Genomic DNA, 406,455 nt, shown 5'->3' with positions numbered 1-406,455 from the left:
TGCGGTGTGCGAGGTCTTGGGCTGCGCGCCATCGTGCGCGTGCTTCGCCGGGGCTGATGTGTAGCGCTTCGGCGATAGTGTCGGTGACGTTCGGGGTGGCGAATTCGTTGTTGTTCCATTGCCGTTCGATTTGCGCGACCAATTCGAGCCCGTGCCCGGGTAATGCTCGCACGACTGTCTCGATGCGTTGTAGTACGCGTAGCCGGTCGGGGTTGTTGAGGGTGTCGGTGCGGACTTTCATGACTTGGGTGAGTCCGGCTTCGAGGGTGGATAACGCCGCCTCTACCGACGGGTCGGTGATCGAGGCGGGGTTCGAATCCATGTTCGAATTATATCTCGAAATTCTTTGTTGGACACCCCTTTTCACATTCCATCGTCACATTCCGCTACCCTGCTGGCGGGCGAATTCTTGCTATTCGCCGCTGTGTAATAGTGCATCGTTCCCCGACGCGACATCGTGCGCGGTTCTGCGATATGGCATCGTTTCGCGAAACAGCGTCGTGCACCGTTCCGCGATGCGACATCGTTTCGCGATACGACATCATGCGCCGCACCCCGATACGACATCCTTTCGCGATGCGCCTCGTGCGTCGTCTCGCGTGCGTCGTCCCGCGTGTGCCGTGACTCGTGACTCGTGCGTCGTGCGTCGTGCGTCGCGACTCGTGCGTCGTGCGTCGTGCGTCGTGCGTCGTGCGTCGTGCGTCGTGCGTCGTGCGTCGTGCGTCGTGCGTCGTGCGTCGTGACGCTATGCCACATCGCGCACCGTTCCGTGATGCGACATCGCGCATCGTTTCGCGATACAGCATCGTTCGCCATTCCATATATGGAGTCATCGTCCATTCCGTATCAGGCTGATCGGCCTTGGTGAAATGGCTATCGACGGTAGTGGAATGGTGGCCGTGAATGCCTGCCCACGAAGCCACCATTTGACTACCGTCGATACTCAAATTGCTTGTCACGCAACCACCGCCAGTCCTCACGCCGGAAGCCGTGTGCCTGCCTTGCCCGGGTTGCGGTAGAGAAAGCCGGGTACCCCACCTGACGCGCCCAGCAGTACCCCCGGTAAACCATTGACCGCCAACCCATCCTGGGATGGTGATCCCGAAGAGTTCCTGCATGACCATTACCCCAAACCGCAGCCCGACCAACCCAACGCCAGCCAACTCACTCAGCGCACCCCAACCCACCCGACGTCACCCAACCCACTCGACGTACCCAACTCGCTCAGCGACGCCCAACTCACCCAACGTCACCCAACCCATTCAGCGCACCCCACCCATTCAGCGCACCCCACCCATTCAGCGCACCCCACCCACCCGACATCACTCAACCCACTCAGCGCACCCAACCCACTCAGCGGCACCCAACCCACTCAGCGCACCGAACTCGTACAGCGTCACCCAACCCACCCAGCCCCAAGCGTCACTCATCCCAACACCTCCGTAGCGTTCCCCGCCCAAGAGCCGATCTCACCTTCCAGCGGATAGCCGAGCAGTGCTGGGCACGTCGGGAAAAGTCCCGGCTTTCCCTTCCGCAGCCCGAGCAGGCAGGCACACGGCTTCCAGCGTGAGGACTGGCGGTGGTTGCGTGACAAGCGTTTACTGCCGAAGAGCAGGGAATTCCGGGTACGGACACGACACGAGTACTTGCACTGGCGAGGAGTTCGACGAGAATCGCGGCTTCGAGGCCCGCCCACCACCCAGTCTCCATGCCGGAAGCCACAATTCAGTCCGGCTCATCAGAAACAGGTAGCGGGTCGGCAACCAGCGCAACCATGCGACGCAACATTTCCGGGGCCAGTGCGAATTCGAATTCGCTTCCGCCGCTTTCGAAGACGAAGGTGAAGTAGTCGTCTCGACGCAAAGGTGCGCGGCGGACGGAGCAGTGCTCCCCCACGACCACCCAGCTACCGATGGTCAGTTGATCGAACATCGCACCCTCCCACCCCATTGGCCTATGCCACACTCGCCAAGTGGACTATGCCAGTTACGCAATGCCGCTGTCAATGCCGAAAACAGCCTACGAGCTGGCGGAATACTCCTGCTGGAACTCCCAGCGATCCGGCGGGTAGACCACCTCGTCGAACTGTAGGACCGCGTCGTCGGCCTCATGCAGTGTCAACTGATAGACAAGCACCGCCGCCGGACGGGCGAGGTCGAAGTGACGGCGTTCGTCGGTTGTGGCGAGGCGGGCACTCATTCGGTCGCGGGCATACGAAACACGCCGATCGGTCACGGACTCGAGGTATCCGACGGTCCCGCCCGCCAGTCGCTCGGCGTCGAGCAGCCGAGGCGCGATCTCGGCGAGTGCGGCGTCAAACCATGATGTCGCGAGCTCGCTGACACCGGAATCGTTGGACACCAACCGCTTCCGTACCAGCACCGAGCCACCCACCGACACCGCGAGCTCCTTTCGAACCCACACGGGCCCGTCCACCACCCCAGCCTCCAACACGGTCACCGATTCGTTCTCGGAGTGCGCCGAGCCATACTGCCGCCCCCGGTCACCCCGCTCCCGCGCCGCGGGCAGCGCACTGCGATCGACGACATACGTACCGGATCCACGCCGCGACTCCACAATCCCCTGCTGCCGCAACTCATTCAGCGCCCGTGCCGCCGTCGGCCGCGCGACCCGCCAGCTCGCGGCCAGCTCCCGCTCGGAGGGCACCTCGGCACCGGGACCTAGCTCCCCGCGCTCGATCCGACTGCGGATATCCCGCGAGATTTGCAGGTATTTCGGGAGTACTTCTTCGATTTCGGGCACCGGACGCCTTCCCCTTCGAAAACCTCCCCAGACCAGTGGCAGTGTAACCGGCTGGCGTGCCCCACATCACACAGCGCCGCAGTGCAGCCGCGAGCAAGGGTCTCCACTCACGCGTTACCGACCGGTAGAGTCGCAACCAGTACGTGCGGTGGGTGTGGACAGACGCGTGCGGTGGGTGTGGACCGAACAGAAGGGGGCGACCCAGATGGCGGTACCTGATATCGGGCAGCGGATGGCCAGACAGCTGTATGCGGCGGCCACCGGTGGCGGCGGCGAGCCGTTCGTGCTTGCCGAAGACGTCGCCGATAATCTTGCCGCGGCCTGCGACAGACTCATCGATGACCTGCAAAAGGCCACGGTCACAGGACATCTCGTCACCGAAGTTGCCGGTTTTCCGAATCTGCCTACGGGACAGGGCCTTACGCAGGGATTCGGCAACAAGGGCACGCAGTACCTGGATACCGTGACAGCCCTCCAGGAAACGGCGCTGTTGTTCAAGGCCGCATATCTCGCGGCGGGCAAAAGGTTCGAGGACGCCGACGCCGCGAACAAGGCCGCCCTCGCGCTGATCACCGACTACCTGGATCCCCGGTGAACGCGCCCAGCGATGCGGCTGCCAGGGCAACCGCCGACGACATCCGCGTCCGACAGCAACGGCTGACCAGCAACGCCGCAACAACAAGCGGTGGAACCGATCCCGCGTTCGCCCCCGAACGAGAGCGGTTCGGCGCCTACACCCATCGGGAGATCTGGGACCTCGTGCACGAGGCCCTGGATCCGGCCGCGCTCGGCGCGGTAGCGACCGGATGGGAATCGAACGCCGTCGCGCTCGCCGAGGCGTTCCAGACCTTCTCCGACGCCGCCAACCGCGAATTCGCGCGCTGGTCGGGCCGATCCGCCGACGCCGCGCACGAGGCCACCAGGGCATTCGTCCGCGCAGGCACCGAAGCACACGAGGTCTGCCGTACCGTGCAGCGCCTGATGGAGCTGAATTGCGAAGCTGCGCAAACCATTCGAGCTGCCATCCCGGCGCCGAAGGAGTACCGTCCGCTGGACGACCCTGCCGCAGAGGCCGTGCACGGGGGTCAGCGCAGAATGGAACACGACATCGCGGCCGCCGCGAGCCAGGCCGATGTCCAGGACACGATGACCTACGTCTACACCCCGACCATGCCGGCCTCCGGCGACCGCGTCCCCCGCTTCACGCCGCCACCTGATGGACCAAGCGCGACATCAGCCGATGGCACCCCCGGCCGGCCGACATCAGTCGGCGGGGGCGGAGCGCGGTGAAATGGATTCTTACTCCAGACGAATTTTCGCATGTCTGGGAAAATGAAACGAGCCTGGACCGACGGCCCTACCCGGTCAACATGATGCCCTCGGCCACCACCCGCACCGAAACCGAGTACGCCGCACTGCGATTACCGCAGCGCTTCGCGCGCCAGGCCGACCCGGATCTTGCCGCAGCGCTCATGATGTGCGCGCGCTCCGACGCAACCACCATCACGGTCTCCGGAGAACGCAGGGTCCCCTCGCGCAACGGCGCTTCGAGCGACACCGATCCGATTCTCGCCTTCGCCGCGGTTGTGCACAATCACGCGGGCATCCTGGTCGCCACCACCGACAAAGTGATCGTGCAGATGTGCCACGCTCGTACCCTCGGCCAGCGCCTTGTCCAGATTATCGGCTCGGCATCGGCGGGCAGGCTCGGTCCGATGCGGGAGCCGCAGGACGCGGTGCTGAATCCCGATCGCACCGAACCCTTCGTCACCAACGGCCACCGCGGCGCCGCACGCTTGCGCCAGACGCTGCGAAAACCGGTCGATGGCCGCGGCTTCATAACCGTGACCGTGGATCCCGATCATCCGATGTCCCCGCCGACCCGACACCGCAGTTGGCTCGACTTCACCGGCGACGGCCGGTACTTGCTCGCCTCCTCGAACGACCTGGTGCTCACCCCCGTATCCGACGAGGATTTCGCCGAACAGATCCTGCGTCTGGCACAGATCCGATGAGTACCGATTGGTCGGACACGGGTTAGTCAACGCCCCTTCTCCCGTTGCTCACCGTGGTTAGCTGGAGCGATGGCGACGCACTGGTCTCTACCGCCCACCGACGCACTGCGGGCCGATGGCTTGCGGATCGCCGACCTGGACACCTCCGGCACACCCGGATTCAAAGGCGGCAAAAAACAGGCCAGCGGATATCAGGCCGAACGCGCCCAGGTCCTGTCGGGTCTACAGGAAAAGTTGTACGCCAACGGCCGGTCCGGCGATTACCGCAATATCCTGCTCGTGCTTCAGGGTATGGACACCGCGGGCAAGGGCGGCATCGTCCGGCACGTCATCGGCTCGGTAGACCCGCAGGGCGTCGATCACGCCTCGTTCGGGGTGCCGACCGAGGAAGAGAAGCAGCATCACTTCCTGTGGCGCATCCGCAAGGCACTGCCGCGCGGCGGCCAGATCGGGGTGTTCGACCGTTCGCACTACGAGGACGTGCTCGTCGTGCGGGTGCACAACCTGGTGCCTGCGAAGGTCTGGGAGCCGCGCTACGACGAGATCAACGCATTCGAGCAGGAGCTCGTCGGTCAGGGCACCACCCTGGTGAAGGTAGCGATGTTCATATCCCTCGACGAACAGAAGCGGCGGCTCATGGAACGCCTCGAACGACCGGACAAGTACTGGAAATTCAACCCCGCCGACATCGACGAGCGCGGCTACTGGCCCGCCTACCAAGAGGCCTACCAGGTGATGCTGGATCGGACCTCCACCGAAAAGGCGCCGTGGCACGTGATCCCCGCCGACCGCAAATGGTTTGCCCGGCTCTCGGTCACCGAGCTGCTCATCGACGCCCTCGAAAAGCTGAATCTGGACTGGCCACCCCCCGATTTCGATATCGAGGAGCAGAAGCGGCGCTTGGAACAGGCCTGACCATTTCGGAATTTCTCAGGTTGACCCACGATGATGTTGGCCGTGCCAGACCACGCCGGGGCGAGCCCCGGAACTACCATCGTGGCGGCAGGAAACCCGGCAGGCTAGCGAAAGGCGTGGTGAACGCACGGTGAGCAACAACCCTGGTGGCAAGAAGAATCCGCTGGCGGCGGCGGAACGGTCCGACCGCAACCGAAAGATCTTCATTCAGGTCGGCGTTGCTGTCGTGCTGATCGGGCTGGTCGCGGCCATCGGCATCGGCCTCGCGGTGAAGAACAATCGCAAGAACGGCCCCGGCGCCACACCTACCATCGCGGCCTCCAGCCAGAGCGGCACGGTGCAGGGCTCCATCACCGACAACGGCGCGATCCGCATCGGCAAACCGGACGCGAAGGTCACCGTCCGGGTGGTCGCCGACCTCCAGTGCCCCGCCTGCAAAGGCTTCGAGGCCGCCAACTCCCAGGTGCTCGAAGAAGCCGTCAACAACGGCACGGCCGCTGTCGAATACAACGTGATCGCCTTCTTGGACAAGGCCTCGACCACCCAATACTCCTCGCGGGCCGCGAACGCGTCCTACTGCGTCGCCCAGTCCGATCCGACGAAGTACCTGCCGTGGCTGTCCACCATGTTCGCCCAGCAGCCCGCCGAGGGCGGCGCCGGCCTGCCCGACGACAAGCTGATCCAGATCGCCGAGGACGCCGGTTTCACCGATTCCGCTGTGGCCGAGTGCATTACCGAGCGCAGGTACGACAAGTACATCCAGGACAAGACCAAGGACGTACTCAACAGCGGAATCAAGTCCACCCCGTCGGTATTCGTCAACGGTAAGCAGATCGACTCCCAGCAGGAGATCTTCGGACCGGGCGGTCTCGCACCCGCGATCGCCGCCGCCGCGAGTCAGTGACCGACACAGCAACGGCGCGGTCGGCGTGGGTGCTGCTGATCGGCGGCCTCGCCGGTTGGATCGCCGCGGTCACACTGACCATCGAGCGCTTCAAGCTCTTCACCGATCCCGGGTACGTGCCCTCGTGCAGCATCAACCCGATCCTGTCCTGTGGGTCGGTAATGGCGACCGACCAGGCCGCCTTGTTCGGATTCCCGAATCCGATCATCGGCATCGTCGGCTTCTCGGTGGTCGTGACCCTCGGCGTCCTCACGGTCGCCGGGGTGCGGTTTCCGCGCTGGATCTGGGGCGGGCTGTGGCTCGGCACCGCACTCGGCGTCGTCTTCATCGGCTGGTTGATCTTCCAGAGCCTGTACCGGATCAATGCACTGTGTCCGTACTGCATCGTGGTGTGGGCGATCATCACACCGCTGCTCGCGGTCGTCACCGACCAACTGTGGGGACGTTCACGCGGACCGCTCGGCGTCATCGCCGAGTGGCGGTGGACATTCGTCGCGGTGTTCTACGCGGTGGTGCTGCTGCTCGTATTCCTGCGTTTCCAGGATTACTGGCTGTCGCTGGTCTGAATTCGATAGTCCGGCAAGGCAATCAGTTGGGCGGCCCGACCGTCAGCACCACGGGCACCGTGCGCTGAACACGGTCCGCTCCCGTGACCGCGAGACCAACTGGGTCGTTCGGTCGGCGGGTGTTCAGTGCCGCGCGCAACGATTGAGCGGTGGTGATCGCGCGCCCGTCGATCGCTGTGATCACATCGCCGGCGACGATGCCCGCGGTGTAGGCGGGCATCCCATAGGTCGCGACGTCCACCCGTGCCCCCGTGCCGGCGGGCTCCGCATTCGAGATGATGATGCCGAGGGTCGCGGTCGGCCCGATGTGCACGGTATCGGTGGGCGTACCGGATCGAATCTGCCGCACCACCCGCATCGCGGTATCGATCGGCACCGCATAGCCGTTCGCTTGGCTGTCGACCTCGCGCGCCGGCTCCCCCGACGCCGCGGTGATCACACCGACCACCGCGCCATTCCGGTCGGCGAGCGCGCCGCCGGACTGCCCCGAACTGACCGGCGCGGCGACCTCGAGCATGTTCGAGAGTGCCTTGCGCGACAGATCGGCGGAATTGAGCGCGACGATAGTGCTGTCCAGATTGGTGATGCTGCCCGTGATCGCGGTCGGGGTGCCGCCGTTGCCGCCCGCATTGCCGATGGCAAGGACCTGATCCCGCATCCGCAGCTCCGATGAGCTGCCGACATTCGCGATCACCAGGTCGACGGCATTACCGAGTTCCAGCAGCGCGATATCGGCGCCCGAGTCGTAACCGAGCACCGTCGCGTCGTATTCGAGGCCGTTGCCGACATCGGTGACGGTGACCGCTTCCGCGCCTTTCACCACGTGATGGCTGGTCAGCACCTGTCCGTCGGCGGTGAGCACGATCCCCGAGCCCGAGGCCCCGAGCCCGAAGGGAGGGCTCGAGGTGCTGATATTCACCAATGCCGGTTCGACGAAATGCGCGACCGCCACCGGATCCAGCGGCGCAACCGGCTCCGATATCGCCGACCCGGCCGTATCGGGCCCGTTGGCAGGCCATCCTGGGAGTTCACCACGGAAACCCAGGAAAGCGGCTACCGCGAGCAGCGCGGCAACGAGCAGGGCGAGCGCCCGCCCGCCACCTCTCACACGGTCCCGTTCGGGCACGCGATGCCATTCGTCGTCCATCGGCTCCCGCCTCGACTACACCTGATGAATTCCATTGTGGCCGGAGATCATCATCTCGCCGGGTAGATTCCGCCAACATCCCCGACGACTGCTCGCAGGTCGCTCGAAGAGGTCCCGCGAGGCGGTTGGCAAACATGCTCATGCGGCGGTAGGCATATACGCATGAGGACCGCTGCCGCTTACGCCATGCCTTCGCCTAATGGCGCCTTCGAGAAGGTCACCATCGAGCGCCGTGAACTAGGGCCGCGCGATGTGCTGATCGACGTCAAATACGCGGGCATATGTCACTCCGACATCCACACCGCTCGCGACGAATGGGGCGGCGCCGCATATCCCTGTGTTCCGGGGCGCGAGATCGCGGGCATCGTCGCGGCGGTCGGCTCCGCGGTGAACAAGCATCAGGTCGGTGACCGGGTCGGTGTCGGCTGCATGGTCGACTCGTGCGGCGTCTGTGCCCCCTGCCTCGCCGATGAGGAGCAGTACTGCGAGTCCGGCGCCACCATGACCTACAACACCCCGGTCGACCCTGCGGTCCAGCCGGGCGGCCATACGATGGGCGGCTACTCGACGCAGGTCGTGGTGACAGAGCATTTCGTGCTCGCGATCCCGGAGGGCATCGGACTCGACGTGGCCGCACCACTGCTGTGCGCGGGCATCACCCTGTTCTCCCCGCTGCGGCACTGGCACGCGGGACCGGGCAAGCAGGTCGCGATCGTCGGCATGGGCGGCCTCGGGCACGTCGGGGTGAAGATCGCCGCGGCCCTCGGCGCGGAGGTCACCGTGCTCAGCCACTCGCTGAGCAAGCAGGACGACGGCAAACTCTTCGGCGCCAACCACTACTACGCGACAAGCGACAAGCAGACCTTCCGCGAACTGCGCAACCGCTTCGACATCATCATCAACACCGTCTCGGCCGACCTGCCGATCGATAGCTACCTACGCCTGCTCGCGGTGAACGGGACCCTGGTGCAGCTCGGTCTGCCCGAGAACCCCATGAGCGTCAAGACTTTCAACCTCGCCGCCTACCGGCGCTCGCTGTCGGGCTCGATGATCGGCGGCATCGCGCAGACCCAGGAGATGCTGAACTTCTGCGCGGAGCACGGGATCGGAGCCGAGATCGAGCTGATCTCCGCCGACGAGATCGACGGCGCCTTCGACCGTGTCGTCGCAAGCGACGTCCGCTACCGGTTCGTCATCGATGCCGCGACGATCTAGCTGACCATTTCGAGCGACCTGCAAGCAATCGCTAGCGGACCCTTTCGAACGACCTGCAAGCAATCGCTAGCGCACCATTTCGACCGACCTGCAAGCAATCGCTAGCGCACCATTTCGACCGACCTGCAAGCAATCGCTAGCGGTCCGATTGTCGGATGAAGAGGCGGAGGAACATTGTGCCCGCGGATGAAGACAGTTCGCCCACCGAGAAGGCTTCGGCCCCCAGCGACGAAAGTATCGGCAACGCGGTGGTCACCGCCGATGTGACGGCCGAGCCACCGCCCTGGTTGCTGCGCGCGTTTCTGCTGGCCGCGGCGACGGTGGCCGGTCTCGTCGGCGGCTTCTGGCTGCTGACTCGGCTGCAAGGGCTGCTGACTGTGCTGCTGATTTCGCTGTTCCTCGCCTTCGCCATCGAACCCGCGGTGAACTGGCTCGCGGCCCGCGGCATGCGGCGCGGGCCCGCGACCGGGCTGGTGTTCCTGATACTGACCGTGCTGACGGTCGCGTTCGTATGGACGCTCGGTGCGCTGCTCGTCGAGCAGGTGACCACACTGGTCAAGAACGCGCCGCAGTACGCCGATCAGGCCGTCGACTGGATCAACCACACCTTCAAGACCGATCTGTCCGGCACGGACATCGGGAAGATCGCCAAGGACCGCAGCGCCACCATCGAGGGCTACCTGGACGGATTGGCAGGCAACGTCTGGGGCATCGGCACCACCGCGGTCGGTGTGCTCTTCCAGGCTCTCGGCGTGCTGCTGTTCACCTACTACCTCGCCGCGGACGGACCGCGCTTCCGCAACGCGGTCTGCTCGCTGCTGCCACCGCACCGTCAGCGACATGTGTTGCGCGCCTGGGATATCGCCGTCGAGAAGACGGGCGGCTACATCTATTCGCGCGGTCTGCTCGCGCTCTGCTCGACCATCGCGCACTACGTGGCGTTACGCGTGCTCGACGTGCCGTCGGCCTTCGCACTCGCGCTCTGGGTAGGCATTGTCTCGCAGTTCATTCCGACCGTCGGCACCTATCTCGCCGGCGCGCTGCCGGTGGTCGTCGCGCTGGTGCACAGCCCGAGCACGGCGCTGTGGATTCTGGGCTTCATCATCGTGTACCAACAGTTCGAAAACTATGTGCTGCAACCGAGAATTACCGCGACCACCCTGGATATGCATCCCGCCGTCGCCTTCGGCGCGGTACTGGCCGGTGCGGCGATACTCGGCGCAACCGGTGCGCTGCTTGCCATTCCGGTGACCGCTACCGCCCAAGCCTTCGCGGGCGCGTACGTTCGCCGCTACGAGGTCGAGAGCGACGTCGGTACCGACCTGCCGGATCCACCGAAGAAGGATCGCCCGAAATGGACCCGGCAGTTGACCATTCGGCTGACCGGGTCCGGTCGATCACCAACCGAATAGCTACTCGTCGGCAACGGCCGCGCAGCGTTGGATCTGCTCGATCAAAGCCAGCGTGATCTTGCCCATCTGCGTCCGGCTGTAGAGCGCCGTGTCGTATTCCACCTGGATTGTCAGCCGACCGCCGACGGTGAAGGCGGTGAGTTTCGGCGGCATGCCGGGACTCATCGCGTAGACGTCGACGCGAATGTTCCGAATGTCGTCGGGCATCGAATGTGCGGGCAGCCGACCGATATTGGAGATGGCGAGGGTGGGCGCGGCCGCCAGGATCGCCGCGGTCATCTCGTCGAGGTCACGTCGTCCGGCAAGCAGGAAACACGCGGCTTCGAGGCGATCGGTCGCCGCTTGCATAGCGGCTGCCACCGCGCTGCCCACGTCTATCGGATTCGAGTCCTCGGCAACGAGCGCATAGGTGCCCGCACCGGAGGAACAGTTGAGGATCGTGCCGACAGGCAGGTTCGCCTCGGAGCGCAGATCGACCGCGTGCCCGCAGAACAACGGCAACGGCCCCGCGTCACCCTCCAGCCGCGAGCGGAACGCGATCATTGCGGCGGCAGTGAGCAAGCTGTTCACCGAAATCCCTTGCGCACGAGCCGCTCCGACAAAGGAAGCTGTTTCCTCGGCGTCCAACTCGATTCGCTGTAGCGCGAGTCGACCGAGCGGATCGTCGCCGAGGCCGTCGCCGTCCTTGGGCAATGCACGTGGCGCCGATTCCGGACTCATCGTCGCGGTGGCGGAGCGGACCTCATCGAGCAATGCGTCGATCTCGATGTCGGAGACGACAGTCGCCAGTTGATTGTCGATGGCCTCCGGAAGACCTTGATCGGAATCCGGCTGCGGCAGCGGGGTTCCCGCCGCGTGTGCGGTGTACTGCCGCCACAGCTGCGCCAGCAACGCGAAGGCGGACCGGCCATCGGCGATCCCGTGATGGATGACCAACACGAGCTGATCACGGTCGTCACCACGCAGTAGGTGGGCACGGAACAATCCGTCGCGCCAATCCTGTTGCGTATTCACCAGATTCACATACTCGACCTCATCGCCTTCGGTGATGTCGAAGCGCGGACGGTATCGGTCGTCGCGATGGAAGCTCATCGTGCCATCGGCGTCGGTCACCACCCGGCTACGCAACAGCGGATGCGCCGCCGCCAATTCGTCGAGTACGCGTCGCAGGATTTCGATATCGAGTCGCCCGTGCACAGTCGAGCCGATGAACAGCGGCATCCCACTGGTCGGCACACTGCCGAACTTGGCACTCGGACTGAAGTAGTTGGTTTCGAAGGGAGAGAGGCGGCGCTGTGCGGTCATGACCTCAACATACACACGTTTCAAACTCTTGTCACAGACGTTTGTTTTAAACGGTTGTCACAAACGCATGTATGTCCGACTGCTATCGTGCGCTGGTGGGAACCCGAGAAGATCTCCTGACCGCGGCCAAGCAGTGCCTGGCCGAACGCGGCTACGCGCGCACCACCGTGCGCGACATTGTGGCCGCCTCCGGCACCAACCTGGCCGCGATCAACTACCACTTCGGCACGCGCGACAAGCTGCTGTTCCAGGCGATGATGGAATCGAGCGCCACCGCGGTGCAGCAGATCCTCGAGTCATTGCCCGACGGTGGCGCCGACGACCCAGCCGTGCGCCTGCAAGACTTCCTCCAGAAGCTGATTACCTCGTTCACCGAGGACCACGCCCTCTGGTCGGCGAACATCGAAAGCCTGGCCCAGGCTCTGCACTCCCCCGAGATTCGGACCGAACTCGGCAACGCTCAAGCCACGGCCCGCACCGAACTGGCCCATCTGTTTCCCCCGGCCGACAAGAACTCCCAGATAGGCGCCGTCCTGCAAACACTGATCGGCGGTCTGCTCCTGCAATGGCTGGTAGACCCCGACCACGCCCCCACCGCCGCCGACATCACCGCTGGCCTCCACAACCTGGCCGCCCGCACCTGACCGACGGGGCCAACACCCGAAGAACAGGCATAGCCGCGCTTACGTCCGAGTAGCGCCACCGTGCCAGTCCGCGTGAGTGCCCGGCGAACTCGCCGAGGCGAGGTCGCGATGGCACGGAGGGTGGTGGCACATGCTGGAGTGATGGCGATCTTGTTGGCGCTTGCGTCCATGTGCTCGACGCTGATCGGCGGGCTGGTGGCGGTGCGCATCGGGGACCGCAAGCACCTGGTGCTCGGGTTGGCGGCGGGTGTGCTTCTCGGCGTGGTTTTCTTCGATCTGCTGCCCGAGGCGCTGGAGCAGTCGGCGCACGTCGTACTCGGGGTGCCCGACACGCTGCTCGCGACGGTGTTCGGGTTTCTCACCATCCACGTCATCGAGCGCGCGGTAGCCATTCACACCGGCCACGAGGCCGAATTCGGTACGCACAAACACGGTTTCGCATCGGTCGGCATCCTTGCCGCCGCGGGGCTGATCTTCCACAGCCTGCTCGACGGCCTCGGGATCGGCCTCGGCTTCCAGGCGGGGGCCACCGTCGGCGTCGCGGTAGCCATCGCGGTCATCAGCCACGACTTCGCCGACGGCTTCAACACTTTCACCATCACCACCCTCTACGGCAACGCCCGCAAACGAGCCCTCACCCTGCTCGCCCTCGACGCCATCGCCCCGGTGATCGGCGCGATCATCGGCACCTTGATCCGAGTCCCTGCCGAAACAGTCGGCCTCTACCTCGGCTATTTCGCGGGCTTCCTGCTCTACCTCGCCACCGCCGACATCCTCCCCGAGGCGCACGCCGAACACCCCTCCCGCATGACCCTCGCCTGCACGGTCACGGGCGCCGCCTTCATGCTGGCCGTCTCCGCCCTGAGCCGATGAAGCTTCTCGCGGACAGCCGAACGGCCCCTGCGAGCAAAGGCTCGAGGGGCCGTTCGGTTGTGCCGGAGGGCAATTCGTTCAGTTGGTCGGCCCAGGTCGGCCGATTATGCCTATCGGGTGATCAGCGCCGACCGGTGCGGGGTGCGGCGGCCTGATCGCGGGAGGCGGTGCGAGCGTGCGATGCGCCGGTGCGGGCGGGGCGGGCCTGGGCCCGGCCACCAGCGGAATCGGTGCGTGCGACGGCGACACCCGCGCCACGGCCGTTGCGGCTGTGCCCACCGGCCGCGGCACCGTGGTCGGTGCGCCCACGCGACTGACCGTCGAATCCGGCCGCCCGGCCCTCGCTGTTGCGCGCCGGTCCGGCAGCGCGCTCGGAGCGGCCGCTGGAACGGCCATCGAACCCGGTGCCACGGTCGGCCGAGTCGCTCGGGCCACGCCCGTTCCTATTGCGCGAGGGGCCACCGGCCACCGCGTCGTTGTCGCGGCGACGCGACTGTCCCGCGCCAGCGCCTTGCCCGGCCCGGGTACGCGACCCACCGGCCGAGGCGCCGCGGCCGCGGCCCGCGTCACCGCTCGGGCGACTGTTCCTGTTGCGTGCCTGTCCGCCGGTGTGCGTCGAGGCGTTCGGGTTGTATGTCGGCGCGACGAACGGCGCGATCTCGCCGACCAAAGCGGTCACTGGCTCGGAATCCGCGGTCACACGCTGCGGGCTCACCTGGATGCCCGCCTTGCGCAGCAGCCCTGCCACGTCCCTGCGCTGCTCAGGAAGTACGACGGTGACCACGTCACCGGCGCTGCCCGCGCGAGCGGTCCGACCGGAGCGGTGCAGGTAGGCCTTGTGCTCGGCGGGCGGGTCGACGTGCACAACCAGCTCGACATCGTCGACGTGCACGCCACGCGCGGCGATATCGGTGGCGACCAGGACACGCGCCGTGCCTTCGGTGAACGCGGCAAGGTTGCGGTCGCGAGCGACCTGCGAGAGGTTGCCGTGCAGATCGGTCGCCGGAATGCCCGCGATAGTCAGCTGCTTGGCGAGCTTGCGCGCCTGATGCTTGGTGCGCATGAACAGGATCCGGCGGCCGCCGCCGGAGGCGAGGGTGCGAACGAGCGCGTTCTTGGCGTCGACGCCACCGACCTCGAAGACATGGTGGGTCATCGCGGCCACCGGCGAGTTGGCCTCGTCGACGGAGTGCGTCGCGGCATCGCGCATGAATCGTTTGACCAGCTTGTCGACGCCGTTGTCGAGGGTGGCGGAGAACAGCAGCCGCTGACCGGTCGACTGGGTGGCCGCGAGGATGCGCGTCACCGCGGGGAGGAAGCCGAGGTCGGCCATGTGATCGGCCTCGTCGAGCACGGTGACCTGCACTTCGTTCAGGTGCACGACGCGCTGACGCATCAGGTCTTCCAACCGGCCGGGGCAGGCGACGACGATATCGACGCCCGCGCTGAGCGCCCTGGCCTGACGGACCTGGGAAATGCCGCCGATGATCGTGGTCACCGTCAAGCCGCAGGCCACGGCCAATGGCTCCAGTGCCGCAGTGATCTGGGTCGCCAGCTCACGCGTCGGGGCGAGGATCAGGCCGGAGGGTCGACCCGGCTTGCGCACACCACCTGCGAGCCGATCGACCATGGGGATGGAGAAGGCCAGCGTCTTACCGCTGCCGGTCTTACCGCGACCGAGGACATCACGCCCCGAGAGCGAATCGGGCAGGGTGGCGGCCTGGATCGGGAACGGTGCGGTGATGCCGCCCGCCACGAGGGCGTCGACAAGCTTCTTGCGCACACCGAGTGCGGCGAAAGAAGTAACAGGTGCAGGGCTCGAGGAACGAGTCGTCATAAAAGTACGGGTGCCTTTCCGGCATCGGGTGTTGTACCGCAGCGGCACGCAAGAATGGGTGTCCATACCTGCGTTCGGTGTTATGACACCCAGCTGCGGGGCCGACGCGAAAGAAAGACATCCACGACGGACATAGGGCGACTGTGCAAGATCAACAATCGCCGACTAGCAACCATAGCGCAGTTCCCCGACTTCCGCGTCAGAGGCGTGGTACGTCACATCGCCAGGCCCCTCGATCGGTACCGATCACCCGCGCCGAGAAGCCGCAGCGAGCCCGACTCCCCCAGTGCCACCAGCGATTTCGTCACTGGCAGGAGATGCGCCCGCCCTCGAACGTGACTTTCGTCATCCGCTCGCGGGCAGTTCGCCACTTACTACGCGTCCCCGGGCGCGATCGCCCGCAGGACGGCGGTGACGGATTGGTCGGCGAGCGCGTCGGTCAAGGGAAGGTGGGCGAAGAGGGCACGGTAGTAGATCGGGGCCGCGATGGCGTCGAGGACGAAGTCCATGTCCAGATCCGGATCGATTTCGCCGCGGCGGATCGCCGATCGCAGTGCGGCCGCCGTGGTTTGTCGGCGTGGTTCGAAGACGGTGGCCAGGAAGTGATCTCGTAGGGCCGGGTCGTTGGCGAGGTCGGCGACCAGGGCGGGCAGGACTTGGTGTAGCGAGGTATCTCGCAGGGCGGCAATAAGATTGCGCATGGCGATCGTCAGATCGGCGCGGAGATCGCCGGTGTCGGGGGTCGGGTGCAAACCGAGCAGGTCGGCGACCACGTCGACGACAAGGTGCCGTTTCGACGGCCAGCGGCGGTAGATCGCGGGTCGATGGATACCGGCCCTGGCCGCGACCTGACCGATGGACAGGTCGGCATATCCGGTGTCGTCGAGCAGTTCCCTTGCCGCGGCCAACACTGCCGCATCGATTCGGTCCTCCCGAGCCCTGCCCGCCATCAGAAGACCGGTCGCGGCATCAGTACCACTCGCCAGCCATCCGGATCCGGGAACGTCAGCCCACCGTTCTCGTTCCAGTACGGATTCTCCGCCGCCACCGGCTCCACTCCGAACTCACCGAGTCGCCGCGCCGCGCCGTGCATCTGCGCGTCCCCCGAGAAGTACAGCACCAGAAGGTTTTCCGCACTCGGCGCGGCACCGGGACTGCCGTCCACATGGGTGGTGAACTCCAAGTGGTACGCGGCGCCTGGCAATCCGAGCATCACTCCGTCATACCCGGCGTGGTTCTCGAACCGGTACAGCTCACGCAGCCCCAATCCTTCGACATAGAACCGCACCACCTCCGCCAACCGATCGGTAGGGCGGGCAATCCGAACTTGCGCCACTCCCAACGACTCGGGCCAGGTCTCGATCGTTCCGGTCATAATTCGACGGTACGGTACGTACCGTACCGATTGCAAGCAAAGACAAAAAGGCCGCCTTCACGTCACTCGGACATGAAGGCGACCTCCGTCTGTGCCTATTCGGCCGTGCTCGCCCGCCGGCGAACTCGGCGCGCTGCCGCGACCATATTGCGCAGCGACGGCTCCAGTTGCCAGTAGTGGCGCGTCTTCAATCCGCCGTCCGGATTCGCCCATAGTCGTTCCGGAGTAATGGCTTCGGACGCGGCCGTGAGCAATTCGTCCAGCTCGTCGATATCCGGGATACGCGCCGAACGGCTTTCGTAGACACCGGGTCCCACGCCGTGGCTGAGGCCGTGGCCCGAGGCGCAGTCGTGCTCGAGTGCATCGAGCACCCATTCGATGGAGCGGGTGGCGACGAGGGCGGTGACATCGGCGTCCAACTGCTCGATCGCCTCGACCACCTCGGCGCGTCCGGAATAGTTGAGGTGCGTGTGGATTTGGGTTTCCGGCCGCACGCCGGAGGTGGCAAGACGGAATGCGCCGACGGCCCAGCGCAGATACTCGGCGCGACCGGCGGGACGCGACGGCAACATTTCGCGGACGGCGGGCTCGTCGACCTGAATGATCGAGATGCCCGCACGCTCGAGATCGACGACCTCGTCGCGGATCGCCAGCGCCACCTGGTCGGCGGTTTCGTACAGCGGCAGGTCCTGACGGACGAACGAACGCGCGATCATGGTGACCGGACCGGTGACCATGCCCTTGACCGGCTTGTCGGTCAGCGACTGCGCATAGGTGATCCACTCGACCGACATCGCGGCAGGGCGCGAAACATCGCCGTAGATGATCGGCGGTCGGACACAACGGGATCCGTACACCTGAACCCAGCCGAAGCGGGTGGTCGCGAAGCCGTCGAGCAACTCGGCGAAGTACTGGATCATGTCGTTTCGCTCGTGCTCGCCGTGCACGAGCACGTCCAGCCCGATGTCCTCCTGCAAACGGATCGTCGCCTCGATCTCGGCCTCGATCTTCTTGCGATACTCCTGGTAGGAGAGCCTGCCTTCGCCGAGGTCGTGGCGGGCCTGCCGGATTCGGGTGGACTGTGGGAAGGAACCAAGCGTGGTCGCGGGCACCAGCGGCAGATTCAGCTTGCGCTGCTGGGCTTCTCGGCGCACCTCGTAGGGCTCACGCTGACGCATGTCCGGTGTCACCGAGTAAACCCGTTGCCGTACAGCGTGCTTCTGCTTGAAGTGCACTTCGGTCGGCCGCTTGCGCCACTTCTCCGACGGGCCCTCGGTGAGCGCCTTCGCGAGCGAAACCACTTCGCCCACCTTCTGTTTCGCGAAGGCGAGGCGATCGGCGACATTGCCCTCGATGTCGTACTCGGCGAGCACGTCGTATGGCACGTGCAGCAGCGTGGTGCCGGTGGAGACGACCAGGTCGGGGCACACCTCGGCCAGCTCGTTGAGGTAGGACAGCGTGACGACCCGATCGGCTCGCCACACATTGAGCCCACTGATCACCCCCGCATACAAGCGCTTACGACGAATACCGGGAACCTTCGCGAGCTCCTCCGGGTCCATCCGGAAGCTGGCGAGGTCGAGACCGATGGCCTCGACACCGGTGCCGGCCAGAATGGTCAGCGCCGCACCGAAGTCACCGTACTGACCGGTGACCAGGATGCGCGGGCGCAGCGGCGCCTTCGAAAGTCGTTGGTAGGCCTTCTCGAACGCGGCAAGCTCGGTCGGGCCGCGCTCACCGGTGAAGCAGGGCTCGTCCAACTGCACACAGGTGGCGCCGCGCTTGGCGAGGATCTCGAACAGCTGCTCGTAGACCGGAAGCAGCTTGTCGAGCAGGGCGAGGGTATCGAATTCCGCCGCACCTGGGACATGCCCCGCTTTGGAAAGCAGCAGCAGCGACAGCGGCCCGAGTACCACGGGGCGCAGCTCGATACCGCGCTTCTCGGCCCTGTCGAACTCGTCGAGCAGTGCCTCGGGGTGCAGCGAGAACTCGGTGGATTGGTCGAGCTCGGGCTGGCGGTAGTGGTAAGCGGTGCCGAACAGGCGCACCAGCTCGAGTGGCGGCAGGTCGGGCCGGCCGCGGGCCATCAGGAAGTAGAAGTCCAGCGGGTCCAGCTCGTCCTGCAGCGGCTTGAACCTGGTCGGCACCGCGCCGAAGAGCAGCGCGTTGTCGAGCACATGGTCGTAGAAGGAGAAGGTGTTGCCGGGCACCTGGGTCAGTCCGGTGGCGGCGAGCTCGTTGAACTGCCGCTCCTGAATATCGCGCCCGACCGCGAGCAGCTCGTCGCGAGATATCCCGCCGCGCCAATAGGCCTCGAGGGCCCGCTTGAGTTCCCGGTGCGGCCCGATTCTCGGGTAGCCGAGGATGCTCGACCCGTAACCATCGGTGACGTTGACCATGCGCGGGATGCTCCCTTTCGATCACCTGCGCGCGCCCACCGCCGAACGGTGGAACACCGCACAGCGCTGCGCTCTCGGTGTTCGTGCGAGCCGCGACTACGACTCGCTTTCTTGCAGCTTATGCCGGTAACTCCAGCTATCCGGCCATACCCGAAGCCAGATGATGTTCAGCCAACCCACTCACCACGGAGCGAGTCTTACGAGCGACGTTCGCGGCCGGTTCGCTTCCGAGTGGCCGAAGCGCATGCGACGAAGTCGCGAGTCTCGGCCGCTCGGAAGCGAACCTTCGGGGCCGCGAACACGCAGCGCCGCAGGCGCTGCAAATTAAACCTTGTATTGGTAGAAACCGGCGCCGGTCTTCTTGCCCAACAGGCCCGCTTCGACCATGCGCATGAGCAGTGGCGGCGCCGAGTACAGCGGCTCCTTGAACTCGTCGTACATGGAGTCGGCGATCGACTTGACGGTGTCGAGGCCGACGAGGTCGGTCAGCGCGAGCGGGCCCATCGGGTGGGCGCAGCCGAGCACCATCGCCTTGTCGACGTCTTCCTTGGTGGCGAAGCCGGACTCCACCATGCGGATCGAGGAGAGCAGGTACGGCACCAGCAGCGCGTTGACCACGAAGCCGGAGCGGTCGGCCGAGCGGACGACCTGCTTGCCGAGCACGTCACCCGCGAAGGCCTCGGCGCGCTTGGACACGGCCTCGGTTGTCTTGAGCGTGGTGACCAGCTCGACGAGCGGCAGCACCGGAACCGGGTTGAAGAAGTGCATGCCGACCACGCGCTCGGGGTTCGCCGTCGCGACCGCGATTTTCATGATCGGGATGGAGGAGGTGTTGGAGGCCAGCACGGCATCGGGGTCGGTGACGACCTTGTCGAGCTCGCTGAAGATCGCGGTCTTGACCTTCTCGTCCTCGAGCACCGCCTCGACCACCAGCTGGCGGTCGGCGAAGTCGCCGAGGTCGGAGGTGAACCGCAGCCGCCAAGCGGCCTGCTCGCGCTCACGCTCGGTGATCTTGCCGCTGCTGACGCCACGGTCGAGCGACCGCAGGATGCGAGAGCGGCCGGCGGCGGCCAGTTCCCGAGTCTGTTCGAAGACGAGCACGTCGATATGCGCGCGAGCGCACACCTCCGCGATTCCGGCACCCATCTGTCCGGCGCCGATAATGCCGACGCGTTGAATCTTCTCGCTGCTCACGTCCCGCTCCTGCTGTGTTGTCTGGCAATCGGGTGGCTGATGCGAAGGTGTGCTCTGGTGTGAGCGTGCCTTCGATGGACCAAGGTATAGGGATGCCCTCCCCGCTGGGGCTGTTCAGCCGGGAGGGCGGTACACCCCTACTGAAGTAGAGGGCTATCGGTATTCACCTCGGGAACCTCATTCCCTGCGAATCACGAGCTGTTGGCGTCGGGTACTACATACCCAACCCCGCACGGGGCGAGTCTTACGAGCCCCGTTCGCGGCCGGCTCGCTTCCGAGCACTCGAAGCGCATGCGCCGCAGGCGCGAGTCTCGAGTGCTCGGAAGCGAGCCCTCGGGGCCGCGAACACGCGGCGCGGAGGCGCCGCCATGTCTCAGCCGCCATGTCTCAGTGGAACTGGCCCTCTTCGGTGGAGCCCTTCAGGGCGGCCGTCGAGGTGTTCGGGTCGACGGTGGTGGCGATCAGGTCGAAGTAGCCTGCGCCGACCTCACGCTGGTGCTTGGTGGCGGTGTAGCCACGCGCCTCGGCGGCGAACTCGCGCTCCTGCAGGTCGACGTAGGCGGTCATGCCCTCGCGGGCGTAGCCGTAGGCCAGGTCGAACATGCCGTAGTTGAGCGAGTGGAAGCCGGCAAGGGTGATGAACTGGAACTTGAAGCCCATCGCGCCGAGCTCCTTCTGGAACTTCGCGATGGTCGCGTCGTCCAGGTGCGCCTTCCAGTTGAAGGAAGGGGAGCAGTTGTAGGCGAGCAGCTGGTCGGGGAACTCGCTGCGGACGGCCTCGGAGAACTTCTTGGCCAGCTCGAGATCGGGCTTGCCGGTCTCCATCCAGATCAGGTCCGCGTACGGCGCGTAGGCCTTGGCACGGGCGATGCATGGCTCGATGCCGTTCTTGACGCCGAAGAAGCCCTCGGCGGTACGGGTGCCATCGAGGAACGGCTTGTCGCGCTCGTCCACATCGGTGGTGATCAGCGTGGCGGCCTCGGCATCGGTGCGGGCGATGATGACCGAAGGGACGTCGGCGACATCGGAGGCGAGACGCGCGGAGGTCAGGGTGCGGATGTGCTGCTGGGTCGGGATCAGCACCTTGCCACCGAGGTGGCCACACTTCTTCTCCGAGGCGAGCTGGTCTTCCCAGTGCACGCCTGCCGCGCCGGCCTGGATCATGGCCTTCTGCAGCTCGTAGGCGTTCAGCGCGCCACCGAAGCCGGCCTCGGCGTCGGCGACGATCGGGGCGAGCCAGTTCTTGACCGAGTCGTCACCCTCGACCCTGGCGATCTCGTCGGCGCGCAGCAGCGCGTTGTTGATGCGACGCACGACGGCGGGGACCGAGTTGGCCGGGTAGAGGCTCTGGTCCGGGTAGGTGTGGCCGGAGAGGTTCGCATCACCGGCGACCTGCCAACCGGACAGGTAAATGGCCTGGAGGCCGGCGCGCACCTGCTGCACGGCCATGTTGCCGGTCAGGGCGCCGAGGGAGTTGATGTAGTCCTCGTTGTTCACGAGGTCCCACAGGATCTCCGAACCGCGGCGGGCCAGCGTGGCCTCTTCGACGACGGTGCCCTGGAGCTTCGACACCTGCTCCGCGGTGAAGTTACGGGTGACGCCCTTCCAGCGAGGGTTGGTGTCCCAATCCTGCTGGATTTCCGCGGCGGTCTTCGGGGTGCCGGTGGTCATCTCTGACTCCACTTCCTCGTTGATGGGTTCGCCCCACGGTCGAGCAATGCTCGAACTGCTGGAGCGGTTATTCGCAGGCTTGCTAGGCCCATGGGGTGTACTTCCACACGATGACACACCAGGAAATAGCCGTCTACCTGTTGCTAGTGTGAATCTCAGCTAGGTTTCCGCAGGCCTTTGCTAACTTTGCGAAATTTGCTGGTTAATTGCAAGCATAAAACCTACCGACGAGTAGCGCTGACATGCGGTTTTAGCGTAACGATCGTACTGTTAGAGATCGCCGAGTTCGCTACCATCGACCCCCACCGGCATTCCATGCTGTGAGGACCTTCACAGCTTCGGGCGGGTGCCCTCGGTGTGGGCTCCGCCACCTTCGAGTGGGGCCGCGCGCGTCCAGTCGGGCAGACTGTGTCGGCGAGCCGCGGCGGACACCGGACGCCGATCAACCCGACAGGAGCACCATGCGGAAACTGTGGTTCACCACGGCAGTCGCCTGCGTTTGTGCCGCAAGCCTGCTGGCCATCCCCGCGGCCACCGCCGAACCGGCGGGCGGACAGGGCACCGTCACGTCCACTGCTCCGCTCGCCGCGGTCGCGACGCCGCCCGCTGCGGTGAACTCCACCCGCATCCTCTATCGCACCAGCACCGCGAACGACGTACCGACCGAGGCGAGCGCCGCCGTCTACTTCCCGCAAGGCGAGCCACCCGCGGGTGGCTGGCCGGTGATCGCCTGGGCGCACGGCACCGTCGGACTCGGCGACGACTGCGCCTACAGCACCGCGGGACCGAGCGCCGTGGATCGCGACTGGGCTTACCTGGACACCTGGCTGAAGCAGGGCTACGCCATCGTGGCCGCCGATTACGCAGGACTCGGCACACCCGGCGAGCATCCCTACCTCAACGGGATGGTCATGGCACACAACGTCGTCGATGCCGTACAGGCCGCGACCAGGCAGTACTCGTCGCTCGCGAAGAAGTGGGCGGTCGTCGGACAGTCCCAAGGCGCGGGTGCGGCCGCCTATACCGCGCGCTACGCCACCGAACTAGGCGGTCCCGAACTGGACTATCGCGGCGCGGTCACCACCGGTGTGCCCGCCTACATCGAGGACATACTGCTGCCGCTCGCTCCGCATATCCCGCCCATCGAACTGAGCCCGCACAGCACCGCCTACGTGCTGTACATCCTCAACGGCCTGCGCACTACCTTCTCGGAAGCAGCCGGACGCGGTCCGTCCGAAAACCGCGCCGGGCCGAGCGAAGGCGAGGCAGCCGCCTTCCCGACGCTGAACGTCGAGTCCTTCCTCACCGACTCCGGCCGCGAGTGGCTGACTCGGGCCCGGGATGCGTGCATCGTGCCCTTCGGCGACGAACTGGCAGCGCGCGGCGTCGTGCTCGGCGACCTGTTCTCCCGGCCGCTGCTGGAGATCCCCGACTTGCACGGTTTCCTCGCTCGGTACATGGCGCTGCCCGAATCCGGCTACAACAAGCCGATTTTCATCGGACAGGGTCTGCGCGACACCGACGTCATCACGCCGGAATCCCTGCGCTGGGCAGCCGTACTGGAAGCGAACGGCCAACCGGTCACCCTGCACACCTATCCCACCGACCACAGTGGAACCGTCAACGCTTCGCTGCCGGATTCCGTGCCGTTCGTACAGCGCCTGTTCGCCTGACACACACCTTGTGCTGAATGGTCAGTGCCGCGGTGCGTGGGTTCGGTGCCAGTGTTCGGCGATGTCGATACGGCGAGTGATCCAGACGTCGTTGTGGGACTGAATGTGATCGAGGAAGCGTTCCAGGGCGGCGGTGCGAGCCGGGCGGCCGACGATGCGGCAGTGCAGGCCGACGGAGAGCATTTTCGGGCTGCCTTCGATGCCTTCGCGGTAGAGCACGTCGAAGGCGTCGCGCAGATGAGTGAAGAACTGCTCGCCGCTCGGGAAACCCGCGGGCGACGCGAAACGCATGTCGTTGGTGTCCAAGGTGTACGGGACGACCAGGTGGTTGCGGTTGTGGACGACGACCCAATAAGGCAGGTCGTCGGCGTAGGAGTCGGAGTCGTAGACGAATCCACCGTGCTCGACCACCAGTTGCCTGGTGTTCGGGGAGTCGCGCCCGGTATACCAGCCGAGCGGTGCGGTACCGGTCAACTCGGTGTGCACACGGACCGCCTCCGCCATATGCGCACGCTCGGTCTCCCTGTCGGCGAGTTGGTAGGACTTCCAGCGCAGGCCGTGACTGGCGATCTCATGGCCCAACTCACGAAAGGCCGCTACCGCCTCCGGATTTCGCTGCATGGCCCGAGCAACCGCGAAAATCGTGAGCGGAAGGCCGCGGCGCTCGAATACCCGAAGCACCCGCCACAGACCGGCGCGGGAGCCGTACTCGTAGATCGACTCCATGCTCATGTGCCGGTTCGGAAATGCTTCCGCCGGAGTCATTTCCGAGAGGAAGGTCTCCGAATGCGAGTCGCCGTCGAGGACACTGTTCTCGGCGCCCTCTTCGTAGTTGAGCACGAACTGGACCGCGATCTTCGCGCCGCCCGGCCACTTCGGATCCGGCGGCGTCGCACCGTAACCGCGGAAATCCCGCGTGCTCATTCGCCGAACTCACCGTAGAGCCGCAGCCTCGCGAGCCCGCCGTCCGGGTAGACATCCAGGCGAACCTCCTCGACCGACGCCGCCATCGGCGCGATCGCGAATCGGTGCCTGGTATCGGGCAACAACGCGGTGCGCGGCAGCAACTCCAGCTCGGTGCCATCGGTGGTGCGGCCGGTGAGCCGCGCGGCACCGGGGCTGTTGCCGAGGAAGTAAGACGTATCGATCTCGGCGAGCCGGATAAGTCCTGCTCCGGCGAGCCGGATGTGTACCCAGTCATTGCCGTCGTCGCGGCGGCGTGCGGTCTCCCAGCCGTCGCCCATCTTCCCGGCCAGACCGGGATAGAGCAGCTGGTTGGGCGAGCTGTAGAAGCGGTTGGAGCAGTCGATCACCAGCGCGCCGTTCTCCAGCGCGGCCAGATCCAGCGGGCCGAGACCCAGCAGCCCCGGATCGGGGCGACCCTCCCCGTACACCCGGAGACGAGCGACGCCGCCATCCGGGTGCATGGTGAGTTTCACATGGGTCCAACGCTTTTCGTTCTCGACGGCGAACGGATTGCGGCTGTCGCCCGTTACCGGAGCGCGGTCGACAAGGGTGAACCAGTCGTCACGTTCGGCGATCGTCTCGGCATCCGGATAACCCTCGACCTCCAGGGCCGACACCGATACCGCGGGCGGATAGTTGCCTTTGAACCAGGCGGTGTCCACCACGATGCCGCGTATGACGCCGGGCACGCCGAGTCGAACGATGGCCGAATCGTCACCGGGCATGCCCCGATGCCTGCGGGTCTCCCAGCCGTCGTAGAGCTGGCCCTTGTGACCGAAGGTCGACGGCCGGTATTGGGAGGGTCCCGGATTGATCAAATTCTCCTTCTCCGCGAAGAATTCGTCATCGGCCCAGATCACCGCCCCACCGAGCGGCCGGACCGCCAGGTCCGGAAGCAGTGTGAAGTCGATCGGAGTGACGCCGTCGCTGTCCATCTACGCCTCCTGAGATATCGGTGCACGCGAGACCAGCGCCTGCAAGACCCCAATGGTCAGTGCGGGAGTCAGGTCGCTCAACTCGGAAGCGGTGCGAGCGCCGCACTGCACACCACGTAAAACGGTGGCCGCCAATGCTTCCGCGGTGGCCGGCTCGTCCATGACACCGCCGGATCGCCGTTCGAGATAGGCCTGCAAGCGCGGAACCGCGATGGCGGTGGCCTGCCGGAAGAACTCGTAGGTCGCCAGCCAGCGAGTGACCAGATGTCCGGGGTGCATGTCCCAGCCCTGGTAGTAACCGCGGCGCAGCGAGCGAGTGACCAGCCGATGATGGTTGCGCAGTGCGGCTTCCGGCTCGGTGTCCGGCACGATCTGGGTAGAGCCGTCGCAGACCCAGACTCCGGTCTGCGCCGCGGCCGCCTGCATGACCGCCTTGGCGTAGTCCGCGGCGGGATGATCGAGTGCCTGGTCGGGTGCGGAAATGCCACACGCTGCCGTGTAATCGTAAGTGCCGAAATGCAATCCGCTACAGCGGCCGTCGGCGAGCCCGATCATCTCGGCTATCGGAGCGGTGCCGTCAGCGGCGATGATGGCCTGCGGGCTTTCGATCTGCAGCTCGAAACGCAGTGTGCCTTCGGCGAGGCCGTAGCCGCGTTCGAAGCCTTCGGCCAGCGCGACGAGCGCCGATACCTGTGCGGCCGCCCGAATCTTGGGCACGGTGAAAACGAATCCCGCCGGGACGCCTCCCGCGGCATCGAGCACCAGTTCCAGAGTGCGCAGGGCCCTTCGGCGTTCGGTGCCCGCGAGGCCCTTCGTCCGGATACCGAAGCTCACCGGGCCGCTCGATTGTTCCGCGAGGGCGGCGAGGACCGTGCCCGCCGTGTCGGCCGCCTTGTCCTCCTCGTCGTCCGAGCGGAATCCGTAGCCGTCCTCGAAGTCGATGCGCAGATCCTGGATCGGGTTGCGCTGGAGGCGTTCACGCACCGCGGGCAGCGACTGCGTGCTGTCGAGCTCGGCGAGCATGTCGTGGTGTCGGTCGAGCAGTTCCGTTGCCGCGTTACCCCATTCGACCGGCGTATCGGCACTGATGCGATCGGCGGGCACGTAGGCCGTGTGGATCGGCTGCGACCGGCCGTCGGGGCCTGGATAACGCATGCGCAGTTCGCTATCAACCGTATCGAGCATCGCGTCGACGCGGGCGCGGACGTTCGCGGGTAGCCGGGTCACCCCTGCTCTCCTTTCTGAATGACATGCCAGATCCGGTCGGCCGTCATCGGCAACCGGTCCAGTCGTACCCCGACAGCATCGCGGATGGCATTTGCCAGGGCCGGGGCGACCGGGTTGTAGGGCGATTCGCTCATCGACTTGGCACCGAGCGGGCCGAGGTCATCGGCCGTTTCGGCGAAGTACACCTCGGTGCGCGGCACGTCGGCGAACTGCGGAACGTGGTAGTGCCGCACTTCCCGCGTGGTCACCACACCGTTGTCGCTGCGCATGTCCTCATAGAGCGCGGTACCGATGGCCTGCGCCACGCCGCCCTCCACCTGTCCTCGGCACTGCACCGGATTGAGCACCGTGCCCGCGTCGGCGGCCTGGATGGACTGGAGGATGCGCACGGATCCGGTGTCCTGCTGGACCGCGACCCGGAACGCGTGCACATTGAAACTGACCGAGCGGGGACTTCCGTCGTGGTCGCCGCGCGCGGACAGCTCGCCGTCGGCCAGCAGTTCCGCCGCGACGAGCAACCGGTCGCCGCAGCGGACACCATCGGGCCGCAGTTCGCAGTCCGACTCGGCCAGCCCGCTCAGTTCAGATGCCCTGGCCAGGATTCGGCCACGTAAAGACAGGGCTGCCGCGTAGGAAGCCTTACCTGCCACCGTGATTCCGGTCGACCCGAACGCGCCGGTATCGTGCCCGACCAGGTCGGTGTCGGACTGCCTGACCAGCACCTGGCGGACATCGGCGTTCAGCGCGGTTGCGGCGATCTGGGCGTGCACCGTTGTAGTGCCGTTGCCGAATTCCGCGGTGCCGACCCGTATTTCGTAGCGACCATCGGCGCGTAGCAGGGCGATCGCTTCGGAGCGGTGTCCGCGCGGCGGGATGGTGGCGATCATGGACAGCGCCATGCCCTCGCCCACCCGCCATTCCGGGCCTGGGGCCGCGATACCGTTGCCGCGCGACAATGCTCGCTCGGCGATATCGATACACTGGTCGAGGCCATAACTTCCGAACGTCAGGTCGCTGTCGTCGACTTCCGCGCCGACGAACCGATCCCCCGGCACCACCACATTGCGGCGCCGGAACTCGAACGGGTCGACGCCGACGGCACGCGCCAGCTCGTCGAGGGCCGACTCGACACCGAAGATGATCTGCCCGAGGCCATATCCGCGGAACGCGCCGGAGGGAATGTTGTTGGTGTACACCGACTGTGCGTCGACCCGCTTGTTGGCACAGCGGTAGACCTCCACCGATTCGCCGACACCGTGGAACATCACCCCCACACTGTGATTGCCGTACGCGCCCGCATCGGCGAGCACGTCGACCGCGAGCGCGGTCAGTACGCCGTCGGCATCCGCGCCCGCCGTCACCTCGACTCGCATCGGATGCCTGCATGTCGCGGAGGTGAACTCATCGGACCTGGTGAACTCATACTGCACCGGTCGCCCGGTCCGCAGCACCGCCAACGCGATGAGGTCCTCGGCCAGCATCTCCTGCTTGGCGCCGAAACCGCCGCCGACGCGGGTCGCGAAGACCCGCACCCGTTCCCGGGGTAGTCCGAACACCTCGCACAATTCGTCACGTACAAGGAACGGCACCTGCGTACTGCATCGGATCACGAGCCTGCTGTGCTCGTCCAGCCAGCCGATGCCACCGTGCGTCTCCAGATGCACGTGCTGTGCACGCGGAGAATGCCAAACCCCATGCACCACATGAGCGGCCGCCACCAACCCCCCGGCCACATCGCCGACCTCGCCGTGCACCTCGGCAACCAGATTCCGCTCCGCATCGGCGATCCGAGCCGACTTCGGTTTACCACCATGTAGTTTCGGCGCCCACGCACTCAACGCCTGCGCCGGATCGAACACGGCGGGAAGCACCTCGTACTCCACCCGCAACGCCCGGCACCCGGCCCTGGCAATATCGAGGCTCTCGGCAACGACGGCGGCTACCCGCTGCCCGACGAATCGCACCGTCCGATCCAACACATAGGTGTCATCGGGATCGTCCATCCGAAACTCGTGGCGCGCCGTCGAAAACGCGACATCCGGTGCATCCGCCCAGGTGAACACCGCATGCACGCCGGGAAGCGCCTCGGCGGACGAGGCATCGATCGAAATGATCCGCGCATGTGGATGAGGGCTCGGCAGCACCGCGATATGCAGAGGGGCGGTCGGAGGGGCCATTGCGGGGTCGGCGGTGGGGTCGACATCGCGGGCACGGACATCGAAAGTGAACGGCTCTGTCCCGGTCACGATACGAGCCGCTGCCGGCGCGGCAGTTCCGCTACCGATGTGGCCCGAACCGGGGCTGGAGGCTCTGGATCCCGATGAATCGGAGACCTTGCCGGAGTCGACAGCGCACCGGGGCAGATCATCGGCTCCACGTTCCGCCGGTGCGGTTTCCCAGGCATCCGGCTCGGGGCAGGCGGATGCGGCGGTGAGCGCGTCGACGATGGCTCGATATCCCGTGCAACGGCACAGGTTTCCCTTCATCAGCTCGGGAAGTTCGGCCGTGTCGGGGGCGGTCGATCGGCTGCCACAGCCGAGGCCCGCGGCGGTGACCACCATGCCTGCCGTACAGAAGCCGCATTGGAAGGCGGCCGCGTCGATGAATCGCTGCTGCACCGGGTGTAGATCGTCGATGGTGCCGAGACCGGACGCTGTGGTGATGATGCGATCGGCGGCACGGTAGGCCGGAATGATGCAGGAGTGCACGGTCATTCCGTCGAGTTGGACCGAGCAGGCGCCGCAGTCGCCCGCGTCGCAGGCTTTCTTCACGGCCAGGTGGCCGGTTTCGCGGAGCAGAGTGCGTAGGCATTGACCCGGGCGGGGGTCGGCCTGCACCGAATGGCCGTCGACCTCGAATTTCATTGCGGCACGCCCGGTTCAGTTCCTAGCTCATCGGCGACTTGCTCGGCGAGTAACACGGTGACGTGACAGCGCCAGTCCGGTGCGCCGTGCGGATCGTCGAACCAGAGCAGCGGATCGATCGATGAGATGGCGGTCTGTATCCGGTCGGCGCTGGGCGGTTCGGCGAAATCCAGCACGATCGGCCTGCTGGTCGCGGCGGTGATGGTGAGCGCACACCGATCGTCGCGCTCGCGGCGTCCCATCACCACTGCTCCGGAGCGGCCGAGCGGCGACAACGCGATCTTCCGGAAAGCTGTGCGCGCGAGCAGGCTTCGCGTCGGAATGATGATCGACCGCAGTACCTCGCCGGGCAGCAGCGCATTGATTCGAGGACCGATAACGAACTCCCGCAGCGGAATACGCCGATCGGTGCCGTCCGGCGACCACACGAGCGCGACCCCGTCGAGCGCGGTCACCGCGGCAAGCACACCACCCGCGGGCAACGCCGAGCACACGTTGCCGCCGACAGTCGCGGTCCGCCAGATCTTGTGCGAGGCGAGCAGGGCCCGGCAGCCCTGCGCGAACAGTGCGGTCCCCGGCCACTCCGGCCGCAGCACCGCCGTACCGAGCTCACGGCCGGGCGACGCACCGGCGAACTCGGTCAATGTGCAGGTAGCCGCGATCTCCAGCCCCTCAGGGGTCTCCGACAATGCGGTCCAGCCCAGTGCGGTGATGTCGACCAACCGCTCCAACCCCTCCTGCGGCTCGGAGAACAAGTAGGTACCCCCGGCGAGAATCCCACACGAGCCACCCAAAACCACCAGGTCAGCCCGCTCCCGAGCTACCGTCACCTCCCGGATCGTGTCCAGGTCCACGTCGCACCTCACCTCCACTACCTCTGTCGCCAGAGTAGAAGCCGAGAGTTGCCGCAATGTTGCGCAACACCCACCCACATTGCGCCACCGTTACCGCGACACCTCCGGCACCCCTCCCGAACAGCACTGTCCCGGCCGCCGCGATGCCCGCGATAGCCCTTTCGGCGGTCCGCTGTGAACGCGGTCAGATCCGACGCGATGGTTACGGCCCTCCCTGCGCGGTACGCGCCGGCCTCAGCCCGCCTTCGCGACCAGCGCCGCCTGCGCTCGAGCCACCCGCACTCCGACGCTCTGCTCGTCGACGGTCCGAACCTCGCCGTCGCGAACGACCTCGCGCCCATTCACGATCAACGCGGCAAGCGGTGGCGCCGAGCCGAGGATCAGTGCGGTCACCGGGTCGTCGATGCCGGCGTGTGCCGGGGTGTCGAGACGCCACAGCGCGAGGTCAGCGAGCTTGCCTGGTTCGATCGAGCCGATCTCGGCGGCGCGGCCGAGTACTCGCGCGCCGCCGATCGTGGCCAGCGACAAGGCTGTTCGCACGCTCAGTGCGCGCGGGCCGCCCTTGGCGCGGGCGTAGAGCAGCGCATTGCGTGGCTCCTCGATCATCGAGCTCGACTCGTTGCTCGCCGCGCCGTCCACGCCGAGTCCGACTGCCGCGCCCGCGGCGAGCAGGTCGGCGGTGCGGGCGATGCCTGCGCCCAGGCGGCCGTTGGAGGTGGGACAGTGCGCGATTGCGGTGCCGGACTCCGCGAGCGCGGTGATGGCCGCGTCGTCGAGGTGCACGGCGTGCGCGAACCACACATCGGGGCCGATCCAGCCGAGCTGCCCCATGTATTCCGCTGGCGTGCAACCGAACTGCGTCATGCAGAAATTTTGCTCGTCGAGGGTCTCGGCGAGATGGGTGTGCAGTCGCACCCCGGCATCGCGGGCAAGCGTGGCGGTTTCACGCATCAGGTCCGCGGTGACCGAGAACGGTGAGCACGGCGCGAGGGCAATGCGCAGCATCGAGTCGAACGACCGATCGTGCCAGCGCGAGATCGCGTCCGCGCTCGCCGTCAGCACGGCGTCCAGCGATTCCACCACGTGATCGGGCGGCAGCCCACCGGAACTCGCACCGAGGTCCATCGAGCCTCGACACGGGTGGAAGCGCAATCCCACCTCCGCCGCGGCCGCGATCTCGGCACCGAGCAGGTCGCCGCCCGCGTGTGGAAAGACGTAGTGATGGTCGGTCGTGGTGGTGCAACCGGTGCGCGCCAGCGCGCACAGTGCTCCGGTCGCCGCGACCCGTACCGCCTGCTCATCGATGCCAGCCCAGATCGGGTAGAGCGTGGTGAGCCACTCGAACAGGGTGTTATCCGCCGCGAGACCCCGCGTAATCCATTGATAGAGATGGTGATGAGTGTTCACCAGGCCGGGAGTCAGCAAGCAGCCACGGCCGTCGATGCGCGGCACCCCATCGAAATCGGGCGCGGCGCCCGCAGCGACGATGCCGATCCTGTTGCCGTGCACCGTCACATAGCCGCGACGGAACTCCGTGCCGGCCGCGTCGACGGTCGCGACCGCGCAGCCGTCGATGACCAGCGTCGGCTCGGCTACGCCCGCCATGCCGGCCCCGCATCGGGCGCGTCTTCCCGGGACACTGTGGCGTGGATCAGCCCGTAGGGCCGATCGGCGGCGTGGAACACCTCGCCATGATTATCGATACCGAACCTGCCTAGGTCGTAGTCGAAGTGGTGCTTGTTCGGCGCGGCGAGCCGGACCTCGGCGAGCACCGGGTACGCCTCGAGCGCGGCCGCACCCATGGCGAACAGCGTCTGCTGCAATGCCTTCGAATGCAGTGTCGCGAAACTCTCGACCAACCGGGCCCGAATACCCGTGTACACCTCGTCCCAATCGACGCCCATGGTGGTCGTGAAGCGCCACTGCGCGACGAGCGCGGTCGCCAGCATGCGGTCGTGTGTCGGTGCGAGAGTGGTGAATTCGTCGGTGCGGAAGTCCGCGAACTCGGATCCGGTCGACTTCAGAATCACCAGATCCCGCACGCCGCCGATGACCCAGGCCCGCTGATCGCTGCCCTTGCCGCGCACCGTCACCGTGGCCGTGCGCACCTCGGGACCGGTCCTGGTCCAGGTGTGGTCGTGCTCGCTGCCGCCGACCGAAACCCGTTGCCAGGCATACTCTTCGACCTCGATGCGCGCGCTGTCGACCGGCTCGACGTCGGAGACGAAGTGCCCGGCCAGCGCGAGCGCGTATTCCTCGATGGTCTGCACCCCCGGCTCTTTCGCATAGGCGTACGCGGTGTTCTTCTGGGTGTCGGTGGGCAGCACTTTCGACTGGTCGCCGCTGATGTAGGCGTCGGCGAAATCACCGCGTAGCACCGTGGATACGTTCAGGTCGCGGATCTCGTGGCGCGCTTCGTCCCGGTAGATGCGGACGACCCGGTTCTCGGCCTTGCCGTATCGGTTGTCCGACAGCACGATCGGCCCGGTCAGTTCCATGAATGGATCAGCTCCCTCGATAGGTGGAAAAGGCAAAGGGCGACAGCAACAACGGGACGTGATAGTGCCGCTTTTCGGCGACGACGAACGTCACCGAAACCTCGGGGAAGAACGAGTCGACCCGCAGCTCGGCGAAATAGGATCCGGTGTCGAACACCAGCCGATAGGTACCCGCGGCGAGCGCGGCGCCGAGCGCGCCGATCCGGCCGTCGGCATCGGTCACGCCCGCATCGAGCCGCTGCGTGCCGTCGTACAGCGTTACCGCGATACCCGCCGCGGGCGCACCTCGGACCGTGTCGAGCACGTGCGTGCTCAGCGTGCTCATTCGGTGAATCCGAGCATGCGGTTCAACCGGATTCGATTGATCTTCGCCAATTCTGTTCGCATCACTCGCCTTTCGGTCTGCGGATCGTTGCCGAGCCTGGTGTAGAGCAGTTCGAGCAGCTCGGCCCCGGATTTTCCGGTCGCGCACACCAGGTAGATATGACCGAACCGCGCCTCGTAGGCGCGGTTGCCCTCGGCGAGCGCGGCCCGTATCGAGTCGGCTGTGGTAGCGACGGCCGCCTGCTCGCGCGCGGATACCGCGGTGTCCGGCAGATCCCCGATGCGCGGGTGCCCCTCCAGTGCGCGATCGAGCTCGGATGCGGGCAGTTCGGCCACCACCGCGTCGGCCGTCGCCAGCAAGACTTCGATGTCGGCGTACGGCCGCCCCGAGGCCACCGCGGCCGCCCATTCCGGTGCCGAGCAACAGGCGAGCAATACCGCGACGGCTTCCAACTCGGGCAGCGCGTTGAACCCCGCCAGGCCCACACCGTGGTGTGTCATCGGTCCAGCATCGAATACCGGCAGCCGGGTTGCCACCCGAACGGGATAGATCACTTCCGGCGTGTCGCGTAGACCCGCCGCGAGCGTTCGTCGACTGCATACCATCTGTGGGAAACCTGCTGGCAACGGTATCGGGCTACCGTTCTACACATGGGTGTTCCCAACCTTGGCGCCGGTACCGAACACGGCGGCGATCCACTACGTGGTGCGGACCGAACAGGCGGCACCGGTGCCCCCGAGTGCGTAGGCATCGTGCTCGCCGCGGGTGCGGGAACGCGTTATGGAAAGCCGAAAGTGCTCGCCGAAGGCGGCGCCTGGTTGCACTCGGCAGTAGCGGCATTGCGCGGCGGCGGCTGCGATCCGATCATCGTGGTGCTCGGCGCAACGGGTCCGTCGCCGGAGATCGTCGACCTACCCGCCGGCGTGCGCCATGTGTGGGCGGCGGACTGGGCGACGGGCATGAGCGCTTCCTTCCGCGCCGGGCTCATCGCCGCATCGCGAACTTCCGCCGCTTACGCCGCGATAATGCCGGTGGATACCCCCGATGTCGGAGCCGATGTCGTCGCCAGGGTCACCGGCGCCGCCTTCGCGGCACCGAGCGGCCTTGCTCGAGCTGTATTCCACAACACACCGGGGCATCCCGTTGTGCTCGCGCACAAGCACTGGACCTCGGCATGTAGGGAAGCCGTAGGAGATTCCGGCGGCCGCACCTATTTGTCCGGTAACAACGATATGGTGTGCGTCACGTGCGACGATTTGGCAACGGGCAACGATCGTGATTACCCGGCTTCGGCCGCACGGTGATCGGAGTTAACTGATGCGCGACATCGTCGAGGATCTACTGCGACTATGGCATTCCGGGCGTACCGGAGGGCTGGCAACCATAGTGCGCACCATCGGTTCCGGTTCACTTCCGGTGGGCGCGGCGATCCTGGTCGACGCGAACGGCTCCATCTACGGCTCGATGCTCGGCGGGTCCGTCGAGTCGACCATCTACGATGCCGCCGTCGAAGCCGCCAGCACCGGCAGGCGCGGGCTGCACCGTTTCGGGGTCCCGATCGGCGAGGCGGGCCTGGACTCCGGCGGCATGATCGACGTCTTCATCGAACCGTTCTCCCGCCGTGATTTTCCCGAATTCCCCACTGTCGCAGCGGAAATCGCCGCAAACCGGCGGGTCACCGTGTTCACCGTCGTGTGGAATCCGGACGCCGACCTCATCGGCCAGCACCTGGTCACCGATAAGCGGCACGCCACGGAATTGGTCGCGCTACCCGAATCGGATCTGTTCGTCGCGTCGTTCCCGCCGCCGCCGCGGCTGCTCATCTTCGGCGCCAACGCCTTCGCGGCGGCACTCACCGTGCAGGCGAAGCTGCTGGGCTATCGCGTCACCATCTGCGACTCGCGTGACACCGTCGCCACTCCCGACGCCTTCCCCGGCGCGGAAGTCGTCGTGGACTGGCCGCATCGCTACTTGAATACCCTGTCCGCGGCGGGTGAGATCGACAGCAACACCGGGATTGTCGTGCTCTCCTACGATCCGAAGTTCGAGATCCCGCTGCTGACGGTGGCATTGCGACTACCTGAGCTCGGCTATCTCGGTGCGGTCGGCTCCAGAGCCGCGCACCTCAGGCGCATCGAGGACCTCCAGGCGGGCGGCTTCGACGACGCGATGCTCGCGCGTCTGCACTCACCCGCCGGGCTCGATGTCGGCGCGCGGACCGCGGCCGAGGTCGCGATCTCGATCGCCGCGCAACTGCTTGCCGCCCGATCCGGTCGGACCGGGCGGCACCTATCCGAAAGTGTCGACACCGCGCAATCCGCGCAAGCATTCGCTTGATCGGCGAAGGGGGAGAATTTTATTTCAGGGCGGGGTTCTCGGCGTACACCTCACGCAGCACCGACAGATCGAACAGCTGATCGGCCTTGATGTCGATCTTGGCGGTGCGCAGCGCGGCGATGTTCTGTTCGATCAGCGAATCGGTCATGCTCAGCAGGCCGTTGGCCGTGGTGTCCTGCGAAACGACAAGGCCGTTCTGCGCGATCGCCTCCTTGGTCTGCTCGGCCAGGTCGAGCTTCTGATCCTTGCCGTACACCTCGACGGCCAGCCTCGCTGATTCCGCAGGGTCCCCGATGGCGTCCTTCCAGCCCTTGATCTCGGCGATGAGGAAGGCCTTGAGCTTGTCGCGCTCCTTGTCGATGGTGGATTGCTTGACGGTCAGCGTCTCGGCGACCAGCGGCAGGTTGTAGTCAGCGAACAAGAAGTGATTGTTCTCGAATCCCTTCGCTGCCAAGGTAATCGGTTCATTGGTGACATAGCTGACCCAGCCGTCGACCTCGCCGTTGGCCAGCGGAGTCGGATCGAACTGGGCGGGCACGATGGTGACATCGCTCGGCTTCATGCCGTTGGCGGCCAACAGCGCGCCGAAGATCAACTGGTTGGTGTCCTGCACACCGATCTTGCGGCCCTTCATGTCCGCGGGGGTCTTGATCGGCTTCGCGGCGGAACTGACGATCGCGAAGGGGTTCTTCTGATAGGTGGTGCCCACGATCTTCGCGGGCAGGCCCTCGAGAATGGCGGGCGCGGTGGTCTGCGGCGCCGAGGTACCGAGCCACACTTTGCCGGTGTCGAGCCCGGCCTCGACGGATGTGCTCGCCGCACCGCCCGCGATCAAGTTGACGGAGCCGAAACCCGCCTCCTTGTAATAGCCCTTCGAATCGGCGAAGTATTCGCCCGCGAATTCGATGTTTTTCAACCAGGAGAGCTGGATCGCGACGGTGCCGTATTTCGAACCGTCGTCGCTCGAGCCGCCCGATGAGCTGCTGGAATCGGACCCGCATGCGGCGAGCAGTCCGGTGCCGCCGAGCACAGCGCCTGCGAGCGCGGAGTAGCGGAGGAATGAACGGCGGTCCAGAAACTCTGTTGTCATGCGCCGAATCTAGGTCGATTCCGTTTCGATTTCTTTACTTTCAGGTTCCGAGCATTAATTCGCGCGAATCTCGGCATCAACGGCGACCGGCTTCGGGGCCGAAGCGAGCGAGCACGAGGTTTTCGATCACACCGACGACCGCGTACAGGATCACCGACACGATGGTGACGATGACGATCGACGCCCACAGCTTGTTGTACTGGAACGTCGGAATGGCACGGATCAAGCTCGCGCCCAGGCCGGTGCCACTGCCGAGCCATTCCCCGAGCAGCGCGCCGATCAGCGCGCCGGGCACCGAGATTCGGGCCGCGGCGAACACCGAGGGCAGCGCGGCAGGGACCGCGACCATCCGCAGGCCGGTCCAGCGCGAGCCACCGTAGGCGGTCACCAGGTCGAGCGCCTGCCGTGGTGCGTTGCGCAATCCCGCCATGATCATCACAAGCGCCGGGAAGAACACCACGATCGCGGCCATCACCGTGACACCGGCGACCCCACGCCCGAACACCAGCACGATGATCGGCGTCAGCGCTACCAGCGGCACCGAGCGAAGCAGCATGGCGACCGGAAGGAAGGTCTGTTCGACCGCAGCGAACGATACGAACAGCGCGGCAACCACCAACGCGGCCCCCATCCCCAACCCGAACCCGATCGCCGCGTCCCGCAACGTGATCTGTAGATCGTCGAAAATCGCCTGTCGCGCTGTCCCCGCATTCTCGGCGGTGACGAGGTACTTCCAGATATCGCTCGGCGTCTTACCCACCCGCGGCCCGACCTGCGGGAACGCCTTCAAGAAGACGTACCAGATGGCGAGCATCAGCAATAGCGATGTGAACAGCGGGAACAGGAACCGCCCTATCCGCCGCAGTACATCCACGGTGCCCGCGGCGGCACTCGGCCGAGACGCCTGGATGTCGACCGCCGTGGCGTCGCGCACCTTGGCCGGGTCCGTGCCGTCGACTCCGTCGCTCACGACTGCTCCTCGCTGACGCTCGGCTCCGTCGTGCGCAACGCGCACAGTGACATGGCTCGCTCGCTGCGCTCGCTCATCGGACCTCCTGTGTCGTCCACGGCGCGACCAACCGGGCGGCCAGCGCGACGACCGCGTAGCCGAGCCCCGCCAGCACCGCGGCGGCCAGTGCCATACCCCAGGTGCGTGGCACGTTGTAGGCGGTTTGAGCGGCGGTCAGCGCGACGCCGATCCCGCTGTCCACGCCACCGAGATATTCACCGATGATCGCGCCGAGCACCGCGGAGGGTGCGGCGATCTTCAACGCCGCGAACGTATTCGGCAGTGCGGAGATCACCTGCACCCGGTACAGCTGCTGCCAGCGGCCGCCGCCGTAGGCACGCACCAGGTCGAGGCTGGTCTGGTCGGCCGAGCGCAAGCCGGTCACCGTTCCGACCATGGTGGTGAAGAAGCAGTACATCGCGGCGAGGAACACCGTCGGGGTGCGGCCGCCGAAAACCACCAGAATGATCGGGCCGAGCGCGAGCAGCGGTGTGCAGTAGCTGAGGATGGCCAGCTGGGTGGCCAGCGGTTCGATCGGCGGAATCAGCATGATCAGGATCGCGAGCCCGATGGCGAGCGCATTGCCCCACACGAAGCCCTTCAGCGCGCCCAACGCGGTGACACGGAAGTTGGGGCCGTAGAGCGCCCAGCCGTCGTGGTACATGGTGTCGAGCACGCGCCATGGGCTCGGAATCGTGCCGCCCGCGACACCCGTCGCCGCGAGCAGCCACCAGATCGCGATCAGTCCGACAATGCCGAGCAGCCCGCCTATTCGTTTCACGCGACGCCTCGTTTCATGCGACGCCGCCCTTGCCCGACTTCCCGAACAGCAGCTCCGAGAGGTAATCGTGCAACTTGTGGAACTCCGGCGTCCGCATCATCTCGGGGGTCCGCGGACGCGGCAGATCGATCTCGACCAGCTCGAGCACCCGACCGGGCCGCGGGCTCATCACCGCGACCACATCGGAGAGGAACACCGCCTCCGCGATGCCATGGGTGACCATCAGCGTGGTCGCCGGCTTCTCGGTCCAGATCCGCAGCAGTTCCAGATTGAGCCGCTGCCTGGTCATATCATCGAGCGCGCCGAACGGTTCGTCGAGCAGCAGCACCGTCGGCTTCACCACCAGCGCCCGCGCGATCGAGACCCGCTGCCGCATACCGCCGGACAACTGTGCGGGCTTGGCCTTCTCGAAGCCGTCGAGCCCGACCAGCTCGATAAGATCGGCGATCTGCGACGGGTCCGGCTTCAGGCCCGCAACCTGTAGCGGCAGCTTGATATTGGATTCCACCGAACGCCACGGCAGCAGCGCCGAATCTTGGAAGGCGATGCCGAGCTCATGGTGACCGCGCAGCTCGGCGGGCGTCTCACCATTGATGAGGGCCTTGCCCGCGGTCGGCGTCTCCAGTCCGGCCAATATGCGCAACACCGTCGATTTCCCGCAGCCCGACGGCCCGAGCAGCGAAAGAAACGCACCCTGCTCCGTGTGTAGATCCACCGAATCCAACGCCTGCACCGTGCGCCTGCCGACGCGGAAGGTCTTCGTCAACCCGCTGATATGGATGCCCGTCCCCCCGATGGACTCCTGATCGCCGGTATCGCTCGCCGTGCTCATAGGGCAAACACTAGGAGCAGGTCATTGCGCGGATATTGCGAATCGCCACCCCAGATTGCGCAATCGTTACGCGGCGCACCCACGGACCGCTTTCCGTTCGAATCCCGTGCCGTTTCGAGCGACCTGCAAGCAGTCACTAGCGGCGCCGTTTCGAGCGACCTGCAAGCAGTCGCCAGCGGCCTGACCCGAATCCGGCCGTGCGGATGAGAAACCGCCCGCTGACGGTTACATCGGTCGTGAACCCGATTTACGCGCTGCTCGACGCCAAGCTGCATATCGCAGGCTCGGAGATCCTGTGGCGCGAGGTGATCGGCAACGGCTTCGGGTTGGGGTCGGCGATCGGCGGCATGCGACGGCGGGTCTGGGCGTGGCCGGTCGGGATCGCGGGCAATGCCTTGTTGTTCACGGTTTTCGTCGGCGGCGTTTTCAACACACCCCAGCATCTGAACATGGCCGGCCAGGCGGGCCGCCAGCTGATGTTCGTCGCGGTCAGCGTTTACGGCTGGTGGAGCTGGTACCGCCATGCCCGCATCGAAACCGGTTTAGAGCATCGCGGCGTCGAGCCACGGTGGGCAAGCCGGAAGGAACGGTGGGGGCTGGTCGCCGCGATGCTGATCGGCACCGCCGCCTTCGCCCAGCTCTTCGCTGCGATCGGCTCCTACGGACCGTGGGCCGAAGCGTGGATCTTCACCGGCTCGGTCCTCGCGACCTACGGCATGGCCCGTGGCCTCGCCGAATTCTGGCTCATCTGGATCGCGGTCGACCTGGTCGGCGTGCCACTGTTGCTAAAAGCCGGCTACTACCCTTCGGCAACTCTCTACATCGTCTACGCGGGCTTCGTCGCCTGGGGATTCGTCGTCTGGGCACGAAACCTTCGTTCGCAACAGAGCTCGGCTGCCACCGACCGCGAGGTCGTGGCGATCGATAAGTAGCCTCCGGCGCGGATTTCAGTGGTCGGTGTGGTCGGCCGCGGCGTCGGCGAAGAGTTCGCCGAGGACGGCGGCGACGTTGGCCGAGCGGTCGAAGTGATAGCCGAGGTCGTCCGCGTGGCCTGCGAACATGTACCAGGTCGATGCGGTGAGCAGGGTGGCGATTGCTTCCCGGTCCGGCCGTTCAGTATCGGTCGGTGTGCAAATGTATTGCGTGACAACGCCCTCCACCATGCCGATCAGCCCGACCGACAGTGGACGAAAGCCCGTCACGTCGATGCCGAGCACCGCCGTCCACGACGAAAACCGTTGCCACAGCGCGTCGGCGATCCGATGCCGTGCGGTCGCGAGGCCGCTCTCCCCCGCTTTGCTGCCGTGCACGTCGCCGGACCAGCCGAATCGATACAGATTCGGATGTTCGGCCGCCCATGAGACGACCGCGCGCATGATCTCGAGAATGATCGCCTCGGCACTCTTGCCTGGATCGAGCACGAGCATCGACTCGAACTCCGCCAGATAGCGCCCGAGAATGAACTCGCGGACGTGGGCGTCGAGGTCTTCCCGATTCTCGAACTGCCGATAGATCACCGAGCGCGCCAGACCGGCCCGCTCGGCGATCTGCTGGATGGAAACCTCCGCACCTGGCGCGTTGTCCTCGATCAGCGCGACGGCTGTTTCCAGGATCAAGGTCTGCCGCGCGGAGTTGTGTTCCTTCCAGCGCTGCCCACTCGAGCGCCTGCGATGGTGTCGCATGTCGGCGGGCGGCTTCACGGTGCCGACTATACGGCGGCGTCGGCCGACTCCGACTCCGGCAGGAATCGAGGCCGCATCGGCAGCGGGCCGTCCGGACCGCCGGTGAAGGAGATCTGTCTTCGTACCCGCTGCGGCGAGACCGCGTCCAACTGCAACTGCTGCGCGAAGGTGGCCACCACCAGCGCCGCCTCCATACTCGCGAATCCCGATGCGACGCACATCCTTTTGCCCGCGCCGAAGGGTAGCGAGGCCCGCTTCTGTTCGCGCTCCAGGTTTTCGGACAGGTACCTGCTCGGGTCGAATTCCTCGGGCCGATCCCAGACCCGCTGGTGGTGGTGGACACCGTGCACGACGATCGCCACCGTGGTCCCCGGCTTTATCGGGTATCCGGCGAGAGCGTCGTGGTCCTTCGCGGTCCTCGCCAGGCCGATCACCGGTGGCAGCAGCCGCATGGTCTCGGCGACGATGGCCTGCGTCCACGGCAGGTTGTCCAGGTCGGCGGCGGTCGCGGGGCGCGAGCCGAGTACCGAGCGCACCTCCTCGTGCAGACGCTGCCGCGCGATGGGATGCTCCGACAGCAGCTGCCACACCCAGCTCAGCGCGGTCGCGGTGGTCTCCATACCAGCGCCGATGAAGGTCATCAGCTCGTCGTGGATCTCCTGATCGGTGTACCGGTAACCGGTTTCGGGGTCCGACGCGTCCATCAGCAGCGCGAGCAGATTGTCCTTGCGATCGATACGTCCGCTGCGATGGTCGGCGATCAATCCGTCCACCACATTCTCGGCGTGCTTCAGGTCGCGCATAGCCTTCGGCTCGACCAGCCAACCGGAGGCCCGCATGATGCGCATCGGCAGCCGGGAGTTCGCGGCATCTCCGTCGCGACGGCCGCGCTTGTGCAGCCAGATCCCGAATCTGTGCATCGGGCGACTGAGGTTGGTCATGAAACCGCGCCCGAAGAATCGCAACAGCCTGGCGAGTACCACCTCGGACATCGGCCCCGTGATATCGGTGCCGAACATGGTGCGCGAGGTGATATCCAATGTGAGCCGGTTCATTTCGGCGCCGATATCGACCGGGTCGCCGGTGGCCGAGAGTTCGCGAATGCGCTCCACCGCGGCACGGGCGGCCTCGACCATGACCGGCGCGAACCCGTCCACATTGCGCTTGGCGAAGATCGGCTGCACCAGCCGCCGATTGCGTTGCCAGTTCGCATCATTCAGATCGGTGACCAGTCCACGGCCGAATGCGACTGCGAGCATGTCGTATTCGGGACTCTTCGTGTAGTTGTTCTGGTTGGTGACCAGCACGTGCCGAGCCAGTTCCGGACTGCGCACGATGACGAACTTCGCGAATGGCACGCGAGCGACCAGGATGTCGTCCTGCCCGGGCAGACCGGTCACATAGTCGAGCACGGTGTGGTCGCGGACGCGCGGCAGGATGCGCAGTGACAGTCGGACCGACTCCCGCCAGCTGACAGGTGTGTTGTGCCAGCGGATAAAGGTCGGCGCCCACCTGGGCGGATGCATTGTGGAATCGACACCGTCGGCCATAGCCCGGCTCCCTTTGACGTTATCAATGAGACGTAATGTCCCACTAACGGTAGTGAGACATGGTGACTCGGTCAATGGGCTCGCGGCTTCGGATCGGCGAACAGTCGCCATCGACAAAACAGCCCGGCGAGCCGAATGGCCGCCGGGCTGTGCCGCACGAAATCTCGCTACACGATGTCGACCCGGACGCCCGCGGCACGAATCGTCGCGACGGCCGCGGGCTCCGCGTCGGTATCGGTGACGAGCACATCGACCTGCTCGATGCCGCAGATCCTGGCCAGCGCCGACCGTTCCAGCTTGTCGGCGGTGGCGACCACCATGACGTAGCCGGAACGGCGCACCATCTCGGTGGTCACCCCCGCCTCGTCGATATGCCTGCACTGGGCGCCACCCTCGGCGGAGATCGCGTTCACCCCGAGGATCAGCGAATCCAAGCGCAGTTCGGCAAGCGCGCGTTCGGCAAGCGGCCCGTGCAGCTCATAGGATTCCCTGCGGGCAACACCGCCGAGACAGATGGTGCGCAGGTGCGGGCGCAGCACCATCTCACCGGCGATATTCAACGCATTGGTGACGATCGTGAGCTGGTCACCGCCCGCGGTCGTCAGATCGGCGCGCCCGGCAAGCGCCCGCGCGACCGCCGTAGTCGTTGTGCCACCGTTCATTCCGATCACCGCACTCGGATTGACAAGTGTCGCAGCGTGTTCGGCGATCCGTTGCTTGGCCTCGCCGCTGGTCTGCCGGTAGCGGGCAGGCAGCTCATATGCCACGGTGGTGGCGACAACCCCGCCGTGCGTCCTGGTCGCCAACTGCTGTTCGGCGAGCGCGGTGAAGTCACGGCGCACCGTCGCCGGTGAGACACCGAGCCGATCGGCGGCATCCTCCACCGAAAGCCGCCCCGAGTCGGCGAGCAGCTCGAGCAGCCGGTTCCACCGCTGCGGCCGATCCGTCGGTCCGGTCATCTCAGCCCACCCCGTTCGATCCGGCGACCTGCCGTTTTTCGATGCACGCGAATAATCTGACCACAGGCACGCTGCCGACCGTAGAGATTCCGGGCGGGTATTGCCAAGCTCGGCGACAACCACACGAAACCCTCACCGCCTTTGCGGGGCTGCCCGCAGCCCGTCCAGCACGATCTCGACGACCCGATGGACGGCCTCGGTATACGACTCATTCGATCGGGTGTAGATCTGCAAGGTCATCAGGGCGGCCACCTCCTCCACCTCGACATCATCGCGCATGGCGCCGGATGCCTTGGCCTGCTCGGTCATTCGATCGACAAGGTCGACCACCTTGCCGCGCACCTCGCGCAACCGAGGATCGGCCTGGATCTCCGCGTGCAGATTGGGCTCGATGGCCGCGGCAAGCCCGCCCACCCGCCGCTCGGCGCATTCGTGCAGGAATCGACACAGCGCGGCCCACGCGTCCTCCTCCTCCTGCCAGGCGGTCGCGGCCGTCTGCGCCAGGTCGGCGAGATAGGAGTGGGCGACCGCGGAGATCAGCGCGTCGCGGTCGGGGAAGTGCCGATACAGGGTGCCGACGCCGACGCCGGCCCGGTCGGCGACCGCCTTCATCGGCACGTCGACGCCCTGTTCGCGAAATGCCACCAGGGTCGCCGCGATGATCTGGTCCCGATTATTTCTGGCATCCGCCCTCTTCCCCGGGGTCGTCACCATCACCTCCAACATTAAGTGGACGAAATCCTTCCGCTTACAGTACGCTTCCAGTTAAACGGACGAATTTCGTCCGCTTATCGGAAGGTGTAGCCATGAACAAGACGGTTCTGATCTCGGGTGCGGGCATCGGCGGATCGACGCTGGCGTTCTGGCTGGCCCACCGTGGGTTCCAGGTCACGGTGGTCGAGCGAGCCGCAGGGCAGCGCTCGAGCGGGAATCCGGTCGACGTCAAAGGACCCGCCGTCGACGTGGTCGAGAAGATGGGCATCATGCCGCAACTGCGCGCGGCCGGGTCCGACGTCTCGAGAATGAGCTTTGTCGACGGACGCGGCCGCCGGGTCGCGCACGTCGACCTGAAGGCATTCCAGGGATCGGCGGGCGATCGCGAAGTCGAGGTGCCCCGAGCCGATCTCGCGAGCATCCTGCTGGACGCGGGTCGCGAGAAGGCCGAATTCCTTTGGGACGACACCATTACCAGCCTCGCCCAAGACTCCGACGGCGTGGAGGTCACCTTCGCCGTCGCGCGTCCGCGCCGATTCGACCTCGTCATCGGCGCGGACGGACTGCATTCCACGGTCCGCCGCTTGGCTTTCGGGGACGAGACCGAGTTCCTCGTGCACCAGGGGATCTACGTCGCGACGCTGCGGATCGACCGCCCCTTCGGCAACGACAGGGAGGTCCTCATCTACAACACACCGGGGCGGGCGCTCGCGGTGCATCCGACGCGCGGTAACGCCGTCGCGGCATTCATGTTCCGCCACAGCGGAGTACCGGGTTACGACCACCGTGATACCGAGCTGCACAAGCGGATGGTCATCGATGCCTTTACCGATCAGGGTTGGCGGCTGCCCGAACTGCTGGACCAGGTGCGTGGCACCGACGACCTGTTCTTCGACTCCGTCAGCAAGGGCGAGCTGCCGCGATGGTCGAACGGTCGCATCGCCTTGCTCGGGGACGCCGCCTCGTGCGTCTCGCTGTTCGGCGACGGTTCCACGCTGGCTATAGCCGGTGCGTACACGTTGGCCGAAAAGCTCGCGGCCGACACCACAGATCATGACGCGGCGTTCCAGCGCTACGAGCAGCGGCACCGCGTGCTGGTGGAACCCAAGCTCGAGGGTGTTACCGCCGCGGCGGCCATGCTGATCCCCGCGACCAGGGCCGGGATCGCGGTGCGCAATGCGGCCACTCGAGTAGTGCCCGCGGTTCTCGCCATCCGTAGTCGGCTACGGCCTGCGGCGTGATGAAGCTGTACCGGGCCTTACATCGGAATCCGAAATCAGTTCAGCGCGAGCCCGGAATTCACGAAATATGCTATCTCCTCGCATATTTCATCGAGCGAGATCACCGAATCGGGCAGCGTCTTCTGAACCAGCTCCTGCGCAAGCGAATTCACCGCGCCGATCACCGAGAGCGCGAAAAGTTCGAACCGCCGCGACTTGGTTTCACCGCGTTCGACAGCGCGTTCCGCCTCACTGATCAACAGCTCCGAAAGGAGGCGGCGCTGCCGCCTGCGCCAATCCTCCACCGCCGGGCTGACACCGACCACCTCGACGTAGCAGACCCGGGCGGAGCGCTGATCGTGACAAGTCACATCCAGGTAGGCGCGAAAACCGTCGACGACCCTTTTCGACAGCGGCTCGCCTTGGTTCCTTTCCAATGCCTCCAACGCCCGCTCGACCGCGCGCAAGGTAATGCGATTGGCCAGCGCGATCAACAAAGCCTCGCGACTTCCCATATCTTCGTAGAAGCTGCGGGTGGAAACATTGGCGGTGGTACAGAGACGTTCGATCGAGGTCGCTGCATAACCATGCGTGCCGAACAACTCGAGCGCGGCATCGACAAGCCGCGTCTGCCGCTGCGCTACCCGCTGTTCCTTGGACAGGCCGCCGTAACTGCGACCGTCTCTCGCTTCATATTCCCGCAGTGCCACCCTTCGATGCTACCGCCGCGTTCCGATGGCCGGCCCGACGAGAGCTCGGGCCTTGGGCCGCAACAGATCTGAGAGTCCCTGAGCGAACTGCGGCTCGGTCGACGTGCTGACCGGGCAGATATTCACCATGGCCCGACCCGGACAGCTACTTGACGCTGCCCGCGGTCAGGCCAGCCACCAGTCGCTTTTCGATGAACGCGAACAGGATGACCACCGGAATAATGCCGACCGTGGAGATGGAGAAGACGTACTGCCACGCGGTGTCGTACTGTCCGACGAACTTGGTCAGCGCCACCGACAGCGGCTGATTCTCCGGGGTGGTGAGCACGACCAGGCTGGCCGCGAACTCGTTCCAGCAGGCGACGACGGTGAAGATCGTCGCGGTAACGATGCCGGGCCACACCAGCGGCAGACTCACCTTGGTCAGGATCTGCCAGCGGTTCAGACCATCGAGCTGTGCGGCCTCCTCGATCTCCACCGGAATCGCGGCGAAGAAGCTGTGCAGAATCCATACCGCGAACGACAGGTTGAACGCGGCGTTCACCAGGATCATCGCCAGCCAGGTGTCGTTGATACCGAGGGTGAAGAACTGCCGGATCAGGCCGGTAACCAGCACCGTCGGCTGCATCATCTGAGTGACGAGCACCAGCCCGAGGAACGCCGCCCTGCCCGGAAAACGGTGGCGCGCGGTGTAATACGCGGCCGGAATGGCGACGACGAGCACAAGCGCGGTGGCGAACACCGAGATGACGATCGTGCTGACCATATTGAACGGCAGCGGCGTCTCCGGCGTGTCCCACATGGTTCTGTAGTTGTCCAGGTGCCAGGACTCCGGCAGGTATGTCGGTGGGATGCGCAGGATTTCGGCTCTGCTCTTCAATGACCCGAGCACCATGACGATGAACGGGATCAAGAAGATCGCGGCAACCAGTACGCCGACCGCGGTGAGCTCCCAGCGTCGCCGTCTGCCGCGTCCGCCCTCGACTTCCGGAGTCGCAGCGGCAGGCGCGCTCATCCGTCGACCTGCCGCGTCGGCTTGATGACCTTCACGTAGATCGCGATGATCACCACGATCAGGCCGAAGTTGAGCACGCTCATCGCAGCGGCGGTATCGATCTGCTGGTTCTGTCGAATCAGCTTGAACGTCAACGTGGTTGTCGTATCGGCCGAGAATCCCGCGATGCTGCCGGTGATCACCTGCAAGATCGGTAGCGAGTTGAACACATTGATGATGTTGATGATGGTGGCCACCGCGATCGCTGGACGTAGTTGTGGCAGTGTGAGATACCGGTAGCGCTGCCACGGACTCGCACCGTCGACCCGTCCGGCCTCCCCGATTTCCGCCGGAATCCCTTGCAGTCCGGCCAGAATCGTGTAGGTGGTGAACGGAATCGAGACGAACACCGCGACCCCCATCGCCACCAGGAACGCCGGGACCGGCTGCTTGGTGAAGCCGTAGCCACGGTCGAGCAGCCCGATGTCGACGAGGAATCGGTTGGCGATACCGACGTCGGGATCGAGCATGTAGTAGAAGATCGTCGTCGTCATCACCACCGAGGCCGCCCACGGCACCAGGATCGCCATCCGCACGGCGGTGCGTCCTGGAAAGTCCTTGTTCAGGAACTGGGCCAGCGCCGCCGAGAGCAGCAGGGTGACAACCACGACGCAGAACACCCAGATCACGGTGTGCAGCAACACCGATCCCAGTTCAGCGATGTCGAACAGGTTGCGGTAGTTGGCCAAACCGGCGGAGCCGCGATCCTGACCGTAGGCGCTCAGGTCCCGGGTGCTCGTCCAGACCATGTAGCCGACAGGGAAGGCGACGATGGCCGCGATGAGCACCAGGGAGGGCCCGAGCCACGGTAATGCCCGCAGCGCGCCGGCCCGCCCCGATGGCACCCGGGTTCCTGTGCGCCCCACGTTATTTCGCGGCTTCTTGGATGCGCTGCAACACCTGCGCCGGGTCGGCGCCCTGCGCGATGGTGCCCATCTGCTGACGAATAGCCCCCTGTGCCGCAGCCCATTTCGGGTTGTTGCTCGGGTAGAACTTGGCCACCGGCAGCGTCGCGCCGAATGCCTTCGTCACCGGATCACCAGCGAGCTTGGCGGCCGCGCTATTGGTGATCGGGATGAAGCCCTCGTGCTGTACGAAATTCGCGTAGGTGTCCGCGCCGTAGAAGAAGTCGAGGAACTTCTTGATCGACTCCGTCTTCTTGCCGGCCTTCTTGAACGCCATCAGATGGTCGGCCACGCCGAGGGTGACCGGAGCGCCGGTCTTGGTCGGAGAGGGCGCGGTCGCGTACGGCAAACCCGCGTTCTTCGACGCGATCTGGCCGATGGTGGGCGGCAGGCCCTCGATCATGCCGATCTTGCCCTGAATGAAGGCGTTGATGACGTCCTTGCGATCGGTGGCACCGGGATTGGGCTGGGTCGCACCGGCATCGATGAGTTCGCGCATCGCCTTGACACCCTCGAGGTTCTGCGGGGTATCCACGGTGATCTTGTCGCCGTCGGCCCAGTCGCCGCCGGCGCCGAAGGTCCAGATGGAGGTCTCGCCCTGGGCCTCCTCACTGCCGAGGGGAAGACCGTAGCCGGACACGCCACCGCCGAGCGCCTGGACCTTCTTGGCCGCCTCGGTGAGCTCGGCCCACGTCTTCGGCGGCGCCGCGACGCCCGCCTTGGTGAACAGGTCGGTGTTGTAGAAGAGGGTGCGCGTGGATGCGAACAGCGGCAGCGCGAACTGCTGACCGTTGAGCGAGGCGTTCTTGGCGAAGCCGGGCTGGATGTCCGAAAGCACGTTCGGGGACACCACCTCGGAGGCCCCGTAGAGCATGCCGTCACCGGCGAAGCTCGCGTAGGCGTCGATATTCAGGATGTCCGGCGTGGTCGATTGGGACTGCAGCTTGGTCCGCACCACGTCGTTGATCGAGTTCCACGACTCCAACTGGAGATTGACCTCGACCCCGGGATTTGCCTTCTCGAAGTCGGCGATAATGCCGTCCCACAGGGCCTTCGTACCGGTGGCGCCGTCGCTGTAGACGGGGGCCAGGAAGTTGATGGTGGAGTCGGAGTCGGCCGAGTTATTCGAGCCGAACCCACAGGACGAAACTGCGAGGGCGAGGCCGGTGGCCATCGCGATCCCCGCGAGCACGCCGTGGAGTGGTCTTTTCACGAGCAGAACCTTTCAATTTCACACCAGGCGCCAACGGACCGCCGATGATGGAACGAACATCGCTGGTGATGAATCTAGACCCAATAGTGATCATATGTGACTGTTTTGCGTGTAAATTTGACATGAACGATCATCAGGGTCGATTCTATTGTGGTGTCGATCTCCGCTCACCCCACCCCCGTGCCCCATCTGGCCACCGAGGTCGCCACCCAGCCGGACGACTGGGCGCGCGCCGAAACCACCGCTGCCGAACATCGCGCCGTACTGCCCCAACCGGGCGAACGCGTCGCGATCATCGGCTGCGGCACTTCACTGTTTATGTCCCGAGCCATCGCAGCGCTGCGTGAGGGATCCGGTCATGGCAACACCGACGCCTGGCCTGCCAGTGAAGTCCGCAGCGGTCGCGAATACGACCGCTACCTCGTTATCTGCCGCTCGGGCACCACCACCGAGGTGGTCAACGCCATGCGGGAGATCCCCACCCACATTCCGCGAACCGTCATTTGCAGCAGCCCGGGCACCCCTGTGCTCGAGCTGGGCGACCCGATCCTGATCGACGAGGTCGACGAGCAGTCCGTGGTGCAGACCCGTTTCGCGACCACCACGCTCGCCATCCTGCGCTGGCACCTCGGTGCGGACCTGAACCCCGCGATCGCCCAGGCCCGCGCCGTGCTCGCCGAAGATCCCGCAGTGTCGCTGGCCGCTGTCCGCCACGCCGAACAGATCAGCTTCGTCGGGATGGGCTTCGCCGCCGCCATCGCCGAGGAAGCCGGACTCAAGCTCCGCGAGTCCTGCCAGTCCTGGACGGAGGCCTACCTACAGACCGAATATCGCCACGGCCCCATCAGCATCTCCACGCCAGGCCGCGCCGTCTGGGCCTTCGGCCCGCTGGTCCCCAATTTCGAAGCCGACGTCGCGGTCACCGGCGCCCACTTCGAACACCGCGATATCGACCCGATGGCCGACCTCGTCCGTGTCCACCAACTTTGCGTACTACGCTCCGCCGACCAGGGCCTCGACCCCGACCACCCCCGCAATCTCAACCGCTCGGTTGTGCTCGAGCAGTGACCCTGGCGCCACCATGACCGACTCACCGGCGACCACAAACGGATCCGCGCTGCTCACGCCGCCAAAAATGGCTAGCATCACCGAGATGGGAACGGCGCAGTCCGCGGGAACAACGCGACAGGACGCCGGGTCACACCGGCCCGGTCCGCAGGCGGTCGCGCCCGGCGCCGGCGTCGACCCGGTGGGTGCTCCTGTTCGACTCAGCCCCGAAGCTCTCGATCACACTGCGGGTGCGGGTGCGGCTCAGGCCGGAACGCCTCCGGGTACCGCGCGCCCCGACGATGTGACAGCGGCGGGTGCCGCACTTCCCGACGATGCTCTGGTGTTGGGGTTGGACGTCGGCGGCACCACCATGAAGGGCGAGATCACCGACGCGGCTGGTGTAGTGCTGGCCTCGGGCGTGACGGCGACCCCACCGGGTGAGGCGGCGTTCGAAGCCATGGGCGCGTTGGGGGATCAGCTGCTGGCCGAGCTCACCGAGGAACAGCGCGGCAGGGTGGCGCGGGCCGCGGTGCTGCTGCCGGGGATCGTCGACCATATCCGTTCGATCGCCGTGTTCAGCAGCAATGTCGGCTGGCGGGATGTACACATCGGCGACCGGTTCATCGAGCGCTGGAACATGCCGGTGCTGATCGAACATGATGTCGCCGTGGCCGGTTGGGCCGAATGGCGGTACGGGGCCGGGCGCGATTACGACAGCGTGTGCGTGGTCATTCTCGGCACCGGCATCAGCGGAACCCTCTCCGTCGGCGGACGACTCGTCCGCAGCGAATACGGCCAGACCGGCGAATACGGCCATATCCCGGTTCGCCACGCGGACGGCCTGCGCTGTCCGTGCGGCAACATCGGCTGCGTCGAGACGGTAGCTTCCGGCGCCGCTATCGCACGTGCGTACTCCCGTCGCACCGGAACCGAAACCGACAGCGCGGCGGATGTTTTCGCGCTGTTGGATACTGATCCCGACGCCAAGGCCGTAGTCGACGACGCCATCAGCGCCCTGGCCGACGGCCTATCAGGCATCATCCACGCCGCCTGCCCCCAACTCATCGTCCTCGGCGGCGGGCTGGCCGGCGCGGGGGCCGCCCTCACCGAACCCCTGCACCGCACCATCGCCGAACGCCTACGGTTGGTCCCCGCTCCCCGGGTGGTCCTCGGCGAATTCGGGGCGAGAGCGGGGCTGGCAGGCGCGGCCCTGTTCGCCCGTCACGGAGCGTTGGCATGAAGCCCGCACCGATGACGCGAGAGGACTCCGGGTTGACCGTCTCGGTGACAAGGGCGCGCAGCGACCGGGCCGGGCTCCGGAACGGGTGCGCATGACCCGGCAAGAGGGGGCAGTCGGCCTCGACATTCGCGGGCGGATTGTTTCGGCGGCGCAGGTGCTCGACGACGGCGTGGTGACGGTTAGCGGCGAGCGGATCAATGCCGTGCGGTCTGTGGCCGAATGGTCTGCCGCGCATCCTGATTCAGCGGTTCCGGCATTCAGCGGGACGGTGTTGCCGGGGCTCGTCGATATCCATAATCACGGCGGATTCGGACATCGGTTCGATACTGTCGACGCCGCGCAGGCGCGTGCGGCGGCGGAGTTTCATCATTCGCGCGGGTCGACCACGGTGCTGGCGAGTGTTGTCACCGGGTCCGCGGCGGACATGATCGCGCAGACGACGATGCTGCGCGGACTGGCCGAGGCCGGGGTGATCGGCGGAATACATGCCGAGGGGCCATTTTTGGCGTCGGCGCGATGCGGGGCCCAGGATCCGCGCTACCTGCGTGATCCCGACTCGGCGCTGACCGATCAACTGCTGGCCGCCGGGGGCGGACATCTGCGCGTCATGACGATCGCGCCGGAACTTCCCGGATACGAGGCGGTCGCCGAACGGCTTTCCGACAGCGATGTGGTTGTGGCTCTCGGGCACAGCGACGCCGACTTCACAACGTTCCGGCAAGCACTGCGCCCCAATGGTTTCGGGAGCCTTGTCACGCACCTGGCGAATGGCATGCCGCCCCTGCATCATCGCGCCCCGGGGCCGGTTGCCGCAGCATTGGTCGCAGCGGCGGAAGGGAACGTGGTCGTCGAGCTGATCGGCGACGGGGTACATGTCGACTCGGGTTTCGCCGCGCTGGCCTTCGCGACCGCGCCGGGACGAGTCGCGCTGATCACCGATGCCATGCAAGCGGCGGGCATGCCGGACGGCGACTACCAGCTCGGTCCACAATCGGTCCGGGTGAGCGGTGGCGTAGCCAGAGTGGCCAGTGGTTCCATCGCCGGCAGTACCGCTCACCTGCTGCGCTGTCTGGCCTGGGCCGTGCAGGATTGCGGCGTCCCGCTGCGCGAGGCTGTGATGGCGGCCACTTCCATTCCGGCGCTTTCGGCCGGATTGGCCGATGTGGGCGACATATCGATCGACCATTTCGCCGACCTGCTGATAGTCGATGACAACCTACAGGTGCACCAGGTGCTCAGACATGGACAGTGGTTGACGTGATCCTCACCGTGACAATGAATCCCGCCTACGATATGACCTATCGCGTCGAACGTTTCGAGCGCGGGCAGGCGCATCGGGTGCGGTCGGTCGAGCAACGCATCGGCGGCAAAGGCATCAACGTGACCCGAGTGCTCAACCAACTCGGGAAATACGCCAGGGCAACAGGTTTCTCCGACCATGCGTTCGCGGCCGCCGCCGAACTCGAGATGCCGGTCGATTTCGTGCACGCGTTGCCATGGGTCCGGCGCACGGTGGTGATCAGCGAATCCGAAGACGGCACTGCCACCGCATTATGGGAACCCGGTGCGCGCGTGTCGAATCCGCATGCCGTCGAACAGCTCGCCGTTCGAGTGTCGGGCCTGCTGCCCGACATCAACGGCCTGGTGATCTCCGGATCCCTACCCGGCGGCGTCTCACCCGGTCTCCCTGCCGAACTCGCCCGCGCCGCGATCGCCGCCAACGTCCCGACCATCTGCGATGTCGACGGCGAGTCCCTACGACTGGCCGCCCAGGTGCCCGGCGTCATTTTGATGCCGAACACCGAAGAACTCGAACGGCTCACCGGTCGAGTCCCACTCACCCCCGACGAAGTCGCGACCGCAGCACGCCCCCTCATCGATCGAGGAGTGCGCGCGATCATCGCCACCCGCGGCGCCGATGGCATGGTCGCGGTCACCTCGACAGGAGCCTGGTCCGCGACCCTCCCGGAACCCATGTCCGGAAATCCGACCGGGGCAGGCGATTCCGCTGCCGCCGCCGTAATCTCCGCTCTCTCCGAACGCACCGAGCCGGATTGGCCCGCCATCCTCATCGACGCGGTTGCTACCTCGGCCGCCGCCGTTCTGATACCGGTAGCAGGCGAAATCGACCGCTGCGCACGCACCCGAATCGCCCCGACCGTCGTCATCGAAAAATTGGCGGAACCAAGCACCCAGGACTCCGCAAAATGAGTCAGCGCCTCGAGTTCCAGGAGACCCGACCATGACCATGACGCCGGTCTCCGAACTGATCGCCACCGCACGCCCGGGCGGTCTCGGCGCGTTCAACGTGATCACCTTGGAGCATGCCGAGGCGATAGCGGCAGCGGCCGAAGCTGCTGAACGTCCTGTGGTACTGCAACTTTCGGAGAACACCGCTGCCTACCACGGCAACCTGGCCCCGGTCGCGCTCGCGTGTCTGCGGATGGCGGCGGACAGCACCGCCGACATCGCCGTCCACCTCGACCACGCCACCTCCTTCGACCTCATCCGAGCCGCTGTCGATCTCGGCATCCGCTCGGTCATGTACGACGGCTCCACCCTCGACTACACCGCCAACGTCGCCGCCACCGCCGAGATCGCCCGCTGGTGCCACGATCGGGACGTCTTCGTCGAGGCGGAACTCGGCGAAGTAGGCGGCAAGGACGGCGCACACGCACCCGGCGCACGCACCGACCCCGACGAAGCGGTCGAGTTCGTCGCGACAACGGGCATAGACGCGTTGGCCGTAGCAGTCGGCTCCTCCCACGCCATGCACTCGCGCACCGCCGAGCTCGACAACGACCTCATTTCCCGCCTCGCCGCGAAAGTGCCGGTCCCCCTTGTTCTGCACGGCTCCTCAGGCGTCCCCGACGAGGGCCTGCGCGCCGCCGTCGAACACGGCATGACCAAGATCAACATCGCCACTCGTCTGAATGTCCTTGCCACTGACGCAATCCGGGCCACCCTCACCGCCACTCCCGGTCTTTCCGATCCCCGGAAGTACCTGACACCCGCGCGGGCGGCCATCCAATCAGAAGTCGAATACCTGCTGCGGCTACTCGCTGTGTAGTCGACATCGTCCATAACCGATCCGCGGACCCAGCCCGGGCCGGGAACATAGCGGTCGGTTCACCAGCGCGCAGTACGCCACTCCGCGTTCCGCTCGACCACAACTTGCCATGCAGGCGCAGACTCCTGGTAGCAAGCGCCGCGCAACCGGAAGCAACCCACATTCGGCTGCCGATGCAGGGCCGCGGCGGGACTACTTCGTTGCGTCGAGGAATACACGGTGGGTGTGTTTTCGCAGTTCAGCTGCCGCATTCAGCGGAATTCACGGGCATAACAGCGTCCCCATGCCCGGGAAAGTACGGGCATAGCATCCACACAGGTGAATGATAGGATGAATAGCCCTTAGTTTAGCTAACTATTTGCTCGTTTGCCTGTGCCGCATCACCTGATGAAGGAAAAAACAACTACATGGCTGCCATCCTGCAAATGGGAGAACAGCGCGCTGCCGAGACTACCGAGACTGTCGAGCAGTCCCGAGCCCCGCAGAAGTGGACGGCACTCGTTGCCGCCCTCGCGTTCGCTGCTCTCTCCATAGGTACCTGGCTGGAATTCCTGCGGCCGAATTGGCCGATGTACTGGCATCAAGTCGACCTACAGGTCTACATGTGGGGCGGTTCGACAGCGGCGTTGCATCCGGAGCTGCTCTACGACGGCCGCGGACCGATGAATCTCCCCTTTCTCTATCCGGTTTTCGCCGCGTGGATCTGCGCCCAACTAGCCCGATTCCCCATCAATTACATCGGCACCGGCATCGTGATCCTCACCGTGGCGTCATTGTTCGCGAGCGTGTGGAGCGCCGCCGCGCTGCAGCGTTACCGGCGCGGGATCGGCATGATCGCGATGACGATCACCGTCGGCGCCGCGGCGATCTGGATCGAGCCCGTGCAGCAGACTTTTCAGTTCGGGCAGCTCAGCGTGATCCTCATGGCATTGGTGCTCGCCGACCTCGCCATCCCCAAGGACCGCCGATACCGTGGCATCCTCATCGGCATCGCGACCAGCCTCAAACTGACTCCCGCGGTATTCATCGTCTACCTGTTGATCACCCGGCAGTTCAGGGCCGCGGGCGTAGCGACAGCGACGTTCGCGACCACAGTCGCGATCGGCTTCTGGTATCTCCCCACCCAAGCGCTCGAATTCTGGTCCACCACCACGTCATCACAGAACCGGATCGGCTTCGGCTACGTCCAGAACCAGTCCATCAACGGCCTTTTCGGTCGGCTGCAATGGACAACGTGGGAGCACAACGAGGCCTGGCTGGTCGGCGCGGGCCTGCTCGCGATCGCGGGCATCGCCGCCGCCCGCGTCGCCTACCTACGCGGCGACGAGCTATTGGGCGCACTGCTCGCGGCCACCGTCATGCTTCTCGCCTCACCGATCTCCTGGACCCACTACTGGGTCTGGATCGCCCCCGCCATGATCTGGCTGTTCCAGGCTCTGCGCAGCCGCCCCCTCGGCGTCCGAATAGCCGTCCCCGCAGTCATCTATCTCTTCATCTTCGCCTGGCCCATGCAGGTCGATCGCATCGGCACCTGGGACACGACCCTTCCCGTCCTCCCCCAGGGCTTGATCTGGTTCGTGCCGCAAACCATGGGCCGCGAATTCCATTGGACACTGGCCCAATTCTTCCTCGGCAACTCATACACCCTTTTGGCCACCGCGGCCCTGGTGGCAGCGATCGTCTATCTACTCCCCCGAAACCCCCGAACCCCTCATAGTGCGCTCCCCGAGAGCACCCTCGCCGCAACAGATCTGCCAGCGGGGGTGGGGGCGCGGTCTTCGGCGGAATGAGCTCCATCGATGTCGACCGGCGACGCGGGCGAGGGACCTGCGCCGCCGGTCGACGGGCGGTGGGCCGGGGCAGCGCACCCACCTGGTCGGGCGGAAGTGTGGGTTGGCCCGATGGGTGGAACGGGCCGCTTCCGTTGCCGACGAGGTAATCCTGAATGTGGGACCTCGAGCGTTACCGCGACGGGGCTGTGAGTCGGCTGGGAACTATTCGGCGTCGGGTAACGAGTAATCAGCGCCTGTCAGGCAGGCGGGAATGATGCCGCTCGAATGGTTGCCGTGAATGCAGTCCATTCCGCGCCCTCGAACTCGAGGGTTGGCCGGGCGTCGGGCAGGCCCTGATACTTACTGTCGCGGACGAGAATTCGGTCGCCTTCGAATCGGACTTCGACACAGGTCTGACTGTCGTTCGAATAGGAAGACTTGAACCAACGGGTACCGCTCACTTATCGGAGTGTAATCGCCTGGCGCAGGCCCTGATCAGGGCCAACGAGTCGGCGCGGTTCAGCGCGAGCGACTGCGCGCGGTCGTGCACGAAGCCGAGGTCACGGACCTTGGTCTCTTTCCTGCTCACATCGTCGACGATGATCTGGCCGAACACCGCCGACTCGTGCCATGCCAGCGTCGGCAGGTGCGGGCTCTCGAAATCGAGCAGATGGTACGTGGATCCGGTCGGCAGGCTGTGTGACGCAGTGAACGGGATGACGCGTAGGTCGATCCGATCCGCCCGAGATTCGACCACGTCCGCCATGTGAATCAGTTGTCGCTGCAACACTTCTGGGCCGCCGGCCTGCTGCACCAGCGCAGCCTCACCGATAACCGCGATCAGCCGGACCGGACTATCGTCGTCCAGTCGCCGCTGGCGCTGCAACCTCGCTTCAACACGCTGATCGACCTCGATCGCGGGAACCGTCGCACTGGCGGACACCATCACCGCTCGGATGAACTCCTCGGACTGGAGTAGCCCTGGCATAAGGACACTTTCGTATGTCCGGATACATTCGGCACCCCACTCCAGACCGTAATAGCGCATGACGTCGTCACCGAACATCGTCGAGTACCGCGTCCACCACCCGCGCCCTTTGGCACTGTCCCTCAGGAACAGCAGCTCGCCCCGCTCCTTGTCGTCGATCTCCAGGATGTCGAGCAACTGTTCGAGTTTGTCCTTGGGCAACAGGTTTCGTTCGTTTTCGATGTGCGACCAGTAGGCGGGCGACACATCGAGCGCCTTGGTGATCACCGATGCGCCGATGCCGAGCTCCAGGCGACGCCGGCGCAGCCGAAGCGCCAACTCCCAGCGCGCAACCGCAGGTGACAGGGCCATGTCGCGCATCGTACAGCCACCGCTCTCGCGCAATTCATCTCATAATTTGACTCGTATACTTTACGAATCTACAGTACTCTGTGTTACAGATCACAGGCGGGAGCGTTCCCGGGCCCGCACGGCGCGGGACGAGGGGGGCGCATGGCTGTGCATGTTGTCGATCGGGTGTGGATGGTCGGGGATCGGACTGCGCATCAGGCGCGGCGGGTCAGTGATGACGCGTGGGTGGTTTCGTATTTGCGGGGACGGATGCTTTCTACCGAGCAGGCGGCTGCTGCCATTCAGGCAGCGGAGTTCGTTGCGGTGATGGACGAGCTTGCCGCTCGGTTGGGGCTCACCGCGTTGGAGGCATTGGGGCTTGCCGTCAACGAAAGCCCTTGGGATACACCGCCGCCGCGGCATCGGCACCGATTCTCCAGGATCACGGGGCGACATCGGCGTTGATCGATTCGATCGGCTGTGCGGGTAGATCGTTGTCCAGCAACATCATTCGAATGAGGGGAACCGAGATGGAACCACTGCCGCCGAAGGAGAGGGTTTTGGAAGCCTGTCGGATGCTGCTGAGCGGCGACCATCCGCTCTTGGAATCCGCGCACCAGCTGGCGGGGTTGCATGAGCGGCGCATGCAGTGCGCGTTGGGTTCGACAGCTGAAATCGATCAGCGGCGTGCGCATCTGGTACTCATCATCGATCGCTGGATCGCCACCGAAGTTCCGCTCCCACACGGCGGCGCCCACATGCACACCGAAACCGTCGGCACCGTGGTCGACAGGATGGCCCAATTCTCCACCTGCGCCTACGCGGCCCTGCGCACCGCACCCGACTGGATCGTCCACGACGCCTGGCAGCGATTGGCCGAACTGGCCCTGGGCTACCAAGACCTCGCCTTCGAAGTCCGCGCGGGCATTCGCCGCCTGCCCGATCTCGGCGGCCACCGCCCCTACGACTTCGATCAGGGCTGGTTCTGAACTTCCACCCGGGACCACGGCAGCGATTCACGCCAGCCCGGCGCCCCGAAAGCCCAGCCCTGCAACACCTTTGCCACGATCTCGTGACCCGACATATCGAACGGCCCTGCCACCCGCGCCGCGAAGTGCCGGTCGGAGCCGCCCTCACGGAACTCCACCTGACAACTCATATTGTCATTGAGATAGACCTGCATGTAGTGCTGCCCGGCCGGCTCGGCATCCATCCGATCCACGATCACGAACCGATGCCGCAGATTCATCTCGCTCAATAGGTCGAATAGCAAGTCCGCAGAAGGATTCTCCCGAGCCTCCCCGCTCGCCGTTTCCACCCGCAAAGCCGCATCCATCACCCGCCGACCCTAACCAGTTCCCCATCCTGGCAATACTCAAACCCACTATCGCATATGAAATGCGCGGCCTGTCCCATCATTATCGAAGTTGTTGCGCCTAACCGTGATTCGCCTGACCGCGAACCACATCGGCCCGCCCATCAGATCGCCGTTCGAGAGCGCGCTAATCGGCGGGTGTCGGCGGATCGGGCCAGGCATGGGCTTCCAGGCGGGAGCGGACGCGGGCTACGTCTGTCTCCGATGGCATTCCGTTGGTGATCTTGGTGATCATGACCTGGATATCGGTCTTGTCGGCCGGTAGATCGCCGGTCATTGCCAGCTCCGCGGCTATCTGGCGGACCTCGTCGGCGGAAAGGCGGCGGCGCAGCAGGGCGAGCAGCGGGATGTAGTCGGATTCCGGCACACCGTCCGGATATCCGGCCCGCAGCCAGTCGATGATCGCGTTGAGGAACGGTGGCATCGGAGGATCAATCGATGTCGGAGAGGGGGGTGGCCAGTGGCCAGCCGCCTGCCGCGAGGTGCGAGGCGACTCTGGCGATATCGTGCGCGTCGGGCTGCTCCATCGCGACCCGACCGATCGCCATCTCGATATCGGCGTGCGTGATTTCGCTGTCGGGGTTGGAGCTCGCCAGTTCCTCGGCGACCGCGACGACCTCGAAATCCGTCAGATGCCGGTGCAGCACCGCGAACAAGGCGACGTAGTCGGAACTGGGGATCCCTTGCGGGTATCCGGCACGCAGCCAGCCGATGACCCGGCTGAGCCCGTTCGGTCGCCCCTGCGTGGATTTCTGTTGATCGGTCACGGTGAGCCCTTCAGGCCTGTCCGAACAGGTGGATGCCGAGTTTGGCGGCGAGGAATGCCTTTGCGGTGTATAGAATCCCGGTGATAATCGCGACGATGATCAGCCCGAAGCATGCGACGGCTCCGGCAAGCGCCGGGTAGTTGCGTTGCGCGGCACGGCCATCGGCGGTGACCGGATCGGCCGCCGACCAGAACCGCACCCCGACCGCGAAGATGATCGGCAGCCCGGCACCGAGCACAAGGCCCGCCACGGTCACCTTCCACAGCGAGTTCAGATTCGTGATGAGCGTGTGCACGGTGCTCCTCCTGATGCCGAATGTGGTCCACGCGTCGGGTACTGCCAACGGGCTCCCGGGGAGCGCCCGAGGCGGGTGGGATCGACCGCGTTGTAGGACACGCTTCAAACCTGGGCGGGACGGGTGGATTTGGCGCCGGGCCCCTCCGACGAAGACGGACCCGAAGGTGGCGACAACCCGTCAGCGGTCACGCCCTCTGACACCTCACGCACCTTCGTCGTCGTCCCCTTCGCACCATCGGAAATTCCTTCAGGCGTATCGGCGGCATCCGATGCCCCGCCACCCGATCCGTTGGCAGCCCCACCCGGCACATCGGCCGCGTTCGATGTCTGGTCGGGTAATCCGTGGCCGGCGTTGTCCGACACGTCGGTGGCGGCCGACGTCCCGCCTGGCCATTCGTTGACATTGCTGGTGTCGACCGGGTCGCGCCGAGACCGCAGGTACATGACCGCCGACAGAGCGATCAGGACCGTGAACACCACGAGCACGCCGGCGAGGCCGCCGATGACGTGCGCGATGGCCCAGCAGATGGCACCGGCGATGCCCGCGAGCGGCAACGTCAACAGCCACGCGACCGTCATCCTGCCCATCACGCTCCAGCGCACCTCCGCGCCCTTGCCGAGCCCGGTGCCCAGGATCGAGCCGGTCGCGGTCTGCGTGGTCGAGAGCGGAAGGCCGAAATGGGCCGAGGTGAGAATGATCGCCGCCGAGGAGGATTCGGCCGCGAGGCCCTGCGGAGAGTCGATCTCCACAAGGCCCTTACCGAGGGTGCGGATGATGCGCCACCCACCGAGGTAGGTGCCCGCCGCGATGGCGACGGCACAGGCGGCCATCACCCACAGCGGCATCTCGTCGTTCTTGGTGAGGGTGCCGTGCGCGACGAGCGCGAGGAAGATGACGCCCATCGTCTTCTGCGCGTCGTTGGTGCCGTGCGCCAGCGAAACCAGCGAGGCCGACCCGATCTGGCCCCAGCGAAAACCCTCGTCGACCTTGTTCGGATCCGATGTCCTGGTGAGCCGATAAATGCCCCAGGTACCGATGGCGGAAACCAGCGCCGCCACGATCGGGGCGAGCACGGCGGGCAGCACGATCTTGGTGAGCACACCGTCCGAACCCGACGCCCAGATCACTCCGCTCCAGCCGAGCGCGGCGATGGTCGCGCCGATCAGACCGCCGAACAATGCGTGCGATGAACTCGACGGCAGGCCGAAAAGCCAGGTCAGCAGATTCCACAGAATGCCGCCGACTAAACCGGCGAACACGATGATCAACAGATCCTGGCCGTCGACGCCGTCGAGCCGGACGATCCCCTTGGCCACTGTCGCGGCAACAGCCACCGACAGGAAGGCGCCGATGAGGTTGAGCACCGCCGACAATGCGACTGCGACGCGCGGTCGAAGTGCGCCAGTGGCGATCGAGGTCGCCATCGCGTTCGCGGTGTCGTGGAAGCCATTGGTGAAATCGAACGCGAGTGCCGTGACGATGACGATTAGCAGAACCAATAATTCGACGGTCACCCCTCCAGTGTGAAGTACCGACCGTCTGGATTGCCATGCGGTTGCCATCTGTCGGCACTCGAAATGGATCGGTTACCGTGGACCTGGCCTCTACCTGCCGAAGCTCGAGCGGCCCTCATCGACGGGTCGGCCCGCGAAGCGATCACCGATCCACGCGTTGGCTCCCGGAATGCCCGTCGTCCCGACGATCACATGCTCACCCGGATAGCGCGGCGAGCCAACCGCAGCGCTCAGGGCAGCAGGGCGCGCACGGTTTCGATGGTGTCGGCGTCCGCCGGTTCCTTGTCCGGGCGATAGCGAACGACGCGGGCGAAGCGCAGTGCGACGCCGCCGGGATAGCGAGGGCTCACCTGGACGCCGTCGAGCGCGATCTCGACGACGAGTGCGGGCCGGAGGTAGACGGTTTGATCGTCGCGGGCGCGCTGGTGACGCGGGAATTCGGCGGTCTGCCATTGCAGCAGCGCGTCGGTGAGGCCCTTGAAGGTCTTGCCGACCATCACCGGGTCGCCGGTTTCCGGATCGCGTGCACCGAGGTGCAGGTTCGACAGGTAGCCGGTGCGGCGGCCGTATCCCCACTCGGCGCCGAGCACGATCAGGTCGAGGGTATGCGTCGGCTTGATCTTCTGCCAGGCGCGACCGCGTCGGCCCGCCGCGTAGGGCGCGCTCAGCGATTTGATCATCACGCCCTCGTGGCCGGAGGCGAGCGCGCCGTCGAAGTACTCGGCGGCCGCCTCGGGATCGGGCTGTAGCAACGCCGGAATGCTGTGTTCGACAGCGACTTTCATCAGCGCCGTACGGCGCTCGCGCAGCGGGGAGTCCAGCAGGTCCTGGCCGTCGAGGTGCAGGCAGTCGAAGAAATAGGGGTGCAGCAGCAGTTCCCTTGTCGAGGTCACCTCGGCGAAGCGGCTCATCGTCTCCTGAAACGGACGCGGCCGCCCCGAATCGGTCAGCGCGAGAGTTTCTCCGTCGAGCACCACGCTCGTGCAATGCAGCCGGGACACCAGATCGACCAGTTCCGGAACACTCGCGGTGATATCGCGCAGCGTCCTGGTGAACACCCACACCCGCGAACCGTCCCGATGCACTTGAATCCGGGCGCCGTCCATCTTGTGCTCCACGGTCACCTCGCCGTCGAACTCGGCCATCGCCTCCTCCAGCGAGGCACCGGGCGAGGCGAGCATCGGCTGGATGGGTCGACCGAGCTCCAGCCGGAACTCGCTCAACGCGTCCGCCCCACCGGTCAGCGCGGCGACGGCGGTGACAGGCAGTTGCCCGGACAGCATGTAGGCCCGGCGAACCAGATCCACCGGCACCCGCGCCGCCATGGCGACCGCCTCGCTGACGATCGCGGTCAGCGCGCCCTGGCGCAGTTCACCGGCCAGCAGGCGAAGCAGGAAGGTTTGTTCGTCCGAGGTCGCCGCGGTCCACAGCGCCGTGAGCAGCTCCTTGCGGCGGTTCGCCGAACCGGTCCCCGATACCGTCGCCAACTCGCTCAACGCACCATCGACACCCGAAACAGTCAGTGTGGCAACATCACTCGGCGCACCGTCCATCGCGGTGAGAGTGCGCCAGCCGGTGCCGATGCGTCCCTGCCGTAGCTCCCCGGAAACCCAGGCGACCACCGGGACCAGCTCGTCCGGCGCGGCATCGAACAGCAGCCCGGCCAACGCGGCGATCTTCGTCTTCCGGGACCGCGTCGCGCGGACGGTCTCCGAGGCCTGCACGACATCCGAGAACAGCACCACCTGACGGTAGCCCGGGGGTGTGACATATCGCTCAGGACTGCTGCTAATTCGCCATTGGCAGAGTTGTGAAGACGCCAATAAACTGGACACATGGCCAAGACTTATGTCGGGGCGCGGCTTCGCCAGCTGCGGACCGAACGAGGGCTGAGCCAGGTCTCACTCGCCCAGAAGCTGGAGATCTCGGCGAGTTACCTCAATCAGATAGAACACGATGTGCGCCCGCTCACCGTGCCGGTGCTGCTGCGGATCAGCGAAGTATTCGGCGTCGACGCCACCTTCTTCTCCTCGCAGGACGACACCAGGCTCATCGCCGAGCTCCAAGAAGTCGTGATGGACCAGGAGCTCGGCATCGAGGCCGACACCCAGGAAATCGCCGACATGGTCTCCGCGCACCCGAGCATGGCGCGCGCGCTGGTGAATATGCACAACCGCTACCGCAATACCTCCGCGCAGCTGGCCGCCGCCACCGAGGACCGCTTCGCCGACGGTTCGGGCAGCGCGACGATCAGCAAGCCGCACGAGGAAGTGCGTGACTTCTTCTATCAGCGGCAGAACTACATCCACGAATTGGATACCGCCGCAGAAGAACTCACCGCACGTATTCGCTTCCACGGTGGCGACATCAATAGTGAGATCGCGCACCGGCTCCGGGCGCACGACGTACGGATCGTCGAACGCATCGACCTCGGCGAAGGTGTGCTGCACCGGTACGACCCGGACACCCAGCGACTCGAGATCGCGCCTCACCTGTCCGGTGGGCAGCGCACCTTCAAACTCGCGGCCGAATTGGCCTATTTCGAATGCGGCGATCTGCTCGAAAAGCTGGTCGAGGAGGGTAATTTCGCCTCCGAGGACACCCGCAAGCTGGCCATGCTCGGCCTCGCGAACTATTTCGCCGCCGCGACCGTGCTGCCCTACACCCATTTCCTCGAGGTCGCCGAGGACTTCCGCTACGACATCGAGCGGCTCTCGGCCTTCTTCACCCAGAGTTACGAAACCGTCTGCCACCGGCTTTCGACGCTGCAACGCCCGAAACTGCGCGGCGTGCCGTTCTCGTTCGTCCGCGTAGACCGGGCGGGCAATATGTCGAAACGCCAGTCCGCCACCGGTTTCCACTTCTCCGCGAGCGGCGGCACCTGCCCGCTCTGGAACGTCTACGAGACCTTCGCCTACCCCGGCAAGATCATGACCCAGATCGCCCAGATGCCCGACGGCCGCAAATACCTGTGGGTCGCCCGAACCGTCGAGCGCCGCGCCACCCGATACGGCCAGGCCAGCAAGACCTTCGCCATCGGCCTCGGTTGCGAATTACGGCACGCGGGCCGCGTCGTCTACGCCGACGGCATCGATCTCGACGAGGCGAAGGCGACCCCGATCGGCGCCGGCTGCCGCGTGTGCGAACGGACCAACTGCCCGCAGCGCGCCTTCCCGCCGCTGGGCAAGGTGCTGGATATCAGCGAACATCGCAGCTCCGTATCGCCGTACGTCCTCAAGTAGCCCAATCCCCTTTCATGCGCCCGACATGACCAGGCGGGCGTGGATGAGGCGGATATTCCTGGCCGGGATGACGGATGTTCCCGCTGAACGCTTGCCTTAGGGTCCGGAATACGGCAGCCCGATACTCGGAAATACCCCGGGCACAACACATTCGAATGCTGCCGACCAGAGGAGGCCCCGGTGGAGTCCGAGACAGCGACCCGGCACCCCGCAGGGGAGGTAGCGCGTGGAATAACGCGCATCGGTGGTCATATCGCCAGGGAAGCATTCGTCCGCAAGCGGGCAACCAGCGCGGCCGACGTACCGGTCACCGGACGGGAAGTGACCGTCGATTGGCTCACCGCCGTGCTGTGTGACGGCTACCCCGGTGCAGCGGTCGAGACGTTCGACACCGAGACCGTGAGCGCAGGCACCTCGACCCGCTGGAAACTGGGCGTCACCTACAACGAATCCGGTCAGGTCGCAGGCCTGCCGGAAAACCTGTTCGCGAAGACGACCGCGGACTTCAAACAACGGCTCACCCTGGACTTGGCCGGAATACTCGGCGGTGAGCCGGGATTCGTCAAATATCTGCGACCCGAACTCGAAATCGAGGCGCCGCGCGGTTACCACAGTGCGGTCGACTACCGGTCGGGGCGATCGATTTCGTTGCTCGAGGACATCGTCAGTACCAAGGGCGCCAGCTTCTGCACGCCGCAGTCACCGATCGGGCGAGCGCAGATCGAGGATCTTCTTCGGACCATGGCGACGTGGCACGCCCGCTACTGGGACGACAAGGAACTCGGGCAGCATCGGTGGCTGAAGGCCCCAAAGGCGCACTTCGCCAATCTCGACCGGTTGATCGGCATGTCGAAACGAGCCAAGGTCGGGGCCCGGCGAGCGGCCACCGTACTACCCGAAGGGCTTCCAGCCCAACATGACCGGCTCTACCGGGCGCTGGAACAATCGCTGGCGATCGCCAGCACCGGCCCGCAGACCTTCCTGCACGGTGACAGCCATATCGGCAACACATATGTCACCGCCACCGGTCGCATGGGGTTCACCGACTGGCAGGTCGTGCTGCGCGGAAGCTGGGCCTACGACTTCGCCTACGTGGTCACCTCCGGCCTCGCCGTCGCCGACCGACGGGCATGGGAATACGAGCTGTTGACCGTCTATCTCGAACAACTGGTGGCCTGCGGCGCCCCGGCACCGGATTTCGACACGGCGTGGCTTGCGTATCGCCAGCAAGCGTTGTATCCGTACTTCATCTGGCTGGCGACCATGGGCCACAGCATCATCCAGCCGAAGTTCCAGCCCGACGAGATCTGTCTCGGCATCATCGAACGCACCGCCGCTGCCGTACTCGACCTCGACGCCGCGAAAGCCGTCGAGGAGGCCCGCTGAGTCGTGTTCGCGAAGAGCCCTAGACAACTGGTCTTCCGGTACAGCACTCGTGGACCGAACCCGGCAATCGGCTCGCGCTGGTGGTTGCTTGCCGGCGATGAGCTGGCGTTCTCCTGCAAGCCGCGTGTCGGCGCAGCGATCGCACTAGGCACGATCGACCATCGTATGTAGAACGGACCAGGCGGACATCCGGCCGATACCGGTGTCCGCCTGGCTCATTGGCGCCTATCGACTCAGGCAGGTTGTGCGACCTGCGCAATGTCGTGGGCTGTCGTTGCGGCTGATGCCTTGCGCTGCAGACGCATACCGAGTGTGGTCAGGCCGAGGGCGACGACCAGCAGGATGGCCAGCGTCCATGCCAGCATCGAAAAGCCGTGTGGCGCAGCGGCTGCCGCGACGATCGGTCCGACAGTCGCGCCGACGTAGAAGCTGAACATGGCGACCGAAGATGCCGCGGCGCGGGCTTCGCCGCCCAATTCGCCCGCGGTCTGTAGGACGGCGGGGGCGATGATGCCGAGACCTCCGACCAGGACGGCGAGCAGGACCGTCAGCACTCCGAGGTGTCCGCCTTCGAAGGTGGCGAGCACCATCGCGACGGCCGCGACAAGCACGCCGAGCACCATCTGCCCCGGCTTCGAGAGCCGCGCCAACGGCATCGCGAGCAGCGGAAGGGCCATCATCACCGGAAGCGCACCGGCACGCAGGGCGAGCAGTTCACCGGATCCCTTGACTACGCCGGTGATTTCGATGCCGGTGTAGACCCCGACCATCACCGCCATGCTCAGCGCACCTGCGATCAGCATCGGCAGCAGCGGCTTGATTCGCAGCACCGCGGGGATGGCCGCATAGCTGTGCAGCAGCGGCTTGTCCCGGCCGGTCGGCGCGTCTTCGAGCATGACCGCGCGCAGCGCGAACGCGAGTGCGGTGAAGCCGACGGCCGAGCCGAGGAACATGGTGCGCCACGGGAACGCGTCGACCACCGCCTGCGAGACGATCTGTGCGAGCACCGTCGCGGCAAGGAACGACGTGGCCACCGACATGGTGACGACGGCGCGATGTGCGGGCGTGATGCGGGTAGCGACGTAGGCCATGATCGCCGGTGGAATCGAGCCGACGACGAGACCCTGCACGATCCGCAGACCGACGGCGATCGGGGCACTGAATGCGAGGCCGGTCAATAGAGTGACCACCGCGGCGGCGATCATACCGGTGACCAGTACACGACGGTGGCCGAAGCGATCGGAGAGCGGGCCGAAAAGCACGAAGCCACCCGCATAGCCGAAGGCGAAGGCGCTGATGATCCAGGTCATCACACCCGCGCCGACATTCCAATCGGCTTTCATGGCGGTGAACAAGGGTATCGGGATGTACATCTGGCCGGTGGCCAGTAGGGCGGATAGGACGAAGACCGGCAGTGTGCGCCCGGTGTGCGCGCGTGCGGACACGTTCCGGGTGCGTGCCTCGGCGGGGTTACCGGCCGGAAGCTGAAGTATCGGCGTTGCCATAGCGATGACAGTACGATGGCCATCAAACTCTGTCAACCAAATAGTTGGTTTAATGAAATGGTAAAGTCGGGGCCATGACCGTCACGATCAAACGCAGCGACGCGACCAAGCAGGCGCTGCTGCGTGCCGCAAGGGACGAGTTCGCCGAATACGGCCTCGCGGGCGGCAGAGTCGACCGCATCGCCGAGGCGGCGGGTGTCAACAAGGAGCGCATCTACGGCCTGTTCGGCAGCAAGGACAAGCTGTTCGACGTCATTCTCATCGACACGATGCGCGAGTTCATCGACGTCGTGCAGCCGCTGGCCGACACCGAACCCGGCGAGTACGTCGGCAAGCTCTTCGACTACCACCGCGCCAACCCGCAACTGTTGCGACTGTTGCTGTGGGAGTCACTGCACCGCGGCGCCGACGCGCACGACATCGACGGCTGGCGTGCTGAGCACTACGTGCAGAAATTCGACAGGGCCCGTGAGCAATTCGACGTAGAGGAACAGCAGGCCGGGCTGGTTCTGCTCGCCATGTGCGGCGTCGCCAATTGGACCTACGCGGTTCCGCAGACCACCAGGCTGCTGCTGGGCGCCGCTGCCGAAGACCACGAAACGACCAAGCGGTTCATACAGGAGTTCGTCAGAGCGGCGATGCGACGCGACCCGAAATCCGGCGACCCGGTCAATGAGTTGACCACCCAGGTGGATCGAGCCGCGACACCTGAGACGCACGAAACCGAAGGAACCTCGACGAACGCGATCGCCACAGCCAACCCCATCGACGGGCCTGTTCCCGCCGACACAGGAATCCCGGCGGGCTCAACCGCCGCGGCCCACAACGAGCTGACCGACCTGGACGGCCCCGGCTCCGCAGTGGACCGGGCTGCCGAGCGACTGCGTGCCGCACAGGCCGCCGCTGACACGGCCCGCGACGAGCTGGCCGACGCGCTACGCACCGCCAACGCGGAAGGCGCGAGCGCCAACCAACTGGCCCGCCGAGTCGCAGGCACGCTCTCCCGCCCGGTAGTGCTCAAACTCTTGGCCGATTGACTGTGTCGGCACCGCCCACGTAGCCCCGAACACGACAGAACCGCCGATAGCCATAGCTGCCGGCGGGCCGTCGAACTGCTCGATTACCCCTTTAGAACGCGGCCTCGTCCAACACCATGATGTCGTTGTCGATCGCGGCGATAATGTTCCTGACCGCAGTCAGCTCCGGTAGCGCGTTCTTCGCGAAAAAGCTTGCGACAGCGACCTTTCCCTCATAGAACGGCCGATCTTTCTCCGTGGTCCCGGAAACCAGTGCGATGGCGGCGATCTCGGCCTGCACCAGTAGCCGCCAGGCGATCAGCAGATCACCGACGGCGAACAGGAAACGGACCGAACCGAGGCCCACCTTGTACAACTCGGCCGGATCCTGCTGCGCCGCCATCAGGAATCCGGTCAGCGTGGCCGTCATCGCCTGTACGTCGGCCTGCGCCCCGGCGAGCAGCGCCCGCTCGGTCTCGAAGCGACCGGTCTTCGCGTCGAGGAACGCGGAGATCTGCCCGGTCACATGCCCGATGGCAACGCCCTTGTCGCGAATGATCTTGCGGAAGAAGAAGTCCTGCGCCTGGATGGCGGTGGTGCCCTCGTAGAGCGAGTCGATCTTCGCGTCGCGGATGTACTGCTCGATCGGGTAATCCTGTAGGTAGCCCGAGCCACCCAATGTCTGAAGCGATTCGGTCAGGTACTGGTAAGCCCGCTCGGAACCGACACCCTTGACGATCGGCAGCAGCAAATCGTCCACCCGGTGCGCCAATTCGGCATCGGCGCCCGAAACAAGCTGCGCCACATCAGGATTCTGATGCGCGGCGGTGTACAGATACACCGCACGCAGCCCCTCGGCGTATGCCTTCTGCATGGCCAGACTGCGCCGCACGTCCGGGTGGTGGGTGATGGTGACGCGCGGCGCCGCCTTGTCGGTCATCTTGGTCAGGTCCGAGCCCTGGACGCGCTGCTTGGCGTAGTCCAGCGCGTTGAGGTACCCGGTGGACAGCGTTCCGGTGGACTTGATCCCGACAACCATGCGCGCGTTCTCGATCACCTGGAACATCTGCGCGATGCCGTTGTGCACCGCACCGACCAGCCAACCCTTGGCGGGTACGTCGGTGCCGCCGAAGGTCACCTCACAGGTCGGCGAGGACTTCAGGCCCATCTTGTGCTCGACACCGGTGACATACGCACCGTTGCGATCGCCGAGCTCGAGGGTCTCGTGATCGAAAAGGAACTTGGGCACATAGAACAGCGAAAGGCCCTTGGTGCCCGGGCCCGCGCCCTCGGGGCGAGCAAGCACCAGGTGGAAGAGGTTCTCTGCTGTCTCGCCGACGTCACCGCCGGAGATGAAGCGCTTGACACCCTCGATGTGCCAGGAGCCGTCCTCCTGCTCGATGGCCTTGGTGCGACCCGCGCCGACATCCGAACCGGCATCCGGCTCGGTCAGCACCATGGTGCCGTGCCAGCCACGATCGTAACCCTTTGTGGCCCATGCCTTCTGCTCATCGGTGCCGACATTGTAGAGCACCGAGGCCATCACCGGACCCATACCGAAGAAGCTGGCCGACGGGTTGGCGCAGGTGATCATCTCGTTGACCGCCCAGACCACCGCAGCGGGCGCGGGCGTGCCGCCCATACCCTCCGGCATGCCGAGCCTGCTCCAGTCCGCGTCTTGCACAGCCTTGATCGTCTTGCTCAGCGGCTCCGGCACCGAGATGGCGAAGGTGGCGGGGTCGTAGGCCACGGGATCGCGATCGGCCGCGGCGAAGGATTCCGCCACCGGCCCCTCGGCGAGACGCTTCACCTCGATCAGGATCTCGCGCACGGTATCGGAGTCGAGATCGCCGTAGGCACCGGTATCCAGCAGCTTGTCCAGCTGCAACACCTCGAACAGATTGAACTCGATGTCGCGCACGTTCGCCTTGTAGTGACCCACCGTGATCCTCCTCGACTGACAGCTCGGCAGCCGATCCGCGACCGGGCACGCCGCGGGATCGGGCTTTCTGACTGTGTACAAATGAAGCGTGCCGTACCGCGATGACACTACGCAACCGTAGCCACGGGGAAGCCTCACAGTCGTTCGCCGAGCGATTATCGCAAACGTTCACACGGCGGAAACACCGGCAACGGACTCGTCACCGGGAGTCATTCCGGCGCAACAACTTCTGTCTAGTGTTCCCAGCACGAATACAGCCGCTGTACACATCCCGGTCGACAGCACTCGCTCGGCACCCTGACCGGTGCAAAGGCGGGCGTATTCGCCCGCGGCGCACGTAGCGCCGCCGAACAACCTGATGAAGTGAGAAGGGTCCCGCCCCATGCAAGATTCCCGTGCCATCCACCGGCCGCGCTCGCGTCGCGCGGCAAAAGCGCTGCTCGCTCCGACGGCCGTCGTGCTCGCCGGTCTGTTGCTGACCGCCTGTGGCGCCAAGGACGACGACTCGACCACCGGCTCCAACGCCGCGTCCTGCCTCGACACGTCGAAGGATTCGATCAAGGTCGGTTCCCTGCACTCGTTATCGGGCACGATGGCCATTTCCGAGGTCACCGTCGCCAACTCCACCAAGCTCGCGATCGACCAGATCAACGCCGCGGGCGGCGTCATGGGCAAGAAGATCGACCTGGTTCTGGAGGACGGGGCCTCTGACCCGAAGACCTTCGCCGAGAAGGCCGAGAAGCTGATCAGCTCCGACTGTGTCGCCGCGGTGTTCGGCGGCTGGACCTCGTCGAGCCGCAAGGCCATGAAACCGAAGTTCGAGAGCCTGAACTCGCTGCTCTATTACCCCGTCCAGTACGAGGGTCTGGAGGACAGCAAGAACATCTTCTACACCGGAGCGACCACCAATCAGCAGATCATCCCCGCGCTGGACTACCTGAAGCAGAAGGGCATCACCTCCCTGTACCTGGTCGGCAGCGACTACGTCTTTCCGCAGACCGCCAACCGCGAGATCAAGGAATACGCGAAGGCCAACGGCATCGAGATCAAGGGCGAGGACTACACCCCGCTCGGCTCGACCGACTTCTCCACCATCGTCAACAAGGTGCGTTCGGCCAAGGCGGGCGCGGTGTTCAACACCCTCAACGGCGATTCCAACGTCGCGTTCTTCCGCGAGTACACCAATGCGGGCCTGAAAGCCACTGAGATGCCGGTCGTTTCGGTGTCCATCGCCGAAGAAGAGGTCGCGGGCATCGGTGCGCAGAACATCGCGGGCCAGCTGACGGCGTGGAACTACTACCAGACCGTCGACACCCCGGTGAACAAGAAGTTCGTCGCGGACTACAAGGCCGCGTTCGGCGCGGACAAGCCGACCTCGGACCCGATGGAGGCCGCCTACGCCTCGGTCTACCTCTGGAAGAACACCGTCGAGAAGGCGAAGTCTTTCGGAGTGACCGACATTCAGGCCGCGGCCGACGGGGTGAGCTTCGAGGCGCCCGAGGGTCTTGTCACCCTCGACGGCTCCAACCACCACATCACCAAGACCGCCCGCATCGGTGAAATCCGTCCGGATGGACTCATTTACACGGTGTGGGATTCGGGCAAGGCCATCAACCCGGATCCATACCTGAAGTCCTACGACTGGGCCAAGGGTCTGAAGTAGTAGATGGTCCGTAGCGATCGCTTGCGGGTCGCTCGAAATGGTCAGCGCCGGTGTGGGTCTCGTCGCGTAGATGGTCCCGCACCGGCAGTCACCGTTAGGAATCTTTATGGACGTGCTGATCGGCCAGCTCTTCACCGGGCTGAGTCTGGGATCAATTCTGTTGCTCGCCGCGCTGGGCCTTTCCCTGACCTTCGGTCAGATGGGCGTGATCAACATGGCGCACGGCGAGTTCATCATGGCGGGCTGCTACACGACTTACGTTGTGCAGAAGGTGTTCTCGTCGGCGGGTGTATCGCTGATCGTTTCGCTGCTCATCGGCTTCTTCGTCGGCGGCTTGCTCGGCGCGACGCTCGAAATGGGCCTGATCCGCTGGATGTACGACCGGCCACTGGACACCCTGCTCGTCACCTTCGGTGTCGGACTCGTGCTGCAACAGCTGGCCCGCGATATCTTCGGCGCACCCGCCAAGAACGTGCTCGTCCCCGAATGGCTCGGCGGCGGCATCACCATCATGGGCGCGGTGGTGCCCAAGACCCGCATCTTCATTCTCGTACTCGCGATAGTCGCGGTGATCACGCTGGCCACGGTCCTGAAGACGACGCCGCTCGGGCGCCGCATCCGCGCGGTCGTACAGAACCGCGGATTGGCCGAGACCAGCGGTGTTTCCAGCCGCATCACCGACATCAGCACATTCTTCATCGGCTCCGGCCTCGCCGGTGTCGCCGGTGTCGCGCTCACCCTGATCGGCTCGACGAGCCCAACCATCGGCCAGAGCTATCTGATCGACGCCTTCCTCGTGGTAGTGATCGGCGGGCTCGGTCAGATCAAGGGCACCGTCATCGCGGCGTTCGCACTGGGCCTGCTCAATTCCTACATCGAATACTCGACCACCGCGTCCATCGCCAAGGTGATCGTCTTTGTCATCATCGTGATCTTCCTTCAGGTCCGGCCGCAGGGCCTGTTCACCGTCCGCACAAGGAGTTTGGCATGACCACACTCATACAACGGTGGCGCGCACACTCCTCGCTGACCACGCTCGGCGGCTTCGCCGTCGCCGCGATCGGGTTGTTCGCGGTCGCGCCTGCCATGCTCAGCGACTTCCGGCTGAACCTGCTCGCCAAGTTCCTGTGCTTCGCCATCGTGGCGGCGGGGATCGGATTGGCTTGGGGCCGTGGCGGAATGCTCACTCTCGGTCAAGGGGTGTTCTTCGGCATCGGCGCCTACATCATGGCGATGCATTTGCAGATGGCGGACGCGGCCAGGTTGCACAATGACGTTCCGGAGTTCATGGAGATCGCGGGGATTCGCGAATTGCCGTCGTTCTGGCAGCCTTTCGCGTCGGGTCCGGTCGCGCTGATCGGTATTCTCGTGCTGCCTGCGCTTGTCGCGGCCGCGCTCGGGTACGGCGTTTTCAAACGCCGGGTCAAAGGCACCTATTTCGCCATTCTGAGTCAGGCACTTGCCGCCGCGCTCGCGATTCTGCTCACCGGCCAGCAGAAGATCGGCGGCTTCACCGGCCTATCGGATTTCCGTGCCTTCTTCGGATTCAAGCTCTCCGATCCGGCCAACCGGCAGATGCTGTTCTTCATCGCGGCGGGCACGCTGCTCGTGGTTGTCGCGCTGGTCCGCCAGCTGATGCGCAGCCGCTACGGCGAACTGCTTGTGGCAGTGCGTGATCAGGAGGAACGTGTGCGCTTCCTCGGATACGACCCGGCCAACGTCAAGATTGTCGCCTATGTCGTCGCGGCCTTCTTCGCGGGCATAGCGGGCGCGCTGTTCACCCCCATCGTCGGCATCATCTCTCCCGCCGATATCGGTGTCGTGCCCTCCATCGCGTTCATCATCGGCGTCGCGATCGGCGGCCGCACCACCCTGCTCGGGCCGGTGCTCGGCGCGATCGGCGTCGCGTGGGCGCAGACCGCGCTTTCCGAGGAGTTCCCGTCCAGCTGGACCTATCTACAGGGTGTGTTGTTCATCGTGGTGGTCGGGTTCATCCCGGCCGGTCTCGCCGGTGTGTGGCCGATGGTGAGGGGCTCGTTGGCCGGCCGTTTCCGCCGCACCTCGCCGCCGCCCGCCTCATCGGCCATGGTCGCGGCGCTGCCCGATGTAGAGGACGCACCGGTCGAGGAGAAGGTGAAGTCATGACCGAGACAACACACGGACCGAAGCTCGGCGGCAATGCCGGGATGTCGAGCGAGTACCTCGAAATCCGGGGTCTATCGGTGAGTTTCGACGGGTTCAAGGCTGTCACCGATGTCGATCTCACTGTGCTGCAAGGTGATCTGCGTTTTCTGATCGGTCCGAACGGCGCGGGCAAAACCACGCTCATCGATGCGATCACCGGACTTGTGCCCGCAAGCGGATCGGCGCAGAAGTCCGGCGTCGAACTGCTCGGCAAGAAGGTGCACCAGATCGCGCGCCTCGGTATCGGCCGAACATTCCAGACGGCAAGCGTTTTCGAGCAGCTCAGCGTGTTACAGAATCTCGACATCGCCGCGGGTGCCGGGCGCTCGGCGCTGACCATGCTGCGGCGGCGCAAGTCTGTGCTGCCGAGTATCGAAGAGGCACTGGAGATCACCGGGCTCGGCGATCTGCGTGACAAGCAGGCGGGCGTGCTCGCGCACGGGCAGAAGCAGTGGCTGGAAATCGGCATGCTGCTTGTGCAGAATGCCTCGGTGCTGCTGCTCGACGAGCCGGTCGCGGGTATGAGCGCCGAGGAACGTGAGGAGACGGGGAACCTGTTGCGCCGCATCGGCGGTGAACGGATCGTCATCGTCGTCGAGCACGATATGGATTTCATGCGCGCCTTCGCCACCTCGGTGACGGTGCTCGCCGCGGGCAAGGTGCTCAGCGAAGGCACGGTCGAGCAGGTGCAGGCCGATCCGAAGGTGCAGGAGGTCTACCTCGGCACGGCGGCGGCGATCGGACTGGACGAGGCCATCGAAGAGAGCTCCACCACCGACGACAAGGAGTCCGCCGATGCTTGAACTGGTCGATATCCATTCCGGTTACGGCAGGACCGAGGTGATCCACGGCGTCTCGGTGACTGTTCCCGACGACAGCGTCGTGGCGATCATGGGGCACAACGGTGCGGGCAAGACCACCCTGCTGCGCACCGCCGTCGGTCTGATCGGGACCAAGTCGGGTCAGATCAAGTTCGACGGCGAGACGATCACCAAGATGTCGCCGTCGCGGCGGGTGAAGCGCGGCATCGCGTACGTGCCTCAGGGACAACAGAGCTTTCCGCAGCTGAGCACCGCGGAGAACCTCCAGGTCGTCGCGGACGGCCGCAAGCGCGGCAAGGCGTTGATCGAGGAGTCGCTAGATCTTTTCCCCGCGCTGCGCGAGTTGCTGACTCGCAAGGCGGGCCTGCTCTCCGGCGGTCAGCGCCAGCAACTGGCGATCGCGAGGGCACTGATCACCGAGCCGAAACTGCTCATCCTCGATGAGCCCACCGAGGGCATCCAGCCGTCGGTGGTCGCCGAAATCGAACGCACCATCATCGATTTGACCCAGCGTGGCGGATTGAGTGTGCTGCTCGTCGAACAGCATATCGGCTTCGCACTGCAAGCGGCGCAACACTATTACGTCCTGCAATCCGGGCGCGTCGGCTCCGATGGCGCGGGCGGTGCGAGTGCGGAGACCGCGGTCCGCTCGGCGATGGCGATCTGAGCGGGCAGCTGTGTCGCGCAGGGCCCGAGTCCCGCTGAGCGAAAGCGTGTATCACTCGTTGCGGCGAGATCTGGCCACCGGTGCGGTGGTGCCGACCGAACGGCTCGGCGAGGAGCGCCTCGCCGAAATCTACGGTGTGTCACGGACCCCGGTGCGGGAGGCACTCGCCAGGCTGCAAGCCGACGGCCTTGTCGAGCGACATGCCGACGGTCTGTATCCGTACCGGCCGCGGATCGAGGAGCTGGACAACCTCTATGAGCTGCGGATCATATTGGAGACCAGAGGAATTCAGCGCATCTTGGATATGGTGCGCACAGAACGAGTGGAGCGCACCTTCGTTTCCGCGCCGACACCCGACCTGTCGCTGGTGCGCGAAGAACTCGACAAGTGGCGACAGATACTCGAAGATCCGCCCGAGCCCGACGCGGCACTGGTTGCCGCGGACGAGCAGTTCCACATGACTCTGCTTGCCGCAGCGGGTAATACAGCGCTCGCCGACGCACTCGCCGGCGTCTATGTCCGAGTGCGCCCGGTGCGCACCTTGGACCTGCCAACTCCCGACCGCATTGCCACCATGACCGCCGAGCACATCACTATCGCCGAACAGCTCCTGTCCGGCAACCCCGCCACCGCACTCGGCACACTCACCACCCACATCGCCAGCGCACGCGCCCATGTCCTCGCACGTGCTCAACACGCGCTAGATCTGACGAAACTCGCCCGCGCCGTGCGTGATTAACGTGCAGACGCAGCGATTTCCGCTCGAGCCCGGCGGGAGACTTCGAACAAAGGCTATCGATGCCGTCTCGTGAGGCCGAGCGCGTTCAGTCGGTTCCACACGATGCGCGAACCGTTGATCACGGGCAATCCGGCTGTAAGGGCCAGCATTCGACGGGACTGTATGGCGGCGGTGACGGCTCCGTGCTCGACGTCGCACCACCGGGCTCGGGGTGGGCGCGGCCGGAGTCGTGCGCGATACCGCTGATGATCCCTCCGAGTACGACGAGTATCCCGATGACCGCGAGGACGACGGCGACCAAGGAGGCGACACTCTGGCGGCGCGTCGGCTGGTCGGGGACCGGCGCGGCCCGCGGCAGTCCGGCCCCGGCGAGCCCGAATTGGTTCGGGTCGGGCGCCACCGCGGCGAAGCCGTCGGCGATGAGTTCGGCCCGCGAGGGGCCGTTGTCGACACCGAGCGCTCGGCATGCGGCGAAGACGCGGTCGGCGGTCCAGTCGCGTGGCCCTGCCGAGAAGCTTTCCAGGTAGATGCGCAGCTCGGTCGCATCGCGGGCGTTGGCGGTGAGGACATCGATACCCGGGCGCAGATTGGTGCGCGCCGGACGCACCACGACGCCACGAAAAGGCACGAGCACCACCGCACCACACACATGACCGGGGTCGAGCAGCGCACGCTCCAGCCTGCTCTTCACCGCGTGCACCGCGTGTTCCAGCTGGTCCAATGGGCTGACCGCGCCGTCACCGTCCAGCTCCACCCGCGCCTCGCTGATCGTCCACGGCCCGTCGCCAGGAATATCGAGAATTCCGCTCTGGCGCCGCAGGAAGCCTCTGACCTCGATCACCGTGATGCCACGTGCGGTCAGGAGCACCACGTCGACCTGCCGGGTTCCATTGGCGCCCACGTCCAGATCCACCACCGCGAGGCAGGTTGTCGGAAACAATCGCAGACTCTCGACGAACTCCTGTTCGGCTCCGGAAAGAGTCGCTCCGGTCTTCATCTTCACCAGCATCGCGTTTTCCTGCCCGCCTCATCGGATCGACGCGGACCTCCCACCGCATGACCGCGCCGGTACTGATGATGACGCGCTATCACCCGAAAGGCCACCGAATCCGAAGACTGAACTGCGGCCACCGGGACCAGTAGGCTCGCACTCTGCCCGCCTCGCACCCGCGGGCACCGCAACCAGGATCTCCGGCAGCGCCGACGCGCTGTCCATATCGAGATCACGGAGGAGGCGTAAGCATGGTTTCGGCAACGCGACCACGGATATTACCGGGTCGGCTCCGCGAGCTCGGTCCCGTCAATTGGGTTGTCTGGCAGGTGCTCTCCCGCGCCGCGGGAACCGACGATGCACACCTGTTCAGCACCCTCGGGCGCACCAAAGGCCTGTTCCGCGGCTGGCTGCACTATTCGGGCAAACTCATGCCCGGCGGCCGGCTTTCGAGGCACGAAACGGAACTGGCAATTCTGCGCGTCGCACACCTGCGCGACTGCGAATACGAGATGGACCACCACATTCGCCTCGGCAAGCGCGCTGGTGTCACTTCCGAGATCCTGGACCGCCTCCGCACCGGACCGTCCGCGGCCGAGTGGACGGACAAGCATCGCGCTCTGCTCGCCGCCGTCGACCAATTGGTGGGGTCACGCGATATCGACGATGCCGTCTGGTCGACGCTCGCCGGGCATTACGACGAGCGCCGGCTCATCGAAATCGTCCTGCTGGTCAACCAATACGAGGGGCTTGCCTCCACGATCACCGCTCTGCGCATCCAGCGCGACGGGGTATAGCGCGTCACGCTTCGTTGCCGCCGACCGACTACGACGCTGCCGCTCAATTGTTTTCGATCAACCTCGCCAGGCCGTCCAAAACCCTGGCCAACCCGAATTCGTAGGCGTGGTCGGCACTGTACGCGGCGTCGTGTGTCTGACCCGCTACCGCGCCGACGCGCGCGGCCAGTGGGTAGCGGTCGGCGTCGAAGACCTGTTCCAGCATCGGCGCGACCCGTTCCCACCATTGCTGGTCGGTCATGGCGCTTTCGGAGGCCGCGCGGTCGGTGTCGATGGCGATGCGGGCGACCGAGGTGACGAAGCCGAGCACGAAGGTGAGCGCGGCATCCATCTCGACATCGCCGAGGCCGAGGCCGTCGAAGGCCCGCAGTTCGTGGTCGTATTTGGCGGCGAGACCGGGGCCGAGCGGCGGGCGGGTGGTCGACAGGTAGGCCACCCATGGATGCATGGCCAGCAGCGCACGGTTCTCCGCGGCGATCATGGCTACCCGGTCGCGCCAGGGGCGGTCGGTCGAGTCCGTCCGGGACATCTCGCGATAGACCGTGTCCAGCATCAGATCGATCAGCTCCGCTTTGCCCGGCACATAGGTGTAGGTGGCCATCGGCGTGAGGCCGAGCCGATTGGCGACGGCGCGCATGGTGAGTGCGCCGATCCCGTCCGCGTCTGCGATCGCGATGGCCGCCGCGACCACGGCGTCCACGCTGCTGCGCTGCTTCGGGCCGCGCACCGCCTGGTTTCCGGGAACGCGCCAGAGTAATTCCAGCGTCCGCGCGGGATCGCCGGCGCTGCTGCGCGCCTTCGGCTGCTTACCTTCGTCGGCCACACCATCTCCTCGGTCCCCGGGCACACCACTCGAGACTCCGACAGTCTCGATGTGACATAGGTCATAGTGCAACTCTTCGGGAATTTCTCTACAAAGTATAGCGTACTAAGTAGAGAAATAATCCAGAGGAGTCACTATGAAAGTCACCGCTTCCGCGATCTCGCTCAATGTCGCCGACCCGCAAGCCTCGGCGAAGTTCGTCATCGACCACCTCGGGTTCACCGAGACGATGTCGGCGGACGGGTTCGTCTCGCTGGATCGGCCGGACGCCGGGCTGAGCCTGATCTTTCTGCGGATCGGCCTGAAAACCTTCAAGCCGGAGAGCGCGGCGGGCAGTGCCGGTGACGGCCTGCTCGTAGTGTTCGTCGTGGACGACATCGATGCCGAGTACGCGCGGCTACAGGCCGAGGGCGTACCGATCGTGACGCCCATCGAGACCGAGGAGTGGGGCGAGCGCTACTTCCAGATGAGCGATCCGAACGGGATCATCCTGCAACTCGTGCAGTGGGTGTGAGTCTCACAAGACTCGAACCGGACAGGCGCTTTCGCGAGCAATGCCACGAAAGCGCCCGTCCGCACGAGCGATAACGACTTCCGTCAGGCGAGGGCCGCGCGGAACACATCCACCACGGGGGTCGAGGCGCGCCCGATCAGCTTTTGCAGGTCGCCGCTGTCCACATCGAGAATTCCCGAGGCGATGCCCGCGTCCGCGTCGGCGAGCACCGCGGCGTAGCCCGCGTCGAGACCGGCCTGCACCAACGCGGCGTTGTAGTCGGCCTGGGGCAGGTTCTCGTAGCGCACCGGCTTACCCGACGCCTCCGAGATAACCTGCGCCAGTTCGGCATAGGTGAGACGCTCGTCGCCGCCGAGTTCGTAGACCTTGCCCTCGTGCCCGTCGGAGGTGAGCACGCGCGCGGCCGCCTCCGCATAGTCGGCCCGCGCGGCCGCCGCCACTCGGCCTTCGCCGGCGGCACCGTGCAGCACGCCGGTTTCGATCGCGTGCCCGACGCCGCCGAAGTAGTTCTCCCAATACCAGCTGTTGCGCAGGATAGTGTGCGGGACGGTCGATTCCGCGAGCACGGCCTCGGTGCCCTTATGCTCCTGCGCCAGGATCAGCGAGTTCTCGGTGGCGCGCGGAATGCTGGTGTAGGCAAGGAGTTTCACGCCCGCTCGCTCCGCTGCCCGAATGACGTTGGTGTGCTGAGCCACTCGTTCGCCGAACTGGGTGCCGGAGACGAGCAGCACCCGGTCGACGCCGTCGAGCGCGCGGTCGAGCGCGGCCGGATCGTCGTAACCGGCCTGCCGGACATCGACGCCCCGCTCCGCCAGATCGGCGATCTTCTGCGGATCGCGCACGATCGCGACGACCGGCGTAGAGCCCTCGCGCAACAGCGCCTCCACCACGAGACGACCCAGGTTCCCGCTTGCCCCGGTGACTGCGACGGTCATGATTACCTCCAAGAATGGGTTTACTGATCTGCTAGCACTAACTATTAGTAAGTACTATGCATTCCTACACTACTTTGGTCAAGTTGGGTACTATCGGATTCATGAGTACGCAGCGCATCCAGTCGGTTGACACCGATGACCCCGCGCTGGAGGCCGATGTTTTTGCTAAAAACTGCACGTCACGCCCAGTTTTGCAGAATGTTGCCAGCCGCTGGGGGATCCTGGCCCTCGTTGCCTTGCGCGCGGGTCCGTACCGATTCAGCGCGCTACGCAGGCGCGTCGACGGTGTGAGCGAGCGCATGCTTTCGCAGACCCTGCAGACGCTCGAGCGCGACGGCATGGTGCACCGCCGGGTCCACGAGACCATTCCGCCCCGCGTCGAATACACCCTCACCGACCTCGGCGCCGATGTCGCCGAGCACCTGGAATCGTTGATCCACGTGCTCGAAACGAACATGCCGCGAGTCCGCGACGCCCAGGCCGCCTACCACCGGGAATGAGGACGGCACCGAGCCGTTCGCATCGACCGGCGGCGTGTCCGACGACTACGCGGGAACGACCGTGCCCGATCGTCGGTTGAATACGGTCATGGAACTCACCACAGCAATCGATTTCGCGCGCAGCACCAAGCGATCGGTGCTCACCACGATCCGCCGCAACGGCCGCCCACAGCTGTCCAACGTGCTGCACGTCATCGGCGACGACGGCATCATCCGCATCTCCATCACCGCCGACCGCGCGAAGTATCACAACCTCGTGCGCGATCCGTGGGCCGCGATCCACGTGACCCGCGCCGACTTCTTCGCCTACGCCGTTCTCGAAGGCACCGTAGAACTCACTCCCGTTGCCGCCGCCCCCGATGACCCCACCGTCGACGAACTCGTCGCCTACTACCGCGCGGGCTCCGGCGAACATCCCGACTGGGACGACTACCGCAAAGCCATGGTCACCGACCGCCGCGCCCTCGTCCGCCTGACCCCCACCCACGCCTACGGCATGCTCTGAGCACTGGTCGGACAAGCGACGCAGCTGACCGGCTCAGCTGGTCAGCAGGTCCGACACGGTGACGAAACGGTATCCGGCAGAACGGAGTTCGGACACGATGCGCGGGATGGCCGCGAGAGCTGTTGCGCCGTATTCGTGCATGACGTGCAGCAGGACGATGGATCCGGGGCGAACCTCACGGATGGTTTCGGCGACGATGTCGTCGGTGCTCGCGGCTTTGCCGGAATCGGGTTCCACGTCCCAGGTGACCGTGGTGCGATCATGGTCGGACAGGTACTCGGGTAGCGACCAGAGCTTCTTGCCGTAGGGCGGGCGGAAGGTAATCGGGCCCTGGTAGCCGGTTTTCGCGATTTCGGCGTCGGTGCGTTCCAGTTCGTCGCGGACGGTGCCGGAGGAGACGAGAACCATGCGGCGGTGAGTGTAGGTGTGGTTGCCGATTTCGTGACCGGCCTCGGCAATTGCCTTGCCCTGCTCCGGGTTTGCGGCCAAGTCGCTGCCGACGAGATAAAAAGTGGCCGGAACTGCCGCTTCCGCAAGGACTTTCAATACATCGGGCGTCCTGGCGGTCGGGCCGTCGTCCAGGGTCAGCGCGACTACCTTCTCGGTGGTGTCGACGCGATCCACCAATCGGCCCGCGAGTTGATATGTCCGCGAATTCATCAGGAAGTACCCGCCTATCGCGAGGACTACGACCACAACGAGCGTCAGCGCACCACCGACCAACCACCTACGCATCCGACCTGTATAGCAGGCCCTGAAAAGGCAGGTGGCCGGTCCGCCGAAGCGAACCGGCCACCTGCGACAAGTGCGCGGGGCGAACCGATCAGAAGTTGATCATGTGTCCCGCGAGGCCGTGGAAGGCTTCCTGCAGGGCTTCGCTCAGCGTCGGGTGCGTGTGCACGTTGCGGGTCAGCTCGTTGACCGTGAGGTCCCACTTCTGGGCGAGGGTGAGCTCCGGAAGCAATTCGGAGACGTCGGGGCCGATGAGGTGGCCGCCGAGGAGTTCGCCGTACTTGGCGTCGGCGACCAGCTTGACGAAGCCGGTCGGGTCGCCGAGGCCGTGCGCCTTGCCGTTGGCGGTGAACGGGAAGGTCGCGACCTTCACGTCGTAGCCTTCGTCGCGGGCCTGCTGCTCGGTGAGGCCGAAGCTGGCGACCTGCGGCTGGCAGAAGGTGGCGCGCGGCATCATCCGGTAGTCACCGAGGGTGACGGTCGGCGCGCCCGCGATGGTCTCCGCGGCGACGACGCCCTGGGCCTCCGCGACGTGGGCGAGCTGAAGCTTCGCGGTCACGTCACCGATGGCGTAGATGTTCGCCACGTTGGTGCGCATGTTGTCGTCGATGGCGATGGCGCCACGGTCGGTGAGCGCGACGCCCGTGTTCTCCAGGCCGTAGCCCTCGACCCGTGGCGCGAAACCGACGGCCTGCAACACCTTGTCGACGGTGACGGTCTCGACCGAGCCGCTCTTGTTGTCCTTGATGCTGACGGTCACCTTGGAGCCGTCGTCATCGATGGACTGCACGGCCGCACCGGTGGAGATGGTGACGCCGAGCTTCTTGTACTGCTTGGTGATCTCCTTGGAGACGTCCGCGTCCTCGTTCGGCAGGGCGCGGTCGAGGAACTCCACGATGCGCACATCTACGCCGTAGTTCTTCAGGACGTAGCCGAACTCCATGCCGATCGCGCCCGCGCCGACGATCAGGATCGAACCGGGCAGGTCCTTGGTGAGGATCTGCTCCTCGTAGGTGACGACGTTCGCGCTCAGCGACGTGCCTGGCAGCAGCTTGGTGACGGTGCCGGTGGCGATGATCGCGTTGCCGAAGGTGATCGTCTCGGTGCCGCCGTCGGACAGCGCGACCGAGAGCGTGTTCGCGTCGGTGAAGGTGCCCTTACCGTCGAACTCGTCGATCTTGTTCTTCTTCATCAGGAAGTGGACGCCCTTGACGCGGCCGTCGGCGACCTTGCGGCTGCGGTCGAACGCCACACCGAAGTCGAAGCTCACCTCACCGGAGATGCCGAAGGTCTTGGCTTCTTTGGTGAAGATGTGCGCCAGTTCGGCGTTACGCAACAATGCCTTGGAGGGGATACAGCCGACGTTGAGGCAGACGCCGCCCCAATACTTCTGCTCGACGATCGCGGTACGGAGGCCAAGTTGTGCCGCACGGATGGCGGCGACATAACCGCCAGGACCGGCACCGAGAACGACAACGTCGTAATGGGAAGTCACGCCACCGAGCCTAACTCCGTCGCCGGGGCCGCACCCACCGGTCCCCCGCAACAGTGAGAAGCGCGACTCACCGACCTGGCAGATCCTCGACGTGAACAAAATGAACGGATACCTGCGCTGCACTTTTGCCTTGTCCAGCCATCGGCGGCCCGCACCCGCCACTCACTAATGTGGACGACGTGGCAGATCGCGGAACGAGTCTCGACGATCCGCGCAGCGCACAGCGATCGGTGCCACTGGCGCTCGACCCGCTGGACGAGACCGCGTCTACGCATTTGATCCGATTGGTCCTTGGGCAGGCACGGCGCGCGGGTGTCGGCGCCGAACAACTGGCGACCGTGCACGGCATCGAGGACGCGGCCCTGGCCGGGGAGCTCAACAGGATTGCGCTGAGCTCGCTGGTTCGGCTGTGGGGATTGCTCGCCCAGGCGCGGCCGGGCCCCGGCGCGGGGGTCGCGGTGGCCGATGCCGCACCGCTCGGCACTCTCACCACCTGGGATTACCTCGTTACCACCGGGCCGACACTCGCCGATACGTTGCGCGCGGCCCAGCCGTACCACCGCCTGGTGACCGCGGCGGCCGAGGGCTTCGACCTCCATCACGACGGCGATCTCACCGTCGGCTTCCGGACCACCGCCGGTGATCCCGCCGTCGCGGCGGTTGTCAACGAGTACGTGCTCGCCTACTACCTGCGCCGGGCCCGCGAGGCCACCGGCCGCGCCGTCGTCCCGACCATGGTCACCTTCGGCCATGCCGCGCCGCGCGAGCACACAGCGCTCACCGACGCCTTCGGCACCGATCGCATCGAATTCGACGCGCCCGCCGACACCATCACCTTCACCGCCGCCGACGCCACCGCCCCGCTGCCGCGCGCCGACCCCATGCTCGCGGACCTGCTGCGCAGCCACGCCGACCTGGTGCTCGCGACGGCTCGCCCGATCTCCGGTCCGCTGGAGGCGTTCCGCATCGCGGTGGCGGCCACGCTTGCCGACGGCGACCCGTCCCTCGCCGCGGTCGCGCGCAGGCTCGCGCTCAGCCCGCGCACGCTGCAACGCCAGCTGTCCGAGCACGGAACCACCTGGCGGCACGAGTTCGATCTGGTCCGCTACGAACAGGCGAAAACCCTACTGGGAGAAGGCCGTTTGACCACCGCGGCCATCGCGGGGCGGCTCGGGTTCACCGATGATCGTGCCCTGCGCAAGGCTTTCCAGCGCTGGAACGGTTCATCGCCGTCCCAGCTGCGGGCCCGCATCCGATAGCCACCGGATCGGCCATTTTTCTCAGGTCACAAAGGTGGCGCGTTCGGACCGGTCGGTGGCATCGCGGGACCTGGGAACCGGGTCGTGGGGTCCATAACGTCTTCGGTACCGGATCGACACGGTTCGGATCGACCGAAGAAGAGGCAGTGACATGCAAACCACGACCCACAACGACGTCCAGCCCCTCCCCCACACTTCTCGGGAAATCCAGTTGGCCGCGCGGCCGACGGGCGCTCCGACAGCGGAGCACTTCGCCCTGGTCGAGCGGCCGATTCCGGACCTGGCCGATGGACAGATCCTGGTTCGCAACACCTGGATGTCGGTAGACCCGTACATGCGTGGCCGGATGGACGACAGCCCGTCCTACATTCCGCCATTCCAGCTCGACAACGCGCTGGAGGGCTCGGCGCTCGGCGAGGTTGTCGCCGCACGCAGCACCGATATCCCGGTCGGCGCGACGGTCTCGCACTTCGCGGGCTGGCGCGAGTACGCGGTTGTCGATGCCGCGACCGCGACTCCGATCGCACCGGAATTGGCTGCACCGCACCACTTCTTGGGTGCACTCGGAACCACCGGCCTCACCGCGTACGCCGCGCTGACCGAGGTGGCGCGGGTCGAGCCCGGCGACACCGTATTCATTTCCGCCGCGGCGGGCGCGGTGGGCAGCGTCGCGGGACAGATCGCCAAGGCCCTCGGTGCTGCGCGCGTGATCGGCTCGGCGGGCGGACCGGTCAAGTCCGAGCTGCTGCTCGATGAATTCGGCTTCGACGCTGCCATCGATTACCGAGCGGGCGACCTGGCCGGGCAGCTCGCGGCGGCCGCGCCCGAGGGCATCGACGTGTACCTCGACAGCGTTGGCGGCGAGCATCTGCGGGTCGCGGTGCAGGCCATGCGCCCCAAGGGCCGGATCGCGCTCGTCGGCGCCATCAGCGGCTACAACGGTGCGGCCGCCGAGGCGGGACCCGACCTGTACAAGGCGGCAACCAAGGAGATCTCGCTGCGCGGCATGCTGGTGACCAGCTACTTTCCGATCTTCGGCGAGTACATCGGTAAGGCCGCGGGCTGGCTGGCCGATGGCACCATTCGGACAAGGGAAACCGTCTACGAAGGACTCGAACAGGCACCGGCCGCCTTCCTCGGCGTGCTGTCCGGCGCCAATACCGGCAAGATGCTCGTCCGCCTCGGCTGAGCTGGATAGGTACCAGGGACGGGTGGCGCGACCGCTCGACGGTCGCGCGACACCCGTCCGGTGGATCAGTCCCGCCAGACTTGTTGTGCGATTCGAGCGAAGTTGCCGCCGAATACGGCGGCTCGGTCGGTGGCGCTGAAACCTCGGCGCGCCAAGACCTCGTCGAGTCCGGGTAGTTCGCTCAGCCCGAGTAGATCCTCCGGCGGAACCCATTGCAGTGGGCCCCATTTGGTGTAGGCATCGGAGAAGGTCTCCGGGTTGTTCAACACTTCTTCGTTGAAGTCCGCGCCGTCGAACGAATAGTCCGAGCCGATGCCGATATGGTCGATGCCGACCAACTCGACGCCGTATTCGATATGCGTCGCCATCGCTTCCACGCGTTCGACACGTTCAGCGGGATCGTTGTGCCCCAGGAAGATTCCCACGCCGTTGACGCCGATCACGCCGCCGGTGCCCGCACAGGCCACGGCCTGCTCGTCGGTGATATTGCGCGGGTGCTCCCACAGCTGGTCGAAGTTGGCGTGGCTGTAGATCATCGGGACCTCGGTACACGCGGCGAGATCCAGGCCGGTGCGCCGTGAGCAGTGCGCGCCGTCGACGAACATGCCGACCTCGTTGAGCGTGCGCACCAGATCGCGGCCGTAGGCGGTGAGTCCGGTGTCCTCGGCGTCCAGGCAGCCGCCGGCCGCCGCATTGGCGTGGTTGTAGGCGGGCAGCAGCGAGCGGACGCCGAGGTCGTAGAACACTTCGACATTGTCGAGCTTGCCGCCGAGGGGGCCCGAGTCCTCGAGGTCGAAGGCGAGCGCGATGGTCTCGGCGTCGGCGGTGACATCGTCGTAGCTCTGTACCAAACGAAAACGGCCATCCGCCGAGGCATCCCGGCGGAACTGCCGTGCCAGTGCCAGGGCATCCGCGCTCGACTGCCTGGAGTATCCGATATTCACCGACAGGTAGGACCCGAGCGGATATCGCGCCAACTCCTCGATTTGCGCCGAGGGCAGCAGCGGCAGACAGCAATGCTGTTCCCACAGAAATGGCGGCATGCCGGGCTCCTGTTCGCTCGGGGCGGAAATCCCGATCCTACGGAGCCCGATCGCGTCATTGCCCCAGGTAGCCAGGCGCGCGTCGTCCCGGGCATCGAGCACTTCCGGTAACCGGCCCACCTACCCTGGCCGCCGCTCGGCAACAATGTGGTCATGGCCGGTGTTGAGCAGAGTGTGAACGATCCGTATCTGTGGCTCGAAGAAGTGACCGATGAGCGGGCCCTGGATTGGGCCCGCGCGCACAACGATGTGGTCGTGGCGCGCTTTGCCGCGTCCGAGCGGTTCACCGACCTGGAGGGCCGCATCCTCGACATGCTCGACACCGACGCCAAGATCGCCTACCCGAGTCGGCGTGGCCGCTGGCTCTACAACTATTGGCGTGACGCCGCACACCCGCGCGGACTATGGCGGCGCACCACTTTCGCCGAGTACGCCAAGGACGCACCCGACTGGGATGTCTTGATCGACCTGGACGCACTGGCCACCGCCGAGGACGAGAACTGGGTGTGGGGCGGCGCGGGAGTACTTCGGCCGGAACAGTCACGCGCACTCATCAGCATGTCGCGTGGCGGGGCCGACGCGAAGGTCGTGCGTGAATTCGATATCGAGACACGCGAATTCATCGATCCCGCCGACGGCGGTTTCCACCTTCCCGAGGCGAAATCGGACCTGCGCTGGATCGATATCGACACGGTGTACGTCGGCACCGATTTCGGGCCGGACTCGCTGACCGACTCCGGCTACCCACGCATCGCCAAGCGCTGGCGGCGCGGCACCCCGCTCACCGAGGCGGAAACGGTGTTCGAGGGTACGGCGGACGATGTCGCGGTCTCGGCGGGTTACGACCGCACGCCCGGCTACGAACGGCATTTCGTCGGGCGGTCCACCGACTTCTTCAACGAAGAGGTCTACCTGCTCGAGGACGACGGCAGCCTGCGATATCTCGACGTGCCCACCGACGCCAGCGAATCCTGGTACAAGGATTGGCTGCTCATCCTACTGAAGTCGGCGTGGGAGGTGGGCGGAACAAACTATCCCGCGGGTGCGCTGCTTGCCATCGACTTCGAGAAGTTCCTTTCCGGCGCAAGGGAATTCGAGGCGGTATTCACACCGGACGCGCGCACTTCGCTGCACGGGTACGGCTGGACCGAAAACCACCTGCTGCTGATCACCCTCGAGGACGTGCAGACCAAGCTGTACGTCCTCACCCCCGGACCCGACGGTTGGACAGGTCAACCGCTTGCCGACGCACCGCCCATGGCGACCACCAGCGTGATGAATCTGGACCCGCTCGAGGGTGGCGACGAATTCATGCTGACCACAAGCGGATTCACCAATCCCGCGACGCTGCTCGCCAGCGCCGTCGGTGGGCAGGCCGAAAAGCTCAAGCAGGAGCCGGGCTTCTTCGATGCCTCCGGCATCGAGACCGAGCAGTTCTTCGCGAAGTCCGACGACGGAACCATGGTGCCGTACTTCGTGATCCGCCATCGTGATCGCAAGGGCACCCCCGGCCCCACCGTGATGTCCGGCTACGGCGGCTTCGAGGTATCGCGCACTCCCGCCTACAGCGGCGCGTCCGGCATGGGCTGGTTGGAGCGCGGCGGCACCTGGGTGATGACCAATATCCGAGGCGGCGGCGAATACGGCCCCGAGTGGCACACCTCCGTGCAGAAGGCCAACCGGCACAAGGTGTACGAGGACTTCGCCGCCATCGCCAAGGACCTGGTCGCTCGTGGCATCACCACCGCCGAACAGCTCGGCGCGGTGGGCGGCAGCAATGGCGGTCTGCTCATGGGTGTGATGCTGACCCGCTACCCGGAACTGTTCGGCGCGATCGTCTGCCAGGTGCCGCTGCTGGATATGAAGCGCTATCACCTGTTGCTGGCAGGAGCCTCGTGGGTGGCCGAGTACGGCGACCCCGACAAGCCGGAGGAGTGGGAGTACATCAGCAAGTACTCGCCGTACCAGAACACCGACGCCGATGCCGTCTACCCGCCGATCCTGCTGACCACCTCCACCCGCGACGACCGCGTGCACCCCGGCCATGCCCGCAAGATGGCCGCGCTACTCGAGGAGCAGGGCCACACGTTCTGGTACCACGAGAACATCGAGGGCGGCCACGGCGGCGCGGCCGATAACAAACAGTCGGCATTCCAGGCCGGACTCATCTACGAGTTCTTCACCCAGATGCTGATGGAGCGGGGCGAGTAAGACAGCTAGGACCAATGAGCGACAAGAAGCGGCCCGCGCCGACCGTCCGAACCACGTTGAACCGTGACTTCATCGCGGCGGTCGCGCTGACCGTCATCGACGACGCGGGCCTGGACGGCTTCACCATGCGAAAGCTCGGGGCGGCGCTGCGGGCGGATCCGATGGCGGCCTACCGCCACTTCACCGATCAGCAGGACCTGTTCGACGCCATCGCCGCCGCGATGTTCGCCGAACTCGAGATGGAAACGCTGCCCTGGCAAGAGGATTGGCCCGAGCTGATGCGCGTCTACGCGCATCGGCTGCGCTCGACGCTGCGACGACACCCGAATGCGGTGCCCATCTTCGCAACTCGACCCGTCCGCAGCGCCACGTCCATCGAGACAGGCAACTGGATGCTGGAACGCCTACAGGGCGTCGGGTTCCCCGCGGCGATCGCCCTCCAGCTGGTCCGATGCCTACGCGAGTACGTGATCGGCCACATCCTCAGCCGCACCGTGGCCACCGTCGCGGCGCGACGCAAACCCACCACAGCTGACCTGACCCAAAACGCCCCGCCCGATGTACCCGCCGACCCCGATCATTTCGAGATCGGCCTGACAGCCATGCTCGACGGGTTCGGCAAGCACCTCGACTGAACAAGCTAACGGTCGCGCAGCCACTTCTCGATCTGATCGACGGTGCTGCCGCATTGGCGAATCCAGCCGTTGTGGCCCAACGGTTCCGGCTGATGCCAGCTCGTCACGTCGGACTTGGGCATCTTCGCCAGTAGGTGCTCCGCCGAGCTCGGCGGGGCGAGGTCGTCGCCGGTCATCGTGATGGACAGGATCGGCAGCTTCAGTCTGCCGATCCGCTCCTCGTAGTCGATGTCCGCGCCGACCGGTACGAATCGGCCGGTGCGCGACAGGCGCGCCCAGTCGGAGATCAGCACCCTCGACTGCCTGCCGAAGCCGCCCACCGCGATACGGTCACCCGGCCAGAAGCCCGCGAGGTTGGCGGTCATCGAGATCGCTGTGGTGCCCATCAGCATGCCCGGCCCCGAAAGCCCGCGGAAGCCACGATGATACGGAGTTCCCGAGGCGATCAGGATCAGCCCGCCGAGCCTGCCTCGGATCCGCGAGGCGTACATGACGGCGAGCTGGCCGCCCATGCTGTGGCCGAGCAGGTACGGCGTACTTGCCGGGAAGCGGTTGCGGACGACCTCGAAGATCGCGGGGAAGTCGACCGAGACCAGCTCGTGATAGCCGTAGGCACTCGAGGAGCTCGGCCGCGGCCTGCTGTCGCCCTGGCCGCGCATCTCCCCGATCGCCACATCGAATCCGCGCGCGGACAACCCGCCTGCGAACAGTTCGTAGTATCCAGCAGGGACACCGAGCCCAGGAACCATCACCACGACAGGGCGCGGCGCGTCCGGGGTCACCGGATGAGTGTGCGTACCGCTGGCTGGAATCAGCCGCACCGGAACGACACTGCCGTCCGGCATCTGGATCGGAACCGTCTCCATGCCGCGACGCTACCGCGCCGCAGGTCGCGTCGCCTACTCCGACCTGCGCTTACGCGCCGACCGCGCCCATGATCACCCGGCTGAGCACCCTGATCACATCATCGAGCGGCGGCCGCGGATCCGCACCGCTCCAAGAGTCGACGACGTAGTTGACCGCGCCGATAATCGCCAGCACGCGCATTTCGTAGTCGCCCGTGGGGATTTCGCCGTGCATGGCCGCGTCCTCCGCGGCGCTTGCCAGCAGTGACCCCCAGACCCTGCGCAGCTCGAGCCGGAACTTTTCCACCTTCGGTCCCGCGCCGACCACCTCGACGAGCGCTACCCGCGCCTTGCGCGGGTCGGATCCGATGGACTCGACATACGCGCGCACGGACGCGTCGATGATCTCGAGTGCGGTCGCGTCGGACTTCTTGTCCAGCGCCGCGCTGACCGCGTCGCGCGACTCCTTATCGATCTGCTCGTAGAGCTCGAGTAGGAGGGACTCACGGCCGGTGAACTCCTCGTAGAACTGCCGCGACGAGAGCCCGGCGTCCTTACAGATAGCGCCGACCGAACTATTGGCGTAGCCGTCGCGCGCGAAGACCGTGAGGCCCGATTCCAGAAAACGCGCACGCCGCTGACGTTGCCGGTCCTCTACGGGTTGCCCGGCATACATTCGTCCCGTATTCGCATCCTGTGACATTGGGGCAGACAATACCCAAGGGGCCGATGCCCTCGTCATGGATCGGGCCCTTCTGGAAAACCTACTGCCGACCGCATGTTAGCCGAAAGTTGGCGGCCTGGTTACCAATGCACTGACAGGCTGGCAGAGCCCTTCTCTGACTGTTTGCCGAAACGGGCGATACCGATCACGTCGAGCCGCGAGGAGTTTTTTGAAGGGATTTTCTAGAATATTTTCCGCCAATTCGCGGGTGGGACACCGAATATAAGATCTCTCCCCATCCGACGAGTGAACCCGATCGGGGAGCGTCCGTAAAGCCCCATTTCGGCGGATCGATCCGGGTGCGGGAGAGCCTCAGCGCGCCGAGTCGGCGACCACCGCGTCCAGTAGGCCGGGGAACCGCTCCGCGAGATCGTCGCGACGCAGCTCGACAAGTCGATTGCGCCCGCTCGCGAAGGTTGTCGTAACACCCGAGTCCCGCAGCACCTTCCAGTGGTGCGACAGCGTCGCGGCGCTGATCTCGACGTCGAATCCCTCGACGCCACAGCCGAGCGGTTCGCGCACCCCCGCGAGCGCCCGGACCAGCTCGAGCCGGACCGGGTCGGCGAACGCGCTCAGCACCCGGACCAGGTCCAGATCAGCGGTGCTCGGCTGCGGTAGCTGGCGCAAAATCCATTCTCCGATCGTTTGACAACAATCGAATCATATCTCAACATACTAAGATGCTTCGACGATCATCGAATAATCTCTATCGCGCTCTCATTCCCCTCGCCGTCGGCACCTTCGTGCTGGGTACCGACCTATTCGTGCTCAACGGCATGCTGCCGCTCATCGCCGACGACCTGAACGTCTCGATATCCACCGCGGGCCAGCTGACGACGATGTTCTCCTGGACCTACGCCATTGCCTCGCCACTCATCGCGGCCGCCACCGGATCTTGGGATCGTCGCTGGCTATTGGGCAGCGGCGCACTGCTTTTCGTGCTCGGCATGATCGGCCAGGCCGCCGGGGAGTCGTTCGCGGTGATGGCCGCGGCGCGCATCGTCGCCGCGCTGGGCGCAGCGGCGTTCCAGGCCAATGCCTTTGCCGTCGCCGGAGTGGTTGCCGACGACGCCAATCGAGGTAAAGCGCTCGCGTTGGTCGCGACCGGACTGACGCTGTCCAGCGTCGCGGGCGTGCCGATCGGCATCTTCGTAGAACGCTGGATCGGCTGGCGTGGTGTCCTCTGGGCCATCGCCGCCGCCGGTGCTGTCGCGGCGGTGCTCGTGCTGTTGCTGCCACGCGTCACGCTGCCCGAAACCGGGCTGCGAGAACGCGTCAGCGTGCTGATACGCCGACCGGTGCTGCGAGTACTGCTGGTGACCACGGCCGCGATGACGGCAACCTTCACCACGTTCGTCTATCTGCCCGTTGTCGTCGCGCCGTCGGTATCGCAGAACCTGCTCGCCTGGCTGATGCTCACCATGGGCGTCGGCCAGGTCCTCGGCAACGCGCTGGCAGGGCGCGCCGTCGACCGCTATGGTCCGCAGCGCACACTGACCTTCGGCATCGTCGGCACCGCGGCCGGCCTGATCCTGTTCGGCCCCGCCATTCACACCGCATGGACCGTTTTCGCGGTGCTTGCCGTCACCGGTCTGTTCGGTGCGACAGTCATGGTTCCCCAGCAAACCCGCCTGTTCGGCATCGCCGCCGACGCGCCCACCGTCGCCCTCGGGCTCAACGGTTCCGCCATCTATCTCGGCGGCGGCATCGGCTCGATAGTCGGTGGTGCGGTACTGGATTCGTTCGGGGCGTCGTGGCTGCCGGTCGTCTCCGCGCTCATCGCCTGCGCCGCCTTGGCCATCACCGTCTCCGCCCGCCGCGCGCCCGACCGGGCTCGAGCCACGGCACCCGTTACCGTCTGACCCGCCCGGCCGATCCAGCACCGTCGCTGGATCGGCCATTGGCAGGGCGCGCTATTCGAAACTGCGGACTGCAGTCGCGGGAGGCCGATTCGTACGGGATGAGCACCGCACTGTGTTCGGCGGCCGATCAGGAGGTGGTCGGCACTGTCGTTTCCGCGGGTGCGCCGAACCAATAGGTGAGGGCTTCCCGCAGCCCTTGTGCGGCGGTGTCGGCGGATTCGTCGACAGTTGCCGCCCAAGCGATGTGGGCGTCCGGGCGGATCAGCAGGGCATCGGCGGGCCGATCATCGGTTTCGGCCGTCTGAATGTCGATGCGATGCTGCCAATCTCGGGCGATCTCACGCAGTTCCTTGCGGTCATCGAGGTCGAGCAGGATGGGCCGTGCGGCGTGCGCGAGTTCCGCGACACTGGTGGCGCCCTGGTCGGTGCGCAAGGCGAGGTCGGGTGCGAAGGTGCCGGTCAAGGCGTGTTGGTTGGGGTTGGGTATCGAGTAGCGGGTGTCGTTGCCTGCGATGAGATTTCCGAGGCGGCGCAATGACTGTTCGTCGACGAGCAGTTCCTGCAGGACTGCCCGGAGCGCGTCGGCGGCCGCGTCGTGTCCGCGCCGCAACGCCACCTGAGCTCGGGTCTGTAGCAGCGCACGTGCGCCGGTGGCGTGACGTTCATCGTGATAGGTGTCCAGCAGACCGGCCGGCGCCCAGCCCTGGATATCGGCAGCCAGCTTCCACGCGAGGTTGACCGAGTCGAGCATGCCGAGATTGAGCGCTACGCCCGTGGCGGGCAACAGGTGGGCCGCGTCGCCCGCGAGCAAGATTCGCCCATCGCGGTAACGTTCGGCCTGGCGATCCTTGAAGGTGAAGCGTGACAACCGAATCGGTTCTCCCCAGGGGAGATCCCCGCCGAGCACATGGCGAACGCTCTCGCCGAGCTCGGTCAAGGTCATCGGCTCATCGTCGTCGTATTCGGTGGGCTCGTTTTCGATGGTCGAGAGGAACAGGCCGTCGGCGCCGGCCGCGAACGCGAACACACCGCGGTCTGTTCGGTTGAAACCCGCAGGGATCCGGCCCAGTTCGGGGACCTCGATGTCACCGTTGTCGTGCACGGTCATGGAATCGGGGACGGTGACGTGGCCGACCCTGTTGACCTCCGGATATGTGGTGCCGGGGAACGCGATACCGGCCATCTCGCGGATCCGGCTGCGACCACCGTCGCAGCCGACCAGGTAGCGGGCGGTCATCTGGTAGGGCCCGTCCGGCCCACGGACGTCCACGGTCACCGCGGCATCGTCCTGGCTCACCCCGACCACCTCGTGCCCGCGACGGATGTCGGCCCCGAGTTCGAGCGCATGTTCGGCCAGCAGTCGCTCGGTATCGATTTGGGGGATCGCCACCGCCCGCATCGGGGGATCCATCATTTGGGTGAAGTCCACATGCATTCCGCCGAACGGGAATCGGGGCGCGGGGTTGGGGTCACCGCTGGCGATCTCGAATCGTTCCAGCAAACCTCGGTAGCGCAGCAGGTCCAGGATCCGACCGCCGATACCGCTGGCCTTCGGGGTGTCCCGAGGCTGTGGCTGCCGCTCCAGTACCAGCGGTCGCACCCCAGCCGAGCACAGCTCACTCGCCAGCATCATGCCGCTCGGGCCAGCGCCCACGATGATTACGTCGATGTCCGTCACTCGTCACTCCATTTACGCAGATTCTGGCTTAGGTCGACGATTCTGCGGCATCAACCGGGTCTTGCCGCAAGCCCCCCGGTGCGCTATATGTTGAGAGCGGAAAGAGTTCGGCGTCAGTCCTTGGGGGCGGATTCGGCGCGGATGGCGTCGAGCAGGTCCGCACAGCGGTCGAGCAATGTCATCAGGGTCGTTCGCTCCTGATCGGTGAAACCCTCGGCCAGCGCGCGCTCGACCCGGATCGCGCGGGCATCCGCGTCTCGCATGACCGCCGCGCCCTTCTCGGTGAGACGAGTCTCCAGCACGTTCTTGTGCCATTCATGCTGCGTCCGCTCGACGAGGCCGCGGTCTTGCAGGTTGGTCAGCACCGTATTCATCGTCGGTGGGGTGACGCCGCACAAACGGGCTAGCGCGGCGGCCGAGATACCGGGGTTTTCCGTGAGGAACAACAAGGCCGCGTACTGCGAGACAGTTACGCCCGCGGGCTTCAGCGCGGCGTTTTTGGCTGCGTTGAGTGCCTGCTCAGCCCGTTTGACCGGGGATCCAATGCGCTCGGATGCGGGCATCGACGTCATGGGTGCATCGTATCCGCCCATTCTCTCATTAGTGTCTTGACGACCATTAGAGTTCTAATATACATTCGTGCCCATTCTCAGATGTGACTACATCTGACTGATAGACCCGATGAGAGGCACGACCATGTTCTCCACCATCCGCCGCCGCCACTTTTCGACGATCACCGCCGCGGTCGCCCTTACCGCCGTCGCCGCCTGCGCGACCACGACGGATGCCGCGAAATCCACCGACCAACCCACACCCACCCGCATCAGCACCGCCTACGAACTGCCAGGCGACCGCGTCTATCCCGAGGGCATCGCGGTCGACGTCCGCAGCGGCGACACCTACGTCGGCTCATACGCCAACGGTGCGATCTATCACGCGACCCCGGGCGCGCGCCGAGCCGAGATCTTCCTGACCGAGGGCACCGACGGCCGCAAGACCACGAATGGACTGAAGGTCGACAAGGCCGGGCGACTGTGGGTCATCGACTCGACCGCGGGAGTCGCGGTCTACGACACCGCAACTCGCGCCATGATCGCCCGCTTCGACGTCCCCGCGAGCACGCCGCACATGGTCAACGACTTGGCGATCACACCGGACGGCACCGCCTACCTGACCGACAGCACGGCCGCCGTCGTCTACCGCGTCACCCCGGCCCAATTGGCCGACACCGCCGCTCACGGCGGAAAGGCGGTTCTGACAGCACAATTCGACCTGAATGCCGAACTCGCGGCGCACGAGACCGGCACGTTCACCCTGAACGGCATCGTCACCGACGATTCCGGCCGCTACCTGCTGGCCGTCGACATGACCGCGGGCGAGCTGTACCGCATTGCGACAGAGCCGAATTCACCCGACCCGATCCGCAAGGTCGCCATGCACGGCGGCGACCTGAAGCACGGCGACGGCCTGGAACTGCACGGTGACACCCTGTGGGCCGCCCACAACACCACCAACACCATCAGCCGCTGGAAGATCACCGACGACGGCGCGACCGCCACCTTGGAGCGCTCGATCACCGACGCCTCCCTGAGCATCCCGACCACACTGGTTCGCACCGGCGACCAGACCCTGGTGGTCTCCTCGCAATTCGACAAGGGCGGGCCGATGGGCCCCGGAACCCCGACGAACCCGTTCACCGTCCTGACTGTCGATGGAATCTGATCACCACAGACCGATGGCCGGACCGCCACCACGCGGTCCGGCCATCGCGGCAGAAATCACCCGGACACAACAAAAGCGTTGATTTTAGGTTAGCCTGCCCTGCATGACTGGTGTGGATTCGGCGACCGAGAGTGCCCTCGAGGCACCTCGTGATTGTTCGACGCCGCCCGCATCGGCTCGCGCGACATCCACTCAACGCCTACGACGCCGCAAGCGGAAACCGATCCGCCGTGCGCTGATCGTCACCCACCGCTGGTCCGCGCTGACCCTCGGCCTGCTGCTTGTCATCCAATGCACCACCGGTGCGATCCTGCTCTATCACGGCGAACTCTTCCGAACCTCGCACCCAGGCTTCTACCAACAGTCCGATGCCGCACCGGCGGTCAGCACCGAGCAAGCCGTCGGCATCGTGCGCACCGCCGATCCCGACTTCGACATCGGCTGGGTCGGCTCCGACGGTGGCGTCATCGCCGTCGGCGACAGCGGCTTCACCACCGCTTACGCGATCGACCCAGGCACCGGCCGGATCAATGCGCACGCCGCGCTCACCGACGGGATACTGGGCTGGCTGGTCAACCTGCACGACTGCGCATTCGGCTGTCCGAGGTTCGCGGGCTCGATCGCCGCGGTGAACGGCAAAGCCCCGGTCCTCGACGTCACATGGGCCTACCTGATTCTCGGCATGCTCGGACTGCTGCTCGTCGCGCTCGCGGTGTCCGGCGCCCTCGTGTGGTGGCCCACGCTGAAGCGCTGGCGACACGGCTTTCGGGTCAGGACGAACAAGGGCCGTTTCGCCAGGGACCGCGACCTGCACAACGTCATCGGCATCATCAGCGTCCCGTTCCTGCTGATGTGGGGAATCACCGGCGTCGCCTTCGAATTCCCCTCGGTGGAGCGGGCCTGGCTCGCCGTCACCGGCGGCGACGCCGTCACCGAGATGCCCGAGGACACCTTCACCCCTCGGCCCGCGCCGTCACAGGGCCGACGAGTATCTATCGACGAGGCGAGCACTATCGCGCTACAGCGGGTCCCGGGACGACTCGCCTATCTGATGTTGCCGAGCGAAAACGCCGACTACTACCGGGCCGCGATAGCGGGCGCCTATTCACCGTACGAGAACCGCGCGTTCTACAGCGGCGACGTCCTGGTCTACATCAACGCCGCAGACAGCGCCGATATCGTCGTGGTGGACTCCAGCCAGGACCGTCCGGTGGCAAACACCTTCTACGACAAAATTTTCCGCCCCGCGCACTTCGGTTGGCTCGTCAACGGCTGGTGGCGAATTATCTGGCTCCTACTCGGCCTGACACCCGCGGCCCTTGCTGCCACCGGCGTATCGACCTGGCTGGTAAAACGCCGAAACACGCGAAACGCCCGTGCCTTGCGTGCTCCGCCTACCTCGGCGGCGTAAACTCGGCCGACTGTTGGCAAGCTGGCTCGAGGTGGCGACCTTCGGCCGAGTGACATACGCTTCGCCGCGGAGGAAACCGCCTCATGGAGGGACAATTGACCACTCCTAGCACGGTGAAGCAAGGCGAACCCGGAACCAGCGTGCCGCAAACGGTTCCACTGACGCAGCTGATCCACTTGATGGCCGAATACCAAAAGCTCGGCACGCACCGTCAGACATTTCGAGCGGCGGCGCCCACAAGCGATACTTTCGTGCGCGGCTGCGGGATCGTCGCGGGCGGATTTGTCGCGGTCGGCGCCATCTGCGCGGTTGTCGGCGCGTACCCGGGCAGCATTGCGGTCGGGCTGCTCGCCCTGGTCCCCGCGTCGATGGGGTTCTTCTGGAGCAGACGCAACCGACGTAACCGCGCGGCCCGCCTCGACCTGTTCGAATCCGGCATGACCGTGTATCGCAAGGGCGAAAAGGTCGCCGGATTCCGCTGGGATACCGCCGAAGTACACCAGCGGGTAATTCCGTTCCAGAACTCCGCACCCTCCGACTACTCATTCGAGATGAGTGGTCCCGGCGGCGCCGAGGCCACATTCGACGACACCCTGTTCGGGGACGCGCGCGACTGGGGCAAGGCGATCCAATCGGCGATCACCGCGACGCAGCTGCCGCGCGCGGTCACCGCCATCGACGACGGCGCCACGGTGGATTTCGGTGAGATCGGGCTGAGCCTGGAGGCACTCACCTTCCGCGGCAACACTTTCGCGTGGGAACAGATCCAATTGATCGACGCCCGTAGCGGATTGGTCCGCATGAAGGTCGACGGCAACTGGGTATCGCTCACTCCGGTCGGCAAGATCCCGAACTTCTACATCTTCAACGAACTCGCCGAACGCCTACGCCAAGCCGCCGCCGAGGAAATGTCGGCAGCCGAGACCGACGATGTGCAACCGCCGATCGAGGTATCCGACGCGAAGGCCCCCGGCACGGACGCCGAGGCCCCCGGCACGGCCGAGGCTTCCGAAGCCGCGCAGATCGAGCAGGCCCCCGCCGAACCGCTCCGTACCCCGGAAGTCACCGACGACGCAGTAACCGAACCGACAGGTCCCGCCGACACCCCGTGGCGTAAACGCAAGGCGGGCGTGAGCATTTCGAGCGACTGATCCTGCGTGCGAAAGACCGAGGGCCGGTCCACCTGATGGTGGACCGGCCCTCGGTTTCTAAAAGTGTTGCAGAGCAGCTGGACTCAGAAGTCCATGCCACCCATGCCACCGGTCGGGTCGCCCGCGGGAGCGGACGCCTTCTCCGGCTTGTCGGCGACGACGGCCTCGGTGGTGAGGAACAGAGCCGCAATCGACGCCGCGTTCTGCAGCGCGGAGCGGGTGACCTTCACCGGGTCGGCGACACCGGCCGCGAGCAGGTCCTCGTACACGCCGGTATCGGCGTTGAGGCCGTGGCCTGCGGGCAGGTTGGAAACCTTCTCGGCGACAACGCCGGGCTCGAGGCCCGCGTTGAAGGCGATCTGCTTCAGCGGAGCCGACAGCGCGACACGCACGATGTTCGCACCGGTCGCCTCGTCGCCCTCGAGCTTCAGGTCGTCGAGCGCGGGAGCCGACTGCAGCAGCGCAACGCCACCACCGGCGACGATGCCCTCTTCGACGGCAGCCTTCGCGTTGCGCACGGCATCTTCGATGCGGTGCTTGCGCTCCTTGAGCTCGACCTCGGTCGCGGCACCGGCCTTGATGACCGCAACACCGCCGGCCAGCTTGGCCAGACGCTCCTGCAGCTTCTCACGGTCGTAATCCGAATCCGAGTTCTCGATCTCGGCACGGATCTGCGCAACGCGGCCCTTGATGGCCTCCGCGTCGCCCGCACCCTCGACGATCGTGGTCTCGTCCTTGGTGATGACGACCTTGCGCGCCTGGCCGAGCAGCTCGACGCCAGCGGTCTCCAGGGAGAGGCCGACCTCTTCGCTGACAACCTCGCCACCGGTCAGGATGGCGATATCGGCGAGCTGCGCCTTGCGGCGGTCACCGAAGCCCGGCGCCTTGACGGCAACGGACTTGAAGGTGCCACGGATCTTGTTGACCACCAGGGTCGACAGGGCTTCGCCCTCGACATCCTCGGCGATGATCAGCAGCGGCTTGCCGGCCTGGATAACCTTCTCCAGCAGCGGAAGCAGGTCCTTGACGGTCGAGATCTTCGAGCCGACGAGCAGGATGTACGGATCCTCGAGGACCGCTTCCTGACGCTCGGGGTCGGTCACGAAGTAACCCGAGATGTAGCCCTTGTCGAAGCGCATGCCCTCGGTGAGCTCCAGCTGGAGCCCGAAGGTGTTGCTCTCCTCGACGGTGATGACACCTTCCTTGCCGACCTTGTCCATGGCCTCGGCGATGAGCTCACCGATGGACGAGTCGCCTGCGGAGATACCAGCGGTAGCAGCGATCTGCTCCTTGGTGTCGATCTCCTTGGCGGTGTCGAGCAGGCGCACGGTGACGGCCTCGACGGCCTTCTCGATGCCACGCTTCAGGCCGAGGGGGTTGGCACCGGCCGCGACGTTGCGCAGGCCCTCGCGCACCAACGCCTGGGCGAGCACGGTTGCGGTGGTGGTGCCGTCGCCAGCGACGTCGTCCGTCTTCTTGGCAACTTCCTTGACCAGCTCGGCGCCGATCTTCTCGTACGGGTCCTCCAGCTCGATCTCCTTGGCGATGGAAACACCATCGTTGGTGATCGTGGGAGCGCCCCACTTCTTCTCCAGAACGACGTTGCGACCCTTGGGGCCCAGCGTCACCTTTACCGCGTCGGCGAGGGCGTTGAGACCCCGCTCGAGACCGCGGCGGGCCTCTTCGTCGAACGCAATCATCTTGGCCATTGCGAAGTGATCCTCCAAGTAATGAGGCTGACACGCAGGACGACCGCTTGTCGGATCGCCCCATTTACGCTGGCCAGGTGCGGTGCCCGCGACGGACGACCAGGGGTGTCGATGGAACCCGGCCTCACCGTCCCGACCTGGCACTCACAGGTAGAGAGTGCCAAGCCCTTTTTAGCACTCAAGGGTGTCGAGTGCAAGGTAGGCCGAAACGCGTCGGCTCAGATCCTGTCGTCGACACGCAGCACCAATGCCACGAAGGCGTCGGTACGACGCTCTTCGGGCGTGCGCGGCTCCCCACCCTCGACCGTGACGAGCTCGGCATCGTGCAACAGCAACTCTGCCTCGACCCGCATAACAGCTCGGATGAATGGCGGTGCCACATCCGGGGGAAGGTCGCCGTTGACGATGTACTCGCCGTCCGGCCCCGACTCAGTGGACACAAATGACAGCGCATGAATCAGGTCAGCGCGCCGCTCCCCTGCCACTAGGTCGGAATCCGTGTCATCCGCCATTGCTATAGCCTACCGGTCGGCGATCTTGACCGCTGTCCAGATCGTGCCTCGACGCGCCGACCCGATACCCGGAGGCATCGACACAAAAGCCGAGGTCGCCGCGCCCTGCGGGCATGGCGCGGCCGGGGCCGAGCCGCAAACCGGTGCCCGCCAACGTCTTCCGATTTCTATGTGACGCGCCGGGCCGACGACACGGAACTAGAGTGGCGACGTGAGTGAAGCACCGGGCTGGGACGCCATCGACGGCGCCCTCGCACAGTTGTACGAGAGTGTCGAACCCGCCCACTGGGCGCCGGAGCTGCACTGGTCGCTCGGCGGCCCCGATCCACTCGACGGAATCAGCGTGTACCCGCGCACCGATCCGGTACCGCACTGGCATTACCTCAGCTACGGGATGAGCGAGCTGTACGAGAAGGAGTGGGACAACCCCGCGGAATCCGGCTGGGGATTCGAGTTCACCTTCCGGCTGGTCCGCCTGCCCACCGACACCGAGCCGCCGGTGTGGCCCGCCAACTTCATGCAGAACCTCGCCCGCTACGTATTCCAGTCCGGCAAATGGTTCGAGCCGGGCCACACCATCAAGGCGAACGGGCCGATCGCCGCCGACCACGCGGACTCGACCGTGCATGCCGTCGGATTCGCCGTCGATCCCGAACTCGGCGCCATCGACACCCCGAACGGCCGCCTCCAGTTCCTCCAGATCGTCGGCCTGACGATGCCCGAGTACCGGGCCGCCCAAGGCGGCAACCTGCTCACCCTGCTCGCCGAGCTCGCGCAACGGCTGCCGCTGCTGGTGACCGATATCGAGCGCGAACCGCTGGTCACCGAACCGCCGCCCAAGGTCGACTGGCCGCGCTGGGGCGGCGGCCTTCGCGGCAGGGAGTAGCAACGTGCCCGACCTCTGACACCGCAGCTGACTCACAGACGCGTGCCGACGATCGTCGCATGACCCGCGCCTGCCTGACGCGGGCAGCGCCGGCGGCTCGAAAGCCGGCCAGCGCCTGCCTGATTCGGCTGCGACCCCTGATGTGCACAATCGGACGAAGTCCGTCTTCAGACCGCGCACAGCCGAAGCGAAGGCGGAGGTACGCGTGCGCCGGGTGGACCGTCATCCGGGAACCTCGGATGTCGGCGCCCATCCCCCGGTCATGACTGTTCGGCGGCGATCACCGAGAGCACTTCGCCGAGATGAGCCTCCACCTGCGGCTTGTAGATGCCGACACCGGCGAAGAGACCGAGGCCGTTTTCCTGTTCCAGCAGCGCGAGCAGGATGTGCTCGGTGCCGATGTAGTTGTGGCCGAGCCGAAGTGCTTCACGGAAGGTCAGTTCGAGCACCTTCTTCGCCTCGGGGCCGAACGGGATCAGCGCGGGCACCTCGTCCACCCTGGGCGGGATCGCCGCCGTCGCGATGTCGCGGATGGTCTGGAGCGAGCCCCCGTGGACGAGGATCTCCTTCGCGGCGAGCCCCTCCGGTTGGGACAGCAGCCCGAGCACCAGGTGTTCGATGTCGATCTGCGCGTTGCCCGCCGAGCGTGCGACTTCCTGCGAAACGACCACGACCGAGCGCGCCCGGTCGGTGAATTTCGCGAAGCCCGCGCTGGGGTCCATGGCCGCGGCATCACCCGGTTCGCCGGGCCCCTTGGCCACGAACCGCTTCTGGGCGGCCTGCTTGCTCACGCCCATGCTCGCGCCGATATCGGTCCATGATGCGCCGGAGCGGCGGGCCTGGTCGACGAAGTGGCCGATCAGGTGGTCGGCCACTTCGCCGAGATGCCCCGCGGTGACTACCGCGTCGGAGAGTTGATCCAGCACGTTGTCGGGGCGCGCTTTCTTTATGCCGTCGATCAGATCGTCGAGCCGTGCGTAATTTGCCATGCGTCAACCATAGGTTGACGATCAAGCATCGTCAACCCTTCGTTGACGCTCTCTTCGGACGCCGCCGGGTCCGCTCGAAACATCCCCACCGGTCCGGAACATGGACAGCGCCAACGACCTTCATGGCCTGGCGGCCCGACCAGCACCTCGCACGATCCGCTCCTTGAACCACGCAGCCGTTCGACCGGTCAGCACGGTACGTCCCGGGGCATCGTCGGCGTGCACGAACTGGATGACGCCGTCGCCACGGCCGAGGCTGATGCACTGGAACACGTACCGGAACCGCAGCTTTCGCGGCTCACGACCCCGCATCCTCGCGACGACGGCGTCCGCCGCGTACTTGCCGGTCGGCAACGCGGTCGCGCATGCCATCCGCAGCTCTCGATCGCCTGGACCGCCGATCACCGCACTGTCGCCCGCGGCATAGACATTCGGATGCGATACCGAACGCAGCGTCGCATCGGTCAGCATCCTGCCGTTGCTCTCGACCGCGATACCGGACCTGCGCGCCAGATCCGGCACCCCGAACCCGGTGGTCCACACCGTCACGGCGGACTCGATCAACTCGCCATCGGCCAATAGGACACCGGCGGCCGATACCTCGATCACCTTCGAATTCGACCGGATTTCGACCCCGAACCGCTCCAGCGCCCGCCGCACATGTGCCCGCGCGCGCGGCGACATCCAGGCGCCCGGCTCTCGCGAATCCAGCAGCAACACTCGCGAATCCGGTCGCGCCTGCGCCACTTCGGCGGCCAACTCGATGCCGGTTGCGCCGCCGCCGACCACCACCATTCGACCGGTGCCCGCCTGCTCGAGCAGCTGAACGGCATCCTCGGGAGTAGCTACCGAGAAGGCGTGCTCGGCCGCGCCGGGCATACCGGCCTGGTCGGCCTTGCTACCGAGCGCATAGACGAGCGCGTCATATTCGAGAGCCGGTGCGCCATCAAGGATTACCCGCTCGGTGACAGTATCGATCTCGGTCGCCCACGCCTGGACGAATCGGATCCCCTTACCTTCCAACAGCTCTCGTAGATCCCATTCCGGAATCCGCTGCCCGGCGGCTAACTGGTGCAGCCGCACTCGCTCGACATACCGTGCCCGGCGGTCGACAACGGTGATCTGTGCGTCGGGCGCCTTGCTCGCGAATCGGCGAGCAGCGGCCAGCCCCGCGTATCCGGCGCCCAGTACGACAATTCGATGCTTTCCGGTCACGATGTGGCTCCTTTTCGATAAGCAGACACCCTTAAGACCAGACAGGCTCCCGATCCCTGACAGTTGCCGGGTATGAGCGGGGTCACATGCCGCTTGCGACTGCTTGCAGGTCGCTCGAAACAACACCGCTTGCGACTGCTTGCAGGTCCACCTTTCCAGGTCCGCGGGCTTCAGGCGGGTGGCGCGGTGGCCCGGCCGAGATAGGCGAGCTTGTCCGGGTTCACGACCAGCCGCAGCGCGCTCACGGTGCCGCCGGTCGTCTCCACATCGACAACGAGCAACGGGCTTCCCCCCGCCCAGGCGACGACAGCGAGCGAACCGTTGAGCTCCTGCAGGGCGATCTCCAGGCCGGGCACCTCCCAGCGGAACAGACCGGCAAGGTAGCGCGCGACCTTGCCTGCGCCGACGATCGGACGCCGCGCCGCGGTGACAACTCCGCCGCCGTCGGCCGTCGAAGTGACGTCCGCGGCGAGCGTCCTTTCCAACGCTTCGACATCGCCGTTGCCCGCCGCCTTCAGGAATCGTTCGATCAGCTCGCGGGCATGGTCGGAGGGAACATCGAAGCGCGCCCGCCCTTCTCGTACCCGCAGGCCTGCCCGGCGGAAGATCTGCTGCGAATTGGCCTCGGTCAGCGTGAGCATGTCGGCGATCTCTCGATGGGCGTATCCGAACGCCTCGCGCAGGACGAACACGGCACGCTCGACCGGGCTCAGCCGCTCCATCGCGGTGAGCAGCGCCAGCGAAACCAGCTCGCGCTCCTCCGCCGATTCCAACGGCCCGAGCTGACCGGCGGCCGTCGGCACCGGCTCGGGCAGCCACGGCCCGACATAGCTCTCGCGCCGAGCACGCGCGCTGAGCAACCAGCTGCGGCACAGATTCACCACGGCGGTGCTCAGCCATGCCTCGGCGGACCGAATCGCGGTGCGGTCGGTGCCATCCCAGCGCAGGTAGATCTCCTGCACCGCGTCCTCGGCCTCGCTCGCGGATCCGAGCATTCGATAGGCGAGCGCGAACAACCGAGGTCGATGCGCCTGGAAACGGCGTAACCCATCCGGTTCCACGCACACCTTCTTCCGCGCTATGCCGCCCGAGAAGACGCTACCCCCGAGCGCTGAGGGAGTGCCCATACCTCAGCAGCCTGCTCGCCGAGGCTTGGCGAATCCTTAAGGGAAACCAGGAGCGTGGCCGGCGAAAACGATCAGAGCGGCAGATCGTTTTCGCCGCGCTGCTTACCGCCGGGGCGGCGCAGGCGTAGGCGGGCGCTGGAGGCACGGATGGCCGGACGACGGATGACGGGCATGCGCCGGGCGGCGCGGCGCTGCGCTCGGCGTTCGGCGGGTTTGTGCTGCCAGGTTTCCGGGCGCGCGGCGACCCAGCGTTGCGAGTGCCAGGCGAACGGGATGTGACCGAGGTAGAGCGCGACCAGCACAAGAAGCAGCACCCTCGGGTAGGTGACCAGCGCCGCCGCGGCGACCGCGACGAGCACGAGCAGGCCCGCCGCGGCTTGTGGCGCCACCGACACCGACTTCATCGCCAATGTCGGGATGGTGCTCACCGCCAGTGCGGCCGACAACAGGGTCCACAGCGCGACCTCGTAGAAGCCGACCCACCAGCCGTCGCCGAACTGCTCGAACAGCGCGATCGGCACCAGCGCGATGAGCGCGGCCGCCGGAGCGGGCACGCCGACGAAGTACTCGCGAGACCATTCCGGGCGGTTGTCGTCGTCGAGCAGGGTGTTGAACCTGGCCAGCCGCAGCACGATGCTCACCCCGTAGATCAGGGCGACGATCCAGCCCGCGCTGTCGCTGTCCAACAGTGCGATGTAGAGCACCAGCGCGGGCGCGACACCGAAGGAGATGGCGTCGGAGAGCGAATCGAGCTCCGCACCCATCTTGCTTGTCGCGTCGAGCATGCGGGCCAGTCGCCCGTCGAGGGTGTCGAGCACCGCCGCGGCGCCGACCATCGCGAGCGAGATGGAGAGCTTGCCATCCAGGGCGAACTTCACCGCGGATAGTCCGGAGCACAGCGCAAGGATCGTCACAATGCTCGGCAGCAGCCGGATCGGCCGACTACGCCGCGGCTTGGTGACGGCGGCGTGTTCCATCATGAGTCGGCGGGTGATGAGCCCAACACCGCCAGGACGGTTTCGGCCCCGATGGTGCGCTGTCCTGGTTCGACAAGCAGCTCGGTGCCCAGCGGAAAGTAGGTGTCGACGCGGGAGCCGAAGCGGATCAGGCCATAGGTGTCGCCGATGGTCAGCACGTCACCGACCTTCGCGTCGCAGACGATGCGGCGCGCGAGCAGCCCGGCGATCTGGACGACGACCAGCTGCTGCCCGTTCGGGGTGTCCAGGACCATGCTGTTGCGTTCGTTCACGGAGCTGGCCGCTGGCAGATCCGCCGAGCGGAACTGGCCGGGCTGATGCGAGACGGCGCGCACGACGCCGGAGACCGGAGTGCGCTGCACGTGCACGTCCAGTACCGAGAGGAAGATGCTCACCCGTGGCAGCGGCTGGTCGCCGAGGCCCAATTCCGGTGGCGGAGAAGCGGTGTCGACGAGGGCGACCTCACCGTCCGCGGGCGCGACAACGACGCCTTCCCGATTCGGCGGTACCCGGTTCGGGTGCCGGAAGAAGGTCGCGCATGCCGCCGCGGCAAACAGTCCGGTCCTGCGCACCCATTTGCGACGCCCACCGAGAACCGCGACCGCGAGCGGTGCCGCGACAAACGGCAGACCCGCGGGATGTAGCGGTGGAATCGCGGCCCGAACCAGATCGACGACATGGCCGACTCCGGTGGTTTCGGGCGTGCCGGACGGGGTGGGGCGGCGTGCCACAGGCTCCTCTTTCGTGCTCGGTGCAAAACGGATTGCGCCCCTCAACGATAGGTCGAGGCGCAAGCGATCACACCCTAATCGAAAGCAGCCGGGCCTGCCCGTCCGCAGCCGCGCCGGGCCGTGCGTAGGCGACGCAGCCGCTCAGGGAAGGGAGCCTGTGGCACTGGCGTCGGTTCAGGCTCGACGGCCGGTGAACAGCTTCACCAAGAACAACAGAATCGCCGCACCGCCGAGGCAGGTGAAGAAGCTGAACCAGAGTCCGCCGCCCTCGACATCGACACCGAGCAGCTTCAATAGGAATCCACCGAGCAGGCCACCGACGACGCCGACCACGATATTGAGGATGATGCCCTGCTGAGCATCCGTCTTCATGAACTTGCTGGCAATCCAGCCGGCGAGTCCGCCGATGATGATCCAGCCGATAATCCCGAGTCCCAGCATGTTGTCCTCGAATCACTAGTCGGGGCGTGCCTCCAACAGCAAAAGGCGTGCTCCGGAGGTATACCCGGCGAATGTGAGATTACGCACTCCCGTGCGGCGATCTTGGGGCTAATATGAGGGGGCCTCATGTCTACGAGTAACGTAGGTATATGGGCCGATGAGGGAACTCATTTACATGCTTCGGGGTACAACCCGGCGGCGGCGCCGCAGGTACATAGGAGACGTATGATGGCTGCTCGAATCGCCCAATACAGCGGGGCAGAGCACACGGCGATCCTCGGGCTCGGCGTATACCGCCCGGCTCGGATCGTAACGAATGACGAGGTAGCGGGGCCGATCAACTCGAGTGACGAGTGGATCAGGACCAGGTCGGGCATCAAGACCCGGCGCTTCGCTTCGAAGACGGAGACGATCCAGAGCATGAGCGTCGCGGCCGCCCGCGGTGCGCTCGAATCCGCGGGGGTCGCGGTCGACGAGGTCGATTGCGTGATCGTTGCTACCTCCACCCATCTGTTGCTCACCCCGGCGGCCGCGCCGCGCATCGCCACCGAGCTCGGCATGAACGGCTCGGCGGCCTTCGACGTCGCCGCGGGTTGCGCGGGCTTCTGTCACTCGCTGGCGCTCGCCTCGGATCTGGTTCGCTGTGGAACGGCGAAAAAAGTGCTGGTGATCGGCGTCGAGAAGCTGACCGACACGGTCAATCCGACCGACCGCTCCACCGCATTCCTGTTCGCCGATGGCGCGGGCGCCGTGGTGGTCGGACCGTCGGACGCCGTCGGTATCGGCCCGACGGTGTGGGGTTCGGACGGCACCCAGCATCACGCGATCCGGCAGGACAAGGATTGGGTCGAGTACTTCGCCGAGATCGAGGAAAAAGGGCTCGACGCGGTCCGCCCCTACCTCGCGATGGAGGGCACCGCGGTGTTCCGCTGGGCGGCACATTCTTTGGAGAAGGTCTGCCGCGACGCCATCGACCGGGCCGGGCTTTCCACCGAGGATCTGGACGCGATGATCCCGCACCAGGCCAACGGCCGGATCATCGAGATCATGGCCCGCGTACTGAAGCTGCCGGAGAACTGCGCGCTCGCCAACGACATCGAGGAGACCGGCAATACGTCGGCCGCCTCGATCCCGCTTGCCATGGAGGCGCTGCTGCGCAAGGGCGAGTCGAAGCCCGGCGATACCGCGCTGCTCATCGCCTTCGGCGCTGGGCTTTCCTACGCGGCACAGGTGGTGACGCTGCCGAAGTGGCAGTAGTCGAGGGAACCTACACCTGTGCTTCGACCGCGGCCTTGATCTTGCCGAGCGTCTCGTTCATGCCGCGCACGAGTTCCTCCTCGAACGGCTGCTCGCCGCCGAGCGCGGCGTTGATGGCCTTGCGGGAAAACCAGGTGGTGCCGTTGGGGACGTCGCGGCGTTCGATCAGCCGAGTGCCTGTCGCGGTCGGCTCCAGCGTGTAGCTCCAGACGCTGCGGTTCTCGTTGATGCGGAACGCGAAGGCCTGATTGGGCTCATAGCGGACGATCCGCGCGGTGGTCGGCCAGTGCTTCTTGCCGTCGCGGTTGAGGTTGAGCGTCCAGGTACCCGCCTTCGGCGTGCCGAGCGCGACCATCCGTATGCACTGCGGGCTGAACTCCGGCATCCGTTTCAGGTCGCCGATAGCGGCCCACACCTGTTCCGGGGGTGCGGCGATGTCGATCGTGGCTTCGAGGTTTTTCGGCAACACTGCCTCCGGTAGAACTGCGGCGACCGGGCATATTTCGGTCCGGCTAGCACGATTTGACGATTGCTTCGCATCCTAGTGGGCGGCAGTTGGAAGACAAACATGTCACATTTTCGAGTTTTGTTGACTCGCCTATGTAATGGCCGGCGCACAATGTCTGATAGATGAAGCATCAGCCACTGCCACCTGATTTCCCGTCCAGCGTGAGGTGATCGGCCGTGAAACTGCGCTCCCTATTGCAACATCTACACGCGGAACAGGTTCCGCTGCTTCCCACTATCGAACCCACCGACGCACCCGTTGCCCGTGACCCGGCCGCGTCGCACACAGCTCAAAAGATCGCTCAGGAGGAAATGCTCGAGCGCCTGCTCACGCCGCTCGAGCTCGACCAGGTACGGCATCACCGAGTGTGACCGCGAATAAAGGCGTACCTCCGCCTCCGCTCCGACGACAAGGGCCTGCCCAAGGCTTCATAATCGTCAAGTGACTTCACCCGCTGCTACGAAGCCGGCCATCCTCAGCGTCGACGACGATCCAGGGGTCTCCCGTGCGGTCGTGCGTGACCTTCGTCGTCGCTACGGCGCCGACTACCGGATTCTGCGCGCGGAATCGGGCGCCACCGCACTCGACGCGCTTCGTGAGATGAAACTGCGCGGCCAGCCGGTCGCGGTACTGATCGCCGACTACCGGATGCCTGGCATGGACGGCATCGAATTCCTCGAGCAGGCGATGGATCTGCACCCCTTTGCGCGCCGCGTGTTGCTGACCGCCTACGCCGACACCAGCGCCGCGATCGACGCGATCAATGTCGTCGATCTCGACCACTATCTGCTCAAGCCGTGGGATCCGCCCGAGGAGAAGCTGTATCCGGTACTCGACGGACTGCTCGAGGCCTGGCGCAGCAGCGAGCAGCGGCCGGTGACCGAGACCAAGGTGGTCGGCAACCGCTGGTCGCCGCGCTCGTCGGAGGTACGCGAGTTCCTCGCCCGCAATCAACTGCCCTACCGCTGGTACCTCGCCGAGGAACCCGAGGGCGCGCGGCTGCTGGAGGCGGCCGGCGCCGATCCGGAACGATGTCCCGTTGTCATCACCGAAGCAGGACAGACACTCGTGCAGCCGACGGACGGTGAGCTGGCCGAGAGCGTCGGTCTCAGCACGAGTCCGACCGGCGACTTCTACGACCTCATCGTGGTCGGTGGCGGCCCCGCCGGTCTCGGCGCCGCGGTCTACGGCGCCTCCGAGGGCCTGCGCACGGTCCTCGTCGAGCGCACCGCGACCGGTGGTCAGGCCGGGCAGAGCTCACGCATCGAGAACTACCTCGGCTTCCCGGACGGCGTGTCCGGGTCGCAACTGGCCGACAGGGCGCGGCGGCAGGCGGCCAAGTTCGGCGCGGAGGTGATCACGACGCGCGAGGTGGTCGGCCTCGAGGTGAACGGGTCCGCGCGCACCGTGCGGTTCTCCGACGGTGGGCGCCTCTGCGCGCACACCGTGATCATCGCGACCGGCGTCGACTATCGCCGCCACTCCGCGCCGGGAGTCGACGATTTCACCGGGCGCGGTGTCTATTACGGCTCAGCCATGACCGAGGCATCCGAATGCTCCGACCACGACGTCTACATCGTCGGCGGCGCGAATTCGGCGGGCCAGGCCGCGGTATTCCTGTCCCGCCATGCCCGCACCGTGAATCTGGTGATCCGCGCGGACTCGCTGGACAAGTCCATGTCGCATTACCTGGTCCAGCAGATCGAGCAGATTCCGAACATTCGGGTGCATCACCGCACCGAGGTGATCTCCGCCGACGGTGTCGACCATCTGCAACGGATCGTGCTGCGCAATAACGAGACAGGCGTCGAGGAGAAGGCCGAGGCAGAGCGACTGTTCCTGTTCATCGGCGCCGCACCGCAGACCGACTGGCTCGGCGGGACGATCAAGCGGGACGAGGCCGGATATGTCCTCGCCGGGCCCGATCTGCTCGTCGACGGCGCTAGACCGGCCGGGTGGGAATTACCACGGCCGCCACACCACTTGGAAACAAGTATTCCCGGTGTCTTCGTGGCGGGGGATGTGCACGCCGACTCGGCCAAACGCGTGGCCTCGGCAGTCGGCGAGGGCGCTATGGCCGTCATGCTCGTGCACCGGTATCTCGCGTAATCAGGAGGCTGGAATGAATTCGAAAGATACCGCCGCGCGCAGCAGCCGCCTGGTCTGCAATCCTGCGGAATTGCGCACTCTTTTCCTGTTCGAGAAGCTCGACGACGAACAGCTCGAATGGCTGTGCGCGGACGGGCGGGTGGAAAACATCGAGCCGGGTGTTGTCTTCCGTGAGGGCGATCCGGCGACCTGCTTCTACGTGCTGATGGACGGCGAGGTGGTGCTCACCAAACTCTCCGGCGGCACCGAGATCGAGATGGTGCGCACCGACCACAAGGGCGCCTATGCGGGCGCCTGGATGGCCTATATGGGCGACAAGGTCGACCAGACCTACAACGGGTCGATGACCGTACCCCGGCCGTCACGGTTCTTCGTGCTCGACGCGGGCACCTTCGCCAGGATGATGCACGAGTGGTTCCCGATGGCGGTGCACATGCTGGAGGGCGCGTTCTTCGGCAACCGCAACTCCAACGAGCGCATCGCACAGCGCGAGCGGCTGCTCGCGCTCGGGTCGCTCTCGGCGGGCTTGACCCATGAACTGAACAACCCCGCGGCCGCCGCGGTGCGCGCCACCTCCGGTTTGCGTGAGCGGGTCGCGGGGATGCGGCACAAGCTGGCGATGATGGCCGAGGGCAAGTTCGACGCGGAATCGCTTGTCTCGCTGGTGCGCTTGCAGGAGGAGGCGGCCGCGCAGGTCGCCAAGGCACCGGAGCTGACGCCGATGGAAGCGTCCGACCGCGAGGACCTGCTCGGCGAATGGCTCGAGGAGCACAATATCGGCGACGCATGGAACCTGGCGCCGAATTTCGTGCAGGCAGGCTTCGACGTCGACTGGCTGGAGCGCGTGGCCGGCACCCTCGACGGGGCCACCGAACAGGTCTTCCAGGGCGCGATCCGCTGGCTGAACTACACCATCGAGACCGAGCTGCTGATGAACGAGATCGCGGACTCGACCACCCGCATCTCCTCGCTTGTCGGTGCGGCCAAACAGTATTCGCAGATGGACAGGGCACCGTTCCAGGTGATCGACATCCACGAACTGCTCGACAGCACCCTGGTGATGCTCAACCGCAAGATCGGCGACGGTGTGCGTGTGGTCAAGGAGTACGACCGCACGCTGCCGCAGGTGCCTTGCTTCGCGGCGGAATTGAACCAGGTGTGGACCAACCTGATCGACAACGCGGTGTATGCGATGCATGGTCAGGGCACTCTCACCATCCGCACGAGGCACGAAAACGACTGTGCCGTCGTCGAAATCGGTGATACCGGGCCCGGCGTTCCCATCGAGGTGCGCAGCCGCATCTTCGAACCGTTCTTCACCACCAAACCGGTCGGCGACGGCACCGGTCTCGGCTTGGATATTTCCTTCCGGATCGTGGTGAACAAGCACAACGGCGATATCCAGCTCGATTCGGAGCCGGGCAACACGCGATTCACCGTCTGGCTGCCGCTGCACCGCCCGGCGGACAACGAGGTAGCGGCCGACCCAACCAACGCAGGAGGTCACCGATGACGCAACAAGAGCCCGACGGGATCGACCCCACCGTCGCACCGAGCGGTACGGGCTGCGCCGAATGTGAAACAGCACGGGGTTGGTGGGTGCATCTGCGCCGCTGCGCCCAATGCGGGCACGTCGGCTGTTGCGACAGCTCGCCCGCGCAGCACGCCTCCGCGCACGCCAAGGAGACCGGCCACCCGTTCATACAGAGCTTCGAACCGGGCGAGGATTGGTTCTGGGACTTCCGCTCCGAGGAGATGTACGGTGGCGGACCGGAATTGGCCGCACCGACCAGCCATCCGGCCGACCAGCCGGTACCGGGCCCGCGCGGGCGGGTACCGGCCGACTGGCAGGACCACATTCACTGACCCGATCGCACCCGGTACGCTGCACCGAACGCGCCGGAGGCTCCGGCGCCTCTAGTCACCGGGAAAAGCACGTGATGAAGCGAACTTCCGTCATCGCCCTGGCCGTCGGGGCGGTGGCTCTGCTGATGGCAGGCTGCGGCGGGTCGGATGAATCCACCGAGTCGAACGGTCTACGCAAGGGCTCGACAGGCACCAGCGCATCGGCATCGGCATCGGCGCCGGCCCCAACCGGCGCTGGCACCGCGGGCGCGCCGACCACCGATAGCAGCGCACCGACAACGCCTGCCAAGACGGTCGATCCCTCGCTCGGCCCGGCCTCGCAGACCACCTGTGCCGACTTCAAGACCCTCGACAGCACGGCGGAGAAAGCGGTGATCGCGCAGATTCTCGCGGAAAATCCGGACAGCTCCTTCGCGGGCAGCCCGAATGTCGCGCTCGGTACCGCGAAGCTGGTCTGTCTGGCACCGAGCGATGCCGATACTCCGGTCGCGGTTGCCGCGGGAATTGTTCAAAAGGCCAAGTAGGTAAGCGGTCGCTCGTGCTCGGTTCGGGCTCGACTGCGCGGCTGCCGGACGCACCGATCGTTGTCGCATCGGCACCGGAATCTGTTGTTACAGAATGCTTGCTACCAAGATAGTGATGCTCGCCACACCAATTGCTTCGTCCGACGTGGTCCGATATGAATAAACGCGTTCGTTCGATTCGTTTTGCAGACATTCGATTCACTGGGGAGATGAATCACCTTGTGGGGTATCACTTGGGGGCGGATTTCACCATGTGTGTCGGGGGTCGGGAGGGAAGTAAATATCATGATGCGTCGTACTTTCAAGAATGCAGGTCGCAAGGTCGTTGTGGCCGCGATGCCGCTGGCCGTCGCAGCGATGTTCGCCGGGGCGGGAGCAGCGTCCGCTGACGTGCAGGTAGCACCGCAGCAGGCTGCCGTCGTGCAGGCCGCAGTCGCCCCCGCACCGATCGCGCCCGCGGCGCCCATCGAGGCGAAGGACATCGCGACCAACCCCAACGCCCAGTACCCGGATCCGATCTTGAACGGCGCCGCCGTCGGCGCGGGCGCTGGCGCGATCGTGGGTGCCGTCAGCGGCCTGATCGGCCTGATCGCGATTCCGATCACGGTTCCGCTCGGTGCGCTCAGCGGCGCCATTTCGGGCGGCCTCATCGGCGCTCTCGTCGGCGCGATCGCGCCCGATGTGATTCCGCAGGTTCTGCCCTGACGTTTCAGGGATAAGCGTTGCCGGATTCTCGGGTAATCGGGGATTACCCGAGACCATCCGGCGCAATGTTGCCGCACATCGATCCGAAAGCGCACCGCCTGGTGCACTACGCGGATCGCTGTGCGGCTTCGCTGTCTGTGGCGTCGGCAAGGTTGGCATGACTCGCGGGCCTGCGCGGATCCGGCGGCGGTCTTCGTCCTATTCGACGGTGTACCGGCCAACCGCGCCGCGTCCGGGCAGAATGGCACAGTGGCAGAACTGGCTCTCACCGCTCGCTTGAATCCATCCGCCGCCGATGCGCGCCGCGGCGTGGTACGGCTGCACCCCGAGGCACTGACCGCGCTCGGGCTGCGTGAGTGGGACGGCATCGCGCTGGTCGGGTCGCGGCGGACCGCGGCTGTTGTCGGGGTGGCGCCCGCGGATACCCCGGCGGGGGTGGCGCTGCTAGATGACGTCACCCTGTCCAATGCGGGGCTGCGCGAGGACGCCACCGTCGCGATTTCACCCGCGACCGTGTACGGCGCCAAGCAGATCTCGTTGAGCGGTTCGGTGCACGCCACCAGGACCATACCGGCGGCGACACTGCGCCAGGCACTGCTCGGCAAGGTCGTGACGGTCGGCGACGCAGTTTCGCTGCTGCCACGCGACCTGGGCCCCGATATCAGCTCTTCGGCTGCTACCCAGGCACTTTCACGCACCTTCGGCATCGCGTGGACCACCGAGCTGCTCACGGTGACGGCCACCGATCCTGGCCGAGCCCCGGTGAGCGTGCAGCCCAATACCGCCGTCGTCTGGGGCGCCGGCGTGGTCGCCGCACGCGACGCCGCCGACCGCGCGGCGGCCGGTATGCCGATCCCGGTGGGCGAGGCCGCGGTTGCGGCGGCCGCGGCAGGCGAACTGGAAATCATGGCGGCGACGAACGGGGCGCGCGCTGGTTGGGGCGCGGGCAGCGGGCAAACCGTCCCGGTCGAAGAACTCGTCGGCGCGCACGGACAGGCCGCAAAGCTCGACGAGTGGCTCAGTCTCGCTCTCGACGAACCGGAGTTGCTCAAAACCCTCGGCGCGCGACCGCATCTCGGTGTGCTGATCACCGGCCCCGCCGGTGTCGGCAAGTCCACCCTCGCCCGCTCGGTGACCGCACCGCGCCGCATCATCGAATTGGACGGCCCGACGATCGGAGCGGCCGAGAGCGGAACCCGGTTACGCGAGGTCGCCGCCGCGGTCGCCGAGGCCGGTTCCGGGCGGGGTGGGATCCTGCTCATCACCGACATCGACGCGCTGCTGCCCGCGCAGGCCGAGCCGGTCGCGACCCTCATCCTCGACCAGCTTCGCGCGGCGGTCGCCGAGCCGTGCGTCGCCTTCCTCGCCACCACCGCGCATCCCGCCGATATCGATGCGCGGCTACGCGCTCCCGATCTGTGCGATCGCGACCTTGCCCTCGCGCTGCCGACGGCCGTGGTGCGCAGGGCACTACTGGAGCAGCTGCTGCGCAAAGTTCCGACGGCGGATCTGAAGCTGGACGAAATTGCCGCTAGGACACCGGGTTTCGTGGTGTCCGATCTGGCGGCACTGTGCCGGGAGGCGGCGCTGCGCGCCGCATCGCGTTCGAGCAAACAGCATTCGGAACCGATGTTGACCCAGGCCGATCTACTCGGTGCGCTCGAGGTGATCCGGCCGCTATCGCGTTCCGGTGTGGACGAACTCGCGATCGGCAGCCTCGGTTTGGACGATGTCGGCGATATGGTGGAGACCAAACAGGCACTGACCGAGACCGTGCTCTGGCCGCTTCGCCATCCGGATTCGTTCGCCCGCTTGGGTATTGATCCGCCACGCGGCTTACTGCTCTACGGCCCGCCCGGCTGCGGCAAGACCTTCCTGGTTCGCGCGCTTGCGGGCACCGGTCAGCTCAGCGTGCATACGGTGAAAGGTGCCGAGCTGATGGACAAGTGGGTCGGCTCCTCCGAGCGTGCGGTGCGCGAATTATTCCAGCGCGCACGCGATTCCGCGCCCTCGCTGATCTTCCTCGACGAGGTCGACGCGCTGGCGCCACGGCGCGGCCAGAGCGGCGATTCCGGCGTCGGCGACCGCGTCGTCGCGGCGTTGCTCACCGAACTCGACGGGGTGGAACCGCTGCGCGATGTGGTGGTACTCGGCGCGACGAACCGGCCGGAGCTGATCGATCCCGCACTGCTGCGCCCCGGCAGGCTGGAGCGGCTGGTGTTCGTGCCGCCGCCCGACAGCGACGCTCGGCTGGAGATCCTGCGAACGGCAGGCCGAGCGGTGCCACTCGCCGACGACGTCGACCTCGCCACGCTCGCCGCCGACCTGGACGGATACTCCGCCGCGGATTGCGCTGCCCTGCTGCGCGAGGCCGCGCTGACCGCGATGCGACGGGATATGGACGCCGCCGATGTCTCCGCTGCCGATGTCGCGGCCGCGCGCGCCACGGTGCGGCCCTCGCTCGATGCGGACCAGGTCGAGTCGCTACGCCGCTACGCCGACACCCGCGGCTGACCCGGCTCATCACCGTCGCCGATACCCGGGCTAACTCGCCGTAGTCCGGGCCTTCCTGGACTTTCCTCCAGTTCGACATGGCCGGGCTATGTGCCGGTAATCACAAACACAGCGGCCGCGCGCAGGTATGTTCGCAGCGTGCGAAGGATCGGCGAGGCACTCGACTCGATCACGGCCTTTCTGGGGGCCGCGGTCGCCGGCGTCGCGCTGTTACTACCGATCACCTTCACGTGGACCGGCGAGAGCACGCCGTATCGGATGACCAGTCTCGTCAACAGCGTGCCGCGCGGTGCCGCGTTCGGTCTAATCGTCGCGGTCACCGTCGCCGTGCTGGTGACCACCTTCACCAGCCCGGTGACGGCATGGGCGACGGCGCTCGGCGGCGCGCTCGGCATGTTCGTCAATCACCTTGTCGGAGACCATGTTTCCTCACCCGACATGCTGACGACACAGAACTATCTGGACGCGGTGTGCTCGGGTGTCCTACTCGGTGCGCTCGGCGCGGCGGTGCTGCGCAGGCCGGGACCCGCGACCGGATTCGCACTGGGTGGCGCGAGCTCCTTCGTGTTCGGCGACCTCGCCGAATGGCTGAACATCACCGATCAGGACCCGTTCACGGTTCTGGAGACACCGCCGCGGTCGCTGATCGCGGTGGTGGTGTTGTTCCTGGTGGTCAGCACCTTCCGGAACCGGTATCGGCCAAGGGACGCGCGGTCGCCACGAATGACGATCGAGCTGCCGGTGACGCCGATCCTCGCGGCCATGGTGCTCGCCCTTGTCATTCTCGCCGTCACCGAATGGCTGGCCCGCCAGTACCAGGACGCACCCACTCTCGGCCACGGGATCGATATAGGACTCGCGGTCACCGCGACGGTGATCGCCAGCACGGCCGCCGCCATGCTGCTGCCCGGGCGCGACGGCGCGGGCGTCTACCTCGCGGCAAGCCTGGTTCCCGTCGCGGATGCCATGGGCTACGCCCCCCGGCCGGGCTGGAGTCTGCTCGCGGTGGTCGCGGTGACCGCCTTCGGACTATTCATCGGGATGCGCCTGCCCTCGATGTCGCTGGCGATCATGCTGATCATCGGACTCGCGGCATTCGCCCTTGCCACCACTAGCGTCGACGGCGACCTCATACTCGGAGTAGGCAGCGCCGCGCTCGCGCTGACGACGGGCTACTGCTGCGGCGCCGCACGACCTCGCTATGCCCCGAGCGGCGTGCTCGCGATCGGGGCGCTGTTCCTTCCTTCGATCATCACAGCGATACCGGTCCAATTCGACGGTGAGCCGATGCGCGAGAATGCCGTCAGCCCGTCGATAGCTGCCCGTACCGCACTCGCGCTCGCGATTTGTTCAGCCGTCGGGTTGGCGTTGCTGCACCTATTCCGCCCGCACACCCGGCCGCAACCGGACAATTCCACCGAAGACGAAAAGTTTGCGGATATATAGCCGATCCGCGGGGACATGGCCTACGCCATACTCACCGACGCCACTGCAAACACGCACTCCGCGTAGGATTCACCCACATCACACCGCCGCACCGACCCGACGGAGTGCAGTTTGCTCGCAATCCTGCTCGCACATGTCATAGCCGCGCTCGCAGCGCCGTTATGCGTGCGGGTATCGGGTCGCAACGCGTTCTATGTGCTCGCCCTCGTCCCGCTCGGCGGCCTTGGCTGGGTGATCGCGAATTGGGGTAGCACAGAGCAGGTTCGGGTCGCGTGGGCACCGAGTATCGAGATGAATATCGACCTGCGCTTCGATTCACTCGCCGCGGTCATGTCGGCGCTTGTGCTCGGCATCGGCACGCTGGTCCTGTTCTACTGCGCCAGATATTTCCAGGACGACGAGCCGAGGCTCGGGGTCTTCGCGGCCGAGATGGTCGCCTTCGCCGGTGCCATGTTCGGCCTGATCACCAGCGACAACATGCTGCTGTTGTTCGTCTTCTGGGAGGCGACGACGGTTCTGTCGTTCCTGCTGGTCGGCCACAACGCCGAGCAAGCGGTCAGCCGACGGGCGGCGATCCAGGCGCTGCTGGTGACCGGCGCCGGCGGGCTCACGATGCTCGTCGGCATCATCATCCTCGGCCGGGCCGGCGGCAGCTATCTGCTCTCGGACCTGCTCGCACGACCACAACCGCCCGATGGCATCGCGGTGAATGTCGCTGTGGTGCTGCTGCTCATCGGGGCGTTGAGCAAGTCTGCGATCGTGCCGCTGCATTTCTGGCTGCCCGGCGCGATGGCGGCGCCGACACCTGTCAGCGCGTACCTGCATGCCGCCGCCATGGTGAAGGCGGGCGTGTATCTGGTGGCCAGGCTCGCACCGGTATTCGCGAGCAGCCCACCGTGGCATCCACTGATCCTGACCCTCGGTGTGGCATCCATGGTGCTGGCCGGATTGCGTTCGCTACAGGTCTACGACCTCAAACTGGTGCTGGCATTCGGCACTGTCAGCCAGCTCGGCTTCCTGATCCTGATGGTCGGCCTCGGCACGCCGGACGCGGCGCTCGCCGGAGTAACGCTGATCGTCGCGCACGCGTTCTTCAAGGGCTGCCTGTTCATGGTGGTCGGCATCATCGACCACGGTGCCGGTACGCGAGATCTACGGCAGCTGTCGGGCATCGGCCGCCGCGCACCTGCGCTGTGCGGGGTAGCGGTTCTCGCGGCGCTCAGCATGGCCGGTATACCGCCGATGCTCGGCTTTCTCGGCAAGGAAAGCGCGCTGGCCGCGATCCTGGACACCGACACCCTCGCCGGGCCAGGAAGGATCGCTCTTGCCACCGGCGTTGTGCTCGGATCCATGCTGACGGTCGGCTACAGCATCCGGTTCGTCTGGGGCGCGTTCGCGGACAAGTCGGGACGTTTCAGCACGGCCGGTGCGGACGATCACGATCGGCACCACGTGCAGGATCGAGGTCTGCGCGACAAAAGCAACCGGCAGTGGCATGCCCCCGGCGCGCTCCTGCTCGCCGCGCCCGCGGTACTCGCGGTGGCGAGCCTGGCCGCGGGCTTTGCCGCGCCGTGGCTCGACGAGCTGCTGGACCCGTATGCGAAATCCCTTCCGGGGGTGCTGGATTCGCATCTGGCGCTGTGGCACGGATTCAATGTCCCACTCGCGCTGACGATCCTGATCATCGCCGCCGGCTTCGTGCTGTTCGGAGTGCGCGCCCGCATCGGTGAACCCGCGCGGCCCAGGCTCGGCAACGCCGACCGCGCTTACGACGCGACCCTTGCGGCCATGGATCGGCTGTCGATGCGGATGACCGGCGCCGTGCAGCGGGGTTCGCTGCCGCTGAGCCAAGCGACCATCCTCGGCACGCTGATCATCCTGCCGGTGGCGTTGCTCGCGATGGGCACCCGCACGGGAGTCGAACTGCGCCTGTGGGATTCGCCGCTACAACTGGCCATCGGCGCGATCATGGCCGCGATGGCGTTCAGCGCGACGCTGCTGCGTAATCGGTTGGCCAGCGTGCTCGTCGTCGGCGTCACCGGTTACGGATGCGGTGTGATCTTCGCGCTGCACGGCGCCCCGGATCTCGCACTCACCCAATTCCTGGTCGAGACACTGACATTGGTGTTCTTCGTGCTGGTATTGCGCGCCTTCCCTTCGGAGATCGAGGACAGCCGTACGGCCGCCTTCAAGATGCGGAGGGCGGTGCTCGCCGCCGGGGTCGGCGCGACAGTGGCGGTGCTCGCCGCGTTCGCCACCGCCGCGCGCAGCACCGAACCCATCTGGCATCTGATCCCCGACGCCGCATACATCTTCGGCGGCGGCAAGAACGCGGTCAATGTACTGCTGGTGGATATCCGCGCGTGGGACACCCTCGGTGAGATCTCGGTACTCGTGGTCGCCGCGACCGGTGTCGCTTCACTGGTGTTCCGCAGCCGCCGTTTCGGCAGTGCGCCGCGCGCCGTCGACGCGCCCGACTACGATCCGGACCTGGTGAGCTGGCTGCCCGCCGGTCGGCTCGTCGATCGGCGGGAGCGGTCGATGGTTTTGCAGATCACCACAAGACTGGTCTTCCCGACCATCATGGTGCTGTCGGTGTACTTCTTCTTCTCCGGCCACAACGCCCCAGGCGGCGGTTTCGCGGGCGGGCTGACCGCAGGACTGGCACTGACCCTTCGCTATCTCGCGGGCGGGCCGTACGAACTCGGCGAGGCGCTACCCGTCGACGCGGGCCATCTGCTCGGTGCCGGGCTGGCGCTGGCCGCCGGAACCGCCTCGGGCTCACTGCTGTTCGGTGCGCCGCCGCTGACCTCGGCGATTTGGGAGGCGACACTGCCGGTGATCGGGCACATCAAGCTGGTCACCGCACTGTTCTTCGATCTCGGCGTCTATCTGATCGTGGTCGGCCTTGTGCTCGATGTACTGCGCAGCCTCGGCGCGCGGCTGGACAAGGAACTCGGCACCGACGAAACCGCCAGTGCGAATGGCGGTTTCCGGTCGTGACGGCGAACCTGACCCTGCTGATCCTCATCGGTGTACTCGTCGCCTGCGGGGTCTACCTGATCCTCGAACGGGCGGTGTCGAAAATGCTGCTCGGCATGATCCTGTTCGGCAACGCGGTGAATCTGCTGATCCTCACCGTCGGCGGATCGAGCGGAAGACCACCTATTCGCGATGCCGGCAACCCCCGGGAGCAGATGGCCGACCCGCTGTCCCAGGCCATGGTGCTCACCGCGATCGTGATCACCATGGGCCTGGCCGCCTTCGTCCTCGCGCTCGCCTACCGGTCCTACAGCCTCACCACCATGGAGGACGTCCAGAACGACCAGGAAGACGTCGATATCGCCGCGCGGCGCGAGCGAGAGGACCCAGAGGATTGAGCCCGTCGCCGGATCTGCTGCCCGTGCTCGCACCGCTGCCTGTGCTCGTCCCGATGCTCGGGGCCGCGACCACCCTGGTGTTCGGGCGCAAGCCACGCGTCCAGCGCGCGATCATGCTGCTCGCGCTCGCCTCCGTCGTCGCGATCTGCGGGCTGCTGCTATTCCTCGCCGACCGGGACGGGACCACCGCGGTGCAGGTCGGCGGCTGGGACACGCCGATCGGCATCACGTTGGTCGTGGACCGGCTCTCCGCGGCGATGCTGCTCGTCTCGTCCGTCGTGCTGCTTTTCGTATCCGCCTACGGCTCGGGCCAGAACATCCGTGACGGCGACGACCGACAGCCGACCTCGATCTACCGACCGACATATCTGGTGCTGACAGCGGGTGTTTCGGCGGCATTCCTCGCCGGTGACCTGTTCAACCTGTTCGTCGGCTTCGAGATCCTGCTTACCGCGTCGTTCGTGCTGTTGACCGTCGGCGCCGCCGCGGACCGGATCCGCGCGGGTGTCGCGTATGTAATGGTGTCGATGCTGTCGTCGCTGATCTTCCTGACCGGCATCGGACTTGCCTACGCGGCCACCGGAACACTCAACTTGGCGCAGCTGGCCGTGCGGATGGGTGAGGTGCCCAATGGCACCCGCACCGCCATCTACGCGGTGCTGCTTGTGGCGTTCGGCATAAAAGCCGCGGTCTTCCCACTGTCGAACTGGCTGCCCGACTCCTACCCGACCGCACCGGCACCGGTGACCGCCGTTTTCGCCGGGCTGCTCACGAAAGTCGGTGTGTACGCGATCATTCGGACGCACACGCTGCTCTTTCCCGACGGCGGCTTCGATACTGTGCTGCTGGTCTGTGGACTGCTCACCATGCTGATCGGCATTTTCGGCGCGATCGCGCAGAACGATATCCGTCGTCTGTTGTCGTTCACACTGGTCAGCCATATCGGCTACATGGTGTTCGGTGTCGGGCTCGCCACAACGGCCGGGCTTGCCGGCGCGGTCTTCTATGTGGTGCACCACATTCTGGTGCAGACCGCGCTGTTCCTCGTGGTCGGCCTTATCGAACGGCAGGCCGGATCGGTGACGCTGCGCAGGCTCGGCGGACTGGCAACAGCGAGCCCGCTACTTGCCGTGCTCTTCTTGATTCCCGCGCTCAATCTCGCTGGGATACCGCCGTTCTCGGGGTTCATCGGCAAGGTGACGCTGTTGCAGGCCGGCGCCGCGGACGGCAGCGTGCTCGCCTGGGTGCTGGTGACCGGCTCGGTGGTCACCAGCCTGCTGACGCTGTATGCCGTCGCACGGGTGTGGAGCAAGGCCTTCTGGCGACCGAGGTCGGAGGCGCCGGAGGGCCATCTCGCCGCCGCGAAGCCGCCGACGCTGATCGAGGATACGACCGACGTGCTCTACGACGAACGCACCGACCCCGGCCGGATGCCGGTGCTGATGGCACTGTCGACGACGGCTCTCGTCGCGGCCGGACTCAGCCTCACGGTGCTTGCCGGGCCTATCCTCGGCATCGCCGACCGCGCCGCGACGGATCTGCGCGACCCCACGGTGTATATCCGTGCTGTACTCGGTAATTCGGAGACAGCCACGCATGGAGCGGTCCGATGAGCATCGCGCGCGCGGCGATCAACAGGGAGCGCGCGGTCCGAGTCGGCATTCTGCTCTGGCTGACCGCTGTCTATATGGCCCTGTGGGGAGACCTCAGTGTCGCCAATCTGCTGGCCGGGCTCGCCGTCGCCGCGCTGATCATGATCACACTGCCATTGCCACGGGTGCCGGTCGCCGGACGACTACATCCGCTCTCACTCGCCGAACTCATCGTGGTGAGCGTGTATTACGCCCTCGAATCCAGTCTCCAGGTCGCCTGGTTCGCGATCCGGCCCGCGCGGCCGCCGATATCCGGTGTGCTGCGGCTGCGCATGGAGATCAAATCCGATCTGGTGCTCGCGTTGTGCACGGACCTGCTGAATCTGATCCCGGGCACGATGGTGCTGGAGATCGAGAAACAACGCCGAGTCGTATTCGTACACGTGTTGGACGTGAGCAGCGATGCGGCCGTCGACAAGTTCTATCGGACCACCCGGCGACTCGAGCGACTGCTGATCGATTCGTTCGAGCGCCCTGCCGAATGGCATCTCACCAAGCCACCGGAGGTGAACAGGTGACCGTCGTCGCCATTATCGCAGCGGCGCTGCTGACGGCCGCGGCCGTGATCACCAGCTACCGCGTCCTCGCAGGACCGAGCACCCTCGACCGGGTCGTCGGCATCGACTCCCTGATGGCGATCGCCGCCTCCGGTCTCGCGGTCTGGGCGGCCCACAGCGACGACACCACGGTGCTTCCGGCGATCGTCGCGCTGGCTCTTGTCGGGTTCCTCGGCTCGGCCGCGGTCTCCCGATTCCGGGTAAGGGACGACCAAATGACGCGCGCCCGGGGCGACCGATGACACTGTGGGACTGGGTTTCCGCCGTACTGATCCTGTCCGGCGCCATGCTGGCGCTGACCGCGGCGATCGCGATCGTGCGCTTCCCCGACACCCTCGCGCGCATGCACGCCGCGACCAAACCGCAGGTGGTCGGGCTGATCCTGGTGCTGGAAGGCGCGGCGATCCAACTGCGCGGCCACGGCAACGTCTGGTTGTTGGTCCTGGTCGGCCTTTTCACCCTGCTCACCGCCCCGGTCATCGCACACCTGATCGGCCGCACCGCCTACCGCGAGCAGCGCCACCGCGACGGATTGTTCCGCGTCAACGAACTCGGCGACGAGATCGACCGAATCGACGAGCCATGATCACTCGGTCGCAGGATCAGCCCTGAGCAGACCGGACCAAGCCTCGTCCGGCGATTCCACTCCGGGACGCCTGGCGAACCAGGTGGCATGGAACGCGGCGGCCATGGCCGCGAGCAGCGCGAGCACTACAGTGCCCGCGAGCACCGGGTATTCGGCCATCGGGACGGCAAGGTAGCGGTAAGCCAGCAGCAGCGTGGTCAGGATCGCGGCGCCGAAACCGACCAGCCGGATACGGAAGGGCCCCCAGCCACGTTCGGGTTCGCGCAGCACCGACTCGACGGTCAAGCAGAGCACCGCGCCCGCGACCAGGTCTACGCCGTAGTGATAGCCGAAGCCGAGCGTCGCGGTCAGTGTGGCGAGCAGCCAGAAAGCGCCGCCCAAGCGCAGCCAGAGCGGCGCACGCTCGCCGTTGGTGTCGCGGCGGGTGTGCACGAACACCGACAGCGCCCAGGCCGTGTGCATGGACGGCATACAGTTGCGCGGCGTCGCGGCGTCGAACGGCAGTGCCGCGGGGCTGCGATCGATCGGCGGCAGCACTCCAGGCCAGAAATTGCCTGCCTGTAACCCATGTCCGTCGGATCCGAAAGCGAACATCGGACCGACCACGGGGAAGATCACATAGATGACCGGACCGAGCAGCCCGAGTACCAGAAACGTCCGCACCAGATAGTGGCTCGGCCACTGCCCCGTCGGGACCACCCTGCGCAGCTGCCACACCGCGACGACGATCGCCGCGACCGGCAATTCGATGTACACCCAATGCAGTACCCCGTAGACCGCAGGGCCGAGCGAGTCGACTACTCGGCCCATCACCCACGACGGGTCGCCGAGGGCGTGGTCGGCCAGCATGACGTACTCGTCGAGCACCGTCGGCCTGGTGATCACCGTGACGTGCAGCCAGACATCGCCGACCTTGGTCGCGAGCATGAGCAATGCGCCGAGGGCGGCGGCATGCAGCGCATTGCGCCGCTCGACACCGCTCCAGCGCAGCACGGCGATCACGGCGATCGCGGTGAGCACGATCACCGGACCGTTGCCGACGGTCACCGGATCACCGGCGAGCAGACGCCCCACCGCACACGCCAGGTCGATGGCAACGGCCGCGCCGAGCGCGATGACTCGACGCCGCGTCGAAAGACCGACGAGCGCGAGCACAAGACCCGCCCACGGCACCGACATGGACTTGGGCGTACCGACATAGTCGTGTAGGAGGCTCTCGAGCGGCCCCTCGAATCCCTGCCCTACGGCCACAATCTGCAAGGCGATCAGCAGGATCGGGACAGCGGCGACACCGGCCGCCATCCACACCAGGGTATGCGGCGCGCGCATACGCGCGGGCGCACTTCCAACACTGGAACCCGGATCTTCGACAAGCACGTCGACCATAGTAAACGGGCGGTGAACGCCACCCCACTTGCCGACTGAACGTCAGTCGACCGAAACGGTGCGGAACTTACTGGTTCAGCTCGTTGACCAGCGAGTCGACCACCGCGATCAGATCGCCCTGTGCGGCAGCGGCGACTTTGCGCTGGCGCTGATACGACGCCCCGCGCTCGGGAATCTCGGCGACCAGCCGCAACTCGTCCGCGCAACCGAGCCGCTTGGCCGTCGGCTCCAGCCGGTTCAGCAGATCCGTCAGATCATCGGTGACCAACCGCTCGTTGCTGTCGGCATCGACGATGACGATCGCGTCGAGGCCGTAGCGGGCCGCGCGCCACTTGTTCTCCTGCGCATGCCACGGCGGCAGCGTCGGCAGCTGTTCGCCGTTCTCCACCCGCTGATCGAGATCCACGATCAGGCAGTGGATGAACGACGCGAGCGCCGCCAACTCCGCGCGGGTCGAAATGCCGTCACAGATGCGCACCTCGATGGTGCCCCACTTGGGTGCCGGCCTGATGTCCCAGTGCATGCCACCGAGCTGATCGAACACCCCGGTCTTGAGCTGGTCGTACACGAAATGCTCGAACTGCCTCCAGTTTTCGAACTGGAACGGCAAACCCGCTGTGGGCAACTGCTGGAACATCAGCGTCCGATTGCTCGCGTAGCCGGTGTCCGACCCCGCCCACATCGGCGAGGACGCCGACAGCGCGAGCAGATGCGGATACGCGAGCAGCATCGAGTTGAGAATCGGAAAAACCTTGTCCCGGTGCGAAACTCCGACGTGTACGTGCACGCCCCAGATCATCATCTGACGACCCCACCACTGGGTTCGCTCGATCAGCTCGTCGTAGTGTGGCGAGCGGGTGAGCTGTTGGGCGGACCACTGCGCGAACGGGTGGGTGCCCGCACAGAACAGATCCACACCGAGTAGGTCGGCGGCACGACGCACGCTGTCCATGGTGCCGCTCAGATCGTCGATCGCCTCGCCGACCGTGTTGTGCACCCCGGTGACCAGCTCGACGGTATTGCGCAGCAACTCCTTGGTGATCTGTGGTGTGCCGTCGTGCGCACGGAGATCACCCACCGAATCGAACACTGCCGCAGCTGTATTCGACAGGTCACGGGTGACCTTGTCGACCAGCGCGATCTCCCATTCGACACCGATGGTCGGCCGGGGCGAACCTTGGAAGGGAACTTGCTCGATTCCTGGCCCGGCCATATCGAACCTTGCTACTGGATCACGCCACAGGCGATGCGGCCACCCGCGTCACCGGTTGCCAGTGTGGAGTCGTCGGGGCCGGCAACGCCGTCGGCACGGAGATAGCGATTGGGGATATTGCCGAAGTTGTCGGCATCGGCGTGAATCATCAGGGCCTTGCCCTTGATGTCGTCGAGGGTCACCGCATCGGTGGTGGTGACAAGCTTCGCCACGCCGTCGTTGCGGACCTCCAGCGAGGTCAGATCGCCGCTGGCCGGGTGCGAGTTGGCGCTACCCACTTGCAGGTGGCCGCCCGCGGAGAGGAAGTCACCGGCAGGGCCGCCGGTCGGCGCGACCGAGTTGGCCTCGCACTTGCCGACCTGGTGGATGTGCAGCCCGTGGAATCCCGGCTTCAGGCCGTGCGCCTCGACCGTGAACTGCAGGTGGCCGCCATCCTTTGCGATATTCGCGGTGCCGACGGAGGCGCCTGCGGCGTCCTTCAACTCGACCTTCATGCCGCCGTTGGCGTCGGCACTGCCGTGACTACCGTGCTCGGTATCGGTGCCGGTGCCGCCTGCCGGAGCGGACGCGCCGGTCCACACCGGAGGCGTGGTTCCCGTGACGTCGCTCGACTCCTGACTGTTGGAACAGGCAGCGAGGCCGAAGACCGCGACCGCAAGCACCGGGGTCACAGTCCGCCAGGACGGGCGACGAGATGTGGACGGGGCCATTGGGGGAACTCCTTTACGAGTACCGAGTTTACGAACAAATCCGAGTGGAAAGGTTCGTTCCGCTCAAGATGATGCCACGCCCGTCGTGTCGCGCGCGTGACCGGGCCGTGTCGCGGCGAGGCCCGAACTTCAGTTACCCGTCACAACGACGGTCACGCCCGAACCCGAGTCGCCGCTACCGGTAGTGCGCGGCACAGCGCTTACGCCGAGTTCTTGGGCGATGGCCATGGCCGCCTCCCGCTCGCCTGGCGTATTTCCATAGAACACAGTCGTTTTCGCGATGGTCTCGCCGGGATAGTTCCCGACTTCCGCGACGTTCCAGCCGCTCTCGCTGAGCTCACTCGCGGTGCGCGCCGCCAATCCGACGACGAGGCTGTTGTTCAGAACCCGCACCGGAACGGCGCGACCGGCGGCCGGTGTCGTCGACGGCGGCGTTGTGGAAGGCGTTGTAGATGCCCCGGTGGTGGTTGTCGCCGACGTCGACGGTGACGCGGTCGTCGTCCGAACGACGGCGGAGGTCGCGGGAACCTGTGGCGCGGCCGTCGCGGTCTCCGACTCGCCCGTACCAGAGGCGTCGGCGTCGGAATTCGACAGCGACATCGCACCGAGGCCCGCGAAAACGATGGCCAGCGCGATCAACACCATCGCCAGCGCACGCAGCGGCGGTCCCCCGGAGGTGGGATTCGGGTAGCTCACCTACTCGACCCTAGTCTGAATTCACAGCAGTGGGTCATACCTGGAAGCCGAGCCGCCGTGCGGCCCTGGCCTTCTGCCTGCTCGCACGCAGCCTGCGCAGCCGCTTCACCAGCATCGGGTCGGCGGCGAGCGCCTCCTGACGATCCACGACCGCATTGAGGACCTGGTAATACCTGGTCGGTGACATGCTGAACAGTTCGCGGATGGCTTCTTCCTTGGCACCCGCGTACTTCCACCACTTACGTTCGAAATCCAAAATATCGCGCTCGCGACGGCTCAAACCGCCATCGTCACCGTCGTCAGCCTGCGTCGAGACCTCTACCGTGACATCTTCGCTCGCGGAAGGGCTGTCCTGGATCGCGGAAATATTCCGCGCCGCTGCGCCGTCCATCTTGCTCCCTCGCCGAGTAACCACCAGACGAAAAATGATGATGCTTGTACGTCGCGGATCATTCAACCACGGGCCGCTGGGAATGCCGCAACTACATATCGGCGTGTTCCTTACCGCTCGGTAACGCGTGTCAGCAGGGTGTTCGCACCCTGGCGCCGGACGACACGGATCGCCCGCAATAATTACCCCATGGCAATCCTCCCCATCGTGATCGTCGGCGACCCCGTTCTGCACCACCCGACCGAACGGGTCAGCCAGACGCCGGAGGAGCTCGCGGAGCTGATCGCGGACATGTACGAGACCTTGGACGCCGCCAACGGCGTCGGCCTCGCCGCCAACCAGGTCGGCATACCGCTGCGGCTGTTCATCTACGACTGCCCCGACGTCGGCGCGGACGGGAAGCCGACCCGGCGCACAGGTGCGGTGATCAACCCGGTGCTCGAGACCTCGGAAATCCCCGAGACCATGCCCGATCCCGACGACGACGAAGAGGGCTGTCTGTCGGTCCCCGGCGAGCAGTTTCCCACCGGCCGGGCCGAGTGGGCTCGGGTCACCGGCACCGATGAGCACGGTGAACCGGTCGATATCGAGGGCAAGGGCTTCTTCGCGCGCATGCTCCAGCACGAGGTCGGTCACCTCGACGGTTTCCTCTACGTCGATGTGCTCGTCGGGCGCAACGCTCGCGCGGCGAAGAAGGCGATCAAGCGAAATGGCTGGGGTGAACCCGGGCTGAGCTGGATTCCCGGCACTGTCGCCGATCCGTTCGGACATGATGAGTGACGCCGCGCTTCCCGATATTCCGCTCGGCCGTCGGGTGGTGCTGCGCTATCGGCTGCCCGCCGGTTATCCACAACCGCTCACAGATGTGATCGGCGAGCTGGTCTCGATGGATCCGCCTACGGTGCGGTCCGCGAACGGGCAGGTCGTTTCCGTGGCCGCGGACCGGATCGTCGCATTGAAAGCATTGGGGCCGAGACCGATTCGCACCAAGGAGATCCGGGCGCTGGAGGCCGCCGCGGCCAACGGCTGGCCGGGCATCGAGCACGCCTGGATCGACGGCTGGCTGGTGCGCGCCGGGCGCGGCTACACCGGCCGCGCGAATTCGGCGGTGCCGCTCGGCAATTCGGAGGGACCCGCGGAGCTTGGTGCGCAAACCCTGCATCGCATCGGCGAGTGGTTCACCGCGCATGGACTGCCGTTGTTGCTACAGCTGCCCGATCGCCTCGCGCCGGTGTCGCCGGGCTGGAACAGCTGGAGCGAGACCTCGGTGCTCGGTGTCGACATCGAGACAATCGTTCTCCCGCAGGGTCCGTCGATGGTGCGGATCGCGCCCACACCCGACCCCGCCTGGCTGGAGATGCACCGGTTCAAGGGTGAAGCGCCTGCGGCGCAGCGTGTTTCGAGGCCCGTTCCGGTACTGGAAGTACTGACCGCGGTACAGGACGGCGAGGTGGGATTCGCCTCGCTCGGCCTTCCACAACCGATCGCGATCGGACGCTGCGCGCTCACCACCGCGCCGGACGGCCGACGCTGGGTCGGGCTCACCTGTGTCGCGGTCGCCGCGGAGCATCGCAGGCACGGGCTCGGTTCGCTGGTGTGCGCCGAGCTGATTCGCTGGGGCCACGCTCGGGGCGCGACCCATGCCTACATCCAGGTCGAGGTAGACAATGCCGCGGCCATGGCGATGTATCACGATATGGGCTTCGTCGAGCACCACGCGTACCGGTACGCCGCGCCGGAGGGCACTCGCTGATCCGACCGAGCTCGGGTAGAACGGTTTTGATAACCCACTGTGAAGGAAGGCCTCCGTGCGTCTCGCGACCTGGAACGTCAATTCGATCCGCTCCCGCCTCGATCGGGTCGCGGACTTCCTCGACCGCCAGGACATCGACGTGCTCGCGATGCAGGAGACCAAGTGTCGTGATGACCAGTTTCCGTTCGAGCGCTTCGACGAGCTCGGCTATGAGGTTGCCCACGTCGGCTTCAACCAGTGGAACGGCGTCGCGATCGCCTCCCGTGTCGGCCTCGAGAACGTGGAACTCGCCTTCCCCGAGCAACCCGGCTTCGACAAGAACGCGGGCGAATCGCTGATCAGCACCCCGATCGTCGAATCACGCGCGCTCGGCGCCACCTGCGGCGGCGTGCGGGTCTGGAGCCTGTATGTCCCGAACGGCCGCACACTGACCGACCCGCACTACACCTACAAGCTGGAATGGCTTGCCGCCCTGCGTGACAACGGCGCGAAATGGCTCGCCGACGACCCAAAGGCCGAGATCGCACTTGTCGGCGACTGGAACATCGCGCCGACCGACGACGACGTCTGGTCGGTCGAATACTTCGCCGACAAGACCCACATCTCCCAACCCGAACGCGACGCCTTCGAAGCCATCGTCGACACCGGCTACGCCGACATCATGCGCCCCTTCGCCCCCGGCCCCGGCGTCTACACCTACTGGGACTACACCCAGCTGCGCTTCCCCCGAAAAGAAGGCATGCGCATAGATTTCATCCTCTCCTCCCCCGCCCTCGCCGCCCGCGCGAAAGACGCCATCGTCGACCGTGAGGAACGAAAAGGCAAAGGCGCCAGCGACCACGCCCCGGTGATCGCCGAGTTCACCGACTGAATCGGCTCGACGCCGGGTAGCTTTGCTCACTCGTAATGGTTGCGGACCGCGGTGCGGACGCTGCTCACCGGCGAGGGCGACTGGGAGCCGCACGCCTCGGCGCATCGTCGGCCGCGGTGTACCGCGCGCTGCGCCGGGCCTGAAGCCCCCATTACCCGACCAGCGGCTCAACAATTGTCCAGCAGTATGCCTCATCGCTAGGCGAAATGCCGGGCAACCCGACAATGTCCCGTCAGAATGTCCACCGATCCGGCCGCTTTTGCCACCGCTCGGCAACACCGCTCACTACGATGGAAAGCAAATATCCGACCAGGGGCCGGAGGTGCGGTCATGGCGTTCTATCGGCAGGTGGGTTCGGTGCCACCGAAGCGGCACACGCAGCACCGAGACGAGAGCGGGCGACTCTATTACGAGGAGCTGATGGGCGAGGAGGGCTTCTCCGGCGACTCGTCGCTGCTCTATCACCGTGGCCTGCCGCCCGCGATCGTCGACTCGACCGTGTGGGAGCTGCCCAACCAGTCCACTACACCGAATCATCCACTGCGCCATCGACATCTGCGACTGCACGAGCTGTTCCCAGGCGATACCCCCGCGGAGACCGATCCCGTCACCGGCCGGCGGCTGCTGCTCGGCAATGCCGATGTCCGGATCTCCTACGTGGTGGCCAAGGGCGGCTCGCCGCTCTATCGCAATGCCATCGGCGACGAGCTGGTGTACGTGGAATCCGGTGCGGCAGTGCTGGAGACGGTCTTCGGCGCGATCACCGCGCGCCAGGGCGATCAAGTACTCATTCCGAGGGCGACAACCCACCGTTGGCTGCCGAGCGGTCCCGAACCGCTGCGTGCCTACGTGATCGAGGCGTCGAGCCACATCACGCCGCCGAAGCGGTACTTATCGAAATTTGGTCAGCTGCTGGAACATTCACCATACTGCGAGCGAGATCTACACGGACCCGATGAGCCGTTCACGGCGACCGGAACGGATGTCGAAGTGCTGGTGAAACACCGGCCGGGCGGCAGTGTGGTCGGCACCAGGCTGCTGTATGCGACGCACCCGTTCGATGTGATCGGCTGGGACGGCTGCCTGTACCCGCTGACCTTCAATATCGCCGATTTCGAGCCGATCACCGGGCGGGTGCATCAACCGCCGCCCGCCCATCAGGCTTTCGAGGGCACCAACTTCGTGATCTGCAATTTCGTACCGCGCAAGGTCGACTATCACCCGCTGTCGATCCCGGTGCCGTACTACCATTCCAATGTCGACTCCGACGAGATCATGTTCTATTGCGGCGGAAACTACGAGGCGCGCAAGGGTTCCGGGATCGGCCAGGGATCGGTGTCGGTGCACCCGGGCGGCTACGCGCACGGCCCGCAGCCCGGTGCCTACGAGCGCAGCATCGGCATCGAATTCTTCGACGAACTGGCCGTCATGGTAGACACCTTCCGCCCGCTCGAGCTCGGCGAGGGCGCGCTGGCCTGCGAGGATCCCGGCTACGCCTGGACATGGTCGAACCGGGGCCCGCGGTGAGGAAACTCATCGAGGTCCCTGTCGATTCGCTCTACGGACCGGATAACCTGCCCTACTGCGTATTCGCACCCGCCGAGTCCGGCTATCGGGTCGGTGCGCGCCTGGCCGATTCGGTTATCGATCTCGCTGTGGCTCTCGATGATCCGGTGTTCGCGCAACCCAGTCTCAATGCCTTCATGGCGCAGGGCCCGCGCCGCTGGCACGAGGTGCGCGACCGTATCCAAGGGTTGATCGACGGCGAAATCGCGGTCGAGGCAGTGCATTTGCTGTCCGATGTGACGTTGGCGCTACCCGTCCGGATCGGCGACTACGTCGATTTCTATGCCAGCATCGATCACGCGACGAACCTCGGCCGCCTGCTTCGCCCGGATTCCGAACCGCTGCTACCCAATTGGCGGCACCTGCCGGTCGGTTACCACGGCAGGTCCGCAACGGTGGTGGTGTCGGGCACCGAGATCACTCGACCCCACGGACAGCGCCGAACCGATTCGGGCATACCCGATTTCGGCCCTACCCGCCGACTGGATATCGAGGCCGAGCTCGGCTTCATTGTCGGCGTCGGCTCGAATCTCGGCACCCGGATCGGTCCTGACGAGGTCGCCGAGCACGTCTTCGGTGTCGCACTGGTCAACGACTGGTCCGCGCGCGATATCCAAGCCTGGGAGTACCAGCCGCTCGGGCCGTTCCTCGGCAAATCGTTCGCCACCTCACTCTCCGCGTGGGTCACGCCGCTGGCGGCGCTGGAAACCGCGCGCATGCCGATACCGGAGCAGACGCCGCGGCCGCTGCCCTATCTGCACGGCGAACAACCGTGGGGACTCGACATCGACCTCGCGGTGAGCTGGAACGGCGAGGTTGTCACACACCCGCCGTATTCGCGCATGTATTGGTCACCCGCACAGATGCTCGCCCACCTCACGGCGAACGGCGCGAGCACTCGTACCGGCGATCTCTACGCCTCCGGCACCATCTCCGGACCGGAGCCCGACCAGCGCGGCTCTTTCATCGAACTATCTTGGGGCGGAACCGAACCCGTCATCGTGAACGGTCAAAAGCACATGTTCTTGGAGGACGGCGACGAGGTGGTGATCACCGCGTCGGCACCAGGCCCTGATGTGCGGCGCATCGGCCTCGGTGAGGTCAAGGGCCGTATCCGGCCCGCGCGTAGCGGCTGATCCGCTATCCGGCCGGCGCGCGGCGGCCCGCGTCGACGGCGTTGAGGAAACCGACGAGGTCGGCGATCAGGGTCTCGACCACATCGGATGCCCCACCGTCGTCATCGTGGTGCAGCCAGTCGGTGACAAGCTCGAACATGCCACCGATGGTGGCGAGCGCGAGCGCGAGCCGCCGATGCTCATCGTCGGTATCGGTCGCGGGCCGCGTGGACCACTGAGCCTCCAGGAAGGCCGCCGCCCAGCGCCGGTTGATCCGCCGTTGCTTTTCCACCGACGTCGAAATGCCGCCCGATTCGCCGAAGGTCACCCGCGCCAGTCGCGGATCATCGGCTATCGCATGCACGAACGCGGCGACTATGGGGGTCGCGCGCTGCGGCCAGCCCAGCCCGGCGGCCTCAGCGGCGCCCTGGGTGAGCCGTTGCTTGATCTGCTCGGTGAGCTTGACGAGCAGCGCGACGTAGCACGCCTCCTTGCTGTCGAAATGGTCGTAGAAACCCTTGGTTCCGACAAAGGCGTGCTGGCAGATCTGCTCGATCGACGTCCCCGAAAAGCTCTTTTCGGCAAACAGTTCGGTCGCCGCGTCCAGCAACTGATCGCGTCGCTGCGCGCTGCGCTGTTCGGCGTCGAGGCCGCGGATCCGGCGCCGCACCGATTCCGGTTCGGGCCGCGCGGCGGATTTGCTGCGGGTCATCTCTCGACCATAGCCGGAGCCCGCGATGAATTCCGGTCCCCCGTAGCGTCTGTACTACTGCACGCAACTTCACCCAGGAGGATCGCCATGCAGAAAATCGTGACCAATCTCTGGTACGACACGCAGGCCGAGCAAGCGGCCGAGTTCTACTGTTCACTGTTCGAGGATTCGAAGATCACCAACGTGGTGCCCTACGGCGAGGCAGGCCCACGCGAGACCGGCACGACCATGCTCGTCGACTTCGAACTCAACGGTCAGAAGTTCACCGCCATCAACGGCGGCGGCGAATACCACTACACCCACGCCATGTCCCTGCTGGTCAACTGCGATAGCCAGGAGGAAGTCGACCGCCTCTGGATCGCTCTGCTCGCCGACGGCGGCCAGGAAATCGAATGCGGTTGGCTCAACGACAAATACGGCGTCCCCTGGCAGATCTGGCCCTCCGAGGCCGACCAGCTACTGACCGGCCCCGACCGCGCCGCCGTGGACCGAGCGATGACCGCGATGCTCGGGATGAAGAAAATCGACGTGCAAGCGATGCGCGACGCCTACAACGGTTAGTCGATGCGCCAGGCACCGACCTGGCGGTAGGCGGAGTTGTAGATGTCGGAGGCGTCGCCTTCGACCAGTTGGTAGTGCTTCATGTTGCCGCCCCAGTAGCGCAGGATTCGGCCTAGTTCGTCAGCGAGATCGGCGGGGGCCTGCACGCCGTCGGGCAGGACGTCCAGGTCCACTTCCAGGGTGAATTTCACGTTGTCGAATCTACCGGGACCGGCGCGGTCGGTTGTCACGGTGGCTGGCTGTTCGTCCGATCATCGGGCGGAGCATCGGGGTGTGCGGGTATGGTCGGCCGGGAAAATTTCACATCGCCAACGGGGGCTCGCACCAGCGGGCTGAGAGGACAGCTAGCCCATTCGGGCGTCAGGGCTGTCGACCGTATGAACCTGACCGGGTAATGCCGGCGTAGGGAGGATTTCCATGACGACTACACCTGTCGAAACCGTGACAACGGGTCCCATCGAAGGCAGCGTCAAGCACTATCAAGAGGTCGACGGTCTGCGCATTCCGGTGCGTCGGATCAATATGACCAACGGCGAACATTTCGACGTCTACGACACCTCGGGTCCTTACACCGACGACACGGCCACCATCGACGTCGAGACGGGTCTACCGAAACTACGTGCGGACTGGGGCAGGCCCGAGGTCGCCGGTCCGCCCACCCAGCTCGCCTGGGCGCGGCAAGGAATCATCACCCCGGAGATGCGTTTCATCGCGGCTCGCGAGGGCGTCGCGCCGGAACTGGTGCGCGACGAGGTGGCCATCGGCCGCGCGGTGATCCCCGCCAATCACAACCACCCGGAGCTGGAGCCGACGATCATCGGCAAGAAGTTCCTTGTGAAGATCAACGCGAATATCGGCAACTCGGCCGTATCCTCCTCCATCGCAGAGGAAGTCGAGAAAATGGTGTGGGCGACCCGCTGGGGTGCCGACACCATCATGGACCTGTCCACCGGCAAGAACATCCATGAAACCCGCGAGTGGATCATGCGCAACTCCCCCGTTCCGGTCGGCACCGTGCCGATCTACCAGGCGCTGGAAAAGGTGAACGGCGATCCGACCGCACTCACCTGGGAGATCTACCGCGACACCGTGATCGAGCAATGCGAGCAGGGTGTCGACTACATGACCGTGCACGCCGGTGTGCTGCTGCGCTATGTGCCGCTGACCGCCAAGCGGGTCACCGGCATCGTCTCGCGCGGCGGCTCCATCATGGCCGCCTGGTGCCTGGCCCATCACCAGGAATCATTCCTGTACACCAACTTTGCCGAGCTTTGCGAGATATTGGCGAAGTACGACGTGACCTTCTCCCTCGGCGACGGCCTGCGTCCCGGCTCCATCGCCGACGCCAACGACGAGGCCCAGTTCGCCGAGCTGCGCACCCTCGGCGAGTTGACGAAGATCGCGAAATCCCATGGCGTGCAGGTGATGATCGAGGGTCCCGGCCACGTGCCGATGCACAAGATCGTGGAGAACGTGCGCCTGGAAGAGGAACTGTGCGAGGAGGCTCCGTTCTACACTCTCGGCCCGCTCGCCACCGATATCGCACCCGCCTACGACCACATCACCTCGGCCATCGGCGCGGCGATCATCGCACAGGCGGGCACCGCGATGCTCTGCTATGTCACCCCCAAGGAGCACCTCGGCCTGCCCAACCGCGATGACGTCAAGGTCGGCGTGATCACCTACAAGATCGCCGCCCACGCCGCCGACCTCGCCAAGGCGCACCCGCACGCCCAGGACCGGGACAACGAATTGTCCAAGGCCCGTTTCGAATTCCGCTGGCACGACCAGTTCGCCCTCGCGCTCGATCCCGATACGGCCCGCGAGTACCACGACGAAACCCTGCCCGCCGAGCCCGCCAAGTCCGCCCACTTCTGCTCCATGTGCGGACCGAAGTTCTGCTCGATGCGCATCTCGGCCGATGTCCGCGACTTCGCCCAGCAAAACGGGCTGGAAACGCAGGAGGACATCGATCGGATGATCGCGGCGGGCATGGCGGAGAAATCCGCCGAGTTCGCCGACGCGGGCAACAAGGTCTACTTGCCGATCGTGTCCTAGCAAGGGAACGGCCGGGGTGGGGTTCCCACTCCGGCCGTATCGGATCGGGGTCAGGGTGGCGCTCCGAATTTCGGCTTGCTTTAAAATCTAGCTGTGCTAGATTCTCTATCGAAGCTAGAACAGAGAAGGGAAGCCGCCATGCTCACCACGATCATCCAACTCCTCGCCATCGCCGCGGTCCTCACGAATGCGATCGTCTACGGCACCGACACCCTCGCCGCAATGGTCATGCGATCGGTCCACGCGAAACTGGACGACCGCGCCATGACGATCAACGCAGGCTGGGGCCACTTCTTCGCGGACAAGCGGATGCCGATCGTCGGCATCAGCGGAGTGGTAACCGCGGTAGCGACCACGATCATCGCGGCCATCGGCGGGCACTTCGCCGCGGCGATCGCGGCCGGTATCGCCGTGGCGGCGCTGCTCACCTGGCTCGCGATCTATGTGCGGGTCGCCAAGCCGATCAACGCGATACAGACCGCCGCCGCCACGTCCGGCATCATTCCGCCGAATGCCCGTGCCCTACAGGACAAGTGGGACAGCGTCGTCAACGGCCGAGTGGCCCTTCAGTTCACGGCCATCGCAGCCTTGTGCGCCGCCATCGCCCTTGCGTGACACCACGGCCACGCCCGCTATGAGCCGCGCACTCCGACCTCGGATGCGCGGCTCACGCGCGTTCGACGCAATGCGGGTGCCGTCACGGCAGATTCTGTGCGATCAGGCGGTGGGCGGCGCGGTCGGCGCGGTCGATGTCGCCGGTGATGAGGCGGTCTTGGATGACGCCACGTAGCCCGGAAATCAATAGCGTGGCAACGGCTTCGGGATCTTCGACCGACGCGATTCGACGTATCGCGTCGGCGAGGGCGGCGACGAAGGTGGCGATCGCGGCGTTGGCGTAGGCGGCGTAGGGGCTGCGTGGCGCGCAGGCCGTTCCGAGCACCTGCAGTAGGACTCGCACACTGGTGGCGCCCGCGCCGGACAGGCTCGCGGTATAGAAGTCGCTCAGTCGCAGCCGGAGCTGCGCGGCGTCGGAGACCTCCGCGAACAGTGCCGCGATGTCGGGGCGCTGGGTAGTGAGCGCTTGGACGAGCATCTCCTCTTTGGTGTCGAAGTAATAGATCAGCATCCGAGAGCTGGTGCCGAGTTCGGCGGCGAGTGGGCGTAGCGATAGGTCCGCGAGGCCGTGATCGGCGATGTATTGCACGACGTCGGCGAGGAGTTCGGCGCGTTTCGCTTGGTCGAGTGGGCGGGCCATGAGTTGACTGTAGCGAGTGCTACAGGTATCCATGACTCCGTGACTGTAACAATCGCTTCAGAAACTGCTTCAGAGAACGCTTCGGAGACCCGGGGCGCTGCGCGCGACGTCGTGGTCACCGCCTACGCCGCGACCACATCGCTCGCCGACGACGCGGATGCCACCTGGTCCGCGCTGCTTGCCGGACACAGCGGCATCCGGATGCTCGAGGACGATTTCGTCGCCGAGTACGAACTGCCGGTGCGGATCGGCGGCAAGCTGAGGTCACAACCCGGCGAGCAGTTGACGCGGATCGAGCAGCGGCGACTGTCGTATGTCGAGCAGATGGCGCTGGTGCTCGGACGTCGCGTCTGGAGCAATGCGGGTGCGCCGGCGGTGGACAGTGAGCGGCTCGCCGTCGCGATCGGCACCGGCCTCGGCGGCGGCGACGCACTGATCAACGCGGTCGACGCGCTGCGCGACGGCGGCTACCGGAAGGTCTCACCGCTGTCGGTGCCGATGGTGATGCCCAATGGCCCAGCCGCGACCGTCGGGCTCGAAATCGGCGCGCAGGCAGGTGTTTTCGCGCCGGTGTCGGCATGCTCGTCCGGATCGGAGGCGATCGCGCACGCCTGGCGGCTGATCCGCACCGGCGAGGCCGACATCGTGGTCGCGGGCGGCGTCGAAGGCCACATCCACGCGGTGCCGATCGCGAGCTTCGCCATGATGCGCGCGATGAGCACCCGCAACGACGAACCGCAGCGGGCCTCGCGCCCCTTCGACCGCGACCGCGACGGCTTCGTCTTCGGCGAGGCCGGTGCACTCATCGTCCTCGAATCCGAGCGCCACGCACTGGCGCGCGGCGCACGGATCCACGGCCGGGTACTCGGTGCGGGAATCACCTCGGACGCCTACCACATCGTCGCATCGGATCCGGAAGGAATCGGCGCGGCACGGGCTATGCGCAAGGCGATAAGCACTGCGGGCCTGAGGGTTTCGGATATCGAGCATGTCAACGCGCACGCCACCTCGACATCGGTCGGCGACGCATCGGAAGCCAACGCGATCGCGGCCGTCGTCCCCGACGCCTCTGTCTACGCACCGAAATCCGCTCTCGGACATTCGATCGGCGCGGTCGGCGCGCTCGAATCAATCCTGACCATCCTGACCCTGCGCGACCAAATCGTCCCACCCACCCTCAATCTCGACAATCGCGGTTCCGACATCGACCTCGATATCGTCGCGGGCGCCCCGCGCAGCCAACGGATCGACTACGCGCTCAACAACTCCTTCGGTTTCGGCGGCCACAACGTCGCCCTCGCCTTCGGCCGGGCCTGACCAGGACCGGCCGACGCACCGGAGTACCGTCCCGAGAGGAATCGTTAACGGAACAAAGCAACTCGCCGACCGGCAACGATGCCGGTCCTATGGACGGATAACGACGTGGCCGACGCCTTCTACCTGCCGGATCCGACGGACCCGAATCGGTTCACCTCGACCGAGCTCACCCGAGGCCCGTGGTCGCCGGACGCCCAACATGCCGGTCCACCATCCGCACTGCTCGGTCACGCGATCGAACGCTGCGCACCGCGGGAGCATTTCCAGGTCGGCCGGGTCTCGGTGGAAATCCTCGGCCCGGTCCCATTGGCGCCGTTGACCGTCGATGCGCGTGTGACACGCCCCGGGCGCAGCGTCGAACTCATCGAGGCGACGCTGTCCACCGAGCGAGGCCCGGTGATGAAAGCCAATGCCTGGCGCTTCAAACTGGCGGAGCCCGAACTGGATCTGCCCGAGCGAATCCTGCCCGCCGGCATCCAACCGGGACCCGAGCAGGCCGTGCCGTCGATGTTTCCCTCCGGCCAGCCGGTCGGCTTCCATACCGGTATCGAATACCGGTTCATCACAGGGTCATTCGCCGAGCCCGGCCCGGCGGTCTGCTGGATTCGGCTCAAATACCCGATCGTCGCGGGTACCACCCCGAGCCCGCTGGAGCGCACCCTCGCCGCCGCGGACTCCGGCAACGGCGTCAGCTCGGTGCTCGACTGGTCGCGCTACCTGTTCATCAACACCGACCTCACCGTCACCCTGCACCGCGGGCCCGCAGGCGAATGGGTCTGCCTCGACGCCGTCACCTATCCCCAACCGCACGGCATCGGCCTGGCCGAATCGGCCCTCTTCGACGAAAAAGGGCCCCTCGGCCGCAGCACCCAAACCCTGCTGCTCGCCGATCGCGGATAGTTCACTGCGGTCGCTGCCAGCGCCAGGCGAATTCGCCTGCTTCGGGAGGCGGGCCCGGTAGTTCGCCTTCGACCGTCAGCCCCGCAATGAGCAAGGCGAGGACGCGGCGGCGCAGCTGGGCGGTGCGTTGTGGGTCCGGCATCGAGATGGCGGTACCGGCTTCCAGGATGAGGCCGACGTCCAAGGTATTCACGTCGGGGCGCAGGCGCCCGGAGGCGTGCGCGCGGCGGACCAACTCCTCGGCCAGCTGCCCAGAACGCATGACGTCGGGCAGCATCGACTCGTCGGGGGTGAAGGTGCCCGCCAGATGCACCGTCAGCGAGTGCACGTCGGCGTCGACCACCCGCTCCAGGAATCCGACCAACCCGTGCCAGCCGTCCGAATCCTCCAGTGCGGCCTCGGCTTCCGCGTTATAGCGGCGCAGGCCCTGGTGACAGAGCGTGCGAAGTAGGTCCTCTTTGCTCGGATAGCGGCGATACAGCGCGCTGATCCCGACGCCCGCGCGTTCGGCGACGGCGGCGATCGGCGCGTTGGGGTCGGCCAGAAACACCGCCCTTGCGGCGTCCAGGATCAGTCCGTCATTGCGGGCGGCCTGCGCCTTGCGGCCGGGCAGGGCCTTCTGAGCTGGGATCTTGGATGTTTTCGGCATGATTTCAGCGTAGCACTTGAAACGGAATGATCCGTTCTGCTACTCTTCAAACAGAACGAAGCATTCCGTTTCACAAGGAGAAGCACATGAGCACCTTCCGCCCCTTCACCATCAACGTTCCGCAGACCCAGCTCGACGACCTGGCCGACCGGCTGCGGCGGGCGATCTGGCCGAACGAGCTCGGCGGCGTCGGCGACTCCTACGGCGTCCCGAACGAGCGGGTGCGCGCTCTGGCCGAGTACTGGCTGGATAGTTTCGACTGGCGGGCGCTGGAGGCGAAGCTGAACTCCTACCCGCAGTTCATCACCGAGATCGACGGCGAGGACATCCACTTCCTGCACATCAAGTCCTCGCGGGCCGACGCGCTCCCGGTGGTCCTCACCCACGGCTGGCCGGGTTCGATCCTGGAATACCTCGACGTCATCGCGCCGCTCACCGAGCCGGAGTCGGCCGAGGACCCCGCCTTCCACCTGGTCATTCCCTCGCTGCCGGGATTCGGCTTCTCCGGACCGACCCGCAGCACCGGCTGGGGTCGCGACCGCACCGCCAAGGCGTGGGTGCAGCTGATGAGCGGCCTCGGCTACGAGCGCTACGGCGCCATCGGCAACGACGGCGGCTCGATGGTCTCGCCGGAGATCGGCCGCATCGATTCCGAGCGCGTCGTCGGAGTCCATGTCACCCAGCTGTTTTCATTCCCGTCCGGTGACCCGTCGGAGTTCGAGGGGATGTCCGAGGACGACATGGCCGCGCTGGCGCATCTCCAGTGGTTCCACGAGAACAAGATGGCCTTCAATACCCTGCACAGCCAGCAGCCGCAGACCCTGGCCTTCGCGCTGAGCGATTCGCCGGTCGGCCTGCTCGGCTGGAACTCGCAGCTGTTCGGTGAGAGCATCGACCACGATTTCGTGATCGGCAATGTGGCCATCTACTGGTTGACCGGCACTGCGGGCTCGTCCATCCGCTTCTACTACGAGGACGCGCACGTCGCACAGCAGCAGGCCGAGCCGACCAAGACGCCGACCGCGCTCGCGATGTTCAAAGGCGACTTTCAGTCGATCCGCCGGTTCGCCGAGCGCGATCACAGCAACATCGTCAGCTGGAACTCCTACGACGTGGGTTCGACCACCGGCGGGCCCAACGACGCGGCGGGCCATTATGCCGCGCACGAGGCGCCCGAGGTGCTGGTCGCCGACATCCGGAGCTTCTTCGCCCAGCTCAGCTGAGTATTCCCTGCCCACATGACGGCCCGTGCCCCGCTTCAGGGGCACGGGCCGAGGCGCGTTCGCCGGACCCGGGACACAAGCTCGCCCGCGCCGATATCGCGAAGCAGCGGTGGAATACCTCGGTAGCCGGTTCGCTTGGAACTGTTGTGACCGATCACGAAATTTTCGAGCTGGGGGATTTCGCTTTCGCCGGTGGAACCGTGCCCGACGTCGAGCTGGCGTACCGGACATACGGCGAGCTCGCGGCCGATAAATCGAATGCCGTTCTCTTCCCGACCTGGTTCGCCGGAACTCATACCGCGAACGAGTGGCTGATCGGCCCGGACAAGGCGCTGGATACCTCGCGTTACTTCGTGATCGTGCCGAATATGTTCGGCAACGGGCTGTCGAGTTCGCCGAGCAATACCCCCGCCCCCTACGACCGCGGCCGGTTCCCGAACGTCACCATCCTCGACAACGTCACCGCCCAGCACCGTTTGATCACCGAACATTTCGGAATCACCAGGTTGGCCCTCGTTACCGGCGCATCGATGGGCGCCGCGCAGTCATACCAATGGGCCACCAGCTACCCCGACATGGTGCAGCGGCTCGCGTCGATCACCGGCTCGTCCCACACCAGCCCGCACAACCGAGTCTTCCTCGACGGCCTGCGTTCGGCACTGACCGCCGATTCGGCCTTCGCCGATGGCGACTACAGCGAACTTCCGCACCGCGGACTGCGCGCGTTTTCGCACGTGCTCGCAGGTTGGGCACTGTCACAGGCGTTCTACTGGGAGCGGGTGTACGAGCGACTCGGTTTCGCCACCCTCGACGACTTCCTCACCGGTCTGTGGGAGCCCATCTTCGCGAATACCGACGCCAATGACCTGCTGTCCCAGATATGGACCTGGGAGCACGCCGATATCGGTCTGACACCGGGTTTCGACGGCGACACCATCGCGGCATTGGCCTCGATCACGGCCGAGGCGGTCGCCCTGCCCGGCGAGCGGGATCTGTATTTCCCTCCGGAGGACGAGGCGTGGGCCGTCGGTCATATGCGGAACGCGAAACTGTCTGTGGTACCCGGTATTTGGGGACATCTCAGCGGTGGTGGTCACGATCCCGAGGCAGCGGCATTCATCGGCAACGCGTTGCGAGAATTACTGGCGCGCTGAGGGTCGCGCAGTTCAGGCATTGTTCGCTGTGCCCCACCCACACAGCGGGGCGCGGGCACTCACTCACGCGTGTTCGTGCAACTCACCCCAGGCCGGAAAGGGATCGACGTAGCCTGCCCATTCCAGCGGGCCCGCAGCGAATTCGGCGTCGGTGAGCACTGCGGCGTCCAACATTCCGCGCACCCGATCGCGGTCGAGCTCGACGCCGATGAAGACGATCTCCTGTCCCGGTGGCACTTCCAGCGAAGTCCACCAGGCGGCCGGTTCGAACACCAGGTTCGGACCGGCCTGCGACCAGACCGCTGCCAGTCCCGCCCTGCTCGCGATCCAGCAGAAACCCTTGCTGCGCAACAGCCCTCGCATCTGGTCGAGCGCCTCGGAGAGGCGGGCGGGATGGAAGGGGCGGTCGGCGGTGTAGGTCAGGCTGCGGATGCCGTATTCCTCGGTCTCGGGGAGGTGCCCGCCCGCGAGTTCTTCCTCCCAGCCAACGGCCTCGGCGGCGACCACCGGGTTGTAGCGGCCAGTGCCGAGCACCTCGGCCAAGTCCACGATGCCCTGCTCGATGCGTAGCACCTCGGCGCGTGGATTCAGCCTGCGCACAGTAGCTTCCACCGCACCCGCGACCGCGTCACTCACCAAATCGGTCTTGTTGACGAGCAGGACGTCGGCGAATTCCACCTGGTCGACCAGCAAGTCGGCGATGGTGCGCGCATCCCCCTCTGCCGCTTGCAGATTCCGCTCGGCAAGAGCCTGCCCGCGACCGATCTCGGTGAGGAAGGTCGACGCGTCGACCACCGTGACCATGGTGTCCAGCCGCGCGATGTCGCCGAGTGTGAAACCATCCTCGAATTCCCAGTCGAAGGTGGCGGCCACCGGCATGGGCTCGGAGATACCGGTGGATTCGATGACCAGCTGATCGAATCGGCCCTCGCGAGCGAGGCGGCCGACCGCCTCGATCAGGTCCTCGCGCAGCGTGCAGCAGATGCAGCCGTTGGTGAGTTCGACCAGCTTTTCCTCGGTGCGGTCGAGATGCCCCTGGCCGGCGATAAGCGCGGCGTCGATATTGACCTCGCTCATGTCGTTGACGATGACCGCGACGCGGCGGCCCTCCCGGTTGGCGAGTATGTGGTTGAGCAGCGTGGTCTTGCCCGCGCCGAGGAAGCCGGACAGGACGGTGACGGGTAGCGGGTCGGTGGTCGATGAAGTGGTCACCCGGTTAATGATAATGGTTTTCATTTACTTCGGGGATTCCGGGGCACCTTCTCGGCATGACCGGCGGGTCGTAGGGTCTGGGGTGTGAAATTGCTGCCTCTTCCCTCCGAGGGTCGGACCCCGGTCCGCGCACTCACCATCGCGGGCACGGACTCGGGCGGCGGTGCCGGAATCCAGGCCGACTCGCGCACCATGGCGATGTGCGGAGTGCACGCGTGCGTGGCGGTGGCAGCGGTGACGGTGCAGAATTCGTTGGGCGTCAGCGGCTTTCACGAGATTCCGCCGCACATCGTGGCCGATCAGGTGCGCACGGTGGTCGGCGATATCGGAGTCGGCGCGGCCAAGACCGGGATGTTGGCCTCGACCGCCATCATCGAGGCCGTCGCCGGGGTTTGCCAGGAAGTGGGGATCGGGCGCGACGGGACGATTCCACTGGTGGTCGACCCCGTCGCGGCGTCCATGCACGGTGATCCGCTCCTGCACGAGGAGGCACTGGATGCGGTGCGGCACACGCTGATTCCGCTGGCGACCGTGGTGACCCCGAATCTCGACGAGGTCCGGCTGATCACCGGCATCGACGTCACCGACGACCCGAGCGCACGCCGCGCCGCCGAGGCGCTGCACGCACTCGGCGCGCAGTGGGCGATCGTGAAAGGCGGGCACCTGCGCTCGTCCGAATACAGCACAGATCTACTTTTCGACGGCGAGCAGTTCTTGGAATTCGCCGCACCGCGGATCAGCACCGGCAACGATCACGGCGGCGGCGACACCCTGGCGGCCGCCATCGCGTGCGCCCTCGCCAACGACTATTCGGTCCCCGACGCGGTCGCCTTCGCCAAGGAGTGGACCTACCGCTGCCTCGCCACGTCCTACAACCTGGGCGCGGGCCATGGCCCGGTGTCACCGCTGTGGCGGTTGACCGACTCGTAAGCCTGGATCAGGGCGATACCGAACGGACCACGCGGAACCCGACATCGTCGGGCCGAAAGCTCGGGTGGCTGCGACGTCGCACCGACGCGCGGCAACTCCAGTGCTCGTCGAACCATCCGCCGCCGCGCAGCACTCGATAGTCGCCGTACACCGCGGCGTCGTAGACATCCCAGCACCAATCCCAGGTGTTGCCGAGCATGTCGTACAGGCCGAAGTCATTGGGCAGCTTGCCACCCACCTCGTGCATCCGTTCATCCGAATTGCCGCGATACCAAGCGATCTCGTCGAGTTCGCCATACCGCGGCCCCGTCGTCCCCGCCCGGCAGGCGTACTCCCACTCGGCCTCGGTCGGCAACCGATAGCCGTCGGCGGAAGCGATCCATACGACGCCGCCACCGTCGGGATCGCCGTCGCCATTGTCGGCAACACCACCACCCTCGCCAGCGCCATTGGCGGCAGCATCGATATCTGCAACAGCGGCAGCGGGAGCCGGGGCAGCGACCGTGGCAGCAGCGGCCGTGCCAACGGCGGCATCGGCATCGGCATCGGCATCGGCATCGGCATCGAGGCGATAGGCGGGCGACAACCCCTCGCTCAGTGACAAGGCGTTGCAGAATCGCACCGCGTCCCACCACGAAACAGTCTCGACGGGCAACCGATCGCCGTGCGCGACACTCGGCCGCTGCCTGGTGACCTGCGCGTACTGCGCCTGGGTAATCGGAAACGACGACATCGAATACGAGGCGAGATCCACCGACCAACTGCGCTGCGTCCGCCGATCGGAGAGTGTCACCCGCCCGGCATGGATCGCAACCATCTCGTTTTCCGTACTCACGCCTGGATCCTAAGGCGGTCGGACAGCGCGCCGCTGAAGGGCAGCACCCGCACGGTGGCCGATGTGGTGTTCCCCGCGCTTACCTTGTCGAGCATGGCAAGGGTCAGGTGCGGCGTGCGGCCCAGACGGTGCGCTCGGTGCGCACGGTCAGGTCGTTGCGGCGCAGGATGCTGTGTGGGCTGTCGTGGTCCAGTAGCTGGTCGAGAGCGGCCAGGTCAGCGGCCGCCAGGGCGGATGCGCCGGCGCCGCGGATGCGGCGCAGACTGCTGAGTGCGTAGCGGCCTACCGCGTCGGTGTGGGGTGGGCCGATGTCGACGGTGATGGTGCGTTGGCCCTCGACGGTGAATCCGGCTTTTGCCAGCTCGGATCCCCAGTCGGCACCGCGGTGGGGCAGCTGCTCGGCGTCGTGATGGCCGAGTGCGGCATGGCAGCGCTCCTCGAGACCGGGGGCTTGTTCCGGGGCGTCTTCGGGCAGGAAGCGGGGGAACCCTGCCAGTTCGACGACGGCGAACAGTCCGCCCGGGGCCAGCAGGTCGTGGACCTGGCGTAGGGCGCGGCCGGGGTCGGCCATGTGGTGCATGGCGGCCGAGGCCCAGACCAGTTCCGGCGTGCCGAGTTCGGGCCACTGCGCCGTGTCGAGGTCGGCCCGCACGACGCGCACGCGGTCGGCCACTCCGGCTGCGGACGCTTTCTCCTGCAATCGGTACAGGTGATTGGCCGAGAGGTCGACGGCCGTCACCTCCGCCTCGGGGAAACGCTCGAGCAGCGCGAGGGTGCCCGCTCCGGTTCCGGCGCCCAGATCCAGGATGCGGCTGGGGCTGGTCTCGATGGGCAGCCAGGCGGTGATGGACGCGATGTGTTCGGCGAGTACTTCCGAATCCAGATCGAGGATCTCCGCTTGGTCGCCCGCGTCGTGCTCGTGCCGGTGAACATCGTGCGCGCCATGCTGCGCTGTGTGCGGGGTCATGCCCCCAAGCTACGTGGGCCAACCGTGTATGACCTGGCAGTTTCCGGAATGCGCAAGGCGATCGCCTGCTGGACTGCGGGACACGCAAAGGTCACTGCGAAGGGCGGTTCGCTTCCTCGGCGTCATCGCCGCGTTGGTGGCCGCGGCGGGCGTCGCGGTCGAAGATGCCGAGAATCTCGCACGGTCCGCTCTCGGCGCCGATGGCGTGCGGGAGCATCGTGGGGAACTCCGCCGCCTGGTTGGTCTCGATCCGGAGGCGGCGGTCGCCGAGGAGCAGGATCGCGGTGCCGGACAGGACGACGAGCCATTCGCGGCCCGGGTGGGCGCGCATGCGCGCGGGATTCTCGGGCGGCGGGTCGGTCATGCGCTGGCGTACGACGGTCAGGCCGGGTTCCGCCTTGATGGGCCAACGCATCTGACTGTGGGCTGCGTCGATCATCGGGTTGGAGACGACGTCGTCGGTGCCGGTCTCGACCAGTTGGTCGAGGGAGGTGTCCAGGGCGCGGGCGAGGGTGACGAGTTGATCGAGGGCAAGGCGGCGTTGACCGTTCTCGATGCGGCTGAGCGTGGACTGGCTGAGGTGGGCTCGGTTGGCCAGCTCCTCCAACGACCAGCCCTGGGCCACGCGCAGCGCGCGGATGCGTCTGCGTACCAGGCTGTCCAGCTCATCATTGCCTTGCGTCATAGGCAATATGCTATGCCTTTGCCGCAAGATGCGGGTTGGCGTCGTTGATGTTCGGTCGGCTGGGTGGCAAGACACCGGCGAAAGCGGCGCAGATGTAAGCGCGGACGTCAGGGAGGTCGCACAGGCTTCGAGCGGCGGCCGTTTCTTGTCGGTGGGCCGGTTCATACTGGGGACGTCGCAAACACAGTTGGCCTCGACGACGCGGCACAACAGCAACAGCGTGGTTCGCGTGGATGCGGCAGCGGTGATGACGATCGCGGGCGTCGTCGCCGTGAGTTCAGTACGTCTTACACAATCGAAAAGGCTTGGTGCAGTGGGCGATCCGCGTCGATGACGATTCCGTTGAGGCGGGCGTTGGCCTCGGCGAGGGCCGAGATGATCTCGGCGAGGTAGGCGACGAATTTCTCGATCGGCATCACGTTCGCCTGAAGCCGGTTCGTGCCGAGCCACCAATCGGTGGCGGAGGCGACGGCGCCGAAGATCGAGTAGTTGATCAGTTCGACATTGGCCACCTCGACCGACTTGTCGTCCATCAGTCCAGCGAACAGGTCAGCGGCACGTTTGGCCGATTGGCGGGCGGACTGCAAGGCGCGCTCGGAATCGTCGGCTCGCTGGGTGAAGTGGCTGTGCAGCATGAAGCGGAAGACATTCGGATGCTCGGTCACCACGAGCACGTACTCGGCCGCACCTCGCCGGACCAGGTCGCGTGCCGAATCGTGGGTCAGGTCGATGCTGGAAATGATCCGTTCCCACAGCAAGTCGCGCACTCGGTCGACGATGGCGTTGTAGAGATCGGTTTTGTCCTCGAAATGCCGGTACAACTTGGGTTTCGCCGCGCCGGCCTCCTTGGCGATGTCCCCCATGCTGACTTCGGGGCCGAACTTGTCGAGGGCACGGAACGCCGCGTCGACGAACTCCCCGCGAACCTTCTTACGATGCTCGCGCCACCGCTCGGTGCGAGCGTCGACGCGCTTGGGCGGCACCTCGTCTTTATCCCGGCCGCGTTGCATCACGAAATCGACCGTACCAACCACTGGCTCCACCTCGGACAACTCGGTCGGGACATGGAACAGCGGGCTGGTGACCACCGCGGCTGCTGACGAAGCCGACCCGCTGGATTCCGAAGGGGTCCAGGCGAACTCGGCTTCCGACAGCTGATCGAGGCAGAATCCGGCCGTCAGCGCTTCTTGGGCAGGAAGGTGCTCTCGGTGGCCGCATCCCCCGTCGACTTGGACTTCTTGTCGGCTCGCTTTTCCTTGAGAGACTTGCCGGACTTCTTCGTCATGCCACCGCGCGGAGATTTATCGGACATCGTGGTCCTTTGATTGGAGACCTGAACGGCCCCGATCCCCCGACCGTACGCTACCGCGGGCGGCTCGGAGGCCAGCTTTCCGCTGGAGAGCGGGATTTTCAGCCCAGCTGCTCGGCGAGGAAGTCTTCCCAAGTGCGCTTGGCGATTTGGGCGTTGTCGAGGTTCAGATTGACCCCCGCACGGTAGGCCTTGCCCGCCTTGCCCGGCAGTCGGATCGGCAGCAACGGGCGGCGCTTGCCTACGGCGGTCAGGTAGCCGCGGATCAGCTCCGACATCGTGTACACCGTCGGGCCCGCCAGATCGGCCACCGAGCCCGCCGGGCTGCCGTTCGCCAACTCCACCAGTCGAGCCGCGACCTCGCGCGAATCGACCGGCTGCCACCGAATCGCGTTCGGGGCCGGGACAATCGGCATCTTCGCCATCGCCTGCACCGTCTTCAACGCCAGATCGTGGAACTGGGCGGCGCGCAGGATCGTATACGGCAGGCCGGACTCGATGATGGCGCGCTCCGCGCCGAGCTTGGCCGTGAAGTATCCGAGCGGGATGGTGTCCGCTCCGATGACCGAGATGTACACGAAGTGCCGCACCCCCGCGGCCGCCGCGGCCGTGATCAGGTTCCGGGTCGCGATGTCATCGCCCTTGGGGCCGCCCGCGAGGTGCACGATGGTGTCGATACCGGCTACCGCGGCATCGATGCCCTCGCCCTTCAACAGGTCACCGGTCACGTATTCGATGCCCTTGGTGGCCTCGCGGTTGCTCCTGCTCAGCAGCCGAATCGAATGGCCCGCCTCCAGCAGCAGCGGCGTGACGTGGCTGCCGAGGGTGCCGGTACCGCCGGTGAGCAAGATGGTCGAGGTCATTGGTCTCTCCGATCATTTCGAACTGGGCGGGTCGGCCCAATCGCTTGTTCGTTTCGGTGTTCTGCCTAGACGACGAGAGAGGCCGCCGATGTGTGACATCGAGGCCGGAGTGCGGTGGGTCACGGTCGGCACGACTTGCTGAAACAGCAACAAAGGTTGCCTGGCGGCGGACCGTGCCTCCATCATTCGATAACGGTGGACAACCACACGCCTGCGACCACGACAGGAGCACATCCATGACCGAGACCTCCGAATCGAGTGCCACCCAACAGTTCTGGGAGGAGTTCTACCGAGACCGGGACCAGATCTGGTCTGGGAAGCCCAATCCGCTGCTGGTGCGCGAAGTTGCCGCACTGACACCGGGGAGCGCGCTCGACCTCGGCTGCGGGGAAGGTGGCGATGCCATCTGGCTCGCCGAACAGGGCTGGCGAGTTACCGCGGTCGATGTGTCGGCGACCGCTCTTCGGCGGGCGGCCGGCCACGCGCAGGACGCGGGCGTCGGGGATCGGATCGTCTGGGCCGAACACGATCTGACGGAGTCGTTTCCCGATGGTCCCTTCGATCTGGTGTCGGCCCAGTTCTTCCACTCGCCCGTCGCGCAGGCCGACGAACGGACCGACGTCCTGCGACGGGCCGCCGCGGCGGTGTCGCCGGGCGGAGTATTACTGATCGCGGGTCACGCCGGGTGGCCGTCGTTCATGCGCGAGGACGAGGCGCCCGATGTGCATTTCCCGACGATTCCGGAGGTCCTCGACAGTCTCGAGCTCGACAAGCAGAACTGGCGGGTCGAGACGACGGACGAGATCGAGCGCGACGTGACCGCGCCGGACGGCCGGACCGGACGCCGGACCGACAGCGTCATACGCATTCGACTCCTTCGGTAGCAGAGGTCCCCAGCAACCTCACAGCTGGACCCCAGCCGCACGCCAGCGCGGGTGTCGAAGGTAGTTGCTATGACCGAAACCGCGACCGCCGTGCACCTGGCGGACCCATCCGAAGCGGTGATCACGCCTGTGCTGGATGTGGTGATCCCCGTCTACAACGAGGAGACCGACCTCGGCGTATGCGTGCGTCGGCTGCACGAGTATCTGCGCGACGGGTTTCCATTCCCCACGCGTATCACCATCGCCGACAATGCGAGCACCGACGACACCATGCAGGTCGCGCGGCTGCTCGCCGCCGAGCTCGACGATGTGCACGTAGTGCATCTCGATGCCAAAGGACGTGGCCGCGCGTTGCGAGCGGTGTGGGAGCACTCCGACGCGCAGGTCGTCGCCTATATGGACGTCGACCTGTCCACCGACCTCAACGCCCTGCTCCCGCTGGTCGCTCCGCTGATCACCGGCCACTCCGATCTGGCGATCGGCACCCGTTTGAGCGCGTCGTCGCGGGTGGTGCGCGGTCGCAAGCGTGAGATCATCTCCCGCTGCTACAACCTACTACTGAAAGCCTCACTGCAAGCGCACTTTTCGGACGCACAATGCGGATTCAAGGCAATGCGCACCGAGGTGGCGCGCAAGCTGCTTCCGCTGGTGCGAGACGGTGAGTGGTTCTTCGATACCGAGCTGCTCGTGCTGGCCGAGCGGGCCGGGTTGCGCATCCATGAGGTGCCGGTCGATTGGATCGACGATCCCGACAGTCGCGTCGACATCGTCGACACCGCGCGCAAGGATCTGCTCGGTATCGGCAGGCTCGGCCGGGCGTTGGCCACGGGAACGCTCCCGCTGGAGGAATTGCGCCGGGCGATCGGACGGGAGCCGCTGGTAGCGGGCGTGCCGCTAGGCATGGTCGGGCAGCTGGTGCGCTTCGCCATCGTCGGGGCGCTGAGCACCCTGGCGTACCTGCTGCTTTACGTTGTCCTGCAACCGTTCATCGGTGCCCAAACGGCCAACTTCCTCGCACTGCTGATCACGGCGGTGGCCAATACGGCCGCCAACCGCGCCTTCACCTTCGGGGTGCGCGGGTCGAGTGGCGCGGTGTCACACCAGTTCCAAGGGTTGGTGATCTTCGGGATCGGCTTGGCGCTGACCAGCGGATCGCTTTACGCACTGCACCATTGGGCTCCCGGCGCGACGGTTCACCTCGAGCTGTTCGTGCTGGTGATGGCCAACCTGATCGCCACACTGACCCGATTCGTCGGCCTGCGTTGGGTTTTCCGTAATCCTGGCGATCGACCGGTAGCCGGCGAAGGCGGTAAACGATGACGACCATGCTGACCGAAGCTCCGCCGACCGCGACGGTTCCCGAACCGCAGCGCAAGCGCGACCTCAGCTGGGAGTACCCCGCACTGGCCGTGCTGCTGATCGGTACCGCGATCGCCTATTTGTGCAATCTCAGTTCCAGCGGCTGGGCAAACTCCTTCTATTCCGCTGCGGCACAGGCTGGTTCGGTGTCATGGCAGGCGTTCTTCTTCGGCTCGTCGGATGCGGCCAACTCGATCACCGTCGACAAGCCGCCCGCCTCGCTGTGGTTGATGGAGCTGTCGGTACGCGCGTTCGGCCTCAACAGCTGGAGCATTCTGGTTCCGGAGGTACTGCTCGGCGTCGCCTCGGTGGCACTGCTGTGGGCCACCGTGCGCAAGCCGTTCGGCCCGGCCGCAGGACTGCTCGCCGGGTCGACACTCGCGGTGACACCGGTCGCGGCGCTGATGTTCAGGTTCAACAACCCCGACGCGCTGCTGGCGTTCCTGATGATCGCGGCGGCGTGGGCGATGACCAAGGCGGTGGCGGACGGTCGCACCCGCTGGCTGGTGCTGACCGGCGTGTTCATCGGATTCGGTTTCCTCACAAAGCAATTGCAAGTACTGCTCGTTGTGCCGCCGCTGGCGCTCACTTATTTGATCGCCGGTCCGCCGAAGCTCGGCAAGCGGGTCCTTCAGTTGCTCGCGGCAGGCGTCGCGATGATCGCCGGTGCAGGCTGGTGGCTGCTGATCGTGGAACTCTGGCCCGCCTCCGCACGTCCGTGGATCGGCGGCTCACAGAACAATTCGATCCTCGAACTGACTTTCGGCTACAACGGCCTCGGCCGATTGAACGGCGATGAGACAGGCAGCGTCGGTCCCGGCGGTAATCTCCCTGCGGGCGGCAACGGGATGTGGGGCAGCACCGGCATCACGCGCATGTTCGAACCCGCCCAGGGTGGTCAGATCGCCTGGCTCATACCCGCCGCACTTGTCGCCCTGGTGGCGGGAATCCTGCTGCGCGGCAAGGCCGTTCGCACCGATAAGCAACGCGCCGCGCTGATCCTCTGGGGCGGCTGGCTGCTGGTGACCGGGCTGGTCTTCAGCTACATGGCGGGGATCTTCCACCAGTACTACACGGTGGCATTGGCTCCGGCCGTCGCCGCACTGGTCGGCGCGGGCTCGGTACTACTGTGGCGGGGCCGCGACCGCTGGTGGGTCCGGTTGACGCTGGCTCTCGCCGTTGGCCTCACTACCGCGACGGCATGGATATTGTTGTCGCGCAGCGCGAGTTTCCTACCGTGGTTGCGATGGGCTGTGCTTGTCGTCGGCGTCATCGCAACCATTGCCGTCGCGTTCCCGACGCCGAGAAAGCTTTCCATCTTCACCGCGATGGCGGTCGCTTTCGCCGGGCTGGCCGGACCGATCGCCTACTCGGTCGACACGATCGCCACCGAGCATGCGGGCGCGATTCCCTCGGCAGGGCCGAATGCCGGAATGGGTGGGCATCGGATGTGGGGTGATGGTCCGCCCGGAATGGGCGGGCCAGGTGGCGCGCCGGGAACCGACGGGCGAAACTCGCAGCCCAACAGGCAGATTCCGGGCGCAACCGGTCGGGCGACCGACGGCAGCCCCCGATCCACCGCCGGGCCGAACGGCGTTCCGGGGATGCCGCCGAGCGGCACCAACGCACCCGGTAGCGGCACACCCGGCATCGCACCCGGCGGCGGTACGACAGGCGCACCCGGCGGACAGCTGGGCGGCCAGGGCGGTGGAGTGGGCAATATGCTCATGGCCAGTGAGCCGAGCGATCAGGTAATCGCGAAGCTGGAACAGAATGGCAGCGACTACACCTGGGCAGCGGCCGCGGTCGGGTCCAACAGTGCGGCGGGGTTCCAGCTGGCGACCGAACTGCCCGTGATGCCGATCGGCGGCTTCAACGGCAGCGACCCCTCGCCTACCCTCGACCAGTTCGAACAGTATGTGGCCGAAGGGAAGATCCACTACTTCATCGGCGGCAACAGCCGAGGACCCGGTTCCTCCGGCACCTCGACAAGCGCCGAGATCGCGAAGTGGGTGCAGGAGAACTTCACCGCCACCGTCGTGGACGGCGTCACCCTGTACGACCTGACCGCAGCGCACTGATACACCGGGACCCGCGCCGATTCCGCCGCACCGAATCGGCGCGGGTCTCTTCGGCAGGTTGTCGGACTCCCGGAGCCGCGCTGGTTGTGTTCAATGGGTGGTGTCGGGGTGGGTCCGCGATGCGCCGGAAAGTTGGGCTCTGATATCCGGTTTCAGCACTTTGCCGATTTTGGAGCGTGGTAGGTCGGCCCAGATTTCGATTTGTTTGGGTGTCTTCACGCTGCCGAGGCGGTCTTTCGCGAAGGCGCGCAGGTCCTCGGCTGTCACAGTGTGACCGGCGCGAGTTTGGATCACCGCGGTGACGCGTTCGCCCCATTTCGGGTCGGGCAGTCCGATCACGGCGCAGTCCTGGACAGCGGGATGGGCCAGCAATGTCTGTTCGACCTCGGCGGAGTAGACGTTGAATCCGCCGGTGATGATCATGTCTTTGGCGCGGTCGACGATGTAGAGGTAGTTGTCGTCGTCGAGGTAGCCGATGTCGCCGGTGTGGTGCCAACCGTGGCGAGCGGCCTCGGCGCTGGCTTCGGGGTTCTTGTAGTACCCGGCCATGACCAGCGGGCCCCGCACCACGATCTCGCCGCGCTGCCCCGCGGGCAGCAACGTGCCGTCGTTGTTCATGATCGCGACCTCGGTCAGCGGTGTTGGTCGGCCGACCGAGGACAGTCGCTTCCTCGCGATGGACCCATCGGCATCGAAGTGTTCGCGTGGCGCGAGGGTGGAGATCATCATCGGCGCCTCGGATTGCCCGAACAGTTGGGCCATCACCGGCCCGATCCGGTCGAGAGCTTGTTCGAGGCGAGCCACCGACATGGGCGCCGCGCCGTACCAGAGACATTGCAGGGAGCTCAGGTCGGCGGATGCGAGGGCGGGATGGTCGAGCAGCATGTAGATCAGTGTCGGCGGCAGGAAGGTGTGAGTGATCGAATGTCGCTGCACGAGTGACACGAACTCGCCCAGGTCCGGTGTCGGCATCACGACGATCTCGCCGCCAAGTGCCATGACGGGGAAACACAGCACGCCGGCGGCGTGGGTCAGCGGCGCCAGCGCGAGATAGCGCGGGCGGGCTCCGAACGGGTAGCTCATCAGCGTCAGCGCCGACATCGTTTCGATGTTGTGTCCGGTCAGCACAACACCTTTGGGGCGGCCGGTAGTTCCTCCGGTGCCGACGAGCAGTGCGATGTCGTCGATCGGTTCGGCCTGCCATGGCTCGGCGCTCACGCCGTCGATCCATGCTTCGAACGGTATGGACTCCGGAACTGTGCTGCCGTCCAGGCAGATCAGTGTGGCCAGTTCGGGCAGGTCGTCGATGATCGCGGCGACCAGCGGAGCGAACGCGTCCTGGAAGAACAGGCACGTGCAGTCGAAAAGTTCGAGCAGGTCACGGTTTTCGGCGGCTTCGTTGCGTGGGTTGATCGGACACCACACCGCGCCGGCCCTCGCGATACCGAACACGCAACTGAACGCCAGTGTGTCGTTGGCCGACAGGATCGCCACCTTCGCACCGGGACGCACCCCCGAGCGGTTGAGCGCGCGGGCGACCTTCCAGGACAGCTGCTGGACCTCCCCGTAGCTCGAGGAATGCCCGTTCATGGTCAGGCAGGGTGCGGCCGCACCGAGTGAGGCGCCCTTGTCGAGATAGTCGGTCAAACGCACTGGTGGTCCTCGGGTTGTCGAAATCGTTGTCGGGAAAGGTAGTTGGCCGAGCCGGCTGCCGGCGCGACCCGCGTCTTCGAGGGTGCGCCGACAGCACGGCTGGGTCAGCCGTGCACGGTGAGGACGGGCTCCATGACCAGTCCGAAACCACGCAGCACACCCAGCAGCTCGCGGTGGCCGAACGCCTGGCAACCGGAGGCGAAACCGACACGCTTGGGAGCCTGTTGCAGCAACGCGGATGCGGCGTATGCCTGTAGCAGACCAGTTTGCTTGTAGTTGCAGTTGCCGTAGATGACGCAGTGCGCGCGCCCCAAAGGCCCGGAGGCGTACACCGAGTCGAGCGAAGTGTTGATCCGCGGGTTCTCTCGCGGCGGCATTTCGTTCATTACACCCGCTGCCTGTTCGGCGAGAACCTTGTACTTCTGTTCCTGCGGAAGATCTTTGACCTGCTCGATGACAGCGGCGACGATCTGCGGGACACCCTGCATGAGCGTCCGGTTGAACACGCCGCCGAGAACCTTGACGTTGGCCACCCGCGGATCACGTTTGAACCACACCGGATGCGAGGTCCCGCCCCACGGCAGCGCCAGCTCGGTTTGATGCTGGCCCGGCACCGTCACGTCGTACAGGCCGGCATCGGCTGGCCATTCCACGTACTTGTTCTGCTCGAGGTAGTAGGCCTTCGACAGTGCCGCATTGACCAGGATCGTCCGCGTCGAGGCGACAGTCGGGAAACCTTTCCAGAACACCTGGATATCGAGAGTGTCCAGGCCGGGGGTCTCCAAACAGATATTGGCCGCGATCTCACCGGTGGTGTACATGTGCGCGAGGCCAGGAGACAACAATTGTCCCTTGTCCGCCATCCGCTGGCCGTACTTCATGTCGCAGTCGATCAGCCAGTCCTGCTCGCCGGTGGTGTCCAGGTAATGAGTTCCCGCGGCGATACACGCTTCGACCACCTCGTGCCCGTACTGGGAGAACGGCCCCACCGTGTTGCAGACCACGCTCGCCCCGCGGAACAGCTCGGTCAGCGCGACGACGTCGTGCGCGACCTCGACCACCTCGTAGTCGGCGGTCTCGATGCCGGGGATCTTCTCCAGCGCCTGGTGCAGGCGGGCCTTGTCGCGCCCGGCGGCGACGAAGGGAATGTTGAACTCGCGCAGGTATTCACACACCAACCGGCCGGTGTAGCCGGAGGCGCCATAGACGATGACAGATTTGTCGGTGCTCATGGGAATCGAACCTCTCGTAGTTTTCGGTCAGCGCCTGTTCACATGCCCATGCCGCCATCGACCGGCAGCCCAGCGCCGGTAATGAAGCGGGCCGCGTCCGAGGCCAAGAACACCACGGCGTCGGCCATGTCGGAGACCTCCCCGAGTCGTCCCTGCGGGGTCAGCCCCACCACCGCGCCGACCGCCTCCTCGACACTGCCGAACAGACCGATGTCGGCCACGTCCTTGGCCAGCTGGTTGCCCATCTCGGTGGGCACCAGGCCGGGGTAGATGCAGTTCACCCGGACGCCGTAGCCGAGCTTGCCCGATTCCATGGCCGCGACCCTGGTGAGCCGGTCGACGCCGGACTTGGTCGCCGAATAGATGGCAATGCCAGGGAACGCGATCGTCGCCGCGACCGACGCGATATTGACGACCGCCCCGCCATTGCCCGCCGCACCGCCGGGGCGCATCGCCCGGAAGGCGTGCTTGATGCCCAATGCGGTGCCCAGCATGTTCACCTCCAACATCCGGCGGACCTCGGCCGGGTCGAGATCGACGATCAGGCTGGTGATCTCGACGCCCGCGTTGTTGACCACGATGTCCAGGCCACCGAGTGCATCCACAGTGTTGGTCGTCGCCTGCTCCCACGCGGCGTCGTCGGTCACGTCCAGCGGGATGAACTCGGCGGTGGCGCCGGATTGCCTGAGCGCCTCGACCGTTTCCTTTCCGAGGTCTTCGCGCACATCGCCGATCGCGACGGCCGCTCCGGCACGCGCCAGAGCTTCGGCCATTCCGGCGCCGAGTCCGCGCGCCCCACCGGTCACCAATGCTTTTCGGCCGACCAAGTCATATCCACTCATACGACATCTCCTCCTCGAGATGAATGCCACTGCGGCTGCACGCCGCCATCACCCAGCTGCACCCGAAACGGGTCGGCGGATGCGACGCAGATCACAGCCTAGTTAATTTTGGACAGTCGTCAAGACTTTTCTTGACGACTGTCCAAAGGCATCGCGCAGCGGCGCTCGGCTCGCGATAAACTGCACCCGTGCCCGCAGGCCGCGGGCGAGGAGACGGAAAGAAGTCCACGGTGACCGAGATCGTCGAGACGAGCCGCGAGCGCATCGCACGCCGCCAAGTCGACAAGTTCGGCGAACGCCGGGCGCAGCTGGCCGCCGCCACGCTGCACACCCTCGCCGAACTCGGCTACGCCCGCACCAGCCTGCGCGAGATCGCACACAACTCCGAGTTCTCGCACGGCGTGCTGCACTACTACTTCAACGACAAGAACGAACTCATCACCCACGCCGTACGCCAATACGAAGCCGCGTGCGTGACCCGATACGACGAAGTCGTCGCCACCGCGCGCACCGCCGAGGAACTGCGGCAAGGCTTCGCCGCCGCGATGGCCACCACCCTCGACGCCGATGCCCACCTGCACCGACTCTGGTACGACCTGCGCAACCAGAGCCTGTTCGAGGAATCCTTCCGCGCCGACGTGCTCGACATCGACCAACGCCGCGAACAGATGATCTGGCACGTCGTCAGCCGCTATGCCGAACTCGCCGACACGCCCCCCACCGCATCGCCCGACTTCGCCTACGCCGTGTTCGACGGACTGTTCCAGCAAGCCCTGCTCCGAAAGTTGGCCGGGCACAATACCGCTGCGGAAAAACTCCGCGCCGACGCGGCACAACTCCTGACGGGACTGACCGCCGACCGCCGAAATTCGCCTTAAGGGGTGCGGCCGGACGTTCTCAGACCGCGCACGGCCGGAGCGGAGGTACGCCTAAACGTGGGGGAGGATCGAGCGGGCGGCCGCGCGGGCCTCGTCGGGGGCAGCGGTAGACAGGACGGCGGTGGCCGCGCGACGACAGTCGTCCAGGGTGACCGAGGACAGCGTTGCACCGACAGCCGCTATCGCGGATGCGGCGGCCGACAATGAGGTGATGCCGAATCCGGCCAGTACGCAGGCCAAGAGCGGATCGGCGGCTGCTTCGCCGCAGACGCCGACCGGTTTTCCCAGTGCTGTCCCAGCCGCGGCGGTGCGTGCGACGAGCGCGAGTACGGCGGGCTGCCATGGGTCGGTGAGGGTGGCGAGTTCGGGTGACATGCGGTCGGCCGCCATCGTGTATTGGGTGAGATCGTTGGTTCCGATCGACAGGAAATCGACGTCGCGCAAGATGGTTTCGGCGAGCAGCGCGGCGGCGGGCACCTCGATCATCACGCCCGGAATCAGGTCCCGCGCGCGAACTCTCGTGGCGAACCAGCGTGCTTCGGCGGCGGTCGCGATCATCGGCGCCATGACCAGCGGCACTCGACCGCGGGCCGCCGCGGCCGCGGCGATGGCGTCGAGCTGACGGTCGAGGATGCCGTTGTCGCGAGTCGCTATTCGAATTCCGCGCACGCCGAGCGCCGGGTTGGCCTCGTCGGGGTGCTGGGCGAATCGCAGTGGCTTGTCCGATCCGGCATCGAGAGTGCGGATGACCACCTTGGCATCGGGGTACGCGTCGAGAACTTCGCCGTAGATCCTCGTTTGTTCGTCGATGCTCGGCTCGGATTCCCGGTCCAGGAAGCACAATTCGGTGCGGAACAGCCCGATGCCTTCGGCCTGTGTATGCCGCGCCGCACGCGCACCGGCACCGTCTTGGACGTTGGCGAGCACCTCGACGCGGTGTCCGTCCGCCGTCGAACCGGGCCCGTTCCATGCGGCGTTTCTGGCTGTGACAGCACGGTATTCGGCCACCGCGTGCGATGCCATGTCCGGGTCGGGGGCGACCATGACCGTGCCCGCCGAGCCGTCGACGAGAATGTCGGCTCCGGCGGGAATCTCGTCGAGTCCGGCGACCGCGACAACACACGGAATGCCGAGCTGCCGCGCGATGATCGCGGTGTGGCTGGTCGGGCCACCCAGCGAGGTGGCAAGCCCGACAACGAGTTCCGGGTCGAGACCGGCCGTATCGGCGGGCGCAAGGTCGTCGGCCAGCAGGATCGACGGTTCGGCGGGCGTCGGTATTCCTGGTTCCGGCGCACCGGCCAACTCCGCGACCACCCGATCGCACACGTCGCGAAGATCGGTGACGCGCTCCGCCATCAGCCCACCCAGCTTTGTGAACATGTCCGCGAAACGGTCGGTCGCGGCGCCGGCGGCGACCGTCGCCGGACGGCCGACCGCGATCAACTCTTCGGCGGCGGCGAGCCAGCCACGGTCGGCCGCCATCGCGGCATTCGCGGCGAGCACCTCGGCCGCCGCGCCGCTTGCCCGCCCGGCACGGGCACGCAATCGCCGCGCAACCACATCGGACGCACTGCGCAGCGACTCGAGTTCCGATGCCCGATCGGACTCCGCAACGAGGTCTGTCCGGATATCGACCGGCATGCGCGGGCCGGGTCGGATCGCGGGCGCTGCGGCGACACCCGGTACCGCCGGGGTACCGCGCAACACCGCTACAGGCCTCGCTACCTGCTGCGATCTAGTCATGTGACGTCTCCTCCACACCTCGGTCGAGCGATTTCGCGGTGATGCTCGACCTACTTTCGGTGTGATCCAGACTACTCCAACCTCTTGACAAAGCAATACAAACAGGCATAAAACAACATAAACCAACATCACACCTGGAGGATCGGATGTACGCGGAGGAGCGGCAGCAAGCGATTGCCACGTTGATCGGGCAACGCGGGCGCGTCTCCGTCGCCGACCTTTCCGAGCAGTACGGCGTGACCACCGAAACCGTGCGGCGCGACCTCGCGGTCCTCGACCGCACGGGATTGATCCGCCGAGTGCACGGTGGCGCGGTGCCCGCCGCCGCGCTGACCGCGATCGAGCTCGGCACCACCGAACGCGAGCATTCCCGTGCGGCGGAGAAGGATCGGATCGCGAAGGCCGCCTTGGAGTTTCTGCCACCGACCGGCGGCAGCGCACTCTTCGACGCGGGTACCACGACCACGCGCCTCGCCGCGCTGATGCCCGCCGATCGCGAATTGGTCGCGGTAACGAATTCGGTACCGATCGCGGCCCGGCTCAGTGGCATGACGGGACTGCATCTGCATCTGCTCGGCGGCCGGGTCCGCGGCCTCACCCAGGCGGCAGTCGGCCCCGAAGCGCTGCGCGTGCTCGCCGAGATGCGGGTCGATGTCGCCTACATCGGCACCAACGCACTCAGCACCGCACACGGACTCTCCACCCCGGACTTCGACGAGGCCGCGGTCAAACGCGCCATGATCGCCAGTGCGCACCGGGTTGTCGTGGTCGCCGATTCGACGAAGGTCGGCCGGGAGGACCTCGTGCGTTTCGCCGCGATCGACGAGATCGACGTGCTTGTCACCGACACCGACCTGCTCCCGTCCGTGCACAACGAACTCACCGACTGCGGCATCGAGGTGGTCACCGCATGATCATCACCCTGACCGCGAACCCCAGCATCGACCGAACCGTCACCTTGCCGGAGCCGCTGCACCGCGGTGCCGTACACCGCGCGCTGACCGTGAGCACCCACCCCGGAGGCAAAGGCATCAACGTGTCTCGCGTGGTCGCCGCCGCAGGTGTGCCCACCATCGCCGTATTGCCCGGCAACACTGGCGATCCGCTGCTGCGCGCTCTCGCCGAGACAGGTCTCGATCATCGAACGGTGCGCACCTCCGGACCCGCGCGATCGAATCTCACCATCGCCGAAATAGACGGCACCACAACGAAAATCAACGAACCAGGCGCGACGCTTGCCATTGAATCCCGCGACGCGCTCACCGATCTACTCCTCGGGCTCGCGAGCACCGCGTCGTGGGTGGTGCTGTCGGGCTCGCTGCCGCCCGCGGTTCCCGACGACTGGTACGTCGATCTCGTTCGCAAGCTGCGTGACACCCGAGTGGCGGTCGACACCTCCGATGCGCCGCTGCTCGCACTCGCTGCCGAATTCAGCTCCGCGGCACCGCAATTGCTCAAGCCGAACTCCGAGGAACTGGCACAACTCACCGGCTTCGACGCTGCCGAATTGGAGCAGCCCGAAATGGCGGCGCGCGCGGCCGCCATCCTCGTCGAGCGCGGGGTGGGCGCGGTACTGGCCACCCTCGGCCGCGCGGGTGCCGTCCTGGTCACCGCCGACGGCGCATGGCATGCGGCGGCCCCATCGATTACACCGCGAAGCACCGTCGGCGCGGGAGATTCCGCGTTGGCGGGGTATCTGCTCGCCGACCTCGACGGCGCCGGACCCGCCGATCGACTGCGCAACGCCGTCGCTTACGGCAGCGCCGCGACCGCGCTGCCCGGCACCGGATTGCCGGGCCCACACCACACCGACCCCCGCGCCGTCTCCGTGACGACGCTGGCCCCCCTGCCCCACCGCTGAAGGACATTCCGATGGCCGTCCCGATCATCACCGTCGATCTGATCACCCTCGATGCCGACCTCGGCGCCGCGAAAGAGTCGGTGATCGCCGCCCTCGCCCGGCGGCTCGCCGACGCGGGCCGCGCCGAGAACACCGACGCACTCCGCGACGCCGCTTTGGCGCGCGAATCACAGTCGGCCACCGGGCTTCCGGGTGGGATCGCGATCCCGCACTGCCGGGCCGCGACCGTCACCACCGCGTCGCTGGGCTTCGCACGGCTCGCACCGAAGGTCGATTTCGGCGCCCCGGACGGGCCCGCCGATCTCGTCTTCCTGATCGCGGCGCCGGAGGCGGCCGGCGCCGAGCATATGAAGCTGCTCTCCGGCCTTGCTCGGGCGCTGGTGCGGCCGGAATTCGTGACAGCGCTGCGGGCGGCGGGCAGTGCGGCCGATATTGTCGCGCTGGTTGACGGTGTACTCGCCCCGGCCCCGGTTCCCGCCGCCGCGAATGCCACGGCGGCGAATTCAGCAACGGCCGATTCGATGCCAGTCAGTTCCGCGGCAGTCAGTTCCGCGCCAGCCAGTCCCACGGCTCCGAACCAAGCTTCCGAATCGTCTGCCTCCGAGTCGGTGCCGGTGCCGTCGTCGGTATCCGCCGAATCTGTCACCCGACCGACCATCGTCGCGGTGACCGCCTGCCCGACCGGCATCGCACACACCTACATGGCCGCCGACTCCCTGGTCGCCGCGGGAAAACGCGCCGGAGTGACCGTCGAGGTGGAGACGCAGGGATCAAGCGGCTCCACCCCGCTCGATCCCGAAACCATCTCCGCGGCGGGCGCGGTCATCTTCGCCACCGATGTCGGCGTGCGCGGCCGAGCACGATTCGCCGGGAAACCGGTGGTCGAGTCGGGCGTCAAACGCGCGATCAACGAGCCGGACACCATGGTCACCGATGCGCTACGCGCCGCCCTCGACCCCACGGCGCCGACCGTATCGGGCACCGCGACTCCCGCGCGTTCGGCACCCACCGCACTGGGGTGGGGCACCCGACTCCGGCAGATCTTGCTCACCGGCGTCAGCTACATGATCCCGTTCGTCGCGGCGGGTGGACTTCTGATCGCCCTCGGCTTCCTGCTCGGCGGCTACGAAATATCCAACAGCGCAAAGACGATCGTGCTCGACAACTCGATCACCCAACTGCCCGACGGCGGCCTCGCCGCCTATCTCGGCGCGGTCCTGTACCAACTCGGCGTGCTCGCGTTCGGATTCCTGGTGCCCGCGCTCGCCGGGTATATCGCGTTCGCGATCGCCGACCGGCCAGGTCTGGCACCGGGATTCACTGCGGGAGCGGTCGCGGTCTTTGTCGGCGCCGGCTTCCTCGGCGGCCTGATCGGCGGACTCGTCGCCGGGTTCGTCGCACTGTGGATCACGAGAATCGCTGTCCCGCAGTGGGCACGGGGCCTGATGCCGGTGGTGGTGATCCCGCTGTTCGCCTCACTCATCGTCGGCGCGCTCATGTTCATCGTCCTCGGCAAACCACTCGCCGCGCTCACGTCCGGACTCACCCATTGGCTCAACAGCCTCTCCGGTAGCTCGGCCATCGTCCTCGGTGTCATCCTCGGGCTGATGATGTGCTTCGACCTGGGCGGCCCGGTCAACAAGGCCGCCTACTCGTTCGCCGCCGCCGGGCTTTCGGTCACCGACCCCGCCTCACTGCGCATCATGGCCGCGGTAATGGCCGCGGGCATGGTTCCACCACTGGCCATGGCGCTGGCCTCCACGGTGCGCCCGAAACTGTTCACCACCGCCGAACGTGAGAACGGCAAGGCGGCCTGGCTGCTCGGCGCCTCATTCATCTCCGAAGGCGCCATCCCGTTCGCCGCTGCCGACCCGTTGCGGGTGATCCCGTCGATGATGGCGGGCGGTGCGGTCACCGGAGCGCTGATCATGGCGACCGGAACCACGCTGCGTGCGCCACACGGCGGCATTTTTGTCTTCTTCGCCATCGGCCACATCGTCGCGTTCATCGCCGCGATCGCCGCGGGAACCGCATTCGGGGCTCTCTGCGTGACGGCAGCCAAAGAACTGATCAAACCACGCACCATCACCGCGACCCCCGTCCTCACTACCGCGTAAAACTCGAAACCCTCACGAGGAGAACCACAATGGCCAGCACCACCGTCATCGTCGGATCGGCCATCGGCCTGCATGCCCGCCCCGCCAACATCATCGCCGAGGCCGTCGCCACCGCGGGTGTGCCGGTCACCCTGTCGCTCGTCGGTGGTGATCCGGTTGATGCCGGGTCCGCACTGATGATCATGACCCTCGGCGCGACCAAGGGCACCGATGTCATCGTCAGCAGCGACGATCAGCCCATCCTCGACAGAATCGCCGAACTGATCGCCGCCGACCTCGACGCGTGATCTCGGTGCCCTCGAACGAACCTGTCCGCGAACGAAGGTAGTCCGCGCAGAATCCCTCAACTCCCGCCACGGATCAGATCGATGAGCGAATCCGGTTGCGCGGGTGGGGTGTCACCGCGCCAGGCGATGTGTTGATCTGGGCGAACAAGGATCAGGATCTTCTCGTATCGTTCGACGGCTTCATCGAAAGGGAGGTCGAGTACCTCGACCGGGACCGCGCGTGCGGCGGCCGCGCGCAGAATCGGGCCGGGGTCAGGGGGATTCGGGCCGATGCGCAGCAGCGTGAAGTCGCGGCCGAGCTGGTCGTAGACCGACCTGCCGTCGGGGAGTGTGAGATGCGGCAGCCGGGCGCCGGGCGCAGTGGAGGGCCAGTAACCGCCGATCGTGAATTCCGGTGGTGGTTGGTCGGCGGCGAGCAGTGGAGAGCCGTAGTAGTGATAGCCGAAGCTCAGCCCGATCGGCTTGTGCTGGTCCGCATCAGCGGCCGCCACGGCCCTGCCGAGCTCCTGGCGTGAGCTGATCCCGGAGGGGCTGTCGTCCTCGGCCACATCGGTGTTCCCCAAGTCACGCAACGACTCGCCGAGACTGGTCGCGAAGCGTGAAATGGTTTCCGCGACGGGACGCCGTTCGATCTCGTACGCGTCGAGCAACTGCGGACCGGCCCAGCCCGTATGGACGGCGGCCAGCATCCAGGCGAGATGGGCCGCCTCGCTGATTCCCGTGTTCATCCCCATGCCTGCCATCGGTACCCACAGGTGAGCGGCGTCCCCGGCGATGAAAACCCGATCGCTGCCGTAGCGGTCGGCGACGAGGCGATGTCCCGTCCACCGGTCGACGCCGAGTATCTCGTGTGGCAGTTCTGATCCGACGGCCTGCGTGATCAGTGCTCCCGGATCGACAAGGCCGGTATCGGTGTCGACGGGCAGAAAAGTGTGGGTGAGCCAAAGGTCTTGGCCGTCGATGGCGATGGTAACGCCCATACCGTCACGATTCATCGACCATGTCATCCAGGTGCGTGGCTGGATGAGGTCTTTCAGCGCCGGCGCCCGGTAGTAGGTGGAGACCGCCTGAAAGACGGTATCGGTGCCGGTCAGTCGCGCACCCAACTGCTGCCGTACCACGCTGTTGCCGCCATCACAGCCGACGAGGAAATCCGCGTGCACGGTTCGGGTCACGCCGGTGGACATCGAGCGCACGGTGGCACGGACACCACCGTCGGTTTCCTCGAAAGCCTCTAGCTTGGTCTCTCGTTCAATGCGCACGTGGGGGTATCGACGACTGTCGTCGAGGAGGATCGGTTCAAGATAGAACTGGGCGATGCGATGCATCGGTTCATTGGTCGGACTGTTGTGGTCACGATCGGTTCCGGCGAGGACCTGGGCGGAGGAGGGCAAGGTGACCCGGTGCAACTCGGGGCCGCGAATCCGGGTGCGGTAGCTGACGTCGGTCGGGTAGTCGGCGGGCAGTCCGGTCGCGCGTATTCGTGCGGCGATTCCCAGCCTGCGGAAATGCTCCATCGACCGGGCACTGAGTGTATTGGCCCGTGGGACGGTCAGAATCCTGTCGGTCTCCTCCACCAGCAGACAAGGGACCCCGCGCCAGCCGAGGTCCAACGCCAGCGTCATGCCTATCGGGCCGCCTCCGACGATCAGTACTGGAACCTCACTCACCGGATGACCTCTTGGCCCGAGGCTGTCGACTGTTCGGGTCGAGTAACCAACTCCATGATCGCCATCGAGCTGTACGACGCGGTCACCGTGACACGGGTCAGCGTCAGGTCCGCGGCCGCGAACAGTTGCTCGAACTCTTCACGGGTGCGTTCACGCCCGGTGAGCAGCGCCATCATCATCATGTCGAGCGACCACACATAGTGCGGTGTATTCGGCGGCGGCGCGATGGTTTCCGCGACAAGCAGCCGACTGCCCGGCGTCATGGCATCGCGACAGCACCGCAGGATGCTGATGCATTCCTCGTCGCTCCAGTCGTGCAGGATGTGCTTGAGAATGTACAGATCGCCGCCGGTCGGTACGGACTCGAAGAAGTCCCCCGGCACGGTTTCCCAGCGGCCGGTCAGCTCTGGAGTATCGAGAAGATGCTCCGCCAGAACGGGTTTGCGGTCGTAGAGGACACCGGTCAGTTTCGGGTCCTGAGACAGCAGCAACGACAGCAGCCCACCACGCCCACCACCCACGTCTACCACCTTGCTGACGCCGGAAGTATCGAAGGTGTCGGCGATAGCAGCGTCCTGTGGCGCCGAATAGCTGACCATGCCCGCATCGAAAATCCCTGCGGCAGTCGGATTTTGGCTCAGATGCTCCCATAGCGGGGTGCCGAAGATATCGTCGAAAGCAGTGCGGCCGTTGTGCAGAGTGTCGGGGAACTGTGCGATGGTTCGCCAGAATATCGGCTCGGTCAGAAAAATTACCGCGTCGCGCAGCGATAGTGGTGATTGTGTCGACAGTCGTTCGGCGGCCGCGGTCAGGTGGAATCGTCCACGGCCATCCTCGTAGAAGGTTCCGGTGCTGGCCAGAAACCGAAGCGTCCGTTGCAGACTCAATTGGTCGACACCTGTCAAGGCTGCCAATTCGCTCGCCGTGCGTGGGCTCCCGACGAGATGATCGGCCACACCGATTCTGGCGACGGCGCCGACAGCCGCGCTGGCCAGATGGCCCCAGGCGAGGTTGAGAACTGTGCGATCAGGTCCGGGATCGTGGGATTCGATAGGCATGGCGTCAATCTTTCGGAGAAGGTTCCGTCGCGTACCAGCGAGCTGGCGCGGCAAGTAGTGAGCAGACTGCTCGCATCCCCGGCGAATAGCTATGCCTCTGCACGGTTGAACCGACCGGTCTGACTGTCCGCCGGACCGGGGGCCGGGCGGGAGAGCTGCGAGTACGCCGCCTGGTGGCGATGTCACCGGGCGAGTCGAGTTTGTAAAGGGCCGTGGACATTACCGTACTCGGGCCACCGTCCTGAGCGTTAGGCCACTCTTCGTCGCGAGGGCCGGTCAGGTCCGAGCGGTCACGGGAGCGCCCTGAGGCAGCGCCGCGTCGACCGGGCCGTCGTTGTTCTGCTCCTCGGCGATGTCCACTGAGCCACTTGGCAACACCAGGGCCAGCAAAGCAGCCAGAATGTAGAGACCGACTACCACCACCATGCCCGTAACCGCCGAGTCCGTTGGGGTGTGACCGTTCTCCAGCTGGCCGAAGTAGACGGTGCCGACGAGCGCGACGCCGGCCGCCACGCCGACCTGGATGCTGGTGTTGATCAGCGAGGAGGCGGCACCGCCCTGAGCCGGGGGCACCTTGGCGAGCACGATGGTCAGCAGAGTGCCCGCCACCATGGCGAGACCGATACCGGAGACGAGCATGCCTGGAATCAGTTGCCAGGGTTCGATAGCGGTGTCGTAGCGGTCGATGGTGAGAGCCACCACGGACATGCCGAGGGCCATCACCAGCGACCCGAAGATCACCAGTTTGCGGCCCATCGGCATCAACTTGGGCGCGAAGCCCGAGCCGATACCGACACCGACGGTGAAGGGGATCATCGACAGCGCGGTACGGAGCGGGGAGTATCCGGCACCTGCTTGCAGATGAACCGTGAGCACCAGGGTGTAGGCGGTTCCGCAGAAGAAGACGATCGCGACGAGCAACCCTCCGATCGCGCCTCGTTGCCGGAACAGCGCCGGGTCGATGAGCGGTGAGATGCCTTGTACGACAAGGGACTTCTCGTACCGGACGAACAGCCACAGCAAGATCGGGCAAGCCAGCATCAGTGCGACTGTCCACAGCGGCCAGTTCAATGGGCGGCCCTCGATCAGTGGGTAGAGCAGGGCCAGCAGACCAGCGGTGGCGATGCAGGTGCCGCGCAGGTCGGCGGAGGTCGCCTGCTCGGCGCGGGACTCGCGGGTCAGGATGACCGCGCCGACCAATCCGACGATGCCGATCGGGACATTGACGAAGAAGATCGGCCGCCAATCGAGCCCGAACAGGTCCGTTTCGAGCAGCACGCCGCCGAGCAGTGGTCCGCCGAGACCGCCGAGTGCGAAGGTCATGCCGTACATCGCCATCGCCTTGGGGTGTTCGAACTTGGGGAACTCGACCTGGATCATCGCCAGCACCTGCGGCACCATCAGCGCCGCCGCCGCGCCCTGGAGCACCCTGGCCACGATCAGCATCTCCGGTCCGGTCGCGAGACCGGCCAGCACCGAGGTGATGACGAAGGAAGAGAGCCCGATCAGGAAGATCCGGCGGCGGCCGAATCGGTCGCCGAGTCGGCCACCGGTGATCATGGCGGCGGCGAACGCGAGGGTGTAACCGGCGATCGACCACTCCAGTTGCGCGGAGGAAGCTTCGAGATCCTTTTGCAGCGACGGCAGGGCCACGTTGAGCACTGTCGAGTCGACCATGTCCATCAGTACGACCGACAGTGTTACGGCCAGGGCTGCCCAACGGCGCGGGCTGTACCCGTCATCTGTACCGCCGCCCCCGTCCAGGCTCGTGCCCTGCTCTTGCTCAGTCATAACTGGCCCTTCGGTTTTTCGACTCGGCAGAGATCTTGTGATGCGTCGCAGACCTGGCTACGGGTGCACCCAGCGACGCAGCGCATCGATGCTGCTCTCGGGAGATGTGTTGAAGCAGAACCTGATTCCGGGTGCGGAGTCGCTCAGCACGTTGACGATCCGCTCGAACAGGAGGGTGTGCTCGACGGCAGCCCGGATGCCCGCGCCGATCATTGCCACACCGAAGGGGCCGCTCGCCAGCTGGTCTCGGATCTGCGACTCGGCCTCATCCGGGGAGAGGCCGATCTGGCAGGACACCGCGTCGAACCCGGCGTCACGAATCGCCGCATTGCCCGCCTCGATCCTGGCGGTGAGTGTCTGCTCGTCCAGGCCCGGAATCCTGCTGTAGTCGAGCACACCCGGGTGCAGGCCGATCATCAGTATGCGATTGCCCATTGCGGTCTGCATGGGATCCCTTTCCTCGTTTGCCTTTTCGTCGGTGTCGCCGCGCGCCGCGAGCGCTCCCACCGCGAGCGTCGCGGGAACAGCCACCGCGACCGCCGCGCCGACGAGCAACCGTCGCCGACCGATGGAAGTGCTTGCCGAAGTCGGCTGGTCGTTGGTCACATTCCGGTCCTTCCTGTCGGCTACCCATGTCGAGATCGCGTGCGATGGTCTCGATCACGAATGCATTTTCACTTTGCGATCAAAGCTATTTTGCATGCAAACATATAGAGGGGCGGATTGGATGTCAACGGGCGTTTCGGCGGTCGGCGGGAACGGCGGTCCTCGACTGAACGCGGTGTCACAGTCGGGCGTGCAGAAAGCATTGGGGCTCATGATGTCTCGGTGTCTCGGACGCTGATCGGTCGGACAGGAAGGGCTTCCAGCTTGTCGAGGTCGTCATACACATCAGGCCACCCGTCCTCGTCCACCGCGCGGAAAGTTCCGTCCGACCCGTGAACGATCGGCAAGCTGTCGGTCGGCGCGATCGCGAGCTTGTGGGCAGTGTCCTCATGAAAGACCTCGAGAAGCTCACGCACCGAAGAGGCGACCGCACCGGACGGCAGATACGGGACCGGATCCGACATCTACATTCCCCGCGACCAGGCGGGCGGATCCGTCATGCACAGCAACGCCGCCCACAGATCGTCACGGACCGCGTCCCACAGATCCAGATGGCCGGGGAACATCATGCGGACTTCCCAAAGATCAGGCAGCGCAACACCATCGAACAACACGAGACCACGCTGCGCGCTGGGCAATGATCTGCCGCTCGGCCATCGATACGCGGCAGACGCATCGGCACGATTCTGGAATCGAAGAATCTGACAATCACGACCGATCAACCGCCATACAGCGACCTTCCTGCTGTCCGGTGATTCGGTGGTACGCAAACGATCTCGACGCATTACAGCCCACCTTCCAAACGCGCGGTCTCGTCGTTCGTGCGCCCGATGCCGGAGGACTCGACACCCCGGCACCGGGACGATTCGGTGGCAACCACACCCCGGTTCCGGGATGATTCGGCGACCATCGGCTGGCCCGCCCACTCACGCAGCGCGGTCGCGAAGGTCTCGACTACATCGACCGTTGCGCCCACATATGCGGCTGGCGGCCCGACAACCGTGTTTCGTTGCGGCAGTTGCATATTCGGCATGGCTTGCTCCCGACCCAGCAGCTTGTTGTGACCTTCGACCGACAAGCGCGGCACCCGGCCGTCCTGCCCACTTTCGCGCCTGCAAGGCGACGAGCGCCGAAGGTGGGTTTGCTCCCTGCTACTACCGGGTGCCGCGCACTCACAACGACACCACCACCCCTGACCAGGCACAACGCAGACGTGAAACCCCGTCTGAGATTTTCCATTTCGCCAGGTACGGTTCCGCAAACCGTGCCAAACTGTTTCCGCTCCCTGCTGTCCCCCCGTTCCGTCTACGAAGGAAACGAGATGGCCGACGAAGACAGCACCCTGCCCCGGCGACAGCTGGGGCGTTTGTTACGCGAGTACCGCGAGGACATGGGCCTCACGCTGGCGCAGGCAGCGAAGCTCGTGGAGATCGGTACGACTACGCTGCACCGGCTTGAAAAGGGCCAAGCCGACAAGGTTCGGGTCCGCATCGTTCAACACCTGTGTGAGATCTACGAGCGATCTGCGAGCGAGATGGCGGCGATGAAGCATCTGGCCGCACAAGCTGCGGTCAAGAGCTGGTACGCGGAGTACCACGACCTGGCATCGCACAGCTTCAAAACCAATTACGTTGGATTGGAAGCTGCCGCGCGGCACATGGTTTCGTATCAAGAACTGGTGCCTGGTCTGCTCCAGACCGAGGAATACGCTCGAACAATAATTAGCGCCTATGCATCGGAAGCATCAACCGTGGAAATAGACCGCCACGTGGAACTCCGGATGAAGCGGCAGCTGATCATCAAGCGAAGAGCCGAGCCGGTCAAGCTTGATGTGGTGCTGCACGAATCCGCACTTCACCGCATGGTCGGGAGTCCGAGGGTCATGTCTAATCAGTTGCGTCACCTCGCCGACGCCAGCACATGGCCGAACGTCGAGGTGCGAATACTACCGTTCTCGGCGGGCCTGCCGATGGGTGTGTTACCTGCGGCGTTTGTGATCCTCGGCTTTGGGCTCGATGCCAAGAAGCGACTTGTGGAACCTACCGTGGTCTTCGTTGAAAACATCCTGACTGCCGATGTTTACCTGGAGAAACCAGTAGACATCGACCGCTATCTCGCGGTGTCGGCTGCTCTGCACGATGCCTCGCTGAACGATGCGGACAGCAGAGCAATGCTAAGGAAAATAGCGAAGCGATATCGACCGTGAGTATCAACGCGAGCTCGTCGGATCCAGTTGTGCTGGGGCTGTTGCGTTGTGGGTCAGATCGGTAGAGCGCCGCGGCGTAGGAGGTGTCGTAGTGAGCGCGGTACGGCCAGCACTCCTGTGCCTTCGACCGCGTCGCCGAGTGCTCGGCAAGCAGCGCCCGCAGCCTGTCCGAGTCGACCTTCATCACCGTCGCAACATAGCGGACCGTACCGACTGTCAAGATGTTCGACGGGCCTCGACAGCTAGGCCTCGGCCGGATCGGAACAGGCAGCAATGGCGGCAAGTTCGCCCGTAGGTCGACCCTCCGATTTTGGGGGCACTGCGGGACAATCGGTTTTGCCGCGAGGTGCGGTAGTTTCGCGTCCGTGAGGACATTGAATAGCAGTGTGCAATGGAAGCGCGGGATCAGTGGCCTGGTGTTGGCCGGTGCTGTCGTCGCGGGTGTGCTGTCGGGGCCGGTGGCCACGGCGTCGGCCGACAGCGGGCAGGTTGTCAGCAGTGAGATCGGTGCGTCGCCGGTCGCGAATGACGGTTGCACCTTCTCGTCGGTCGGTGGTTCGTGCAGCGATCCGGGTCCGGTGGGCGGAGCATTGATCGCCTTCAAGAATTGGCTGAGGAGCATGGGATACGGGACGGGGAGTTCGTCGGGGACCGCCTACTTCTTCTGACGGCGCCACCGCACCAACGTAATTCGCCCGGTGATTCGTCACCGGGCGAATTACGTTCTGGTGGTACAGCTGTCAGTTCGCGGCCGGGAAGTTCGCTTCGACCCATTCGGCGAACGTCGGGCCCGCCAGCTCGGCGTGTGCGCCGGGCAGCAGGCCACCGTTTTCGAACAGGGCGCGGTCCGGGTTGGCCGGGTCGCTCGACTCTTCGATCCGCGCGGGGTGGCCGACGCGGGCCGCGAGTGTCGCGGCGGCCCCCGCCATTGTCTCCGGCTGCGGGCCCGCGACCTCGGGGAATGGTCCGTCGGTGGACTCCGGCGCGGGATCGACCGCCAACGCGACCAGTGCTTCCGCGACCGTGCGGGCGGCGACCAGCTGAGTGCGCATGTTCGGCAGGTACGCGACCTCGCCCTGGGTTCCCCATTGGGTCATGACCTCGACGAGCTCATGGAACTGCGCGGCACGCAGGATCTGCACCGGCAGTGGACCTTCCAGCAGCGCCACCTCGTGGGCGAGCTTCGCGGCGTTGTAGCCCGCGACGGAACCGTCGATGCCGATGATGGACACCACGACGAGCCGCTCGACGCCTGCCTTCTGCCCCGCCTCGTGCAGATTCTTCGCGGCGGAACGGAAGAACTCCGTCGCGACGTCCTTGTCAGCGGAAGGTGTGCTCGACGCGTCGATCACAACCTCGACCCCTTCGAGCGCCTCGACCAGCCCGACGCCGCTTTCGATATCGACGCCGTTCGCCCGGGAGAAAGCCACCGCGTCATGCCCCTGCTCGGTCAGCACATCGACAACATGACGACCGAGCCGACCGGTCGCTCCGACAACAGCAATCTTCTTGGAAGCCGACATGGTCCCTACTCCTTCGTCCTTATCCCGGAACGTTTGTTCCTGGTTCGTCAAGAAGACGACACACCTCCGGCGAGTGTGACATCACCACAAGACACCAGTTCAGCTTGCCGACGACCAGCACGAGCCGAACACCCCGGATGTCGCCTCTGGTGATTCGCCACGCCCATCGCAGACCGACCTACGACGCGAGCGGAGTCGAGCTGCCGGAAGCGCGGCAGCACCGTCACGGTTTCCGGTTACCGGCCAGCGATTACCGGTACCGGGCCGCCGGCCGCCGAATGTGTCATGCTGTCGAATGATTCCGAAAGCCCTTCGTGGGCCACGGACTCCAGCGATGATTGGCCTGTGCGTGACGACGCCAGTCGGACCGCAACCATCATCAGGTCACGTGCCAACACAAGACACTCAGGGAAATCGTGAGAACAATTCCGAGACTCGCCGTAACCGTTGTCGGCGCACTGGTCGCAATCGCACTCACCATTGGATTCGCCGCCACCGCGTCGGCTGAACCAGCGGAATCAGCCGATCCGATCGCCGCCACCGCGCCGGCCCAACGAGTGGAATCACCCGGCTCGATCGTTGCCGCATCCGCATCCGAACCGACCCCGCACGCGACCGACATCGGACAGTGCCTGCCGCCAGGTGACACCATCGAGCTCAGAACGGCGCTCGGCGTGGTGCTCGGCACCATCATCGGTGGAATCGTTGGCCTGCCCGTCTTCGTCTTCGGCGCGATCCCCGGAGCGGTCATCGGCGGAATCCTCGGCTATTTCATCGGTTCCACGTCTTACGCGATCGATTCCGGACACCTCAAGCAACAAGGACTCTGCTAGTACTTCGGCCGTAAACGGGGCATCACCTGGTTGAACATGCTCAGATCGCGGCGAGCACCGCGCCTTCCTATTTGGGGTAGCTCTTCTGGCGTGAGGGTTGATCAGGCGGCGAGTTGGTGGGCTGCCCCTTCGATGGACTCCGGTGGCATGCGGGACACGACTGTGCGGAGCAGCATCCCGACGGACAGCACCAGATCGGCGAGGGCGGCCAGGTAAGCCTGGTGCATCACAGTGCCCGGCATCGGGATGGTGAAGTGCAGCACCAGCATTGCGCTGCTCATCGCCGCGGTCATGGCCCACGCCCCGGGGGATGGCCGGGTCCACAGGTCCCAGGCACACCATAGGCAGCCCAGCGACATCAACGCCGGCAGGACAATCACCCACACTGTGGTGCAATGGGTTCCGTCGCAGGCGGCATGCAGAGTCGCCGAGAGCAGCGACAGAGCCGCTCCGGCCCGGCCCACTCGGGACCGGCCCGGAACCGACGGGTGGACCATCACTGCGCCGGGTGTGCGCAGCAGTCGTGCGGTGCTTCCTTCTGCTGACGGCCGGCTTCGCCCCTGTCTATGGCGGCGGCGACCCTGCCCTGCCATTCCGAGCCGGTTTCGTCGACGGCGGCGGCGTACTCGTCGTTCCAGTTCCACCACGCGTAAGGCGGTGTCTGGGGGTAGCCCTCGGGCGAATCCTCCCAGTTCTCCTGACGTCCGAGGGCCGTCATATCCAGGTAGCTCCAGGTGTTTCCGAAGTACTCGTCGCCACGCCTGTTGATGAAATACGTGCGGTACACCTGGTCGCCTTCGCGGATGAAGGCGTTGGTGCCGTGCCATTCGTCGACGCCGAAGTCCACGTCGAACTCGTCGGTGATGGTGTACCAGGGGATCTGTGACCAGCCCATCCGGGCCTTCACCTTCTCGATCTCGGGTTGCGGTGCGTGCGAGGCGAATGCGAGCGTGGTGTCGCGGGCGTTCAGGTGCGCGAGATTGCCGACGTGGTCGGCGATCATGGAGCAGCCGCGGCAGGCGTGATCGGGCCAGCCGACCACGCCGGGCTCGAAGAATGCGCGGTAGACGATCAGCTGGCGGCGGCCCTGGAACAGGTCGAGCAGACTCGCCGGGCCGTCGGGTCCGTCGAACACGTACTGCTTGTCGACGGCCAGCCACGGCATGCGGCGGCGTTGGGCGCCCAGCGCGTCGTGGGCGCGCATCACCTCCTTCTCTTTCACCAGCAGCTCCAGACGCGCTGCCTCCCACTCGTTCTGCGAAACAATCGACGGTGTCTTCATAGCGGTATTCCTGTTCGGTTTCGGATTGATCAGTCTCGATCGAGGATGTTCTTCAACGCGTCGAGCGGGCCGTCCCAGTCCCGCGCCAGCGCAGCGAGGAATTGTTGCGCCATTTGCATCGGCGCGGAACATAATCGGTAACGCACCCGGCGGCGCTCCCCCGGCTCCGCGGTCACCAAACCGGCCTCGGACAGCAACGTCAGATGTTTGGCGATCGCCTGCCGGGTGATCGGCAGCCGAGCCGCCAGGTCGGTCGCCGTGGCGGGCCCGGCGGACGCCAGCGCGGCGAGGATCGCGCGCCGGCTGGGGTCCGCTAGGGCCACGAAGACCTGCTCGGCGATCGCCTCCTGGTCAGGCCGCATCGAGGTAGACGGCCAGCTCACCGAGCTCGTTCTGCCAGCCGCGGGTGTTGCCCTCGAACGCCGCCTTGTAGGCGTCCTCCGCGAGCTGAGCGAAACCGGTCTCGACCACGGTCAGTCGAGTACCCGCGGCCACCGGCTCGAGCGTGAACTCCACATAGGTGCGACGCGGATCCTCCTCGGGAAGCCCGAAGATATGCCAGGTGAACCCGAATACGTGCGGCTCCTCCACCCGCTCCACCCGCATGTCCGCGCGGTGTCCCCCCTCGTTCCAGTGCATCCACGCCTTACCGCCCGGGCGCAGCTCGATGTCGGCCTCATTGCCGAACCACGTGCCCAACCCCTCGGCCGTGGTCAGCGCCGCCCACACCTTCACCGGCGGGTGCGCCAGCTCGATCGTCCGCTCGATGCGATCGGGAAACCCCATAGCCACCTCCGTTGATAGCAACTCAATGGTTGCAATAATATTGCAACCATTGAGTTGCGTCAACCTCGGTCTGGGCCTGCCATCGGCCGAGGGCTTCGGCCGACACCTTCGCGTACTTGGTCAGGCTGCGTACCGAGGCGTGCCCGGACAACGCCACAGCATCGGTGTGGACGTGCCCTGTTCGGCAGGGTGGGTGAGCCGGGAGTGGCGTGACTGGTGCAGCGTGAACGGGCCCCGCGTCATCTGCGCGGTGCGCTCCTCGAGCAAGGTCGCGCACGGCGATAGGACAGCCGGGCGCGTCCGGTGCCCGGATCGACATCATCAAGGGCCACAGACGGTTTGGCCTTACGGTCGGTCAAGAACAAGGGCCCGGACCTGCGCCCGGCGATCAGCCGACCTGCTCAGCGCCGGATCGGGCGGTTCCTCGACCCCCGAGCTTGCCCCAGCGGCAAGAGGATCATGGGACCTGCCGCCGCCGACGGTGATCCGAGGTTCGCACTCCATGAATCAACGCGGGGCGCTCAGGGCAGTGTGCAGGGTCGACGCCCACTGCTGAACGATCAGCTTGCGGCGGGCCGAGTCGTCGGTGAGGACGTCGGCGAGGCCGAGTCCGCGGGCCATGTCCAGGGTCGCCTGGACCAGATGGTGGGTGACGGGATCGGTGTCGTCGACACCGAGTGCTTCTACCGCGCGGCGGTGCGAGATTCGACCGAACTTGGCTTCCAGCGGGACAATTCGTTCGCGAAGGGCCGGGTCCGCGGCCGCGTGCGTCCATACCTGGAGGGCCGCCTTGAACAGCGGACTGGTGTAGGACTCGACCAGGCCCGCGACAACGGCCTCGGTCCGTTCGACTCCGTCCGCCAAGGCCGCCACCGCCGCGGTCTCGTCCTTGGCCTGCTGGTTTCGGCCGTCGAACATGTACTCGAGCGCGGCGGTGATCAGCTCTTCCCTGGTCGGAAAATGATGCTGCGCCGCGCCGCGCGATACCCCGGCCCGTTCGGCGACCACGGAAACGGTGGCGGCGGCCCAGCCTGTTTCGGCAAGGCAATCGATGGTCGCCTCCAGCAGCCGCTGCCGGGTGGCCCGGCTGCGGTCCTGCTTGGGTTCGTGCGGTGTCGCCATGGGGCTATTGTGCCCAGCTCGGTGCGCGACGCTGCAAGAAGGCCGTCATGCCCTCGTACACCTCGGGGGTGCCGAAGAAGCTCGCCGAGCGGGCGGCGAGTTCCTCCGCCGAGCTGTCGAACCCCGCCAGAATGGCCGCGTTCACCAGTCTCTTGGCCTCGGCGAGGCCCTGCGGGGAGCCCTTGCGCAGCTCCGCGCACAGCCGCGCCACCTCGCTCACCGGATCTTCCGCGTTGACGGTGACCAAGCCGATCTGCTCGGCGACATCGGCACCGAACTTCTCGCCGGTCAGGTAGTAGCGGCTTGCCGCGCGCGGGCTCAGTCGCGGCAACAGGGTCAGCGAGATCATGAACGGCGCGAGCCCGATTCGCACCTCGGTGAGCGCGAAGCTGCTGGCCGGTCCTGCCACGACGATGTCGCAGGCGGCGACGATGCCCATGCCGCCCGCGCGCACATTGCCCTCGATCTGCGCGATCACCGGTTTCGGCGTCTCGACGAGCCCGCGCAGAACATCGATCATCACGCGGGTGCGCTCGTCCGCGGCCACCGCGGGGTCGGCGTTGCTCGCCTCGGTGAGGTCGGCGCCCGCGCAGAAAGTATTGCCGGTGTGCGCGAGCACGATGCCGCGTACCGCGGGGTCGGCCGCGGCATCGTTGAGGCCACGCAGCAGCTCCGCGACGAGCCGCGAGGACAGCGCGTTGCGGTTGTGCGGCGAGTCGAGAGTGAGCGTCGCGAAGCCAGCGGCGACCTCATACCGGACGTACGGCGCTGTGGATGTCTCGGTCATCGAGCCTCCTTGTGCCACGGGTATCAGTACGACTTCGGAAGCCCCAGCGAGTGCTGGGCGACGAAGTTCAGGACCATTTCGCGACTGACCGGGGCAATGCGGCCGATGCGGGCGGCGGCGAGCATCGCGGCCAGGCCATATTCTTTGGTCAGGCCCGCACCACCGTGGGTCTGAATGGCTTGGTCGACAGCCTTGATACTCGCCTCCGCCGCAGCGTATTTCGCCATATTGGCGGCCTCGGCGGCACCCATTTCGTCGCCGGCGTCGTAGAGCGTCGCGGCCTTCTGCATCATCAGTCGTGCCAGCTCCACCTCGATCTTCACCTGCGCGAGTGGATGCGAAATGCCCTGGTGCGCACCGATAGGCGTCTTCCATACGGTGCGTTCCTTGGCGTATGTGACGGCGCTGTTGATCGCGTAGCGGCCGATGCCGACGGCCATCGCGGCACCCATGATGCGCTCCGGGTTGAGACCGGCGAACAGCTGCATCAGTGCGGCATCTTCCTTGCCGACCAAGGCATTCGACGGCAACCGGACGTCATCGAGGAAGAGCGTGAACTGGTGGTCCGGCTCGATGATGTCCATTTCTTGAGGCGTCTTGACGAACCCGGGAGCATCGGTCGGCACGATGAACAGCGCGGGCTTCAGCTTGCCGGTCTTGTGGTCCTCGGTGCGGGACACGATGAGCACGGCCTCGGCCTGGTCGACACCGGAGATGAAGATCTTGCGGCCGTTGAGGATCCAGTCGTCACCGTCGCGGCGCGCCGTGGTGGTGATCTGGTGCGAGTTCGACCCGGCGTCCGGCTCGGTGATACCGAAGACCATCTTGGCAGTGCCGTCGGCGAGCTTGGTGAGCCATTCCTGCTTCTGCTCATCGGTGCCGTATTTGCTGATGATGGTGCCGCAGATGGCCGGAGAGACCACCATGAGCAGCAGACCGGCGCCCTGTGTGGACAGCTCCTCCATCACAAGCGCCAGCTCGTACATGCCCGCGCCGCCGCCGCCGTATTCCTCCGGCAGGTTCACACCGAGGAAGCCGAGTTTGCCTGCTTCGTCCCAGAGTTCGGTGAGCGGCTCGTTATTGCGTGCCTTCGGCAGCACGTAGTCGCGGTAGCTGTACTTCGCGGCAAGCGCGGCGACGGCGGCCCGCAGCGCCTTCTGCTCTTCGGTCTCGATAAAACTCATCGGTTCTCCTGCGTTTCGTTGTCTTCTACCGGGTCGACGACGGCGAGAATCGCGCCGACGACGACCTGCTGACCGACTATGACGTTGAGGGCGCTGAGTACGCCGTCGGCGGGAGCGGCGATGGTGTGCTCCATCTTCATCGCCTCCAGCCAAAGGATCGGCTGGCCCTGTTCGACCCTGGCGCCGACCTCGGCGCCGAGCCGAATCACGCTGCCCGGCATGGGCGCCAACAATGAACCGGTGGCCACCTGGTCGGCCGGGTCACTGAAGCGCGGCAGCCTGCGCACGGCGACAGGTCCGAGTGGCGAGTCCACACAGACCAGATCGTCGTAGCGGGCGATTTCGAAATGCCTTCGGACCGCGCCACGTTCGCCGGGCACAGCCAACACGACCCGATCGGGGGCCGACTCGACCAGGACCAAGCCGTCGTGCCCGTCGACCGTCACGCCGCTGCGGCTCGATCGGTACGCGATATCGTGCGTGCCCGATGTCCGGCTCTCGTACGACTTGTGCTGTGCCTCCGAGGGCAGATTCCGCCAGCCCGCCGGCAGACCGCCACCGACGCGAGCCGACTTCCGATTCGCCGCCGCGTCCGCGAGTGCGGCCGCGACGATCGAGAGCGTCTCATCGGCCTCGGACACCAAAGACGCTGACAGCGCGTCCAATCCGTTGGTGGTGAAGAACGCGGTGTCGGTGTCACCCGCGAGGAAGGCGGGGTGCCGCAGCACTCGCACCAGAAGGTCCCTGTTGGTGACAAGGCCGTGAATCTTCGCGCGCTGCAAGGCGGTAGCCAGTAGACGGGCGGCCTCGGCGCGGGTCTCGGCGTAGGAGATGACCTTGGCCAGCATCGGGTCGTAGTGCACGCCGACTACCGAGCCGTCCACGACGCCGGTGTCCAGCCGCACACCCGGCTTGTCGAGCACGTCGAATTCGGTGAGCACCGACGGGATATCGATCCGGTGCACCGTTCCGCTCTGCGGCTGCCAGTCGTGCGCGGGATCCTCCGCATACAGCCGGACTTCTATCGAATGCCCGTGCAGCCCCGGCTCCGTCGGCGGCAGCGCGCCACCGTCCGCGACATCCAGTTGCAGCCGAACAAGATCCAGCCCGGTGGTGCATTCGGTGACCGGATGTTCCACTTGCAGGCGGGTATTCATCTCCAGGAAGAAGAACTCTCCCTGCTCGTCGGCAAGGAACTCCACGGTGCCCGCACCGGTGTAGGCGATCGCACCGGCGGCAAGTCGCGCCGCGTCGAACAGGCGCTCGCGCATGCCCTCGATGCGCTCGACCAACGGCGAAGGCGCTTCCTCGATCACCTTCTGGTGGCGGCGCTGAATGGAGCATTCCCGTTCGCCGACAGCCCAGATGGTGCCGTGGGTATCGGCCATGACCTGAACCTCGATGTGACGGCCGGTCTCCAGATAACGCTCGCAGAATACGGTCGGATCGCCGAAAGCCGATTCGGCTTCCCTTCGCGCGGCGGCGATCTGGGGTTCCAGTTCGCCGAGGCTACGCACCACACGCATGCCGCGACCGCCGCCACCCGCGGAGGCCTTGATCAGCACCGGCAGCTGTGCCTCGGTGACCTCGGCCGGATCGAGTTCGGCGAGCACGGGGACACCGGCGGCGTCCATCATCTTCTTGGAGGCGACCTTCGAGCCCATCTGCTCGATGGCCTCGACCGGCGGTCCGATCCACACCAGACCCGCGGCCAGCACCGCGCGCGCGAATTCGGCGTTCTCGGAGAGGAATCCGTAGCCGGGGTGGATGGCATCGGCACCGGTGGCCAACGCGGCCTCGATGATCAGCTCACTGCGCAGGTAGGTCTGCGCGGGGGTATTGCCCGGAAGACGCACCGCGGCATCGGCTTCGACGACGTGCGGTGCGGCGGCATCCGCGTCCGAGTAGACGGCTACGGTGCCGAGACCCATGCGTCGGCAGGTAGCGAAGACCCGACGGGCGATTTCGCCGCGATTGGCCACGAGGACAGTGGTTATCGGCCCGCCCGTCACCCGGCCACCACCCCTCACCGAATCGCTTCGCGATGCTGTCATGTTTGCCCTCACATTCGGAAGACGCCGAAGCCATCGGCGCCCTTGATCGGCGAATTGTGAATGGCCGACAAGGACATTCCCAAGACGGTGCGGGTATCGCGTGGGTCGATCACGCCGTCGTCGTAGAGCCGCCCGGACATGAACATGGCCAGCGACTCGGCCTCGATCTGGGCCTCGATCATGGCGCGCATACCGGCGTCGGCGTCCTCGTCGAACGGCAGGCCCCTCGACTCGGCGGCCGCGCGACCGACGATGGAGATGACACCTGCCAGCTGCGCACCACCCATGACGGCGGATTTCGCACTAGGCCAGGCGAAGACGAAGCGCGGGTCGTAAGCGCGTCCGCACATGCCGTAATGCCCTGCGCCGTAGGAGGAGCCGAGCAGTACCGAGATATGCGGCACCTTCGAATTGGAGACGGCGTTGATCATCATCGCGCCGTGCTTGATGATGCCCTTCTGCTCGTACTCCTTGCCGACCATGTACCCGGTCGTGTTGTGCAGGAACAGCAGTGGGATGTTCGACTTGTTCGCCAGCTGAATGAACTGGGTGGCTTTCTGCGACTCCTCGGAGAACAGGACGCCGCGGGCGTTGGCGAGGATCCCGATCGGATATCCGTGCAGCTCGGCCCATCCGGTCACCAGGCTGCCGCCGTAGAGCGGCTTGAACTCGTCGAAATCGGAGCCGTCGACGATGCGGGCGATCACCTCACGCGGATCGAACGGGATCTTCAGATCCGCGGGAACGATGCCGAGCAGATCGTCCTGGTCATACAGCGGCTCGATCACCTCGGCGCGCGGGGCGGGACCCTGCTTGCGCCAGTTGAGCCGCTTGACGATGGAGCGGCCGATGCGGATCGCGTCCTGCTCGTCGAGTGCGTAGTAGTCGGCGAGACCGGAGACGCGGGCGTGCATGTCCGCGCCGCCGAGGGATTCGTCGTCGGACTCCTCACCGGTGGCCATCTTGACCAGCGGCGGACCGCCGAGGAAGACCTTGGAGCGCTCCTTGATCATCACCACGTGGTCGGACATGCCTGGGATGTAGGCGCCGCCCGCTGTCGAGTTGCCGAAAACGAGTGCGATGGTCGGGATACCCGCCGCCGAGGCCTGGGTGAGGTCGCGGAACATCCGGCCGCCGGGCACGAACACCTCCTTCTGCGTCGGCAGATCCGCACCACCGGATTCGACGAGGGAGATGATCGGTAGCCGATTCTCCCGGACGATGTCGTTGATGCGCAGCGTCTTTCGCAACGTCCACGGGTTCGAGGTACCGCCGCGCACCGTCGGGTCCGGCGCGACGATCATGCATTCGACACCCTCGACAACGCCGATACCCGCGATAGTGCTCGCGCCGACATGGAATTCGCTGCCCCACCCGGCGAGGGCGCACAGTTCGAGAAACGGCGAATCCTCATCGACGAGCAGTTCGATGCGCTCGCGCGCGGTGAGCTTGCCGCGCTTGCGGTGCCTGGCCAGCTTCTCCGGTCCGCCGCCCGCGATCGCCTTGGCGAATTCGGCTTCCACCTCGACAAGCTTGGCGGTCATGGCCTCGGCGGCCGCCGTGTATTCCGGCGATCCGGTATCAAGAGTGGTGCGTAATGTCGTCAAGACTGGTACCCCAATCGTTTCGCCGCTAGGCCGGTCAGGATTTCGGTGGTGCCGCCGCCGATTCCGATGATTCGGATATCGCGGTACTGGCGCTCCACCTCGGATTCGCGCATATACCCGAGGCCACCGAACAGCTGCACGGCCTGGTTGGCCACCCATTCCGCCGCCTCGACGGCGGTGTTCTTGGCGAAGCACACCTCGGCGATGAGATCGGTTTCGCCATTCGCGCTGCGCTGGGCGACATCTCGGGTGTAGACCCTGGCCACATCGATGCGACGCGCCATTTCGGTCACCGTGTTCTGCACCGACTGCCTGCTGATCAGCGGACGGCCGAAGGTCTCTCGGTTGCGCACCCACTCCAGGGTCAGGTCGAGGCAGCGCTGTGCCTGCGAATAAGCCTGCACCGCGAGGCCGACGCGCTCGCTGACGAACGCGCCGGCGATCTGATAGAAGCCGGTGTTCTCCTGGCCGACCAGATTCCGCGCCGGGACACGGACATCCACGTAGGACAGTTCGGCGGTGTCGGAGGCCAGCCAGCCCATCTTCTCCAGCTTGCGGCTGACCGAGAAGCCGGGCGTGCCCTTCTCCACGACGAGCAGCGAAACCCCGCCGGCGCCAGGACCACCCGTGCGGACCGCGGTGACGACGAAGTCGGCGCGCACACCCGAGGTGATGTAGGTCTTGGCGCCGTTGACGATGTAGTGGTCACCATCGCGGCGCGCGGTGGTGGTGAGGTGGCCGACATCGGAGCCGCCGCCCGGCTCGGTAATGGCGAGCGAGCCGATCTTCGCACCGGCCAGCGTCGGGCGCGCGAAACGCTCGATCAGGTCTTCGTTGCCGGAGGCGATGATGTGCGGCACCGCGATACCGCAGGTGAACAGCGAGGCGAAAAGGCCGCCGGAACCGCCGGCCTGGTGCAGTTCCTCGCAGACGATCATCGCGTCGATGCCGTCGCCGCCGGAACCGCCCACCGCTTCGGGGAACTGGATACCGAGCAGGCCGAGCGCGCCGGCCTTCTTATGCAGTTCGCGCGGGATCTCACCGGCCCGCTCCCATTGGTCCATGAACGGCAGGACTTCACGGTCGGCGAAACCTCGTACTGTGGAGCGCAATTCGCGGCGCTCCTGGGTGTTCCACGGACTCGTCACGGCATTCATGGCAACAGCTCCGATGGGATGTCGATGTGACGCGAGCGCAGCCATTCGCCGAGCCCCTTGGCCTGCGGGTCGAAACGGGCCTGGTAGGCCACGCCCTTCCCGAGTAGGCCCTCGATGATGAAGTTCACCGCACGCAGATTCGGCAGCACATGCCGAGTGACGATCAGCGGCGCGGTCTCGGGGAGCAACTCTTTGATCCGATCGACCGTGAGAGTGTTGACCAGCCAACGCCATTGGTCGTCGGTGCGCACCCAGACGCCGATGTTCGCGTTGCCGCCCTTGTCGCCGCTGCGCGCCAGCACGATCGTGCCGAGCGGTGCCCGACGAGTCCCGCTGGTCGGCAATGGTTCCGGAAGTTCGGGTTCGGCGACATCGGCCAATTCCAGAGTTTCTGTCGCGGCCGCGATATCGACCCGGGTGCCCGCAGGCAGCACCGCCGCGTGCGGCACCTCGGTGGCGTCGACGAATCCCGGTGTGTACACGCCGTAGGGGGAACCGTTGCCGGGCAGGCTGGTGAAACTGGCGCCCGGATAACTCGCAAGGGCCAGTTCGACCGCGACATCGGCGAAGGAGCGACCGACCTTGTTGGGGTCGGGGTCGCGAACCACACAGCGCAGCAGCGCGCTGGCCCGCTCCTCGGTTTCGGCGTCCGGCCGGTCGAGGCGCGCGAGCGTCCAGCTCAGTTCCTCGGGCCGCACGGGCAGCCAGGACTCCAACTGACGTTGCGCCAGTTCGGCTTTCGCCTCGATATCCAATCCGGTGAGGATGAACTCCATCTCGTTGCGGAAGCCGCCGAGGGTGTTCAACGAGACCTTCAGCCGCGGCGGTGGCGCCTCGCCGGTCACGCCGCTGATCAGCACGCGGTCGGGGGCCTGCTGGGCGAGCTGGATGGTGTCGAGGCGCGCGGTGACATCCGGTCCCGCGTAGCGCGCGCCCTGGATCTCGTACATCAGCTGCGCCTCGACGGTGTCGACGGTGACCGCGCCGCCGGTGCCGTGATGCTTGGTGATGACACTGCCGCCGTCCCTGCGCACCTCGGCGATCGGGAAGCCGGGGCGGCCGAGGTCGCCCAATTCCTTGAAGAAGGCGAAGTTGCCGCCGGTGGCCTGGGTGCTGCATTCGATGACGTGCCCCGCGATGACCGCACCGGCCAGCGCGTCGTAATCCGTTCGCCCCCAACCGAAGTGAGCCGCTGCGGGGCCGACGACCACCGAGGCGTCGGTGACCCGCCCGGTGACCACGATGTCCGCACCCGCGTTCAGGCATTCGACGATGCCCCAAGCACCGAGGTAGGCGTTGGCCGTCAGGGGTGCGCCGAGGTCGAGTTCGGCTGCCCTGCCGAGCAAGTCGTCGCCTTCGACGTGGGCGATCTTGGCGTCGAGGCCCAGATCGGCGGCGATCTTGCGCAGCTTCTCGGCGAGACCCGCGGGATTGAGACCGCCCGCGTTCGTGACGATCTGGACGTTGCGCTCCAGCGCGAGCCCGAGGCAGTCCTCGATCTGGCGAACGAAAGTCTTGGCGTAGCCGAGGCTCGGATCCTTCATCCGGTCGCGGCCGAGAATCAGCATGGTCAGCTCGGCGAGATAGTCGCCGGTGAGCACGTCGAGCTGCCCGCCCTCGAGCATCTCGCGCATCGCACTGAGCCGATCGCCGTAGAAACCGGAACAGTTGCCGATCCGGATCACATCCGGATCGGCGGCCAGCATGGTCATCAGCTGGAGGCCCTCCTGTGCGGCGAACCGTCCCGGTGCCGCCGCGTTGCCGCACCAGTGAAGTTCGCGTACCGGAGACCAGCATCACATCCGATGAAGAAAAAAGCAAGCACGCGTGCTTGTTAATGACACATGCTTCGCTTTACCCCCACACGCTGGGAGTAAGCTCCCCGCGTGTCCTCCATCCTGCTCCTCGCCCTGGCCGGTTTTCTGCTCGGCGGGACCTACTCCACCTGGAAGACCCTCCGCCCCCTGTCGATCGCGCTAGCCGTATGCGCGGCCCTGGCAGTGGCAGGCGCAATCACCTGGTGGAACTAGCTCCCGGCGCGACGAGATCAATCCAGCCGGAAGATCCGTAGATCCTCAGGCACCCCGCTCAGCGGAGCCGCGAAGAAACTGCGGCGATACGGCTTCACCGTGTAGCCCAGTTCCTCCAGGGTCTCGGGCCGCAGCGACTCCAGCGTCGCCTGCGAGAGCATCATGTTCCCATTGCCACCCGCCTCCATCACCCGAGCGGCGATGGTGACGTCCACACCGAGCCAGTCCCCACCGATCTCGCGTGGCGAGCCGGTATGCAGTCCAACCCGCATCTGCGGGCGGTAGCCGCGAACCTCGACCGCGGCCAGGTTGCGCTTGGCATGCTGCGCGGCGCGTACCGCGCGATCGGCCGAGGTGAACACGGCCATCACGCCGTCACCCATGCGCTTGACGACATGCCCGCCACGGTCGGCGATCGGCGGCTCGATGGCCTTGGCTACCACCCGCAATAGTTCGAGGGTCGCCGCATCGCCCGCCGATAGCGACCAACCCGAGAACGCCACCAGATCGGTGAACATTACAGTTACCTCTTGGCTACCTTTGCCGCGGCCGACTCGCTCCAGCATCGCCTGCCAGACCTGCAATGCGCCGAAGCCGATCTCACGGGCCGCACTCGGTGTGTCACCGACGAGTTTGTCGGCGGCGCGGGCGACCGCCCGAGCGCCGCCAGGACCCGAAACCGACAGTGGGTCACCGAAAGCCGGATCACCGGGAAGCTGTTCGCGCGCCTTGCGCAGTGCACCGATGAAGTCCGGTCGCGAATTCGCCACGTTCATCAGTGTGGAAAGTTGCCCCCTGCGAAGTCCCGGACCCGATCGACGAGGAGAACCGTCCTCATCGGCAGGTACCAGCGGTATGACTACCTCGGGCGGCTCGCCACCACCGGAAGGTGTTTCGCTCACGCCCCGAGCGTATCTCAGCCGTCCCACCGTCGGCGGGTTACGTATTATCGCCACCTGCCACCTCTCGACCGATCGAAGCGGGCACTACGTCGGGGCCGCCGATGGATAACTTGATGGTTGCTCGGCCCGATGCTACCGACGACGGATTCTGGATGGAAGCGTCGTACTTCACAGTTTTCGGGATGTTCACAAGTGGTCCCGATCGTCCGGAAACGAGAAGACCGGCCCGGTGTGGAAGGGAATTCACACACCGGACCGGTGATCACACCGTCCACCGGGCAGTGGCAGGCGGTGCGCGGGCGCGCGATGCCTCCTGACAAGGTCACGCGCCCGATACCCGAGCAGCGAGGGAGTTGCGACTCGGGTAGCCGGTAGATCAGGCGTCGCGCTGGTTCACCGCGACAAGCGCCGCGGCGAAGACGATCGCCACGAAAGCGATGAAGTAGACCAGGCTGCCCCAGACTCCCCAGTGCCAATTCGCGGTGGACTCCGAGGAGCTCACGAAGCGAGTGATGTTCTGGAAGGGCAGGAACGGCGCCACATTGCGACCGAAGCTGCCGAAGGCGCTCAGCAGCGGCTCGATCAGCAATGACCACAACACGACAAGGGAGATCGCCGCGGCGGATTGCCGGACGAGCACACCGATGGCGATGGCGAGCGCCACGGCGAAGAACGCGTAGATCGGGATGCCGTACACCGAGCGCCAATGGTCCTCGAGGACCACATCGGCGGCCGCCTTCGAACCACCGACCACCTTCGCGACGGCGATGGCGATCAGCGCGATGATCGTGGTGAGCACCGCACCGAAGCCGCCGACAAGAGCGGTCTTCGTCACGAGAACCTTGGTCCGATTGGGTACGGCCTGGAAGGTCGTCCTGATGACGCCGAAGCGGTATTCGCTCGTCACCGTCAGCGCGGCCATGATCATCAGGACCATGATGCCGAAGCCGGTCACACCCGCGGTCGCGGTGCCGATGTCCAGTGTCGGTGTTCCTTCCTCGGGATTGTCACCCGCGGAACGCACGACCAGCGCGAAGAGCGCCGAGAGCCCGATGCCGAGTACCACGATGGTTGCCGAGCACCACCAGGGTGACCTGGTCGAGGTGAGCTTGATTCGTTCTGCTGCCAGCACGCCCATCAGAGCGCACCTCCCATCACCTGATCGAAGCCTTCGCCGTGGTATTCCACCGCGCCGCCGGTCATCCGCATGAATGCCTCTTCCAACGAGGCCCGCTGCGGCGCGAGCTCGAACAACGTGATGTCGTTCGCACCCGCGAGCTTGCCGACATCGTCGCTGGTCACCCCCGCAACGACGAGTGCTGGGCCGTCGGTGGCCGCACCGTCTTCGCGCACGGTCATGCCGTTGGAGGTGAGTACGCTGCGCAACTGCTCGAGCTGCGGGCTGCGCACCCGCACCGAGGCCTCCGAAGCGCGCTCGATGAATTCCTGAGTGGTCGTATCGGAGATCAACTGCCCCTTGCCGATGACGACGAGGTGCTCGGCGGTCTGTGCCATCTCCGAGAGCAGGTGGCTCGACACCAGCACGGTGCGGCCCTCGGTGGCCAGCCGCTGCATGAAGCGGCGGATCCAGAGAATGCCCTCCGGGTCGAGGCCGTTGACCGGCTCGTCGAACAGCAGCACCTGCGGATCACCGAGCAGTGCGCCCGCCAGGCCGAGCCGCTGTGACATACCGAGCGAGAAGCCACCCGCGGTCTTGCCCGCCACCTCGGAGAGGCCGACAAGGCGCAATACCTCGTCGACGCGGGCTGCGGCGATGTCGTTGGATGCGGCCATCCATTGCAGGTGGGCGCGCGCCGAGCGATTGGGATGCACCCATTTCGCGTCGAGCAGCGCGCCGACCTCGCGCAGTGGATGGTCGAGCTCGTGGTAGTGCTTGCCGTTGATCAGTGCGGTTCCCGAGGTGGGCTTGTCCAGCCCGAGGATCATCCGCATAGTGGTCGATTTACCGGCGCCGTTGGGTCCAAGGAAGCCTGTCACCTGTCCTGGTCGGACGGTGAAGGACAGATCCTGAACCGCGACGGTCTGCCCGTAGTGCTTGGTCAGGCCCCTCAGTTCGATCATGAGCACCAGCATTGCGTAAAAACGGGCCGAGCGCGTCAACAGAAAGTGCCGAGTCGTCTCATCCTCGAGGACTACCTCGGCCCTGAGGGGGCTGCGGATTCTCCCTTATACCGCCGGCGACGAAGCCTGTGCCCAGAATCGCTTCGGGATACGCCCGGCCTGACGGGCCAGGTAGCCCGCGCGCACAGCGTCGGCCATGGCGGCGGCCATCAGCGCGGGGCGCTGCGCCCTTGTCACCGCGGTGGCGAGCAGGACCGCCGAGCAGCCCAGTTCCATGGCGAGTGCGGCGTCGCTCGCGGTGCCGATGCCCGCGTCGAGGATGACCGGTACACCGGCGCCGGCCACGATCATCTCGATATTGTGCGGGTTGCCGATGCCGAGGCCGGTGCCGATCGGGGCGCCGAGCGGCATGACCGCGGCGCAGCCCGCCTCCTCCAGCCTGCGGGCCAGGATCGGGTCGTCGGTGGTGTAGGGCAGCACCACGAAACCTGCGTCGACCAATTGTTCTGCGGCGGTGAGCAATTCGATAGGGTCGGGCAGCAGGGTGCGCTCGTCGGCGATGACCTCGAGCTTCACCCAGTTGGTGTCGAGGGCCTCGGCGGCCAGCTGCGCGGTGAGCACCGCTTCGGCGGCGGTGCGACAGCCCGCCGTGTTGGGCAACGCGGTGATGTCGAGACGCTTCAACAGATCGAGCACACCGGTGCCGCCCGCGGCGTCCACTCGACGCATCGCGACCGTGGTGAGTTCGGTGCCGGAGGCGATCAACGCCTCCTCGAGCACGGCGAGGTTGTCCGCGCCGCCGGTACCCATGATCAGCCGGGAGCCGAACTGTTTCCCCGCGATCTCCAGCACGTCAGCCACCCTGAACCGCCGTGAGGACCTCGATCTGCCAGCCGCGACCGACCGGCTCGCCCCAGCGGGACTTCGGGAACACCGCACCGTCCACCGCGAGCGCGACGCCCTTGTTCGGCAGCCCGAGACGCTCGAGCAGCTCACCGACGGTGAGCGCTTCGGCGAACTCGTGGTCCGTGCCGTTCACGGTGACACCGATGGGGATTGCGGTCGCGGTCATCGAATTCCTCCTGCGGACGACGATAGGGACGGCGCACCCGGCGCCGAAAAGCGTTGCGGATCTGCGGCTTCCGCGTCGGCGAGCACGGCGCCGTCGAGCAGGCTCAGCACCGCGTCGACGGTGAGCGGTATAGCGAGCATGCCGTTGCGGCCGTGTCCGGTCGCCGCGACGATCCGGTCGGCGAGCCTGCCGATCAGGGGCAGGTTGTCCGGGGTGCCCGGCCGGGAACCCGCACCGGCCTCGGCCAGCTCGTATTCGCCGATGCCCGGCAGCACCGCCTCGGCATCCGCGATCAGGTCGCGGACGCCGGCCACGGTCACCGTTGTGTCGAAGCCCGCCTCGTATTGCGTTGCGCCGACGACAATTCCGTCAGCACGAGGCACAAAGTAGACGGCCCTGCCGTGCACCCTCGCCCGGATCACCCGCCGTGGCGGCGGTGTCGCGCCCGGTCGGTGTCGCAGTCGCAGGATCTCACCCTTGACCGGGCGCACCGGCAGCCGCGGCCACAGCGTCGCGGCGGCAGCGCCCGTCGCGAGCACGATCTGATCGTGCGAGAGCGCGTCGAGATCGGCCACCGATTCGGCGCGGAACTCGACTCCCGCGCCGGTGCACGCCTGCCGCAGCGCATCGAGCAGCCGCCGATTGTCGATGGCGGGCTCGGCGGATGCCAGCAGCCCGGCGCGCACGGTGCGGGCCAGCGCGGGCTCGAGCGCACGCACACCGGCCCGATCCAAAAGCCGCAGCTCGTTGCCGTGACCGTTCACCCAGTCGGCCACCGTGCGCAGATCAGCGGCATCGGCACCGTCCAGCGCGACGGTCAGTGTCTCATCGGCGACGAATACCGAGACTCCGGTTTCGGCATGAATACGTTCGGCGAATTCCGGCCAGCGGGCCAGCGAGGCAGCGCCGAACGCGAGGACGAGATCCTCCCCCGGCCAGCCTTCCGACAACGGTGCGAGCATGCCACCGGCGACCCAGGAGGCACCCGATCCGACGGCGGGGTCGAAAAGCGTGACCGTCCAGCCCGCCTGTGCGGCCCGCCAGGCCACCGCGAGTCCGATGGCGCCGCCACCGACGACAGCCAAAGTCCGCATCCGATCCACCTGCCTTCTATTCGCATCCCCACGGTAGCGCGGCTACGGTCGATGGCGTGCAACCCTCCCACCTGTCCCGGTCCCTACCGCCCAGGGAGCGGCTGGCGACCGCGCGGCTCTATCTCTGTACCGACGCTCGCCGGGAACGCGGCGATCTGGCCGAGTTCGCCGAAGCGGCGCTCGCGGGTGGTGTCGACATCATTCAGCTCAGGGATAAGGGCTCGCCCGGTGAGGCGGAGTTCGGCCCTTTGGAAGCGAAGGCCGAGCTCGGCGCCATCGCTGAACTCAAAGGCGCGGCGCGCAGGCACGGTGCGCTGGTCGCGGTGAACGACCGGGCCGATATCGCGCTCGCGGCGGGCGCCGATGTGTTGCACCTCGGCCAGGGCGACCTGCCGCCCTGGCACGCCCGGCACATCCTCGGACCCGACGTGGTGATCGGGCGCTCGACCCACAATCGCGCGCAGGCCGGGCTCGCCGCGATCGACGAACACATCGACTACTTCTGCACCGGCCCGGTGTGGGCGACACCGACCAAGCCGAGCCGTCAGGCCGCCGGGCTGGATCTGGTGCGCTCCACCGCCGACGCGCACCCCACCCGGCCCTGGTTCGCGATCGGCGGCATCGACGGCGCGCGATTACCTGAGCTGCTCGAAGCGGGCGCCGATCGAATTGTCGTGGTGCGGGCCATTACCGAAGCCCGTGATCCAGAGGCCGCGGCGCGCGAGCTCGCGGCCGCACTGCTCGACAACGTTTAGGTCGGCTGCCCAACCCATGACGAACGACGCAGACACCGCGGCCGAGCGCGACCGGCGGTCAGGACAGCACCTGAACGCGGGTGAGCGAGAGGATCGACTCGACCACAACGGTGACCGGGGCTTGATCGGCCGCCCCGTCGGGGGCGACCTCGACCGGATCGACGATGCGGGCGTAGCCGCCGGGGCCGTCGGGCTCCGAATGCAGCCAAACGAAGCCTTCGTCGGCCAGGTCGACGGTCCGTGGCAGCGCCGCCGTGATGACCGGAGCGTCAGGAACATCGGTGAGACAAACGCGGGCCGGTGCCGCGCGCAGCGACGGCCACGAGGCAGCGAAGCCTGGGTGCAGCGGACGGTCCTCGACCTCGTCCTCCGGCACCCACGCCAACGCGGCGCTCTCACGATTGAGACTGGTCGGCAGGGTCATGACGGCATCGGCGACCACCGTCGTATAGGTCCAGCCGCTCGACGAGGTCGCGGTGACGCGCTCCCCGCGCACCAGGACATCGGCGGGATCGATACCCGCCTCTTCCCATGCCTCGCGGACCGCGGCGTGCACGGAAGTTTCATGGCTGTCGCGCGCGCCGCCCGGCAACGCCCAGGTGCCGCCCTGATGACTCCACAGCGCGCGATGTTGCAGCAACACCGCGGAACCACCGCCCGCGAGCGGAGCACGAAGCAGCAGCCCAGCGGCACCGAAGCGGCCCCAATGCCGCAAGCCGTCCGGGTCACGCGACCAACCGTCACCGTCACCACGCATCTGCCAACCCATCCTCATCCAGCCGTGGCAGGGGTGTTTCACACGCCACGGCGCCGGTAAGACCACAATAAACTCCGACACGGCGCGTACGTGCGCCACAAAACCGGGGAGGTAAAGATGGCTCGCACCGAGCAGGCGACGGCCGTGCCGCCGCCGTCGGTCGATGCCGAGCCCGCGCGCAAGCATCTCGGTGCCGCGCGCAGCTCGGCAATGCGCGAGCATCTCGACCCGGCCAACCTACGATCGTTCGCGCAGTCCTCGCCGGGGCGACTCATCGCCATCGGCCTTGTCCTGATCGGGCTATGCCTCGGCTCGGGCGTCGTGGCAGCGGCGACGGTGAGCGATCGCCAGCGGGCGCTCGACATCCTGCTCAACGACACCGAACCCGACGCGCAGTCCGCCCAGCGTCTCTACACCAACCTGTCGATCGCGGACGCCGCGGCGAGCACCGCGTTCATCTCGGGCGGCCTGGAACCGGAGGCCGTGCGCAACCGCTACAGCCAGGCCCTCGGCGAAGCGTCCGCGGAGCTGGTGCCCCAGTCGGGTCACGTGTCCGCGTCCGCCGCCGACCCCGATACCCGGCTGCGGACGGGCATCGCCACCGGTCTTCCGGTGTATTCGGGTCTTATCGAGACCGCGCGCGCGAACAATCGCAACGGATACCCGGTCGGCGCCGCGTATTTGAGCGAGGCATCGAATCAGATGCAGACGACGATGCTGCCGATGGCTCAGGAACTACAGGACCATCGGTCCGGCGCGGTCGACGCGGCCCAACGTCATCATGTGCGCCCGCCTTGGCCCGCGATCGTGCTGCTGATACTCGCGTTGGCGTTCTTGGTCTGGGCGCAGCTCGAGCTGGCCAAACGTTGGCACCGCGTTGTCAATCCCGGACTGCTGCTCGCCTCCGGCGCGATGCTGATCCTGTTGGCGTGGACGGTTATCGCCGGGTCGATCTCGGCCGTGTCGATGATCAGTGGCCGCGACGGCGCCGCGGTGCCCGCCTCCCGGCTGACCGAGAGCCGCATCCTGACCCAGCAGGCGCGTTCCGCCGAAACACTGAAACTGGTGCGGCGCGACGCGACCGGCGACTACGACCGCACCTACGATTACAGCATCGCCAGGCTCACCGAACTGCTCGAGGGCTATCCATCGCACGCGCCCGCCAACGCGGAGGTCACCAATGCCCGTGCCGCACTCTCGCGTTGGCGATCCGCGCATGAACGAATGAACGAAACCCTCGCCCACGGCGACTTCAACGGCGCCGCGACGGTCGCGACCGGCCCAGGCACCGCGGATGCCGCCGCCCAAGTCGACGCACTGGACACTTCACTGGGCCAGGCACTTTCCGAAACACGGAATACCTTGCGCGACAAGATATCCCAAGGCGCCCGAGTACTCGACTTCCTCGCCCCCGGCGCCCTGGTGCTCGGCATTCTCGCCGCGGGTTGGGTCGGCCTCGGCATCTGGCCTCGACTGCGGGAGTACCGATGAACACCACCCGTGCCATCCTGGCCGCCACCCTCGCCGCCGTCGCTTTCGTCAGCGGTTGCGCGAACGACTCGCTCTCGTCCGCGCCGACCAAGACCGTCCGATACAACGAACCGCCGCTGCCCGCGAAAGCCATTCCGGTGCTGCCGAATACGCCGATCACGCCGCAGGTCGAACCGCAGTGCGGCGATCCGACCGCCAGCCTGCGCCCCCGCTCGGGGGCCAGCGGCCCGAACATCGACGACATCCGGGCCCGCGGCCGGCTTCTGGTCGGCCTCGACACGGGCAGCAACCTGTTCAGCTTCCGCGATCCGATCAGCGGCTCCGTCGTCGGTTTCGACGCCGACATCGCCAGAGAGATCGCGCGCGATCTGCTCGGCAGCCCGGACCTGATCGAATACCGCAGTCTCGGTTCCGCCGAGCGGGAGGACGCGCTACAGAATCACACCGTCGACCTGATCGCCAAGACCATGACGATCACCTGTGAACGGCGGCAGCGGGTTTCGTTCTCGACCGTGTACTTGCGCGCCTACCAGCGGGTACTCGCGGTGAAGAACTCGGGCATCAACAGCCTCAATGATCTCGCGGGCAGGCGGGTGTGCGTGGTCCGCGGCACCACATCCCTCGACCGGATCCGCCACGAACAGCCGGGCGCCACCGTGGTCTCGGTGCCGACCTGGGCGGATTGCCTTGTGGTATTGCAGCAACGCCAGGTCGACGCGGTGAGCACCGACGACGCCATCCTGGCCGGGCTCGCCGCGCAGGACCCCTACTACACCCAACTGGTCGGCGGCGGCATCAGCGTCGAGCCGTACGGCATCGGAATCCCGAAGGGCGACGACGATCTGGTGCGTTTCGTCAACGGAACGCTGGAGCGGATCCGCGCCGACGGCACCTGGACCAAGATCTATCGGCAGTGGCTTTCGGTGCTCGGTCCCCCACCAGAGCCACCTAACCCGACCTACCTGGATTGATCGGCCATGACCAACGAACACGACGTACCCCGCGGCGATTGCACGGCTTCCGACAGGGATGAATCGCCTGCACAGCAGGAGGATTCGGCCGATGTCCACCTAGTGGGTACCGAGGCGGTTCGACGAGTACCCGAGCAGGAAATCGGCCCAGGCACGATGGCCGCCGCGCCCCCCGCGGGGGGCGCGAGACCAGACGACGTCACAGTCGGCACTCGCCGCCCGCAGTCGCAGTCACAGCCGAACTCGAATGCCACGATGCGGACCTCCGGCCGCAGCGTACGCACCGTCCGATCGCGCCCGACGGTGCGCAGGCTCGGCGCGGGACTTGTGCAGATCCCGACCATCGCGCCCGCGGATCCACTCGACGCGGTGCTCATCGATCCCGTTGTCTCCGAAGGCCGACGCTTCTGCTGGCGCTGCGGCAGCCCGGTCGGCAGGGCCACCGCGGTCCGGCCCGCCATGACCGAGGGAACCTGCGCGACCTGCGGCGCGGCCTACGATTTCCGGCCCTCGCTGCACCCGGGCGACCTGGTGTCGAGCCAGTACGAGATCCAGGGCTGCATCGCGCACGGCGGGCTCGGCTGGATCTACCTGGCCATCGACCGCAATGTCAGCGACCGCTGGGTGGTGCTCAAGGGCTTGCTGCACGCGGGCGATGCCGAGGCACAGGCGGTTGCCGTCGCCGAGCGCCAATTCCTCGCCGAGGTAGCGCATCCCAGCATCGTCAAGATCCACAACTTCGTCGAGTACACCGACGATGACGGGGAGACGATCGGTTACATCGTCATGGAATACGTCGGTGGAAAATCGCTACGCGACATCCTCGACGGTTATCCGCGGCCGCAGCGAATGCCGGTCGCCGAGGCCATTGCCTACCTGCTGGAGATCCTGCCCGCGCTGGACTACCTGCATTCGATCGGATTGACCTACAACGACCTCAAGCCCGACAACATCATGGTCACCGACGATCAGGTCAAGCTGATCGACCTCGGTGCGGTCGCCACCCTGGAAGCCTACGGAAACCTGTACGGCACCAGGGGCTTCCAGGCGCCGGAGATAGCCAGGACCGGGCCGACTGTGGCGTCGGACATATACACCGTCGGGCGGACGCTCGCCGTGCTGACATTGAGCATGCCGATGGAACAGGGCCGCTATCTCGACGGGATTCCCGCCCCCGCAAACCACCCGGTCCTCGAGCGCCACGAGTTCTTCCACCGGTTGCTGCTGTCGGCGACCGACCCCGACCCCGACCGCCGCTTCCCCTCGGCGCGCGCCATGTCCGCGCAGTTGGCAGGCGTGCTACGGGAGATCCTGGCCATCGAGACCGGCGACGAACATCCACAGCTTTCCACGGTATTCAGCCCGCAGCGCGCCAGCTTCGGCACCGAGGAGCTGATCAGCCAAACCGATGCCTACGCCGACGGCATCGGCCGCAGCAGCCTGCTTCCGGCGTCCGAAGTCGTCGCGGCACTTCCCATTCCGCTCATCGATCCGGGCGACATCGCCGCACCGTTGCTGGCCGCCGCAGTGCACCTGGAGCCGCAGGAGGCATTGGAAGCACTGCGCGAAGTGCGTGAACGTGCCGAATCCGATCCCGGCAATGACACCGAGACAATGCATCTGGAGCTGACACTCGCTGAGGTGCGGGTGCGCCTCGACCTCGGCGAATCCGCCACCGCGTTGGACATGCTGTCCTGGGCACCCGCCGATCACGATTGGCGCATCGACTGGTTCATCGGCCAGGCCGAGCTGCTGGAACTGGACTACGAAAAGGCTTTCGCCAGTTTCGACGCGGTGCTACAGGTGCTGCCCGGTGAGATAGCGCCGAAGCTGGCGCTGGCCGCGACGGCGGAACTGATACTGCAACAGTGGGATTCCGATGATCCCGAGCAATGGCGGGACTACACCGAGAAGTTCTACGCCACGGTGTGGCGCACCGACCGCTCGGTGGTGAGCGCGGCCTTCGGCCTGGCAAGGCAGCTGGCGGCGGCGGGCAGGTTCGCCGATGCGGTGCACGCACTCGACGAGGTCCCCGCCGCGTCACGGCACTACACCACGGCTCGAATGACCGCGGTGTTGCTCCTGCTCACCGCCGCACCGGTCGGCGAACTCGAGGAAGCGACGCTGCACATCGCGGCCTCCCGAGTCCTTGCCATCCAGAAGGGCGAGAGCCGCGCCCTCCAGATGCGCGTGCTCGTCCACGGGGCGGCGCTGGCTTGGTTGCAGGCGGGCAATACGCCGAAGCGACCGGACGCCACCCTGTTCGGCGCCCCCTTCACCGATCGTGACCTGCGTGCGGGCACCGAGAAGAGCCTGCGCGCGTTGGCCCGCGGCGCACCGGGCCGAAACCATCGCTACGCCCTGGTCGATCTGGCGAACGCCATCCGAGCCAAGAGCTGGATCTGAGAAGCCGGATCCAATGAAAAGAACCCGGCCGGGGGCAGACCGGCCGGGCGAATCGCTACCTATCTACACACCGAGACCCCGGGGCCCGCGTGCCTCGAGCGAGCTCCGGGGGCAGCCGGAGCGAGCAACTCGGGAGCGGCGAGGGCATCGCGGACCCGATAGCACGCGGATCGGTTCGCCCCGGGATCTCGGTGGGCAGGCGAACTTGATCCGAGACCCATACTGCCGCGCCGATCATGAGGTTTTCGTGAAGGTTTCTAGAGCTGTGCGGCCGCCACCACCACCTCGTGCGCGGCGCGCGCGATTGCCAGCTCCTCGTTGGTCGGAACAACCAGCACGGCCACCTCGGCCCCTGGCACCGAAATATGCCGGGCGGCACGATCTTTCGCGTTATTGAGTGCGGGGTCGACCGTGATGCCGAAGCGGGAGAGCTCGGCGAGGGCGTCGGCGCGCACCTGCGGGCTGTTCTCGCCGACACCCGCGGTGAAGGTGATGGCATCGACGCCGCCCAACCCGATCAGGTAGGCGCCGAGGTAGCGGCGCAGTCGATGGATGTACACATCGTAGGCGAGCTTCGCCGCGGCGTCGCCCTCGTCGATCAGCCCTTGCAGCTCACGGAAATCGTTGACACCCGAGAGGCCCTTGAGGCCCGAGTTACGGTTGAGCAGCTCGTCGACCTGATCGATGTCCAGATGAGCCGAGCGCATCAGATGCGGCACGATGCCGGGGTCCAGATCGCCGGACCTGGTGCCCATCACCAGACCCTCCAGCGGAGTCAGCCCCATGGTCGTATCGACAGGGTGGCCACCTCTGATCGCCGATGCCGAAGCCCCGTTACCCAGGTGGAAGACAATCTGATTCAGGTCGGCGGGATCGCGTTCGAGCAGCTGCGCGACCCGGCCCGAGACATACTCGTGCGAGGTGCCGTGAAAACCGTACTTCCGAATACCTTGTGCCGCAGCTACCTTCGCGTCGATGGCGTAAGTCTTGGCGGCATCGGGCAGGCCGTGGAAGAACGCCGTATCGAAAACCGCGACCTGCGGCACACCGGGCAGCAGTTTCCTGGCGCTCTCGATGCCCGCCACATTCGCCGGGTTGTGCAGCGGCGCAAGCGAAGACAGGTTCGAAATCGCCTCGACCACGGAATCGTCGATCAGCGTCGGCCGGTAGAACACCTCGCCGCCGTGCACCACTCGATGCCCGACCGCGTGCACGCCCTGACTCGCCAGGTCGTGTCCGGTCTCGGCGAACGTTTCGAAGACCAGTCGCAGCCCCGCGGTGTGATCGGCGAGCGGCACGTGCCGCTCGACGGTCGTTCCTTCGATGTGATGCTCGATCCCGGCGTTCTTCTCGCCGATCCGGTCGACCATGCCGGAGGCGGCGACAAAGCTCGACTCCGGGTCGAGCAGTTGATATTTGATCGACGACGAGCCGGAATTGATCACCAGCACGAGGTCATCGGCGCCGCTCACTGTTCCTGCGCCTGAATCGCGGTGATCGCCACGGTATTGACGATATCGGCGACCAAGGCCCCGCGCGACAGATCGTTGACCGGCTTGCGCAGGCCCTGCAACACCGGTCCGATCGCGATCGCACCGGCGCTGCGCTGGACCGCCTTGTAGGTGTTGTTACCGGTATTGAGGTCGGGAAACACGAACACCGTCGCGCGCCCGGCCACCACCGAATCCGGCAGCTTCGTGGTGGCGACAGTCGGCTCGATCGCCGCGTCGTATTGAATAGGGCCCTCTACCAACAGTTCCGGCGCGCGTTCGCGGACCAGCTTGGTCGCCACCCTGACCTTGTCCACATCCGCGCCGCTCCCGGATTCTCCCGTCGAGTACGACAACATCGCCACCCGTGGCTCCACGCCGAACCTGGCCGCGGTGGCCGCCGAGGAGATGGCGATATCGGCCAGCTGCTCGGAGGTCGGATCGGGGACCACCGCGCAGTCGCCATAGGCGAGCACCCTGTCGGCCAGACACATCAGGAACACGCTGGAAACTGTCGCGACGCCGGGGGTGGTCTTGATGATCTCGAACGACGGCCGGATGGTGTGGGCCGTCGTGTGCGCGGCGCCGGAGACCATGCCGTCGGCGATGCCCTTGTGGACCATCATGGTGCCGAAATACGAGATGTCGGTGATGGTTTCGCGGGCCCGCTCGATGGTCATGCCCTTGTGTGCGCGCAGCTCGGTGTACTCAGCGGCGAAATCTTCCAGATACTCCGAAGTCGCCGGGTCGAGCACCTGCGCGGCGGCGATGTCGACGCCGAGTTCGGCGGCACGGGCACGGATCGACGCCTCGTCGCCGAGAATGACGAGGTCGGCGATCTTGCGTTGCAGCACTCGGCCCGCTGCGCGCAGGATGCGGTCGTCGCTGCCCTCGGGCAGCACGATGCGCTTGCGGTCGGCGCGGGCCCGCTCGATCAGCTGGTACTCGAACATCTGCGGCGTTACCACCGAGCTGCGCGGAACGTCGATGCGCCGCAACAACTCCGGAGCGTCGACCCGCTGCTCCATCAGGGCGAGGGCGGTGTCGACCTTGCGCGGGCTGCCCGTCGCCATCCGGCCGCGAGTCCGGTAGGCGGCGCTCGCGGTGTCGTAGGTGCCGAGCTCGGTGGTGAGGATGGGCAGCTTCGGCTCGAGACCTGCCATCAGTCGCGCGACCGCGGGATGCGGCAGCATGCCGCCGTTCATGATGATGCCCGACAGCGACGGAAAGCCCGCTGCCTCATGCGCGTTCACCACACTGAGCAGGACATCCGAGCGGTCGCCCGGCGCGATGACAACGACGCCTTCGACGAGGCGCTCCAGAATGTGCTCGGCCGTCATGCCGCCGACCATGACCTTCAGCGCCTCGCGTTGCAGCAATTCCGGGTCGCCGCTGTACATTTCGCCGTCGATCGCGGTACACAGCTCGGCCATGGTCGGCGAGATCAGCAGCGGAACTTCGGGCAACGTCCAGGACGGCACATCGAAGCCCTGCAACGCGGAACACACCTCGTCGAGCTGGGTCGGCTCGCAACGGTTGGCGATGATCGCGACCAGCTGCGCGTGCTCGAGCGCCAGCTCGCTCACGCACAGATCGACGAGATGGTGCACCTCGTCCGCGGTGCGGCCGGAGCCACGGACCACCAGTAGCACCGGGGCGCCGAGGTTCACGGCGATCCTGGCGTTGAAGCGCAGCTCGCTCGGGCTTGCCACATCGGTGTAGTCGCTGCCGACCACAACCACCGCGTCACACACCTTGGCGACCTCGTGGAAGCGCATCACGATCTCGCTGATGGCGGCATCAGGGTCGGCGTGCACCTGTTCGTAGGTGACGCCGGTGGCCTGCGCGTAGTCGATATCGGCCGTGCTGTGCTCGAGCAGCAACTCGAGGATGTAGTCCGGCTCGGTGGTCGAGCGGGTGATGGGCCGGAAAACCCCCACCCTGGCGGCGGTCGCGCACAGCATCTGGAGCACCCCGAGCGCCACCGTCGATTTTCCGGTGTCACCCTCCGGGGACGCGATATACACAGCGGACGGAGCAAAATCGGCCATACGCGCGAGCTTAGTGGCCACAGAACCCGCTCTTGGTCGGGCCGAGTGCCTCATCCATGGCCATGGGTGATCTCACGTATCCGATGTCGCGTCAGGATAGAACCTGTTCAGGACCGGTGCTCTCACATGCTCAGGGGCATCGAGCCCATCGAGCAGGCGCTCCGCGTAATCGCGGCTGATTTGAGATTCCCCCCGTCGAGGGTCTGGGGTTCTCTCCTTGTGACCTAACCCGCTCTGCGCGACACCCGCGCGGGAAGCCAGCTCCGACTGGGCCAAACCCTGACTCTTGCGTGCGGCCAGGAACCACGCTCAGCGAGGGCGGCCTGGCTCAGCGAGGGCGGCCTGGCTCAGCGAGGGCGGCCTGGCTCAGTCCTTCGCTTATAGTCCCGGCATGGCTGAGCAGTTCCCGAACCGGCAATGGGGTTCGCGCACCAATGTTATTTCCCGCGCCGCGAACAAGTTCGCCGCGACCGAGCCCGGTTCGTGGTTCATCCGCAAGATCACGCCGCTGGATCGCGCGCTGCTCGAACGCACCGACGCCAAGTACACCGTGCTCGGCCCTATCGGCGCCCCTGTCATCCTGCTGACCAGCATCGGCCGCAAGTCCGGCGAGCCACGCACCCAACCGCTGCTCTACGTGCACGACGGCGACACCTTGTATGTGATCGGCAGCAACTTCGGCCGGGCCGAGCACCCCGCCTGGACGGGGAACCTGCTGGCGAACCCGCAGGCCACCGTTGCCATCGCGGGCGAACGCATCCCCGTCCGAGCCACACCGGTCGCCGATACCGACAAGGACGCGGTCTTCGCCCGCTTTGTCGAACTCACCGGCGCGTACGACGCCTACCGCTCCCGCACGACCCGCGAACTGCGCATCTTCGCACTCACCCGCGCCTGAGATATATCGTCGCTCAGCCGAGCGCGCGCAGGCGGGGAGCCAGGTCGCGCTGGAAGAGGTCGAGGAAGCGGCGCTGGTCGTGGCCGGGGGCGTGGAAGACCAGGTGGTTGAGGCCCGCGTCCAGATAGGGCTTGATGAGGTCGACGGTCTGGTCCGGATCGCTCGCGACGATCCAGCGCTTGGCGATCTGATCGATCGGCAGCGCGTCGGCGGCCGCTTCCATTTCGATCGGATCGGTGATGCTGTGCTTCTGCTCAGGGGACAGCGACAGCGGCGCCCAGAAGCGGGTGTTCTCCAGTGCCAGTTCGGGATCGGTGTCGTAGGAGATCTTGATCTCGATCATCCTGTCGATATCGTCGACGGTGCGCCCCGCCTTCGCGGCGCCCTCGGCGACGGCGGGCATCAGCTTCTCGGTGTAGAGCTCCATGCCCTTACCGGAGGTGCAGATGAAGCCGTCACCGGCGCGGCCTGCGTAGCGGGCCACCAACGGGCCGCCCGCGGCGATATAGACGGGGATGCCGCCCTTGGGGACGTCGTAGATCGAAGCGCCGACCGTGCGGTAGTACTGGCCGTCGAAGTCGGTGCGCTCGCCGGTCCACAGCGCGCGCATCAGATCGACCGCTTCGCGCAGGCGGGCGAAGCGCTCCTTGAATTCCGGCCATTCGCCGGTGTACCCGGTGGCGATCTCGTTGAGCGCCTCCCCCGAGCCGACACCGAGCATGATCCGATCCGGATACAGACAACCCATGGTCGCGAAGGCCTGCGCGACCACAGCGGGGTTGTAGCGGAAGGTCGGGGTCAGCACGGAGGTACCGAGCTGGATACGCTTGGTGCGCTCGCCGACCGCGGCCATCCAGACCAGCGAGAACGGCGCGTGCCCGCCCTTGTGCCGCCAGGGCTGGAAGTGGTCGCTCACGGTGGCACTGTCGAGACCGTGTTCCTCGGCGAGCACCGCGATCTCGACCAGCTCGCGGGGACCGAACTGCTCTGCTGATGCCTTGTACCCGAGCTTGAGCTCACCCATGTGCGCCACTCCTGTCGCCTAGCTGCCACGGTTCGTGTGCGGGCATTCCCGCACACCGTTTCGGCCGTATCAACGCTGCGTCATCGCGCTGTAGTCCGCCTCAGCGACCGCAGCGCCGCACGACGGCGCGACGCTCGGCCGCCATGCCGAGCGGACTTCCGCCGACCGACGGCCGCACTGCGCACACGTTTCACACGACCGCCTTCGACCATAGTCAGCGACGCTCGCCGGTGCGTGAAGGGTCGCACCGAACCGGTCGGTCCCCACGTTCGCGCCGATTAGCGGACAATCAACTGGTGACCGCCATCGATGAACCCATCCTGTCCTATCTCACCGATATGGACGGCGTGCTTGTGCACGAGGACCATATGATCCCCGGCGCGGACAAGTTCCTGGCGGAGCTGCGCTCCAACAAGATCCCGTTCCTGGTGCTAACCAACAATTCGATCCGCACACCGCGCGACTTACAGGCACGGCTGCGCCACACCGGACTGGACATCCCACAGGAAGCGATCTGGACCTCGGCACTGGCCACCGCGACCTTCCTCAACGACCAGCGCCCCAACGGAACCGCCTATGTGGTCGGCGAATCCGGGCTCACCACCGCGCTGCACGAGATCGGCTACGTCCTCACCGACAGCGACCCCGACTACGTCGTACTCGGCGAAACCCGCACCTACTCCTTCGAGGCGATCACCACCGCGATCCGTCTCGTCGACCGCGGCGCGCGTTTCATCGCGACCAACCCGGACGCGACCGGCCCCTCCCGTGACGGCCTATTGCCCGCCACCGGCTCGGTCGCCGCCCTGATCACCCGCGCGACAGGCCGCGATCCCTACTACGTCGGCAAGCCGAACTCACTGATGATGCGCTCGGCGCTACGCCGCATCGGCGCCCACTCCCAGTCCACCGTGATGATCGGCGACCGAATGGACACCGACGTCATCTCCGGCCTCGAAGCAGGCATGCGCACCATCCTCGTCACCACCGGCATCTCCACCCGAGCCTCCGTGGAGCAGTACCCCTACCGCCCGACCCTGGTAGTCGACTCCGTCGCCGACCTGGTCGGCCGCACCGGCACCCCCTTCGACTAGCCGACACCAACCGCGCGAGCGGCACACCACCGAGCGTGCCACTCGACGGTTGCCACAGTCGTGTCCGTCCTGAGATGCGTTCGGGGCGATCAGGATTCGGTGGCGGCGATCGCGTCGAGGGCAGCCGCCAGCTTGGTCAAGGCGTCGACGGTCGAGGCGAGTTGTTCAACGCCGAGTTCGGCTGTGAGGCGGTCGGCGAGGACGGCGTGCTGAGGATTGATGCGCGCTATCGCGGCGCGGCCCGCGTCGGTGACCATGACCAGTTTCGCGCGGCGATGGGCCGGGTTCGGGCGATATTCGGCGAGTCCCTTGTCCACCAACAGATCCGCTATGCGCTGCACGCTCTGGCGGGTGATGCCCATCTCCCTGGCGATGCCCGCCACCGGAAGCGGTTCGCGCAGCACCGCGCCGAGCACCTGCCACCAGGCCGCCGTAATGCCCGCCGGCCGCGCCATTTCCTCCGCGATGGCGAGGAATTGGCCGTTGAGCCGGAAGGTGGTGATCGCGGCGGAGCTGAAGAGCTCTTGTTCGGGTGTGTCACTCATACCGTGAAATCGCCTCTCAGTGGGACGCCCCCGCCATCTGCGCCTCGTACTCGGCCAGGACCGCGTAGCCCGCCGGATCACTGTGTGCGTAAAGCCGATACCAGCCGTCGAGCACATGCGGCTCGTACACCCCGAGCCTGCGCAATACCTCGCGGGCGAACTCGAAAGGCGCGGTCGCGCTCGCGGTGATCAGATCGCCGTCGGTCACCGCTGGTTCGTTCAAGTAGCGGTCGCCACCCGAATATCCGCTGTAGGCAAGGTATTCCGCGACATTGCTGGTGTGCGCACGAGTGTCGAGCAGACCCTCCTTCGCCAGTCCGAAAGTCGCACCGCAGATGGCCGCGACCGGAACGCCCGCGTCGAGGAACTCCCTCGCCTTGCGCGCGAACGGAACGAGTTCGCCGGAGTCCCAGGTTTCCGCGCCGGGCAGGATCAGCATCGCGCTGTCCGCGGGGGCGAGGTCGGCGAGCGCCACATCCGGCACGATCCGCATTCCACCCATGGTGGTGATCGGTTCCAACGTCGGCCCGACAGTCTCGACCTGGAACTTGCCGGGCTCCTTGTGCCAAGTCTGCTTGTTGATATGCGCGGTAGCGGCACCCACCTCCCAGTCGGCGAGAGTGTCGTAAACGGCCATGTGCACTGTCTGCGTTCCCATGACAGTATCCTGTCATGTTTGACAGGATACTGTCAATTGCGCGATCGAAGAGCCGCCTCCGAGTCGCTCAGTCGGTGCGCTCGATCTCCGCGAGGTGAGCGATATTGGCTTGATCTTCAGAGGCAGAGCTCGGGTCCGCCCCGAACCAGGCGTCGAGAATCTCCGTCAACACCGCACTCGAGGTCGTACGCAGGCTCAGCGCGAGAACATTCGCGTCGTTCCACCTGCGCGCACCGGCGGCGGTGAAGGCATCGGCGCACAACGCGGCCCTGATACCGGCCACCTTGTTCGCGGCGATGGACGCACCGGTTCCGGTCCAGCAGCAGACGATGCCCTGTTCGGCCCGCCCGGCGGCGACATCGCGCGCCGCCGCCTCACTGGCCCAGGCCCAATCGTCGCGCTCGGTCGCCGATAGCGCGCCGTGCACAACCGGCTCCAGCCCACGCCTGCGTAGCTGCTCGACCAGCTCCTCGGCCACCCCGACACGTTCGTCCGCCGCCACCGAAATTTGCATATGTCCAGGGTAAGGGCCCGGCGTTGCGAGCACAGCAGGTCGGCGAACAGGACACCGTCGTAGCGCTTCGGCGCGACGAGGCCCCGCTCGCCGAACGGAACTCAGCTCAGCGCGTGGTCCAGATCGTCGAGGAGGTCCTCGACGTCCTCGAGGCCGACCGAGATGCGAACGACACCGTCGGTCAGACCGATGGTGGCGCGCCCCTCCGGGCCCATGGCACGGTGGGTGGTGGTGGCCGGGTGGGTGATCAGAGACTTGGAGTCACCGAGGTTGTTGGAGATGTCCACGATGCGCAGTCGGTTGAGCACCTCGAAGGCGCGCTTCTTGCCTTCCCCCTCGGGCGAGTTCAGCTCGAAAGTGACCACCGTGCCGCCACCGCTCATCTGCTCGGCGGCGAGCGCGTGCTGCGGATGTGACTCCAGGAAGGGGTATTTCACCCAGCTGACGGATTGGTTGCCCTCGAGGAACTTCGCGATGCGCAGCGCGGATTCGGTCGAATGACGCACCCGCAGCGGCATCGTCTCCAGCCCCTTGAGCAGCGTCCACGCATTGAACGGGCTCAGCGCGGGACCGGTATGGCGCATCAGATTTTTCACCGGGCCGTCGATGTAGTCGTGCTCGCCGAGAATCGCGCCACCGAGCACGCGGCCCTGGCCGTCGATGTGCTTGGTGCCGGAATATACGACGACGTCGGCGCCGAGTTCGAAGCCGCGCTGCAGCAGCGGGGTGGCGAAGACGTTGTCCAGCACCACCTTCGCGCCCGCCGCGTGCGCGAGCTCGGTGACCCTGCGCACGTCGACCAGCGTCTGCATGGGGTTGGCCGGTGTCTCGAAGAACACCGCCTGGGTTGGCACCGACAGCGCCTGCTCCCACTGGTCGAGGTCGTCGCCGTCTACGAAGACGGTCTCGATACCCCAGCGCGGCAGAATCTCATTGCACACCACGAAGCAGGAGCCGAACAGACTGCGCGCGGCCACAAGTCGATCGCCCTTCGCCAGTAGCGCACCCAGCGCGGTGAAGACCGCGGACATGCCGCTCGCCGTCGCGAAGCAGGCTTCGGCGCCGTCCATCAGACGCAGCCGCTCTTCGAACATGGCGACCGTCGGGTTGCCGTAGCGCGAGTAGACGAAGTGTTCGACCTCGCCGGTGAAGGCGGCCTCGGCGGCCTCGGCACTCTCATAGACAAAGCCGGAGGTCAGGTACAGGGCCTCGGTCGTCTCCTCGAAACCGGAGCGGCGCAAGCCACCTCGCACACCGAGGGTCGCGGGACCGACGCCTTCGGGCAGCGGCTTGTCGAAGGACCCGCCGGTGATCACGACTGCCGCCAGGGGAGTCCGATGGCACGCCAGCCGGAACCGCCGCGATGGCCGGTGGCGTCGAGGCCGCCCTCGAAGCCCTCGAGCACGTTGTAGGACGGTTCGATCCCGAGGCCGGTCGCGAGGTTCGCGGCATGCGCGGAACGCTGGCCGGAGCGACACAGGAACACCACGGGGGTTTCCTTGCCGCGGCCCTCGAGGGCTTCGGTCAGCTGCTGCTCGAACGCGCTGTTTCGGGTGCCGGTGCCGTCGACCCACTCGATCAGCACGGTCGGCCGCTCGATCGAGGTGGTGTCGGGAACGCCGACGAAGCGCCATTCGGCTTCGGTGCGCACGTCGACGAGGACGGCTTCGGGGTTGTCCCGCAATAACTCCCATGCCTGCTGCGGGGTGATGTCACCGGCATAACTCATGTGGACCTCCTGTGAATCCGCTCTTGCCGCACCTGGGTTTCGGTGCGCGGCCAGGTCGTCACCCGGAGCACCCCGCCGCGGAGGAGGGTTGCCGACCAGCAAGCCGGGGCTTGACGCTGATTCTCATGACCTGGTTCTGAGATTGCCTGGGCGGGGGTCGCCCTGTCAAACACCAGTTCACGACATGGGACGCATCAACCGCAGATGAGCCAGCCGTCGCCGGATCGCGTCAGATTCCAGGTAGCGGGCGTCTGTTTGCCGTCGACATCAGTGGTGACCGTGACCTTCGCCCTGTCACCGTCGACCATCGGATTCTCGATTTTGGTTATCTCGACCGACTTTCCGGTTTCGAGGCCACCGAGCTGAACTGTCAGCGACGACTTCCCCTCGTCGAATCCCTCGCATGCCACACCGGGCGGCGGCGTGATCTCGGAACGGCCGCGCGCATCCGCGTAGTTGCGAACCGCCGCCGCGATGCGGTCGGCTTCTGTGACATTTTTCTCAGCGGGGGTCAGCAGCCCGCCGAGCACGATCGCGACGATCACGACGACCGCGACCACCGCGGCCGCGATGAACGGCCACGCCGAGCGGGAGTCGGTCTGATCGATCTCGATAACGTCGTCGCCTTCGGCGGCCTGCTGGTCGGTCATGTCCACATGATCCCTGGTCGGCGGGGTTATCCGGCGGCCGCCCCCGAACTCGGCGACACGCCACCGATGATCAGCGTCACGTCCTGGTGTGCGACCGTTATCTCGGGGCACACAGTGGGTACGCAACGATGGACTGGCCCGAGAGGGATCCGGCCGGTCACCGCACCGGCGCGGGTGACCCATCGCAACACCGATAGAATCGCGAGACTGCGGCCTGCTGTCATAGCCGATAGGCCAGCGAGCCACTGCGCCGAGTTAGCCTAGGCTAAGACTGACGCCATAAACTGTTTTCGACCATAAGGTGCGCGTAAGAGATGACCGAACAGAGTGCAGCGACCCGCCCGCTCCGCATCGCGATCGTGGGTGCGGGGCCGGCCGGTATCTACGCCGCTGACGCATTGATGAAGTCCGATGCGGAAGTGTCGATCGACTTGTTCGAGCGTATGCCTGCCCCCTTCGGGCTGATTCGCTACGGCGTCGCGCCGGACCATCCGCGCATCAAGGGCATCATCACCGCCCTGCACAAGGTGCTCGACAAGCCGCAGGTTCGCCTGCTCGGCAACATCGACTACGGCACCGACATCACCCTCGACGACCTGCGCACCTTCTATGACGCGGTCATCTTCTCCACCGGCGCCAACGCCGACAGGGCGCTGGAGATCCCCGGCATCGGCCTGGACGGCAGCTACGGCGCCGCGGACTTCGTCTCCTGGTACGACGGGCACCCCGACGTGCCGCGCACCTGGCCGCTGGAGGCCGAGAAGGTCGCCGTGCTCGGTGTCGGCAATGTCGCGCTCGACGTGGCGCGGGTGCTGGCCAAGACCGGCGACGAACTGCTGCCCACCGAGATCCCGCCGAACGTCTACGAGGGCCTCAAGGCAAACAAGGCGATCGAGGTCCACGTGTTCGGCCGCCGCGGTCCGGCCCAGGCGAAGTTCACCCCGCTGGAACTCCGCGAGCTGGACCATTCCCCGACCATCGAGGTCATCGTCGCTCCGGAAGACATCGACTACGACGAAGGCTCCGAGGCCGCGCGCAGGCACTCCAAGCAGGTCGACATGATCTCGAACACCCTCGAGCAGTGGGCCATCCGCGACGCGGGAAACCGGCCGCACCGGCTGTTCCTGCACTTCTTCGAGTCCCCCACCGAGATCATCGGCGAGAACGGCCAGGTCGTCGGCCTGCGTACCGAGCGGACCCAACTCGACGGCACCGGCAACGTCAAGGGCACCGGCGTGTACAACGACTGGGATGTGCAGGCCGTGTACCGCGCTGTCGGCTACCTGTCGCAGAACCTCACCAACCTGCCGTTCGACGACCAGGCAGGCACCGTGCCCAACGAGGCCGGTCGCGTGATCGGCGACGAGAACGCGGACGGCGCCGAGCGTTACCTGCCCGCCACCTACGTCACCGGGTGGATCAAGCGTGGCCCGGTCGGCCTGATCGGCCATACCAAGGGCGATGCCAACGAGACCGTGGCCTGCCTGCTCGACGACAGCACGAACTTCACCCCCGCTGCCGAGCCGGAGCTGGACGCGGTGACCACGTTCCTCGAGGGCAAGGGCATCCCGTTCACCACCTGGCAGGGCTGGTACCGCCTCGACGCGCACGAGCGCGCACTCGGCGAGCCCGAGGGCCGCGAGCGGGTCAAGGTCGTCGAGCGGGAAGACATGCTGCGGGCCAGCGAGCCGAACAAGGTCTGATCGTCGCGGATGGGGAGGCGGAAAGTCCGACACTGAGGCATTCTGTACACGTGTTCGATGCCCACCTCCACATCTTCGACCCGCGGTTCCCGCTGGCCGAGAACGAGGGTTACCTGCCCGACCCCTTCACCATCGCCAACTACCGAAAGCGCATGTCGCGCTACGATATCGGCGGTGGTGCCGTGGTCAGCGGCTCCTTCCAGGGCAGCGACCAGACCTATCTCGAGGCCGCGCTCGCCGAGCTGGGTGACGGCTGGGTCGGCGTGACCCGCCTCGATCTCGACGCCACCGACGAGGAGATCATCGAACTCGACCGCATCGGCGTGCGCGCGCTGCGCTTCAATCTCAAGCGCGCCGCCGCCGACATCACCGGCATGACTCTGCAGGCGCTGCGCGCCCACGAGCTTGTCGGCTGGCACGTCGAGGTCTACATCGACGGCCAGATGCTCGGATCACTCCAGCCCGTCATCTCCAAACTCCCCGCCCTCTCCATCGACCACCTCGGCATGTCGGCGGAGGGCCTGCCGTACCTGCTCGACCTGGTCGACCGCGGCGCCCGGGTGAAGGCAACGGGCTTCGGTCGCGTCGCCATGAACGTCGCCGACACGCTGCGGCGCATTCACGCCGTGAACCCGGAAGCCCTCATGTTCGGCACCGATCTTCCCGGAACCAGGGCGGGCCGCCCGTTCATGGATTCCGACGTGGACCTGATCTGCGATGTGGTCGGCACCGACATGTCCAAGGTCCTCGAAGACAACGCCCGAGCCTTCTACCGCCTCCCGGCACGAGCGCGTACGATCCCCGAACCCCCACTCCCCACCACACCGATATTCCGATCGGATCAACCGACGTTGCCGCTGCGCCGAGTCGAACGTCTCGAACGCGAAGTGCCGGACACGATTCCGTTCCCGATCGTCGAATAGTCCACACCGGTAGCTACGGCGATGACTGAACTCGCCGCCGACACGAACTGATTGCGAACCGGCAGCTGGAGCTCCCAGCTCGCTTGCCGAGGACCCGGCTTTTGCCAGCACAGCATCAGTTGCTGAAGGTTTGCTGAATCAGACCTCCGAGCCGTCGGATGTTTTTAGAGGAAAGTCTTGCCATAAAAGTGGACGCTTGATATGTTCCCTCCGTCACCATCTATACCTGACTGTGACTTCCCCCTCATGCCTAGGATTCCGGCGGCTGAGGGGTGCTCGAACATGCTCACAAAGGAGATTCATTATGGGTTCGTTGAGCGACCTAATCGGCGCATTGATTCCGGCCCTGGGTTCCGCTGTCGCAGGTGATGGCCTGTGGGCCGTCTTCCTCGGCTCGCTCGGAAATATCGTTAAGTAAAGAAAAACCAAGAAGTCAGGAGAAACACATGGGATCGCTCATCGATATTCTGGGCCTCGGAACGGCTAGCGCCGGCTCGATCGGGACCACGCTCATTAATGCGCTCGTCAGCCTCAGCGGTGGCACACCCGCTCCCGGAAAATAATCCGGTAATCAATGGTCGGGGGTTCATCCGGATCTTCGGATGGACCCCCGAATTGATGTCATAACCACTCGGGCGATTCCAGGAGACTGATCTGTTGCGCGGCTTTGCATATCTGGTGGCATACCTATCGGCATCCGCAATGCTGTGGGTTCTCGCCGCGCCGACCGCATCCGCCTCCGCGGCGTGGCTGGTGAGTCGAACTTCCAAGCCCGGCCAGTTGGTTGAAATCAGTGTGTACTCGCCGTCCATGGATCGCGCGATACCGCTACAGGTGCTGCGTCCGAGGAACACGGATCTACCGGCTCCGACGTTGTATCTGCTCAACGGCGCGGGCGGCGGCCAGGATGCCGCGACGTGGCTGGCGCGCACCGACGCGGCCGCGTTCTTCGCCGACAAACAGGTCAATGTCGTGATCCCGATGGAAGGCGCGTTCAGCTACTACACCGATTGGCAGCAGGTCGATGAGGGCCTGGCCGCGAAGCTGGGCAACAACGGCAAGAATATGTGGTCGACCTTCCTCACCGAGGAGTTGCCACCGGTGATCGACGCCGCGTTCGCGACGACCCGCGTCAACGCCATAGCGGGCATATCCATGGCGGGCACTTCGGTACTCGATCTCGCGATCACATCGCCCGAGCTCTACCGCAGCGTCGCCGCGTACAGCGGCTGCGCGATGACGAGTGACCCCATCGGGCAGGCGATCATCACCCTCGTCATCAGCCTCGGCAAGGGAAACGCGAAGAATATGTGGGGTCCGACCGGCGGCGATGGCTGGCGCGAACACGACCCGTACCTGCACGCGGACCGTCTGCCGAACATTCCGATGTACATATCCAGCGGGTCCGGATTGCCCGGCATGCACGACACCCTTGCCGATCCCAGCGTGAGTGAGGACACCCGGCTACTGGCGAACCAGGTGATACTCGGCGGCGGTATCGAATCGGCGACGAACTATTGCACCGCCGAACTCGCCGAGCGGACCCACGAACTCGGCCGCACCAATATCACCTATGACTTCCGCTCGGTAGGCACCCACTCGTGGAGCTACTGGCAGGACGACCTGCACAAGTCGTGGCCGATGCTCGCGGCGGCGATCGGACTGTAAGGCGCTCTCGCGCCTCAGTCGCGACGCGCGCCGATCGCCTCGGACAGCTCGTGAAACGCCCGCACCAGCAGGTCGCCGTAATGCTCGGGGTCCGGCATCATCGCGGAATCGACACTGTATGAGATCACGAGTTCTTCGCCCTGCGAGGTGATCAGGTGACGCAGGCCGTCGCCGTCCATGATCGGAAGCACCCCGAATACGCTGACCACCGGCGCACCGAGGAATTCGAGCCGCTCGCTCACCGGCGGCACATTGCTGATCGTGGTGTTGGTCAGCGGCACCGTCTCGACGTCGTCGAAAACCCGCTGCGACCTGGCCCAGCCTGCCAACCGCAGCAGCCACGCGGGAGAGGTCTGCACGCGAGACTCCTTGCGGATCACCGCGTCGTCGGCGTAGCGATGCTTTTCGTGCCCCGCGGAAATCCGGATCTCGCGCAGGCGGTCCAGCGGGTCGGTGCTATCGGTATGCAGGTCAACCGACATCTGGCAGAGCTGATTCACCGAATTCCATTGTGCGATACCGCGCATCGAAATCGGGACCATGGCGGCGAGCGACGCGGTCGGTGCCTCGTCCTGCTCGGCCAGGTAGGTCGAGAGCGCGCCGGACACCACGGTCAACATGAGGTCGTTGACGGTAATACGTTCGGCGAACGCGTTTTTCGCGTCGAGCACCGCCCGCAGCGGAATGGCAACCAGGTCGAAGGTGAGGTCGGGACCGACACGGCGATTGAAGCGGGTGGCGGGCCGAAGGGCGATCGGTTCACAGATCGCGTTCGCCGCGGCGCGTGCTGCCACCGTTTTCGCGGCCGAGCGGGTGCGAATCAGCCCCCCGGCGAAGCGTGCGCACCGATAGGGAAGGACGCCGACGGCGCGAATCAGGGCGGCCGAGGCGGACCATGCACGGCCATCGACGACAGGGACGGACGGCGGGAGGCCCCTGCCGCCGAACAACATCAGCTCCAGTTCCCGAGTGGCGACACCGTCGCCGACGCTGTGATGAAACTTCAGTACGACGATCGTCACCGCGGAATTTCCTGGAAAGCCGACAACTTGTTCGAAGATGTGGATCTCCCACGGCGGCCGCGAAAGATCCATTCGCGTCGACGCGATATCACCGATCTGTCGCCGAACGTCGGGCCAATCGAGCAGTTCCGGCCCGCTGACCCGCACGTGATCACTGCTGTCGAAACCGGAATCGGGCACCCAGTACGGCAGATCGATATCCCCTGACATCCGCTCTAGCCGCCGATGAAAAAGCTTCGAGCATCCGAGACGATCCCGCACCCAGGCCCGCACCTGCTCCGAACTCGGCGACACAGCCCCGTCTGCGGATGGGTCGAATACGTAGGCCGCGACAATATTCGAAGGATGCCGCTCGAACTCGTCGTAGACGAACACGGCGTCGCGTGGCGTCAATTGTTCGGCGGTGACGCGAAATCCGGCCTCGGCGGCAGTGACCACCTTCGTATTCATACTCACTAACTCCTGCTTCACATCAGTAATGTGATATGCCTATTACTTCGAATCGAAGGCATCGAGACGCTCCTGTTACCTTACTCGTTGCTAGCAAACTATGTTTGCTGAGGCATCCATCAACCCGCGCTCGGCGCGGAAAACGCGCCTGGGCTAGGTCAGGATTACGCCGGCGAGCCAGACTCCGGAGGCAAGCAGCGCACCGAAAAGCTCGATGAGCATGGAAAGTCCGACGCCTTTGAGCGCGTGAACTGTCGCCTGCCAAGCCTTTTGGTGCTCACGCAGCCGATGGAATTCCGAAAGATAGACGCCGAGAACGAATCCCACGAACAGGCCGACGATCGGGATGACGAAGAAACCGACGATCCCAAGGACCGCGCCGAAGAACAGGGCCCGATTGGAGACCCCCGCGTCCTTCATCTTCCGACCGGGCCAGGTGTATTTGATGATGCCGGAGAGCACCAGGAACACCGTGCTGACAGCGAAGACGGTCCAGGCGGTGGCGCCGCCTTCGACGAAGGCCCAGACCGCGATGGCACCGAAGATCAGAATGACCCCGGGCAGGATGGGGACGATAATCCCAAGCAACCCGACGAGAATTACGAGGCCGATCAGTACTAAAAACCACCCCTGGCTTGCGTACGTTTCCACTGGTGAAGCCTATAGCCGACCGTCGCCGTGCGCGAGATAGCCAGCTGGCGCCCAGGCGGGCGACGCTCAGGGAGGCGGAGGTAACCCGGTGAGGCGAGAATCGGCCATTCACCACTGCGGAAACGCTGCGATTCAAGCGGATTGGGTGCGGGCACCGAGTTCCAAGAACGTGCCGCCGCATGACAGTTGATGCCGCCCACGACGAACAAATCCGGCTTGGTCTTCGCTCACCTCGTGGACACCTCAGGCAATCGACTCGCTATCGTCACCCGCCACCGGCGGCCTAAGCCCTAGTAGTGGTGCGTCGTGATGCGGCACACCACCCCGCGAAGTGCGAATGAAGGCGGCCGGTTCGTCGGTGCCCAGGGCGGCAGGCAGGCGCACTGTCTTATCACTGATATCGGCAAACTTGTTGAGGCGCAGGCAGTCACGAAGCTTCGCACCGAGAACGGCAGGTCACGGGGACGGCACCGAGCGATTCGACCGACACGCTCTCAGGTCGCCTGATCGGTCTTGCGCGGCCTGCCCCTGCTCTATTTCGGGTCCACGTAGCATGCGCCGAGAACCTGTTGCCAGCCGACAACAGGTCCGCGTTCCCGCGACCATATCTGACATTCCGCTAAGCATCAGCTACTACTATCGCCGTGGGTGCCATGCCAGGAGGCCACGGCGCAGTAGAGCAGTCGGACATCACAGTGAAAGGGAAATTTCATGCAGCGATCCAGTCTCTACCGTGCGCTCGCAGTCACCGCGACCGCCGTCGTCGGCGCGCATCTCATAGCCGGGGGCACTGCGTCGACACAGCCGTGGGCCGGTAGCGGTAGCGCCGAGCAGTTCACCCTTGCCGCAGACAAGTCGGGGCACCGATGGGCGTCCGCCGCGTCCGCCACCATAACGCCCGGGGTGCAGACCAACACCCAGGGTGCGAGACAGTGCACGGCGAACTACACCTTCGTCGACGATGCCGGCAACGTGTACCTCGGTCAGGCCGCGCACTGCGCAGGTACGGGTATCGGCAACCTGAGCGACCCCGACGGCTGCACCGCCGACAGTCTCCCCCTCGGCGCCGAGGTAACCTTCAACCGCGGCGGCCTACCGATGTCCCCGGGTGAGTTCGTCGGCACCGGTCATCTGGTCTATAGCAGCTGGCTGGCCATGCGGCAGAACGGCGAGCAGGACCGCAATACCTGCGCCTACAACGATTTCGCGTTGGTGAAGGTCGCCCCCGAGGACGTCGGAAAGGTCAACCCGAGCGTGCCGTACTGGGGTGGTCCCGTCGGCATAAACCTCACAGGAACCGGCATCGGTGACCGCGTTTACGGTTACGGCAACTCCGCCCTGCGGTTCGGAATCGCCGAACTGTGCCCTCGTATCGGCCAGAGCAAGGCCAACGGGCTTGTTGCCGCCGGCTGGACACACGCGCTGACCGTGGCCATGCCAGGGATACCCGGCGACAGCGGCAGTGCCTTCCTCGACCGCAACGGCTATGCCCTCGGCACGCTGTCGACTCTGGGCATCGGTTTGCCGATCGTCAACAACATCGGTGACATGAGCCACGAACTTGCTTACGCCCAGGCACATTCCGGCATCTCGGGAATCTCGCTGGTCCTCGGCACCGAACCGTTCGACCCGAACCGCTGAGAGGAGTTCCGCGCCGTTTTACCCCTTATCTCCGGAGACCTGGGCACGCGCGGAAATCGGGCCGATGCCTTGGCAATCACCACAGACCTCCTGATCGTGGCGCATTGCCATTCGACGTTATTGTCGTACTGTCAATACAGCCTCCTGGCCACTGTCCGGAGGACGCACAGCGGGATCAACGACGAACCGAGGTAGGGCGTGAGCACACCAACCACCGCCACCAAGCAGGGCCCGCTCGCGGGCATCAAGGTCATCGAGCTGGCCGGTATCGGACCGGGGCCGCACGCGGCGCTGCTGCTCGCCGACCTCGGCGCCGACGTGGTGCGGGTACAGCGCCCCAACCTGCTCCCCGGCTTCATGGAGCGGCCGCAGTGGCGTGGGCGCACCATTGTCGAGGCGAATCTTAAGGATCCGGCCGACATCGAGAAGGTGCTCGGGCTTGTCGAGAAGGCCGATGTCCTGATCGAGGGCTTCCGGCCTGGTGTCACCGAGCGCATGGGTCTCGGACCGGAGGCCACACTGGCACGCAACCCCGGTCTGGTCTACGGCAGGATGACCGGCTGGGGTCAGGACGGCCCGCTGGCCGAGCGCGCGGGCCACGACATCAACTACATCTCACTGACCGGCGTGCTCAACGCGATCGGCCGCAAGGGTGAGCGCCCGGTGCCGCCGCTGAACATGGTCGGCGACTTCGGCGGCGGCTCGATGTTCCTGGTGTTCGGCATCCTGGCGGCGCTCGTCGAGCGGCAGAGCTCCGGCAAGGGACAGGTGATCGACGCGGCGATGATCGATGGCGCGCTTGCCCTTTCCCACATGATCTGGGGCATGCGCGGCATGGGCCTGTGGTCCGACGAGCGCGGCACCAACCTGCTCGATACCGGCATGGCCTTCTACGACACCTACGAGACCTCCGACGGCAAGTACATGGCGGTCGGCGCGATCGAACCGCAGTTCTACGCGGAACTACTGAAGGGCCTCGAGATCGATCCAGCGGGCCTACCGATGCAGATCGACCCGAACGGGCAGGATCAGCTGAAAAAGCTGTTCACCGAGAAGTTCAAGACCAGGACCCGAGACGAGTGGGCCGAGATCTTCGACGGCACCGACGCGTGCACCACCCCCGTCCTCACCTTCACCGAGGCCGAGCAGAACCCGCACATCGTGGCGCGCACCGGCCTGATCGAGCTCGACGGCGTCGTCCAGCACGCACCGGCCCCGCGCTTCTCCCGCACCCCGAGCAGCACCCCCACCCCGCCGCCGACGGTGCCGACTCCGTTCGAATCCGTCTGGGCCGACTAGGAATTCATCGGCACCCAGATCGGCGCGACTAATGACGAGTCCAGTCGGGCTGAACGAAGTCGGCTATTCGCGCCTCGGACGGGTCTCGACCGAGTAGGACGACCTCGCGGAACTGCCAGAGCATTGCACCGGTTGGGGCGTGGATCGTCATCTGATCGCCGAGCCGCATCTGAAGCAGGCCGGGGCCTTCCAAGGCGGGTAATGGCGCGTCGTCACGAAGTGCGGATTGGCGCACCGCCTCGCTGGGGTGAACCCATCGGGGCGTGTCGTCGGCGGCCAGTCGAGTGAGATCCACCATGTGGACGGAGTGGATCTCAGCTGGGCTCGGCGTCAGGTCCGTCATATCGGCGAGAACCGCCACGAAGGGCGTGATCACGAATCCCGATGCGGCGGGGAAGTCGTCGAGCCTGCCGAGAAGATCGGCGGGGGTCGCGGTCAAACCGAGTTCCTCGTGCAGTTCACGCAATACGGCCTGCTCGGCGGTTTCACCATCATCGAGTCGACCGCCCGGCAGCGCCCACTGTCCGGCATTGCGGCCACGATAGGCGCGCTTGATCACGATCACCGACGGTCGGCCTTCTGCCTGTCGCACCACGCACAGCAATACGGCAGCGCGACGGATTCCGGGAGCGTCCGGAACTTCGATATAGGGAAACTCGCTCAGCCGCTCGCTCGCGAGCAGGCGGAAGTCATCGACGTTCTCGGGGACACGCGGTCCCGTGGTGGGGCCCATACCGTCGATACTGCCGCACCGCTCCGGCGACGGCGGTCTCAGCGCCCACCCACTGGGCTACTGCCGGATGTTCTCGCGAGCCGCATCTGACACCGCCGTCGGCTTGCGGGTCGGCAGCTGGGGTCAGCGGTCGGCAGCGCGAGCCAGCACAGCCAGCAGCCACCGGCGCGAGCCAGCTTCACCGGCACGAGCCAGCAGTCACCGGCACGAGCCAGCAGCCAGCAGCACGAGTCAGTAGCAGGTGAGCGGCTGGAGTGGGTCGGCCGCTCGGGGGGTCAGCGCTTGATAGGCGGCGGCGATCGACTTGACCGCGAGTTGGAGTTCGGGTTCCGGGTGCGTGAAGGGCAGGCGGAGAAAGCGTTCGAATGCGCCCTGGACGCCGAATCTCGGCCCTGCGGCCAGTAATACGCCGTGGTTGGGGGCCGTTGCGGCGAGTGCGGTGGAGACGGGTGCAGGCAGCTGAGCCCAGACGGACATGCCGCCAGAGCCGGTGGTGACGCGCCAGTCGGGGAGTTCCTCGGCGAGGGTCGCGAGCAGGGCGGCGCGCTGGGAGAGCAGTTGCCCGCGACGGCGGTCGAGGATGGTCTCGGCGTGCTCGAGCAGATAGGTGGTTGCCAGCTGGTCCATCACGGGGGTGCCGAGGTCCACGGTGGAACGGATGCCGAGCAGTTTGGTGATCAGCGCCTGGTTCGTGCGAATCCAGCCGACGCGCAAGCCGCCCCAGAAGGACTTCGAGGCGGAGCCGATGGTGACGATTTCGCTGCCCTTGGCAAAGGCCGCGACGGGCGGTGGCGGGGTGGCGTCGGTCAGGTGCAGGTCCATCATCGACTCGTCGATCACCACGGTCATGCGGGTGTCGCGCGCGATGGCCGCCAATTCCGCGCGGCCCTCCGCGTCGAGCAGCAACCCGGTCGGGTTATTGAAGTCGGGCACCAAATAGGCCAGCGTGGCCGCGGTTTGCCGTGCGGCACTGCGTATTCCGTCGAGGTCCCAACCCGATCCCGGTGTCTCGGGGCGCAACGGCACCGGCACCGGCCGGGCGCCGACATCACGGATCGCCTCGATGGCGTTGGGATAGGTGGGGTGATCGATCAACACCCGGGCCGCGGGCGCGGTGAGCACGTTGAGCAGGAGCCGCAGTCCGTGCTGCGCGCCGAGGGTGATCAGGATCTGGTCCGGCTCGGTGGGCAGGCCGCGCTCGGCATAGCGGCGAGCCACCGCCTCGCGCAGCGCGAGCACGCCGACCGGGTCCATGCCGTGCGTCAGCAGGTACGGCGGAAGTCCTTGCAGTGCAGTCGAATACGCGTCCTGCATCTCCAGCGGCGCGGCCATCGCGGCATAGGTCATGTCGACGGTCGGCAGTTCCGGCTGCGCCATCATCGCCAGAATGCTGCGTGCGGGCCGGGTGCCGTCGTGCTGGATGGCCGGCGGAAGGGCAACGGTGCTGCGTGAACCCTGGCGGCTGATCAGGTAGCCGTGCTCGCGCAGTAGCGCGTAGGTGGAGGTGATGGTCGTGCGGCTGACGCCGATGGTGGTCGCGAGGTCTCGTTCGCTCGGCAGCGCGACACCCAACGGCGCCCTGCCGTCGTGGATGAGCAGCCGGATGCCCTCAGCAAGAGCCAGATACGCCGGGCGCGCGGACCTGCGTGCGTCACCGGTTTCCCCGTTTTCGTCCGCACTGCGCCACTGGCCCAGATCCCGAGCCAAGCTGGCGGCACCGATCACTCTTGTCGACATAAAGTCCAGTATCAACCAAGTGGATATTTAAATGCAAGGCCAGTCGGCGCACGCTGACCGTTATGACCGCAATCGTGACGGTGCTCGTCATCGCATTCTTCACTTACCTCGTGCATCACTTCGCGCCGAACCGGGCGGGAGAAGCCTTCCGGCTGGAACGGTTCCGCGCGCCGGGCCTACTGGCGGACTGGTCTCCCTCGTACTACGAGGACCAGCGTCGATACTCGGATCTGGTCGCCATTTACGGACGCAACGACGTGCCGGATCCCGACCTGCGCGGCGCCGCGATGACACCGGTCGCCGCAGCGCGCGCGAAAGCGGTTCCGACCGAAAAGACCAGTCCAGTCCAGTTGCGCAAAACTGGACTGCCATGCGGAAATATGTCGGCCGCGGGAGGCACACTGACGGTATGAGTGCATCCGTCCGCCCGTCCACCGGGGCGGCGCTCTTCGATACCGCGATCGGGATATGCGCGATCGCATGGAGCGAGGGCGCCGTCATCCGCTTCCAGCTGCCCGAGTCGAACCCAGCCGCCACCCGGGCACGGATCACCCGGCGCGGCAACGGTATTGCCGACGGCGCGCAGATTCCCGAGCAGACACCGACCGGACCGATCGCCGAAGCGATCGCGGGCATTCGCGCCCATCTCGACGGCGGCCTGGACGACCTGCGCTGGATCCCACTGGACACCAGCGCGATTCCCAGCTTTCATCGCGCCGTGTACGAGGTGACCCGAGCTATCGACCCCGGCCACACCCTCACCTATGGACAGGTGGCCGACCGCATCGACGCCCCCGGCGCCGCCCAGGCCGTCGGACAAGCCCTGGGCCGCAACCCGATTCCGCTCATCATCCCCTGCCACCGCGTACTGGCCGCCGACAACGCCCTGACCGGTTTCTCCGCGCCCGGCGGCGTCACCACCAAGCAGCATCTCTTGGAGATCGAACGCACACCCGGTTTCGGCGAACCGACCCTGTTCTGACGCAGACCGATTAGTCCGATCGGCCCACACCGTCTGACCTCTTGAAGCAGCGCCCCAGCTATCAGGAGAAGACACCATGGAGACAGTCACCTCGGCCGACGGCACCGTCATCGCGTTCGACAGGTACGTCGGCGGCGACGCCGCGACGGTGATCCTGATCGGTGGCGCATTCGGCTTCCGGAAGTTCGCCAAGATGGTGGAGATGTCCGAGACTCTCGCCGAACACTATGGTCTGACCGTCATCAACTACGACCGCCGCGGCCGTGGCGACAGCACCGATACGCCGGGGATCTACGACGTCGAGAACGAGATCGACGATATCGCCGCGCTTACCGAGGCGGTCGGCGGTTCCGCGGCCTTGTTCGGCTGGTCCTCGGGCGCCGCGCTGGCCCTGCGGGCCGGTGAATCCGGCCGGGTGCCCGGCATCTCGCGCATCGTCGCCTTCGAGCCGCCGTTCGTCGTCGATCACGAAAACCATGTCCCGCCTTCGGATCTGCACACCGAACTGCACGAGCTGGTTGCCGCCGATCGCCGCGCCGAAACCGTGCGGTTCTACATGACCAAGGGCATGGGCCTGCCGCGCGCCATGGTCGCGGTCATGCGGCTCACCCCGTTCTGGAAGGGCCTGCTCGGCACCGCGAACTCGACTCCGCACGACTGGGCGGTCATGAATCGGTTCATGCGCGGGGAAGCCTTGCGTACCGAAGACTGGTCGAATGTCACCGTGCCGACACTGGTCGTCTCCGGCGCGAAGAGCGCACCGCTGCTTCGCAAGGGCGCCAAGGCCATTGCCGCCGTGCTCCCCAATGCCGAGCACCAGGAACTCGCGAAACTCAGCCACAACCCGTCCACCAAGATCCTGGCTCCCGCCACCGCGGAATTCCTCACCAGATAATCAGGCCGAAGGTGACTCTCCGCGCATCAGCGCGCCGAGCGACTCGCGGTCGGTCACGTCCATCTTGATGCAGGCGCGATAGAGGTGGCCTTCGACGGTACGGACCGAGACGGTGAGGCGGTCGGCGATTTGGCGGTTGGACAGCCCTGCCGCAACGAGATTCGCGATTTCGCGTTCCCGAGAGGTCAGTGGCAGCGGCTGCGCGGCTTGGCGAAGGGCCGGGGTGCTCGCCCCACCGCAGGCAGCGGCCAGGCGGTTCGCCGTGGCGGCGGATTCCAGTAGACGGCGGCGATCACCCGCGCGTTCGTGCGCGGACGCGGCTTGCGCGGCGGCGTCGGCGGCCGAGAGCAGCGCGCCGATCTGCTCGAATGCGGCCGCGGACGCATCGAGTCCGTCGCCGTCGTGGGCGGCGAGCGCGACCGCGTGCTTGGCTTGGGCCTGCACAAGGCTGCCGTCGATCTTGACCGCGAGGTCGGCGAGCCTGCCCGCGACCGAATGATCGCCGAAGCGAGCGGCCACATGCAGTGCCATCGCCTCGATGGCGTGCTGGTGCGAGCGCGCAGCGGCGTCGGCCGCGCCCAATGCCATCCGGACGGCCGGGCTGACGGTGCCCTCAGCGGCGGCCATGCATGCCCTGGCGATCTCCAGTTGTGGGTCGTAGACCGCGCTGTGCCTGCCGCCGCGCGCGGCGGCCTCGGCAATGGTCTCGGCCGCCTCGGCGGGGCGTCCGAGCGCCGAATAAGCCTCCGCCAGGCGAATTCTCGCGGGGATCATCCAGGCAGCCGCACCCTCCATGGCAAGGGCGGCGAGCGCTTGCTCGAGATGCTCGATTCCGGGCAAGAATTGGCCCTTGGCCACATCGACGGTGCCCTGCAGGATCTTGGACATGCCCCACGCCAGATACTGGCCTGGCGCCGAGTAACCGAAATACGCAGCGGCACAACGCCGGGCGGCCTCCAGGTCCCCGGTCAATGTCAGCGCGAGCACCTCGGCATGGGTGGAAATGAACCGGTTGAGCCCGTCGATGTGGGATTCCACCTGGTGCCCTCGGCGGGCGTACTGCCTGGCGGCCTCGCCTTTGCCCATCAGGGCCAGTGCGAGTCCACCGCCGAACGACGCCCACCACACCGCCCACGGTGGCGACCCCTCGGCCGACATCACGGATTCGGCATCGGCGAACGCGTCGTCGATCCGGTTCTCGTTGACCGCGCACGCCGATGCGAGTCCGGTGAGCGTCGCCACGATCTTCGGATGCTCGGCCTTGGCACGGATCAATGCCAGAACCTCATCGGCGCGATCGGCATCGCCCATCGCCCACAACAGATTCGAGACCCTGGTGCTGCCCCAGCGAGCCAGCTGTACTTCGTTCAGGTCATCGGGGTCGAACGTGGCGAGGGTGCGCTCCGCCTCGATGCGGTGGCCCTGCCACAGCAGTGCGCGCGCAAGCAGATCCGCCGCCTCGACGCCGCCCTGACGTTCCACCGCCGCCCTGGCGAAACGCTCACCGAGCGGCAGGTTCGCCAGCCCGATCGCGTCCGCCGCCGCCGCCTCGAACAGCTCGAGATCGGCGGATTTGTCACTGTCCAAGGCCAATTCGGCCAGTCGGATACGGTCGGCCGCGGAATTGATCCGCCGTTCCTTGAGCGAGGAGTACAGCCGCCCACGCAGCCGCCTCGCCGAGGCGATACCGAGCCTGCGCCGGATCACCTCACCGAAAAGCGGGTGGTTGTAGCGCACGATCAACTGGTGTGAATTCTCGACAACCCTGATCACACCACGGTTTTCGGCGGCCTCCACCGCCTCCTCGCCAGCCAGCTCAGCGAGCACGTCGAGGTCGATCGGTTCGCAGAAGGTGAGCAGTTCGAGCACTCGCAGCACCGGCTCCGGCAGTTGCTCGACCCGATCCTCCAGCAGCGCGGCCAATTCGGAGGTGACCGCCGCGCGGCCACGCAGCTGCCACACGCCGTTGACCTGTTTCAGCGTGCCCGCCTCGATCGCGCCCTCCACCAAATGCCTGAGGAACAGGGCATTTCCGCCGGAGGACTCCCACATGAGGTTGGCGGTGAAGCCCTCCAGCTGTCCGCCGAGCATCGACTCGACGAGGTCGACGCTCTGGCTCTCGCTGAACGGACTCAGGTCGATGCGCAGCAGGTGGCCGTCTTTCCACAGCGAGGTGACCGCGTCGGGCACCTGCACCCCGCTGCGGACCGTGGCCACGATGTGGGCGGCCTTGTCGATGGCCAGCTGTAGTAGCAGCGTGGCCGAGAGTTGGTCGAGCAGGTGCGCGTCGTCGACGCCGATGATCGTGTGACCGTCCGCGAGCAGCGCCTCGCGCGCCGCGGACATGAATGTCACCGGATCATGGGCCGTGTACACCCCGACCATGTGCGCGAAAACGCCCAGCGGGATGCTGCGGGCCGATTCCGTGCCCGCCACCCACCGGATATTGCCGCCCATGGCGGCCGTCGCCTGTCTCGCTAGCGTCGTTTTGCCCACTCCGGCATCGCCGGTGAGCACTGTGCCGACATATTGCGTACCACTGAGCGCTGCGCGGATCGCCTCGAACTCGGTCTCGCGCTCGATCATCGGCCAATTCCGAGCCATGCCCTAACTGTAGTTCTTCACCGATCATGATCGAAGCCAACGAACGATGAACTGCCACAGCAAATCAGACAGTTTCGGTCACGGAACGAGGACGTCGTGCCTGACAATGGTCTGATCACGGCCTGGACCGACACCGATGCACGAGATACGTGCACCGGAGAGCTGCTCCAGCCGCAGCACGTATGCCTGGGCGTTGACCGGCAATTCTTCGAAAGTTTTGGCCTGCGAGATGTCTTCCCACCATCCGGGCATTTCTTCGTAAATCGGCTTGGCGTGATGGAATTCGGTCTGGGTGGTCGGCATCTGCTCGACCCGCTCGCCGTCGATCTCGTAGGCGACGCAAATCGGCACCGTGTCCAGACTGGAGAGCACGTCGAGCTTGGTGAGGAAGTAGTCGGTGACGCCGTTGACCCGGGTCGCGTAGCGGGCGATAACCGCGTCGAACCAGCCACAACGCCTGGCCCGGCCGGTGGTCACGCCGACCTCGCCGCCCTGTTTGGCCAGGAATTCACCGTAGTTGTCGAATAGCTCGGTCGGGAACGGACCCGAACCGACGCGGGTGGTGTAGCACTTGAGGATGCCGAGCACCGTGCTGATCTTGTTGGGCCCCACACCCGCGCCGACGGCCGCGCCGCCCGAGGTCGGGTTGGACGAGGTCACGTAGGGATAGGTGCCGTGGTCCACGTCGAGCAGGGTGCCCTGCGAACCCTCCAGCAGCACGGTCTCGCCACGCTCGAGCGCCAGGTTCAGCTGCAGTCGCGTGTCGGCGATGCGGTGTTTGAAGCTCTCCGCCTGCTCCAATACCTCATCGACGACCTGCTGTGGCTCCAGTGCGCGGCGGTTGTAGATCTTCACAAGAACCTGGTTCTTGAACTCCAAGGCCGCTTCGACCTTCTGGGTGAGGATCTTCTCGTCGAGCACATCGGCGACCCGGACACCGACACGGGCGACCTTGTCCTGGTAACACGGGCCGATACCGCGACCGGTGGTGCCGATCTTCTTGTTGCCGAGGAAGCGTTCGGTGACCTTATCGATGGCCACGTGGTACGGCATGATCAGGTGCGCGTCGGCGGAGAGCAGCAGGCCCGAGGTGTCGACGCCGCGCTCTTCCAGGCCGGCCAGCTCCTCGAGCAGCACGCCGGGATCGACGACGACACCGTTGCCGATGACGTTGGTGACGCCGGGGGTGAGGATGCCGGAGGGGATCAGGTGCAGCGCGAACTTGTCGCCGTTGGGCAGCACCACGGTGTGGCCGGCATTATTGCCACCCTGGTACCTGACCACCCACTGCAACCTGCCACCGAGCAGATCGGTTGCCTTGCCCTTACCCTCGTCGCCCCATTGGGCGCCGATCAGGACGATTGCCGGCATTGTCTCGCTCCTACGGTTCGATGCGCAACACCCCGGGGGATGGCAGCCGACGGAGTCGGCGGGGCGGGTAAAGCCCAGTGTTGCAGCTACCTGCCGTATCGAGCCGGTGGCCGGAAGCACAGTCTAGTCGAAGCGCCGACAACGGCAGCGAACCGGTTCAGCCCGTCTGCCTACCTCCGCCTTCGCTCCGGCCATGCGCGGTCTGAGGACGGACTTCGTCCGACTGCGTCGATTAGGCTTGGCGACCGTGTGACCGCAGCCGTACGCGGCTAGGGTGACACCCGAAGCGGACCAGCAGGGGGTTCGCGGACACCGACACGCGTCGGCTGGATCGAGGAGGGTGTACGGCAGTTTGAGTACCCATGTTCTCCGCTGCGACGGCGCACCGGTACCCATTGCCCTCGCGTCACTACCGAACTCCCCTACCGCTGCCATTCCGGATGCCGCCCAAGTCGATGAGCTGCTGCCCGTGCTCGCCGCCGATAGTCTGCCGAGGCTGATCGTGCTCGGCGCGGACGCGGCGCTCGCGGCGGTGCTCACCCACCTGATGCGGACCGAACGGCTGCATGTCGAGATCGGCTACGTGCCGGTCGACAAAACCTACGGCTCCCGCGCCTACCTGACCGGCACCGGCAATGCAGCGGCCAGACGGGCGCTGAAGGGCAAGGCGACGCAGACACCGCTCATTCGCGACGACACCGGCACCGTGCTGGTCGGCCGCGCGACCATCACCGGCCCCCGCGGCGGAAAACTGGACGGCGAGGCCTATGTGGACGACATCCTGCTGTTCTCCGGCAAAGTAACCGCCATGCACGTCTCCCCGACGCTGGAGATGCCGGGCGTCCGTGCCTCCTTCCAGAAGGGCATACGCAAACGCCGCTGGGTGGCGGGTCGTGCCGCACAGCTCGGCACCCCAGGCGCGGTGGTGACCCGCGACGGCATCGCCAACGATCGGGTGCTGCCGCGCTCGACGTTCTACCGGCACCACGAACCCTGGCTGCTGGTCCGATGAGCCACCCGTTCCGCAACGACCGCCGCGCCGGACGCGGCGCCGTCCGACCCAGCCCGATCTTCCTGCTCGTCGTCGCGATCACGGTGGTCGGCGGCGTACTCGCCTGGAACGCCGACCTCGACTCGACCACGGCGAAGTACGGCGTGTTCGTAATGGTGGTGTTCGGCTGGATCATCACGCTCTGCCTGCACGAATTCGCGCACGCCTGGACCGCGTGGCGGGCGGGTGACAACGAGGTCGAGCTGCGTGGCTATCTCACGCTGAATCCGCTCAAGTACAGCCACCCGCTGCTGTCGATCGTGCTGCCGATGGTCTTCATCGCACTCGGCGGCATCGGCCTGCCCGGTGGCGCGGTCTACGTGCACACCCACAACTTCAGCCCGCGCACCCAGCGCATCATCAGCGGTGCGGGCCCCGCGGTGAACGCGGTCTGCGCGGTCGTGCTGCTGTTGATCGTGCGCCTGCTCGGCAGCGCGCATTCCCATCCCGCGTTCTGGTACGGGCTCAGCTTCCTCGGGTTTCTGCAGGTCACCGCGGCACTGTTGAATATCTTGCCGTTGCCCGGCCTCGACGGCTACGGACTGCTCGAGCCGTCGCTGAGCTATCAGACCCGCCGCGCGCTCGACCAGTTCAAGCCGTTCGGCATGCTGATCCTGTTCGCTCTGCTGTTCACTCCGGCCATCAACAGCGTGTTCTTCGACGCCGTCTACTCGCTGTACGAACTGTCCGGCGTTCCGTCCAACTGGTCGCGCTACGGCAGCTTCCTGACTCGCTTCTGGACCTGATCGAGTAGGTCGCCCGGTCCGAAAGTCGAGACCGGGCGACCGATCTCCGCCGTGCGCCCTACCCGCCCGGCCACCACACCGAGATGGCCGATCGAGCGTGCGCAGTCGTGCGAAGAGATGTACCGCAACACCCCTCGTACCGCGGTGACCACCACAAGCTATGACCGGCTCCGCGCGAGAACACGAGTAGTGAACTACCCAAAGATCAACGTCCGGACACTCGCTGCGACAGCAGGACATTCGCGGTTCGATCGAATGTCCGAAATCGGCTGAGTAGTCGGGTCATTCGGCAGGGGGCACGTGTGGATGCGGCACCGTCGGCGGCAGCAGCGCCATGGCGGAAATGCGCTGCATGCCGCACACCTGCATGAGGTCGACCACCATGGAACGCACCTGCGCGAACACCACATGCGCCGAAAGTCCCGCGCCGGTAACGAGTTCCGGCCGCGCATTCTTGGCGACCGAGCGCAACACCCGCGCCGCCTCGGCCTGATCGGGCTGATCGCCCGGGTCGGCGAGCATCATCTTGCGCACCACGTCTACGCCTTGCGCGAGCTGCTCGACCACTTCGATCAGCCGCGGGTCGAGGATCTCCTCGTCCTGCACCAGCGTGAGCGAACGGCGCAGCAGCACCCTGGTATTGCGCACCGCATTGTCCAGCGGGTCGGCGGTGGCCGTGATGCGGTCGAGGCGGGTGCGCGAATTCCAGTACAGCGGAGAGATTCTGCTGATCTCCCTGCCGCCCTCCAGCGTTGAGCGCAATCCATCGATCTGCGGTTGCGTCGCGCGAGCCGCTTCTAGTGCCGTGCGGATCTTGTCCGGGTCCTGTTCGAGCAGGCCGTCGGCGCAGCCGGTGAGCGACTTACCCATCACCGCAAGAACTTCCGCGGCCTGATCGCGAGCTCTGCGCACCGGATGCAGCGGGATCGATGCGACGACGACCACGCCGACCAGCCCGCCGACCAGTGCGTCGATCATGCGGGAGAACCCACCACCCGCCGACGGCGGCAGCAGCGTCGCGACGAGCACCGCGGAACTGGCGGCCTGCATGGAGATGATCGAGCCGCCGTCGAGAAAGACCGTCGCCGCCATGGCAACAGCCACAACCAAGGCGATCTGCCACACCCCGGTGCCGGCGCGGGTGATGAACAGATCGCCGATACCGATGCCGACGGCGACGCCGACCACCAACTCCACCGACCGGCGCAACCGAGCGCCGAAGGAGATGCCGATCGACACCACGGCCGCGGTCGGCGCGAAGAATGGTTGCACGTGGCCGATGACGTTGTGCGCGATGAACCAGGCCAGTGCGGCACCGAGGGCGCACTGGACGATCGGTAGCGCGGACAGTCGCAACCGACGCCACGATCTGCGCAGCCGGTCCACGCTGCTGGTCCGCGCGACATCCACGCGGGAGTTCAGGTCCAGCCCACCCGTCGCCGGACCACCACCCCTCATCGAGTCGCTACGCGATGTTGCGATCAACTTCAGCTCAGTCGAGACCGAGCTCGGACGCGGCACGCGGGTCACAATCCTCGAGCAGATCCAGGCAACGGGCGTATTCCTCGGTCTCGCCGATCGCGCGCGCCGCCTTGGCCAGCGCGCCGACACAACGCAGGAAGCCCTGATTGGGTTCATGACTCCACGGCACCGGCCCGAAACCCTTCCACCCGTTGCGGCGCAAGGAATCGAGCCCACGGTGGTATCCGGTACGGGCGAAGGCGTAGGCAGCGACGATGTCGTGATTGACCACCGCCTCCGCGCCGTCGATACCACCACGGGCCAGCGCGGCCTCCGCGAGATAAGCCCAGGCGATCGAGGCCGCCGGATGGGCGGCCGCGACCTGGACGGGGTCGGCCTTGTCGAGCAAGGCCTCCTCCGCTTCGGAATTTTCGGGTAGGAGTACCGGTTGCGGTCCGAGCAGGTCACCGAACGAGGTCATGCGAATCATTGTGCACCCGGTACGCCCGAGCGCGACGACAGGGAATCACCAGCGGCGGACAGAACCGCTGACATCGAGCGCCCGCACGCGATCACCAGCGGTATCTCTCGAGCGACCCGCACGCAATCGCGACCGGCAACTCCGGCAGCCACGCGCAGTCCTCGACAGCGCCTTCGCACGCAATCGCCAACGGTGACCGGACGGGTAAAGGCGAACTACCTACGGCTGTGCCCATTAGGCTGGCCGTCGAGTTCAAATGTTCGCTTGAGCGAGGGGTATCAGTTGTCCGACCCGAACGACGAGAAGAACCCGGCGCAACGTGGCACCGGTGCCGCCGACCAGGCCGCGAACGGCGCGCGCCAGGACGCGCCCGCTGAACGGACACCCGCGTCGGGTACGTCGCAGAACAGCGCACCCACTGAGCCCATTTCCGCTGCGGCTGCCGACGAACCGTCGGGCGCCTCGGCCACCCCCAGCGCGTCCACGACGCCTAGCGTGTCCACGCCCTCTGGCACGTCCACGACGCCGAACGCTTCCACCGCTTCCACCGCCCCCGGCACGCCGGCCACCCCTGGCACGGCGGCTACTCCTGGCACGGCGGCTACTCCTGGCACGGCGGCTACTCCCGGAACTTCCACTCCGGGCGCTTCCACTTCAGGTACCGCCGATGCGAAAAACGCCGCCCCCTCCGGCGCTACGACACCGTCCGCGCCGACCGCTGAGGTATCCGGTCGCCCAGGCGCTCCGGCACCCACAGGGACGGGCCGACCCGACGCTCCCGCATCCGGCAAGCCCGCCGACACCAGCCCGAAAACCACACCCATCCCGTCCGCCTCCGGCAAGACCGCCGCCGCGAACCTCGGGTCCGAACCAGCCAACTCGGGCTCCGAACCGAAAACGAAACCGATCAAATCCGGCAACGCCGCGAAAGAATCCGCAGCAGGCAAGCCGACAAGCGAATCCGCTTCCAGCACTGAGACTTCCACCGCAGCCACCGACACCCCCGTACCCGGTGCGCCCGACGCCCAGACAGTTCCGGGCAACCCCATTCAACCCGCGCCCGGTAAGACCACCGGTCTCGCCGCGGGCGCCGCATCCGACAAAGCCGATCGTCCCGCCGCAACCGACACATCCGGCGGGACCAACGCCTCCAGCAAGACCAACACCTCCCCCGGGACCGGCGCCTCCGGCAAGGCCGACACCTCCAGCAGAGCCGACACCCCCCGCGGGACCAACACCGCCAGTAAGACCGAAACCTCTCGCAAGGCCGACACCTCCAGTAAGACCGACAACTCTCGCAAGGCCGACACCTCCAGCACGGCCGACACCTCTCGCAAGACCGAGACCTCCAGCAAGACCGACAACTCTCGCAAGGCCGACACCTCCAGCAAGACCGACACCTCTCGCACGGCCGACACCTCCCGCAAGGCCGACACCTCCCGCAAGGCCGACACCTCCAGCAAGACCGACACCTCCAGTAAGGCAGAGAGTCCTGCCGCAAGCGGTGACGCGGCATCGGCCTCCGGTACCGCGATCAGCGGCGCAGCGGCAGCCAGCGCGGCAGCGGCAGCCAGCGGCGCATCCGCCCATGCGGGAGCCGACGCCGAAACCGCTGTGATCAAGCGCGGCACTCAGCCGAGCCAGACAGGGCCCGACGCCTCCGCCGCCGAAAAAGGCGTGGCAGCCGACGCGGAACCCGCTGTGATCAGGCGCGACGCGCCAGCGAATCGACCAGGGTCCGATGCCGAGACAACCGCCGATGCGCAGCGCGCCTCTGCTGCGGCCGAACTGGCCGATCCCAGCGCTGCGACCGTGGTGATGCGTCGGGCAACCCCGGCCGACGTACCGGTGACCGATACACCAGACGCATCCGCGAAGGGCGACGCGACATCCAACGCACCAGCGAAGGACCACGCGACATCCGACGCACCAGCGGACATCGCGGGCGCCGACGCGAAGACCGTCGCGATGCCCACAGCCACCCGGGTGACCGGCAAACCGCAGGCCCCCGCTCCCGGCGAGCAGCCGAATATCGCGGGCGCCGACGCGGAAACCGTCGTGATGCGGGTGGTCCCCAACCCCAACCCCGCCGCCGACGACGCCGCGACCACGGCGTTTCCAATCCAGAAGCCCGCCGACCGGGACACGACCCAGCGGATACAAAAGCCCGGTGCGGGGACCAAACCCGGCACCGATCGGGTCGTGCCGCCGTCGGCGCGTCCCGCGCCGGTCACCAGGCCGCCGAGCACACCTCGGCCCGCGCCCGGCCCGAAACAGCCTGCACCGCAGGGTCCTTCGGCACCGCCGCAGAGCGGACCGGGCACTCCGCCGGCCGAACAGACCTGGCCTTCGCCGCCGCGTCCGCCCGCCAAGCCTCGGCAGGTCAACTCGGCGCCCTCGCCCGCGGACATCCAGGCGACCACGCCCGCGCAGTCGTTGTCCGGTTCGCCGGCGGCTCCGCGTCCGCCGCAGCCACGACAGATCGCCCAGCCGCAGCGCATCACGCCGCCCGCGCAGACACCTCCTCCCCCGCCCCCTGCCGAAGCACCGGCGGGGCGCTCGAAGCACCGGCTTGCCGCGGTGCTCGGCGCGGCGGCAGTGGTCGTGGCACTCGTCACGTTGGCGGTGGTGCTCATCAGCGGTTCCAGCGACGATTCTCCCGACGCCAGGATCCGCGCCGCCATCACCGACTACACCCAGGCCCTGCAGACCGGCGACCTGGCGACGCTGCGCAGCACCACGTGTGGTCCGCTGCGCGATTTCTACAAGGACATTCCGCCGGATCAGTTCACCGCCGTGCACCAATTGTCGGTGGAGCGCAAGAGCATTCCGGTGGTCGACAGCGTCGACGCGATCCGGATCACCGACAACACCGCGATCGCGCAGGCCAACGTCTATACCGAGGCGGATCCATCGAAGCGATCGGCGCGGACCTTCGATCTGCAGAGTACCGACGACGGCTGGAAGGTCTGCGACCCACCGACCGCGACGCCATAGCGGGGCCACATTATCCCGTATCGAGCGTCACACTCACCTGGTCAATGGACCGGTTCGCCAGTAGCATGGCCCGGATCATGGGCACGGAACAAACAATCGCACAGCCGGTATCGGATGATGTGGCGAAGACACCGACGATGGCTGGGCGACGATTCCGCAGCCGCGACCACTACGTAGTAGGCCGGGAAAAGGTCCGCGAGTTCGCGCGCGCCGTGCAGGCCCAACATGGCGCGCACCTATACGAACCCGACGCGCACGAACTCGGCTATGACGGCATCGTCGCGCCGCCGACGTTCTCCTCGGTCATCGGCATCACCGCGACGCGGGCACTGCTGGATACGGTGCTCACCGATTACGACCTGTCCCAGATCTTGCAGACCGACCAGGTCTTCGAGATCGTCCGGCCGATCCTGGCAGGCGACCGGCTCACCACCGAGGTCGTCATCGAATCGATCCGGCAGTTCGGCGACAACGATTTCATCCTGGTCGGATTCTCGCTGACCGACCAGCACGGCGAGGTCGTGCAGACCGGATCGACGACGATCGTCGCCCGCCGTGGCGTCGAGGTCGACGCGAATCTCGCCGACACGGTCGAGAACATCGTGATGCACCCCCGCCCATCGATCGAGGCCCTCGCGGCGGTGGGCTCGCTCGTCGCCGTCGATACCGACGACGAGACAGCGGCGCAACTGCCGCCACCGAACGCGCTGGTGCACAGCCTGCCCGATTTCGACCAGCTCTCAGTCGGCGATCGACTCCCGGCCGCTACCGCCGAGGTCACCCGGGGCGACCTGGCCAACTACGCGGGAGTATCAGGCGATCCGAACCCTATTCACTTCAGCGAGCAGGCCGCCACACTGGCGGGGCTGCCGACCGTGGTGGCGCACGGCATGCTGACCATGGGACTTGCCTCCGGCTATTTGACCGAGTGGGTCGGCGATCCGACCGCGATCGAGAAGTTCAGCGTGCGGTTCTCCGGATTCGTTCCGGTGACGACCGACGCGCCGAGCGCGATCGTATTCACCGGCAAGATCAAGTCTTTGGATCCGTCACGGCGAACCGCGACGATCATGATGGCGGGTACCTCGGAGGGACGCAAACTCTTCGGACGAGCGATCGCCGAAATCCGATTCGCCTGAGGCACAACGGCAACGAAGGGTTGTCGCGCTGCTCAGTCCAAAGTCGCGTGCATCAGGTAGACGTTGTAGTCGCTCCAGGTCGAGATATTGAAGTACAGGTCGGAACCCGACGACCAGGGGTGGATGAATCCACCGTAGAGCTCCGGGTAGTCGAGCACCGTCACGGTTGGAGCGCTCTCGGACCACACGCCCTGCGGTGAATCCGATTCGCGGACAACCACAGCCGCCTTCGCCGTATCGAGATAGCTCATCTGCCAGAGGTTTCTTGCCGTGTCGAAGCGGACCGACAATTCACCGGCCGGTGCGTCGACAATCGGAGTCACGGCGGCGAACCCACCGGTTGGCGTCCAATTTCCGTCCCGCCAGTATTGATAGGCGGTGGTGTTGAGGATCTGGCCTTTCGGCACCCTGGCCAGGCCGATGGCGCCGAGGCGGGTGTTGGGGGTGCCGAACATGTAGACGAAATCGCCGTTCGGAACCATCGCGCTGACTTGAAAATTCGCGAGCCCGAAGATGTTGTCCCAGCGGGCATACGGGTCCTTGGTCCAGGACTGACCGTGGTCGTCGGAGTAGGCGATGCCGCCGTAGTTGGTGAAGAACGTGCCCGGCGCGCTGTTCCAGGTGCGAATTGCCATGTAGCTCAGGTACTGCCGGTCACCGACCGCGAATCCGGAGGTCGGAATCGTTGTCACCTCGATGTTGTCGAGCTTGCGACTGGACAGTACCTCCGCGGCGTGGCAATGATCGTCGGTCACCATCCGGTCGTAGATCATCCCGTCGGACAGCTCCCGATCTGTGCTGAAGGCCAGCACATTGCTGCGCCAATCCGTACCCACACCGCCCGGCGGATGGAAGCCGCGACCGACGGTGTCACCGAAGGCGGTCGCGATCTCGCCCGGCGCGCTCTCCCACATGATGCCGAGATCGGTTCCGTCCACCTGCCACCGCTTGTCGGTGCGGTTGACCGAATTCGCGCCGGTCTGCTTGGCCACCTCGCGCACCGCACCGACGTGCGGCGCGCGCCGACGCGGCGTCCGCGCGGCGGGTTCGGTCGGCGGATCGACCCGCGCGGGCGGCGTCGGCACCGTACCCGGGTCCGGTCCCGGCCCGGGAATCCCGAAGTAGAAAGGCTTGGGGCTCAATAGAATTTCCGGAATCCCCAGCCGACTCGCAAGCCCCGGCGGCGGCACCGGCCCGTCCGTGAGATCCGGACACGGACTGCTACACGGATCGCTCGGAAGCTCCATCACGATCCGCTTCGGCGCGGACGATGGCGGGACCAAGGGCGGCTGCGCGGGAACCGCGGTAACCACCGGGTACGGAACAGGAACCTCGAGCGTCTTCGGCACCAGCGCCTCGTGCACCGCCACCGGATCACTCACACAGGGACCGACCCCCGCCGCACCACCCTTGGGGTCCGCGACAGCCGTCCGCTCCGCACACACCAACGCCCCCGCCCCGAAAACGACAGCAGCGAGCACGGCAAATAAACGCCTGACCATAGCGGACCCCTCGACATCGTCGCAGTACCCCCACAAGCGAACGACCATACCTGGCTCTTCCGATCCGACACGCGAGACTTTCCGATCGCCCGCGAATAGTGAACTCCGCGTCACGGCACCACAGCGGGCGCAGGATGGAAGGGTGAACAACTCAGTGAACCTTCGCCGGGTAATGCCCGCTGTCGGTGCCGCCTGCCTGGCGATCTCCGCCTTTGCCGCCGCGCCGCCTGCGATCTCGGCCGCCACACCATCCGCTTCCGCGATATCGAGTCCCGATGATTCGCACCCGATACCGAGCTATCGGCCGGGTCCGAAGGGAAACAATGTGCCGCCGCCCGCGGAGTCGAAGGAGAAGGCACCCGCGTACTACTCGAGCTGTGATCAGGTGCGGGCCGAGGGCAAGTTGCCGTTGTATCGGGGGCAGCCGGGGTATGCGCCGTATCTCGATCCCGATGGTGACGGTGTGGCCTGCGACTACTGAATGGCCTGGAATGTCAGCACGGTGGTGCCGATTCGGATGACGTCGGCGTCGGCAAGTAGCGCGCCGGTCTCGATCGGCTCCTCGTTGACGAAGACTCCGTTGGCCGAATGCAGGTCCTTGATCAGCAGACCGGCCCGGCTCGGCATGATGTGCGCGTGATAGCGGCTGGCCTTTGGGTCCTCGAGGACGAGGTCGTTATCGGTCATCCTGCCGATCCGCAGACCGCCGTGCCCGATCACGAGCACCCGGCCCTCGGCCGTCCGCAACTGGCCGCTGCGCACCGCACGTGGCAGCTCGGTCACCGTCTCGGTCATCGCCGCGGCCATCCGCTCGCTGCGCTTCAATTCGACCGTGTTCAGCGATTCCTGACGCAACACCCGCTGCTCTAGGTCGACCAGGGTGGGACCGGGATCGATGCCGAGCTCATCGGCGAGCACCGCACGCACCTTGCGGCACGCCTCCAGCGCGTCGGCCTGACGGCCGGACAGGTACAGCGCGGTGATCAGCTGCCCCCATAGCGGTTCACGCAACGGATGTTCGCCCGTCATGGAAACCAACTCACCGATCACCGAAGAAGCACGCCCGAGGGCGATTTCGGCATCGATGCGAGTCGAAGCGGCCTGTAGCCGCTCCTCATCCATCGCGGTGGCGAAGCCGTCGGCGAACTGTAGCCCGGCCAGATCGGCCAACGCGCGACCGCTCCACTCGCGCAGCGCATTTCCGAGCAATCGCGCCGCACCTGCGTGATCGCCGACCTCGGCACGACGAACACCGGCATCCCGCGCCGCCTCGAATCGCCCGAGATCGCATGCGTCCTCGGCGATTTCGAGTCGATAGCCCGATGATTCGGTGCGCAGTACCAAGGCCGGATCCACGCCCGAATTACGCAGCGCCTTACGGATATTCGAGACGAACACTTGCAGGCTCGCGGCGTAGGAATCGGGCGGAGCCTCGTTCCACACCATGTCGGCCAGCGCGGCCGATGCCACCGCGCGCCGCCGATTCACGATGAGCGCGGCGAGCAGGGCCCTCGGCTTGGGCCCGCCGACCGCGACCGGCTCACCACCGACAAGCAGCCGGACAGGCCCGAGCACGCGCACATCAAGACTCATGAACTCGGAGCCCCCCGGGGGGTTGAAAGGGTCAGGCGCTGATCGACCGTCCCGCGGACTTCAGATCATTGCACGCCTCATAGACACGTGCCGCCATGGCGGTCTCGCCCTTCTTCAGGTAGCTGCGCGGGTCGTAGACCTTCTTGTTGCCGACCTCGCCGTCGATCTTGAGCACACCGTCGTAGTTGGCGAACATGTGGCCCGCGACCGGGCGGGTGAAGGCGTACTGGGTGTCGGTGTCGACGTTCATCTTCACGACGCCGAACCGCAGCGAGTCCTCGATCTCCGACTTCAGCGATCCCGACCCACCGTGGAAGACGAAATCGAAGGGCTGCGCGTCGGCGGCGAGACCGAGCTTGGCGGCGGCCACCCGCTGGCCCTCGGCGAGCACCTCGGGCTTGAGCACCACGTTGCCCGGCTTGTAGACACCGTGCACGTTGCCGAAGGTGGCGGCGAGCAGGTACTTGCCGTTCTCACCCGCGCCGAGCGCGTCGATGGTCTTCTGGAAGTCCTCGGGCGAGGTGTAAAGCTTGTCGTTGATCTCGGCCTCGACACCGTCCTCCTCGCCGCCGACGACACCGATCTCCACCTCGAGGATGATGTTCGCCTGGGCGCACGCCTTGAGCAGCTCCTTGGCGATCTCCAGATTCTCATCGATCGGGATCGCGGAACCGTCCCACATGTGCGACTGGAACAGCGGCGGCTTTCCGTTCTTCACCCGTTCCTGAGAGATGGCGATCAGCGGGCGCACGAAGGTGTCCAGCTTGTCCTTGGGGCAGTGGTCGGTGTGCAGCGCGATGGTCACGTCGTAGCGCGCGGCGATCACATGAGCGAACTCGGCAAGCGCGGTCGCGCCGACGACCATGTCCTTGACGCCCTGGCCGGAGGCGAATTCCGCACCACCGGTGGAGAACTGGATGATGCCGTCACTACCCGCGTCGGCAAAGCCCTTGATGGCCGCATTGACCGTCTCAGACGAGGTGCAGTTGATGGCGGGAAAGGCAAAGGAGTGTGCTTTGGCCCGACCGAGCATCTCGGCGTAGACCTCCGGAGTCGCGATGGGCACTGTAAAGACCTCCGTGGTTGTGCGGCAATAGACAATTCTGTCAGGCCACAGAGTAGGCCAGCGACCTTTCTCCGAATATCGGGACCTCCTCATGCGCCACTGCCCCACCAAGCAGACCGCCCGGTTGCGAAGACAGAAGTTTCTCCTTCGGCAGGGGGTTTCTCAGCTGAACCCGGTACTGTGGGCCGCGTAATTGCACTGGCAGCTATTGACGCGGTGACACGCCCCCGCGTGACGATTAGCGACTGAGCCAGCCGTACCCGACAGGAGGCCGCGTGATTCTGCTCGCAGCGACAGAATCGGTAAGCAATGTTGCGTTGACCCAGTTGTTGGATCCGATGCATCTGCTCACCGAGACGTGGCTGAAGAACGCGGTTCTTCCGGCAATCCTGGTCATCGTCTTCATCGAGACCGGTTTGCTGTTCCCGATCCTGCCCGGCGATTCACTGCTGTTCACCGGCGGTCTGCTGGCGGCGAGCTACAACCCGCCGGTGTCGATCTGGGTGCTGGTGCCCGCCGTGACGGTCGCCGCCTTCGCCGGTGACCAATGTGCCTATTGGATCGGCAGGGCGATCGGGCCCGCGCTGTTCCACAAGGAAGACACCCGGTTCTTCAAGAAGCACTACGTCACCGAGACACACGAGTTCTTCGAAAAGCACGGCCCGAAGACGATCATCCTCGCGCGGTTCGTGCCGATCGTCCGGACGTTCATGCCGGTGCTCGCGGGTGTGTCGAAGATGGACTACCGCAAGTTCGTCGCCTTCGACATCGTCGGCGCCATCCTGTGGGGCGGCGGCGTCACCGTACTCGGCTACTTCCTCGGCGGCGTCGACTTCATCAAGAACCACGTCGAGGCGATCTTCCTGCTCATTGTCTTGGTTTCGGTGCTGCCCGGCATCTTCGCGGTGGCGAAGCGGTTGCTGAACAAGAACGAGGCTGCCCGGCCCGAAGCCGAGCTGGCCGCCTCGACGAACGAGCCGACCCACTGAGCCGGGTGTCTACTTCGTTGCCCCTGGCAGTAGGAAATTTCGATCCGCTTACCTCGGCGGGGCCGGCCCTCGTCTGGACGGTGGTGCTGGCCTTCGTTTTCGTCGAGTGTGCCGTGATCATCGGACTGTTTTTGCCCGGCGACTCGATGCTGATCACCGCGGGCATCGTGATGGCGGGCCACGCGTCCGGTGAAACCCAGGTGTGGGCGCTTTCGCTGGGCACGATGGTCGCCGCCATCGCGGGTAACCAGGTGGGTTACGTCATCGGGCATCGCACCGGCCACCGTTTGGTCGCCCGGAAAAACGGCCGCTACATCAACGCCCGCAACCTGCAACGGGTCACGGAGCTGTTGCGCAAACACGGGTTTCTCGCGGTGCTGATCGCCCGCTGGATTCCGTGGGTGCGCACGCTGTGCCCGATGGTCGCGGGCGCGGCGGGGATGGACCACCGCAAGTACACCGCGGCGAGCACCATCGGCGCGATCATCTGGGCGCCGGTGCTGCTGCTCATCGGCTACTACGCGGGCAGCTTCTTGCAGCGGGTGCCGTGGTTGATGCCGGTGGTGATCGCCACCCTTGTCATCGGGCTGATCGTCGGGACGGCGCTCGGTATCCGGCATTACCGCCAGGAGATGCGCAAGCCCGCCGAGGACTTCGAACTCGAAACCGCACCTGCGTGCGTGCTCGAAACCGAGGGCTGAGCCGGACTGGCGAAGCAGCCGCCTGCCGTCGCACAACGGCCGCTTACAACCCGGCGGCGCTGACCTGGTAGGCGGCCTCCATCAGCAGCCAGCCCGAAAGCTGCACCGACAGATCGCGTTCCGGAACCCGCGACGAGGTCACCGACCCACCGGCGGTGAAGTGCCCGGCCCCCGATCTGCCGCCGGGTAACTGCGCCGGTTTACTCCAGTCGTGACCGAATAGCGGCTCGCCCTCGACATCGAGCCGGTTCGCCCATGCCGCGGTGGCCGAGGCCCGCACGATCGCGGCCGCACTGCGCCGATCGTCGACCTGTTCGCGATCATCACCGGGCAGCATCACCGCGACAACCGCGAGGTAGCGGGCCAGAATCCCGTTGAACAATCCGCCGTCGCCGCCACCGCCGCCGTTGATCACGCCGCGGGTGGTCATGTGCTCCTCGACCGCGGCGAGCAACCGGTGCACCCGTTCGGTGTGCCTCGGCTCGCCGGTATGCACCGCGAGCTCGGTCTCCAAGCCGAGCACGACACCCTGGCAGTAGCTGAACACCGGGTGCTCGATTTCGCCCGAGGGCAAATGGATTCCATCGAGAATGAGGCCGGTCTGCGGATCGCGCAGTGTCTCGTCGAGCCAGTCGGCCATGTCCTGCGCGCGCATGTGCCTGCCGAGGCGCAGCAACGCGATAGCGGCGGGGCCGTTGGCCGGTGCGTTGAAATAGTCGGATCGTTTGCGCCAGGTAATTCCGCCGCCGCGCGCCGGCTCCCACGCCGCGTAGAGCTCTTTCTCCAGCGCGACCAGTGCGCCGCGCGCCTCGGTGATGCCCTGGGTTCGCTCGGCGCGTTCCAAAGCTATGGCGAGCCAAGCCATATCGTCGTAATAGTTGTTGGTCCAGCCGGTGATGTTGCGGATGCGGTGTGAGCGGGTAATCGCACCGATGCGCTTACGGCGTGCCGGGGTCGGCACCCGGTTGGCCGCGTCGGTCGCGCAGTCGATCAGATGCGCCTGCCACCAGTAGTGCCAGGACGCGAAGGCGCGCTCGCGTTTGGTGGCAGGCCAGCCGACCACCCCCAATTCCGTTCCAGGGCAGGCCCATAGTGCACGCAGGTGTCGGGAGATGACCGCGGACTCCGCCATGTCGGCCCGCTCCGACCATAGCGCGGGCGCCGCGGCCGAGTCGGCTCCTACATTGTCCCCACCCGAGCCGAGCCCGGTTTGCGGGCGTCGCGAAGTCATAGGCCAATGGTGCCAGTTATATCCGGATTCTCACCCTATTTTTGTTACCAAGCTGACGCCAAATCGGCATGCTGACAGATCCACGCGTGCATGGCGATTCCCGCCGCTACGCCGGCATTGATACTGCGGGTCGAACCGAACTGCGCGATCGAGACCGTCATGGCCGCCGCGTCCTTCGCATGCTCGGTCACGCCGGGGCCTTCTTGCCCGAACAGCAGCAGGCAACGCTGTGGCAGCACCGCGGTTTCCAGTGGCACCGAGCCAGGCGTGTTGTCCACCGCGACAACGGTGAGATCCGCTCGCTCGGCGTAGGTGAGCAGCGCGGCGACATCGGTGTGATGCTCGATGTGCTGGTAGCGGTCGGTGACCATGGCGCCGCGACGATTCCACCGCCGCCTGCCGACAATGTGCACGGCCGCCGCCGCGAAGGCGTTCGCGGTGCGCACGACGGTGCCGATATTCGCGTCGTGCCCGAAGTTTTCGATGGCTACGTGGAAGGGATGCCTGCGCCGATCGATATCGGCGACGATCGCCTCGCGCGTCCAATAGCGGTACGCATCGACCACATTGCGGCGGTCACCGTTCGCGAGCAGCTCCCGATCGAGCCGCGGATCGTCGGGCGGCGGTTGCGGGTGTTCCTGAGCCCACGGACCGACGCCGTGCGGATGCTCGCCCCACTCGGTGGGTCCTTGCGGCTCCTGCTCGGAGGCGTCGGGCACTGCGTCATTCACTCCATGATGCTAATTCCCGCCGCGGCTTCAGTAGCTCGAGGTCGAGTCGAGAGCGCCGACTATCCCGAGAACAACGAACAGCACCACGAACAGCAAGCCGACGATAATCATCACCGAGCCGATAATGCCGCAGACGTAGCCGACCATGACACTGCTGCGTCCGCCCATCGAACCGCCCGACGCGTCGATCTCGTTGAGCGCCTTTTTGCCCATCACCCAGGCGACCGGTCCGAGAACCTGGCAGAACGCCAGGCCGAGGACACCGAGGATCAGGATGGTGGTGGCCTGCGGGTGGTCGGGCGGCGGACCGTAGCCATAAGGTGAATAGCCGTACTGCGGCGGCGGATAGCTCATCCGCTGGATGGTAGTAGGTGTAGCTGGCCACACCATGAATTCGGCGGACAGCTCCATCGAATACCGCGCCTGCGACAAACATGGAGCTCTTAACGCTTCTCCTGCCTGAAGGCAGGGATTCCCAGCTCAGACCGCAACCGAACCACCCACCCGAAGGAGGTGACCCGCCTGTCTCACATCCTCAACACTGACGTGGCCGCGCTCTGCCACAACCAGAACCACTCCGGCAGCGTTCCCGTCCCGACCCGCCGTAAAACCGCAGTCGGAGCATCGGAAAATCCTCTCGCACAGTTCCAGTCGCTTGGCTCTCGCTAGACATTTCCTGCACGTCATCGACGTAAAGGCGGGCTGAACCAACACCACCCTCCGGCCAGCCCGCACACCACACTCGATCAACGCCCGCTTCGCCCCGCCGATCGCCGCATCCGCCGCCTTGCGCGCCATCGTGGATTTCGCCAGGAACTTCGGCTTGAAATCCTCTATCGCGATCAACCCATGGGCGGCGACAACACGTTTGGCCCACACCCGCGAGTCATGTTGGGTTTGGCGAGCTGCTTTTTTGTGCAGTTTCGCAGCCTCTCGGGCGGCCCGCCGGTAACCCGCGGACTGCGGGCCACGCTTACCACTGTGCCGACGAGCCATGCGGCGTTGCGCCTTCGCGAGTTCCGCCGCACACCGCTTCCGGTGCCCCCGAAACGGCAGATCGAATTCGCTGTTGGTGGTCGTGGCTGTCACACTCACACCCCAGTCGATACCAATACCACCCTCTGCTGCCGGGACGGGTTCCACCTCACGCCGCACCACGAACGACGCATACCAATACCCCAGACAGTCTTGGGTGATACGGACAGACGTCGGCTCCGACGGCAGTTCCCGCGACCACACCACCGGGATACCCACCCCTTTCGGGAGCATCAGCCTGCCATCGCGGATGCTGAACCCGCGCACGGTGTACTCCAGCGACGGCAACGCCTTCTTGCGTGGTTTGAACCTCGGCCGACCGTGCCCTTTCATCGTGAACGAGTGATCGAGGGCTTGCGCGTAGGTGCGCAGCGTCTGCTGCTGCGCGACTTGGGACCCCTCCCGCAACCACACAGCGCGGCCACGCGCTTCGGTGAGCAACTTTCCGAGCTTACCGAAGCTCAGATGGCCACCCGACTTCTGTTGATGCACAGCCTCATTCCACAGAAACCGGCAACGTCCCCACTCCGCGAGCAGCGCCCGCTCCGCCTGCACGCCTGGGCGCAGTCGGTAGGTGTAGCGCACCACCTCGGTCATACCCGGCAATGTAACCGACGCCACCGACACATCCTGGTGACCCGACCTCTGGAAGGAGGATGGCGCTCCTCTGCCCGTGAACGAGGGAGTATCCGCGCCAAATACCCGATGACCGAGACGCCGATCCGACTATCGTGCTGGCGCGGTCGACGGCACTCTCACCGTGCACAGCCCGACCGGCGGACCCACCGTGGTGACCATCCTGCTACCGAAAGCCGGGCCGCAATGACCGTCCCCTCGCCCAATACACCGCTACGCATCGTGATCGCCGAGGACAGCGCGATCCTGCGCGACGGGCTCGCCGGCCTGCTCATCGAGCGCGGCCACGAGGTGGTCGCCATGGTCGGCGACGCCGGCACTCTCAGCGACGTGGTCGGCGCGCACAATCCCGATGTCGCCGTCGTCGATGTGCGGATGCCACCGTCCTTCACCGACGAGGGCCTGCTCGCCGCGATCGAGCTGCGCAGGAAGTATCCGATGACCGGCGTGCTCGTCTTCTCCCAGTGGATCGAAACCCGTTACGCCACCGAGCTTCTCGCGGGCGGCGCGAGCGGCGTCGGCTACCTGCTCAAGGATCGGGTCGCGGATGTCCGTGACTTCATCGACGCATTGAATCGGGTGGCCACCGGCGGTACCGCCCTCGACCCCGAGGTGGTGAGTCAGTTGATGGGCGCCTCCCGACAGCAGGATTCACTGGCCAGGCTCACCCCTCGGGAACGGGAGGTTCTCGAATTGATGGCGCAGGGCCTTTCCAACAATGCGATTGCCGCGTCGCTCACGGTGACCGAACGTGCGGTGGAAAAGCACATCGGCAATATCTTCACCAAGCTCGATCTGCCGCCCTCGGATACCCATCATCGCCGGGTACTCGCCGTACTGCGCCTGAAAGGCTGATCGCCGACCGGTCCGGCGGCGCGCCGGTCTGCTTGGAGGTGAGTTCACGTTCGGCCCGGCCGCCTATCCTGGAAAGAGCAGGACAGTCGGGGTGGAGGCTGGGTATGGACCATGCGCGCATCTTCCGCACGGTGCTCGGCGTGACCGCCGGGTACCTGATTCTGCTCGGGCTGTGGCTGGGCTGGCTGTTACCGCACACCCCACCGGGGACGGAGCCCTATCAGATCATCGCGCTGGTCGGACTGTTCGGATCGTGTGTCGGCATAGGGATGCTGCTGGCGGTGCGGCCGTCACGGGCGGACCGGCAGCTGTGGCGCTATGGCCTCGAGGGCTGGGCCAGGATCGAGGGTACGCATCCGCTGCGCCCCACCGACCACCACACCGAGCTCACCGAACTCGACCTGGAACTCACCGTGCCCGGATCCGCGAGCTACCGGGGAACCATCGTTTTCGATGTGACACCGGCCGACAAGCCGCGTCTTGCTGTCGGCGAGACCATCTCGATCCGGGTCGACCCGGTGAACCGGGACCGCATCATTCTGGTCCTCTGACTCATTCCGCCACTGCGACAACGATTTTCGTGTGCGCCCTCGGATCGGCGAGCAAGTATTGCGCAGCGGCATAGGTGGACAGAATGACGCCCTCGGTGACCCGACGAGCACGAGTACCCCGCACGAACAGGCGGCGCAGCACGATCAGCCCATCGGAAACGGTGAACAGCAGCGCACCGACACCGAGCCGACTGCGCGGGTCGGCATCGGGGATATTCACTCCCCCAATATTTTTCGCGGCCGGAGCGACACCGGGATCAGAGGCGAGCACGGCAGCGGTGCCCAACGTCGCACCATAGGCCGTCAGCGGCACGGCAATACCGGGAGCCTTCGCTCGCAGCAGCGCGCCCGCACCGAGCCAGGCAACCAGTCGCGGCACGGCCACCGCGGCACGCGGCCGCCCGCCGCGCCGCCACCACAGCGCCGAATACCCGGTCTGCATTACCGCGAACGACGAAGCACCCGCGATCAATCGACGATCGTTGTCCGGATCGATCAACAGAATGTCCCCGACCGTCGCGGCCCCAAGCGAACCGAGCAGAAGAGCCCGATCAACGCCATCGAGCCCCGCGCCTTCATCTACTACATTCGCCGCGAGCAGCGGCATCATCAGGGGTTTCGCGACCCATTGGAGCTTCTCGCGCCCGGTGACCGCACCGTAAACGGTGATGGCCGCCGCGACGAGAAACCCAGCCCGAAACGGGGGCATTGCCCGATCAGACACTGAAACTCGGCTCGGTCGGCGCGGGCGGCAGCGTCACGACCTGACCCGCGTAGCTCAGGCCCGCGCCGAAACCGAGCAGCAGGGCCGTCTGGCCGCCCTTCGCCTTGCCTGTCACCAGCATCTCTTCCATCGCGAGCGGAATCGACGCGGCGGAGGTGTTTCCGGTGTTCTCGATATCGTTGGCCACCGGGATGTTGTCGGCGAGGCCGAGGTTCTTCTTCATCAGTTCGTTGATGCGGCTGTTGGCCTGGTGCGGGATGAACACCTCGATGTCCTCCTTCGCGACACCGGAGACCTCCAGCGCCGCGGACAGCGCGCGCGGCAAAGTGACCGCCGCCCAACGGAATACCCGAGGGCCCTCCATCCGCAGCGACATCCGGCCGACCGGCTCGACGGCAGGGTCGGTGCCCTGTAGCGCCTGCGCCCGTGCCATGTACTCGAGGAAATCGACGTCCTGTGCGATCGCCGCGGCATTCTCGCCGTCACTGCCCCACACCGTCGGGGAGATGCCGTTCTCCTCGCTCGGACCGACCACAACCGCGCCCGCGCCGTCACCGAAGATCATCGCGGTCCCCCGGTCGGCCGGATCGAGTCCGACGGTCATCGTCTCGGCGCCGATCAACAGCACATAGTCGACGGAACCGGCGCGGATCAGGTCGGCGGCGACCCCGAGGCCGTAGCCGAAACCGCCGCAACCCGACGTCAGGTCGAAGGCGGCGATCCCGTTCATACCGAGGTCGTTGGCGACCTTCGGCGCACCGTGCGGAGTCAGGGTCAGCCAGCTGGAGGTAGCGAAGATCAGCGCGCCGATCTTCGAGCGATCGATACCGCTGTTGACGATCGCCCGCTCGCCCGCCGCCGCCGCGATCGACTGCAACGTCTCGTCGCCGCTGATCCAACGCCGATTGCGGACGCCGGTGCGCTCGTAGATCCACTCGGGGGTGGAGTCGAGAACCTCGCACACCTCTTCATTGCTGACCACGCGCTCTGGTCGATAGGCACCGATACCGAGCATCGCGACGTTCTCACGACTCTTGTTGACTGCAATGCTCACCACAGGTAACTCACACGACCCTTCGCTGTCTCCGACCGCCTCGCTGCGCTCGGCTATGCGTCCATATATCGGGTCGCGCCGTTACCTCGTTTCGGTCGCCGATAGCTCCCATCTGAAGTCCCGACCCGACCCGGGCCCGCAAACGCAGCTTAACCGAGGGCAAGATCCTTGAGTCCGAGGATGGACCGGTACTCCAGGCCCTCGGCCGCGATGACCTGGTCGGCCCCGGTCTCCCTGTCGACGACCGTCGCGACCCCGACCACCGTCGCACCGGCGTCGCGCAGCGCACGCACGGCGGTGAGCGGGGAGTTTCCGGTGGTGGTTGTGTCCTCGACAACGAGCACCCGCTTGCCGACGATGTCCGGGCCCTCGATCTGGCGCTGCATGCCGTGCGTCTTGGCGGCTTTACGTACCACGAAGGCATTGATCGGACGGCCGGGTGCGTGCATGACAGCGAGCGCGACCGGGTCGGCGCCCATGGTCAGGCCGCCGACGGATTCGAAGTCCCAGTCGGCGACCAGCTCGCGCAGTAGCTTGCCGATCAGCGGGCCCGCACTGTGGTGCAGCGTGGCGCGGCGCAGGTCGACGTAGTAGTCGGCCTCATTTCCCGAGGACAACGTCACTCTGCCGTGCACGACCGCGAGCTCGCGCACCAGCGCGGCCAATTTGTCTCGGTCGGAGGCGGCGTCCTTGGAAACCGCGTCATTGCTTGTTGCCTGGTCGATCATGTCTACGTCCTCCCTCGTGCGTTGAACAGGCCGCGATTGAATCGGGCCGCCAGTGTTCGCGGGATCATTCCGGCGACCGTGGTGAGCACTTTGTACTGCACGCCGGGCACGCTGAGCACCCGGCCCTTCTCTAGATCACGCAGCGAACCGGCGACAACCTGCTCGACACTGAGCCACAGCGGTTTCGGCAGCGAAGACATCTCGATGCCGGCGCGCTCATGGAATTCGGTGCGGACGAATCCCGGGCACAGGGCCTGGGCCCGAACACCGGTTCCGGCCAGTCCGCCCGCCAATCCTTCGGTGAAGGATACGACGTAGGCCTTGGATGCCGAATACGTCGAGCCACGTCCCGGGATCAGACCCGCGACGCTTGCCACATTGACGATCGACCCCTTCGCCGCGGCGACCATAGACGGCAGCGCCGCCCTGGTGAGCTGCAACACCGAGGTGACGTTGACATCGAGCTGCGCCTGCAACTGCTCCGGCGGCAACGTCCAGAACTCGCCGGAATGCGCGAATCCGGCGTTGTTGACCAGGAATTCGATGCCATCGGCCGCACGCGCCGCGACCCGCGTCCGATCGGCGGCGTCGGCGAGATCGGCGACGAGCACCTCCGAGCGGGTGCCGAACTTTCGGGTCAGCTCCGCCGCGAGCTCGGTAAGGCGCTTTTCGTCACGGGCAACGAGCACCAGGTCGTAGCCGAGGGCGGCAAGTCGCACGGCATACCCGTGCCCGATGCCCGAGGTCGGCCCGGTGATCAATGCGATGGGACGGTTCGCGCCGGGATGGCGCGCGGGAACGCCACTGCTCACTGCGGTACGGGTCCCTGGTACGGGCGGAATCCGGGATGGAACGGGCCACCACCCGGAGGTTCGGGCGCCTCATCGATCGGCGGCCATTCGTCGTCCGACTCCACGGTGACCCGCGACGTCTGTTCGCGCCGGTCCTTGGTGGGCCGGTCTTCGGACTCATCACCGGTTTCGCGCCACTCGGCGTCGGCCGGCCAGCGCCCCTCGCGCGGACGAGAACGGGAGTCGGGCACCACCGCGAGCGACGGCCTGCGCGGCGGTTCCTGCGCCGCCGATGCCGCGGGAGCGCGCTGTTCGGGTTCCTCGTCCTCGTCGTCGTATCCGGCCGCGTCGTATCGTGGCTTCTTATAGCCGGATTTATCGAAACCCGTTTCCTCGTACTCGGATTCGTCGTCGTCGGCTCGGTAGGCGGACTCTTCGTAGACCGAATCGCGGTAGGCCGAATCGTCGTATGAGTCGGTGCCCTTCTTCGTATCGGACGGCTGTACCCGGCCCACACCGATCGAGCCTTCCGGCTCGCCGTGCTCGTCGGTTCCATCGTGGCGTTTCCCCCGAGTCCGCGGATGCGGGCGACCGGGGTCGTGGTCGCCGGAGTCCATCCCGAACACATCGCTGACCGGCGGCAATACATGCAGCAGACCGGAAAGTCGAAGTACCGCGTCGATGGTGGTCTCCCAATCACGCGCGGTGGTACCGACATTCAGCATGCCAAGGGTCCAGTTACCCTCGCTCCAGAGCATTTGCACCGTGTCGGGCAATGTCTCGATGAAGGCGACCATCCGCTGGTCGACCGCGTGCCTGGCGATCTCCGGATTGGTCGCGAAGACCACCCGGTCACCGATCGCGCCGAGCAGTTCCAGATCGGCGTCCTTGGGCGGTGACGCGGTCTTGAGCCGCATGTCGACGTCGATATCCGAGCCGATCTGCCGACGCACCGCGACCAGTGTCGCCGCGTCCTCCAGATCGAAGAGGACGAACTTCTCGCCCTTGCGGATACCGGACACCACGTCTACCGCGGAGAGGTAGCCGAGCTTGGCCAACGCACCGCGGCGCCAGGTCGACGCGAGTGCCGGCTCCACCGACACATACGTGTATCCCTGGGATTTCGCCCAGACCTGGCGCGCATGACCGGTCCGCTGTCGTTGGACCCGATCGAAATAGAGCAGCACGATCGCACCTACCAGCGCGATCGCCGCCAACCCGAACCACATAGCCGTCATCGGTACCTAGCCTAATATCCCGAGCCGGATGGAGCCTGACATTGGCCCCGCGCCGGGCCGAGCGGAGGCGAGCCAGCCGCTCATCGCGGTCCTCCCGGCAACGAGGTGCTGATGATCATCTTCGCCTGGATCGAACCGTCAGGGGCCTTGTCGCCCTGCACGACGACCATGTCCCCGACGGGCAGATCGGCGGCCTTCGCCGACGTCATCGAGATCACCTGGGTGTTGGCGTCGGTGTGCACCGTGGCCGAGCCGCCCGTCATGGTTTCGAGGGTCAGGGTGCCGTTGTTGTTGGCCCTGATGGTGCCCATCGTCGCGCCGAGCTCGTCGATATCGCCGAGCCCTGGAATGCCGGGGAGCGCCGTGGACTGGCCCGACCGCGGCGCTCCGGTCGCCCGGGGCGCGGGCAGTGTCGAGGTGCCCTCCGCGTTCGTCGAGGGCGAGTCGCCGCCGCTACCGCCGAGCAGCAATCCCCCGACCACACCGACCACCGCGATCAGCGCGACGACACCGATCACAAGCGCGACCCACAGTCCGGTGTTGCGTTTCGGACGCTGCGACGGTTGGTCGTATGGACCGGGCGCGCCCGGCGGGACCATGCCACCGTGCGCCGCACCCGCGGCCCGCACGGTCGGATCGGCCCACTGCTGGTCGTAGCCGCTCTCGTAGGCGCCCCACTGGCTGTCGTGCGGCGGGAACTCGCGGGTCGCGTTCGGCGGCGGCGGCGGCCACTGCTCGAATTGCTCGGCGGACGGATACACCACGTCTCGGTTTTGGCCGTATGCCTCGGTGTACTCCGTCGTGTGCGCGGGCTGCTGGCGTCCGGCCTTCTCCGGCGTACCCAGATGTTCGGTCGGAGCATCCTCCGGCCGCTGCGCCCACGGATCGTCCCGATTCGTCATGGCGTCCAGGGTAAGCCGGGGCAGCGCATCAGGTAGTCGGACGTGGCCATTCACGCCCGGACCACCCCTGCGACGTGCGGGAAACCCGCGGAACCGCGCCCGCCGAGGCACCCGCACGTGTCGAGTGATCCTCGGCGAGCGGCCGATCGCTCACTTGCCGACGATGAGGCTCTCACCGTTCGACGTCACGTTGACCTTTACCGTGTCGCCGTCGACTACCTCGCCGGCCAGCAGTTCCTTGGCCAGGGAGTCACCGATGGCCTGCTGGATCAGCCTGCGTAGCGGCCGTGCACCGTAGACCGGGTCGTAGCCGCGCACCGCGAGCCAGAACCGCGCCGAATCGCTGACCTCCAGCTTCAGCCTGCGGGCGGCAAGCCGCTTCTGGAGTTGGTCGAGCTGGATGTCGACGATGGCTTCCAACTGCTCCTCGTCGAGCGAGGCGAACATGACCACATCGTCGAGGCGGTTGAGGAATTCCGGCTTGAAGGCCGAGCGCACCGCGTTCATCACCAGCTCCCGATCGCCACCAGCACCGAGGTTCGAGGTGAGAATCAGGATGGTGTTGCGGAAGTCGACCGTGCGGCCTTGGCCGTCGGTCAGCCGACCTTCGTCGAGCACGGCGAGCAGGATGTCGAAGACATCGGGGTGCGCCTTCTCGATCTCGTCGAACAGCACCACCGTGTACGGCCTGCGCCGTACCGCCTCGGTGAGCTGCCCGCCCTGGTCGTAACCCACGTACCCGGGCGGCGCGCCGACAAGCCTAGCCACCGCGTGCTTCTCGCTGTATTCGCTCATGTCGATACGGACCATGGCGCGTTCGTCGTCGAACAGGAAGTCCGCCAACGCCTTTGCCAGTTCCGTCTTACCGACGCCGGTCGGGCCGACGAACAGGAACGAGCCGGTCGGGCGGTTCGGATCGGCGACGCCCGCCCGCGCACGGCGCACCGCGTCGGACACCGCCTGCACCGCCTCGGGCTGGCCGACGACGCGCCTGCCGAGCTCGTCCTCCATCCGGAGCAGTTTCTGGGTTTCACCCTCCATCAGCCTGCCGACCGGAATGCCGGTCCAGGCACCCACCACCTCGGCGATATCGTCGGGACCGACCTCTTCTTTGAGCATCACCTCGCCGTCACCGGCTACCGCGGAGGTCTTTTCGGCCGCGGCGAGCTCCTTCTCCAGCGCCGGGATCCGCCCGTAGCGCAGCTCGGCGGCCTTGCCGAGGTCACCGTCGCGCTCGGCGCGCTCGGACTCACCGCGCAAGGTTTCCAGTTGCTCCTTGAGTACCCGGACCTGGTCGATCGCGCTCTTCTCGTTCTGCCAACGTGTCGTCAGCTGGTTGAGCTTCTCGCGATCGTCGGCGAGCTCCTGACGCAATTTCTCCAGACGCTGTTTGGAGGCGGCGTCGGTTTCCTTGCTCAGCGCGACTTCCTCGATCTCGAGTCGTCGCACCGCACGCTCGACCTCGTCGATTTCGACAGGGCGGGAGTCGATTTCCATACGCAGCCGCGAGGCCGACTCGTCGATGAGGTCGATCGCCTTGTCCGGCAGGAAACGAGAGGTGATGTATCGATCGCTCAAGGTCGCGGCGGCGACCAGCGCGGAGTCGGTGATGCGCACACCGTGGTGCACCTCGTAGCGCTCCTTGATGCCGCGCAGGATGCCGATGGTGTCCTCCACCGACGGCTCACCGACGAGCACCTGTTGGAAGCGCCGCTCGAGCGCGGCGTCTTTTTCGATGTGCTTGCGGTATTCGTCCAGGGTGGTCGCGCCGACGAGGCGCAGCTCACCGCGCGCGAGCATGGGCTTGATCATGTTGCCCGCGTCCATCGCGGATTCACCGGTGGCACCCGCGCCGACAATGGTGTGCAGCTCATCGATGAACGTGATGATCTGTCCCGCACTGTTTTTGATGTCCTCGAGCACGGCCTTGAGCCGCTCCTCGAACTCGCCGCGATACTTCGCACCGGCGACCATCGCGCCGAGGTCGAGCGAGACAACGGACTTGCCGCGCAACGACTCCGGCACGTCACCGGCGATGATGCGCTGGGCGAGGCCCTCGACGATCGCGGTCTTGCCGACGCCGGGTTCACCGATGAGCACCGGATTGTTCTTGGTGCGGCGGCTCAAAACCTGTACGACGCGGCGGATTTCGGTGTCACGGCCGATCACCGGGTCGAGTTTGCCCGCGCGGGCCGCCTCGGTGAGGTCGGTGGAGTACTTCTCCAGCGCCTGGTAGCTACCCTCCGGGTCCGGACTGGTGACCCTCGCGCTACCGCGCACCTTGGTGAACGCCTCTCGCAGCGCGTCGGCGGTCGCACCGTATTTGGTGAGCAGCATCGTCACGTCCGAGTCGCCGCTGGCCAGCCCGACCAGGACGTGCTCGGTGGAGACGTATTCATCGCCCAGCTCGGTGGCCAGGTGCTGGGCGGCGGTGATGGCAGCCAGCGCCTCGCGGCCGAGTTGCGGAGTGGTCGTGGCGCCGGTTGCCCTCGGCAGCCGATCGACGATGTCCTGTGCGTCGCGACGAATGGTCGCGGGCTCGACCGCAACGGCCTCGAGCAAGGGGGCGGCGATGCCGTCGGTTTGATCCAGCAACGCCACCAGCAAGTGCGCGGGACGAATGTCGGGGTTGCCCGCGGCGGAGGCCGCTTGCAGCGCGGCGGTCAGCGCGGCCTGGGTCTTGGTGGTGGGATTGAACGAGTCCACGGTCACCTTTCCTACTTGTCGATTTCCACGGCACCGCCTGCCCCGCAGCCTGCCGGCGCGGTATGTCGTGCGGCCCGATGCCGTACCCAACCGTTCAACGTCGGAAAGGTTGAGTCTGTTCCGCTCAACTCTATAACCCTACATCCGGACAAACGCTACGCCGCGACATCGGTGAATGCGATGAATCACGACGTCGGTGGTGTATGGATACACCTACGACGGCCATCGCCGTTCGATGCGTTACTTGTCCCCGATACCTGCGTCACTTGTCCCCAATACCTGCGTCACTCTTCTCCCCAATATCAAGGAGCGAACGGATGCGCGCGATTGTCGTACGGAATTTCGGAGCCACGCCCGAGTTGGCCGACGTGCCGGTACCCGAAACCGGCGCGGGCATGGTTCGCGTGCAGTTGGAGGCGGCCGGGGTCAATCCGTTCGACCAACGGATGGCCACCGGATTCCTGGACGGGAAGATGCCGCACGACTTTCCGATGATCCTCGGGGTCGACGGCGCGGGCATCGTGTCCGCTGTCGGGCCGGGCACAAGCCGCTTCGCGGTCGGCGATCGCGTTGTCGGCAAATTCCTCACCTCCCCCGCGGGCCACGGCAGCTTCGCCGAATACGCCGTGCTGCCGGAGACCGGCGCGCTAGCGCGGATCCCGGACGGCGTGCCGACCGGCGCTGCCGCGGCGCTACCGACCGCGGGCGTCACCGCGCAGGACATGGTGGACGCCACCAAGATCGAACCGGGCCAGACGGTGCTGGTGATCGGCGCCACCGGCGGCGTCGGCTCGTTCCTTGTGCAACTGGCGAACATGGCCGGCGCACACGTCATCGCGACCGCGCGCGGCGACGCCGCCGATCAGATGACCCGCCTCGGTGCGGCCGAAACCGTGGACTACACCAGGGGCCCGGTCGGCGCGCAGGTCGCTGCCGCCCATCCCGACGGCGTCGACGTGCTGTTCGACGTGGTGAGCCCGCCCGAGACGCTCGCCGAACTGACCGGGCTCGTCCGCGACGGCGGCACCGTCTATTCCACCATCGGTGCCGCGGACGAGGCAGCGCTACGAGTGCGCGGCATCAAGGGCGGCAATATCGAATCCTCAGGCGGCGCACCGGAATTGAGCCGACTGCTGCGACGGGTGGCCGAGGGCGATGTGGTGGTGCCGATCGCCGTGACGGTACCGCTGGCCGAGGCGGCGTCGGTCATCGGCGCAGCCGGCGCACGCGGCAAAACCGTGCTGGCGATATAGGCGGGCATTCCTCTGCTACAACCCGTGCGACAGGCCCGAGGTGCTCGGCGTTTGCCCACCCATTACCGTAGGCCGAGCCGTGATGGACCATACCAACACGACCACGGGATTTTCGGGGATACTTGACGGCGGAGGACCGCCGGTTACGGGTATGTCCTCGGTAGCAATCAGAGGGAAAGGAAGCTCCACGTCGTGGATGCGCGTTCGGCTGCGCTGGTCCGCGCCAACTTCCGTTCGGTGATCGAGTCACCGAGCGGAACCGAGCGGTTGATCAGTGCGTTTTATGGTCACCTCTTTGCGGAAAACCCTCAATTACGCGAGCTGTTTCCGCCTGCGATGGATATGCAGGCGAAACGGCTGGTCACGGCCATCCAGTACGTGCTCGACCACCTGGAGGACTGGGGGCGGGCGCAGAAGTTTCTCGAGCAGCTGGCTCGCGACCATCGCAAGTACGGCGTACTGCCCGGACATTACGATGCCGCGGGCCGCGCACTTCTTGCCGCATTTCGCGCATACAACTACAACAACGGCGGCTGGAATCGAGCGCTCGAGGAGGGCTGGCGCGACATCACCATCCTGATCTCCGCGTCCATGGCCATCGGCGCCAATTCCGACAAGTCGCGCCCGTTCTGGGAGGCGACGGTCGTCGGCCATCGCCGGGTGCTCGAGGACTTGGCGATCGTGCGGTTGCAGACCGACAGCCCGATCCCGTACCAGGCCGGGCAGTACGTGCCGATCGTGGTGCCGCAGCGACCGAAGATGTGGCGCTACCTCTCGCCCGCGATTCCGGCAAATCCCTACGGCGAGATCGAATTCCACATCCGCAAGATTCGCGGCGGCTGGGTGAGCCCCGCGATCGTCAACGAAACAAGGGTCGGCGAGAAGTGGTTGGTCGCGAGCCCGCTCGGCGGACTGCACGTCGACCGCGACGCCGGTCGCGATGTGCTGCTGATCGGCGCCGGCACCGGCATCGCACCGCTGCGCGCGCAGCTCATCGAAATGGGCCAGCGCGGGATCAACCCGCGCGTGCACTTCTTCATCGGCGGCCGCTACCCCTGCGACCTGTACGACGTGGAGAACATGTGGCAGCTCTCGCAGAGCAATCCGTGGCTGACGATCGTCCCGGTCTGCGAACAGAAGACCAACCCGTACTGGTACCCGCATCCGCCCGCGGATCCGCCCTACGGCATGCACCGCACGCTGATCGGTAATCTCGGTGCTGTGGTCGCCAGCTTTGGTGCGTGGGCGGACCGGCAGATCCAGATCGCCGGATCGGCGCGGATGATCGCCGACACCCGCCGCGCGCTGATCGCGGTGGGCACCCCGGAGCAGAACATCAGCTCCGACCCTGTGTGAATGAGGAGGCTCCGTTGGGGGACTTGCACGGCAACGGCGCTGCGCCCGATAACCGCACGCCCGATAACCGCACCATGCCCAATGACAACGCACCCGAATGGCGAGCGACCGTCGTCGGACACCATCGGTTGCGCCACGACCTCGCGGTGATCCGACTGATCGGTGAATTCGTGCCGTTCACCGCGGGCCAGTCCGTCGAGGTGCGGGTTCCGCAGCAGCCGGGCATGCGACGCAGGTTCTCCCCCGCATTGCCGCCTTCGCTGGACGGCAAACTGGAGTTCCATGTGCGGTCCATCCCCGGCGGCTGGTGCAGCGGCTCCATCGTCGCCGACACCGCGCCGGGCGACGAATGGCAACTGCGCGCCCCCGCAGGCACTTTCGCTGTCGACCCGGACGGCGACGAGGTGGTGATGATCGCGGGCGGCACCGGCCTCGCCCCGCTACGGGCCCAGATCCTCGACCTGGCCAGGCACGAAGACCCCCCACCCACCTATCTGTTCATCGGCGGCGGTTCCCCACGCGACCTTTACGCCTCGGACATGCTCTTCCTGCTGACACGCGAATTACCATGGCTCACTGTCGTTCCGGTGGTGGAAACCCCGGACGATCCCGGCTGGGTCGACGAGTGGTACGAACAATCCCGCGTCGATATCGGCTTTCCGCCCGAGGAGATGCTCTACGGCACTCTCGCCGATGTGGTCGGCTCGCACGGCGCGTTCACCAACCATCAGGTCTTGGTATGCGGCTCTCCGGCGATGACCCGCGCGACGGTGGAACGGCTCGTCAAGACTGGAACACCCTCGGCAAGAATCCAATTCGAAGGATTCTGAGCCTGTCGCAGCAGCGGAGGCCCGTCAGAACAACGGGTCGTGGCGGATGTTCTTGGCCTGAGTGCCCGCGGCCATCAGGCGGAACTTGGTCGTCTGCACCATGGATGGCGACCCGACGATCTGCACGTCGCGGTCGGTCCATGACCCGTAACTGGCGACGACCTTGCCGATCTGCCCGGTCACCCGCGCCTCGAGGCCGTCCCAGTTGCGTTCCGTTTCGCCGGATTCCAGGTACCACCAGGGGTTTTCGTCACTCTCGGTCACCGGTGTCACGGTGAGCCACTTATTGGCCACGGCCAGGGCGCTGAGCGTCTCCAGATCGTAGAGGTCGCAGGGATGGTGACCCCCGACGAACAGGTGCACTCGTGGATTGACTCGCCGCTGTGCCATAGCCATGAGTTGGGCGCGCAGTGGGGCATTGCCGGTGCCACAGCCGACCATCAACATTTTGCGTTTGGTGTTGCGCGGGATGCCGAGCCCGCCCAATGGCGAACCGAGTAGCCACTGGTCACCGACGATCGTCTGGCCCACCATGGCCGGGCTGACCCAACCGCCGAGCACGCTACGGATGTGGAATTCGATCTCCCCGTTGGTATTCGCGGGCACCGCGGGCGACAGGTAGCGCCACATCCGCGGCCGGGATGGAATCTGCACGCTGATGTACTGGCCAGCGGCGAACTGCATCGGCTGATCCAATTGCAGCCGCACCACGGTCAGGTTGCGCAGCAGGTCACGGCGCTCGACCACCGTCCCGGTCCACGTGGCGGGTGTGACCTCCTTTTCCGCCGCGCCGATCATGGCTTCGCCGATGATGGTCAGGCCTTCGCTCCAGGCCCGCTCTACCTCATCGGTCCACATCTCGCTGCCCGCGAAGATCCGCATTGCGGTCTTCAGCGAGGTGGCCACCGCGACGTAATGCTCAGGCTGCACACCGTATTTGCGGTGATCGCGGCCGAGCTGGGCCAGAAAGGGGAGCAGCTTGTTCGGCTCCTCGAGCCGGTCGAGTGCGTAGGAAATAGCTTTGACCAATCGGTCACGCTGAGCATCCATTGCCGCCGGGAAGAAATCGCGGGCTTGCGGATAGTCGGTGAACAGGATCGCGTAAAACGAACTGGCCAGTCTGGCAGGCCCCCCTTCTTCCGCAGCAACCGCCTTGAACGTCGTTCTGATCAAAGCGACAGTCCGCGAATCCATCTGTGTCACAACCCCATTTCGCACTCGTACACAAACCGAGCCGGCGAGTGAGATGCTGCGGGACACTCGACAGCAGCCGTCGTCATCGAGTGTAGGTGAGGTTTGCCAGCAACGGAATCCTCCGTCTGAACATCACGCGATCTATTCCCCCAAAACGAGGATGCGAAACGCGAAACGCCGCAGAAACCAACTGCAGGATCGATTGATTGGGTGAAATCAGTCACAAACTTACCGAATTTGCACGACACGTTTTGCAAGGCCCATTCCGATACAGCCGTCCGAGCGATCACGTGGCAACTCCGAAATGTTGCCGGTTACCTCGCTCCAGCTACCTTTTCGCACCCGGCGCCTCGGCGATCGGCCCGAAACCGCAGGACAATTCGGTGATCAGTCGCGCGGCAGCCGTCCACGCATATCGAAAGGTCCGGCATACCTCCGGCTACCCTTGTGACTCAACGACATCGGGCCCCGAGCTTCGGCTCACTCGTGATGAACCGAAACATCGGGGCCCGATGGTTGCCAGCAGGTGTCAGCGCCGATGCCGGGGCTGCCACACCACCAATGCGGTACTGCGTTGCGGCGGCGAAAGATCCGGGCGATAGCCCGCACGCAGCCGCTCCACCTCGGATGCCAACTCGGCGACGTGCTGCCGCAACTGCGCCACCTGGTTGGTGAGTTCGATGATGCGCTTGATGCCGGCCAGATTCACGCCCTCGTCCTGAGACAGCCGCTGCACCTCGCGAAGCAGCTCGACGTCCCTGGCCGAATAGCGTCTGCCGCCACCCGAAGTCCGTTGTGGCGTCACCAATCCCAGCCGGTCATAAGTGCGCAGTGTCTGCGCGTGCATGCCCGCCAATTGTGCCGCCACCGAGATCATGAAGACCTGAGCCTCGGTGCGCCCCTGGTTATTGGGCCCACCCGACGCGTTCTTCGGATCACCGGACATCACGCACCTGCCCATCCCGCACGTGGATCGAATCCGCTGGACTTCTCCGCCTCCGCGTAACGCCGCAGCGCCTCGGAGGCATCGTCATCCAGCTTCTGTGGCACCGCGACCTTGACGGTGACAAGCAGGTCACCGGCTCCGCCCGCGGCACCGCGCTTCGGAACGCCACGACCACGCACCCGCAGGATGCGGCCGTCCGCGGTGCCCGGCGGCACCTTGACCCCGACGCGACCTTCCAGCGTTGGCACCGAAACCGTTGTGCCCAACACCAATTCGCTGTAACTGACCGGAAGTACCAGGGTCAGGTCGTCGCCATTGCGGCCGAAGACCTTGTCCTGGCTGACATGCACGGTGACGAACAGGTCGCCCGAAGGCGCACCACGCAGCCCCGCCTCGCCCTGCCCGGCCAGCCGAATCTTCTGTCCGTCACTGACTCCCGGCGGGATCCGCACCGTGATGGTGCGGGTCCGGTTCTGGATGCCGCTGCCATGGCAGTCGACGCACGGGTCGTCGATGATCGAGCCGGTGCCACGGCACTCGTCGCACGGTTCACTGAATCCGAACGCACCCTGGTTGCGGCTGATGACGCCGTTTCCATTGCAGATAGGGCACACTCGGGGACTTGTGCCCGGCTTGGCCCCGCTGCCGTGACACGTCGTACACGGTGACGGACTCGTCATCCGCAGCGGAACGGTGACACCCTGCGCGGCCTCGCGGAAGCCGAGAGTCGTCTCGGTTTCCACATCGGCGCCACGACGCGGGCGGCCCGTTGTCCGAGTGCCGCCCCGGTTGAACAGCCCACCGAGGAGATCACCGAGGCCACCGTCGCCCGCATTGGCCTGGCCGAAGATGTCGCCGATGTTGAAGTCCTGGGAGAAGCCACCGCCCGGGCCCGCGCCGGGGGTGAACCCGCCGCCCCTGCCATACGCGCCGCCGCCGGCGAAAAGCTTTCGCGTTTCGTCGTACTCCTTGCGCTTGGCGGTATCCGACAGCACGGCATGCGCCTCGCTGACGGTCTTGAACCGCTCCTCGGCCTTGGTGTCACCGGGATTGGCATCCGGATGCAGGTCACGAGCGAGCTTGCGATACGCCTTCTTGATCTCGTCTTGAGAGGCGCTGGAGGAAACGCCCAGCTCCTTGTAGAAGTCCTTCTCGATCCACTCCCGTTGACTCACCGGGCATCTCCTCCTCTCGCAGTGCTCGTCTTGCGGCGCTCCCGGGGCCCTCCGTGGTCACGCTGCGCTACCGCCTCCGGGGCCGTCGCCCGCGCCGCGGCCTTATTGTTTGGTTGTGCCGGCATCAGAACCAGCATTCGATGCTTCGTTCACCGGTAGATCGGACACACCGTCGGTTACCCCGACCATCGCGTGCCGAAGCACCCGCTCGCCGAAGCGGTAACCCTTGCGCATGATCACACCGATCACCGGGTCGTGTCCGGATCCCTCGTGCTGTACGGCCTCGTGCAGGGTCGGATCGAAAGGCTCACCCTCCGAACCGAATTCCTCCAGTCCCTGCTTGCGCAGCGCGTCGGCCAGCTTGTCCGCGACCGCCTTGAGCGGTCCGGTATCGAGATCGCCGTGCGCGCGTGCGCGGTCGAGATCGTCGAGCACGCCGAGCAATTCGGTGACCACCGCGGCCTTGGCCGCATCGATGGTCGCCTTGCGGTCGCGCTCGACCCGACGCCGGTAGTTGGCGTATTCCGCGGTCAAACGCTGTAGGTCGGCGGTGCGCTCGGCCAGCTCGTTGCTGATGGCGTCGGCCATGACCGCGGCCCCCTCATCAGATCCGAGCGCGGCCTCGACACCGTTGCCCGAGTCGGGCCCGGCCGCGGTTGCCGCGGCCGGATCCCGAATCTCGCCGGTCTCCGGATCGACGATGTTGTTTACCAAACCGGAGGGGTCCTGTTCCGAATTGCGCTCGTCCGAATTTCCCTGTGTCACTTCTTCTCCGTGTCGACCGGCTCGTCCACGACCTCGGCATCCACGACCTCGTCGTCGGCGGCCGAGTTGGAGGGTCCATTGCCATTGCCGTTGGTCGCGGACTCCGCCGCCGACGCCTCGTAGATGGCCTGGCCAAGCGCCTGCGACTCGGTCGCCAGCTTCTCGACGGCCTCCTTCACCGCGGCGATATCGGTGCCGGCGAGCGCCGTGTTCGCCTCGGCGATGGCCTCTTCGACCTTGGACTTGATGTCGTCGGGGACCTTGTCCTCGTTGTCCTTGATGAACTTCTCGGTCTGGTGCACCAGAGACTCGGCCTGGTTGCGGGTCTCGGCCTCCTCGCGGCGGGCCTTGTCCTCGGCGGCGTGCGCCTCGGCGTCCTTGACCATCCGGTCGATCTCTTCCTTGGACAGGCCGGAGCCGTCCTGGATCTTGATCTTGTTTTCCTTGCCGGTGCCCTTGTCCTTCGCGGTCACGTGCACGATGCCGTTGGCATCGATGTCGAAGGTGACCTCGATCTGCGGCACGCCACGCGGGGCGGGCGGCAGGCCGGTCAGCTCGAAGGAGCCGAGCAGCTTGTTGTGCGAGGCGATCTCGCGCTCACCCTGGAACACCTGGATCTGCACCGAGGGCTGATTGTCATCAGCGGTGGTGAAGGTCTCCGAGCGCTTGGTCGGGATGGTGGTGTTGCGCTCGATGAGCTTGGTCATCACGCCACCCTTGGTCTCGATACCCAGCGACAGCGGGGTGACATCGAGCAGCAGGACGTCCTTGACCTCACCCTTGAGCACACCGGCCTGCAAGGCGGCGCCGACGGCGACGACCTCGTCCGGGTTGACGCCCTTGTTGGGCTCACGCCCACCGGTCAGTTCCTTGACCAGCTCCGAAACGGCGGGCATACGGGTGGAGCCACCGACGAGCACGACGTGGTCGATATCGGCGACGTTGATGCCCGCGTCCTTGATCACGGACTGGAACGGCGCACGGGTGCGGTCCAGCAGGTCCGCGGTGATCTTCTGGAACTCGGCGCGGGTCAGCTGCTCGTCGAGGAACAGCGGGTTCTTGTCCGCGTCGACGGTGATGTACGGCAGGTTGATCGAGGTGCTCTGCGAGGAGCTCAGCTCGATCTTGGCCTTCTCCGCGGCCTCACGCAGCCGCTGCAGCGCCATCTTGTCCTTGGTCAGGTCGATGCCCGCACTGGCCTTGAACTTGTCGACCAGCCAGGACACGACGCGCTCGTCCCAGTCGTCACCACCGAGGTGGTTGTCGCCGGAGGTCGCGCGGACCTCGACTACGCCCTCGCCGATTTCCAGCAACGAGACGTCGAAGGTGCCGCCACCGAGGTCGAAGACCAGGATGGTCTGTTCTTTGTCGCCCTTGTCCAGGCCGTACGCGAGCGCGGCGGCGGTGGGCTCGTTGACGATGCGCAGCACGTTGAGGCCGGCGATCTGGCCGGCTTCCTTGGTTGCCTGACGCTGCGCGTCCTCGAAGTACGCGGGAACGGTGATCACCGCGTCGGTGATCTCCTCACCCAGGTACGCCTCGGCATCGCGCTTGAGCTTCATCAGCGTGCGCGCGCTGATTTCCTGCGGCGTGTACTTCTTGCCGTCGATCTCCACATTCCAGTCGGTGCCGATGTGGCGCTTCACCGAGCGGATGGTGCGGTCGACGTTGGTGACGGCCTGGTTCTTCGCAGGCTGGCCGACCAGTACCTCGCCGTTCTTCGCGAAGGCGACGACCGACGGGGTGGTGCGCGATCCTTCCGAGTTGGCGACGACGACCGGCTCTCCGCCTTCGAGAACGGCGACGACCGAGTTCGTGGTCCCGAGGTCGATTCCGACCGCACGAGCCATGGTTTTCCTCCTAGTTGACGTAACTATTTGTGTTCGGTGCTGGGCGAACGTCGCCCGGCAAGCAATCCCTACGCTGATCTTTTCGAGGGACCTGCAAGCAATCCCTACGCTGACCTTTTCGAGGAACCTGCAAGCAGTCCCTACGCTGAGCGCGGTCGGCTCAATCTTGCACCCGATTGTGACCGGGAGTCAACTCAAACTTGAGCCGAACGCACTCAACAACTATCGAACGGCTCAACAGAGGCCCTCGGCGATCTATTCCCGAACCCGACCCGAGGACCGCCGCCCGCCATTCTCGCCAGCCGCGTCGTCGTCAGCCAGAAATGTTCGCCAGTTGTGACCAACGCGAATCGGTATTCATCGCAAGGTGAGCGAGGTCTCGGATTCGACGCGGGTCAGCTTCTCCGGGTTGCGGACGTAGTAGAGGCCGGTGATGCGTGCGTCTTCGACACGCGCCGCCATGATGCCGTCGATCTCGCCGTCCAGGCGTAGGAGCAGTGCCGGGTTGCCGTTGACGACAGTGAGTTCAATGGTGATCGCGGCGTCGACCTTGCCGGTGCCTGCGATGAGGAGGCGGCTGACCTTGTCGGCGCCGGTGATCGGCCGCCGCGAGGCATGCTTGATTCCGCCGCCGTCGCCCATCAGGACGACTTCCGGTGCGAGCACGTCGAGCAGGCCCTGTAGGTTCCCGGTTTCGAGCGCGCTCTGGAAGGACTCCAGCGCAGCCCGGGTGTCGCTCAGGGAGACCACCGAGCGTGGGCGGCGGGCATCGACATGCTGGCGGGCGCGGTGCGCGATCTGGCGGACGGCGGCGGGGGTCTTGTCGACGGCGGCCGCGATCTCGTCGTAGCCGAGATCGAAGACCTCGCGCAGTACGAAGACGGCGCGCTCGGTCGGCGACAACGTCTCGAGGACGAGCATCAGCGCCATCGACATACTCTCGGCGAGCTCGACGTCCTCGGCCACGTCCGGGGCGGTGAGCAGCGGCTCGGGCAGCCAGGGGCCGACGTAGGACTCTTTGCGGCGCTTCATGGTGCGCAGCCGGTTGAGCGACTGCCGGGTCGTGATCCGGACCAGGTAGGCGCGCTGGTCGAGCACCTCTTCCAGGTCGACCTTCACCCATCGCAGCCAGGTTTCCTGGAGGACGTCCTCGGCGTCGGCCGCCGATCCGAGCATCTCGTAGGCGACGGTGAAGAGCAGATTGCGGTGGGCGACGAAAGACTCGGTCGCCGGGGTGGTGGCGTGGTCGCTCATAGCTCGACCCCGTTCCTTCGCGGCCGACCCTGGTCGGCCTCTATGCGTGCGTCCACAGCGATGTCCTTTTTCGGCGGTAGGCGTTCGATCCGACCTACCTGTTCGGTGCGATCGAGAGTAGGACACCATCCGGCACCAGGTTGTGACACCCGAGCCACCGACGATCGGTTGATGAATGGACCGCATGTCGTGCGGCGGTGCCCGCATTGCGGAGGCCGCTACACGACATGCGGTCCAGAACCGTTGATACTGAGCCGAATCGGCCACGGATGCGTGCTCAGACTGCCTGTTCAGCAGTGGCCAGTGCGTCGCCGCGCTTGGCCGCCAGCAGCTGCTGACGCTTGGCATCCTTGGACCACCACGTGCGCACACCGGGCTTGCGCGCCTCGTACCCCAGCTGCCAGACGGTGCTCTTGCACACGAACTCCTTGAGCTTCGCGCCCGGACGGCCGCCGAGGTAGAACTTGTTCGCGGTGTCGTTCTTGGCGGAGAACTGGAAGACTCCGCCGCGACGACCGAGGCTGATGCACTGCCCGGCGAACCCCACGCTGACGGGCGCGGGCTGCGCACCCGCGATCCGGCTGAGCACTGTCTCGGCGGCCTGCGGGCCGAGCTGAACCGCGGCCTGGCAGCCCATCCGGAACGGCAGGTCCGACGGTGCCACCGAATCACCTGCCGCGACAACGCGCACGTCGTCCACGCTGGTCAACGTCTCGTCGGTGAGCAGGCGGCCCAAGGCGTCGGTGCGCAGCCCGCTGCGGACGGCCAGGTCGGGCACGCCGAATCCGGCGGTCCATATCGTCACCGTGCTGCGCAACTGGTGGCCGCCACTGAGCTGGACCGTATCTGGTGTCACCGCCGTCACCTTCGCCTCGGGGCCATCGAGCACGGTCACCCCGAGTTCGGCCAACCGCTTGGCAACCGCGCGTCGACCCCGAGGGTGCAGGTACGGGCCGAGGACCTCGCCACAAACCAGGGTCACGGTGCGGCCCTGCTCCGCCAGTTCGGCGGCGGTTTCGATACCGGCAGGTCCGGCTCCGACAACAGTCACCACGGCCGTGGCGGGAGCGGCGTCGAGGACCGGCCGCAGCCGCTTCGCCTCTTCCAGGCTGGCGATCGGGTAGGCGAACTCGGCCGCTCCTGGCACCTGCGGGTCGGCGGTGCCACTGCCCACCGCGTACACCAGATAGTCGTAGCCGACCGTGCCGCCTGTCGCCAATGTCAGGCTGCGCTCGGACGCGTTGATCTGTGTCACGGTGTCGACCACCAGCCGGATCCGCTCGGCCAGGACGTCGCGGTAGTCGACGACCGCGTCATCGGACCCGCCGACCAATTGGTGCAGGCGGATCCGCTCGACGAAGGTCGAGCGCGGGTTGATCAGGGTCACTGTCACGTCCTCGCGCTGTGTGAGGCGATTGGCCGCCATGACACCGGCGTATCCGCCGCCGATGACGACAACTTCGGTGTTCACAGTCATGGTGTTCTCCTTCGTTTCAAGGTGGTCGGTCTTAAGACACCGCGTCATCGATCGTTGTGACAGCGGGTGAGCCAGGTCACTCGACAGGTGCGGGCACCGTCGGGACCTTCGTGGTCATCGGTCAGGAGGAGAAGGACTCGGGGCCGAATCGCCCCACGGCCACGAAGACGGCCATGGCGAGATAGGCCAGGTTCAGCACCACCAACTTGAATTCGCCATGGCGGAAATGGGTGGTCATCGCACCGACCATGAGCAAGATCCAGCAAACGGCCGTCACCGGCACCATCACCGGGGCGATGTCGAGCACGGCAGGCAGGATCAGGCCAACTGCGGCAAGGAGTTCGAGAACTCCGAGCGTCTTGACGAAACCGACGCTGACGTCTGCGGTCCATTCCCCGCCGTTGGCCTCGGCCAGCTTTTTCTTGGGCACGAACGTTTTGGTGATGCCGCCGGCCAGAGCGACTACGGCTAGCAGTCCGGTGACGATCCACAGTGCGAGGTTCACGAGGTTCTCCTTTATTTCTGGATGTTGGCCTCAAGACACCGGGGTATCGATTGTTGTGACAGCACGTGAGCCAGGTCACTCCATGGGAGGTGGCTTGGTATGGGGAGTTCGCGCGATCGGAGCTGGGGCTACGGGGGTACGCAGCACAGTCAGAGCCGATCCTCCGGCGATGCGCGGCGAGTACGCGCTTTCATGGCAGGCCACTGTTGCCGCCATGGTTCGCGACGATGCCGCGCGGGGCGTTGGGTCGTCGGCGCGAAGTCGGAGGTCTCGAAGTCCTCGAGGATGCGCTCGCGCGCCTGCCTGCTACTGCACCGAAAGTGGCGTCACAACACTGCAATTCGTGCGAGAAGCGTCCATCCGGTGATCATCCGACCTCACCTAACGGCGCTGGCGCAGGTATTCATCGTGTTCCAAGTCTTCGCGGTAATAACGCTGGGTGAGGGTGGTGAGGCGGTGGACCTCGGCGGCCATGGCTTGGGCGGCAAGGGGTTTGGCGATAATGGGGTCGCCGGTTTTCACGTAGTAGCGGCCGTCCTCGTAGTCCATCCACCAGAAGCCGCGGCCGAAACTTTGACGGGCGTCGACGGCCGGGCCGGAGAAGACGGTGATTTCGCCGATGGCGAGGCGGGGGCGTTTGAAATGGCGATCGAGTTGTTCGGTGATGCTGACTTCGTAGGGTGCGCGGACCGGTCGGTCACGGTCGGCGGCGAGCGTTTCGCGCCGCACCTCTAGTGGTTCTCGGGTTCCGGCACGCATTTTCGGTAGAGCGGCAACCGCCCGTTCGGGGACTTTCCTTGCGGGACAGTAGCTTACGATCACCTCGCCGCCGGTGTCGAAGGCCGAGCCCGACAACTGGACCAGGGTGGCACCCGCCCTGCCGCGTACCGCACCGTGAAATCGATAGATGGTCAAGGGATTTCGATTGTCGAAACCCTTCGACTCGATCCTGGTATCCGGTTCCAGCAGAATGTCCAGTGCTCGTTCCAGATCGACGGCGTACTTGCCGAGCAGCGCGTCGACCGCGGCCTCTCGCTGGCGTTTCAGCGCACTGAAATCCATTTCCGCCGGCCGGAATTGGAGCGGATAGGGCAGTCGGTCGCGACCGTAGGCGGCCCAGAGAATCTCGAACTCTTGGCCGGTGAAACGCCAATCAGCCATGGTCCCCACCGATGACCGGCGGCACCGATTTCGGCAGCGAATCCAGGCCGGTGACCTCTTCCCCATTCTGTTTGTTGATCAGGTAGTCCTTGGTGCCGGAGGTTTCGCGCTCGTCATCCTTGCCCTTGCCTGCCGCGCCCGGAGCCATACCGGAGGAACCCGCGCTGCCCCGCGCCTGGGTGCCCGCGCCCGAGGACGCGACGAGCGGGTTAGCGCCGGGTTGTTGGGGCACGCCGGGAACGCTACGCCCCGGCGCGGGAGTATTGGGAGTGCCTGGGCTGGTTGGCTTTCCGGGCGAGCTCGGCAATCCGGGTGCGCTCGGTGTTCCCGATGCGCTCGGTGTGCCGGTGGCGCGTGGCGGAATGCCCGGGGTGATCGGGCTCGGAGTACCGGTACCGCTCGGCATGTTCGCCGATGTGCCGGGTGTATTCGCGGGGGTACCGGGCGTATTCGCAGGCGATCCGAGTTGCTGAGTAGCGCCGGCCGGGTCGACCGACTGGGGTGTCGTAGCGGCCGGATCGGTTGCACTCGGCTTTTCGGAGCCACTGCCCGACTCGTCGGAACCCGGTTCTTCAGTGCCAGAGGGGCTTTCGCCCGCTCCTCCTTCACCGGAACCCGTCGACTCCTGCACACCGGGAGAGTTGCCGCCGGACGGTGCGACGGGCGGTTGCGGCGGATCGACGATGGGCGGTGCGGCGGGCAACACGGGCACACCATGGTCGGTCTGGTTCACTACTTGACCGAAGACGGTGCGCAGCACCCTACGTGCTTCTTGAGTGGCCTCCTCCTCGGTGAAATCGCCGCTCTTCATCACGCCTTCTTGCGGCAGCGTCTTGCCCTGGAGGTCCGGACGTTGCGTTGCCTGCGGCATCAAGGCTTGAGTTTGCTCCAGCCCGGTTTGCAGTTCGAGCAGTTTGTAGCTCACCAATGCCGTTGCGCTGGGCAGGTTTTCAGACTTCTCGGCGTAATTGTTCACCGCGGAGATCGCCGCCGCACCGGACTGCCCCGTCCATCCACCATGCCCGCCATCCCCATCGACGGTGCGCGCGAATTGCTGGTTGAACAGTGTGGTCGCGGCAGCGAGCTGCGCCCCGATGCTCAGCCACGCTTCCCCCGCTTGCCGTGCGGCACTGGGCCGCATCGCGTCGACGGCTTCGACCATCTGCGCCAGCGTCATGCTGTCGTAGTTATCCGGCCCAGGGATTTTCGGCGGATCGAAGTCACCGACGAACCCACCGGACAACCTGTTCGTGCTGGTGTAGATCGCCTCCCGATCACGGTTCCACTGCTCCTGCGCGGCGATGATCCGGTTGCGGTAGTCGTCGTAGGAGGTCACTGCGGGATGTCCGTTCCGGTGAACTGATCGGCACGGGTTTGGTCGAGCTCGGTGAAGTTCGAGATTGCTTTGGCTACTGCTTGTTTCGCCAGTTTGACAGCCTCTATGTGCTGTTGAAGGACAGTGTCTATCGACTGGTCGCTACCGGTGGCTTTCAAGCTGAACTTTTCTTCCAGCGCCTTGCTCGATGGGAACGGCCCGAATCCGGAGATGAGGGTCGCGCGGCGTGCCAACTGGAATATTGCGTCAAGCCGGTCGAGATAGTCGTCACATACCTTATCGAGCCCGTTACCGACATCTGGGTGCAGTGAAATCTCGCCAGCGTTAGCCAGGTCGAGGACCTTGCCCCACTCTGCTGGATTGATGCCGAACTCCATAGGTCCCCCCTAGCTACCGAGTAGGTATCTGGCTAGATCTTCAGCATGCCGACGCACCTCGACGCAGGGATCACCCTGTTTGCCGACCGATGGGCGGGTTGTGACCTCGAATGACACTGTTCCTTGCGGCATCTCGATGGCAATGCCGCAGCTCAGCCGTTTGGTATCACCGACACGGAGGAATTCGACCGCCTGATGTGAGCCGACAGTCCTCGGCGTGAAACCCTCTAAGTCACGCCGTTTCTCGAAATCGTTGAGTGTTGGAGTCCCCGAGTAGGTCGTGAACTCGTACCACCGCGCCGAGGCCCGCCAGCTGCACACCTTCCAACCATCGAAGTCCACCCCCGCGACATCCTTCGTCTTACTCGCAGGATCAAGCCCAGTAGCCGATACCGCCGAATCCGGCAGGCCACACGGATTCCACAATCCGGCGTCAGGGTCGGCAGATTTCGTCGCAGCAGCCGTCGCACTCACCGCGCCCGTCGTAGCCTGGCCCGGACTGGTGGAATCTTCACACCCAGCCAAAACCAGCACAGCGCCGACCGCGAGGACCAGACCGCGCAGCACATTCCCCCTGCTTGTCATCAGTTCCTCACCGTCGGTGGCATGCCATGTCGGGTGGGGCCGGACCGGCTGCTCCGCCCCCTGTCAGCTCCCATTGAAGGTACTGGCCGCGAGAAGGGTGGTGCAAGCGCAACTCGGCTGCCGCCCATCGACAGAGAGGGGTGCGGCCGCACCCACCGCGCGAGGGCCTCGGATCGGGGTATTACGGACCTCCGGGAAGACGACGACGCCCCACCAACACCTCATCCTTCAGATCTTCGTAACCAATGGCCAGCTCAGCGAGCCTCTCCCACGCGTCACCGAGCTCCGAGTTCGACCCACCCGCCAACGCCGCGAAGGCACACGCGGTGAACTGCCCGAGCCGGTCGACCACCGCGCCAACGGTTTCGGTATGCACACGCGCAGCGCCGAGCGACGGCGGAAGTTGCCCGGCGACCCACTGGTCGACTGCGCGAACCAGTCCCGCGCGTTCCTGATCTATCTCGTCGGTCCGCTCCCGGCTGGCACCCAATCGTAGTTCGTGCAGTTCCGCCAACTCCCTGGCCGAACGCAAGAGCGGGTGATCGTGCACGTCGCCACGACATGCAGCCAGAATCAGATTCTTTCCTGGCAGGGGTACACCGAGCGTCACCGTGCACCCGCCCGCACCGTTGCGCGGATCGATGCCACGACCATCAGCCCCGAAGGGCGAAAAGCGCAGCGCGGCGGCTCAACCCAGCATCGGAATCGCGTGCACCGATCGGTCGGCGAAGGCAGTGCGATAACGCCACCAACTCGCACTATCGAGACATTGAGCCGAAACATCTCAGCGAACAAGCTGTCGTCATTCGGCAGATCGGGACGCACCAGGTAGCTCCATCTGCCAGACCGGGGGTGCGACATGATCGGGCCGATATGTTGTTGGCGGCGTACAAGTTCCAGCCGCAGCGCATGCCCGAGATGCGTGGGCATCATTACCGCCCACACCAGCCCCGCTCTGACTACGATCCGACCGAGCTGTGGCGGGTCGATGATCGCGGGTAGTTCGCACACCTGCCGGTAGTACCGGCAACGGGACACGGGTGTGTCCCCAAAAGCTATGTGGTCCATGCGGAGACCTCGAGTCGCGTCGGTGATCAATTGGTGCGCTTGGCTCTGTCCGGCTGCCTGTCCTGGCGAACGCACTGATCAAGCGAAACACCTCCGACCTGCGCGAAGTGTCATAAAATGGGTAACCCAATTGAACCAACCCGAAATCCCAGAGCGTTCCCCGATCAGGGTGGCTCCCTTCACCCAGTACGGGCGTGCGCCACAACAAGAGAGGACACTTTGACCGACACCGGTTCGACCCTGCCAAGGCGGCAGCTCGGCAGCTACCTGCATGAAGCGCGCACCGCGCTGAACCTGTCGCAAGAGAAGCTGGCAGACCTGGCAGACCTGAGTTCCTCGGTATTGCAACGACTGGAGAAGGGAGAGGCGACTCGGCTGAAAGTCCGTGATCTACAGGCGGTTTGCGATGTACTCGAAATGTCGGACGACATGACTACCGCAATGATCGGCCTACTGCGTCAAGGAGCCGAAAAGAGTTGGTGGCACGAGTACGGCAACCTGATACCCGCCACCTTCGACGTGTACGTCGGGCTCGAAACCGCAGCGCGGAAGCTGAACACCTACCAGCCGTCGCTGATACCGGGCTTGCTTCAAACTGCCGACTACGCCCGGGCTCTCATGCAAACGGGCTACCCGGCGGAGGACAGCGCCGAGCATGAGCGACGAATCGAGCTCAGGACCAAACGCCAGACCATCGTCACCAGGAAGCGTCAGCCGATCGCCCTCGACGTGGTGCTCCACGAATCGACTCTACGCAGCACCGTGGGCAGCGCCGATGTCATGGCAGCACAACTTCGACACCTGGCGGAAATCGGAAAACAGTCCAATGTGACGGTTCGGGTGTTGCCATTTTCGGCTGGAGCACCGACCGGAGATGCTGTTGGACAGTTCGCTGTCCTCGAGTTCGACAAGGACGGGAAGGGGCAACCGGTCTGGCCGCCGGTCGTCTACTTGGAAACCTTTGTCGGCTGCATTTACCTTGAAAAAATACTAGACGTGCAACTGTACGATCGGGTGTACGAGAGTCTCCAGCAATGTTCGCTGGATGTGACAGCAAGCAGGAGCCTGCTTCGACAGGTGGCAAAGGAGTTACTAGAGACATGACTGCTGATCTGTCCCGCGCTCAATGGTTCAAGAGCAGCCGCAGCGCCTCTAAAGCCGATTGCGTCGAAGTCGCCTTCATCGAAGGCGCGGTTGGCGTGCGCGACTCGAAGAACCCAACCGGCCCCGCGCTGCTCTTCACACCTGCCGAGTGGGATGCGTTCACCGCGAGCGTCCACGGCGGCGAGTTCAACCAGTCCTAGCGGCGGACGTCGATCGCTATCGTTCGACATCCACGATCATCCAGCAGACGGCGCTGATCACGGCGACCAGCAGGATCTTGCTTCGAACAGAAGGTTCGAGCGTGAATATCGATCCAGCCGAGGCGAAGTGGTTCAAAGAGCGGCCGCAGTGCCTCTCGAGCTGATTGCGTCGAGGTCGTATTTCCAGAAGACGTTGTCGGCGTGCGTAACTCGAAGAATCCAACCGGTCCGACGTTCGCCTTGACCCCTTTGTGAATAGGACGCCTCACCGCAGGCGTCCAGGACGGTGAGTTCAACCGCCTCGAGCCTGACCAACGCGAAAAGTGTCCGGTAGCCCAGGGTATTTTCAGCCCTGGGCTCCTACAGATGGCGCCGGATCACGCGCCGGTATCCACGGCTTTTCGCCCACTGGGCATGGATGCACGGCTCCTGGTGGAGACGACCAACCCGATGACCGGCCGACTGCCGAAACCGAGGTGGGGCACTTCTTGTCGGCCGCGCGGCTGCTCCTGGAACGCCGCCGACATCCACCCGGCTCCAGAACCCGAGTGGTCTCGTCATCGGGAAGCGGACAGCCGGGGGCGCGGCGTCTAATTCCTCTGGGATCATCCTTGATCGAGGCCTTATATCAGGAGCGGTTATGGGCAATCCAGAGATCCAATACCTGGCGCAGTGCTACTTCCACCAAGACTACGACCTCGAAGCGGACTCACCGGTGGGCATCATCCGGAAATTTCGGACCGCCGAAGCTACCCCGATGGTCGCGGCTGTTCGTGAAGCCATCCGGGTTCTACTCGATTCCGGAGCGAGCGAACAGCAGATGGCTGAGGTGTGGCTGACGGAAGCTGGGGCCCAATACGATCCGCGCGGCGACGGGCTGACGGTCTCGGGATGGCTGAGAAACGTAGTCGATGAACTTTCCGGCGATTGACGGTCACGCCATCAGGACCGTATGTCAGATTGCCGCGCTCGTCTCCAGGACGAGCCACCCGCCAGATGCGATAGGCCTCAACGATATCGGCACCGGCGGTCACCTACGAACCGGTCCGCCCCGCGACGGTATTCACTGCCTCACGATTCAGCCGCTCGGCGGGCTTCGTCGCACCATCCGCCGACACGCGAAAAGCATTGTCGGGATACGCCTTTCCACGTTCCGTGTATAACCCGCAGACCGGACTCGTCGCCTACATGCCGGACACCGCCTGGCCGATCAGCGGCACCCGCCAGGCTGATCCCGGACGTTCCTACTGCGACCCGGTTTCGATGCCACCTACCGAGTTACGACACGTCAACAGCAATCCCCGAAAATGAGGACTGCGCACCGTCTTTCCGATCCCCACCTGACGCATACCCAGCGCCTTTTCCACATCACTCACCACGACCGTCTTCAGCCAACGCAGCATGTGGTGGTTCGAAGCCTCCCACCGCAGGTCGACTCCGAAGGGCCAAAACCTTCATCTCCTGCACAGCACCATGTCAAGAAGCTCTACCCACAACGAACCCCCGCGCCACGCTCGTGGCACACGCAGGGTCTCAGATCGCGCTTCATAAGGTCATAGTCGATTCATGTCGACTTCATGTATGAAGCGCGGCGTGAGACCGCGCCGTCAGTGCTGCGGCCGCACTCGATAGACGATCTCCACCGCACCACCGTCCAAGGGGCGCGAACTTTCGAATTCCAGGCCGGTCTGTGGATTCAGCGATTCGGTCAGCCGCATGCCGCCGCCGACGAAGAACGGCAGGACCACGAGCTCGAGTTTGTCGAGAACACCGAGGGCGCGATAGGTCTCGATCGTGCCGGGCCCGCCGATGAGATGGACATCGCCACCACGATTGGCCGCGCGGATCTTCTCCAGTAGCCGCACTGGGTCGTCGTCGACCGTGACATCGCCGGGGGTCCCCTCGGGCCGTGGCGAGCTCAGCACGAAGACCTTCAGGTCCGGCCAGGGCCAGCGATCGGCGGTAAGCGCGGGTTCGAAGGTGGTGCGGCCCATCAGAGCGGCCTCACAGGTCCGCAGGAATTCAGCGATGCCGTGACTTCCCGGACCATGCACCGGATCGATGACCTGAGGCGGCCAGCCGTCCGGAGTCGTCACATAGCCGTCGGCGGTCATGCACAGGCGAGCCCGGATCTGCATGAGTTCATTCCTATCTGTTGCGTCTCAGAAGAGACGACGCCTGCCGTCGAAATTCATCGTCCTGGACTGTCTTCCCGGACTGGCTGGGAAGGGACCACGCCGCTGGGCAGACGAAATCCGTGGCGATACCCTACAGAAGAAGCCGCCTCGGCCGATCGGGCCCGGGGCGGCCTTCTTTGTCCAGAGGTTTTGTTGTGCACAGAGTTCGAGTGCATCGACGTGAGACACGCGCTTGATGCTTCAGACAGTTGTTGTTGCGTCCTGGCTCGGTGCGGGGGTGACGCCGAGCTGCTGCATGAGGCCCAGAGTGTTTATCTCGTGCCAACTCTCGACGATCTTGTCACCGTCGAAGCGCCAGATGCTGATGCCCGTCAGCGTCACTTCCCTGCCGGTCGGCATGATGCCTTGGAACGCTCCGCGGTGGGTTCCGTGATACGACCAGCGTTGTGCGACCTTGTCGCCTTCGGCGAGTAGATCCTCGCTCGTGGTCCGCCCGTCCGGGAACGCGCGTTGGAACTCGGCGATCATCTCGCGATGGCCCTCGCGGTCGAGTGGCGGGCTCCCGGCGGCACGGAAGACGTGGTCGGCGGTGAAGAACTTCTCGACTTGCGAAGGATCACGGCCGTTCCAGACCTCTTCTTCGAAGCGGTGCACGAGGGCCTTGTTGTCTTCGGTGGACATCCGATGGCTCCTATCCGCCCCCGTGTTCCGTTGGTGGCAGTCGGCGTTCTGAGCTCGATGCTTGCTTGCACTACTTCCACTCGAACAGCCGGCCTTCCGACTTTCCATCGATGACCATGTACTCGAACACGGTCGCGATCCCGTTGAGGCGGCTCAATTCCTCTGAGTCGGTCTCGTAGAAGAGTGCCCCGCGCCAACTGATTTGGCCTGGGCCGGTGAATCTACCGACGCCTTTGCCCTCGAACGTCGCCGTTTGTCCGCTCGCCGTGACGACAAACCCGGTTCCGACACCGGATATCGTGCCATTGGGGCGCATGGTGCCGAGGTAGGTCACTGTTGCCTCGGCCTGGACTCCGCAGAGTGTGCCGACTTGATGATCGGTCATTTCGGTCCGTGGACCACGACCGAGATCATCGAGAACGCGTGTGCCTATTTGCTGGCCGTTCAGTTCCCCTATCTGCTCGCCGAGCATGGTGATCTCCTTAGGTGTGCTGCTCCTGCCCGATTCGCGCCGGACACGAGCCCAACGCGACGTCGATCGGCGCCGCAGGTCTAATCGTAAGACCGAGGAATGGGGCTGCCAATCGAACAGAGGTGCTCAGCCGACGGCATCACCGCAGGTAAAACCATGTTTGACGCCGTCACCAGTGCATCCAGGAACGCGGAGAAACCGCCTCGGCCCACTCGGGTTCACGCGGGCAATCGGGGCGGCTTTCCTGTGCGGAGGGTGGGGGTGGAATATCCACTGGATCGCCTACTGCGGGTTCCAGGGGTTCTGGGGCTGGTAGGGGTTTGCGGGTGGCGGGGGCTGCCACTGGGTGGGGAACTGAGTCGGTTCCGCCTGAGATCGAGTTCCGTTTGCCGCGAGCACCGCTGTGATCGTGCCGGCAAGCGCGGCGATGGATGCGGGGATGACCAGCCAACCTTGGTCCTCGAAGAGGAACGACAATTCCAATCGGGTCGCGAGGTCGGAGAAGGTGGTCATCAGCAGCATGCCCGCGCTGGCGGCGGCGAGGGCGCGGAAGGCGGGGGTTCGGGCGCCCGCTCCGGTGAGCACGACAATCGCCGAGGTGATCGCGAGAACGATCATGAGTCCGAACGGGACGTCGCTCCAGTGGAATCCATATGAGTAGGACAGCAACCGCCACCCGCCGGTGATGATGGCGGCGATCAGTATCAGTATCCCGGCCACCCGATCCATACCCGAACCCGCAGAGTGCGGCTGTCCGTAAACGGGCCCCGGGGAGTACGGGTTGGGTGGCGGGTAACCAGGAGCCGGAGCGTAGGGGTTGGGGAAGCCCATCGCTGGGTTGCCTTGGGGCTGCTGCGCATACGGGGCAGGCTGGGGGTGCCCGCTGTACGGGTCGGGCGGGGTCGGGATGGACACAGCTGGGACTCCTTGCCTACCGACGCCGGTCGGGCAGGATCGAATCACCCCACCGCTGCCACCATAACGGACCCTATCGCCCGAGGCCGCCCGATCGCCGAGCCCGGAGCACGCCCGGCTCAGGGCAGGTCGGATACGAGACAGGGCTTCACTGACACCGATGGGTTTCGGCTGCCCACTTCCGCGCGGCGATCATCAGTCGCCGGAAACGGCATGGTTGGCAGGCTACGACACATAGGACAACCACCGCGGCGGACTGGTCGGCGACTGACACAACCCGAATGTGGCCGATTGGGCCAACCGTCATCGAATGTGAAAAGGGCTGTCCAGGATGTGTTTTCGGAGTAGAATTCGAACATGCTTTCGAATTCCTCCGCCATCGCCGATCCGTCGGTTGAGGCCGCGCTATGCGCGCTGGAAGCAGGTTTGGTTCAGGTATCGAAGGTGCGTACCGATGCGTTGTCGAGCCGGGATCGGTTGACTGCGCTCACGCGCTTGGAGGCCGTGGCGCGCACGCTGCCCGGGTTGGGGCTGGGGTTGGTGGCGCAGCTGCGCGAGCAGTGGAGTGTCGAGGATTTCGGGCGTGCGGGGGTGAGCGATGTCTTGGCCGACACATTGCGCATCAGCCCGGCCGAGGCACGCGCTCGCTATCGCGCCGCCGACGATCTGGCGCCTCGCACGTCGACGAGCGGGACCGCGATCGAGCCCGTGATGGCCGCGACCGCCGCCGCGCAACGCGATGGCGCGATCGGGCCCGCGCATGTGCAGATCCTGCGGGAGTTCTTTCACCACATCCCCGCCTGTGTGGATTTCGCGACCCGCACCCGCGCCGAGGTCGAACTCGCGCAGCACGCACGGATGATGCGCCCGGACAAGCTGCGTCAGGTCGCGGACCGAGTGGATGCGATCCTCAATCCCGACGGCAACTTCACCGACGCCGACCGCCAGCGTCGCCGTGGTTTCACCATGGGCCGTCAAGGGCCGGATCTGATGAGTAAATGCACGGTGATCGCCGATCCGGAATTGCGCGCCTACTTGGAAGCGATCTGCGCGAAGTACGCCAAACCCGGAGCCTGCAACCCCGAGGACGCCAACCCACAGGTGGACGACGAACCCGATCCCGACGCGGTGCGACGCGATAGCCGCAGCGCTGGTCAACGCCAGCACGACGCGGTCAAAGCCGTACTGCGCGCCACCCTCGCATCTGGGGATCTCGGGCAGCATCGCGGGTTGCCGGTGACGGTGGTCGTGTCGATGGGATTGGCGGAGCTGGAAGCGGCTGCCGCACAGGCCACCCGGGCTGCCGACCCCTACGGCGAGCGTGTCACCTTCGGGCGTCCCGTGGTCACCGGCGGCGGAAGCCTGCTGCCCATCCGTGACGCTCTGCGGATGGCGGCCCACGCCCACCACTACCTGGCACTGTTCGACAACGCAGACGGCCGCCCGATCTATCTCGGTCGCGCCAAGCGGATCGCGACCGCCGATCAGCGAATCATCTTGCACGCCAAGGATATCGGCTGCACCTATCCGGGCTGCGCGAAACCCGGCTATCTCTGCCAAACGCATCATCGCAATGAATGGGCCGACGGCGGCACCACCGACGCCGACCAGCTGACCTTCGTCTGCGAACCCCACCACCGCATGGCAGGCACCCGAGGCTCCGATTGGACCACGGCCGCCGCACCACCGGGACACCCGAAAGCCGGTCGAACCCAGTGGATCCCACCGGCCCATGTCGACCCTCACCGGACACGCCGGATGAACAGCTTCCACCACCCGGGCGAATACCTCACGCCCGACAGCGAATTCGGCGGCGGCCTGCAAGAGTTCGTCCAATATCGGTGTTCGACGACGGCATTCGACGGTAAGCCTGCAACCGGTTGAACCTGCGCGATAGCGCACATCACAGAAACTGCCGATCACCACAGCAGCGGTGGTCAATCGCCCTCGCGCTGTTCGTCTACGGCATCGGAGTCGGATTCGCGACGGCGCAAGTCACCGACGCGGGTGCTCGCCGACGTCCCAGCGGATCGACATCCGCTGCTGATGCGGCCGGACGACCACCCCACCCGAGTATTCGTCGGAGACGATTCGCAGGCTGCTGGTGCTGCGCTCACAGTGTGTAGACGAGGGTCAGGACCTTCTGCTGCGCCTCTGTCGCCTGGAAAAAGGGCCACCGAATCCACCGCCGCTGGGAATCGACCGCGTGGTAGCTTTCGGTCGCCGAGAGGAGTGCGGGTATCCGTGAAACAGCGATCGTGGTGGGGCTGGGGCTATACCGAGGATGCGGTCACCGGCGTAGAGCGGGAGGCGCTGACGAAACGAGTCGCGGCGATCTTGCCCGGCACCGACCTGACCGTGCACGAACCACCGTCGGTCGAATCGCTCGGGCTGCCCGAACCTCGAGTCGCGATGCCCGATTCGCTCGCCGGGCTCGTCTCGACGGACCCGACCGACCGCGCGGCGCATGCGCACGGGCAGGCGTTTCGTGATGTGGTGCGCAATCTGTTGGGCCAGGTGTTGAATCCGCCCGATCTGGTGGTTCGGCCACGCAATGAGGCCGATATCGTCGATGTGCTCGACTGGGCCTCGCGGGCGAACGTTGCGGTAATCCCCTTCGGCGGTGGCACTTCCGTGGTGGGCGGTGTAGAGCCGAGGGCGGCCGCGAGCCGAAGCGGCGACTTCGCCGGTGCGATCAGCCTCGACCTCGGTGCGCTGGACCAGGTCCTGGAGATCGACCGCACCAGCCGTGCCGCGCGAATCCAGGCCGGGGTGTTCGGGCCCGCGCTGGAGGATCAACTGCGTGGTGCGGACCTGAGTCTTCGACACTTTCCGCAGTCCTTCGAGTTCTCGACGCTCGGCGGCTGGCTGGCCACCAGGGCCGGTGGGCATTTCGCGACTCTGTACACCCATATCGATGACATGGTCGAGTCGATGCGGGTGGTGACGCCGTCGGGTATCAGCGAGTCGCGGCGGCTACCCGGCTCCGGTGCAGGCCCTTCCCCGGATCGGATGTTCCTCGGGTCGGAGGGCACTCTCGGCATCATCACCGAAGCCTGGATGCGGCTACAGGACCGGCCGCGTTGGCGCGCAACGGCTTCCGTGCATTTCGACGACTATGCCGCCGCTGTTGTCGCGACCCGCGCCATCGCCCAGTCCGGGCTCTATCCCACCAACTGCCGATTACTCGACCCCGCCGAGGCGTTCCTCAACGCGGGCGCGGCGACCAGCGGCGGGGTGCTGGTACTCGGCTTCGAGTCCGCCGATCACCCCACCCGGCCCTGGATGGAACGCGCGCTGGAACTGGTCGCCGACCACGGCGGCACCCTGCCCGAACCACCGAGCTACACCGAGTCGGCACAGCATCGGCCGGGTACGGGGGCGGCGGACACCTGGCGCTCGTCGTTCCTGCGGATGCCCTACCAGCGCGACGCGCTTGCCGCCCAGTCGATGATCACCGAGACCTTCGAGACCGCCTGCACCTGGGACAAATTCGACAATCTGAAGACGACCGTGACCGAGGCCGCCAACGAAGCCATCCGATCTGTCGGCGCGACCGGCGTGGTGACCTGCCGCTTCACCCATGTGTACCCGGACGGTCCCGCACCGTATTTCGGCATCTACGCCGCGGGCCGCTGGGGCAGCACCCTCGCCCAGTGGGACGACATCAAAGCCGCAGTCTCCGAAGCACTCTCGGCTGCGGGCGGCACCATTACCCATCACCACGCGGTCGGCCGAGACCACCGGCCCTGGTACGACAGTCAACGTCCCGACCCGTTCGCGCACGCCCTTCGAGCCGCCAAGTCCGCACTGGATCCGGCAGGCATCCTCAACCCGGGTGTGCTGATCTGAGCCACCTTTCGCCGTCCGGACGGAGGCCGAACGCAGGATGGGCGGCTATGAGCGTGTACCCGCCTGAATTGGCAGCGAGCCTCCCGATGTCCCCAGGCTGCGCGCGAGCGGTAACGCGCGCACATCATTTCTCGATCATTTCCCAGGCGAACGAGATGCACCATGGTATGTGGAAATTGTTGTCTAGCAGCATGGCTGGAATTGGCCTGCTCAATCTGAGGAGTCGGTAAACGATGAGAAGTTTTCGGAACTGCGCTGCGGTCACGATCGCGTTGGCCGCCGCCGGTTTGATCTCGAGCGCGCCGCAGGCGTCGGCCGAGATCGGGGCTCGAGTCGTGATCCAGGGAGGTGGGCTCAGCAATGGGTTCGGGACCGGCTGCGCCTATCAGGTGGTCGCGACCGGCAACACCGGTGCGGGCATGAGTTTCTATGACAACGGCGTCTGGTTCGCCGCGTCGGAGGGCAGTCCGAGTCCGAAGACGCACACGGCCACATGGGTTCCGGCGACGCCCGGGACGCACACCATCCTGGTCACGCAAAACGACGATGCCAAAACGATCGACCTTACGGTCGGCACCGGAATCAACGCCGGAAGCTCTTGCCTGGTGATCTAGCAAGTCGGCCAGTTTGTATGCAGACGGCTGCGACCCGGCCGATAGGTTGGAAACCATGTTCGAGACAAAAGGCCGGGTACTGCTGGCCGCCGCCGTCACCGTTGTGTTGTCGGGGCTGATCGTCAGCTGTGATTCGGATCCTGACCAGTCGTCTCCCGAGCGGTCACCGCGTCCGGCGAAGATCGCGTTCACCGATGACTGGCAGTCGATCTTCGTGATGAATCCCGACGGCACCGGGGTCACGCGGATCGGCGACGGCAGTGATCCGAGCTTTGCTCCCGATGGCTCGAGGATCGTGGTCGGTGGTCGTTCGATCTCGACCATGGATCCGGACGGCGGCAATCTCGCGAAACTCACCGACGGCGGCTACAACCCCCGGTTCTCCCCCGACGGCACCCGAATCGTCTTCGCTCGCGGCGGCATCATCTTCGTGATGAACGCCGACGGCGGCGAGCTGAAGCAACTCACCGCTACCCCAGATAATTTCGGCGGCGCTGCCCCTGCCGCGGCGTCCTCGCAGAATCCCGCGTTCTCGCCGGACGGTACGAAGATCACGTTCACCAGAAGTGCCGCTATCTGGGTGATGGAATCCGACGGAACCGCCGCACGGCAGCTGCTGGCGGATCCGTATTTCAATTCCGAGCCGGTCTTCACCCCGGACGGGGCCGGGATCGTGTTCACCAGCAACCGGGGTGGAAAGAACCGGTCGGAGATCTACGCGATGGACGTACATGGTGACCACGTCCGACCGCTCACCGACGACTCCACGGGAGACCCGTCGTTCTCCTCGGACGGTACCCAGATCCTCTTCACCCGTTCCACCCGCGATCCAGCGTCCGAAGCCGGACCCGAGGTCTGGGTGATGAACAGCGACGGCGGCAACCCGCACCGTCTCACCGATCCGAAACAAACTGCGCAGCATCCCAGTTGGGGTATGGGAACGGGTTCGTGACCGACGACCCTTGCCGCTTGCCGCTCATCAGTTTTCGACTGCGGACTTCCACATCTTGCTGCGGATGTCCCGGCCCCGGATCACCTGGATACGCCATGGCGACAGGCGCAGGATGTGCAGCTTCGGGTCGTCTATGCCTTTCCAGAAGTTGCCGAGTGGGTAACCCGCGCCTTTCGGGCTGGTCTGCTCGTACAGGTCCCAGACGTGCTGTCTGGTCGTGAGGTCGTCGAGTGGCACCCAGTCGGCGAGCGCGTCCGCGTGCACCTGGTTTTGTTTCCCGGTCCAGTACGAGAAGGTCGTGTGCGGGTTGGCGGCCAGGTGCGCCTCCTTGACGGGGGTCCGGTAGGTGGCCAGCCAGCCGACCGGGTTGTCGTCGACGAGCTCCCACACCGGGATCAGAACCCTGGATCGGGGACGGCCCTTGCTGTCGACGGTGACCATGGTGGAGTAGACGATGTCGCCGATGTAGGCGTCGAACTCTGCGCGGATGTCGTTGAAAGATCGCACTGTGGTTGTCATTTCGATGCTCCTGTCAGACCTGTGCGAGTGTGGTGGGTGCGGTGTCCGATGCGGAATCGGCTGCGGCGGCGGCGGTACCGGCGACAGCGGCAGTACGGCGTAGGCCGAAGGCCGCGACCAGCCCCGCGACAGCTGCGGCGACCACCGGCACGATCAATGCCGTTCGCACGGCCTCCATTCCGGACGCACCCGCGGCGACAGCCGCGACGTTCACTGCGGTCACTGCCGAGATGCCGAGTGCGAAGCCGAACTGGAATGCGGTGTACAGCAATCCACTTGCCAGCCCTTGGTCCTCCTCCGCGATGCCGTCGGTGCCCGCGATGGTGAGCGGACCGTAGACGAGGGCGAAAGCCACACCGAGCAGCAGCATTGCCGGGAACATTGCCGCATAGGCCCGGTCGAGGTCGGTCGGCAGGAACAAGGCGTAGGCGATCGCGGCGAGCACCACTCCACCGAAAACCACTCGGGCGTTGCCGAATCGGTCGACCAGTCGTGGCGTCAGTATCGGCGCGAGTATCGCGTCGACGCCGATGACCGCCATCGCGAGGCCGGTCTGTACCGTCGACCAGCCGCGCAGTTCCTGGAAGTACAGCGTGGCGAGGAACTGGAAGCCCGCGAAGGAGCCGACGAACAGCAGCGCGACGATATTGGTGCGCACCAGCGCTCCCGAGCGCAGGATGCCGAGCCGAACCAGCGGGTTCGCGGTGCGACGTTCGTCGGCCACGAACAGTGCGAGCAACAACAGGCCCGCCGCGAACACCAGGACGGTCAGCGCACGGCCGTCACTCGGATGCTCGAGTCGGACCACACCGTAGACGAGCAACAGCATCGACCCGGTAATACTGAACGCGCCGAGCAGATCGAACCCACCCCGAACACGTTGCGGCACACCCGAATCCCGCACCAATGGGATCGCCGCCGCCAAGATCAGCGCGGAAACGACGACGGGAGCGAAGAACACCCAGCGCCAGCCGAGCGCGGTGAGCAGCCCGCCGACGACCATGCCGAGCGAGAACCCGCCCGCCGCGATTCCGGCGTACACCAGCAGCGCCTTGTTCCGCGCCCGGCCCTCGGCGAAATTGGTGGTGATCAGCGACAGTCCGGCAGGTGCCATGAACGCGGCGGCCACTCCGGTCACGAACCGCGCCGTCAGCAGCATCCACCCCTCGGTCGCAAAGCCGCCGAGGCCGGAGAACAGCAGGAACACCGTCAGCCAGAGCAGGAACATACGTCGGCGTCCGAGCAGGTCGGCGGCGCGGCCGCCGAGCAACATGAACCCGCCGTAACCGAGGACGTACGCGGAGACGACGCCGCTCAGCATCCCGGTGGACAGGCCGAGATCAGACCTGATCGACGGCAACGCCACATTGAGCATCGCCACGTCGATGCCCTCCAGGAAGATCGCGCCGCACAGCACCGCGAGCACCGCCCAGGCGCGGCCGGACATCTCGGTGAAGACCTCGGCGGGTCTCGATTCCAACATCGAACGACTCCCAACAGACACAGACGTACCTCCGCTTTCGCTGCGACCATGCACAGTTACCGATAGTGAGGTCGGTTCCCTCTTGATACCGATCACGAGTCTCCGGCAGAATCGGTAACCATGGAAGACGGCACATTGAAGTCACCCGGTTACTGCGGGGATACCGACGATGACTACGACGTTTTACAGTGGGATACCCGCGTCGACTGCGAGGTCAGGCAGATCCTGGACCGCGTCGCCGACAAATGGTCGCTACTGGTCATCGCGCTGCTCGACCAGAGCAGCCTGCGTTTCACCGAGTTGAAGCGCAAGATCGACGGCGTGAGTCAGCGCATGCTCACTCGCACCCTGCGAAATCTGGAACGCGACGGACTGGTCGAGCGGACCGTCTACCCAACGGTCCCACCGCGAGTCGACTACGCCCTGACGCCGCTCGGCGCGAGCCTGCACACCACCATCAAGGCTCTTGTCGTCTGGACCGAAGGCCACCAGAACGAAATCGCCTCGGCCCGTAATGCTTACGACCTTCGCATTACCGAACAGGAAGCCCTGCAATCTGTTTGAGTGGCGCGGGTCAGCCGAGGTGGAGGTCGCGGTCCGCCTGGCGGTCGAGCCAAGAGGGCACGGCGATGTCGGTGCTCGGGTGCACCAGCACGGTTCGGCCGTGTTCGAGGTAGAGGGGGTGGTCCTCGAGGCGGGCGCGGAATGCGTGCCAGAGTCTGTGGGCCAGGCGCGGGATCACGAAGTCGTCGAGGGTGTCGACACGGACCCACTGCCAGCGGTCGAGCTCGCTCGGCTGTAGCTCGAGCCGGTTCTCGTTGCCGAGGGCTCCGCAGTCGAATATGTAGAGGATTTTGTCGCCGTCTTCGGCGTTGGGCGCCCAGTCGTGTACCAGCAGTCGCTGGGGTGGACGGTCGATGCCGAGTTGTGCACGAATCGCGCGGCGACAGGCGGCGACGGGCGATTCGCCGGACTCGACATAGCCGCCGGGAATCTCCCATCCGCCGCCGTAGGTGGTGTGCACGAGCAACACTTCCTCGCCACGCACGAACAGCCCGCCCGCGGCCAACCGCACCTCGGCGAATGTTTCCTCGACGCTGTCGGTCATCAACTCACGACCTTCGTTTGCGGGCCGGGAACGCGGCGCACGTCAGCGCGCTGCGCGTGCGGCACCGCTGCTCGATGGGATGGGCACGACCCTTCCACTTCTACACCGCCGCCGCCCTCTCGTACAGGGCACCCTGAATCCACCGAACCCCCGCAAACCCCGGGTCGGCCCCATGCGGAGGCGAATCATCCACTGTCGTCACGGGTGGCCTGGTAGAGGACTTTCGCCAGGTCACCGTGCCGATCTCGGTGTCGCCCTCGGCTCCGACGCCGTTGAACTCCGCGCTGCTGATATTCACCCGCACCTTGCCGGTGACATCGACGTCGGATTAGGTGTTCAGCAGGTCGAGAATGCCCTCCGCGCTGCGCGCCGCAGTGAGGCAGGCCGTGCTCATCGACTGATCGGCGAGCGGATGCTTGGCGAGGACGCGCCATTTGCGGACGGATTCGATCGCGTGCGCGCGCAGTTCGGGAGCGGGTGTGTCGAGCGGGCGGCCGAGGCGCAGGTGTGGCGCGACGCCGGAGCCGCCGATCAGGCGGTGCAGTTCGGCGAGATCGTCTGCGGGAAGGGTTAATTCGTCGGTGCGCAGGCGGCCGAGTAGGCGGAGTTCCGCGAAACCGTGTACGTCGGCGAGCAAGGTGCGCACTCGGGGTAGCAGCTCGTCGGCGGCGGTACCCGGGTAGGCGGTGAGGATGCGAACCAGGACAGTCAGGGCCGAGTGCGCCTTGAGCTGGTCGGCGCGCTGGCCGAATTGGACATCGAGTACCGAACGGAGCTCGTCCACGCCGCTTCGGCTGGTCAATTCGGCTGCGAGCGTGGCCGAATCACGCACGCCGAGTCGAATCAGCGTGACAGCCATCCGGATTCCGAACATGCCGAACCGTTCGGCCAGTTGCGCGCGCAGCTCCGGCGGCACCGGCAGCGCGATATCGGGACGTGCGAAGCGATCGGCCGAGAGCAGGGCGGCACTCAACTCCTCGATCGGAATACCTGCCAAAGCCTCGAACGCCGTGAACTCCTGCTGACGCAGCGTCGCAGCCGCGAAAGCGAGCAGTCCCGCGACTGGAATCACCGCCTGACACAGGCCGGTTCGCTCCAGCTCCCCTGCGAAACGCACCGCCACATCGCGCGCGGAATGCAACGCGTCGATTCGCCCTGCCCCGATCTCGTCGGCCCGCGAGACGACGCCGACTACACCGAGCGGGCCGGACACTCCCGAATCGCCCGACGCCGCCGCGGCACCGATCTGCTCGAGGAACCGAATATCGGCGTCGTCCAGCCTGCGCAGCAGGTACACGACGGCATCGGCTCCGGGAATCGCGATATTCTCGACCGAGTCATCCGTTCCGGCGTCCGCGGGAGTGAGCAGCCGTGCGGTCCTTTGCGACACTTCCCGCGACAACGACGAGGTGCCCGGCGTATCGATGATCGTGGTGTTCGCGAGCGCGGCCGCTGGCCATTCGACCTCGAGATGGTCGACCTCGCGCGGCTCGGGCGTGTCCCAGGTCAATCGGTCCAGGTCGAAAGTAAGTCCATGGGTTCCGCCGCCGCGCCGCACCACCACATTCGCCTTGGCGCCATCGGGCGCGTACGCGGTCACGCTCGGGGTAGAACCGTGTCGATACCAGGTGACTACCCTGGTGCATTCTGTGGCGTCGGTCGGCGCGATGTCCTGTCCGATAAGGGAATTGAGCAACGTCGACTTGCCGGACTTCAGCGCGCCCGCCAGTGCGACGCGCAATGGCTGATCCAGTCGCCGCGCACAATCGGCGAGCAGCGCGCGCGGCCGCGGCTCACCTGCGAATGCCTGACGGGCCGCGCCGACCAGCTGACGCGCCTCGGCGACGATCCCGGGCACCATCCGGGCATCGGTTCTCATCGGCCCACCGTACCGACCTGCCCTTCCGTCGACGCGGCATCCTCGGCCGAGCGCGCGGCGGTGCCGGTGTCAGCGTGCATGGCATCGGCGTAGCGGCGCAGTTCTGCGACCGAACGCAGCTGCCGTTCGAGCACTGCGCACCGCTCGGCGCGGCGCGTCGTCGCCATTGCCGCCGCGTCCTGCGCTGCCCGCAGCGAATCGTCGATCGAGCGCAGGCTACGTTCGGCGACGCCGGTGTAGTGGTCGCGCAACGCTCGATGGATACGGTGTAGACGGTCCTTGGATTCCTTGCCCGCTTGGAAGGCGACATCGTCGACGAACCGGCGGACGGCGATCTTCGCCTCGTTGCGCCGTCGCGCCATTCTGGCCTGCTTGTCGTCACGGAAGGCCTTGCCGCCGACCAGCAGACCGGCGCCGAGCGAGATCGGGTTGAGCAGTGCGAGTCCGGCGAAGGTACTCGCGAGCCCGACCATCAGCACGCCACCGTAGGAACCGCGCATCCCGACGAGCAGCTTGCTGCCGATCCCGATATCGGGCTCCAGGTCGGCGAGGGTGCCCGCACCCGCGCGGCTCTCGTCGGAGTCGAGCCCAGCATGCACGCCGGGCAGTTCTACGGCGCCGATCTCGGTGAAGTGGTCGGCGACCTGCTCGGCGAGCTGTATCGCGCGGGCATGGGTCCACAACAGGTTGTCGCCGAGGGCGGTATCGATGGTGCCCGTGAGCCACTCGGCGATTCGGCTCCAGTGTCTGCCGGGATCGTGCTCGTCGATCCATTCCTCACCGGTTCTCGCGATGCCGCGCAACCGATCCCGTAGATCGTGATCGACATCGCCCGCCAGGTCGGTGATCCCGTCGGCGAGGGTCTGCTGCCACGCGGCAGTACGTCGGTGCAGGTCTTCGGCTGCCGTCCGCGCCGACTGCAATTCACGCACCGCCGCCGCGCCCTGCTCCGGATCACGCAGCGCGACAAGTTCGCTGCCGAGAGCGAGAGCCAAATGTTCTGCGGCCGAATGGATATCGCGCGCCACCGCCAGGCGGGTCGCGGCCAGGTCGCGCGCGACTACCTGCTCACGCAGGAATTGATAGAGCAGGCCGAACCCGGATTCGATGCCGAGCTGCTGATCCTGCAACCGCAGCGCATGGCTGCGCAGCAGCGACGAGACCGGGATCAGCGGCACGTCGAGCCGCGCCCGCTCCAGGTGGCCTCGATCGGCCTCGCGTACCTGCCGCCAATGCGGGTACAGGTCGGTTTTGGTGAGTAGGAGCGCGACCGTCGGGCACAGTTCGCGCACCTGTCTGAGGAAGGCGAGTTCCGGCTCGGTGAGCTCCGTCGATGCGTCGGAGAGCACCAGTACCGCGTCGGCGGCGGGCACCATGCCGAGCACGCTTGCCGCATAAGAGCTTCCGTGCCCGCCGACACCCGGGGTGTCCACCAGCACGACTCCGTCGGCGAGTAGCTGGTTCGGCACCTGAATCTCCAGGCGCAGAACCCGACGCCCTTCGGCATACGCCGAACGCGCGGTGATCGAGCCGATCTCGCTGATCGGCACCGGGATTCGTGTCTCCGCAGCACCACCGGGACCGGTGACGACCAGCTCGGCCAGAGCTAGAGGCCCGTGGGACAGCACAGTGGTCACCGTGGTGGTCGCGTCGTCGCCCACCGGGCAGATATCGAGATTCAGCAGCGCGTTGACGAATCGGCTCTTGCCCTGATCGAGCTGCCCGGCGATGACGATGCGCCGCCGCGGATCGCGGACCCGATCCGTCGCCACCTCCAGGCGGGCGACCAGGTCGGTGCGACCCGCGGCGCGCGCCGCGGCGATGGTTTCATCGAGTACCGAAAGCAGCGGTACCGCAGGTGATGTTGCTTGCGTTGCTGTCGCCATCGCGTCGTCGACCTCTCTCAGCCCAGGAGGGCATCGCCGTGCAGATCCACCGCACCGTGTCCGGCGACGTCGGCACCCGCCTGCGCATCGGAGAACAAGCTCGTATCGCCGTGTGCACCGACCGAACTGTCCAGGCCCGAGCCGAAGGCGTTCGAAACATCCAGCGACGACCAGGTATTCGCGGTCGAGCCGACGGTCGACGAAACGGCGCCGGACGCGGTCGACCCGACGCTACCGTCGATGTCGGTCGCGCTCTGTACCCCGGCATCCACCGCACCATGCGCTCCCGCACCCACCGCACTGCCCACTCCCGCAGTCGTTTCCAGACCGGAATGCGCAGATCCACCGACACCTGTGGACAACCCGCCACCGAGATCGGCAGCCGCACCGGTCCCCGTCGACAGTCCGGTCTCCAGTCCGCTCCCGGCATGCGCGCCACCGTTGACGACACCACCGAGACCAGTCTCGAGCCCGGTCGCCGCCTGCGCTCCGGCATCCAACGCACCGCCGAGACCCTCGGACAAGCCGCCACCGAGCCCCGCACCCGCGTCGACGGCCCCGCCGAGACCAGTGGTCAAACCCGCACCCGCCTCGGTTCCGGCATCCACCACGCCACCGAGACCAGTCGTCAAACCCGCACCCGCCTCGGTTCCGGCATCCACCACGCCACCGAGACCAGTCGTCAAACCCGCACCCGCCTCGGTTCCGGCATCCACCACGCCACCGAGACCAGTCGTCAAACCCGCGCCCGCCTGCGCACCAGCATCCACCGCACCCTGCAGGCCGGTCGACAGGCCCGCACCCAGATCGGCTCCGGCCTGAGCGCCCGCGTCGATCCCGGTTGAAAGCCCAGTTGTCGCTTCACCACCGGCACCGAGAACACCACCGATTCCGGTCGTCAGACCGCCACCCAGATCAGCACCGGCACCGAGCGCGCCCGACAGACTGGATTCCAGCCCTGTCCCCAGCTGTCCACCGGCACCGATTGCGCCACCGACACCTGTCCCCAATTGGGTGCCCACATCCAAGACACCATCGAGGCCGGTGGAGACACCGGCTCCCAGATCAGTTCCCGCCTGCGCAGCACCATCAACAACGGCACCGAGCGCCGTTCCCACACCGGTGGCGGCTTGCGCCCCGGCGTTGACCGCACCGTTCAAGCCGGTCGAAACACCGGCACCCAGATCAGCGCCCGTCTGCACAGCGCCGCCGATAGACGTCCCCAGCTGCGTACTCGCGTCCAGAGCGCCGTTGAGGCCGGTGGTTACACCAGCGCCGAGGTCTGTCCCCAACTGCGCGCCGGCACCGAGCGCGCCACCGAGACCGGCGGTCAGGTCGGCGCCCGCGTTCACGAGGCCTTCGAGACCTGTCGATACTGCCGCGCCGAGGTCCGCGCCGACCTGGAGGCCCGAGCCGATCGCGGTGTTCAGGCCCGAGGTCAGATCGAGGTCGAGGCCGGTGCCCGCCTGTAGGCCGAGGTCGATATCGGTCTGCGCACCGGCGCCGAGGTCCAGGCCCGCGTCGGCCGCGGCGCCGACTCCGACGACCGCGCCCGCGTTCACGGCGGCCTGCGAACCGGCCGCGACGATCGCTGACAGTTGCGAGCCGCCGGCGACCAACGCCGATTCGGCGACCATCGGGGCGACGGCGGCGATGTCCTCGGCCGTCACATCGGGCAGACCGGCCGCTACCAGCGCCTGTCCGGGGTTGGCACAGTAGGCCACGGCGGCGTCTTGGTGGCGCAGCAGGTTGAGAATGAACTCCAGAATCGCGTTGGGTGTCATCGAAATCATCTCCTGATGAGCGGACCCTCGCGATCCGCAGTCGTTGGAATGAATTTCAGGTTAGGGACACATCTCGTTACTTCGAAACGGGGCAGACCCCTACTGCGCACCGGCGATCCCCGTTGGGGGCACGAAGACCTTTAGGGGAATTTCCCCGAATATGCCCCGCGTCGGTAACGGCGGACCGCCAGCAACCGACAGAACTGACGGATCCACAAGATCCACACAGCCTTATTCCGCGGCGGCGGAACCTGCCCTATAGCGACACCGGACTACACAGGTTTTTCGAACGGGGTTCTCGAATGACAGAGCGACGAGCGCTCGGCATCACTGTCGGAGCGTCGAACTCGGTCGCCGTGGCGACAACGGGAGATAACAGCGACGGCGATGACGGCCCCGCAGGTGGCGGCTCCGTTTTCACCCACCCGAGCGTCCTGCGCCTAGCCGCGGCTACCGCGCCCACGTTCGGGACCGACGCCGGTCCTATGGACAGGCATTCCACCGATGTGGTGTTGGAGGGCTTCCTCGCCAGGGTCGGCGATCCGGTCGGCATCCTTGCCGAGGACGGCACGACACATGCCGCCGCAGATCTGGTGGCCGCGGCCATTACCTGCCTGATCGACGAAATCGGTACGGACGCAACACAAGACAACTCGACCACGGTCGCATGTCATCCAGCATGGTGGTCGCGGCACACCATCGATACGCAACGCGCCGCGCTGGATCGGGCGGACCTGAGCGAGGTAACCCTTGTCCCGGAACCCACCGCTGCGATGCGCTGGCTCGAGGCCGCGCACGGCCCGCTCGGTGACGGCGCGGTGGTCGTCTATGACCTCGGCGCCACCGGGCTGACGGTCTCGGTGGTCCGCACCGGCGAACAGGCAGCCCTGCTCGGCACCCCACTGCGAACCACCGACGTGGCCGGCGCGGAATTCGATCTGCTGATCATGCGCTACGTCCTGGCTAACGCGCTGCGGGGAAATGAACTCGATCCGTTCGATCCGGTCACCGAACGTGAATTGTCGGCATTACGAGGCCGCTGCAAAGATGCGAAAGAAGAGCTTTCCATAAATACCGCGACCGTCATTCCGGTGCGCCTCGGGCCAACGGAAGGGGGCACCGACAACGTCCGGCTGGTCCGCGACGAAGTGGAGGATCTGCTGCGCGGACCGCTACTGACCTCGACCGACCTGATCCGGGACGCGGTGCATCGCGCAGGACTCGGTATCGGCGATATCGGCCGGGTGCTGCTCATCGGCGGTGGCGGCGCGATTCCACTGGTCGCCGAGCTGATCTCCACCGAGTTCGGACTCCCCGTCGTCGCCGCAGCGGAGCCGGGATACACCAGCGCCCGCGGGGCCGCGCTGCTTGCCACGGATATGTTGGCCACCAGCACGGCGCTCGCCGCAGCGGTGGTCGCCGTCTCGCGGCAGGACAAGTCGCCGCCAACTGCCGTCACGCTGCCCGGATCGCGTATTCGCAACCTCAACGGCAGGCAGCGCGCGGCCGTCATCGCGGGCGCGGCGGTCCTCATCGGACTGCTGGCCACCAGCACCGTGGCGATCGGCACCGGCGCCCAAACCGAGCCGAACAAGCCCGCATCCACCGGACAGACCAGCGCGGCCGACGCGGCGGCGACCACCGGCACGGGAACTGGCGACGCGTCGGTTCCCGGATCGGCCGCATCGGTGGCGGATCCGACCGGCGCCAACCTGAAACCCGAAGCGGGACAACCTGGCTCCGCATCGCAGGGCGCGCCGACGGTAGCCGTTGCGAACAGCCGGTCCGCCCCGGACCAACCCGTGACGAATCAGCAGGCGCCGAATCAGCAGGCGTCAGGTCAGCCCGCGGCCGCCAACCCGGCACCCGGGGCATCCCAACCGGCCCCACAGTCGCCCGCACCCGCACCCGCACCGGCACCCGCACCCGCACCGGCTCCGACACCGGCTCCCGCTCCCGCTCCCGGAGCCCCCGCTCAGTCGCCGACCAACCCGCTGAACAACACCATCGATGGTGTCGAGGGCGTTGTCGACGGCACCCTCGGCCCGATCCTGCACGCGCCAGGCCAGATCCTCGGAGGCAACGGTGGCTGATATCGCGTTCGATACCCTCCCGTGCGCCCGCGAGATCTTCCGCGAGCTGGACTCCGCCGATCAACGGCCGGTCGTCTTCCTCATCCGTGGCCGCTCCGGAACCGGCAAATCCATGCTGCTTTCGGTGATCCGCACCAGGTTGCAGGCCAGGGGAATCGCAATGCGGGATCATCCCGCATTGTCCGAGACGACACCGGTCGGTGCCCAATGGGTCCATCCGGTGGTCAGCGCGCGCGCCCAGCTCGGCTACATGGCGGGCAACGGCCGCACAGCCCCTGCCATACCCGCGGCGGATACCGCGCAACCGCGGCAGGCCCTGATCATCGACAACGCCCACACGCTGGGTCCCGCTGAGCTCGAAAACCTCGGCACAACTATCGAATCCGGCCGTTTCACCATGGTGATCGCGGCTCAGCCCCGCCCGCACGACCCGCATCTGCGCGCACTCGCCGACACCGTGGCTCGCCACGGCCGGATAGTCGACCTGCGCGCACTCGGCGTCAGCGATCTCGCCCCGTTCGCCCGCGAACTCGGCATGGCGGTGCCGCGCCCGGTGGCCCAGCACATACATCAGCAGACCGCGGGCATCCGAAGTGGCGTGGTCGCCGCGCTGACCGCGGCCTGCTCAGCGCGCCTGGACGCCGGTATCGGCGCGGTCGACGACGCGGTCGCCGACTGGGCGCGCGCCATGCTGGACGACTTGATGCCCGACCTGCTCGAGACCATGGCTATCGCGGCCACCGGAACCGGATTGGACGCGACCGAGCTGGCCGAAGTACTCGGCGTCGAAACGGCCGCGGCGCAGGATTTCATCGACCGGGCCAGGGCGAGTGCCCTGGTCACCGACGCGGACCTGTTGCTCGGCCCCGCCGTCGCACCGCTGCGCACGCTGCTCGGTGATCGGCGGTTCATCGCGGTGCAGCGCAAATTGCTGACCGCGCGGCTGGACGCGGGCCTGATGCGCGATCACACCGCGCTGCTGCTTGCCGAGTCCGGCGTCCACGACCGGCGTCTTGTCGAATTCCTGTGCGCCGCAGCGGCAAAAGCGGGCCGCGATGCGGTCCGCTACTACGCCGCCGCCGCGGCGGCGGGCGCCGACCCCGACGTCATCGCGGTGCGCTGGGCCGAGGCGGCCGGTTGCGTCGGCGACGGCGAGACAGCGATGCGGCTTGCCGAGCCGGTACTCGCTCGCTCGGGCGTCAGCGCACCGGAACTCGCCGCGGCGGTTCGTATTTGCGCTGCGGTGCTGACCCGGCGCGGTCTTGTCGGGCGCGCGGCACAGTTGTACTCCTGGCTCGGATCCCATCGCGTCGGCGCGGACTGGGCGGTCGGCGCGACCGTGCTGTACCTCGCGGGTGACGTACCCGCTGCCGAAGAGATGTCGCATTCGGCGACGCAATGGCCACCGACCGAGGCCAATACGCACGCCCGCCTGATCGCCACCGCGCTCTCGCAGACCATCGTCAACCACGAAACCCACGAAACCGGCACCGCCGCAGCAATAGCCGCGCTCGTCCAGGCCGCGCAGGCTGATTCCGGCGTCGACAGGTTCCTGCCGTGCACCGCGGTATCCATCGCGACCCTGCTGTGCCTGAGCACCGGCGAGCCCGGACGCGCGGGGGATGCTCTGCGCCGGGCAACCAACAGCGGTTTGCGCTGCCATCAACTCCAGGTGTTGCAGGCGTGGGCGGCGATGCTCGGCGGCGACGAACAGGTTGCCGCGACGACAGTCGCCGCGTTGCAACCGGATTCGCTCGACATGCGCGACCGGCTGCTCGCTGCCGGTGTGGCCGTCGGCCTGGCCAGGCGCAGCGGCGATCATGCCGCACTCACCCGTGCCTGGCAGGCCGCCTACCCACTGTTCGACGACGTGGACGCCGACCTGCTGACCATGCTGCCGATCGGCGAGCTGTGGCTCGCGAGCATTCGGCTGCGCGACGAACGCCGGATCGCGCCGCTGGTGGACGCCTCGCTGGCATTGCTGCGACGCCTGAATCAACCACCGGCCTGGGCGAACGCCTTCCACTGGTACGGCGTGCAGGCGGCGATCGCACACGAGAGTCCCGCGCAACTGCTCCCGCACGCCCGACTGCTCAAGGCCGCGGCCGAGGCGGGCGACCGGTATGCCGCTGTGCTGGCCGATGCCGGCCGAACCTGGGTGCTCGTGCTGCGGGGGGAGGTCGCGACCGCGCCGGTGCGTGCCGCCGTTGCCGGGCTCGGCGAGATCGGCCTGACCTGGGACGCCGCCCGGCTGGCCAGTGAGGCGGCGCTCGCCGCCGCCGACTCCGCGACCGCGACAGTGCTGCTCAAACTGGCCCGTACGGTCCGCTCCGACGCGCGTCCGCAGGCGCCGGCAGCCGGTCCGAGCGCACCGGTCACGGCGCCCGACGGTCGACACGACCCGGCGTCCGCACCGGTCACGGAGACCACCGCGATCCTCAGCGAACGCGAGCGGGAAGTCGCCGAACTCGTGCTGCTAGGTTTGACCTACCGGGAGATCGGCGCACGCCTGTACATTTCCGCGAAGACGGTAGAGCATCACGTCGCCCGCATCCGGCGCCGTATCGGTGCCAGGTCCCGTTCGGAGCTGTTGTCTATGCTTCGTGCCATGGGACACGGCTCGCTGCTGGTGTGCGGGGTCGCGGGCTTATCCGAAGCGAGGTAACGAGGATGGCCACAGGCGTGGGCCTGCGTATCGCCGAGAACAATTGCACCGCGGCGATTGTGACCGACGCCGGTGAACCGCAATTCATTATTCGCGAGTCGATCCTGCATATGTCCGATGACGGCGACACCGTCCTCGGCGGACCGACGCCGATCGGCCACTCGCATTCCATCACCGCGTTCGTGTCGCGCGTCGGCGATCCCGCGGGTATTCCCGTCGACGAGGGCGAGGCCTACCGGGCCGAGGATCTGGTCGCGACCGCACTGTTCTGCCTGATCAATTTGGCGGCCGAATACCTCAACGGCCCCGCCGAGTTCTATGCGACCCATCCCGCCGTATGGCCGCAGCAGTACGTGCAGGCACTGCGCGACTCGCTCGACTATCTCGGCCTGCGCTCGGTAGTGCTTGTCAGCGAGGGCGACCTACCCGGGACCGATATCGGTGACCCCGAGGCGGCGCCCGCCTACGACGCCGCCCGCGCGGCCCTGGCATCGGTGCTCGCGACGCCCGCGGGAAGCACCCCGCCTGATCCGAGCGACGCCGAGAACTCGATGGTCGTCACCGACATCATTCCCGCGGTGCCCGCTGCCGGGTCACAGCAGCTACAGGCCTATTCGGCGGCGCTCCCGATCGCCGATCCGATCCTCGAACAACTGCCGACCGAACCGGTGGGGGCCACTGCCGCTCCCAGGGCCGCCGCGAATGCCGCCGCGAATAAGGAAAACCGGGGCACCCCCTTGCTGATCGGGGCGGCGATTGTCATCGGGTTGGTACTCGGAGGCTTCGGCGTATCGGTGTTGTTCCGCGACAACGGCACGACCCCGGTGCCACAGATCCAGGACGCCAAGTCCGATCAGGTGACGGTGAGCCCGACGCCGCAGGGACCGCCGCCGGTGTTCCCGACCGTGCCCATCACCACGCCGCCGACCACGGAACCGCCGGTGGTCATCACTCGTACGGTCGAGCCGGAAACCACCACCGAACCGCCGGAGACCACCACGACTACCGAGCCGCCGGAAACAACCACCGAACCGCCGACGAGCGCACCGAAGACGACCATCTCCCGGCCGACGCGCACGCCCCGGCCGACCCGCACGGCCAGACCCTGGCAGTACGAGCCGCCCAACTGGCCGCAACCCACCTCGGTGATCGCACCTCCTCGCTGATTCGGTAGAGCCCAACCCCGGTTTGTGCCCTAAAGTGATCCGCTGACCGGTGTTGTCGGTAAATTTGCCGACGACCGGTCTGTTGCTGGACGAGGACTGTGCGCCAACGGATTCAGCCTGTGGCCCACTGATGTATCTGGCACACCGGTGCCGACGAAGGGACTTCATGCGCAAGTTGGTGGCGCGCCGCGCCGCGGTCAGGGCAGCAGCAATCGGGTGCGCCTCGACCGTTTTCCTCGCTCCAATGCTCGGCCCCGCCCTAGCGTCGGCGACCCCGACGCAGCTGGCCGCCGAGAACCTGCCCGCCGAACTGGCACAGGCCATTTCACGCGATCTGAAGATGACACCCGCGGAGTATCTGGAGCGCTCCGCCCGTGCCCAGCAGCTCAGCGAATACGCACATGACTTCCGGTCCGAACGCCCCGACTCCTTCGCAGGGGCTTGGATAGGCGACGACGGCCGCCCCTTCGTCGCGGTCACCTCGGTGGACGCCGCCAAGATCGCCGCGGCCGACGGCTACCAGACCCACCTCGCCCCGGTCTCGGCGAACGCACTGGAAAACTCGGTGATCCAGTTGAATCAGTGGATCAACACCCTGCCGCGTGAGCTGTCGAGTGCGATCAACTCGGTCGCCATCGACGTCCTCAACAGCCAGATCGTTCTCAGCATCGCGAACACCCCCGCGGGCCACGTCCTGAACCTGCCGACCCTGATCGCCAACGTCAAGGTCATCCTCTCGCCCGGCAGCGGCGGCCCGATCGAGCGCCGCCCGATGGGCGGGGACACCTACATCAGCGCGCCGAGCTCGCTGCACAATGCCGCGCTCAAAAGCGTCGATGTCTGCTCGTTCGGCTTCAACGGTGTCGATGCCGCGGGTAACGCACTCAATATCAGCGCGGGCCACTGCGATCCGAATCTCGACAAGGGCGACCAGCAGGCAGGCGTCTATCTGCCCAACGTCAAAGACATTCCGAACAGCCCCGAGCTGGGCACGTTCATGCGTGCGACGCTGGGCGGACCGACCGCGCTGGACTACTCGGTGATCAAGCTGAACGAGCGCGCGGTCAAGGCGGGCATGGATCAGCCGTCGGTGCGCGGCTCCAACGGCACGACACTGACCATCACCGGCACCGCGGTACCGGTGACCGGCGCGCCCGTCTGCAAGTCGGGGCAGTCCTCCACCTTCACCTGTGGGTTCGTCGTCTCCGATCGGGTCGAGACGCAGCTGTTCACCGCGGAAGGCGTGAGCAAGACGGTGCGTGGCTTCGCCAGCTCGGCGTGCACGCTCGGCGGCGACAGCGGCGGCGCGATCGTCACCGGCACCCTCGCCCTCGGCGTCACCAGCGGCTCCAACGCCGCCGACGCACCCAATTGCGACCAAGCGAATGCCGGCCTCGCGCAGTACGGCGGCACCGCCTCGCTCGGCATTCCGATCCGTTCGATCCTCGCCGATATCGACGCGACCTCCGGCGGCGGACTCGGCAGCGGTATCGAGTTGCGCACAAAGCAGAACGTCGGATAGACGCGCCAGCAACCGGCGCGTCCAGGACGGCGCGTCGGTTGCGTCCACCTTGATCAAATCGGCACCATGGGATAAGTAGGCATACCGGCCCGGAGCCCATATAGTCTGGGCATGCTCCTGCCACGTATAGGTCATTTCCGATCAGCCGGCCGACAGACTCGGGCCCGCAAATCAGTAATCGCCGCCTCCGCGGCGATTCTGCTGTTCGGCCCCACGGCAGCGGTAGCGACAGCACAACCCGACCCGAACGCCGGGCTTTCCCCCGAGCTGGCAGTCGCCGTCGCACGCGATCTGAAGATCTCGCCGCAGGAGTATCTGCACCGCGCCGACCTCGCGCAACAGGCCGCGGCATTCGCCACCACGGCGCAGCGTCAGTACCCACAGGTCTTCGCGGGTTCGTGGCTCGATGACGCTGGCCGTGCCGTTGTGGCCCTCGCACAGGGGCAAGGCATCGACGAGGCCAGCAAGGCCGCCGATTCGGCCGGATTCGAAGTCCGTAACGTCGCCAAGAGCGAGGCGGCGCTGCGCGGAGAGAAGACCGCGTTCGAGCGGTGGCTCGACGGGCAGCCCCAGGAGGTGTCCGCGCTGGTGCGCGGAGCGGTGATCGACACCGTCAACAACAGCATCGCGGTGCGGGTCGACAAGATCGGCCTTCCGATGCCGAGCTTCATCGATCCCGCACGCGTCATCGTGATGGCCCCGCCGGTGGCGAGCGAGCCCGCGAACATCCCGAAGGCTGACGCGATCGCCGGTGAGGCGCACGGCGCGCTGGCCGGTGGCGACGGCTTCGCCTCGATCTCGGGACGGACGTCGCTGCGTTGCTCGTTCGGCTTCAACGGCACCGACCGGTCCGGCAACACCGTGAACATCACAGCTGGCCACTGCAACCCCGATCTCCCCTCGGCGGGCTCCGACGCCGCCGCCCGCATCTTCGAACTGCAGGGCGACCGCGCGGGCGCGGAGCTCGGCCGCTTCCAGAAGTCGGTGCTCGGCGCACAGGACTACTCGGTCATCCGGATCGCCGATCAGGCCAGGGATCGCTTCGAGAACAATAGCGTGCGGGTGTCCGGCCGGGCACCGATCGCGATCGACGGCGTCGCTACGCCGGTGGTCGGCGCGCCGGTTTGCAAGTCCGGTTCACGTACCGGCTTCAGCTGCGGCATTGTCAATGCCGTCGATCAGACCGTCCAGGTCGGCGATCGTGAACTCACCCAGAGCTTCTCGGCCAATATCTGCGCGCTGCCCGGTGACAGCGGCGGCCCGATCGTGACCGGCAGGATGGCACTCGGCATCTCCAGCGCGTCGTCGGTCGCCGACTTCCCGATCTGCGAGATCCCCAACCTGATCGGCGCGCTCACCGGCAATGTGCCGCAGCTGTTCGCGCAGCCGGTCAGCGTGGTCCTCTCCGACAACCCCGGTCTGCGGATTCGCACGAACTGATCCCCGGACCACCAGAAAGGCCGACAGCGCAGCGCTGTCGGCCTTTTTGCTGTCACTGCACTGTTTCCACAGCCCGCCAGCGGATGAATGCACTGTGAGTGCCCATTGGGTTCCGGCATTCTGGATTGCATGTGTTTGGTTTTGATCGGCTGGCGTGCACATCCGGACTACCGGTTGATCGTGGCGGCCAACCGCGACGAGTTCTACACCAGGCCGACCGAATCGATGCGGTGGTGGCCGGAGGTGCCCGGTCTGCTCGCGGGACGCGATCTGGGGGCTACCGCTACCGGTAAGGCGGCGGGTGATCCGCCGGGCACCTGGCTCGGACTGACGCGAGAGGCACAGGGGCACAATCGCTTCGCCACGGTGACCAACGTGCGCAATCCGAACGATGAACGCACCGACGCGCGCTCGCGCGGTGCCCTGCTGATGGATTTTCTGCGCGGCAGCGGCAATGTCGCGAACGGTCTGCGAGCGACCGCCGGTGACAGCCCCGAAAAGTACCTTCTGGACGTCGCTGCGGCACCAGACGACTACAACGGATACAACTTGGTGGTCTCGGACCTCGAATCGCTCTGGTGGCATTCCAACCGCACTGCGACCCCGCCACGGGAGCTGACACCGGGCTTCCACGGTCTGTCCAACGGCGCCTTCATCGCTTCGGCCATGCCGGGGCCCTCGTCCGCGGTGCGGGCACCGCAATCCATCTGGCCCAAAATCGGCGATGGCGTCCGTGGTCTGCGCACCGTCGTCGAAACCGATCCCGGCAATGTCGACCGCTATTTCGAGGTGCTGGCCGACCGCACACGGGCGTCGGACGATCAGTTGCCGCACACCGGGATTCCGCTACCATTCGAGCGGGCGGTATCCGCCCGATTCGTCGCGCACATCCTGCACGGCACGCGGGCGAGCACAGTGCTGCTCGTGCGCGAGGACGGCTCGTTCGAGATGGCCGAGCGATCCTTCGGCCGGTTGGGCAACCGTACGGAGACGGTCGCGTTCGGCGGAACCGTGGATTTGCCGGACTGAAGAACAATTGCGGGACCGACCCGGACCGACTCCGACAACGACGAACGGTCCGCTCCCCGAAGGGAACGGACCGTTCGATCACGAACTCCGAACGAACCAGGCCGGGCGGCCCGGCGAAATTCGAATCAGTTGCCGGGCGCGGGCTGCGGCTCCGCCACGGGGGCGGGGGCGGCCACCGGAGCGGGCTGCTCCGCGGGCTTCTCCGCGTACTTGCTGCTGTTGGGTGCCGCCTGCATGGTGTTGAGCAGATCGATACCCGCCGCGACCAGAGTCGGTCCACCAACGGCGATGGTGCCGAGGATGCCGCCGATACCGGCGCCGACAGTGAAGCCGGGCAGGCACCCGAGCACGACACCGATGATGCAGCCGAGCACACCGCCGACGACGAAACCGAGTGCGGTACCGATGAATCCACCGATCGCGGTGGCGATACCGAACTGGCTGGAGAACGCGTTCATCGCACGCTGGTCCTCGGTAGCCGAAGCGATCGGCTTGGCCGAGACGGCCGGCTTGACCGCGAGCGGCTGCGAGATCGAGAGGTTGGCGGGCTTCTCCGGGAGGAGCTCCAGGACGGTGTTGTCCTTCTTCAGCTCCGGCTTGACCGGGATTTCGGTGCCCTCGACCTTGTAGTCGAGGGGGTACGAGATGAGCGTGGCGCCGTGGCCGTCCTTGATGTCCACGAGGGTGGTCTTGGGGTCCTCCGGAGTGGCCCCCTCCTTCTCGCTCAGCGAGAAGGTTCCACCCTTGAGGGTCGCCACGACGACCTTGTCGACCAGCTTGACGGAATAGCTGAGAGGCTGAGGCGCCGCAGCTACAGGCTCAGCATGTGCAGTGCCGAGGCCGATGGTCATCGCACCGATGACCAACGCCGAAGCCGCAGTGGTTCTGCGGAAATTCATTCAGTTTCCAATCCATCATCCGGTTGTTCCTGAGCCGTTTTCGTCACGCGAGAGCTCATCAGCCCAATGGGCGGTCCGACCCCATACTCTCCCCGAGCAGTGTGAATACAGGCACAGCGAACAGAACGACGTGAGCGTAATCGAACCGCGTTCAAACTGCGAGATGCATTACTAACCATGGGAACACCGAGGACTAAGCCTGTCCTTACCGACAGGAACGCATGGGGCGACGTTTACGGTGGTGGTCGCTACTAGACACTGTAGGATCGCAAGATTTTATGTGACGCTCATCACAGGTGAATTTTGGGTCGAGCCCCAGTAAGACGGGGCACCGCCCAGCTAGCGATCGTACGATGAAGACTAGTTGTTACCGGTGGGTAACTTACCGGCGGTTAGGATACGAGCCAACCGGGGCGGCGCACAGCCTTCTCCGAACTCGTGTTGCCTCTACAAGAAAGGTCGCGACATGAATGCCCTGACAGTGACGCTGGGCACGATTGGGGCGACGCTCAGCCTCCTGTGTTGGGCGTCGTTCTTCGGCGGCGTACGAAATATCGTCCGCGCCATCATGATCGGCCAGGCCGCGCCGGACCGTTGGCGACCGTTCTTCCCCCGCTCGAAGCAGATGCTCATCGAGTTCATCGCGCACACCCGCATGAACAAGTTCCGCACCGTCGGATGGGCGCACTGGCTGGTGATGGTCGGATTCCTCGGCGGCTTCATGCTGTGGTTCGAGGCATACGGCCAGACCTTCGACCCGGAGTTCCACTGGCCGATCATCGGCAACTGGGCGATCTACCACCTGTGGGACGAGATCCTCGGCATCGGCACCGTGATCGGCATCACGACGTTGATCATCATCCGTCAGCTGAACCACCCGAGGGTGCCCGAGCGGCTCGCCCGCTTCACCGGCTCCAAGTTCGCACCCGCGTACGTGATCGAGGCGATCGTGCTGATCGAGGGTCTCGGCATGGTCATGGTGAAGGCGGGCAAGATCGCCGCCTACGGCCACTCGAACGCGGCGACCGACTTCTTCACCATGCAGGTCGCCGAGCTGCTCCCCGCGAGTACCACCATGGTCGCGCTTTTCGCGTTCGTGAAGCTGATGTCCGGCATGGCATTCCTGTACCTGGTCGGCCGCAACACCACATGGGGCGTTGCGTGGCACCGGTTCTCGGCATTCCCGAACATCTACTTCAAGCGTGAAGACGACGGCGGTGTCGCGCTGGGCGCGGCCAAGCCGATGATGTCGAAGGGTCAGCCGATCGACATGGAGTCGGCTGATCCCGACAACGACACCTTCGGTGCCGGGCGGGTCGAGGACTTCTCGTGGAAGGGCTGGCTGGACTTCACCACCTGCACCGAGTGCGGGCGCTGCCAGTCGCAGTGTCCGGCATGGAATACCGGTAAGCCGCTCTCGCCGAAGCTGCTGATCATGTCGTTGCGCGACCACGGCTACGCCAAGGCCCCGTACCTGCTGGCCGGTGGCCGCAAGGACATGGCCGGCGACGAGGTCGGTCTCGTCGACGCCGAGGGTAAGCCGGACGAAGCCGCACTCGCCAAGATTTCGGACGCGGCGAAGGCCGAGGCCGAGCGGCCCCTTGTCGGGGATATCGAAGCCGGCGGCATCATCGATCCGGAAGTGCTGTGGTCGTGCACCACCTGTGGCGCGTGCGTCGAGCAGTGCCCCGTCGATATCGAGCATGTCGATCACATCATCGACATGCGCCGCTACCAGGTGCTGATCGAGTCCGAGTTCCCGTCCGAGCTGGCCGGGCTGTTCAAGAACCTGGAGAACAAGGGCAACCCCTGGGGCCAGAACTCCAAGGACCGGCTCAACTGGATCAACGAGATGGACTTCCAGATCCCGGTCTTCGGTAAGGACGCCGACAGCTTCGACGGCTATGAGTACCTGTTCTGGGTCGGCTGCGCGGGCGCATACGAGGACAGGGCGAAGAAGACCACCAAGGCCGTCGCCGAACTACTCGCCACGGCAGGCACCAAGTTCATGGTGCTCGGCGCGGACGAGACCTGCACCGGTGACTCCGCCCGCCGCGCCGGTAACGAATTCTTGTTCCAGCAGCTGGCCGCGCAGAACATCGAGGTGTTGAACTCGGTCTTCGACGGCGTCGAACAGAGCAAGAAGAAGATCGTCGTCACCTGTGCGCACTGCTTCAACGCCCTGAACAACGAGTACCCACAGGTCGGCGGCAACTACGAGGTCGTGCACCACACCCAGTTGCTGAACCGGCTCGTGCGGGCCAAGCAGCTGATCCCGGTCGCGCCGGTGTCGCAGAACATCACCTACCACGACCCCTGCTACCTGGGCAGGCACAACAAGGTCTACGACGCACCTCGTGAGCTGATGGAGGCCTCCGGCTCCACCCTCATCGAAATGCCGCGCCACGGCGAACGCTCCATGTGCTGTGGCGCCGGTGGCGCCCGCATGTGGATGGAGGAGCAGCTCGGTAAGCGCATCAATGTCGATCGTGTCGACGAAGCGCTCGCCACCTCGCCCGCCAAGATCGCGACCGGCTGCCCGTTCTGCCGGGTGATGCTCACCGACGGTGTCACCGCCCGCCAAGAACAAGGCATCGGTGCGGGCGTCGAGGTCGTCGACGTCGCGCAGCTCATGCTCGACTCCATCGACCGCGTCGATGCCGCGAAGCTGACCGAGAATCTGGCCGTGGTGCAGGAACCGAAGGCGCCGGTCGTCGAGGAAACCCCCGAGGCAGAGCCGGAACCGGCCCGGGTCGCGCAAGCACCGGCGGCCAAGACAGCACCCACGGGTGGCGGCTTGGCAATGAAGGGCCCCGCGAAAACACCGGGCGGGCTCGGCATGAAGGGCGCGGCGAAAGCACCCGGCGGCGGGATGTCCATGAAGGGCGCGGCGAAAGCCCCCGGCGCCAAGGCATCCGAGGAAGCTCCGGCCGAGGAGGCCACCTCGGCTCCCGCCGCACCGGCAAAGGGCCTGGCGATGAAGGGCCCCGCGAAGGCACCCGGCGGCAAGGGCTTGGCCATGAAAGGCGCGGCCAAAGCTCCCGGCGCCAAGGCAGAAACGGCTCCGACCGCCGAGACCGCACCCGCGGCCGAAGCACCCGCGGCCGAAGCCGAGGCACCCGCGACGCCCGTGAAGGGCCTGGCGATGAAGGGTGGCGGTAAGGCGCCCGGCCTCGCCATGAAGGGTGCGGCAAAGGCACCTGGCGCCAAAGCACCTGCTGCCAAAGCACCCGCCGCGGCCGTCCCTGCCGAAGCACCGGCTGAGACTACGGAAACGGCCGCCGCCGAGCCGGTTTCGGGAGTCACCGAATCCAAGCCGACGGCACCGGTCAAGGGCCTCGCCATGAAGTCCGGCCTCAAACGCCCCGGCCCGAAGGCGCCGGGCACCGCCACCCCGGCACCGGTCGAACCGGCTCCGGCAGCGGAAGCACCGAACGCCGAAGCCCAGACGGAATCAGCTCAGCAACCCGAGCAACCGTCCAACGGCAACGGAGCTCCCGAGGCCGCTCCCCCGGCCGCCAAGCCGGGCGGCCTCGGCTTCAAGTCCGGTGCCAAGACACCGGGTCGAAAGAACTGACCGACAACAACTGAATCCATTCAGCTCGGCCCGGGTCCGCATCGCGAACCCGGGCCGAGCTGTGTAAGGCGCAGATATAGGTCTACTGGACGCCTGGCACGCCCCTGATAGGCGCCGTAGCGCAGTTCACCTCGTGAGTGCGGCGTACCGGGCGAGATGCTGGTCGCTGGAGCCGAATTCGCTTTCGATCGCGGTCAGCCGCTTGAAGTAGTGGCCGATCGCGAGTTCTTCGGTCATGCCCATGGCGCCGTGCAGCTGCACCGCATTCTGACCGATGAAACGCGCCGCACGACCGATGGTGACCTTCGCCGCCGACACCGAGCGCGCGCGGTCGGCTGCGGGCGCACCCAACGAGTAGACCGCGAGATACACCGCGGCGATGGCCTGCTCCAGTTCCATATACATGTCGACCATGCGGTGCTGTAGTGCCTGGAAGCTGCCGATCGGCACGCCGAACTGCCTGCGCTGTACGGCGTATTCGACGGTGTCCGCGAGCACCTTTCGCATGCAGCCGACGGCCTCGGACGTGATCGCCACTGTCGCCTCGTCCACGGTGGCGTCGATGGCTTCCCAGGCGGCGCCTTCGGTACCGAGCAGCGAGTCACCCGGAAGGCGGAAGCCGGTAAAGGTGATATCGGAGCCGACCCTGTCATCGATCGTCCGGTAGGTGTGCACCTCCACGCCGGCGGGTGGGTTGGCCGCGTCGAACTCGGTAAGGAACAGCGACACACCGGCTTTGTCGCGCCGCTCGCCGGACGTGCGGGCGGTGACGATCAGGTGGGTCGCCAGCGGCGCGCTCGTCACGACGATCTTCGCACCGTCGAGCACCCACCCGTCACCGTCCCTGCGCGCAGTGCTCGACACGTCGTGGAAGGTCGGGCCCGACGTCGGTTCCAGCGCGGCGAACGCGATGCGGGCAGCACCGGACACGATCTGCCGCAACACATCCTCGGCCCGCGCGCCGCCGGAGCGGCCGAGCAGACCCGCGCCGACCACGACCGTATCGACGTACGGTTCGACGACGAGCGCACGGCCGAGTTCCTCGGTGATCACCATCAGTTCGATCGGGCCGCCGCCCATGCCGTCGACCCGCTCCGGCAGGGTCGCGCCGAGAATGCCGAGTTCCTCGGCGAAACCGCGCCAGATGGCCGGCTGCCAGCCCACGTCCGACTTGGCGGCGCTGCGGCTTTTCTCCAGTTCATAGCGGGCACCGAGGAATCCGGCGATCGCGTCGCGGAGCTGTTCCTGCTCGTCGGTGAGTGAGAAGTCCATCAGAGCCCCAATGCTGCCTTGGCGAGGATGTTTCGCTGAATTTCGTTGCTGCCCGCGTAGATCGAGCCTGCCCGGTCGTTGAAGTAGCGCAGCGGCGCGACGGCTTGCCAGTCCTCGCCGCTGCGGTAACCGTCTGCGGGCGGGGTGAATTCGGCGATCGGGCCGCCCGGCTCGGTGGCGTGTGGCTGGTAGACGCGGCCGCGCGGCCCCGCAGCCTCCAGCGCGAGTTCGGTGATCCGCTGGCTCAATTCGGTGCCGAGCACTTTGAGCATCGACGAGGCGGGTCCGGGGTTCTTACCCCGCGCCATCGCGGAAAGAGTTCGGTATTCGAGGATTTCGAGCACCTCGGTGCGAATCCGCGCGTCGGCGAGCTTTGCCGAGAACGCCGGATCGTCGATCAGCGGATTACCGTCTTGCCCGGGCTGATTCGCCGCGGCATCGGCCACACCCTGCGCCATTACCTGCAGCCACGGCGACGCCGCGCCACCGCGCTCGTGTACGAGCAGGTACTTCGCCACGGTCCAGCCGTTATCGATCTGCCCGAGCACATTGCTCTTCGGCACCCGGACCTGGTCGAAGAAGACCTGGTTCTGCACCTCTTCACCTGAGGTCATCACCAGCGGACGCACCTCGATACCCGGCGTGGTCATATCGATCAGCAGGAACGTGATGCCCTGCTGCTTCTTGCCGTCGCGGGAGGTGCGTACCAGGCAGAAGATCCAATTCGCCTCGGTCGCATGGGTAGTCCAGATCTTGCTCCCGGTGCAGAGGAGATCATCGCCGTCCTCGACCGCGGCCATCGTGAGCGAGGCCAGGTCCGAGCCTGCTTCCGGCTCCGAGTATCCCTGGCAGAAGAAGATTTCGCCGGTCAGGATGCGCGGCAGATAATACGACTTCTGCTCCGGCGTCCCGAACGCGATGATCGCGGGCGCCACCATCCTGATCCCCATCGGCGAGAGCGCGGGCGCGCCCGCAAGCGTCGACTCCCTGTTGAAGATGTAGTGCTGGACCAAACTCCAATCGCACCCCCCGTGCTCGACCGGCCAGGCGGGCGCCGCCCATCCCCGCTCATGCAGGATGTGCTGCCACCGCATGCTGGCCTCGTGGTCGGGATACACACTCGTCGCCAGCCGTCCGGCTCGCCGCAACTCCGGCGTCAGCCGCGCGTCGAGAAAGCCCCGCACCTCGTCGCGAAAAGCCAAATCGGCCTCTGACCAGTCGTAATCCATCTGCCCTCCCAGAGGGTGCGCGTCATTGCATCGGTGCGAGCCACCGGCTCCCACGAGACGCAATCTACGTCTGTCGCACCCGCAAATCAAACTGACGCCACCCGCCAGCAGTTTGCTCTTCGATACTGCGGGCGCGGGTCAGCAGTCTTCGAAAGCGGCTTTGAGGTAGCCCGCGGATTGGTAGAGGTAGTGATGAGCCCAGCGGGCTACCGAGAGATGGGGGCGCGGGTCGACCAGGAGGAGTTCGCCGTCCCAGCACCTTTCGAGGATGTAGCGGGAGCGGGATATATGGGGGGTGAAGGTTATGACGATTACTCGGTGCCAGTTGCCTGCTCGGGCCAGTTCGGCCAGCTCGCGACCTTCGCCTCGGGTGGTGCGCGGTGACGGGTCGAAGCAGATGACTTCGAAGCTGTAGCCGCCGTGACAGATTCGGTTGATCATCGGACTTTTTTCGTAGGGGTCCGACAGCAGGACCCGTGGCGCGTAGCCTTCGTGGGCCAGGCGTAGGGCCAGTTGTTCACGGCCGTCGTGAGCGCCGCCGAGGACGAGGATGGCATCCGCCGTTTCGGGCTGGTCGACGCGCGGGTCGACATACACCGGCCACAGCGCGGCGACGAGGACGGCGATAACCACCACGAAGCTCGATAGGAGCCAAGTTGCTCGTCGGCGGCGCACCCGCTCGATGGTAGCCGGGGCGTCGCGGAGCGAGAGTTCGCAGGTCAGCATGGTGTTCGGGATTCATGTCGCCACATGTACACCTGCTGTTGCCTCGACTCTTGCCTCGGTGACGCGGTGTGGCCATTGGCGGGGCCTATCAATCGATCATGCGATGCACAGTCTTCGGAACCGGGTACCTCGGGGCCACGCACGCAGCGTGCATGGCGGAACTCGGGCATGACGTGATCGGTGTGGACGTCGACCCCGGCAAGGTCGCGAAACTCTCCGATGGGGTCGTGCCATTTTATGAGCCGGGCCTGGAGGAAGTGCTGCGGCGCAACCTCGACGCGGGCAGGCTGCGGTTCACCACCTCCTACGAGGAAGCGGCCGCGCACGCGGAGATGCATTTCCTCGGCGTCGGGACTCCGCAGAAGAAGGGCGAGTATGCCGCCGACCTGAAATATGTTCACGCCGTTGTCGATACGCTCGCGCCGATGCTGGAACGACCCTCGGTGATCATCGGAAAGTCGACGGTGCCGGTCGGTACCGCGGCGGCACTCGGCGCGCGGGCCCGCGCGCTGACGAACACCGAGGTGGAGGTGGCCTGGAATCCGGAGTTCCTGCGGGAGGGCTTCGCGGTGAAGGACACGCTGCGCCCGGACCGACTGGTGCTCGGGGTGGACGAGAAGCGTGCGGCGGCGACATGGGTCGAGGACCTGGTCCGCGAAATCTACGCCGATCCGATAGCGGCCGACGTGCCGTTCCTGCTGACCGATCTCGCCACCGCCGAGCTGGTCAAAGTGTCGGCGAATGCTTTTCTCGCGACCAAGATTTCGTTCATCAACGCGGTCTCGGAGGTCTGTGAGGCGACCGGCGCGGATGTGACGATGCTCGCCGACGCCCTCGGCTACGACGCCCGCATCGGCCGCCGATTCCTCAATGCCGGACTGGGTTTCGGCGGCGGTTGTCTGCCGAAGGACATCCGCGCGTTCATGGCCCGCTCCGGCGAGCTCGGCGCCAATCATGCCGTCGCCTTCCTGCGCGAGGTCGACAACATCAATATGCGACGCCGCACCAAGATGGTGGACATGGCGACGCGAGCCTGCGGCGGCTCGCTGCTCGGCGCCAATGTCGCGGTGCTCGGCGCGGCGTTCAAACCCGAATCCGATGACGTGCGCGACTCTCCCGCGTTGAACGTGGCGGGAATGATCCAGCTGCACGGCGCGGTGGTCAGCGTGTACGACCCAAAGGCACTGGAGAATTCGCGCCGCATATTCCCCACCCTGAACTACGCGACATCGGTCACGGAGGCGTGCGAGCGCGCCGATGTGGTGCTTGTGCTCACCGAGTGGGACGAGTTCATCACGCTGCACCCACAAGACCTGGACTCGGTGGTGCGAAGCCGCTCGATCATCGACGGCAGGAACTGTCTCAATCGTGCCACCTGGAGAGCAGCCGGATGGGTGTACGCCGGACTCGGCACGCCGTAGAGTTGCCTGCGACGCGAGCGACGGTCCCGGAGGCGGCAGCCTAGGTGACAACGTAAGGGACCAGGGCGTGTCGCCATCGTCACAGCGAGGCGGGACAAGTGCCGGACCACCAGTCCTGCCTTAGGTATTGCCGATCGTCGGCGGTATGGTCGGCGTGAGCGGGCTATCCACCGACAGGCGACGCAATGGGCTCGCATGTCGTGGAGTGTGAAACGAGATGGGTAGCTGATGAGTTCGGTTCTGGGAGTTTCGGTGGGGGCCGGCGCCGTGCGTATGGCGCGGCCACACGCCGCGAGCTCGCACGGACACATCGCGCCACATTCGTTCGACCTGCAGACCATTCCGGTCGGCGAGCATCAGGTAGAGGAGCTGGCCGCCGAGGCGATCGGCGTGACGCTCGAGGCAACGCCCGGTATCGAGGCCACCGCGATCGCCTACCGCAGCGAGCAGCATGCCAGGGCGATCCGGGCGTCGATGGCCCGCCAGCAGCTCACCAATTACGAACTCGTGCCGGAGATCATCGCGGCGATCGAATTCGCCCAGTCCACCGGCGATATTCGCGGCATCTCATCGCTGGTGGTCTACGACCTCGGCAGCTCAGGTCTTTCGGTCAGCGTCGTCGACACTCAGACCCGCGAGGTCCGCCACAGCGAACGCACCAGCGATATCAGCGGCGATTACCTCGATTCGCTGATCCGCGAGCAGCAGATCGCGTCGGGACGCATCGCGCATCCGCCCGATCCGGCGGGCCTTGCCGCGTTGGACGCGCTCTGTCGCGAGGCCAAGGAACAGCTGTCGACCAATACCGCCGTCGCCCTGCCGAGCGAGCAGGGCCTGGTGCTGCTGGCACAGGAGAACTTCGAAGCGCTGATCATGCTGGCGATCGAATCATCGGCGCGGATGGCGCGCGATGTGATCGTACGGTCCGATCGTCCGGTGCACGGAGTACTCCTGATCGGTGGCTGCGCGCGAATTCCGCTGATCGCCAAGGTACTCGAGCGGTGGATGGGCGTGCCCGTCATCGTGCCGGAGAGTCCGGAGACGGTGACCACCCGCGGCGCGGCACTGCTCGCCCGGCCCGTCCGCCCGGTCCGGCAGGCCACCGCTCCCGTGGGGATGCTCGATGACGACGCACTCTCCCCCGCCTGGCTATCGGCACCGCCCCAGCGTGGTCGCAAGCGTGAGATCAACGGCGCCGTGTTGACTGTCAGCGCGCTGGCCGTGGTCGCCGCGATCGGACTCGGACTCGGTTACGGACCGCAGGTACTCGAACGCGATTCCCAGAGCAGCGAGCGCTCCACCTCGGTCGCACCGACCAGCGCGCCGCGCACCACCACGCTCGACCCGCAGATCGCCGTCGCCCCCGGTACCACGGCCGAGACCGAGGAATCGGTCGCCGCGCCACCACCGCGACGGCAGACCACTACGTCCGCACCTGCCCCCACACCCGGCCCGAATACGATTGTCGTGCCGGGCCTTCCGCCGATCGTGGTGCCGACGATCCCGCCCGAGGTCTTCCCGTTCCCGCCACCGAGGTGAGCGGCGAGCTCTGAGCGGACTCAGCCCTTCGAATGCCGCGCATGTCGCGCGGGTGCGACCGGCTCCTGCTTGCCGCCGAACGGACGCGCGAGGATGACCGCGATGGCCGTCGTCAGCGGAACCGACAGCGCGAGTGCGATGCCGCCGACCGCTGAGCGTGCGATCTCGATGGCCACCGCGTCACCGGTCAGCACATCACGGATGGAGCGGCCCGCGACACTGAACAGCAGCAGCAACGGCAGCGCGCCACCGGCATAGGCGAGCACCAGGGTGTAGACGGTGCTCGCGATATGGTCGCGGCCGACCCGCATGGCGGCGGTGAAAACCTCTCGGCGCGAGGCCGATTCGTCGAGGGCGGCCAGCTCGAACGCGGCAGAGGCCTGGGTGATGGTGACATCGTTGAGCACACCGAGTGAGCCGATGATGAAGCCCGCCAACAGCAGTCCGGTAATACTGACATGCTGAATATAGGTGGCGACGTTGGTGTTCTGCTCCTCCGAGAGCCCGGTCAGATGGGTGGTCTCGATCGCGACCCAGGACAACACCGCGGCAAGCACCATCGAGGTCAGCGTGCCGAGCAACGCCGAGCTGGTCCGCAGGTTCACCCCGTGCGCCAGATACAGCACGGCATAGAGAATCAGCGCACCCGAGACGAGCGCGACGGGAATCGCGGGTTTACCGTCCAACATCGCGGGCAGCAGGAACATCACGAGTACGGCGAAGGCGAAACCGAGCCCGAGCAGCGCCCGAAGGCCACGCCAGCGCGCGACCACGACGACCACCACCACAAAGGCCAGCACGATCAGCGTGAGCGGCAGCCCGCGCGAGTAATCCTCGAAGGAGTACAGCGGCGTGCCGTTCGGATCGGTCTGTCTGACCAGCCGGATGTGGTCACCGGCGCGCAGGTCCGGTTGCCCTGGGCCAGGCGCGATTTCGAACAGCGTGTGATTGCCCTGGTGCGGCCCGGAATCGATGGTGATCAGGCTGCGCTGGCAGATGTAGGCGGCGTTGCGTGGCGCCTCGGGCTTGTCGACGAAGACCTTGCCGATCGAGGAGCTGCCGCAGGCGCCCACATCCTGCATTACCACCGTCCCGGCCTCGGTCTCCACCGCGCCGCCACCCGCGCTCTGCATCGGCAGCGGGATGTCGACATGCTGGGCGCTCGGCCACAGCACGATCGCGCCGATCACGACGAGCACGCCGATGACGCTGAGTAGCCCGATCACGACGCGGGCGGCAGTGGCGCCGATCGCGAGCGGTTCGGAATGGTCGTGGTGGTGATGATGGTCGGTCATGACACCGCCGTGCGCTGTGTCGTCCGTGCGCTCGCTGCGCTCACTTACCGGGCTCCTGCCTGTCGGACGTGTGCTTGTCCGGTGCCGAGCTTAAAGGATTTCATTTTCAAGTTCGGCACGGCGAACCGGAGTAATTTCGAGCAACTCGCAAGCGGTGCTCGGTACGGAATCCGGAATCCGGAATCCGGAGCGAATCCAGAACTGGAGGAAGTTGGAGGGGGCGGCGGAGAGCAGGGGGATGTCTCCGCCGCCCGCGAGCTGGCGCCCAGGGGGGTAGGCGGCCGAACTCGAGGTCGGATCGTCCAGGGGGGGTAGACAACCCGACCAGGCACTCGAAAGCGCCAAGGGCCACTGTACACAAAAGGTCTTGTTTTGCGCTAGCTAGTATTGAAAACTCGCCAATATGCGTACGGTGAGTCTGTTTTTAGACCGTAAGCGGGGCGGTTTTGTTGCCCAAAACACACTGGACCCCCGAACGACCACCTCAGCCGCTCACTGACGATAGTTCGACAGGAAGTTCCCGAAGCGCTCGATGGCGACCGCGAGATCACGCGCCCACGGCAGCGTGACGATCCGCAGATGATCATGATCGGGCCAGTTGAAGCCGGTGCCCTGCACCATCAAGATCTTCTCCTGCAACAGCAGGTCCAGGATCAGCTTCGAATCATCGTGGATCTCATAGACGTTCGGATCCAGCCGGGGGAACGCGTACAGCGCGCCCTTCGGCTTCACACACGAGACACCGGGGATCATATTCAGCCGCTCCCACGCGACGTCGCGCTGCTCGAGCAGTCGCCCGCCGGGCAGGATCAGATCCTCGATGCTCTGATGCCCGCCGAGGGCCACTTGAATAGCGTGCTGCGCGGGAACATTCGGGCACAACCGCGTCGAGGCGAGTAAATCGATGCCCTCCAGGAATCCCGCGGCATGCTCCTTCGGCCCGGTGATCGCCAGCCAGCCCGAGCGGTAGCCCGCGACCCGATAGGCCTTGGACAATCCGTTGAATGTCAGGCACAGCAGATCGGGCGCGAGCGTCGCAAGGGAAATGTGTTTGGCGTCGTCATAGAGGATCTTGTCGTAGATCTCGTCTGCGAGCAGCAACAACTGATGCTTGCGCGCGATATCGACCAGCTGCTGCAAGACCTCGGCGGAGTACACCGCGCCGGTCGGGTTGTTCGGGTTGATCACCAACAGGGCCTTGGTCTTGTCGGTGATCTTCGACTCGATATCGGCGATATCGGGCTGCCAGCTGTTGGACTCGTCACACAGATAGTGCACCGGAGTACCGCCGGCCAGGCTGGTCATCGCCGTCCACAGCGGATAGTCGGGCGCGGGGATCAGCACCTCGTCGCCATTGTCGAGCAGGGCCTGCATGGTGATGGTGATCAGCTCGGAGACGCCGTTGCCGAGATATACGCTGTCGACATCGAGCTCGGGGAAGCCGGCGACCAGCTCATAGCGGGTCACGATGGCGCGCCGCGCCGACAGGATGCCCTTCGATTCCGAATAGCCCTGGGCATACGGCAGCGCGGCGATGATGTCGCGCATGATCACATCGGGGGCCTCGAACCCGAAGGGGGCGGGATTACCGATATTGAGTTTGAGGATCCGATGCCCCTCGGCCTCCAGCCGTGCCGCATGCGCGTGTACCGGTCCACGAATCTCGTAGAGAACGTCCTGCAGCTTCGTCGACTGCTCCAGGACACGCGGCGGATGATGCGGTAGATGGCTCGGGCTCACTCGTCCAATGGTGCCATCCCACCGCAAGCAGTTTTCAACCGAGGAATCCCGTGGTCGCGGGCTCAGCCCGACGAATTGCCAGGCGGAATGCCCTTGGCGGCGGTGACGCCGCAGAATTCCTCGATCCGCTCATCGAGGACCCGCGCCTGGAGCGCATCGCGGAACGCGGGACCCGCGATGCGCTGGCGCACTCCGGTGAGCCGTTCCTCCAACTGGGAGATGCGCTTGTCCTCGGCCAAACCGAGCACCGGATGCAGCGCCTCCTCGGCACCGTCCAAGCTGCCGTTGATCAAGTGCGCGGCGGCGCTGTCGACCCTTGCCAATGATTCGGCGCCATAGGAACGTTGCTCCGACGGACCGTTCGAATACAGCTCGATGGTCCGCTGAGTGGCGGCCAATGCGTGCGCCGCCTGACCGAGATGGATATAGGTGGCGCCCGCGTAGTAGCTGGCCTTCGCCTCGTTGAAGCCGAAGACTCCGCCGACCTCGTCGTGCAGGGTGTCGGTCTCGGCGCCATCGCGTGCGTCGTCCGCGGCGCGGATGCAACGCTCGGTGTCGGAGTCACTGCCGAGCCGAGACCAGATCCTGGCCTCGATATTGAGCAGTCGCACCTTGGCGGTGGCCGACTCGGCGAACTCCTGCCCGCTCTGAGCGAGCAACACCGCGCGGCGCGGGCGTTCGGACCAGTATTCGATGAGCGCGTGCATGCCCCTGGTCCAGGAACGCAGTCCGTTGTGGCCGCATAGCTCCGCATAGGCCCAGGCGGCTCTGGCCTGTTCACCCGCCGCGTCGTAGTAGCCGAGGTCGGTGCTCGCGTTGGCGAGCAGACCGGACAGGGTGCCTGCCAATAGATACAGGTGACTGGTGTCGGCGGGCCGCTGATGGCCCTCCAATAGTCGGTATACCCGGCGTCGCACCCGCAGCATCTCCACCATCATCGGAACCGGTGGGATGTGTACGTATTCGTTCGCGATGCGCGTGACGTCGGCGTCGAGCTGTTCCAAGGTGGTCGCACCCACATTGGTGCTCTCGGCCTGGCCGGCGTGCTCGCTGGCCTCATGGGCAGCCGCCATGATCAGATCCCTCTCCGAAATCGCTGCTAACGCATCACCTCTCATCGCACCGGCGTCTATGAGAGCCAAAAGATCCGCGTCGCTCGAATAATTGGCGTGCGCCGCGGCACCGGCAGACACATCGAATCCAGGTGCGGAAAGCCGATGGACCATGGGTTGGTCGATCAGCGCCGCAAACCGTGCCCGCACAACATCGTCGGACCTGGCCAAGGACGTATCGAGAGCGGCTTGATTGATCGGACGTGGATGGACCCGGGCGCCGCCGGCCTCCCACTTCGATACCAAACGCTCGTGCACACCCAAATGTGCCGCGAACTCCCGAAGACTCATCCGCTTGGCATCACGAAGGGCACGGGCTTCTACACCTGACCACTGCCGGACCACGTTGTCATCCCTTCGAGCGAACTCCTTACCAGGGTACGAGCGGTTTGTGAGCGCGGCTACAAACTGCGGCAATTCAATTCGAGGCGTTCACCAGGGGCAGCGGAATGGCAGTGGAAGGCGGGCGCGCGGGCGATGCGGGATCGCCGAGGTCGACGGGACCCTGGTAGCAGGAGGCAAGGAGTTGGCCGTGAACGTGGACAGGCTCGAGACAGTCGACGATTGGGTGGCCTACTACCGGCACGAGTTCGGGCTACCGGTCAGCGAGCGAGGCGGGTTCGTGATGCTGCCGATCACCGGTCGAGTGTGCGTCGTGCATCTACCGACCGCAAGGGCCGAAAAGGTCAGGGCGGCACTGGAACAGCAGGGGACGAGGGGCCCCGTGCTGGCCAGGCAGATCCGATGGAGCTTCCTTGCCGCGCCGGACAGCCGGCCGGGGACACAGGTATTGGAGGTACTGAACCGTCTCGACATCGACATACCTGCCATCGGCAGTGCCGTGATGTTGCCGACCGGACTCGGCCGCTGGACTCGGGAAGGGTGCTTCTGGGTCGGGCTGCCGCGTCGGGGCGACACGCTTCCACCGCTGTCCGTCACCATCACGACGGCGCTGGCGGTGGGAGCGGGCAGTGGGGATTGACTCTGCGTCATCGATCCCCGCTGTCGCACGGCTCCGAACCGAGCCGGGCCCACCCCCATGTATGGCAGTCGACAGGGGTGGACCCGGTTCGGGCACCGAATTCTATTTCGGCAGTGGAAAATTCAGGTAGGACTTCGACGGTGTCGGACCGCGCTGGCCTTGGTACTTCGACCCGGTGCTCGCGCTGCCGTACGGGTTCTCGGCCGGACTGGTCAGCCGGAGCAGACACAGCTGGCCGACCTTCATGCCCGGCCACAACGTGATCGGCAGGTTCGCCACATTCGACAGTTCGAGGGTGATGTGGCCGCTGAAGCCCGGGTCGATGAAGCCGGCGGTCGAATGCGTCAAGAGGCCGAGCCTGCCCAGGCTCGACTTGCCCTCCAAACGACCGGCCAGATCCGTTGGCAACGTGCACACCTCCAGCGTGGAACCGAGCACGAACTCGCCGGGGTGCAGCACGAACGGCTCGCCCTCGGCGGGCTCGACCAGGCTGGTCAGCTCGTCCTGACGCTGCGCGGGATCGATGTGGGTGTATCGAGTGTTGTCGAAAACCCGGAACATTCGGTCCAGTCGCACGTCGATGCTCGACGGCTGGATCAGCGATTCCAGAAGCGGCTCGACGCCGAGACGCCCAGCGGCGATCTCCGCACGGATGTCACGATCGGATAGCAGCACGCGACGAGACTACTGCCTCACTCGAAGTGGCTCGTCGGCCGCACAGCCGCCCACCGTGGAACGCATGACTCACCGGCCCGGCGACTGCGACTGCGTCTAACCCTCCGGGTAGAAGACAAATAGCGTGCAGCCGGTGGTGGTCGCCGGCACGTGCCACGATCCGGCCGGGGCGTGCAGGAACGTCCCGGCCGGGTAATCGCGGGCGCCGTCGTTGAACGTGCCCGCGACCACATAGACCTCCTCCGGACCCGGCTCGTGGATGTCGCGGCGCGGCCACGACGTGCCCGGGTCCATTTCCAGCACATTGGCGTGCGCTCCCGCCGGTCCCGTCCACAGTGGACGGACCCGGATCCCGGGAAAGAGCTCTCGGACGGGGGATTCGTCGACGGAGACGGAGGTGTAGCCGTCCTGGGCGAGGATTTCGGGATGCATATCTGCCACGGTGCCGTGCGCGGGCTGTCGCCGACAGTGTCATGAAAGACACTGTTAGGTATATTTCTGCCATGCATCGCGTGGTGGCCTTGGTACGGCCCGTGCAGTCGACATTCGAACTCGGCTGTGCCGCAGAGGTTTTCGGTACAACGCGAGTCGGGGTGCCGCAATATTACGAGTTCGAGGTATGCACGGAGACGCCCGGACCGGTACCGACGACGGCCGGTTACGCGATGTCGGTGACGAGCGGCCTCTCGGCGCTCGCAGCCGCGGACACGGTGCTGATCCCGGGCTGGAAGCCGGTGGAGGCACCGCTGTCGGACCGGGTACGCCGCGCGCTGCTGCGGGCACATGCTCGCGGGGCTCGACTGGTCACAATTTGCTCAGGAGTCTTCGCGCTGGCCCGCACCGGGTTGCTGGACGACCGCTCGGCCGCGACGCACTGGGCGAACGCCGCACTGCTACAGCGGGAATTCCCCCGGGTCCGGGTACGGCCGGATGTGCTCTACGTGGACCACGGCGACGTCGCCACCAGTGCCGGGGCGGGCGCGGGCATCGACCTGTGCCTGCACCTCGTCCGACAGGACCACGGAGCCGCGCACGCCGCCCTCGTCGCGCGCCACATGGTGATGCCGCCGCACCGTGAAGGCGGCCAGACGCAGTACGCACCGCCACCGCCCGCGGACGCGCTCGACGGTCTTCTCGAATGGACCGGCACCCGCCTCGGGACGCCGCTGTCGGTGGGCGAGCTTGCCGCGCACCTCGGCGTCTCGCCCCGCACGCTGGCCCGACGCTTCGCCGACCAGCTCGGCACGAGCCCGGGCGCGTGGCTGTTGTCCCGTCGCATAGCCGAGTCACGCACCCTGCTGGAGGAGACGGACCTGCCAGTGGAAGCGATCGCGCTCCGCGTCGGCCTCACCTCGGCGGTCAACCTGCGCCGCCGCTTCCGCACCCAGGTGGGTACGACCCCTGGCGCCTACCGCCGTGCGTTTCGACGCACATGATGCCCGGTCATACAACGGTCGGGCCGGGCTAGAGGGTTTTGGGCACTGCGCCGGTTCCCGGTGCGTCCCTCGCGCCACAGCCGTTCGAATCACTCACTGCGCGAACGTAATTCGGCGACGAGGCGATCCAGGTCCGCCGGGTTGGAACCTAGCGTTCTTGCACACGGAGGTGGCAGGACCACTTGCCGTCCTCCCCGCAGACGCAGTAGTTGGCGCCTTCGTTCTTGGTAGCTCCGGATTGACATTCCTGCGTCGGCTCCGAGGAAGGTTGAGCCACGGCGACCGGACCGGACACGATCACGAGGCTGCCGGACACCACGGCAAGCATGGATACGAAGAATTGATTCGATTTGGCGCGCATGGTTGCTCCTTCAGTTGGCGGCTATCTCCACTGCGCTATTTCCACGGCCCGAGGCCGTGCACCGGTCCACGCTGTCTATCGCGCGAACCAACTCCATCTTCCCATACCGATCGGTCTCGATCACGACCTCGAGCGGGCCCCCACCATCGACATACAACGTCTGACCGCCGACGCCGGCGAACGCGTGGGCCTGATGGAGCTGCCCATGAACCCGCACACCTACCGCAAGACCGTCGGCACCAAGACCGTAAATAGTCACCAGGCCCGCTCAGGGCCTGACACCAGGGCCGACACACCAGGACTTGCATCGGATAGTGCCTGGTCTGATAGGCTCGCGAACGCGCTCACGCGTAGGCCGATGTAGTTCAATGGTAGAACTTCTGCTTCCCAAGCAGACAGCGCGGGTTCGATTCCCGTCATCGGCTCCACAAGGCCCTGACCAGTGCGTTTACTGGTCGGGCCTTTTCTGTTGCCCGTGAGCCGACATTGCTAGCCGGCCGATGCAGGTCCGGCGCTTCCCAATCATGTGCCCTACAGCCCGGTCTCGGCAAAGCGATGCCGTCGGGCTGCGTGCGTCGACCCGGCAGTACCGGGGAGTGAGTCGGGGTCGCTCGCTGGAGTGATGTGGCCGGTCGTGGGTCGCGGCGACGATCATCCGTATGCACTTCGCTCGCAAGATGTTCGGCGTGACCATGGCGTCCGCATTGATCACTGGGGTCTTGGCCGCCTGCACCTCGGCCGCGAACCCTGCGCCCGTACTGAACTGGCAGCCATGCGCCGAAAATGCGGAATTCGACTGTGCGACATTGATTGTGCCCATCGACTGGTCGGATCGAGATGGTTCGACGATCGACGTCGCCGTAGTGCGTGATCGGGCCGATGACGCAGCGCGCAAGGTCGGGACGTTGGTTTCGCTGCCGGGCGGGCCGGGCACTTCCGGGGTGGACGAGATTCTGAAGGGTGGAAAGTTCTCGCCGGAGCTGCGGGCGCGGTTCGACATCCTCAGCATTGATCCGCGTGGAGTGAAGCGCAGTCATGCGGTTCAGTGCGATTCCGGGCTCGCGGCGAATTCGCCGAATTTGGTGCCGGACAACGGCGGGCGGATCGATGAAGTTCGTTCGAACGCAAGGGATCTCGCGGAGAGCTGCCGCCGATACACCGGGCCGCTCATTGATCATCTCGATGCGGTGAGCGTCGCGCGCGACGTCGAGGCGCTGCGTTCCGCAGTCGGTGCCGATCAGATCAATCTCTACAGCCGTTCCTACGGCACCATGCCCGCGCAGGCGTACGCGGAACTTTTCCCGAAACGGCTACGCGCCTCGCTGCTGGACAGCGTGGACGATCACAGCCTGGACGGTCGCGGGTTCCTCGCCAGCGAGGCACGCGCGGGCCAGGACAGTTTCGATGAATTCGCGTCTTGGTGCGCACGGGAGGAGCAATGCGTCCTGCACGGCACCGACGTCCATCGAACCTTCGACGACCTCTACCTCAGGGCCGCGCGCGGCGAGCTGCGCGTCGCGGACAGGCCCGACAAGCCTTTGGGGCCGGTGGAATTGAGCCAACAGGTCCTGCAGCGACTCTACGCACCCGAATGGCCGCGCCTGGCGACCGAACTGCGAGCACTGACCGACCGACCGGCGGACCTGCCCATTACACCCGGGCCTGCCGAGCGGTCCGGCGAGCCGACGGAAATGGCGGTCGTCGCACTGTGCTCCGACTGGCGCTTCGATATTGCCGATCAAGACGACTGGCTGCGCCTGTGGCGCGAACAGAACGCCAACGCCCCTACCTTGCGCGCTCATTTCGCCTGGGGCGCAGTCTCTCTCTGCTCCGGCTGGCCGACCGCACCGCAAAATCCGCAGCACCGCCCGCGGATCGAGGACGGCCCCCCGATCCTGATCCTCAACTCCCTGCACGACCCGGCAACCCCGCACGAGTGGGCAACCCAGGTCACCGCCCAGACCCCGCGTGCAACCCTGCTGACCTACACCGGCTGGGGCCACGGCATCTACAACCGGAACTCCTGCACCACCACCACGGCCGACCAATACCTGACCGCTCTCACCCTCCCCTCGACGCTCACCTGCCCGCCCGCTTGATCCGGCGGCGGTTCGCGGCGTCGGCCGGTAGCTGGCACCGGCCGACGTCGGATCGGGTCAGCGCGACGCCAGGCACTCGCTGACGATTTTGCCGGTGGCCGCACGGGCCTTGTCGGCATCTTCCTTGCTCATGCCGAGGGTCGACGGGTCGACGATCTTGGAGTCGTATTCGCTGCCGGTCATCTTGCGCAGACCTTCCTGCGAGATGCCTTGCTCCACATAGACCTTCGCCGCGCATTCAGCGAGCTTCTGGTCCTGCAAGCCCTTGTCCTGCAACGACTTCGCGAGATCCGTCTGGGTTATCGCGGGCTGGGCCGCGTCCTTGTCGTTACCGCACGCCGTCAGCATCGGCAGCGCGACAACAGCCGCGGCGATCAGGAAAATCCGCACCTGACTCCTATTCTCAGTTAGCTCATGACATTAGAACGGCCACCGCAGGGGCACCGCAACGATAATGCCGTACCTCCTCGGTTGGTGAGCTCACAAATCCATGGCCGCTCGCAGCGCGGTATCCAGCCGGTCGAGCTCGTCGGCTCCCATCACGTCGACGCACTCGGCGAGCCAGCCGCGGTAAATGCGGCCGATATTGCCCGCGTGCACCCACCCGTGCTGTGGCACGGACACCGCGAGGATGTCCTGAGGATCCTGGTCGAGGATCTCGGCGGCGATCAACCATTGCCTCGATGACTCGTTGATGCCGTCACTGCTGATGAGCACGACGGTGCGACGCCGCTGCGGCGAACCATGTGGGTAGTAGATCCACAGTTCACCCCTGCGCACGCATCGCCTCCTCGGCGGCGGCCAGTTCCGCCTCGTCCGCCGCGGCGGCGGCGGTTACGTCCAGTACCGGGCCGACACCTGTGCGCACGGCTTCCCGGCGCGCTGCCTTCGATATCCACGCCGAGGGCGACATACCGGCCCTTGCCGCGGCCCGTTCGGCGAACGACCAGGCGGTCTCGTCCAACGAAAGGGTGACCTTACGTGTTGCCATACCATTTATCTTACCGATCCGAACCCATACCCGCTCGTCGTCGAGGGGCGCTGATATCGACCATTTCGACGCCAACTGATGGCTGGTGACTGCTGTTAGTGTGATCGTATTCGGCCGATCGCGAAGAACTGAGGATCACGAGGATGACGACGCTGAATCAGCATCGGATCGGCGCCGGGGAAGCACTGGTCCTGGTGCACGGAGTAGGCAGCAGATGGCAGGTGTGGGAACCGATCATCGACACCCTCGCCGAATCCTTCGACGTCATCGCCGTCGACCTGCCCGGGTTCGCCGGTTCCGCGCCGCTGCCGCACGGCACAACCGTCGACACCCTCACCGACGCGCTGGCCGATTTCCTCGCAACGGCAGGCATCGAACGACCACACCTGGCGGGCAACTCGATGGGCGGGCTCATCGCGCTGAACCTGGGCGCTCGCGGGCTGGCCCGATCGGTGACCGCCTTCTCCCCGATCGGGTTCTGGGATACCCCGGGCCGCATCTGGTGCCAGCAGTCACTCGGCAAGTCCAAGGCGCTCGCGAGGCAAGTCGGGCCCGCGGTGCCGACGATCCTGGGAACGGCCGCCGGACGCACGGCTTTCCTCGGTTTGGTATTCGGCAAGCCGTGGGCGGTCTCCACTCGGGTCGCCATCGATACCGCGCGCGGCGTGATCGACGCGGCGGCATTCGACGACGCACTCGCCTCGTTCAGCGATGTGGCCTTGCCTGAAATCGGCGGCCTCGCAGACATTCCCGTCACCATCGCCTGGGGCAATCGCGATATTCTGCTGACCTACCGCACCCAGAGTCGCCGCGCTCGCGCGGCGCTGCCCGACGCCGAGCACGTCACGCTGCACGGCAGCGGACACACGCCGTTCTACGACGACCCGGCCGCCTGCGCGAAGGTACTGCGGGACACTATCGCCCGTCAGCTCTGACGGCCGATCGGGCCGGACGGCGACTCGGTGAGGGTGGCCGGGTCCGCCTTGCCGAGCAGGATGCGTACCGCGTTTCGCCAGCGGTGCTGAATGATTCGATTCCGATCGAGATCACCGGTCAGCAGTGCGCGCATGGCCAGACCGGTCGTGATCTCGATGGTGAATTCGGTGATCGTCGGCACCCGTGGATCGTCGGGGAATTCCTTGCGGAAGGTATCGCGAATGCTGTTGTGCATCAGGTCGAACAGCCGGTGCTCCAGCGGCAGGAAGGCGGCGAGCAGTTCCTGGTCGGTGCGGGCACCGACCCACATTTCCAGCGCGGCGAGAAAGGTAGGGCCGCTGAGCATCCGCATGGTCAGCTCGACCGCCGTCTCCAGCCGGTCGGCATCGGACGGGATCGCCTCGAATTCCCTTGTCAGCTGGACGAATCGACGCTGGGCCACATGCTCGACGGCACCGGCGAGCAGAGCCGCCTTGGTCGGGAAATGGTGTTGCAGCGTGCCGCGCGGGACTCCGGCTCGCTTCTGCACTTCGAGCGTGGTCGTGCCCGCGTAGCCGACCGCGACCAGGCTCTCGACCGCCGCGTCCAGGAGGCGGCTGCGCATGCGCGTCCTGCGCTGCGCCTGCGTCTCCCGGACGCGTTCGGTCATCGCCTCAGCGTCCCTGCCACTGCGGTTCGCGCTTCTGCGCGAAGGCCAGCGCACCCTCTGCGGCATCCTTGGAAAACAGTGCGGGCAAGGCGATTTCGCCCTGCTTCGCGAATCCCTCCGCGACGGTCCAGTCCGGCGACTCGTCGATGATCCGCTTGCTCGCGGCAACCGAGAGCGGAGCGGCCGCAACGATTTCGGCAGCCAATGCCAACGCACCTGCCAGCGCGCCACCGGGTTCGGTGACCCGATTGACCAGCCCGAGCTGATAGAGGCGTTCGGCGCCGATCCGGCCGCCGGTCAGCGCGAGCTCGGCGGCCATCGGACGGGGCAGGCGCTGGGTCAGCCGCAGCACACCACCGCCCGCGGCGACGAGACCACGCTTCACCTCTGGAATGCCGAACTGCGCGTCGCTCGCCGCGACAATGAGATCACCGGCGAGCGCGAGCTCGAAACCACCGGCGAGCGCGAAGCCCTCGACCGCCGAAATCATCGGCTTGACAGGCGGTTTCGCGGCGATACCGAGCGGGCCGCGGCGCTGCGTCATCGGCATCTCGCCCTTCGACGCCGCGACCAGATCCATACCCGCGCTGAATGTTCCGCCCGCACCGGTGAGCACGAGCACGCGGGCGGAATCGTCGGCCTCGAACTCGTCGACGGCGGTCTCGATGGCCTGCGCGGCGGCCAGGTTGATGGCGTTTCGGGCCTCGGGGCGGTTGACGGTCAGCACGGTGATGGAGTCGCGCCGTTCCACAATTACCAGGTCGGTCATCGGACGGTCCTCTCGGTGAGCAGGGTCAGCTGGTTCGCGGAATGGATATCGACGGTGGCGCCGAGTGGGTCGCCGTCGGCGAACGCCGCGATGGTCTCGGCATCCGACGCACGCAACAGTATGCGTGCGCCGTCAGGATCGAGCGCGCTGATCACCACTGCCTCCGGCTCGTCGGCGCGGTCCGGTCCGCTGCCCTTGCAGTAGGCGACGGTGTAGGACCCGACGGTGGCCCGGCCGGTGTATCCGGGTGCCGTATCACGCCGCGCGACAGGTACTTCCGCCTCGATCGCACTGAAAAGTCGCGCGGGCGGTCGCGCCGAGTACACGCCGACACCGTGCTTGGTGATGTACCAGCCGAGAGCGGTTGCCAGACCGTAGGACTCGGGGTCCTCGCGCAGGCGACCGACCAATGTCGCGATGGAATGGGTGCTGTAGTTGTTGCCGGGCCCGCCACCGAAGGAGAGTCCGCCGGTGACCGACAGCGGCCGCGCGGGATCGTCGATCGGCAGCCCGAGCGCCTCGGCCGCGACCTGCACGGCGACCGGGAAGCAGGAGTACAGGTCGATATGCGCGACGTCGTCGATCGATATGCCCGCGCTCGACAGTGCGGACCGCCCGGCGGCGGCGATGGCGGGCGAGGCCGCCAGGTCGGCGCGCTCGGAGACGAACCACTCGTCGGTCGCGGTCGCGCCACCGTGCGGGAAGACCCATCGGTCGCGCGGGACCCCCGCCGCGGCTGCGACGGCGGCACTGCACACGATCAGCCCCGCGCCCAGATCCACGGACAGATTCGCGATGAGCAGCTTCGGATACGGGGTCGACACCAGCCTGTTGGCCGGGCTCAGCGTCAGCAGCTCGGCGATCGAATGCTCGGCGGTCTGCCATGCGTACGGGTTGCGCGCCGCCACCTCGGACAGTCGCGCCCACAGGCCGCCGATCCGCTCCCGATGCTGCTGCTCGCTCAGGCCGAGCCGTCCGCGCAGCGCGGTTTCCATCAGCGCGTAGAAATAGACCGGACCCCACAGGCCCGCCGCGGTTTCCATATCGGTGTTGGGTCCGCGCTCGGATCCGATGACGTCGGTCGGCCGCACGTCCTCGGGCTGCTCGGGCCAGTCGAGCGTGCCACCAGCGCGGGTGGCGGCATTCCAGGACGCGAACGCCTCCGCGCCGGTGAGCAGCGCGATTTCGGACCGCCCCTCGGCGATCGCCTGCGCGACGGTGTTGAGCAGGCGTTGCGGTGCGTCACCGCCGAACCTGGCGGATTGCACCGTCCGTTTGGGGGTGGCGCCGAGTTCAGCGGCGACGAGCGCGCCGAGGTCCGTATAGGGGCGACTGACCGGTGCCGCGGCGGCAATCAGGTCGGCCGACCGGAGCAAGCGATCGCCGACGCCGCTGTCTGCTCCCGCTCGGCGCAGGGATTCGGCGGCGAGTTCGACCGGTCCGGGTAGTCCCGGCTCGCCGGACCGGTGCACGATCTGCCCGGCCCCGACGATCACCGGCGTTCGGGGGTCCATTCCCGCTGGCAGCATGTGTTCCTCGCTTCACGCTCGGAGTTACCGTCAGCATTGACGGTAACTTCGGTTCGATTAGAACAGGTAACCCCCGGGGCGGGCAATGGCACCCGGACGCGAACTGACTCGCGGGTAAGATCTTGGAATGGGCACCAACATCGCGCTGCGGTTCGACGGCGACCGCGCCTACGTCACGCTGGACCGGCCGGAAAAGCACAACGGCCTGACCATCGACATGCTCCGCGGTCTGGTCGGGACCGCGCACACCATCGCGGACCGCAAGGACGTGCGTGCGGTCATCCTCTCCGGCAACGGCCCCAGCTTCAGCAGCGGCCTCGACGTCGCCGAGACGGTCGGTGACCCGCTAGCCGTCGTGCGCGCCTTCATCTCGCTGCCGTGGCGCGGCACCAACACCTTCCAAGAAGCCTGCTGGGCGTGGCGCCGGCTCTCGGTCCCGGTGATCGCGGCGGTGCACGGTCGCTGCTACGGCGGCGGCCTGCAGATCGCGCTGGCCGCGGACTTCCGATTCGCCACGCCCGACGCGGAATTCTCGGTAATGGAAACCAAGCACGGCCTGATTCCGGACATGACCGGCGCGGCGACACTGTCGAGCCTGATCGGCATCGACAAGGCGCTACTGCTGACCATGACCGCCGACACCGTCGATGCCGCCTACGCCGAGCGCATCGGACTGATCACCGAGATCACCGCGGACCCGGTAGCGGCCGCCGAAGAGCTCGCCGAGCGCATCGCGAGCCGCTCCCCGCACGCCGTCGCCGGAGCCAAGCGACTATTCGACCGCTCCTGGCAGGCCTCGGCGCGCCGCGCCTTCGCGATCGAGCGGGCCACCCAGCTGCCGCTGATCCTGCGGCTGGCCGCCTCAGGTCGGAGAATTCGGCCGAGTAGTTATTGACTTTTACCAATCGGGGGCGCAAGCCCCCAAATTTCTTTGGTTTCGCTGTTAGCATTTTCCCACGATTTGCCAGCCAGTCGAAATGTGCCACGAAACACACGACGGGGGTCGGTGTATCAGGGCGTGCTTCGGCGAGAAACCGGAGGGCTCAGACACTTTGACCAAGACCGGATCGATCCTGCTTTCAGCGCTGGCGGGTACCACGGCCTTGCTCCTGACGGCGACTACCCCAGCCACGGCAAACCCAAACGCAATCAACCCGATTCCGGTGCTCAACGGCACTAGCGGGCTGCCCAACCTGAGTGGGCGAACGAGGGCGGTCTTCCAGGTCACCGGCATGGCCAGCCCGAACAACACCCAGGATTACAACATGCTCGGCACCGACCTCGGCATCATGTGGGACAACGGCCACGGCGAGATGCTGACCGCGTTCGGGGACACCGCCGGACTCGGTTTCCCTAATTTGCTGGCAGGTAGCTTGTGGGCGTGGCGCAGCAATGTTTTAGTGCGCAGCCACACTCAGAACCCGGCCGACGGCATCTATTTCGACAGCGTCGTGCGCGATATCTTCGGACAGGCCCGCGACCTCATCCCGAGCCCGAAGATTCCGTTCATCGAGATCAGCCGCATCCCCACCGCGGGCATCGCGGTCAACGGCGTCCAGTACATGAGCCTCATGTCGGTGCAGAACTGGGACGACGTCGGTCAGTGGACGACGAATTCCTCGGGCCTGGCCGCCTCCGGTGACAATGGCGAGACGTGGGGCGAGCTGCCCCAGACCCGGCGACCGAACGACGGAGGCAACGCCAACTTCCAGATGAACGCCTTCCTGAAGGACGGCGGATTCGTCTACGAATACGGCACCCATTCCGGACGCAACCGCCAGGCCTTCGTCGCCCGCGTGCCCGAGAACGACATTGCCAACCTGGCCGAGTACGAGTACTGGGACGGCGAGCGCTGGAAGAAGGACGACGTCAACGCGGCGGCGCCGATCATGGGCGGCGTCGGCGAGCTATCGGTGATGTACAACCAGTACCTGGGCCAGTTCGTCGCATTGACCACCGATCCGTTCAATTCGGTGGTGATGCGCCGCGCACCATCGCCGGCCGGTCCGTGGAGTGATCCCGAGGTGTTGATCGACACTCGTGAGCTGCCGACCGCGTACGCGCCGTCGATCTTCCCGTACCAGACCGGGCGTGACCTGTACTTCGTCACGACGATCCACTCCCAGTACAACGTCGTCCTGATGCGCACCACGCTGTAACAGCTGCCCGCGTTTCTGTTCGGCGCATAGCTCGACGACGGGCACAGCTCGGGGCGGGCCGGGGTCCAGCGATGGATCCCGGCTTTCGCTTTCGCGTATGTTCGCGCCCGGCTTGACCTCAACTCGACTTCAGGTAACAAGCTTGCGCCATGTCTACGACAGCCGACGCACCCACCCGCACCGACGAAGCCACCGGGACCGCCGCCGCCGTGCGGGACTGGTTGCGCGCCAACGCTCGACCGGTGTCCGATACCGACGCCGACTACCTCGGAGCCGACCTCGATCCATTGATCGATCGGCTTGCCGCCGCGACAGTGGTCGGGCTCGGCGAATCGACCCGCTTCTCCCAGCAGACCGCCGGGGTCCGTACCCGAGTCTTCCGGACGCTGGTCGAGCGACACGGCTTCCGCGCGCTGGCGATTCAGGACTCCGCACGCTCCGGCGAGCGCTGGGACGACTACGTGCGCACCGGAGCCGGGGATCCGCAATCGGTGCTCGCGGGTGCGTGGCGACCGTGGCGCAGCGCCGAGACGGTCGCGTCGCTGGAATGGATTCGCGGCTTCAATCAGCGACATCCCGACGATCGGGTCCGCATCTTCGGCGTGCGGCCGCCGCAGGCCGAACCCTCCGACTACGACGTGGTGCTCGACTACATCCGGCACGCGGCACCACGACGGCTCACCGCGCTCGAATCCCATCTCACTCCCATCAGGACCGCGCACCAGGTGGACGAACACGTCCAGCGCCACCAGGGCACGCACCCCGGCCGCCCGTTCGTCGACGAAGCCCGCGACGCGCTCGCGCTGTTGGACGGACTACCCGAATCGCCCGAGCGCTCCGCAGCTCTTTCGCACGCGCGCCTGATCCTCTCCTTCCACGAGAACAGTGTCGCGGGACAAGGCGGTTTCGCCCGCGACGAGCGCCCTTCGGCCGACCGCGTGATCGAATGGCAGCGCACGACCGGCGCGAGGATCGTCTACTGGGATGGCATCGCGCACGTCTCGGGGCTCGCACTCGGCGTCGGGCAATCCGAGGCCGACGCCTTCCTCGGCACCGGCAGCCATCTGCGCGACCACTTCGGCCCGGACTACGTGTCGGTGGCGATCGGCTTCCATCACGGCGATCTCGGCACGACGGTGGCGCCGGACCCCGGGCCCGATCTGATCGACGCGACCCTCGGTTCGGTCGATCTGCCCGCCTTCTCCGTCGACCTGCACACACAGGCACCGGACTCGGTGGTCCGGTGGCGTCTCGCATCGGCGAAACTGCGCGCCATCAGTGGAATCTACGACCCGGCGAAGGACGCCTACGCGCACGTGATCGTCGGCTCGCTGATCGGCGCGTACGACATGCTGATCCATATTCGGCAAACCACGCCGCTGCGCTGGCTGCCGGAGTTCGCCACGGCGGGGTGACCCGGCCTGCGTGGACGGCGCTGCGACGAGCGCATGCGGAGTCAATAGACTCACGGGTATGGAGGCGGCCGATTGGGACGCGCGGTATGCGCAAGGTGAATTGGTCTGGGGTGCACCGCCGAACAGCACGGTGGTGGAGCACGTCTACGGGCTGGAGCGGCGCACCCCGCCGCAACCCGACACCTCGGACGGCGAGACACCGCCCCTACCGCGCGCCCTCGATCTCGCGTGCGGCGAGGGCCGCAACGCGTTGTGGCTGGCCACGCACGGCTGGCAGGTTCACGCGGTCGACTATTCGCAGGTCGGGGTCGACAAGGGCCGCACGGTCGCGACCCGGCTTTCCCGCTCGGTCCGCAGCCGCATCACCTGGCAGTGCGCCGATGTCACCGACCTCGACGCGGCAGGCATCACCGGACCGTACGAGCTGGTCCTGATGGTCTTCCTACATCTGCCCGCCGAGCAGCGCCGCACTCTGGTACGCCGCGCCGCGGATCTTCTGGCCCCCGATGGCACCCTGCTGATACTCGGGCACGACACCACCAACTTCACCGACGGCTACGGCGGGCCGCAGGACCCGTCCATCCTCTTCACTCCCGAGGACATCCTCGCCGACCTCGGCCCCGAGTCGGACCGCGTCCGCGTCCGCATCGCCGACCGGGTCCTGCGTCCCACCGAAGCCCGCGACGCCATCGATGCCCTTGTCGTCGCGACCAAATCTGTCGAGACATCGGACCAGGAAGAACTGGAGCCCCAGACCGTCGAGTGATCGACGGCCCCGGCCGTCTCGAGCAGGCAGGTCCGCTCGATCTCGTACTCACTCCGGCAAGCCGGCCCACCTGCGCAGCGGCGGCGTCACGATGTCGGCGATCTCGGCGAACCCGCTGCGAAACGAATGCGGCTGTCCGGCAATTGTTTCCACCTGAGTCGCGTCGGCGGCATCGGGCACGCCGAACGGGTCACGCGCGCCGTTGATCACCACTACTTCGATATCGCCTGTCGACCGCAGCTCCTCCACCCTGGTGTTCTCCGGCTTGCCCGGCGGGTGCAGCGGGAAGGACAGCGCGATCACCCCGCTCGCCGCGGCTTCGATGGCGGTGCGGCAGGCCACGCGCGCACCATTGCTGCGACCACCCTGGATCAACGGGACCTTCTTGACCCGCTTGCGCAGGTCCGCGACGATCTCGAGCCAGGCTTCGTCCTGTTTCGCCGCCGACCCGGGCGCGCGCCGACCGGCGACCCGGTAGGGCTGCACCACCCGTGCCACCGCGCCGCCGAGCTCGAGCGCGCGATCGCGCACCGCCAGCAGATCCTTCGCGTCGATGCCGCCGCCGGAGCCGTGCGTGAGCAGTAGCAGGAACGCGGGTTTGCGCGGTTTGTCGAGCTCGATCTCGGCGGGTCCCGCGCTCGTCTCGATTCGCACACCCAACGGTAGCGCTGCGGCGACCGGGAAACGGCCAGCGCAACGGGGTCATCGATCGCCTGCCGAACCGGGTCGGTGACCGCTCTCTTACTCGAGCCCGGGTGGTGCGGCAATGCCTTCGAGTGTTTTTCGCGTCACATTGCCCGCTCGAGTCTTTGCCACCCCATTACCGGCCGGTAATATGATTCATAAGTTACCCGCGAGTAGCATGCGGAGGACCGGATGGCTACGCAGTGGCGACAACGGGCGGGAACGGCAGCAACCGACCGCACCAACTCAACGGAGAGTGAGTAACAGAGATGGGCCACTACAAGAGCAACGTCCGCGACCTGGAGTTCAACCTCTTCGAGGCGCTCGGCCTCGGCACCATCTTAGATGGTGACGCGTACGGCGATCTCGACACCGAGACCGTCAAGGAGATGCTCAACGAGGTGCGCCGCCTGGCCGAGGGCCCGTTGGCCGACTCGTTCGTCGACGGCGACCGCAACCCGCCGACCTTCGACCCCGCCACCCACACGGTCACGCTCCCCGAGTCCTTCAAGAAGTCCTACCGGGCACTCGAAGACGCGGGCTGGGCCAAGGTCGGCGTCCGCGAAGAGCTCGGCGGCCTCGGCGCACCAAGCGCGGTCACCTGGGCACTCAGCGAAATGGTCCTCGGCGCCAACCCGCCCGCCCAGATGTATGCCGCGGGCGCGGGCTTCGCGCAGGTCTTCTACAACAACGGCACCGATGAGCAGAAGAAGTGGGCTCAGAAGATCGCCGACCGCAACTGGGGCGCCACCATGGTGCTGACCGAGCCGGATGCGGGCTCCGACGTCGGCGCGGGTCGCACCAAGGCAATCAAGCAGGAAGACGGCTCCTGGCACATCGAGGGCGTCAAGCGCTTCATCACCTCGGGTGACTCCGACGACCTGTTCGAAAACATCATGCACCTGGTGCTGGCCCGCCCCGAGGGCGCCGGACCCGGCACCAAGGGCTTGTCGCTTTTCTACGTACCGAAGTTCCACTTCGACTTCGACACCGAGACCGTCGGCGATCGCAACGGCGTCTTTGTCACCAATGTCGAGCACAAGATGGGCATCAAGGTTTCGGCCACCTGTGAGGTCACCTTCGGCGGCCACGGCGTTCCCGCGAAGGGCTGGCTGGTCGGCGAGGTGCACAACGGCATCGCGCAGATGTTCGACGTCATCGAGAACGCGCGAATGATGGTGGGCACCAAGGCCATCGCCACCCTGTCGACCGGTTACCTCAACGCGCTGGACTACGCCAAGCAGCGTGTCCAGGGTGCGGACCTGACCAAGATGACCGACAAGGCCGCTCCCCGCGTCACCATCACCCACCACCCGGACGTGCGTCGTTCGCTGGCCTTGCAGAAGGCCTACGCCGAGGGCCTGCGCGCCATCTACCTCTACACCGCCGCCCACCAGAACGAGGACACCGCCGCACTGGTGTCGGGTGCGGACAAGGACACGGCTTTCCGCGTCAACGATCTGCTGCTGCCGATCGTCAAGGGTGTCGGTTCCGAGCGGGCCTACCAGTACCTGACCGAATCGCTGCAAACCTTCGGCGGCTCCGGCTTCCTGCAGGACTACCCGATCGAGCAGTACATCCGCGACGCGAAGATCGACTCGCTGTACGAGGGCACCACCGCCATCCAGGCCCAGGACTTCTTCTTCCGCAAGATCGCCCGTGACCGCGGCGTCGCGCTCGCCCACGTGGCGGGCCAGGTGCAGCAGTTCATCGAGTCGGAGGCCGGCAACGGCAGGCTCAAAACCGAGCGCAAGCTGCTCGCCACCGCGCTGGAGGACGTGCAGGCCATGGCCGCCACGCTCACCGGCCACCTGATGGGTGCGCAGGCCGACCCCCAGGAGCTGTACAAGGTCGGTCTCGGCTCGGTTCGCTTCCTGCTCTCGGTCGGCGACCTGCTGATCGGCTGGCAGCTGCTGCGCCACGCCGAAATCGCCATCAAGGCCCTGGATAACGGCGTCACCGGCGCGGATGAGTCGTTCTACACCGGCAAGGTCGGCGTCGCGCAGTTCTTCGCACGCAATGTGCTTCCTGAATTGACGGCCACCCGCACCATCCTGGCGAACCTCGACAACGACATCATGGAACTCGACGAAGCAGCGTTCTAGTCTTCAGGCCGGACCCAGGTGCCACCACAGTGACGTTGGCGGCCGACGGGTGTGCTGGTAGGCGGGTTAGCCAGTCCCCGGCGAGTTACCCATGTCGTGTTGGTCTCGCCGGGCCGGCGAAGCGGGCGGGGTGCGGTCGACCATGCGATCCGCGACGCTTCCCGATAGCTCGGTCGCGGCTGTTCAGTCGGATACGCTGACAATTAGCGAAGAGCTGATCCGAGCGACCAGGCGCCGGGGACGCGCTGGCGAATGGTGCACAGTCGATGAGCAACGATGATCCGTTCGGGACAGTCCGTGACATGTTCGAGCCGGTCGCGGAGGAGTTGGCCGCGGCTGGATTCGAGGATGCCGAGGAGATCGGGCGGGGCGGTTTCGGTGTGGTCTATCGCTGCACACAGGCGGAACTGGATCGAACGGTAGCGGTGAAGGTCCTGACCGCCGAGATGGACGCGGAGAATCGGGAGCGTTTTCTACGGGAGCAGCGGGCGATGGGCCGGCTGACGGGGCATCCCAACATCGTCACGATGCTTCAGGCGGACGTCACCGCTAGTGGACGGCCCTATCTGGTGATGCCGTATCACCCGGCGGGCTCGCTGGATGCGCGGATCCGCGGGCAGGGTCCGCTGTCGGCGGAGTCCGTGTTGTGGATCGGGGTGAAGATCGCTGGCGCGCTGGAGTCCGCGCATCGCCTCGACATCCTGCATCGGGATGTGAAACCGGGCAATGTTCTGCTCACCGACTACGGCGAGCCCATGCTGACCGATTTCGGTATCGCACGGATCGCCGGAGGGTTCCAAACGGACGCGGGCACCGTGACCGGGTCGCCGGCGTTCACCGCCCCGGAGGTGCTCGATGGCCGGGCTCCCACTGCGGCCGCCGATGTCTACGGACTCGGTGCCACGCTGTTCTGCGCGCTGACTGGGCATGCGGCGTTCGAACGGCGCAGTGGGGAGAACGTAGTGACCCAGTTCCTGCGGATCACCACCCAACCGGTGCCGGACCTGCATGAGCACGGCATCGCCGAGGATGTGTCCGCGGTGATCTCGGCGGCGATGAGCCGCGATCCCGACGAGCGGCCGTCGGCAGCGGCGCTAGGGGAGGCGATCCAGCACACACAGCGCCGCCAGGGGTTCAACGTCGAGGAGATGGCGATCCACCTCGCCGAACCGGACCGCGAGCGCCGCGCCCACAAGCCAGCCACCCGGGGGTGGCACCCGCCGGCGCCGGCGACGTCTTGGAGTGCCGGCGCATTGCCGCTGGAGTTGACCAGCTTCGTCAACCGCCGCACCGAGCTGGCGCAGGTCAGGAATCTGCTGTCGACGGCCCGGCTGGTTTCGCTGAGCGGGACCGGCGGGGTCGGCAAGACCCGGCTGGCGCTGCGGGCAGCGGCGGCCGCGCGTCGGGAGTTCGCCGATGGGGTGTGGCTGGTCGAGCTGGCCGACGTCTCCGACCCGTCGCTGCTGGTCAATGTGGTGGCGGCCACCCTCGGGTTGCGCGACGATCCGGCACGGCCGCAGTCGGAGGTGGTCGTCGAGTTTTTGTCCACGCGGGAGTCGCTGCTGGTATTGGATAACTGCGAGCAGCTGGTCGAAGCGGTGGCGGAGCTGGTCGAGACCTGGTTGCGGGCCTCTTCGAACCTGCGGATCCTGGCCACCAGCCGTGAACCGCTCAATATCGCAGGGGAGGCGGTGCTGCAGGTGCCGCCGCTGACGGTGCCGGATCTGGACCGCGAGCCGTCACTGCGGGGACTGCCCCGCTATGACGCGGTGACATTGTTCGCCGATCGAGCCGCGGCGGCGGTGCCGACCTTCGAGGTCGACGAAGACAACAAGGCTGCCGTCATCCGGATTTGTGCGCGGTTGGATGGTTTGCCGCTGGCGATCGAGCTGGCGGCGGCGCGGACGCGCACGATGTCGCCTGAGCAGATCTTGCAGCGCCTCGACGATCGATATGGGCTGCTGACGCGCGCCAGCCGCACCGCGCCCACGCGGCAGCAGACCCTGCGATGGTGTATCGACTGGAGCTACGAATTGTGCACCGAGGCCGAGCAGCGGCTGTGGGCCCGGCTGTCGGTATTCGCCGGTGGCTTCGAACTCGACGCCGCCGAGCAGGTGTGCGGCGCCGACCTGGCTCCGGAGGATCCGCTCGATGTGCTGTCCGCCCTGGTGGACAAGTCGATCCTGATCCGGAACGAGTCCAATGGCGTGGTGCGGTTCCGGATGCTGGAGACGCTCCGCGATTACGGTCGGCAGAAGCTGCGGGAGTCCGGCGAGGACCAGCAGTTGCGACACCGGCACCGCGACTGGTACCAGCAGTTGGTGCTTGGCGCGGAGGCCGAATGGATCAGCGACCGGCAGCCCTACTGGACCGTCCGGCTCGAGCGCGAACAACCGAACCTGCGCGACGCGCTCGAATACTGCCTGGCCGAGGATACCGACGACGCGGCCGAAGCTGGACTACGGACCGCCGCCGCACTGTTCCTGTTCTGGTTGTTCCGTGGTCTGTACGACGAAGGCCGACACTGGATCGACCTGGTCCTGAACCACCTCCCGGCCCGGCAATCCATACCCGACCGGGTCAAAGCGCTCCAAGTCGGCGTTGTCCTGGCGGCACTGCACGGCGATGTGCCGACGGCGGCCGCCCTCGTGGCAGAGGGGCGGGTGCTCGCCGAACAGGATCCCACCCCGATGACCCAGGCGCTGATCGCCTACGCCGACGGCGTCCTGGCACTCTATAGCGGTGAGCCCGCTCGCGGGTTCTCCCCCCTCGAACGCGCCGTCGAGGTGTTCAGCTCGAATCAACGGGGATACCTTTACGTCGCTGCTGTGTCCACGCTCGGTGCGTTACACGAAAAGGCCGGCGATACAGAACGGGCCATCGAGTATCTGCGGCAAGTGCTTTCCATCACCGAAGCGTGTGGCGAATCACAGTTCCGGTCGGTGGCATTGTGGGTTACAGGCATTGCTGTCTGGCAGCAAGGTAAGGGGTCGCGGGCAATGCAGCTGCTCAGGCAGGCGCTGCAAGTCACCCGGCGGGTGCGCAACCCGATCGTCGCCGCGTTGAGTCTCGAGGCGCTGGCCTGGACTGTCTGCGCCGACGGTGACGCAAAACGCGCGGCCACCTTGATGGGAGCCGCACAGGAGCTGAACCGGTCCATCGATACCCCTTCGAGCGTCTTGCCGATGCCACAGCATCACGACGAATGTGTCCGGCTGGCGCGATCCACCCTCGGCACACGCGCATTCGATGCGGCCGTCCAGCACGGCCGAGTGATGAATGTGGACGAAGCCGTAACCTATGCACTCGGCGAGCACCCCACCGTCCATACGTCGGGTCCGGGTGTCGCTCTGACCAAGCGTGAGCGCCAGGTCGCCGACCTCATCGCCCAAGGCCGCACCAACAAGCAGATAGCCGCCAAACTGGCGATCTCCCCACGCACCGCCGACAGCCACGTCGAGCACATCCTCACCAAACTCGGATTTACCTCGCGCGCACAGATCGCTGCCTGGATCACAGAAGACGCCGAACGGCAGAATCGTTGACTTGACCTGGCCGGCAAATGAGTTCCGACGCCAGGGTTGCTGGAGTGCCGGAACAACGGCTCTGCGGTTCAGCAGAAATTGCCCGACCCCGTCACTCAGGGCCGGATATCTGCGTCTATAGCGGGCACAATGGCCCGGGCAAGCCGCGCATGCCGAAGAAGGGACCGCTTGGATGAACCGATCGCTGCCCGCTCTCGCCAGAGTCGGTGTTCTCGCCGCCGCGCTCACGGTCGCTGTGGCCGGACCTGCCGCCGCCGACCCCAACAATGTGAATCCGATCCCTGGAATCAACGGCCAGCCGCGCGGGCTACCTCGGCTGACGGGTCCGACGCAGGCGGTCTTCCAGGTGACCGGGATGGACAGCCCCAATCACACCGAGAACGCCAATGTGCTCGGCACCGACCTCGGTGTCATGTGGGACGACGGCGGCGGCCGGATGATCACCGCCTTCGGCGACAGTGCGGGCATGGGCGTACCCAATCTGCTCGCGGGCAGCTTCTGGGCCTGGTCGAGCAACGTCCTGTTCCGCAGCACCACCAAGAATCCGGCCAACGGCATCATCTTCGACAGCGTGGTGCCCAACCCCCTGCCGAGCCCGAAGATTCCCGGCATCGAAATCAGCCTGATCCCGACCGCGGGCATCGCGGTGGGCGGCGTGCAGTTCATGAGCATGATGTCGGTGCGGGAGTGGGGCGACCACGGCAAGTGGGACACCAACTTCTCCACCCTCGCCGCCTCCGGCGACGGCGGGCAGACCTGGGCCCAGCTGACCAACACCCGGCGCGCGAATGTGGACGGCCACGAGAAGTTTCAGCAGAACGCCTTCGTCAAGGACGCGGGCTATGTCTACCGCTACGGCTCACCCGGCGGCCGCGACAACCCCGGGTTCGTCTCGCGCGCGAAGGAAGCCGATATCGCGAATATCGACGCCTACGAATACTGGGACGGCACCGCGTGGAAGCCAGGCGACGCGAAGACCGCGGCACCCATCGTCGGTGGTGTCGCCGAACTGTCGGTGCGGTGGAACGACTATCTCGGCAAGTTCGTCATGCTCACGACCGACCCGGCCAATTCCGTTGTCATGCGCACCGCTGCCGCCCCACAGGGGCCGTGGGGCGAACCGCAGGTTCTCATCACCGGACCGTCATTGCCGAGTGCGTACGCGCCCATGATCTTTCCGTATCAAACCGGGCGGGACCTGTACTTCATGCTGACCGTGCACAATCAGTACAACGTGCTCCTTATGCGAACTCCATTGTAAGAGAAGGTAATACAGTTCACGCGCCATAGCTCGCGACGTATCTTCGACTTTCGACCGGTCCGGCCTACTCGCACTTGACGATCGGAATCGGGTCGTACTTCACGGTCCGAGTCGCGCGGGATACTTCACGTCCCGTTTTACGGTCAGTGATGACGCGAGTATCGGACACGGTGAACCCGGGCGCGCCCTCGGAAGCGATGCAGTCCTTGCCCTTCGGGAGGTTGACGGTGTTGGGCTCGGTCGGCTTGGTGCGTTCACCGGTAGTCGACTCGACGCTGACCGTCTTGGTGCCCCAAAGGCGCACGGTGACTTCGGAGTCGGTGGTGAGAGTCTCGATATAGACGCCGGTAGCGGAGTTGTTACGGAAGCGCAGGTCGATGGCGCCGTCGAAGACGGTGGCCTCACGCGCTGCGGGATAGCGGGAGATGTAGTAGCTGTGCTCGGTGTGGCCCGCGTCCTCGAGACCGGCGAAGTAGGAGGCGTTGTAGAGGGTGGTGGCGAATTGGCTGATACCGCCGCCGACCGCGGTGCTCGGGCGGCCGTGGTCGATGATGCCGGATTCGACGTAGCCCTCCGCGACGCCGCGTGGGCCGGTGAAGTCGTTGAGCGAGAACGTATCTCCCGGTTTGACGATCGCGCCGTTCACCTTCCGCGCAACAACGCGGATATTCACACCGGACGGGCCGCTGAAGCCATTGGTAGTGAATTGACCCATGACGTCGGTTACGCCGAGTGCCTGCGCTGCCTCGGTGGTGAGCTTGGGCTCGGCCTTCTCGAATACGACCTGCGCAGCCCGTTCCTGCGGTGCGACAATCAGATTCGGCAGCTGCTCGAGCGTCTTCGGCCAGTTGATCTTTTCGCCGATAATAGCGGGAACGACATTCGCGACGCTGCCGGTCATGCTGAATGTCGCGTCCTTCGCCTCCACTTCGGCGGCGGCGAGCTGAGGTGCCAGCAGACCGATCGCGGCCTCTTGGTTGAAGGTCGCGGCGAGTCCGCCATGGCCGTCCGGCGTGAAGGACAGGATGGCCGCGATCTGTTCGGGTTCCAGCTTTCCCGTCGCATCCTTGCCCACGAACGTAATCGGCGCCTGCACCGCGGGAGTCGCGACCTCGCGCAATGCGCGGTCGACCGCGTCCGGCCGCACGGTCATCGGTGCCGCGGTCTCCGGGAGATCGATCAGCGCGCCGTAGATCCAATTGTCGATCAGGGCGGCGCGGGCGGCGGGGCCATCGAGCACGCGCCCGGGTACCGGCGGCACCGCAACCGGTCTAGCGCCGTCGAATCTGATGGTGCCTTCGACCGTCGGCCGATCGTGCACACGCAAGGTGGTCAGCTGGTGCTCGAGCGCCGAGTCGTCGACCGCGCTCGCGATCGGCACCGTGCGGGTGGTGAACACCGATGTCAGCCTGGTGATCGGATTGAGCGGTTGCGAGCCGATTCGGTCCCAGGTGCCCGCCCAGTCCACCTCCAGGCCCGCGGCGCTCGGCACCACCTTGGTCTGCATATCGGCGATCTGCACCGTTAGTTCGTGCCCGGAGCGCGGGCCGAGTACCGCGCGCAGCCTGGTGTCCGCCGTCCCGGTGTCGAGCCCGCCGACATCGACGCCCGCCACCTGGACCCCGCGTGGCACCTCACCCGAGGACAGCAGCAGGTCCGCCACGTACACGAATCCGGCCACCGCGATGAACGCGCCGACCCCGATACCGATCTTCTTGGCGATGGGTGATTTCGGCTGCCTGGACCTCGGCTGCGGTTGTGGCTCGGACCGCCCGCTCCAGCGGTCGGGTGCGGCCTCGCTGACCGGTGGACGTTGCGGCTGCCGCACCCGTGCGGTTGCCCGCAGGGGTTGGGTGGGCGCCGAGTCGCCGGGTGGGTTCGACACCGGAGAACGGGTCGATTCGAGGAGCTGTCGTAGACCGACTTCGCCGACCTGGTTGCGGCCGCGGCCGTCAGGCCCGGTGCTCGATTCGCTCGTCACGAACCGTCCTCCCCGCTTGTGATGAAAGGGACCTCGCACTGTTGCGAGTCCCGCCAACCATAGTGGTCGCTACCGACTGGATCCGCAGAGCACAAATCTGCGGCAAACCTCGGGCAAAAACCCGCGTAAAACATGGAAGGGCCCCGCGTAGGTGCCGGGTCGGGGGTCTGGCATCTACACGGAGCCCATTGGAATATCGGTGCAACGCGCCGGGTGTTACACACGCCGGACGCGACTCGAGCCCACCGGCGCGGGACAATCGACCAGGACTCTCGCTATCGAGGCTCGAACACACGAGGGAGATGGATGAGTATGCAGCTGGGAATGATCGGTCTAGGCCGGATGGGCGGCAATATCGTGCGCCGCATCGTCGCGGACGGGCACACCGCCGTCGGCTACGAACGTAAGCCCAAGCGCATCGACGAACTCACCGCCGAGCTCGGCAGCGTGAAATTCCAGGGCGCCACCGAACTGGTGGACTTCGTCGGCAAGCTACAGACCCCGCGCGTGGTCTGGGTGATGATCCCCGCGGGCGCGACCGGTGCCGTCATCGACCAGTTGGCCGAGGTGCTCGATCCTGGCGACATCATCATCGACGGCGGTAACAGCCGCTACCACGAGGACATCAAGCGCGCCGAGCAGTTACTGCCCAAGGGCATCCACTACGTGGACATCGGCACCTCGGGTGGCGTCTTCGGGCTGACCCGCGGCTTCTGCCTGATGATCGGCGGCGAGGCCGACCAGGTGAAATACCTCGATCCACTGCTGAAATCCATCGCACCGGGCGTGGCGGCCGCCGAACGCACGCCGGGACGCACCGGCGAACCGTCCGCCGCCGAACAGGGCTACCTGCACTGCGGTCCCGCCGGTGCCGGCCACTTCGTGAAGATGGTGCACAACGGCATCGAGTACGGCGCGATGCAGGCCTACGCCGAGGGCCTGAACATCCTGCACAAGGCCAACATCGGCGCGGATCACGACGCGCAATTCTCCGCCGAGGAGACCCCGCTCGAGCATCCCGAGTACTACCGGTATCCGATCGACATTCCCGAGGTGACCGAGGTCTGGCGGCGTGGGTCGGTGGTCGCCTCATGGTTGCTGGACCTGACCGCGGGCGCGCTCTACGCCGATCCGAACCTCGATTCGTTCGACGGCAGGGTGTCGGATTCCGGCGAGGGGCGCTGGACCCTCGACGCCGCGATCGATACCGGGGTCCCCGCGCCGGTCCTCTCGGCGGCGTTGTTCGCGCGGTTCTCCTCACGCGGCGAAGCGCTATACGCGGACAAGGCGCTTTCGGCCATGCGCAAATCCTTCGGCGGGCACAAAGAGCTGCCGGGGCAGTGAACACGGATCACTGGTAGGCAAACACTCATGTGATCCGGGAGCGTCGACTATCGAGTCAGTCGAAATTGCTGTCGAGCCAGTCGATGGTCTACATCCCGAACAGGCACGCAGCGAAACACCGATACGCATCAGCTGTTCAGCCATCCTCTGCTCGTTCGATTCAAAAGTCCATGAACCCGAAGAAGACTCTCCTGCCGATAGCTAGAGATCGAACACGGCATGATCAAACGCCGGTAATGGCTATTGCAGTTGCTCGTCTCCGATAGGCAAGCAGGTAGCAAGAACGTAAACATAGTGATCACTCACATCGCAAGCCTGACTCGCACCAAACAGCAGCTTCCACTTGGAATTATAGGGATTGATAGCTTAGAAATTGCTGTTTAATCAGACAATTCGAAACACACCGTCTCAGACACAATGAACCGATGGCGACACCCGCTGACAGCGGGTGCGGAAGGTGGGTTGATTCCATGGTCGAGAAACACATGGTGCGCAACGGCGAGGTAGACATCGCCGTCTTCGAGCAGGGCAATGCGGCGGGTCCGACCGTCCTGCTGCTGCACGGCTGGCCCGACAGCCACCACCTGTGGAACAACATCGTGCCGGAACTCACCGACCGATTCCGGGTATTGAGCGTCGACAATCGCGGCCACGGTGAGTCGTCCAATCCGCCTGGTACGAAGGCTATTTCGGTGCAGAATTTCGCGTCCGACTACGTCGCGGTGATCGAGGCGCTCGGCAACGGCGAGCCCGTCCACGTGCTCGCGCACGACTGGGGCAGCATCGCGATGTGGGAGGTGATCACGCGGCCCGACGCACAGCGGCTGGTCGCCTCGTTCACCTCGGTGTCGGGCCCGAGCCTCGCGCACACCGCGAGTTGGGCGCGCAGCAGGCTCGCGAGGCCGACACCGCGCAATATCGCGCTGCCATTGGCGCAATTGGGATCCTTCGCCTACTCGGGCGTCTTCTCGCTGCCGGTGCTGCCGAAGGCGGTGATCGCGGCCACGATGAGCGAAGAGCGTTGGCGGAGCTGGCTTTCGCGTGCCGAAGGCGCGGCGCCGGAGCAGATCCACCTGGCACCCACCTTCACCGAGGACATGGCGAGTGGACTTCGCATCTACCGGACGACCTTGGCGTCGAATCCGCTGCGCAGCCGCGAACAGCACAGCTCGGTTCCGGTGCAGATCATCATCGGCAGCCGCGACCCCGCGGTGCGGCAGTCGAGTTACGCCGACGAGGACCACTGGGTCGACCGGGTGTGGCTGCGCGTGGTGAAGGGCGGGCACTGGCTGCCCTTCTCACATCCGCGGCTGTTGGCCTCCGCCGCCGTCGAATTGATCGATACGGTGGCCGGCCGGGCGCCGTCACGAACACTGCGCCGTACCCGGATGGGTGTGCCGCGCAAGCCATTCGAGGACCAGCTGGTGGTGATCAGCGGCGGCGGCAGCGGGATCGGACGGGAGTCCGCACTCGCCTTCGCAAGGGAAGGCGCGGACATCGTGGTGTCGGATATCGACATCACCGCCGCCGAGGCGACAGTCGCGCTGATTTCCCAGGCGGGCGGCCGTGGTTACGCCTATGAACTGGACGTCTCCGATGAAGCGGCGGTGCACAAGCACGCCGAAGGCGTCATCGCAGAGCATGGCGTGCCCGATGTCCTGATCAACAATGCCGGCATCGGCCAGGTCGGGCGCTTCCTCGACACCTCGACCGAGGATTTCCACCGCGTGCTGAATGTGAACCTCAACGGAGTTGTCTACGGCTGCCGTGCTTTCGCGGGACATATGGTCGAACGTGGACTCGGCGGCCATATCGTGAACCTATCCAGCATGGCCGGGTACACCCCGCAGCAGGGATTCAGCGCCTACTCCACAAGCAAGGCAGCGGTTTTCATGTTCTCCGACTGCCTGCGCGCCGAACTGGCCGAGCACAGCATCGGCGTCAGCACGATCTGCCCCGGCATTGTGCACACCAATATCGTTCGCAACACCAGGATGTCGGGCGTTTCGCCCGAAGAGGAGGCCAGCAGGCAGGAGCGCTACGACCGGCTCTACCAACTGCGCGGCTACGGCCCGGACAAGGTGGCGCGGCAGATCGTGCGGGCGGTACAGCAGGACCGCCAAGTGGTTCCCGTGACACCGGAGGCACGGTTTCAATACGTGTTCGGCAGGATCGCACCCGGTTTGGTGCGATTCGCCGCCGCGCGCGGCAGCCTGATTCGCTGACCGGGTCGGCCAGAAAAGACCGAAGGTGGCATCCGGTCGTCGACCGAATGCCACCTTCTTGTCAGCTTCCGAGCTGCCCCAGCGCCCAGAATCCCTAGCGCTCCAGAATCCCTAGCGCTCCAGAATCCCTAGCGCTCCAGGATCGCCACGACGCCCTGGCCGCCCGCGGCGCAGATGGAGATCAGCGCACGGCCGGATCCCTTCTCCGCCAGCATCTTCGCGGCGGAGGCGACGATACGGCCGCCGGTCGCGGCGAACGGGTGGCCCGCGGCGAGCGAGGAGCCGTTGACGTTGAGCTTGCTGCGGTCGATCGAGCCGAGCGCGCCGTCGAGGCCGAGGCGCTCCTTGCAGTAGGCGTCGGACTCCCAGGCCTGGAGGGTCGCGAGCACTACGGAGGCGAAGGCCTCGTGGATCTCGTAGTAGTCGAAGTCCTGGAGGGTCAGGCCGTTGCGGGCCAGCATGCGCGGCACCGCGTAGGTCGGGGCCATCAGCAGGCCGTCGGGGCCGTGGATGTAATCGACGGCGGCGACCTCGGAGTCGATCAGGTGCGCGAGCACGGGCAGGTTGCGCTCGGCGGCCCATTCATCGCTCGACAGCAGCACCGCGGAGGCGCCGTCGGTCAGCGGGGTGGAGTTGCCCGCGGTCATGGTCGCGTCGCCCGCCTTCACGCCGAAGACCGGCTTCAGGGTGGCCAGCTTCTCCACGGTCGAGCCGGGACGCAGATTATCGTCGCGGGTCAGGCCGAGGAACGGGGTGATCAGGTCGTCGAAGAAGCCACGGTCGTATGCGGCCGCCATGTTCTTGTGCGACAGGTAGGCCAGCTCGTCCTGGCCTTCGCGGGCAACGCCGAACTCTTTGGCGGTGATGGCGGCGTGCTCACCCATGGACATGCCGGTGCGCGGCTCGGCGTTGCGCGGGATCTCGATGCCGAGCATGCTCGGACGCAGCTGGCCGACCAGCTTGAGGCGCGCGGAATTCGTCTTGGCGCGGTTCGCGTCGAGCATCCACTCGCGCATGCCCTCGCTGACGCCGATGGGGGCATCGGAGGTGGTGTCGGTGCCACCCCCGACGCCGGCGTCGATGCGTCCCGCGGAGATCGCGTCACCGACGGTGACGATCGCCTGAAGGCCGGTGCCGCAGGCGAGTTGCAGGTCGTGGGCGGGGGTGTAGGGGCTGAGCTTGCTGCCGAGCACACTCTCCCGAATCATGCCGTGCTCGCCGACGCGCTTGAGTACCGCGCCACCGACGACCATGCCGAGGCGCTCGCCCTGCAGGTTGAAGCGGCTGACAAGGCCGTCGAGCGCCGCGGTGAACATGTCCTGGTTGGAGGCGTGGGCATAGGCTTTGTCGGAGCGGGCGAACGGAATCCGGTTGCCGCCCACAATCGCAACCGGGCGGGGAGCCTTCTTGGCCGTGCTCTTCGCCGAACGGGCTTTGGTTGTCACTCGAGTCTCCAGGTCTCGTCGGGGTTGACCGGCGCCCAAGTATCCGCGCGGAAATTTCCGCGTGTATCGGCGCCCCGTCGCGTTGGTTTACATTAAACTTACTCTGGAGTAAGTTTGTTGTCGACACCGTACCCCGCGCAAGTCCGCGATTTCACCTATGGACGTGCGGTGAGCGAGCAGAACCGCCTCGGCCCGCAGCCACCGGCGAGTCGAGTACACACACGAGACACAGAAAAGGGAGAAACAGTGGCAGCGAGCAAGAGCAAGGGTGCTCCCAACCTCTACGGATCGTTCGTACACTCGGCCCCCGGCCAGTTCCTTGCGAGCAAGCTCGGCCTGCCGCAGCCGCAGAACCTGCGCCGCTACGCCAAGGGCGAGCCGCCACTGCCCGGCCCGGTGCTACTCGGCGGCAAGGGCCGCGTCGCGGAGCCGGTGCGCGCGCTGCTGTCGGACTACACCTTCGCCGACGCACCGAGCCAGGGCACGAAGTACGGCGCGCTGGTCTTCGACGCGACCGGCCTCGGCTCGATCGAGGAGCTGTCGCAGCTGTTCGAGTTCTTCCAGCCCGCCATGCGCGGCGTCGCCGGGTCCGGTCGCATCGTGGTGATCGGCACCACCCCCGAGCTCACCGCGAGCGTGGACGAGCAGATCGCCCAGCGCGCGCTGGAGGGCTTCACCCGCAGCGTGGGCAAGGAGTTGCTGCGCGGCGCCACCGCACAGCTGGTGTACCTGCACCCGGAGGCCGCCGCGACCGCGACCGGCCTGGAATCCACACTGCGCTTCCTGCTTTCGGCCAAGTCGGCGTTCGTCGACGGCCAGGTCATCCGGGTCGGCAAGGACGACTCGACCGCGCCCGCCAGCTGGGATCGCCCGCTCGAGGGCAAGGTCGCCGTCGTCACCGGCGCCGCCCGCGGCATCGGAGCGACCATCGCCGAGGTGTTCGCCCGTGACGGCGCCACCGTGATCGTCGCCGACATCCCCGCCGCGGGCGAGGCGCTCTCGGCCACCGCCAACAAGGTCGGGGCCACCGCGCTCGCGCTCGATGTGACCGCGGCCGACGCCGCGGAGAAGCTGGCCGAGTTCGCCACCGAGCGCTTCGGCGGCATCGACATCGTCGTGCACAACGCCGGTATCACTCGTGACAAGCTGCTCGCCAATATGGACCAGGGCCGCTGGAACTCGGTCATCAACGTGAACCTCGCCGCGCCGCATCGCATTACCGAGGGCCTGGTGGCCCGTGGCGCGCTGAAGGAAGGCGGCCGCGTGATCGACGTGTCCTCCATCGCGGGTATCGCGGGCAACCGTGGACAGACCAACTACGGCACCTCCAAGGCAGGCGTCATCGGCATGGTCGACGCCGAGGCGCCGAAGCTGGCGGCGAAGGGCATCACCATCAATGCCGTCGCGCCCGGCTTCATCGAGACCGCGATGACCGCGGCCATCCCGCTTGCCACCCGCGAGGCTGGTCGCCTGATGAGCTCGCTGCTACAGGGCGGCCAGACCGTCGATGTGGCCGAGACCATCGCCTACTTTGCGAGCCCGGCGTCGAATGCGGTGAGCGGCAACATTGTTCGGGTCTGCGGGCAGAGCCTGATCGGAGCATGATGACGCAGATGATCACGCTCACCGAACCACCGAAGAACAGCAGCCTGTTCATCAAGGCGGCGCTCGGTGCGGTCCCGGTGCCGTTGGTCTCGGCACGCAACTCCACCGTGCCGGACCGGGCCGTTCGGCTCGACGGCTTCAAGGTCGATCCCGACCACCTTGCCGCGTACTGCCGGGCGACCGGGCTGCGGTTCAACGACTCACTGCCACTGACGTATCCGTTCATCCTGAGTTTCCCGCTCGCCATGCAACTCGTGGTGGCCCGCGACTTTCCGTTCGTCGCGGTGGGTGCGGTGCACGCGCAGAACGAGATCGAGCGCACTCGCGAGATCTCGGTGAGCGAGCCGTTGGACTTCAAGACCCATATCGAGAACCTGCGCGAGCACCCGAAGGGGCTGCTCGTGGACGCGGTGACCGAGGTCAAGGTCGGCAGGGAGCTGGTGTGGCGTCAGGTCACCACCTTCCTGCACCAGCAGCGCACGTCGCTCTCGGACGGGCCGAAGCCGGAACCTAAGCCGGACGAGGTCCCGCCGCCGCCGCTGCGCACCATGCGGGTGGATCAGAAGACGATCAGCAGGTACGCGGCCGCGTCGGGTGATCACAACCCGATCCACACTTCCGCGTTGGGCGCGAAGGCTTTCGGGTTCCCGAAGGCGATCGCGCACGGCATGTGGTCCGCGGCGAACATCCTCGGAAATATCGAGGGCCGGATCCCCGAGCACACCACCTACTCGGTCAAGTTCGGCAAGCCGATCCTGCTGCCCTCCACGGTGAACGTGTACGCGGATCAGGTCGGCGGCGGCTGGGATCTCGCGCTGCGTAACCCGAAGAAGGGTTACCCGCACCTCACCGCGACGCTGCGCTGAGCACGCGGGAACCGAAAGAAAACCGGAGCCGCACCTCTGATCGAGGTGCGGCTCCGGCCTTTCCGGAGTTCAGCAGTCGCAACCACAGTCACAGCAGCCGCAATCTCCGCAGCTGCAATCTCCGCAATTACAGCAGCAGTCGCCGCAATCACAGCAGTCGCCGCAATCGCAGTTCTTGATCCAGGCATCCTTGCGCTCACCGGAGCACGGACTTGTGTGGTCGGCACAGCAGGCATAACCGGTGCAGTAGGCACCGAGGATCAGCGCGAGAGCTTCACCGACACCGGGTCGGCGCGTCGGGGGACGGTGCCCGGTGTTCGGCGGACCGGGGTACCGCATCGACACACCGTCGCGGGATGCCGCGCGATCGCGGGACACGTTGCAGGCGTGGACGGTTGCACCGACACCACGACCCACCTTGCGCACCAGGGCGTGCAACGGGTCGAGCAGCATCCAGCGGATGATGGGGACCTGATCCAGTTGTGCCTCGATGACGGCCTTGCGCAGGTGTGAGTCGGATTGCCGCAGTAGGTCGTAGGCCTCCGGCATGGTGGTTCCGGTGGCCACGAGCGGGTTGAACCGGCCGCGCGAACGGTCGGCATCGAAGTCCTCGACCGCGTCGAGCAGATGTGCGATGCGGCCGAAATGCCTTCCTGCCGTACGCAATGCCGCGACGTTTTCCGGACGTTCGGCCAGTACCGCGGTGTGTGCGAACAATTCCGCCGCACAGAACTGGGTGGGCGCGGTCAGCTCGTCGAGGGTGCGTCTTTCGAGCGCCGACGGGTCCGGCTGCTCGCGCAATGCGTTGGCATTCGCACGGTCTTCGAGATCTTTCTGCGAATTTATCGCCGCGACGAGTGGTTCCACGTTCAGCCCGATCAGGTTCGCCTGCGCGCGTGCCCGGTCGGCCCACCGACTCGACACCTTCGTCATCGGACGCCTGGTCAGCACGGAGCCGTCACCGTCTTCGACGTGATCGCGAATCTTGGCCGACCCCAACAACAGTGACGCGGTCGATGCCAACAACACCCCCGGTGAATCGGCGGCGGCCACTCTCGCCCGCTGCATGCCGCGCAGCGCACACGGCCCCGCCTCGGTGCGCTCCATCGGCCCCGATAACTGCGCCTCGGTCAGCACACTGAGCACGATCGCATCGGTATTGGTCGCGGCACGCGCCAACTGGCCGTGCCCATCTCGCAACCCCAAACACAGCCCACACATCTGGGTGCGCCACTCGGCGGCATCGATCCCATACTTCTCGGCACCGTGCGAACACGGCCGCAGCATCCCGAACAATTCCGCCCCCGTTCCCCCGACTGCTCCGAAATCAGCCGGTCCGTACGTCGTGATCCCCGGAACTCTGTCAGCCCATTGACAACTCGGTCAACCCGGCAGACACCGTGCTACTCGGTTTTCTTCCGACCGGCCAGACCGCGCCAGGCCAGATCGTCGAGCAGGTCGACAGCGTCGGAAACCTCGATGCGGCCGCTGGCCACCCGGTCGGCGATCGACTCACCCGCGCCGATCACGGCGACGGCGACGACGTCGAAGTTGGTGCCGGGCTCGGAGTGCTTGGCGCTGGACTCGAGGAGTTTCGCGGTCAGCTCGATGACGCGTTCGCGGGCGTTCTCGATCTCCGAGGCGAAGGCTTGCTGGCCGATCGCCTGCCGGTAGAGCACCTGCCAGGAGCGGCGGTTGTTGTCGACGAAACCGAGGAATCCCTCCAGGGCGGTGCGCAGCTGCTCGTGTGGCGAGAGCTGCGGATTGCCCGCCGGCGCCACCGATTCGATAAAGCGCAGCCCTTCACGCTGGATGCACGCCCGGAACAGCTCATCCTTGGAGCCGTAGTACAGGTAGAGCATCGGCTTCGATATTTTCGCCTCGGCGGCGATAGCGTCCATCGACGTATCGTGGAACCCTTTACGCGAGAAGACCTCGACCGCGGCATCGAGCATCTGCTGCTCACGAACCGCCCGAGGAAGTCGCTTCGTTCCGCCCGCCATTCACTCTCCTACCGCATGGTGAAGATCTTATATTACTCCAAGGTAAGTTCCGTGGGTTGGATTTGCTCACCAGTCGCCCGATATCGCGGTGATGAAATCTCACAGCATCGGTCGATCCGCCGATCCGGAGATGGTCGGCTCGGTGATCATGCCGGACTCTGGGCGTGCCGTCACTTGACCCTGTACATCATTGTCTGCCCCGGCTCTGTTCACGATCGAGCCCGCAGGTAGCGCCGGACGTCGGTCCGCACCTGAACGACGACACCGCTCGGCCTCGGATCAGCAGGTCAACGCACCCTTGTAGTGAGCGATACGCAGCACGGACGCGTCGACCCGGTCGGCAGGAAGGCGGCCGCTCGACACCGCCTCCTCCAGTCGGTCGAGCACCTGCGGCACGGCGTCCGTGGTTATCCACAACGCATTGTCGGCACCGGCGACCAGCGCGGCTTCCACGGCTTCCTCGATGCTCATACGGCTGGTGATGGCGGCCATGCCGCCGAGATCGTCGGTGAAGATGACGCCGGAGAAAGGCGCGGCACCGTACCCACTTCCGTCCCGCAGCAGGGACATGGCCTGAGGGCTGATACTCGCTGGCACGCCCGCGGTTGTCAGACCGGGTACATCGAGATGGCCGACCATGACCGCGGCACCGGAATTGATCAGGCCGCGGAACGGGACCAGATCGACGGTCTGCAACTGGTCGAGCGGCGGGGTGCGTACCGCGCCGGTGTGCGAATCACCGGAACCCGAGCCGTGACCGGGGAAATGCTTCATCACCGTGCCGACGCCGACCTCACGCATTGCGCTGATGTAGGCATCCGCGTAGCGGGTCACCACCGCCGGGTCGTCGGAGAACGACCGGTCGCCGATGACGGAGTCGTCGGGCTGGCTGCTCACGTCGACGTCGGGCGCGAAATCTACCGTCACGCCGAGGTCCTTCAACGCCTTGCCCCTGGTCAGGGTCGCGTCGTGGAACTGCTCGGCGGTCATGGTCTGCGCGGTCTCCCTGGCCGACGGTGCGACACCGATCAGGTCCTTGACGCGCGAGACGCGACCGCCCTCTTCGTCGATGGTCACCATCAGCGGGACTTTGGCGGCCGCGGCGACCTGACCGATCTGATCGTCGGCCAGCAGTGCCGGCTCGGTCCAGCCGCCCACGAAGATGCCGCCCACCTGTTCGGTACGCACCACGTTCGTGGCGTCGTCGGCGCCGGTGACCCCGACAGTCAGCATTTGTGCCAGTTTCTGACGCGGGGTGAACTGCGCGAGGTACTCCGCCCCGCAGTCGCGCTGCACCGGGGTAGTCGGTCCGGCGGAACCCGGGGCCTGCGTTGAGCCGGGCGTCTCGGCTCGAGAGGTCGCCGTGGTAGCGGTGTCGCCGCTGGAGCACGAGGTCGCAACGACGGCGAGGACAGCGAGCACGACGAGAGGCGTCTTCCGCATAGTTACAACGGTAGTGCGCGCGCGCCGATACCAACAGGTCGGCCTGCCCGAGTAACCTGTATGCGTAGCCATATGACTACCGGCAGGAGGTCATTGTGCCCTGCGATCTGATGCTTATCGCTTACGACGGTTCCGAGAATGCCAAGCGAGCCATCGAGTATGCCGGACGATTCCTGTCCGCGAACCGGGCCGTTGTGCTGACCGCTTGGGAACCGATGGTGCGCCAAGCCACCCGAATATCCGGCCTTTCCGGCGTGATGCAGCCGGAGTGGGTGCCCGACGAGGAGATCGAAGATATCGCCTATGTCGACGCCCGCAACGTCAACATCGAGGGTGTCAGGCTGGCCAAGCTGGCCGGCCTGAATGCCGAGGCGCGCACCGCCGAGTGCATGACGACGATCTGGAACGCCATCGTCGAATGCGCCGACGAGCTCGACGTCGACATCATCGTCGCCGGCACCCGCGGCGCGACCGGCATCCGGGCCCTGTTGCACAGCAACGTCGCCGACGCCGTCCTCAAGCACTGCCACCGACCCGTCCTCATGGTGCCGCCGGGCAAGGAACCACTCGGGTAGCTCGTCCGAAGGAGAGCTCCGCGGCGGGTCGCCGCGACGTTGTGCCACTCATCGCTTCGTGGGTGAGATTTGGGTCGCTGATGGGCGTGCGATGGCGGTCGGCGGGGTTAGGGTTGGAGGGATCATGGATGGTTTCTTGCTCGCTCAGCCAGGTGGTGTTGTTCGCGCGTCCGGTAGTCGGATCGCGTTCGACGAGGCGCCACGGGCGGTGGCGGCGTTGCGCGAGGGAACCGCGGAGCTGGTTGTCGGTGCGTTGCCGTTCGATCCGCGTCGGCCCGCCGCGTTGAACGTGCCCGAGCGGGCGCAGCACACCGCGGGCCCTTGGCGGCCTGCCGCATTGCCCGCGTTGCCCTCGGTCTCGGTAGTTGCCGAGCTGCCCGATCCGGCAGAACATGTCGCGCGGGTGACGAAGCTGATCGAGCAGTTGCAGGATCCTGGACAGCGCCTGCGCAAGGTGGTCGCCGCCCGATCGATACTCGCCGAAGCGGATGGCGTGCTCGATCCGGAGCTCGTCGCCGGGCATCTGATCACCAGGCATCCGCACGCCAATGTGTTCGCCGTCGACCTGACGCCCGCGGGACGAGCGGGCGTGGTGTTGGTCGGCGCGACGCCGGAAGTGCTGGTCGCTCGGCACGGCGACACCGTCACGCTGCGCCCCCTCGCGGGCACGCTGCCCCGGCTCGCCGACCCGCGGGCGGATGCGGCACAAGCACGAGAACTTTTGGCCAGCAATAAGAATCGGGACGAGCACGCCTTCGTCGTCGAATGGATCAGGGAGATCCTGAGCCCCGTCTGCGCGGAGCTGAGCATCCCGGACGGTCCGGAGCTGATCAATACCCACGAGGTCTGGCACCTCGCCACGCCGATCAACGGACGGCTGCGCGATCCCGCGACGACCGCGCTCGACCTGGCGCTGCTGCTACACCCGACGCCCGCGGTCTGCGGAACCCCGACCGACCTGGCGCTGGACACGATCACCCACATGGAAGAGGATCGCGGCTTCTACGGCGGCGCGGTCGGGTGGTGCGACAGCGACGGCGACGGCGAATGGGTGGTCGCGATCCGCAGCGCGGAACTGTCGGCCGACGGCCGCTCGGTGCGCGCCTTCGCGGGCGGCGGCATCGTCGCCGCCTCCGATCCGCACGCCGAACTCGACGAGACCACCGCCAAACTCCGCACCCTGCTCGGCAGCCTGCACTGCGCGATCCCCGAACGCTGATCGTTTTCGGTTTCGGGGAAAGGTCCGCTTCGAGCGTGGCCGTACTCGGCGAATCCCGGCGCTCGGCAGATTGATGTCGACTATCGGCGGGCTGAGCGCACGCGGAGCGTGGTCCTACTGCTAGGTTGACCCGGAATGTGCCTGCATCGATGTATTGGAGTACCGCGATGAAGTTTGCTGTCCCTGGTGTTGTGAGCGCCGTCGCCGGTGCCGTGCTCGGCGCGATCGCGGTGTTGATCATCACCGTGGCTGTGCAGCAGAACTCGCGCCCGGACATCGACCACGGCGGTGACTCCGACTCCTCGCTGCTCAACAACGTTGAGTACGGCAGCCGCTGACACCCGCTTCATCCGCCGACTCACTCGGTTCGGCCGCAGCGGCGCGACGCCCGGATAGCGCCGCGCGGCGCGGTTCGAGTCGCGGCGAGTCGCATAGTGGTCGGGCAGGCGCGGCTCAGCTGGAGATCAGCGCCACTCCGCTCGGTAGACGATGGTTCGCAGGGACAGTAATCGCGGCCTTCCTGCTGGCCTTCGTCCAGGCGCCCGGCCGCACCGTCGCCGACACCAAATACGACCTGGCGCAGAATCCGCTGGGTTTCCTCGAACGCGCCGCCCACCTGTGGAGCAGTCAGGCCCCGATGGGGCAGGTGCAGAACCAGGCCTACGGCTACTTCTTTCCGCACGGCGCGTTCTTCTCCGCGGGGCATGTGCTCGGTCTACCCGCCTGGGCGACGCAACGGATCTGGTGGGCGTTGCTGCTGCTCGCCGGATTCTGGGGCATCGTCCGGCTCTGCGAGGTACTCGGCATCGGCAGCCGCGGGTCTCGTGTCATCGCGGCCGTCGCCTTCGCACTGTCACCACGCGTGCTCACCACACTCGGCTCGATCTCCTCGGAAACCCTGCCGATGATGCTCGCGCCGTGGGTCCTGCTCGGTCCCGCCGCACTGGGCACCGCATACCGACGGCGGCGCGGGGCGGGATCGCCCGCGGGCAGCGCGCTCGCCCTCGCACTGATGGGTTCGGTCAATGCGGTGGCCACCGTCGCCGCATTCCTGCCAGCACTGCTGTGGTGGGCGGCCGACTCACCCTTGTTCAACTCGACACGAGGCTCCGGACGGACTGCGCGTGACACCGGACAGAGCCGGGATTGGTGGCGGTTCACCGGGGCCTGGGTTCCGCTGCTCGTGCTCGCCACATTCTGGTGGGCGGTGCCGCTGCTGCTGCTCGGCAAGGTGAGTCCGCCGTTCCTCGACTACATCGAATCCTCCGGAGTGACCACGCAGTGGGCGTCGCTGGGCGAGGTGCTGCGTGGCACCGACAGCTGGACGCCATTCGTCTCGCCGGAACGAATCGCGGGCGCGGTGCTTGTCACCCAGCCTGCGGCGGTGCTTGCCACCGGACTGCTCGCGGCGGCGGGGATGGCGGGGCTCGCGATGCGGTCCATGCCGTATCGGGGGCGGCTCGCGCTCATCCTGGTCGTCGGCCTTGTCGGGATCTGCGCCGGTTACGGTGGCGAGCTGAGCGGGCCGTTCGCGGAGTCGGTGCGGACCTTCCTGGATTCCGGCGGCGCGCCGCTGCGCAATGTGCACAAGTTGGAGCCGCTGATCCGCCTTCCGCTGGTGCTCGGCCTCGCGCACCTGCTGGCCAGGGTGCCGCTGCCCGCCTCGGTGCCGATGCCGGCGTGGCGCAGCGCGTTCGCGCATCCCGAGCGCGATCGGTCGGTGGCGATCGCCGCGCTGATCCTCACCGCACTCGCGCTGTCCACGTCGCTGGCCTGGACAGGGAAACTGGCGCCACGGGGATCCTACGAGCACATCCCCGGGTATTGGCAGCAAACCGCGGATTGGTTGGCGCACAATGCTTCCGATACCCGCGCGCTGGTCGTGCCGGGAGCACCGTTCGGCAGTCAGATCTGGGGGCTGACCCGCGACGAACCGATGCAGGCGCTCGCGAGTACGCCGTGGGCGGTGCGGGATGCGGTGCCGCTGAACCCGCCCGGAACGATCCGCGCGATGGATTCGGTGCAGCGCCTGATCGCCGACGGCAGGCCATCGACCGGACTTGCCGCGACGCTGGCCGATCAAGGCGTCGGAATCCTGGTGCTGCGCAACGATCTCGACCCCGACACCTCGCGCTCGACCCGGCCCATGCTTGCGCACCGGGCTATCGAAGGGTCGCCGGGCCTGACGAAGGCGGCCGAGTTCGGTAATCCGATCGAGACGGCCGTCTTCGCCGAGGATCTGGTCGCGGACGGCGACCTGCGGCCCACATACCCGGCGGTCGAGATCTATCGGGTCGAGGCGCGCTCGCTGGGAACTCCCACGGAGGTCCGAAGCGGGCCGGGTGCACCGACATCGTTTCCCGGCGCCTACACCGTGCCCTTGGCAGCGGTGCCGGTTGTCCAGGGCGGACCGGAGGTGCTGGAACGACTGCGCCGCGATAACGGAAATGCCGGTACGCCCGCACTTCTCGCATCCGATGCGGCAAAGGCTGAGCTGCCGATCGGCCCGGTGACCGTCACCGACACCCCGATGGACCGGGAAGCCGATTTCGGCAAGGTCGACAACCACAATTCCGCGCTGCGCGCCCCCGACGACGCCCGCCGCACTCAGAATCTGGTGCCCGACTACCCGGTGCCTGGTGCGGAGTTGGTGCGTGGGGAATGGTCGGGCGCCACGATCACCGCGTCGAGCTCGGCGGGTGACGCCACCCAGCTCGGTGGCGCAGCGCCTGGCAGCTCCACCGCGGCGGTCGTCGACGGCGACCCGTCCACCGCGTGGATCAGCAGTGGCATCGAACGCGCACTCGGACAATGGCTTCGACTCGATCTCGACCAGCCGATCAGTTCGGGACTGCTGCGCCTTTCCACCAGCGCCGCCGCGATCGGCGACCAGGTGAAGTGGGTGGAGGTGGGTACCGCGAACGGCAGCGTCTCGGCCCGGATACCCGAACCCGGTGCGCCGGTGTCCATTTCGCTGCCCGCCGGGCAGACCAGTTGGCTGACGATCACCGCTATACGCACCGAGACCGGAACGCGGGGTGGGCAATTCGGTCTCAGCGAGCTCACCCTCGACGACTACACGGTCCGCGACAAACCGGTGCGCGTCGATATCCGGCACCGGACGGTGCTGCCGCCGACTCCCGCCGGTGCGCAGGTCGACGCTTGGGACCTCGGGCAGGAATTCCCCGGTCGCAGTGCGTGTTTCGACGCACCGGATCGGGTGCGGTGTAGCAAGGGACTCGCGCTTGCCCCGGAAGAGCCCGGCGCATTCGAGCGCACACTGTCGGTCCCCGAGCCCATGACGCTCGCGCCCCAGCTGACCGTCCGCACCAGGCAGGGCCCCGCGCTGGAGGCCCTGCTGACCGATCACACGCTCCCGGTAGCCAGAGGGAAGGCCGATGTCGGAGATCTGCGTGGCTCCGCGTTCGCCGCGACCGATGGCGATCCGCGCACCACCTGGACCGCACCGGAAAACTCGGTCCGCAACCTTGGGGGCGGCAAACCGACGCTGACCATCGAACTGCCGGAGCCCGCCCTCGTGACCGGCCTGGATCTGACCACCTCACTGGGCGGGCTGCCCGCCGCACCCACATCGGTGGTGGTGAACCTCGGCGACGGACCGCAGGTGCGCGAGATCGAGCCGCACGAACCGGGCGCACCTGTCCGAATCTCGCTGCACCCCAGCGTCACCGATCGGATCGAGCTCAGTGTGCAGACCTGGAAACCGGTGCTCGACCGCACCGCCCTCGGTTTCGCCGCCACCCAGCCGCCCGGCCTCGCGGAGGTCGCGGTGCTCGGGCCGGACTACCCCGCGACGGCTACCCAGGATCGACAGCTCACGATTGCGTGCGCAGACGGTCCCACGATCGCCCTCGGCGGACGCTTCGTCCACACCACCATCACCGCGACGGCCGACGAACTGCGCTCCGGTGCACCGATCCCCGCGCAGGTGTGCCCGAATCCCGATCTGCCCCAGCTCGATTCCGAATCCTCCGACATCGCCGTCGCACCCGGCCGAGCGGATGTGACCGTCGCACCCACCGATCTGTTCTTCGTCGACCGACTACGCCTGGACCGGACCGATGCCGAGGCAACTCCCGTCGCCCGCACCCCAGCACAGACCGAAACCGACACCGCCCCTGCGCTGCCCACCCCGCGGCAACCCGAAGCCGGAGCCCAGCCCGACCAGCAACCTCGGCAAGAGTCGACGCCAGGAACCCGGCTGCTGGTACTGCCGCTCAGCAACAATGTCGGCTGGCGAGCCCACACCGCGGACGGCCAGGTCCTCGACCCCCTCGTCGTAGATGGCTGGCAGCAAGCCTGGCTGCTCCCGCCGGACGCCAAGGGCCCGATCACCGTCGAATTCCCCGCGGACCGCTGGTACCGCCTCGGCATCTTCGGCGGCCTCCTGCTCCTGATCCCGCTCGCCGCGCTCGCGATCCCGTTCCGACTGTGCAAGCGTGAGAAGCCGAAAAGCCCTGATACGCGGCCCGACTCCGACGACGCGCCCGGCACAATCGACCATGTCGCCCCTGGCGCTATCAACACCGATTCCAGTACGGACCTACCTCGCCACACCGAGGATGAGCCCACTTCCGACCGTGGCCCCGTCACCTGGAGAAATCGCGTCCTCGGGGCAGCCGGACTGACCGTCGCCACCACCGTGATCGCAGGACCGGTCGGCACGGCATTGACCATCGCCGCACTGGCGGGAGTTCGATTCGCGCCGCGCGTTGTGTCGAACAATCTCGCGGCCGTGGCTGGTCTGGGTACCGCCATCGCCGCGGCCGCGCTGTCGACCGGACCGTGGCGGGCACACGGCGGCTATATGGGTGGCTCGCTGTGGGTGCAACTGCCCGCGCTTATCGCCGTGATCGCGGTGGGGGTCGCCGCCCTCGCACCGCGGACGAGCGACCAGCCGACAACAGGCCGGTAAGGCTCAGCGAACCGAGTAGCTGCCGTCTTCGTTGCCATCGGGTTCGGCCGCGTTGTCGCCGATCTCGTCCACAGCCGCTACAACTCGATCACGGCTGCGCGCGAAGCGGCGTGCCGGTTCCTCGACCAGGGCGTAGCTGGCCGCGGCGACCGGAAGGGTGAGGGCGATGGTGAGGGCGAGGACGTAGCCGAAATTGCCTCGGAACGGGAGGATTCCGAAGACCGGGAAGATGACCGACAGTACGACGAGGTGCCAGAGGAAGATGCCGTAGGACCAGCGCCCGATGGTCGCGGCGACGCGGGATTCCAGCCACCGGTGCGGGCGCGCGGGCGGCGCGCGCAGCACCAGCGGAGCGAGCAGGGCAAAGCCGATGACGGTGCCGAGGGCCATTTTCGCCGCGTACTGCCATGGCTCGGCGTGGGTGAGTCCGGCGGGACCACCGATGTCGGTGGCGGAGAACAGGAAAGCGCTGAGCGCGATGGCCCACATCACCCATTGATTACCCGCGATCCGGCGCCGCAGCGATAGCGAATTCGCATTGTCGACGAGCTCGGCGAGCAGCATGCCCGCAGCGAACCACGGCAGATAACCGGGCAGCCAGTTGTCGGAGTGAATCGCGTCGGGAGTCGGCACCGGAATAAAATTCCAGCTCAACGCGACCGCCGCCGAAGCGAGGATCACGGGGACGCGCCAGCGGACCGCGGTACCGCGCAGACGGACCATGGCGAACGCGAGCAGCGGCAGCACAAGATAGAAGGAGGCCTCGACCGAAAGGCTCCACATCTGGGTGAGCCCGTCGGTGAGGGTCAGCGGCACGAACACCTGCAGCAAGCCGAGGTTCGCCACCCACACCCGCAGCCCGGCGGTGCTGGCCGCGCTCGGCAGCAGCACCAACACCGCGCACACCACCACCCAGTACGCGGGCAGGACCCGCGCCGCGCGGTGGCGCAGGTAGTAGCCGACGGACGGCGCGGTGCCGAGACCGCGGGCGGACGCGGCATGCGGACGCCACAGCAGGAAACCGGAGAGCGCGAAGAAAACCGCGACCGCCATATCGAAGCGTTCCAGGACCCGGCCGAGCACCGGCGTCCCCGCGGCCCCGGTTTGGAAGGCGACATGCGTGAGGACGACTCCGAGGGCGGCCATGCCGCGCATGCCTTCGAGTGCGGGGACGAAGCCGCGCGACCGGATGGACGTGGTCGTCGCAGCGACTGCGCCGGTCGTCTCGGGCATGGTTGCGGTCATCGGGCTCCAGTCTGCCTTGTGTACTCGCTGGTGTACTCGCCCAGGTGAGAACCCACCGTTTCACACTTTGCGCTGAACTCGGTCGATTTCTGGATCGATTCCGGCCTCGGCACCGCATGGTACGACACGAGACTGTTAGTGTCGGGGCTCACGAGTGCCGTGGCGCGCCCGCAGTACTCGCCGGAATGACCGGTGTTCTACGACGAGGAGAGTTTGCATGGCACTGAGTGCCGGAACCAGAAGGACGGTGGCCTGCCTGCTCGTGGGTCTCGGCGCGTTGCTGATTGTCGCCGCGGTGATGATCCCTACGTACACCGTCAGCAAACTGGCGAAGACTCCGCTCGACCTCGAGATCACTACCATCGCGGCCAACCAGCCCGGTTCGGAAAGCCTTGTGCTCGACTCGAAGTCGCTCACAGCGCCCGAGGGCTCAGCCAAGGTCGACAGCAATGTGCCGTTGATCTCACAGCGTTACCTCACGGTCGAGGAACCATCCGATTCCAGCGATATGACCATTCAGGCCGGTCAGACGCTGCGACGCATCGATAAGCAGGCCGACACCGGGCTGCTCACCGCGACAGTCGACCGGGTCACCATCGACCGCAAGACCGGCATGCCGATCGACAAGGAGCCCAACGGCTCCATCGCGGTCTCGGTCAACAAGGACGGCGAGAGCATCGCCGACCCGGTTCAGCACACCGGCCTGCAATACCGGTTCCCGATCGGGACCGAGAAGAAGTCCTACCCGTACTTCGATATCAACGCGCGCAAAGCCTTCGACGTCAACTTCGTCGACGAGACCGAGATCAACAGCATGAAGGTCTACCACTTCCAGCAGCAGGTCCCGGTACAGAACATGTGGGACGTGGTGAAGGCCCCGACCAACAGGCTGACCCTGCCCGCCGCCAAGTGGGGCGTCGAGGGCGGTGAAACCCCGGTCACCATGACCCGCTGGTACACCAACACCCGCGATCTGTGGGTCGAGCCCGACACCGGCACCGTGATCAAGGGTGGCGAACAGATCCATCTGTACTACGGACGTAGCGCCGACAAAGCCGAGGTCACCGCGCTGAAGGGGAACATCGTCTTCGACGAGAACACCATCGAGTCGCAGATCTCCGTGGCCAAGGAGAACATCGACAAGCTGGCGCTGTTCGGACGCATCATGCCGATCATCCTCGGCGTCCTCGGTGCGATCGCCCTGATCGCCGGCGTGATCCTCGGCATTCGCGGCGGTGCGAGCCCCGCCAACGCCCCGCACGGCGGCAACCCCGCCCAGCGTGGCGGCGGCGCGGCATCGGCCGGAGCCGGCGCGCGTCGCGGCGGCGATGACGCACCGACCGAGCAGATCAATATCAACAAGCGCCCCTGACAGCGGAAGTCGCTGACAGCGAGCATCTTCGAACTCGGTCCCCCGGCATTTCGCCGGGGGACCGAGTTCGTTTCACGGCAGCGGCGAGCCGAGCGGGTAGGCGACGGGATGCCGTGGTTGATAGAGCAGCATGGTGCCCGCTCCGGGAATCCGCATGTCGATGCAGCGCCCGAAAGACCGCTCCGCGATATCGCCCTCGAATTGCGCTCCGCGCTCCGTCAATTCGGCAATGGTTGTTTCCAGGTTGTCGCACATGAGCGAAATCTCGTGCGTCGGTGGACCATCGGCGGGATGTACACCGAGCTCGCTCGGTCCGGTTCCGAAAATGAGCCAGCCATCGTTGGCGTCCACGTTCGGCCAGCGCAGTACATCGCGGAAGAAGACGCGGGCCGCGTCCGGATCCTCCGCGTAGACGAGGGTGTGCACAGCGGTGATCATGGGGGTGATCGTAGGTGAGGGTGACGTCGATCAGACGCGATGTGGCCGAGAATCCGCGCGGCGGCTGCCGAGCGTGACGTGGCGCAGTGAGTTCCGCTCCGGTATGTACCCGCGCCTCAACCAGCGAGTTGCGGCGACTCGGGTCGCCCCGATCGATCGGAGGTGCGCAGGACAACCACGGCGACCACGAGAGTGGTGGCGGCCGCGACGCAGACAGCGGTCGTGATCAGCGATGGCACCGAGCGCGCCAGCGACAGCATGAGCGTCACCTCGACCGCGAGTCCCACCCAGGTGACGGCGGCGAGGGCGGTGTGATCTACCGCGATCGCTGAGAGCAGCGCGCCTTGCAGCACCGCGAGGATGGCGCCTTGCAGCGCGAACACCCACAGCAGGCCCTCGATCGGCGCGTAGTCCTGCCCCGCGAACAACGGTGCGAGCGGTGCCGCGACCGCGGCGCCGAGCACCGCGACGACACCGATCCCGGACAACACCGCGAGCGCTTCCCTGATCGCGCGCGCCGAATGAGTCGGCTGCGCCATCCGCGGATACAGCACAACGCCGACCGCCTGCGGCAACCAGAACGCGATCTTGGCGGCAATGGCGCCGAGCGCGTACCTGCTCGCGTCCTGCTCGCCGAGGACGATCCGCGCGACGATCAGATCGGCCGACGACAGCGCCATCAACGCCGCCTGGACCTGGGCGGCCCGCAGTACCGGAAGGACGCCGACGAAATTCGTGCCGTGATCGGCAGCGTCGGGCACCTCGTGCCGAGTGCGCGAGCGCGCGAGGGGTGACCCGGCCACGCACCGCGCGAAGACCGCGGCGACGGCGATACCGATCGCCGCCGCGCACAGGGCCGCGGCCGCGCCGCCCCCCATCCCGAGCACCGCAAGCGCGGGTGCCACCCGCGCAACCCCCGCCGCACCGAGGACGACGGCCAACGCCCGAAACCGCCTGCCGCCCTGCAGAATTCCTTGCTCACCGGATAGCACCACCAGCGCGGGCGCCGCGATGAGCGCGGCGAGCGACGCCGCGACCGAAACATTCAGCGCCGCCGCCACCAACGGCACAAGCACCGCCGCGACAACCGCGACGATCACCGCGCACCGCCACCGCAACCCGCGCAGCGCCGCGACGCTCGCGCCACGCACCAACTCGCGCGCCACCACGTTCTGCAACGCGAGCGCGGGCACCGCACACAACAACTGCACCGCGAGCAGACTCGCGAACTCGCTGTACCCGGAAACCCCCAGCCACCGACCTGCCAGCAACTGCAGCAGATACCCCGCCACATTCGCGGTCATCGCCCCGGCCGTCACCAACGTCAGATCCGCCACAACGGGTGGGCGACGGACATCATGCACGCAGCAATAGTCCCACCTCATCGGCCATACCTCCGCCCCGCCCTGGTCGTTGCCGCACGTTGCCGCATTCCCGGCCGTCCGTACGAATCGAGTCACAAGTGATCCAGATGATCGAGCGCGCGGTGTACAACCGCGCAACCCGCGCCGAGGGTGATCGGTACGCAGAGCGCTTGCCCAGGCAACACGCGACCGCGGTCGAAACGTAGGGTCGACAACCGTGAGTGACGGGCAGGCTCGGCGCGACCGGTGGGCGAGATTCGTCCCTGCCGGTTACAGCGCGCTGTCGACGCTGCTCATCGCAGGTCCACTGCTCGGCTCCGGATACTTGCTGCTGCGCGACGCGGTGAGCACGCCACGCTCGTATCTCACCGATTCCGCCCTCGGCCTCGGCCATGCCGCCCCACGGGCCGTACCGCAGGACGCGCTCATCGCGGTGCTGTCGCCTGTCGTCGATGGCGGCCTGATCGTCAAGACGATCATGCTCGTTGCGCTGTGGGCGGCCGGGTTCGGTGCCGCGTTACTGGCCCGTGAACTGCTGCGACTGACCACCGGGCCGCAATTGGTGGCGGCCACCGTCGCACTGTGGAACCCCTACGTGGCCGAGCGGCTGTTGCAAGGCCACTGGAGTCTGCTGGCCGGTTATGCGGCGCTGCCATGGACAGCGTTGGCCGCCCACCGATTACGAACGTCGATCGAGCCGCACCGAACGAACGATCCGCTTGCTGCGAGCCCGCGTTTCGGCGGCGCCGGCCGCTGGGCGGCGTTGGCCGCGTGCGTCGCCGTCGCTGGACTCACGCCGACCGGTGCGCTGCTGGCAGGGTGCACCGCCCTGGTGTTGGTCGGCCGCCGAAGCTTCCCTGGGGCACTGCTACTGGTGCTCGCCGCGTCCGCGCCGTGGTTGACGGCGACAGCGTTGTCCGACGTCGGTTCCGAACCCTCCGACCCGGCCGGAATCGCCGCGTTCGCCGCACGTGCGGAAACCGGCCTCGGCACGCTCGGCAGTCTGGCGGGCCTCGGTGGCATCTGGAACTCCGATGCCGTCCCCGGCTCCCGCAGCACGCTGCTCGCCCTGGTCGGAACATTCCTGCTACTCGCGCTGGTCGCAACAGGTGTCCGCACCGTCGCCGGAGCCATCGTCGACGGGCTGCATCCGAGTGCGGACATCCAACGCATCGGCCTGCAAACTCGGCGAAGGCTACTTGTCTTGGCCGCTGTGGCCATCGTGTTGCCGGCGGTGGGTGCGACGGCATGGGGCATGGATGTGCTGGAGTGGCTTGTCACCTCGGTGCCCGGCGCGGGGCTGCTGCGCGACACCCAGAAGTACGTGGCGCTCGCGATGCCTGCTTACGCCCTGTGTGCCGCGGCCGGATGCCATGCTGTCGCCCTCAGGTTCTCGTCGAATAACCCGGCGGCCTCGGCAGCGGAGTCTGCATCGGGAACCGCATCTGGATCTGGATCGACCGGCACGATCGTGCGACCGAGTGGTCGTGCATCCACGGCCGTAATGTCGCTGACCGTAACGGTGTTCATCGCACTACTGACCCTGCCGCTGTTCGATCTCGGATGGGGCGTCGGTGGGGCGATGCGGCCGGTGCACTATCCGATCGGGTGGCAGCAGGTCGCCGAGCGCATCGACGGGCCCGGCGATGTCGCGGTGCTGCCGGGGGGCATGTTCCGGAAGTTTCCGTATAGCGGGCGCACACCGGTTTTGGATCCAGCGCCGCGCATGCTGCCACGCGACGTGCTGCAGACCGGCGAGCTTCCGGTGCACGGCAGGACGGTCGCGGGCGAGGGCGCACGCGCGCGCGAAGCGGAGACCCTGCTGCTGCACGGAGGGTCCGCGGCGAAGCTTGCGGAACTCGGCGTCGGTTGGGTGTTGGTGGAACGCACCACCCCCGGCCCGCTCGGTGAGTCGAAAACCACCCTCGCCCAGCTGAATCCGGTCTACATCGACACCAACCTCGCGTTGTACCGGGTTCCCGGCGTCATCGATCGCGATGGCGAATCCACCACCTCCCGCCGCACCATCTCCGCTGCCGCCCACCTTGTTTGGGCCGCTCTACTCGTCGGCGGCCTACTGATCGCGGCCTGGTCACCCAGGATGCCGAGCCGTCCAGTACAAGACGATTGTCGCGGGGGATCGGCTGATCACTGATGTCGAGTCGTCCGGGGTTCGCCGGGTCTCGAGGGCCAGGGTGATGCCGTCGGGGCCGTGTCGGCTCCGAACCTCAGGGGCCAGGAGGAATGAGGCCGGAGCTGTGTTGACCACGTGCGACCGAGGCCAGCACCTGGTAGACGCCGTTTCCTGTTTGTTCCCAAGAGAACTCGTTGGCGCGGGCGCGGGCCTTTTCGCCCATGACAGTGCGGGCCTCGGTGTCATCGATGAGCTCACCGACGGCATCGGCGAGCTGGGCGACGTCGTCGACAAGGAGGCCGGTCACGCCGTCGACAATGGAGTCGGTGAGGCCGCGGGAGCTGCGGTAACCGATAGTCGGGACGCCGTGCTGGGCGGCTTCGATGACGGCCAGGCCCCACCCCTCTTTGCGCGAGGGCAGGACGTGCACCCAGGCGCGAGCGAGTAATTCGTGCTTGCGGCGCTCGTCGACGTGGCCGTGGAAGGTGACCGCGTCGGCGATGCCGAGTTCGTCGGCGTTCGTCTCGAGGTTGTCGGCCCACCAACCGTCGCCGATCACGTCGAGGTGCAGGCCGGGAACGCGGGTCCGCAGCCGGGCGACGGCTGCGAGCGCGTCTTCGATCTGCTTGTGCGGCACCAGTCGTGAGAGCACGACTATGCGCGGTTGCGGTGTGCGCGTGGCCGCGGCACCGGTTGGCGCGCCCGATGGAACGGGCTCGGCGCCGTTGCGGACCACCGCGATTCGCGATTGATCTACCCCGAGCGTGGCGAGTTCCTCGGCCGAGGGCAGCGAGACGGTCAGGTATTGGTTGCGCCGGTGCGCGCGCGGCGACAGCCGCGATTCGATCCACCAGCCGATACGGCCGACGAGGCGACCCGCGACGGGCCACTGTTCGCGATGGCCGTGATGTACGAGCACGACCGACGGCGCCTTGGTCGCGACGGCCGCGAAGAACGGGATCCCGTTCTGTGTATCGATCACCGCGTCCGGTCGCAGCCCGCGCAGTGGTCCGACACCGAGCCTGCCGAGCGCGATCGCGGCCAAGGCCCTCGGATACACGGAGTAGCGGCCACCGGCCCTGCTGATATCGATACCGTCGACCCGTTCCCGCTTGGGCGCCCCCGGGTAGTGGGCGGTCCGCAGCGTGACCTTGACCCCGCGCGTGGCGAGCTGGGCGCCGACCTGCTCCAGATACCGTTCGCTGCCGCCGCCCTGCGGATGCCCGGTGTCACGCCAGCACAGCAGGAGGACTTCGCGCACGGTGGTGCTTCTCTCGGTCGGCAGGTCCCGATCGGGGACGTCGGATGTCGCCCAACACCCTAACCTGCGAATGCGGGCACAAGCCGCCACCGGTCCCGTTCTGCGTATCGCCACCTCCGGTGGCAGCAGCGACTGGAGTGGGGTGTGGGCGTTATGCGAGACTCTCCGCCGTGCCGAGAGCTGAAAGTAAGCCAGCGGAAGCCGAGGTGGCCGCGCTGCGGCCCGCCGGGCGCGCCCTGTCCCGTTTTGCCCGCAGGGCGACGCTGCGCCGGTCGATGCGGTTACTCGGCAGCTTCCGATTCGAGCAGACCGATCCCGCGCTGTTCTACGGCGAACTCGCCGCCGACAGCGCGGCCATGATCGGTGACTTCTATGCCGACATCACCGGGCGCGACCTGCGGGGCGCGACGATTCTCGACGTCGGTGGTGGTCCCGGCTACTTCGCCGACGAGTTCATCAGGACCGGTGCGCGCTACATTCCGGTGGAGCCGGATCCCTCGGAGATGCATGCCGCGGGGCTGTCGGTGCCCGGCGCGGTTCGAGGGTCGGGGATGGCGCTGCCGTTTCGCGATGACGCGGTGGACATCTGCTTTTCCTCGAATGTCGCCGAACATGTGCCGCAGCCGTGGCTGATGGCCGATGAAATGGTGCGGGTGACTCGGCCAGGCGGGTTGATCGTGCTCTCCTACACGGTGTGGCTGGGACCGTTCGGCGGGCACGAGACCGGGCCGTGGCACTACCTGGGCGGGGAGTACGCGGCACGCCGCTATCGGCGCAAGCAGGGCCGGGAACCGAAGAACCGATTCGGTGAGTCGATGTTCGCCGTCACCGCGGTTGCGGGGATGCGGTGGGCGGCGCGCACTCCTGCGGACGTCCGGACCATCTTTCCGCGCTATCACCCGCGCTGGGCCTGGTGGCTGGTCCGGGTGCCGTTATTGCGCGAGCTTCTGGTGAGCAACCTGGTGGTCGTCGCAACCAAGAGTGGCTAGGGCTGCCGTTCCAGCCAGCCACGGCGCCAGCTGCGCCTGCCGCACACTCCGTAGGACGACTCGAGCCACGGCGATTCCTGGATGGCAAGGCCGACGGTCTCTAGCGTGGTGAGCGCGAGTAGGTCCGCCAGCATCCCCACGGTGGCCACGGCCTCTGCTGCCTGCATGGCCGCGGTGGCTTGCTCGATGGTCAGCGTGCGACCGGGTAGGAAGGAGACGACCCATCCGCCCGCACCGACACTCTTAGCTTGATGCTCGGTTTGATCGCTCGACATCAGCGACCGCCCGATCACTTGCACCGCCATGACTCTGACTCCCCAACTGCGATTTAATCGAGCGAGCTGATCAGTAGCTACAGCATCCCCTCTGCAACAACAGAACGCAATAGTGCGTTCTCTGAAAAGCGTACCGACAGGTTGGAATTCGTCCTGTTCAGAGGTACGGCGAGAGACAAAACTGGAACAGGTTACAGACAAGCGGGCCACAAAACTGTAACGTGTTCTCATGCATTACGACAGCTTGTTCATCGGCGGCCAATGGACCGCGCCAGCCGGCTCCGAGCGCCTCCAGGTCATCTCGCCCGCCACGGTCGAGACGGTGGGCAGCGTCCCTGTGGTCGTTCGCGACGACGTCGACGCCGCGGTCGCCGCCGCGCGGCACGCCTTCGATTCCGGCCCGTGGCCTTCCACCCCGCCGGAGGAGCGCGCCCAGGTGCTCACCCGCGCGGCACGCCTGATCGAGGAGCGTTCCGCCGATCTACTCGCCACGCTCACCGCGGAAATGGGCGCACCGGCGATGATCGCCATGACGCTCAATCAGATCCCTGCGGTCGCCACCCTCGACGCCTACGCAGCACTGGCAAAGTCGTTCCCCTGGAACGAGACTCGCACCGGATTGTTCGGCACCTCCAGGGTTTCCCGTGAGCCGCGCGGCGTCGTCGCGGCCGTAACCGCATGGAACGTCCCGCTTTTCCTCGCGGCCAACAAGCTCGCCCCCGCCTTGCTGGCCGGTTGCACCGTGGTGCTCAAGCCCGCACCGCTGACTCCGCTGACCGCCAACAAGATTGCCGACATCTTCACCGAAGCGGGCCTACCGGAGGGCGTGCTGTCGGTACTGCCCGCGGAGGCCGATGCCGCCGAGTATCTGGTCTCGCACCCCGGCGTCGACAAGGTCACCTTCACGGGAAGCACCGCGGTCGGCAAGAAGATCGGCGCGATCGCGACCGGTCAGCTCAAGAGCGTGTCACTGGAACTCGGAGGCAAGTCCGCCGCAATCCTGTTGCCCGACATGGACGTTGCCGCGAATATCCCGGTACTCGCCTTCTCCGGCCTGATGAACAGCGGGCAGGGCTGTGTCGCACAAACCCGCATCCTCGCGCCGCGCACCCGCTACGACGAGATCCTCGAAGCACTCGTCGAGCACGTACGCACGATGAAGGTCGGCGATCCCAACGACCCGACGGTGACGCTCGGCCCGCTCATTTCGGAGCGGCAACGCGAGCGCGTCGAGGGCTATATCGCCAAGGGTAAGGAAGAGGGCGCACGGCTGGTGCTCGGCGGTGGCCGCCCTGCCGACCTGGACCGCGGCTGGTTCGTCGAGCCGACGATCTTCGCCGACGTGGACAACTCCTCGACAATCGCCCAGGAGGAAATCTTCGGCCCCGTGCTCTCGGTGATCCCCTATGACACCGAGGACGAGGCGGTGGCCATCGCCAACGACTCCGTCTACGGCCTGGCCGGGTCGGTATGGACAAGCGATGTCGAACACGGCGCCGAGATCGCCGCACGGGTACGCACCGGCACCTACGCGATCAACTGGTACGCGTTCGATCCCGGCTCGCCCTTCGGCGGGTACAAGAGCTCGGGCCTCGGCAGGGAAAACGGCCCGGAGGGCCTCGACTCCTTCTGCGAGCAGAAGTCGGTGCTCATGCCGCTCGGCTGGACGGGGTAATCAAGCCCCCGGCATGACCACCCGCAGGACGGCATCACGATCGCTCCCCTTGGCACCCGGTCCGTCGACGATGTCGACGCGCCAGCCAGGGGGTAGCACCGCCTCCAGCCGACCCGCGGCGCGCCGTAACGGCGTGCTCGCTGTCGCCAGCTCGATCTCGGCAATCCCAGGCACCGGGTCGCCGGTTTCCAGATCGGTCATGCTCCAACCACCTCTCGCGCTTCGATCTCATCGTTTGCCGCGCATCGCGCGGCCACGAGTCGATAAGGGAAGAAGATCAGTCGATCAGACCTGAGACGGAGTACAGGTAAAGCATAAGCTACTAACGCATCCGTACTGGGTATCCTCGTATATTGCGCCGACCGCTGACAATCGGTTCGAGCATTACCGGCATTCCCGCCACTCGCCGGATCTCCGGGCGCACTATCCATTCGATGACGTAGCCGGGATCGAGACAAAGGAGACACCATGGGTGCGCCCAGAGGCATCGACTGGGAATGGGCGACTCGAACCGGAGGCACGCTGACAAAAAAGCAACGCCGCACGCTCACCGTCGAAATCGCGCGCGCTCTCCCCACCGTCCTACCCGATCGGGTCAAGGTCGCGCTGGGTCGCCGCGGTCGCGGGCGACTCGAATTCGGCGGTGTGCTGCTGCCCGACTCGAAACTGGCCCGCGCCGCAGAAACCGAAGCCCGCGAATCGCTTTCGATCCATATCCTGGAGCACTCGTTTCGCAGCTACTTCTTCGGCCGGGTACTCGCGGAGCTCGACGGCGCCGACTACGACGACGAACTGGCCTATGTTTCCTGCCTGCTGCACGACCTACAGCTCGAACACCCCACCCCCGGACGCTGTTTCGCGGTGACGGGCGGCGAACGTGCCGCCGCATTCGCCGCAAGATCGGGTGCATCGCCCGAACGCGCGCAGGCCATCGGCGCCGCCATCGCCGCGCACATCACGCCGGGCGTCATGGCGGACCTCGGCGACATCGGCGGCTTCGTCTCCGCGGGGGCCTCGGCGGACGTAATCGGGACCCGCATGTCCGAACTCGATCCGGCCTGGGTCGAGGAACTGGTGCACCGCCACCCCCGGCACGACTTCAAGCGACACGCGGCCGCCGCTTTCCGAGCAGAGGCCGAAGCGGTACCGCACGGCCGCGCCGCGCTCCTGATCAGCACCGGATTTCTGCACATGCTCCGGATGGCGCCGTTCACCGAATAAGAATGCCCGCAGCGGCAATTCAGACGAAACCGCCCGCACCATCCGAAGATGGTGCGGGCGGTTCGGTTTCGCCGACCGGGTCAGCCCAGGCGCTCCTTGAGGGCCTCGAACTCGTCGCGGACGCCGGAAGGCAGCTTGTCGCCGACGAACTCGAACCACTCTTCGATCAGCGGAATCTCCTTGCGCCACTCTTCCGCATCGACCTTCAGCGCCTCGTCGACATCGTCGACATCGACCTTCAGCCCTTCGAGATCGAGTTGCGCCGCGGAGGGCACGTTGCCGATCGCGGTGCTCTCGGCACCCGCGCTGCCTTCGATGCGGCCGACGATCCACTCGAGCACGCGGGAGTTCTCACCGAATCCCGGCCACAGGAAGCGGCCGTCGGCACCACGACGGAACCAGTTGACGTAGAAGATCTTCGGCAACTTGTTCGCGTCCGCGTTCTTGCCGACATTGATCCAGTGGTTGAGGTAGTCGCCGACGTGGTAGCCCATGAACGGGATCATGGCCATCGGGTCGCGGCGCACGGTGCCGACCTTGCCCTCGGCCGCCGCGGTCTGCTCCGAGGAGAGCGTGGCGCCCATGAAAACGCCGTGCTGCCAGTCGAAGGACTCGGTAACCAGCGGGACCGTGGTCTTGCGGCGGCCGCCGAACAGGATCGCCGAGATGGGCACGCCCTGCGGGTCGTCCCACTCCGGCGCCAGGGTCGGGCACTGCGACATCGGCGTGCAGTAACGTGAGTTCGGGTGCGCGGCAAGGGTTTCGGTCTCCCGGTGGAACCAGTCGTTGCCCTTCCAGTCGATCAGGTGATCGGGCTCGCCCTCCAGGCCCTCCCACCACACATCGTTGTTGTCGGTCAGCGCGACGTTGGTGTAGACGGTGTTGCCCGCCTCCATGGTGAGCATGGCATTCGGGTTGGAGCTGTGGTTGGTGCCAGGCGCGACGCCGAAGAAGCCGAACTCCGGGTTCACCGCGTACAGGCGACCGTCCTTGCCGAAACGCATCCAGGCGATGTCGTCGCCGAGAGTCTCCGCGCGCCAGCCGGGAACCGTCGGCTGGATCATCGCGAGGTTGGTCTTGCCACAGGCGCTCGGGAACGCGGCGGCGATGTAGAACGCCTTGTTCTCCGGGGAGATCAGCTTGAGGATCAGCATGTGCTCGGCCAGCCAGCCCTCGTCATGGGCCATGGCCGAGGCGATGCGAAGCGAGTAGCACTTCTTGCCGAGCAGCGCGTTGCCGCCGTACCCGGAGCCGTAGCTCCAGATCTCGCGGTCCTCGGGGTAGTGGGTGATGTACTTGGTGTCGTTGCACGGCCACGGCACATCGGCCTGGCCATCGGCAAGCGGCGCCCCGACCGAGTGCAGCGCCTTGACGAACGGCTTGTCGGCGCCGAGCTTGTCCAGCGCGGCCGTGCCCATCCTGGTCATCACACGCATCGACACGACCACGTACTCGGAGTCGGTGATCTCGACGCCGAGCTTGGGGTCCTCAGCACCGAGCGGGCCCATGCAGAACGGCACCACGTACATGGTGCGGCCCTTCATCGAGCCGCGGTACAGCTCAGTCATGGTCGCGCGCATCTCGGCGGGGTCGACCCAGTTGTTGGTCGGGCCCGCGTCGGCCTCGGTCTTCGAACATATGTATGTGCGCGACTCGACGCGCGCGACGTCGGAGGGGTCCGACAGTGCGAGGAAGGAGTTCGGCTTCTTCTTCTCGTCGAGCCGCTTGAACGTGCCCGCCGCGACGAGGTGGTTGGTCAGCCGGTCCCATTCATCATCGGAACCGTCCGCCCAGACCACTCGCTCGGGCTGAGTGAGTTCTGCGACTTCCTGTACCCAGGCGAGTAGTTCGCTGTGCTCGGTCGGCGTTTTGCCGTCGGATCCACGAAGACCAGGAATGGTCGCTGAGGTCATGAAAAACTCTCCTGAGATGGGCGGTCCTACGGTGCTTTCGTCTGGGCTGACCATTTCGAGCGACCAACGAACAGTCGCTACGGGCCCACGACCAGCGCAAACATACCGAGCGCCACCATTGGCGGGAAGGCACCCGCTACGACCAGTCGAATGCACGTCCCGGCTGGACGGCGTATATGGACGAAGCGGACGCCCAGGTTCCTGATTAGAGGTTAACGCGATGTGACGACCAATACGGAATCGGGTACAGATCGGACTGCCTCACGGATACCCAATGGTTACCGAATTCACTCTGGCGAAATCCGTCGATCGATGATCTCGATATCGCGTTCGCATGCGGCGAGTTGTCCGGGTTGTTCGGCGGTGGTACGGCGCAACCGCGCTTCCAATTCGGCGACTCGCCGATCGGTTTCGACCATTCGCGCGGTGCTCGTGCGCACAACGCGATCGGCGAGCGTGGTCTCCGATTCCACCAGCGCGGTCGCCACCCGCTGCTCGAGCTGGGCTTTCACATTGACGAGCGCATCGGACACCCATTGCCGGACATGCGCGCGGTCGGCGACCTGCCTGCGCGCACGCACGACCCAACCCGCCGCGCCCGCACCGAGTAGCAGCGTCACGGGGACGCTCGCGACGTCCAGCGTCGGCACCAGAGCGAGTGGCGAAACCAACAGTCTGCCGAGGCCGACACCCGCCGACGCGCCCAACGCGATCATGAGGTGATCTTCGACACCACGGTGCCTCGGGTCGGGGTCGGGTCCTACCCGAGGCGCGGAGTCGCGCCGTCGCGGCGGCATGGCGTGCTCGCCCGTCGAACCGTCGACCCGCAGGGTGAGCTGGGCGACGCGACGCTCGATCTCCACATCGACGGCGCCGGTCAGCTCGGTCACCGCCTGCTGCAAACGCTCCGGATAGTCGCCGAGCCGAGAAGGGCGCAGCCGATCGAGTTCGCCGCGGGCGGCGGTGTGCATGGCCCGTACCCTGGAGCCGACGTCGGTCATCAGGTCGACCCTGGCCAGGTGCAGCTGGCTGCGCAGTGTCGACAGCGCGGTTGCCCGTCCGCCGTCTCGTCCCGCGAGCAGCACGGTGCGTTCTTCCCGCCACTGCGCCGGCTCGGTGCCGGAACGCAGGGCCGCAACCTGATCGACCACCCGCTGGCGCGTTTCGGCGAGCACTCGGGAAGTGACGGCCGTGAGCCTGCCGCCACCGGTGGCCTCGGCGCCGGTGGCCGCGGCGGCGAGTTCGGCGTGCAGTGCGGTCAGGCCCGAACGGTCGAGCAGGCTCGCGTCGCCGCCCGCGCGGGCCGCTACCGCGAGGCGCGCCGAGACCGGAACCACGTCGAGGTCGGCGGCGCCCTGCGCGGCGAGCAGCTCGAGGTTGTGGGCGCGGACGGCACGCCAGTCCTGATAGGCGTGGATGCCGTTCATGGCGAGCAGGATTCGAGTGCCGTCGGCACGCAGCCGATGAACAAGCCGCACCGTGTCCGTACCGAGCGAGCTGCCGGCGTCCAACAGGATAAGTGCGACGGCGGCGGGCGCCGCGCCGGATCCGGAGGTGGTTTCGACGGCCGCGCTGGCGTCGGCCACCGGATCGGAGAGATCGATCCGTGGCTCGAAGCGCGCCAGTTCGGTGCGCAACAACGTGGTGTTGGCATCATCGGGCCCGATCAACGTGACCGCCGACGCGGCGCCGGTACCGAGTACGGCGCGCATCAGGGCCATGCCCTGCGGATTCCACCGCGCAACAACTGCCTCCACATCAGAGGGCAACGGTGGCACGTCCGGTTGATCAGAGTCCGGCACTGCTCATCCGCTCCCATAGTCGGATGTAGCCGTTGTGAACGCGCAATGCGGCGCGGCGGGCGGCGGGCGGCATATCGCTCGACACGACCGCCCGCCAGCGCGCGGCACGTGCAAGCGCGTCGTCGGCGTCGACGGGCGCGGGCGACGGGTACCCCGCCGCGAGATGCGCGACATCGGGACAGGCCAGTCCGGCACACAGGCCGAGCCACAGCGCGTCGTCACCGAAGAGATAGTCCTCGATAACGTCGCGCGCCCGGCCGCCCTCGCCCGGCAACGCGGCACCGGCCAGCCTGGCGAGCTCGTCGAGCAGTACGCCGCCACGCAGCGCGGAGACCTGCTCATAGCGTCGGTGCAGGAGACGATGCAGCGCGTCGACGCCACTGACCGCGTGCAGGATTTGCAGCAGCGCGTGCGGAGTGAGCTCCGGATCCGCGCGCAGCGCGATGAGCGCGCTGCTCACGCCGTACAGGTCCCAGCGCTCGAGCAGCTGCTCACGGTCGGTGACGTCGGGTCCGGCCGATGGCGAGGTGAAAAGGTCGGGCGAGAGCGTGAGCGCGGGGTCCGCGGTGGCCGCGAGCCTGTTCAGCGTCGCCATATCGACATCGGTCAACGCGCCCGACCTGGTGCGCACCGCCACGGAGGCGACCACCGGCAGCGTCAGAATGCCGAGCTCCCTGCTGTACTGCTCGGCGGCGGCGACCGCGTCGCCCCAGCGCGCACCGACCGCATCGGCCTTGTTCAACACCACAAGGGTGCGTTCGGGCGGCAACGTCGCGAGGATCCGCCGATCGGCGGGCAGCGGTGCGCCGGCGAGGACGTAGACAACGATGTCGGCGTCGAGTACCGGATCCGGCACCCCGGGTTCGTCGACCGGACCGGTCTCCACGGCGGACATGAGCGCCAAGGCGTGCAGCACAGTGCTGCGGCCCGAGTGCGCACGACCGGTCACCTGGATACGCGGCGGCCGTCGCCACTGCGCGGATACCAAGCCGACCTGCCCGGACAGCCCCGGATCGTTGCCGCCGCCGGAACGCAGCACGGCGATCAGATGGTCGAGTTGGTCTAGTTCACGCGCAGGTCCACCCGGTCTGCTTGCGTGCCCGTTGGTCTCGGTGGCTGTCGACATAGCTGCGCACCCCCTTTACGGTGCGCAATTCTGTCAGACGCCGGGACCGAAGACGGCGGTGACCGCTCAGCTCGCGCTGAAGTATTTGTTCACGGTGCGCACCGCCCAGTTCGGCGCGTACTTGGCGGCCGCCGCGAGCACCTTGGCTTGCGCACCGATTTCGTAATGCACCTTCGGCAGCCGTCCACGCTTGCGAGTGACGTCCCAGATACCGGTCGCGACATCCTGCGCGGTCAGCCGCACGCCGAGCGACTTCGTCGACGCGGTTTCCAGTCCGTCCACCATCGTGGTCGCCACGAACATCGGCCACACCGCGATCACCCGGATATCGTGCTGCTCCCACTCGAGATCCAATGCCTCCGTAAGGCTTTTGACCGCGGACTTGGTCGCGCCGTAGGTGGCGAGTTCGGGCTGGCCGTAGATAGCCGACGCCGAGCACAGATTCACCACCTGCGCGCCCGGTGTATCCCGCAGCAGCCGGAACGCCGCGTGGGTGCCGTTGATGACGCCGCCGATATTGACCTCGATAATCGCGTGATGCGCTGCCAGTTCGATCGATTCGAACGGACCCGCGCGCAGGATGCCCGCGTTGTTTATCAGGATGTCCAGCCTGCCCGCATCGGCGCCGAACTCCGCGAGCCGCTCTGCCCAGTGTGTGTTGTCGGTCACATCGAGCACTCCGGTGCGGACGGTGCCACCGGCTCCGGTGATGTCGCCCGCGAGCCGAGTCAGTCCCACCTCGTCGATGTCATAGGCGCCGACGTCATAGCCGTGCTCGGCGAAAAGCAGCGCCGTCGCCCTGCCGATTCCGGCCGCAGCGCCTGTGATGAACACTGTGGGCCTGCTCATGTTGCGCGCCGGCACATGATCCGCTCGCTACGCTCGCTCATAGCGGGGAGTCTAGTGCGGTGTCGAGCCCCCTCCCACAGGGTTCGCGGAGATACTGTCTGTCATTTACGCTGATTTGATGGTCGGCACCATAGTCGGTGCGCAGCTTCGCTTTTCGACCCAGCGAGCCGACCCGGCGCAGACGAGTTCCGCCGCAGGGCCGCTCGATGAGGAGACGCGATGACCGCCGAGGTGTTCGACCGCAAGCCATTGCTACCGAGCAACGATCCGTTCCTCCGGCCGCCCAAGGGGTTCGCGGGCAAGCCGGCGGGCACCATCCTCCGCAGCCGGATCGTCGACGTCGCCTTACTCGGACTTGTCTCGCAGCAGGTTTCGGCGTGGCAACTGCTCTATCGCAGCTGCGATATGCACGGCGCACCCGAAGTCGCGATCACCACGGTGCTGCTGCCTCAGGGCGCCGACCCTGCCGCAGACCGCCCCCTGCTCGCCTTCCAGACCGCGATGGACGCCGTCGCCGAGAGATGTTCGCCCTCCTACGCTCTGCGGCGCGGATCGCACGCGCTCGGTTCGATCACCCAACTCGAATGGCTGCTCGTCGCGAACGCACTGCGCCGCGGCTGGGCGGTGACCATCGCCGACCACGAGGGCCCGCACGGAAACTTCGGCGCCCCGCGCGAACCCGGCTATCGCGGGCTCGACGGCATTCGCGCCGCACTGAATTTCACACCGCTCGGGCTGCACCAGGACACCAGGGTCGCGGTGTGGGGCTACTCCGGTGGCGGCATGGCGAGTTCGTGGCTGGTCGAGATGGCGCCGACCTACGCACCGGAAATCGATATCGTCGGCGCGGTGCTCGGCGCACCGGTCGGCGATCCCGGTCAGGTCTTCAGCCGCCTGAACGGCGGCCGCTATGCCGGGCTGCCCGCGATCGTCATCGCGGTGCTGCGGCGGCTGTACCCCGCCCTCGGCACCGTGTTCGACAACGACCTGGCCCCCGAGGGGCACCGGCTCATCGCACGCGCGGAACGGGCGACACCGCTCTCGGCGATCGCGGGCCTGTCCAACAAGAACGTCGGCGCCTACCTGACCCGCCCGCTCGACGAGGTGCTTTCGGCCCCCGATCTCGCGGCCATGCTCGATGATCTCAAGCTCGGCTACGCCATACCGACCTGTCCGCTGCTCATCCTGCAACCGATCCACGACCAGATCATCCACATGGACGGCATCGACGCCCAGGTAGACCGGTACCGCCGTGGCGGCGCGACAGTCACCTACGTGCGCGATCGCCTCAGCGAACACTTCTCGCTGCTGCCGCTCGCCACCCCGGTCAGCCTCAACTGGCTCGCCGATCGGCTCGCCGGGCAACCGGTGAGCGATGTCGGCGACTCGACGGTCTGGTCTGTCGCGGCCTCACCCGCCGGACTGCGTGGTCTGCTGGAGATGGTGGTGACCGCGACCAAGGTCGCGCTCGGGCGGCCGCTGACGCAGGAAGCAGAACCCCTGTCCCGGGTTCGTCGCGACCGGGCGGCCTGATCAGCCACCCGATATCCACCGCGCGGAAGTGTTCTACAAGACCTGCGAGCGGTCGCTGACGGCGTCGTTTCCGGCGCCCGAGAACCAACCGTCGGCGGGTTGTTCCCACCGACCCGCAAGCAGTCGCAAGCGGGCGATTGCTGCCCCGATCGCCCGATGCTGGACAATGGATGCCGTGAACGACGCCGCGAACCACACTGCCGAGTCAGTTCCGGAACCATCGTCCACATCATCGGTACCGGCTGACAACGAACCGAGGCGGGGCACCGCCTCCCGCCTGTACCCCCGGGTTACGAGCTTCCGCTCGCGCCGAGGCGCGCTGACCGCGACCCAGCAGCAATCCTGGGCCCGCACCTGGCCGCGTATCGGCGGCGAGGCCGCCGACCAAGTGATCGACGCTACCGAGTGGTTCGGCCGCGAGGCCCCCCTCGTCATCGAGATCGGTTGTGGCACAGGCACCGCCACCGCCGCGATGGCACAGGACGAACCGCACCTCAATCTGATCGGCGTCGAGGTCTACCGGCCTGGTCTTGCCCAATTGGTGCAGCGGATCGAGCGCGAGAACATCGAGAACATCCGGCTGCTGCGCGGCGACGCCGTCGATGTGCTGGAAAACATGATTGCCGCACAGTCGCTGACGGGCGTCCGGGTCTTCTTCCCCGACCCGTGGCCCAAAGCGCGACACCACAAGCGGCGACTGCTGCAGCCTGCGACGTTCGCCCTCATCGCGAGCAGGCTCCGGCCGGGCGGCGTGTTGCATGTTGCCACCGACCACGCCGACTACGCTGAGCACATCGCCGAGGTCGGCGCCGCAGAACCCCAGCTCATCGGCCTGAATGAGACCACAGGCGGGGTCAGCGCGGAACATCGGGATACCGCACCGATCGGATTCGAGCGACCGGTCACCAAATTCGAAAGCAAGGCGCATCGCGCCGGTAGTGCTATCACCGAGTTCATATGGGGGAAGATCGAATGATGAGCGAGCGAACGATTAGCTCAGCCGTCACGGCGGATCCGAACGCTAGCAAGGCCGGGTCATGAGTATCAGCGAAATTGCCCCCGAGATCATGGATATCGCCGGGGAGGTGCATGGACCCGAAATCACCGGCGGTGCGACACCCGAGGTGCGCCGGGTCCTGCTGGTCTGGGACGCACCGAACCTCGACATGGGTCTCGGCGCGATTCTCGGTGGCCGTCCAACGGCTGCCTACCGCCCCCGTTTCGACGCGCTCGGCCGCTGGCTGCTCGCGCGCACGGCCGAGCTTTCGGTGGGTAGCACCTACCGGGTCGAGCCGGAAGCCACCGTCTTCACCAATATCGCCAACGGCACCGCGGACGTGGTCCGCCCGTGGGTCGAAGCGCTGCGCAATGTCGGCTACGCCGTATTCGCGAAGCCCAAGATCGACGAGGACTCCGATGTCGACGCCGACATGCTCGCGCACATCGAGCGGCGCAGCCGCGGCGCCGGGCTTGCGGGCATCATGGTCGCCTCCGCGGATGGCCAGGCATTCCGTGAGCCGCTCGAGGAGCTCGCCGCTCGCGGAATCCCCGTTCAGGTACTCGGCTTCCGTGAGCACGCGAGTTGGGCCGTCACATCCGATACTCTCGAGTTCATCGACCTCGAGGACATCCCGGGCGTGTTCCGTGAACCGCTGCCCAGGGTGAGCCTCGACTCGCTGCCCGATGAGGGTGCCTGGCTGCAGCCGTTCCGGCCGCTGACGGCACTGCTCACCTCTCGCCCCTCGCAAGGAGTCGCTTAGTGTTCACACGCTGGGGCGATCTGGTCTATCGGTTGCGCTTCGCCGTTGTCGGCGTGGTCGCGGCCGCTCTCTTGGCATTGGGCGGATACGGCCTCGGCCTCGAGGACCATCTCAGCTCCAGCGGTTGGGACGATCCCACGTCCGAATCGGCGCAGGCCGCGCGATTGTCCGACGCAGCGTTCGGGCGTGATCACACCAGTGACGTGGTCGTGCTCTACCCCGCGCCGGACGGTACGACGATCGAGGATCCCGAGTTCAGGCAGAAGGTCGTCGACAGCCTCAACCGGCTGCCGCGCGAGTACCCCGGCGAGATCGCCAAGGTCAACGGGGCCTACTGGCAGACCGAGACCGGCCCCGCGTCGCCGATGTTGTTCGGTTCGAAGGACAAGAAGTACACCTTCGCCTCGGTCGCCATTCAGGGCGACAACGACACCGACATGGTCCGGAACTTCCGGAAAGTGAAGGATGTCTTCGACATTCCCGGTATCGACGTGCAGGTCGCCGGCCTGCAAGCGGTGGCGGGCACGCTCAACGACACCATCGCCAGCGACTCCAAGCGGATGGAGATGCTTGCCATCCCCGCCGTCGCGATCCTGCTGTTCTTCATCTTCGGCGGCGTGGTCGCCGCCGCGCTGCCGCTGATCGTCGGCGGCCTCACGGTGATCGGCGCCAACGGCATCGTGATGTTCCTGACCAGGTTCACCGAGGTGAACTCGTTCGTCTCCAGCGTCGTTTCCATGATCGGCCTCGGTCTGGCGATCGACTACGGCCTATTCATCGTCAGTAGATACCGCGAGGAACTCGCCGAGGGCTACGACACCAAAGCCGCGGTGCGGCGTTCGGTGATGACCGCCGGCCGTACCGTCGTGTTCTCGGCGACGATGATCATCGCCAGCCTCGGCGGCATGCTGCTGTTCCCGCAGGGCTTCCTGAAATCGATCGCCTACGGCTGTATCGCGACCGTCGCGCTCGCCGCGCTCACCGCCATCACCATCCTGCCCGCGATGCTCGCCATCCTCGGTCCGCGGGTGGATCTGCTCGGCCTCAAGCGGTTCCGCAAGACCAAGACCGCCGAGGAAATCGAGAACGGCTTCTGGGGCAAGTCCACCCGGTGGGTGATGCAGCATCCGCTCAAGATCGCGATCCCGATCTGCATCGGCCTGCTGCTGTTGATCATTCCGGTCAAGAACCTCGCCTTCGGCGGCATCAACGAGCGCTACCTGCCGCCGGACAACCAGACTCGGCTCGCACAGGCGAAGTTCGATTCGATCTTCCCGCTACGCAAGTCCGATCCGATCCAGTTGGTGTTCGTCTCCGAAAGCAGTACCGACGTCGGCAAGGTGTGGGCCCAAGCGAAGCAAGCACCCGGGTTGACCGGCACCTTCGAGGTGCCGACACGATCCAATACCCACCCCGACGTCTATCGCACCAGCGCCACACTCGCGGACTCCGAGGACGCGGATCCGACCATCGACTATCTGCGCTCGCTCGACGTACCCGACAACGTGCAGATGTACGTGGGCGGGCAACCGACGATCCAGAAGGACAGCATCGACGCGCTTCTCGACCGGATGCCGTGGATGATCGCGCTGGTCTTGTTCGTCACCACACTGCTGATGTTCCTGACCTTCGGTTCGCTGGTGCTGCCCATCAAGGCCGCATTGATGAGCGCGCTCGGATTGGGTTCCACGCTGGGCATTCTGACGTGGATTTTCGTCGACGGACACGGTGCTGGGCTGCTGAACTTCACGCCGCAGCCGATCATGTCGCCAGTGCTGGTGTTGATCATCGCCGTCATCTACGGCTTGTCGACCGACTACGAGGTATTCCTGTTGTCGCGCATGGTCGAAGCGCGAACGCAGGGTGCCTCGACCACCGAGGCCGTGCGCATCGGCACCGCGCAGACCGGGCGCATCATCACCGCGGCCGCGCTCATCCTGCTCGTTGTCACCGGAGCGTTCGCGTTCTCCGATCTGGTGATGATGCAGTACCTGGCCTACGGCATGATCGCGGCGCTGTTCATCGACGCGACCATCCTGCGCATGCTGTTGGTGCCAGCGACGATGAAACTGCTCGGCGACGATTGCTGGTGGGCGCCGGCCTGGATGAAGAAGGTCCAGCAGAAGATCGGCCTCGGCGAGCCCATTCTCGACGACGAGCGCCCCGGCGGCGGCGAGGTCGTCGACCTGGTCAAGACCACGCCGATCACCGACCCCGTCACCATGCAGATGCCGGTGCTCGCGGCAGGTACCCGCCTGCCGAAGTCGCCGCGTCGCCCGCGCACGGTGGAGGAAATCGAAGCCGGGGCGCCTACGCAGCGCTTCGACAGCATCCGCCATGTGCCGTCGTGGTCCGCCTCGACCCCGCCCGATGCCGCCGGGTCTCGGGCCACTCCTGCCCACGACCCGACCCGCCCCAGGGCCACCCCATCCGCGTCACCGTCGCCGGAGGTATCCGCCCCACGGCCACTGCCTCCCGAAGCGTCTACCTTCCGGCCGACATCGCCCGAAGCATCCAGCTTCCGGCCGACTTCGCCTGAAGCGTCTACCTTCCGGCCGCCCGAAACCTCCCCCTCTGGACCGACTTCGCCCGAAGCGTCTACCTTCCGGCCGACATCACCCGAAGCATCCAGCTTCCGGCCGACATCACCCGAAGCGTCTACCTTCCGGCCGACTTCGCCTGAAGCATCCAGCTTCCGGCCGACATCACCCGAAGCATCCAGCTTCCGGCCGACATCACCCGAAGCATCCAGCTTCCGGCCGACATCGCCCGAAGCATCCAGCTTCCGGTCGGCTTCATACGAAGCGTCTCCCTCCGCACCGACATCGCCCGAGGTGTCCACCCCGCAGCCGCTATCTCCTGAGATTTCCGACCCTTGGCCCCTGATGCAGGTGCCGCACGACCCGACAAGGCCTCGGCCGACGGCGACGACGCCTCCCATCACACCGGCACCTACCGCCCAGGTGGCCACCCCATCGCTCCCAACGGCACAGGTACCAACACCGTCGGTGCCGACAACTCAAGCGCCGCCTCCGTCGGTACATACGACAAATGCGCGACCTCCGTCAGTGCCCGACGCACAGGCACCCGCGACGCCGCCACTCGCCACCACCCCCGCTCCGACGGCGAGCACTCCGAACGATCACGATCACCCGCATCACGCCGCACCGGAGGCACCCGAGGCGGAGCCGGGCGATCCCGACAACGGCCCGCCGACCACGCGCAGCACCATCGAAAACTGGATGGCCGAACTGCGCTCCTCCCGCCGCACCGGCAAGCCCGACGAAGGCCGCCACCACAGTGGCGACGGCCGCACCGTCAGCGTCAACGAACTGCTGCGCCGCCGAGATCAGGAGTAACCGGGCCCTCGCCTAGGGTGAGCACATGGATCCGCATGTGCTCGTAGTCGCCGATGTTTCGTCGAGCCCGCAGGACGCGGAAAAGTTCGGGCCCGCCCTCCAAGCGCTCGCACAGGCCTGCCGCACAGAGCCCGGCTGCCTGTCCTACGACGTGTTTCAATCCATCGAACAGCCCGAGCGCTACGTAAGCATCGAAAAATACACCGACACAGCAGCATTCGCCGCCCACCGAGATTCCGATCACTTCCGTGAAATCGGCCTCGCCAGAGTAATGCCACTGGTCATCCGGCGAGACGTGCAAATGTACGGCCCGACAAGCGACATCCCGGCCGCACCCTAGGCCCCGAACCGGGCTGCACGACCAACCAGCCGCACGACCAACCAGCCGTATGGCCGCATCCCTGGAGGGCTGCGGCCATACGGGGTTGATCAGTGGGCCGCGTTGTCGGCCGAATCTCGGTTTGCCCCACCGGCTTCGGCGAAAGCGCGGGCGTAGCGGGTGCCCGCTATCAGGAGTAGGACGCCGACGACGAGGAAGGCTGCGACTCGGACCAGGCCGCCGAGGGTGGCGAGGTCGAAGAGGAACAGCTTGGCGAGGGCCGCGGCGGTGACGAGTAGGCCGGAGCCGAGTGCTAGTTTGGCGACCCCGGGCGAGCGGGCCAGGTTGCGCAAACCGAACAGTAGGGCGACGGTCGCCGCTGCCATCCACAGGATGGTCGCGGCGCTGTGTCCGATGACGAAGCCGTCGGGAAGCCCCGCCGCGATGCCGATCGATACCGTTGCGGCCGTAACCGCGTACAGGGCAATGACACTCGCGGGGATCCACAGGACCGATTCGGTGGTAGCGCCGTCGGTCCGGCTCGGGAAGTTCCGGACGCACCATACGGCCACCGCGACTACCGCTAAGGCGAGGATGGCTGCCAACGCCGTCGAGATGCCGAGCCGCTCCTCGGCGAAACGTTGTGTCGCAAGCGTTTCCGGACTGACATTGGCGAGGTAGACCAACGCGCCGACCGCGGCGAACGTCGTCGCGATGGCCCCGGCCATCCGCGAACGCTGTTGCCCGGCAACGCCCAGGAAGCCCAACGTCACCAAGAACAGCGCGACCGGAAGCGTCTGGGTTTCGGTCACTCCGATGCACGCCTCCAGCAGTGCGAACGAACCCGCGACCGCCGCGACTATCCGGAGATGTCCCGGAATCCGCGCCAATTCGTGCAGTTTCGACCCCACCGGCAGTGCGGCGACGAACAGAAGCACTATCGCGAAGGCCGCCGCGATGATCGCACCGATATGCCGCTCGAACAGTGCGGGTGCGGCAAGCAGTGGCAGCGTTGCCAGCCCGAAAGTGAGTGTGGCGGTGAGGTCTCCCTGCCGCCGCCGCACGACCATAATGCTTCCGACGAACCCCACCGCGGCGACCGTGACAGCTGCGGCGAGCAGCAAGGACACCCGCTCGTGCGTCGCGGTGTCGAAGGACGCCGAGCCGATCGCGAGCAAGGTCGCCAAAACGGCAGGCAAGGTACGCACCACATGCAGCAGCGGCCAATCCCGCTCCATCTGCACCGGAACGCAAGCCAACTGCAACACGATCAGGAACGCGAGCAACACCAGCTCGGTCGTCACCACCGGTGACAACGCGGCCGCACCGGCGACGACGAGCACCGCGAGCGTTTGCGACCTCCACTGCATCGCAAGCGCGACCCCGCCCGCGGCCACCGCGAGCGCCGCGGCAAGCCCGAGCGGCGGATACAGCCATTGGTAAATCGCGCTCACCGCAACAACATCCAGATAGGCACCGGCAATGCCGGTGGCCGCCAAGGCAATTCCACCCACTCGGCCACCTGCCCGGCCGAATACTCGCATCCCGGCGCCGACCAACGCCGCCGAGAACACCGCCCCGGCAACAACCCTGGGCACCGGCCCGAACAACCCCGCCTGCGCGGCGAGCACCAGCAGCATCACCACACCGATCAGCGTCACCCCCACCCCGGCCACCGCCAGCATCCGGCTGATCATTCCTTCCTGCTGCCACCACGGCGTATGCGGCACCGCGGGTCCCCGCCTTATCGGTGGCCGCGCACCAGGCGGCACCCCCATCCCCGGCATCGGCGCCCTCGCAACACCGGGCCCGCGAACTTCCTGCGCAGACATCCCTGCGGGAACACCCGCCCCGCCCTGCGCCCCCGCGGCCCAGTTCTGCATGCTCCCGGCAGGCCCACCCGCCCAGTTCTGCATTCCCACAGGCCCGCCCGTCCAGTTCGACCCACTCGCCCCGGGTATACCTGTGGGGCCGCCCGTCCAGTTCGGCACTCCCCCAGGCCCGCCCATCCAGTTCGGCGTGCTCGCCGCGGGCATACCCACGGGCCTGCCCGGCATTGGCGGTCGGCCCACCGCAGGCGCATACCGCGGATCCGCAGGAGCTCCACCCAGCACCTGACCCGCTGGTGGCACACCGGAACCACCCGGCGGCGTAGCCTGCGGCGCGGGGGACTGTTGCGAGAGTCCAGGCACGGTCAACACCGAACCAGGCGGTACCGGCACGGATTCATCCACAGCCGCGGCTTCGACACCGGATCGCTGCTCCGTAACCCCCTGAGCCGCAGCCGAACCCACAGTCACCTGCGTCCGCAGCAACTCCAGATCCCGCCCGACCATGCCCATCTGTGTTCCGAGCGCGGCAAACTCCCCCGACAATCGCGAAATCAGCGCCGGGTCGATAGATGTAGTCATAACCCAATGCTCGTTGCGCGCACCCCACCCGGACATGAGTAGAAACACCCGCCACACAGCAAAGATCTACCCGACTTCGCAGTGTCCGGCCGGACCCTTATCGACCTCGCGGACGCGGGTTGCCAAGGCCGCCAGCGACACCGCCGACGTCCCGGCCGCGGTGCTATACGACCGGTCGGGTAACCGGAACCACCTTCAACAACTTCTCCAGGCCTACGTAGTCACTCGGATTGGTCGTGAAGAGCGGCAAGTCCTCGACAATCGCAGTCGAGGCAATCATCAAGTCCGCCAAGCGTCTCCGAGGTTTGCGCCCGATGGCAACGACTGCCGCCGAGACCCGCCCGAATACGCGCGCCGCCTCCACATCGAATGGGATCGGATCGAATTCGCTCTCGGCTCGCTGTAGAACGTCCAGCCGACGTGCGCGTTCCTCGTGCTCGTCGTACTCGTCTTGCTCAGTATTGCCACGCACCTCGTGCGGTCCAGCGGACAACTCGGCCAACGTGATTGCGCTGATAGCCATGCTCGCGGGCAGCGCAGCAGCTTCGATGTGCCGTCGCAGGATCAGGATATTTGTGTCCAGCAGCCCTACGTCCGGAAGTTCACCGGTCATACGGGTCGCCCGCCTCATGGTCAGCAGCAGCATCTTGGTCCCGCCGGAATGTCTCCAGGTCAACGACGGGGGCGTTGCGCGACATCGCAACAAAGTCGTCGCGATTGACGAAACGCCGCCGCCGCCGAAGCGGAATCAGCTCGCCGATCTGGTGGCCGTCTCGCGTTACCGTAAACGACTGCCCATGTTCGACAGCGTCCATGATCTCCTTGGACTTGTTACGCAGATCCCGCTGCGTGATCTCAGGCTGAGCTGACATGTTTATAGTCTACTCAGCTGTGGCACGTTGTGCTACCAGGTAGCACCCCAAGGACCGCGTCAGCAGCGTCGCCGACTGATCCCCACCTCGGATCGGTGGGTGGAGATCAGTCTTCGGGAGACGTTTCAGGCGGGTGCTCGCATCGTGGTCACCTGTTGGACGGTGTTGATCACCGCCGAGCGGGGTGGCATGTGGAGCACGCCGGGGGCCGGTTCGCCCGCCCAGTGCCAGCCGAGTCGGGAGTCGGTGCTGGGGAGTAGGACGTAGCGGCCGCCGGGGATGACGGTTACCTGGTGGCCCGCCAGACAGCGGCGGACGGAGATGTCCACGGGATTGGCGGGGCTCGGTTGGGTGACGAGGAAGGTCCAGGCGCACTCGCCGGGGTCGGCTATTACCGGGGCCGTGTAGGTGCGGTCCAGGGTGGCAAGGACTTTGCGGCCCAATTCGGGAGGCATGACAAGGCCGCCGAGGATGGAGCCGGTGGTGATCATGGGTCGGCCCGCGAGAAGTTGAACAGGCAGGCCGTAGCGATGTCGCAGCAGGTGCGCGACCTCGTGGGGTGAATGACAGCGTTCGAACATGGCTCTACTCCTCGCCGAATCCAGTACGTGCTGGGCTGATCGCGCGAGGTAGTAGAACCGCGCGCGATCCTCGGCGTAGTGGGCCGTGCTTGTCGTGAACACCCATCGTGTGACGTGCGGTTCCAGTGAAAGTTGTCCCCCGCTCGATGGCGCGATCGTCGCCTGGAGCCCGCGCGGTGGTATTCGGCATGATTGTCATTGCCGCCGCCCTTTGCTTTCAAAGTTGCAGAAAGGCAACGGTATTCCACCCAGAGGCAAACGAGTCGTACGTAATGTCCCACTTTCGTGCAGCGCAATCCTTTAGCGTCGTACTCTGAAACGTGGTTGTAACAAAGGAATCTGGTTCATGGATGATTCGTCGATCGGCGTGCGGATCCGGCTGTTCCGCGGAAAGGCGCTCACCCAGCGTCAACTCGCCGACCAGGCCGGTGTGAGCGTTGATCTGGTGCGCAAGCTCGAACAGGGCGGACGCCAGACCGCTTCGATTGCCAGCCTGCAAAAATTAGCTCGCGCGCTGGACATCGATATCTCCGATCTGGTCGGAAAACGGCACGGCATACCGTCCGGCAATCCCGATGCGGGCATCGTCGCGATCCGCAGAGCGCTGACACCGGTCGATGATCTACTCGGCGAGCTCCCCGAGGAGCATGCGATCACCCACGACGAAGGCGGCCGCGCAGTGGATTACGCGTGGGGCGCCTACTGGGCAGGCCGCTACGAACTGCTCACTTCGATCCTGCCAACAGGCGTGACCCACCTGCGCGCGACCGTGCACGCCGCACGCAACGGCATGATCGCGCCTGCGAACGAACTGCTCGCCAGGATGTATTGGGTTACCGGCTGCACGCTGGTACATCTCGGCCAGACCGATCCGGCGTTCCTCGCTATCAGGCAGGCGCTCGCGGCGGCCGAGCTGGGCAACGACCCGTTGCTGCTGGCCACGATTCGCGGCTCGGTCGCCTGGCAGCTGCTGGTGCAGGGCAGGTACGACGAATCTCGCCGCGTCGCTTTACGCGCGGCAGCCGATCTCGAACCAGCGGGCACCGAAACACCGGCGCATCTTTCCGCGTACGGCTCCCTGGTGCTGCAGAGCGCGACCGCGGCTGGACGATCGCAACATGTTCCAGAGGCCCTCACGCTCATCCAAGCGGCGGGCGAGGTCGCGCTGCGTATCGGCGGCGATCGCCGTGACTACGAAACCTATTTCGGCCCTTCACAAGTCGTCATGCAAACCGTGGACGTCAACGTGTCTTCCGAACGCTATCCGGAGGCCCTCGCCGCAGCGAAGGATATGCCGAGCAACTGCGGCCTCCCGCAAGCCTCCCGCGCCCGCCATCTCACCGACACCGCGGTCGCATGGACCCGCACCGGCCAGCACAAGCGCGCCCTCGACGCGCTACTCGACGCCGAGCGGGTCGGCGGGCCCGACTGGATCAAATATCAGTCCCTGCCTCGCCACATCGTCTCCGAACTCCTCGACCACGATCGCCGAGTTCCGTTGCGCGCCTTCGCCCGCCGCATCGGCGTCAACACCTGAGCGGCAGGCCGCGTACGCCTCGAAGTAGCGGATCGGTATCGGTCCGCCGACGCGATGCCCCACCCTCAATCGACTTCAGCGTCTGTGACACGGAATCGCTCCGAGGCACGGTCGAGTACCTCGTCCAACACCTCACGCGAGCGGACAAGGTCGGTGATCGTCCGATTGATCCGATCCCGTTCCGCCGCCAGCTCGGAGACCAATTCCGGGGTCGCGAACTCGTTCGCGCCGCCGTCCACGTCTCGCATGCACGGCAGCAGGTGGGCGATCTTCTTGCTGGACAGGCCCGCGGCGAAGAGCTCTTGGATGTGGATGACCCGATCCACCGCCCATTCGGGGTAGTCACGATACCCACCCGGCGTGCGCTCGGGCACGAGCAATGCCTGCTCCCCGTAGTAGCGCAATGAGCGTTCGCTGACTCCGGTGCGCCGCGCCAACTCGCCGATTCGCATCCGCTACCTCGCATTTCGCCGTCGGACTCGAACTTTCACATCGATGTCAGGTTTCAGCTTACCGACGTGACGAACAAGTCCGGCGGCCTCAGCGGCCGAGCAGCTTGCGCCACTGCGCGCTGAGAGGGTGCTTGGCGGTGACAGAGCCGAAGTAGATTCGGCCGTGCACGACCAGGTGTAGCGGACCGAAGGGTGGGCCGGTCCGGACCTTGTTGTTGACACTGGAGCCGACGAGGTCGAGTGCGTTGAGGTCGACGGTGGCCTCGGCAGGCACGATCAGGGTCAGCGAACTGCAATAGTCGTCGACATGCAGCTCGACGACCTGGGTCGACATGATGGCCTCGGTGAAATCCAGCGTGACGCCCGAAAGCCAGTTGTTCGTGCGCAGTGACGGTGCGACCTGCCATGGCCCACGCCTGCTGACGCCGGACAAGCGGCTGCGAATCAGGTTGCTCGGCGCTGCGGACGCAGGACCCGGCACCGCGGACATCGGCCCGCGCTTACCGAACGGCGGCACGGAATTCATAAACGACGCGGCGTTCACGAAGGCCGAAGGCGGCGCGGCGGGCTGACCGACCAGCCGAACACCCGGCAGATCGATGAGCACGGCATTGAGTTCGCCACGGGTCTTCGCGGCCAGCGCGGTATCCATCCGCTCAGTGAACTCACCGAGCGACAGCATCCCGAGCCCGACTGCACGCTGCAACAACTCACCGACATGCTCGCGTTCGGCGTCGGAGACGCGCAGCTCCCGGTTGCCGACAGCGTCACCGGAGCCGACACCACTGGATACCGATTCGGGTCCGCCCATAGATTCGAGATTACCCATCCCGCCACCCGCACACATCAGGGCAATCCCGGATTCTCCGGCCCGCTTCCTCCTCCGTCAGTCGTACACCCGTCCTGCCCCGTACTCATCGAGCGGGACATGGCGCAGGGCTCACTCGTGCGACGCCGCGGCGATAGTCCGCTCGACCACCTATTCGAGCCCTTGTTCGATGGCGTAGCGGGTGAGCTCCACGCGGTTGGCGAGGTGGAGTTTGCGGAGCGTGGCCTGGACGTGGTTTTCGACCGTGCGATGGCTGAGGTTGAGGCGGGCGGCGATTTGCTTGGCGGACAGGCCCTTTGCCACCATCCGCAGGACCTCGGTCTCGCGTTCGGTCAGTGCGGGGCGGTGTGGTTCGTCCGGCTCGGCCGGAGTCGTTGCCATGCGCCGGTATTCGCCGAGGACCAGGCCCGCGAGGCCGGGCGTGAAGACCGGTTGACCCGCGGCGGTCGCGCGGACCGCTTCGATCAGCTCGGCGACGGAGGCGCTCTTCACCAGATAACCGGAGGCTCCCGCCTTGATCGCGTCGAGGACATCGCCGCGTTCCGCGGATGCGGAGAGCACAAGCACCCGGCTGCTCGGTGATACCCGCAGCACCTCGGCGGTGGCCTCGGCTCCGTTTCCGTCCGGCAGTTGCATATCCATCAGCACCACGGCGGGACGTACCGCGGCTGCTCGTCGTGTCGCGGATCCGACACTGTCCGCGGTCGCGGCCACCTCGAATCCGGCCTCGGCGAGGTCTCGGGACACGCCGTCGCGCCACATCGGATGGTCGTCCACGACCATCACCGAAACCGGCTCCGCGGCTTGACTATCGGTCACAACGCACCTCCTGTGCGATCGCTGTTCAATTCACGCACGTGGCACCCGGAATTCCCATTCGGTGCCGAACCCGACCCCACCATCGGCCTCGGTGAGCAGGTCCGCCGCCCCACCGAGCGCGGCGATCCTGCCGACGATCGACTGGGAAACACCCATCCGCCCTTCTGCTTCGGCCTCGGCCAGTCGACCGGCCGGTATTCCGACACCGTCGTCACGCACGCTGATGATCAGCTCATCTCCGGTGTCCTCCAGCAGCACATATGCTTTCGCGTCCGCCCCCGCGTGCAGGGTGACATTGGACAACGCCGTCGCCACCGCCGCCGCGATCTCCTGCGCGGTCCGGCGCCCGACCTGCACCGGCTGGCCCGGCGTCGAGACGAATACCTCGGGTGTCGCGTGCACCGTCAGCAATGGGCGCAGATCGACATCCACACCGCCGGCATCCTGCGGGCCGCCCTGCTCGGAGATCAGGACCCGCAGCGCCACTTCCTGTTCCCCGGCACGCTGCGCCAATTCCGTGGTCGGGCCACCGATTTCGCTACCGCGCCGTTTGATGTAACTGAGCACCTGAAGCACGCCGTCATGTACTTCGCGCGAAAGTCGTTCCCGCTCTTCGGCGGCCGCGGTGAGTCTTGCTGCCCGTTCGAGCTGGCCGTGGGCGCGGCGGGCGGTATCGGCCGCCAATCCCAGCGCCAAGCCGATGGAAACGAGGACCGGGGCCGTCGCATCGGCCCAAACGTCCTGACCCCACTGGTCACGGACCGTCACGATCACCGCGGCGATCAGCGTCCCCGAAAGCACACCCCAGATGGGACCGCACAGGATGGCCGCCGAGATCACCGCGTTGGCCGCCCACAGGGTCGTCGGCAAGGTCTGATGTCCGTGGTACCAGCCATAATCCGCGACCAGACGCGTCGAGGCGATCAGCGCGATCACCACAATGTGGTCACCGACCACGACCCAACGGCGCAGCCGCGCCACATCGGGAAAATGCCATGCCGAGAGCATCAGCGCCGACGCACCGGACCAGACCGCCATCAGGGCGATCAGCACCCAGCTCAACCGCTGGTTCTGGTAGTCGGACACCGAGGCGAACTGCTGCCCCACCGCGTAGAGCAGGGTCACCAGCCGCAGCGCCTGCGCCGCCCGCCACAGCGGTGCGGTCGCCGCGTCGGCCGGGGTCAGGTCAGTTGTCGGTGGCCGCATCATCGGTTTTATCCAGGCCGCCGCCCTGTCGTTCGGCTCGGCGCTCCGACGGTGGCTTGTCCGGCACGATGTTCTTGTCCGGCGCTGTCTCGGGGGGCTCGTGTTCGGCCGCTTCGACGAGCGTTTCCAGATCGAAGCGCCCCGGCTCGGGCTCGTCCGGCTCGGCGCTGTACATCCTGCCCGGCTCCCCGGTCTGTAATTCCTCGAAGACTTCCTCGGGACTATCGGCGAGCAGCGAACGGATCGCGGTGTTCATCACCGCGACGAACGGCACGGCCAGCAGGCCACCCGCGATTCCACCGAGCACCACACCGGCGGTGATGGCAAGCACCACCGCAAGTGGATGGATGCTGACCGCCCTGCCGAGCAGCAACGGCTGCAAAACATGACTCTCCAGTTGCATCACCGCGATGATGATGCCCAGCACGATGAACGCGGTGACGAAACCCTTGGTGACCAGGGCAATGAACACAGCGACCGTGCCTGCGAGGAATGCACCGATAATCGGAATGAACGCGCTGATGAACACCAATGAGGCCAATGGCAGCGCCAGCGGCACCCCCAGGATCGCCAGTCCGGCACCGATACCGATGGCATCTACCGCCGCGACCGCCACGGTGGCGCGCACGAATCCGACCAGCGTCCCGAACCCGAGCTGCCCGGCCGTGCGCACCTTCTCCCGATGCGCCGTCGGCACCATCCTGGTGACGAACTCCCAGATCTGGTCGCCGCCATAGAGAAAGAAGATAAGGATGAACAGCGTCAGGAAGGTGCCGGTGAGAATGTGGCCGATCACCGTCGCCGTGGTCAGCGCACCGCTGGTGAGACTGTCCTGATTGGACCTGATCGCCTGAACGATCGTGTCACCGGCATTGCGGATCTGCTCGTCGCTCAGATGCGCCGGACCGTTGATCAGCCAGTCCTGCACCTGGTGGATGCTGTGGGTGATCTCATCGGACAGCTGCGGCACACCGTCGACGAACTGCTCGACCACGAAGGTCAGGACGCCCGCGACCAGACCGAGCGATCCGGCGAGCGCGACGAAAACCCCCACCGCCCTCGGCACTCCGAACCGCTGCATCCAATCCACCAGCGGCGCGAGCAGGCCCGCGGCCAGCAGCGCGATGGCAAGCGGGATAACCACCGTCGCGAGTCTCTGCACAATCGTCGATATGGCGAGCACCACCGCGAAAATGACCAAAAGCCGCCAAGACCATTCCGCGGTCATACGGACCAATGGGTGCACTGCGTCCGAGGGAGAACGAGTCGCAGTGCCTTTCCGCGGTGAACTTGACTTCAGGTCGGTCACGGTCGTGAGCCTAGTTGACAGAGCCGGACGCTAGATTGGTGATCGTGTCAGCGCCACTGGAAGCGGTCAAACAGACCATGCGAACACGCTGGCCGCTGTACCTGACATCGATGCTGCTCGCCAACGCCTTCGGCGCGGTTCTGGTCTGGGCATTCATCCAGTACGGACTTCCTGTCCCCGAGGGGGAGTCGGCGGGCGCACGGCGCACCGACCTGCTGGTCCCGGCCCTCGTCTTCCTGACCGGCGGCCTGCTCAGCCTCGGCGCATCGGCGCTGATGCTGCGCCCGGTGATGCGCTGGCAGATGCGTGGCGGCCCACCGAGCAGGCAAGAGCAGATGGCCGCCCTGCACGCCCCGCTACGGCAGGCGATCGTGCACCTGACGCTGTGGCTGGTCGGCGGCGCCATCCTGGCCGCGACCATCATCGTCGACGCGCCCGAACTGGCCGGCGCGGTCATCGTCACCGAATGTATGGCCGCGACCATCGTGTTCGGCTTCACCTACATGCTCGGCGAACGCATCCTGCGCCCGGTCGCCGCCGAGGCGCTCACCGAGGGCACCTTCGATCACACACTGACCCCCGGCGTCGGCACCCGTATGGGCATGACATGGGGCATGGGCACTTTCGCACCGACCATCGCCATTGTGCTGCTGTGCGTCACCCAGATTTCCTCGGACGTCAAGTTCTCCGCGCAATCGCTGGCCATCTCGATTCTGCTGCTGTGCGGCGTGGTGATCATGCAGGCACTCGCGCTGTCGATGCTCACGGGATCGAGCATCTCCGATCCGGTGCGCCAGCTGAGCCAGGCCATCAACCGGGTGCAGGAGGGCGCACGCGACGTCCAGGTCGAAGTCTTCGACGGCAGCGAGATCGGACTGCTTCAGGTCGGGTTCAACCGGATGATGGAAGAGGCAGCCAAGCGCCGCCAGCTACAGGAGTTGTTCGGCCAGCACGTCGGCGAGGAAGTCGCGCAGCGCGCCCTCGACTACGGCACCGAACTCGGTGGCGAAACGCGCTTCGTCGCGGTGTTGTTCGTCGACATGGTCGGTTCCACCGCGACCGCGGCCGAACGACCGCCGACCGAGGTGGTGAGCCTGCTCAACGAGTTCTTCCGAATCGTCGTCGACGTGATCGACCGCCACAACGGCTTCGTCAACAAGTTCGTCGGCGATGCGGCCCTCGCCATCTTCGGCGCACCGCTCGACCGCCCCGACGCACCGACGGCGGCCCTTGCCGCCGCCCGTGAATTGCGCGAAACGCTGCGCGAAGTGCCAGGGCTCGATATCGGCATCGGCGTATCGGCCGGGCTTGCCGTCGCCGGAAATATCGGTGCCGCAAACCGTTTCGAATACACGGTGATCGGTGATCCGGTCAACGAAGCGTCACGGCTGACCGAACTGGCTAAAGATCAACCTGGACGCGTACTCGCCTCAGGGAGCGCACTGTATTTCGCCGATGAGAGTGAGCAGAACTTTTGGGAGACCGGCGACGAGGTACAACTGCGTGGACGGCGCAGACAAACTCGATTGGCCAGGCCGAAGGATGGCACCGACCCGCACGCCCCTACAGACAGCGAAACAGCCGGTTCGTTAGGCTGACCGGGTGACTGCCAACGGGGAGCTAGCGGGCGAGCCCGCACCACGGCAGTCCACGCATGAGCAGCGCCGCAGCAAATTCTGGTGGCTCAAATGGGTCGTCGGCGTCGCATTGATTGCGCTGCTGATCGGCGAGGGTTACTACCTGTGGCCGCGACTGCACGAATCCTGGAAGAATCTCACCGAAATTCATTGGGGTTGGGTCGCCGCCTGCATTTGGCTACAGGCACTTTCCATGAGCGGATTCGGCAGGCTACAGAAACAACTGCTGCATGCGGGCGGCGTCGATGTCAGCCAGCGTAAATCGGTCGCCGTCGTCTATGGCGCAACGGCAATGTCGGTGACACTTCCGGCCGGTCAGGTATTCTCCACCACCTTCACCTATCGACAGATGCGCCGCTGGGGCGCGAGCCCGCTGGTCGCCTCGTGGCAGTTGGTGATCTCCGGGGTTGTCGCCACCGCGGGACTGGCGCTGCTCGGTGTCGGCGGTGCGCTGCTGGTCGGCAACCAGGTCGGGCCGTTCAAGCTGATCCTGTCACTGGCCGGAGTGGTCGCGCTGGTGTGGCTCGGCAACTACGTGTCGAACAACCCCGGCACGCTGGAGGCGGTGCTGCGCCGAATGCTTTCCCTGATCAATCAGCTGCGCAAACGCCCCGCCGACCAGGGCATGAGCAAGGTTTCCGAGGTGCTCGCCCAGCTGGAATCGGTGGATCTCGGCAAGCGGGACGGCGCCCTGGTCGGCGGATGGGCGCTGGTGCACCGGTTCGCCGACGTGGCCTGCCTCGGCACCGCCTGCTACGCGGTCGGCGCCGACCCCAAGCTGGCCGGTTTGCTGATCGCGTTCGCCGCGGGCAAGGCCGTCGGCTCCATCCCGTTCGCGCCCGGCGGCATCGTCTATGTCGACGCGACGCTGATCTACGGCCTCACCGCCGCCGCGGGACTGCCTGCCGCGCAGGCCGTCGCCGCGGCCTTCGTGTACCGCTTGGTGAGCTTCATCCTGGTGGCGATCGTCGGCTGGATCGTGTTCCTGTACCTGTCCCGCACCCGGCACGACGATGACGACGAATTCGAGAAAGAGTTCGAGCAGCGGCGGTTGTAGTTTCGGCTCGCAAGACTCGCTCCGTGGTGGCTGGGCGGCGACGGTATCGCGTGGCTGGATCGGAGAGGGTATCGCTCGGACGAAATCCGGGGCTCGAATTGAGGGGGTGCTCGGGTCAGTGTCGCGGTGCGTGCGGGGCTGAGCCGCTATTAGGCTGGCCCGGATGAAGAGACTGGTGCCGTTGGTGGTCGATGCACTGCTGGTTATCCTGTTCTGCGCGATCGGGAGGCGCAGTCACGATGAGGCGGTACTTACCGGACTGTTGAAGACGTTCTGGCCGTTCGCGATCGGTCTCGCGATCGGTTGGGTCGCTGCGGTGGTGGTGTCGAGCAGAATGTCCGGTGAGGCGGGACAGGCCGTACGGTTCGACGGAACTGCGTTGTGGCCCACCGGGATTCTGGTGTGGCTCGGCACGCTCTGCGGCGGCATGCTGCTGCGGGTGGTCAACGGGCAGGGCACCGCATTCAGTTTCGTCCTCGTCGCGATGACCGTGCTCGCGTTGTTCCTGCTCGGTTGGCGCGCGGCGATCAAAGCGCTGAATTAGCAAGTCATCTCGAACTGCACCGCACCCCACGAACTGACCGAGCCCCGCCGAACCAGTCGACGAGGCTCGGTACAGCGAGTGGTCAGGCGGTCTTCGGTGTGGCCCTGGTGCCGACGTAGACACAGGGGATGCCGTTGGCCAGGGTGGAGAAGATCACCGGCATGTAGCCCTCGCTGAAGGAGGGGCCCGCACCGGTTCCTGCCCACACCGACTCCGACACCGGGATCAGGTCGATGCTCAGCGGCGGGGACATGTCCTTCATGTCGTCGACGAATTCATACAGCATGTGCGCCTTGCCTTCTCGTTCACTCACGGTGAGGACGACGCCCGCACGCTTGTAGGTGCCGATATGCGGGGTGAGGTCGAGCGCGGGCGGCCGCGCGGCCGGACCGAACGGCTCCGGCATGGTCACATCGGCCAACTCGCGCAACAGTTCCCTGAACAGGTCGGAGTACAGCTGGCGAGCACCACCGCCGTTGGTCAGCAGGACGACGGCCACGTTCGCCGATGGGACGATGCGCAGGTAGCCGTACTGACCGATGGCCGCACCATCGTGACCGAAGCCGCCGACACCGTTCCAATCGTTGAGCACCCAGCCGAGGCCCTGGCCGTCACCATTGACGGTCCACTTGTCGGGGCAATCGACTTCGCGACGCTGCATGGCCGCGGCGGAGGCTGTGCTCAGTACCTGGCTGCCGTCCGCGGCGATTCCGCCCGCGAGGTGCATCTGCGCGAACCGGACCATATCGCCTGCGCTGGAGATGATTCGACCCGCCGGGCCGAATGAGCGCGGCATCAGATCCCAGGAAGGCGCCGGGTCCGGGTCGACGCCGGGCTCGCCGAGGTGGCTCATCGCGGTGCGAAACCGCAACGCCTGCTCCGGCAGCGTCACGGTGCGCTCGAGCCCGAGCGGGGTGGCGATTCGATCCTGGATCGCCTGATCCCATGTGGTTCCGGTCAGCACCTCGACCATGCGACCCATGACGACATAGCCGACGCTGCCGTAGGAGTACGCGGTTCCCGGCGGGCAATCCAGCGCCACCTCCCTGGCCGCCGCGACGTATTCGGCCAGGCAGTCGTCACCGCGGCCGGTGTCGAGAGCGAAATCATTGGTCAATCCGGCGGTGTGCGACAGCAACTGCCGGGTCGTGATGGTCTCGGTCGCCTCCGGATCCGGCACCGCGAACTCCGGCAGTATGTCGATCACGGGCACGTCCAGATCGAGCGCTCCCTCATCGACCAACTGCATGATCATGGTGGCCGTGTAGACCTTGGCGATCGAACCGCACAGGAAGACCGAGTCGGTGGTCACCTCGACGCCGGTGCCCCGATGCAGGACGCCGCTGGCCAACTCGTAGATCTGCCCGTCGACCAAGAACGCCAACCCGGCGCCGGGTACATGGTGGGCGGCCCGAAGCTCATCCAGCCGCGCCTGCCAATGCGCGAGGTCCAACCCACCGGCCGACTCCGCAGTCTCGACCGACTGTCGCGCCGAGACCTGACTCGCGGCCCTGCGTCGGCGCTCGTCTTCCCCATTACCGGTGGTGTCCCAGCTGATGGTCTCCGACATGATCTCTCCTCTAATCCACATCGTTGCGTACGATGTTCGCTCATGCGAACACTGTACGCATCAGAGAACGGCATACGCAACTGCGTATGCCGTATCTCTAGTGTATTCGCAGGTCAGAGCTGATATCTGTCAAGAATGCGGCAGGCCGGAATCGGACGGACCACATGCTCGCGACTCACCCAGGCGGTCTCCGGCGACCGCACGCTCTCGGCTACGCCGAATAATTGATCGGTGCGCCGAAAGTGCCGTCACCGTTGCCGTAGCGCAGGGTGATCTCGCCGGACGCGGTGTTGCCGACGACCACATCGATCTTCTGGTCGTGATCGAAATCGGCGAGCAGCGGGGTCGACAGGGGAACCAGCCCACCCGAGGCATATGTGCGCGGGCTACCGAAGGTGCCGTTGCCGGTGCCGAGTAGAACACTGATGCTGGAGGTCCCACCATTGGCGACGACCATGTCGAGTGTGCCGTCACCGTTGAGGTCGGCCAGGTCGAAGCATTGCGGCAAGAGTCCGCCGGTCGAATACCGCTCGGCCCGACCGAAGGTGCCGTCACCGTTGTTGACCAGCGTCGAGACAGTGCCGCCTACGAGGTTGGAGAACAAGATGTCGGACTTGCCGTCGCCGTTGATGTCGCGTGCCATGCCGTACCACGCGGTGAGCGCGCCGTCGCCGAGGGTGATCGGGTCCGCGAAGGTGCCGTCCGCCCTGCCGCGATAGATCTGGATGGTGCTGTTGACATAGTTTCCGCGCAGCAGGTCTAAATTGCCGTCGCCATCGAAGTCGGCGGCATCGGCGGATCCGGAGCCCACACCGAGATGGGTGGAGATCCGCAGCTCGTCAGCGAAAGTGCCGTCGCCCCTGCCGTAAAGAATGGACCACGAAGGAGCCTGGTTCGAGGTGGCCAAGTCCGCGTTGCCGTCGTGGTTGTAATCACCGACCACGACGGCTCCGGGCGCGAAGTCGGTCGGATAATTGACCGCCGCGACGAATGTGCCGTCACCATTACCCCTGAGAATGGACACATCACCGCTGGTGAAATTGGTGACAGCGAGGTCGAGTTCCCCGTCGTGGTCGAAATCCGCGATCGCGACGTAGTCGGCCTGACCGCCGGTCATATAGCGGATCGCGGGTTCGAAACCACCACCGGCTCTACCCATCAGGACGGAAACGCCGTTACCGAGAACAAAGTCGCTGAATACGACATCGGGATATCCATCGTGATTCAGATCGGCAGCCGCAGGAACGGCCGGGCCGAGCAGATTGGGAAACTCGTCGGCCGTTGCCGGAGCATTGGCAAGAGCGCCGGCCAGCACGGTACTTGCCAACGCCAGTGCAGCAAATCCACTGGTGGCGAACATGTTACGTGACACTTCTACTCCCGATAGTCCAGTTTGGCCAGAAGGGTACCGCCTTTCTCGGAAACGGGAAACATAACAACAGCTATTACTAAAAGTAATCGAAAAATGGAAATTTCGTAGTTGACCAACTCCGCCCATTGCCGCAGACTTGCCAAAGGTCGAGATAAACCGAAGCAACAGAGTTCCGGCCTTGGCGACCGAGGAGGTTACGAGTCGCGACCGCGGATCGATCAGGCCACAATGCAGTCATGGAGTTGCGGGACATCGAGATCTTCCTGGCACTGGCGGAGGAGCTGCATTTCGGACGTACTGCCCAGCGGTTGCACTTGTCCCAGGCCAGGATCAGCCAGTCGGTCAAGAACCAAGAACGTCGTATCGGCGGACGACTACTGGACCGCTCCGACCCTCGCAACGTGCGGCTGACACTCCTGGGCCGCCAGCTTCTGGCCGAGATGCGGCCCGCCTACGACGGCGTACTGCAAGCCATCGAGAATGCCAGGAAAACCGCGATGGGCGTGCGGGGCGTGCTCCGAATCGCGATGATCGGCTACAACCCCTATGACTACCAGCCGTTCTGGAACGCGTTCCGCAACCGGCAGCCCGATTGGGAGTTGCAGATCCGCAGTAGCGAGTTCGGCGATCAATTCGGTCCGCTTCATCGCGGCGAAGTCGACATCGTCATCGGCTGGTTACCTGTCGAGGAGCCCGGACTCACTGTCGGACCACTCATATCCGCCGAACCGATGGTCGCGGTCATGCCCGACAACCATGACCTCGCCGGTGCGAAGCAGCTGAGCCTCGAGGTTTTCGGCGACCGCGGCGTATTTCAGCCGAGCGCCCCTCTCCCCGACTACTGGGAGGATGCGGTCAGCCCCTTTTACACGCCCAAAGGCCGCCCGATCGAGCGAGTCACCCAGATCTCCACCCTCGAGGACATCCTGACGACCGTCAGCACCAGTACCGCTCTGACCACCGGCATGAGTCACATCGCCCGCTATTACAACCGCCCGGGTATCACCTACCTCCCCATCGCCGACTCCCACCTGGTGCGCTGGGCGCCGATGTGGCGCAGCGACTGCGACAACCCACAGATCCAGGCTTTCGCGACAGTCGTGCGGGAGCTGGGTTACCTGGACCAGAGCTGAAACCATTCCGAGCCCCGGACCGCATCGCCGAGGCCGGGCATACTCGGACTCGAGCCGGTGCAGGCCACGGGTTCCCGGGGCAAGCTTGCAATTACGTTTCGGGGCTGGACAAGGCCTGAAGCAAGCGGGCGGCCATCCGCGCGGTGGCGTCGGTGCTGTCGACATCGTTGATGTGGATCGCGAAGGCGAGGTCACCCATGTTCGCGATGAGCCAGCCATCCGGGCCCGCAGTGGCCGCGAACCCGGTGACATCGCGGAAGCCGCGCAGACTCGCGAATTCCGGTCGGCCTGCCGCGTCGCGCAGGAAGCCTCGCAACCGATCGGTGACTTCCGGGGTCAACGCGGCGAACTGTCCTTCGGCCGTGCTCGGGCGTGCTACCTCGATCATCGGTGGCGGCACCTCGCCGCGTGCGATCGCGGCGGCGGCGATCGCCATGCCGAACGGGCTCGCGAGCACCGCGTCGTTGCCACCACCCTGACGTACCTGTTCGGCGCTGCGGCCCGCGATCGCCAGCCGCCCGGTCACCTCGTCGAGCCCGGGGACCTTGAAGTCGACGCCGACGCCGAGCATGGCCGCGGACTCCGCGGCATCCTGCACCGACACATCCTGCGGCGCCTTGCCCGAGGTCACCGCCGCGATATTGCGGAACAGTTCGATGTTCCCGCCGACCGGGTACAGACCGGTGAATGCGACCGGTCCGTGCTCACTGGCCTGACTGTTCTGCGCTACCGCGACAACGGCACCGGTGGATGGCTGAATCGCCACGATGGACGCCTGCGTCGCCGCACTGACCACCGCGTCCTCGGCGGCCCGCTGCAAACGCTGATCCATGGTCGCCGCGATGTCGGGCCCCGGCGGGCCCTGCTGGCCCGCGATCTGGCCGACGAGGCGGCCGTCGGGCTCGAAAACCTGCACACCCCAGCCGGAGTGTGCCTCCTGGCTGTCCTGCTGCACCTTGCGCAGTGCGTCGAGCAGCGGTGACCACACCCGGCGATCGGCGGAGATGAGCCGAGGCTGCTTCTCCATCACCACGCCGGGAATCGGACCCATCGCCGATTCCAAGATGGCGAAGTCCGGCTCGCGCAGATTCACCGCGACGATCGGCTTGCCCTGCGAGGTCGACAGCTGCTGCATCAGCGACGGCCCGGTGATCAACGGCGCGACCGGCTCGATGGCCTTGGACAGCGCGTCGGAGGAGGCGATCGGATCGGGCATTCTGGCCGGATCGAGCTTGATCACGTTGATCGTCTGCTCGGTCATCAGTGGTCCGCCGACGATGTCGTTGACGCGGGGCGCGGGTAGCGGGGTGGTGCGGACCAGCTTGACCGTCCGGTTGTGCTCCAGCTGCGGCATCACGACCCCGGTGTCCCAGGAGATCCGCCAGCCGATCGCCAACTTCCGCACGGTGCCTTGCAGGCTGTACTTCCAGTTCTTCTGATCGCCGAAGTTCCAGTCGACATCCATGCTGAACAGGCCCTCATCGGCGTCCAGGCTGATGAATTGAGTCGTCTTGTAGTCGACCTTGCCCGGCTGTAGACCCTCGAACATTTGCTTCAAAGTTGCTGAGGCCGCGCTCGGGTAGGACGTCAGCTCCGACGCCCGTGCGGCGTCCTGATCATCCAGCAGGTCGGTGAAACGCTCGACAACCGCCTCTGGTCCATTCGGAGCCTGGTGGGATCCGCACGATCCCATCGCGAAAGCCAGCGCCGCTGCCCCCGCGAGTGCGATTGCGCCCCGGAGGCGAAAGCGGCGGGATCCCCACACATCCATGTCGCCCACTCTTCACTCTTGTCACTCCAGTAACAAGACCACCGTACCTGAAAGTAACTACCTGCGGTGCCACCATAACCGAGGACGTTACCCACGCTCAGCATCTTGATTGTGCCCGAAATCACGCACTCGGGAGGCCAATCACGGACGGTATTCAGTCACAAGACGACAACCAGCGCCGCTACCGTACCGGCCGGAACGGAAGGCCGGGCGATAACCGCCCACGTCGGCGTTTTGTGGCACAAGTACCCGATGGACACGATTTGGAAACCCGTTCGCACAGAGCGGAACCACTTTCTCCGTTTACGTCGTAATCTTGTAATCAAGTAATCGCATCAGCACAGCAAGTTAGGTGAAGCCCATGAGAAACGCACATCGGGGACAGGGATTCGGACGACCGGGTGGCTGGCAGCAGGCCGATCTTCCCGATCCGGCGGACGTTCCGGACTGGTTCGCCGGAAGGTTGCCGAGCGACTGGTTCACCGGATCGCCTGTCATCGAAATCGACCGCGACGAAGTCGTCGTCATCGGCGAACTCCCGATCGCACCGCCCGAAAAGGGCGAGAAGCCGACGGAATCCGAGCCGGAAGCGGACGGCCCCACTGACAAGATTCCGAACGCGACCAAAGAGGGCGCCATCGCCCGCTTCCGCGAATCGACCCGACCCGCCCGCATGCAGATCGCCAACGAGGCCCAGCAGCGGTACGGCCGCAGCGTCGCATGGGGCGTGTCGGTGGATGGGCAGCGATACCTGTTCACCCACCTGGCCGTTCCGGTCATGACGCGCTTGCGGCAGCCCGAACGCAAAGTGCTCGACACCCTGGTCGACTCGGGCGTGGCGCGCTCGCGCGCCGACGCGCTGGCCTGGACCGTCAAACTGGCGGGCAAGCACGCGGAAGCCTGGCTCGAGGAGCTGCGCGGCGCGATGCGCAAGGTGGACGACCTGCGCTCGGAAGGTCCGCAGGGCCTCTGAGCCCATCGGACTAAAGTTGCCCGCATGGCAGCCACAGCCTCCACGGACCAGGGTCCGATTCTGGTCCTCAACGGCCCGAACCTGAACATGCTCGGCATCCGCCAGCCGGAGATCTACGGGTCGGCCACACTCGACGACATCGTCGAGCTGTGCAGGAAGACCGCCGCCGGGTACGACCGCGAGATCGTCGCGTTCCAGTCGAATTCCGAAGGAGCGCTGATCGATCGGATCCACCGGGCGCGCGGCGCGGAGTCGGCCATCATCATCAACCCCGGCGGGCTCACGCACACTTCGGTCGCGCTGCGGGACGCACTGGTGATTCCGGAGGTCCCCATCGTGGAGGTGCACATCAGCAATGTGCACGCCCGTGAGGAGTTCCGGCATCACTCCTATATTTCTCCGATCGCCACCGCGGTCGTCGCGGGAATGGGCATCCACGGATACGCCGCCGCCATCGGATTCCTGGTCAACCGCTAATAGTCCACAACCATCCACACCCTGTGCGGAGTGTGGATGGATTGCGCGTCAGGCGAGCCGGAAGACCGGGAAGCCGGGTGCGATGGCGGCGAGTTCCTCGTCGGTGGCTTCCTTGGTCACGCCCTCGAAGAACTTGCCGACCTCCCAGCCCCAGCGCTGGAGGTAGAGCCGCAACAGCGGGACCTTGTTCTCGTCGGCGACCTCGACGGCGGTGAACTCCTCCACCTTCCTGCCCAGGCGCAGCTCACCGGTGCCCGACGCACGCAGGTTGCGTACCCACTGGGTGTGCCCACGCGGTGCGACCAGGTAGCGCGTGCCATCCGCGTCGGTCAACAGGTTCACCATGGTGGTCCGCCATTCGCCGCTCTTGCGGCCACGCACCGCGAGCAGCCGCGATCCCAGCACGCTGATCCCGAGCCGGGGCAACCAGTTGAAGATCTTGTTCATGATCGGATCGATGCCCGTCGGGCCGACGTACCGGGTGCTGGCGTTCATGATCTCTCCTTTGTGAGCACTGCTCTCTGTAAGAAGAGTGTTGCACCGCGGCCGCGAAAAATCAAGAGCACTGCTCTCCATGCGGACGCCGACCGCGGGCGGCGGTGAGGCTTGGCTCACATCCGACGCATCAATGCATGGACTCGGCGTGGCCCTTCAGTACGCTGAGCCCCGGGAAATTGTTGTGCGGCTATAGGTGCGGGACCGAAGGGATGGATCAGTCAATGGCGAGGCGCTACCACCCCCTATGGGCGACCATCGACGAGACCCCGAATCCCGGGGCAGCGCTGGTTATTTCGTAGTCCCTCGGTGCTGAATTCGCGGCCGCTGGAGTTTCCACGCAAAAGCCCAGCGCTTTTCGTACTCACCGGGAGCGCACTGCTCGCGGTGATCCTTATTTTCACCACCGTCGATCCCTGGCTCGAGCGAGCAGGAATTCTGGCGGGCGGGCTCGACGTGCACGTCTATCGGGACGGCGCATGGAAAATCCTGCACGGACTTCCGCTCTATACCGAGCCGAGCAACGTGCTCGGTCTCATGTACACCTACACGCCGTTCTCGACCATCGCCTTCATCCCGATCGATATGGTGCCGTGGCGGTACGTCACGAACACGTGGCTGGTGGTGAACCTGCTCGTACTGTTCGGATGTGTCCTGATGTCGTGGCGGATACTCGGCTATCGACTCAGCGTTCCGCTCGCGAGTATCAGCGCCCTCCTCGCGATCACCTGCGCCTTCATCGAGCCCGTCCGCACCACCCTGTACTACGGGCAGATCAACCTGGTGCTGATGCTGTTGGTGTTGTGGGATTTCTCCCGCGGCGACCAAGCCAAGTTGCGCGGTATCGGAGTCGGGCTCGCCGCCGGCATCAAACTCGTTCCGATGTACTTCGTCGTGCAGTTCATCGCGCTGCGGCAGTGGCGCTCGGCGGTCACCGCCGCCGCGGTCTTCGCGGCGTCCGTCGGTCTCACCTGGATTGTGCTGCCCGCCGACTCCCTGCAGTACTGGACTTCGACGTTCTTCCAATCCAATCGGATTGCGGTGGATATCAACCCGGCCAACCAATCCATCCGCGGTGTCATCGCCCACCTCATCGGCGGGCCCGCGCCGGTGTGGCTGTGGCTGCTCATCGCGGGCACCGTCGCAGGCATCAGCCTGGCCGTCACCGTGAGCCTCGACGAGCACGGCGAACGCCTGCTCGCTGTCACGCTCGCCGGTCTCACCGCCTGTGCGATCTCCCCGTTCTCCTGGGGCCACCACTGGGTATGGTTCGTGCCCCTGCTCGTCTACCTGGTGCACAAGGCGCAGTCGAAACCGCGCTGGTGGATCGCGGCGGCCGCGGTGTTTCTTTCGACCGGCGCGTGGACCTATCACTGGAGCGAAGACTTCGTGACCATCGGCGTGTTCATGCTTCCGCCGTCGTGGCCGGTCGCCCAGATCCTGATGAACGGATATGTCATCGTCTACTGTGCGGTGCTCGGCGGCTCGATCGTCGTTCTCGCCCGGCTGCCCCGCGACCTCCCGGAGTCCGGATCCCCGCGCCTACTCGGCAATATGGTGGGCCGGATCCGGAAATCGCTGCGAGTATCCTGACTCCTCAACCGAGTTCGAGGAGCCGCATTGTTCAAGGTCAACGAGTACTTCGATGGCAATGTCACGTCGATCGCCTTCGCTACGC

General features: G+C 66.0%; 376 protein-coding genes, 1 tRNA gene and 1 riboswitch (1 of these 378 cut by a window edge). Of the genes, 168 read left to right on the top strand and 209 right to left on the bottom strand.

What is annotated here, in order from left to right; translation table 11 throughout:
• From ACLMAJ_RS09940 to ACLMAJ_RS09930, 3 genes are all read right to left on the bottom strand, one after another.
• Window positions 1–322: DUF222 domain-containing protein (locus tag ACLMAJ_RS09940; RefSeq protein WP_412013250.1), on the bottom strand; the 322-nt coding region annotated here is incomplete at its 3' end.
• Window positions 323–1,725: 1,403 nt separating this feature from the next.
• Complete coding sequence (locus tag ACLMAJ_RS09935) at window positions 1,726–1,932, bottom strand: hypothetical protein (RefSeq protein WP_412013249.1); 207 nt, start codon at window positions 1,930–1,932, stop codon at window positions 1,726–1,728.
• 87 nt (window positions 1,933–2,019) lie between these two features.
• Window positions 2,020–2,763: a GntR family transcriptional regulator gene (locus ACLMAJ_RS09930; protein ID WP_412013248.1), complete on the bottom strand. Its 744-nt coding sequence runs from the start codon at window positions 2,761–2,763 to the stop codon at window positions 2,020–2,022.
• A gap of 205 nt (window positions 2,764–2,968) precedes the next feature.
• Between ACLMAJ_RS09930 and ACLMAJ_RS09925 the strand changes: the two genes are divergently transcribed.
• From ACLMAJ_RS09925 to ACLMAJ_RS09900, 6 genes are all read left to right on the top strand, one after another.
• The gene (locus tag ACLMAJ_RS09925) at window positions 2,969–3,358 is read left to right on the top strand and encodes a hypothetical protein (protein WP_412013247.1); all 390 of its coding nucleotides are present in this window, start codon (window positions 2,969–2,971) and stop codon (window positions 3,356–3,358) included.
• Complete coding sequence (locus tag ACLMAJ_RS09920) at window positions 3,355–4,053, top strand: hypothetical protein (RefSeq protein ID WP_412013246.1); 699 nt, start codon at window positions 3,355–3,357, stop codon at window positions 4,051–4,053. The genes ACLMAJ_RS09925 and ACLMAJ_RS09920 overlap by 4 nt, the downstream gene beginning before the upstream one ends.
• Window positions 4,050–4,778, top strand: coding sequence for an ESX secretion-associated protein EspG (locus ACLMAJ_RS09915; protein WP_412013245.1), 729 nt, complete (start codon window positions 4,050–4,052; stop codon window positions 4,776–4,778). The genes ACLMAJ_RS09920 and ACLMAJ_RS09915 overlap by 4 nt, the downstream gene beginning before the upstream one ends.
• A 69-nt stretch (window positions 4,779–4,847) precedes the next feature.
• Window positions 4,848–5,693, top strand: coding sequence for a polyphosphate kinase 2 family protein (locus tag ACLMAJ_RS09910; protein WP_412013244.1), 846 nt, complete (start codon window positions 4,848–4,850; stop codon window positions 5,691–5,693).
• Window positions 5,694–5,823: 130 nt separating this feature from the next.
• Window positions 5,824–6,597: a DsbA family protein gene (locus ACLMAJ_RS09905; RefSeq protein ID WP_412013243.1), complete on the top strand. Its 774-nt coding sequence runs from the start codon at window positions 5,824–5,826 to the stop codon at window positions 6,595–6,597.
• Entirely contained in the window at window positions 6,594–7,163 is a 570-nt protein-coding gene (locus tag ACLMAJ_RS09900; RefSeq protein WP_412013242.1) for a vitamin K epoxide reductase family protein, read from the top strand. Before ACLMAJ_RS09905 ends, ACLMAJ_RS09900 begins: the two co-directional genes overlap by 4 nt.
• A 22-nt stretch (window positions 7,164–7,185) precedes the next feature.
• Here the strand turns inward: ACLMAJ_RS09900 and ACLMAJ_RS09895 are convergent, their stop codons facing one another.
• Complete coding sequence (locus ACLMAJ_RS09895; RefSeq protein ID WP_412013241.1) at window positions 7,186–8,310, bottom strand: S1C family serine protease; 1,125 nt, start codon at window positions 8,308–8,310, stop codon at window positions 7,186–7,188.
• Window positions 8,311–8,472: 162 nt separating this feature from the next.
• Between ACLMAJ_RS09895 and ACLMAJ_RS09890 the strand changes: the two genes are divergently transcribed.
• On the top strand, window positions 8,473–9,525 hold the full coding sequence (locus tag ACLMAJ_RS09890) for an NAD(P)-dependent alcohol dehydrogenase (protein WP_412013240.1): 1,053 nt from the start codon (window positions 8,473–8,475) through the stop codon (window positions 9,523–9,525).
• Between the two features lie 176 nt (window positions 9,526–9,701).
• Entirely contained in the window at window positions 9,702–10,937 is a 1,236-nt protein-coding gene (locus tag ACLMAJ_RS09885) for an AI-2E family transporter (protein ID WP_412013239.1), read from the top strand.
• Here ACLMAJ_RS09885 and ACLMAJ_RS09880 read toward each other — a convergent pair whose 3' ends face one another.
• Window positions 10,938–12,242: a phthiocerol/phthiodiolone dimycocerosyl transferase family protein gene (locus ACLMAJ_RS09880; RefSeq protein ID WP_412013238.1), complete on the bottom strand. Its 1,305-nt coding sequence runs from the start codon at window positions 12,240–12,242 to the stop codon at window positions 10,938–10,940. It lies immediately after the preceding gene.
• Between the two features lie 95 nt (window positions 12,243–12,337).
• On the opposite strand from ACLMAJ_RS09880, the gene ACLMAJ_RS09875 reads away from it, so the two are divergent.
• Window positions 12,338–12,886, top strand: coding sequence for a TetR/AcrR family transcriptional regulator (locus tag ACLMAJ_RS09875; RefSeq protein WP_412013237.1), 549 nt, complete (start codon window positions 12,338–12,340; stop codon window positions 12,884–12,886).
• A 141-nt stretch (window positions 12,887–13,027) separates the two neighbouring features.
• A complete protein-coding gene (locus tag ACLMAJ_RS09870) occupies window positions 13,028–13,759 on the top strand; it encodes a ZIP family metal transporter (protein ID WP_412013236.1) in 732 nt (243 codons plus the stop codon).
• A gap of 121 nt (window positions 13,760–13,880) precedes the next feature.
• Here ACLMAJ_RS09870 and ACLMAJ_RS09865 read toward each other — a convergent pair whose 3' ends face one another.
• The 6 genes from ACLMAJ_RS09865 to aceA all read right to left on the bottom strand — a co-directional run bounded on the left by ACLMAJ_RS09865 (window position 13,881) and on the right by aceA (window position 22,235).
• Window positions 13,881–15,596: a DEAD/DEAH box helicase gene (locus ACLMAJ_RS09865; RefSeq protein ID WP_412013235.1), complete on the bottom strand. Its 1,716-nt coding sequence runs from the start codon at window positions 15,594–15,596 to the stop codon at window positions 13,881–13,883.
• Window positions 15,597–15,970: 374 nt separating this feature from the next.
• A complete protein-coding gene (locus tag ACLMAJ_RS09860) occupies window positions 15,971–16,546 on the bottom strand; it encodes a TetR/AcrR family transcriptional regulator (protein ID WP_412013234.1) in 576 nt (191 codons plus the stop codon).
• Window positions 16,546–16,971 (bottom strand): VOC family protein, encoded by a 426-nt coding sequence (locus ACLMAJ_RS09855; protein WP_412013233.1) that lies wholly within the window; start codon window positions 16,969–16,971, stop codon window positions 16,546–16,548. Before ACLMAJ_RS09855 ends, ACLMAJ_RS09860 begins: the two co-directional genes overlap by 1 nt.
• Window positions 16,972–17,066: 95 nt before the next feature.
• Window positions 17,067–19,370: a 5-methyltetrahydropteroyltriglutamate--homocysteine S-methyltransferase gene (gene metE / locus ACLMAJ_RS09850; protein ID WP_412013232.1), complete on the bottom strand. Its 2,304-nt coding sequence runs from the start codon at window positions 19,368–19,370 to the stop codon at window positions 17,067–17,069.
• Window positions 19,371–19,694: 324 nt separating this feature from the next.
• A complete protein-coding gene (locus tag ACLMAJ_RS09845) occupies window positions 19,695–20,564 on the bottom strand; it encodes a 3-hydroxybutyryl-CoA dehydrogenase (protein ID WP_412013231.1) in 870 nt (289 codons plus the stop codon).
• Between the two features lie 387 nt (window positions 20,565–20,951).
• Window positions 20,952–22,235 (bottom strand): isocitrate lyase, encoded by a 1,284-nt coding sequence (gene aceA, locus ACLMAJ_RS09840; protein WP_412013230.1) that lies wholly within the window; start codon window positions 22,233–22,235, stop codon window positions 20,952–20,954.
• A 461-nt stretch (window positions 22,236–22,696) separates the two neighbouring features.
• Between aceA and ACLMAJ_RS09835 the strand changes: the two genes are divergently transcribed.
• Window positions 22,697–23,908, top strand: a complete 1,212-nt coding sequence (locus ACLMAJ_RS09835; RefSeq protein WP_412013229.1) for an alpha/beta hydrolase family protein — start codon at window positions 22,697–22,699, stop codon at window positions 23,906–23,908.
• Between the two features lie 21 nt (window positions 23,909–23,929).
• On the opposite strand, the gene puuE is transcribed toward ACLMAJ_RS09835, so the two are convergent.
• From puuE to uraD, 9 genes are all read right to left on the bottom strand, one after another.
• A complete protein-coding gene (gene puuE, locus ACLMAJ_RS09830) occupies window positions 23,930–24,832 on the bottom strand; it encodes an allantoinase PuuE (protein ID WP_412013228.1) in 903 nt (300 codons plus the stop codon).
• Window positions 24,829–25,809: an allantoicase gene (alc, locus tag ACLMAJ_RS09825; protein ID WP_412013227.1), complete on the bottom strand. Its 981-nt coding sequence runs from the start codon at window positions 25,807–25,809 to the stop codon at window positions 24,829–24,831. Before alc ends, puuE begins: the two co-directional genes overlap by 4 nt.
• Window positions 25,810–26,994, bottom strand: a complete 1,185-nt coding sequence (locus tag ACLMAJ_RS09820; RefSeq protein WP_412013281.1) for a DUF6986 family protein — start codon at window positions 26,992–26,994, stop codon at window positions 25,810–25,812.
• Between the two features lie 38 nt (window positions 26,995–27,032).
• Window positions 27,033–29,900: a molybdopterin-dependent oxidoreductase gene (locus ACLMAJ_RS09815; RefSeq protein ID WP_412013226.1), complete on the bottom strand. Its 2,868-nt coding sequence runs from the start codon at window positions 29,898–29,900 to the stop codon at window positions 27,033–27,035.
• Entirely contained in the window at window positions 29,897–30,730 is an 834-nt protein-coding gene (locus ACLMAJ_RS09810) for an FAD binding domain-containing protein (RefSeq protein WP_412013225.1), read from the bottom strand. Before ACLMAJ_RS09810 ends, ACLMAJ_RS09815 begins: the two co-directional genes overlap by 4 nt.
• Window positions 30,731–30,988: 258 nt before the next feature.
• Window positions 30,989–32,359 (bottom strand): 8-oxoguanine deaminase, encoded by a 1,371-nt coding sequence (locus ACLMAJ_RS09805; protein ID WP_412013224.1) that lies wholly within the window; start codon window positions 32,357–32,359, stop codon window positions 30,989–30,991.
• Window positions 32,347–33,252 carry a factor-independent urate hydroxylase gene (gene pucL / locus ACLMAJ_RS09800; protein ID WP_412013223.1) on the bottom strand — a complete coding sequence of 302 codons (906 nt, stop codon included), beginning with the start codon at window positions 33,250–33,252 and terminating at the stop codon, window positions 32,347–32,349. The genes ACLMAJ_RS09805 and pucL overlap by 13 nt, the downstream gene beginning before the upstream one ends.
• Before the next feature lie 7 nt (window positions 33,253–33,259).
• Entirely contained in the window at window positions 33,260–33,577 is a 318-nt protein-coding gene (gene uraH, locus ACLMAJ_RS09795) for a hydroxyisourate hydrolase (RefSeq protein WP_412013222.1), read from the bottom strand.
• Window positions 33,574–34,077 (bottom strand): 2-oxo-4-hydroxy-4-carboxy-5-ureidoimidazoline decarboxylase, encoded by a 504-nt coding sequence (gene uraD / locus ACLMAJ_RS09790; protein ID WP_412013221.1) that lies wholly within the window; start codon window positions 34,075–34,077, stop codon window positions 33,574–33,576. Before uraD ends, uraH begins: the two co-directional genes overlap by 4 nt.
• 150 nt (window positions 34,078–34,227) lie before the next feature.
• On the opposite strand from uraD, the gene ACLMAJ_RS09785 reads away from it, so the two are divergent.
• Entirely contained in the window at window positions 34,228–34,881 is a 654-nt protein-coding gene (locus tag ACLMAJ_RS09785) for a nucleotidyltransferase family protein (RefSeq protein ID WP_412013220.1), read from the top strand.
• Between the two features lie 13 nt (window positions 34,882–34,894).
• Window positions 34,895–35,914 (top strand): XdhC family protein, encoded by a 1,020-nt coding sequence (locus ACLMAJ_RS09780; protein ID WP_412013219.1) that lies wholly within the window; start codon window positions 34,895–34,897, stop codon window positions 35,912–35,914.
• A 19-nt stretch (window positions 35,915–35,933) separates the two neighbouring features.
• On the opposite strand, the gene ACLMAJ_RS09775 is transcribed toward ACLMAJ_RS09780, so the two are convergent.
• The 4 genes from ACLMAJ_RS09775 to ACLMAJ_RS09760 form a co-directional block, all read right to left on the bottom strand.
• Window positions 35,934–37,004, bottom strand: a complete 1,071-nt coding sequence (locus ACLMAJ_RS09775; RefSeq protein WP_412013218.1) for an ABC transporter substrate-binding protein — start codon at window positions 37,002–37,004, stop codon at window positions 35,934–35,936.
• A gap of 76 nt (window positions 37,005–37,080) precedes the next feature.
• A complete protein-coding gene (locus tag ACLMAJ_RS09770; RefSeq protein WP_412013280.1) occupies window positions 37,081–37,878 on the bottom strand; it encodes an ABC transporter permease in 798 nt (265 codons plus the stop codon).
• Window positions 37,879–38,047: 169 nt separating this feature from the next.
• Entirely contained in the window at window positions 38,048–38,794 is a 747-nt protein-coding gene (locus tag ACLMAJ_RS09765) for an ABC transporter permease (RefSeq protein ID WP_412013217.1), read from the bottom strand.
• 13 nt (window positions 38,795–38,807) lie between these two features.
• Window positions 38,808–39,626: an ABC transporter ATP-binding protein gene (locus ACLMAJ_RS09760; protein ID WP_412013216.1), complete on the bottom strand. Its 819-nt coding sequence runs from the start codon at window positions 39,624–39,626 to the stop codon at window positions 38,808–38,810.
• Between the two features lie 236 nt (window positions 39,627–39,862).
• Here ACLMAJ_RS09760 and pnuC point away from each other — a divergent pair, with 236 nt between their 5' ends.
• Window positions 39,863–40,558: a nicotinamide riboside transporter PnuC gene (gene pnuC / locus ACLMAJ_RS09755; protein WP_412013215.1), complete on the top strand. Its 696-nt coding sequence runs from the start codon at window positions 39,863–39,865 to the stop codon at window positions 40,556–40,558.
• Window positions 40,559–40,573: 15 nt separating this feature from the next.
• On the opposite strand, the gene ACLMAJ_RS09750 is transcribed toward pnuC, so the two are convergent.
• The 4 genes from ACLMAJ_RS09750 to ACLMAJ_RS09735 form a co-directional block, all read right to left on the bottom strand.
• On the bottom strand, window positions 40,574–41,326 hold the full coding sequence (locus ACLMAJ_RS09750; protein WP_412013214.1) for a TetR/AcrR family transcriptional regulator: 753 nt from the start codon (window positions 41,324–41,326) through the stop codon (window positions 40,574–40,576).
• An 8-nt stretch (window positions 41,327–41,334) separates the two neighbouring features.
• Window positions 41,335–42,858 (bottom strand): cytochrome P450, encoded by a 1,524-nt coding sequence (locus tag ACLMAJ_RS09745; RefSeq protein WP_412013213.1) that lies wholly within the window; start codon window positions 42,856–42,858, stop codon window positions 41,335–41,337.
• A gap of 167 nt (window positions 42,859–43,025) precedes the next feature.
• On the bottom strand, window positions 43,026–43,817 hold the full coding sequence (locus ACLMAJ_RS09740) for a DeoR/GlpR family DNA-binding transcription regulator (protein WP_412013212.1): 792 nt from the start codon (window positions 43,815–43,817) through the stop codon (window positions 43,026–43,028).
• Between the two features lie 132 nt (window positions 43,818–43,949).
• Window positions 43,950–44,543, bottom strand: a complete 594-nt coding sequence (locus ACLMAJ_RS09735) for a TetR/AcrR family transcriptional regulator (RefSeq protein ID WP_412013210.1) — start codon at window positions 44,541–44,543, stop codon at window positions 43,950–43,952.
• A gap of 80 nt (window positions 44,544–44,623) precedes the next feature.
• Between ACLMAJ_RS09735 and ACLMAJ_RS09730 the strand changes: the two genes are divergently transcribed.
• Window positions 44,624–45,772, top strand: a complete 1,149-nt coding sequence (locus ACLMAJ_RS09730) for an FAD-dependent monooxygenase (RefSeq protein ID WP_412013209.1) — start codon at window positions 44,624–44,626, stop codon at window positions 45,770–45,772.
• Between the two features lie 35 nt (window positions 45,773–45,807).
• Here the strand turns inward: ACLMAJ_RS09730 and ACLMAJ_RS09725 are convergent, their stop codons facing one another.
• The 4 genes from ACLMAJ_RS09725 to ACLMAJ_RS09710 form a co-directional block, all read right to left on the bottom strand.
• Complete coding sequence (locus ACLMAJ_RS09725; RefSeq protein WP_412013208.1) at window positions 45,808–46,461, bottom strand: TetR/AcrR family transcriptional regulator; 654 nt, start codon at window positions 46,459–46,461, stop codon at window positions 45,808–45,810.
• Between the two features lie 145 nt (window positions 46,462–46,606).
• Entirely contained in the window at window positions 46,607–47,476 is an 870-nt protein-coding gene (locus ACLMAJ_RS09720) for a carbohydrate ABC transporter permease (RefSeq protein ID WP_412013207.1), read from the bottom strand.
• Window positions 47,473–48,360 carry a carbohydrate ABC transporter permease gene (locus ACLMAJ_RS09715; RefSeq protein ID WP_412013206.1) on the bottom strand — a complete coding sequence of 296 codons (888 nt, stop codon included), beginning with the start codon at window positions 48,358–48,360 and terminating at the stop codon, window positions 47,473–47,475. The genes ACLMAJ_RS09720 and ACLMAJ_RS09715 overlap by 4 nt, the downstream gene beginning before the upstream one ends.
• A 22-nt stretch (window positions 48,361–48,382) precedes the next feature.
• On the bottom strand, window positions 48,383–49,633 hold the full coding sequence (locus ACLMAJ_RS09710; RefSeq protein ID WP_412013205.1) for an extracellular solute-binding protein: 1,251 nt from the start codon (window positions 49,631–49,633) through the stop codon (window positions 48,383–48,385).
• 153 nt (window positions 49,634–49,786) lie between these two features.
• Here ACLMAJ_RS09710 and ACLMAJ_RS09705 point away from each other — a divergent pair, with 153 nt between their 5' ends.
• The 6 genes from ACLMAJ_RS09705 (at window position 49,787) to ACLMAJ_RS09680 (ending at window position 56,783) form a co-directional block, all read left to right on the top strand.
• The gene (locus ACLMAJ_RS09705; protein ID WP_412013204.1) at window positions 49,787–50,701 is read left to right on the top strand and encodes an SIS domain-containing protein; all 915 of its coding nucleotides are present in this window, start codon (window positions 49,787–49,789) and stop codon (window positions 50,699–50,701) included.
• Window positions 50,702–50,786: 85 nt separating this feature from the next.
• A complete protein-coding gene (locus tag ACLMAJ_RS09700) occupies window positions 50,787–51,923 on the top strand; it encodes an ROK family protein (protein ID WP_412013203.1) in 1,137 nt (378 codons plus the stop codon).
• Window positions 51,924–52,014: 91 nt separating this feature from the next.
• Window positions 52,015–53,184: an N-acetylglucosamine-6-phosphate deacetylase gene (locus tag ACLMAJ_RS09695; RefSeq protein ID WP_412013202.1), complete on the top strand. Its 1,170-nt coding sequence runs from the start codon at window positions 52,015–52,017 to the stop codon at window positions 53,182–53,184.
• A complete protein-coding gene (locus ACLMAJ_RS09690) occupies window positions 53,172–54,134 on the top strand; it encodes a 1-phosphofructokinase (RefSeq protein WP_412013201.1) in 963 nt (320 codons plus the stop codon). The genes ACLMAJ_RS09695 and ACLMAJ_RS09690 overlap by 13 nt, the downstream gene beginning before the upstream one ends.
• Window positions 54,135–54,165: 31 nt before the next feature.
• Window positions 54,166–54,993 (top strand): class II fructose-bisphosphate aldolase, encoded by an 828-nt coding sequence (locus ACLMAJ_RS09685; protein ID WP_412013200.1) that lies wholly within the window; start codon window positions 54,166–54,168, stop codon window positions 54,991–54,993.
• 407 nt (window positions 54,994–55,400) lie between these two features.
• On the top strand, window positions 55,401–56,783 hold the full coding sequence (locus tag ACLMAJ_RS09680; protein ID WP_412013199.1) for a glycosyltransferase 87 family protein: 1,383 nt from the start codon (window positions 55,401–55,403) through the stop codon (window positions 56,781–56,783).
• Window positions 56,784–57,022: 239 nt separating this feature from the next.
• On the opposite strand, the gene ACLMAJ_RS09675 is transcribed toward ACLMAJ_RS09680, so the two are convergent.
• Both ACLMAJ_RS09675 and ACLMAJ_RS09670 read right to left on the bottom strand, forming a co-directional pair.
• Window positions 57,023–57,226 carry a DUF397 domain-containing protein gene (locus tag ACLMAJ_RS09675; RefSeq protein ID WP_412013198.1) on the bottom strand — a complete coding sequence of 68 codons (204 nt, stop codon included), beginning with the start codon at window positions 57,224–57,226 and terminating at the stop codon, window positions 57,023–57,025.
• Window positions 57,223–58,104 (bottom strand): Scr1 family TA system antitoxin-like transcriptional regulator, encoded by an 882-nt coding sequence (locus tag ACLMAJ_RS09670; protein ID WP_412013197.1) that lies wholly within the window; start codon window positions 58,102–58,104, stop codon window positions 57,223–57,225. Before ACLMAJ_RS09670 ends, ACLMAJ_RS09675 begins: the two co-directional genes overlap by 4 nt.
• Before the next feature lie 141 nt (window positions 58,105–58,245).
• On the opposite strand from ACLMAJ_RS09670, the gene ACLMAJ_RS09665 reads away from it, so the two are divergent.
• A complete protein-coding gene (locus ACLMAJ_RS09665) occupies window positions 58,246–58,548 on the top strand; it encodes a hypothetical protein (protein WP_412013196.1) in 303 nt (100 codons plus the stop codon).
• 50 nt (window positions 58,549–58,598) lie between these two features.
• Window positions 58,599–59,072, top strand: coding sequence for a DUF4254 domain-containing protein (locus ACLMAJ_RS09660; protein ID WP_412013195.1), 474 nt, complete (start codon window positions 58,599–58,601; stop codon window positions 59,070–59,072).
• Here ACLMAJ_RS09660 and ACLMAJ_RS09655 read toward each other — a convergent pair.
• The 6 genes from ACLMAJ_RS09655 to ACLMAJ_RS09630 form a co-directional block, all read right to left on the bottom strand.
• Window positions 59,057–59,422, bottom strand: coding sequence for a hypothetical protein (locus ACLMAJ_RS09655; RefSeq protein ID WP_412013194.1), 366 nt, complete (start codon window positions 59,420–59,422; stop codon window positions 59,057–59,059). The genes ACLMAJ_RS09660 and ACLMAJ_RS09655 overlap by 16 nt on opposite strands.
• 163 nt (window positions 59,423–59,585) lie before the next feature.
• Window positions 59,586–59,882: a DUF3349 domain-containing protein gene (locus tag ACLMAJ_RS09650; protein WP_412013193.1), complete on the bottom strand. Its 297-nt coding sequence runs from the start codon at window positions 59,880–59,882 to the stop codon at window positions 59,586–59,588.
• Between the two features lie 7 nt (window positions 59,883–59,889).
• Window positions 59,890–60,225: a DUF3349 domain-containing protein gene (locus ACLMAJ_RS09645; protein WP_412013192.1), complete on the bottom strand. Its 336-nt coding sequence runs from the start codon at window positions 60,223–60,225 to the stop codon at window positions 59,890–59,892.
• Between the two features lie 10 nt (window positions 60,226–60,235).
• Entirely contained in the window at window positions 60,236–60,520 is a 285-nt protein-coding gene (locus tag ACLMAJ_RS09640) for a hypothetical protein (RefSeq protein ID WP_412013191.1), read from the bottom strand.
• 104 nt (window positions 60,521–60,624) lie between these two features.
• Window positions 60,625–62,037, bottom strand: a complete 1,413-nt coding sequence (locus tag ACLMAJ_RS09635; RefSeq protein ID WP_412013190.1) for an inorganic phosphate transporter — start codon at window positions 62,035–62,037, stop codon at window positions 60,625–60,627.
• A 230-nt stretch (window positions 62,038–62,267) separates the two neighbouring features.
• Window positions 62,268–63,779, bottom strand: coding sequence for an ATP-dependent DNA ligase (locus ACLMAJ_RS09630; RefSeq protein ID WP_412013189.1), 1,512 nt, complete (start codon window positions 63,777–63,779; stop codon window positions 62,268–62,270).
• A gap of 93 nt (window positions 63,780–63,872) precedes the next feature.
• On the opposite strand from ACLMAJ_RS09630, the gene ramB reads away from it, so the two are divergent.
• Window positions 63,873–65,279 carry an acetate metabolism transcriptional regulator RamB gene (gene ramB / locus ACLMAJ_RS09625; protein WP_412013188.1) on the top strand — a complete coding sequence of 469 codons (1,407 nt, stop codon included), beginning with the start codon at window positions 63,873–63,875 and terminating at the stop codon, window positions 65,277–65,279.
• 180 nt (window positions 65,280–65,459) lie between these two features.
• Window positions 65,460–66,665, top strand: a complete 1,206-nt coding sequence (locus ACLMAJ_RS09620) for a phosphotransferase (protein WP_412013187.1) — start codon at window positions 65,460–65,462, stop codon at window positions 66,663–66,665.
• A 233-nt stretch (window positions 66,666–66,898) separates the two neighbouring features.
• Here ACLMAJ_RS09620 and ACLMAJ_RS09615 read toward each other — a convergent pair whose 3' ends face one another.
• A complete protein-coding gene (locus tag ACLMAJ_RS09615; protein WP_412013186.1) occupies window positions 66,899–68,170 on the bottom strand; it encodes an MFS transporter in 1,272 nt (423 codons plus the stop codon).
• A gap of 74 nt (window positions 68,171–68,244) precedes the next feature.
• Between ACLMAJ_RS09615 and ACLMAJ_RS09610 the strand changes: the two genes are divergently transcribed.
• Entirely contained in the window at window positions 68,245–69,207 is a 963-nt protein-coding gene (locus ACLMAJ_RS09610) for a TetR/AcrR family transcriptional regulator (RefSeq protein WP_412013185.1), read from the top strand.
• Window positions 69,208–69,298: 91 nt separating this feature from the next.
• On the opposite strand, the gene ACLMAJ_RS09605 is transcribed toward ACLMAJ_RS09610, so the two are convergent.
• Window positions 69,299–71,128 (bottom strand): acyl-CoA dehydrogenase, encoded by a 1,830-nt coding sequence (locus tag ACLMAJ_RS09605; RefSeq protein ID WP_412013184.1) that lies wholly within the window; start codon window positions 71,126–71,128, stop codon window positions 69,299–69,301.
• Between the two features lie 382 nt (window positions 71,129–71,510).
• Here ACLMAJ_RS09605 and urtA point away from each other — a divergent pair, with 382 nt between their 5' ends.
• The 6 genes from urtA (at window position 71,511) to ACLMAJ_RS09575 (ending at window position 77,202) form a co-directional block, all read left to right on the top strand.
• The gene (gene urtA, locus ACLMAJ_RS09600; protein ID WP_412013183.1) at window positions 71,511–72,791 is read left to right on the top strand and encodes an urea ABC transporter substrate-binding protein; all 1,281 of its coding nucleotides are present in this window, start codon (window positions 71,511–71,513) and stop codon (window positions 72,789–72,791) included.
• A 106-nt stretch (window positions 72,792–72,897) separates the two neighbouring features.
• Window positions 72,898–73,782 carry an urea ABC transporter permease subunit UrtB gene (urtB, locus tag ACLMAJ_RS09595; protein ID WP_412013182.1) on the top strand — a complete coding sequence of 295 codons (885 nt, stop codon included), beginning with the start codon at window positions 72,898–72,900 and terminating at the stop codon, window positions 73,780–73,782.
• Complete coding sequence (gene urtC, locus ACLMAJ_RS09590; RefSeq protein ID WP_412013181.1) at window positions 73,779–74,936, top strand: urea ABC transporter permease subunit UrtC; 1,158 nt, start codon at window positions 73,779–73,781, stop codon at window positions 74,934–74,936. The genes urtB and urtC overlap by 4 nt, the downstream gene beginning before the upstream one ends.
• On the top strand, window positions 74,933–75,778 hold the full coding sequence (gene urtD, locus ACLMAJ_RS09585; RefSeq protein ID WP_412013180.1) for an urea ABC transporter ATP-binding protein UrtD: 846 nt from the start codon (window positions 74,933–74,935) through the stop codon (window positions 75,776–75,778). The genes urtC and urtD overlap by 4 nt, the downstream gene beginning before the upstream one ends.
• On the top strand, window positions 75,771–76,463 hold the full coding sequence (gene urtE, locus ACLMAJ_RS09580; RefSeq protein ID WP_412013179.1) for an urea ABC transporter ATP-binding subunit UrtE: 693 nt from the start codon (window positions 75,771–75,773) through the stop codon (window positions 76,461–76,463). Before urtD ends, urtE begins: the two co-directional genes overlap by 8 nt.
• 10 nt (window positions 76,464–76,473) lie before the next feature.
• Complete coding sequence (locus ACLMAJ_RS09575; RefSeq protein WP_412013178.1) at window positions 76,474–77,202, top strand: GntR family transcriptional regulator; 729 nt, start codon at window positions 76,474–76,476, stop codon at window positions 77,200–77,202.
• Window positions 77,203–77,320: 118 nt separating this feature from the next.
• On the opposite strand, the gene ACLMAJ_RS09570 is transcribed toward ACLMAJ_RS09575, so the two are convergent.
• Window positions 77,321–78,211 (bottom strand): nuclease-related domain-containing protein, encoded by an 891-nt coding sequence (locus tag ACLMAJ_RS09570; protein ID WP_412013177.1) that lies wholly within the window; start codon window positions 78,209–78,211, stop codon window positions 77,321–77,323.
• Window positions 78,212–78,444: 233 nt separating this feature from the next.
• Between ACLMAJ_RS09570 and ACLMAJ_RS09565 the strand changes: the two genes are divergently transcribed.
• The gene (locus tag ACLMAJ_RS09565; protein WP_412013176.1) at window positions 78,445–78,990 is read left to right on the top strand and encodes a carboxymuconolactone decarboxylase family protein; all 546 of its coding nucleotides are present in this window, start codon (window positions 78,445–78,447) and stop codon (window positions 78,988–78,990) included.
• A gap of 43 nt (window positions 78,991–79,033) precedes the next feature.
• Here the strand turns inward: ACLMAJ_RS09565 and ACLMAJ_RS09560 are convergent, their stop codons facing one another.
• Entirely contained in the window at window positions 79,034–79,813 is a 780-nt protein-coding gene (locus ACLMAJ_RS09560; protein ID WP_412013175.1) for a TetR/AcrR family transcriptional regulator C-terminal domain-containing protein, read from the bottom strand.
• Window positions 79,814–79,949: 136 nt separating this feature from the next.
• Here ACLMAJ_RS09560 and ACLMAJ_RS09555 point away from each other — a divergent pair, with 136 nt between their 5' ends.
• Window positions 79,950–80,327 (top strand): VOC family protein, encoded by a 378-nt coding sequence (locus ACLMAJ_RS09555; RefSeq protein ID WP_412013174.1) that lies wholly within the window; start codon window positions 79,950–79,952, stop codon window positions 80,325–80,327.
• 83 nt (window positions 80,328–80,410) lie between these two features.
• Here the strand turns inward: ACLMAJ_RS09555 and ACLMAJ_RS09550 are convergent, their stop codons facing one another.
• Complete coding sequence (locus tag ACLMAJ_RS09550; protein WP_412013173.1) at window positions 80,411–81,262, bottom strand: SDR family oxidoreductase; 852 nt, start codon at window positions 81,260–81,262, stop codon at window positions 80,411–80,413.
• A 101-nt stretch (window positions 81,263–81,363) separates the two neighbouring features.
• Between ACLMAJ_RS09550 and ACLMAJ_RS09545 the strand changes: the two genes are divergently transcribed.
• Window positions 81,364–81,762 (top strand): winged helix-turn-helix transcriptional regulator, encoded by a 399-nt coding sequence (locus ACLMAJ_RS09545; protein WP_412013171.1) that lies wholly within the window; start codon window positions 81,364–81,366, stop codon window positions 81,760–81,762.
• Between the two features lie 88 nt (window positions 81,763–81,850).
• Window positions 81,851–82,267, top strand: a complete 417-nt coding sequence (locus ACLMAJ_RS09540; RefSeq protein ID WP_412013170.1) for a PPOX class F420-dependent oxidoreductase — start codon at window positions 81,851–81,853, stop codon at window positions 82,265–82,267.
• A gap of 33 nt (window positions 82,268–82,300) precedes the next feature.
• Here ACLMAJ_RS09540 and ACLMAJ_RS09535 read toward each other — a convergent pair whose 3' ends face one another.
• Both ACLMAJ_RS09535 and lpdA read right to left on the bottom strand, forming a co-directional pair.
• Window positions 82,301–83,002 carry a polysaccharide deacetylase family protein gene (locus ACLMAJ_RS09535; protein ID WP_412013169.1) on the bottom strand — a complete coding sequence of 234 codons (702 nt, stop codon included), beginning with the start codon at window positions 83,000–83,002 and terminating at the stop codon, window positions 82,301–82,303.
• 88 nt (window positions 83,003–83,090) lie between these two features.
• Window positions 83,091–84,494, bottom strand: a complete 1,404-nt coding sequence (gene lpdA, locus ACLMAJ_RS09530) for a dihydrolipoyl dehydrogenase (protein ID WP_412013168.1) — start codon at window positions 84,492–84,494, stop codon at window positions 83,091–83,093.
• Window positions 84,495–84,673: 179 nt separating this feature from the next.
• Between lpdA and ACLMAJ_RS09525 the strand changes: the two genes are divergently transcribed.
• Window positions 84,674–85,753 (top strand): helix-turn-helix domain-containing protein, encoded by a 1,080-nt coding sequence (locus tag ACLMAJ_RS09525; protein ID WP_412013167.1) that lies wholly within the window; start codon window positions 84,674–84,676, stop codon window positions 85,751–85,753.
• Window positions 85,754–85,904: 151 nt separating this feature from the next.
• Window positions 85,905–86,942 carry an NADP-dependent oxidoreductase gene (locus ACLMAJ_RS09520; RefSeq protein WP_412013166.1) on the top strand — a complete coding sequence of 346 codons (1,038 nt, stop codon included), beginning with the start codon at window positions 85,905–85,907 and terminating at the stop codon, window positions 86,940–86,942.
• 65 nt (window positions 86,943–87,007) lie between these two features.
• On the opposite strand, the gene ACLMAJ_RS09515 is transcribed toward ACLMAJ_RS09520, so the two are convergent.
• Window positions 87,008–87,985, bottom strand: coding sequence for a dipeptidase (locus tag ACLMAJ_RS09515; RefSeq protein WP_412013165.1), 978 nt, complete (start codon window positions 87,983–87,985; stop codon window positions 87,008–87,010).
• A gap of 153 nt (window positions 87,986–88,138) precedes the next feature.
• Here ACLMAJ_RS09515 and ACLMAJ_RS09510 point away from each other — a divergent pair, with 153 nt between their 5' ends.
• Complete coding sequence (locus tag ACLMAJ_RS09510; RefSeq protein WP_412013164.1) at window positions 88,139–90,196, top strand: prolyl oligopeptidase family serine peptidase; 2,058 nt, start codon at window positions 88,139–88,141, stop codon at window positions 90,194–90,196.
• 14 nt (window positions 90,197–90,210) lie between these two features.
• Window positions 90,211–90,831, top strand: a complete 621-nt coding sequence (locus ACLMAJ_RS09505) for a TetR/AcrR family transcriptional regulator C-terminal domain-containing protein (protein ID WP_412013163.1) — start codon at window positions 90,211–90,213, stop codon at window positions 90,829–90,831.
• 5 nt (window positions 90,832–90,836) lie between these two features.
• Here the strand turns inward: ACLMAJ_RS09505 and ACLMAJ_RS09500 are convergent, their stop codons facing one another.
• The 3 genes from ACLMAJ_RS09500 to ACLMAJ_RS09490 all read right to left on the bottom strand — a co-directional run bounded on the left by ACLMAJ_RS09500 (window position 90,837) and on the right by ACLMAJ_RS09490 (window position 93,027).
• The gene (locus ACLMAJ_RS09500) at window positions 90,837–91,697 is read right to left on the bottom strand and encodes an alpha/beta hydrolase family protein (protein WP_412013162.1); all 861 of its coding nucleotides are present in this window, start codon (window positions 91,695–91,697) and stop codon (window positions 90,837–90,839) included.
• A gap of 49 nt (window positions 91,698–91,746) precedes the next feature.
• Window positions 91,747–92,379: a TetR/AcrR family transcriptional regulator gene (locus ACLMAJ_RS09495; RefSeq protein WP_412013161.1), complete on the bottom strand. Its 633-nt coding sequence runs from the start codon at window positions 92,377–92,379 to the stop codon at window positions 91,747–91,749.
• Window positions 92,380–92,712: 333 nt separating this feature from the next.
• The gene (locus ACLMAJ_RS09490) at window positions 92,713–93,027 is read right to left on the bottom strand and encodes an ArsR/SmtB family transcription factor (protein WP_412013160.1); all 315 of its coding nucleotides are present in this window, start codon (window positions 93,025–93,027) and stop codon (window positions 92,713–92,715) included.
• A 53-nt stretch (window positions 93,028–93,080) separates the two neighbouring features.
• On the opposite strand from ACLMAJ_RS09490, the gene ACLMAJ_RS09485 reads away from it, so the two are divergent.
• Window positions 93,081–94,262, top strand: coding sequence for an MFS transporter (locus ACLMAJ_RS09485; protein ID WP_412013159.1), 1,182 nt, complete (start codon window positions 93,081–93,083; stop codon window positions 94,260–94,262).
• Window positions 94,263–94,389: 127 nt separating this feature from the next.
• Here the strand turns inward: ACLMAJ_RS09485 and ACLMAJ_RS09480 are convergent, their stop codons facing one another.
• Window positions 94,390–95,940: an FAD-dependent monooxygenase gene (locus tag ACLMAJ_RS09480; RefSeq protein ID WP_412013158.1), complete on the bottom strand. Its 1,551-nt coding sequence runs from the start codon at window positions 95,938–95,940 to the stop codon at window positions 94,390–94,392.
• A gap of 113 nt (window positions 95,941–96,053) precedes the next feature.
• Window positions 96,054–96,512, bottom strand: coding sequence for a MarR family winged helix-turn-helix transcriptional regulator (locus ACLMAJ_RS09475; protein ID WP_412013157.1), 459 nt, complete (start codon window positions 96,510–96,512; stop codon window positions 96,054–96,056).
• 109 nt (window positions 96,513–96,621) lie between these two features.
• On the opposite strand from ACLMAJ_RS09475, the gene ACLMAJ_RS09470 reads away from it, so the two are divergent.
• The 3 genes from ACLMAJ_RS09470 (at window position 96,622) to ACLMAJ_RS09460 (ending at window position 100,224) form a co-directional block, all read left to right on the top strand.
• Window positions 96,622–97,662, top strand: coding sequence for an SMP-30/gluconolactonase/LRE family protein (locus ACLMAJ_RS09470; RefSeq protein ID WP_412013156.1), 1,041 nt, complete (start codon window positions 96,622–96,624; stop codon window positions 97,660–97,662).
• A 103-nt stretch (window positions 97,663–97,765) separates the two neighbouring features.
• Window positions 97,766–99,073, top strand: a complete 1,308-nt coding sequence (locus ACLMAJ_RS09465; protein ID WP_412013155.1) for a PepSY-associated TM helix domain-containing protein — start codon at window positions 97,766–97,768, stop codon at window positions 99,071–99,073.
• Between the two features lie 95 nt (window positions 99,074–99,168).
• Window positions 99,169–100,224: a DUF6585 family protein gene (locus ACLMAJ_RS09460; protein ID WP_412013154.1), complete on the top strand. Its 1,056-nt coding sequence runs from the start codon at window positions 99,169–99,171 to the stop codon at window positions 100,222–100,224.
• A gap of 83 nt (window positions 100,225–100,307) precedes the next feature.
• Here the strand turns inward: ACLMAJ_RS09460 and groL are convergent, their stop codons facing one another.
• Both groL and ACLMAJ_RS09450 read right to left on the bottom strand, forming a co-directional pair.
• Complete coding sequence (gene groL, locus ACLMAJ_RS09455; RefSeq protein ID WP_412013153.1) at window positions 100,308–101,933, bottom strand: chaperonin GroEL; 1,626 nt, start codon at window positions 101,931–101,933, stop codon at window positions 100,308–100,310.
• Between the two features lie 218 nt (window positions 101,934–102,151).
• Window positions 102,152–102,445, bottom strand: coding sequence for a hypothetical protein (locus ACLMAJ_RS09450; protein WP_412013152.1), 294 nt, complete (start codon window positions 102,443–102,445; stop codon window positions 102,152–102,154).
• Window positions 102,446–102,656: 211 nt separating this feature from the next.
• Here ACLMAJ_RS09450 and ACLMAJ_RS09445 point away from each other — a divergent pair, with 211 nt between their 5' ends.
• A complete protein-coding gene (locus ACLMAJ_RS09445) occupies window positions 102,657–103,331 on the top strand; it encodes a suppressor of fused domain protein (protein WP_412013151.1) in 675 nt (224 codons plus the stop codon).
• A gap of 260 nt (window positions 103,332–103,591) precedes the next feature.
• Here the strand turns inward: ACLMAJ_RS09445 and ACLMAJ_RS09440 are convergent, their stop codons facing one another.
• The 6 genes from ACLMAJ_RS09440 to ACLMAJ_RS09415 form a co-directional block, all read right to left on the bottom strand.
• Window positions 103,592–104,320 (bottom strand): Clp protease N-terminal domain-containing protein, encoded by a 729-nt coding sequence (locus tag ACLMAJ_RS09440; protein ID WP_412013150.1) that lies wholly within the window; start codon window positions 104,318–104,320, stop codon window positions 103,592–103,594.
• A gap of 120 nt (window positions 104,321–104,440) precedes the next feature.
• Window positions 104,441–105,535 (bottom strand): NAD(P)/FAD-dependent oxidoreductase, encoded by a 1,095-nt coding sequence (locus ACLMAJ_RS09435; RefSeq protein ID WP_412013149.1) that lies wholly within the window; start codon window positions 105,533–105,535, stop codon window positions 104,441–104,443.
• Between the two features lie 170 nt (window positions 105,536–105,705).
• Complete coding sequence (locus ACLMAJ_RS09430) at window positions 105,706–106,662, bottom strand: RNA polymerase sigma-70 factor (protein ID WP_412013148.1); 957 nt, start codon at window positions 106,660–106,662, stop codon at window positions 105,706–105,708.
• A 71-nt stretch (window positions 106,663–106,733) separates the two neighbouring features.
• The gene (locus ACLMAJ_RS09425; RefSeq protein ID WP_412013279.1) at window positions 106,734–107,639 is read right to left on the bottom strand and encodes a CDP-alcohol phosphatidyltransferase family protein; all 906 of its coding nucleotides are present in this window, start codon (window positions 107,637–107,639) and stop codon (window positions 106,734–106,736) included.
• Complete coding sequence (locus ACLMAJ_RS09420; protein ID WP_412013147.1) at window positions 107,639–108,370, bottom strand: phosphatidylserine decarboxylase; 732 nt, start codon at window positions 108,368–108,370, stop codon at window positions 107,639–107,641. The genes ACLMAJ_RS09425 and ACLMAJ_RS09420 overlap by 1 nt, the downstream gene beginning before the upstream one ends.
• Window positions 108,371–108,544: 174 nt before the next feature.
• Entirely contained in the window at window positions 108,545–108,811 is a 267-nt protein-coding gene (locus ACLMAJ_RS09415) for a GlsB/YeaQ/YmgE family stress response membrane protein (RefSeq protein WP_412013146.1), read from the bottom strand.
• Window positions 108,812–109,039: 228 nt separating this feature from the next.
• Here ACLMAJ_RS09415 and ACLMAJ_RS09410 point away from each other — a divergent pair, with 228 nt between their 5' ends.
• Window positions 109,040–110,068, top strand: a complete 1,029-nt coding sequence (locus tag ACLMAJ_RS09410) for a beta-ketoacyl-ACP synthase III (RefSeq protein ID WP_412013145.1) — start codon at window positions 109,040–109,042, stop codon at window positions 110,066–110,068.
• 10 nt (window positions 110,069–110,078) lie between these two features.
• Here ACLMAJ_RS09410 and ACLMAJ_RS09405 read toward each other — a convergent pair whose 3' ends face one another.
• A complete protein-coding gene (locus tag ACLMAJ_RS09405) occupies window positions 110,079–110,534 on the bottom strand; it encodes an SRPBCC family protein (protein ID WP_412013144.1) in 456 nt (151 codons plus the stop codon).
• Window positions 110,535–110,752: 218 nt separating this feature from the next.
• Between ACLMAJ_RS09405 and ACLMAJ_RS09400 the strand changes: the two genes are divergently transcribed.
• The 14 genes from ACLMAJ_RS09400 (at window position 110,753) to mnhG (ending at window position 125,915) form a co-directional block, all read left to right on the top strand.
• Window positions 110,753–110,947: a hypothetical protein gene (locus ACLMAJ_RS09400; RefSeq protein ID WP_412013143.1), complete on the top strand. Its 195-nt coding sequence runs from the start codon at window positions 110,753–110,755 to the stop codon at window positions 110,945–110,947.
• A gap of 70 nt (window positions 110,948–111,017) precedes the next feature.
• Window positions 111,018–112,685 carry an NAD(P)/FAD-dependent oxidoreductase gene (locus tag ACLMAJ_RS09395; RefSeq protein WP_412013142.1) on the top strand — a complete coding sequence of 556 codons (1,668 nt, stop codon included), beginning with the start codon at window positions 111,018–111,020 and terminating at the stop codon, window positions 112,683–112,685.
• Window positions 112,686–112,698: 13 nt separating this feature from the next.
• Window positions 112,699–114,198: an ATP-binding protein gene (locus tag ACLMAJ_RS09390; protein ID WP_412013141.1), complete on the top strand. Its 1,500-nt coding sequence runs from the start codon at window positions 112,699–112,701 to the stop codon at window positions 114,196–114,198.
• Window positions 114,195–114,551 (top strand): UBP-type zinc finger domain-containing protein, encoded by a 357-nt coding sequence (locus ACLMAJ_RS09385; RefSeq protein ID WP_412013140.1) that lies wholly within the window; start codon window positions 114,195–114,197, stop codon window positions 114,549–114,551. The genes ACLMAJ_RS09390 and ACLMAJ_RS09385 overlap by 4 nt, the downstream gene beginning before the upstream one ends.
• A 74-nt stretch (window positions 114,552–114,625) precedes the next feature.
• Entirely contained in the window at window positions 114,626–115,075 is a 450-nt protein-coding gene (locus ACLMAJ_RS09380; RefSeq protein WP_412013139.1) for a hypothetical protein, read from the top strand.
• Window positions 115,076–115,360: 285 nt separating this feature from the next.
• Window positions 115,361–115,780, top strand: coding sequence for a hypothetical protein (locus ACLMAJ_RS09375; RefSeq protein WP_412013138.1), 420 nt, complete (start codon window positions 115,361–115,363; stop codon window positions 115,778–115,780).
• 249 nt (window positions 115,781–116,029) lie between these two features.
• Window positions 116,030–118,294 (top strand): AAA family ATPase, encoded by a 2,265-nt coding sequence (locus ACLMAJ_RS09370; protein WP_412013137.1) that lies wholly within the window; start codon window positions 116,030–116,032, stop codon window positions 118,292–118,294.
• A gap of 138 nt (window positions 118,295–118,432) precedes the next feature.
• Window positions 118,433–119,740: a hypothetical protein gene (locus tag ACLMAJ_RS09365; RefSeq protein WP_412013136.1), complete on the top strand. Its 1,308-nt coding sequence runs from the start codon at window positions 118,433–118,435 to the stop codon at window positions 119,738–119,740.
• Between the two features lie 111 nt (window positions 119,741–119,851).
• On the top strand, window positions 119,852–122,743 hold the full coding sequence (locus tag ACLMAJ_RS09360) for a Na+/H+ antiporter subunit A (RefSeq protein ID WP_412013135.1): 2,892 nt from the start codon (window positions 119,852–119,854) through the stop codon (window positions 122,741–122,743).
• Window positions 122,740–123,120, top strand: coding sequence for a Na(+)/H(+) antiporter subunit C (locus ACLMAJ_RS09355; protein WP_412013134.1), 381 nt, complete (start codon window positions 122,740–122,742; stop codon window positions 123,118–123,120). The genes ACLMAJ_RS09360 and ACLMAJ_RS09355 overlap by 4 nt, the downstream gene beginning before the upstream one ends.
• A gap of 53 nt (window positions 123,121–123,173) precedes the next feature.
• Complete coding sequence (locus ACLMAJ_RS09350; RefSeq protein WP_412013278.1) at window positions 123,174–124,733, top strand: Na+/H+ antiporter subunit D; 1,560 nt, start codon at window positions 123,174–123,176, stop codon at window positions 124,731–124,733.
• A 17-nt stretch (window positions 124,734–124,750) separates the two neighbouring features.
• Window positions 124,751–125,290 (top strand): Na+/H+ antiporter subunit E, encoded by a 540-nt coding sequence (locus ACLMAJ_RS09345; RefSeq protein ID WP_412013277.1) that lies wholly within the window; start codon window positions 124,751–124,753, stop codon window positions 125,288–125,290.
• Window positions 125,287–125,571 carry a monovalent cation/H+ antiporter complex subunit F gene (locus ACLMAJ_RS09340; protein ID WP_412013133.1) on the top strand — a complete coding sequence of 95 codons (285 nt, stop codon included), beginning with the start codon at window positions 125,287–125,289 and terminating at the stop codon, window positions 125,569–125,571. The genes ACLMAJ_RS09345 and ACLMAJ_RS09340 overlap by 4 nt, the downstream gene beginning before the upstream one ends.
• Entirely contained in the window at window positions 125,568–125,915 is a 348-nt protein-coding gene (mnhG, locus tag ACLMAJ_RS09335) for a monovalent cation/H(+) antiporter subunit G (protein ID WP_412013132.1), read from the top strand. Before ACLMAJ_RS09340 ends, mnhG begins: the two co-directional genes overlap by 4 nt.
• Here mnhG and ACLMAJ_RS09330 read toward each other — a convergent pair whose 3' ends face one another.
• From ACLMAJ_RS09330 to ACLMAJ_RS09310, 5 genes are all read right to left on the bottom strand, one after another.
• On the bottom strand, window positions 125,916–127,244 hold the full coding sequence (locus tag ACLMAJ_RS09330; RefSeq protein ID WP_412013276.1) for a phosphatase PAP2 family protein: 1,329 nt from the start codon (window positions 127,242–127,244) through the stop codon (window positions 125,916–125,918).
• Between the two features lie 124 nt (window positions 127,245–127,368).
• The gene (locus ACLMAJ_RS09325) at window positions 127,369–128,514 is read right to left on the bottom strand and encodes a glutamate--cysteine ligase (RefSeq protein WP_412013131.1); all 1,146 of its coding nucleotides are present in this window, start codon (window positions 128,512–128,514) and stop codon (window positions 127,369–127,371) included.
• 11 nt (window positions 128,515–128,525) lie between these two features.
• Window positions 128,526–129,224 carry a superoxide dismutase[Cu-Zn] gene (gene sodC / locus ACLMAJ_RS09320; RefSeq protein ID WP_412013130.1) on the bottom strand — a complete coding sequence of 233 codons (699 nt, stop codon included), beginning with the start codon at window positions 129,222–129,224 and terminating at the stop codon, window positions 128,526–128,528.
• Between the two features lie 129 nt (window positions 129,225–129,353).
• Window positions 129,354–129,920 (bottom strand): LytR C-terminal domain-containing protein, encoded by a 567-nt coding sequence (locus ACLMAJ_RS09315; RefSeq protein ID WP_412013129.1) that lies wholly within the window; start codon window positions 129,918–129,920, stop codon window positions 129,354–129,356.
• A 34-nt stretch (window positions 129,921–129,954) separates the two neighbouring features.
• Window positions 129,955–130,311 (bottom strand): nucleoid-associated protein NapA, encoded by a 357-nt coding sequence (locus ACLMAJ_RS09310; RefSeq protein ID WP_412013128.1) that lies wholly within the window; start codon window positions 130,309–130,311, stop codon window positions 129,955–129,957.
• Between the two features lie 189 nt (window positions 130,312–130,500).
• Between ACLMAJ_RS09310 and ACLMAJ_RS09305 the strand changes: the two genes are divergently transcribed.
• The 5 genes from ACLMAJ_RS09305 (at window position 130,501) to fahA (ending at window position 135,637) form a co-directional block, all read left to right on the top strand.
• Entirely contained in the window at window positions 130,501–131,091 is a 591-nt protein-coding gene (locus ACLMAJ_RS09305; protein ID WP_412013127.1) for a peptide deformylase, read from the top strand.
• Window positions 131,081–132,064, top strand: coding sequence for an N-acetylglutamate synthase, CG3035 family (locus tag ACLMAJ_RS09300; protein WP_412013126.1), 984 nt, complete (start codon window positions 131,081–131,083; stop codon window positions 132,062–132,064). Before ACLMAJ_RS09305 ends, ACLMAJ_RS09300 begins: the two co-directional genes overlap by 11 nt.
• A gap of 55 nt (window positions 132,065–132,119) precedes the next feature.
• Entirely contained in the window at window positions 132,120–132,935 is an 816-nt protein-coding gene (locus ACLMAJ_RS09295) for an exodeoxyribonuclease III (protein ID WP_412013125.1), read from the top strand.
• 330 nt (window positions 132,936–133,265) lie between these two features.
• Complete coding sequence (locus ACLMAJ_RS09290; protein WP_412013124.1) at window positions 133,266–134,462, top strand: homogentisate 1,2-dioxygenase; 1,197 nt, start codon at window positions 133,266–133,268, stop codon at window positions 134,460–134,462.
• A complete protein-coding gene (fahA, locus tag ACLMAJ_RS09285) occupies window positions 134,438–135,637 on the top strand; it encodes a fumarylacetoacetase (RefSeq protein WP_412013123.1) in 1,200 nt (399 codons plus the stop codon). The genes ACLMAJ_RS09290 and fahA overlap by 25 nt, the downstream gene beginning before the upstream one ends.
• Before the next feature lie 4 nt (window positions 135,638–135,641).
• Here fahA and ACLMAJ_RS09280 read toward each other — a convergent pair whose 3' ends face one another.
• Window positions 135,642–136,328, bottom strand: a complete 687-nt coding sequence (locus ACLMAJ_RS09280) for a TetR/AcrR family transcriptional regulator (RefSeq protein ID WP_412013122.1) — start codon at window positions 136,326–136,328, stop codon at window positions 135,642–135,644.
• Between the two features lie 87 nt (window positions 136,329–136,415).
• Here ACLMAJ_RS09280 and ACLMAJ_RS09275 point away from each other — a divergent pair, with 87 nt between their 5' ends.
• Window positions 136,416–136,889, top strand: coding sequence for a VOC family protein (locus tag ACLMAJ_RS09275; protein ID WP_412013121.1), 474 nt, complete (start codon window positions 136,416–136,418; stop codon window positions 136,887–136,889).
• Here ACLMAJ_RS09275 and ACLMAJ_RS09270 read toward each other — a convergent pair.
• Window positions 136,886–137,080 carry a hypothetical protein gene (locus ACLMAJ_RS09270; protein ID WP_412013120.1) on the bottom strand — a complete coding sequence of 65 codons (195 nt, stop codon included), beginning with the start codon at window positions 137,078–137,080 and terminating at the stop codon, window positions 136,886–136,888. The genes ACLMAJ_RS09275 and ACLMAJ_RS09270 overlap by 4 nt on opposite strands.
• Before the next feature lie 226 nt (window positions 137,081–137,306).
• Here ACLMAJ_RS09270 and thiC point away from each other — a divergent pair, with 226 nt between their 5' ends.
• Both thiC and ACLMAJ_RS09260 read left to right on the top strand, forming a co-directional pair.
• Entirely contained in the window at window positions 137,307–138,947 is a 1,641-nt protein-coding gene (thiC, locus tag ACLMAJ_RS09265; RefSeq protein WP_412013119.1) for a phosphomethylpyrimidine synthase ThiC, read from the top strand.
• Window positions 138,948–139,085: 138 nt separating this feature from the next.
• Window positions 139,086–139,562, top strand: coding sequence for a DUF1772 domain-containing protein (locus ACLMAJ_RS09260; protein WP_412013118.1), 477 nt, complete (start codon window positions 139,086–139,088; stop codon window positions 139,560–139,562).
• Between the two features lie 82 nt (window positions 139,563–139,644).
• On the opposite strand, the gene ACLMAJ_RS09255 is transcribed toward ACLMAJ_RS09260, so the two are convergent.
• Complete coding sequence (locus ACLMAJ_RS09255) at window positions 139,645–140,202, bottom strand: TetR family transcriptional regulator (RefSeq protein ID WP_412013117.1); 558 nt, start codon at window positions 140,200–140,202, stop codon at window positions 139,645–139,647.
• A 51-nt stretch (window positions 140,203–140,253) separates the two neighbouring features.
• On the opposite strand from ACLMAJ_RS09255, the gene ACLMAJ_RS09250 reads away from it, so the two are divergent.
• Both ACLMAJ_RS09250 and ACLMAJ_RS09245 read left to right on the top strand, forming a co-directional pair.
• Window positions 140,254–141,519: a KasA/KasB family beta-ketoacyl-ACP synthase gene (locus tag ACLMAJ_RS09250; protein ID WP_412013275.1), complete on the top strand. Its 1,266-nt coding sequence runs from the start codon at window positions 140,254–140,256 to the stop codon at window positions 141,517–141,519.
• 105 nt (window positions 141,520–141,624) lie between these two features.
• Complete coding sequence (locus ACLMAJ_RS09245) at window positions 141,625–142,419, top strand: thioesterase family protein (RefSeq protein ID WP_412013116.1); 795 nt, start codon at window positions 141,625–141,627, stop codon at window positions 142,417–142,419.
• A gap of 1 nt (window position 142,420) precedes the next feature.
• On the opposite strand, the gene ACLMAJ_RS09240 is transcribed toward ACLMAJ_RS09245, so the two are convergent.
• The gene (locus tag ACLMAJ_RS09240) at window positions 142,421–143,068 is read right to left on the bottom strand and encodes a TetR/AcrR family transcriptional regulator (protein ID WP_412013115.1); all 648 of its coding nucleotides are present in this window, start codon (window positions 143,066–143,068) and stop codon (window positions 142,421–142,423) included.
• Window positions 143,069–143,154: 86 nt separating this feature from the next.
• On the opposite strand from ACLMAJ_RS09240, the gene ACLMAJ_RS09235 reads away from it, so the two are divergent.
• Entirely contained in the window at window positions 143,155–144,291 is a 1,137-nt protein-coding gene (locus tag ACLMAJ_RS09235) for an epoxide hydrolase family protein (protein WP_412013114.1), read from the top strand.
• A gap of 146 nt (window positions 144,292–144,437) precedes the next feature.
• Window positions 144,438–145,445 carry an alpha/beta fold hydrolase gene (locus ACLMAJ_RS09230; RefSeq protein ID WP_412013113.1) on the top strand — a complete coding sequence of 336 codons (1,008 nt, stop codon included), beginning with the start codon at window positions 144,438–144,440 and terminating at the stop codon, window positions 145,443–145,445.
• Between the two features lie 63 nt (window positions 145,446–145,508).
• Here the strand turns inward: ACLMAJ_RS09230 and ACLMAJ_RS09225 are convergent, their stop codons facing one another.
• On the bottom strand, window positions 145,509–146,681 hold the full coding sequence (locus tag ACLMAJ_RS09225; protein ID WP_412013112.1) for a GTP-binding protein: 1,173 nt from the start codon (window positions 146,679–146,681) through the stop codon (window positions 145,509–145,511).
• A gap of 60 nt (window positions 146,682–146,741) precedes the next feature.
• Here ACLMAJ_RS09225 and thiD point away from each other — a divergent pair, with 60 nt between their 5' ends.
• The gene (gene thiD, locus ACLMAJ_RS09220) at window positions 146,742–147,587 is read left to right on the top strand and encodes a bifunctional hydroxymethylpyrimidine kinase/phosphomethylpyrimidine kinase (protein WP_412013111.1); all 846 of its coding nucleotides are present in this window, start codon (window positions 146,742–146,744) and stop codon (window positions 147,585–147,587) included.
• Between the two features lie 7 nt (window positions 147,588–147,594).
• Here the strand turns inward: thiD and ACLMAJ_RS09215 are convergent, their stop codons facing one another.
• From ACLMAJ_RS09215 to ACLMAJ_RS09190, 6 genes are all read right to left on the bottom strand, one after another.
• Window positions 147,595–148,422, bottom strand: coding sequence for a formylglycine-generating enzyme family protein (locus ACLMAJ_RS09215; RefSeq protein ID WP_412013110.1), 828 nt, complete (start codon window positions 148,420–148,422; stop codon window positions 147,595–147,597).
• 103 nt (window positions 148,423–148,525) lie between these two features.
• Window positions 148,526–149,389 carry a class I SAM-dependent methyltransferase gene (locus tag ACLMAJ_RS09210; RefSeq protein ID WP_412013109.1) on the bottom strand — a complete coding sequence of 288 codons (864 nt, stop codon included), beginning with the start codon at window positions 149,387–149,389 and terminating at the stop codon, window positions 148,526–148,528.
• A 91-nt stretch (window positions 149,390–149,480) separates the two neighbouring features.
• Window positions 149,481–150,074: a helix-turn-helix domain-containing protein gene (locus tag ACLMAJ_RS09205; RefSeq protein WP_412013108.1), complete on the bottom strand. Its 594-nt coding sequence runs from the start codon at window positions 150,072–150,074 to the stop codon at window positions 149,481–149,483.
• 287 nt (window positions 150,075–150,361) lie between these two features.
• The gene (locus tag ACLMAJ_RS09200; protein ID WP_412013107.1) at window positions 150,362–151,108 is read right to left on the bottom strand and encodes a TetR family transcriptional regulator; all 747 of its coding nucleotides are present in this window, start codon (window positions 151,106–151,108) and stop codon (window positions 150,362–150,364) included.
• Window positions 151,109–151,251: 143 nt separating this feature from the next.
• Window positions 151,252–151,386 carry a hypothetical protein gene (locus ACLMAJ_RS09195; RefSeq protein ID WP_412013106.1) on the bottom strand — a complete coding sequence of 45 codons (135 nt, stop codon included), beginning with the start codon at window positions 151,384–151,386 and terminating at the stop codon, window positions 151,252–151,254.
• A 98-nt stretch (window positions 151,387–151,484) separates the two neighbouring features.
• Complete coding sequence (locus ACLMAJ_RS09190) at window positions 151,485–152,246, bottom strand: SDR family oxidoreductase (RefSeq protein ID WP_412013104.1); 762 nt, start codon at window positions 152,244–152,246, stop codon at window positions 151,485–151,487.
• Window positions 152,247–152,482: 236 nt separating this feature from the next.
• Between ACLMAJ_RS09190 and ACLMAJ_RS09185 the strand changes: the two genes are divergently transcribed.
• From ACLMAJ_RS09185 to ACLMAJ_RS09175, 3 genes are all read left to right on the top strand, one after another.
• Entirely contained in the window at window positions 152,483–153,130 is a 648-nt protein-coding gene (locus ACLMAJ_RS09185) for an SAM-dependent methyltransferase (protein WP_412013103.1), read from the top strand.
• Between the two features lie 69 nt (window positions 153,131–153,199).
• The gene (locus ACLMAJ_RS09180; RefSeq protein ID WP_412013102.1) at window positions 153,200–154,450 is read left to right on the top strand and encodes a bifunctional glycosyltransferase family 2/GtrA family protein; all 1,251 of its coding nucleotides are present in this window, start codon (window positions 153,200–153,202) and stop codon (window positions 154,448–154,450) included.
• The gene (locus ACLMAJ_RS09175; RefSeq protein ID WP_412013101.1) at window positions 154,447–156,570 is read left to right on the top strand and encodes an ArnT family glycosyltransferase; all 2,124 of its coding nucleotides are present in this window, start codon (window positions 154,447–154,449) and stop codon (window positions 156,568–156,570) included. The genes ACLMAJ_RS09180 and ACLMAJ_RS09175 overlap by 4 nt, the downstream gene beginning before the upstream one ends.
• A 90-nt stretch (window positions 156,571–156,660) precedes the next feature.
• Here the strand turns inward: ACLMAJ_RS09175 and ACLMAJ_RS09170 are convergent, their stop codons facing one another.
• The 3 genes from ACLMAJ_RS09170 to ACLMAJ_RS09160 form a co-directional block, all read right to left on the bottom strand.
• Window positions 156,661–158,223: an acyl-CoA synthetase gene (locus ACLMAJ_RS09170; RefSeq protein WP_412013100.1), complete on the bottom strand. Its 1,563-nt coding sequence runs from the start codon at window positions 158,221–158,223 to the stop codon at window positions 156,661–156,663.
• Between the two features lie 104 nt (window positions 158,224–158,327).
• Window positions 158,328–159,455 carry a DUF5938 domain-containing protein gene (locus ACLMAJ_RS09165; protein WP_412013099.1) on the bottom strand — a complete coding sequence of 376 codons (1,128 nt, stop codon included), beginning with the start codon at window positions 159,453–159,455 and terminating at the stop codon, window positions 158,328–158,330.
• Window positions 159,456–159,493: 38 nt separating this feature from the next.
• Window positions 159,494–160,297 carry an SDR family NAD(P)-dependent oxidoreductase gene (locus tag ACLMAJ_RS09160; RefSeq protein WP_412013098.1) on the bottom strand — a complete coding sequence of 268 codons (804 nt, stop codon included), beginning with the start codon at window positions 160,295–160,297 and terminating at the stop codon, window positions 159,494–159,496.
• Between the two features lie 230 nt (window positions 160,298–160,527).
• On the opposite strand from ACLMAJ_RS09160, the gene ACLMAJ_RS09155 reads away from it, so the two are divergent.
• The gene (locus ACLMAJ_RS09155) at window positions 160,528–161,175 is read left to right on the top strand and encodes a TetR/AcrR family transcriptional regulator (protein WP_412013274.1); all 648 of its coding nucleotides are present in this window, start codon (window positions 160,528–160,530) and stop codon (window positions 161,173–161,175) included.
• Between the two features lie 51 nt (window positions 161,176–161,226).
• Here ACLMAJ_RS09155 and ACLMAJ_RS09150 read toward each other — a convergent pair whose 3' ends face one another.
• Entirely contained in the window at window positions 161,227–162,918 is a 1,692-nt protein-coding gene (locus tag ACLMAJ_RS09150; protein ID WP_412013097.1) for a putative PEP-binding protein, read from the bottom strand.
• A 146-nt stretch (window positions 162,919–163,064) separates the two neighbouring features.
• On the opposite strand from ACLMAJ_RS09150, the gene ACLMAJ_RS09145 reads away from it, so the two are divergent.
• The 4 genes from ACLMAJ_RS09145 to ACLMAJ_RS09130 are packed head-to-tail and all read left to right on the top strand — an operon-like array spanning window position 163,065 to window position 167,183.
• Window positions 163,065–163,832, top strand: coding sequence for a DeoR/GlpR family DNA-binding transcription regulator (locus tag ACLMAJ_RS09145; protein WP_412013096.1), 768 nt, complete (start codon window positions 163,065–163,067; stop codon window positions 163,830–163,832).
• On the top strand, window positions 163,829–164,779 hold the full coding sequence (locus tag ACLMAJ_RS09140) for a 1-phosphofructokinase family hexose kinase (RefSeq protein WP_412013095.1): 951 nt from the start codon (window positions 163,829–163,831) through the stop codon (window positions 164,777–164,779). The genes ACLMAJ_RS09145 and ACLMAJ_RS09140 overlap by 4 nt, the downstream gene beginning before the upstream one ends.
• A gap of 11 nt (window positions 164,780–164,790) precedes the next feature.
• Window positions 164,791–166,896, top strand: coding sequence for a PTS fructose transporter subunit IIABC (locus ACLMAJ_RS09135; RefSeq protein WP_412013094.1), 2,106 nt, complete (start codon window positions 164,791–164,793; stop codon window positions 166,894–166,896).
• 29 nt (window positions 166,897–166,925) lie between these two features.
• Complete coding sequence (locus tag ACLMAJ_RS09130; protein ID WP_412013093.1) at window positions 166,926–167,183, top strand: HPr family phosphocarrier protein; 258 nt, start codon at window positions 166,926–166,928, stop codon at window positions 167,181–167,183.
• A gap of 56 nt (window positions 167,184–167,239) precedes the next feature.
• On the opposite strand, the gene ACLMAJ_RS09125 is transcribed toward ACLMAJ_RS09130, so the two are convergent.
• The 7 genes from ACLMAJ_RS09125 to ACLMAJ_RS09095 all read right to left on the bottom strand — a co-directional run bounded on the left by ACLMAJ_RS09125 (window position 167,240) and on the right by ACLMAJ_RS09095 (window position 173,386).
• On the bottom strand, window positions 167,240–168,853 hold the full coding sequence (locus ACLMAJ_RS09125; protein WP_412013092.1) for an FAD-dependent monooxygenase: 1,614 nt from the start codon (window positions 168,851–168,853) through the stop codon (window positions 167,240–167,242).
• The gene (locus tag ACLMAJ_RS09120) at window positions 168,850–169,911 is read right to left on the bottom strand and encodes a methyltransferase (protein WP_412013091.1); all 1,062 of its coding nucleotides are present in this window, start codon (window positions 169,909–169,911) and stop codon (window positions 168,850–168,852) included. Before ACLMAJ_RS09120 ends, ACLMAJ_RS09125 begins: the two co-directional genes overlap by 4 nt.
• Before the next feature lie 276 nt (window positions 169,912–170,187).
• Window positions 170,188–171,702 (bottom strand): MFS transporter, encoded by a 1,515-nt coding sequence (locus ACLMAJ_RS09115; protein ID WP_412013090.1) that lies wholly within the window; start codon window positions 171,700–171,702, stop codon window positions 170,188–170,190.
• Window positions 171,703–171,759: 57 nt separating this feature from the next.
• On the bottom strand, window positions 171,760–172,308 hold the full coding sequence (locus tag ACLMAJ_RS09110; RefSeq protein WP_412013089.1) for a hypothetical protein: 549 nt from the start codon (window positions 172,306–172,308) through the stop codon (window positions 171,760–171,762).
• Window positions 172,309–172,517: 209 nt separating this feature from the next.
• Window positions 172,518–172,772 carry a hypothetical protein gene (locus tag ACLMAJ_RS09105; RefSeq protein ID WP_412013088.1) on the bottom strand — a complete coding sequence of 85 codons (255 nt, stop codon included), beginning with the start codon at window positions 172,770–172,772 and terminating at the stop codon, window positions 172,518–172,520.
• On the bottom strand, window positions 172,773–172,922 hold the full coding sequence (locus ACLMAJ_RS09100; protein WP_412013087.1) for a hypothetical protein: 150 nt from the start codon (window positions 172,920–172,922) through the stop codon (window positions 172,773–172,775).
• Window positions 172,923–173,092: 170 nt separating this feature from the next.
• Entirely contained in the window at window positions 173,093–173,386 is a 294-nt protein-coding gene (locus ACLMAJ_RS09095; protein WP_412013086.1) for a hypothetical protein, read from the bottom strand.
• Window positions 173,387–173,629: 243 nt separating this feature from the next.
• Here ACLMAJ_RS09095 and ACLMAJ_RS09090 point away from each other — a divergent pair, with 243 nt between their 5' ends.
• Together ACLMAJ_RS09090 and ACLMAJ_RS09085 are read left to right on the top strand one after the other, a co-directional pair.
• Entirely contained in the window at window positions 173,630–174,514 is an 885-nt protein-coding gene (locus tag ACLMAJ_RS09090) for a helix-turn-helix domain-containing protein (RefSeq protein WP_412013085.1), read from the top strand.
• 365 nt (window positions 174,515–174,879) lie between these two features.
• The gene (locus tag ACLMAJ_RS09085) at window positions 174,880–175,182 is read left to right on the top strand and encodes a hypothetical protein (RefSeq protein WP_412013084.1); all 303 of its coding nucleotides are present in this window, start codon (window positions 174,880–174,882) and stop codon (window positions 175,180–175,182) included.
• A 72-nt stretch (window positions 175,183–175,254) separates the two neighbouring features.
• On the opposite strand, the gene ACLMAJ_RS09080 is transcribed toward ACLMAJ_RS09085, so the two are convergent.
• Window positions 175,255–176,037, bottom strand: a complete 783-nt coding sequence (locus ACLMAJ_RS09080) for an SDR family oxidoreductase (RefSeq protein ID WP_412013083.1) — start codon at window positions 176,035–176,037, stop codon at window positions 175,255–175,257.
• 416 nt (window positions 176,038–176,453) lie between these two features.
• Between ACLMAJ_RS09080 and ACLMAJ_RS09075 the strand changes: the two genes are divergently transcribed.
• On the top strand, window positions 176,454–176,870 hold the full coding sequence (locus ACLMAJ_RS09075; RefSeq protein WP_412013082.1) for a hypothetical protein: 417 nt from the start codon (window positions 176,454–176,456) through the stop codon (window positions 176,868–176,870).
• A gap of 101 nt (window positions 176,871–176,971) precedes the next feature.
• Here the strand turns inward: ACLMAJ_RS09075 and ACLMAJ_RS09070 are convergent, their stop codons facing one another.
• From ACLMAJ_RS09070 to ACLMAJ_RS09020, 11 genes are all read right to left on the bottom strand, one after another.
• The gene (locus tag ACLMAJ_RS09070) at window positions 176,972–177,151 is read right to left on the bottom strand and encodes a hypothetical protein (protein WP_412013081.1); all 180 of its coding nucleotides are present in this window, start codon (window positions 177,149–177,151) and stop codon (window positions 176,972–176,974) included.
• A gap of 215 nt (window positions 177,152–177,366) precedes the next feature.
• The gene (locus tag ACLMAJ_RS09065) at window positions 177,367–178,152 is read right to left on the bottom strand and encodes a DUF899 domain-containing protein (RefSeq protein ID WP_412013080.1); all 786 of its coding nucleotides are present in this window, start codon (window positions 178,150–178,152) and stop codon (window positions 177,367–177,369) included.
• Window positions 178,153–178,181: 29 nt separating this feature from the next.
• Window positions 178,182–178,514, bottom strand: coding sequence for an ArsR/SmtB family transcription factor (locus ACLMAJ_RS09060; RefSeq protein ID WP_412013079.1), 333 nt, complete (start codon window positions 178,512–178,514; stop codon window positions 178,182–178,184).
• Entirely contained in the window at window positions 178,504–178,938 is a 435-nt protein-coding gene (locus tag ACLMAJ_RS09055) for an SRPBCC domain-containing protein (protein ID WP_412013078.1), read from the bottom strand. The genes ACLMAJ_RS09060 and ACLMAJ_RS09055 overlap by 11 nt, the downstream gene beginning before the upstream one ends.
• Before the next feature lie 507 nt (window positions 178,939–179,445).
• A complete protein-coding gene (locus tag ACLMAJ_RS09050; protein ID WP_412013077.1) occupies window positions 179,446–180,060 on the bottom strand; it encodes a TetR/AcrR family transcriptional regulator in 615 nt (204 codons plus the stop codon).
• A gap of 4 nt (window positions 180,061–180,064) precedes the next feature.
• Window positions 180,065–180,847 (bottom strand): enoyl-CoA hydratase family protein, encoded by a 783-nt coding sequence (locus ACLMAJ_RS09045; RefSeq protein ID WP_412013076.1) that lies wholly within the window; start codon window positions 180,845–180,847, stop codon window positions 180,065–180,067.
• Window positions 180,848–180,870: 23 nt separating this feature from the next.
• Window positions 180,871–182,031: an acyl-CoA dehydrogenase family protein gene (locus tag ACLMAJ_RS09040; protein WP_412013075.1), complete on the bottom strand. Its 1,161-nt coding sequence runs from the start codon at window positions 182,029–182,031 to the stop codon at window positions 180,871–180,873.
• Entirely contained in the window at window positions 182,028–184,085 is a 2,058-nt protein-coding gene (locus ACLMAJ_RS09035; protein WP_412013074.1) for an acetyl/propionyl/methylcrotonyl-CoA carboxylase subunit alpha, read from the bottom strand. The genes ACLMAJ_RS09040 and ACLMAJ_RS09035 overlap by 4 nt, the downstream gene beginning before the upstream one ends.
• 8 nt (window positions 184,086–184,093) lie before the next feature.
• Window positions 184,094–185,692: an acyl-CoA carboxylase subunit beta gene (locus tag ACLMAJ_RS09030; protein WP_412013073.1), complete on the bottom strand. Its 1,599-nt coding sequence runs from the start codon at window positions 185,690–185,692 to the stop codon at window positions 184,094–184,096.
• Window positions 185,689–186,849: an acyl-CoA dehydrogenase family protein gene (locus ACLMAJ_RS09025; protein ID WP_412013072.1), complete on the bottom strand. Its 1,161-nt coding sequence runs from the start codon at window positions 186,847–186,849 to the stop codon at window positions 185,689–185,691. Before ACLMAJ_RS09025 ends, ACLMAJ_RS09030 begins: the two co-directional genes overlap by 4 nt.
• The gene (locus tag ACLMAJ_RS09020) at window positions 186,846–188,561 is read right to left on the bottom strand and encodes an acyclic terpene utilization AtuA family protein (RefSeq protein WP_412013071.1); all 1,716 of its coding nucleotides are present in this window, start codon (window positions 188,559–188,561) and stop codon (window positions 186,846–186,848) included. Before ACLMAJ_RS09020 ends, ACLMAJ_RS09025 begins: the two co-directional genes overlap by 4 nt.
• Before the next feature lie 174 nt (window positions 188,562–188,735).
• On the opposite strand from ACLMAJ_RS09020, the gene ACLMAJ_RS09015 reads away from it, so the two are divergent.
• Entirely contained in the window at window positions 188,736–188,879 is a 144-nt protein-coding gene (locus tag ACLMAJ_RS09015; protein WP_412013070.1) for a hypothetical protein, read from the top strand.
• Between the two features lie 17 nt (window positions 188,880–188,896).
• On the opposite strand, the gene ACLMAJ_RS09010 is transcribed toward ACLMAJ_RS09015, so the two are convergent.
• From ACLMAJ_RS09010 to thiO, 6 genes are all read right to left on the bottom strand, one after another.
• Window positions 188,897–189,781 (bottom strand): adenylate/guanylate cyclase domain-containing protein, encoded by an 885-nt coding sequence (locus tag ACLMAJ_RS09010; protein WP_412013069.1) that lies wholly within the window; start codon window positions 189,779–189,781, stop codon window positions 188,897–188,899.
• A 376-nt stretch (window positions 189,782–190,157) separates the two neighbouring features.
• Window positions 190,158–190,919 (bottom strand): ABC transporter permease, encoded by a 762-nt coding sequence (locus ACLMAJ_RS09005; protein WP_412013068.1) that lies wholly within the window; start codon window positions 190,917–190,919, stop codon window positions 190,158–190,160.
• Complete coding sequence (locus ACLMAJ_RS09000) at window positions 190,919–191,863, bottom strand: ABC transporter ATP-binding protein (RefSeq protein ID WP_412013067.1); 945 nt, start codon at window positions 191,861–191,863, stop codon at window positions 190,919–190,921. The genes ACLMAJ_RS09005 and ACLMAJ_RS09000 overlap by 1 nt, the downstream gene beginning before the upstream one ends.
• A 105-nt stretch (window positions 191,864–191,968) precedes the next feature.
• Complete coding sequence (gene thiG / locus ACLMAJ_RS08995; protein ID WP_412013066.1) at window positions 191,969–192,724, bottom strand: thiazole synthase; 756 nt, start codon at window positions 192,722–192,724, stop codon at window positions 191,969–191,971.
• On the bottom strand, window positions 192,717–192,935 hold the full coding sequence (gene thiS / locus ACLMAJ_RS08990; RefSeq protein ID WP_412013065.1) for a sulfur carrier protein ThiS: 219 nt from the start codon (window positions 192,933–192,935) through the stop codon (window positions 192,717–192,719). Before thiS ends, thiG begins: the two co-directional genes overlap by 8 nt.
• Window positions 192,932–194,029, bottom strand: a complete 1,098-nt coding sequence (gene thiO, locus ACLMAJ_RS08985) for a glycine oxidase ThiO (RefSeq protein ID WP_412013064.1) — start codon at window positions 194,027–194,029, stop codon at window positions 192,932–192,934. The genes thiS and thiO overlap by 4 nt, the downstream gene beginning before the upstream one ends.
• 56 nt (window positions 194,030–194,085) lie before the next feature.
• Between thiO and thiE the strand changes: the two genes are divergently transcribed.
• Window positions 194,086–194,784, top strand: a complete 699-nt coding sequence (thiE, locus tag ACLMAJ_RS08980) for a thiamine phosphate synthase (RefSeq protein WP_412013063.1) — start codon at window positions 194,086–194,088, stop codon at window positions 194,782–194,784.
• A gap of 58 nt (window positions 194,785–194,842) precedes the next feature.
• Here the strand turns inward: thiE and ACLMAJ_RS08975 are convergent, their stop codons facing one another.
• The gene (locus ACLMAJ_RS08975) at window positions 194,843–195,541 is read right to left on the bottom strand and encodes an NUDIX hydrolase (RefSeq protein ID WP_412013062.1); all 699 of its coding nucleotides are present in this window, start codon (window positions 195,539–195,541) and stop codon (window positions 194,843–194,845) included.
• 117 nt (window positions 195,542–195,658) lie between these two features.
• Here ACLMAJ_RS08975 and ACLMAJ_RS08970 point away from each other — a divergent pair, with 117 nt between their 5' ends.
• The 3 genes from ACLMAJ_RS08970 to ACLMAJ_RS08960 all read left to right on the top strand — a co-directional run bounded on the left by ACLMAJ_RS08970 (window position 195,659) and on the right by ACLMAJ_RS08960 (window position 200,409).
• Window positions 195,659–197,032, top strand: a complete 1,374-nt coding sequence (locus tag ACLMAJ_RS08970) for a hypothetical protein (protein WP_412013061.1) — start codon at window positions 195,659–195,661, stop codon at window positions 197,030–197,032.
• A complete protein-coding gene (locus ACLMAJ_RS08965; RefSeq protein WP_412013060.1) occupies window positions 197,029–198,003 on the top strand; it encodes a glutamate ABC transporter substrate-binding protein in 975 nt (324 codons plus the stop codon). The genes ACLMAJ_RS08970 and ACLMAJ_RS08965 overlap by 4 nt, the downstream gene beginning before the upstream one ends.
• Window positions 198,004–198,159: 156 nt before the next feature.
• Entirely contained in the window at window positions 198,160–200,409 is a 2,250-nt protein-coding gene (locus tag ACLMAJ_RS08960) for a serine/threonine-protein kinase PknG (protein ID WP_412013273.1), read from the top strand.
• Between the two features lie 257 nt (window positions 200,410–200,666).
• On the opposite strand, the gene ACLMAJ_RS08955 is transcribed toward ACLMAJ_RS08960, so the two are convergent.
• Window positions 200,667–201,881 carry an acetate kinase gene (locus tag ACLMAJ_RS08955; protein ID WP_412013059.1) on the bottom strand — a complete coding sequence of 405 codons (1,215 nt, stop codon included), beginning with the start codon at window positions 201,879–201,881 and terminating at the stop codon, window positions 200,667–200,669.
• A complete protein-coding gene (gene pta / locus ACLMAJ_RS08950; protein ID WP_412013058.1) occupies window positions 201,878–203,950 on the bottom strand; it encodes a phosphate acetyltransferase in 2,073 nt (690 codons plus the stop codon). The genes ACLMAJ_RS08955 and pta overlap by 4 nt, the downstream gene beginning before the upstream one ends.
• Window positions 203,951–204,341: 391 nt before the next feature.
• On the opposite strand from pta, the gene ACLMAJ_RS08945 reads away from it, so the two are divergent.
• On the top strand, window positions 204,342–204,848 hold the full coding sequence (locus tag ACLMAJ_RS08945) for a nitroreductase family deazaflavin-dependent oxidoreductase (protein ID WP_412013057.1): 507 nt from the start codon (window positions 204,342–204,344) through the stop codon (window positions 204,846–204,848).
• Window positions 204,849–204,861: 13 nt separating this feature from the next.
• Here ACLMAJ_RS08945 and fgd read toward each other — a convergent pair whose 3' ends face one another.
• A complete protein-coding gene (fgd, locus tag ACLMAJ_RS08940; RefSeq protein WP_412013056.1) occupies window positions 204,862–205,872 on the bottom strand; it encodes a glucose-6-phosphate dehydrogenase (coenzyme-F420) in 1,011 nt (336 codons plus the stop codon).
• A gap of 338 nt (window positions 205,873–206,210) precedes the next feature.
• On the opposite strand from fgd, the gene ACLMAJ_RS08935 reads away from it, so the two are divergent.
• The gene (locus ACLMAJ_RS08935) at window positions 206,211–206,966 is read left to right on the top strand and encodes an HAD-IIA family hydrolase (protein ID WP_412013272.1); all 756 of its coding nucleotides are present in this window, start codon (window positions 206,211–206,213) and stop codon (window positions 206,964–206,966) included.
• Window positions 206,967–207,055: 89 nt separating this feature from the next.
• On the opposite strand, the gene ACLMAJ_RS08930 is transcribed toward ACLMAJ_RS08935, so the two are convergent.
• The 6 genes from ACLMAJ_RS08930 to ACLMAJ_RS08905 all read right to left on the bottom strand — a co-directional run bounded on the left by ACLMAJ_RS08930 (window position 207,056) and on the right by ACLMAJ_RS08905 (window position 211,062).
• A complete protein-coding gene (locus ACLMAJ_RS08930) occupies window positions 207,056–207,511 on the bottom strand; it encodes a MarR family winged helix-turn-helix transcriptional regulator (RefSeq protein ID WP_412013055.1) in 456 nt (151 codons plus the stop codon).
• A 16-nt stretch (window positions 207,512–207,527) separates the two neighbouring features.
• Window positions 207,528–208,169, bottom strand: coding sequence for a type 1 glutamine amidotransferase family protein (locus ACLMAJ_RS08925; RefSeq protein WP_412013054.1), 642 nt, complete (start codon window positions 208,167–208,169; stop codon window positions 207,528–207,530).
• A gap of 67 nt (window positions 208,170–208,236) precedes the next feature.
• Window positions 208,237–208,683: an RpiB/LacA/LacB family sugar-phosphate isomerase gene (locus tag ACLMAJ_RS08920; RefSeq protein WP_412013053.1), complete on the bottom strand. Its 447-nt coding sequence runs from the start codon at window positions 208,681–208,683 to the stop codon at window positions 208,237–208,239.
• 101 nt (window positions 208,684–208,784) lie between these two features.
• Complete coding sequence (locus tag ACLMAJ_RS08915) at window positions 208,785–209,999, bottom strand: O-succinylhomoserine sulfhydrylase (protein WP_412013052.1); 1,215 nt, start codon at window positions 209,997–209,999, stop codon at window positions 208,785–208,787.
• On the bottom strand, window positions 209,996–210,412 hold the full coding sequence (locus ACLMAJ_RS08910) for a rhodanese-like domain-containing protein (RefSeq protein ID WP_412013051.1): 417 nt from the start codon (window positions 210,410–210,412) through the stop codon (window positions 209,996–209,998). The genes ACLMAJ_RS08915 and ACLMAJ_RS08910 overlap by 4 nt, the downstream gene beginning before the upstream one ends.
• A gap of 14 nt (window positions 210,413–210,426) precedes the next feature.
• A riboswitch (SAM riboswitch) is annotated at window positions 210,427–210,543 on the bottom strand.
• A 63-nt stretch (window positions 210,544–210,606) separates the two neighbouring features.
• Window positions 210,607–211,062, bottom strand: coding sequence for an Rv0361 family membrane protein (locus tag ACLMAJ_RS08905; protein ID WP_412013050.1), 456 nt, complete (start codon window positions 211,060–211,062; stop codon window positions 210,607–210,609).
• A 314-nt stretch (window positions 211,063–211,376) separates the two neighbouring features.
• Between ACLMAJ_RS08905 and ACLMAJ_RS08900 the strand changes: the two genes are divergently transcribed.
• The 3 genes from ACLMAJ_RS08900 to ACLMAJ_RS08890 all read left to right on the top strand — a co-directional run bounded on the left by ACLMAJ_RS08900 (window position 211,377) and on the right by ACLMAJ_RS08890 (window position 215,356).
• Window positions 211,377–212,765 (top strand): FAD-dependent oxidoreductase, encoded by a 1,389-nt coding sequence (locus tag ACLMAJ_RS08900; RefSeq protein ID WP_412013049.1) that lies wholly within the window; start codon window positions 211,377–211,379, stop codon window positions 212,763–212,765.
• 50 nt (window positions 212,766–212,815) lie between these two features.
• Complete coding sequence (locus ACLMAJ_RS08895; protein ID WP_412013048.1) at window positions 212,816–213,688, top strand: amidohydrolase family protein; 873 nt, start codon at window positions 212,816–212,818, stop codon at window positions 213,686–213,688.
• Between the two features lie 702 nt (window positions 213,689–214,390).
• A complete protein-coding gene (locus ACLMAJ_RS08890; protein WP_412013271.1) occupies window positions 214,391–215,356 on the top strand; it encodes an alpha/beta hydrolase in 966 nt (321 codons plus the stop codon).
• 14 nt (window positions 215,357–215,370) lie between these two features.
• Here ACLMAJ_RS08890 and ACLMAJ_RS08885 read toward each other — a convergent pair whose 3' ends face one another.
• Window positions 215,371–216,828, bottom strand: a complete 1,458-nt coding sequence (locus ACLMAJ_RS08885) for a wax ester/triacylglycerol synthase family O-acyltransferase (protein WP_412013047.1) — start codon at window positions 216,826–216,828, stop codon at window positions 215,371–215,373.
• Window positions 216,829–216,981: 153 nt separating this feature from the next.
• The gene (locus ACLMAJ_RS08880; protein WP_412013046.1) at window positions 216,982–217,479 is read right to left on the bottom strand and encodes a DUF456 domain-containing protein; all 498 of its coding nucleotides are present in this window, start codon (window positions 217,477–217,479) and stop codon (window positions 216,982–216,984) included.
• Window positions 217,480–218,190: 711 nt separating this feature from the next.
• Between ACLMAJ_RS08880 and ACLMAJ_RS08875 the strand changes: the two genes are divergently transcribed.
• Complete coding sequence (locus tag ACLMAJ_RS08875) at window positions 218,191–219,120, top strand: hypothetical protein (RefSeq protein WP_412013045.1); 930 nt, start codon at window positions 218,191–218,193, stop codon at window positions 219,118–219,120.
• Window positions 219,121–219,318: 198 nt separating this feature from the next.
• A complete protein-coding gene (locus tag ACLMAJ_RS08870; RefSeq protein WP_412013044.1) occupies window positions 219,319–220,419 on the top strand; it encodes a CaiB/BaiF CoA transferase family protein in 1,101 nt (366 codons plus the stop codon).
• A 28-nt stretch (window positions 220,420–220,447) separates the two neighbouring features.
• On the opposite strand, the gene ACLMAJ_RS08865 is transcribed toward ACLMAJ_RS08870, so the two are convergent.
• Both ACLMAJ_RS08865 and yczR read right to left on the bottom strand, forming a co-directional pair.
• A complete protein-coding gene (locus tag ACLMAJ_RS08865; protein WP_412013043.1) occupies window positions 220,448–221,152 on the bottom strand; it encodes an NUDIX hydrolase in 705 nt (234 codons plus the stop codon).
• Window positions 221,153–221,383: 231 nt separating this feature from the next.
• Window positions 221,384–222,889: a MocR-like transcription factor YczR gene (gene yczR, locus ACLMAJ_RS08860; RefSeq protein ID WP_412013042.1), complete on the bottom strand. Its 1,506-nt coding sequence runs from the start codon at window positions 222,887–222,889 to the stop codon at window positions 221,384–221,386.
• Window positions 222,890–222,951: 62 nt separating this feature from the next.
• Here yczR and ACLMAJ_RS08855 point away from each other — a divergent pair, with 62 nt between their 5' ends.
• The 3 genes from ACLMAJ_RS08855 to ACLMAJ_RS08845 all read left to right on the top strand — a co-directional run bounded on the left by ACLMAJ_RS08855 (window position 222,952) and on the right by ACLMAJ_RS08845 (window position 224,766).
• Window positions 222,952–223,302: a hypothetical protein gene (locus ACLMAJ_RS08855; RefSeq protein ID WP_412013041.1), complete on the top strand. Its 351-nt coding sequence runs from the start codon at window positions 222,952–222,954 to the stop codon at window positions 223,300–223,302.
• Window positions 223,299–223,871 (top strand): methylated-DNA--[protein]-cysteine S-methyltransferase, encoded by a 573-nt coding sequence (locus ACLMAJ_RS08850; RefSeq protein ID WP_412013040.1) that lies wholly within the window; start codon window positions 223,299–223,301, stop codon window positions 223,869–223,871. The genes ACLMAJ_RS08855 and ACLMAJ_RS08850 overlap by 4 nt, the downstream gene beginning before the upstream one ends.
• 76 nt (window positions 223,872–223,947) lie before the next feature.
• The gene (locus tag ACLMAJ_RS08845) at window positions 223,948–224,766 is read left to right on the top strand and encodes an alpha/beta fold hydrolase (protein WP_412013039.1); all 819 of its coding nucleotides are present in this window, start codon (window positions 223,948–223,950) and stop codon (window positions 224,764–224,766) included.
• On the opposite strand, the gene ACLMAJ_RS08840 is transcribed toward ACLMAJ_RS08845, so the two are convergent.
• Together ACLMAJ_RS08840 and ACLMAJ_RS08835 are read right to left on the bottom strand one after the other, a co-directional pair.
• A complete protein-coding gene (locus tag ACLMAJ_RS08840; RefSeq protein WP_412013038.1) occupies window positions 224,767–227,370 on the bottom strand; it encodes a LuxR C-terminal-related transcriptional regulator in 2,604 nt (867 codons plus the stop codon). It abuts the gene before it with no gap.
• A gap of 78 nt (window positions 227,371–227,448) precedes the next feature.
• A complete protein-coding gene (locus ACLMAJ_RS08835) occupies window positions 227,449–228,741 on the bottom strand; it encodes an adenylosuccinate synthase (protein ID WP_412013037.1) in 1,293 nt (430 codons plus the stop codon).
• A 352-nt stretch (window positions 228,742–229,093) separates the two neighbouring features.
• Between ACLMAJ_RS08835 and ACLMAJ_RS08830 the strand changes: the two genes are divergently transcribed.
• Together ACLMAJ_RS08830 and ACLMAJ_RS08825 are read left to right on the top strand one after the other, a co-directional pair.
• On the top strand, window positions 229,094–229,753 hold the full coding sequence (locus ACLMAJ_RS08830; RefSeq protein WP_412013036.1) for a hypothetical protein: 660 nt from the start codon (window positions 229,094–229,096) through the stop codon (window positions 229,751–229,753).
• Window positions 229,750–230,538, top strand: coding sequence for a site-2 protease family protein (locus ACLMAJ_RS08825; protein ID WP_412013035.1), 789 nt, complete (start codon window positions 229,750–229,752; stop codon window positions 230,536–230,538). The genes ACLMAJ_RS08830 and ACLMAJ_RS08825 overlap by 4 nt, the downstream gene beginning before the upstream one ends.
• Before the next feature lie 282 nt (window positions 230,539–230,820).
• On the opposite strand, the gene ACLMAJ_RS08820 is transcribed toward ACLMAJ_RS08825, so the two are convergent.
• The 3 genes from ACLMAJ_RS08820 to ACLMAJ_RS08810 all read right to left on the bottom strand — a co-directional run bounded on the left by ACLMAJ_RS08820 (window position 230,821) and on the right by ACLMAJ_RS08810 (window position 232,965).
• Window positions 230,821–231,996, bottom strand: coding sequence for an FUSC family protein (locus tag ACLMAJ_RS08820; protein ID WP_412013270.1), 1,176 nt, complete (start codon window positions 231,994–231,996; stop codon window positions 230,821–230,823).
• A 34-nt stretch (window positions 231,997–232,030) separates the two neighbouring features.
• Window positions 232,031–232,480, bottom strand: coding sequence for a DUF3151 domain-containing protein (locus tag ACLMAJ_RS08815; protein WP_412013034.1), 450 nt, complete (start codon window positions 232,478–232,480; stop codon window positions 232,031–232,033).
• Window positions 232,481–232,758: 278 nt separating this feature from the next.
• On the bottom strand, window positions 232,759–232,965 hold the full coding sequence (locus tag ACLMAJ_RS08810; RefSeq protein ID WP_412013033.1) for a hypothetical protein: 207 nt from the start codon (window positions 232,963–232,965) through the stop codon (window positions 232,759–232,761).
• Window positions 232,966–232,975: 10 nt separating this feature from the next.
• Between ACLMAJ_RS08810 and ACLMAJ_RS08805 the strand changes: the two genes are divergently transcribed.
• Both ACLMAJ_RS08805 and ACLMAJ_RS08800 read left to right on the top strand, forming a co-directional pair.
• Window positions 232,976–235,477, top strand: a complete 2,502-nt coding sequence (locus ACLMAJ_RS08805) for an Rv0361 family membrane protein (RefSeq protein WP_412013032.1) — start codon at window positions 232,976–232,978, stop codon at window positions 235,475–235,477.
• A 77-nt stretch (window positions 235,478–235,554) separates the two neighbouring features.
• Entirely contained in the window at window positions 235,555–236,616 is a 1,062-nt protein-coding gene (locus ACLMAJ_RS08800; protein WP_412013031.1) for a fused (3R)-hydroxyacyl-ACP dehydratase subunits HadA/HadB, read from the top strand.
• A 32-nt stretch (window positions 236,617–236,648) separates the two neighbouring features.
• Here the strand turns inward: ACLMAJ_RS08800 and ACLMAJ_RS08795 are convergent, their stop codons facing one another.
• Window positions 236,649–238,118 carry a DUF4185 domain-containing protein gene (locus tag ACLMAJ_RS08795; protein WP_412013030.1) on the bottom strand — a complete coding sequence of 490 codons (1,470 nt, stop codon included), beginning with the start codon at window positions 238,116–238,118 and terminating at the stop codon, window positions 236,649–236,651.
• A gap of 142 nt (window positions 238,119–238,260) precedes the next feature.
• Here ACLMAJ_RS08795 and ACLMAJ_RS08790 point away from each other — a divergent pair, with 142 nt between their 5' ends.
• Window positions 238,261–238,599: an excalibur calcium-binding domain-containing protein gene (locus ACLMAJ_RS08790; protein WP_412013029.1), complete on the top strand. Its 339-nt coding sequence runs from the start codon at window positions 238,261–238,263 to the stop codon at window positions 238,597–238,599.
• Here ACLMAJ_RS08790 and ACLMAJ_RS08785 read toward each other — a convergent pair.
• Together ACLMAJ_RS08785 and fbaA are read right to left on the bottom strand one after the other, a co-directional pair.
• Window positions 238,593–239,711 (bottom strand): BTAD domain-containing putative transcriptional regulator, encoded by a 1,119-nt coding sequence (locus ACLMAJ_RS08785; protein WP_412013028.1) that lies wholly within the window; start codon window positions 239,709–239,711, stop codon window positions 238,593–238,595. The genes ACLMAJ_RS08790 and ACLMAJ_RS08785 overlap by 7 nt on opposite strands.
• Window positions 239,712–239,742: 31 nt before the next feature.
• A complete protein-coding gene (fbaA, locus tag ACLMAJ_RS08780; protein WP_412013027.1) occupies window positions 239,743–240,870 on the bottom strand; it encodes a class II fructose-bisphosphate aldolase in 1,128 nt (375 codons plus the stop codon).
• Window positions 240,871–241,115: 245 nt separating this feature from the next.
• Here fbaA and ACLMAJ_RS08775 point away from each other — a divergent pair, with 245 nt between their 5' ends.
• Complete coding sequence (locus tag ACLMAJ_RS08775) at window positions 241,116–241,766, top strand: DedA family protein (protein ID WP_412013269.1); 651 nt, start codon at window positions 241,116–241,118, stop codon at window positions 241,764–241,766.
• Window positions 241,767–241,783: 17 nt separating this feature from the next.
• Window positions 241,784–242,467, top strand: coding sequence for a DedA family protein (locus ACLMAJ_RS08770; RefSeq protein ID WP_412013268.1), 684 nt, complete (start codon window positions 241,784–241,786; stop codon window positions 242,465–242,467).
• Between the two features lie 43 nt (window positions 242,468–242,510).
• Here the strand turns inward: ACLMAJ_RS08770 and ACLMAJ_RS08765 are convergent, their stop codons facing one another.
• The 4 genes from ACLMAJ_RS08765 to ACLMAJ_RS08750 form a co-directional block, all read right to left on the bottom strand.
• Window positions 242,511–243,599, bottom strand: a complete 1,089-nt coding sequence (locus tag ACLMAJ_RS08765; RefSeq protein ID WP_412013267.1) for a glycoside hydrolase family 76 protein — start codon at window positions 243,597–243,599, stop codon at window positions 242,511–242,513.
• Window positions 243,600–243,742: 143 nt separating this feature from the next.
• Window positions 243,743–244,429, bottom strand: coding sequence for a TrmH family RNA methyltransferase (locus ACLMAJ_RS08760; RefSeq protein ID WP_412013026.1), 687 nt, complete (start codon window positions 244,427–244,429; stop codon window positions 243,743–243,745).
• Window positions 244,430–244,456: 27 nt separating this feature from the next.
• A complete protein-coding gene (locus tag ACLMAJ_RS08755) occupies window positions 244,457–244,783 on the bottom strand; it encodes a DUF4190 domain-containing protein (RefSeq protein WP_412013025.1) in 327 nt (108 codons plus the stop codon).
• Between the two features lie 126 nt (window positions 244,784–244,909).
• On the bottom strand, window positions 244,910–246,061 hold the full coding sequence (locus ACLMAJ_RS08750; RefSeq protein WP_412013024.1) for an RNA-guided endonuclease InsQ/TnpB family protein: 1,152 nt from the start codon (window positions 246,059–246,061) through the stop codon (window positions 244,910–244,912).
• 225 nt (window positions 246,062–246,286) lie between these two features.
• Here ACLMAJ_RS08750 and ACLMAJ_RS08745 point away from each other — a divergent pair, with 225 nt between their 5' ends.
• Window positions 246,287–246,955, top strand: coding sequence for a LuxR C-terminal-related transcriptional regulator (locus ACLMAJ_RS08745; protein WP_412013023.1), 669 nt, complete (start codon window positions 246,287–246,289; stop codon window positions 246,953–246,955).
• 104 nt (window positions 246,956–247,059) lie between these two features.
• On the top strand, window positions 247,060–247,506 hold the full coding sequence (locus tag ACLMAJ_RS08740) for a hypothetical protein (RefSeq protein WP_412013022.1): 447 nt from the start codon (window positions 247,060–247,062) through the stop codon (window positions 247,504–247,506).
• Window position 247,507: 1 nt separating this feature from the next.
• On the opposite strand, the gene ACLMAJ_RS08735 is transcribed toward ACLMAJ_RS08740, so the two are convergent.
• The 7 genes from ACLMAJ_RS08735 to clpB form a co-directional block, all read right to left on the bottom strand.
• The gene (locus ACLMAJ_RS08735; protein WP_412013021.1) at window positions 247,508–248,215 is read right to left on the bottom strand and encodes a lysoplasmalogenase; all 708 of its coding nucleotides are present in this window, start codon (window positions 248,213–248,215) and stop codon (window positions 247,508–247,510) included.
• A gap of 7 nt (window positions 248,216–248,222) precedes the next feature.
• Window positions 248,223–249,287: a beta-ketoacyl-ACP synthase 3 gene (locus ACLMAJ_RS08730; RefSeq protein WP_412013020.1), complete on the bottom strand. Its 1,065-nt coding sequence runs from the start codon at window positions 249,285–249,287 to the stop codon at window positions 248,223–248,225.
• Window positions 249,288–249,433: 146 nt separating this feature from the next.
• The gene (pyrE, locus tag ACLMAJ_RS08725; RefSeq protein ID WP_412013019.1) at window positions 249,434–250,012 is read right to left on the bottom strand and encodes an orotate phosphoribosyltransferase; all 579 of its coding nucleotides are present in this window, start codon (window positions 250,010–250,012) and stop codon (window positions 249,434–249,436) included.
• 2 nt (window positions 250,013–250,014) lie between these two features.
• Window positions 250,015–250,824, bottom strand: a complete 810-nt coding sequence (locus ACLMAJ_RS08720) for an SDR family NAD(P)-dependent oxidoreductase (RefSeq protein WP_412013018.1) — start codon at window positions 250,822–250,824, stop codon at window positions 250,015–250,017.
• A complete protein-coding gene (locus ACLMAJ_RS08715; protein WP_412013017.1) occupies window positions 250,821–252,041 on the bottom strand; it encodes a type III secretion system chaperone family protein in 1,221 nt (406 codons plus the stop codon). The genes ACLMAJ_RS08720 and ACLMAJ_RS08715 overlap by 4 nt, the downstream gene beginning before the upstream one ends.
• 80 nt (window positions 252,042–252,121) lie before the next feature.
• The gene (locus tag ACLMAJ_RS08710; RefSeq protein ID WP_412013016.1) at window positions 252,122–252,943 is read right to left on the bottom strand and encodes a DUF5666 domain-containing protein; all 822 of its coding nucleotides are present in this window, start codon (window positions 252,941–252,943) and stop codon (window positions 252,122–252,124) included.
• Window positions 252,944–253,093: 150 nt separating this feature from the next.
• Entirely contained in the window at window positions 253,094–255,649 is a 2,556-nt protein-coding gene (clpB, locus tag ACLMAJ_RS08705; protein ID WP_412013266.1) for an ATP-dependent chaperone ClpB, read from the bottom strand.
• Window positions 255,650–255,966: 317 nt separating this feature from the next.
• On the opposite strand from clpB, the gene ACLMAJ_RS08700 reads away from it, so the two are divergent.
• The 3 genes from ACLMAJ_RS08700 (at window position 255,967) to ACLMAJ_RS08690 (ending at window position 259,088) form a co-directional block, all read left to right on the top strand.
• Window positions 255,967–256,902 (top strand): NADP-dependent oxidoreductase, encoded by a 936-nt coding sequence (locus ACLMAJ_RS08700; RefSeq protein ID WP_412013015.1) that lies wholly within the window; start codon window positions 255,967–255,969, stop codon window positions 256,900–256,902.
• Window positions 256,903–257,094: 192 nt separating this feature from the next.
• Entirely contained in the window at window positions 257,095–258,258 is a 1,164-nt protein-coding gene (locus ACLMAJ_RS08695) for a globin domain-containing protein (RefSeq protein ID WP_412013014.1), read from the top strand.
• Window positions 258,259–258,332: 74 nt separating this feature from the next.
• Window positions 258,333–259,088, top strand: a complete 756-nt coding sequence (locus ACLMAJ_RS08690) for an FAD-binding oxidoreductase (RefSeq protein ID WP_412013265.1) — start codon at window positions 258,333–258,335, stop codon at window positions 259,086–259,088.
• Between the two features lie 24 nt (window positions 259,089–259,112).
• Here ACLMAJ_RS08690 and ACLMAJ_RS08685 read toward each other — a convergent pair whose 3' ends face one another.
• The 13 genes from ACLMAJ_RS08685 to ACLMAJ_RS08625 all read right to left on the bottom strand — a co-directional run bounded on the left by ACLMAJ_RS08685 (window position 259,113) and on the right by ACLMAJ_RS08625 (window position 272,323).
• Window positions 259,113–260,282, bottom strand: a complete 1,170-nt coding sequence (locus ACLMAJ_RS08685) for a globin domain-containing protein (protein WP_412013013.1) — start codon at window positions 260,280–260,282, stop codon at window positions 259,113–259,115.
• Between the two features lie 529 nt (window positions 260,283–260,811).
• Window positions 260,812–261,228 (bottom strand): heat shock protein transcriptional repressor HspR, encoded by a 417-nt coding sequence (locus ACLMAJ_RS08680; protein WP_412013012.1) that lies wholly within the window; start codon window positions 261,226–261,228, stop codon window positions 260,812–260,814.
• Entirely contained in the window at window positions 261,228–262,403 is a 1,176-nt protein-coding gene (gene dnaJ, locus ACLMAJ_RS08675; RefSeq protein ID WP_412013011.1) for a molecular chaperone DnaJ, read from the bottom strand. Before dnaJ ends, ACLMAJ_RS08680 begins: the two co-directional genes overlap by 1 nt.
• Window positions 262,404–262,505: 102 nt before the next feature.
• On the bottom strand, window positions 262,506–263,168 hold the full coding sequence (gene grpE / locus ACLMAJ_RS08670; protein WP_412013010.1) for a nucleotide exchange factor GrpE: 663 nt from the start codon (window positions 263,166–263,168) through the stop codon (window positions 262,506–262,508).
• The gene (gene dnaK / locus ACLMAJ_RS08665) at window positions 263,165–265,018 is read right to left on the bottom strand and encodes a molecular chaperone DnaK (RefSeq protein ID WP_412013009.1); all 1,854 of its coding nucleotides are present in this window, start codon (window positions 265,016–265,018) and stop codon (window positions 263,165–263,167) included. The genes grpE and dnaK overlap by 4 nt, the downstream gene beginning before the upstream one ends.
• Window positions 265,019–265,375: 357 nt before the next feature.
• Window positions 265,376–266,272: an RNA polymerase sigma-70 factor gene (locus ACLMAJ_RS08660; protein WP_412013008.1), complete on the bottom strand. Its 897-nt coding sequence runs from the start codon at window positions 266,270–266,272 to the stop codon at window positions 265,376–265,378.
• Window positions 266,273–266,549: 277 nt separating this feature from the next.
• A complete protein-coding gene (locus ACLMAJ_RS08655) occupies window positions 266,550–267,749 on the bottom strand; it encodes an NAD(P)/FAD-dependent oxidoreductase (RefSeq protein ID WP_412013007.1) in 1,200 nt (399 codons plus the stop codon).
• 121 nt (window positions 267,750–267,870) lie between these two features.
• Window positions 267,871–268,254, bottom strand: a complete 384-nt coding sequence (locus tag ACLMAJ_RS08650) for a DoxX family protein (RefSeq protein ID WP_412013006.1) — start codon at window positions 268,252–268,254, stop codon at window positions 267,871–267,873.
• Between the two features lie 381 nt (window positions 268,255–268,635).
• Window positions 268,636–269,415 carry an ESX secretion-associated protein EspG gene (locus tag ACLMAJ_RS08645; RefSeq protein WP_412013005.1) on the bottom strand — a complete coding sequence of 260 codons (780 nt, stop codon included), beginning with the start codon at window positions 269,413–269,415 and terminating at the stop codon, window positions 268,636–268,638.
• Window positions 269,408–270,751: a hypothetical protein gene (locus ACLMAJ_RS08640; protein ID WP_412013004.1), complete on the bottom strand. Its 1,344-nt coding sequence runs from the start codon at window positions 270,749–270,751 to the stop codon at window positions 269,408–269,410. The genes ACLMAJ_RS08645 and ACLMAJ_RS08640 overlap by 8 nt, the downstream gene beginning before the upstream one ends.
• Complete coding sequence (locus ACLMAJ_RS08635) at window positions 270,748–271,128, bottom strand: hypothetical protein (protein WP_412013003.1); 381 nt, start codon at window positions 271,126–271,128, stop codon at window positions 270,748–270,750. Before ACLMAJ_RS08635 ends, ACLMAJ_RS08640 begins: the two co-directional genes overlap by 4 nt.
• A gap of 9 nt (window positions 271,129–271,137) precedes the next feature.
• Entirely contained in the window at window positions 271,138–271,713 is a 576-nt protein-coding gene (locus ACLMAJ_RS08630; RefSeq protein WP_412013002.1) for a DUF3558 domain-containing protein, read from the bottom strand.
• 181 nt (window positions 271,714–271,894) lie between these two features.
• Window positions 271,895–272,323 (bottom strand): DUF4254 domain-containing protein, encoded by a 429-nt coding sequence (locus ACLMAJ_RS08625; RefSeq protein WP_412013001.1) that lies wholly within the window; start codon window positions 272,321–272,323, stop codon window positions 271,895–271,897.
• 677 nt (window positions 272,324–273,000) lie between these two features.
• Between ACLMAJ_RS08625 and ACLMAJ_RS08620 the strand changes: the two genes are divergently transcribed.
• The 4 genes from ACLMAJ_RS08620 (at window position 273,001) to ACLMAJ_RS08605 (ending at window position 275,016) form a co-directional block, all read left to right on the top strand.
• Window positions 273,001–273,885 (top strand): helix-turn-helix domain-containing protein, encoded by an 885-nt coding sequence (locus ACLMAJ_RS08620; protein WP_412013000.1) that lies wholly within the window; start codon window positions 273,001–273,003, stop codon window positions 273,883–273,885.
• On the top strand, window positions 273,882–274,085 hold the full coding sequence (locus ACLMAJ_RS08615; protein WP_412012999.1) for a DUF397 domain-containing protein: 204 nt from the start codon (window positions 273,882–273,884) through the stop codon (window positions 274,083–274,085). Before ACLMAJ_RS08620 ends, ACLMAJ_RS08615 begins: the two co-directional genes overlap by 4 nt.
• A 105-nt stretch (window positions 274,086–274,190) precedes the next feature.
• Window positions 274,191–274,340 carry a DUF397 domain-containing protein gene (locus tag ACLMAJ_RS08610; protein ID WP_412013264.1) on the top strand — a complete coding sequence of 50 codons (150 nt, stop codon included), beginning with the start codon at window positions 274,191–274,193 and terminating at the stop codon, window positions 274,338–274,340.
• 385 nt (window positions 274,341–274,725) lie between these two features.
• The gene (locus ACLMAJ_RS08605) at window positions 274,726–275,016 is read left to right on the top strand and encodes a contact-dependent growth inhibition system immunity protein (RefSeq protein WP_412012998.1); all 291 of its coding nucleotides are present in this window, start codon (window positions 274,726–274,728) and stop codon (window positions 275,014–275,016) included.
• Window positions 275,017–275,692: 676 nt separating this feature from the next.
• Here ACLMAJ_RS08605 and ACLMAJ_RS08600 read toward each other — a convergent pair.
• The 4 genes from ACLMAJ_RS08600 to ACLMAJ_RS08585 all read right to left on the bottom strand — a co-directional run bounded on the left by ACLMAJ_RS08600 (window position 275,693) and on the right by ACLMAJ_RS08585 (window position 278,291).
• Window positions 275,693–276,223 carry a dihydrofolate reductase family protein gene (locus tag ACLMAJ_RS08600; protein ID WP_412012997.1) on the bottom strand — a complete coding sequence of 177 codons (531 nt, stop codon included), beginning with the start codon at window positions 276,221–276,223 and terminating at the stop codon, window positions 275,693–275,695.
• Between the two features lie 240 nt (window positions 276,224–276,463).
• Window positions 276,464–276,904, bottom strand: coding sequence for an ester cyclase (locus tag ACLMAJ_RS08595; RefSeq protein WP_412012996.1), 441 nt, complete (start codon window positions 276,902–276,904; stop codon window positions 276,464–276,466).
• 70 nt (window positions 276,905–276,974) lie between these two features.
• Window positions 276,975–277,289 carry a hypothetical protein gene (locus ACLMAJ_RS08590; protein WP_412012995.1) on the bottom strand — a complete coding sequence of 105 codons (315 nt, stop codon included), beginning with the start codon at window positions 277,287–277,289 and terminating at the stop codon, window positions 276,975–276,977.
• Between the two features lie 369 nt (window positions 277,290–277,658).
• Window positions 277,659–278,291 (bottom strand): hypothetical protein, encoded by a 633-nt coding sequence (locus tag ACLMAJ_RS08585; protein ID WP_412012994.1) that lies wholly within the window; start codon window positions 278,289–278,291, stop codon window positions 277,659–277,661.
• A gap of 357 nt (window positions 278,292–278,648) precedes the next feature.
• Between ACLMAJ_RS08585 and ACLMAJ_RS08580 the strand changes: the two genes are divergently transcribed.
• The 4 genes from ACLMAJ_RS08580 to ACLMAJ_RS08565 all read left to right on the top strand — a co-directional run bounded on the left by ACLMAJ_RS08580 (window position 278,649) and on the right by ACLMAJ_RS08565 (window position 283,709).
• Window positions 278,649–280,175 carry an HNH endonuclease signature motif containing protein gene (locus ACLMAJ_RS08580; RefSeq protein ID WP_412012993.1) on the top strand — a complete coding sequence of 509 codons (1,527 nt, stop codon included), beginning with the start codon at window positions 278,649–278,651 and terminating at the stop codon, window positions 280,173–280,175.
• A gap of 360 nt (window positions 280,176–280,535) precedes the next feature.
• Window positions 280,536–282,143, top strand: a complete 1,608-nt coding sequence (locus ACLMAJ_RS08575) for an FAD-binding oxidoreductase (RefSeq protein WP_412012992.1) — start codon at window positions 280,536–280,538, stop codon at window positions 282,141–282,143.
• A gap of 233 nt (window positions 282,144–282,376) precedes the next feature.
• Window positions 282,377–282,757, top strand: coding sequence for a hypothetical protein (locus ACLMAJ_RS08570; protein ID WP_412012991.1), 381 nt, complete (start codon window positions 282,377–282,379; stop codon window positions 282,755–282,757).
• 55 nt (window positions 282,758–282,812) lie between these two features.
• Window positions 282,813–283,709, top strand: a complete 897-nt coding sequence (locus ACLMAJ_RS08565; RefSeq protein WP_412012990.1) for a TolB family protein — start codon at window positions 282,813–282,815, stop codon at window positions 283,707–283,709.
• Between the two features lie 27 nt (window positions 283,710–283,736).
• On the opposite strand, the gene ACLMAJ_RS08560 is transcribed toward ACLMAJ_RS08565, so the two are convergent.
• Window positions 283,737–284,228, bottom strand: coding sequence for a pyridoxamine 5'-phosphate oxidase family protein (locus ACLMAJ_RS08560; protein ID WP_412012989.1), 492 nt, complete (start codon window positions 284,226–284,228; stop codon window positions 283,737–283,739).
• Between the two features lie 13 nt (window positions 284,229–284,241).
• Complete coding sequence (locus ACLMAJ_RS08555; protein ID WP_412012988.1) at window positions 284,242–285,711, bottom strand: MFS transporter; 1,470 nt, start codon at window positions 285,709–285,711, stop codon at window positions 284,242–284,244.
• Window positions 285,712–285,831: 120 nt separating this feature from the next.
• Here ACLMAJ_RS08555 and ACLMAJ_RS08550 point away from each other — a divergent pair, with 120 nt between their 5' ends.
• The gene (locus tag ACLMAJ_RS08550; RefSeq protein ID WP_412012987.1) at window positions 285,832–286,275 is read left to right on the top strand and encodes a winged helix-turn-helix transcriptional regulator; all 444 of its coding nucleotides are present in this window, start codon (window positions 285,832–285,834) and stop codon (window positions 286,273–286,275) included.
• Between the two features lie 10 nt (window positions 286,276–286,285).
• Here ACLMAJ_RS08550 and ACLMAJ_RS08545 read toward each other — a convergent pair whose 3' ends face one another.
• The 5 genes from ACLMAJ_RS08545 to ACLMAJ_RS08525 all read right to left on the bottom strand — a co-directional run bounded on the left by ACLMAJ_RS08545 (window position 286,286) and on the right by ACLMAJ_RS08525 (window position 292,368).
• Window positions 286,286–286,819, bottom strand: coding sequence for an NUDIX domain-containing protein (locus tag ACLMAJ_RS08545; RefSeq protein ID WP_412012986.1), 534 nt, complete (start codon window positions 286,817–286,819; stop codon window positions 286,286–286,288).
• A gap of 100 nt (window positions 286,820–286,919) precedes the next feature.
• Window positions 286,920–287,117 carry a hypothetical protein gene (locus ACLMAJ_RS08540; RefSeq protein ID WP_412012985.1) on the bottom strand — a complete coding sequence of 66 codons (198 nt, stop codon included), beginning with the start codon at window positions 287,115–287,117 and terminating at the stop codon, window positions 286,920–286,922.
• Window positions 287,118–287,147: 30 nt separating this feature from the next.
• Window positions 287,148–288,698 carry a dynamin family protein gene (locus tag ACLMAJ_RS08535; RefSeq protein ID WP_412012984.1) on the bottom strand — a complete coding sequence of 517 codons (1,551 nt, stop codon included), beginning with the start codon at window positions 288,696–288,698 and terminating at the stop codon, window positions 287,148–287,150.
• Entirely contained in the window at window positions 288,695–290,584 is a 1,890-nt protein-coding gene (locus ACLMAJ_RS08530) for a dynamin family protein (protein ID WP_412012983.1), read from the bottom strand. Before ACLMAJ_RS08530 ends, ACLMAJ_RS08535 begins: the two co-directional genes overlap by 4 nt.
• Window positions 290,585–290,601: 17 nt before the next feature.
• Entirely contained in the window at window positions 290,602–292,368 is a 1,767-nt protein-coding gene (locus ACLMAJ_RS08525) for an IniB N-terminal domain-containing protein (protein ID WP_412012982.1), read from the bottom strand.
• Between the two features lie 302 nt (window positions 292,369–292,670).
• Here ACLMAJ_RS08525 and ACLMAJ_RS08520 point away from each other — a divergent pair, with 302 nt between their 5' ends.
• The 6 genes from ACLMAJ_RS08520 to ACLMAJ_RS08495 all read left to right on the top strand — a co-directional run bounded on the left by ACLMAJ_RS08520 (window position 292,671) and on the right by ACLMAJ_RS08495 (window position 302,283).
• Entirely contained in the window at window positions 292,671–294,461 is a 1,791-nt protein-coding gene (locus ACLMAJ_RS08520) for an Hsp70 family protein (RefSeq protein ID WP_412012981.1), read from the top strand.
• Window positions 294,454–297,126, top strand: coding sequence for a LuxR C-terminal-related transcriptional regulator (locus tag ACLMAJ_RS08515; RefSeq protein ID WP_412012980.1), 2,673 nt, complete (start codon window positions 294,454–294,456; stop codon window positions 297,124–297,126). The genes ACLMAJ_RS08520 and ACLMAJ_RS08515 overlap by 8 nt, the downstream gene beginning before the upstream one ends.
• 5 nt (window positions 297,127–297,131) lie before the next feature.
• A complete protein-coding gene (locus ACLMAJ_RS08510; protein WP_412012979.1) occupies window positions 297,132–298,292 on the top strand; it encodes an Hsp70 family protein in 1,161 nt (386 codons plus the stop codon).
• Between the two features lie 166 nt (window positions 298,293–298,458).
• Entirely contained in the window at window positions 298,459–299,814 is a 1,356-nt protein-coding gene (locus tag ACLMAJ_RS08505; RefSeq protein ID WP_412012978.1) for a S1 family peptidase, read from the top strand.
• Window positions 299,815–299,925: 111 nt separating this feature from the next.
• On the top strand, window positions 299,926–301,254 hold the full coding sequence (locus ACLMAJ_RS08500) for a S1 family peptidase (RefSeq protein ID WP_412012977.1): 1,329 nt from the start codon (window positions 299,926–299,928) through the stop codon (window positions 301,252–301,254).
• A 129-nt stretch (window positions 301,255–301,383) separates the two neighbouring features.
• Window positions 301,384–302,283, top strand: coding sequence for an NRDE family protein (locus ACLMAJ_RS08495; RefSeq protein ID WP_412012976.1), 900 nt, complete (start codon window positions 301,384–301,386; stop codon window positions 302,281–302,283).
• 125 nt (window positions 302,284–302,408) lie between these two features.
• On the opposite strand, the gene ACLMAJ_RS08490 is transcribed toward ACLMAJ_RS08495, so the two are convergent.
• Window positions 302,409–303,182 carry a DUF8020 domain-containing protein gene (locus ACLMAJ_RS08490; RefSeq protein ID WP_412012975.1) on the bottom strand — a complete coding sequence of 258 codons (774 nt, stop codon included), beginning with the start codon at window positions 303,180–303,182 and terminating at the stop codon, window positions 302,409–302,411.
• 466 nt (window positions 303,183–303,648) lie between these two features.
• Here ACLMAJ_RS08490 and ACLMAJ_RS08485 point away from each other — a divergent pair, with 466 nt between their 5' ends.
• On the top strand, window positions 303,649–306,759 hold the full coding sequence (locus ACLMAJ_RS08485; RefSeq protein WP_412012974.1) for a (Fe-S)-binding protein: 3,111 nt from the start codon (window positions 303,649–303,651) through the stop codon (window positions 306,757–306,759).
• A gap of 126 nt (window positions 306,760–306,885) precedes the next feature.
• Here ACLMAJ_RS08485 and ACLMAJ_RS08480 read toward each other — a convergent pair whose 3' ends face one another.
• The 3 genes from ACLMAJ_RS08480 to ACLMAJ_RS08470 form a co-directional block, all read right to left on the bottom strand.
• Window positions 306,886–308,031, bottom strand: a complete 1,146-nt coding sequence (locus ACLMAJ_RS08480) for an acyl-CoA dehydrogenase family protein (RefSeq protein ID WP_412012973.1) — start codon at window positions 308,029–308,031, stop codon at window positions 306,886–306,888.
• Window positions 308,031–309,260 carry an acyl-CoA dehydrogenase family protein gene (locus ACLMAJ_RS08475; RefSeq protein WP_412012972.1) on the bottom strand — a complete coding sequence of 410 codons (1,230 nt, stop codon included), beginning with the start codon at window positions 309,258–309,260 and terminating at the stop codon, window positions 308,031–308,033. The genes ACLMAJ_RS08480 and ACLMAJ_RS08475 overlap by 1 nt, the downstream gene beginning before the upstream one ends.
• 138 nt (window positions 309,261–309,398) lie before the next feature.
• A complete protein-coding gene (locus ACLMAJ_RS08470) occupies window positions 309,399–309,935 on the bottom strand; it encodes a YdcF family protein (RefSeq protein ID WP_412012971.1) in 537 nt (178 codons plus the stop codon).
• 149 nt (window positions 309,936–310,084) lie between these two features.
• Here ACLMAJ_RS08470 and ACLMAJ_RS08465 point away from each other — a divergent pair, with 149 nt between their 5' ends.
• Together ACLMAJ_RS08465 and ACLMAJ_RS08460 are read left to right on the top strand one after the other, a co-directional pair.
• Window positions 310,085–311,407, top strand: a complete 1,323-nt coding sequence (locus ACLMAJ_RS08465) for a UDP-glucose dehydrogenase family protein (protein ID WP_412012970.1) — start codon at window positions 310,085–310,087, stop codon at window positions 311,405–311,407.
• Between the two features lie 228 nt (window positions 311,408–311,635).
• On the top strand, window positions 311,636–312,946 hold the full coding sequence (locus tag ACLMAJ_RS08460; RefSeq protein ID WP_412012969.1) for a DUF7159 family protein: 1,311 nt from the start codon (window positions 311,636–311,638) through the stop codon (window positions 312,944–312,946).
• A 20-nt stretch (window positions 312,947–312,966) separates the two neighbouring features.
• Here the strand turns inward: ACLMAJ_RS08460 and ACLMAJ_RS08455 are convergent, their stop codons facing one another.
• The 3 genes from ACLMAJ_RS08455 to ACLMAJ_RS08445 all read right to left on the bottom strand — a co-directional run bounded on the left by ACLMAJ_RS08455 (window position 312,967) and on the right by ACLMAJ_RS08445 (window position 317,384).
• The gene (locus tag ACLMAJ_RS08455; RefSeq protein ID WP_412012968.1) at window positions 312,967–314,241 is read right to left on the bottom strand and encodes a YibE/F family protein; all 1,275 of its coding nucleotides are present in this window, start codon (window positions 314,239–314,241) and stop codon (window positions 312,967–312,969) included.
• A gap of 492 nt (window positions 314,242–314,733) precedes the next feature.
• A complete protein-coding gene (locus ACLMAJ_RS08450; protein ID WP_412013263.1) occupies window positions 314,734–315,990 on the bottom strand; it encodes a pyridoxal phosphate-dependent aminotransferase in 1,257 nt (418 codons plus the stop codon).
• Between the two features lie 53 nt (window positions 315,991–316,043).
• A complete protein-coding gene (locus ACLMAJ_RS08445; protein WP_479725028.1) occupies window positions 316,044–317,384 on the bottom strand; it encodes a helix-turn-helix domain-containing protein in 1,341 nt (446 codons plus the stop codon).
• 241 nt (window positions 317,385–317,625) lie between these two features.
• Between ACLMAJ_RS08445 and ACLMAJ_RS08440 the strand changes: the two genes are divergently transcribed.
• Window positions 317,626–318,075 (top strand): hypothetical protein, encoded by a 450-nt coding sequence (locus ACLMAJ_RS08440; protein WP_412012966.1) that lies wholly within the window; start codon window positions 317,626–317,628, stop codon window positions 318,073–318,075.
• Window positions 318,076–318,177: 102 nt separating this feature from the next.
• On the opposite strand, the gene dcd is transcribed toward ACLMAJ_RS08440, so the two are convergent.
• Both dcd and ACLMAJ_RS08430 read right to left on the bottom strand, forming a co-directional pair.
• Window positions 318,178–318,750: a dCTP deaminase gene (gene dcd / locus ACLMAJ_RS08435; protein ID WP_412012965.1), complete on the bottom strand. Its 573-nt coding sequence runs from the start codon at window positions 318,748–318,750 to the stop codon at window positions 318,178–318,180.
• A 96-nt stretch (window positions 318,751–318,846) separates the two neighbouring features.
• Entirely contained in the window at window positions 318,847–319,182 is a 336-nt protein-coding gene (locus tag ACLMAJ_RS08430; protein WP_412012964.1) for a cupin domain-containing protein, read from the bottom strand.
• Between the two features lie 71 nt (window positions 319,183–319,253).
• Here ACLMAJ_RS08430 and ACLMAJ_RS08425 point away from each other — a divergent pair, with 71 nt between their 5' ends.
• Entirely contained in the window at window positions 319,254–320,186 is a 933-nt protein-coding gene (locus ACLMAJ_RS08425) for a GlxA family transcriptional regulator (RefSeq protein ID WP_412012963.1), read from the top strand.
• A gap of 148 nt (window positions 320,187–320,334) precedes the next feature.
• Here the strand turns inward: ACLMAJ_RS08425 and ACLMAJ_RS08420 are convergent, their stop codons facing one another.
• Window positions 320,335–320,547, bottom strand: coding sequence for a hypothetical protein (locus ACLMAJ_RS08420; RefSeq protein ID WP_412012962.1), 213 nt, complete (start codon window positions 320,545–320,547; stop codon window positions 320,335–320,337).
• A gap of 354 nt (window positions 320,548–320,901) precedes the next feature.
• Between ACLMAJ_RS08420 and ACLMAJ_RS08415 the strand changes: the two genes are divergently transcribed.
• Both ACLMAJ_RS08415 and ACLMAJ_RS08410 read left to right on the top strand, forming a co-directional pair.
• Window positions 320,902–320,975 (top strand) — tRNA-Gly (locus tag ACLMAJ_RS08415).
• 231 nt (window positions 320,976–321,206) lie between these two features.
• The gene (locus ACLMAJ_RS08410) at window positions 321,207–322,646 is read left to right on the top strand and encodes an alpha/beta hydrolase (protein ID WP_412012961.1); all 1,440 of its coding nucleotides are present in this window, start codon (window positions 321,207–321,209) and stop codon (window positions 322,644–322,646) included.
• 57 nt (window positions 322,647–322,703) lie between these two features.
• Here ACLMAJ_RS08410 and ACLMAJ_RS08405 read toward each other — a convergent pair whose 3' ends face one another.
• From ACLMAJ_RS08405 to ACLMAJ_RS08395, 3 genes are all read right to left on the bottom strand, one after another.
• Complete coding sequence (locus tag ACLMAJ_RS08405) at window positions 322,704–323,036, bottom strand: hypothetical protein (RefSeq protein WP_412012960.1); 333 nt, start codon at window positions 323,034–323,036, stop codon at window positions 322,704–322,706.
• Window positions 323,037–323,126: 90 nt separating this feature from the next.
• Window positions 323,127–323,426 carry a hypothetical protein gene (locus tag ACLMAJ_RS08400; protein WP_412012959.1) on the bottom strand — a complete coding sequence of 100 codons (300 nt, stop codon included), beginning with the start codon at window positions 323,424–323,426 and terminating at the stop codon, window positions 323,127–323,129.
• The gene (locus ACLMAJ_RS08395) at window positions 323,413–323,637 is read right to left on the bottom strand and encodes a hypothetical protein (RefSeq protein ID WP_412012958.1); all 225 of its coding nucleotides are present in this window, start codon (window positions 323,635–323,637) and stop codon (window positions 323,413–323,415) included. Before ACLMAJ_RS08395 ends, ACLMAJ_RS08400 begins: the two co-directional genes overlap by 14 nt.
• 143 nt (window positions 323,638–323,780) lie before the next feature.
• Between ACLMAJ_RS08395 and ACLMAJ_RS08390 the strand changes: the two genes are divergently transcribed.
• Entirely contained in the window at window positions 323,781–324,572 is a 792-nt protein-coding gene (locus tag ACLMAJ_RS08390) for an alpha/beta fold hydrolase (protein ID WP_412012957.1), read from the top strand.
• Here the strand turns inward: ACLMAJ_RS08390 and ACLMAJ_RS08385 are convergent.
• Genes ACLMAJ_RS08385 through ACLMAJ_RS08375 form a run of 3 tightly spaced genes read right to left on the bottom strand, consistent with a single transcriptional unit; the run spans window position 324,563 to window position 327,520 of the window.
• Window positions 324,563–325,222, bottom strand: a complete 660-nt coding sequence (locus tag ACLMAJ_RS08385; protein WP_412012956.1) for a TetR/AcrR family transcriptional regulator — start codon at window positions 325,220–325,222, stop codon at window positions 324,563–324,565. The genes ACLMAJ_RS08390 and ACLMAJ_RS08385 overlap by 10 nt on opposite strands.
• A 4-nt stretch (window positions 325,223–325,226) precedes the next feature.
• Complete coding sequence (locus ACLMAJ_RS08380) at window positions 325,227–325,991, bottom strand: crotonase/enoyl-CoA hydratase family protein (RefSeq protein ID WP_412012955.1); 765 nt, start codon at window positions 325,989–325,991, stop codon at window positions 325,227–325,229.
• The gene (locus ACLMAJ_RS08375) at window positions 325,988–327,520 is read right to left on the bottom strand and encodes a thiolase C-terminal domain-containing protein (RefSeq protein ID WP_412012954.1); all 1,533 of its coding nucleotides are present in this window, start codon (window positions 327,518–327,520) and stop codon (window positions 325,988–325,990) included. The genes ACLMAJ_RS08380 and ACLMAJ_RS08375 overlap by 4 nt, the downstream gene beginning before the upstream one ends.
• A 127-nt stretch (window positions 327,521–327,647) precedes the next feature.
• On the opposite strand from ACLMAJ_RS08375, the gene ACLMAJ_RS08370 reads away from it, so the two are divergent.
• From ACLMAJ_RS08370 to ACLMAJ_RS08355, 4 genes are all read left to right on the top strand, one after another.
• Window positions 327,648–328,415 carry a crotonase/enoyl-CoA hydratase family protein gene (locus ACLMAJ_RS08370; RefSeq protein ID WP_412012953.1) on the top strand — a complete coding sequence of 256 codons (768 nt, stop codon included), beginning with the start codon at window positions 327,648–327,650 and terminating at the stop codon, window positions 328,413–328,415.
• A 157-nt stretch (window positions 328,416–328,572) separates the two neighbouring features.
• Window positions 328,573–329,679, top strand: coding sequence for a DUF4185 domain-containing protein (locus ACLMAJ_RS08365; RefSeq protein WP_412012952.1), 1,107 nt, complete (start codon window positions 328,573–328,575; stop codon window positions 329,677–329,679).
• Between the two features lie 149 nt (window positions 329,680–329,828).
• Window positions 329,829–331,094, top strand: coding sequence for an erythromycin esterase family protein (locus ACLMAJ_RS08360; protein ID WP_412012951.1), 1,266 nt, complete (start codon window positions 329,829–329,831; stop codon window positions 331,092–331,094).
• A gap of 58 nt (window positions 331,095–331,152) precedes the next feature.
• Entirely contained in the window at window positions 331,153–331,860 is a 708-nt protein-coding gene (locus tag ACLMAJ_RS08355; RefSeq protein WP_412012950.1) for a class I SAM-dependent methyltransferase, read from the top strand.
• Window positions 331,861–331,908: 48 nt separating this feature from the next.
• On the opposite strand, the gene ACLMAJ_RS08350 is transcribed toward ACLMAJ_RS08355, so the two are convergent.
• On the bottom strand, window positions 331,909–332,514 hold the full coding sequence (locus ACLMAJ_RS08350) for an alpha/beta hydrolase family protein (protein WP_412012949.1): 606 nt from the start codon (window positions 332,512–332,514) through the stop codon (window positions 331,909–331,911).
• A 299-nt stretch (window positions 332,515–332,813) separates the two neighbouring features.
• Between ACLMAJ_RS08350 and ACLMAJ_RS08345 the strand changes: the two genes are divergently transcribed.
• The 3 genes from ACLMAJ_RS08345 (at window position 332,814) to ACLMAJ_RS08335 (ending at window position 339,455) form a co-directional block, all read left to right on the top strand.
• Window positions 332,814–334,649 carry an acyl-CoA dehydrogenase gene (locus ACLMAJ_RS08345; protein WP_412012948.1) on the top strand — a complete coding sequence of 612 codons (1,836 nt, stop codon included), beginning with the start codon at window positions 332,814–332,816 and terminating at the stop codon, window positions 334,647–334,649.
• A 266-nt stretch (window positions 334,650–334,915) separates the two neighbouring features.
• Entirely contained in the window at window positions 334,916–338,194 is a 3,279-nt protein-coding gene (locus ACLMAJ_RS08340) for a protein kinase domain-containing protein (protein ID WP_412012947.1), read from the top strand.
• Between the two features lie 172 nt (window positions 338,195–338,366).
• Window positions 338,367–339,455 (top strand): DUF4185 domain-containing protein, encoded by a 1,089-nt coding sequence (locus ACLMAJ_RS08335; protein ID WP_412012946.1) that lies wholly within the window; start codon window positions 338,367–338,369, stop codon window positions 339,453–339,455.
• A gap of 64 nt (window positions 339,456–339,519) precedes the next feature.
• Here ACLMAJ_RS08335 and ACLMAJ_RS08330 read toward each other — a convergent pair whose 3' ends face one another.
• On the bottom strand, window positions 339,520–341,436 hold the full coding sequence (locus tag ACLMAJ_RS08330) for a VanW family protein (RefSeq protein ID WP_412012945.1): 1,917 nt from the start codon (window positions 341,434–341,436) through the stop codon (window positions 339,520–339,522).
• A 312-nt stretch (window positions 341,437–341,748) separates the two neighbouring features.
• On the opposite strand from ACLMAJ_RS08330, the gene gnd reads away from it, so the two are divergent.
• Window positions 341,749–342,780: a phosphogluconate dehydrogenase (NAD(+)-dependent, decarboxylating) gene (gene gnd, locus ACLMAJ_RS08325; RefSeq protein WP_412013262.1), complete on the top strand. Its 1,032-nt coding sequence runs from the start codon at window positions 341,749–341,751 to the stop codon at window positions 342,778–342,780.
• A 470-nt stretch (window positions 342,781–343,250) separates the two neighbouring features.
• Window positions 343,251–345,005, top strand: a complete 1,755-nt coding sequence (locus ACLMAJ_RS08320; protein WP_412012944.1) for an SDR family oxidoreductase — start codon at window positions 343,251–343,253, stop codon at window positions 345,003–345,005.
• A 128-nt stretch (window positions 345,006–345,133) separates the two neighbouring features.
• On the opposite strand, the gene ACLMAJ_RS08315 is transcribed toward ACLMAJ_RS08320, so the two are convergent.
• Window positions 345,134–346,450 (bottom strand): acetyl-CoA C-acetyltransferase, encoded by a 1,317-nt coding sequence (locus tag ACLMAJ_RS08315; protein WP_412012943.1) that lies wholly within the window; start codon window positions 346,448–346,450, stop codon window positions 345,134–345,136.
• 246 nt (window positions 346,451–346,696) lie between these two features.
• On the opposite strand from ACLMAJ_RS08315, the gene ACLMAJ_RS08310 reads away from it, so the two are divergent.
• Both ACLMAJ_RS08310 and ACLMAJ_RS08305 read left to right on the top strand, forming a co-directional pair.
• Window positions 346,697–348,055: a 3-oxoacyl-ACP reductase gene (locus ACLMAJ_RS08310; RefSeq protein WP_412012942.1), complete on the top strand. Its 1,359-nt coding sequence runs from the start codon at window positions 346,697–346,699 to the stop codon at window positions 348,053–348,055.
• Window positions 348,055–348,921, top strand: coding sequence for a MaoC/PaaZ C-terminal domain-containing protein (locus ACLMAJ_RS08305; RefSeq protein ID WP_412013261.1), 867 nt, complete (start codon window positions 348,055–348,057; stop codon window positions 348,919–348,921). The genes ACLMAJ_RS08310 and ACLMAJ_RS08305 overlap by 1 nt, the downstream gene beginning before the upstream one ends.
• A 69-nt stretch (window positions 348,922–348,990) precedes the next feature.
• On the opposite strand, the gene ACLMAJ_RS08300 is transcribed toward ACLMAJ_RS08305, so the two are convergent.
• From ACLMAJ_RS08300 to ACLMAJ_RS08290, 3 genes are all read right to left on the bottom strand, one after another.
• Window positions 348,991–350,208, bottom strand: coding sequence for a DUF5685 family protein (locus tag ACLMAJ_RS08300; RefSeq protein ID WP_412012941.1), 1,218 nt, complete (start codon window positions 350,206–350,208; stop codon window positions 348,991–348,993).
• A 116-nt stretch (window positions 350,209–350,324) separates the two neighbouring features.
• Window positions 350,325–350,924, bottom strand: coding sequence for a TetR/AcrR family transcriptional regulator (locus ACLMAJ_RS08295; protein WP_412012940.1), 600 nt, complete (start codon window positions 350,922–350,924; stop codon window positions 350,325–350,327).
• Window positions 350,925–351,203: 279 nt separating this feature from the next.
• Complete coding sequence (locus tag ACLMAJ_RS08290; RefSeq protein ID WP_412012939.1) at window positions 351,204–352,367, bottom strand: glycoside hydrolase family 3 N-terminal domain-containing protein; 1,164 nt, start codon at window positions 352,365–352,367, stop codon at window positions 351,204–351,206.
• A gap of 95 nt (window positions 352,368–352,462) precedes the next feature.
• Here ACLMAJ_RS08290 and ACLMAJ_RS08285 point away from each other — a divergent pair, with 95 nt between their 5' ends.
• The 4 genes from ACLMAJ_RS08285 to ACLMAJ_RS08270 all read left to right on the top strand — a co-directional run bounded on the left by ACLMAJ_RS08285 (window position 352,463) and on the right by ACLMAJ_RS08270 (window position 359,097).
• Window positions 352,463–352,942 (top strand): universal stress protein, encoded by a 480-nt coding sequence (locus ACLMAJ_RS08285; protein WP_412012938.1) that lies wholly within the window; start codon window positions 352,463–352,465, stop codon window positions 352,940–352,942.
• A gap of 124 nt (window positions 352,943–353,066) precedes the next feature.
• Window positions 353,067–354,161, top strand: a complete 1,095-nt coding sequence (locus ACLMAJ_RS08280; protein ID WP_412012937.1) for an isochorismate synthase — start codon at window positions 353,067–353,069, stop codon at window positions 354,159–354,161.
• Between the two features lie 167 nt (window positions 354,162–354,328).
• On the top strand, window positions 354,329–354,499 hold the full coding sequence (locus ACLMAJ_RS08275) for a DUF2613 domain-containing protein (RefSeq protein WP_412012936.1): 171 nt from the start codon (window positions 354,329–354,331) through the stop codon (window positions 354,497–354,499).
• Window positions 354,500–354,618: 119 nt separating this feature from the next.
• Entirely contained in the window at window positions 354,619–359,097 is a 4,479-nt protein-coding gene (locus ACLMAJ_RS08270; RefSeq protein ID WP_412013260.1) for an alpha-(1->3)-arabinofuranosyltransferase domain-containing protein, read from the top strand.
• 3 nt (window positions 359,098–359,100) lie between these two features.
• Here the strand turns inward: ACLMAJ_RS08270 and ACLMAJ_RS08265 are convergent, their stop codons facing one another.
• Window positions 359,101–360,342, bottom strand: coding sequence for an acyltransferase family protein (locus ACLMAJ_RS08265; protein ID WP_412012935.1), 1,242 nt, complete (start codon window positions 360,340–360,342; stop codon window positions 359,101–359,103).
• A 217-nt stretch (window positions 360,343–360,559) separates the two neighbouring features.
• Between ACLMAJ_RS08265 and pgfA the strand changes: the two genes are divergently transcribed.
• Window positions 360,560–361,714, top strand: coding sequence for a cell envelope lipid trafficking protein PgfA (pgfA, locus tag ACLMAJ_RS08260; RefSeq protein WP_412012934.1), 1,155 nt, complete (start codon window positions 360,560–360,562; stop codon window positions 361,712–361,714).
• A 72-nt stretch (window positions 361,715–361,786) separates the two neighbouring features.
• Here the strand turns inward: pgfA and ACLMAJ_RS08255 are convergent, their stop codons facing one another.
• Together ACLMAJ_RS08255 and ACLMAJ_RS08250 are read right to left on the bottom strand one after the other, a co-directional pair.
• Window positions 361,787–362,152 (bottom strand): VOC family protein, encoded by a 366-nt coding sequence (locus tag ACLMAJ_RS08255; protein WP_412012933.1) that lies wholly within the window; start codon window positions 362,150–362,152, stop codon window positions 361,787–361,789.
• Window positions 362,153–362,268: 116 nt separating this feature from the next.
• Window positions 362,269–363,456, bottom strand: coding sequence for a polysaccharide biosynthesis protein (locus tag ACLMAJ_RS08250; protein WP_412013259.1), 1,188 nt, complete (start codon window positions 363,454–363,456; stop codon window positions 362,269–362,271).
• A gap of 277 nt (window positions 363,457–363,733) precedes the next feature.
• On the opposite strand from ACLMAJ_RS08250, the gene ACLMAJ_RS08245 reads away from it, so the two are divergent.
• Entirely contained in the window at window positions 363,734–365,671 is a 1,938-nt protein-coding gene (locus ACLMAJ_RS08245; RefSeq protein ID WP_412012932.1) for an MmpA family trehalose lipid delivery protein, read from the top strand.
• Between the two features lie 73 nt (window positions 365,672–365,744).
• On the opposite strand, the gene ACLMAJ_RS08240 is transcribed toward ACLMAJ_RS08245, so the two are convergent.
• On the bottom strand, window positions 365,745–366,911 hold the full coding sequence (locus ACLMAJ_RS08240; RefSeq protein ID WP_412012931.1) for a glycosyltransferase family 4 protein: 1,167 nt from the start codon (window positions 366,909–366,911) through the stop codon (window positions 365,745–365,747).
• A 275-nt stretch (window positions 366,912–367,186) separates the two neighbouring features.
• On the opposite strand from ACLMAJ_RS08240, the gene ACLMAJ_RS08235 reads away from it, so the two are divergent.
• Entirely contained in the window at window positions 367,187–367,900 is a 714-nt protein-coding gene (locus ACLMAJ_RS08235) for a class I SAM-dependent methyltransferase (RefSeq protein ID WP_412013258.1), read from the top strand.
• Here ACLMAJ_RS08235 and ACLMAJ_RS08230 read toward each other — a convergent pair.
• On the bottom strand, window positions 367,897–368,205 hold the full coding sequence (locus tag ACLMAJ_RS08230) for a hypothetical protein (protein ID WP_412012930.1): 309 nt from the start codon (window positions 368,203–368,205) through the stop codon (window positions 367,897–367,899). The genes ACLMAJ_RS08235 and ACLMAJ_RS08230 overlap by 4 nt on opposite strands.
• Window positions 368,206–368,404: 199 nt before the next feature.
• Here ACLMAJ_RS08230 and ACLMAJ_RS08225 point away from each other — a divergent pair, with 199 nt between their 5' ends.
• Window positions 368,405–369,850, top strand: a complete 1,446-nt coding sequence (locus ACLMAJ_RS08225; RefSeq protein ID WP_412012929.1) for an aldehyde dehydrogenase — start codon at window positions 368,405–368,407, stop codon at window positions 369,848–369,850.
• Here the strand turns inward: ACLMAJ_RS08225 and ACLMAJ_RS08220 are convergent, their stop codons facing one another.
• Window positions 369,851–370,051, bottom strand: a complete 201-nt coding sequence (locus ACLMAJ_RS08220; RefSeq protein WP_412012928.1) for a hypothetical protein — start codon at window positions 370,049–370,051, stop codon at window positions 369,851–369,853.
• Window positions 370,052–370,318: 267 nt separating this feature from the next.
• Here ACLMAJ_RS08220 and ACLMAJ_RS08215 point away from each other — a divergent pair, with 267 nt between their 5' ends.
• Window positions 370,319–371,071 carry an HD domain-containing protein gene (locus tag ACLMAJ_RS08215; RefSeq protein ID WP_412012927.1) on the top strand — a complete coding sequence of 251 codons (753 nt, stop codon included), beginning with the start codon at window positions 370,319–370,321 and terminating at the stop codon, window positions 371,069–371,071.
• An 80-nt stretch (window positions 371,072–371,151) separates the two neighbouring features.
• Here the strand turns inward: ACLMAJ_RS08215 and ACLMAJ_RS08210 are convergent, their stop codons facing one another.
• The 4 genes from ACLMAJ_RS08210 to ACLMAJ_RS08195 form a co-directional block, all read right to left on the bottom strand.
• The gene (locus ACLMAJ_RS08210; protein ID WP_412012926.1) at window positions 371,152–372,984 is read right to left on the bottom strand and encodes a phosphoenolpyruvate carboxykinase (GTP); all 1,833 of its coding nucleotides are present in this window, start codon (window positions 372,982–372,984) and stop codon (window positions 371,152–371,154) included.
• Between the two features lie 287 nt (window positions 372,985–373,271).
• Entirely contained in the window at window positions 373,272–374,786 is a 1,515-nt protein-coding gene (locus ACLMAJ_RS08205) for a hypothetical protein (RefSeq protein WP_412012925.1), read from the bottom strand.
• Window positions 374,773–375,912: a hypothetical protein gene (locus tag ACLMAJ_RS08200; RefSeq protein ID WP_412012924.1), complete on the bottom strand. Its 1,140-nt coding sequence runs from the start codon at window positions 375,910–375,912 to the stop codon at window positions 374,773–374,775. The genes ACLMAJ_RS08205 and ACLMAJ_RS08200 overlap by 14 nt, the downstream gene beginning before the upstream one ends.
• 66 nt (window positions 375,913–375,978) lie before the next feature.
• Window positions 375,979–376,761 (bottom strand): SDR family oxidoreductase, encoded by a 783-nt coding sequence (locus ACLMAJ_RS08195; protein ID WP_412012923.1) that lies wholly within the window; start codon window positions 376,759–376,761, stop codon window positions 375,979–375,981.
• Window positions 376,762–376,980: 219 nt separating this feature from the next.
• Here ACLMAJ_RS08195 and ACLMAJ_RS08190 point away from each other — a divergent pair, with 219 nt between their 5' ends.
• From ACLMAJ_RS08190 to ACLMAJ_RS08170, 5 genes are all read left to right on the top strand, one after another.
• Complete coding sequence (locus tag ACLMAJ_RS08190; RefSeq protein WP_412012922.1) at window positions 376,981–378,294, top strand: lipase family protein; 1,314 nt, start codon at window positions 376,981–376,983, stop codon at window positions 378,292–378,294.
• A gap of 166 nt (window positions 378,295–378,460) precedes the next feature.
• On the top strand, window positions 378,461–379,270 hold the full coding sequence (gene trmB / locus ACLMAJ_RS08185; RefSeq protein WP_412012921.1) for a tRNA (guanosine(46)-N7)-methyltransferase TrmB: 810 nt from the start codon (window positions 378,461–378,463) through the stop codon (window positions 379,268–379,270).
• 91 nt (window positions 379,271–379,361) lie between these two features.
• Window positions 379,362–380,054, top strand: coding sequence for an NYN domain-containing protein (locus ACLMAJ_RS08180; RefSeq protein WP_412013257.1), 693 nt, complete (start codon window positions 379,362–379,364; stop codon window positions 380,052–380,054).
• Window positions 380,054–383,413, top strand: coding sequence for an MMPL family transporter (locus ACLMAJ_RS08175; RefSeq protein WP_412012920.1), 3,360 nt, complete (start codon window positions 380,054–380,056; stop codon window positions 383,411–383,413). The genes ACLMAJ_RS08180 and ACLMAJ_RS08175 overlap by 1 nt, the downstream gene beginning before the upstream one ends.
• A 25-nt stretch (window positions 383,414–383,438) precedes the next feature.
• Entirely contained in the window at window positions 383,439–383,753 is a 315-nt protein-coding gene (locus ACLMAJ_RS08170; RefSeq protein ID WP_412012919.1) for a putative quinol monooxygenase, read from the top strand.
• Window positions 383,754–383,842: 89 nt separating this feature from the next.
• Here the strand turns inward: ACLMAJ_RS08170 and ACLMAJ_RS08165 are convergent, their stop codons facing one another.
• The 4 genes from ACLMAJ_RS08165 to ACLMAJ_RS08150 form a co-directional block, all read right to left on the bottom strand.
• A complete protein-coding gene (locus ACLMAJ_RS08165) occupies window positions 383,843–385,564 on the bottom strand; it encodes a DUF2339 domain-containing protein (protein WP_412013256.1) in 1,722 nt (573 codons plus the stop codon).
• 742 nt (window positions 385,565–386,306) lie between these two features.
• On the bottom strand, window positions 386,307–386,756 hold the full coding sequence (locus ACLMAJ_RS08160; protein ID WP_412012918.1) for a type II toxin-antitoxin system VapC family toxin: 450 nt from the start codon (window positions 386,754–386,756) through the stop codon (window positions 386,307–386,309).
• Complete coding sequence (locus tag ACLMAJ_RS08155; protein ID WP_412012917.1) at window positions 386,746–387,015, bottom strand: type II toxin-antitoxin system Phd/YefM family antitoxin; 270 nt, start codon at window positions 387,013–387,015, stop codon at window positions 386,746–386,748. Before ACLMAJ_RS08155 ends, ACLMAJ_RS08160 begins: the two co-directional genes overlap by 11 nt.
• Before the next feature lie 125 nt (window positions 387,016–387,140).
• Complete coding sequence (locus ACLMAJ_RS08150; protein ID WP_412012916.1) at window positions 387,141–387,596, bottom strand: hypothetical protein; 456 nt, start codon at window positions 387,594–387,596, stop codon at window positions 387,141–387,143.
• 346 nt (window positions 387,597–387,942) lie between these two features.
• Between ACLMAJ_RS08150 and ACLMAJ_RS08145 the strand changes: the two genes are divergently transcribed.
• Complete coding sequence (locus ACLMAJ_RS08145) at window positions 387,943–389,133, top strand: helix-turn-helix domain-containing protein (RefSeq protein ID WP_412012915.1); 1,191 nt, start codon at window positions 387,943–387,945, stop codon at window positions 389,131–389,133.
• Window positions 389,134–389,198: 65 nt separating this feature from the next.
• On the opposite strand, the gene ACLMAJ_RS08140 is transcribed toward ACLMAJ_RS08145, so the two are convergent.
• The 5 genes from ACLMAJ_RS08140 to ACLMAJ_RS08120 all read right to left on the bottom strand — a co-directional run bounded on the left by ACLMAJ_RS08140 (window position 389,199) and on the right by ACLMAJ_RS08120 (window position 393,667).
• On the bottom strand, window positions 389,199–389,585 hold the full coding sequence (locus tag ACLMAJ_RS08140; RefSeq protein WP_412012914.1) for a MerR family transcriptional regulator: 387 nt from the start codon (window positions 389,583–389,585) through the stop codon (window positions 389,199–389,201).
• Between the two features lie 88 nt (window positions 389,586–389,673).
• Entirely contained in the window at window positions 389,674–390,396 is a 723-nt protein-coding gene (locus ACLMAJ_RS08135) for a DUF1707 SHOCT-like domain-containing protein (RefSeq protein ID WP_412012913.1), read from the bottom strand.
• A 168-nt stretch (window positions 390,397–390,564) separates the two neighbouring features.
• Window positions 390,565–391,197, bottom strand: coding sequence for a response regulator (locus ACLMAJ_RS08130; protein ID WP_412013255.1), 633 nt, complete (start codon window positions 391,195–391,197; stop codon window positions 390,565–390,567).
• A 66-nt stretch (window positions 391,198–391,263) separates the two neighbouring features.
• The gene (macS, locus tag ACLMAJ_RS08125; RefSeq protein WP_412012912.1) at window positions 391,264–392,442 is read right to left on the bottom strand and encodes a MacS family sensor histidine kinase; all 1,179 of its coding nucleotides are present in this window, start codon (window positions 392,440–392,442) and stop codon (window positions 391,264–391,266) included.
• Window positions 392,420–393,667, bottom strand: coding sequence for an AI-2E family transporter (locus ACLMAJ_RS08120; RefSeq protein WP_412012911.1), 1,248 nt, complete (start codon window positions 393,665–393,667; stop codon window positions 392,420–392,422). Before ACLMAJ_RS08120 ends, macS begins: the two co-directional genes overlap by 23 nt.
• Window positions 393,668–393,825: 158 nt before the next feature.
• On the opposite strand from ACLMAJ_RS08120, the gene ACLMAJ_RS08115 reads away from it, so the two are divergent.
• From ACLMAJ_RS08115 to ACLMAJ_RS08105, 3 genes are all read left to right on the top strand, one after another.
• Window positions 393,826–395,346 carry an adenylate/guanylate cyclase domain-containing protein gene (locus ACLMAJ_RS08115; RefSeq protein ID WP_412013254.1) on the top strand — a complete coding sequence of 507 codons (1,521 nt, stop codon included), beginning with the start codon at window positions 393,826–393,828 and terminating at the stop codon, window positions 395,344–395,346.
• Window positions 395,347–395,350: 4 nt separating this feature from the next.
• Window positions 395,351–396,442, top strand: coding sequence for a lysylphosphatidylglycerol synthase transmembrane domain-containing protein (locus ACLMAJ_RS08110; protein WP_412012910.1), 1,092 nt, complete (start codon window positions 395,351–395,353; stop codon window positions 396,440–396,442).
• Between the two features lie 163 nt (window positions 396,443–396,605).
• The gene (locus ACLMAJ_RS08105; RefSeq protein ID WP_412012909.1) at window positions 396,606–396,986 is read left to right on the top strand and encodes a DUF3054 domain-containing protein; all 381 of its coding nucleotides are present in this window, start codon (window positions 396,606–396,608) and stop codon (window positions 396,984–396,986) included.
• An 82-nt stretch (window positions 396,987–397,068) separates the two neighbouring features.
• Here ACLMAJ_RS08105 and ACLMAJ_RS08100 read toward each other — a convergent pair whose 3' ends face one another.
• Entirely contained in the window at window positions 397,069–398,556 is a 1,488-nt protein-coding gene (locus tag ACLMAJ_RS08100) for a serine hydrolase domain-containing protein (protein ID WP_412012908.1), read from the bottom strand.
• A gap of 211 nt (window positions 398,557–398,767) precedes the next feature.
• Window positions 398,768–400,054, bottom strand: coding sequence for an FG-GAP repeat domain-containing protein (locus ACLMAJ_RS08095; RefSeq protein WP_412012907.1), 1,287 nt, complete (start codon window positions 400,052–400,054; stop codon window positions 398,768–398,770).
• Window positions 400,055–400,164: 110 nt separating this feature from the next.
• Here ACLMAJ_RS08095 and ACLMAJ_RS08090 point away from each other — a divergent pair, with 110 nt between their 5' ends.
• A complete protein-coding gene (locus ACLMAJ_RS08090) occupies window positions 400,165–401,061 on the top strand; it encodes a LysR family transcriptional regulator (RefSeq protein ID WP_412012906.1) in 897 nt (298 codons plus the stop codon).
• Between the two features lie 91 nt (window positions 401,062–401,152).
• On the opposite strand, the gene ACLMAJ_RS08085 is transcribed toward ACLMAJ_RS08090, so the two are convergent.
• Window positions 401,153–402,832 (bottom strand): NTF2-like N-terminal transpeptidase domain-containing protein, encoded by a 1,680-nt coding sequence (locus tag ACLMAJ_RS08085; protein ID WP_412012905.1) that lies wholly within the window; start codon window positions 402,830–402,832, stop codon window positions 401,153–401,155.
• A gap of 361 nt (window positions 402,833–403,193) precedes the next feature.
• On the opposite strand from ACLMAJ_RS08085, the gene ACLMAJ_RS08080 reads away from it, so the two are divergent.
• Together ACLMAJ_RS08080 and aroQ are read left to right on the top strand one after the other, a co-directional pair.
• Window positions 403,194–403,805 carry a hypothetical protein gene (locus ACLMAJ_RS08080; protein WP_412012904.1) on the top strand — a complete coding sequence of 204 codons (612 nt, stop codon included), beginning with the start codon at window positions 403,194–403,196 and terminating at the stop codon, window positions 403,803–403,805.
• 24 nt (window positions 403,806–403,829) lie between these two features.
• On the top strand, window positions 403,830–404,282 hold the full coding sequence (aroQ, locus tag ACLMAJ_RS08075; RefSeq protein ID WP_412012903.1) for a type II 3-dehydroquinate dehydratase: 453 nt from the start codon (window positions 403,830–403,832) through the stop codon (window positions 404,280–404,282).
• A gap of 48 nt (window positions 404,283–404,330) precedes the next feature.
• Here the strand turns inward: aroQ and ACLMAJ_RS08070 are convergent, their stop codons facing one another.
• Window positions 404,331–404,777: a nitroreductase family deazaflavin-dependent oxidoreductase gene (locus tag ACLMAJ_RS08070; protein WP_412012902.1), complete on the bottom strand. Its 447-nt coding sequence runs from the start codon at window positions 404,775–404,777 to the stop codon at window positions 404,331–404,333.
• Between the two features lie 309 nt (window positions 404,778–405,086).
• Here ACLMAJ_RS08070 and ACLMAJ_RS08065 point away from each other — a divergent pair, with 309 nt between their 5' ends.
• Both ACLMAJ_RS08065 and ppnP read left to right on the top strand, forming a co-directional pair.
• Window positions 405,087–406,370 carry a glycosyltransferase 87 family protein gene (locus tag ACLMAJ_RS08065; protein WP_412012901.1) on the top strand — a complete coding sequence of 428 codons (1,284 nt, stop codon included), beginning with the start codon at window positions 405,087–405,089 and terminating at the stop codon, window positions 406,368–406,370.
• Window positions 406,371–406,397: 27 nt separating this feature from the next.
• Window positions 406,398–406,455: the beginning of a pyrimidine/purine nucleoside phosphorylase gene (ppnP, locus tag ACLMAJ_RS08060; RefSeq protein WP_412012900.1), read on the top strand. Its footprint extends 224 nt past the window's final position; only the first 58 of its 282 coding nucleotides appear in the window; its start codon is at window positions 406,398–406,400; the stop codon falls past the right edge of the window.

The organism is Nocardia arseniciresistens, from assembly GCF_046764875.1.
GTDB classification, from domain to species: Bacteria; Actinomycetota; Actinomycetes; order Mycobacteriales; family Mycobacteriaceae; genus Nocardia; species Nocardia arseniciresistens.
This window is presented reverse-complemented; position numbering and strand designations above follow the sequence as displayed.

Bases quoted from the DNA above. Each gene is read 5' to 3' on its own strand.
- ACLMAJ_RS09475 (WP_412013157.1), bottom strand. From the start codon at position 96,512: ATGACGTCGATGCCCGCATCCGAGCGCATTGGATCCCCGGTCAAACGG.
- ACLMAJ_RS09760 (WP_412013216.1), bottom strand. From the start codon at position 39,626: ATGAGCACGGCGAGCGATACCGGCGATCAGGAGTCCATCGGGGGGACG.
- ACLMAJ_RS08190 (WP_412012922.1), top strand. From the start codon at position 376,981: ATGACCGCCGAGGTGTTCGACCGCAAGCCATTGCTACCGAGCAACGAT.
- ACLMAJ_RS09205 (WP_412013108.1), bottom strand. From the start codon at position 150,074: ATGACGCAAGGCAATGATGAGCTGGACAGCCTGGTACGCAGACGCATC.
- ACLMAJ_RS08145 (WP_412012915.1), top strand. From the start codon at position 387,943: ATGGATGATTCGTCGATCGGCGTGCGGATCCGGCTGTTCCGCGGAAAG.
- ACLMAJ_RS08445 (WP_479725028.1), bottom strand. From the start codon at position 317,384: ATGAGTCTTCGGGAGTTCGCGGCACATTTGGGTGTGCACGAGCGTTTG.
- ACLMAJ_RS09410 (WP_412013145.1), top strand. From the start codon at position 109,040: ATGGCTGCTCGAATCGCCCAATACAGCGGGGCAGAGCACACGGCGATC.
- ACLMAJ_RS09130 (WP_412013093.1), top strand. From the start codon at position 166,926: ATGGCCAGCACCACCGTCATCGTCGGATCGGCCATCGGCCTGCATGCC.
- ACLMAJ_RS08360 (WP_412012951.1), top strand. From the start codon at position 329,829: ATGTCTACGACAGCCGACGCACCCACCCGCACCGACGAAGCCACCGGG.
- ACLMAJ_RS09660 (WP_412013195.1), top strand. From the start codon at position 58,599: ATGAGGGGAACCGAGATGGAACCACTGCCGCCGAAGGAGAGGGTTTTG.
- dnaK (WP_412013009.1), bottom strand. From the start codon at position 265,018: ATGGCTCGTGCGGTCGGAATCGACCTCGGGACCACGAACTCGGTCGTC.
- ACLMAJ_RS08555 (WP_412012988.1), bottom strand. From the start codon at position 285,711: ATGTTGGAATCGAGACCCGCCGAGGTCTTCACCGAGATGTCCGGCCGC.
- ACLMAJ_RS08750 (WP_412013024.1), bottom strand. From the start codon at position 246,061: ATGACCGAGGTGGTGCGCTACACCTACCGACTGCGCCCAGGCGTGCAG.
- fahA (WP_412013123.1), top strand. From the start codon at position 134,438: ATGGTCGAACCGGGGCCCGCGGTGAGGAAACTCATCGAGGTCCCTGTC.
- ACLMAJ_RS09470 (WP_412013156.1), top strand. From the start codon at position 96,622: ATGAGAGGCACGACCATGTTCTCCACCATCCGCCGCCGCCACTTTTCG.
- ACLMAJ_RS08655 (WP_412013007.1), bottom strand. From the start codon at position 267,749: ATGACTGTGAACACCGAAGTTGTCGTCATCGGCGGCGGATACGCCGGT.
- ACLMAJ_RS08135 (WP_412012913.1), bottom strand. From the start codon at position 390,396: ATGGGCGGACCCGAATCGGTATCCAGTGGTGTCGGCTCCGGTGACGCT.
- ACLMAJ_RS09160 (WP_412013098.1), bottom strand. From the start codon at position 160,297: ATGAGTGGATATGACTTGGTCGGCCGAAAAGCATTGGTGACCGGTGGG.
- ACLMAJ_RS08960 (WP_412013273.1), top strand. From the start codon at position 198,160: ATGGCCGCCGCGCCCCCCGCGGGGGGCGCGAGACCAGACGACGTCACA.
- ACLMAJ_RS09860 (WP_412013234.1), bottom strand. From the start codon at position 16,546: ATGGCGGGCAGGGCTCGGGAGGACCGAATCGATGCGGCAGTGTTGGCC.
- ACLMAJ_RS09735 (WP_412013210.1), bottom strand. From the start codon at position 44,543: ATGTTGGAGGTGATGGTGACGACCCCGGGGAAGAGGGCGGATGCCAGA.
- ACLMAJ_RS09060 (WP_412013079.1), bottom strand. From the start codon at position 178,514: ATGCGGCCTGACCAGGAGGCGATCGCCGAGCAGGTCTTCGTGGCCCTA.
- ACLMAJ_RS09695 (WP_412013202.1), top strand. From the start codon at position 52,015: ATGACCCGGCAAGAGGGGGCAGTCGGCCTCGACATTCGCGGGCGGATT.
- ACLMAJ_RS08505 (WP_412012978.1), top strand. From the start codon at position 298,459: ATGCGCAAGTTGGTGGCGCGCCGCGCCGCGGTCAGGGCAGCAGCAATC.
- ACLMAJ_RS09180 (WP_412013102.1), top strand. From the start codon at position 153,200: ATGACCGAAACCGCGACCGCCGTGCACCTGGCGGACCCATCCGAAGCG.
- ACLMAJ_RS08840 (WP_412013038.1), bottom strand. From the start codon at position 227,370: ATGGCTCGGAATTGGCCGATGATCGAGCGCGAGACCGAGTTCGAGGCG.
- ACLMAJ_RS08935 (WP_412013272.1), top strand. From the start codon at position 206,211: ATGGACGGCGTGCTTGTGCACGAGGACCATATGATCCCCGGCGCGGAC.
- ACLMAJ_RS08215 (WP_412012927.1), top strand. From the start codon at position 370,319: ATGGGTGCGCCCAGAGGCATCGACTGGGAATGGGCGACTCGAACCGGA.
- trmB (WP_412012921.1), top strand. From the start codon at position 378,461: ATGGATGCCGTGAACGACGCCGCGAACCACACTGCCGAGTCAGTTCCG.
- ACLMAJ_RS08235 (WP_412013258.1), top strand. From the start codon at position 367,187: ATGCGGTTACTCGGCAGCTTCCGATTCGAGCAGACCGATCCCGCGCTG.
- thiO (WP_412013064.1), bottom strand. From the start codon at position 194,029: ATGCGGACTTTGGCTGTCGTCGGTGGCGGCGCCATCGGACTCGCGGTG.
- ACLMAJ_RS08930 (WP_412013055.1), bottom strand. From the start codon at position 207,511: ATGAGTGACACACCCGAACAAGAGCTCTTCAGCTCCGCCGCGATCACC.
- ACLMAJ_RS08320 (WP_412012944.1), top strand. From the start codon at position 343,251: ATGGTCGAGAAACACATGGTGCGCAACGGCGAGGTAGACATCGCCGTC.
- ACLMAJ_RS09570 (WP_412013177.1), bottom strand. From the start codon at position 78,211: ATGCTGGTGAAGATGAAGACCGGAGCGACTCTTTCCGGAGCCGAACAG.
- ACLMAJ_RS09135 (WP_412013094.1), top strand. From the start codon at position 164,791: ATGGCCGTCCCGATCATCACCGTCGATCTGATCACCCTCGATGCCGAC.
- ACLMAJ_RS08785 (WP_412013028.1), bottom strand. From the start codon at position 239,711: ATGAGTCTTGATGTGCGCGTGCTCGGGCCTGTCCGGCTGCTTGTCGGT.
- ACLMAJ_RS09080 (WP_412013083.1), bottom strand. From the start codon at position 176,037: ATGTCGGCTTCCAAGAAGATTGCTGTTGTCGGAGCGACCGGTCGGCTC.
- ACLMAJ_RS08280 (WP_412012937.1), top strand. From the start codon at position 353,067: ATGGATGGTTTCTTGCTCGCTCAGCCAGGTGGTGTTGTTCGCGCGTCC.
- ACLMAJ_RS08825 (WP_412013035.1), top strand. From the start codon at position 229,750: ATGAGCCACCCGTTCCGCAACGACCGCCGCGCCGGACGCGGCGCCGTC.
- ACLMAJ_RS09235 (WP_412013114.1), top strand. From the start codon at position 143,155: ATGAGCACCTTCCGCCCCTTCACCATCAACGTTCCGCAGACCCAGCTC.
- urtE (WP_412013179.1), top strand. From the start codon at position 75,771: ATGCTTGAACTGGTCGATATCCATTCCGGTTACGGCAGGACCGAGGTG.
- ACLMAJ_RS09350 (WP_412013278.1), top strand. From the start codon at position 123,174: ATGCTCGGGGCCGCGACCACCCTGGTGTTCGGGCGCAAGCCACGCGTC.
- ACLMAJ_RS08140 (WP_412012914.1), bottom strand. From the start codon at position 389,585: ATGCGAATCGGCGAGTTGGCGCGGCGCACCGGAGTCAGCGAACGCTCA.
- ACLMAJ_RS09740 (WP_412013212.1), bottom strand. From the start codon at position 43,817: ATGACCGGACCGACGGATCGGCCGCAGCGGTGGAACCGGCTGCTCGAG.
- ACLMAJ_RS09495 (WP_412013161.1), bottom strand. From the start codon at position 92,379: ATGTCACAGGATGCGAATACGGGACGAATGTATGCCGGGCAACCCGTA.
- ACLMAJ_RS08865 (WP_412013043.1), bottom strand. From the start codon at position 221,152: ATGGGCCCCACCACGGGACCGCGTGTCCCCGAGAACGTCGATGACTTC.
- ramB (WP_412013188.1), top strand. From the start codon at position 63,873: ATGGCCAAGACTTATGTCGGGGCGCGGCTTCGCCAGCTGCGGACCGAA.
- ACLMAJ_RS08740 (WP_412013022.1), top strand. From the start codon at position 247,060: ATGGACCATGCGCGCATCTTCCGCACGGTGCTCGGCGTGACCGCCGGG.
- puuE (WP_412013228.1), bottom strand. From the start codon at position 24,832: ATGAGCACGCGGGATTTCCGCGGTTACGGTGCGACGCCGCCGGATCCG.
- ACLMAJ_RS08890 (WP_412013271.1), top strand. From the start codon at position 214,391: ATGCTGTGGGTTCTCGCCGCGCCGACCGCATCCGCCTCCGCGGCGTGG.
- ACLMAJ_RS08660 (WP_412013008.1), bottom strand. From the start codon at position 266,272: ATGAGCGACCACGCCACCACCCCGGCGACCGAGTCTTTCGTCGCCCAC.
- ACLMAJ_RS08375 (WP_412012954.1), bottom strand. From the start codon at position 327,520: ATGCTGCCAGCGGGAATGGACCCCCGAACGCCGGTGATCGTCGGGGCC.
- urtB (WP_412013182.1), top strand. From the start codon at position 72,898: ATGGACGTGCTGATCGGCCAGCTCTTCACCGGGCTGAGTCTGGGATCA.
- ACLMAJ_RS09895 (WP_412013241.1), bottom strand. From the start codon at position 8,310: ATGGACGACGAATGGCATCGCGTGCCCGAACGGGACCGTGTGAGAGGT.
- ACLMAJ_RS08155 (WP_412012917.1), bottom strand. From the start codon at position 387,015: ATGTCAGCTCAGCCTGAGATCACGCAGCGGGATCTGCGTAACAAGTCC.
- ACLMAJ_RS09805 (WP_412013224.1), bottom strand. From the start codon at position 32,359: ATGGCGGGCGTAGCCGAGCCGACGCTGGTCATCGACGGCTGCGCGGTC.
- ACLMAJ_RS09505 (WP_412013163.1), top strand. From the start codon at position 90,211: ATGAGCGACAAGAAGCGGCCCGCGCCGACCGTCCGAACCACGTTGAAC.
- ACLMAJ_RS08510 (WP_412012979.1), top strand. From the start codon at position 297,132: ATGGCCACAGGCGTGGGCCTGCGTATCGCCGAGAACAATTGCACCGCG.
- ACLMAJ_RS09865 (WP_412013235.1), bottom strand. From the start codon at position 15,596: ATGACGACTCGTTCCTCGAGCCCTGCACCTGTTACTTCTTTCGCCGCA.
- macS (WP_412012912.1), bottom strand. From the start codon at position 392,442: ATGATGCGGCCACCGACAACTGACCTGACCCCGGCCGACGCGGCGACC.
- ACLMAJ_RS08070 (WP_412012902.1), bottom strand. From the start codon at position 404,777: ATGAACGCCAGCACCCGGTACGTCGGCCCGACGGGCATCGATCCGATC.
- ACLMAJ_RS08820 (WP_412013270.1), bottom strand. From the start codon at position 231,996: ATGAGGGGTGGTGGTCCGGCGACGGGTGGGCTGGACCTGAACTCCCGC.
- ACLMAJ_RS08300 (WP_412012941.1), bottom strand. From the start codon at position 350,208: ATGCTGCGGCCGTGTTCGCACGGTGCCGAGAAGTATGGGATCGATGCC.
- alc (WP_412013227.1), bottom strand. From the start codon at position 25,809: ATGGACAGCGACGGCGTCACTCCGATCGACTTCACACTGCTTCCGGAC.
- ACLMAJ_RS08295 (WP_412012940.1), bottom strand. From the start codon at position 350,924: ATGGCGGGCGGAACGAAGCGACTTCCTCGGGCGGTTCGTGAGCAGCAG.
- ACLMAJ_RS09190 (WP_412013104.1), bottom strand. From the start codon at position 152,246: ATGACCTCGACCATCTTGCTCACCGGCGGTACCGGCACCCTCGGCAGC.
- ACLMAJ_RS09700 (WP_412013203.1), top strand. From the start codon at position 50,787: ATGGGAACGGCGCAGTCCGCGGGAACAACGCGACAGGACGCCGGGTCA.
- ACLMAJ_RS08160 (WP_412012918.1), bottom strand. From the start codon at position 386,756: ATGACCGGTGAACTTCCGGACGTAGGGCTGCTGGACACAAATATCCTG.
- ACLMAJ_RS09565 (WP_412013176.1), top strand. From the start codon at position 78,445: ATGGTTTCGGCAACGCGACCACGGATATTACCGGGTCGGCTCCGCGAG.
- fbaA (WP_412013027.1), bottom strand. From the start codon at position 240,870: ATGAGGAGGTCCCGATATTCGGAGAAAGGTCGCTGGCCTACTCTGTGG.
- thiS (WP_412013065.1), bottom strand. From the start codon at position 192,935: ATGACCGCGACCGCAATCCCCATCGGTGTCACCGTGAACGGCACGGAC.
- ACLMAJ_RS09105 (WP_412013088.1), bottom strand. From the start codon at position 172,772: ATGTCGGATCCGGTCCCGTATCTGCCGTCCGGTGCGGTCGCCTCTTCG.
- ACLMAJ_RS09535 (WP_412013169.1), bottom strand. From the start codon at position 83,002: ATGCGTAGGTGGTTGGTCGGTGGTGCGCTGACGCTCGTTGTGGTCGTA.
- ACLMAJ_RS09070 (WP_412013081.1), bottom strand. From the start codon at position 177,151: ATGAGCAGCGCAATGCTGGTGCTGCACTTCACCATCCCGATGCCGGGC.
- mnhG (WP_412013132.1), top strand. From the start codon at position 125,568: ATGACACTGTGGGACTGGGTTTCCGCCGTACTGATCCTGTCCGGCGCC.
- ACLMAJ_RS09255 (WP_412013117.1), bottom strand. From the start codon at position 140,202: ATGGCCCGCCCACTCGACCAAGCGAAACGCGCCGAACTCCTCGCCGAC.
- ACLMAJ_RS08250 (WP_412013259.1), bottom strand. From the start codon at position 363,456: ATGACCGCGAATGTGGCGGGGTATCTGCTGCAGTTGCTGGCAGGTCGG.
- ACLMAJ_RS09240 (WP_412013115.1), bottom strand. From the start codon at position 143,068: ATGCCGAAAACATCCAAGATCCCAGCTCAGAAGGCCCTGCCCGGCCGC.
- ACLMAJ_RS09515 (WP_412013165.1), bottom strand. From the start codon at position 87,985: ATGCCGCCATTTCTGTGGGAACAGCATTGCTGTCTGCCGCTGCTGCCC.
- ACLMAJ_RS08495 (WP_412012976.1), top strand. From the start codon at position 301,384: ATGTGTTTGGTTTTGATCGGCTGGCGTGCACATCCGGACTACCGGTTG.
- ACLMAJ_RS09330 (WP_412013276.1), bottom strand. From the start codon at position 127,244: ATGCGCGCGCCGCATACCCTGGTGTGGATGGCGGCCGGTGTCGCCGCT.
- fgd (WP_412013056.1), bottom strand. From the start codon at position 205,872: ATGGGTGAGCTCAAGCTCGGGTACAAGGCATCAGCAGAGCAGTTCGGT.
- ACLMAJ_RS09545 (WP_412013171.1), top strand. From the start codon at position 81,364: ATGAGTACGCAGCGCATCCAGTCGGTTGACACCGATGACCCCGCGCTG.
- ACLMAJ_RS08700 (WP_412013015.1), top strand. From the start codon at position 255,967: ATGCGCGCGATTGTCGTACGGAATTTCGGAGCCACGCCCGAGTTGGCC.
- ACLMAJ_RS09045 (WP_412013076.1), bottom strand. From the start codon at position 180,847: ATGACCGAGACATCCACAGCGCCGTACGTCCGGTATGAGGTCGCCGCT.
- ACLMAJ_RS08905 (WP_412013050.1), bottom strand. From the start codon at position 211,062: ATGACCGACCAGCAGGCCGCCGAAGGCGACGACGTTATCGAGATCGAT.
- ACLMAJ_RS08535 (WP_412012984.1), bottom strand. From the start codon at position 288,698: ATGAGAACCGATGCCCGGATGGTGCCCGGGATCGTCGCCGAGGCGCGT.
- ACLMAJ_RS08180 (WP_412013257.1), top strand. From the start codon at position 379,362: ATGGATATCGCCGGGGAGGTGCATGGACCCGAAATCACCGGCGGTGCG.
- ACLMAJ_RS09065 (WP_412013080.1), bottom strand. From the start codon at position 178,152: ATGAAGACACCGTCGATTGTTTCGCAGAACGAGTGGGAGGCAGCGCGT.
- ACLMAJ_RS08710 (WP_412013016.1), bottom strand. From the start codon at position 252,943: ATGACGAATCGGGACGATCCGTGGGCGCAGCGGCCGGAGGATGCTCCG.
- ACLMAJ_RS09540 (WP_412013170.1), top strand. From the start codon at position 81,851: ATGGAACTCACCACAGCAATCGATTTCGCGCGCAGCACCAAGCGATCG.
- ACLMAJ_RS08355 (WP_412012950.1), top strand. From the start codon at position 331,153: ATGGAGGCGGCCGATTGGGACGCGCGGTATGCGCAAGGTGAATTGGTC.
- ACLMAJ_RS08525 (WP_412012982.1), bottom strand. From the start codon at position 292,368: ATGACACCCAACGCGATTCTGGAGTTCATTCTCAACCTGCTGCGCCAC.
- ACLMAJ_RS09925 (WP_412013247.1), top strand. From the start codon at position 2,969: ATGGCGGTACCTGATATCGGGCAGCGGATGGCCAGACAGCTGTATGCG.
- ACLMAJ_RS08570 (WP_412012991.1), top strand. From the start codon at position 282,377: ATGAGAAGTTTTCGGAACTGCGCTGCGGTCACGATCGCGTTGGCCGCC.
- ACLMAJ_RS08615 (WP_412012999.1), top strand. From the start codon at position 273,882: ATGACTGCTGATCTGTCCCGCGCTCAATGGTTCAAGAGCAGCCGCAGC.
- ACLMAJ_RS08920 (WP_412013053.1), bottom strand. From the start codon at position 208,683: ATGCAAATTTCGGTGGCGGCGGACGAACGTGTCGGGGTGGCCGAGGAG.
- ACLMAJ_RS08385 (WP_412012956.1), bottom strand. From the start codon at position 325,222: ATGACCGAACGCGTCCGGGAGACGCAGGCGCAGCGCAGGACGCGCATG.
- ACLMAJ_RS08345 (WP_412012948.1), top strand. From the start codon at position 332,814: ATGGGCCACTACAAGAGCAACGTCCGCGACCTGGAGTTCAACCTCTTC.
- uraD (WP_412013221.1), bottom strand. From the start codon at position 34,077: ATGACACACCACGGTGTGGGCCTGGCGGGGTTCAACGCGCTGCCCGAG.
- pta (WP_412013058.1), bottom strand. From the start codon at position 203,950: ATGGCCGATTTTGCTCCGTCCGCTGTGTATATCGCGTCCCCGGAGGGT.
- ACLMAJ_RS09500 (WP_412013162.1), bottom strand. From the start codon at position 91,697: ATGGAGACGGTTCCGATCCAGATGCCGGACGGCAGTGTCGTTCCGGTG.
- ACLMAJ_RS09510 (WP_412013164.1), top strand. From the start codon at position 88,139: ATGGCCGGTGTTGAGCAGAGTGTGAACGATCCGTATCTGTGGCTCGAA.
- ACLMAJ_RS09040 (WP_412013075.1), bottom strand. From the start codon at position 182,031: ATGAGTTTTATCGAGACCGAAGAGCAGAAGGCGCTGCGGGCCGCCGTC.
- ACLMAJ_RS09870 (WP_412013236.1), top strand. From the start codon at position 13,028: ATGGCGATCTTGTTGGCGCTTGCGTCCATGTGCTCGACGCTGATCGGC.
- ACLMAJ_RS09415 (WP_412013146.1), bottom strand. From the start codon at position 108,811: ATGCTGGGACTCGGGATTATCGGCTGGATCATCATCGGCGGACTCGCC.
- ACLMAJ_RS09195 (WP_412013106.1), bottom strand. From the start codon at position 151,386: ATGTCCGATAAATCTCCGCGCGGTGGCATGACGAAGAAGTCCGGCAAG.
- ACLMAJ_RS08815 (WP_412013034.1), bottom strand. From the start codon at position 232,480: ATGACCTCGTTCGGTGACCTGCTCGGACCGCAACCGGTACTCCTACCC.
- ACLMAJ_RS09140 (WP_412013095.1), top strand. From the start codon at position 163,829: ATGATCATCACCCTGACCGCGAACCCCAGCATCGACCGAACCGTCACC.
- ACLMAJ_RS08475 (WP_412012972.1), bottom strand. From the start codon at position 309,260: ATGGATTACGACTGGTCAGAGGCCGATTTGGCTTTTCGCGACGAGGTG.
- ACLMAJ_RS09310 (WP_412013128.1), bottom strand. From the start codon at position 130,311: ATGGACGGCGCAGCGGCGCGGAATATTTCCGCGATCCAGGACAGCCCT.
- ACLMAJ_RS09325 (WP_412013131.1), bottom strand. From the start codon at position 128,514: ATGGCCGGGCCAGGAATCGAGCAAGTTCCCTTCCAAGGTTCGCCCCGG.
- ACLMAJ_RS08090 (WP_412012906.1), top strand. From the start codon at position 400,165: ATGGAGTTGCGGGACATCGAGATCTTCCTGGCACTGGCGGAGGAGCTG.
- ACLMAJ_RS08170 (WP_412012919.1), top strand. From the start codon at position 383,439: ATGGATCCGCATGTGCTCGTAGTCGCCGATGTTTCGTCGAGCCCGCAG.
- ACLMAJ_RS08200 (WP_412012924.1), bottom strand. From the start codon at position 375,912: ATGTCGACAGCCACCGAGACCAACGGGCACGCAAGCAGACCGGGTGGA.
- ACLMAJ_RS09910 (WP_412013244.1), top strand. From the start codon at position 4,848: ATGGCGACGCACTGGTCTCTACCGCCCACCGACGCACTGCGGGCCGAT.
- ACLMAJ_RS08465 (WP_412012970.1), top strand. From the start codon at position 310,085: ATGCGATGCACAGTCTTCGGAACCGGGTACCTCGGGGCCACGCACGCA.
- ACLMAJ_RS09115 (WP_412013090.1), bottom strand. From the start codon at position 171,702: ATGACTGAGCAAGAGCAGGGCACGAGCCTGGACGGGGGCGGCGGTACA.
- ACLMAJ_RS08970 (WP_412013061.1), top strand. From the start codon at position 195,659: ATGGCTCGCACCGAGCAGGCGACGGCCGTGCCGCCGCCGTCGGTCGAT.
- ACLMAJ_RS08690 (WP_412013265.1), top strand. From the start codon at position 258,333: ATGCCCAATGACAACGCACCCGAATGGCGAGCGACCGTCGTCGGACAC.
- ACLMAJ_RS09555 (WP_412013174.1), top strand. From the start codon at position 79,950: ATGAAAGTCACCGCTTCCGCGATCTCGCTCAATGTCGCCGACCCGCAA.
- ACLMAJ_RS08105 (WP_412012909.1), top strand. From the start codon at position 396,606: ATGAAGAGACTGGTGCCGTTGGTGGTCGATGCACTGCTGGTTATCCTG.
- ACLMAJ_RS09665 (WP_412013196.1), top strand. From the start codon at position 58,246: ATGGCTGTGCATGTTGTCGATCGGGTGTGGATGGTCGGGGATCGGACT.
- ACLMAJ_RS08195 (WP_412012923.1), bottom strand. From the start codon at position 376,761: ATGAGCAGGCCCACAGTGTTCATCACAGGCGCTGCGGCCGGAATCGGC.
- ACLMAJ_RS08775 (WP_412013269.1), top strand. From the start codon at position 241,116: ATGCATCTGCTCACCGAGACGTGGCTGAAGAACGCGGTTCTTCCGGCA.
- ACLMAJ_RS08225 (WP_412012929.1), top strand. From the start codon at position 368,405: ATGCATTACGACAGCTTGTTCATCGGCGGCCAATGGACCGCGCCAGCC.
- ACLMAJ_RS09485 (WP_412013159.1), top strand. From the start codon at position 93,081: ATGCTTCGACGATCATCGAATAATCTCTATCGCGCTCTCATTCCCCTC.
- thiC (WP_412013119.1), top strand. From the start codon at position 137,307: ATGACGACTACACCTGTCGAAACCGTGACAACGGGTCCCATCGAAGGC.
- ACLMAJ_RS08715 (WP_412013017.1), bottom strand. From the start codon at position 252,041: ATGACGGCTATGTGGTTCGGGTTGGCGGCGATCGCGCTGGTAGGTGCG.
- ACLMAJ_RS09145 (WP_412013096.1), top strand. From the start codon at position 163,065: ATGTACGCGGAGGAGCGGCAGCAAGCGATTGCCACGTTGATCGGGCAA.
- ACLMAJ_RS09745 (WP_412013213.1), bottom strand. From the start codon at position 42,858: ATGGCCGACGGTGTCGATTCCACAATGCATCCGCCCAGGTGGGCGCCG.
- ACLMAJ_RS09260 (WP_412013118.1), top strand. From the start codon at position 139,086: ATGCTCACCACGATCATCCAACTCCTCGCCATCGCCGCGGTCCTCACG.
- ACLMAJ_RS08390 (WP_412012957.1), top strand. From the start codon at position 323,781: ATGACGACGCTGAATCAGCATCGGATCGGCGCCGGGGAAGCACTGGTC.
- ACLMAJ_RS09615 (WP_412013186.1), bottom strand. From the start codon at position 68,170: ATGGCAACGCCGATACTTCAGCTTCCGGCCGGTAACCCCGCCGAGGCA.
- ACLMAJ_RS09835 (WP_412013229.1), top strand. From the start codon at position 22,697: ATGCGGAAACTGTGGTTCACCACGGCAGTCGCCTGCGTTTGTGCCGCA.
- ACLMAJ_RS09385 (WP_412013140.1), top strand. From the start codon at position 114,195: ATGACGCAACAAGAGCCCGACGGGATCGACCCCACCGTCGCACCGAGC.
- pgfA (WP_412012934.1), top strand. From the start codon at position 360,560: ATGGCACTGAGTGCCGGAACCAGAAGGACGGTGGCCTGCCTGCTCGTG.
- gnd (WP_412013262.1), top strand. From the start codon at position 341,749: ATGCAGCTGGGAATGATCGGTCTAGGCCGGATGGGCGGCAATATCGTG.
- ACLMAJ_RS09685 (WP_412013200.1), top strand. From the start codon at position 54,166: ATGACCATGACGCCGGTCTCCGAACTGATCGCCACCGCACGCCCGGGC.
- ACLMAJ_RS08265 (WP_412012935.1), bottom strand. From the start codon at position 360,342: ATGACCGCAACCATGCCCGAGACGACCGGCGCAGTCGCTGCGACGACC.
- ACLMAJ_RS08550 (WP_412012987.1), top strand. From the start codon at position 285,832: ATGGAAGACGGCACATTGAAGTCACCCGGTTACTGCGGGGATACCGAC.
- ACLMAJ_RS08735 (WP_412013021.1), bottom strand. From the start codon at position 248,215: ATGCCCCCGTTTCGGGCTGGGTTTCTCGTCGCGGCGGCCATCACCGTT.
- groL (WP_412013153.1), bottom strand. From the start codon at position 101,933: ATGGCCAAGATGATTGCGTTCGACGAAGAGGCCCGCCGCGGTCTCGAG.
- ACLMAJ_RS08370 (WP_412012953.1), top strand. From the start codon at position 327,648: ATGGGCACCAACATCGCGCTGCGGTTCGACGGCGACCGCGCCTACGTC.
- ACLMAJ_RS08425 (WP_412012963.1), top strand. From the start codon at position 319,254: ATGCATCGCGTGGTGGCCTTGGTACGGCCCGTGCAGTCGACATTCGAA.
- ACLMAJ_RS09000 (WP_412013067.1), bottom strand. From the start codon at position 191,863: ATGATCGAACTGAGGGGCCTGACCAAGCACTACGGGCAGACCGTCGCG.
- ACLMAJ_RS09290 (WP_412013124.1), top strand. From the start codon at position 133,266: ATGGCGTTCTATCGGCAGGTGGGTTCGGTGCCACCGAAGCGGCACACG.
- ACLMAJ_RS09780 (WP_412013219.1), top strand. From the start codon at position 34,895: ATGCGCGACATCGTCGAGGATCTACTGCGACTATGGCATTCCGGGCGT.
- ACLMAJ_RS08605 (WP_412012998.1), top strand. From the start codon at position 274,726: ATGGGCAATCCAGAGATCCAATACCTGGCGCAGTGCTACTTCCACCAA.
- ACLMAJ_RS08230 (WP_412012930.1), bottom strand. From the start codon at position 368,205: ATGGCGGTGCAAGTGATCGGGCGGTCGCTGATGTCGAGCGATCAAACC.
- ACLMAJ_RS09165 (WP_412013099.1), bottom strand. From the start codon at position 159,455: ATGAGCACCGACAAATCTGTCATCGTCTATGGCGCCTCCGGCTACACC.
- ACLMAJ_RS09035 (WP_412013074.1), bottom strand. From the start codon at position 184,085: ATGACAGCATCGCGAAGCGATTCGGTGAGGGGTGGTGGCCGGGTGACG.
- ACLMAJ_RS09720 (WP_412013207.1), bottom strand. From the start codon at position 47,476: ATGAGCGCGCCTGCCGCTGCGACTCCGGAAGTCGAGGGCGGACGCGGC.
- ACLMAJ_RS08975 (WP_412013062.1), bottom strand. From the start codon at position 195,541: ATGCGTGGTGACGGTGACGGTTGGTCGCGTGACCCGGACGGCTTGCGG.
- ACLMAJ_RS08530 (WP_412012983.1), bottom strand. From the start codon at position 290,584: ATGGCGACAGCAACGCAAGCAACATCACCTGCGGTACCGCTGCTTTCG.
- ACLMAJ_RS08460 (WP_412012969.1), top strand. From the start codon at position 311,636: ATGAGTTCGGTTCTGGGAGTTTCGGTGGGGGCCGGCGCCGTGCGTATG.
- yczR (WP_412013042.1), bottom strand. From the start codon at position 222,889: ATGTCGACAAGAGTGATCGGTGCCGCCAGCTTGGCTCGGGATCTGGGC.
- ACLMAJ_RS08875 (WP_412013045.1), top strand. From the start codon at position 218,191: ATGCAGCGATCCAGTCTCTACCGTGCGCTCGCAGTCACCGCGACCGCC.
- ACLMAJ_RS08925 (WP_412013054.1), bottom strand. From the start codon at position 208,169: ATGGGAACGCAGACAGTGCACATGGCCGTTTACGACACTCTCGCCGAC.
- ACLMAJ_RS09775 (WP_412013218.1), bottom strand. From the start codon at position 37,004: ATGACAACAGAGTTTCTGGACCGCCGTTCATTCCTCCGCTACTCCGCG.
- ACLMAJ_RS09025 (WP_412013072.1), bottom strand. From the start codon at position 186,849: ATGAATGCCGTGACGAGTCCGTGGAACACCCAGGAGCGCCGCGAATTG.
- ACLMAJ_RS09550 (WP_412013173.1), bottom strand. From the start codon at position 81,262: ATGACCGTCGCAGTCACCGGGGCAAGCGGGAACCTGGGTCGTCTCGTG.
- ACLMAJ_RS08765 (WP_412013267.1), bottom strand. From the start codon at position 243,599: ATGGCGGAGTCCGCGGTCATCTCCCGACACCTGCGTGCACTATGGGCC.
- pucL (WP_412013223.1), bottom strand. From the start codon at position 33,252: ATGGAACTGACCGGGCCGATCGTGCTGTCGGACAACCGATACGGCAAG.
- ACLMAJ_RS09050 (WP_412013077.1), bottom strand. From the start codon at position 180,060: ATGGCGACACCGCACGAACCCAAGCAGGACCGCAGCCGGGCCACCCGG.
- ACLMAJ_RS08745 (WP_412013023.1), top strand. From the start codon at position 246,287: ATGACCGTCCCCTCGCCCAATACACCGCTACGCATCGTGATCGCCGAG.
- urtA (WP_412013183.1), top strand. From the start codon at position 71,511: ATGCAAGATTCCCGTGCCATCCACCGGCCGCGCTCGCGTCGCGCGGCA.
- ACLMAJ_RS08800 (WP_412013031.1), top strand. From the start codon at position 235,555: ATGGGCACGGAACAAACAATCGCACAGCCGGTATCGGATGATGTGGCG.
- ACLMAJ_RS08480 (WP_412012973.1), bottom strand. From the start codon at position 308,031: ATGGACTTCTCACTCACCGACGAGCAGGAACAGCTCCGCGACGCGATC.
- ACLMAJ_RS09210 (WP_412013109.1), bottom strand. From the start codon at position 149,389: ATGACCCCGCACACAGCGCAGCATGGCGCGCACGATGTTCACCGGCAC.
- ACLMAJ_RS08565 (WP_412012990.1), top strand. From the start codon at position 282,813: ATGTTCGAGACAAAAGGCCGGGTACTGCTGGCCGCCGCCGTCACCGTT.
- ACLMAJ_RS09390 (WP_412013141.1), top strand. From the start codon at position 112,699: ATGAATTCGAAAGATACCGCCGCGCGCAGCAGCCGCCTGGTCTGCAAT.
- ACLMAJ_RS09150 (WP_412013097.1), bottom strand. From the start codon at position 162,918: ATGACTAGATCGCAGCAGGTAGCGAGGCCTGTAGCGGTGTTGCGCGGT.
- aceA (WP_412013230.1), bottom strand. From the start codon at position 22,235: ATGACCACCGGCACCCCGAAGACCGCCGCGGAAATCCAGCAGGATTGG.
- ACLMAJ_RS09650 (WP_412013193.1), bottom strand. From the start codon at position 59,882: ATGCCACCGTTCCTCAACGCGATCATCGACTGGCTGCGGGCCGGATAT.
- ACLMAJ_RS09090 (WP_412013085.1), top strand. From the start codon at position 173,630: ATGGCCGACGAAGACAGCACCCTGCCCCGGCGACAGCTGGGGCGTTTG.
- ACLMAJ_RS09275 (WP_412013121.1), top strand. From the start codon at position 136,416: ATGCAGAAAATCGTGACCAATCTCTGGTACGACACGCAGGCCGAGCAA.
- ACLMAJ_RS08835 (WP_412013037.1), bottom strand. From the start codon at position 228,741: ATGCCGGCAATCGTCCTGATCGGCGCCCAATGGGGCGACGAGGGTAAG.
- ACLMAJ_RS08100 (WP_412012908.1), bottom strand. From the start codon at position 398,556: ATGTCGGAGACCATCAGCTGGGACACCACCGGTAATGGGGAAGACGAG.
- ACLMAJ_RS08850 (WP_412013040.1), top strand. From the start codon at position 223,299: ATGAGTGCATCCGTCCGCCCGTCCACCGGGGCGGCGCTCTTCGATACC.
- ACLMAJ_RS09465 (WP_412013155.1), top strand. From the start codon at position 97,766: ATGACTGGTGTGGATTCGGCGACCGAGAGTGCCCTCGAGGCACCTCGT.
- ACLMAJ_RS08885 (WP_412013047.1), bottom strand. From the start codon at position 216,828: ATGAATACGAAGGTGGTCACTGCCGCCGAGGCCGGATTTCGCGTCACC.
- ACLMAJ_RS08645 (WP_412013005.1), bottom strand. From the start codon at position 269,415: ATGGCTGATTGGCGTTTCACCGGCCAAGAGTTCGAGATTCTCTGGGCC.
- ACLMAJ_RS08795 (WP_412013030.1), bottom strand. From the start codon at position 238,118: ATGGTCAGGCGTTTATTTGCCGTGCTCGCTGCTGTCGTTTTCGGGGCG.
- ACLMAJ_RS08210 (WP_412012926.1), bottom strand. From the start codon at position 372,984: ATGACCTCAGCGACCATTCCTGGTCTTCGTGGATCCGACGGCAAAACG.
- ACLMAJ_RS09425 (WP_412013279.1), bottom strand. From the start codon at position 107,639: ATGGAACACGCCGCCGTCACCAAGCCGCGGCGTAGTCGGCCGATCCGG.
- ACLMAJ_RS08485 (WP_412012974.1), top strand. From the start codon at position 303,649: ATGAATGCCCTGACAGTGACGCTGGGCACGATTGGGGCGACGCTCAGC.
- ACLMAJ_RS08580 (WP_412012993.1), top strand. From the start codon at position 278,649: ATGCTTTCGAATTCCTCCGCCATCGCCGATCCGTCGGTTGAGGCCGCG.
- ACLMAJ_RS08595 (WP_412012996.1), bottom strand. From the start codon at position 276,904: ATGTCCACCGAAGACAACAAGGCCCTCGTGCACCGCTTCGAAGAAGAG.
- ACLMAJ_RS08220 (WP_412012928.1), bottom strand. From the start codon at position 370,051: ATGACCGATCTGGAAACCGGCGACCCGGTGCCTGGGATTGCCGAGATC.
- ACLMAJ_RS09680 (WP_412013199.1), top strand. From the start codon at position 55,401: ATGGCTGCCATCCTGCAAATGGGAGAACAGCGCGCTGCCGAGACTACC.
- ACLMAJ_RS09730 (WP_412013209.1), top strand. From the start codon at position 44,624: ATGAACAAGACGGTTCTGATCTCGGGTGCGGGCATCGGCGGATCGACG.
- aroQ (WP_412012903.1), top strand. From the start codon at position 403,830: ATGGCAGCCACAGCCTCCACGGACCAGGGTCCGATTCTGGTCCTCAAC.
- ACLMAJ_RS08855 (WP_412013041.1), top strand. From the start codon at position 222,952: ATGACCGCAATCGTGACGGTGCTCGTCATCGCATTCTTCACTTACCTC.
- ACLMAJ_RS08080 (WP_412012904.1), top strand. From the start codon at position 403,194: ATGAGAAACGCACATCGGGGACAGGGATTCGGACGACCGGGTGGCTGG.
- ACLMAJ_RS08630 (WP_412013002.1), bottom strand. From the start codon at position 271,713: ATGACAAGCAGGGGGAATGTGCTGCGCGGTCTGGTCCTCGCGGTCGGC.
- pyrE (WP_412013019.1), bottom strand. From the start codon at position 250,012: ATGATCGACCAGGCAACAAGCAATGACGCGGTTTCCAAGGACGCCGCC.
- ACLMAJ_RS09440 (WP_412013150.1), bottom strand. From the start codon at position 104,320: ATGGCAAATTACGCACGGCTCGACGATCTGATCGACGGCATAAAGAAA.
- ACLMAJ_RS08085 (WP_412012905.1), bottom strand. From the start codon at position 402,832: ATGGATGTGTGGGGATCCCGCCGCTTTCGCCTCCGGGGCGCAATCGCA.
- ACLMAJ_RS09935 (WP_412013249.1), bottom strand. From the start codon at position 1,932: ATGTTCGATCAACTGACCATCGGTAGCTGGGTGGTCGTGGGGGAGCAC.
- ACLMAJ_RS09005 (WP_412013068.1), bottom strand. From the start codon at position 190,919: ATGGGCGTGCTGGCAGCAGAACGAATCAAGCTCACCTCGACCAGGTCA.
- ACLMAJ_RS08600 (WP_412012997.1), bottom strand. From the start codon at position 276,223: ATGCAGATCCGGGCTCGCCTGTGCATGACCGCCGACGGCTATGTGACG.
- ACLMAJ_RS09280 (WP_412013122.1), bottom strand. From the start codon at position 136,328: ATGACCCGCAGCAAATCCGCCGCGCGGCCCGAACCGGAATCGGTGCGG.
- ACLMAJ_RS08380 (WP_412012955.1), bottom strand. From the start codon at position 325,991: ATGACCGACCTGGTAATTGTGGAACGGCGCGACTCCATCACCGTGCTG.
- ACLMAJ_RS08635 (WP_412013003.1), bottom strand. From the start codon at position 271,128: ATGGAGTTCGGCATCAATCCAGCAGAGTGGGGCAAGGTCCTCGACCTG.
- ACLMAJ_RS08410 (WP_412012961.1), top strand. From the start codon at position 321,207: ATGCACTTCGCTCGCAAGATGTTCGGCGTGACCATGGCGTCCGCATTG.
- ACLMAJ_RS08685 (WP_412013013.1), bottom strand. From the start codon at position 260,282: ATGGATTCGCGGACTGTCGCTTTGATCAGAACGACGTTCAAGGCGGTT.
- ACLMAJ_RS08420 (WP_412012962.1), bottom strand. From the start codon at position 320,547: ATGCGCGCCAAATCGAATCAATTCTTCGTATCCATGCTTGCCGTGGTG.
- ACLMAJ_RS08490 (WP_412012975.1), bottom strand. From the start codon at position 303,182: ATGAATTTCCGCAGAACCACTGCGGCTTCGGCGTTGGTCATCGGTGCG.
- ACLMAJ_RS08340 (WP_412012947.1), top strand. From the start codon at position 334,916: ATGAGCAACGATGATCCGTTCGGGACAGTCCGTGACATGTTCGAGCCG.
- ACLMAJ_RS09175 (WP_412013101.1), top strand. From the start codon at position 154,447: ATGACGACCATGCTGACCGAAGCTCCGCCGACCGCGACGGTTCCCGAA.
- ACLMAJ_RS08305 (WP_412013261.1), top strand. From the start codon at position 348,055: ATGACGCAGATGATCACGCTCACCGAACCACCGAAGAACAGCAGCCTG.
- ACLMAJ_RS09055 (WP_412013078.1), bottom strand. From the start codon at position 178,938: ATGGGGTTTCCCGATCGCATCGAGCGGACGATCGAGCTGGCGCACCCG.
- ACLMAJ_RS08165 (WP_412013256.1), bottom strand. From the start codon at position 385,564: ATGTCTGCGCAGGAAGTTCGCGGGCCCGGTGTTGCGAGGGCGCCGATG.
- ACLMAJ_RS09785 (WP_412013220.1), top strand. From the start codon at position 34,228: ATGGGTGTTCCCAACCTTGGCGCCGGTACCGAACACGGCGGCGATCCA.
- ACLMAJ_RS08560 (WP_412012989.1), bottom strand. From the start codon at position 284,228: ATGACAACCACAGTGCGATCTTTCAACGACATCCGCGCAGAGTTCGAC.
- ACLMAJ_RS08335 (WP_412012946.1), top strand. From the start codon at position 338,367: ATGAACCGATCGCTGCCCGCTCTCGCCAGAGTCGGTGTTCTCGCCGCC.
- urtD (WP_412013180.1), top strand. From the start codon at position 74,933: ATGACCGAGACAACACACGGACCGAAGCTCGGCGGCAATGCCGGGATG.
- ACLMAJ_RS08520 (WP_412012981.1), top strand. From the start codon at position 292,671: ATGACAGAGCGACGAGCGCTCGGCATCACTGTCGGAGCGTCGAACTCG.
- ACLMAJ_RS08910 (WP_412013051.1), bottom strand. From the start codon at position 210,412: ATGAGTTATGCCGGTGACATCACCCCGCAGCAGGCATGGGAGTTATTG.
- ACLMAJ_RS08290 (WP_412012939.1), bottom strand. From the start codon at position 352,367: ATGCGGAAGACGCCTCTCGTCGTGCTCGCTGTCCTCGCCGTCGTTGCG.
- ACLMAJ_RS08255 (WP_412012933.1), bottom strand. From the start codon at position 362,152: ATGATCACCGCTGTGCACACCCTCGTCTACGCGGAGGATCCGGACGCG.
- ACLMAJ_RS08680 (WP_412013012.1), bottom strand. From the start codon at position 261,228: ATGTCCGGTGATCCGAAGAACGCGTCGGGTGGGCCCAATAACCAGGGG.
- ACLMAJ_RS09380 (WP_412013139.1), top strand. From the start codon at position 114,626: ATGAAGCGAACTTCCGTCATCGCCCTGGCCGTCGGGGCGGTGGCTCTG.
- ACLMAJ_RS09670 (WP_412013197.1), bottom strand. From the start codon at position 58,104: ATGGCCCTGTCACCTGCGGTTGCGCGCTGGGAGTTGGCGCTTCGGCTG.
- ACLMAJ_RS08500 (WP_412012977.1), top strand. From the start codon at position 299,926: ATGCTCCTGCCACGTATAGGTCATTTCCGATCAGCCGGCCGACAGACT.
- ACLMAJ_RS08120 (WP_412012911.1), bottom strand. From the start codon at position 393,667: ATGACCGCGGAATGGTCTTGGCGGCTTTTGGTCATTTTCGCGGTGGTG.
- ACLMAJ_RS08395 (WP_412012958.1), bottom strand. From the start codon at position 323,637: ATGGCAACACGTAAGGTCACCCTTTCGTTGGACGAGACCGCCTGGTCG.
- ACLMAJ_RS08590 (WP_412012995.1), bottom strand. From the start codon at position 277,289: ATGACCGATCATCAAGTCGGCACACTCTGCGGAGTCCAGGCCGAGGCA.
- ACLMAJ_RS08455 (WP_412012968.1), bottom strand. From the start codon at position 314,241: ATGACCGACCATCATCACCACCACGACCATTCCGAACCGCTCGCGATC.
- ACLMAJ_RS08095 (WP_412012907.1), bottom strand. From the start codon at position 400,054: ATGGGCGGAGTTGGTCAACTACGAAATTTCCATTTTTCGATTACTTTT.
- ACLMAJ_RS09610 (WP_412013185.1), top strand. From the start codon at position 68,245: ATGACCGTCACGATCAAACGCAGCGACGCGACCAAGCAGGCGCTGCTG.
- ACLMAJ_RS09305 (WP_412013127.1), top strand. From the start codon at position 130,501: ATGGCAATCCTCCCCATCGTGATCGTCGGCGACCCCGTTCTGCACCAC.
- ACLMAJ_RS09820 (WP_412013281.1), bottom strand. From the start codon at position 26,994: ATGCTCGATACGGTTGATAGCGAACTGCGCATGCGTTATCCAGGCCCC.
- ACLMAJ_RS08545 (WP_412012986.1), bottom strand. From the start codon at position 286,819: ATGACCGACAGCGTCGAGGAAACATTCGCCGAGGTGCGGTTGGCCGCG.
- ACLMAJ_RS08900 (WP_412013049.1), top strand. From the start codon at position 211,377: ATGACCGAACAGAGTGCAGCGACCCGCCCGCTCCGCATCGCGATCGTG.
- ACLMAJ_RS08965 (WP_412013060.1), top strand. From the start codon at position 197,029: ATGAACACCACCCGTGCCATCCTGGCCGCCACCCTCGCCGCCGTCGCT.
- ACLMAJ_RS09880 (WP_412013238.1), bottom strand. From the start codon at position 12,242: ATGACCGCACAGCGCCGCCTCTCTCCCTTCGAAACCAACTACTTCAGT.
- ACLMAJ_RS09375 (WP_412013138.1), top strand. From the start codon at position 115,361: ATGATGCGTCGTACTTTCAAGAATGCAGGTCGCAAGGTCGTTGTGGCC.
- ACLMAJ_RS09520 (WP_412013166.1), top strand. From the start codon at position 85,905: ATGCAAACCACGACCCACAACGACGTCCAGCCCCTCCCCCACACTTCT.
- ACLMAJ_RS09450 (WP_412013152.1), bottom strand. From the start codon at position 102,445: ATGGCGGATGACACGGATTCCGACCTAGTGGCAGGGGAGCGGCGCGCT.
- ACLMAJ_RS08845 (WP_412013039.1), top strand. From the start codon at position 223,948: ATGGAGACAGTCACCTCGGCCGACGGCACCGTCATCGCGTTCGACAGG.
- ACLMAJ_RS09185 (WP_412013103.1), top strand. From the start codon at position 152,483: ATGACCGAGACCTCCGAATCGAGTGCCACCCAACAGTTCTGGGAGGAG.
- ACLMAJ_RS09120 (WP_412013091.1), bottom strand. From the start codon at position 169,911: ATGCCTATCGAATCCCACGATCCCGGACCTGATCGCACAGTTCTCAAC.
- ACLMAJ_RS09855 (WP_412013233.1), bottom strand. From the start codon at position 16,971: ATGACCGGAACGATCGAGACCTGGCCCGAGTCGTTGGGAGTGGCGCAA.
- ACLMAJ_RS09890 (WP_412013240.1), top strand. From the start codon at position 8,473: ATGAGGACCGCTGCCGCTTACGCCATGCCTTCGCCTAATGGCGCCTTC.
- ACLMAJ_RS08115 (WP_412013254.1), top strand. From the start codon at position 393,826: ATGCGAACACGCTGGCCGCTGTACCTGACATCGATGCTGCTCGCCAAC.
- ACLMAJ_RS09815 (WP_412013226.1), bottom strand. From the start codon at position 29,900: ATGAAATTCGAGGTCGACGGCCATTCGGTGCAGGCCGACCCCCGCCCG.
- ACLMAJ_RS09430 (WP_412013148.1), bottom strand. From the start codon at position 106,662: ATGGGCACTCCCTCAGCGCTCGGGGGTAGCGTCTTCTCGGGCGGCATA.
- sodC (WP_412013130.1), bottom strand. From the start codon at position 129,224: ATGGCCCCGTCCACATCTCGTCGCCCGTCCTGGCGGACTGTGACCCCG.
- ACLMAJ_RS08945 (WP_412013057.1), top strand. From the start codon at position 204,342: ATGGCTGAGCAGTTCCCGAACCGGCAATGGGGTTCGCGCACCAATGTT.
- ACLMAJ_RS09300 (WP_412013126.1), top strand. From the start codon at position 131,081: ATGATGAGTGACGCCGCGCTTCCCGATATTCCGCTCGGCCGTCGGGTG.
- ACLMAJ_RS08755 (WP_412013025.1), bottom strand. From the start codon at position 244,783: ATGAGCTATCCGCCGCCGCAGTACGGCTATTCACCTTATGGCTACGGT.
- ACLMAJ_RS08130 (WP_412013255.1), bottom strand. From the start codon at position 391,197: ATGGTCGTGGACGACCATCCGATGTGGCGCGACGGCGTGTCCCGAGAC.
- ACLMAJ_RS08430 (WP_412012964.1), bottom strand. From the start codon at position 319,182: ATGCATCCCGAAATCCTCGCCCAGGACGGCTACACCTCCGTCTCCGTC.
- ACLMAJ_RS08275 (WP_412012936.1), top strand. From the start codon at position 354,329: ATGAAGTTTGCTGTCCCTGGTGTTGTGAGCGCCGTCGCCGGTGCCGTG.
- metE (WP_412013232.1), bottom strand. From the start codon at position 19,370: ATGGTCAACGTCACCGATGGTTACGGGTCGAGCATCCTCGGCTACCCG.
- ACLMAJ_RS09225 (WP_412013112.1), bottom strand. From the start codon at position 146,681: ATGAAAACCATTATCATTAACCGGGTGACCACTTCATCGACCACCGAC.
- urtC (WP_412013181.1), top strand. From the start codon at position 73,779: ATGACCACACTCATACAACGGTGGCGCGCACACTCCTCGCTGACCACG.
- ACLMAJ_RS09020 (WP_412013071.1), bottom strand. From the start codon at position 188,561: ATGACCATGCTGGCCGCCGATCCGGATGTGATCCGGATCGGCAACTGT.
- uraH (WP_412013222.1), bottom strand. From the start codon at position 33,577: ATGAGCACGCTGAGCACGCACGTGCTCGACACGGTCCGAGGTGCGCCC.
- ACLMAJ_RS08150 (WP_412012916.1), bottom strand. From the start codon at position 387,596: ATGTTCGAACGCTGTCATTCACCCCACGAGGTCGCGCACCTGCTGCGA.